Raw genomic sequence first — 461,373 nt, forward strand, 5'->3', positions numbered from 1 at the left:
TTCCGTTTACACTGAAATAAACGGAGAACGCATGATGAAAAAATCACGCTACACAGAAACACAGATCGTTAAGATCCTGAAGGAAGTGGAGGCTGGCCGTAAGGTCAACGAAGCCTGTCGTGAATACGGTATCTCTGACGCTACCTATTACAACTGGAAATCCAAATATGGTGGTATGGAAGCGTCCGATGTGAAGCGGCTGAAAGAGCTTGAAGATGAAAATCGCTGACTCAAGCAGATGTTCGCTGACCTCAGCCTTGAGCATCGTATTGTGAAAGATATTCTGGAAAAAAGCTGTGAAGCCAGCGGTTAAACGCGAACTAGTGGAATATGTTCGTCAGCAATTTCGGGGCAGCCTCAGAATGGCCTGCCGCGCAGTTGACATCACTGATTCTGTCTATCGATATCAACCAGATCCTCACCGAGATGATGAGGTCATCGCCAAGCTGCAAGAAGCCGTAGAGCGATATCCTGCTTATGGTTTTGGCAAGTTATTTAAAGTTCTCAGACGCTGGGGATATCCATGGAACCACAAGCGAGTTTACCGTGTTTACTGCTCACTCAAGCTCAATATGAGGCGCAAAGGAAAAAAGCGATTACCGAAACGGGAGCCTGTCACGCTGGCACGTCCTGACGGGGTAAATGGCTGTTGGTCGATCGATTTTATGAGTGATACTCTGGCTTGCGGCAGACGTTTTCGCACGTTTAATGTTGTCGATGATTTTAACCGCGAAGTGTTAGCCATCGAAGTGGACTTAAATTTGCCAGCCCCAAGAGTCATCCGGGTTTATTAAACCACTACAGACAGCAAAAAAGCACTTTGATGCATTAACTCTCTTAAGGATTATCTGGCGCAAATATCATCGTGGAGCTGGAATGCGAGAGAGCTTCCAAGAGAGACTCCGAATACATTAAGGCAGACCACACATTTTTGCCCCAAAAGAGTACCTGGCGCGCATCAGAAAATGCTGAGTAAAACGCAGAACCCAAGCGCGACAGACTCACCCAGCCTTAAGAATCGCACTCGCTGTATGGATTCCCGCTTGTCGCGGGAATGACGGGTCGAAAAGGTATATTGGTGGTACAACCCAGGGAAAAATTCATGGACGAATTTTTAGGTTGTCGGCGCCGGGAGCGCCTACAACCGCCCCGAACCACACCAGAGAACAATCAGGCATTTCTGGGTACTCTTTTTGCCCCAAAAGAGTACCTGGCGCGCATCAAAAAATGCTGAGTGAAACACAGAACCCAAGCGCGACATTCCCTCGAAACTAATGACTCACCTCACCCAATCTCAAACGAGGTCACACCAAACAGCCGCTCCAGATGCAAAACAGGCTGCTCCCCGGTATACATGCGCGCGGTGCCAAACGTCACCGTCATCCCGTATTTTTCCGCCAGCGCGACCGCGGCCTGATTCACTTCCGGGACATCCAGAAAAATCGGCTGTGAGGGTGCCACCGCTGATTTCAGGGCGACGAATAAACGCTCGGCCAGATCGGCATTCTCGGCGTACAGCGGGCCGATTTTATAGCCGTTGCGGCACTGGCGGATCACGCCGATACCTGACAGCATGCCATTTTCCAGAATGCCGAATGCATGGCTGTCCGGCTGGGTGATCCAGTGTTTAAAAATACCGGCCTGTGGGCGGGGAAGAAAAGCTGATCGTAGGCGGCGACGGTTTCAAACGGCAGGGCTTTGAGTGACACGATGGCATGATCATCGGGTAATTCACCGCCGCTGACACCTTCATAACGCAGGTTGCTGTAGGCCAGTTGGAAGCCGGATTTTTGATAGTTGTCCTGCTGCTCCACCACCCCGTCCAGGCCGATATTGCAGCCTTCCAGGTGCGCCAGTGCCGCATGCCATAGCTGAATGCCATAGCCCTGGCCGCGGTATTCGGGTTTGACGATATAAAAGCCAATAAAGCCAAACGACGCGTCGTAGCGAATGGCTGAGATGGTCGCGATCGGTTCATCATCCAGTACACCCACCAGAAAACCGGCTTTATCGGCGTAGTGGTAAGTGTCGGCATCGTGCAGGCCGGGATTCCAGCCTTCCTGTGCGGCCCATTCAACAGCAATGCTGACTTCGTCCGGTTTCATGGTTCTGATTTTGTAGTGCTTGCTGTCCATGCACATCCCTCTGACAGATAGCTGATGTGATTAAAATATAGTTTGAAATCAGCACGAACGCTGTCGCATCACCGGCTTGTTTCAGCCAGTCTGCGATCTGGTTTTTAGAGCGCCATGCTCATAATGTGCTGCGGGCCAGCCGCTCCACCTAAGTAGAGCGCATGGGTATCGGCAAACCCACCCTGTTCATAACAGTGTCTGGCAGCGGGGTTTTGACAATTCACGGTCAGAACAATCTGATCAAAATCGGGATAGGCAGAGACCAGAAACGCTTTCAGGGCCAGCACCGCACGCTTGGCGTAACCTTGGCCCTGGTGACGTTGATCGATAAAAAAAGCACGTAAACCGAGCGCCTCTGAATCGGCGAAGTCATATTTGTGCCCGTACTGTGTATCGATCAGAAAAAAGCCGACCACAGTGCCACCATCCAGAATCACGTGCGGGTGCACGGTATTGTCGATATTGACAAGAATCTCTGCCATGGTGCCGACGAATTTCACCTGCTCTGTTGCGACCGACAACTCAGCCACCTGCGGTAAATGCGCCGGGGTCATTGCTTGAATGTCAATTTCTTTCATGGCGCACGACTCAATCAAAAACAATCCGTTATACCCGTGATACTAAGGTGTACAGCTCGCATTTTCCGAACATCAAATCCCGAGAGGTTGAGCCAGATCCCTTTTTTCAGTCTGTGAGAGGGTATAGTGGAATCAGATCGCATGCATCGCAGTGATTTTCCGCGCCCAATTGCGTGACAGTGTCACCCAGGGCGACAGTCAGGTCACACAAGCAAATGAATAAAGCATCGATCGTTTTTCAGTATGAGTCGTCTTTTTACAAGGAGTGATTTATGGCTAAACGAGTCTCGAACAAGCGCATCAAAGAAATCCTGAAAGCAACCACTGAGAAGAAAAAATAAGCGACTAATCCGTTAGTGCGCATAAGAAACCACAACCCCGCCAGATGCGGGGTTGTGTCGTTAGAGCAGAAGAGAAACGGGTTACGGCACACCGTGGCCTTTTGAGGCGACCCAGACGCGGAACCATTGTTCGCGGCTCAGTTCAAATGCCAGTGCCGCGATGGCATCTTCGACCCGCTCAATTTTACCGGAACCGATAATCGGCAACGGCTTAGACGGCAGACGGCGTACCCAGGCATAAATCACCTGATCAATGGAACTGGCACCGATTTCCTGCCGGATCGCCTCCAGTTCGCTGCGAACACGGATCACCTGCTCTGACTGCCCCTGAAAGATCTCACCGCCGGCCATGCAGGACCAAGCCATCGGCCGGGTGCGTTTCATCTGCAATTGATCCAGCGTACCGTCATGGCACACCTCAAAGTTAAGCGGATTGATTTCCACCTGATTGGTCACCAGCGGCGCATCCAGACGTGATTGCAGCAGATCAAACTGTGCCGGGGAGAAATTCGACACCCCAAAGTGGGCCACTTTGCCCTGCTGTTTCAGCGCCGCAAACGCTTCTGCCACCTCATCGGCATCCATCAGCACATCCGGACGGTGGATCAGCAGCACATCCAGTTGCTCAACGCCCAGGCGTTGCAGTGAGTTATTCACCGACTCCGTAATATGCGCTTTCCCTGTGTTGTAATGGTTGATTCTCTGTTCCGGATACTGGCTGCCGCACAGCTTGATATCGCATTTAGAGACAATCTGAATCTGATCGCGCACAGTAGGATCCAGCGCCAGCGCTTCACCAAACAATTGCTCGCAGCTGTAGCCACCATAAATGTCGGCATGATCAACGGTCGTAATGCCCAGTTCAATGTGCTGTTTCAGGAAGGTCAGACGTTCCTGCGGGGTCATGCCCCAATCCGCCAGACGCCAGTAGCCCTGAACCAATTCAGAAAACTGCGGCCCGTTCGGCGTCAGTTCGACGTTTGCCACCATGGTCAATACTCCTTTATTCATTGCCCGAAATAATTCGCTGAACGTATCCTAGGCTGGATCGGCCCCACGGGCAATGATATAACCCACAAGTTTCGAACCAGAGTACGAGTCTATGTCATTTGCTCAGCGCTTGCGCAGCCTGATTGGCGAAGAAAGTATCAGCGGCTTCGCCCGCCGGGTGGATCTCAGTGAAGCCCTGATCCGCAAATACCTCAACGGCAGCGAACCCAGCCTGCAAAAAGCCAATCAAATTGCAGTGAAAGCCAATTGTTCACTGGAGTGGTTAGCCACCGGCTGTGGTTATCTGTACCGACAGGCTGAAGTGGTCGACAAAGAAGCGTTGGCGGCAGCCTGGGAACATGTCGCCGGGCTGCCATTTGAGGGTGTCCGCGCAGAAGAGTTAATCAAAGTGCTGGCGGGTTATCAGTTTCTGCGCAGCCATAAGAAGACAGACGGTTTTCTCGATATTCAGGCGATGGCGACTTTTCTGTCCGTCGCCCGGCAGCGCGAACCGGTTTAGCCGGCCACTGAAAAAAATGCCATCCGGCGGGATGGCATTCTCTTTTCTTGTTAAACAAATACAGATTACTTGCACATCTTACTTGCGCATTGCGTTGAGCTTGTTTTGCGCAATCCCCAGAACCGACTCCGGCGGGTAATTGCCGTCCAGCCATTCCCCTGCATCTTTACCAGTGAGCAGGCTGATCGCCTCACTGACATGGGAAATCGCCCAGATGTGGAAATCACCTTTTTCGACCGCCGTCAGAATATCTTTGCGGAGCATCAGGTTATGGGCATTCGACTGCGGGATAATCACTCCCTGGTTGTTATGCCGTCCCTTGATGGTACAGACATCAAAGTAGCCTTCGATTTTCTCGTTCACGCCGCCAATCGGCTGCGCCTGACCAAACTGATTCATCGAGCCAGTAATGGCAATCGACTGATTGATCGGGCAGCCGGAAAAGGCAGAGATAATGGCGCACAGCTCAGCCATCGACGCACTGTCGCCATCCACGCCACCGTAAGATTGCTCAAAGGTGAGGTGTGTGGTCAGCGGAATGCGTGCACTCTTGCCGAACAGTGACGACAGGTAAGCGGTCAGTATCATCACCCCTTTCGAATGAATCCGCCCGCCCAGCTTCACGCTGCGCTCAATGTCCATCACCTCGCCTTCCCCCCACGAGGTGGTCGCGGTGATCCGGTTCGGTAAACCAAAACGGTGATCCGAGGTCGAGACCACAGACAAGCCATTGATCTGACCAATCACGTCCCCCTGGGTATCGATCAGCGTGGTGCCGTTCCTGAAGGTATGCAGCATCTGATCCTGCAGGCGGCTGACCCGTTTTTCCTGTCGCAGCAATGCCTGTTCAACATGCGCCACACGGATCATATTGGCATTGGCGGCTCTGGCGGTGTAATTGGTTTCGCGCAGCAGATTGGCGATATCCGCGGAATGCAGCGACAGCTTGTTCTGGTCCTCAGCCTGGCGGGAGCTGTACTCAATGATGCGGGCAATGGCTTTGCGGTCGCAATGCAGCATGCCGTTATCGTGCACGATGCTGGAGATAAAACGTGCATACTGCAGCTCAGACTCATCCGTGCGTTCCATTTCATCTTCAAAATCCGCGGTCACCCGGAACAACTCACTGAAGTCGGGATCATAATGGACCAGCAACTGATAAGTCTGGTAATCACCAAACAGGATGATTTTCACATCCAGCGGAATGGGTTCAGGCTCCAGCGAGATCGTTCCCGACAGGGTGACTTCCCGCTCCAGCGAACTGAGGTTCAGCTTGCGTGAACGCAATGCCCGCTTCAGGCCGTCCCACACATAAGGGCGTTCCAGTACCTTCACCGCATCCATCAGCAACACGCCGCCATTGGCACGGTGCAGACTGCCGGATCGGATCAGCGAGAAATCGGTAAACACAGTGCCTTTGTAGGTGGCGTTCTCGATATAACCGAAGATAGCGTGATAATTCGGGCTCTCTTCCACCACAATCGGAAAGTGCTCATTCTCCTGGCTGACCAGCACATTGACCTGATAGCGACGCGGCATTTTCTTATCCAGCGCAGCATAAGACAGCGCGACCTGATCTTCACTTTCTTCTAAAAAGATATCGAGGTTTTCCAGAATGTCTTTCTGCATCGCTGTGAGATAGTCTTTGATTTCAGTATGCCCGCGGTACTGCTTTTTGAGCGGTTTGATGAAATGCGAGACCACTTCCTGCGCCACTTCCTCATTGAGCTTCTGGATTTTATCGGAAAACTCTTCTTCCCAGTCGGTGAGCTGGCGTGCAATACCGCGCAGTTTCACTTCCAGCGCCGTGATAATCGTTTCGAATTTTTCCTGCTCTTCTTCCGGCAGCGCGACAAAACTTTCTTCGGTGTGCGGCTCTTCGCCATTCATCGCCACCAACTGATAATCGCCCTGAGTCGTCAGGGTCAGGCTCACCTTTTGCTCTTTCGCTTGTTCGGTAAGATTGCCCAAAGCTGTTTGCTGTTTCTCCGCCAGCTGATTTTTCAGCTGTTCCGAGCGCGAATAATACATTTCATTGTCGAACGCCAGCGGCAAAGCTTTCACCAGGCGAAGCATCAGCTTTTCAATGTCTTTTTTGAACGGCATCCCGGTGCCAGGCTTTAGTTTCAGCAGCTTAGGGGTACGAGTTTCTTCAAAATTGGCGACATAACACCAGTCATACAACGGCGATGCATCCCCGTTCGGATCATGACGGTTCAGATAGCGCAGGACCATGGTCCGTTTCCCCAGCCCGTTCCGACCGATGGCAAATATGTTGTAGCCCTTCTCTTTAATCGACATCGCGAACTCAACCGCCTGCTGAGCGCGTTCCTGCCCCACAATTTCGTTCAGGGGTTCCAAATGTTTGGTTGATGAAAACTCGGCATCCAGCCCGTTTAAGGTGCTGGTGCGGTACAGGGTATCTGCTTGTAATGATTTCATTGTCATACCCTTCCCCTTATCTCTCCACTGATAGTCATTTCAGTGTAGCCAGCAATTAGTTACTTTTTAGTGACTTAGCTTGGTTTTAAGGAGTTATTTGTCTGAGTGGTGTTTTTTTGTGCGATGGGAGGGGTTGGGATGTCTAAAATGTCCAGCCTACCTTTAGGTGAATTTGTATGTCGCGCTTTCACTTTTGTGCCTGCCTCAGCATTTTCTGATGCGCGCCAGGTACTCTTTTGTGGCAAAAGAGTACCCAGAAATGCCTTTGGGTTCTTTGTCGCTGTCCGGGCCGGTTGTAGGCGCTCCCAGCGCCGACAACCTAAAAATTCGTCCTGAATTTTTCCCTAGAGCAGGAACATAGTTTGGCTCGAAACTCGTTGTTGCCCCTTTTCGAGTTTCAATCCTTTGGATACCTTTTACAAAATCTAACAGACAGAAGCCCCACACTAGGAGAGGCTTCAGGATTCATTGAATAGCCACCGACTCCCTACTCAAGAGTACTGTATGTATGCGCCGTATTGTTTGATATTCCAAGATATCAAGGGAAATAGTGAAAATTTTTGCGCATTTATACATGAACGAGTTAAGATTATTCATTTTTATCAGCAAGTTATGTTTTTTTGATTTGAGATATAGGTTTGGAAAACGCGCATGTGCACTAATAAAATATTAGGCTAGGTAGTCACTTTAATTCAACAGGAATAAAGAAAGGTATTATGAAAAGAAAAAATGAGCTAATAGAAAGTGACAACACTGGTATTTATCTGTTAACCGGTGATAATGGAACTGGAAAAACTAGGTATCTTAGTGAGCTATCTGAAAATGAAGCCCCCAAAATTATAAGTGGTGAATCTAAGTTCAAAAAAATGATATGCCTTTCTGGAACAGTATATGAGAAATTCCCTAAACCAAACAAGAACAATAAGATTAATATTGACAATAGATATTATTACTTTGGTTACAAGTCTAACAACAATATGTTTTCTGAAATAACACCGTTCAGAATGGTAGTTAGTGTAATGTTAAATGGCGAGCTTGTTCCAGAACGCGCGTCGTACGCTGCCAGCCTGTTAGGAGAGATAGGTTTTTCGGAAAAAATAAAGTTCGATTTCAGATGGGCAAGAGGTAATAAAGGGAATGAGTCAGACAAGTTGCAAGCGATTGAACTTGATTTATTAGATGAAAGAACATGGGGTAATGGGTTTTATTCATTCAAACAATTGCTTGATGAGGAAAGAGCGCACTTAAATAAAATTTATTTTTGCAAGGGTTCTAAAGAATTTCCTGTGACAGCGTTGAGTTCCGGTGAGAGACTGTTTTTACTTATTATATTAGCACTTTGCTTTTCTACCGATGAGAATTCATTGATTTTATTTGATGAGCCAGAAAATTCAATGCACCCTAAATGGCAGGAAAAAGTTACACAAGTGATTTGCAATATATTTAGTAAGTTTGCAATGGAGTCCAAGTTAATAATTGCTACGCATTCGCCACTTGTTGTTTCCAGTGTTCCTAATACCTCGAGTAAAATTTCAGACCTAAACGTTAATGGAGTACAGTGGTCCGAATCGCGATTTAATGGAAATAATGCAGACTCAATTTTGAAAGAGCACTTTGGGCTGATTTCAGCGCGCTCAACGGAATTTGTTCTAGCTTTTCAGGCCTGTCTATCTTCTATGGCAAATAAGCAAGACAATTTCATTGAGTGTTTTCAGACGCTTAAAAGCTTGAATGTTAGTCTAAGTAGAGAAGACCCATTGTATGATGCGTATTGCACATTGGTAGAATTTGCAGGGGAACAAGAATGAATCTTGGCCCGTCATTATTAAATCTAACGCACCGCCGTGTTATCAAAGGCAAAAAGAATAAAGTGCTCATACAAAAGTATTTGTCGGGAAAAATAGATTGGAACCATAAGCATCTAAAAGAAATCAAAGATAGAATTAGAGTTGTTTTGAGGCATGAGCAAGATAACAGATGTATATATTGTCGCAGGCTCATTAAAGTGGATAGAAGAAACGTAAGTGAAGATATTGAACACTACTTAGATAAATCTAAACCATATTATAAAAAGTGGGCGTTTACCGCTGTTAACCTGACTCTTTCATGCCGACCATGTAATTTTGTTAAAAGTACTAAAGACCTAGGTTATCTAGCACTGAGAAATGACGTCAATATAAAGAACGGCATTGGGAGATTCAGATGGTTACATCCTTATTTCGATGATTACCATGCTAATATAGAAATAAGGAAAGGTTGGGTGTATTTGGTCAAAGATAACGCGCCCAATAAAGATGCAGCAATAAAAATGATTCAGGAATGCGAACTCGATAAAGTGGAGCAAGTAGAAAAAGTTAGTGAGCGAATAAAATTGCGAGAACAAAGGCTCGTAGAACTCTCATTGTTGGCTTTGCGTAGAAAGAGATATGATAGATCTAAAAAATTATTAGAGTTGATCTGTGCAGAAAAAAATAAAAACTGGTATGACTACTGAGATATAATATTTCGTATGTTAATGCCTAACAAAACCATCCACCAGATGCCGTCCTGACGCGAATTTTGTGCTTGGCACAAGCGCCAAGCACAAAATACACTCTGGTCATTTACTGGTGATGGCAGCGTTACCCCATAGAAATATTTATCCGAAATTCTACTGATAGTGCCGACGCCCTAACTCGGATATATCCAAAAACGAGTTTACAGCCCAAGAAACCCACTCCCACAGGGAAAAATTCAGGACGAATTTTTAGGTTGTCGGCGCCGGGAGCGCCTATAACCGGCCCGGACCACACCAAAGAACAACAAGGGGCTTTCTGGGTACTCTTTGCCCCAACAAAGAGTACCTGGCGCGCGAACTCAGATGCCCAAGTGAACCACCAGACTCAAGCGCGACATACCATCACGCCCATTTACCCAGCAACAACCCAAAAACCCAACAAACCCACACTCCCAGGAAAAAATTCAGGACGAATTTTTAGGTTGTCGGCGCCGGGAGCGCCTACAACCGACCCGGACAACACCCAAGAACAAAAAGGGGCTTTCTGGGTACTCTTTGCACCAACAAAGAGTACCTGGCGCGCGAACTCAGATGCCAAATGAACCACCAAACTCAAGCGCGACATACCCTCAGATTCAGACAGAACAACGAACAACCACACTCGCTGAATAGATTACCGCCTGCGCGGTAATGACAGGCCGGGTGTATTTTCTGAGCTCAAGTGATCGATAAACACAGGGAAAATTCAGGACGAATTTTTAGGTTGTCGGCGCCGGGAGCGCCTACAACCGGCCCGGACCACACCAAAGAACAAAAAGGGGCTTTCTGGGTACTCTTTGCACCAACAAAGAGTACCTGGCGCGCGAACTCAGATGCCAAATGAACCACCAAACTCAAGCGCGACATACCCTCAGATTCAGACAGAACAACGAACTACCGCACTCGCTAAATAGATTACCGCCTGCGCGGTAATGACAGGCTGGGTGTATTTTCTTAGCTAAAGAGATCGACAAACCCAGGGAAAAATTCAGGACGAATTTTTAGGTTGTCGGCGCCGGGAGCGCCTACAACCGACCCGGACCGCACCAAAGAACAAAAAGGGGCTTTCTGGGTACTCTTTGCCCCAACAAAGAGTACCTGGCGCGCGTACTCAGATGCCAAATAAACCACCAGACTCAAGCGCGACATACCCTCAGAATCAAACCCTGTCGCACCTTGCCCCACAATAAAAACACTACTGCCCCACCGAAAACTTCTTCAAAAAATGATTCGCCTCATCTACCCAACACCGCCCTGCCTGCACCGTGCGTTTCGCCTGTGTATCTGTACTGCCGGCTTTCCTGATGATCTGATACGCCGCTTCTGTGTAATCGCAGTGCTCTTTTAAACGATCACGCAGGTAACCAATCAAGCGAATTCCCAGTAAAGGTGTGGTGTTGGCCAGCGACAAGACGCACCAGCCGTCTTCAAGGCCGACCGCGTTGCCGTGCTCGACATGGGTGATCAGTGAGTTCATCTCCTGCCCTGTCTCCTCGCCGCTCTCGTCCAGTTCGCGCAAAATCAGCACATCTCCAGCGGTATATTGACGATGATTGAGGCACAGCTGATGGGTTTTACGCCCGGCCAGGATATCGGTGAAATTGGCCGACGGAATCTTCAGCTCATGAAGCGTGACCTTGCTCATGCCAGCACCTCTCTGCTGTTGCGGGCTGAATTGTCAGAGTGTCGCCATTGACCAGCCCCTGAGTTTTCCGGCTCCGGTGAGACCGCGCTGTATTGCCAAAAGCCATTCTGTTGGCTTGCGACAAAAGCAGAGTACGGAAATGAAGGTCGGTCAGACGCCGAATCTCCACTTTTGCGATACAGGGTCCATCAATTGCTATTTGATTCCTTGCCATGAGTGGTATCCTTACGCGTTGGTTTTGCGCACTTTTCGCCAATTTTGCGCTGATTTGTTGAATACGCACAGTGTTGATCCTCAATTGAATGCAGTCAATAACTTTCGCCATTGAAAGTTAACTTTTGACGATCATTTTCGAGTTCGATCACACTGACTGGACAGTCCATGAGTAAAAAAATCCTTATTTTTGACTATCTGAAAGGTCATGACTTTACTTCGAATTTGAGAGACTTAACCCATTGTGCTTCCTTTGGTGAGATGGCGACGCTGTTTGACGTGCCGAAAACCACCTTCAGCACCTGGAATACGCACAGCCGCACCTCTCACGAGCTGGTCGTCCGTACGCATTTACGAACCGGCATCCCTGTTCACCAGCTCATTCTGCCGTCTGATTACCCATTGGAAGAACTGCATCATTCGTTTACGGGCAGTAAAAACACGGGCCGTGATGCGATTGCTGAAACGTCAAATGAGTACAAAACAGGACGACAAACGACGACGAACGCCGCGACATCAGACGCAGTCGTCACGCTGGACAGCTACAGCCTGAGCAATGGCAAATTAATCAGTATGGGGACAATCCCGTTCGCTCAGCGCATTTTTGACGCTTGGCACCTCAATGCCGCGTCCACCATTGAAGTGGAAACCCATGAAGGGCGGTTCCTGATTGATCAAAGCCAGAACGATGCTGTGAGTGGTGATTACCTGATTGATATGGACGGACGTTTGTCGATCAATCCTATCCAGCGGTTGCCGAACAAGCTGGCGGTGACACTGGGCCACACCTGTGTTGAAGTGAATGACAACGAGATCAAAGTGATCGGCCGCGTGGCGGTCAGTCTGAAAAAGCAGTGAACTGTCACTATCCCGGGCCGGTATGATCGACCCGGGATGGCTGTTGCTTAAGGGGCAAATTGAGCGAAGACTTCTTCTTCCGTCAGATTTTTGGTGTCGTTGCTGAATGCATAATAGGCTGGTTTTTTATCAATAAAGATCTGCTGCGCCATTTCCAGCTGATTTTCCTGATCCAACAGCCCCGCCGGAACAATGTACTGGCCGGTTGGTTTAAGAAAATAAAACAGGTGAGTGCCACAATTTTTACAGAAACCGCGCTCGCCCCAGTCTGATGACGAGAAACGGGAAACATATTCTTCACCACTGAATGTCACGTCCGTGCCTGCCGAAACAGCCAGATACGGACCACCGCTCCATTTACGGCACATGCCGCAATGACAGACTTCCGCATGCAAGGTACCGCTGTTTGATGTCATGCCGACCTTACCGCACAGGCAATGGCCTGTGAGACGATCCGCCGACGATGTTGATGCCTGTGACATAATGCCCTCCTTATCCATAAGCTCCAGATAGCATAGTCGATTTATCTGAAAAGATCCCAGCGCTGATTCACACAACACGCCTCAACAAAATCCTGATCATGGCTGACCAGAATGAAACTGCCCTGATGTTCACTCAAGGCCTGCGACATCATAGATTTGCTATCTAAATCAAGGTGATTGTCCGGCTCATCCAGCAGCAGAAGCCCTTCCTGTTGCTGATGACTCACCACCAGCATCGCCAGCCGCATCCGTTCACCGCCGCTCAGGGTCGACACCTGTTGCGCGACTCTGTCACGGCGAAAGCCAATGCAAGCCGCCAGGGTGCGTAACTCAGCGGCGGTATAAGCCGGACAGTGGCGCGTCAGGTTCTCGATCAGACTGGCCTGCAAATCAAATAAGGAGAAATGCTGGTCAAGATAACAAAGCGGCCCGTGCTTGTGAATCTCACCCGATTTGACTGGCATACCGCCCAGCAGGGTTTTCAGCAAGGTCGATTTGCCTGTGCCGTTACTGCCGCGCAGGTGAATTTTATCGCCATACCAGATGGTTCGGCTGATTGCAGGCAATTGCCCCCGCTGTAAGCCCAATTCAGTGATTGTCAGTAAACGCGCACTTCGCTTGTTTGCACTGTCGGTGCTGAAGCTCAGCGGCTTGGTACTGTCCGCTTTATCCTGCAGGGATTGAAGCTGTTGCCGCGCATCATCCAGTTGCTGATGGTGCTGATGCGTTCTCGAGGATGCCGCACTTTCTGCCGCATTTTTCTGAAAATCGAGCAGTAAGGTCGACTGGCTGCCATCGCGTCTGTCCCGTTTACCGGCCGCGGCCCGGCGCTGCGCTTTTTCTTCATTGCGCTGATGCTGGCGTTGAATGGCGTTGATTTGCTGTTTCGCTTTGGACAGCCGTGTTGCCAGTAACCGGGTTTCATGATGTTTCTGCTGCCGGTATTGCACAAAATCGGTGCCATAACAGGCTAAACCCGTGTGGCTGAGTTCAATAATACGATCTGCGTTGTTCAGTAAGGATTGATCATGACTGATCAGCAGTATACCGCCCTGAAAATGAGCGATTTGCTGTGACAGCCATTCCCTGCCCTGCCGATCCAGATGGTTTGACGGCTCATCGAGAATCAGCAATTCAGCGTCGCTGCGCAAGCAGAGCCACAATCGTAGTCTCGTCAGCTCACCGCCGCTCAGGCTGGCACAAGATTGTTCAGGATCGGGCGGTAATCCCAGCGCTGACAACTGGCGAGACAGGGATGCGGGTAAATCCCATTGGTCGCCGACCGCCTCGAAATCGGCCGGATCACAACTGCCAGCGGCGATGCGCTGTAACGCTTGCAGACAACCCTCGACACCCAGTGCTTGTGCGACCGTACCCAGAGCCGACAAATCGCTTTGCACGGTCAGCTGAGGTAAGTAGGCGATGCGCGCGTGCCTGATCACCCGGCCTTCATCCGGCTGGCGGGCTCCGCTTAACAGTGCGGCCAGCACAGATTTGCCGCAGCCGTTACGGCCAACCAGAGCGGTGGTTTCACGGTCTAAAGTCAGGGATAGATCAGAAAACAGTGGTTCCCCGTGGGGAAGAAAAACAGTCAGAGACTGGGCTTGCAATAATGTCATAAGACCTCCGGCGCAAGCGCAGGGAGAGACATTACCGTCGGAAGACATTGCTATCTAGCAGATAGATATTTGGCAGACAAATCTGAGTCGCACAACCGATCACAATACGGCGACTGCTCAGACAAGACGGTTAACGCCCACTAACCCTGCGGATCCAAAAGAAAAAAGTTCAAAGGATGTCAGGGGTTAGTGATTCATTCAGGCGTTAACTCCAAAAGAGGTGATGGCGGCTATTAAACCACCACCAGACACATGCCGCAAGATGAAATCACCAGAAAGCGGGGTTGGTGAAACCCATTTGTCCTTTTGCGACTGTGCCAGCTTAGTGTTTAAATATCTGATGAATCATGATGATGTCAGTCTGTATCTGGCCTAAATTGCATTTGCGAAGGATCCGCGATGAATGAGTATTACGACTACCTGGTGATTGGCGGCGGCATTGTGGGTGTCGCCACAGCCAGTGCTTTGCTGCGCCGTCATCCCGCCAGCAAGGTTTTGCTGATTGAAAAAGAAAGCACGCTCGCGCAGCACCAGACCGGCCACAACAGCGGTGTGATCCATGCCGGCGTGTATTATGCGCCGGGCAGCCTGAAAGCACGGTTTTGCAAAGAAGGCGTGCAGCGTACTCTGGATTTTTGCCGCCAGCACGGGATTCCGGTCGACAACTGCGGCAAATTGCTGGTCGCCACCAATGAGGCGGAAGTGCGCCGGATGCAGGATCTGCGCACCCGCTGCCATGAAAACGGGATTGAAATTGAAGTGCTGGATCAGACACAGCTGCGGGAAAGAGAGCCGAACATCAACGGTCTGGGGGCATTGTTTGTCCCGGCGACCAGCATCGTGGATTACCGCCGGGTGACTGAACACATGGCCAGTGACTTTACTGCCTCAGGCGGGGAAACAGCCCTGGGTACGCAAGTGACAGCCATCGCAGAGCACAGTGATCACATCGAACTGACCTGCCACCGGAGCAATGCAGCGAGTGCCGGTTCTTTTTCTGTCAAAGGCCGCTTTCTGGTGTGTTGCGGCGGGTTAATGGCCGACCGCTTGACCCAAATGATGGGGCTGGAGATGGATTTTCAGATCATCCCCTACCGCGGCGAATATTACCGCCTGGCCGCCAGACACAATCAGATTGTCCGCCACCTGATCTATCCGATCCCGGACCCTTCCCTGCCCTTTTTAGGTGTTCACCTGACGCGCATGATCGATGGCTCGGTCACAGTTGGTCCGAACGCAGTGCAGGGGTTTAAGCGCGAAGGTTACGGACGATTTAATTTCAGCCTGCGTGACTGTCTGGACATGCTGGCTTTCCCCGGTTTCTGGCGTGTCACCGGCAAGCACCTGAAAACCGGATTGCGAGAATTGAAAGATGCCTGGTGGAAAGCCGGATATCTTGCTCGGGTGCGTAAATACTGTCCGGGTCTGACGCTGAGCGATCTGGAGCCCTACCCGGCAGGTATCCGTGCTCAGGCCGTCCTGAAAGACGGTACGTTAGTCCATGACTTTCTGTTTGCAGACAGCCCGCGCAGCCTGCACGTGTGTAACGCGCCGTCACCGGCAGCAACCTCCGCGATGCCGATTGCCGACTACATTTGCGATAAAGTGGCCGAGATTCAACGAAACCGTGAAGCAGGCTGAGAATTTAATTAATACCACAAACCCAGGAGAATATTCAGGACGAATTTTCAGGTTGTCGGCGCCGGGAGCGCCTACAACCGACCCGGACCACACCAAAGGAAAAAAGGGGCTTTCTGGGTACTCTTTGCACCCACAAAGAGTACCTGGCGCGCATCAGACAATGCCAAATGAGCCACCAGACTCAAGCGCGACATACTCACCTAACCATATACAGTCGAGCGGGCGCACTGCTGTTTAAGACATACTTTGAAGGGAAATAACCGGTTTTCCGGTGCGCTTACAGACTCGCCATCGCGCCTTTACCCACACCTTCATAGGCAACGACGTCCAGCGTCTGCTGTTCACCAATGGCAGGTTTCACGGCGGCGGCGATATAATGCGCCAGCAGCTCAATCGTGGTATCTGTGTTGATCATTTCCGTCTCGCTTTTAGCAATCGCAAGCTCAAACAGCCCCTGTGGCGCGCTATAGCGAAAACCATAATGGGTATCATCAGACACACTGGCTGCGTGCTCGCTCAGATTGAGCTCAGAGACACTCACCTGATCTTCTTCAGTACCCAGATAAATATCCGTCCAGCGCTTCGCCCAGTCAGCTTCCAGCTTCGGATCACGCTTGCCATCCACATACAGTTCAACCGGTGAACGGTGACCGTGTGCAATACGCTGGCAGTTGCCGTCATGCTTTTTCAGGCCGTGGCTGTAGTGGTAATAAGCACCGTCAATGTTTTCATGACGTAATACCAGTTCCAGGCCCTGCACATTGTCCGGCAGCTTACCAGACAGCACTTGATGCAAATGCTGGGTGACGGTTTCGATGGTGATGGCATCGGCATCCACCAGGCAGTAGGCCTCATCCGGGCAATGCAGGTGGATACTTTGATCGCCCCGAAGTAAATCCAGGGTCGCATAGCCCGGCTGAGTCGCGGCCATTCTGATCGACGCATGGGCAGCAGGCACCAGCAAACGGTGGTCGACATACTGATCAACCAGTTGTTTAATCTGCTTTTTAACGCGGCTGAAATCCAGCACCATGCTCATTTCATTCAGCTCGCCAGACATCACCACGTCCAGAATCCAGCTTTCTCCCACCATCCCTCGGACCGGGCACAGATAGGAGACATCAATAACGGTGAGATCTCTGACAAATAGCTTCACGCTGACATCCTTACAGAAATGATTGTCGTTTTCGGAGCTGGGCATTATACGCGCACAGCCCAAGGTGTAAACCCAAAGCCGTTGCCTTCATCATGCACGCTGCCCGCGGTGAACAAACAACACTCAGTAACGGTAGTTCGCCGCCAGAAACAACGAGCTGACACCGCGCTGCTGAGATTCAAAATTCACTGTATTGCCCTGATCGTCCTGCCCCTGCCAGTTTTTCAGCTTGCTTGGCAGCACTGTGTGTCGGAAACCGGCTTCGACTGTCGTATCCGCTGAGACGCGCCATGCCAGACCGGTTTGCATCCCAATCACAAAGCCACTGGCTTTATAGTCGCCCTGATAACTGGAATCGGAACTGACGCTGGCATAGCCGAAATGCAGGCCGACATACGGCGAAAAGTCTTTGTGATACAAGAAAAAATAATCTGTACCGAGCAAGTTCAGGTTCGCAATGTTGTCATATTTCAGCCCTGATGACGGAAACTGGCTTTCTTCTGTATGCCTTTCAAAACTGTAGTAGATGCGGCTACGCCCTTCGGGTGTGTAATAACCAAAATCTAAGCCCCAGAAACCACTGGCACCGGCGTCCTTAGCAGATTCAGTCACGCTGGCTATCGTTGCTGTGTCCGTTAAGCCCATCAGGCTGACACCGCCCCTTAAACCAAAGAAATAACGGCTGGCTTCTTGTTCGGCTTCCTGGTTGGCCACTTCGCCCGATGGCAGATCCGACACGGCCTTTGCAGCAGTCGGTTGCGACGTTGCTGCTATAGCACCGACGCTGGTCAGACACCCCAATAACAACACAGAAGAAAAAGGTAAAAAGGAAAAGGTTCGAAACTGCAAAGCTGCCTCCCTGTTTAAACAGCCATAAAGGGGATTTCCCTGAGCATGAATACTGCTGCATCATAGCAACTCCCTGCTTTACAGACGAGCGAAATCCCAGCAAAAACAGCAACAAACACTAAGCAGTGTCTTTTACTCTTCCCTTAACCAGGCTAATGCGTCAAAGGGAGTATCGAAACATTTCACTTCACCTGAGATAAACCAGCTCCCCATTTTAGCCACGATGTCCATCCATCGCTGGTTGCCATAAATGGCAATCCGGTGAAACTTTTTACCGTGTTTGAGGCCAAGTTTGAGGTCATCCCACGCTGCCTGCAATTCCCAGCCTTCAAACTCTGAGCCATCAAAATAGACATTCACCTTCGGGTTCGCGACGCCTTCAAGGGCATCGTCGATCAGGGGTGTGATCTGTTCATAATCCTGGTGAGTGAGCTTACCGATAGCCTTCAGTTCCATGAAAAAGTTATCGCCATCTCTGTCCACTTCAAACAATAATCCATGCGTTGTATACATAGGGCCTCCGTTTGCCGTTCATGAATGAACAACTGGCTTAAAGTTAAGGATATTCTGGATAAGTGTAGCTGTAACAAGGGAAAACAGGAGATGATGACGAACAGAGGATATGCAAACACCGGGCAGATAACCCGGTGCTTGATGTGATGCGGATTAAGCGGTTTCTGCGGCCTGTCGCACTTCGGCCCGGAGATCTTTCTTGAGGATTTTCCCGGTCGCATTCATTGGTAGTGCCTGACGAATCTCGACCATGCGCGGGTATTTATAAGCGGCAAGCTGTTCTTTACCCCAGGCTTTCAGCGCCTCTTCGGTGACCTGCGCGCCTTCTTTCAGGACCACAAAGGCTTTCACTTCTTCGCCATACTGATCACAGGGCACACCGACTACCGCAATCATGGCCACGTCAGCGTGAGTCATGAACACTTCTTCAATTTCACGCGGATAGACGTTAAAGCCACCCCGGATAATCAGATCTTTCACCCGATCGACAATGAACAGATTGCCCTTTTCATCAAACCGTCCGACATCGCCGGTGTAGAACCAGCCATTACGCAGCGCTTTTTCATTCTCTTCCGGCCGGTTCAGGTAGCCTTTCATAATGTTATGGCCGCGAACAATGATTTCGCCCGGTTCTCCCTGAGGCTGTTGCTGACCGTTGTCATCCACCACACGCACCTCGACGCCTTGAATTGGCTGGCCGACCGAGCCAGGAATCCGGGGCATGTCCAGATGGTTGAAACTGGCAATCGGGCTGGTTTCCGACAGACCATAACCTTCCAGAATCGGCACCTTAAATTTCTCTTCAAAAGTGCGCAGCACTTCGACCGGCAATGAAGCGCCGCCGCTGACGCCGATACGCAGCGAAGATACATCGTGATCGGCCTGGCACAGGTTCATACCGATATACATAGTCGGCACACCGGCAAATAGCGTGACTTTGTGTTTTTCAATCAGCCCTTTCACCAGCGCCGGATCAAAACGGGGCACCATGACCATGGTGCAGCCCAGGCTGACGGGCGCGTTCATGTTGACGGTCTGGCCGAAGGTATGGAACAGCGGCAGGGTCAGTAAATGAACATCGTCGCCGCGCATTTCCATCAGATTCTGCGCCACCAGGGCATTGGTGTACTGATTACTGTGCGTCAGCTCCGCCCCTTTCGGTTGGCCCGTAGTGCCCGAGGTATACAGGACAACCGCCGTGTCATCCGCTTCACGGGGGGTGTAATCGCACACAGGTGACTGATCTTTCATAAAAGATGTCAGGGTCGGTAACCCCTGGTATGTCATCGCAGACTGATCGGCCGTCATCACCACCATGTGCTCGCAGCTCTCAACCTGTTCAAACGCAGCCACCCCGGACTGCGCCATAGGTAATCCTTCCACGCCCTCAAAACAGAAATAAAACTTTGCCGCTGAATCTTCGAGATGAAATTTAATTTCGCGCTCACGCAACAGGACATTGAGTGGCACAGTGACCGCACCTGCTTTTTGAATACCGTAATACACCAGCGGGAAGAACGGCAAATTCGGACAACTCAGTGCAACCCGATCACCCGGCTGTATGCCTTTGGCCTTCAGGCCATTGGCGATCTGGCTGGCAATGGCATTGAACTGAGCATAAGTGATCTGAGTGTCACCAGAAATAATCGCGACTTTATCCGGTTTGGACACAGCATTACGCTGTAAGGCAGCGGCAAGGTTCAGCATGGTGTTTTCCTTGTGTTGAGTTCTACACAACGTTTTATAAAGGCAAGCTTCACACTTGTCTTTTCATTTGAACCATAGAATTAAACGGACGTTTGACCTATGTCAACAGAGCAACCACTCCGTGTTAAAATTTTGTGAACCACCCGACGATGCCTATTGATTGCCTGACCTTGCAGTTGCTTTTTCACCCGCTTCTGAGTGACGTTTTTGCTCCTGCCGGGTGGGCGGAAACCCGATGGACTGCCCCTCTGCGGTCAGAATCGCAATACGTTCAGGCTGGCCGTCATCCTTCAGCCACAGCTCGCCTATACAACTGCTGTTCACTAAGCGGCCGTGTCCCGGGATGTCCGGATCCCGCTTGTAAATTTTCATGCGTTTACGTTTGGTAAACCAGTTCAGCGGCGAATGCGGACTGTACAACAGCCTGTCCATACGCTCACAAACCCGCAGCAATTTTTCCGGGAAATTATTTTTAATCCCACTGGCAGTGATCTGATAAATGTTCGGGCTGTTACGGCGAAAGCGCAGCTGAATATCGTAGGCAAACGAGTAATGCACATCGCCGGAAATAATCACAAAATGAGTCGGGGTTTTGGTATGGGTAAATATACTCAACAAGGTATTGGCGGCCCCTGGATGGGCCATCCAGTTCTCTGCATCCACCACCAGCGGTTTACCGAGCAATGTCATGATGCGCTGCAAGGTTTCGATGAACTTCACACCGAAAATCGGCGCGGGCGACACAATGATCACCGCCGGTTCATGAATCAGCGCCTGCTGCATGTCTGTGAGTGCTTCCCAGTCCATCAGACCGGAAGGCTTGTTCATATTCGATTCTGAATGCCAGCGACGGGTCCGGGTATCCAGCACCAGCATTTTGGGTTTTGTCTCGACCTGATAGTGCCAGTGCTCGAAATCATACAGATGATCGATCATGGCATCGTGAGAAACGTTGTCCGGCGCCGAAAAATAGCTACGGGCCTTGGTCATGAAAGCCTCGTCAAACTGTTCCGGGTCATTGCCCCAGCCCTGGCAGAGCCAGTAGCCGAACAAGCTGTTACCGATAATGCGCTTTGAAAAGGCATGCTGATAGGCCGCTTGCTCCCAGCCGACAGTCAGGTTCCAGTCATCGGTGACATCGTGATCGTCAAAAATCATATAAGTGGGAATATGTGCGACCAGGCGCTGCACCTGAGCCAGCCCGCTGATGAACCCCTGAATGTCCGATTTTTCCTGTCGCCACAACTGCTGCCATTTCTCTGCCAGCACCTGCTCGCCGCACTGAAAGCCTTGTTTCTCCAGACGATCAATATCTACCAGTTGCCAGACAGTCGGTGACCAGACCAGCAGATACATTGCCAGAAACTCGCTCAGGCCAATCAGGTGGTTTTCACATTCATTGGCGGTGAAAACCGGGCGCTGTCTGGTTGGCAGCCAACGCAGAATACGGGTGTCTGACAGCCAGTTGCCGGTCGGCTCGTACACAGGTAAAACCTGATCCCGGCCATACAGCTGGTGATGACTGGCGCGTAACGCCGATAACGAGGCATACGGGGCATCGGTGAAGGTTTCGTCGGGTAATCCGAGCAAGTCGATCACCTGACTGATGGCGTCTAAGGTCGGCCCGGCAACGTGATCGGCATAGATTTGATCGCCACTCATCATCAGTAATGCCGGACGCTCAGCCGGCGACAGTGATGCCACCTTTTCATCGGCCGCCGCCAGACTGTCTTTGCCGGGAAAATGCGGATTACGACAGGAGCCATGCTGAATGTAGTCGGCACGGGATTTAATTGTCAGCGTCAGCCGCTCCTCGCCGGGATAGAGCAGCTCAGGCAGCAGTGCGGTCAGTGCGCCCTGCTGGGTTTCAATCTCGTAAGCCAGCTCAGTATCCAGCGGGAAATCGCCGGAAAACTGTGCCATCACTACCCAGGCTGACTGCCCAATCTGAATTTGCTGTTCGCGGGTGAAATCAGCCTCAAAAAAGGCGATGCCTCTTTGCCCTGAAAAAGCTGAAACCGGCCTTCAAGCGGGGCAGATGTCACCATCCACAGCGTGATCACACTGGCATTACAGCGGCGCAATACCGGTCCTGTCAGAAATAACGGCAACTCACGCGATGGAGCGCTCTTGTGCATGGTCGTTTCAGTGTTGTTGACTGTCATTTATCCGTATCACCTGTTACCTGTGATGTCACCCTGCCTATCCAAAGTCCCTGATCCCGTATCAGGCAAACGGATAGATTGATGAATTCATTCTACTTCGTACACCTTCGGCGCTTGCCAATAGAATGTCAAAGGTCAATTCTCAGCCGGCACTGATACCCTGACGGTCAGCACTGTGACGCTGCGCCCTTTTCGGGCGGTAAAGACGATCGACTCAACTAACGGGCAAATTGCTTCAGTGTTACTATCTGTAGCCATTATGGAATCACAAAGACACTGAACCGTCGTCATGAAAACACCAGCCAGCCCAGCTCAGACACCCAAGCCGCATCATTTTACGCGTATTCAACGGGTACTGGATTACATCCACACCCATTTGGATCAGCCGTTGAGTGTGGTCGAGCTGGCGGAGCAAAGCTGCTGGTCGCGCTGGCAACTTCAGCGGGTGTTTAGCAGCGAAACCGGGCTGACACTGGCACAGTATGTCCGCGAGCTGAAACTCAGCCGTGCTGCTGAACAGCTGTTATCAGGCAATGAGCGGATTCTCGACATCGCGCTCGCCTGCGGTTTTAACTCAGAAATCAGTTTTATCCGCGCTTTCCGGCAGATGTTCGGCTGCGCGCCCGGCAGTTATAAAAAACGCGGCCTGCTGACCGGCCTCAGAACGCCTTTGCAATCCACCAGACCGGTGACTTTAGCCCCTGAGATCGCACAGCGCCTGTTACAAATCCGGCTTGAGCGCCGCCCTGCTTTTCAGCTCTGCGGTGTGAGCGGTAAAATTCATGGCCTGTTTGCCGATAACCCTGATTACCCGGAAACAGTGCCCGCTATCTGGCACCAGTTTCATCAGCAGTTTTCCGGGACCGACACATTCAGCCAGATAGGTGTGATCGATACCCAAAGCCAGTCGGGTGACGCATTGAGCTACTGGGCTGGTATACCGGTTGAACAAGCCGCGGATACAGACCCGCTGATCGCGGCGCACGCCCAGCGCCTGAGTGTTCCGGAACAGCTTTACGCCGTGATCCCCTATTCAGGGCCTATTCACCAGCTGGATAAAGTACTGCACTGGTTCATTGCCGCCTGGCTGCCTGAGTCCGGTTATCAAGGCATTGACGGCTATGAGCTTGAAATTTACCCGCCACAATTTGATGTCACCAACCCTGCTCACCGCATGGAGTACTGGCTGCCGGTTGCGCCTGCCTGAAAGATCACGCCTTCAGATCTCAAGATGCACCAAATTGTTAATTTTCCCGCTGCAAGATCTTTAGAATGCAATTGATAACAATTAGCATTCACATATTGCAGCAGAGGTTCCATTTGATGTATCGCACTTTCGCGCCTTTATGTTTCGCGCCTTCATGGCTGGCTATCTCCATTGCCTCAACCTTCAGCGTATCGGCTATCGCCCAGGCAGACACCCAGACACCCCATATCGATGACACCATCACAGTGTTAGGGGAAACCTACCGCAACACAGCGACCAAAACCGCACTGACACCCGAAGAAACCCCGCAGGCTATCTCGGTGATTGACCGTGAAACGCTGGACCTGCGCGGGGCCAGCTCCGTCAGCGAAGCATTACGCTACGCGTCCGGGGTTAATACCGAGCTGCGCGGCGGGGCAGTCACCCGACTGGATCTGTTCAACATCCGGGGTTTCATTAACTATCAGAATTTCTACGATGGTCTGCAGTTGCCCTACCTCAGTAGCTGGAACCTGCAAGGCCAGGTAGATGCCTATGCCGTGGAGCAGGTAGAGGTGTTTAAAGGCCCGACCTCTGTGCTGTACGGCAATATCCCGCCGGGCGGCATGGTGAACCTGATTGCGAAAACACCACAGAAAACCCGGCAAACGGAGATTGAAATCAGCACAGGTACCAATAACCTGATGCAAGCCAATCTTGATACCACAGGACAGTTGGGGAACAGCGATGTCAGCTATCGCTTCATCGCCCTGGCACGGCAAAGGGACAATCAGGCCAATACTGCCGAAGATGAGCGTTACATGATTGCCCCTTCCATCGACTGGCAAGCCTCTGATGACACCCTGATCAACCTCAACCTGTATTACCAGAACGATCCGAGCGCGGGCATCTATACCACGGTGCCATCAAAGGGTTCTGTGTTACCGAATCCGGAAGGCCAGCTGTCGCCTGACACTTTCACGGGCGATAAAAACTGGAATGATTTCGAACGTGAAGTGCTGATGCTCGGCTATAAAGTGCTGCATGATTTCAATGACGACTGGAGCTTACTGCATAACCTGAGATACAGCGATGCCAGCCTGTATCAGACCAACACCTACAATGGTGCGCTCGCTGCAGACAACCGGACACTCAGCCGGAACGCCTACCAGACCGATGAAGCGTTAGGCTTCCTGACCCTGGACAACCAGCTCTCCGGCACGCTTTACTGGGGCGCAGCCGAGCATCATGTCCTGATGGGTCTGGACTATCAGCACATGGACGCTTCCGTGGTGTATCAGGACACACTGAATTACAGTGCGCCGGGCATTGATATGTTCAATCCGGATAATGATCAGATTGACCCGAACAACCCTGGCTTTCACTACCAGGCCAAGCACAATATCAATACCTCACAGTTGGGAGTCTATCTGCAGGATCAGATCCGCTGGAACAAGCTGATTGTGCTGGCCGGGGGGCGGTTCGATCATTACGAACTTGACCAGAAAACCGACAGTGTGAAATCCGGCGATATTGAGCAAGACAGTTTTTCCGGCCGCATCGGCGCGCTCTATAATCTGGCCTACGGTTTGTCACCTTATGTCAGCTATTCGGAAAGCTTTGAGCCGGTCGCCGGGCAGGACAGATTCGGCAAAGTGTTCGACCCTTCTGAAGGCCAGCAATGGGAAGCCGGGATAAAATACCAGTCTGCCGATCAAACCCGGTCCGCCAGTCTGGCGGCCTATCAGCTGACCAAACAAAATGTAGTGACCCGAGACCCCAATGGCAGTGCCTATGACAAGATCCAGACAGGCGAGGTCCGCACCCGTGGGCTGGAGTTTGAAAGCTTCTGGCTGCTGACGGACAATCTGGATATTGCGCTGAACTACACCTATACCGATGCGGAAGTGACGCAGGACAATAGCGGTATCGAAGGCAAAACCCCGGTGTGGATCCCCGGGCAAATGGCGTCGCTGTGGACAAACTATTACATCGACAACGGCCTGCTGAGCGGTACTGTGTTCGGTGCTGGTGTGCGTTATGTCGGCGAGTCTGAAATCGATACACAGAACAGCGCCAAAGTCCCGGACTACACCTTGGTTGATCTGTCTGCCCGCTATGATTTAGGCGAGCTGAGCGCCAGCCTGAACAATGTGAGTGCCACCGTCAGTGCCTCAAACCTGTTCGACAAGGCATACTACACCTGTTTCGATCAGAGCAACTGCTGGCTGGGCACCGAGCGTTCGGTTGAAGCCAAGGTCGCATTCAGTTTCTGACAGTCGCCCTTTACTGCTGGTCTGACGCCACGCCAGACCTCATCAGCTATAAAAAAGAAAGCCGCACGATCCATTGATCGCGCGGCTTTTTATTCCGCCCACTTAGCCTGTTATCAAAGCCTTGCTAAAGTTTGCTGGCGATCTGCCTCAGCACAGAGAGCTTGCGCTTATATCTGTCGCTGAAAGGATTTGAGGCGGTTTCATGATGTGAGAAGAAAGCGGCCACCACTTTGTTCCGGGTATTGATATACAGTGTTTGGCCATGAATGCCCGTCGCGGCGAACTCGCCGTTCTGAGCATCCAAAATCCACCACATATTGTGATAAGCCTGCCAGCCGGCATCCTGATATTTCGGGTTGGCCGCCATTTTTTGTTTCTGCTTCTCGCTGAACTGAGTGATCTGGCTAATCCAGTCTTTGCTGATCACCTGCTGACCGTTGAAGGTCCCGCCCTGCATGATCATTTGTCCAAACCGGGCCATATCTCTCAGCGTGGTGATCATGCCCCCCGTGGCGACCGGCATATAAGCGCGATCAACGGCCATTAAAGCGTCGTGCTCTGTGCCCAGCTTTTGCCAGATATGCTGCTGGATGAACTCATTGAGCGGCATGCCACTGACGCGCGCAATAATCCAGCCCAGCACGTCGGCATTGGCCGAGTTATAGTCAAACACCTCCCCCGGCGTCACCTTACTGTCCGGTTGGATGTAATGGGCAATGAAATCATAAACACCATACACAGGCGTGTTTTCTGGCTGGGCATCCCGGCCGCCGGGTATGTAGGCCAGATTTAAAGCGGGCGCATAATACTTCAGAAACGGGCTGTTCAGATCAGTGTAGGTTTCTTTCAGGTCGATCCCGGTTGAATGGTTGAGTACCTGTTGCACCGTAACCCGCTCAAAGCCCGTGCCTTTGAGTTCAGGAATGTAATCGGCAGGAGAAGCATCCAGAGAAACTTTGCCCTGCTCAACCAAAATGCCGAAGGCGGTACTGGTCAGTGACTTGGTCATGGAAAACCAGATATGGTGACGGGATGGACCCGCCTGGCCGTAATACGATTCAAGTACGATTTTCCCGTCTTTCATGATCATCACGCTGTCAGACTGATTGCCTTCGAATACCTGTTCAATTTTTGCTTTATCTTCACCGGACAACAATTCGACACTCGGCAGCGGGTACACGCCTTCCCCGCGAGGCATCATCACAGTGTTATACACAGCACTGATGTTGTTATAGGCCCAATCGCTTTTGCCCTGTTGCCGGTAGTTTTTGAAGGTGACTTGAGAGTCGGCGGCCGGGGGAAAGCCAACCATTGCAGGTGAGGTCGTTACAGCACTGGCGGTCTGGCTCAAGCAGCACAGTGCGACCAGGGAAAATGAACGCAATAAGTTCGTGGGTTTGATTCGTTTCATCGGGTTCCTTCCGAAAAATTCCATGGGAGTCTTGAATATAGAGCGTTTGCACCGGTGAAACTTGACACTTGGACATAAAATGTAAAGATTATGTTCTAAAATTGTGTCTCAAAAGGTCAATCATGAATCAGAGGACACCGCATACCTCAGCCCGGTTATTGTTTGGTGTGAGCACATTACTTGAGAAGAAAAGCCTCGATTGTGAAGCGTTTTATGCGCAATTTCAGCTCGATAGCAGCGTTGAGAATCAGATGGACAGGCTGATCCCTTACGAGCTTTTTGTCAGAGTGTTATCCCGTCTCGCTGTGTATCTTGATGTGCAGCACCCTGCCCTGGCCTTGGTCGACCAGCACTTCAGCACCATCAATATTCCGATGCTGAATTTACTGACCTCGTCCCCGTGTCTGGAAGTTGCCTTACAAAACGCCTCGCAATACCGTGCTTACTTCAGCGAAATCACTTACTGGGATCACTTTACTGAGGGCGATTATTTGGTCATCAAGCGGTGCAGCTATGCCAATTTGGCGTTGAACGATAGCGAGCATTCGCTGTTTACGCTGGCGCAAACAGCAAAAGTCGTGAATCAGATTATCGGCCCGAATCACATTGAATATGTGGCCCTGATGCAAGCGTCAGCCAGGCGCGTGAGTGAGATTGAACGATTTTTCAATTGCCCGGTGTTATTTAACCAGGATTACGATGCTTTGCTGCTGAAAAAGCCCATGCGCTACAAACAAAATGTGCATTTTGATGCCGGCAAATACAGTGCGGCCTATCGGCATTTGCTCGACCTGCCTGTGGCTTTCCCCCGCAATCAATTATTTTCTGAGTCCGTCAAGCAGCTGATTTTCATTACGCTGACCACCCAGCATTGCAATATTGAAAGTATTGGCAAAATGATGAAATTGCATCATCGCACGCTGCAAAACCGGCTGGCAAAAGAACACCTGACATTTAAACAACTCGTCAAAGAAGTGCGAAACAGCGTCGCCAAACGCATGCTGCTACAGGAGAACTTATCGCACAGTCAAATCGCCCGATTACTCGGCTACAGCGAAGCCAGTGCCTTCACTCGGGCCTTCACGCGAGCGCATCAGATGTCCCCACGGGCGTGGCGAAAGCAGCAAATGGCAAAATGATCCCTTGAATACCAGACGGTGCGACGGCTGCCGCCAATCAGAAAGGGCAGGGTTCACGCGAACCCTGCCCTTGTTGCTTACGCTCAGTTATCCGGCTTCTTTCCGGCTTCAACTCACGCTTGTTGTGCCTGCGCTTTGGCAGCAGCCTTGCGCTTATCACGCCAGGTGCTGAACAGTGGCATCAACAACGCCAGCACTGCCAGCACCATGATAGTGAGTGTCAGTGGACGTTCCACCAGGAAAGCGAATGAACCATCAGACAGCGTCAGCGAACGGCTGAGGTTTTTCTCCAGTATGTCGCCCAGAATGAATCCCAGCAGCATCGGTGCCATGGGGAAATTGAGCAGTTTCAGGAAGGTCGCAATCACGGTAATTAACACCATCATCTGAATATCAAAGGCATTGAAACTCACCAGATACACGCCTGTGATGGAGAAGAACAGAATCAGCGGGATCAGGATCGGACGCGGAATCACCAGCAGCCGGGAGATATACGGGATCAGCGGCAGATTCAGAATCAGCAGCACCAGATTGCCGAAATACATGGAGATGATGACCGACCAGAAGACATCCGGATTATCAATAAACAGGCGCGGACCCGGCTGAATACCGTACGCAATCAGCGCACCCAGCATAATGGCGGTTGTGCCCGAACCGGGAATACCCAGTGTCAGCAAAGGGACGAAAGAGCCGGTAGACGCTGCGTTGTTCGCGGACTCAGGCGCAGCCAGCCCCCGTAACGCGCCTTTACCGAATTTTTCTTTCTCTTCTTTCGGCGCCAGATTACGCTCCATGCCGTAACTCAGGAAAGAGGCAATGGTGGCCCCTGCGCCTGGTAATACACCCACCAGGAAACCAAAGACTGAAGAACGCGCGACCGTCGGTGCCACATGCTTCACTTCTTCCTTGCTGAGTTTCATGCTGCCCAGATTATTCATGTCCATCTGCGCATCTTCATGCCGGTGCTCACCCCGCAGAACCGTCATCACCACTTCGGTCAGTGCGAAAGTTGCCATGGCCAGCAGCAGGAAGCTGATCCCGTCAATCAAATCGACATTATCGAAGGTAAAGCGCGGCACGCCTGTCATGACGTCGTTGCCCACGGTCGAAATCATCAGACCGAAAACGGTCATCATCAGGGCTTTGAGCACCTGACCTTTGCCGGAGAAAGCGGCCACCGCCGTCAGGCCCAGAATCATCAGTGCAAAATAGTCGCTGGACTGGAAACTCAGTGAGACTTTCGCCAGAGCGGGTGCGGCAAACAGCAAAATGATGGCACCCACTGTGCCGCCCGTGAAAGAGGAATACGCAGCCAGTGCCAGCGCTTTACCCGCCTGATTTTTCTGTGCCAGCGGGAAACCGTCAAACGCAGTGACCACTGTGCTTGAACAGCCCGGCGCATTGATCAGTATTGAGGAGGTCGACCCGCCAAAAACGGCACCATAGTACACACCCGCCATCAGGATAATGCCTGAAGAAGGATCAAGACCATAAGTAATCGGGATCATCAGTGCAATGGCGGAAATCGGGCCCAGACCCGGTAACATACCAATAAATGTGCCGGCAAAGCAGCCCACCACCACCATCATCAGATTGAAGGGCATAATTGCCGTCGACAATCCGGTCATCATTCCATCGAACATCATTAACCCCCGAAAATACTTGTGATCAGCCGGCCAGGGGCCAGATAGATGTCAAGCAACTGCGTCAGCAAGAACCAGAAGCACACGGCAAACGGCACCGAAGCCACCAGCAACACTTTGGGACGGCGTTCACCCAGCAACCAGTAACCTCCCATCAGAAAGACCACTGTCGACAACATAAAGCCAATCCATTCGAGGGAAGCGGCAAAAATCAGCATCAGCAGCAGCAGTTTGGTGATCAGAACAAAATCCAATCCCCGTAAATCCAGTTTGTCATCCTGACTGCGGCTCGCCGTCACCAGCTGGCATAGCGCCAGCACAATACCAAGCCCGGCCAGGGTCAGCGGTAATGATTTCGCATTGAAGGGCTGATATTCATCGCCGGGGAACATCTCAATTCCGCTGCCGTAGTAACCGTAAAGGATGGAAAAGCACAGAAACACTAATCCACCGATATGATCTTTCGTTATTATCATGGTCATCCTCACCACTATCGGTTTGACCCGGCCCCAGTCTCCGGCCGGTCTGTTACTACGCGCACCACCCAGGCAGGCGGTGCGCAACATGTCATGCAGACAGGATTATTTCAGGAAGCCCAGTTCACGCATCAGATCGCCGATTTCTTTTTCCTGCTGGGACAGGAAGGCAACGAACTCTTTGCGAGGCTTGTAGATTTCAGTCCAGCCGTAACGATCACGCACGGTTTTCCACTGATCTGTGTTGTACATTTCCCCCAGCACCTCGGCAAACTCATCGGCTTTTTCATCGCTGACACCCGGTGCGGCAAAGAATCCGCGCCAGTTGACGAAGGTGGCGTCATAGCCCAGTTCCTGCAGCGTCGGGACGTCAGGTGCAGAAGGAGAACGCTGATCGCCCGTCATCGCGAGAATGCGGATTTCACCGGCATCGGCCAGTGTCAGCGCTTCACTCAGGCCGGTTGACAGCAGTGTGGTTTCGCCAGACAACAGACCGGCCATGGCTTTACCACCGGCATCATAGGCCAGGTATTTCAGACGGCGCGGCTCGCCACCACCGGCTTTGAATGCCAAGGCGGCAACCAGGTGATCCATGCTGCCACGGGCAGATCCACCCGCAACTGTGATAGTGCTGGGATCTTTTTTGTAATCGTTCACGATGTCGGTAAAGCTGGTGTATTTAGAGTTAGCCGGCACCACGAACGCGGCATAGTCGCCGACTGTGGCGGCAACCGGTGTCAGATCGCGGAACGACTGCGGGAACACTTTTGACAGGGAGCGAATCACAATCGGAGTAGAGTTCACCATCAGGGTGTCTGTGGATTGCTCCGCGGTTTTAATCAGGTACGCAATGGCTTTACCGCCGCCGCCACCAGACATGTTCTCGTAAGAAATGGTGTCAACCAGATCAGACTTTTTCAAGACTTCACCGGTACCGCGTGCAGTGCTGTCCCAACCGCCACCAGCACCACCAGGAACCAGAAAGTGAATGGAATCTACTTTTGCCTGAGCGCTCATGCTCAGTGCAGAAGCCATCAGTGCAGCAAGTACGGAGACACGTTTGCGGGTCATTAACTGAGTAAGCATACCTTTTCCTCGTTATTAGATTGGGGTCCATCGCCCGACCTGATTGACCGCAATGGCGAAAACATCATGTCCGCCTGCGGCCTCAGGTTCTGTTATTGCTTAGCTACTCAGTCAAGGTATGACACGTTCAGAAACATGAAAAGATTGTAAAAATAATGTGAATATCGGGCGTAAAATGCATTAAGTTCATATTGTTCACAGCATTTCGGCGTCACTGACGGTACACTGTTTCACAGATGTTACAAAGGTAGACGGAACACCTTCCCACATGACTAAGTTGTTGTCTTTGCGTCATTTTCGACTCAAAACCCGGATGGTTTTAATTCTGGGTTTTATTGCGATCCTGCAAGCGGGGGCGCTCGGTCACTTTACCATTCGCTATCTCGACAGTGTGTTACATGAACAGATTGGCCAGCAGGCGATAAGAGTCGCGAAAACCATCGCCGCCTCACCCGATGTGATTCGCGCCGTCTCAGCAAGAGACACCGCATTTTTGCAGCCACTCAGCCTGAAAATGGCTCAGGCTGCCCAGGCAAGGTTCGTGGTGATTGGCGACCGTCAGGGCATACGACTCGCCCACCTCAACCCGCAGCGTATTGGCAAATCGATGTCGGATGACGACAGTGACGATAACAGCCAGGCGCTGCTGAACGGCAAAGCATACGTCGCGCTGGATAAAGGCAGTATCGGCTGGTCGATGCGCGGCAAAGCCCCGATTTTCAGCGCGGATGGCACGCAGATCATCGGCATCGTTTCTGTCGGTTATTTGCTGACCGAAGTCGATGCGATTGTCAGCCGCCATCAGCTTTCGATGATTGTGGCCAGCACGCTGGCCTTTCTGTTCAGCGTGATCATGGCACTCTGGTTTGCTAATCATTTCCGCAAAGCCATTTTTGATTTGGAGCCCGAGCAAATCGGCCGGTTGTTTCATGAACGCAACGCCACGCTGGAAACCGTACGCGAAGGCATCGTGGCGATTAACCAGCATGGGATCATCACCACCTTTAACCATGCCGCCATCAAAACGCTGCAATTGCCTGCTGACCAAACATACATTGGCCGTCATATCCATGATGTGTTGCCCGACAACGGCATGCTGGATGTACTGGAAAGCGGCGAGCACCATTTTGATCAGGAAATCTGGCTCCATGATCGTAACCTGATCGCCAACCGTTTTCCCATGGTGCAGGACGGGGTCGTCACAGGTGTGGTCTCCAGCTTCCGGCTGAAAAACGAAGTCGACCTGGTCAGCCGTAAGCTCACCCGCATTCAGCAATATGCCGACAGCCTGCGCAGCCAGTCCCATGAATACAACAATAAGCTGCACACCATCGCCGGTCTGATTCAGATTGGTGCGGTTGAACAGGCGCTGCGAGTGATCGGGCAGGAAACATCCAGCCATCAGAGCTTTATTCAGACCATCATGAAAGCCACTTCAGACAGTATTCTGGCCGGCTGCCTGCTCGGCAAATACAACCGGGCCAGAGAGCTGAACCTGGAACTGGCCATTGACGACGACAGCCAGATGTCGGACCTTCCCGCCTCACTGCCCCGCGAGCAGTTAGTCAGTATCCTGGGCAACTTGATCGACAATGCGCTGGAAGCGACACTCAGGCACCATGGCTCAGGCGGCATAGTGCTGCTCAGTATGAGTGATTTAGGCAAAGAGCTGATATTCGAGGTCAATGATCAGGGGCCTGGCATTGCCGAAGGTGAACAAGATAAAATTTTTACCCGTGGTTACACCACCAAGGACGATGAAGGGCACGGTATCGGACTGCATTTGGTCAAACAGCTGACAGAACATCTCGGTGGCATGATTACCGTCGAACCCGCAGAGCGGTCCGGCAGTCGTTTTACGGTATACATTCCCAAATCACTGCGTCGTTCAGACAAGGCAACAAAACATGGACAAGAGGAACAACAATGACAGCACCCATTACTGTCGTCATTGCAGAAGATGATCCGCAAAATGCGGAAATACAGCGCCGTTTCGTCGAAAAAACACCGGGCTTTCAGGTGGTCGGCATCGCCCACGGCCTTGATGAAGCCAGAGATTTGATTGACGTGTTCCAGCCACAGTTGCTGTTATTGGATAATCAGTTTCCGACCGGAACCGGGCTGGAACTGCTCAGGGAGCTGCGCGCTGAAAGCTGCCATACCGACGTGATTCTGGTTACGGCAGCCACGGAAGTTGAGACCCTGCGCACCGCGATGCGCAGCGGGATATTTGATTACATTTTGAAACCCGTGGTGTTTGAAAGACTGCAATCGGCGTTATTCAATTTCAGTGCTCACCTGGACAAATTGTCGGACATGCAGTCACTGGTGCAAAGTGATGTGGATGGCTTACTGCAACCCGCCCCCGTCGATCAACCCGCACCACAGGCGCCCGCTCCCGGCACCCCCGATTGCCGAAAGGCATTGATGGTCTGACACTGGATAAGATCCGCAGCGTGTTCACCGACCCTGACATTAACCTCAACGCGGAACAGGTCGGACAGGAAATTGGCGCCAGCCGGACAACCGCGCGCCGATATCTTGAGTACTTGGTCAGTACCGATGAGCTGAGTGCTGAAGTCTCTTATGGCAGTGTCGGCCGGCCGGAGCGCAAGTACCGCAGTCAGCCATAGTTGCTGGCTGCGACCAGCCCGGCCGATGGCGGGCATCGGCCGATCATGTCTTGATGTCCGGGCCTTAACGGCCACCGGCCAGATCGATAAAGGATCCGGTCGAATAAGACGCCTGCTCCGACAATAGCCAGCAGATCGCTTCTGAGACTTCTTCGGCTGTGCCGCCGCGCTGCATCGGGATGGCTGATTTCAGCCGTTCAATCCGGTTCGGCTCGCCGCCCGATGCGTGCATGTCGGTATAAATAAAACCGGGACGAACGCCGTTCACCCGAATGCCTTCACTGGCCACTTCCAGTGACAGGCCGCGTGTCAGGGTATCCATCGCCCCTTTCGAGGCCGCATAATCCACATATTCAAAGGGCGCGCCGGTTCGGGAAGCCGCGGAAGAGACATTGACAATCGAGCCGCCCTGGCCGCCTTGCGAATAGGCCATGCGCCGGATCGCTTCCCGGCAACACAGAAAACAGCTGGTGACATTGGTCTGCATCACAGCATTGATTCGCTCTGCTGACATGTGTAACACCGGCATCTGCTGCATCAGAATCCCGGCGTTATTCACCAGCCCGGTTATCGGCCCCAGTTCATTATCCAGTGTGGCAAACAGCCGCATCACATCCTGCTCCTGAGACACATCCGCTTGTACCGCAATGGCATTCACGCCATATTGACGCGCCCGGTGCACAATCTGCTCTGCCGCTTCATGCTCAGAACGATAATTCACGCAGATACTTACGCCCTGAGAAGCCAGTTGAATCGCTGTCGCCGCGCCAATTCCCCGGCTGGATCCGGTAATCATGACTACCTGCTCTTTAGGCATTTTCGATTCCTTTTCATTCCATTGTTATTGATGAGATTCAGAGTGCAATACCCCGGCATTCGCAACACCGGTTGGCTGACCTTTGCCGTAACTCACCACATTGGCCAGAGCCGTTTCAAAATACAGGGTGTAACTGTCCTGCTCGACAAAGCCCAGGTGCGGCGAACATAACACGTTCGGCATGGTCAGCAGGGGCTCGTCCGCAGGTAAAGCAGGCTCTGTCTCGTAAACATCCACGGCCGCATAACCCGGTCTCCCCTGCGCAAGAGCAGCTACCAGCGCGCCGGGCGCCACCAGCTCAGCGCGACTGATATTCACAAACAGTGCGTCGGCTTTCATCAGTGCCAAATCATCGGCAGTCACACAGCCGCGGGTGTGCGCATTGAGCCGTAAATGCAGCGACAGGACGTCAGACTGAGCAAAAAACACCGCTTTCGACGGCGCGGCCTGGTACCCTTGCGTGACAGCCAGATCGCGGGAATGCTCACTGCCCCAGACCAGTACCTTCATACCAAACACGTCTGCGATACGGGCAATGCGCTGGCCGATTTTACCAAAGCCCCAGATCCCCAATGTTCTGCCACTCAGGCTACGACCCAGCTGCGGCTGTCCGGACTGCTGCCACTTGCCTTGCTGCAGATGCTGACAATAAGGCAGCAGTTGCCGGCTGGCTGCCATAATCAGCGCCCAGCATAATTCCGTGGGCGCGACCGGTGAGCCGACCCCTTCTGCCACGGCCACCTGGTGGCGGGTACAGGCTTCGAGATCCAAATGATTGCTGATCTTGCCGGTCTGGCTGATCAGTTTCAGCCGGGGGAGATGGGCAAGTAAGGCATCATCAATGACAGTGCGTTCACGGATCAGCACCAGTACGTCTTTATCTTGCAGCCTGTCGATCAGCTCAGCCTGATCAGCTGGCGGCGATGTGTACACAGTCACATCGTATTCATTCAGAAGAGCGTAACAGGGCAAGGTACGGACAACATCTTGATAATCATCCAGAATCGCAACCTTCATTCCTTTGCCTCCGGTGGGTAGGTGCCGATATTCAAGCACTCTTCTCGTGAAAAAACAACCTGATAGTCAAGACGCTGACGGCCGGGAAACCACACAGAAAACCTGTGTTCAGTCTGATTTTTCAAGCACTTACCGGTAATCTGTTACCGAATGTTATTCTCATCTGCTATGATTTCAGCTTCTCGGAAACAGACAAAACACCATGACCACGACTTTCACTTCAACCCACAATCGCGCTGGAATGATCACTGTCATTCTGGCGTCATTGTTATGGCTGAATGTGCTGTCGGCTGTCGTGGTGATCAACCCGGCTTTCCATCAGGGAACCCCCGGCGGCTTGACCGGGGATAAAATCCTGATCTGTACGGTGCATGGCCTGCAATGGGTCTCGGTCGCCGATCTGGTGAATCAGACTGACGGTTCGCCGCACGCACAATGGCAAAATCACTGCCCGCTGCTCACGCCATTACAGCCTCTCCATTACGACACCAGTTATATTCAACCGCTGATTCTGGCATCCGTGGCGATTTTTTCCGGCCTGCGCCGCATGTTCTGGCTCAGTGCGAACAACAAACTGTATGAACTGTTTGGGCCAAAACATTCTCCACCGCCGTTAAGCACATCATCACATCCCGTTTAAATTTTTGATTGCTTAAACCCTATTGGAGAACACAATGAAACCATTACATGCTTTACTGCTGGCTGCTTCCGTCTTCACCTCCGGCCTGGCAACGGCCCACGAATTTGAGTCTGGCGAGCTGCACATTGATCATCCCTGGTCCAAAGAAGTCCCGCCTATGTCTTCAGTCGCCGCGGCTTTTTCTCCGTGGAGAACCATGGTGATACCCCTGATGTCCTGCTGCGTGCAGAATCACCCATTGCTGAAAAAGTTGAGCTTCATGAACATGCACATGAAAACGGCATGATGAAGATGCGCAAAGTGGACGACATTCAGATCCCTGCCCATGGCACCCAGCTGCTGCAACCTGGCGGTTACCACATTATGATGTTTAACCTGACCTCAGTGCCTAAACTGGGTGACAGTTTTCCGCTGACGCTTTATTTTCAGAACGCCGGTAAGGTGGATGTGAAAGTGAAAGTAGAAAAAGCCGACTACATGATGAAAACCGGGAAAGACATGGATCACAGCATGATGGACCATGACGGTATGGATCACGACGATATGGATCATGAAGACATGGATCACGAAGGGATGAACCACGACAGCATGCACTGATCCGTCATCCATTCCCCCCTCCAACACCCCGCGGGTTCACCTGACGGGGTGTTGTTGTTTCTGCGCCCGGATGCTTGCTGGCACACACGCATAAATCATTCCTGAAGCCCGCTGCGTCACCTCTCCCACCCAGAGTAAACGACTAAGACTAAAAATCCGTCCCATCAAGTCATGATATCTGTGCAACTTATTTCGCCATTTTGTGATCTTTGTACTAATTTGACTTTAAGCATACCTGGATGACAAAAAGTTCCTAAGGCTGGGTAGCTCTTCATAGCGTTTTCAAGGACTGAGGATGGATAGGTAATGAATCAGAGCACAAAGTTTTCCCTTTCATGTTTTGTACTAAGCACTTTATGTCTCTCCCTCGCCAATGCTTCTGAGCACCGGGCCGGGCTCCGCGCCAGTTACACTTTTGCTGATGGCGCCTGTGAAAGCCATAACATCAGCTGTGATGATGATGCGCCAGGTGCGGGGATTTTCTATAACTACGCCTTTAGCCCACGCTGGGAACTGGAACTGGCCTACGACTATTACGGCCAGTTCGATGCCACTTACCCGGCGCTGGATGACCCTTCCGTTGGCGCCAACTATGAAGGGGATGTGTTGGGGCTCTCAGCCTCGCTGGGCTACCGCTATCCGGTTACGGATGTGGTGTCTGTGGTGGGCAAAGCCGGCGTGATGGCCTGGCATGTTTCCAGCGATGGGAAAGAAATTGCCGAGACGGTATCCAACGACGAAGATGGCTTCTCCCCCATTGTCGGTGTCGGCGTTGACTGGGACTTTACACCGCGCTGGCGGACCGGACTCAGCTATCAATTTGCCAATAATGTCGGCGACGATGGCACGGCTGGCGCCGATCTTCACACCCTGATGCTGGGCATCAGCTACCGGTTTTCAGGGAATGATCCGCAGCCTGTCGCCGTGGTTGAGCCCGAACCGGCACCTGTTCCACCGCCTGTCACGCAGGAAGCCTTTACCCTGCAAGTGGATGGGACTCAGTCCAATGCCATTTTCGAATTCAATTCAGCCAAACTCCGCCCCGATATGACCTCCACATTCCAGCCGATGCTGAATCACCTGAACCAGTATCCGGAAGCCATGCTGCGCGTGGAAACCCATACCGACGATGTTGGCTCGGAAGACTACAACATGAAGCTGTCTGAACGCAGGGCGCAAAGTGTTGTGCAGTATTTTGAACAACAGGGCATTACCCCTGACCGAATCAGCTACGAAGCGTTTGGCGAAACCAAGCCGCTGGTCAGCAATGACACCCCGGCTAACCGCGCCATGAACCGACGCGTCGTCCTGACTTCTCCTCAGTTTACAAGGAAGGCAATCCAATGAAGAACAACATTTGCCGGTATTTCACACTCTGGCTGAGTCTTATTCTCATGACGCTGACCCTGGCAGGTTGCGGCGGGGAAGGGAGCGGTCTGCCCAGCCAGAAAGACAACGACAGCAGCGCCGTAGACAAAGGCGGTAAAACAGTTCGTAACCTGGAGATCATCCCCAGCGCGAATACAGCAGAAGCTGGCAGTTCTCTGAACTTTACCGTGAATGCCATTCACGCTGACGGCGATAAGAAAGAGGTCACTCAGGACGCACAATGTACCAGCAGCGATGAGTCCGTGGCCACCATCAGTGGCAAAGGAATGATCCAGGCCATGGCCGCCGGTGAAACCACCATTTCCTGCAGTTATGCCGGGGTCAGTGGTGGCAGCATCGTGATTACGGTGACGGGCGGCCATACAGTCAGTCAGCTGCAAATCACTCCCGGACAGGCATCAGCCGCCGCAGGCACACAGGTGCAATTTACCGCGCTGGCTTACTATCACGATGGCAGCCGTGAAGATGTCACCAGCCAGACCACCTGGAATACCACAGATGCCAGTACGGTCGAGTTGGACGCAAACGGCATGGCTTCTGCCAAGGCGTCAGGGGCAGCAACGGTCACCGGCCAGTTTGAAGGAGTGAGCAGTAATCAGGCAACGATGACGGTGACCACGGCCACACTGAGCTCAATTCATCTCTCACCCGCTACGGCGTCATTGGTCGCTGGCACACAACAGCAGTTTACTGCCACAGGTCAGTTCTCCGATGGTTCGACACAGGACTTAACCGCTCAGGTTACCTGGAACAGCGACGATACGACTGCCGCCACCATCTCAGCCTCTGGATTAGCAGAAGGCGTTGCCGCAGGGTCCAGCATCATCACGGCCGATTTCAATGGCACAACCAGTGCTCCCGTCACGCTCACTGTGACGGCGGCTACCGTTGATACCATGCAGGTCACACCAGCTAACCTGAGTCTGGCCAAAGGCACCAGCCATGCCTATAAAGCCATCGCGCATTTTAATAACAACACCTCGCAGGATGTCAGTGCGCAAGCAACATGGAGCAGCAGCGATACTGCTGTGGCGACCGTGTCCGCTACAGGTATGGTCAGTGCTCTCGCAACTGGGCCTGCCGTGATCACGGCCAGCTTTGGCGGGGCAGTCAGCAACAACGCGAATCTGACTGTGACGGCAGCCACCGTGCTTTCTGTCACCATTGCACCGGAAACGGCCAGTATTGCTAACGGCACCACCCAGCAGTTTACCGCCACCGCCAAGTTCTCCGACGGCAGCACTCTGGATGTGACGGATCAGGTGAACTGGAAAAGCGGTGATACCAGTGTCGCCACCTTGTCTGCCACAGGTTTAGCCCACGGCCTGGGTGAAGGCAATACAGTGGTGACCGCCCATTATCAGGGCGTCGACAGCGCTGAGATTCCACTCTCTGTTACGCCGGCGACCGTCAGCACCATTGCTGTCAGCCCGGGCACCGCCAGTATTGCTAATGGCACCACTCAGCAGTTTACCGCCACAGCAACCTTTTCAGATGCCAGCACGCAGGATGTCACCCATCTGGTGAGCTGGGTCAGTTCGGACACCAGTGTGGCCAGCATCAATCCCTCAGGTCTGGCGCAATCGCTGGCAATGGGCACGACACAGATCACGGCCAGCTATCAGGGCCAAACCAGCCCGGGCATCACTCTGGAAGTCACGGCTGCAACGGTCTCCTCACTGGCAATCACCCCGCCAACGGCAACCATCGCCAACGGTTTGACCCAGCAGTTCACAGCCACAGCCACCTTCACGGACGCATCCACGCAGGATGTCACGGATCTGGTAAGCTGGGTGAGCAGTGATACCGGTGTCGCGACCATCACAACAGACGGCCTGTCACAGGGCGTCTCCGAAGGCGCTGCAACGTTGACCGCGAACTATGGCGGCAGCTCGGACACTGCAACCCTGACGATTGGTCCTGCCGTACTGGATCGGATTCGGATTGAGTCTGATCATTCTGGTGAGCTGGAAGTCAGGTTGCTGGCTCCACTCAACTTCAGCATCTCAACCCGAGCCTATTACTCTGATGGCAGCAATGAGGTCTTAGATAACAATATTGTGACTTACCATAACTCCAATGCATCCCTGATCACATTGGATGTATTAACCGGCCTAGTCAATGTCAGTGCTATTGTTGCAGGCAGCGCAGAAATCTCTTCTTCGGCGCTGTCCCTGAACAGTGAAAATGCTATCACCATCAACTGTCTGGTCGCCATCCCTGGTGTCCTGTCACTTTGTACTATTGATTCAATTGAGAAAATCGCCATTGAACTTTAATGGCTTTTATTCTGCAAACGGGTCCGCTACCATGCGGACCCTTTTTTTGACTGGCTCATAACCACCAGGTTCTCAGAGAGATTACTCCCCTTTTCAAGACTCGCTTACCATAAGAATTGCCTGCTCCGCTCAACACTGACCAACGTTCCAGTATGAAGATTTGATGACATCGGCCTCACAGGGATTGACCGAATCCTTCATCAGGCTAAGATATATGGAAATTCGAATATGGTTATAAACATGCTCCCTCATCAATTTTTTAAACTGCTGGCAGATGAAACCCGTGTGCGTTGCTTACGGCTCATCGTGAAAGAACAGTGTCTGTGTGTGGCTGAACTGACCGAAGCACTGCAAGTCAGCCAGCCGAAAATGTCACGTCATCTGGCTGTGATGCGTGCCAGCGGATTATTGGTTGATGTCAGGCAGGGCCAATGGGTGTTCTACCGGTTAACCGAGGATCTGCCCGGCTGGATGCGAAAACAAATTTACGGACTGGTGAATTCCAACTGTTTAGAGCAGGAATACCAACAGGACAGTGAACGACTCATGGCAATGAAACAACGACCCGTTTGTTGCCAATAATGCAGGATGAATTCAAGATGACAATCAAAGTAGGAATTAATGGTTTTGGCCGTATCGGCCGTCTGGCACTGCGCGCCGCGTTTGACTGGCCTGAGCTGGAATTTGTCCAGATTAACGATGTTGCCGGTGATGCCGCAACCCTGGCCCACCTGCTGGAATTCGATTCCGTACAGGGTCGCTGGCACCATGAAGTGAAAGCGGAAGGCAATCACATTGTCATCAATGGCAAAGCCATCGCGGCCACCCAAGAAAAAGCAATTGATGCCGTCGACTGGTCCGCTTGCGACGTCGTCATCGAAGCCACAGGCAAGCATCGTAAAACCGAGTTCCTGAATCAGTATCTGGCACAAGGCGTGAAGCGTGTCGTCGTGTCAGCGCCGGTGAAAGAAGCAGGCATCGCCAATATCGTCGTGGGCGTGAATGATCACATCTTTGATCCTGACCAGCACCGGATTGTCACGGCGGCGTCCTGTACCACCAACTGTATTGCGCCTGTGGTTAAAGTGATCCATGAACAACTGGGGATCGAGCAGTCAATTTTTACCACGATTCATGATTTAACCAATACCCAAACCATTTTGGATGCACCGCACAAAGATCTGCGTCGTGCCCGAGCCTGCGGCATGAGCCTGATCCCGACCACCACAGGATCGGCCTCGGCCATCGTCGAGATCTTCCCGGAACTGAAAGGCAAAATTAACGGCCATGCCGTGCGCGTCCCGCTGGCCAATGCGTCGCTGACCGACATCATTTTCGACGTCAAACGCGACACCACAGCCGAAGAAGTCAACCAGCTGCTGAAAGAGGCTTCGCAGGGTGAACTGCAAGGCATTTTGGGCTACGAAGACCGCCCGCTGGTTTCAATCGACTATAAAGGTGATCAGCGCTCAACCATCGTGGATGCTTTATCAACCATGGTCGTCGGAAAACGCATGGTGAAAATCTATGCCTGGTATGACAACGAAATGGGGTACGCCACCCGCACGGCGGAACTGGTGCGTAAAGTGGGACAGGTATAAGGAAGCCATGACAATGACACATCCAATCTGGACTTTACCCGTCACCGAGACCAGCGCACTGGTACTGACACCCTGCCCCGGCACCAAAGGCGTTTCTCTGGCCGACAGCCTGGCCCAGCTGAAAGCACAGGGAGTACGCGCTGTTGTCACTGCCATCAATCCGCAGGAAATGGCAGACAAAGACGTCGCTGATCTGGGCCAGCTTGTTGCACAGTCTGGCATGTTGTGGGCACACACGCCGATCGAAGACGATGCCGCGCCTGATAGCGAATTTGCGGCACATTGGCAGGCAGCCAGCCCGCAATTGCATAAAATTATTGCAGAAGGGGGCAAGATCGCTCTGCATTGCATGGGGGGTTCAGGCCGCACCGGTTTACTTGCAGCACACCTGTTGCTGGAAATGGGATGGCCGTTGTCACGCATTATTGAAGACGTTCAGGCGCTGCGTCCGGGGGCCTTTACTAAACCGGTCCAGGTCGACTATATCCGTCAGGTAGCGTCACAATCATAAACAGTGTTTCGCCGTTTCGCGCCTGTCTGCACCCGCTTTTGGTTTGCATCGCAGCCGACAACCGAAACGGCGAACAATACGAGTGTCGTGTCTATGTTTGCTAAATATTTCGCGCAATTCAGCCAGCCGGTTCGCCAGTATATGCTGGTGACCTTCAATTACTGGAATTTCACTGTGACTGACGGCGCGCTGCGCATGCTGGTCGTGCTCTATTTTTACGAATTGGGTTACTCCACCCTGGCCATCGCCTCCCTGTTTTTGTTCTATGAATTTTTCGGCGTGGTCACTAACCTGGTTGGCGGCTGGCTGGGCGCCCGGCTGGGGCTGAACCGGACCATGAACATTGGCCTGGGTATGCAGATTGTTGCCCTGCTGATGCTGGCCGTCCCCAACCCGATGCTGACGATTCCCTGGGTCATGGCCGCTCAGGCACTGTCGGGTATCGCCAAAGATCTCAACAAGATGAGTGCCAAAAGCGCCATCAAAACCCTGGTGCCGGACAACAAACAAAGTGCGCTGTATCAGTGGGTTGCGCTGATGACGGGGTCAAAAAACACTCTTAAAGGCGCTGGTTTCTTCCTTGGTGGTTTACTGCTCAGTCTCATGGGTTTCCAGAATGCAGTGCTGACCATGGCGGGTGTGCTGGCGTTGGTGTTCATCAGCAGTCTCCGAACGCTGAAAGCCGACATGGGCAAAGCGAAAAGCAAACCCAGATTTGCCGAGATGTTCTCCAAATCTGAAAGCGTGAATATCCTTTCTGCAGCCCGCATGTTCCTGTTCGGGGCGCGGGATGTCTGGTTTGTGGTTGCACTGCCTGTTTATCTCGGGTCGGTGTTTGGCTGGAATCACAGTGCTATCGGTGGCTTCATGGCAGCCTGGGTGATGGCCTATGGCTTTGTGCAGGGCTTTGCCCCCAAGCTGACAGGGAAAGCGCAGGGCAAAGTGCCGGACGGGCAAGCCGCAACACGCTGGGCGCTGCTGCTGGCCATCATTACCGCAGGTATCGCTTACGGGGTGCAGATTCAATGGCAGCCGGAACTGGTAATCGTCGGTGGACTGATGCTCTTTGGGGCCATTTTTGCGATTAACTCGTCGCTGCATTCATACCTGATTGTCAGCTACGCCAAAGACGATGGCGTCTCCCTGGATGTCGGCTTCTACTACATGGCCAATGCCATGGGCCGTTTAATCGGCACAGTGCTCTCCGGCTGGGTCTTCCAGGTTGCAGGCCTGTCCGCCTGCCTGTGGGTGTCTTTCGTCTTTCTCGCCCTCACGACCCTGATCTCCCTGAAGCTGCCTAAAATTCAGGCTTATCAGGTCGTCTCTTAAGCGCCATCATCCGCAGTGAACCGAGGTACTCAGGCAACGGGTAAATCGGTTCGCTGCCCCCACTCCGCCCAGGAGCCATCATAAACCGACAAATTCCGATACCCGCACTGATAAGCTGCCAGCAATCCGATGCAGGCGGTTACACCCGAACCGCAGCTGAAATACAGTTGATCGTCGGCGAACACCCCTTGTTGGGTAAACAACGCCTGTAATATGTCGGGATCTTTATACTGGCCGTCCTCAATGAAACAGGCGAAAGGAAGGTTTATCGCCTGGGGAATATGCCCGCTTCGCAATTCTGGCCGAGGCTCCGGCTGTTGACCAGAAAACCGCCCAGCGGCACGCACATCGATTAGATGATGTCCCGGCAGACCGCCTTTTTCTGCCAGTGCTCGCCAGTCAGCAATCCACGCGGTGCGATACTCACCCAGCCAACCGTTCCCCCTCTCAGGAATGACGGGAGAGGCAACGACAGCCCTGCCTTCTGCGATCCATGCAGGCAAACCACCGTTCAGCACAAAGACCTGCCTGTGCCCCATCAGCTTAAACAGCCACCAGACGCGCGGCGCTGAGTAGATCCCTTTGGCATCGTAAATCACAACCACAGAATCTGTCTCAATACCCAGTTTGGAGACTTCTCGCTGAAATGCCTCATATGTTGGTGCGGTATGAGGCAGCGAAGAAGAAACATCAGAAAACTGTCGCTCAAGATCAAACACGATGGCGCCGGGGAGATACTGCCGTGAGGAAAAATCGGCATGATCCCCCGTCACGCTTTTCATGGAAGCATCCAGAATCACCAGGTTTGGCGATCCGCTTTTCCTTGCCAGCCAGGATGTTGAAACGAAAGGGGACATCATTTTCCTCAGGCAAACCTGTTATTGAGTGATTTGCGCTCAATTTGAAATCATCCGGTTGAAAAAGGCCATCGAAAAATGACAGTTACATGAGTTTTTAGCCTTTATTGTGATTAAACAGCTTCTCACAGACAAAACTGACAGTTTTCGTCATGTGAACCGTTCAGTGACTTCCGGCGATGAATATGCAGCATGCCTTCTTTCAGGCCCATCTGATAGCCTTCATCCAGGGTGGATTTACGCATGGTCAAACGCTTCACACTAAAATGCTCCGGTGGCGCAATGACCCGGATTGTGGCATCTGCCGGCGGCCGACGAATAAATGCCAGCGAAGCGTTATAGTTATCAGCACGTTTGATCATGGCAGAAGCTATCTGTGGCTGGCGGGCGAAGACTTTTTTCATCATCCAGGGATATTTCGCCGGTTTCATCTGATAGCTGAGCGGATGTGACAAAATCACTGTGATATCCCTTGCGCCGCGGCGGTAGGCTTCCCGCACCGGAATCGAATCTGCCACCCCGCCATCGGTATAACAACCGCCGGCAAAACAAGGTGTCGCTTTATAGGCAATCGGCAGCGCGCTGGTCGCTTCCATGACATCGCTGACGTTGGATGGGCTCACGTTGTAATAATCAGCCGTGCCGGTATTGATATTCGTGGCTGCAGCAATCAGAGCCGTTTTTCCGAACAGTTGATGCTGATCAAGCGGATAGAGCCGTAATGATTCATCGATCAGCCACTTCACATCCACCAGATTACCGCCTTTCAGGAAACGGGCAGGATTGTAAAACTGCTTATCCGTCGCTAACTGCGTGATCACGCGATAACTCCGTTTAGGCTGGTTTGCCAGATATCCCAGCAAGTTTGATGCGCCCGCTGAAACGCCGATAGCCAGATCAAAAGGGTTATAGTTATCGTCCATAAAGGCATCCAGTACCCCGCTGGCAAAAATACCGCGCATTGCGCCGCCTTCCACCACTAATGCTGTTCTCTGATTCATAAACTGCTAACCAACTGATTTAAATTAAATAAATATTACCTAAAGTCGGTCTGGCTGGGTAATTGAAATCACGGATTGTTCAGATAGGAGCAAGCTATGGAAGCACTGCTGGTGCTGAGCAACAGATTTCGGCGGGACAGGCACTTTTTTATCGATAAAATACTGCGCCTGATGGCGTTATAGATAATTATCAACGCATTTCTTGAGCAAACTCTTAATCTTCACGCAACCGGCTATGCTTACCCGAAAGATTACTCTAGGGTTTCAGACACACACTTAACAGGGAAGTCCCATGTCTTTTGAAATGCTGGTCGCGCTTGATGTCGCGAATGATGAAATTTACGCACAATACAGACGCGAAATGACCCCCATTTTATCCCGCTATAACGGCAGCTTTGGCTATGATTTCAAAGTCTCAGAAGTACTCATTTCGCAGGTGTCAGCCCCCATCAACCGTGTTTTCTCGATTCGCTTTCCCAGTGAAGACATGAAAAACCAATTTTTTAACGACAAAGAGTATATGGCAGTAAAGCAGCACTATTTTACGCCGTCGGTTCGTGCCACGACCCTCATCGCCAGCTACGAGAAACCAGACAGCTGAAGCCACACAGACACTTTTATTGTGCTGTCCAAAACGTTAACGTATTGTCCTTCCGGCAAACAGTGCGGTAAGCAAAACATCAAGCTTGCCGCCCTCAACGAGACAAACATGCGAAAGACAGATAAAAAAACCGACAACCAGATCAGAGTGGTACTGACAGAAGTGTGTGACCATGCGCTGGCGGCTTACCCCGGCTTTCAGTGGCTGACCCATCTGGTCGACTACTCGCACTTTCCTGGCAGTTTGAAAGTGGTTTGTGTGTTCGATACCAATGCGAATCTGTCACACTTTTATGATGAAGCGGGAAAACCTGTACTTGAAGCCTTGATCGTCAAAAAGCTGGCAACGGCTGGCATCCGCCTGAACAAACCGTCAGCCCACATCGCGTATGACACCGAAGAGAATTGCGAGCGAGAGAACCAGGGCAAATGGGCGCACCGTTTGGGGTGAATGACACAAGTTTTGCGAGGCAAGTGACTTGTCCCGATCTCGTTGAACTCTGTCCCGCGGGCCACTCACTCTCTGCAGAAATTACTTTGATAATGAACGCTCAATACACAAGGTGATTACCAGAGAGTACCGATTATGAAATTCACGCAAATCCGCAACGCAACACTACTCATTGAATATGCTGGGAAAAAATTACTTGTCGACCCGATGCTTGCCGACAAAGGCACCTACCCAGGCTTTGAAGGAACCCCCAACAGCCACTTAAACAATCCACTGGTCGATCTGCCCTGCCCCATCGAAGCGCTACTGGATGTGGATGCCGTGATAGTCACTCATACGCATCCGGATCACTGGGATGAAGTCGCCCAACAGAGCATTCCCAAAGAGATGCTGATCTTTGCCCAGCACCAGGCCGATGCCGGGGTGATTCGCCAGTCCGGCTTCTCCAACATTCGCGTGCTTTCGGACAACACCGACTATGACGGTATCCGCCTCAGCATTACCGACGGCCAGCACGGCAGCGATGAGGTCATGGCGGTTATTGGCGAACGTATGGGTGAGGTATCGGGCGTCGTACTTGCTCACCCTGATGAGCCGACATTGTATATAGCAGGAGATACCGTCTGGAACCCATTTGTTCAGAGCAGCATCGAACAATTTCAGCCGGAGATCATCGTGCTGAACAGTGGGGATGCGCAAGTGATTGGCCTCGGCCCGATTATCATGAACAAAGAAGATGTCCTTGCAGTGCATGAGGCTGCCCCGAATGCCACAATCATCGCCAGCCATATGGAAGCAGTTAACCACGCGGTATTAACCCGTGAGGCACTGCGCCAGTATCTGACAGAGAATCAGGCAATGGATCGCGTACTCATTCCGGCAGATGGCGAGTCTTATTTATTGACACATTGATAGACAGTCCAGTGCCCTTTTCATCAGAAGACCTGAAGGGCACTTCAATTCGTTTCAGGATGGATCAGCAAGGAACTATAACCGTCATGTCATTACCCACTGTTGCTGTAATCGCATTTAACCAGTTCAGTACCTTTCACTTTTCTGTTCCCTGCATCATTTTTGATGACATACTGCCCGACATGAAGCTCTTTCATCTGACAATCTGTGCCGGCGAACCCGGACCGATTCGCTCCAGTCATGGTCTGATCATTGATGCTCCGTCAGGGCTGGACGGATTGAGCAATGCCGACATTATTATTGTGCCTTACTGGCGTAAATCGTCTGAGCAGCCGAATCGTGATTTGTTAAACGCTTTGCGCAAAGCCCATGCCCGTGGCGCGCAGATCGTCGGCCTGTGTCTTGGCACGTATGTCCTGGCGTATGCTGGTTTGTTACAGCATCGCCGGGCCTCAACACATTGGGAGTTCGAGCAGGATTTCTCTCAGCGGTTTCCGGAGACCACCCTGGATACCAACGCACTCTATGTTGACGATGGCTCGATTGTGACCTCGGCAGGGACAGCCGCGGGACTGGATTGCTGCCTGTATCTGCTGCGACAACGCTATGGCAGCGCCATTGCCAATAAAGTCGCCCGTCGTATGGTGATTCCCCCGCATCGCGACGGAGGGCAGGCCCAGTTCATTGAACGGCCGGTTCCAGCGACCACACAGGATGAACGCATCAACCGTTTGCTGGCATACCTGCGCGACACGCTTGATCAACCCCATGAACTGAACAGCCTGGCCGAACGGGTGATGATGACCCGCCGGACATTCACCCGCCACTTTCAAAAAGCAACAGGTACATCTGTGGGTGAATGGATACTTTCGGAACGGTTACAACGTTCTCAGGAGCTGCTCGAGTCAACGTCACTGCCGATAGAATCTGTCGCAGCACAAGTCGGTTTTACCACCGCAACTTCCTTTCGGGATCACTTCAAAAAGAAGTGCAATGTGACACCCAGCGAGTGGCGTAAATCGTTTCACTATTCAAATCGCTGACAGCAGAGGATGGCAAAAATGGGAGAGCGACGCCCGGAATGAGCAGCATATTGCGTAAGCGCACAAAAATGAAAGCATATACCACTAAATCCATGAAATATTGCAATAAAGCAGGATAATGCGTTCCAATGAACCGAGCAGTTGTCGGGTTCACACAGCGCACGGGAAACAAGATATTGATGCAACAGACCTGAAACAGTCAGATTCTGGGCCATCAGACTGGGTGCTTCCCTGTTGCGGTTCTCGCATACGTTAAGACCTGAATTCGGGCAGATGCCATCAAGTCTTACTAAAGCCACAAGGAGTTCTTATGTATACCGGCAGCTGCCTTTGCGGTGGCGTACAACTTACCATTACCGGAAAAATCAGCGATATTATTCACTGTCATTGTTCTTTATGCCGGAAATCGACAGGCTCTGCTTTTGCCACAAACGGGTTTGTAAACACCGCAGATTTTACGGTTACCCAAGGACAGGAGTTACTGCATCACTTTGCATTAAAATCTGGCAGGCAACGCCATTTCTGCCGAGTCTGCGCGTCGCCAATATACAGTTCCAATACAGCAGATCCTACCCGCATCCGGATCCGGCTCGGCATTCTCGACTCAGAGATCGTCGAAAAGCCCATCTCGCATAACTTCGTCACATCGAAAGCCAACTGGGATAGCCTGGATGTCAACTTGCCCCAGTATGAAGCGCACGAACCAGGCAGAAAATAACCGTATTCTTCGCTCCCCATCAAAGAAAGCAACACGCAAGAAGGTAAACAAGGTATATGGCCAACGCCCAAGATTTTTCAATCTGTCATCAGTATTTCACCTACAGAAACGATAAATACAGATTATCAAGAATTAAGAATGCGCGAGTCAAAGTCCATACGCTGACCGATCACCTGCTCAGAGTATTGACTCTTGGCCTCATCGCCTCCAGCGTCATATGGTTTATTGATCCAGAAGGAATGGCTTTGTTTTTAGCACCAGTTGGATTTATTGCAGGCGCGCTCGGCGCTTTAGCCACTGCTCGTAAATATGAGCTGCAGATTGAGTTCGAGCATGCAGACGAAACCGGGCTGCAGTGGATTAGCGTTGTAAAAGGTAATCAACAAACCAATAGGGCCGTATTTTCAGAACAGGTACACAAGCTACAGCAAAAGATTGTCTGAAATACCGCAATGGCGGTGGCGTAACACTGCAATAACTTGTTGGTCTTGCCACTTTCCATTGCACAGGAAGAATCAAACAATATTCATTGGTCTGAAACCGTTTTTCGGGGCATGTTCTGCAACGCATCTATCGTGTCGTCAGAAGCGGTTAGCCATATCTGAACCGGAAATGATTCGAGTACTGTGACATCTTTTACCTCGCCACTTTTTTCAAGCAACTGAACTTGAGCAAGTACCGGATCGTTTGCTTCAGCACTCCCCAAAATCATCACTCGTTTCCAGTTCTCTGTTGTGGAACAGGCTTGTATCATCATCAAAAGTACAAGAGCTATGCTTTTTTTCATGTCATTTTCTCAATCATGAAGCCCAACAAAGTTGAGCTTCATGAACAGTGTCGTTTCGGATGATTTAAGGATTATTTGCAATCCAGCTTTTGAGCGTATTGTAGACAGTGCTGGTTAAACGTGTACCACAGTTTCTCGTTGTAGAACCTGTTGTATGAATACCTCTGACATAGTTATTACTGTCTTTGATACCACTGCCACTTTGGCCGCCAGCTGTATCAAGCGTATAGCAAACCCTGTAGCTCGATATAGCAGAGGTCGAACCGGAATCTGTCCACATGGTGCCTGTCGGTTTGTCACCAGGATACCCCGTTACACTATGTGTACCGGCAGAATAGGTTCCCCAGCCTGAGTGGCCCCCATGAGGTGCGCTATTGAGAACAATAATCGCATAATCATAGTTTGTATCACCTTTATTGTGCCAGGCTGTCGTCGTGACGGCATTTTTCCAGGTCGTCGTTCCCCAGGGCTTATACGAACCATTTTGACCGGCTGTAAAATCCAGTGATTTATACCAAGTTCCAGATCCATTGGAAACACAATGGCCAGCCGTTAAAACATGTGTTTTCGTAATCAGTGTTCCCGTACAGCCCACTGCAATCCGGCCATTATACAAATGCGGTGCCGACGTTGTATTCGTCACTTTTACGCGATTATCCGCACCGATCACTTTCAGTGGCGATATCACATCGTTCGGAAGTGCCGGTACTGTCGCTTCGTGAGGCTCGGTCGAGAAAACACTCGAGTCGAGCCCTTGTTCTTGCATGATTTTGACCGCTTGATCCAAGAGAGCCAGAGTTTCTTCCGATATCTCCGCTTTAAATTGGGTTCCATCCGCAGAGACAGCGATTGCCCCCATCGCTGCCGCCCTTTCTGCCAGAGAGTATTCTTGTTGCAATGAATATTCATCGGCTTCCGGGACATGAACTACATTGTCACCTTCAATAAAGGTGGCTTCTTCATTCATTTTTACAAAATTATTCAGGTCATTTGCATGGGCGTTATTTATAAACAGCCCCGCAAGTGCAATAAACACCAGATTCCTTTTCATCACTCTGTATCCTGTTTGTTAATATTCGTAGAATGGTCAGTTATGCGAAATTATTTCAATAGCCAACTGTTTCGCATTGATAACTATAGGCCACCATAGACACCCCACTAAAAACAATAATAAAAAAGCCCATCAAACATGAAAAACAGAACATCAGCCAAAGAAATCAAAATAAAACAATGGTAAAAACCATAAAACACAGATTAATGTATCGATAAAATTTTATAAATATCAAATTAATCACTAAGTAACACCGAAAAGCCAAGCTTAAAATCATTATTTACTTTTAACATTTTAAAGAATGAATTTACTTACTGGTAAATAAAAACAGCCTTCAGAGAAACGAAAGCACCAAACTTCAACATCCACATTAAAAACAATGACTTACATTAAAAACAATGACTTACATTAAAAAGTTATCATTTGTTTCCTGCTGCCACATTTCATTGATTCCTATCAGATGAAACGAGATAAGCACAAGAAGTTTAATGGTTTATGTAAGGTTTTTACTTTTTCGCCTTTAACTAACTTAAACAAAGAGCATCCAATCAAATCACCTTCTCTTTATGGGCGAAATTTTACACCTACAAGTTATATATTCTTTCTCATAACCAATATTGAGAAAACCATAAATACTGCCCACTTCCCCTTCGGCGTTTCATCCTGAGATAATGACAAACCAAGCTTCATCAATATAACCCTGACATTTACAATGACAACCATCCCCGAACAATTCTTGAACTATACATATTCAAAGCCGATGTGTGTTTTAATTTACTCTCACCGGCTAACCTGCTTTCACAGTACTCTTCCATTTTTTACGCGCATTGCTCCATATAACAAAGTCAGCGCGTCCAAAAAAGTTCGCCATAAAACTTTCGCATTGTCCAATAATGTGAGCCCGAGCAAATGAGCAATGAATGAACTGAAATAATCTGCAAAATCAGAGTTATACTTTCGAAACTCAATCCTGGAACAGAGAGAAAGTTATGACGACCCTGCTGAATCAGCATTCAGACATCAATGAATCCGCGCTTCGCGCGATCGCCCATATGCCGACGACCAGCTTGACTGTGTTAATGGACCCTGATTTCACAAGCAAGTTATCCGATGCTGACTACATGCGCATTGCGGTCCTGCTGGCACAAAAAAGCTACGACGAAGGGGGCTGTCCGATTGGCGCAGTCATCATGAATAACCAGACCGGACACATTGTGGGTAAAGGTCACAACACCCTGGTTCAGGAAGATCACCCGTACAACCACGGTGAAACCTCTGCAATACGCGATGCTGGCCGGATAGATTTCAGCCAGACGACCCTGTTTACCAGCCTGAGTCCTTGCGATGTCTGTGCAACACTTTTGTATATGAGAGGATTCAATCGGGTTGTCGTCGGTGATGTGACCAATGCCTCAGGGAACGAAAGCCTGTTGCGTGAAAAAGGGATTAAGGTTGATATTCTGGAAGATAAACAAGGTATTGCACTTTACGCTCAATTCCGAAAAGAAAAACCGGCGCAAGATCTTGAAGACTGGAAAGGGCTGTGTGCGGTTCATCCGCATTCGGCGTCCTAACTGCACGGGTAACCAAATCGACCACCTCCCAGATAAAGGAGAACGCCATTGGAACTCATCCGGTGCTGCCAGGCCAGCGATTTAGCAGGCCTGCTTGAGCTCTACGCAGAACTGCGGCCTCATGACCCTACACTCTCGGACCCGCAAGCGATGGCATGCTGGCAGAACATACACAACAGCCCGCACACTAAAATCATTGTTGCTGAGATTGATGGGGTACTGGCATCGACCTGCCAGCTTGGCCTGGTGCCGACCATGACCAATGGCGGTCAGCCTTTTGGCATCATCGAGCATGTCATCACCTCGGCACCATACAGGCGGCGAGGACTGAGCCAGAAAGTCATCGAAAAAGCGCTCTCACTCGCCTGGGACATGGGATGCTATAAAGTCATGCTGCTATCCGGGGAAAACCGGCCAGAGGCGCATCGCCTTTATGAGACAGTCGGATTTCAGTCGGGCATTGAGCGCGGGTTTGTCATGAAAAAACCAGTCAATGCCGGTCCGTGCTGACTTGTGACCATGAGCACAGCGCACACTCTGCTTTCAACAATCCCGACGGGTTATCCGTTATAACATACGAGGCTGGAACAGGTGACATTACCCGAATGTTGCTTTGCGCCACTTTAACCGAAAAAGGAAAGTCCCTTGATAGGAAGAATTGTTGATAAATTGCTGTTCGGCGTCATGCTGATTGCGGCGCTTCAGGTTCCTTTACTGGCCGATCACTATCAGCAATATCTGGCAGGATTATTTGACGCCACACAATGGCAGGTGAGCGGCTACGAAAACACAGCCAGACAATACGGTTACCCTGACGTGACGGCAATGATTGAGCAACATCTGGAGAATAAAGAAGCCAGTGTCAGAGCGGACGCCTTACAAAAGCAAGCAACCCTGAGCCACTATGACGATCTGAAATCCGGGATGAACGTTTTTGAACACGGGACATTGATTGAGAAATCAGTGTATATGTTCGCACCTGCACGCTTTGACGCATTAGAAAAAACCCTGGCTCATTTCAAACCTGGTATTCCACTCTCGCTCAACGGTCTGATGTTTGGTGTCATCCTGGGGTTAGCCACCAATCTCTTACTCACCCTGCCGTTTACTTTGCTGTTCAGACGCAGACGCCGGGCCACGATAAACGCCAGACGGTCAGTGATATCGTGATTTTATTCCTGATGCTGGGATCCTGTGGCTCATTGATGAACTGCACAATTTATCGCCGGCAAACTGGACAGGCTTGCTATCTAAACCAGACTTACACGTGAGCTTGATACCCGCTTCCACCCAAAGTCAGGAGGAAAAATCGCGTGATAAGTAATGTACTGTTAGGCACGAATGATTTGCCCAGGGCAGAACGTTTTTACGATGCACTACTGGTGTTGTTTGGCGCCAAAAAGACCATGAAAACCGAGCGTTCTGTATTATGGCAAACCCATAACGAAAGTGTGGGCATCGCCATCTGCACCCCGCATAACGGACAAGCTGCCACCAGCGGTAACGGCAGTATGATTGGACTGCAAGCCAATTCGGCCGACATGGTCACCGCCATTTATCAAAAAGCCCTTGAGCTGGGTGGGACAGACGCAGGTGAACCCGGTGAACGAAAGCCCGGCGTTTTTGCGGCGTACTTCAGAGATCCGGATGACAATAAACTGGGCGTGTTTTTTGTTCAGTATTAATAGCGTTTCCGGTGTCACTCGGCAGTGAACTTGCCCCTGTCGTATTTCAGTATGAAGTGGCTATCTTTGACGTTAAGTATTGTGAATACATCGCCATCATATAGCCACTCACAACCTTCCTGCCGCAGATGCCTACTGATCTGGCATGCAGGTCGCGGTCTTCACAAGACGCTGGAGCATCTTCACTGTTGATGCCTGGAGCATTGAATGATCACAGAAGGATTTTAACGGCTCAACCCATCAGTTGGTTAAATTTATAATCGATAATCCAATACGTTGCTGAGTACATCGCAGCCAATAACACCACCGTGCAGCCGACAATCAACCTTGGAGAAATCACGCGCTTCAAAGGCCGACTAATCACGGCGGCTTTTAAATTCACTAACTGTAACTTTTCCTGATCCTGAAGCCTGTCCTCTTTGATCAGCTGATATATGGTTTCGGCAATATCCGCAATTTTTTCATTGCCCCGTTCAACACGACCGAATTTCCCTTTAAAACCCACCTGCAACAGAAAGTATAAAAATTCGATAAGTTGTCTGTAGCGCTTGGGATCCTGTCTGAGCCGGTCCAGAATGGTATAGAATTTATCACCACCTGATGTTTCATTATGAAACTCAGCAAGCAGGCTGTGTGTGCTCCAATTGCTTTTTTCACCCCACTCCTGACTGTAAACCGCCTCGTCCACAGCCGCACAGACACAATAGCGCATCACCAGCAGGGATGCTCTGTCTGTGTTTGCAAGGAGCAGGCGCTTCTCGGCATCTTGAATTTCCCGGCTGATTTGTTCACGCAGCAAGGTCGGATCATCGAGCCAGGGAATAGAGGGAATACAGGTCAGGCAAGCCAGTACCCAGGTAAACTCGTCAACCAGCTGGTTGATACCCAGCTTTTTAATTTCCAGCTGCTTGACTGCAATATTGCGTGGTACTTCCGGAGCCGGCATCACCTCCATAGGTTTGCCGGGCTCAGGCTGAAACAGGACGACTGTTATATCATCATCGAACTGACTCATAATCTGACAGCCCACATTTGTAATTCAATATTAGGGAAGTCGCCGGAAACATGCATGGCAATACCGGCTGAAGAAGACAATGCCTTCCACTCATCAGACGCCTTATCCAGCTCAAAATAAGTAAAGCCTGCATGGTAAGGTAGCTGGCGAGGTACCACTGGCATTGCTTTAATGGCGATACCCGGTAACTGAAAGTTTACCAGATCACGAATATTTTCCAGACTGCCCACTTTCACCTGGGAGACAAAGCGAGTATGCAGTACATCCAGTGTGACATCGGCTTTCACGGCAAGAATAAAGGTGGTGGTCTGAATAATTTCGCGATCAGCAATATTGGCCACACGTATACCGTAGCCCTGCTCTTTCAGCACCAGCGGGATTGCTCGCTGTTCAGACATTACGGTCAGGCTGTTGCGGTTCCGGCTGATCAAAGACCACATGCAGTCAGTCAGATCACCATGATTATAGGGCGAGAACGTCTCAGGACGACGGGATGATGTACATAATGTTGCCAGCTCCCCTTCGGCCTGCAGCAACACACGATACAGTGCTTCCGGATGAACACCTTCCAAGCCGGCTAAGTGCCAGAATACCGGCTCTAGCTTGTTGACCACCTGCAGCAGCATGAAATCCGCCACCGAGGATACGCCTTGCTGGTCAACCACACCAAGACGGCTGACTATAGATTCAGCACGATGTTTTAGCAGAGAAGCAAATTCGGTCACAAACTTTGTCAGTACAGCGGAGGCTTTAATATCAAGGCAAGTGGGGATGAACTTGTCATCAAGTAATACAGTACCATCACTTTTGACTTCCGAAATTTTCAGAATCGGGATCGACGTAAAAGCCGAACGGTCTTCCGTCTCTAGCATCAACCGGAAATTCAGGCTGCCGACATGAATGGTTGTGGTATCTTCACTGTCGTACAGACAGTCAACCACTTGCTGCTCCTGAAGACGATAGCGTGCACCGTCTCCCGCATTGGTATACAGCTCACCCTGCTCTGACGGTAAAGGGCAGCATAAATACACCACTTTATCTACCGTCGATGTGTCCACTTCCAACATGGCCGGCGCCAAGGCTTCAGAAGGAAAAGCAAACGGTGTACGGTCTTGCAATATGCCTTCCGCAACAGTGACACCAATTTTGCCCATTTTCAGCAGCTCAGCATTAATCTCTAATCGGCTAATCCCCCAATTTAATGGCGAGCTGAAAGCGGTATACAAACTCACTTGCTGAGAGTGAAAACGGTCCAACTGCTGAAAATGCTGTGGTTTCATGAACATGCCGTCTTGCCAGACAACCGGGTTATGCAATGACATAATGCTTCCTTAGAAATAAATCTGTTCTACGCCTTGTGTACGCTCTACAGACAACACGTTATTCACCAGATTCACGTCCAGATAATAACTCTCCCGCTCTTCAATGGTGTGTATCGTCCGCCAACTTGTCCCGTTAATATCCCGGAAAGCAACTGCAAATCCGACTGCGCGTGTTTCAGGCTGCAGCTTTAAAAATTCAGTGAGTTCCTGGTCTGGCTCGAGCTGATACTCATACCGCTTAATATATTCATCACCCAGTGCAGCTTTGTCGTTTTCAAATAATGAAAAGAAATCCAGGCTGCGAAACAGCACAGGTGACGACAGCTCATAGATGCGTAAAATGGCCGGTGATGATGACCCGTTAGGACGCAGGTTCAGACTCTTATCGGTCATAATATGCACTTCTACTTCTGCGGTTTCAGGGATCAGCCCGGTGGTGTCTTTAAACTGCTCCCATACCGCGCACCCTGACAGTGACAGTGCGGCTACCAATGCAAAAAAATAATTACGCATTTTGCTCCTGTAACAATTCTCTGTACTTTGATTCCAGGCTTGTATCAAAGCTCTGTTTGTCTTCGGTTCGCCAATGTAACTGTTGCTCAGAAAAATATGCCTGATAAGCTTTCCAGGTCCGTTGGCTCTTCAGCCAACCCCCGTCGGCCTTTTGCTTCGCTTCAAATGACGACGGTGATAAAGCGGCTAACTGTTGCTGGAAAATACTGTCACGCGCCTGATCTAATCGGGATCGGTGCATATCCAGCTCTTCCTGGATATGTTCGATCAGCTCATAAGGCTCGAGAATTGACTGCTGATAAAGCGACATCATACTGTCCAATAAATGTGGTTTGGCCGTCTCTGATTCACCTGCCATCATCAAAGAGTGATGCAATTCAGCATTCAGTGAATCAAGACATCCTTTCAAGCTCAGCCCCATTTGACGAAACCAGTTCTCGTCGCAAAGATGCTGTAACTCCGAGGGGATACCTAAACCTTGCAAAAACGCCTTTTCGGATTGCATATCTGATGTTTCAGAACGCTTTTCGATGGTACCTACTGATTTGGGCGGAGTGGGTTGTTCCGTTACGGAAGGCTGGGTGTAGGATGTTAAACGCCCGGCAGGTGCTGCTTGTTGAGTAAATTTATTCCCTGGTGATGAAAAGGGCTCCGCTTTTTCTGAAGCAGGAAAACTGCCATCTTCAACATTCCAGTCTTCCGGAATCAGGCTTGGCACGTCCATTTCAGAGTGGATGCTTTCACTGTCGTCAAGAATTTGTCGTTGTGTCGCGTTGTAATCGACAAACGGTCTGGGTTCTTCATCTTCAATCAAAGACTCTGCTTCTTCATTCACTTCCTGAAGATAAGCAAGCGGCTCAGTAGAATCTGCTTTCTCATCTTGTGTCAGGAACAGCTCTTCTATCGTTCCCTCTCCTGACACTTCAGATTCAGGCGGGAGGATCAGATTCAGACTGTCGACCGGATCATTGCTTTTCATATCCGGCATAATGTCTTCTGCCAGATTAATGTGATGCACCTCATTCTCAAATCCTGCACTGAATTCATAGCGCCCCATCGAAATAGAATCGCCTTCCTGCAGAACTGTCGGCTGACTCTTCAGTGCACGCTTACCATTGATAAAAGTGCCATTGGTACTGATATCGTTTAGATAATACTCACCGTTATAACAGGTGATCAGGGCATGAGTCGCCGACAGATACTTATTATGATCTTCCAGATGAAAGATGCTCTGAGCACTACGGCCGATTGTTCCGCCCTGACTGTCAAATTCCATTTGCTTTGCCCCGACATATTCTTCCGGGGCACTGTTCACTTTGAGAATGAGGGTTTTGTGCGTCATAAACGATCTTAGAATAGAAACGATAAGGAAAATTCTACGCCGCCAAGACCATCATTGACCGGCACGATCAGCGTCGCCTGAGGCGCAATCTGCAAATGTGCATCTGGATTACTGCCCATTTTTATCACCATGCCTGCATTCAGCAGTAAGCTGGCTTCAAACGCATTATTATCCGGTAACTGAGTCCCGTACTTGAATTCATCGGCATCGACGTGCCAGCGCTCGCTGTACTCGCTGTAAGCCAGCGATAACCCGGCACCAACATAAGGCGTCAGCCAGCTCGCCAAGGGGATAGCGTACTGAGGCAGCACACGAAATTCATAATTAGTGACTTCCTGGTAAACACCATTCTGCGGAGCAGGAATACTGTCCGCTAAATAATTCAGACCAAACCACCAGCGCCAGCGGGCACTGTTATCATCGATCGGCCGTGTATGTACCAGTCCCCAGCGAAGACTCTGGTTTTCACCCGACTCACCTTCCTCGGCAGTCGACGTAAAATCATAGTATGCGCCCGTGACACCAAAGCGTTCACCTTTGGCAGAAGCAAAGGAAGTATGAATTAAACAATAAGCAATACAGGCTATTGTAAGAAGACGAGGCATAATGTTCGCTTTCTCTAATTTAAAAACACCTGAAAGATAAACGCATAAAAATATGAATTCAAGGCTTGATTTACGCTATCGTTAAATAAGTTACTTTCCCTATTGGATCTGTCACTTTCACTGCACGAGGTTGCGAATTGACAGCAATTTAAAACTCGTAAAAACCAACCTTTAATTTACCTAACATTAATCACACCGCAATAAAAACATTAATTTGAGGCATTCGTCCCAAAAATGTATTTTTTGATTCATTTACTTAATAAAACGTAAATGTGATTAGACTCGCAAGTTTATACACTAATAACTAAAATTACTTCTATCAGCGACAACTGCAATGAAAAAAGATTGTCATAACAATGTTAAACACGGTTAAAATATAAGGGTGATCTTAATAAAAATGGTTGAAAAAGCTTTGACAGTCATCAATATGTGATCTTTATCCAGCAAAAATAGTATTCACTTAGTTTACTGAAACGCTTCAGCTTACAATACGATTCATATGCAGTAAGGAATAGTTAAAATTGCTCCTCAGATATGACATTCAACAGCCTTAACAGGCATATTGTCTGGGGTAAATTTTTATAATCACAGCAAAGTAATACGCAGAGGAGTTGACAAAGCGTAAATTTGATCCGCCCTATAGTTTAGCATTCACTAATAAACCAATAATTAAGTTAGCGAGCAGGAATTTACTTCCTGCAGCAGGAACACTTTTACTCATAATTACAAGTTTCGAAGTTGGCTATTAAACAATGAAATTCACTGATATTGCACTCAGACCAATATCGGCACAGTTGCCTGTTGGTCAAGACCCGAGAGAGCTCGATCTCTTTTCTGACTTAAAAAGAAACGTCAATCGGTTAAGCAGTTTTGTCTCTCCGGCACCATGGAAAGAGATCTATGCCGCTTCAGAATTGCTCCTGACCCAGCACAGCAAGGACTTTCGCTGTGCCAGTTATTACTGCGTCTCCGCCTGTCGTGTTGACGGATTAATGGGCGCGGTTAATGGACTCAATGTTCTCAATGATCTGTCCATCGTCTACTGGCACACTGCTTTTCCAGCGGCCAATAAACCCAATGCGCGCATCCAGTCTTTTGACTGGGTGGCAGAACAAATGCCGTTGGCACTGAGCAAAATTAAAGTGTCGCTGAAGGATCTGCCCTTAGTGGAAGCCGGGCACCACCTTGCTCTGAATATTGAACAGGAACTTCAGCGTCAATTGGGGAAACAAGCCCCATCGCTCGGTCCGGTTCGCAGACAGTTTACTGAATGGAAAGATCAGCTGGATGAACAGGCCGAGAAAGAATTAGCCAAACAAAAACAGCGTCAATTACCAACCCCAGCCCCAACACCAGAAGTGGTAAGTCAACCGGCTGCTGAGCAGCCACCTGTCAAAAAACAGGCGGCAATACGTACTCTGCCGGCCTGGTGTTACTGGTTGGCCACCGTATTTACTCTGGGTTGCCTGGTCTTTTCTATTGTTGCAGTCCGGCAATACCTGTACCAGCGAGATATTCAGATCGCAACGGCAGAGCAGCTGGAAAGTATTACCTCAAGGCTGATCCAGGCGGAGCCCTATTTCAAACACAGTCTCAAAGAAGAGGTTCTGACCAGAACCCACGATCTGATGATGGACTGGACGGCTTTTCCTGGTCGTGTCTATGAGCACCAGACATTGGAAGCGCTGGCAAATAACGTCAATACCCTTTATCCGGACTCCATTGCAGCCAAAGCCTCAGTCAGTCAGTATCGGGCTGGGAAAGCAGCGTTGGCTCAGGATTATTTGCTCATCAATGACCAGTTCAAACGAGCCAGAACGATTATAGCAAACGCAGCACTTGTCGATGATAGTGAGAATATTTCAGCGGCCTATCGTTTTAGTAATACCCTTTTTCCCTTCCTTGGTCGCCTTGATTATTTGGAGAAAGGTCACATAAACCATGACGATATTTTAAAAGCACAAAAAACCTTGAGTGCCTATCAATATCGACTCATGGAACTCACACATAATTTCGAAAATAAAAACCAATAATAAATGATTCAGGCAGGTTATATCTTGATTAGTAAACTCAAAACGCCAAGGGTATTTATCGTGCTCTCAGCAGTGCTGCTTTCAGTACTGTATGGCTTATTCGCATATTTCGTTATGGCTTTTCCAGTCAGTCATTATCTGACATGGGGACCTGTGATCTTTTTCTGTGGACTTGCAATCCTGCTTCTGATCGGTTTCGAAGTAAAAAAACGCAAATCACGCTCGACCAGCGATATTGAGACAGAAGAAGAAACCTTAAAAGGGCTATTGTCTTCTCTGTTAAAGAGCGCCAGTCATAAGCCGATTTACTTGCTGCTGGGCAACAAAAAATCAGGAAAGACATCGCTTCTGACCAGTTCTCATGCCATCAAGCCTATCGATCAGAAAAATACACTGCAAACGGATTACTTTGTCTGGCATGAGTCAGAAAAGGCGATATACATCAAACCGGCTCCACGTCTGATTTATCAGGATACATCGAATACAGACCAAACGCTCTGGAAAGCGTTTCTGGAAAAAATTGTCAGTGTTAAGCCTCGCAAACCATTTGCAGGGTGCCTGTATGTGGTGGATCTTGAATTCTTGATCACTCAAGAGGAGTCTCAGCGCGAGTATATTCTGGATATTATCAATACCCGCCTCAGCGACATCACTGAGATGACCCATACGGCCTTGCCTGTGTATGTTTTCCTGTCAAAAATTGACAAACTGAAAGGCTTCAAAGAATTTGTTTCACTCAGTCCGCTGAAAATGCAGCTGGAGCATCTTTCTATTTCGCTGAAAGATGCCAAAGGCACGCTCAATGATGCCTTTGACAGCGGCTTTTACGCTATTCTGAGCAAGATGGAGCAAAGCACGCTTGACTGCGTCGCGATGGAACGCTCGCTGGTCAACAACAGTGCACTGGTCACCTTTCCGAAACAGTTTGAACTGTGTCATAAAATCATCCGGGATACCCTGAACAAAGTACGGCTGGAAAAGGACGGATTTCATCTGGTTGATCTGCGGGGTCTTTACTTCACATCCAGCCATCAAGGGGGTCGGAAATATAACCTGCTCGCCAAAGGATGCAGTAATTACTTCAATGTTCCGATGATTGCGTCCGAACACGACCAGTTATCAGAATCTCCACTATTCACCCGCTTCATCATTGATGAGCAGGTGCTGCCCGAAGCGAATTTTGCCGGGGAAAACAAACGCCACCTGCGGCAACTCATACGTAAAAGCCATATGACAATGGCTGCTTGTGTCACTTTGCTGAGTGTCAGTGGTTACTATTTCTTTACGACCACGCAGAGCAATATTTCCATTATCAACCAGCTTCTGGAAGTGGCTAATCATAAAGATGAAGACAATCAGTATGCCGACCTGAAAAAACAGTTTGCTGTCACATCAAACGGTATTTTGCCTCTGTATCACGCCTGGACCAACGCCAGTCATCTTCTGGACGAAAAGCTGATCGATATCAATGTCGACAAACTGGATCAGACAACGCAAATTGCCTATCGCCATTTACTTGACAGCATCAACCTGCAACTGTTGCCACTGGTAGAGAAGCATATCCAGCGCAAACTGGCAAAAAGCAGCCTGTCGCATCAGGACAAGCTCCATTTACTGAAAATGTATTTGATGCTGAATGAAACGGACAAGCGCGATTACAGTTTTCTTCTGAAGTCGATTTCGCGTCTGCTCACGGATGATTTTGGCTCAGAGGGAGCGTACGCCAACATACCTCAGTATCTGGCGGTGTACTTCAAAACCAATTTCCCCCCATTGAAATCAACTGGGATCTGGTTCGAACAACCCGACGTGACCTGCTGTCCCAGTCCAAAGTGGATATTGCCTACAGCCAGATTCTCAACAGTGGCAGAGATGCGGATCTCGGCCAGCTCAGTATTCCCAGAGCAATTGGTTTCAATTTTGGTGAAATTTTTGATCATGAAAAAAGCAACCTTGATGAACTGAACATTAACAAAATTTATACCGCGACCGGCTTTACCACTTTCTATCGCCCTTTATCGGAGTCTTTATCGCACGATTTGATTGCCGACAACTGGGTACTGGGGTTGTCCAATAACACGCTGCCGTCGGACGAAGAGCTTAAAGCCTTTCAGGCCAAGGTGCGCCGTAAATATACTGACGACTATATCAATGTCTGGCGTACAGCCATCAGCGATTTGCGCTTTAAGCAGTATGACAACATAGTGGAAATAACCAATGCGATTGACACCCTGTCAGGCCCGACATCGCCGTTAAGCACCATACTGAATCTGTTGTATACCAACACCAAGTATTCGCCAGAAGCGGGGGCACTGGCTCAGATGACGCTGAAAGATGAGCGTCTGAATCAGGCGGTCGATCTTTTAAAAGACTCAGCAGAGAAAGTGATCGAACCTGACTATGAGCTAATGAAAAGGGTCGAAAAAGCCTTTGCCGTGATTAATACCCTGCAAACCAGTGAAACTGAAAACTCACAAGCGCCCTGGGATCAGGTGATTATTTCGCTCAGTAACCTGCGGGCCTATCTGAAGCAGATCACCGATGCGCCCAATGTTCAGCAAGCGGCTTTGATCGCAGCCAAAGCCAGAATGCGTGAAACCGCGGCTGATCCCATTGTACGTTTGAAGCAGGTCGCTCAAAAAGCGCCTGAACCGGTCAAAAGCTGGTTAAATGAAATCGCCCATCAGGCGTGGTCTGTTTTGCTGGCCGAATCACAACTGGGCATCCAGGAATTATGGACCAGTAATGTGTACAGTAAGTTTGAACTGATTGGTCAGAACAAATATCCGTTCACCAAACATGCCGAAACTGAGATCTCACTGACCGATTTTGAAGAGTTTTTTGCTTCGCAAGGCACTCTGGACAGCTTCATTGATGACACGCTTTCGCCTTTCTATGACACGAATCTGTGGCAGGCCAAACGCGTTGATGGCGAAACATTGCAGCTGTCGCAAGAAATGATCACCCAGATGAAGAACTACACCATGATCAAGAATGTGCTTTTCGATCCCACATCGAACAAGTTCAACATTGATTTCAGTTCACGTTTTATCGATCTGGATTCCAGCGCAATACGGGCCAGTCTGAACTTCGGTGGCGAGAGTCTCGATTATTACCATGGCCCGGCAAAGAGTAAGCAGTTTGTGTGGCCACCTGAAAGTAACGAGTTTTTCGTAAACGTCAACATTCAGGACATCACGTCCAGTGGCGAGCAACACAGGAAAGCAAAGGAAGGTTTTTGGTCTATTTTCCGACTGTTAAATGAGTCGCAACTCGAACCGACATCGGATGGTGGATTTAACGCGGACATTCTTGTTTCAGGACGACACATGACGGTAAAAATCAAACCGTCTAACTCTAATAATCCGTTTCTTTTACAAGAACTGTATAACTTCTCTGTTCCAAGAGATATCCAATAAGTTGGTAGCTTAGGTTAATCAAAGTCGAGAATAATGATAATGAATACTTTAAACAGCAACAGCATTGACCGAATTGATAGGAAGATATTGTCAAACCTGCTGATTAACGGACGTGAATCAATTGCAAATATGGCCCGCAATGTGGGCCTTTCCAGAACCGCCGTCGCTGAGCGGATTACGCGCATGGAAAAATCTGGTGTGATTGAAGGCTACACGGCGAAAATCGGGACACAAAAAAGCGCAACCATGACCAGCTGTTACCTGCTGATCAAATGCGAAAATGGCTGGAAGAAAAAGTGTGCGACAGCCTGAGAGAAATTCCGGAAATTAAATCCATCAGTGTCGTCGGGGGTGGGTTTGACATCATCACGTTACTGGAAGCCGCATCATTACACCTGATGAACGAATTGTGTGATGAAGCAGAAAACATTGTTGGCATTAAGGAGCTGCATACCACAGTCGTATTCCACAGTCCTATTTGCCGTTAAGCGGCAGGTTTACTCATCAGCCTTGATATAAGGCAATGAATCACCTGGCACCTCGCCTTGCAGTCAATGCTGCCAGTCGCACAGTGCCAGGTGGTCTTCTAGACAGCACCGATGATTACCACTGTCTGCTTATCACCTTGCACGTTACCCAACCAGCTGACCTGACCAAGCCGGTTCGCTTCTTTCGAGCCCAAAATGCTGGCTGGTAATCCATCCGATTTCACTTCCAGTTTCAGATCCCAGGCCATCGGGTCACGCAATACAAAACGCATCAGCTCTTTGAGTAACCCGTAACCTTGTTCACCCGGCAAGAAGTGACAGTATTGCTCATAATCCAATTCATGAAAGACCAGATTAAATTTGCCCGTGATATCGGTGAGGTGATCACCCAAATGATAATCCTGGCCCAGCACACAGTTCACATGCCCTAAGCGGTTCAGCTGTGAAGGGGCAATTTTCACCCTGCGGGGTACCCACTGCTCAATACTGACTTTTGCCAGATTGAAGCAATGGGCCACAATACCTGACACCAGGTTCGGAGATCGCGTTCTTGAAGATAACTGGCCGATATAAGACAGCAGTTTTGCCCGGTCGAAGTTAAAATCACTGTCTTCGCTGAGGTCAGAAGAAATACCAACCAGGTTAAACAGATTACGGGACAGCGGGTCGACCGCCCCGGATTCGTACCGGACATGGTATCGGTATTTTTTCCATATCCGGTACAAGTGTGAGAGATACCTGTGATGAAAGAAATCGAAAAAATCTTTCACCGGATTGTCTTCGCCTTCCCGGCCGGCCAGCCTTTCTGTATATGCCGTGGGTAAAGGTGAACCGGTACCGTGCAGACCACCGAAATTCACCGTCAGGCTGGGGACCTCCCGATGATCCCAGTGAACCGTCTCAAACTGCGAAATATCAGAGCGGGGAAAACCCAACTCAGGCGAAATGCGAAACCGCAGAAACTCCTGCTGCGGTGTTTTCGCCTGACCGACAGAGGCAAATTGTACGGATGTTTTCTTTTTCTCAGCAGCCTCCAGTAAATAAACGGCCTGAAAAAAGCATACTCATGGCTGGACTGATTGATCTTATCTATCATATCACCGCCTGTTTACCCTGGTTGCCGTCCCATCGATAGATCTCGCCGGTTTTCACATCGATCACTTCCAGTTCAGAGAATGAGTTGATGCTGGAATACAAAGAGAAAAATTCATTCAGGATAGACACCAGCAGATACATATCCCCTTCATTGGCAAACATCGACGAATCCATCTGCAGTACAATCTGGTTACCCCGGATCGGTAAGCCACGGAAGATACGTTCTATCGGCTTCATGTGAATGGCTTTAATACCGTTTAAGCGGTTTGCTGAAGCGCGCTGCGACTGTCTGTCACTGCGTGAGTGAAAGTCGTAAATACTCAGCATCATTTTCAAAACGTCAGCATCAATTAAAGACAGGTAGTTCAGTGACATATTGGCAATCAGCTGCCAGTGCAGACTGCTGTCAATTTGCGGGCTGACAGAAACAGTCGGCTTGGTCAGATTGGTGAAATTGGCATAGTTAGGCGACTTATGGGTAGAAAATGTAATGTCACCGGGGGCCAGCCGTTGCGGCAGTTTACCGTTCGTGCAGGTTAATTTAATCAGTACCGTTTCAGTTTCAAGATTGGCGACACCGGCATTGTGATCAAAAAAGGAAATATAGTGTGACAAGCCCTTCCCTGAAACATGTTCCGAGACTTTGACATTGTAGTAATGGCGATTGTTATCAATCCCTAACTGATGCTCAAACGACTCAAACGGCAAATAATCAACCTGACGACGATTTTCATTACTCCAGCCTCGGACCTGATTGACGGAATACACTTCGAAGTTATTTTGCCGGGTTGTTTGCGGACGAACACGGTACTCAGTGCGCTTATGATCCAAACGGATCGGATCGGCATCCAGTTCGAACACATTGGCGATTGGTGTGCAGAACAGCCGCAAATTTTTCTCTCGTATCGTCACTTCTGACGGTAAAGAGCGCGAAAAATTAAACACCAGGCTCATAGTATTCTGGCTGGGTACACCACTGAGCCATTCCAGACCATCGACATCAAAGAACATGAATTTGTCCGGCATCGAAAAATATTCCTGAATGAGTCGATAACCGGAAAAAGAATTTGGCCCGTAGGGCAATAAGGCTTCATCTTCAGAAAAACCCACTTTCTTTATGCAAGAAGCAGGTAACCGTTTGCTTCCTCCACCCGCGAGTTTGACATCCACACTGTCTAAATAGCGAAACAGCCACAGATAAAGAATGCGGGAAATATGCAATTCGCCGTGAATATGAAACCGTAATTTATCTAACCCAATACGTGATAACTCTACACCCGTGTCGGTTGATAAGGTGACATTCAGGTGGCTGTTCGAACGTGTATTTTGCTGCGTCACGGAATTGATGGACAGTGGATACAAGTCGACATCGTAACAGGTTCGAAACAGGCACTGCGTCTCATCGACCTTTTCGCTGGCCATTTCATGGCCACGCGTCACTGTGCTTTTTTGTGACACACTCCCGGCATAGGGGATCATCTGCGCAATGCACATGGAAGGCACAGAACGTAAATAATGCGGCCACAACAGAGATATCAGGGATTGGGTCAGCTCAGGAAGCTCATCATCCAACTTTTGACGTAATTTACCGTTCAGAAATGCAAAGCCTTCCAATAAGCGCTCCACATCGGGATCATTGCTGCTTTCCGACAGAAACTTGGTCAGCTGAGGGTGGCTTTTCGAAAACTCAGAACCCGCTTCTTTAAGAAACGAGAGCTCATCCTGAAAATACTTGCTATAAGTCATGTTCGTCGTCTCTACACTGAAAACTTGCCGTCTACACCAACCGACAGATCAATGTTCATTCTGGTTTTCTTATTGTTATGAAAAACTTCACCATTCACGGCAAACCGGAGCTGGAGCGGATCATCGGTGTGGGGAACGTATCTCACCACGACGCCGGCTAATCTTGGCTCAAACTTTTCGATGGTGGCTTTCACACTGTTTCTGATTTCCCGGACGATATTGGATTTATCGGCCAAAACATCATTAAAATCAGGCAGGCCATAATCTTTGGCTATCATTGCATTGCCCGAATGAGTATTAAGCAAATCTGCCAGATGATGATGAATCGACTCAATCAGAAACTGTGTCGATTCCACAGCATCATAGCTGTTCTTTGCTTCGCCCATCTCAATGCGCTCGAGTAATCGGTAACCTTTATCCATAGACAGATTTCGAACGGCAGACCACTTCAGAGTCACTCGACCTGACAATCGCTGCCGTTCGCCTTTACTTAGTTTTGATCCAGTTTACCGACCAGAGACAATTCAAAACTGGCGCCCATGTACTTGAAGTGCGGACGCACAGCAAGAGACACACGGTACCAGCCCGGATCGCCTTCAACATCTGATACTTCAACCCTTGCGGCACGCAACGGACGACGGCCACGGACTTCTGCCGGCGGATTTTCCTGATCAGAGACGTACTGACGAATCCACTTGTTCAGTTCAATTTCAAGATCAGTACGCTCTTTCCACGATCCGATCTGCTCACGCTGCAGCACTTTCAGATAATGCGCCAGGCGGTTGATAATGAACATATACGGCAGCTGAGTCCCTAACTTGTAGTTCGTTTCAGCGGCTTTACCTTCTGGTGAGTTACCAAAGAATTTTGGCTTCTGCACAGAGTTTGCTGAGAAAAATGCCGCGTTGTCTGAACCTTTACGCATCGTCAGTGCAATAAAACCTTCTTCAGCCAGTTCAAATTCACGGCGGTCAGACACCAGAACTTCTGTCGGAATTTTGGTTTCAATGCGACCCATCGACTCAAAGTTATGCACCGGCAGATCGTTCACCGTACCGCCGCTTTGAGGACCGATGATGTTCGGACACCAGCGGAAATTCGCAAAAGAATCGGAAATACGCGAAGCCAGCGCGTAAGCGGAGTTACCCCACAGATAATGGTCATGGCTGCCTGATACAGTTTCGTTGTAGTCAAACGCCTTAATCGGGTTATCTGCAACCGAATACGGCGCACGCAGCATGAAACCTGTGGTACACAGACCCAGATAGCGGGAATCTTCATGTTCACGCAGACCACGCCATTTGGTGTACTGAGGGCCCTCAAAGACCGACTTCAAATCTTTCAGGTTCGGCAGCTCTTCATAGCTGTCGACACCAAAGAACTGTGGACCCGCAGAGGTAATGAAAGGAGCATGAGACATCGCACCCACATTCGCCATGTATTCCATCAGTTTGATGTCCGGTGAGGTTGACGACATCTTAAAGTCACAGATAACCGCACCCACGGGTTTACCACCAAACTGACCGTATTCGCGGGTATAGATTTGCTTGTACAGACCAGATTTCACCACTTCCGGGGCATCATCAAAGTCATCAAGCACTTCATTCTTCTTCGCTGAAATGACTTCGATCTGAATGTTCTCGCGAAAATCAGTCTGATCAACCAGGTACTTCAGTCCACGCCAGGAAGACTCAATGGCCTGAATTTCCGGCGCATGCAAAATGGCATCGACTTGAGCCGACATTTTCTGATCGATCTCAGAAATCATCAGATCGACCAGCGACTGATCAACTTTATCGGATACATTTTTGCTCAGCAGTTCAGAAATGAATGCTTCAACGCCACGCTTTGCAACATCAAAACCTTCATCAGATGGCTTGAGCCGGGTTTCATTCAAAATACTGTCTAACAGTGAGCCGGATTCAGCCAGTTGTGCATCCTGCTCCGGAGTCATAGCTTCAGTTGTCATGTGCCACCTGTTTATTCTTCGTTATTAGAGTTGATGCTCAGCTCGCTGAGCAGCTTGCTGCGCGCTTCATCATCCTGCAGCACCTGCGCAATACGTTTGCGGAATGCCGGCACGTTACCCAGAGGACCTTTGAGTGCGACCAGAGCTTCACGTAGCTCCAGCAGGCTGCTCAATTCAGGCACCTGGCGGGCAACGGCTTCCGGTGAAAAGTCTTTGATATTTTTAAAGGTCAGATCAACGCCCATTTGTGCGCCTTCTTCACCGCTTAAACGGTTATCAACGTTGACTTTGACATTCGGCGCATAGGCACTCAGCACATCATTGAAGTTATCTTTATCAATGTTGATCGGATCACGGTCTTCAATTGGGGTCTCGTCATCACGACCCGTAAAATCACCAATCACCATCATGCTCAGGGGAAGTTCGACTTCTTCCTGAGCATCACCTGTCGCAGGAACATATCGGATATTAATTCGCTCTTTAGGAGCGACTGAACCATCTTTAGACATAACTTGTCCTTCTTAGCAGCTATATGTTAATGAACGGCCGCGAGCCATTCTCTGTACTTAGCGGGAAACGCATCTTCCCGTGAATAAATTTGAGTCAGCGTTAAAGACAGTAACTGCTCCAGTTCGGCATCCAGAGTCGGTTCCCAGTAACTCAAATTAATGCGTTCTCTTTCTGGCCAGATCACTTCCAAATGCGGCAGCGCAATACTGTGCAGCCCGTTATGGTGCAGTAACCTGGCCAATTGCAGATGCAAGAGAAATTTTGAACGCCCTGACTGAGCGTCATCCAGTAACGAAGAGGCTGAAACCAAAAGCTGTCCCAGTTCAGCACCTTCAAGAATGTTATCCCCGCTGTCACCCAGCAGTTCAGCGAGCCCTTCATGGCTGGAGGACGCGGACGTTACTGACGGCGCCGCCAGCCATTGGCGGGTTGCCTCATCAGCAAATGGGGTTTCATCGTCAAACCTCAGCGCGTCGATACCGGCTAACCGTGTGGTAAAACGCCGTGTCTCTTCGCGCACGGACTCTGCAGCCTGATGAAATCCCAGCTGTTTGAGCATGTCATGCATCAGGCGCTGGCCGGTCAGCCAGAACGGAGTATTGCGCAGGCTTTTTTCAAGCCGGCGGTAATGTTCAGAAGCCGACTGATTGACCAGTGCCGACTCATAATCCGACAAGGTATCTTTGCTCACCGGCAGCCTGAGCGGCGTTTTTCCTTCGGCATCGTGAGGAGGCAATTCATCAATGTCCATCCAGGTCACAAACCGGCCCACCTGGTAGGCAAGTGACATGTCTGGGCTCTGGTGCAGTAAATGTTCTGCCATCTGCTCCAGCGATTTTTTATCCGCCTCACCACTCAAGACACTGGTCTTGGCTAGAGAAGCAGATGGCGTTACTTTTTGCGTCGGTGCAGCGGAGGCAGACACAGGTTCTGGTCTTGAAACCGCTTTAGGCTCAACCACAGATGTCGGCCCGTCTGCCAACTGGCCATTTTTTGGTTCTGCTACGGGCTGGGGTGATGCCGCCGGTTCCCCGAGAGAATTGCTACTGGTGGTCAACGCGTTGCGCGCATTGATCAGGGACGCCTCTGAGCCTTCAAAGGCCTCGCCCATGGCAAAACTAATGTCCTGACACAAGGCTGCGCAGGCTTGCAGCTCAGACTGGACAGGATTGCTGAGCTTGCCTGCAATCAGTTCAATCTGGTTATCCAGCCATTCGATAGCGCCATCCCGGCCACGTGCTCGTGCCGGGTACAGCGAACTGCCATACTGTTCCAGCGCAGATTTCAGTAAAGTCAGTCCGGCCTTCAGCCCTTCGCAACCGTAATGCTCTGCCCACGCGCGCGCGATGTAAGCCATGGCTTTCAGATCTTTACTGTGTTGTAACAGTACAGTGTCAGCCTGCTGTTCAACGACTTGCCAATCCACCGTTTCACCAAATAATGAACCGAACTTTTTGACTTCCGCTTCCATCAGCTCATAGCACAGTTCATAACGGGCATCTTCACCGACCGGAAGCCCGGCATCGATTGGTGACAACAGTCCATCTAATCGGGCATTGAGTTCACTCATGTCTCCCACTCCCAGTCAGGCAAAACAACAGACGTAACATTATTGGCATTGATACTGAGTGCCCCGGCTTTAAAGCGGCTGGCCTGGCTTGCTTCAATATCCTGTTTAAGCTGGGCTTTGATGCTGTCCACTCTGTCAGGCGCAAAGGTTTTCACATCCTGATAAGCCTGCTGAATAATATTTTTTTCGACGACCAGATCGGACTGCAGAGACTGGCGGAGTATGTACTCACCGCGGCGTGCATATAGCAAAGCTCCCATACTTCGGATGTCCTTACTTTCGGGAAACACCTGCTGGGCACTTTCGATCAGGCCGGCGGCATCTTTAAATTGCGCTTTATCCATGAGCTGCGATACCCGGGATAGAATTTTGGTGACAGTCTGATACCGAACTTCGTGCGAATAGTAATACGCGTTGGCCGTTGCTCTTTTCCATGACGCTTCAAACGCTTTACGGGCAAACACCACATCGCCCAACTCCAGCAGATTCAAGGCTTCTTCTGGCGTTACTGCGTTTTCACTGTATAAACTGGCGTTTTGCAACAGGGTATTAATTCTCGCCTGGGCACTCGACAGCTGCTTTTCAATGTGAACTTTGTCGCTGTCTTTACCGCCCTGCATTAATCGCCGCATGACGATTAATTCATTCTTGATGGCCTGCAATTGATCACGACGTTCTGCATTGGTTGTTCTTTCCTGCTCAAACACCGGGCTCATCTGCTGATAAATCAGCTTTTCCTGCGCTGATTTTCTGCGGTCATATTCTTCAACTACCGAGACGGCTGTCTTTGATAAATCTGGGGTCTCTGAGGTAAATTCATTCAGGAACTGGTAGCTATACCAAGAAGTATCATCAGGCTGAAAAACCTTGCCGTCATAAGAAAAGGTGGCTGGCTGGCTGCTCTGATAGCTATCGCGTGCATAAAAATAAGCATGGCGAATCACCAGAAACGCCACCAGCACCAGCGTGGCACCAATGAGAGTAATTTCTAACGAACGCCACCCATCAATCGCATTCACCAGGTCGTGCTTTCGTCTGCTCAATACCAGATCGGCATTGCGCATATTGTTAAAAATAGGAGCATTGGACAACGGCGTTTCTGTGTCAATCTGACCCAGGATCTGCGCAAAATGAATCGGCGAAAAACCATGACTGCGTGGTTTGCCTATCACGGTTTTAATGGCTTTCCAGGCATGTGGCGGAATGACCACTGGCCGTTTCTGACCGGTTATCACTTCGCCAATCTCCGGGCTTGCCGCTACACCCAGAAACAGGCAATAGGCCATGACAGCCAGTGAGTAGACATCATCTTCAGGTTGCCCGATTCCGGAGCGGATATAGTCGGGTGAGGCATAATTCAGACTGGCTTCCACATGATCATTGGTTTCACCGGTATATTGTGCAGCGCCAAAATCAACCAGACGAACGGCATCGTCAGCACCGATCAGCACATTAGAGGGCTTCACATCCAGATGGCACACACCTTGTGTATGGGCATAGTCCAGTGCACCAGCCAGCTGGTAAATCAGCCAGGCAATATGGTCGGCACGAAAACCACCGTGGCTGTGGCGACTGACTTTCTGGGCCAGATTTTCCCCGCTTACCCATTCCATGAAGAAATAAGGCGTGGAAAACTCATGTCCGACTTTGATGTACTTCACAACATTGGGGTGCTGACAAACCTCAAGCTTTGTTGCCTCGCTCAGCAATGCCTTTTCAGCGGCCTCATTGCCCCGCTGTAATATCGACTTACAGCAAATGATTTTATTCGGATCAGTTTTATCGGCTAATTTATACAGCACAGTGCCACGACCCGGCTTGGTGATCGTCTCAAGAATATCGAACTTGGCCCGCAAGCTTTCCTCAAGAGAAGGTCTGCTCGCAAGATCCAATTCCTTTTGACGTTTCTTTTTCTTTATCAGCGCGCGGTGAATGACATCGTCAATCACAGACACCTTTTGATTGCCAGATTCAGACAAAGGGAAAAACCAGCCATAAAACCAATAGATGGCGAGAGTTTAGAGTTGTCTTATTAAGCATTTCAATAGCCGAATAACATTCCGACTTTTTGATGGTCAAGAAAGTCATTTTCACTATAAAAAAGCTCATAATGAAACAGGGTAATGAGTGGCTTTTGCACAGGTAAAACGGCCTGAAATAAAGGGATGTTGATATTGATCCCAAATAATTTTTCCAGCCATAAATTCAAGCTGATTGAAATAAAAAATAAACTTTCATTGCCACTTAATTAAATTTACAACATAACCGTTTATATCCATTTATTTTTAATATTCTCAATAATCGACCATTGCTTCTTTGACATGCTTTTTAACGGGTCATCGCTGTTTTTATTATTATCAAGCTACCCAACCGGATTCAGGCTTGCTGACAGATGGCACTTTAATTGTGTAGTGTGATGAAGTTCAACGAAAAAAGGGCTATGAAGCCCTTTTCGATTCATATCCAGACATTGTCAGAGAATGAATGTTATTTCACAACCAGCTCTACCCGCACGTTGCCGCGCGTCGCATTCGAATAAGGGCAAACCTGATGTGCTTTTTCAGCAAGTTGAGTCGCCGCTTCGCGATCCATTCCCGGCAGTGAAATGTGCAGCTCGACATCAATTGCAAACCCGACACCGGCAGGATTTTCACCGATCCCGACCTGCGCTGTCACACTTGGCTCGCCAGGTAATTTGATGCTGTCCTGAGCGGCAACAAATTTCATTGCACCGATAAAACAGGCGGAATAGCCTGCTGCAAATAACTGCTCCGGGTTAGTGCCTTCTCCTCCCTGGCCTCCCAGTTCGGTTGGCGTGCTGAGTTTCACTTTCAGTTTACCGTCCGCTGACTCCGATGCTCCGTCACGGCCGCCAGTCGATGTTGCTTGTGTTGAATACAGAACTTTCATTACTTTTCTCCATTGAGTGAATGCGATAGTTCAATGACGGTAGAACACATCCTGCTGGAAAGGTATTCAACGCCATGCCTGGCCTCTCTCCAATTGCCTGAACCGTCAAATTCTTCTGTAGAAATAACTGTAGCTGAGTCTCTGAGAAATGACGTTTGCTCAGTACCCCAATTGCCGTTTTGCGCCTGATCCCGGCACTGTGATCATCGGTGACTCAGAGCCACAGGCTGCATGACCTGATCGTAATCGCGCGGATTGAATCGCCAGTAGAGACAGGCAGTGATCACCACCAGCCCCAAATGCAGCAGCCAGCCAGACACAAACGAACCCGTCATATCATTCAGTAAGGCAATCACCCAGGGAGCAAGGCCAGCAAGAATAAATCCGCCGCCTTGCATCAGCGCGGCCAGTGTGCCTGCCGCTTCAGGCGCTTTGCTGTGGTCTAACGCAGTCACGATGATCAATGCAAAACTGCCTCCCAGCCCTGCACCACACATCCCGACCCACAACATAGCCATTCCGGCCGGCCAGAGTGCCAACCCACAAAAGCCTACCGACTGCATCACCAGCGTCAGCATGAGCCACCAACGTCTGTCCGTTTGCTTTCTTGCCAATACTGGCAGTCCCACAGCGCTGATTGCCTGACAAACAGACATCACAACAATCAGTGTGGCACTGTCGGAGCGCTCCCAGCCCAGTGACTGATAATACGGTGCCAGCCAGGCGACCAGGGTGGAATAACCGCCATTGACCAAGCCAAATGCAGCCATCAAAGACCAGGTGCGAGGACGGTGCAACAAAGTCCGCACCTGCGACATAGCCGGCCGGTTTGTCTGAACTCCTGTTAAATACCGCCAGCCAGCCAGGAGCGCAATAAAGACAGGCACCGCCAGCAGCCCTAACGATTGACGCCAGCTCAATCCAGCATCCATGAGATGCGGAATACTGTAAGCACCCAGCGCACCGCCCACCATCAGGCACGCCGAATACACCCCCGTAATGGGCGCAACCTGCCGGGGAAACGAGGATTTAATCAAGCCGGGCATGGCTGACTGTACGAATGCCACGCCCGCCCCGCACAACACAGCCGTGAAGATGAACATCAATCCATCCTGCACCCAAATTCGCAACACGGAGCCCAGAAACAGGACCGCCAGAGCAATCAGCATCCCTTTCCGGGTTCCCCAGGCGGCTTGCAGTCCGGGCGAAACAAACGCACCGACGCCCATCAGCAGCATCGGTAGCAGTGTCAGTAAAGAGGCCGAATACACCGTCATGCCTAACTCAGGCATGATGGTGTTTAAAATAGGACCGGGAGCCACCAGAAAAGGTCTGAGATTCAGCCCGATGAATACAATCAGGACAAGTATCATCCAGCCTGAGCGATGCTGAGCATACTTGGCAGCCGGTATCATGATTGGGTGTCATGAAGTGTATTTGCCACCTGCCACTTTTCATACAGATGGTGCTCAGCCTCCGCCGCTGCCGGATCCGGTTGATGCGCGATCACCGCCCAGCTTTGCTGTCCAACAGGCACAGACAGCTCGCGTGCAATCGCAGCGGTAGACAAACCAAACGATTCCGCCTGTTCATTCGAGTAAGCAAACACTATCTCTGTCACACCGGACATGCGCATCGCGGCTAAGCACATAGGACAGGGCTGACCGCTGGCATACACTTTACAGCCATCCAGCCGAGGGGATTGGAGCGCCTTTCCGGCTTCACGTAATGCCATCAGCTCCGCGTGAGCCGTCGGATCACACTCGGCCTGCATCCGGTTTACCCCTGTCGCAATCACTTTTTGGTCTTTTACAACGACTGCGCCAAAGGGGCGTCCGCCTTCTTTCACGTTCTTCTCTGCCAATAAGATAGCTTGCGATAAAAATGGATTCATACTGCGCCTTTTGCTTACGTGTGACTATGACTGGATACATTACACAGGATAAACCGACACTATACGTATTGTCCTGAGTACTCTGAAATTAAATGATGCACTGGCAAGTATTCGAAAATCAAATACTGAGCATATTCTGCTCAGGCTCTCTCGCCAAAAGACACCACTGCTTTTGGCGGGAGATCTTTCCAGAAGCTATAGTCAATACAACAAGGTAAGCGCTTACCTCATGCTTGTTACACAGGATTGGCTCATGCAAAAACCCAACACCATCATGAAAGAACTCGGGTATTTAGGGCTGGTCCCTTTTGTTATCACCGCCCTGCTTGCTGTTGCCGACATCACGCTTTTTAACCTGTCCGGGCAACAAATGTTCATCGCTTACAGTGCAGTTATCCTGAGCTTTTTATCCGGCATCCTGTGGGGCAATGCCATCGACCATATTTCCCATACACTCAGCCGCAATGCCCTGATATTGAGCAATCTGTTTGTGCTGCTTGCCTGGGCGGCCATCCTGCAAGGCCATAAACATGCGCTTATCGCGATCGGTTTACTGGCACTGGGTTATGCCGCCGTCTGGTTTGCTGAGAAGCTCATCCGGCAAACCGAAGGGGAAGTAAACCCTAAGGGGTATCAGACCTTGCGTGGCAGACTGACTGCAGGCGTGATTGTTTTGCATGGCGTGGTGATGCTGATTTAATTGATACAAACGAGCCTGAAACAGACAAACCGAGACCGCTCCAGTTGGAACGGTCTCGTTAATAAGCCTGATGTTTTCTCTTGCAGCAAAGCTCGCTTATTCTGGTTTGATATTCTGATTCATTCTGAACAGGTTATGGGGATCGTATTTTTTCTTCAGTGCAACCAATTTCGTGTATGCATCCCCGTACGCGAAAGCCACACGATCACTTTCATCCTGAGTCAGAAAATTAATGTATGCCCCGGCGCTGGCGAAAGGTTGTGATTGAGAAAAGAATTCCCGCGCCCAGGCAATGCAGGCTTCATCTTCGGCGGCGGTGTCCCAGCGCCCGTGTACATTCATGACATAGCGTGCATCACGGCTGGCGTATGCCATGGCATCGGATGAGACTTTTTCTGTCTGACCGCCAATGGTGCCGATAAATATCTCGCACTGGGGTGACGGCAACTTGCCGGCGAATTCAATCAGCACATCCAGGACTTCATCCGATAAATGGGTAAAGTTGTGCGACTTCCAGTAATTCCGGGCACCTTGCGCCAGTAAAGGGTCAAAAGCCTGCTGCCAGGCAACATAGGGTTGCACGCCAACATGCTCACCGTAAGGTGTACCGAAACTGCGCAACGGCGCAATCAGTTTTTCACCTTCTGCCGGATCGCCAAAATAGCACAATGCCAGCGCGATCATTTCTTTGCCATGAACCGTTTCCGGCAAAAATGGCAAAGGCGGCGCTTTGCGTGTCACCATCCAGACATTCAGCGCTTCTGGCATGGACTCGGTAAAGCGGGCAAATTGCGTCAGAATGGATTTTGCCTGCTCAAACGGAAAGACGATCAGCCCGCTCAGCACATCCGGGCCAACAGGGTGCAGCTGAAACTCAAAACTGGTGACAATACCAAAGTTACCGCCGCCGCCCCGTAATCCCCAGAATAAATCAGCGTTTTCAGTCTCGCTGGCTTTCACCTGTGTGCCTTTGGCAGTCACAACATGGGCAGAGAGTAAATTATCGACCGTCATACCGTGCAGACGGCTTAACCACCCAAAACCGCCGCCCAGGGTCAGGCCTGCCACCCCTGTGGTTGAGTTAATGCCGAAAGGGGTTGCAAGGCCGTATTTCTGTACCACGGCATCTACATCGCCCAGTGTGCAGCCCGGTTCCACCATCACCTTTCGGGTGTTCGGATTCACATGCACCGCCTTCATCAAGGACAGATCAATCATGATCCCGCCATCGCAAACCGCGTTACCGGCAATATTGTGTCCCCCGCCGCGCACTGACAGCAGAAGGTCATGTTCACGGGCAAAATTCACCGCCTGAATCACACATTCTGCCGAAACACATCGCGCGATGAGCGCCGGTTTACGGTCAATCATCGCGTTCCAGATCTGGCGAACCTCATCATATTCATCATCTTTGGGGACGATAACCGTCCCCTGAAAATGCACCCTGAATTTATCAATGGATGCCGCCTCTAACTGGCTCATACCCGCCTCCGCGTTATTCATGACCTGAACCATAATCACAGAGTATTGGCTGCTTCAGCCGACAGTGTTTTATGACGCAGGCGCTCCACGGTGACCCGGACTGGATCCCGTGTCATCAAATCAACTTGTCTATAGAGTAAAACCTATTCACGAGGGCGGCGTTGTCCCTTATTGAGACGAAGTACAGAATTGGAGAATCGGGGCGATGCCAGTGACTGAAGCTACCCGTTGCCTGCATCCAGGGTTCTTCATCCTGTCTCGGCTTGTTCTCTCATCTTGCCAAGGTTCAGGCGAAAAAAAACCGCTGACAGTTCAGCGGTTTCTTCGGATGTGGCGGAGCCAGAACGAGGGATAGAGGGATTTTCAAATCCTGGAAAACGCACATTAAATCTCAATGAAAAAAGCCCCGTCTAAGACGAGGCTTTTGAATGTGGCGGAGCCAAAACAAGGTACAGAGGGATTTATCGCTCGCAAGCTCGCGCCCCTTCGGGCGTTGCCTGAAGGCAACGTGGTCTCGCTTCGCTCGGCTGAGACTAGCCGTCCGCCCCGGTCCAGGCTTCTTCACCCTATCTCATCTTGCCAAGGTTCAGGCGAAAAAAAACCGCTGATAGTTCAGCGGTTTCTTCGAATGTGGTGGAGCCAGAACAAGGGATAGAGGGATTTTCAAATCCCGGAAAACGCACATTAAATCTCAATGAAAAAAGCCCCGTCTAAGACGAGGCTTTTGAATGTGGCGGAGAGATAGGGATTTGAACCCTAGATACGCTATTAACGTATGCCGGTTTTCAAGACCGGTGCTTTCAACCACTCAGCCATCTCTCCGTAAGTGCGGCGAATCATACGTGGGGATGATGGCGCTGTAAAGTAAAAAAGTTCAAGTGCTCAATAAGCCATCAAAGCAAAAGTTAACTGCCGACTTTATTCTCTTCCTGCATCAAAAACCGCCATTTGGTCTAAGTCAGACGCCACAAATCCCTGATACTGACTAGTGTCATTACGGATAATATCGCGCAGAGCAACAGGGTGAAGCTGATGTGCATCCAGTTGTAACTTGTCTGTCCAGATAAATTCAAGATGGGGTTCTTTTGAGGCAATGTCTGCCGGCTCATCAATACCCACCAGACGGCCACGAAACACCAGCGCGATTTCCGTTTGATGCTGGCCGTTTTCCTGCCAGTCGTTTTCAGCAATGCCGATCAGATCGCCGATCTCTGCAGTAAGCCCGGTTTCTTCACGAATTTCTCTTGCGACCGCCTGCACTGCCGCTTCACCGGCATCAACATGGCCGCCGGGAAGAAACGTCAATGCCTCCCCAACCCGTCTGACCAGAAGTATTTTTCCCTGCACTTCTATCAGTGCCCGTGATGCATAATGTAATCCCAACCTTGTCACCTCTGTGGTTACTTTACTGTGCACCTAGCTTAACGGCTTGAAGATACCGCGGCAAACAGCAGGCTGGTTATGCTCTTGCTATAGTTGTGCTAACCTTCTGCCTTCATTTACCTTACAAGGTTTAGAGAGATGAATATTTTCAGTAACTTCGAAAGCGGCAATATTGATGTTGTAAAAGCCGACCAGCCCGGTGATATTCAGCTGCGAATCAAAAAAGACAACCAGTCTGATTTTTATCAATGGTTTCACTTTCGTCTGGAAACTCAGGCTCAGGTTGAACATGCCTTCGAGTTACAAGACTTAGCAACATCTGCCTATCCTGAAGGCTGGAAAGATTACGATGTCGTGGCATCTTATGATCGTGAAGAGTGGTTCCGCATCCCGGCTGAATTTGACGGCGACACCCTGCGCTTTAAAGTGATTCCCGAACAGCGTTCCATGTATTTCGCCTACTTTGCCCCCTACAGTTACGACAGACACCTGGATTTGCTGCATCAGGCTCAGATGAACTTCAATTGTGAACTGGAAACCCTGGGCAGCACGCTTGATAACAATGATGTCAGTTTGCTGACGATCGGCGAACCAGGCGAAGGCAAGAAGAAGATCTGGATCATTGCGCGCCAGCATCCGGGCGAGACCATGGCAGAATGGTTCATGGAAGGCCTGCTGCAGCGCCTGCTTGATGAAACCGACACGGTCGGCCGTGCGCTGCTTGATCGTGCCGTCTTTTACATTGTGCCGAATATGAATCCGGACGGCAGCATCAGAGGCCATCTGCGAACCAATGCGGCGGGGATCAATCTCAACCGTGAGTGGCTGGCCCCCAGCATGGAAAAAAGCCCGGAAGTTTTTCTGGTCCGGGAACGTATGCTGAAGACCGGCGTCGACATGTTCCTCGATATTCATGGTGATGAAGCCATCCCATACAATTTTGTCGCTGGCTGTGAAGGCATTCCTTCATATGACGAGCGTCACGCCACGCTGGAACACAACTTTAAACAAGCCTTGCTGACCATTACGCCGGAATTTCAGGATGACTATGGCTATGACAAAGATGCACCGGGCGAAGCCAATCTGAACATGGGGACAGCCTGGGTTGGTGAGCAATTTCAGTGTCTGGCATATACCGTTGAAATGCCGTTCAAAGATCACAACCTGCAACCGGATGCCTTTTATGGCTGGTCGCCGGAACGCAGTCTGGCTTTCGGTCAGGACATGTTAGCCGCAGTCCGCGTGGTTGTTGACCAACTGCGCTGATGATTGCGGTTTGAGAAAGACAAAAGCCAGTCTCCGGACTGGCTTTTTAGCACTTGGATGGCGCAAGATTCAGCCTGCATTTTCTCAGGCTGGAAAGGCGGAAGATACTCTGAAAATCAATTCTGTCAAAGCAGAACTTTATCCTGCTGACGACTTCATCTCACAAATACGCCATTGGTCACAAAGCACGATTTCTTTACTTTGACGCTGTCTGAAAGCTCTGATAAAGATATGCCTGATCTCGACGCATAGTGCTTTCAGGAGGTAATTGTGTCTATCAACTCACTTGAATATCTGGAAATGGCTGATGCCGCTAACAAGTGGGATCAGCAGGACGAATCAGCATCATCTGCTAAAGTTTCTGCTAATAAACGTCAACAAGCTGCCGCACGCCGCCGTATCGAAATGCTGCGTGACATCCGTGAATGCGGATTAACCATTGAGGAAGCCAAAGAGCTGGGTTTATTACACTGAAAACCCGCAGTGAACTCGACTGATCTCGTCATGGCTAATGTGCTCTCTTGCATTAGCCATGCATTGTCACCCCTTCATCGTTTTTCTCTATTGCATTAATTGCCCGATTCCCTCTTTTCTGAACGGCATAAAATCAGTACATTGAGCCCATATTGAGACAGATGGAAATTGATTATGTCGACTATCACCACCCGATGCCCGCATTGCCAGGGGCTGAACCGTATCCCCGTTGAACGCATTGATGACAAAGCCGTCTGTGGTGCATGTAAAGAAGCACTGCTTGACGGAAAACCACTCGAAGGCACGGCCGATAACTTCCAGGCAGTCCTGCAAAGTGAACAGCCCGTTGTGGTCGATTTCTGGGCCCCTTGGTGTAACCCGTGCGTGGGTTTTGCCCCCGTATTTGAAGATGTCGCGGCAGAAAGAGCCGGACAGGTGCGCTTTGTCAAAATTGATACCGAAGCTCAGCAGGCGCTGGCGGCGCAATACCGTATCCGCAGTATTCCGACCATTATGGTCTTCAGACAAGGCAAGCTGGTTGATACCATCAATGGCGCACTGCCGAAATCTCACTTCGATCAGTGGCTGAATCAGGCTCTGGCAAAATAACCCTTTGCGCACATATCACGTGATCAATGCCGCGGTCTCTTTCTTATTAAAGATACCGCGTCATTGTTAACCTCTGTATTCCTTCACTTTTTCAAGTCATTACCTATACTTAACCTCATAAAAATAATGTGTTTGGGTAACAGGTGTTGATGATATGCAAAAGCACTTTTCTCGCGCGTGTCTGGCTTTGACAGGCTTTTTCTGGCTGTCGGGATGTGGCAGCTTGTCCTCTCTGGGATTCAGCAGTGATTACAGCATGTATGACACGGCCCAGGATTTCATTGACGAAAATGAGGTGCGTGCCAACGGTGCCGTGGTTGACAAAGGGCAGTATTACCCCAAAAGCGCCTTCTCATATACTTACCGGTATTGCAGTAACAGCCCGGAACAGGCCGCAGAAGATATCGCGCAGTTTCAGAATCTGGCGAGGCAGGTGTGTGACCTCAACAATGGCCAGCTGAATCATCAGGAAACGGGCACCTGGTGCGTCGTCAACACCGACACGGCCGAGGAATACCCTTTCTTCTCTGCCAGTATCAGTGGTACGGATCAATGGGCAGATCTGTGTCTCGATGGCCCGTTCGTGACACTGAAAGTGATCGAAAATGATGGCGCGCCGGACGACGAATGGTACAACTCAGCCATCGTGCTGGGCTACCAGCCTTACTCGCCCGAACGCAGGCTGCTGGACGCGCCAGCGGCAGCAACCGCACTGATTGAACCCACCAAGGCACCGGCAGCCAATGGTGCCTGGACAGAAGAAAGCGAACACATTTACACCAGTGTCGGCGAAAATGTCTGCCTGTATGAAAGGCCGCGCAACAGCACACTGGGATACACCTATCGTGGCACGGTCCGCAATGCCACCGATGGCAAAGTCAGGGTCCTGGTGACCGAAAAATACAAAGGGGATATCCGGACCGCGCCAACCTTAGAGCGCTTAGACTGGCATGAAGAAGCTTATATCACGGCCAGTGCCAAAGCATGGTTTGTGTGCTCGTCGTGAATTGGCGGACTGCCCCGGACGGAGTCTGTCCCCTTCGCCCCTTTCGGCAGAGAATGGCATCAAGCCATTCATTGAGAAGGCACAAAAAACCCGGCGGTTGCCGGGTTTTGTTTGCAAGACAAAGAGAATCGCTAGACCACAAATTTCTTCATCGCGCTGTTGAGTTCATCTACCTGGGATTTGATGGACTGCGAGGTTTGGTTGGCATTGTCGCAATTGCCCGACACATCGTCGGCAGAAGAAGACAACTGGTGCACCAGCTCAGCAACAGACTGTGACACATTCGATTGCTGTTCAGTCGCAACTGCAATATCACTCACCTTCTGCGACACCACCTCCATATAGCGAACCGTATCTTTGAGCATTTCATTGGCGGTTGCCGTATGCTCTGTACCGACCTGAACCAGAGACTGGCTCTGTTCAATCACCTGGACTACCTGATGGGTGGACGCCTGAAGGGCTTCAACAATCGCGTTAATCTCTGTTGTCGACTCCGTGGTGCGCTGGGCCAGCAGGCGGACTTCGTCAGCAACAACCGCAAATCCGCGGCCTAGATCGCCGGCACGGGCCGCTTCTATCGCCGCATTCAACGCCAGCAGATTGGTCTGCTCCGCCACCCCCTGAATGACTTCCGTCACATGTTCGATGCGATCACTGTCGGCCCTGAGTTGCTGAACCATGTCACTGGCCTGTGCCACCAGGGTATTGAGCTCTGTCACTGTCTGCTGATTTTGATCCAGCGCCTGCTCGCCATTCACCAGCAAAGAAGCCGAGTGGGCCAGATCGTCAGAGGCTGCCTGGGTATTCTGGGCCGTTTCATGGGCCGTGGCAGACATTTCTTCGATTGCTGTCGCCACAGAGTTAATGCGTGAGGCCTGATCGTTCACTTCACCGGCCGTATCAGCATTGGTGGCGAGCAACTGATCCATGCTGGCATTCACTGCGTGCGCTTTGGTCGACACTCCGGTGACTAAACCAGACAAAGCCACAGACATCCGGTTCACCGCATCGATCAACGCGGCAATTTCATCAGAGCCTTTGTTTGCCAGCGCTTGACCAGAGAAATTACCGTGCGATATTTCTTCCGCACGTGTGACGACACGGCTTAAACGCGAACCAATGTCCCGCCCCAGCCAGGTGGCGATAAACAAAGAACATAAGCTGGCAATCACACTGGTGGCAATCAGCAACACCACCACTTTCTGCACGCTGCTGCTGATGGCCTTACCACTTTCAGCCGCAATCACCTGCTGTTCGCTCACCACGGTTTCAATGGTTTGCGCCAGCTGTTCAACCGCAAGCAGGGTTTCTGTTTCCATCAGATAATTGGCTTTATTCCAGTCCTGTGCCTGACGGTGCATGACCACGTCTGTCGCCATGGGCAAATACATATCCTGCATTTCTTTAAACAGCGACCAGAGACTTTTCTGGCTGTCGCTCAGGCTGTCCTGCTTGCGGTTAATTTCAGAGACCGCCCGGTTGTGATGCCGCAGGTACTCTTCGAACTTGTCCAGATTGTCCTGATCGGCGCTGATCAAAAATGCCCGCAATTCACCCAGGCCGTTGGATAAAGACGAATAAGCATCCGTCAGCAGCTTCATCAGGCGCTTTCGATCGTCACCAACAGGGTTACTTTCTTCTTCATTGAGCATGCCCTGCAGCTGATCTAAAGCCACTTCAGCCAACGGCGCCGCTTCCGATTGCAATAACGTATGCGCAGGCAGGTTTTCCGGCGTGTGGCTCATCGTGGCCACCGCTTTTTCACTGGCTTTCAGCGCTTCCCAGTCCGCTTTCACTAACTGAAATTGCGCTTCACTCAAATGGTTTTGTAAACGGTTAACTTCTTCATCCACTTTGGTGAACGCATCGTCAAGTTGTTGACGGTACCTTTCCTGGCGCGCGTCATCTGCCGCCAGCATATAAGCCCGCAAACTGGACAATGAAAATTCGGCATTTTGCTGAATGGAACGACTGGCATCTACAGTGGGAATATCGACATTCAGCAGTGAATCAGCATGGCTTTCCACTTTACTGATCTGAAGGTAAAGAATGATTGCTGCGGCTAAAAATAATGCAGTCAACAAGAAAAAGCTGACCCTGAGCTTCCTTGCAATGGATAAATTCATAACTGACAAGTCCGTTTACTTCGTATGTTGGACCAATATAATGATAGCGATACCAATTGTGAACACTTTGTCATCAAAGTATGAATTTTTTCAGCATTACGTGTGGTAAATGCCTCAAAAAAGCACATCTTATTAAACAAATTGAATAAATGTGTCGCTTCATAGCATGACACATCCCTTTCGCGAACCCATAAACAATAATATGCACCAAGTCCAGTATTTTGCAGCAGAAATATGACATTGGTTGATTGTTTATTCCCCTAAATCGCCACACCCCTCCAAAAAAGTGATCTACATCACGCAATCTGAACGATCTGTCAGTATAATTGCAAATAACAATAATTATCAGTTCTTATCTTTTTTGCATTCGTTTTGGGTATCCGCGTTATGACACAATTATTCAAGCCGAGTCCAAGTTCGCTTGGGCTGGTCATCAGACAAATCTGCCACAAAAATATGCTGCCGATTTCCTTATTCGCTATCGCATTACCTGCATTCGCAGATGATGCAACGCGCAGCGTACCGGATGTTGAGCCAGAGACGATGGTTGTGACTGCGTCAACATTGAAAGTAGAAGCACCACTGGCTGAAACGCCTCGTAACATGGCGATTGTTGATCAGGATAGTCTGGAAAAGAATCAATTCCAGAAGCTGGATGAAGCGCTACGCTATCAGGCTGGCGTACTCTCAGCGCCTTATGGTTCAGATACAGATACGGACTGGTTTAAAGTCCGCGGTTTCGATGCTGCAACTTACTTAGACGGTAACCGCCTATTCACGACCGGATACTATGTCTGGACACTCGAGCCATTCGGTCTTGAGCGTGTTGAAATCCTGAAAGGACCCGCCTCTGTGCTTTATGGTGAAGCGCCTCCGGGAGGGGTTGTCAATGCCATCAGCAAACGTCCGACCGACACACCTGAGGGGAACGTACAGCTGCAAACCGGTAACCGGAACCTGAAACGCATTGGTGTCGACATTTCCGACTACGCCAATGAAGAGGGCGATGTCCGTTATCGGATTGTCGGCCTGGCGAGTGAGCGGGATGGCACATTGGACGGTACTTACAATAACCGTTATTACTTCGCACCAAGCCTGACCTGGGACATGTCTGACGACACCAGCATTACTTTCCTTGCCAGCTATAAAGAGGATGAAGGGGTTCCGACAAACGGCTTTTTCCCTGCTTACGGTACATTAATCGATACCCCACAAGGTAAAATCGACCCGTCAACAAATCTGGGTGAGCCCGATTACGACATCAATCACAATAAGCAAATTTCATTGGGTTATGAGCTGAGCCATACATTTAATGACGTTTGGAGCCTGAAACAAAATGCTCGTTACGCTTATACAGACCTTCTACTGCGCAGCACTTACGCCTTTGGCAGTGAAACATCTGCCGACCTGTTCCGCGGTTTAATTTATCGTGATGGCACAACAGACACATACAGTCTGGACAATCAGGTCACTGGACATTGGTATGGCGATCGCACAGAAAACACCTTATTAGTTGGTCTTGATTTACAGTATTACAAGAACGACAGCAAAGAAAATCCATGGCCCAACACTATGGGTTCAAACATGGGAACCATCAATGCTTTCGATCCTGAGTACGGCAACTTCACTCCGGCAGATCCGAGTTTGGCAACACATGCGCTGATCACCAAAAAGCAAGCTGGTTTATATGCCAAAAACCAGTTCAAGTTTGACGGTAAATGGATCGCGACAATAGGTGCCCGCTTCGACGAAGTTGATGTGGATAACGAAAACAAGACGGCAAATACTGACGAAGATGTTTCAGACAACCACTTATCCATGAGCGGTGGTTTGATGTATTTGTCCGAATCAGGTCTGTCTCCATACGTCAGTTATGCAGAGTCTTTCGAAGTCATTGCCTCTATCGATCCACTAACCAATAAGGTTTATAAACCTTTGGAAGGTGAACAGATTGAAGCTGGTGTGAAATACACACCTGAGTTCATTGACGGCTATATTAATCTGGCCTGGTTTAATATCGATCAAAACAATGGCTTGGTTTCATCGATTGACGGCGGATCCCAGACTCAGGCCGGTAAAGTCACTTCACGCGGTGTTGAAGTGGATGCTGTCGCCAAACCAATGGAAAACGTCAGTGTCGCGTTCAATTACACCTACAACGACAGTCAGTACAAACCTTCTGAAGGTGCTGAAATGAAACGTTCTCCGCTCATTCCACGTCACATGGCTTCAGCGCAGGCTGATTACAACTTTGCCAGCATAGGCGCTGAAGACTTAACGGTTGGCGGTGGTGTCCGATACATTGGTTCTTCTGTCGGTCACACGTCAACAGGCGCAGCAATGCTGAATGTTCCGTCTTATACCGTTTGGGATATGCGTGCGCAATATAACATCAACAACCAATGGCAGGCTCAGCTGAACGTCAACAACCTGTTTGACGAAACCTATGTGTCCAGCTGTGACTACTATTGTTACTACGGTGAAGAGCGCAGTGTGATTGCCACCCTGAATTACCGCTGGTAATGCGTTCACTCGCAAAATGACCACCAGAACCCTGCTCTGTGAGCAGGGTTTTGTTTTTTCAACACCACTGGTTCACCCCTGCAATAATTAATCTATATTGATACTTTAAATATCATTATAGGAATTAATAACATGAGAAACCCCTTCGCTCAGACTCTGGCGGACACCCCGTGCGAAATTGGCGAGTCACCGATCTGGCTGGCCTCAGCGCAGACCCTGTTCTGGGTCGATACCGAAGATCACCGCATCCACCAGTATTCCCTGGAAACAAAAACCCATCGCGCCACCGAGGTCCCGGTCGCAGTCACGGCCATTGCGCCTGCTCATTCGGGCTGGCTCGCCGCCACAAAAACCGGTTTATACCGCTGCCAGGCAGATTTCACTGGCTTTGAATTTATCACCGACCCGACCGAAGGACTGGCCGGCATACGGCTGAACGATGCAGTGAACTGCCCGAATGGCGATCTCTGGTTTGGCTCCATGAATGAAACCCACCTCGAGCAAGCCGATGGCTGTCTGTACCGGTATGAGGCCAGCACCCAGACCATCAGTCAGATTGATAGCGGGTATGCCGTTGCCAATGGCATAGCGTTTAATGCCAGTCTGAAGCGCGCCTACGTCGCCAATATGTTCCGCGGACAGGTGATTGAGCTGCAAATGAATGAAGACTGGACTAGCGTACTCAGCAAACGGGTCTTGATACAGTTGCCGCAGCAGGAAGGCTTACCGGATGGGCTGACGACCGACAGGCTGGGAAATCTCTACGTGTGCCACTGGAATAAAGGCGCGATCAGCATATACAACCCGGAAGGCAAATGTATTCATCTGGAAGCCTTGCCGGTTAAACACGCGACCCGGTGTACCTTTGGCGGCGACAAGCTCGACCTGCTGTTTGTCACCACGGGCTGGTATGGCATGTCTGAGCAGGAACGCAGTGAGCAGCCACTCTCTGGCTGTACCTTTGTGATGCCCGCTCTGTTTGAAGGAAACGCCGACAATATTTTCTGTGAATCGTTTCCACATCAACCTTTTAGGCAATAGGTATACCCGCTATAATCGCCGGACAACAGGAATTACAGGATCCAGCTATGGAAAACAAAGCCAACGCCGTCAGTCGCATTGTGGAAATCATCACCCAGAGCGCCAGACAGGAACAGCCGGTTCCGCTGCCGGAGCTGATTTTTCATTCTGAGATCCCAAAACCCACTTATCACCGTCTGGTTCAGCAACTCGATGACGAACAATTTCTGACGGCCGATGAACGCGGCAACGTTTATCCCGGTGCTGAACTCAAACGCATTGCCCTCAAACTGAACAGCAATAACGAGCGGAAAGCCCAGCTTCAGGCGATATTGCACGGATTGTCGCGCCGGGTGAAAGAAACCTGTGGCATCGCCATTCCGGACGGCAATCAAATGGTGTACCACGAACGGATTCAGACCAACTGGCCGCTGCAGATTGTCTTACCCATAGGGATGAAAACCCCGGTCTGGGCAACCGCCAGCGGTAAGTTGTTTCTGAGCTCCCTGCCCAAAACGCAGCGCGAACGCATTATCGGTCAGCTGGAGATGACCAAACTGGCCAAAAATACCCAGACCGATCCAGATGCACTGGAACAGGAATTAAAGCTGATCCGCGGACGTCAGGTGAGCGTGGATAACGAAGAATTCATTGACGGCCTGGTGGCGGTGGCGATTCCGGTCAAATCCGCCGACGGCAAATTTCTGGCATCGCTGTTTTGCCACTGCCCGAAAACACGCAAAAGTCTGGATCAGTTACTGACGTATTTACCGGATCTCGAACGGACCCGGGATCAGCTGCAGGGCTATATCCGCGATCTGACCTGACACAGCCCTTTGCCGCTGACGGCTAATCGCCGTTCAGCATCATTGCCATCATCTCATCCGCGGCGTCTTGCATCAGGGGCACAAAGGTTTCCAGATCAAGCAGGGAATGGCGTACGACCGGACTGTGACAGAACAAAAACCCCAGCAGCAGGCCATCCCGCGCGATGGGCACAGAAACCGCGGCCATCCCATCAATGAACTCGCCATTATCCCGGCCATACCCCAGTTCACGGATAACAGCCAGCTCCTGCTCAAGCTGCGCTTTATCAACCAGGGTATGCTCGGTGAAGACTTCCAGCGCAATGTTATCCAGAATCACCTGACGGACATTGTCCGGCAAGGTCGCCAGATACAATTTACCCGATGCTGTCGCCGCCAGCGGCACTGAGCTGCCGACCGGCAGACTGATCTGCAAAGGCCAGTTGGTCTGAACCCGCTCAAAATACAACATTTCGATGCCGTTCGGCACAGAGACCCCGCAAGTTTCACCAATTTGTGCCGACAGCCTTTCCAGCACTGTCAGGCGCCGTGACTCAAACACCTTATTGCGCAGCACGGCCAGCGCCATTTGTCTGAATTCTGGTCCGGCAATGACTTTTCTCAGCATGTTCTCGCGCAGAATGCCAAGTTCTTTTAACTGAACCAGCAGTTTGGCCGTGGCCAGCTTGGGGAGATCCATCGCCTCAGCCAGTTCATTCTGATCGTACTGACCTTCGTGCTCGGAGATAAAGGATAAAATCCGTAAGACACGCTCAATCGTCGAGCCTTTTTCTTTTCGGGTAATGGGCTTAGTTGTGCTCATAATGATTCTTAGAGTGTTGTTTCAGTTCAGGTTATACGGTTCATTCTGGGTGATCAATATAAGGTTCGGGAAGTGGGGTGTGTTCTCTTTAAAGTCTGTCAGGTATGTCGCGCTTGAGTTCAGTGGTTTCTTCGCCATGGTGTACACGCGCCAGACACTCTTTGCTGGCCCAGAAATGCCTGTTTGTTCGTTGCTGTTGTCCGGGCCGGTTGTAGGCGCTCCCGGCACCGACAACCTAAAAATTCGTCCTGAATTTTTCCCTGGGAAGTGTGATGAAATTGGCAAACACACATTTGGACAAAACTGAGTCAGCGACTCTGCTAAATTAGCAAAAGATAAATTAACTCGAATATGGAAAATACCGATAGGCAAAAAACAAGACCTGACCAGGGCGTCCGCATGAATGGTTAAGGTTTAGCCATTGACGTAAATCCAGCCACAAGGACTTGCTCCAAAAAGGCGGGTTTCATCATGCAACGTTTCTGTTTCATCGGCACGCTAATCTTGGTTGGCTCAGCTCTGAGCATGTTCAGTGCCATGTGCCTTAACCCCGCTAGGTTTTCAGCCGCGTTTTCTCGGTAAATCTGACAAGCATCTTCTCGCATACTCACATCTAATATCCAGTGCATTGACTCAATACCCCAGTGGGCGCGGATGGCACTCCCGGCCTGCTCTGGGGTCAGTTCGGCAGTAGCGATACTCCAACTCTGGCTCTTTGCCTTTTGCCGCACGGTAGTTTTCGACCATCACGATGCTGGTCAGCCCGCTCCAAGTGGAGAAGTCCCCCTCCAGCTCACTGGCATTCAATACATGGCAAGTACGCGCTTAAACCCGCCCCTTTTGCTTCTCATTTTGACACGTGGTCTTCTCTATTGGGGCGCGGCGGTGTGGGGCGAAAGCGGTCTGTACGGCTGCCGCTAACTTGCTCTGGTTGCCCTTAACCGCCAATAAGTAATCTCCGTCCTTGCTGGTGATTGCTTTTGCAATCTTGGTCTGACAGGCCATCGCATCAATTGTCACGAGAGCGCCTCGCAAGTCGAGCATTTTAATCAGCGCCGGTATTGCGGTGATTTCATTGCTCTTGTTGTCGGTTTTGAGTTGACCCAATACCAGTTGGTTGGCGCTGGCGTAGGCACTCACCATATGGATGGTGCTTTGCCTGTCGTCTCTGTCATAGGAGCCGCGCAAGGTCTTGCCATCAATGGCAACCACTTCACCGCAGGTCAATTTGTGCACCGCTTTCATCCAGGCAAGAAAGCAGTCACGAAACTCAGCGGGATCTATACTCGCAAGCAAACGAGCAAAGGTACCATCAACGGGGACCCCATTTTCAAACAGGTTCTGTTTAAGAAACCACTCATGGTGGCCAAGGACGTATTCGCGAAAATCGGTTCAGCCTTGGCCTCCGGCTATCACGGCGCAGATTGAGCCAAACAAAATATCAAACAGAGGATAGTCCACTTTTGCGCTTTGTCGTTCGTCACGGATGATGCTGAAATGTTCTTTGATGGTATCGATATTCATGGCCACTCCTCAAAAGAGGAGCATAAGATCACAATTGGTTCGTCTGGTCAATTTTCACCTAGCATTGAGCGAAAAATGTTCATGATCTTGCCCTGATAACTGTCCCCCCTTGATATTGAGCGTATTGCAGTGATGAAGCACTTGATAGGATAAATAGTAACGGAGTGCCTGAAGGATCAATATGTCAGGGTATTGCTTGCCGGAAAAATCGGGTGCCATGCCGTGGATGCTCCCTGGAAAAGTTGGAACATCATCAACACGTCACCCCATCCCGTCAACTTTGCGATAGAACCCTAATTTATGGCTAGTGTTCGTCGAGTAATCTATTTCAATCGTTTCTTGACGAAAGCATTGTCAACCAGAGTGAGACCAATCCGCTTGTAATAGTCCATTGCTCCCGGTGCTGAAAGCAATACTAAGGACACTTCGTCTCCAGTTGCCTTTCTGACTTGAGAGATAAGCTCTGTCCCAATTCCTTGTCGTTGATAAGCTCTGTCTACGGCAAGATCTGACAGATAGCAGCAATAACAGTAGTCGGTAAGTGCACGACATACACCAATCAGTTTATCTTCATGCCAGGCTGAGACAATCAGGTTCGCACCTTCGAGCATAGATGTTATCCGTGGGATGTCATCACTGGGCCGGTTAATGCCGGAGGCTTTAAATACTCTTGCAACTTCCTGCGGATCCAATGGGTGATTTCGGCGGTACTCAATCATTGAGCTTTAACTCCTGAGGCTGAATGTAATTGCTTTGTCTGAATCTTTCTACATAAATACAGACCTATTATGGGAAGGGCTATATAGGTTGTGCTGATGATCAGGACGCTGTTATCGGACATCACTGACACTAAAGCATTCACCACGAAGGCTAGCGCCATCTGCGAGCAGGAGTAGACCGCGCCTGCCGCGCCACGTTTGTCAGTAAATGGGGTCATTGATATTGCAGACGCACAGATCACTATGAAGGTGTAGCTGAAGAATACGCCTGAAACACTAATAAGGAACGTCGTAGTAGACAGGTATCCTGACTCTGTTAAAACTAGCAATGAAAAGCCGCTTACGATGAGGATAATCAATCCAGTAGCGATGACAATGTGCATACCGTAGCTATTGATGAGCTTAGGCAAGATAGAGCGACTTACGAGTAAACCGGCCCCAACAAACGCGGACATCCACCCATAGTCGGTCGGGGACATCCCGAATAGTTCTTGCAGAATAAAGGAGCTAGAACTCGTATACATCACGAAGCAGGCCATTCCAATGCCCGAAAGTACTGTTGCCAGAAGTAAGACATCGTTTCTAAGCACTGAGCGATAGTTCGCGAAGCATTCATGCAACTTTATGGATTGGTCCTTGTATCTGTTCGTTTCCGGACATAGCAGAGCGTAGATTACAAGTATGCAAAAGAGCATAGCAGCCATCACCAAGAAGTTGGTTTGCCATCCGTACCATGATTGAATGGCACTGCCGATCACAGGCCCAAAGACAATAGACAGTCCCGTGAACATGGTTATGTAGGAACTGGTAATGGCATAGCGCTCGCCTTGGACGATATCAGACAGTACAACACGAGACAGTGCGAGGCTCACGCCACTACCCACACCTTGAATAAAGCGGGAAATCAGGAATGGCTCGATATCAGAGAGCGTGGTTGCCCACAAATTGCCGGCTATGGCAGTGGAAATTCCGATCATGATGACCGGCTTCCGCCCATATTTATCACTTAATGGTCCGTATACAAGGGCACTGCATCCAACGCCAAGTAGAAAAATTGATATTGAGGACTGCATCAGCTTCTGGGTGGAGCCCATGAACGTTGTCATTTCCGGCAATGAAGAAAGATGAATATCCGTACCCATCAAGCCGATAAAAAGCAGTAGCGTTAGAATGGCCACCACCTTAAGCTCTTCACGAGATAGTGGGACATGTTTTTTCTGAGGCATATTTATCCTTGTTTGTTGCTCAGGTTTCGAGTGCATACCTGCCAAAACCTGCCATGCCGTACTGGCAGGTATGCTACACCTATGTGGCCGGTATTACTGACCTGTAAAAGAGAGTTTTACAGTACAGCCGATATGCTCTTTAAAGGACTCGAGCAGTTCACTTGTCTTTTCCCCATGGAAAAATTGGTGGCTCAGTATCAAACCAGCCCGGCAATCCCTGTGCGACCTGGTCATTTCCCACGCAGCCCAAGTCACCATGAAGCTGGTGAGCTTAGCCATACCGGTCAGGTTAGATTCTTCGTCCCAGGTTGATACAAGGCTGACTTTTACTTCGCCTCCAGAAGCGAGCTCTCCAGTCACTTCGACAAAGCTGATGTCAGGCCTATTGCGTTTGAGATTACCGTTTTGCATCAGGATAGAATGGGTAAGGTCATTCGGCACTAGGTCACCGGCAAGCGTGGGGGCATCTTCCAGTAAACCCAGCGCTATAAGCGTCCGCATACATTCGAAAAATCCGGGCCACCTTGCCGTCTGTTGCTTAATATTCGGAATATCCTTGATGTAGGGGAAGAAAGAAGATATGGAGACAGCCCATCGTGAAACACTTCAAGCATACCGACGCCATCTACAAAACTTCTTTCACACATATCGAATCGATTGCAGTAACTCAGGCTTCCATTTAACTTGAATAACGCCCTTCGATTTAATGATGGCAACCTGTCCCCGAAGAGAAGGTCATAATTTAGCGGAGGCGTCGGATTAAGCGGCACGCCACCACAAACTGAACGGAGACATGTTAGCGATTTGGAGCCTTGTTGCCAGGCTACATATTGCATAAGTATTTCGACGAGACCCGGTTCTAAACCCAGTCCGAACAATAGGGTGATATTGTTTTCAACGAGGTAACGATCCAGCGCTTCATGTTGGGCAATATCATCATAGCTAGGGCGCCCCAGACTGACGAAGACCTTATCTCCACTGAAACATGAATGGTTCTTTGGATCGGTAACAAACTCAATTGTCTGTGGGCCACTGAGAGAAAGCAGTATTACATCAACCTTGTTAGTATATATCCCTTGTTCGACATGCATCATTGGATAGACCTTTGAGATATTTTCTTTCAGCTTGAGCGATTTCTCCTGGTCCAAGTCATGAACAAATAGCTCGTCAAATCCGAGCTTACCAATGTAATAAGCCAGAGAAAAACCCAGATTTCCGCATCCGACTAAACCTAAACGCTTCTTCATATCACGCCTCCATCATAACTTTCATGTTGTTCAGTTCGTGGAAGACTGGGTCAAGGTCCAGAGCAGTAACAACCTGAACTTGAATTCCCTTCGATTGATAATCCTCTGGGCCAATCTCGAAGCAGGCCAAGATCTTTGTGGCAATCTTCGGGGTGACAGGATACAGGCAATATCCCAAACATTTGTAGGCGTAATTCGTTAACGCAATCCTAGTCCTGAGATAATTCTTATCTCCAGAGTAGCGTGTGCTCTCTTCGATATAATCCCTGATTACGTCGATGATGTAGGAGATACGCTTTATAGAAGACTTGAGAGCACAATCCGTGTAGCTGTTTATGCAATGACGCATAGCTTCGTTAAGCTCCCGATAGAAGGCTACATCCTGCTTCAACCACGGGCCCGCTTCTGCCGCTCCGTCATATTGTGTCGCGAGATCACTACCCTGACTGAAAATATCTCCAACGGTATTGATAAAGTTTCGAGACGATTCATGGAACTCACCGACGGAAAACCTGCTTTCAAAAGTCTGGTTCTGAATACCAGACAAATATAGGCGGAGCAAATCGGCAGGGTATGAGTTAAGAAACTCGCTAGCCCAGATAGCATGACCAGCACTAGTCGAGAACTTTCTGCCTTCCAGTAAACAAAAGTTTGTAATGACAGATATTGGTATTTGCTTATCTGGAACTCCTAAGACTTTTAGAATATACGGTAGGAATATTGCCGTCCCACACATGTTGTCCTTTCCGCAGAAGAAGACATGACGCTCTGCTTCTGGGAAGAGTGAGATGGCGTGATAAGTTCTGAGAGCCCGCTCCATTATCACCGACAGCTTCTGGTCACCATAAATTGAAATCCCATTTCTTCTGATAGAGGTAACTGCAATGTCTGTCAGACTGTTGTTCTCAAGGTAGCCTTTGAAGCCATCAAAACTGGTCCTACCCATAGCAACATTATTGCTATAACACGTAGCAAGAAGTTCCGTTATAATTTCTCTGTCAAGGGTGAGGTAGAGGCGTTTTATTGGCCTGTGGGTCAGTTTTTCCTTTGTGACAGAGTGAAAGGGATCGATCAGCTCACATTCGTCCTGATACAGACCACAACTTTCACACTCCATTCCAATTGTGATCTCACCGCAGTTTGGGCAGCCTCCTGAAACGTAACTCTCACTTACGAAATCGCCGTATGAATCGCTATATGGGTGAAGAACTTCACGCTCATCCAGATAGGATGATGACATTAATACTTCAATAAACTTTGTTGTTGATGTATTAAATGAGCCGGATGTCAGAGTGCTGAAGTGCGTCAAGAATGCGTCATATCTCGTCTGGAACATCTCCAAGTTATTGATAATTTTCTGCTCACTTCTGGATGCAAGCTCATTGTAGGATAGCGCCTGCACTTCCGCGGATCTGTCTATATGGTTTGTGTGTCCGAAGGTTCCACAGAAAGAAAAAGTTTCAATGCCCTTTAACTCACAGCAGCGTCTGTGTATGTCTGAAATTAAATATGCCCCGGACAAGTGTCCGAGATGGAGGGGGCCATTTGGAGTAGGGAATGCAGTTTGAATCAAAAGCTTAGAGCTGTATTGTGAATCTTTGTTCGCTTCAGCCAGGACTTCCGCCCAATCTGCATACCAGTATGCTGTGAAGCATAGGTTTTCACTGCTCCGGTTCTCAATGGTATGAGGTTCAAATAGTGAAAACTCTATGTAGTCACCCGCTTCCAGGACTGCAGTAGTGTCACCGTTCCTGACTATCCCTTTTCCACTTTTTATATACCAGCACTCTTTGTCGTGGTGATTATGAATGTTTGTTTTTTCATTTGTGTGGAGAAACATATTTTTCGTATTTACCGATTTAGAACGGACATCAAACGAATATGGCAACGCTTTGGTTATCTTCATGTATTATTACTTTCTATCTTCGTAAGTATTTGAAGGTGCAGCGGCGAGCAACGCAATGCCCAGCGAGCGTTGCACCTAAGACACTATTAATTTCCAATTTTATGACGATTGGTATATCACATGGGACGCAGCATCATTTCATATAGAGCGTTCTCGTTACGCCGTACCAATTCAAAGTCATGCTCAATCTTCTCTGGTGACGTTGCCACCATATAGACATATCCCGGCCTGGCCTTTCCCTTTGTCCGGTCAGTCTTCTCAAGGTAATCTCCTTTAGATACCTTGAGATAACCACTGCTGACACTATCAATCCCTAAAAACAGGCTCAGGTCGGGTTGATTCAACACGGGCCCCTCTACAGGGGAAGATAGATATACCTTCCTGACGCATTTAGTTGTTGGAGTCTTGCTATCGATACGCTTTATGAAAGAGGCTGTATCAAGCAGTGCATCCGGGAGCAATGACATTTGGGTTAGACTATGGGTATCATGGAGCACGCCGAAATCAACGCTGCCTGACATTCTGGCCGCCACTTCGACCAGACATGGCCCTTCCTCGGAAATTCGAAGTTCAAGATGGGCGGCACCATAGCATATTCCCAGTGCATCAAGGGTATGGGATGTATATTCAGCTATCACTTGGTAGTCTTCAGAGGCCGGGGTTACCAGGTCTGCATGGCTGTCATTGGAAGGAGCATCATCGTTATAACGGGTTTCTATCCAGGCGTCACAGACATAGTGATTCCCGTTGGAAGACACTGTATTAACCAAGTACTGCTTTCCGGATAGATACTCTTGGACAAGTACCTTTTCGTTGATCTGGCCAAGATAGTCTTTAACACCTAAAATCCGGTCTACTGCTTCCGCAATCTGCTGTTTGGAATCGCAATAAAAGACTCTGTCAGTGTTGGAGCTCGCCTCAGGCTTCAACACGATCTTTCTGCCTAGCTCTGTATGAAAGTCATAGATTTCCTGTATATCCGATGTCAGAAGCTGTCTGGCTGACCTAATTCCGTTACGCCGTAATGTTTCATGCATGAGGTATTTGCTTCTGCGGGCACGGCTTAGTGAAGCCACATTACGAGGCGTATTGAAAATATCACTCAGCTTATCTGCAAATTCCACGCATGGTTCGCTGCCAGCTATCACAGCTTTGACCCGGTACTGCCGCATGTCCTCAATAAAATCACTGGCATCGTTTTCTGACGGCAGAATATAGTTTGCAAAATAATCATTCGGCTTAAAGGTTGGTTTAAGGAAAGGGTGTTCTATATTGTCCTCCGTGCAGACATGAACACAGTTGTATCCCAACCCATTGAAAAGAGGGGCCAGATGGTTGCCACTGGAGATGCCACCAACAATGATGATTACTTCTTTTTTAAACAGATAACTCATAACTAGCTCCTTTGTGACACATAACTGTTCGGCTTACATCACTGATCTGGTGACTTTTTGTCATTTCTCTGGATTCAATGGCTGCCCATTCAACGAATGGATCGTCTAGAAGGGCGCTTTTTTGCTGGTTGAGCATACTGTCTATGACAATCTGACTTCTCCAGGCTGTAAGACTCAGATTCGGATCAGCCAAGCCGCGCTGGTTTTTGGCGGAGTTTTGGACAAAAATTTTCCTGTCGGACGGACCATCCCAAATTGCGGAATAGTCTTTGTTGAGTCGGATTTCAGTACCTTCATATTCAACTCTGTGTGCAATAGGGTGCAAAAATGGTTGCGGGGCTGAACGAAATCCTGTCGCCCAGATGATGGTGTCCGCATCCAAAAACTCAGTCTTTTCTTCAAAAATATGTTTGATGTTCACCCCCCAGACATGCGCTTTCTTGTCGATAGAAAATACATCGCGGTTTGGCATCAAATTTATTTTCACAGGTGAACGCTCTATGTAGCGCATGGTATAGATACGCTGGTAAATATCTCGTACTGTGTGGCCTGAAATACCATCGCTGGCCAATACATTTCGCTTAAGGAAGTCTTGTCGGAATGCTGACTCTTGTTTATAGAAATATTCAGAATGGGTCGGAGTGAACAGATCATTGGTAAAAGGGGAGTCGTCTATTGGGAAAAAGTTTTCCCGGCGAGATAACCAGGTTACTTCTTCAGGCGCATCACTGCCTGTACGGTTTAGCAAGTCCAGTATAGCTTCAGCCCCTGACTGTCCTCCTCCAACTACCACCACTTTTTTTCCACTAAAATCACGTTCCTGCCGGGCGAATTCATGAATGTGAAAGTGTGACTCACTATCAATGTGCTCTTTGGCAAACTGGGGTACATGGGGGGTTATCCCTGCACCAATTACAATATTTTTACCGAAAACACGTCTTTTTGAGGTGTCTACCACGAAATAATTGCCGTCAAAATCCACATTTTCTACTCGTTCACCGAAGCAAATATTTTTGTTGCTTGTTGCTGCCCACTTAAGGTAATCCGCAAACTCAAGACGAGAAATCTGGTCGAAGCCCGAGTTTAAATACTGGAACAGCCTGCCATGTTGGTGCAGGTAGGATACGAAGGAGAATTTATTTGTGGGGGATGCGAGTGTAACCAGATCCTTAAACATAGAGACTTGCAGCTTTGTATTCGGCAGCATCATTCCATCGTGCCAGGTAAAGCCAGGCTTCATATCGAAGAATACATTGCTGACATCATGTTTATCATATAGCAATGAAGCGATACTGAGGTTGGATGGCCCGCAGCCAATCCCTACACATTCATAGTGATTCTGTTTATGAGACAACAAAACAGATCTCCTTGTTAACTAACGTGAATACAACAGTTTACGTGTCTGTAAACTTCTCATAACTTAGGCGGGGCTTTTATACCAAGTAACATTTCCGTAATAAATTATTTTTTCACTCTGTTTCACAGCAAAAAGTTTTATATGCGATGTCGTTCACATATTGATTATGTTGCAGAGTTGACGGGATGTGGTGACATGTTGATGATGTTCTGACTTTTCCAGGGAGTATCCACGGCATGGCTCTCGATTTTTCCGGCAAGTAATACACTGATCCTTCAGGCTGTCTGTCCACTTCCCCTATGCTGAGACAGTCTAAACTGGAGATTTCTGCCACATAACAGCAGGAGATCACCATGAAGAAGTCACGGTTCACCGAAACACAGATAGTCGCGATTCTCAAAGAAGCGGATGCTGGCCTGAAGGTCGATGATATTTGCCGCCAGCACGGGATTAGCAGCGCCACCTACTATAACTGGAAAGCCAAATATGGCGGGTTGGACGCCTCTGAGCTCAAGCGAATCAAAGAGCTTGAAGCAGAAAATACCAAGCTCAAAAAGATGTTCGCAGACGTCAGTTTAGAAAACCAGGCCATGAAGGAGCTGTTCGAAAAAAGGGTTGGTAGCCAGCAGCAGGCGCGATTGTGCATGTATGTTGGTGGCTGCAGGTCTTAGTGTCACCCGTGCGTGCCGACTCACGCTTTTGGGACGGGCCAGCTACTACAGAAGTCCCAAGGATTGGCGCATTGCCGACAGCGATGTCATCGATGCCCTGAACGCGGTGCTTGAGAAGTCACCCAATGCAGGATTCTGGAAATGCTTCAGGCGAATGCGACGAAAGGGAAAAGGGTTCAATCATAAGCGCGTATACCGAGTTTACTGCCGGATGGGATTAAACCTAAAAAGGCGACAAAAACGCGTATTACCGGCTCGCATCGCTACGCCATTAGATGTGGTGAATCAATCGAACTATCAATGGGCACTCGATTTTATGCATGACAGCTTATATTGTGGCAAGCGTTTTCGGACACTGAACATTCTTGATGAATCGACCCGAGAATGTCTGGTGATAGAAGTGGATACGAGTTTGCCCGCAGGACGCGTGGTGCGCGCCTTAGAGCATTTGAAACAAGAGCGAGGTCTGCCAAAACAGCTTCGAATGGATAATGGGCCAGAGCTGATATCGTCCCAGTTAACCGACTGGTGTGAGGTTCATAACATCGAGCTGGTTTATATCCAGCCAGGAAAACCTCAGCAAAATGGGTTTGTAGAACGCTTCAACGGGTCATTTCGCCGCGAGTTCTTGAATGCCTATTTGTTCGAGTCACTTGAGCAGGTTCGGGATATGGCTTGGGTATGGATGTGCGATTACAACGAAGAGCGAACACACGAGAGCTTAGGCAATATTCCTCCGGCTGAATACCGGAGGCAACTGGAAACCTCTAGTTTTGAATTGTCTCAGCATAGGGGAAGTGGACAGTTGCTCAGCGCCATTAAAGTAAACCTGTTCGATACTTGGACACTCAGGATGCATCAATAGCTTGATAACTCCATTTACATGGTCGTTATCGATGTGAGTGACAATTAGTGAGTCAATCTTATCAACCTGTCCAACAATCTGTTCTTTCCAGCTATCGAAAGATTGTGCAGTACCACCATCAACTAAGATGAATTCAGACTCCGTTTCAATGGAAACACAGTCCCCGTTATCAGCTTTATGCATTCGTATTTTGAGCATGATTTCGTACTATAACCTAGAGAAACTAATGGTATACTATCAGTTTTATACTGTAACCACATGATGTTTATAGACTTAATCCAAAAATAACTGCTATCTGTGTGACTTCGGTAATCTTGATGTATTAAAGCGATAAACACTCAGTATCTGTAGGCAATAGTGCTTCAGCTAGAATCAAGTCTTTTATCTTGAAAAGCGATTGTTCAGCTAGGATGCAATCACTCCCAAGTAACTCACTCTTATATGGGACTAAAACCTTGGGGTAGATATGAGCCAGCCTAGTGTTGACTGACTCACTAATGGACACTTTTTTAGCGAAGCTGCTAATTTAGTAAGACATGAATTAGCTCAGGTATGGCAAAGTCGCTTAATAGCGTGTCCAGTCTTACAGGTACAGCTCAGCCACGCGGCTAACGCCCGCTTAAGGAGTGAGTAAACGTGTGCCATGTTTGAGCGAAACAAGTTCGGCTGCGCGACACGTATCCTTATTTGTTTGTTAGCTGCTGACTTTTTCAAGTTTGATACTGCCATTTTCAAAAACCAGAGAACCGTTTGGTTCTCTCACTGCTGCTGGTAGATTAGCCACCTCAGACTTAAGAAGGAGGCCAGCCGATTCAGCCTGTTTGACTATAGGAATAATCTGATAGTCGACAAAATCGATGATTTGAGCACCAAGTTCACCGCCAAGAGTTGATGCGTTAATCTTTAACTTCTTAATGTCATTTAAATGTTTTGATGAAAGTTCAGATAGTTCAATTACTTCATTTCTTAGCAGCTCCCGCGTACGATCAAATGCATCATAGGCAGCCACCTGAGAAATTGATCCTACTTGCTTTTCTACATCTACTCCTTCTATCTTTCTAGCTTTACTACCATCCGAAGACATGAGGTTTGCGTTGTAATTAATAGTGCTAATCACCGCTTTTAATCCATGCCTCAGCCCATTGACGTCATCAATTAAACCATTGATATTTCTCATATTTTGATAGTGAACAGAAAGGCTTGAAGCATGGATTTTTACATTTTTCATGGATCTATCGATTATATCTGCTGACCCTCTTAGACGAGAGAGCTCAACTTGTAACGCCATGACTTGCTTTGATTCTTTAATTTCAGAGTCGTGCTGAATTAATTGACGACTTTGCTCGTTCAGTTTGTTTTCTACTTCCGTAGAGCTTATGCTACCGAAAAAATCAGGTGCATTATCGCTAGGCTTTGGGGCTGGCTTTTCTTGATGATATCTGTCGATCACTCGCTCTAGACGATCATAGGCATCCACTGCGCTATCTGAAGTGCAAACTTCATAGACCTTTTACAACCTTGGTTACAGCAGAACCAACTGATTTAACTGTTTCCCAAACACTAGAAAACCATCCCATTAAATACCCCTTATTTAAGATTTCCACACATGTTGCACGAGCAGATAACAGTTATTAGACAGACAACTTCTACCAGAACTTGTCCGTATAAAATACCTTGCGTAATCCTTTTGATTCTTCATTCATTCCGACCGAGTTTGACACAACCTAGCTTCATCGAAGTCGGTCATTTGACTAGGCAAATCACAAATACTTTATACCTAATACAGCATAGTAAACTAGGTACATATTTAACCATTACTCAAAGTAGGTCAACTAATGGCAACAGTATCGAGTCAAGATTGTAGAGCTAAGCAGCTTTAGGGCAATAACAAGCTACAAACCCACACAATGCCACTCCCCCAGGGAAAAATTCAGGACGAATTTATAGGTTGTCGGCGCCCGGAGCGCCTACAACCGATCCGGACCACACCAACGAACAAGTCGGCATTTCTGAGCACTCTTTGGGCCAGCAAAGAGTGTCTGGCGCGCATCCGTAAATGGTGAGATTGCCGCTGAACCCAAGCGCGACATACCTTCATGCCTCACGAAAACTTCCAACCACAGCACCCCAGAAATCACAAAAAACCACGCCCCCAGGGAAAAATTCATGGACGAATTTTTAGGTTGTCGGCGCCGGGAGCGCCTACAACCGCCCCGGACCACACCAACGAACAAGAAGGCATTTCTGGGCACTCTTTGGGCCAGCAAAGAGTGTCTGGCGCGCGTCACACAATGGTGAGTGAAGCACCGAACCCAAGCGCGACATACCTTCATGCCTCACGCAAACCGCCAGCCACAGCTACCCAGAAATCATAAAAAACCACGCCCCCAGGGAAAAATTCAGGACGAATTTTTAGGTTGTCGGCGCCGGGAGCGCCTACAACCGCCCCGGACAACACAAACGAACAAGCAGGCATTTCTGGGCACTCTTTGGGCCAGCAAAGAGTGTCTGGCGCGCATTCGCAAATAGTGAGATTGCCACTGAACCCAAGCGCGACATACCTGACAGACTTTAAATAGAACACAGTTTCGGGTTTGCCCGCTTCGCCGGGCATATAAAAAATGCCCGGACAGGCACTGCACTGTCCGGGCAACACGGGAGGTCAATCACCCCACCCTCCCCAAGAGAAATATCCCTCGCTAGTTCGCGTACCTCAACCGCGCATCAGCCCAGTCCGCATGGTCATAGCCATCACCATCCCCCGCGGCACCCACGACCAGTTTCAGCTCAGTAACATTAGACGGGATCGGCAGATTCACGGTCACCGGCCCCTGACTGCCGGTCAGCGTCACGCTCTGATAGGCCAGACTGCCATTGAGCCAGACTTCGAACACCACGCTGCCGTTATTGCCCACTTCATCATCCACACCAATCACCGCCTGGAACTGATCATACTCACCGGCAACCAGGATATAGGTGACGCTGGAATCTGCATGTACACCAAGTCCCTTGCTGTAGACCGCCCCACCAATGGTGATCGGGTTGCCGTCGTTGGCCAGTTCTTCGCCGTTGCTGGTGTCTTTTTCCAGTGGCCCCCAGCCGTTGATTACCGTGCCGGTTTCAGTCATGTCGCTGAGATAGCTGTACTGACTCTGGCCGGAAGACTGCAGCAGTTTGGCATCGCCCCAGCTGGCATGGTCACTGCCGACACCGTTACCGGCACCGGTCACCACCAGTTTCAGCTCATAATTATCCGGGCTCAGATTGATAGAGACATACTGGGCGGTGTCTGAACCGGTCAGCGTGCCGCTCTGATAACTCAGCACACCGTCGACCCAGACTTCAAACACCACGCTGCCGCTGTCACCGACTTCATCATCGACCCCGACGAAGGCGCGGAACTGGGTATAGTCGCCATTGCTGATGTCATACACCACTTCAGATTCGGCATGCACGCCCAGACCTTTCTGATACTGGGTGCCGCCAATGGAGATGGTGCCGCCGTCATCCGAAGCCGCCTCGCCGTTGCTGGCGTCTTTTTCAAACGGCCCCCAGCCATTGCTGGATGACACTTCTGCCAGATCGCTCAGGTACACCACTGTGGCTTCTGCCGGTGGCTCAGGCACCACAATTTCCGGCCCTTCGTATTCAATCTGCTCCAGGTAAGCAACCAGGGCTGCCCGTTCGCTGGCACTGCTGACGCTGTGCTGAGAGCCGGTTTGCAACACATCATTGAGCGTTGCGGCCTGTCCGTTATGGAAATACGGCGGTGTTGACCAGACGCCAATCAGAGTGGGCGTATCAAAACCGACGCCGCCAAGCGAAGTACCGATTCCCTGACCGGATGAGGCCTGAATGGTGCCGACATCATGGCGCTGATTATCGGTATAGAAATCGCCGCTGTGGCAGGTGTCGCAGCCTTTTTGCGTGAACAGCGTCTTCCCGGTTGATGCGGCCGCGGTCAGGCTGCCGTTCTGATTGCGGTACGGACTGCGTGGATACTGATTCAGACTGCTGACGTAAAACGCCAGGTTATCCAGATCAGCACTGTAACCGGCTTTATTGGCGCCCAGCGGATCTGAGGTCAGCGCAAAGATGGCATCATCGAGAAAACCCACGCCCTGAAACGCCAGACGAATATCGTTTTCAAAATCATGAATTTCATCGAAGTTCGCTGTCCAGTGAACCCGGCCATTTCCCATACCGACACGGCCGAGCAGCGAGATGGTATTGCGCAGCCCTTCACCGCGGTCGGTAAAGTCCCAGACCCGGTTATCACTGTCACCGTCGGTATGACAGCCGGCACACGAGATATAGCCATCACGGGTCATCCGGGCATCGCTGGCGTTGTAGAAAATCTGTTTCCCGGCCAGCACGCGCGGATGCATGGTTTCATTCGACACCAGCGAAATATCTGCCAGTTTGGCAATGGCTTCGCCCTGATTTTCAAACGGCGTTAGATCATGCACCGAGATGGTGCGCGACAGGAAGTTATGCACAAATAACAAGTTACCGGCTTTCACCAGTCCCCGCGGGGCTTTACCTGAGTCGGCAATTTCATTGGCCCGCTCACGGGTATAGGCATCCCGAACTTCGATACTGTTTTGCCCTTCCAGCGCAATGTAGACATAATCGCCCAGCTCACTGAACACCAGTGATTTGGGTTGTGCCCTGTCGTCCATATCCATTTGCAGACCGGGCACTTCGGCCAGCGTATTGAGGTTGATCTGCGAGGTAATGGCACGCAGGGTGGTTTCAAAGGTCAGCGCCTGATTCGGATCGCCTTCATTGTATTCACCACGATCCACATTGGCTTTGATCGCCGGGACCCATGCCGACTGACCGTCCGGTGAAATCGTGACCGCATTGAGATAATTCGGGATCCCGCGGCTTCGGTCTTCACCATCCACAGTGGTGGTGTCTTTCTGCAGATTGACTACCGTGTCCACCGACATCGAGCCGATATGCACGGCAACCACTTCAGCATGCGACTGAGGTGAGATAAAGCGTGTCACCAGTGCAGTGGCTGAATCGCTGTCAACGGCGATCCCTCTGGCGCTCTGACCCACGCTGACCGTGCCGGTGATCGTGCGGTTTGACGGATTGATTTTGACCACTTCACCGGTTGCCTGCAAAGTGACCAGCGCGGCACTGCCGTCCGGTGTAAACACCACACCATGCGGCTGGCTGGCGCGCGGCAGATCGATGGTATGCAGGACGCTGCCGGCAGCAGACAGCACTTTGATGTTGTCGCTGTCCTGGTTCGCCACCCAGAGGTTGCCGTCCGGGGCGATCGCCAGTGTGCGGGGTTTCTCGCCAACCTGAGTTTCCCACACTTTGCCAAACGGTGAAGTCTGGCTGATGGCCGACACTGTGCCGTTATCTTCATTGACCGCGTATACCCGGTTGGCATCTTTCACGATTGTGCTGGCGGTCGTCGGCGTGTTCAGCGTCAGCGGGTTGTACACCGTATGCTGCTGGGTTTTGCTGGTGGTCAGTGAGCCTGATTCGCGCACCGTCACAATGGCATTCCAGTGATTTGGCGAGCTGTAGGTGTGGCTGACCGAGCCACTGCCGGAAAATGCGGTGGGCGGTGTGCCGTCACCAAAGTCCCAGGAATATTCCAGATTACCGCCCAGCAAAGGAGAAGCCGAAGCTGAGAAGGAAATGGGCGTACCCAGTGTCACCTGAGCCGTGCTGCCAAGTGAAATATCATGACCCACCACAGAGCCGGTGGAGAAACGGTAGCTGGTGGCTGGCAGCGGGTTACCGGCAAAGTCTTCAATGCCATCCAGCGCGACCACATAAATGCTGTCTGCATCAAGCTGGGTGTCCGGCGTGAAGTTGGCAAAGCCTAAATTCACACTGTAGGTGCCGCTGACCGGCGTACTGCTGCCCAGCTTGGTGACGGTAAAGGTATTACTGTTGACCGACTCCATCAGCAGGCTGTCGGAAAAGACAATGCCGACCCGGGACGAACGGGGTTGCAGGGTTGCGTCGATTGCCGGACTGCTGTGAACAATCGCCGGTGGCGTATTGTCCGGACCGGCCTGGTGCGCAATTAAGCCGCTGCCTGTGCCGTGATCATTGCCGACCCAGACCATATTGCCGAACGGAAACACCTGGCCATGGTCGGTATCGCCGCCGGCAGCATTGAGCGAGCCGCTGCCTGATACCTGTATGTTGTTGATATTGGTGATATCCAGGACCGAAATATCCTCCTGGTTGCCGAGAAACAGCTTATGATCCTGCACGTTACAGTACAGATTCTGGAACCCGGACAGTTGATCGTGCACCAGGGTCATCGGCGTTGTGCTTGTATCATAAATTCTCAGTTTATCCGCCGTCGAGCGGGCGCCAAAGAAGGCATATTGACCGTCCCAGCAGGAGGCATAATATTTCTCCGGCAGGGAGCTGAGGGTTTTTTCCAGCGTCGGGGTCTCCGGATCATCCAGATTCAGAATAGAAAAACCGGCTGTGGTTTCCATACTCGACAGGAACATCTTGTTGCCCACCACAAAGACCGGACCGACGTTGAAGCCGCCCAGTTGCGAGGTCGGAATGGTTTTCACGATCGAAGGATTACTGACGTTGCTGGTGTCGACTATGGTTAAACCCGCATTCCCGCGAGAGACATACAGATAAGGGGCCTGCCAGAACAGTTGCCAGGACACGTTATTGTAGTCACCGAAGTTCACGCCTGAGATGGGCAGTTTGGCGACCTGAATGGGATTATTGACGTCAGACCAATCCCAGATTTCGATCCCTTTCCCGGTCTGGATGGCAATCAGATTCCCTTCGCTCAGACCAAAAGAATGCGGCTCGCGAAACTCGGCGGTACGCAGTCCGTTGCCGGTGCGGTACTGGTTACTGGTGTCGGGCTCATAGACCATCTTGACCAGAGACAGATTGGTCGGGTCGGAGGCGTCCAGCGCAATCCAGCCGCCGGGGCCGCCGCCGCTGTCCGGGGCGAAAATACCGACCATATACCCGTTGAGCATGGTCATGACATTCACGCCATAGTGTTTACTGCCGGGGTAATCCGGCGGCAGAAATCCGGTGGTGTCGTCCACCAGCGGGTAAGACACGTGGGTGTAAGCTTCGCCTGAACTGTAGTTGAGGTTGCCCAGCCCGGGGCCCTGTACCGCCATCACTGACGCACTGAGTCCGAGCGAGGCAAGCATGCCCAGCACAGGTCGTATGCCGGGGTAGCGGTTCATTCGCTTCCGTATTGCAGCCATGAATGATCTCCATGATTGATTGTATCACTAGCGCAGAATTGAACTGCCTGGGGCCTGTACCAAGACCGCCCCTCAACCTCGGATAGTGAGTAGGGTTGATTGATCGTGATTACTGCAAAACTTCGCCAACTGAGCCGCGGCTGAAAGCCGCTTATTTTTGAGGCGGCTTCCTGCATTGGGAAGCCGCTCTTTTTAGGTCTGATTCGGTGTTATTTCATGGTCGGCATGACAAAGTCAGCCTGTTGCTGCTGGTTTTTCGGCCAGCGGGTGGTGATGGTTTTCATGCGGGTAAAGAAACGCACCCCATCACTGCCGTGCATGTGCAGCGGCCCGAACAGGGACCGTTTCCAGCCACCAAAGGAATGGAAGGCCATGGGCACAGGAATCGGCACGTTGACCCCCACCATCCCCACTTCCACCTGGTCGCTGAAGCGGCGTGCGGCCTCACCGTCGGCAGTGAAAATCGCCGTACCGTTCCCGAACTCGTGTTCATTGATCAGCGTCAGCGCTTCATCCATCGACTGGGCGCGCAGCAGCGACAAGACAGGCCCGAAGATTTCTTCGCGATAAATGGTCATCTCAGGGGTGACATGGTCAAACAAAGTGCCGCCGACGTAATAGCCGTTTTCAAAGCCGGGCACCTGATAATCGCGGCCATCCACCAGCAGTGTGGCCCCTTCGGCTTCACCGGCGTCGATATAGCTGCTGACACGCTTCATGTGATCGTCTGTGATCAGCGGGCCCATTTCGTTCTCAACCGACTGGCCATAGCCCGGCCCGACCCGTAACTCACGAATCCGGGCGGTGAGTTTTTCTGCCAGCTTATCGGCCACTTCGTCACCAATGGCGACCGCGACGGAGATCGCCATGCAGCGTTCTCCGGCCGCACCAAAGGCTGCGCCCATCAGGGCATTGACCGCCTGATCCAAATCCGCATCCGGCATCACCACCAGATGGTTTTTCGCGCCACCCAGTGCCTGCACCCGCTTACCGTGTGCCGATCCCTGCGAATAGATGTATTCCGCAATCGGCGTCGAGCCGACAAAGCTGACCGCTTTGACTCTGGGATCGCTCAGCAATACATCCACCGATGCCTTATCGCCCTGCACAACATTAAACACCCCTGGCGGCAAACCGGCCTGGGTCAGCAATTCTGCCAGTCTCAGCGCTGCCGACGGGTTTTTCTCTGACGGTTTCAGGACGAAGGTATTGCCGGTAGCCAGGGCGATCGGGAACATCCACATCGGCACCATGACCGGGAAATTAAACGGAGTGATCCCCGCGCACACGCCCAACGGCATCAGCATGGAATGCGAGTCCACATCTGTGCCGACATTGCGGCTGTGCTCGCCTTTTTGCAGGTGCGGAATCCCGCAGGCAAATTCCACCACTTCCAGTCCGCGGGTGAGTTCGCCTAACGCATCACTGTGGACTTTACCGTGCTCGCGGCTGATCAGCGTCGCCAGCTCGTCCATGTTCTGCTCCAGCAAGGCTTTGAAGCGAAACAAAATCCGGGAGCGATTGAGCGGTGTCATTTGCGCCCAGGCCGGCCAGGCCGCTTGCGCGCAGGCGATCGCCTGCTCAGTATCCGCCACGCTGGACAGGCCAACCTGATCGATCACTTTACCGGTAGCCGGATCCGTCACCGGCAGATCACGACCCGAGGTCACCGGCACGCATTCACTGTTGATGTAATTTCCAATCATCATTAACTCCATACTTTTTTATACAGTTCAATCACTTCATTCTTGCTCGGCACGCGCGGATTATTATTCGGTGAACCCGATGCCAGCGCCTGCTCTGCCATGATGTCCAGCAGCTCGTGATACTGGTGCCGGTCAATCCCGAAATCCGACATCGCCGGCACCTGCAGATCGACGTTGAGCTGGGTCAGCTCAGACATCAGCCGCTGCACGGCTTCTTCATCACTGACGATGTCATCCGCCAACCCCATCGCGCGGGCACAGTCGGCATACCGTGCCAGACTGGCCGGAATGGAAAACTCGGTAATCGCGGGCAATAACATGGCATTGCTCATGCCATGCGGGACATGGAAATGGGCGCCAATCGGACGGCTCATGCCATGCACCAGCGCGACAGACGCGTTGGAGAAGGCGATACCGGCCAGCGTGGCCCCCAGCATCAGCTTCTCTTTCGCATCATGATTGCCCGGGGTATTCACCGCTTCACGAAGATTCGGGGCAATCAGACGCATGGCGGACAGCGCCTGCTGATCGGAAAACACACCGGCTTTGGCGCTGACATAAGCTTCAATGGCGTGTGTCAGGGCATCAATCCCGGTATCGGCAGCGATACGGGCCGGGACTGACAGGGTCAGCTCAAAATCGATGATCGCCGCCTGGGGGATCAGTCCCGGCCCCATGCACAGCATTTTTTCGTCTGTGTCCTGATCGGTAATGATGGTGACCCGGGTCACCTCTGATCCGGTGCCAGCCGTGGTCGGAATCGCGATCACCGGCAAGATAGCTTCTGTCACCACATGAGGCACTTTATAGTCACGCATCTGACCGCCATGCTGTGCCAGCAGACCGATGGCTTTCGCGCTGTCGATGGCGCTGCCGCCACCCAGTGCAATCAGACAATCAAACTGGCCGGTCACCACCTGATCCACCGCAGGCAGAATCGAGGCCTCAGTCGGCTCCGGCTCGGTGTCCAGAAAGACACCGCACTCCAACCCGACCGCCGCCAGCGCGATTTCAACCCGGCGGACATAACCCAGCTCAGACATCACCCGGTCGCTGATGATCAATGGCTGACGGCAGGACAGCAATGTCAGCATGTCTGCCACTTTATCCAGCGCGCCGGCACCGATTTCCATCAGGCCGGGCATTACAATTCGTTGTGTCATCCCTTTCGTCCTTTCACCTTTTTATCTTCTACTTAATATAGAGCACTAATAGATAAAAATGAGACAAAAAATATCAAAATAAATCAATTTTGAGAGACTGAGCAAAACATGCGCACCGCAGGATCGGCAAAGCCGTTCCGGTAGCACAGCCACCGAAACAGCGAAGATAAGTCGTTGATATAAAATATTTTATCTGAGCGTCATGACATCAGCCCTTTCAAGGCGTTCGACACCGCCAGGTAACGCTGGTAGCGCTGATGCAGCATGGCTTGCTGCTGAGGCCGGGGAATAAGAGGCGTATTGAGCTTGGCCATGGCGGCGACCGCCTGCTGCAGGGTCGCAAAACAGCCAGCGCCTGTGGCAGCCGCCATCGCCGCCCCTCTGGCACCGGCTTCGCTGCAGTCGGAGGTCTGAATCGCCACATCCAGCACATCGGCAAACAGCTGACTCCAGACCGGACTTTTGGCGGCCCCACCGCTGAGAACGGCAGAGTCGATCTGCTGACCCGCCAGCCTGAGCTGGCCGACATGTTCTAAGTGACCAAACACAATGCCTTCATAGACGGCGTAGAGTAAGTCCGATTTTTGATGCCATCCGGCCAGCCCGAAAAAATTCCCCTGCACCGGCTGATTGTCACAGCCGCCGTAGAGATACGGGTGAAACAGCGGCAGATCGTCCCTGATCACCGTCTCGGCGACCAGCGTATTGAGTTGCTGAAACAGATCAGTACCGCTGTTTTTGGCCTGCTGTTTTTCTTCTTTAAAAAATTCACAGATGAACCATTCAAGGTTCGAGGCTGAGGTTGCACTCGACTCCACCGCCAGATACCGCTGGCCGGGAAAATGGCAGGCCATAAAGACATCCCTGCCCGGTAAAGTATCCGTCACCACCTGATTAATGCTCCAGGAACCGGCAATCACAGAAGCCGCCTGGCTTTGCCAGACTCCTGAGCCGATGGCGCAGGCCACGATATCAAAACAGCCACTGACCACAGGCGTGCCTTCGTTCAGTCCGGTTAACGCCGCCGCTTCCCGGCTGACCCGGCCCATGACATCCTGACATTCCTTCACATCAGGGATCGCCTGCTGCATCTCGGGAATCGCAAATGCATTAAGCAAAGCCGCCGACGCTGCTCCGGCTGAAAAATCGTATAACCCCGACGCACTGAGATCGCCGTACTCGGTCGATACCTCGCCGGTCAGGCAAAAATTCAGGTAGTCCTTACAAAACAGCACGCTGCCGATGCGCTGATAGGTCTCCGGGTGAAACTGTTTGAGCCAGCAAAGCAGGGTGGCCGACTGAGCCGGCCAGGCCCCCTGACGGTTCAGCTCCTGGATTAAATCATAGTCGGGCTGATTTTTTATCGTCTGCACCAGATCATTGGCGCGGCAATCGAGCGATTTGATCGCCAGCAAAGGCATCGCCTCGTGATCCAGCAGGTACAGCCCGTTGCCGTGACCGCTGCACCCGACCGCCGCCACCTGTTCGGGCTTCACAGCCCATTTATCCAGTAAGCGGCGAATCAGGGTCGCGCACTGCGTCCAGAGCGCTGCCATATCGCACTGAGCAAAACCCGGTGCAGGAAAATGCGTCGCCACTTTATCGCCCAGCGCACCAATTTCGCGGCCCTGCAAATCAAACAGCGCCACTTTGATTCCCGTATTTCCGCAGTCTATACCCAGTACGTATGGTGTCATTGCTTGCTTCCTTTTCTTGCTGACCGTGAAAAATTACTGCTGATAAATCGCCAGGGCATCCGACACGCTGGCGTTGTTGTGGATCATCGCCATGAAGGCCTGCACGATGCGGCTCGGGTTCGGGTGCTGGTAAATATTCCGGCCATACACCATACCCAATGCGCCCTGATCCAGCAGCTGACGCGCCTTGCTGAAGACCACTTCGACATCTTCTTTGCCGCCGCCACGCACCAGCACAGGACAACGCGCCGCTTCGACCACACGATGGAATTCCGCCGCATCCGTCGTTGGATCGGCTTTGATGATGTCTGCGCCCATTTCGCGGGCCAGGCGTACCAGGGTCACGATTTTTTCCGCATCCCCGTCGACCGCATAGGCTTTCCCGGAACTGGCCGGCTGCATCACCAGTGGTTCGATCATCAGCGGCATACCGTATTTGTCGCAGTCGTTTTTCACCTTGCTGATATTGACCACACACTGGCGGAACAGATCCGGCTCATCGGGCAGCATAAACAGGTTGACCACTACGCAAGCCGCGTCCATTTGCAGTGCCTGCAGTACCGGCTCCTGATCGTTTTGCATCACAGCCCACATATGGCGGTGGCGAATGGTGTTATACGGGTTGCCCATATCCAGACGCATCACCAGCGCCGGTTTGTCTTTGCCATCCACGTTTTGCAGCAGGTCGCTCTGACCATAGTTCATCTGAATCGCATCGGGTCTGGCTTCCACCAGCTGACTGACCACCGAGTCCATGTTTTCCAGACCATCGAGAAAAGACGGCTCGTTACACACCCCGTGATCCAGTGCCACGTCCAGACAGCGACCGTTGTTAAACAGCCGGTTCATCCTTACTTTCTTACTGATATACATAGTTTCCTCCTGAAAAAGATGTGGTCCAGATGTGCTCAACCTGTTCAGCACTGACATCCAGACCATGATATCGCTGCAACTGACGACAACTTTCTGTCAGATCCTGTTTCGTTTGCTGTTCGTTCCAGCCCAGCGTCGTGGCCACCAGTTCAGTGACTTCGGCCAGGACCTGATTGTCTATCCGGCCTTCAATCGCCACTGAGGTGCGGCGCTGCAGCAGATCCAGCGTGCGGCACACCGCCTCGTGTTCGGTCAGATACACCAGTTCGCGCCGTGAATAATCCGGCAGGCTGGACAGCATCGTATCTTCACCGCCAGTCAGATAGGCCATCACCGCCAGGCACTGAGTGCCGTACCGTTGCAGCAGCACTTCTGCTCTGGCGTCGCTCAGGCCGTATTTGACCTGGGCCGCTTTGGTCAAGGCTTTGCGTTCAATATCGGTTTGCGGGAAATCCCTGCCACCGCCGATCGGCCGCTCGGCTGTCGAGATCTGCCGGGGGTGCGCCATATCCGATAAGATCTGATCGGCCACTTCTTCCCCGAAGGCGCGAAATGTCGTCCACTTACCGCCGATCAGAGAATACAGGCGCACCTGACCATCTTGCGTGCTGTCCACCCGCAATGCATGACTGCGCGGGATCTGCCCTGTGGTCGAGGTTTTCACCGACGGCAGCGGACGCACACCACTGAACTGATAGACGATGTCTTGCCGCTGTATCACCAGGGCAGGGAACACGGCTTTGAGTGAATCGAGCATGTAGTCAATTTCTTCATCGGTACAGGTCACGGCATCCAGATCCGCCACCGGGATGTCTGTCGAGCCGATCAGCACATTGCCGTAGTAAGGAAACAGAATGCACACCCGCCCTTCCGGGTTCTCGTAAAACACCATGTGTCCGTCCAGCTCGGCCAGTAACTCAGGATGGCGGACAATAATGTGCGAGCCTTTGGTCCCCTGCAGATAGCCCGAGGCCAGTCCCAGCCGATCATTGGTCTGATCCACCCAGGCACCGGTGGCGTTCACCAGTTTGTCCGCGCTGATCGTGCTGGTTTCCCCGGTCAGGGTGTCGCGCAGGGTAAAGCGCTGACCATCCCGTGCCAGCAGCTCGGTATAGTTACAGGCCTGGCTGTCGCTTTGCTCCCCCGTGTCACTCAGCACCTCCAGCGCCAGACGCTCAGGTGCACTGATCCAGGCATCGTAGTAATCGGCGCTGCAGGCCACAGCGGGATCGAACTGGGGCCAGCGTGCTGCCGTTTCCGACTGCGAAAAGAAACGGTGCCTGGGCAGACGCTGATCACGCCGGGTAAAGAAGTCGTAAAACCACAGCCCCAGTTTAACGACCAGCGCCCCACGGCGACTGGGTTTATCCATCAGTCCGGTGAAGTTAAACAATGCGTAAAACAGCCCGGACCAGCGAGAAAAAATCGGAATCGTGGTGACCAGCGGCTGCACATAATGCGGCGCATTGACCAGCAGACGGTTCCGCTCAGCCAGCGATTCTCTGACCAGGGCAAACTCGCCGTTTTCCAGATACCGCAGGCCACCGTGAATCATCCGTGACAGCGCGGCGCTGGCTTTGCTGCAGAAATCGTCTTTCTCCACCAGCAAGACTTTCACCCCCTGCAAGGACAACTCGCGGTACACACTGATCCCGTTGATGCCGCCACCGACGATGACCACATCGAAATGCGCATCCTGGGGTAATCGCTCCCGCCTTTGTTTTCCATCACCTGCCATACTGCTCCCCTTCTCGATTCTTATTGGGTGTGGGAATCACATCAGTCCGTCTGTAGCTGGCTGAGCGACTGAGCCACCAGCGTACTGATGGTATCCACATCGGCAGCGGCCAGATTCACCTCTCCGGCCCGCGCATTCTCAGCCGCCTGGGTTGGATTACGTGCGCCGCACAAGGCATAGGTAATGCCCGGCTGCGACAAGGTCCAGGCAATCACCAGCTGTGCGACCGAAATGCCATAGTCTTTGGCCAGCGGCGCGACCGACGCGCAAAATTGCTGCACTTTCTGGCGGTTGGGCTGAGAGAACAAAGGATTCGACAACCGCTGATCGTCGCCGTCGAACGTGCGCTCGGCAGAGATTTTTCCGCTCAGCAGCCCCAGCGCTAACGAGGAGTAGCTCAGGCAGGACACCCCGGTCGCGCGGGTATGCGGCAACAGGCTCTGCTCAAGATCACGCTCAATCATGTTGTACTTTTCCTGCACCGCATCCACGGTGCCGAAGCGCTGATACTGCTTCAGCTCGTCCAGGCTGATATTGCTGACGCCAATCGCGCGGATCTTGCCCTGCTGTTTCAGATCCATCAGGGTATGCATGGTTTCTTCAATCGGTGTGGTCGGGTCCTGCCAGTGGGTGATATAGAGGTCGATATAATCCGTGCCCAGACGACGCAGACTTTGTTCCAGTTCGTACTGAATGGCATCGCGGCCAAGATAACGGTGCACCGGCTTGCCTTCTTCATCAAAGAAATGGTTGCCTTTCTGCGTGTGCCAGACCAGGCCGCATTTGGTGGCCAGCACCACTTTATCGCGCTGGCCCTTGATGGCTTTGCCGACCAGCGCTTCCGAGCGGCCCAGGCCATACGCCGGGGCCGTGTCTATCAGCGAGACACCGCAAGTGATCGATTCCTGAATCGCGGCGACAGCATCCTTTTCATTGGTGCCGCCCCACATCCAGCCCCCCATGGCCCAGGTGCCCAGGCCAATGACGGAGGCATCAATCTCTGAAAAACCTAACTGTCTTTTGTTCATGATCATCCCTCTCAAGTGAATTCATCTGCTGTATTTCAATAGATATCGAGTACGCCTTGCGCGGTCGATTCATCTGTGATCAAGGTGTTGAGAAAGCCGCCGCGCAGCGCGGCAGCAATCGGCATGACTTTTTCAGCCCCGGCCGCGACACCGATACTGACCGGGATCTGGCGCATTTCCGCCAGCGACAGGCCCACCAGCTTGTCGTTCAGCGCCGGAATACAGGCCGAGCCGGACTGGTCGTACAGATGGGCAAAGACTTCCCCTTTGCACTGACTTTCTGCCACCAGGGCTTTTTCGCCGTTGATCCAGTGACGCAGGTCGAAATAGCTTTCATCGCCTTTCGCCACGGCACCGATACCCGCCAGCGCGATATCGGCATGCCGGGCCATTTCCAGCACTTCTTTGGTGGCCCGCATGTTGATCAGCATGTCGCGATCCGATTGCGTATCGGCAAACAAAGGCGCATGAAGCTGCATTGAACGTCCCCCCAGTTTTTCTGCCAGCGCCGAGGCCAGATAATTCACATCGGTAAAATGCCTGCCCTGCACCCCGCCGGTGGCCGGCACCACAGTCACATTCATGCCTTTCACCGGCTTCATCACATCGACAATGGTGGCCAGCGCCTTGCCGCCACTGATGCAGATGACATCATTCTTACGCAGGGTGTCCTGTAAAAATTCCGCCGCTGCTTCAGCAATCTGCGTAAACCCAACGACCGGATCATCGGCATAGGAAGGACAAAGCACCGCTTTCGGCAAACCCGTCCGTGCCATCAGCTCTTTTTCCAGCGCCATCACCCCCATGTGCGGAATATTGAGGATGATTTCGACCAGCCCCTCTTCCCGCGCCTGGCGAATAATGCGGTTCACCTTGGCCGGTGACAGATCCAGGCTTTTCGAGATCTCCGCCTGGCTGCGATTCTCTTTGTAATGAGAGAACAGCACCTTGCTCACCAGACGGGAGACATCCAGGCTTTTCGTTGTGGTTTGCATAAGTTCAGCCCTCTCAGGATTTGGCTTTCGACTTCTGGTGCAAATGGTGATCCGCCGCCACTGCCGCCAGCAGAATCAGTCCTTTAATGAACTCCTGCCAGTACACAGACACATTGAGCAAAATCAGTGAACTGGACACCACACTCAGCAGCGCGATTCCCAGTATCGCCCCGAAGATGGTGCCTTCGCCGCCTTTAAGGCTGGCACCGCCGATCACCGCCGCAGCGATAATGTTCAGCTCCAGCCCGACCCCGAAGTTCGGTGTTGCCGCACCGAATTTCGACATGTAGATGATCCCGGCCAGACCGCAGAGCGCGGAGGACAGCACAGTGACGTACAGCTTCACCTTGTTGGTGTTGACGCCCGAGTACTGCGCGGCTTTCTCGTTACTGCCGGTGTAGAAAATCTTGCGGAAGGCTTTGGCATTTCGCAGCAGGAAGTCACTGATGATGATCACCACAAAGAAAATGATGATCGAGAACGGCACACCGAACAGGGTTCCCTGACCGACAAACTTAAATTCAGGCGGCAGAGTAAACAGCGAAATGGGCGTACCCTGGGTGATGATCATGCTGGCACCGCGCGCCAGGCCCATAAAGGCCAGGGTAACAATGAAGTGATGCAGCCCCAGCCGCGTGACACACAGCCCCATCAGCCAGCCGATAAAACCACTGAAGCCAATGGAGGCCAGGCTAGCCAGCCAGGGGTTCATGCCCAGCATGAAGAGCTTAGCGGCAAACACCATGGCCAGACACATCACTGCGCCGACCGACAGGTCAATCCCGCCGACAATCAGCAACAGGGTCATGCCCACCACCACAATGCCTTCGGTGGAAAACGACAGCAGCATGGCTTTCATATTGGCCCAGGTCAGAAAATACGGTGAGGCAAAGCTCATGCCGATAAACATCGCCACGATGATGAGGATCAGCGTGAATTCCCGCATCTGGCTGACGCGCACCAGCGCATCACGGAAGGAACGTTTTTTACCGGTCACCGAAGTGCTGGGTGTAGATACATGTTCAATAGTCATTATGATGTTCTCCTGCATTACGCCTGTACGGCTGCCTGCGTCAGCTCTGCGGAACCGGATGCAAGGTGCATGATGTTCTGCTCAGTAATGTGATCCCCGGTCAGCAGCCCCATTTGACGCGACTCGCGCATCACCATGACTCTGTCACTCAGGCCGATGACTTCCGGTAATTCTGAAGAGATGACAATGATGCCGACGCCTGTGTTGGCCAGATCGCGGATCAGTTTGTGAATCTCAGATTTTGCCCCCACGTCGATGCCCCGGGTCGGTTCATCGAGAATGATGAGCTTCGGGTTCACCGACAGAATTTTGGCCAGGGCGACTTTCTGCTGGTTGCCCCCGCTGAGCGACGACACCTTATGATGCAGGCTGCCGCTTTTCAGGTTCAGTCGGTCGGTCAGGGTCCGGGTTTGCTCAAATTCTTTATCTTTGCTGATCAAACCGTGCTCAGACACCAGCTCCAGCTTGAGCGCAGAGACATTGACGGCAATGGATAAATCCAGAAACAACCCTTCTTCTTTACGGTCTTCCGAGAGATAGACAATGCCTTTATCTATCGCATCGCGATAACTGTTGATGGTGATCGGCTGGCCGTTGAATCTCAGGTTGCCGCGCTGCTTGGGGTGCAGGCCACACAGGCCCTTGACCATTTCAGAACGCCCGGCACCAATCAGACCGGCGACGCCAAAGATTTCGCCCTGATACACCTTAAAATCAATGTCGTTGAATCGGCGGCCGTCTGACAGGCCTTCAACGTCGAGGATCACCGGATGATTCTCGACCTGATCCGGGCATTTCGGCGGATACAGGTTGGCAATTTCACGCCCGACCAGGCTCTGAACAATCGCCTGCGGCGTGGTGTCCTCTATCCGTTTGGTATGGATGTAATGACCGTCTCGGAACACGCTGACCCGGTCGCACTGCTCAAAAATCTCCGCCATCCGGTGGCTGATGTAAATAATGCTGATCCCTTGCGCCTTCAGCGTTCGCATAATGGCAAACAGGATCTCGGTTTCCTGATCGGTCAGCGCCGCCGTCGGCTCATCCAGGATCAGAATTTTGCAGTCCAGCACCAGGGCTTTGGCAATCTCCACCAGTTGCTGATTAGAAATCGTCAGATCAGACACTTTCTGCCGTGGGTCGATATCGGCCAGCTGACTGACGACCTCATACGCTTCGCGATATAAGGTTTTGTAATCCACCAGCCAGCCATCCGAGCTGTTGATTTTCGCCATCATGATGTTTTCAGCCACTGACACATCAGAGCAGAGTGCGATTTCCTGATGGACAAATCCGATGCCCAGCTTCTGTGCTTCTAACGGACTGCTGACCACCACTTTTTCGCCATTGATAAACATTTCCCCGCTGTCCGGCTGGTGTATGCCATCGATGATTTTCATCAGCGTCGACTTGCCGGCACCGTTTTCACCGGCAATGGCATGCACTTCACCGGGCAGTAAATCGAAGCGGATATGATTCAGCGCGGTTGTCGAACCAAAGGTTTTGGTCACATTTCGGATCTCAAGCACAGGTGTTGTATTGGACGTTTCCACCGTCTCTCCTCCATGAGTATGCTGAGGGAAGAGGCCCGGACACCGGGCCTCTGCAGGGTTGGACTTACTCGTTAATCCCTTTTGTGCCGCGTTTCGACAGGTACTTATCCCAGTAGAAATCATCAGCATTGGCTTTAGTGACGATGGAGAAACCGTTATCGACAAACGGCACACTCATTGGGTTATACCCGGCGCGATCATGGTCGTTCATCGGATCGATCAGGCCCGGGTGCGCCGCCATATACAGCAGCATCATGCCCATATAGCCCTGCATCCCCTGATTCGGGTTCACCGCACCGAAGATTTCACCCTGCTTGATCATGTCGAGGATCTTGGCGTTCACGTCGGCATTGAACACGCGGATTTTACCGCCCAGTTCTTTGGCTGCCTGCGCTGCGCCCATGGCAGAGGTTGCTTCAGGCATAAAGACAGCGCCCAGGTTCGGGTGCGCCTGTGCCATGGTCATCAGAGAGTTATAGGCTTTGGTGGCATCGGTATTACTGGCCGCGCGGGACACCAGCTTCATGTCAGGCCACTTCGACTTCATGCGCGCAATAAAGGCGCTCACGCGTCTGTCGTGGTTATCCTGGCCCGGGTTCTCCAGCACGGCGTACTCACCTTTACCGCCCATGTCTTCCGCCACGGCATCGGCGGCGAACTTACCTTCCTGATAGTTATCCGAGGTAATAAAGGACACCCGCTTACTGTTCGGTGAATCCGCTGCAAAGGTCACCACAGGAATCCCCATTTCTGCCGCCCGGTTAATCGGTTCAATAAAGGGATCCGGGTTCATGGGGTGCAGCAAGATACCGGCCGGTTTCTTGGCCAGAATCTGCTCAAATGACGCAAGCTGTTTATTCACATCATATTCCGGCGTGCCGGTATAGACAGTTTTACAACCCATTGAGCGTGCGGCTTCCTTCATCATTTCATAGACAGGGAACCAGTACTCCACACCGGATACCATCACGTTCATGTAATAGGTTTCACCCGGCTTACACTTAAACGGCGTTGGCGCTTTGGTTTCAGCCATGGCTGGTGAGGTAGCGGACAGAATGGACAGTGCCACAGTGGCGGTAGCCATCTGAAGCGTTTTCTTCATGACACGTAACTTGCTCATCCCACTCTCCTTTGTTTGGGGGATTACGAACTTTCAACCTACTGCCACCAGCTTGTGATACCGCGACCAAGCTTCAGATTGAGAAATAAACCAGTGAATGAAATATTTTTGCTCTCAGTGAAAGATGTTTACGAGATGTTAAAGATATTTCATTTGAGTTAAATTTATGCACAAATTTCGACCACGTCAAATCAAATTGATATCTAAAGTCTCATTTTGATATAAAAACATCGATTCATGTCCAGTTCTTCTACGGCAAAAGAGATTCGGGATAACGAGCATTGAATCGCTAACACCCTGATAACCTGTCACTTTATTAACAAGGATCACAATAAAATCAGTCCAATCTGTGCTGAATCAGGGCAAAAAAGGGAGAGTGGTAAAGCGTGAAGCGCCTCACCTTTTATTTTCATCACATCGATACCCACGCAAATTTGATGTCACAAAGCACTACCCTCGCGCTATCAAACTGATTACACTGACAATCGTTTTTATTTACACATATGTCAGGATGTATATGTTGGATCTCACCCTACTAAGCGCATTTATCCCTACTTTTTTCTTTGTTTCGATTACACCGGGTATGTGCATGACACTCGCCATGACGCTGGGAATGAGCATTGGTGTGAAGCGTGCGCTCTGGATGATGATGGGTGAACTGCTCGGTGTGGCGCTGGTTGCCATTGCGGCTGTCATGGGCGTGGCTACAGTCATGCTGAACTATCCTCAGCTGTTCAGCGCACTCAAATGGGTCGGCGGGGCTTATCTGTTCTGGCTGGGGATCAATATGTGGCGCAACCGCGGCAAAATGTCGCTGAATCTGGACACGCCCACTGTGACACAACGCGGGCAGCTGATTTCTCAGGGATTCATCACGGCCATTGCTAACCCGAAAGGCTGGGCCTTTATGATCTCCCTGCTACCGCCTTTCATTAACATCGACTTGCCGATGGCCCCCCAAATGGCAGGTTTGCTGGCTATCATCCTGATGACAGAGTTTGTTGCCTTACTGGTTTACGCCAACGGCGGCAAGAGCCTGCGCCTGTTCCTGACCAAAGGGGACAACCTTCAGTATCTCAACCGGATTGCAGGTACCTTAATGATGGGCGTGGGTGTCTGGCTGGCGTTGGGCTGAACCGGATAACAAACGGAAATCGTTAAAGGATGCCGGCATTTGTCCGGCATTTTTTATGCCTTGAGCTCGTCAATAATTCGTCACACAAAGCGAATCACCTGAATTGAAACGTCAAAAAATAATTCTATGAACGCCATGATTATGCCTTTCCGAAATTTTTTGCGATCGATATCACTTCCAATTGAGCAACGATGTGCATTACACTCTGCCAGCCGTCAAAAAACACACGAAGAAAGGAAAAAAATGTGTTGTGATTCCCCCAATTTAATGCGGGTTAAGCGCGCCATCTGGCAACGATTGACCTGTAAGGCCATCTACCTGTGTAAGAACTGCAACAAAAAAACGAAAGTCTAGCGTGACATCATGCCATTTCAGGCCTTCTTGTTTCCTCCCCTTTTGAGCTTTACAATTCATTTTCAATGGGAGCTAAGCTCCCATGAACGCCTGAACTCTGCCCTCTCCCCCTGCTGAGACACGCCGTTCCTTCATGTTTAATACCTTGTTTACAAAGCACAAAAGCAATAAATCGCTTCATTAAGTCAAGATTACGTCACGCTACAGTCAGTTCTCTGTCACCAATAAAACTGATGTGATGCATATCACACTGATAGGCAAGAACACGGCTTACACTGCCAGCATCCGTCACTGCTGAACAATCTGAGAGAAAGATGTGTTGCGATAATCCAATGTTATACCGAGTGAAACGAACACTATGGGAAAGGTTGACCTGCCGGGCAATCTACCGCTGCAAGACATGCAATACGAAAATGAAAGTGTGAAAAAGATGACGGCTGACTTCACCAGTGACTTGTTGCGCTGAGTACTATCTACCGCAGCAGCAGATGCTATGTTTGATACATGGCGGTAAAACACTGTCGAGGTCAAAATGCGTTTGCTGTCTGCTTGTATACTGGTACTTGCATTAACAAGTTGTTCGTTAACAGACGAGTTTCGCCCCAATACAGTCAATGGTGTGCCCAATGTCAGTATCACTGATTCAAAAAATGCACGTCAGCACTTAGTGTCGGCGACCCGGTTGTTTACCGTCGTGAGGGAACTGCCTTCGTTGGACTGCTGTGAGGAATTACCCGTGCTTTTTACCCTCTCCAGCGATGATGTGATCTTAGAACTCTCCTCCGGCCGCAGTTTCGTCAAACTGATACAACTCACCCCTCAGATCAGACGGCAAGATCTGACCCTGACGAGCCTGGTCAGCCAGACCGTGTTTGCCCCGCAAGTCCAGCTGTATTCCGAAGATTTCCTGCTGATTGACAGCCTGACCGCATACCGCTACCGCCCATTCTCTTATCAGGAGCCGGACAGACTCGAAATCACCCTGCCGCTCAGTCAGTACAGCCCTCCAGTACACTATATCCTGGTTTACACCAGCCAGAGTGAAATGGACGACTACACCCCCTTGCTGGATATTGAATCCAAATATGATCGCAATCTGGGTCTGGATATCATGCCCCGCCCCTGGTTCATTGCCCCGCACGCCCCCATCGGCACGCTGATTTTGAATCGCGCTAAATAACCGGTTCCGATAAAAGAAGAAGCCAGTCAGCAAAACCGACTGGCTCCTTATTATGTATGCTTCTAGTGGATCATTCGGCGCACCATTTAGCTGATACGTTCAACCTGAGCACGACTTAACATCCTCCAATTCTGGGGGAGCACTCGCGTATTGCCGGTCACAGTGACGGTCGCAGACTGTGTAATGTCTGAGCTGGAATGGCCAAACATCAGGTCAAATTCACCCGGCTCCACTATCCGTTCATGCTGATTATTGGTGAAATTCAGCATATCGACAGGGAGCGTGAAAAGCACGCTGGCCGTCTCGCCCGGATCAAGTTCAACCCGCTCGAACCCTTTTAATTCACGGATTGGCCGCACCTGAGAAGCCAGCTTATCACGGACATATAACTGAACAACTTCGCAGCCTCGGCGATCCCCCGTATTGGTCACATCGACTGACACCCGTACATCCCCATGAATATCGACTTCCGGTGTTTGTAACTGTAAGTTGCTGTATTTGAATGAGGTATACGTCAGACCATAGCCAAAATTATATTTCGAGCCAAAATGGTATGGAATGGGCGTCCCCCCACTTTTCAGTTTGTGATTGTAATAATACGGAACTGCACCGACATTTTTGGGAATGGATAACGTCAGACGCCCCGAGGGGGAAGCGGCACCACAAAGTATATTGCCAATCGCATCAGCCCCTTCCTGACCAGGCGCCCAACAGTACAGCACGGCTGCCGCTTTCGTTTCCCAGCCGTTCAGGTTATATGGCCGGCCACCGGTCACCAGGACCACGGTTGGCGTCCCTGTGTTGATCACAGCTTCAACCAGCGCCTGCTGCACACCCGGTAAATCAAGCGTGGCTGCGTCCGAACCTTCGCCAACAGTGCCCGTTTGGAACAAACCGGCCAGATCTCCGACACAAACGACAGCCACCTGCGCCTGCTTCGCTTCTGCCACAGCCAGACTGATTTGCGAGCGATCCATCGACACCGGGGATTGCTGAGTCTGACTCAATGCCAGATCCACATCTCCCGGAAAGACGGGCGCACCCGCACTCCGCTCGGTAAGAATGTCGCAGCCTTTGGCGTAGCTTGTCGTCTTAAACCGTTCCTCAATCGCTTCCCTGATCGTTTTGGCAACTTTGGATTTCTCTTCAAGACTGCTGAGAATCAAGTGCACCGGAAAGCTGTAACCCCCTAATAATGCCAGTTGATCATCTGCAGTCGGACCAATCACGGCCACAGAGGTCTCAGGTGCCAGAGGCAAAACACCCTGATTTTCTGTCATCACAACAGACTCAAGCGCCACCTGATAAGCCACGGCTTTGATGCTTTCCTGCTGCAAACGGATCTTCGCGGGATCGGTATAGGGTTGCTCAAACATCCCCAACTGAAATTTCACCGACAAAATCCGGCCGACAATCTCATCAATTTTACGTTCCGTGAGCAGACCCCGCTCGACCGCATCCCGAATCGACTGTGCACACAAATCATCCGGTAGCTCAATATCCAGACCGGCATTTAATGCCAGCGCGATAGATTCTGCACGATCAGCAGCAATCGCATGATGAGAGGCCAACAGATCAATGCCGCCGTAATCGGCAACAATCAAACCATCAAACCCCCAGCGCTCACGCAGCACAGTCGTCAGCAGATAGTGCGACGCATGGCAAGGTTCGTTATCAATATCATGGTAAGCAGGCATGACGGACCCGGCATTACCCAGTTTGACCGCCATTTCAAAGGGCAGCATGAAAGTATCATTCAGCTCTTTGTAACCCAGGTGCACCGGCGCATGGTTACGTGCCCCCTCACTGAAGGAGTGACCCACATAATGCTTCAGGGTCGCCAGAACATCCCGGCTCTGGCCCTGTAAACCCTGCACATAACGAGTCGCCAGTACACCGACATGATAAGGATCTTCTCCCAGCACTTCTTCGGTTCGTCCCCAGCGAACATCACGAGACACGTCTAATACAGGTGACAAGCCCTGATGTGCCCCAACCTGGCGTATTTCCTGCCCAATCGCCTCGCCCACTTGTTCAATCAGGACTGGGTTCCAGGTATGGCCATAGTTCAGCGATGAAGGGAACAGTGTCCCTCCTTTTGCCATCAGGCCGACCAGGCATTCTTCATGCGAAATGGCGGGTATCCCCAAGCGCGTTTCTTCCACCAGATACTTCTGCAATGCATTTAATGCTTCAACACCCGTCTTTGCATCAATCGAATGTGTCCCTAATGGGCGGGTAATCTGGCCTAAACCGTGCTGCAGTCTCGTTTTGATATCTGCACGCTCAGCATCTCCTGTAAATTCCATCTCCCTTTCCTGATGCTCTCCTTCGGGATCAAGCATCAGCCATTGCGCATGCATCTGAGCAATTTTTTCTTCCAGCGTCATCTGACTGAGCAAGTCTTGCGTTCGCTCGGCAACAGAATAAGCAGGATCTTTATAAATACACATCGCTTTATCCTAACTCTGCATGATGAACTTTCACTGCGACATCCTGAGTGTCCTTGGCATCCAATGCCAGCAGCGCTTTGATTTGCTTCAGCTTCTGACTATCCAGATCATAGAAAGCCATCACCAGTGCCAGCAGCGCGAAAATCACACCAGGGAAAACGGTATAGAGTAAATTAATCCAGACGACAGCTTCTGCCGATTGGCTTTCTGCCCCGCCGACATAACCGACAGCGGCAAGAATCCAGCCGACCATGGCGCCGCCAATTGCGATGCCTAATTTGATAGCAAACAGATTGGTTGAAAAGATCATGCCACCCAGAGCCCGGTTACTGCGGGTTTTCTCGTAATCCACTACATCGCTCATCATGCTCCACAGCAAAGGTGTTGTACTCATCTGAACAACCCCCAGCAAGATAACGAGAGCAAACACCATACCCACATTGCTTGGCTCAACCAGAAATAAAGCCGCTGACAGCAAACCAGACAGTACAATCAGTACCCGATACGTTTTCACCTTATCGAAACGTCCCAGCACAGGAGCCGAACCAATGGCACCGAGAATGTTTGCCAGCATGCCGGCTACCATAAATAAAGTGGCGATATCCGGACGCTCCATCACGTTATTGACGTAATACATGGTAGAGGCCCCTTTCAGAACAACGCCGGTCAGCAGGAGTACATTCAGCACAAACAACACCCGCCACTGGGTGTTTTTCCATAAGACTTTCATATCAGCAAAGACTGACTGCTGGACTTCGTTGGCTTCCGGTAAGCAGCGCTCTTTTGTGTTTGAAAAACTGTAAAAGAACAGGCCAATCGCGCCCAGCCCCATCACCGCCATGGCTCCCAGATACCCCAGCTGTTTATTGCCGTCCCCAATGATATCAACCAGCGGCAGAGCAATCAGTGCGACCACTAATCCCCCTGCTGTGCTCAGCGCAAAGCGGTAAGACTGCAAAGATGTACGCTCTTTGGAATCATTGGTCAGGGCATTTGCCATCGCGCAGTAAGGCACATTGATGGCCGTGTACATCAGGGTCAGAAAAATATATGACACATAGGCATAGATAATTTTGCCGGTTTCGCCAACATCCGGGGTATAAAAAGTCGCCGTACAGGCAATACCGAATGGCACTGCCACCCAGGCAAGGTAAGGACGGTAGCGTCCAAATCGGCTTTTGGTCCGGTCGGCTATGGACCCCATCACTGGGTCTGTGACAGCGTCAATCACGCGCACCAACAGGAACATGGTGCCCATGTGAGCAGGAGACAATCCGTAAATATCGGTATAAAAATAAGCGAGGAATAACATTACCGTCTGCCAGACAAAATTACAGCCGGTGTCACCCAGGCCGTAGGCAATCTTTTCCTTTGCCGTTAGCTTTATCGTTTCCATTTTTTTCTCCAGAGGTACAGGTCATTTATTTTTTAATCTCCCTCTTATTGTTATGAATTATTCCCCCAAATAAATTTATGCAAAATGACATCAGTTTTATGATATTTCACATGTGTGAACCGAACTGTATTTCCATTTTTATCTGTTATTTACAATTACTAAAAATCAATCAGTTAACATTTAAAAATTATTACTCCCTTAACTATTACCTTCTTTTTCGGGAGCCAGAGCACATTAGTTAAATCCGTGAAATTCACTATTAAATTTCATAATTGCTAAGCCACCCCAAAAAGCAAAAGATAGCTCTCGAACCGATCTCCGACGTATATGGATTATGACTATGACTGAATTTTTCAAAAACATCAGCAAGGTACAATTTGAAGGGACTGAATCAACGAACCCGCTTGCATTCCGTCATTACAACCCGGACGAAATGATCCTGGGAAAATCGATGAAAGAGCACCTGCGCTTTGCTGCATGCTACTGGCATAACTTCTGCTGGCCAGGTTCAGATGTATTCGGTGCTGGCACCTTTGATCGTCCCTGGCATCAGGCAGGTGACGCCATGGAAATGGCTAAAATGAAAGCTGACGCGGCATTTGAGTTTTTTTCTAAACTCAACGTCCCATATTACTGTTTCCACGATACGGATGTAGCACCCGAAGGCGATTCAATCAAAGCTTATGCGAACAACTTTGCTGCCATGGTCGATGTACTGGAAGCAAAACAAGCAGAAACCGGCCTGAAACTGCTTTGGGGAACAGCGAATGCATTCTCAAACCCTCGCTATATGCATGGTGCGGGTACGAACCCAAACCCTGAAGTCTTTGCTTATGCAGCCACTCAGATTTTCAATGCCATGAACGCCACCCAACGCCTTGGCGGTGAAAACTATGTGCTTTGGGGCGGACGTGAAGGTTACGAAACACTGCTCAATACCGATCTGCGTCAGGAGCGTGAACAACTGGGCCGCCTGATGCAGCTAGTGGTTGAGCATAAACACAAAATGGGTTTTAAAGGCACCATACTGATTGAGCCAAAACCGCAAGAACCCACCAAACACCAGTACGACTATGATACTGCAACTGTGTATGGCTTTCTGAAGCAGTATGGCCTAGAAAATGAGATAAAAGTGAACATCGAGGCCAACCACGCGACGCTTGCCGGCCACAGCTTCCACCATGAAGTTGCCACTGCAACCTCGCTGGGCCTGTTTGGCTCCATTGATGCCAACCGCGGTGATGCACAACTGGGCTGGGATACCGACCAGTTCCCGAATAGTGTCGAAGAAAACACACTGGTGATGTACGAAATCCTGAAAGCTGGAGGCTTCACAACCGGTGGCTTCAACTTTGATGCACGTGTCCGCCGTCCGTCAATTGATGGTGAAGACTTGTTCCACGGCCATATTGGCGGAATGGATACCATGGCACTCTCACTCAAGCGTGCGGCAGCCATGATCCAGAATGATGTACTGGCAGGTCATGTGGCAAGTCGCTACGCGGGCTGGAATACCGAACTGGGACAAAAGATTCTTCAGGGAAATCTGTCTCTGGCATCTTTGGCAGACTATGCGCTCACCCAGAATATCCAGCCACAGCCGGTTTCCGGCAAGCAAGAATACCTGGAAAACCTAGTGAACGGTTTTATCTATAAATAACAAACTCTTATTGTTTAATCCTGGCCGGGTGTAACACCCGGCTTTTTTTATGCATCCGGCTGACACCAGATCTCAACAGTAAGTTATGACTCACATACTGGTACTGCCTCTGAACTTGCCTGCTTTTCTATTTCCAGTCCCTGCCGTTCGGAGCTCGCTTACTTGATCCCTGAGCGTTCACCCGGATGACCAGCCTGCCAGAAGGTATACACTCGCCATACATCACACTCTCCATGTGATGTCAGAGAAAGACCACAGTCATCCAATCAGCTTGCTGAGTTCCTGTCACATCCAGCAAGCACAGATGCAGCGTTACTGATGCAACCCGCCAATTATCGTTGGCAAGCTCACCAGATACCGAAACGTAGCACAGATCAAGCCACTCACCTATGTGACGACGCAATACCACATACGGCGAAAAGCCTCCGGACACAAAAAAGCCCCCAATCCTTGACGGTCCAACGATTGGGGGCTGCTCTCTTTCAGGTTGTGTCTTCAGTCACACAGACCGAAGGTTACACGTATTGCGTTTTTCCTTTGGCATCAGAGGATGCCCACAGACTTTCTAATTGTTCCAGGGATTTCCCTTTAGTTTCCGGCACCCAGCGATAAACGAAATACACGGTAAAGACCCCCATGACACCATAAAGCCAAAACGGAAACCCGCCGTTATAGGACTGATATAACCAGCTGTTCTGGTCATTCATCATCGGGAAGGTCTGAGAAACGACAAAATTCGCAAACCACTGGGCGAAGACCGCAATCGACAGTGCTTTTGAACGGACGCTATTGGGGAAAATTTCGGAAAGAAGAACCCAGGTCACCGGCCCTAGTGACAGAGCAAATGCTGCGATATAACCCAAAACAAATACCAGCAGATAACCACCAATCGCATTCAGATACGCTGCAGTGCCAATCACCAGCATACACAGAGCCATGATACCCGCACCAAGCATCATCAAAGGACGTCGACCAAAACGGTCCACGGTAAAAATCGCAATCACAGTAAAAGTCAGGTTCACTACCCCAACCAGTATGGTCTGCAATAAGGCAAGATCAATGCTGGAATCACTGAATCCTTTCAGGATGGTTGGCGCATAATACAGAAATACATTAATCCCCGTCACCTGCTGCAACACACTCAGCATGATACCGATCACCAGTACACCCAGCAGCCCTTTCGACACGATTCCGCCAGAAGATTTATCCTGCAGAGAATCGGTGATCTCCTGCCACTGATGCCCTATATCAGCCCCTGGGTTCACGGCTTTCAGCAATGTGCGGGCTTCCTGATGACGTCCTTGCATCGCCAGCCATCTCGGTGTTTCAGGTACAGTGAACAGCAAGCATAGAAAAATACCCGCCGGGATCACTTCTGAGCCGAACATCAATCGCCAGCCGATCGTATTTAGCCAGCTTTCAGAGCCCAGAAGCGCAATTCCGTAGTTGACGAAGTACACCACCAGCATGCCAAAAATAATGGCGAACTGATTACAGGACACCAGACTGCCTCGGCGATTTGCCGGAGACACTTCGGCGATATACATCGGCGACACCATGGAGGCTATCCCCACGCCGACACCGCCAATGATGCGGTAGAGAATAAAGACCCAGTAATTATCTGGCAGCGCCGACCCAACGGCAGAGATCAAAAACAATACGGCCGCAATAATTAAAGCACCTCGTCGGCCATAGCGAGTACTCATGACACCGGCAAAAATCGCCCCGATGACACATCCGATTAATGCAGAGGAAGCTGCGAAGCCTAACGCTGTCGCATCTAAGGAGAAGTAGCTTTGTAACGCTTCGGTTGCACCGGAAATCACTGCGGTATCATAACCAAATAATAATCCGCCCAGTGCCACCACCAATGTTAAATGAAGTACATTAGCAGGCTGTTTCATAATAAGCTCCGTGTAGGTTTTATAATGAGGATGTTCCACAGTCATATTGTGAATACAGGGCAAGGATTCATATTACGATAAACGAAATACACGTTATGATTTTTTACTTATGTGAAGACTGTCATTCAGCTACAGACAAAATAAAAAAAGCAGGATCTTCACCCTGCTTTTTTTCACTAAAAATAAATTTATTTATTAAAATATAGACTGAAGTTTCAGATAAATATCCTGGTACATTTTACGTTTTTTCATATAGTAATTTTGCATCTCTGCCTGAGGGCAATGACGCTGTACTAATTCTGGCACCGGACAAATGGCTGAAAGCTCAGCACCTTCAGTCACACCGAGCTGGGCAAGTCGTGCAGCGCCCAAAGCGGGGCCAACATCTCCACCGACACGGTAAACCAGCGTATAACCCACAATATCGGCGAGCATTTGGCGCCAGAATTCACTCCTTGCGCCACCGCCAATCAGGTTGATTTCCTCAGGAATATCACCGGCACAATGTAATGCGTCAAATCCATCCGCAAAAGCAAATCCGACGCCTTCAAGCACTGCGCGACACAAATCAACCCCTTGCGTACTGTGGGTCATTCCGAAAAAGACCCCCTTCGCATTCGGATTATTATGAGGCGTTCTTTCACCAGACAAATAGGGGAGAAAAATCAACGTCGAGTCCGGACTTGCGTTGTTTTCCACATCTGTCAGCATGGCTGGCACTGAGTCATAACCCGTTAAATCAGAAACCCAGCTCAGACACGATGCAGCACTTAAAATCACCGACATCGTATGCCAGGTGGAAGGCAATGCATGGCAAAAACTATGGAGTGCCGATTCAGGGTTTGATCGAAAGCCATCACTTACTGAGAAATAGACACCTGATGTGCCAAGCGACAACATGGCCTGTCCCGGTTGTGTGATACCCACACCAATGGCCCCTGCTGCGTTATCTCCGGCGCCAGCAACCACAGGTACACATGACATCCCCCACATTTCTGCGATCTCAGGAGATAGCATCCCCGTCACTTCACTGCCTTCATACAAAGATGGCATGTGTTTTCGGCTTAACCCGGTCGCAGCCAGCAGCGCATCGCTCCAATCCCGTTTGGCCACATCCAGCCACAGGGTCCCTGCCGAGTCAGACAAATCAGATGCAAAATCACCGGTCATGCGAAATCGCAAATAGTCTTTTGGCAGTAGGACTGTCGCAACACGCTGAAAATTTTCAGGTTCATATTTCTTCAACCAGAGTAATTTCGGTGCAGTAAAACCTGGCATCATGATATTCCCTGTCAGCTCGCGACTGGCTGGCACCAAAGCTTCCAGTTCCTCACATTCCGCGAAACAACGGCCATCATTCCACAGTATGGCCGGGCGAATAACCTCTCCATAGATGTCCAGCAAGGTCGCACCGTGCATTTGTCCGGCAAGCCCAATCGCCAAGACCTGTGACAGATCAATTTGCTGACGCAGACCATCCATCACTTCACAGGTTGCTTGCCACCAATCTTCAGGATGTTGTTCAGACCACAGTGGCTCAGGCCGAGATACAGATAAAGGTACTGTCTGGCTAGCCAGTACTTTGCCTTTGCCATCCAGCACAATTGCTTTTACCCCTGATGTCCCTAAATCAATACCAATAAACATGGCTACCTCTTCTCCTGTATCTGTGCCGTCATCTGTAATAGAGACGTACAAGCATTGTTTTCTCTATGCTCCTTTCACTGCAGAAAGTTCTCAATTACGTTTTTTCACACTCAAATTAACGGATTTCTTCTGTGTGGTGCGAGTCACACAGTAGCTGATAAGCCGCTGCTACACTCCAGTTACGTTTTTTGACAGGACATTAAACGAAGTATCAGCATGAATAAACGCTATAGGATCACCCTGTTATTCAATGCCAACAAGGTTTACGACCGACAGGTTATCGAAGGAATCGGCGAATATCTGCACGCCACTCAGTGTGACTGGGATATCTTTCTTGAAGAGGATTTCCGTGTGCATCTGGATAACATCAAAAACTGGGTTGGCGATGGCATTATCGCGGATCTCGACAACCCTGAAATTGAAGAAATTCTCAAAGAAATCAATATCCCCACAGTTGGTGTCGGCGGTTCTTATGAAAATGACCATGATTATCCGGACCTGCCTTATATCGCGACAGATAATGCCCAGCTGGTGAATATGGCTTTTCAGCACCTCAGGGACAAAGGGCTTGAGAACTTCGCTTTTTACGGATTACCGCCCAGCCCGACTTCTCGCTGGGCAGAAGAACGGGAAAAATCTTTTCAGCGGATTGTCAAAGAAGAGGGATACGAAGGATTCATCTACCGTGGCAATGAAACATCGCCACTGACCTGGCAATATGACATGAACCGGCTCGCTGACTGGCTGCAAAACTTGCCGACCCCGACAGGCATCATTGCCGTGACTGATTCACGGGCGCGGCATTTACTCCAGGTTTGTGATCACCTCAACCTGATGGTGCCGGATAAAATTGCTGTGATTGGTATTGATAATGAAGAACTTGCGCGATATCTGACACGTGTTTCTCTCAGCTCTGTCGGACAAGGCTGTAAAAAGATGGGATATCAGGCAGCCAAGATGCTCCATCACATTTTGCTCCGTAAAGAACAGCAGAGCACAGAAGAAACCCTGCCACAGCAGGTCATCCGCCACAGCACAGTACTGATACCGCCAACTCAGGTTTATGAACGCCAAAGTACAGACTTTCAGGCACTGCGAGATCCTTATGTCATTCAGGCGATGCATTTCATTCGCCACAATGCAATCAAGGGGATCAAAGTCGATCAGGTTCTGAACTACGTGGGTGTTTCCCGTTCAAATCTGGAGACCCGGTTTAAAGAAGAGCGGGGCCACTCGATCCATCAGGAAATCCACAATTCAAAACTCAAACGCGCTTGTAATCTGCTGCGTACCACAGAGCTGCCAATCGCAGAAATAGCCTCTTTATGTGGTTACCCATCCTTGCAGTACATGTACTCTGTGTTTAAAAAGAATTTCGATCTCACCCCAAAGGATTACCGCCGGGGAGAAGAGCACGATACGGACATTGAATAGTTCGACATGACTCACTCGCAAGGCCGACTGACGGCCTTGCGACCCATCATTCCTGTTTGAGTGACATCACCTGGTAAGCGGTCGTCTGACGGTAAGCTTTGCCCGGCCAATAATAGCAAGCCACTGCATTGAGCATATTGACCTGATTTGGATAGCATTGTGCTTCCAGACAAAAACCATCGTGTTGGTGATAACCTTGGTTACGACCCTGTGGCTCTACTAATGCGTTGCCGGTATAGAACTGCAATCCAGGCTGATCGGTCAGCATTCTGAGCCCCAGACCTGTCTCAACGCATTGCACCTCAGCAACCTGACGCAGGCCAAAGCCGTTTAAACACCAGCAATGATCAAATCCACCCACAGCCTCGACCTGAGCGTCATTTGCTGCCAGCCGGGAAGCCAGGTGGGTTAAAGTCCGAAAATCCATCGGCGTATCTCCAACAAAGCATTTCCTTTGTGGAATGGACTGCGGATCGATTTCAAAATACATCTCTGCATCGATCCGAACTTGATGATCAGCGATCCCACGCACACCACCATTGAGATTAAAGTAGGCATGATGCGTCAGATTTATTGGTGTCATCTGATCCGCTTCAGCCTCGTAATCAATGATCAGCGTGTTATCGTCTGTTAGTCTGTAGCTGACCTGAATATTAATATTTGCCGGATAACCCGCCTCGCCGGCTTTGACAGAAGTACTCAGCAAAATTCGATTGCGTGACAAATGCTCCAGCTGCCATTGCTTGCTATGCAAACCCGCATGGGCACCGTGAAGGTGATTCTCCCCCTCGTTTTGCTCAAGCTGAACCACCCTGCCTTCCATCTCAAACCGCCCATTTGCAATACGATTTGCCCATGGACCGATCACACCACCGAGGTATGCTTTCCCCTGTAAATAATCCTCTGGCGCTTCATAGCCCAGCACAAGATTAACGGGCACCTGCTCTTTGCCTGTCACAACAAAGTGAACCAGGGTCGCCCCAAGATCTGAGATATCAACCCTGGTATGATGACAATTGGTGAGTGTGTAGAGATGATAATCTCCCCAAGCAGTAACATTCCCATTCATCTGGTTACCCTTCTGTTGTCCGTGGCCGTTTTTCTCCTATTTTTCATCCCAGAATGATTTGCCTCCATTACGTTATTTCTCATTCACTTGACTTAATTTCACTGCCGCAAGCTTCATCACATCTGCAAGCAAAATAATCCTACCTCACACATTCTCTGAAGCGATTGCTCCGAAATCATCCGATGACAAGGGATCAATATTCTGCTCACGGATTGAAACATTTAGTTACATTGGCACATAATACGTAATACTTACGATTTGAGGCTGGTCGAATGAATAACAATACGCTGGGTTTTGTGATGTCTGATGTCACCCGCCTGATGCGGAACCTGTTCAAAAAACGCCTGAAAGGCCAGGATCTGACGCTGGTTCAGGCCAGAGCCTTGTACTACATCGCGCGTTTTGAAGGGGTCCGGCAGGTGGCGCTGGCCGACATGCTTGAGATCAAGCCGATCTCTCTGGTCAGACTGATCGACCTGCTGGTCGAGGCCGATCTGATAGAACGCCGCCCGGATCCTAAGGACAGACGTGCCTACCAGATTTATCTGTCCGCCACTGCCCAGCCCCATATTGATGAAATTCTGCGCGTGATCAAAAGCATTCAGGACGATGCCCTGGCAGGCCTGTCTGAAGCAGAAATTGCCACGGTCACCTTCGCTTTTGAAAAAATGCGCAGCAATTTATCAGCCCTGTAAGTCAGCCGGTTATATCGAGAAGTTGGAGTACCTACCATGAGTCAGATTTCCCAGGAACAAACAGACGTCCCGCAAACCCCGCCACCAAAACGCTCGATGAAACGCTTTGTGCTGCTCGTTGTGATCCCCGCTGTGGCCATCCTGGGCGGCGGTGTCATGTACCTGAAAGGCGGGCGTTTTGTTGAAACCGACAATGCTTACGTCAAAGCCGACAAAGTGCCGGTCAGTGCAGAGGTGTCCGGCCCGGTGCTGGAAGTCTTGGTCAAAGAAAATCAGCCCGTGAAAGCCGGCCAGCCCCTGTTCAGAATTGATCCTGCCCTGTTCGATGTCGCCGTGGCCAAAGCCGAAGCGGAGCTGGCGCAGGTCCGCACTGATCTCGCGGCACTCAAAGCCAGCTATAAAGAGAAACAGGCAGAAATTGCGCTGGCACGCACCAAGCTGGCTTTTGCCCGGAAGGAGCTGAAACGTCAGAAAGATCTGGCGGTAAAGAAATACGTTTCGACCGCCAATTTCGATCTGGCGCAACAGGCTGCTGATCTGGCGAACCAGGAAATCAACGCCCTGGAACTGGATTTAAAACGGATTGCCGAAACCATGGGCGGCAGCGTGACCACGCCGCTTGAGTCGCACCCGAAATACATGACAGCGCTGGCCGAGCTGAACCGCGCCAGGCTGGATCTGGCCCGCACCACGATCAAAGCTTCTGTCGACGGCATTGTGAGCCAGCCGCCCAAACCGGGCCAGTTTCTGAATCCGGGCGTGACCGTGATGTCGCTGGTCGCCAGTGCCTCGCCCTGGATCGAAGCCAACTTCACGGAAACCGATCTGACCAATGTCCGGCCCGGACAAACCGTCAGCATCCATGTGGATACCTACCCGGATGCAGAATGGTGCGGTGTCGTCGACAGCCTGAGTCCGGCAACCGGGGCGGAGTTCTCCGTCATTCCGGCCCAGAATGCGACCGGCAACTGGGTCAAGATCGCCCAGCGCGTACCGGTTCGCATCGCGATCACCGCCGACGCTGACAACCCGGCGTTGCGTGCCGGCCTGAGCACTGTGGTGGAAATCGATACCGAACATCACCGCCAGTTTCTCGGGCTGTCACTATGAGTGAGCTCAGCCAGACTGCACCTGCAGAACCGGCCAACCGGGGTTTCATTACCATTGCGGTCATGCTGGCGACCATCATGCAGGCGCTGGACACCACGATTGCCAACGTCGCGCTGCCGCACATGCAAGGCGCGATGGGGGCCACGCAGGATCAGATCTCCTGGGTGCTCACCTCTTATATCGTTGCTGCTGCCATTTGTATGCCGTTAACCGGTTTTCTCAGTGCGCAGTTTGGTCAGAAGCGTATCTTTCTGTGGGCCGTGGTGGGATTTACGGTCAGCTCCATGCTGTGCGGCGCGGCGCAGTCACTGGAACAAATCGTGCTTTTCCGCTTGCTGCAAGGCGTATTCGGCGCCAGCCTGGTGCCACTGTCGCAATCTGTGCTGCTCGATACCTATCCGACCGAGCAACATGGCTCGGCCATGGCGATGTGGGGCGTTGGGGTGATGGTCGGCCCGATTCTGGGCCCCTCGCTGGGCGGGTGGTTAACCGAGTACTACAACTGGCGCTGGGTGTTTTACATCAACCTGCCGTTCGGCCTGCTGGCCTGGTTCGGCATTGCTGCCTACGTGAAAGAAACCGCGATAGACACCTCGCGTAAGTTCGATTTATTCGGTTTCGCATTGCTCAGTCTGGCGATCGGTTCACTGCAGATGATGCTGGACCGCGGTGAATCCCTCGGCTGGTTTGACAGCCCGGAAGTAGTGATCGAGGCTGTGCTTGCCGGAGGCTGTTTTTATCTGTTTATCGCGCACATGTTTACCCACAAAGCGCCCTTTATCGAGCCGGGTTTATTCAGCAACAGTAATTTTCGGATCGGCCTGCTGTTTATCTTCATTATCGGGATCATCCTGCTCGCAACCATGGCCTTACTGCCGCCCTTTATGCAAAGCCTGCTGGGGTATCCGGTGCTGGATGTCGGCTACCTGCTGGCGCCGCGCGGTGTGGGCACGATGATGGCGATGATCACGGTCGGCAAACTGGCGGGTAAAGTTGATCCCAGGTACAAAATCTTTCTGGGCCTGATGCTGACGTCCTTTTCGTTATGGGAAACGACCCTGTTTGATCTCAATATCAGCGGATGGGATATCGTCCGAACCGGGGTGATCCAGGGACTGGGACTGGGCTTTATCTTCGTGCCGCTGTCGACCATCACTTTCGCCACCCTGGCGCCGAAGTACCGGGGCGAAGGCACGGCGCTGTTCAGCCTGATGCGGAATATCGGCAGCAGTATCGGCATTTCGGTGGTGATCACTTACCTGTCGCAGCAGACACAGGCCAACCATGCCGCTTTTGCCGATTACATCACGCCGTTCAATTTTGCCCTCAATCAGGCCATTGACGCGGGCGTGTACAATCTCACCACCCCGCAGGGGCTGGTGGCGATGAATGCCGAAGTCACCAAACAGGCCGCCCTGCTGGCTTACCTGCAGGATTTCCGCCTGATGATGTGGGTCACGCTTGCGGCTGTGCCGCTGGTCTTTCTGCTGCGCACCCCGAAAAAGCGGCCGCAGACAGCAAACACAAAAACGGACATCGTCATGGAATGACGGCCCGTCTCAGCAACAAACAGGCCCCGCCAGTCATTCAGCTGGCGGGGCCTGTTTTTGAGATACGTGTTTTAACAATAATAAGAAGGCTGCGCTCAGTTGTCGTAACGCCAGCGCGGCGGAAATACCTGATTCATCATCAGTGCATCGCCCTTCAGTTCAAACCGAAGTTTGGCTTCGTTTTTAGTGACATTCTCAACGATCAAACAAGCCTGAAAAACAGACCAGTTAAAATCGACGACCACAGTGACCTGTGTGCCCTCGATAGCAATATCTTTTATGGTCATCGAATCCGGCACAATCGTCATGTGCGGATCGTCTGTCCAGGCCAGTTCATAAAACAGCGGCTGAAACTCACTTTCTGCCGCCTTCACCGCCGCGTGGATCTGCGCCTCACGATCCGGCAACTCAGGATTGAGTGCCAAAACCAGCGATAGAGCTTGCTCACTCATGGTCTATCCTCATTTCTGTACTGACAGACAGCATATCAGATACCGGGCCAGCAGGCGCTGAATCCCCAGCGTGAGATACAAACAAAAAAAGCCCCCACCGAAGTGAGGGCTTACTTTAAACATCAGCCAATCATGCGTTCACAGCTTTGGTCATGCTCGTTGAGCAGTACCGTCTGCGCCCGTTTGAAGAAATTAAAATCGGTCGCGGTCGCGCTGGTGTAAGCGCCCATCATGCGGCCGATGATCAAATCACCGTTGTCCAGTTTTGGCAGCATGATGTTTTCAGCGATCACATCAATGCTGTCGCAGGTCGGGCCGGCCAGTACGCTCGGCGCGTACTCGCCCTCTTGTTTCAGTGTTACCAGCGGATACTGGGCATCGTCAAACATCAAGCCACTGAACGAACCGTAAATACCGTCATCCAGGTAGTACCACATCTGACCGTCACGCTCAGCCTGCCCCATCACAGACGCCACACTGGTCACCGACTGCGCCACAATAAAGCGGCCCGGCTCTGCCAGGACCTGAACCGTTTCAGGCAGTTCGTTCAGCGCCTCGTTAATCGGCACACAGAACTGGTCAATCGGCATCACCTGCTGCGAGTAGGAAACCGGGAAACCGCCGCCAATATCCAGCGTACTCAGTGCCGGTAAACCACGTGCCACCACTTGCTCCATCACTTGCTTACAAGTGCGGATCGCATCAACGTATTTCTGCGGGTGCATGGTTTGTGATCCCACATGGAACGACAGGCCTTTGATGCGGATATTCCAGGCTTGCGCCGTTTCAATGATCGTCAGTGCCTGCTCCGGTGAACAGCCAAACTTCTTCGACAAATCAGCAAAGGCTTCTGCATTGCGGAAGCTCAGACGCACCAGCAGTTCGACCTCATTGTGATAGGCTTTGAACTTCGCCAGCTCATTGAGGTTATCCACCACAAACACATTGCAGCCATACGCCAGCGCGTCGCGGATATCAGCATCACGCTTAATCGGGTGGGTGTGAATAGTACGCTCGGCTGGGACACCTTCCTGCGCCACCAGATCCACTTCACCACTGGTCGCCAGATCGAAACTGGCCCCTTCTTCGAGCAAGGTTCTCACCACAGCCGGGTGCGGCAGCGGCTTGAGCGCGAAGTGAAGGGTCACATTCGGCAGTGCATTGTTGAGTGCACGATACTGCTGGCGGATCACATCACAATCCAGCAGTAATAACGGCGCACCGAACTGGGCCACGGAAGATTCAATGAACTGAACCTCGTCAGCCGCCAGTGTCTGAGCAGAGAAAGAATGAAAATCGAGTACAGAATGAGCGTGAGCCATCGCAGGCCTCCAACAATCGATAGCACTTTTCATCCGCGATGATGAAAAGTGGAGCGTCAAAAAAGCGCACAAGCGCAGTCAAAGTCACTCTTGGATAGTTGCTCTATCGCCTTGCCACAATATCAGCTGTGATGTACTCGGATTGGCTATCATCAAGAAGCGGCGCGATAGTAAAGTCATCATGTTTTCCACGCAATAAAAAAATCAGGTACACAACACAAAAAATTTTTGTGGTGACGATAGCATTTTATTATGGTGGATTTAGGTGATGTGTATTGGTTTGTCGCGCCTAGATTCAGCGCCCCATTCAGTATTTTCTGATGCGCGCCAGGTACGCTTTTCAGGCCAAAAGCGTACCTGGAAATGCCATGGGTTCTCTGGTGTTGTCCGGGCCGGTTGTAGGCGCTCCCGGCGCCGACACCCTGAAAATTCATCCATGAATTTTTCCCTGGTGTGGGGATTGCTTGGGCTGATGTAAATGGTAACGCAGGAATATGTAGTGGTATGTCGCGCGTATCCTCTGAGTACACCTCAGCATTTTCTTGTGCGCGCCAGGTACTCTTTTTAGGCAAAAAGAGTACCCAGAAATGCCTTGGGTTCTCTGGTGTTGTCCGGGCCGGTTATAGGCGCTCCCGGCGCCGACACCCTGAAAATTCATCCATGAATTTTTCCCTGGTGTGGGGATTGCTTGGGTTGAAGTAAACGCGGTACTTCGGAACCGTTTAGCATCAGACATGTATTTACTCAGCGAGATCTTTCCCCAATGCAACACAAACAAGCTGACAGATTTTAGCGTTATCCTCTTGGGTATACCCGCGATAATGGTCTAAATGTGGACTAAATTTAGCTTTGTGCTAGTCTTCAGGTGTGTTTACATCTGAGACACCATACGCAAAGCAGGAGAGAACCATGAAAGTGGAAACCATCAGCTATCTCAAAAAGCACGCAGCGAATCTGCCGCTTGATGAACCAATGACGATCACACAGAACGGTAAACCAGCCTATGTGATTGAGTCCTATGAAGAGCGGAAGAAACGCGATGAAGCAGTCGCCTTAATGAAGCTTTTGTCATTCTCGGTTGATGACGCGAACAATGGCCGTGTGATGTCCAGTTCGGACTTCAAACAAAGACTGGCTAAACGTCGTGCTAATTCAGAGAAAAGTGATAATGATCAAGCCAGTACAGATTAATTATACCGACACTTTCGCAAACACCTTTGACGATGTCATCGACCACTTGGCACCGCATACCAGTGAATCGCAGGTATTGAAACGGCTAGAGAAAACGATAGATAAATTCGAAAATTTAGTAGGCTCAACACCTTTCGCTGCCCCAATTTCACAGACCTTACTAGATCTTGGAATAACCCTATTCAGGGAATACAACAATGACGGTTTTCGTTTACTTTACCGCGTCATTGAGACACCGGAGAACACCATCATTTTCGGTGACGTCTTCCTGACTCAGAAACAGAATACTGAGCAGGCTTTAATTAACTATTGCCTGTTGCATAAATAATTTTCCGATGGAGCCGTGAAGCGCCACTTACTTTGACTGCACCAGCCGAACTCCCATTGCCATGGTACATCGGCAAATTGTTCTCTCAGCACTAAGCTTGTTCAACACCTCAAATACGGCTTGTCTAGCCCCAGTTTTTTTTGCAGTAACGTACAACCGGAAAGTGTGTAGCCAGTATGTACCTTTTCTGAAGAGCCAAAACCGCTCTTCACACTTTGATAGCGTAGAAGTATATATATCGTGGTATGTCGCGCTTCAAGTTCAGAGCACACCTCAGCATTTGCTTGTGCGCGCCAGGTACTCTTTTTAGGCCAAAAGAGTACCCAGAAATGCCTTTTGTTCTCTGGTGTTGTCCGGGCCGGTTGTAGGCGCTCCCGGCGCCGACAACCTAAAAATTCATCCATGAATTTTTCCCTGGGGGTGGCACTGTTTGGGCTTGTAAATCATTATTGCCCCATTCCTTGTTTCGACCGATTCAACACAGATATCACCAAAGCTTCATTTGACTTATTTTTTCTAATCTAACTACGTGACCAAACTCAGTGTGCCACTACAGTTAGCTAAAGCTAAAAATTGACACCATATACGTATCACCCCAACTGACAGCTTTATATCCACCTACGCAAGATAAACCTCGAATACATTAAAACTAATAATAAAAACAGAGCCTTAAAAACTTTGAAGTGTACCATTGTGACAGACGTTATGCTATTATGCTCACCCAATTCTATACCTGTTCGATTGCGTATAGTTGTTGTGGCGAAGCGTAAGGGTGTTTATGGGTTTAGCTGAAGCGTTGATCAGTATTCCACAGTCTGAAAGAGGCGGTGAAATTGCACAACGAGGTTTTGATTACCAAACTTGTTGGGCATTGTCACAGATGTTGGAATACGAACTGGATGGAAAGGACTATGTGTTTATCTTTGAATATCACGATGACGTACTCATTTTGGATAGTGAAGATGACCCTCAAGATTTGACCTTTGCTCAAGTTAAGACCAGAGAGTCAAATTGGACTGTGCATAATTTACGAAAGAGCACCGCGGAAAAGCCAATATCAATCATTGGTAAGCTTTTCTTACATCAGAAAAATTTCTCAAGCTATTCACCCAAGTTACTGTTTGTAACCAATGCTTCGTTCAACTTCTATGCTAAAGCTGGAGGAAAGACCTGTTTCGATGTAAATAGCATTGAAAATACAGACCAAGAGAAGTTTAAACAAGCAATCAAAGAACAAGTCGAGTTAGAGGAAGAACATATTGATTTGTCCACTTTAAAGTTTGTTCAGTCTTCCCTCAGCCTAGATGACCATATGACACACCTAAAAGGAAAACTATGTGATTTCCTTGGAAAAAAATATGGTGAAAGCACTACATTGAGTCCTAACGCATTGGCGATTTTACTTGAGTCTGAGTGTAGGCAAAAATCTAAATTCAAATCGGCAGATATTACTAACTTTATGGATTTAGTTTCCCGAAAGGGCTTTTCGTCAAGAGAATTCAATAATGTTATTGAATCTCTTAATACCAGTAACAGCCTGAAGCCTGACTGGAAGATGGCCGAGCCTGTTTTTAAAGATTTGAACAAAGGCGCACTACAACTTATACAGCTGAAGGCATCGTTCTCACAAGTCTGTATCGACTTCAATAAGAACAAAAAAACTCCATCAAGTGTATATTTAGAGCATGCAATCAGTCTTTATGACCAAATCAAAATAGATAAAGACCTTAAACTTTATATCACTGAAACAATTATCAATATTGATGCGCTCTGTCCGGATTATACAATGGCACTAAAATCAGGGAAGAAAGAATGTATCGTTGTCTATTCAATAATCCAGAAGCTGTTAGAGGAAGGTGAGAAATGAAAAGTATCTACTTTAAAAGCGCTCACATATTATCTCTTCGCGATAAGAAAGGGTTCTTTTTTGAGTTCTCACCAAATGTGAATATTATATCCGGTGAAAATGACACAGGTAAATCTAGTTTCATCAAGAGCTTATATCATACGCTGGGAGCTGATGTTCGCCTTGATAAAAAATGGAAAAGCGACAACTTTATATCAAAAGTAATCATTCACGTAAAAAATCGAGATTATGCCTTTATTCGTCATAATAAGCGTATTTCTATCTTTGACCTCACAGAAGGACAAAGGAACTTAGTTACATCTAACTCGCGTTCAGATATAGCTGAGATTGTACGTGATATTTTTGACTTCAACTTAGAATTGGTCGTAAAAAAACCGCTATACAAGCACAAGCTCAACCAGCTAGCCTCTACTTGCCTTTCTATATTGATCAAGACAACGGTTGGGGCAAAGTCTTAGACTCATTTAGCAACCTAGCTATGTATACCGATTGGCAGAAGAATATTCTTCACTTCCATACAGGAGTTAAGCCAAAAGAATATTACAAGTTACAAGGTGAGATGAATTTAATTGACCTTGATCTTGATGAAATATTCGCAACGCTAAAAGCTCTAGAAGCAGCGAAAAAACGATTCGAAGCTTCATTCGGTAGAGTATTGTTTGATGTAGATGTTGAATACTATGAAGAGTTACTAGGACGTTTTCTGAGTAAATGTCAGGAACTTCATCAGGAAGAAACTGAATACAGAATAAAACTGATAGAACTACTTTCTCATCGGGACGAGATTGTATCTGAGATTGAAGAATGCAAGCGACTGCTTGACGATAATGATGTTGACTCACTTTCTCCATCAGCAGGGCTAGATGCCAAATATGCCGTTCTTGCAAATAGAGAAAAGTTACTGCAAATCATACCTGAATTGTATGAACAGAAATCAGTTTATGATGAAAATATAGTCAATATCAAAGAAGAACTTAGAAGTGCTCAGAAACTAAGCTCTGAACTTAAGGCAATGCTACAAGAAGTTAAAGAAAAATTAACGTTGCAAGACATCATTAAATCTCAGGCTAGCAAACAAGTTGAGTTTACATTCGATGAGCAGATAAAAGAACTACATGAAAAAATAGGTCAACTTAATGCGACTAAGAACACTCTTACCGAGAAGATATCTGAATTTACTGATAAAAATCGCACTCAAGAAATTAATGATAAGTTCAAAGAGTCTTTGAAATATGCTCAAACAGAATTAGGAATACAAGACCCTGTATTGGGGACGATTCTTCAGTACGGAAATATTACAAAAAGTGAAACAGGAAGCCGTGGACCTAGAGCAATTTTAGCGTACCACTATGCTCTTCTAAAAACGATTGAAGAGAAATCGACGATACCTATGCTTCCAGTTGTAATTGATTCACCAAAGCAGCAAGACCCAGACAAGAACACAACTAAAAAGCTATTTGATTTGTGCATTGATGGTTTATCAGACAAAAATCAGTTGATTATCGGCTCAGTCTCCTTTGAGCGAGACACTGATGAATTCCGAACATTGACAATGACCGACAAGTACAGTTTGTTGAAGCCAAACTTGTACGATGAAGTTTATGAACAGATAATGCCGCTATATCAGCAGGTTGCATTTTCATGGTAACTTGCACACCCACTCCCATTGTTAGTGGGTGTGTTATTTTATATCGGTTTATTAATACTTTTCACAGCTTATCCTGCAACTTGATCGCAGTTGTGATATCTAAAGTAATCCGAAGCCTCAGAGTACTGTGGACGTTGTAACTCGGAATTGTCCATAGACGTGCCAACCGAATCATTGCTAGCACGTTTATGCCCCATTATGTATTTCGAACAGGTGTCATGCACATATACGAGTCCGACTGTACTCAAATTTTAGCAATGATACGAAGTGGCTATTCAATTGGAAATCGCCAGACATCGATCGTAACAGCAAACCCCGTCAGTAGAGGAACCAGTTAGTGGCATAAACCACTAAAATCACTAGGGCGACCAGAAAGACGAGTATCATTGCCATCTTTTTCATGTAGCTTGACCTATCAAATACAACGCCTTCTTCTTCCCTCGTCCTTGCTTCTTCATCAAAATGCCACTTGATAGCAAAGTAGCCTCCAATACCTAATACAATAAGCTTAAAAGCTCCAGCAAAGTACGGAAAGAAGTTACCCCAACTCCCGCTCATTATCTATCCTCATCAAATTAAATATCGAATTTACGGTAGCATAGCCAAAGGTTCATGTTTATTCTTTTTATCGTTAAACATGGACATTTGATTGTTTATGCAGACCGCCTGAAGAGCTTTCCGGTTGGTATTCAAAAATGCGTCAATCCAGCTCGGGATCGTACATAGGAAGAAAAGCGCAGTCAAATATGTACCTGAAGGTAAGGAATCTCCTTCTAGCTGAACTTCTACTGATGGTTTAGTTATCTGTTATTTGCTTAATCAGCAAAAACACTGGCACATTTCTGCCTAAAACGAGTTTCGCCCCCAAAGTCACCGCCTCCCCAGGGGGAAAATTCAGGACGAATTTTCAGGTTGTCGGCGCCGGGAGCGCCTGCAACCGACCCGGACAACACCAGCGAACAAGTCAGCCTTTCTGGGCACGCTTTGGGCCAGCAAAGCGTGTCTGGCGCGCATCACACAAAGCTAAAGAAAAACACGAAACTCAAGCGCGACATACCTTCATGCCTCACCTTAAGCACCAGCCACAACACCCCAAAAGTCACAAGAAACTCACTCCCCCAGGGGGAAAATTCAGGACGAATTTTCAGGTTGTTGGCGCCGGGAGCGCCTGCAACCGACCCGGACAACTCCAACGAACAAGTCGGCATTTCTGGGCACTCTTTGGGCCAGCAAAGAGTGTCTGGCGCGCATCAAACAAGGCTAAAGAAACCACGAAACTCAAGCGCGACATACCTTCATGCCTCACCTTAAGCACCAGCCACAACACCCCAAAAGTCACAAGAAACTCACTCCACCAGGGGAAAATTCAGGACGAATTTTCAGGTTGTCGGCGCCGGGAGCGCCTGCAACCGCCCCGGACAACACCAGCGAACAAGTCAGCCTTTCTGGGCACGCTTTGGGCCAGCAAAGCGTGTCTGGCGCGCATCACACAAGGCTAAAGAAAAACACGAAACTCAAGCGCGACATACTCGCTGAATATATGCAATTTAACACATACATAAAGCCACCTTTCAGCATACCTTGAACGTCCGTTGAGCGTGGGTGGATACTCAGGCCGGATTCCCCGAATTAGACATGAGCGCCCTCAAGGCGCCGGGGGATAACGGAATCAACCCCACTTTCAGCCCAAATGGCTTGAAGACTTTATTCAGAATGTCCGTGGTATAGCTGCCACGATCATTTTCTATTTCGGAGAGTGTTTTTCTCGACACATCAACCAAGCTTGCATACGCCTCCTGTTTTAGGCCTAACACACTGACACGGAGCGCTTTGAGTGCCTGCCCCTGAGTCAGCTCACCCGCCAGAAGCTGTTGAGTAATTTGACTGATCCTCTTTTGCCGCGCCTGCGCGCTGAGTGATGGCCCGTTTCTTGAGGCTCTTTTCGCAGTGGCCGGTTGTTTCGCTGTGCTCTCTTTTATCTCATCCAACGTTTTCCCGCTGGTCTCAGATTGCGTTGGCTGACGATTGGCCCGCAGACGGGCAACAGCATCTGCGACAGATTCTTTTGCGTTTTGGTGCTTGCTCATTCGCTAGCTCTCAATTGTTGTCTCATTGCAAACCCCACTTCGCGAGCTTTTGGGGGATGAAATCCAAACCAATTGCAGGCATGGTCAGGATTTGTTCCGGGACTCCTCGCTGCGTAAGTCGCTTTTTCAGATCAAGACATTGGTTTGCAGTGGCTCTGAGCGCGTCAAGTAATACAGCGCTCGGCACAAGATCGGAGAGCGATTCAGCGATGCCAATAAAGTCGTAGGTGCCACCCACTTCCAAGGGGCTCGCCATTTTGTGGTTCTCGCAACGCCTTCCGGATCTGCTTTCATCGGCGCAAAGTCGTAGATCGGCGCAAGTTTGATAAAGCCATTGCCTTTCACAAAAGACGTGTTTCTGCCATGGTTGTCACTATTGCCAAATAATATATTCAGCAGGTCTCGCTTGACCCATTCAATCACAAAAGCCTGAGTGTTAAACACATCCCCCTGAACGTTCACCATGTTGCTTTGGGAAATTTTGCGAATGAGGGATCTGATCGTCTCTTCATGGTCAAGGGTGACACCCGCCCCTTTGCCTAAGATTGAATACACAGATTCCATTCCCAAACGCTCTATCTGCTGCGTTTCATTGAACCGGATATCAAACCTTGGTAACCAAAGAGAAGGGTAGTTTAACCCTTCTTCCAGACGCATATTCTCAATCGGGATTGTCTCAAACCCCATCTCCGTCAGTTCATGGTAATAATGATACTCGGCACGCAGGATATTGCAGTCGACGGCTGTTCTGGCCCCCCTGGGGTATTTGACCAGATAGTGTCGATCCTGATTGCTCGTATCATCCTGAAAGGTATCAATCCATATCCTGTCTTCGCCCTTTGCACACCGTAAGAGTAATTTGGGCGCTTCACCACCGGCGCCCGTCGCACCACCGGCAGCGGCGCCCCGTTGCTGGGCATAATCCAGAAAGTCGCCCGCACGATTGAGTACGTCCTCACGCGAGAAATACAGTGAATCCGATACCTCAGAGCGCTCTGGCAGCGAGTCCTTTACCCGTAAATTACCAACGGGCGACATAGTGCCAAATTTAAACAGAATATAGTTTTGTTCCTGAAGGCTCAGATCTTCAATATCCAGATATTTGACCCAATACCTTCGGCTTGCCCCGCTCGGCATAATGTCATCAATGAAAGTTAGCCAGCCGGGTTGCCCCAGGTCATCGAAGAAAAATGAGACCGGGTGATTGATGGAAACAGCATGAACATCATCAGTCTCGTGGTACTGAAATGCATAATCACTCAGATAATTGAGCTCGGTGACGCGGAAATTGCCTTCACCACTGGCAGGAAAGGCGATGATTGCTGCATCAACCCATGCTTGATTGATAAACGCCTGTATCGTCAGTTCTTCCATTGAGCCACCCAGACTTACCCTTAATGAGTAAAAGTTTATACATAAATGGCAAGAACCACAATTAACGAGTATAAATTTATACATAAATGGCAAGAACCACAATTAACGAGTATAAATTTACACGTTAAAGAAGAGGAAAGTCTTTCATGTTACTTTTATTACACATGATAAACGCTCCGTGGTTACGGGGAGCATGGGTCAACTAACATCTGTAAAAACGCAGGCCGGTTCATTGCACAGTGTGATTTGGCTCATTCCACTGCTTTATCTCCACACAACCCCCGCAGATACCCCAACCGTGAGGCACTTTGCCGCAGGCCACCGGGGCGGTAGTGCTGAAGCCACAGATCGGCATAAGCTTCTTCAACCGGGGCGAGTTGCTCCAGAATGCGGGCTTTGTCTTGCGGCGGTAAAGCATTGATATCCCGGTGCCCGGCGCTGGCGTAGCTCAGTGCGATCTGGCTGGCGAGCAACATGCAATCGAGCGTCCAGAACAGCTCGGCTTGCAGTGCGGAAGCAGGCAGTCCGGCGATGTCGGCTTTCAGGCCGGATAAGTCGTCCATTGCCGCGGCAATCTGCCCGGCGCTGGCGATCCCGGCGCGGCGGATATGGCGGCCAGAGCGCTGGTCAAACACGAACGGGCCGTAAAAAGCGCAGTTCGGTGTGCTCACACCGCTGGTGAGATAGGCATCCTGCAGGCGATCAATCAAAGGCATGGCCTGCACGTAGTCTTCGCCGAAGTGAGCACCGATGAACCAACTGGCGTTTATCTTTTGGTGGCGCTGCGGATCCCAGGCCATGGCGGCACCGAACATGTAACCGGGCAAGGCGGTAAAAAATTGCTGCGCGTGACCCATGTCGCCCCATTCGGAAATCTGATAACCGCAGGCGCCGTATTTCAGGGCCGATTCGGCAGCCCGGCGCATGTGAACTCTGGCAGCCTGCCCCCGGCCCGCTACCGAGGCAAAGGTGTTGGTCGAGACCACCACCTGAAACGGATAGCCAAACTCAGCCAGTTGCCGGTGCTCGTCATCATAGGGGTGATCTGCTTCATAGCCCCAGTTCAGCAGCTCCAGATCGACTGGCAAGTGGGGCAAAATGTCCGGGTACTGAAACAGCATGTCACTGAAAATCTGGCAGGATTTGCCCCGCGCATGGGCAAGATCCAACACTGTCTTGAGGTAATTGAGGTACACCTGCCCTTTGCCCAATTGTTCACAAGCCTGCTGACTGGCGCCTGCGCCGAGATCCATGGTTTCATCAAAATTCAGGTTCAGGGTATCGGATGTGAAATTCGGCAGCAGGGTATCGAGCAGGTCGGCAACAAAATCAGTGACACTGTCACTCACAGGATTCAGACCGAACGACTCTGGCCGGAAGTCACCCCGGTGATCATAAAAACCGGTTGTCTGCTCGGCGAGGTGCTGATAGTGCGGATGACACAGCCACTTTTCCATGTGCCCGAACGTTGCCTGATTGGGGATCAGCTCAATGCCCCGCGCCTTGCAGTAGCGATCCAGCGTCCGGATCTCTTCGGCTGTCATCGGCGAATAATCCTGCCAGACGCTCGGGTGCTGCGGATAGGCAAACGTATGCTCGGTGTACAGCTGTAACTGGTTGATCCGCAATGCTGACCAGAAATCCACCAGCTGAAACAGCGTAGCCATGGTCGGCACTTTGTCGCGGCTGATATCGAGAATGATCCCCCGTTTGGCAAATGCCGGCTGATCGCCAATCGTCAGTGACGGCACCTGGCCATGGCAGAGTTTGATGATCTGAGCCAGGCACTGGTGCGCATACAAACGGCCAGGCTCGTCTGCCATGCTGATTTCAATGCCGCTGGCGGATACCCGGAGCACAAAGCCCTGCCCGGGCAGACTGTCATCTTGCCGGTAACTCACGCTGGGCGAGGGAATCACCTGCGCGAGCTTGACCGGGATCAAGGGCAGCAAGGCGCGATAGTTGGCTGGCGCGGCAGAGCAATCCAGCTCGAGGGTTGCTGGCTGCGGAAAGAGCAGGCTTAAATCCGGGGTCATGTTGCGTCCTTACAGTGAAATAGGCTGGGCGTCTAAGACGTCGAACAACACCAGATCTGCCGAGGTGATTTTACTCCACGCCAGCGCGGCAGCACCCGCGGACACGGCTTGTGTGCCCAGTGTCGAAATCTCTGTGACCGGTTGCCAGGTCTGATGGCCTTGATAGGCCGCAAGGTTGGCGTGAATCAGGCGTTCAATGTCCCGGACATAAGGCTCCACTTCGCCACCAAAGACGATCTGATGCACATTGAGCAGTCGGCCTAAAGTGGCTAACTTATCAACAAACTGCGCCAGTATCTCAGGCTCGCTCACCGGGTTCTGATGCGGTCCGGGTTCGACATCAAACTGGCCGGACAGGCAGTCGTCACCGTAGAACAGCTGGCCGTTCAGGACGAACCCCAGCCCGATGCCCAGATGCCGGCTGTCGTCATGGCGATGGTGTGAGGTAAACAACACGTACAGCAGGTTATCGCTGCTCTGTGGCCGCGACAGCATCACCTGTCCCCAGGCCGCACAGTTGGCATCGTTATCGCAGTACACCGGGTAGCCCAGTTGTGCCGAGAGCTGCGCTGCCAGTGCGACCGGCTCAGAGATCTCAAAGGCACTGGACACAGAGATGACGCCGGTATCCGGCCTGACCAGACCCGGCATCCCCAGGCCGATTGCCAGGACCTTACCCCAGCGGCTTTCGACCTCGCGAAGCACAGGTGCCAGCACATCCCCCAGTTGCTCAAGCGGTTGCGTGCCGGGGTGGTAGCTCACTATCTTGCGGTACAGGATCTGACAGGCCAGATCGAGCACCGACAGGTTGATCTGGCTGTCGGTTAACTCGATGCCCACCAGAACGCCGAGTTGCTTATTGAGCTGCAAAGACACCTTCGGCCGTCCGCTCTGAGGCGTGCCGTTCCGGTTAGACACTTCTGTAATCAGTTGCTTCTCTGCCAGCGAACTGACGATTTTGGTAATGGTCGACTTATCCAGCCCCAGCCGGTCTGCAATATCAATGCGGGAAATATTCTGGCATCGCCACAGCACGTCGATCACGCGAGCGGTGTTCACCTGTTTGATGTTTGGTGCTTTTCTAATCATTTAGTTTCCACTAGAAACTTAATATCTTGGATTTATTGTTAATCAATCCTTCCGCTGAATTCAAGGCTTAAATTTCCTGATTTCTAACTCTGTTAAGCTGACCATGGATTCTCAGCACCAGCCTAATATTGTGATCTGCTTGAGAACATAATTGTGATTTTGATCCTTGCATCCGTGGCGAATATCTCTACATTTTTAGTTAGTTTCCAATCGAAACTAAATAGCATAAGGAAGGCGATATGAAACGTAAGTCTGGAATTACCGCTGTCTCTGCCCTGCTGGGCTTGTTGGTGGCCACCCCCATGTCTGCATTTGCGGAAGAAACGCTCACGCTCTGGACCTGGCGCAAACAGGAGCGCCCGCTGTGGGAAGCGGTCTCGAAAGCCATGGATGATGTCAACATCAAAGTGGAAGTCTTCAAGGGCGTCGATTACAACTCCCGTTTACGTCTGGGCTTGCAGAGCGACAACGGGCCTGACCTGTTCCAGGGACGTCCCGGCGCTTCATTTATCGATCAGTACGCCAACGCAGGTGTGATCACACCATTGCCCGCCACGGTTGATCTCAGCGGTATTTCGCCGGCCACTCTGGTCGCAGCCACCGGCTCTGACGGTAAAGTGTATGGCGTGCCCTTTGCGGTCCAGACGGTTCAGATCATCTACAACAAAGCCATTTTCGAAAAACTGAACCTCGACGAACCTGAAACCCCAGAGCAGTTCGTGGCTGTGATGAAAACCCTGAAAGACAACCAGGTGATCCCGCTGGAAGTCCCGGGCCGCGCTGGCTGGGCACTGGCCATGATGAGCGCCGGACTGGAGGCCGGGCTGTCTGGTGAAGACATGAAACAGGTCGCCAGCCGTCAGTCGCCTTTCACTGCTGGAGCTTACCAGCAGGTTGCGGATACGTTTGCCAGCTGGAAACCCTATATCAACCCGTCTGCGGCGGCACAGGACTACAACGGAATGCGGGCCAATGTTGCGCTGGGTGATTCTGCCATGATCATTGATGGCTTGTGGTCCACCTCGCCGCTCTCGACCATTGCGCAGACCGATCCCAGCGTCGAGCTTGGCCTGATGCCGATTCCGGGACACGGCGGCAAAGTGTATGCCTTTGCCGACGGTGCTTATCTGGTCAATGCAAAAGGAAGCAAGCGCGCAGCCGCTGACAAACTGCTGGCCTTTACCGCCACCCAAGCATTCGCCCAGCTATTTGCCGATCATGTCGGCGAGCTGTCGACCTATGCCGAGGGCATCCGCTATCAGGGGAAATATCAGGCCGAAGCCGCCAGTTTCGTGTCACAGCATGCGCAACCCTACCTGACCTGGAAAGGGCCTTTTAACGTGCAGTATGAGGAGATCGTCGGCCCGGCTTACCAGAAATTTCTGGCAGGCAAAGTCGATGCCAAGGGTCTGACGCAGGAAATCGAAAACGGTTTTCAAGCCAAGAATCTGTAACCCTTTTCTGCCGGCCTGCTCTGGCAGGCCATTTCCCCGAACGGAGTCGTTATGCCACACGCCCCTAGCCCTGATGACTATTCAGACGATCTGACCGCTGAGCTGCTGCGCAGCGATGTGAAAAAAGCACAAGGTTTGAGTTTCCGGCAAAAAGAGAAACTTCAGTACGCCCTGCTGCTGATCCCCGGCTGTCTGTTATACGGGATCTTCAACCTGCTCCCTTTACTAGGCACGCTGGTGCTGTCTTTCTTTGACTGGCCGGGCATCGGACCGGCAACCTTTGTCGGCTTCGATAACTTCACTAAGTTGCTCACCGATGCGTACATGAGCGATCAGCTCTGGAATGCGTTTCAGCAGACCTTTGTGTTTTTTGCCATTTGTATCAGCCTTTTTCTGGGATTAGGCACCACCTTCGCGCTGTTGCTGAGCTGGAACACTGCCGGAAAATCGGCGTATAAACTGCTGTTTTTCATGCCTTATCCGCTGGCTGCTGTGGCCGTTGCTTTTCTGGGTCAGTTAATCGTTGATGTGCGCGGCCCGCTCAATCAGCTGATGATGCACTGGGATCTGATCAGCGCGCCGCTGATGTTTCTGGGTGAGGCCGATACTGCGCTGCCGACGATTGCGCTGTTTCAGTCCTGGCAGAAGCTTGGCTTCTCCATCATGCTGATTCTGTCGGCTATTCTGGGCGTGCGGGCGGATTTGCTGGAAGCGGCGGTACTGGACGGTGCCAGTCGCTGGCAATGTATCCGTCATGTGGTCTTTCCTGTGCTGGCGCCCGCCTTTGTGCTGATCACCATTCTGACCCTGGTTGATGTCTTCAATAATGCCGAGTACGTGCTGATTCTGATGGGCCCGGATGCCGGCCCTTATTATTCCACCGATATTTTAGGCACCTTTCAGTACCGCACCGCATTTGGCACCAGCGGCGGCTCAGGCACTGCTGATCTGGGCATGGCTGCCGCGATCGGCATGGTGATCTCGGTGCTGATCTTGCCAGCCACCATTTACCTCGCGCTTCGCAATATGCGCAACCGATAGGACGCGTTATGGAAAGGATTTTTAAACTTCGCCCCATGGAACAGGTGCTGGTGCAGTTTCTGTTGCTGGCCTGGGCACTGGTCGTTGCCATTCCCTTTGGCCTGGCGTTTATCAACTCTATGAAAGGCAGCCTGGGTCAGGTGATCCGCGATCCCTTTGCGCTGCCGGACAGCTGGCAGTTTGATAACTATGCGAAAGCGTGGGAAATGGCCAATTTCAGTGGTTATTTTATGAACTCGCTGATCATCAGCGCTGGCACCGTGGCGGTTGCCGTTCTGTTCAGTACCATGGCCGCCTTTGTGCTGTCCCGGGTTGAGTTCCGGGGCAACCGCACCCTTTTCATTCTCTTTATGATCGGGGTGATCGTGCCGCTGCGTCTGGCGATGGCGCCGCTGTTTGTGGTGGTGCAAAGCCTGGATCTGCTCAACTCCCTGCTGGGAATTATTCTGGTGCAGGCCGCCAGCATGATGCCTGTGGCGGTGTTTATTCTCAGTACCTTCTTTAAACACCTGTCGCCGGAAATTGAGCAAGCGGCACGGGTCGACGGCGCACTGCCCTTTCAGATTTACTGGAAAATCGTGCTTCCCCTGGTCAAACCGGCCATCGCCACCGTTGCCCTGTTGTCGTTTGTCAGTGCCTGGAATGAATACCTCTTCCCGCTGCTGTTTTTGCAGGATCGCAGTTTATATCCGCTGACGCTGGGACTGCAGGAATTTCAGAACGAATTTGCCATCCAGTGGCACATGATGTTTGCCGGCCTGATCATCATGATGGCGCCGACACTGATCGCATTTTTACTCGCGTCAAAAGCCTTTATTCAAGGTCTGACCCAAGGTGGCATTAAGGAGTAACCATGGCTCACATCCAACTGAGAAACATCACCAAACACTACGGCCAGACCGAGGTACTGAAAGGTATCGATCTGGAGATCAACGACCGGGAGTTTGTCACCTTTGTCGGCCCGTCCGGTTGCGGGAAATCCACGTTACTGCGAATGATTTCAGGCCTGGAAGAACCGTCCTCCGGCACCATTTCTATTGATGGCGAAGACGTCACCCGGGAAGCGCCAGCCGACAGAGGCATCGCCATGGTGTTTCAGTCTTATGCCCTGTACCCGCAGATGACCGTATGGGAAAACATGGCCTTTGCGCTGACGATCGACAAGCAACCCAAAGCACTCATCAAAGAAAAAGTCGATCGGGCCGGTAAGATGCTCAAGCTCGACCACTTGTTCGACCGGCTGCCCAAAGCGCTGTCGGGCGGCCAACGACAGCGTGTCGCCATCGGCCGGGCCATCGTGCGTAACCCCAAACTCTTCCTGTTTGATGAGCCGCTGTCTAACCTGGATGCTGAACTGCGGGTCGATATGCGCATCCAGATCGCCGAGTTGCATCGCTCTCTGTCTGCCAGCATGGTATATGTCACCCATGATCAGGTGGAAGCCATGACGCTGGCCGACAAAATTGTGGTGCTGCGGGACGGCCGCATTGAACAGGTGGGCGCCCCGCTGGAGCTGTACTATCACCCGGCCAACCAGTTTGTGGCAGGCTTTATCGGCTCACCCAAAATGAATTTTATTCCGGTCACCGTGATCCGTGCCGATGCTGACAGCACCACGGTATCCATTGCTGATCAGCATGCCATCACCATTCAACGCAACGGCAGCACGCTGAATCCGGGCGATCACATCACGCTGGGTATACGCCCAGAGCATTTGCTGGTCGCAACCCCTGATTCCATGGATGATGGCAGCACAGTGTTAAATATGCAGATCAACGTGGCGGAATACCTGGGTGCACTGTCCTACATTCATTGCTATTGCGACGACATCGACAAACTGAGCCTGATGATGGACGGCGAAAAAGCATTGCAGCATGACCTGCAGAACGGCGCCAGGATGGCCGTTTCGCTGCGCGCTGAGTATTGTCATTTGTTTGATCAGCATACGCACTCATTACCCCCCGCATGCTGAACACCCGGCCCCTTGCAGTCAGGGGGCTGACCAAAAACCGTCTTTGTGCGGCATTCAGCCATTTCTGAATGGGCGCTCCTGTCTGAACGAGACACCTTCACCCGCTTTTGGTCGAGTGTGCCGCCAAAGATGTTATTTCCAGCCCAACTTTATTTATTCACAAAGATAATTAACCAGATTGACATTGATGTAATCAATAAATACGCGATCATGTGAAATGGCGCCACTGCCGTGACTGTGGTCAAACAATTGACGGTAAGAAAAACACTACGCGCCATTCACATCGGGTTACTAAGGCAGGCTGACACCGGCATCCCCCCACGTCTCAGTGTTACTCCGCCCCTATACATTTTATGGATATGTTAATAAGAGATAACAATGCTAATAAATACACTGACCCTAAGAACAAAGCTGATACTCGCGGTGTTGCTTCCGTGCATCATGTTATTACTTGTCGGCATTATCAGTTATTCGACCATGTCGCAATTAGGACAAAAGTCGGATCGACTCTATAAGAATACCGCAACGCCCATGCGTGCCATGGCTGAAGTCGCCTCACGTATACCGCGCATGCGTGTCGGTATCGACATGATGCTGTTTCAGGAAATCGACGGTTTAAAAGACGCCAAAGGCGTTCAGACCCGGATCAATGAAACGCGCACCGAAGACATTCCGGAAATGCGCGCTGCCATAGAGCAGTCCGTCGCCGCTCAGATTAACCCTGAACTACGCCGGGAAGCGCAGAAATTACAGCAGCGTTTCGAAGCAACAATTGCCTCGGATCTCAACCCTATGCTGGCGGCGTTAGAAAAAGGCAATTTGTCTGATGCCTACCGTTATTACACCCAGTACGGGGTCAACTACGGCATCATGCGAAAAGACACCAATACCCTGCTCGATACCCTGCTCACCCAGGCCGAAACATTCAACAATGAAGCCCACAGCAGCTTCATTGATGGGCAGCGCAATCTGGTGATGATAATCATCGCTGCGCTGATCGTCTCTTTCATTGTGTCTTTCATCATTATTCAGAACCTGCGCGCCAGAGTATCGACACTTCAGCGAACCATTAAAACGGCTGAACAGGACATGGCGCTCAATACCAGAATTGAACTGGACGGGAACGATGAGCTGAATGCGATCAGCCAGACGCTGAATAATTTCTTCGCCAAGATTCACCGCTCTGTGGAAGAAGTGGCACAAAGCTCAAGAAACTTAGCCAAAACCGCGCAGGCCGTAGCTTCGACCGCTCAGACAACACAAAGCAACTGCTTAACCCAGCGGGACAGAACCATTCAGGTGGCGACGGCCATTAATGAGCTTGGGGCGACCGTCAATGAAATCGCCAATAACGCAGCCCAGGCGGCTCATATCGCAAAAGAAGCCACCACACAGGCGCAGGATGGCAGCCAGGTGGTTGAGCAATCCAGAGAACAAATGAGCGAGCTGAGCAGTGACTTGGGCGAGATTACCGGTGTGATTGAAGCACTTGCCCATCAGGTGACTGACATCAGCGCCATTCTCGACACTATCCGCAGCATTTCAGAGCAGACCAATTTGCTGGCGCTGAATGCCGCCATCGAAGCGGCCCGTGCCGGTGAACAAGGTCGTGGCTTTGCGGTCGTCGCCGATGAGGTCAGAACCCTGGCTTCACGCTCAGCAGGCTCTACTGAAGAAATACAGGAAGTGATCAACAGACTGCAAAATGAGTCGACCAGAGCCGTGAACGCTATCTCTCAGGGACGCCAGCAAGGCTCTCATGTCGCAGAGCAAGCAAACATGGCCACCGGCTCTCTTGCCCAGATCGCGACCTATATCGATCAAATCAGCGAGCAAAATATTCAGGTGGCCACCGCAACGGAAGAGCAATCCTCCGTGGTGCATGAAATCAACCGAAATATTGAAGACATCAACCATTTAACTTCAGAAACTGCCGACATCGCCAACGAGCTGAATGCATCCAGTGGCGAACTTCAGGCCTTGTCGAAGCAACTTGATCAGCTGGTTGGCCGCTTCAAGCTGTAAAGCACTTCGCGAGATCGTTTCAAAACCACCTCCGCCACATCCAACAAGCCTCTTCAGCACTGAAGAGGCTTGCCTACAGCAAAGACGCCATCCCACTTTTCAGCCTCGACCAATACTCGTCCGACCGCAGGGCAGGTATCAATCTGAGACATACAAAAAAACCCAGCCTTTCGGCCAGGGTTTCGTGTCGTGGCGGGCTGACGGGACGCGATGGTCCGGCATTCCGGCCCGCGACCCAAAGTGCGCAATACTTTCTGGGCGCTCAGATACAAAAAACCCCAGCCTTTCGGCTAGGGTTTCGTGTCGTGGCGGGCTGACGGGACGCGATGGTCCGGCATTCCGGCCCGCGACCTAAAGTGCACAGCACTTTCTGGGGCTCTTGAATACAAAAAAACCAGCATTTTGGCTAAGGTTCCGGGTCGTAGCGGACTGACGGGACGCGATGGTCCGGCATTCCGGCCCGCGACCCAAAGTGCGCAGCACTTTCAGGGCGCTTAAATACAAAAAACCCCAGCCTTTCGGCCAGGGTTTCGTGTCGTGGCGGACGGCTGGGGTCGCACACGACCGGGACTCGTCCGACCGCAGGGCGGATATCAATCTGAAACATAACAAAAAAGCCTCAGCATTTCTGCTGAGGCTTCGTTGTGTTGGCGGAGCGGACGGGACTCGAACCCGCGACCCCCGGCGTGACAGGCCGGTATTCTAACCAACTGAACTACCGCTCCAATTCTTCAGAACTCGTCTTTAAAAAACGCTTTCTTTGAAAGTGGCGGAGAGATAGGGATTTGAACCCTAGATACGCTATTAACGTATGCCGGTTTTCAAGACCGGTGCTTTCAACCACTCAGCCATCTCTCCGTAAGTGCGGTGAATCATACCAGCTCAATTCACTCTGTAAAGTACCAAACCATTCAAATGCCTATTTTTTGAGCCACAAACCCTGTTTTTTATGTATCTGGACTATTTTTAATCACCAAAACGGTTATTTTTGTAGTCTCTTCGCCTTAGAAGGGCGGAAACCAAGGTAATATAGCCGCTGTTCACAGGTCGGATTGTGGCAAATTGTCGTTTCGGCTGGTAAATGCGAAACTAGGCACTAGCCTAAATACAGACCGTGCTGATAAAATCAGCCCCTACATATCGAAAGTATCAATTACAGAGAGTGATTCCCCATGGGACGCAGTTTCGAAGTTCGTAAAGCCTCAATGGCTAAAACACAAGGCGCTAAAATCAAGGTCTATTCCAAGTACGGTAAAGAGATCTACATGAGCGCCAAAAACGGCGGTACAGATCCGGACAGCAACCTGTCTCTGCGCCGCCTGATGGAAAAAGCGAAAAAAGATCAGGTGCCAAGTCACGTGATCGAAAAAGCGATTGATAAAGCAAGCGGTGGCGGCGGTGAAGATTTTTCAACGGCACGCTACGAAGGTTTCGGACCTGGCGGCTGCTCTGTAATCGTTGACTGTCTGACCGACAACAACAACCGTACCTACATGGATGTTCGTCAGTGTTTTGTAAAGAACAACGCGAAAATCGGTGCACCAGGTGCTGTTGCCCACATGTTCGATCACCAGGCGGTGTTCCAGTTCAAAGGCGATGACGAAGAAGCCGTAATGGAAGCCCTGATCATGGGTGATGCGGATGTGACGGACATCGAAGCGGAAGACGGTATGATTACGGTTTTCGCGCCGCACACTGAATTCTTCAAAGTAAAAAATGCCCTGGCCGATGCCATGCCTGACGTAGTGATGGAAGTGGAAGAAATCACCTTTGTGCCTCAGGCAATGCACCCGGTGACCGGCGACGATGTGGCCACGTTCGACAAGTTCCTCGACATGCTGAATGACTGCGACGACGTGCAGAACGTTTACCACAACGCGGAAATCGAAGGTTAATCCCTTCTCCTGACAACAAAAAGCCGGGTTGCATTGCTGCTAACCCGGCTTTTTTATCTGCCCGTTTCGAGACGCTGTGTTGCTATCGGCTTCTGCCGCGAATCAGCAGAAACAGAAAATAACTACCGCCGATGACAGACACCAGCGTGCCGGCCGCGATTTGAGCCGGGAACAGCACCGTCTGCCCTACCCAGTCAGCAATTAACATCACGGCAGCACCCACCAGTGACGCGACTATCAGCTGCTCTCTGGCCTGCTTGGCACCCAGCATGACCGCCGTATGAGGCGCCAGCAAACCGACAAACGCCACCGGCCCCATCGTAGCCGTAACCAGCGCGCACAATAAAGCCACGGTCCCCAATAACAAGGCGCTGCTGACAGGGACATTCAAACCACGTGCCGCCGCAAACTGTCTGCCGGCAGAGATCAGAGTCAGCCAGCGTGAGGTGACTAATGTGAACGCAAACAAGGCGGCCACGCCGACGAACAGAAAGAGTGCTTTGCCTTGTGTCACCCGGTAGGTTGAACCTGCCAGCCAGGTCAGTATGCTGTAACTGTCCTGCGTGCCTTTGGCCAGCGCAAATTGCACTAAGGCGTCGATCAGAGCCGTCAGAGCAATCCCGATCAGAATCAGACTCGAAGGGGCAAACTGATGACGCCGGCCCAGCACCAGCAACACGGCCAGCACGAGCATACTGCCCGCAAACGCCAGCACAGAGCCAACTGCAAAAATGTTCATGCCCAGAAAAACACTGGCGCCCACCAGCGCAAAAGTTGCACCGGCAGAGATCCCCAGAATATCCGGACTGGCAAGCGGATTGTAGATCAACCGCTGCAGCACAGTGCCCGCAATGGCTAACCCGACGCCGGCACTGAGGGCGGTCAGCATTCTCGGCCAGCGAAGCTCCCACTGGTAAGCCGTTGGCAGCGCAACATGCCAGCTGTGACCGTCCGTGACAAAGACAGCCGTCAGAGACAGGATGCCAGCGACGATCAGCATCAGGGCTGGCAAGCTCCAGGCAGCAAGACGATCCCGGCTCGGCGGCAATTTGATTGAGACCTGATCCTGCGCTTTCATCTTGCGGCGACTGAACCACAACAGGGCCGGTGCCCCGATGGCCGCTGCCGTGGTACCGCTCGGAATCGCATCCACCGTCAGCTGACTAAGCAGCTGAGCGGCGGCATCTGTCGCCACCAGAAGCAGCGCCCCGAGCAAAGCACTCATGGTCAGCTCAACCCTGGGGTTCTGGCACCCAGTGCCCGCGCAATGTTTGGCGTCAGCAGCCCGATAAAGCTGATCACTCCAACCGCGGTGATGGATGCAGCCACCAGCCACAAGCCAACCGCCATCAGGACAATAAACGCAGGGACGACATTGAGACCGCGCGCTGCCGCCCCCTGATGGCCCAAACGCATCAGGGTCAGAATCCGCGGCGCAAACACCAGCAGCAGAAGCGAAACAGACAAACGGGGCAGCAACCACTGCACAGATTCCCAGCCATTCTGAGTCAGATCGCCGGCGCCCCAGATAAAGACGTTTTTAGCGTATTCCGCGTTCAGCAAAATGATCGCGCTGGCCACTGAGCCAAGCAGAATATTCACCACCATGCCCGACAGCACTAAGGGCAGGCCCGTCATGTTTTTCGGCCCGGCAATAAAGATCACCAGAAACAGAGACAGCATGGCACCCGCCATCGCCGCCAGGGCACTGTGATCACCCACCAGCTCAGGGAACCAGACGTTGACAATGATCAGCGCCAGCCAGGCACCGGAAGAGGTACCCAGTGTCAGCGGTGAGGTCAGCGCGTTTTGGGTCAGTTGCTGCATCAGACTGCCCACCAGTCCCAGCATCGCGCCCACCATCAGCGCCATCACCAGGCGCGGAAGCTGAGCATAGCTGAACATGATGTCGGCAAATTCTTCAGCCTGGGTGCCGGTGACAATGGCAAGCTGGCGGGAAAATGAAAGATCAGTGCCAATCTGCAGGCTGGCAACCACGGCTGACAACAGCAGCAGCAGTAGGGGAAAGAAGGACAAAGAGCGGGTCATGAATCAGTCCTGTCTGCCCTTGACCGAGGCAACCACACCCTGATTCGGCGCAATCTCAAACAGGCTGTCGGCCATGGCTTCGGCAATATAGCGGATTGACATGGCCCCGCCATAGTTCCAGACCGAGGCAACGCTGTTGACGTGCTTAGCGCGGACAAAAGGCATGGCATTCCAGATCACCGAACGCTGTAACTGCTTCTCTTCATTGAAAGGCCGGAAGTAGAGCACGTAGCTGTCGCCCGCTTTTTGCAGATCGGTCAGCCGTTTCTGCACAATGCCCCATTCGGTGGCAGGTAAAGGCATGGCCGGAGTCAGACCGAGCTGCTCAAGCGCATAGTTGGTGGTGGAATTCTGGCCATAAATGTACACAGAGGTCTGATTGGCAAACCGCATCGCGACCACGCTGGGAGATTCGCCATTAAACGCCTGATTCAGTTGCTGTTTCAGCTCAGCAAAACGTTCCGACATAGCGGTGAGTTTCTGCTCTGCCAGCGCTTGCTGATCAAAGACTGTGGCCAGTTGACGGAAATTCGCAATGGCCGCTTCTGCACTGTTCAGCGTCTGGTTGTAGGTTTCGTAGTACAACACAGGGGCCAGTGCTTCCAGGCGGGGGATCAGATCCTTTTGCGGTGAGGCGGCCAGAATCAGATCCGGTTTCAGCTCGGCAATTTTTTCCAGGTTCGGCTCCGTACGGGTGCCGATATCCGCCACGCCAGCCGGGACGGCCGGTTGTACAACCCATTCCTGATAACCACTGATATTTGGCAGACCAACAGGTGTCACATCCAGTTCCAGCACTTGTTCGGCCAGATCCCAGTTGAGGACAACCACCCGCTGAGGCACCTCAGCCAATGTATGTTCACCCCTGCTGTCGGTGACAGTGATGTCGGCAAACACCTGGCCGGAGAGCAGGCATGCTGCCATAACAAACACTTGATTCATTCGTGCTATCGGGGCGATTTCTTTCAACCATTGATTCAACATAAAACGACAACTTCTCTGTTTTTCGTGCCACTGCTATTCACAGACCACTGTTATTCACACACTACAGCGACTTTCTGGCCAGTCAGGTGTTCTGAATTGACAGGGTGGTCAATGAGTTTAATGTCCGTCTCATACAACGCAGACAATCTTGGTTCATCCAGTAATACGTCTTTCGGGCCGGTAAAGGCAATGCGCCCTTGCTTGAGGGCCACCACATGCGTGGCAAAACGCAGCGCCAGATTCAGATCATGCAAGATGACGATCACCCCGCAACCCGTGTCCCGGTTCAGATCGGCCAGCAAAGACATCAGTTGGTACTGATGATGAATATCCAGTGCCGAGGTCGGCTCATCGAGGATCAGGACAGGTGACTGCTGGGCCAGCAGCATCGACACCCAGGCGCGCTGACGTTCCCCGCCTGAGAGCTGGTCGGCCAGGTTGTCAGCAAAACGCAGGGTGCCGGTTTTATGCATGGCCGCTTCAATGATAGCGACATCATCTTGTTGCCAGCGACCGAATGTGCCACGCCAGGGAAAGCGGCCCAGTTTGACCAGTTCTCTGACCGTTAACCCGGCAACGTCCGGCAGCTTTTGCGGCAGGAAAGCCACTTCCCGTGCCAGCGCCTTGGCTGACAGCGTATTCAGTGGCTGTTGATTGAGCAGAATGTCGCCTTCATCGGGCGCCATTTGTCCGGCAAGCAAGTTCACCAGTGTCGATTTACCTGAGCCATTGTGGCCCAGCACCATGGTAAATGCCCCGCTGTCGATCGTGAGCTGATCGATACGCAAAATATCGCGTCCGCCACGGTGTACACGGATGTTGTTGAGTTCAAACATAATTTTTCTTATTACTTACACGGCTTGGTTGTGATCGGCACATAGACGTGTGTCACAATCAGGCTTACTGTTTATTCCTCGGGCAGTTTTCGCAATAACTGCCATCATCACGCCGGTAGTGCATACAGCAGCTCACCCGCAGTTGCTGCCACTGACCGTCGGTTTCGGCGCGGTACAGTGTCTCAATATGCTTGGCGGGCAGGCCAAGACTTTCCAGCCACCATGCGGCATGCTGAGGTACCTCGTCCGCTGGCATCTTCTCAGGTGATTCATGATGGTAACGCAGCAACACCGCCAGGACGGCATCCGCCAGTAACTGGCGGGTAAAACCAGGACGAATCCGGGTATGGTGTTCCATCTGCTCACGCAGATCGTCATACAAATCGACCAGTTCACGACCTGCGCACTGAATCAGCTGCTGGGTATTGCCTTCGCACCATTGGCTGTTCTGGCTGAAACTGTAGCCAGCCACCCACCCTTGGTTATTGTATTGCTGAACAATACGACTCAATGGCGGCACGGCCTGCACACTGTATACACAAACAAAAGCCAGATAGAGTGGCTGCCAGGTCAGCATCGACCAGCTGCGTGTCGTCCAGTAAGGCTGCCCCGCTTCCGGATAGTTCTGCTGCCAGTACTGATACAGGCTGGCCAGCAACGGATCGTTATTGCCATCGCGCGTAATACAAAACAAGGTGTCAGGCGCGGTAACGCCTTTCATGATGGGGATTAAACGCTCCGCATCATTGAACAGCCGAATCAGGTTTTCCGGTTGAACGGCACGCGCAATAGTGCCGGGAAAGCGGTTCGTTTCAGATCTCTGTTTTGTATTCAACGCTGTTGCCATCCATTCACCAAACTATCATGGACTTGCTTGCTGCCACTTGAGCAAACGCAAATTCTTACCAAGCCAATAACACTAGAATAAATAATAAGTATTATCATTCAAGTTGAATTATCTTTTTGGGGCAAATTCCTTGCTCCCGCTTCGGGTCATCACACCAGCGTTGTTGCAACACTCTGAAAGGTAATGGGAAGAATAATAACAATTATTATCAAAATTATCAGTCAAAAAATACCACAGTGGCATTGCTGCGGTATCGGCGGGATAAAGATGAAAAAACCAGCCCTGAGGCTGGTTTCGGTCAGATTTGAGGGCGATCGCCCTGAAGGGTATAGCGCTGTTGCAGTGTGTCTGTTGAAATCACTTCGCCAGCGTCTGTCACCCGATCGCCTAACATCAGGGTGACGGTGGGAAGATCAGTCTCTGCATCTTGGTTTGCATCCAAGAATGCCGGGAACTCACTGGTTTTGATCTCAACCGTTTTACCGTCCAGGCTGCCAAGCGCTGACAGTAGCTTTGCATCTACCGTCAATACCTGTATCTGACGCAACGACTGATAACTGTGGAATGACAGCGTATCTGGCATCATGCCGTATTCTTCGAACCAGGCGGTTTTGGTCATCAGATACTCGTGATACACCGCCCCGACCAGGGGTTGCATATCACGGACAACAACACTTTCCGGCTCAATCTCTTGCTGCGAAACCTGAACAGGCTTTCCTGCTGCATCTAACCCGTAGGTGGTGAGCATCCGGCCGATATCATCACGGCTGGGCAACCGGGCATAAGCGATAGCATTTCGCCGCCACAGTTGAGCTGACTGTTCAAATGCATCCGCCAATACTGAGGCGGTGTTCCTGGATGATACCGCTTCCTGCACTGTTGCCGTGACCGGCTCGCTGCTGGCTGCTGTGATACCGGGGAAAAACAGAACCGCCAGCAAAGGCAGGCGGTTCAGCATCACAAAAGGTCTGCGTCTTGGTTTTTTCGTCATCTTCATTCTTATACTTACATCTCAAGCTGACATCAGCATACCTTAAGTCAATGATTTATGCTGCCTGATTCCCGCGCAAACGCTGCCAGGCCGAAACAACCGCCAGGACCAGCAAGCCCGCAACGATACCGACGATCAGGTTGGTCATCATGGGCACCAGCCATGACGTGCCGGGCAGAGCATGCAATCGCTCAGTCAGCAGCTCCAGCCAGTGATGCGAATCGGGAATACTGTGAACCACGATACCACCACCGACCAAAAACATGGCGATGGTGCCGACAACGGCCAGTAACTTCATCAGCTTAGGCGCTGCGGCGATCAACAGCTGACCAAAACGGTGCAACAGGCTTTTCTCCTGATGCTGTTTCACCAGATAAAAGCCGCCATCATCCAGTTTGACGATCCCGGCCACCAGGCCATAAACGCCCGCTGTCATGGTCAGGGCAATCAGGCTGACCACCAGCAATTGCGTCATCAGTGACATGCCCTGAACGGTGCCTAATGCAATCACAATAATTTCGGCAGACAAGATAAAATCGGTCCGGATGGCCCCTTTAATCTTGTTCTTTTCGTATTCCTCCAAATCCATGCCTTCTGGCAACTGGTCGTGATCCTTCAGTGCTTCTTCCGTATCATCATGGGTGAGTTTGTGAATGACTTTTTCTGCCCCTTCAAAACACAAAAACAAACCGCCAAGCAGCAGCATTGGCACGATGAGCCAGGGAGCAATGGCACTGATTAACAGCGCCGCCGGCACCAGGATCAGCTTATTTTTAAACGAGCCTTTTGCCACCGCCCACACCACCGGAATTTCACGTTCCGCTCTGACCCCGACCACCTGCTGAGCATTCAGAGCCAGATCGTCTCCGAGTACGCCTGCCGTTTTTCGGGCCGCCACCTTGCTCATGACAGCAACATCATCAAGCACGGTTGCAATATCATCCAGCAAGGTTAACAAACTTGCACCAGCCACATCCCCTCCTCATTTTTGGGAAAGCTTATCTTATTAACTATCAGGCCATTGTGCCTGAGTAACTTCTTTCATAGTAAGACATTTTCCGGTGAAACCCAGCTTTCTCATTTACGAATCGTCTGCAGAGAAAAGCTCCTGAGCACTCGCACAGCATGGTGATGTCCACTAAGCTTTTAATCAATATGACGATCAAACACAGCCGCTTTGTCTTTTTCTGACCGCAGTTGTGTATAAAGCCTTCACTGCGCGGGCATCAACACGGTTTGACTTTCAGGGTTTGGGTTACCGACTTTTGTTCCTCTCATGGATGCGACCAATTTCGGTAAAAGGTGATATATGGCAATAGCCATTGCCCTGATCATTATTGTCGTTGCTTCCATTGCCTTCCATATTTACAGCCCCTGGTGGCTGACGCCTGCTGCGTCAAATTGGGGGAAATAGATAATGCGCTGCACCTGACGCTCATCATGACCGGGGCGTTTTTTATTGTTTTGAACCTGGTGCTTGCCTGGCTGGTCATTCGCTTCAGGCACAAACCCGGCCGCCGGTCCCAGTTTCAGCCAGACAGCAAAAAACTGGAAGGTTGGCTGATCGGCATTACCTCGGTCGGCATCATCGCGTTACTGGCCCCGGGCTTGGTGGTGTACGGGCAATTTGTCAGCGTGCCGGATGAGGCAAGGATTGTTGAAGTCGTCGGGGAGCAGTGGCGCTGGCGATTCCGTTTTCCCGGTGATGACCAACAATTGGGTAAAAGTGACACCCGGTTTGTGTCCAATACCAACCCGTTAGGTATCGACCCGGACGATCCTGCCGGGGCAGATGATCGGATTATTCTGTTGCCCGAGCTGCACTTGCCCCTTTACGCCCCCTATAAAGTGCTGCTGCGCTCCAAAGACGTCCTGCATGATTTCAACGTGCCCCAGTTCCGGGCAAAAATGGATCTGGTGCCGGGTACTGTCACCCACTTCTGGGTCAGACCCACTGAGCGGGGACAATTTGACATCCTGTGCGCTGAACTCTGTGGTGTCGGGCATTTCAATATGCGCGGGCGTGTCGTGGTTGAAGACGAAGCACAATTTGGCAATTGGCTGGCCGCACAGCCGACGTTTGCCCAAACCCAGCACCCCGCAGACACCACCGCCAGTGGCGAGGCACTCTCACCAGCCGAGCTGGTTGCCAAGGGCGAGACGTTATCGCAAGTCAATGGCTGTATTGCCTGCCACAGTCACGACGGCAAGCCCGGCATCGGACCGACCTGGCTGGGACTTTACGGCAAAACGGAGACTCTGTCGGATGATACACAAATACAAGTCGATGACATGTATCTGAAACGGGCCATCCTGGATGCAAAAGCCGAACTGGTCAAAGGCTACCCTGCGGTGATGCCCGCATATACTTTGAATGATCAGGAAGTCGATGCCCTGATCGCATATATCCAGTCTCTGGCGCAGTAGTGCTCGCGACGGGAGGAGATATGACAGCACAGACTCACCAACACAGCTCCGGGTACTCGCAATCATTCTGGGGCAAATATATCTGGAGCCAGGATCATAAGATCATTGCCATTCAGTATTCTCTGACCGCTATTTTTATGGGCCTGATTGCCTTGGTCATGTCCTGGATAATGCGCCTGCAACTGGGCTTTCCCGGCACCTTCGATTTCATTGATGCCAATACCTATTATCAGTCTCTGACCATGCACGGCATGATCATGGTGGTATACCTGCTTACTGCGCTGTTTCTGGGCGGATTCGGTAACTACCTGATCCCGCTCATGGTAGGCGCCAGAGACATGGTGTTCCCTTTCCTGAATATGCTCAGTTACTGGTTTTATCTGCTGGCGTCGCTGATATTGCTGGCCAGCTTCTTTGTGACCGGCGGACCGACCGGCGCCGGATGGACCCTCTATCCGCCACAGGCAATTTCACCCGGTACACCGGGCACCGACTGGGGTATCGTGCTGATGCTAATCTCGCTGGCGGTTTTTATCATCGCGGCCACCATGGGCGGGCTGAATTATGTCACCACAGTGCTGCAGGCACGGACCCGGGGGATGACGCTGCTGCGCATGCCACTGACCGTCTGGGGTATTTTTACCGCGTCAGCCATGGCCTTACTGGCCTTCCCTGCCCTGTTTGTCAGTGCCGTGATGATGCTGTTCGATAAACTGCTCGGCACCAGTTTTTTCATGCCTGCGGTGATCTCCATGGGACAGCTCACCGAGCACAGTGGCGGCAGCCCGATCCTGTTCCAGCACCTGTTCTGGTTCTTTGGCCACCCTGAAGTCTACATCGTCGCCTTGCCTGCGTTTGGCATCGTGTCGGACTTAATCAGCATTCATGCCCGTAAAAACATTTTCGGCTACAAGATGATGGTGTGGGCGATTCTGGCCATCGGGGTACTGAGTTTTGTCGTTTGGGCGCACCACATGTATGTCAGCGGCATGAACCCGTACTTCGGCTTTTTCTTTGCCATCACCACGCTGGTGATCGCCGTTCCGACCGCGATTAAAGTCTACAACTGGCTGTTTACGCTCTGGAAAGGCGATATTCATCTCACACTGCCGATGCTGTTCGCGCTGGCCTTCATCAGCACCTTTGTGATCGGCGGGTTAACCGGTTTGTTCCTGGGCAATGTGGTGGTCGATATTCCTTTGTCGGACACCTATTTTGTGGTGGCTCATTTCCACATGGTGATGGGTGTCTCGCCGATCCTGGCGATTTTCGGCGGGCTCTATCACTGGTATCCCAAAGTCACCGGCAGAATGCTGAACAACACCATGGGTCATATCCATTTCTGGTTTACGTTTCTGGGAACCTACGCCATTTATTTTCCCATGCACTATCTCGGTGTGATGGGGATGCCAAGGCGCTATTTCGCCTGGGAAGATTACAGCTTTATTCCCGAATCGGCGCAGCACCTCAATGCCTTCATTACTGTCGCCGCTCTGATTGTCGGGGCGGCACAGCTGCTGTTTATCTTCAATATGTTTTGGAGCTGGCGCCATGAGCAGGCCGTAGGGGAAATCCCTGGCGTGCCACGTCACTGGAGTGGCAAACCCCTGAAACGCCCCCTCAACATGGTAACTGGGGTGAGGAGCTCCCCGTGGTGTACCGATGGGCCTATGATTACAGCGTTCCCGGTGCCAAAGAAGATTACCTGCCGCAGAACCTGCCGCCCGACGATATCCCCGCTGATGTATCCGGCAGCGAGCCTGAGGAGTCCAAAACATGAGCCGTAAACCTGTACTCACGACACTGGCGTCGGGCAACCTGAGTCCGGCCCCGGATGCTCACTACCAGCCGGCCAGCACCTATACGATCGCCTCGACCGGTTTGTGGGTACTCATGGGGGTGATCGGCGCCTTGTTTTTCCTGTTTACGATCGCCTATTACATCCGGCATACACTGAACGACTGGCAACCGCTCAATGAGCCATGGCAATTGATGCTGAGTACATCATTACTGGTACTGAGTTGTGTTGCCATGCACCTTGCCACTCGCAAAGCCCGTTTGCTGCCGGCACTTGCCGCCTGCCAGACAGAAATCATCATGGCCGTCTGTTTCACGCTCGGTTTTATTCTGGCGCAGTTGTGGGCCTGGCTGGCACTGGTCCAGATCAATCAGGGCGTGCTGGTGAACCCGGCGAACAGCTTTTTCTATCTCCTGACAGGCATGCATGCCCTCCACGTTCTTGGGGGAGTAACGGCACTGAGTGCAGTGATATATCAGGTCTGGCGCGGGCAACGGGACAGCCTGCATCTATGGCTGCAACTCTGCGCCCGGTACTGGCATTTCCTGTTATTCATCTGGCTGTTTCTGCTGGGGTTACTGCGGTTGACATAAACCCTGCATTTGGCAGCGCGAGAGGTCTTGATTATGAGTGACATCCAACAATCCCGGACGCCGACTCTGGGCAGCCAAACCGGTTGGACAGGGGTCGTCAATGATTATGCCGGGGATCAGGCCGCATTTCGTGTCTCGGCAAACAAAACCATGATGTGGATTTTTCTGCTCAGCGACACCTTTGTGTTCGGCTGTTTCCTGGTGGGTTATATGTCAGTAAGAATGACCACCACGGAAAACTGGCCGCTGACCAGCGAGGTCTTCGCCTTAACCCTTGGCGGCCATTCTATCCCTCTGATCCTGATTGCCATTATGACCTTTGTGCTGATCACCAGCAGCGGCACCATGGCGATGGCCGTCAACTGCGGCTATCAGGGAAAGCGCTGGTCCACCGCCACACTGATGTTGATCACTGCATTATTGGGGCTGACCTTTGTCAGTATGCAGGCGTTCGAATGGAGCAAATTGATTGCCGAAGGTATTCGCCCGTGGGGGAATGAAGACGGTGCGTCGCAGTTTGGCGCGGCATTTTTTATGATCACAGGTTTTCACGGCTTGCATGTCAGTGTTGGCGTACTGTATCTGACAATCGTCGCCATTCGGGTCGCACTGGGGAAATATGACCAGAAGCAGGTGGATCCCCATGCCGCCGGCATCCAGGGCGGACGATATGAAATTGTAGAAATCGCCGGACTGTACTGGCACTTCGTGGATTTGGTGTGGGTATTTATATTCGCCTTTTTTTATCTGTGGTAACTCAGGCCAACCGTCAAGGAGGCTATGATGGCAAACTCTGAACTCACGCATGATTCAGTAAAGCAGCAGCATCCAATCAGCCTGTATCTTAAAGTATGGGCGCTGCTGTTTCTTCTCAGCACTCTGTCTTATCTGGTCGACTATTTCCATTTGCAAGGCATTTTGCGGTGGAGCCTGATTCTGCTGTTTATGGCCCTGAAAGCCGGGCTCATTGCGTCGGTATTTATGCATATGCGCTGGGAAAGGCTCGCGCTGGTGTATACGATTTTCCTGCCGCCCTTAGTCCTGCTCGTCTTGGTGGGTCTGATGGCGAGCGAAGCAAGCTATATCTTTGCGCTCAGAGAATGGTTTTTCAGTCTGCCGGGTGGATAATACCCCGGCAGATTCCTAGCCAGTACCAAAAGCAAGTCATCAAGGCAGGGTTTTCATCATGCGCTGCCATTTTTCCTGCATAGCCACCAGCCAGTGCGGCGGTGACTTCCCGGTTCCGGCCGGTTTGAGTTTGTCGTGTGCCAGCGTAATACTGGCCAATTGGAGTTCCTGCTCTGGTTCCACGTCTACCATCAATACATGCTTTCCGGATTTCAGGACATTTTTAAACCGGCGGAACTGATAATGCAGTTCCTGAAATCCAAACAGCCCTCCTTCCCAGGTAATGAAGCCCAGAATCGCAATGGCCAGTAAAATAAATGGGGCCCAGCCAACGGCATCTGTCACCCCAGAGGCATAGGCCGCGATTAAGATACCCGCAGCGGCAATCGCCCCGATCACCGCGCCGATTTCAGTTGAGTGTACAACGTCATTGCGCATCACAGATTGCACCGGATGCAAATGCTTGTGGCTCGACACATCAGCATCTTTGTTACTGAGAACATGGATTTGCGGCGCAGAAAAACCACTCAGTTCCAGCTCATGCTCCACCAGCTCAAGCTCATCCAGATCATCACTGATATAAAAGACCCGTTTCATGTTTGCCTCCTGACAGGTAGCCAACGAAGAAGGTCGCCATTTTAAAGGTTACTATCAGTTTACAAGGCCTTTGCAGAACTTTTTACCAGAGTGAAAACTAATTTCTCGCAATATTGTCAGATTATCCTGCCAGCAGCGACTATGACAGACTCAGGCAATCATTGACCTCAGGCTAACACAGGCTTTGAAAAAATGATGTAGAGTGCCCGCTTTTCCCATTTGATGGCATGAAGCATGAAAATATTCACTTTGTTCGGCTTGCTGGCCTTGAGTCTGTCTTTGACTGGTTGCCAACTGACACATGTTGAGGGTGAAGTAGAGGGTGTCAACATCAAAGCCACCACGAATGGTGACTACGATGATCACCATCATGGCGGCAACGGCAGTTTCTGCCCGCCAGGACAAGCCAAAAAAGGCCGCTGTTAATTCAGCGGCTTATTCCACACCCGTCGGTATTGGGCGCGTTCCACCCGATATTATGGCGGCTAGCTTTTACCTGTCAGCTTGCCTTTGAGCCATTGAAAAGCATGAAGCAGCGTATAAAACACATTGGTTGAAGCGTTGTACTCTGCCAGGTGATAAACATAGTCAGAGCGAAACTTATTCACGGCATCTTCTGCGTTCTCCGCGTATATCACATCATCCTCGACCTCAAAGCCCTGCTGGAGCAATGCCTTTTTCTCTTCAATAAAGCTTGAAGATGACATATTCAGGTAGGTAAATCCTTTCCTGTCGGTATTCGGCACACAGAAAAATTGATATTTATTGGACATTGAATTCCCATTCACAATGACGAATCACAAGGATGATTGTTCTCTGGTCAGACTCATCTCATCGTTTTTCTCATCTTATGATAACTCGCACATATAAAATATATTGATTATTCAACTATTTGACCAAGACAGCATCTTCAGATGCCTCCAGTCACTGAAAGCCTTAAAACGCTCAATTTTCTTTTCATCGAACCACGACAAAAACCTTCCGAGTGCCCCTGAGGGGTAAGTCCACCGCGTCACTGAAACAAGTTGTTACACTTATAACCATTCGAATGGGAAGCCTTTTTGTGAACCCCATCGAACCCTGAACCATACTCAGGTTGTTATCTGGCAAAACGCCTGACTGCATTTCAAATCAATTACATGACAGAAAACAGGATGAACTGATGAAAACAATCGTTAAAAAATCACTGATGTTGAGTCTGGCAATCGCTTTTTTAGGGACAACAGCTGCAGCACATGCCGCAAACAGTGTGAAAGGCGCCAATCAGGATGTATCAGAAGGCACAGTGACCGCGGCTATGATTGAATCCGATGCGAATGGCTGGCTGGTGGTGCACCGCACCAATAAAGACATGAAACCCGGGCCTGTTGTGGGTTATGCGCCGGTCAAAAAAGGAACAAACCAGGATGTCGTCGCCATTCTCATGGAACCTGTCGACACTGGCGAGATGCTGATGCTCATGCTCCACGGTGAGCAGGGCGGGATGAAAACCGGGGTGTTTGAATATACTTTAGGCGCGAAAGAAGATGGCCCTGTGCGCGAAGATGGCAAGCTGGTGATGGACATTATTACAGCCGAGTAATGCTTCGCTTCCGTACATAAAAGAAAAGCCACGCAAATGCGTGGCTTTTTAGGTTCATCGCCGATGATTACTGACGATCCTGATCAAAGTCACCGTGGAAATGACCGTGATCCGAATGGCTCTCTGCGGCTTTCAGCTTCTCGCCGATACGCAGTTTCTGTGTTGGTTTCAAGTCACTTTGCATGCGCGACATGGTTTTCGCTGCAGGCGCTTCCACTTCAGGGAACAGTGGCTTGCTGAACGCATAGTATGTCGTGACATAAGCCAGCGCCTGGGTATTCACAAACAAGGCTTTCTGACTAACGTTGTTCAGATCATCACAGGCCTGGTGATAACATCTGTCGTAAGCCACATCAATTTCACCGCCAAACTGATCCACTTCTTCAGCGGTTTTCACTTTCTCAGCGCCAGTGAACAGACCACCAAACGCCACGCCCCAATCGGCAAAGCCTGCATAATCTGACCGTTTTGACAGCGCCTGAGGCACAGTGAACTCGGATTTGGCCGTAAAGAACTCATTGAATGTCGCTTCAATATCTGAAGTACCGTATGGCGGCTTGAAGTCACCGGTATAGGCATTGTCCGGGCTGTCTTTGGTATCCGACAAGTCGCCGTCCATGACACCGAAGATGTAGTTTGGCGAACCTATCATGTCAAAGTTCAGGTACAGCTTCACTTTGTTGAGCTGAGTGTAGCGGGCTTCAACCAGCTCAACCTGTTCTTCTGTCAGTTGGCTGGGATCTTCCAGTCCCAACTCTGCCAGAATCTCGTTCTGAGCCTGATCATAGATAGGGGCAAACAATTCGTTGGTGTAATACTCAGAACCCACTAAGCCAGCTTCCTCTGCCGCCCACCAGGCGAACCGGACTTTATTCTTCACCGGCGCTTTGGTATCAGCCAGCGTCACGGCATATTCCAGCAAACCGGCCGTACCTGAACCGTTATCATTAATACCAGGCCCTTCCGGCACTGAATCCAGATGCGCCCCCAGCATCACCACCTGATTCGGATTACCGCGTCTGGTTTCCGCAATCACGTTCTGGGTTACGACCATTTCATCTTTGACATCGACAGCCAATGCCACAGGGACAGGCTGAGTCTGGCTTAAATCAAACCACTGTCTGGCGATATCATAGCGGGCACCAAAGGCGGGGACTGTCGCCGCCGTATCACTGCCCAGCGTACCGTTAACCACAGCCTTACGGCCTTCATCATTGCCCTGGTTGAACACGATCACGGCCTTAGCGCCGGCATTTTGCGCGTTCACCACTTTTGTCGTGAAGTCACAGCCACCGCGCTGGATCACCGCCACTTTCCCGGTGATTGCTTTACCGTCAAAATCGGTTGCGTCACAGCCATCGGTATCATCGTAATTCGGGCTGTCAAAGTTGAAATCCGGCGTCACAAAGACAAGATCACCCGCCAACTGACCATTCGAATCTCCCGAATAGGACATCACCGCATAGTCTGCTTCAACACCTTCACCGGCCTCACGCGTGCTAATCAGATCAACACCGTCAACATTGAGCTTGGTGCCGGCCAGCTCTTCCCAGGCGCGGAAATCAAACTCCTGCGTCGACACTTTATAGCCGTGTTCTTTCATCACTTCGATGATGTAGTCAACGGAATACTGGTATCCGTCTGAGCCGGCAGCACGGGTCACAGAGCTGCCATCGGATGTCGGCGTGGCACGCGCTTCCAGCTCGACCAAATGCTCGACCACATCTTCATGTTCAATTTCGCTACTGACGTAAGCCGCGGCTTCTTTCGGGTCATCCCAATAACAACCGGTCAACATGGTTGCGCTGATGAGGGTGGCGAGAAGCGTCTTTTTTGTTGTGATGCATACTTGCATGTGTGACTCCTTGTGTGTTGTTAGCCCACACATTGTTGACGAAACACAAGGTTACAAGAATGTTAAATTGACGTTATTTTGTTAAATCCCGGCAGACCTCAAAATATGCATATAAATTATATGCAACAATAATTAAAGTTTTAACTCAAGATCACAACCTTGACCTCAGCAAGATACTTAAATTAATGACAAAACTATTAATTTAAGCTGCATTTTTGGCAAAATGCAGACAAAAAATCCATGAAATACAAAACTAATGAGAATAAGCGCCAAGACAATGACAGGCGGTCGGGAAGGTCACAGACAGCACTCTGACACGCGCAAGGGCATGGCAACAGTTGGATATCAGGTGGTGTTTTTCGCTGAGACGATCGCGCGATTGACTTTACCCTCAAGCCATCTCAATAATTTCTTGAGATAATGCCTTGCTCACAACACAGGGTGAGCCATGGCACGCATGAGGGCAAAGCAGAAACACAGGCTAAAGCTGTGAACAGCCATACTCAGAAAGCATGGCGAAATGCCACTCAGTCACATTCAAAATAAATCAGCAATGTTTTTGATATTCTGAATCGTGTTTTCAGTGGTTGATAAGGTCTCGTAGTATTTGCGCTGATTGTTCAGACTGGCAAGACGTTGATTCAGCGTTGTCTTCTGCGCTTGAGGCAGATTATCCGAGGTCAGCTGTTGATGAATCTGACCCATTTCTCGGTCAATCTTATGAACGGCAAGCTCATATTCAAAACGATTGACGTCGAACTCCGCGCGTTCCATCCGCGATTTGGCAGATTTCAGTTCTGCTTTAAATGTTTTCCTGTCATCACTGGACAAGGTGTCCTCTTCCAGCCTCGCTTGATAGCTACTCACACTGCTTTCGGCCTCGCTGAACCTGGATTGCGCTTGCGCCAGATTATAGTAAGGGGTATAGCCTGACAGAAAATCTCTGGCTAAATCAGCCGGACAAACATTGTCATAACTGGTATTAGACTGACCCACCAAAGTGCCATTTTCATAAGTACAGTATGAGGTTAATCCTTCGCGGCGACCTTCCTGGTAAGAATTCAGATCCACAGTTACGCCGTATTCGGCACATTCTTCACTGTAAATCGCCGAGTAATTCTTTTTCCCTTTCTGGCCATCGGCCAATCCTATCTGATGCCAATCACCCAACCGGCATTCTTCTTCACTGATGGAAGAACAGCCCGACAAGGCTAACATCATTGCCACAGCTGGCATCACATATCGTTTATGCATTGATTCAGATATCCCTGATCCACAGTACGCCACGCTCTGTTCCTGACATGCTCTTTCCCAGAGATAATGCGGCGCACTGTCTTGATTTGTTAACTGCAAATAACCGGGTCGCGTCAGGTGAGCCTGCGCCTCCTGGTGTAAAGCCCGTAAAGATACAGTACAACCGATGTCATATCAAAGCTTTAGCATAAGCTCAGTGACATATTTGGTGACTTGAATACCGAGGGTGAATCACTCAAGTGTCTGGCAGGAAGGCATGGAGGGATGAAACAAGTGAAAAAAGGCTTCATCCCGATCAGGCACTGACTGCCTGACCGGGAGTAAGCATTAACCTGCAGAGTGCAGATAACGGTGAATCGATAACCCGTCAGTATCAATATCCGTGTCATGACCACTGACAATATCAGCCAGCAGGCGACCCGAGCCACAGGCCATGGTCCACCCCAGCGTGCCGTGTCCGGTATTGGTATACAGGTTATCAAACGGTGTTTTGCCGATGACCGGGGTACCATCCGGAGTCATCGGCCGCAGGCCGGTCCAATACTCGGCCTGATTCAGATCGCCCCCTCTGGGAACAGATCATTGACCACCATAGCAATGGTTTCTTTGCGTTGCTCGGTCAGGTGCAGATTAAAGCCCGCCAGCTCTGCCGTACCGGCCACACGGATACGGTTATCGAACCGTGTCATGGCGACTTTATAAGTTTCATCGATCACAGTCGACACGGGGGCACCGTCACTGTCTTTCAGTGGCATGGTCAGTGAGTACCCTTTTACCGGGTAGACCGGCAGTTGCATGCCAAGGGAGCCCAGCAAGGCCGTTGAGTAGCTGCCGAGCGCCACCACATAAGCATCGGCTTTGAACTCGCCTTTATCGGTATCAACAGCCACAATGCGCCCCGCTTCATGGCGCAGTCTTTTAATTTGGGTATCAAACACAAAAGTGACACCGGCCTGCTCGGCCAACGTGGTCAGTTGCTGGCAGAATTTATAGCAATCACCGGTCTCATCATCCGGCAAACGCAAGCCACCCGCCACTTTCTCCCGCACTTTCGCCAGCGCAGGTTCTGCAGCGATGCAACCTGCAGCGTCCAGAAGTTCAAAGCGGATGCCGCTTTCTTCCAGTACCTGAATATCTTTACCGACTGCGTCGAGCTGAGCCTGGGTACGTAACAATTGCAATGTCCCTTGCTGACGGCCTTCATATTGCAAATCATGGTGCTGGCGCAACTCAATCAGACTTTCCCGGCTGTAATTTGCGACACGTAACATACGGGCCTTATTCCGCTGGTAGCTGACATAATTGCAATTGGCCAGCATCTTACCCATCCAGCTGTACAAATCCGGCGATAACGACGGTTTGATTTTCAGCGGCGCATGTTTTTGTACCAGCCATTTCATGGCTTTCGCCGGAATGCCAGGCGCTGCCCACGGTGAAGAGTAGCCATAGGAAATCTGCCCGGCATTCGCAAAACTGGTTTCTTCCGCGCTGCGGGGCTGGCGGTCAATCACCGTCACCTGATGCCCGTTTTGCGCCAGATACCAGGCTGACGTCAACCCGACAACACCGCTTCCTAATACAATGACTTCCATACGTTTCTCTCTTCGCTGTGGCTGGGGGGCGGTAAGAAAACGCGAATACGCTCTCCACACCTTCATAAAAGCGCAGATTGCGGGATTTACATCGCCTTAACAATCGATAATTATTAACACCAGCGTATAGTGATTCTATAAGCTCATCATCAAAGCCTAGCTGACTGGCAATGTCAGTGCGACCCGAAAAGAGAAAGAGAAGATGTCTGTGATAAAAAGCAACCTTCTGGCAGCGCTGGCCACGTTTGATGTCGCCGCCAGAACCACCAGCTTTACCGGTGCAGCCAGTCGGTTACATATCACAACAGGTGCGGTCAGCCAGCAAATTCGGCAACTGGAACAACAGCTTGGCTTCCCGGTCTTTCAACGTCATGCCAGAGGCATCACGCTGACCGAACAGGGCCAGCGGCTGCATCAGGTTGTCAGCCGGAGCCTGACAGATATTGCCGAGGTTATTCGGGAGCTTCAGACTGATCGCCAGCCCGAGGGGGAAATTCGCCTCAGGCTGACCCCTTCCTTTGCCTTCAAATGGCTGGTGCCCAGATTGCATGATTTCTATCAGCACTTCCCGGAGATTAATATCCAAACCTTTGCCGATGGTGCTCTGGTGGACAGCCGGGACACAGATTGCGATTTAGTGATTGATTACCGCCGCCATGACGAAATTAAAGATGACGGCAAAACCAGCCTGTTGATGGCGGAATCCCTGCTGCCGGTCATGAGTCCCGACTATCAGGCAAAGTTCGACTGGTTGCATCCGCAAGCCTGGCACCAGGTGACGTTACTGCATGATGCGATGCCGTGGCGTCAGGCGGAGCGGGATACGGAATGGCGCTACTGGTTTAACAGTATGCAGATACAGGCCGACAGCCGGCGGGGCCACTTTTTTAACCGGACAGACATGGCCATGGCAGCCGCCGAAGCCGGACTGGGGGTCGCCATGGCGCGGCAGGCACTGATCGGGGATGACGTTAACAAAGGCCGGCTGGTGTCGCCGTTTGCGCCCCTGCAGGCCAATGCGGGTTATTACCTGATCAGCCACCGTCATTCCGCGGCCATCGACTGTTTTGTGCAATGGCTCAGAGCACAGATTGATTCCATGCCGCTAAAGCACTAACTGACCATAGCGATTGAAGGCAAACCGACTCATCATGCCTAAGGTGACCGCCACACTCACAGAAACAGCCACAAGAATAGCGATCATGATCGCCAGCTGATACTTCACCGCCAGCACAGGCGCCGTACCGCCGAGGATCTGACCTGTCATCATCCCCGGCAAGGCCACGATTCCCAGCGTGCTCATGTTGGCTAACTGCGGCATTAACGCCGCTTTGACCGCCTCTCGCTGAAACGGCTGGATCGGATGCGGCGCCCCCATGGCCAGATAAAACTGGTACTCGTTATTTTTCTCTTTCAGACTGGTATACCAGCGCTCCAGCGCCAGTACATTGGCGGTCAGGGCATTGCCCAGAATCATGCCGGCGACCGGGATCAGGTATTGCGCCTGCCACCAGGGGTCGGCATGAATCAAACCCACCAGCATCGGTGGCAGTACCACAAACAAACACACCAGCAAACCAGTGATCACGGCCAGTGTGGCTTTTCCGAGCGCAAGACCCGCGCGACGGCAGATACTGAAACCGGCCACTGTCACCATGATGCCCAGCCATAACAGATTCAGACCGAAATGCTGGAAATTAAACAGGGTTTGCAGATACAAACCCACCACAGCGAGCTGCAAGGTCATGCGAAGCACAGCCATGACCGTCGACTTGCTCAGTCCCAATTGCCAGCGATAGAAAAGCGCCAGGGGCACCAGCAGCAACAGATAAAAACCGGCCAGCGACAGGTTTGAAATCACAACGGCATTATTCATCACTGACTCCCAGTTCAATCTGATACTCAGCCGATGCCAGCCAGTCAGGGTCATGGGACACAGACACACATGTCAGCGACTGCAACGCCAGCTGGGCCATCACCTGATCACGACTGGTCCTGTCCAGCGCCGAGGTTGGTTCGTCCAGCAGCCAGATAGGCCGGTCCATCAACAGTGCCCGGGCAATAGCGACCCGTTGCTTTTCGCCCCCGGACAATGCACTGACCGCTTTTTCCAGCCCATGGGCAATATCCAGTGACAACAGCAGATCCACACAGCGTTTATCGTCAGGTATATCGCTTTTTATGGCTTTCAATGTCCATGGCAGCCGTAAGGCATCCCCCACAGATTCGCCCCCCATCACTGGCGTTTGCGGTAAATAACAGAATTGCTGCCGCCACCAGCGCAAATTGCCGGCGCTGATTTCCTGCCCCTGCCACAGAAAATGACCTGAACTGGCAGGTTGTAAACCAGCCAGTACTTGTAACAGACTCGACTTTCCGCTGCCTGAACGGCCGGAGAGGGCAAGGTGTTTGCCTGCGGGCAAACTTACTGTCAATGCTTGCTCCTGAGATTGTTCAAATCCGGACCTCAGCATGTCTATCTTTAACTGAACCTGACTGTCAGACATTCTGTTCGCCTATTCACGCCGGACATCTAAAATTGATGCATCATTATGGTTAGATTCTGATAAAATATTGTCGTTATTTCTGACACATTAAAGAGCACTCAAACAATAAACAGTGTTCAGCCGTATTGCTTACGGCCATCCTTTAAGGCTATCGCCTATTGCGTCACATGCACAATTGGAATCAATAATTTATGTTTAAATTCTTTGAGAAACTGACGGCGCCTTTCCCGGACGAAACGCCTCAGCAGCCCCCGGGCAGCCTGCTGGCATTTTGCCGCTACTATACACGTGGTTTCGGTTGGCCATTATTGGCAATGTCTGTTCTCAGCGCCTGTATTGCCATTGTTGAAGTTACTTTATTAGGCTTCATGGGTCAGTTGGTTGACCTGCTGGCTCAACACTCACCTGACACTTTTCTGGCCGAAGAGAGCGGAAAACTCTGGATGATGGGTCTGCTGATTGTGGTGGTGATCCCCTTCCTTGCGTTCACGCACTCAATGATCATGCACCAGACCCTGCTGGGAAATTATCCGATGTCGATCCGCTGGCTGGCACACCGTTATCTGCTGCGTCAGAGCGTCTCGTTTTATCAGGATGATTTTGCCGGACGCCTGGCGACCAAAGTCATGCAGACGTCGCTGGCCGTCAGAGAAACCGTGATGAAAATGGTGGATGTGCTGGTTTACATCAGCGTGTATTTCACCGCCATGATTGTCATGATGGGCAGCGCAGATTTCATCCTGATGCTGCCGATTCTGGTCTGGCTGATGGCCTATGTCGGTATTCAGTTCTACTTCGTACCGAAAATGAAAAAAATCGCCACCGAACAGGCCGACGCCCGTTCGATGATGACCGGCCGTATTGTCGACAGTTATACCAATATCACCACGGTGAAACTGTTCTCGCACACCAACCGTGAAACCGAATATGCAGAAGAAAGCATGCAGGGTTTTCTGGATACGGTCTACCGCCAGATGCGCCTGGCAACCAAATTCATTTTGAGTGTCGATGCCATTAACTACCTGCTGCTGTTCGTAATCGCTGCTGTCTCAATTGGGCTGTGGATGAACAGTGCCGTGACTGTGGGTGTGATTGCCGTGGCGATCAGCATTGCGCTGCGGGTGCAGGGCATGTCTAAATGGATCATGTGGGAAATCGGTGCGCTGTTTGAAAACATTGGTACAGTCGTCGATGGTATGAAAACCCTGTCTAAACCGGTATCGATTGAAGATAAAACCGATGCGCAGCCGCTTGATGTGACTCAGGGCGGGATTGAATTTGATAACATCAGCTTCCACTATGGCGAGAAAGATAAAGGCGTGATTGAGCAGCTGAACCTGCAGATCAAGCCTGGTGAAAAAGTGGGTGTGGTCGGCCGCTCTGGCGCAGGTAAATCAACCCTGGTCAACCTGCTGATGCGTTTTCACGACCTGGAATCCGGTGCCATCCGCATTGACGGCCAGAACATCGCTGATGTCACGCAAGATTCACTGCGCGGCAATATCGGGATGATCACCCAGGATACGTCTCTGCTACATCGCTCGATTCGTGAAAACATTCTTTACGGCAGACCGGATGCAACAGAAGAAGAACTGCTGGCGGCGACCCGTCAGGCGCACGCCCATGAATTCGTTGAAACACTGACCGATCCGCACGGCAATGTCGGCTACGATGCACAGGTCGGTGAGCGCGGTGTGAAATTGTCCGGCGGTCAGCGCCAGCGGATTGCCATATCCCGCGTGCTGCTGAAAGACGCACCGATTCTGGTAATGGACGAAGCGACCTCAGCACTGGACTCCGAAGTCGAAGCAGCGATTCAGGAAAGCCTGTACGAACTGATGGAAGGCAAAACGGTGATCGCAATTGCACACCGACTGTCGACTATCGCAGCCATGGATCGCCTGATCGTCATCGACCAGGGCCAGATTGTTGAGCAAGGCAGCCATCAGGAACTGCTGAGCAAGAACGGCATCTATGCCCATTTGTGGGCACACCAGACCGGCGGCTTTATTGCCTGTGATCTGGAAGAAAGCCAGCCTGAAGCGGAAATGGCCAAGTAACCTGCTCCCAGCCTGAAACAGACAAAACCAGCCTCCGGGCTGGTTTTTTTATGCTTCCTTCAACCCCTTGAATCAGGGAGTCTCACTCTCTCCGCCCGTCCCTGCTTCCTCTGGCGGGAAAGGATCACTGAAGATTGGATTGCTCAGGAAGCCTTCATCGGTCAGGGTTTCGAGGAAAGCCACCAGCGCTTCTTTGTCAGCCTGGGTCAATCCCATTCTGACAGGTCGTCCGGAGCGATCTCTCAGGTCGGGGCTCAGATTGTTGTGGTTATTGATACCGCTGTTGTAGAACTCAATCACAGACATCAAATCAGGCAAGTGCCCATCGTGAAAATAAGGGGCACCAGCCGCGATATTACGTAGCGATCCTGTTTTAAAGAACCCGGCCAGATTGCCGCCCACGCCCTGATCCGGGTCATTATTTGTGACTGAACCATTATTGTGGTTTCTGTCCAGTACAAAGGCCGTGGTGGTGTGACATTTAATGCAGTTGAGATTATCAAACAAATTCAGCCCGCGGAGCTCCTGCTCAGTTAATACTGGCGTCGGATCATTGTTCAGCTCAGCCTGGACGGCCTGATCAAATTTAGACTCATAACTCACCATGGCCCGCATAAACTGGGACATCGCCAAGGCTATCCGTTGGCTGGTGATCGCTTCATCGCCGAACGCATCGGTAAACAACTGGCTGTAAAAACTGGTCTGTCCCAGCTTGGTTTCGAGATCAAACAGGTTCATGCCCATTTCAACCGGATCCTGAATCGGCATCAGCGCCTGCACTTCTAATGTCGCTGCCCGTTCATCCCAGAAGAAACGGCCGGGATCGTAATAGCGGGAATTAGTCAGCCCCATGGAGTGACGGCCGGTGTGGCCACCTTCAAACCCTGAGCTCAGTTGTGCCGGGTCTGTGAAGCCATGCTCCTGTTGATGGCAGGAGGCACAGGCGACGGTGTTATTGGCCGATAAACGGACATCATAGAACAAAATTCGGCCCAGTTTCGCGACCGGATTGCTCAGCTCGTTATCATTAGGCGTGTTGTCTTCCGTCGCCACGCTGGTAAAGCGAATGTTGTTAAATTCGGTGCTGGACAAACTGGTGAAATAACCCGGCTGACCTGCCACATAGGTTTCATAATCCGGACTGGTTTCAATATCGGGTAATGGCAACCCATCGATATCTACCCTGGGTTCCGGATCAGGATCGCTATCACCGGGTGACTGGCCGTCACCTGAACCATCATCAGTACCGTCATCAGGACTGTTAACAGGCGAACCGTCGCCGCCTGAATCATCGGGAATTACCGCTGAGGGCTGGTCGATTGCAGGTTCATCTTCATTATTACATCCCGCGAGTGCTGTGAGTGCCACAGCCAGCAAAAAGACATGTGAGTACTTCATGGTTACACCTCTGCCTAACCACTGCATTTGTTGTTATTCGTCGAGGAATCTGGCGGTGTCATTCCCGCCTAATGAAAACAGTAGCAGTAGAGAAAGAGGCGCGTTTTCTGAATAGTAAGACGAAATACCACCAGATTTTCCCGGCATAGCAACCTTTTGTCGTCATCGCGTCATAACTTTATCCTTCCAGCTCAGTGCTTTCTTCATCCCACTCAACGCAGAAAAAGCCCTCATAAGCAGCCAGGCCAGCGAGAAAAAGCGCTGAACCGCAGAGTGCAGAAACACGCCTGCTCAAAAAAGTCTCTGTACAGGGCAAAAAAATTCTGACTTTCACATCAAATTCGTTCAAAGCATCCAAAATCAAAATCAATGTTTGTGATTTTTTAACGACCTTAAAAGCACACCAATCCCCCCGACAACACGAAAGATTCGACAGCAAATCAAATTCACCTGTAAATTTTATAACCAACCAGAATCAACCACATCAATTCATTTAAAAACAACAAATTAAAGTCAATAACACCCCAAATAATCACACAACTAAACATTACAACACTAAACATTTTTTTGACTTAGATCATCGGATGTGTCATTTTATTTTTAATTAATCGTTCAATTAAAAAAATTGGTGACTGATCATGCCCAAAGTAGGAATGCCGGAAATCCGAAAGCCACAGCTAGTGGAAGCCACGATGGCAGCCATCGATGAAGTGGGGCTGGCCGGGGCCAGTGTGGCGCTGATCAGCCGAAAAGCGGGTGTATCACCGGGCATCATCAACCACTACTTTGGCGGCAAGCACGGCCTGCTGGAAGAAACCATGCGTTCAGTACTGCGCCAGCTTTCCCATACCGTGATGGAACACCTGGCGAGCGTTGACAAAACAGATGTCCCGGGCCGGATCAAAGCCATTGTCGCCGGTAATTTCGACAGCTATCAGGTCGACAACAAAGTCGTCAAAACCTGGCTGTCTTTCTGGGCGCAGGCCATGCATGACCCGCAGCTTCACCGCCTGCAGCGGGTGAACGAAAAACGCCTGTTATCTCACCTTCGCCATGAGTTAAAGCAAGTGCTGCCTGCCGACAAAGCTCAGTTTGTCGCCCAGGGCACAGCCGCACTGATTGACGGTATCTGGTTACGGGGGGCATTGACCCCGGGCGGTATCAGCCCGACACAGGCGCAGTCGATCATTACCGATTACCTCGAAAAGCAACTGGCACCGTATCTGTAATCACAATGTGCCAACAAGCAGACATTCATCATTCTTCGGGACTGATGCGACCCCATCAGCCACGACACAGGAGCAGAGAAGCAGTATGACCATGACATCCCTGTACATTCACGGCCAAGCCGTTCAAGCCACCTCCGGCGAATACTTTGAAACCCGCAACCCGGCCACCGGTGATGTGATCGCTGAGATCGGCCAGGCTTCTGAAGCCGATATGGCACGTGCGATTGAATCGGCCAAAGCCGGTTTTGCCCAGTGGTCTGCCATGAGTGGTGCCGAACGGGGCCGCATTCTGATGAAAGCCGTCGCTCTGCTGCGTCAACACAACGATGAACTGGCGGCACTGGAAGTGCAGGACACAGGCAAACCGCTGCAGGAAGCACTGGAAGTGGATATTGCGACAGGTGCTGATGTGATTGAATACTACGCCGGTCTGGCAGCCAGTCTGTCCGGCCAGCAGCAGGATCTCGGCCACGGCCAGTTCTTCTATACCCGACGCGAACCGCTGGGTATCTGTGCCGGTATCGGCGCCTGGAACTACCCGATTCAAATCGCGATGTGGAAATCCGCCCCGGCGCTGGCAGCCGGGAACGCCATGATTTTCAAGCCGTCTGAAGAAACGCCGCTGACTGCCCTGAAACTGGCGGAAATCTATACTCAGGCCGGCGTCCCGGACGGCGTGTTTAACGTGGTTCAGGGCGATTATCGGGTCGGCCAGATGCTGTCACGCCACCCGGAGATCGCCAAAGTGTCTTTTACCGGCGAATGCGGCACGGGCAAGAAAGTGATGGCCGACGCCGCCGGCACCCTGAAAGACGTCACCATGGAACTGGGCGGCAAGTCACCGCTGATCATCTTTGATGATGCCCAGCTGGATAACGCCGTGTCCGCCGCCATGATGGCAAACTTCTACACCCAGGGCGAAGTGTGCACGCACGGCACCCGGGTATTTGTTCACGATGCCATCTACGACGAATTCCTGACTCGCCTGGCCGCGCGTACGGCCAAGCTGAAAGTCGGTGATCCGAGCGATATCAATACCCAGATTGGCGCCCTGATTTCTGCAGACCACCTGGAAAAAGTGCTGGGCTTTATCGAAGCCGGCAAGCAGTCCGGTGCCCGTCTGCTGGCCGGAGGTCACCGCGTGACCGAACACGGTCTGGACAAAGGCAACTTCGTAGCGCCAACCATCTTCGCCGACTGCACCGATGACATGCCACAGGTCAAAGAAGAGATTTTCGGTCCTGTGATGTCCGTGCTGCGTTTCCATGATGAAGACGAAGTGATTCGTCGTGCCAACGACACCGATTACGGCCTGGCAGCCGGTATTTTTACCCAGAACCTGTCGCGCGCCCATCGTTTGAGCGCCCGTATCGAAGCTGGTATCTGCTGGATCAACACCTGGGGCGGTTCGCCGGCAGAAATGCCGGTCGGCGGCTACAAGCATTCTGGTGTCGGGCGCGAAAACGGCCCGGAGACCCTGAATCATTACACTCAGACCAAGAGTGTGCTGATTGAACTGGGTGATCTTGAATGCCCTTACCAGTAACCACGTATGTGGAAAAACACGCCAAGCCAAAGTGAACAGACGTAAAGGGGACGCCATGAAGCAAGCATTTGATTACATCATTGTCGGAGCCGGTTCAGCAGGTTGTGTGCTGGCCGACCGCCTGACCGAAAGCGGCGAGCATCAGGTGCTGCTGCTGGAAGCCGGTGGCAGCGACAAGAGTATTTTTATTCAGATGCCAACGGCGCTGTCTTACCCGATGAACAGCGATAAATACGCCTGGCAGTTCGAAACCCAGCCGGAGCTTGGCCTGGATGGCCGTCAGCTGCACTGTCCGCGCGGTAAAGTGCTGGGCGGCAGCTCATCGATCAACGGCATGGTGTATGTTCGTGGTCACGCCTGTGACTTCGACGAATGGGAAGCACAAGGCGCGGCAGGCTGGAGCTACCGTGAGTGCCTGCCCTACTTTCGCCGGGCTGAAACATGGAAAGACGGTGAAGATGCCTACCGCGGCGGCGACGGCCCGGTCGCGACCTGTAACGGGAATGATATGGCACTCAACCCGCTCTATCAGGCCTTCATTGATGCCGGTCAGCAGGCCGGTTACCCGGCAACGGACGACTACAACGGCTATCAGCAGGAAGGTTTCGGCCCGATGCACATGACGGTGGATCAGGGTGTGCGTGCTTCGACATCCAATGCTTACCTGCGCCGTGCCATGAAACGCAAAAATCTGACACTACTGACCGGCGTCCTGAGCCGCAAAGTCCTGCTGGAAGGAAAAACAGCCACCGGGATTGAGTTCGAACGCGGTGGTAAAGTGCAAACGGCGACAGCGAGAAAGGAAGTCATTCTTTCTGCCGGTTCCGTCGGCTCACCGCATTTGCTGCAACTGTCGGGCATTGGCCCGAAAACCGTGCTGGAAAAAGCAGGGATTGCCGTAAAACACGACCTGCCGGGCGTGGGCGAAAACCTGCAGGATCACCTGGAAGTCTATTTCCAGTACGAATGTAAAGAACCGGTGACCCTGAACAGCAAGCTGGGCCTGATCAGCAAAGGCATGATCGGCACCCGCTGGGTGTTGTTCAAAGACGGATTGGGTGCCACCAACCACTTTGAGTCCTGCGCCTTCATCCGCTCGCGCGCTGGTCTGAAATGGCCCAATGTGCAGTACCACTTCCTGCCAGCGGCGATGCGTTACGACGGTCAGGCGGCCTTTGACGGTCATGGTTTTCAGGTCCATGTCGGCCCGAATAAACCGGAGAGCCGTGGTCGGGTCTGGGTCACATCATCGGATCCGAAAGCCAAGCCGGGGATTGAGTTCAACTACATCAGCACCGAGCAGGACAAACAGGACTGGCGGGATACCATTCGCCTGACCCGTGAGATTCTGACCCAGCCGGCCATGTCGGCGTACCGTGGTCAGGAAATCCAGCCGGGGGCCGCTGTCGAAAGTGATGAAGCCATTGACGCCTGGGTGCGTGAAAACGTCGAGAGTGCTTATCACCCGTCCTGTACCTGCAAAATGGGCAGCGACCAAGATGCCATGGCGGTGCTGAACAGTGACTGCCAGGTCCGTGGTATCGACAGCCTGCGCGTGGTCGACTCTTCTGTCTTCCCGACCATTCCCAACGGCAACCTCAACGCGCCAACCATCATGGTGGCCGAAAAAGCGGCCGACAAGATTCTGGGCAAACCTGCCCTGCCCGCGGCGCATGTACCGGTCTGGATTGCCGACAACTGGCAGGAGCAGCAACGCAGCAAAGAACCTGAAACGGCTGACACAAACTAACGCGCCACAATGAACAACAGCACCTTTTCGTGGTGGTGAGACTCACCACCACAGGGCCACTGCATGCCTGTTTTCAGTCAGCAGGCGGGCCTGTCATTCACGCCTCAGCAGAACACGAGGCTAAATAACAGTAACGAAATGGATAAAGGACACGTCATGACGACAATCAAAAACACCATCAAGTACACTGCCTTTGCGACACTTTTTGCTGCCGGCACCCAGCCTGTCATGGCTGCGCAGTGTGACACGGTTCGCTTCTCAGATGTCGGCTGGACCGATATCACAGCCACCACAGCCGTCACCAGCGAAGTGCTGAAAGGTCTGGGCTACAGCACCAAAACACAGCTGCTGTCTGTGCCTGTGACATACTCTTCCATGGCCAATGGCGACATCGATATCTTCCTCGGCAACTGGATGCCGACCATGGAAGGTGACATTGCCAAATACCGCGACAACGGCACCGTTGAAACCGTTCGCGCCAATCTCGAAGGCGCCAAATACACCCTGGCCGTCCCGAAATACGTATACGATGCCGGCGTGCACAGCTTTGCCGATCTGGCGAAGTTCGAAGACAAATTCCGCGGCCGGATCTACGGCATTGAACCGGGGAATGACGGCAACCGTCTGATTCAGGACATGATCGACCAGAACGCCTTTGGTCTGGAAGACTTCCGCCTGGTGGAATCGAGCGAAGCGGGCATGGTTTCTCAGGTGAAACGTGCCGTGAACCGCGACCAGTGGGTGGTTTTCCTGGGCTGGGCACCGCACCCGATGAACAATAATTTCGAGCTGAAATACCTGGACGGCGGTGATGACTTCTTCGGCCCGAACTACGGTGGCGCCAGCGTATTTACCAATGTTCGCAAAGACTATCTGCAAACCTGCCCGAACGTTGGCCAGTTACTGCAAAACCTGACATTCAGTCTGGAGATGGAAAACACCCTGATGGGTGACATTCTCAACGATCAGAAAAAACCGGCAGCAGCAGCGAAAGCCTGGCTGAAAGACAACCCGGCCGTACTGGATAAATGGCTGAAAGACGTCACTGCCCTCGACGGCAGCCAGGGCACTGATGCCGTGAAACGTTACCTGAACATTTAATGATTTGCCGCAGGTGCTGAACCTGGCGCCTGCGGCCGCTTTTGTTGTACCCCTTTTAAGGAGTTAATGTGAATTTTATTACCGATCATAAGATCCCACTGGGCGAATGGATGGCAAACCTGGTCGACTGGCTGACTTTCAATGCGGCCGGCTTTTTCGACGCCATCTCTTACAGCCTGGAATCTCTGATCATGATGCTGGTGGATGTGTTTAAGTGGATGCCCCCTGCGGTGCCGATTCTGATCACCGCGCTGCTGGCCTGGGCGCTGCACCGCAGTATTTCACTGGTTGCCTTTGTGGTGGTTGCACTCTTGCTGATCCTCAACCTGGGTTACTGGCAGGAAATGCTGGAAACCTTTGTGCTGGTACTGACCGCGACGTCAATTTCAGTGCTGGTTGGCGTGCCCATCGGCATCATGGCAGCGCACCGGCCGTGGCTCTATACCCTGATGCGGCCAATATTAGACCTGATGCAGACCATCCCGACATTCGTGTATCTGATCCCAACGCTGGTGCTGTTCGGTCTGGGTGTCGTTCCGGGCTTAATTTCCACCATTATTTTTGCCATTGCTGCTCCGATTCGACTGACCTACCTGGGGATCAGCCGCGTACCGGAAGAACTGATCGAAGCCGGTCAGGCCTTCGGTGCAACCCGTTCCAAACTGCTGTTCAAAGTAGAACTGCCGGCGGCAATGCCAAACATCATGGCGGGGATTACCCAATGTATCATGCTGTCTCTGTCGATGGTGGTCATTGCCGCACTGGTGGGTGCCGATGGTCTGGGAAAACCCGTGATCCGCGCACTCAACACCGTGAACATCTCGCAAGGCTTTGAAGCAGGTCTGGCGATTGTACTGGTCGCGATTATTCTCGACCGCCTGTGTAAAACCCCGGCCAGCAAGAATCAGGAGGGCTGAACATGACTGCCATTCGAATTGAAAACCTAGACGTCATCTTCGGTAAAAATACCGAACAGTCACTGGCACTGCTGGATCAGGGCAAAAGCCGTCAGGAGATCATTGATCAAACCGGCGATGTAGTCGGCGTGAATAACGTCAGTCTGAACGTCCAGCAAGGCGAGATTTGTGTCCTGATGGGCCTGTCCGGCTCAGGCAAATCCAGCCTGCTGCGCGCCATTAACGGCCTGAACCCGGTTTCCCGCGGTAAGCTGGAAGTGCAGGACGGCGAGAACATGGTCGATCTGGCCAGCTGTGATGCCACCAGCCTGCGCCACATGCGCACCGAGCGTATTTCCATGGTATTCCAGAAATTTGCCCTGATGCCCTGGCTGTCCGTGCTGGATAACGCAGCATTTGGTCTGGAAATGCAGGGCATCGGAAAAGCCGAACGCCGTCGCCGGGCAATGGAAAAACTGGAGATGGTGGGTCTGGCTGAATGGAAAGACAAATTCCCGCATGAGCTGTCAGGCGGGATGCAGCAACGAGTCGGTCTGGCCCGTGCCTTTACCATGGACAGCGACATCCTGCTGATGGACGAACCGTTTTCGGCGCTGGACCCGCTGATCCGCAGTCAGTTGCAAGATGAATTGCTCGATCTGCAACGCAAGCTGAACAAGACCATCGTCTTTGTCAGCCACGATCTGGATGAGGCGCTGAAAATCGGCAATAACATTGCCATCATGGAGTCTGGTGAGCTGATCCAGCACGGCAAACCGGAAGAGATTGTTCTGAAGCCGAACACTCAGTATGTCAAAGATTTCGTCGCCCATACCAATCCGCTGAACGTGCTGCGGGGCCGTTCACTGATGACACCGACCAGCGCGCTGGAAAGCCTGGAAGACATGCTGATCCTCAACCGTCATGAAGGCACCCGGTTAAACACCAATGACGCTGGCGAAGTACTGGCGGCACGTCGTCAGGATCAGGATCTGGCACTGCAAAGCTGGCATCAGGGTGATGATCTCGACCGCCTGTCTCAGACGGATATTGTCACTGCCAGTCCGGATATCTCAATGCGCGATGCGCTGGAAATCCGCTACCGTACCGGACAGCCGGTGCTGCTGACCGAGCGTAAAGAAGGTGACAAGATTACACTGGTGGGTGTGCTGTCTGATCAGGACTTCTACCACGCCTTGCTGGGGAAACACTTTGAGGCCAAAGTGGCGTAATCCTTCCGCCTCAAGTCCTTGCTCTCACAGTCAAAAGCACGCTGCCAGCGTGCTTTTTTTACGGTCATGATTTGCTGCCCATCACGCTCTTTCCCAGCAGGTCAGCCTTCGCTAATTGGTCTCTATCAATACCGATCTGGCTCAGGGCTTGCCACCAGCTTGCTCCAAAATGCGGACAAGCCTTCACCCGCACGGATTCGCTCCGCCCATACCGCACCGACAATCAAGCCAATCGCAGTAAAACTCATCACCACAGTTCCATTCACTTCACCCAGCACCAAGCAAACCGGCCCGGCCAGTAACAAGCCAAACATCGCAGGGGTAACAGCGAGCAGTATCCACATCGAAAGAGCAATCAGCCCAGAGACAACTTTCAACACAGTGACATCCTTATCCACAGGGTAATCCGCTTACCAGATAGTCAGATCCTAATCGCTAATGCACTATGTTGCACTGCTGATTATCAGAAAATGTTAAGAAATGTGATCCTGTACCAGAGGCAAGCGTTTGCTTATAAACTAATGATTTTTAAGTAATAAATTTTCATTAATTTGACATAATTTATAAAAATAACCAGATGATAATGATTTGGCGTCCTCAGCAAACACCAAAATGTTAACAATTTGATAAAATATTCTCAGTTGCTTGCAAGGAGGCACTATGAAATCTCGTTATGACTATATTGTTGTCGGTGCCGGCTCTGCTGGCTGTGTACTGGCCAACCGCTTAACAGCCGATGGAAAATACTCAGTACTGGTGCTGGAAGCCGGTCCGTCGGACAAAACACCTGTTGTCAGCACCCCGGGTGCCTTCGCGTATTTCATGTTTTCCAAGAAATATAACTGGGCCTACAATGCAACGCCCGATGCTGCACTCCGTCACGGACAACCCGTCTTCGTCCCGCGCGGCAAAGTGCTGGGCGGCAGTTCTTCCATTAACGGCATGCTGTATATCCGGGGTCAGAAAGAGGATTACGACCACTGGGCGGCACTGGGAAATACCGGCTGGAGCTTCGATGATTTGCTGCCTTACTTCAAAAAATCCGAATGCAATGAGCGCGGAGCCAATGCCTTTCATGGTGACAGTGGCCCGCTGCATGTCAGTGACCGTCAGGCGCAGTATCCGCTCACGGAGGCTTTTATTGCGGCCGGCAAGCAGGCCGGGTTCAAATTTAACCCAGATTTCAATGGTGCTGATCAGGAAGGTGTGGGCTATTACCAGTGCACCATTAAAAATGGCCAGCGCTGCGGCGCTGCCCGGGGTTATCTGCACCCGGCCATGGGACGAAAAAACCTGACCGTACTGACGCAAGCCACCGTCAAAAAAGTCGTGATTGAAGATAAAAAAGCCATCGGGGTCAGCTTCACCTACAAAGGGCAGGATCTCACTTTCCATGCTGATCAGGAGGTGATCCTGAGTGGCGGTGCAATCAACTCCCCTCAATTACTGATGCTGTCGGGAATCGGACATCAGGATCACCTCACTGAGCATGGCATTGACTGTCTGCATCACTTACCGGGCGTCGGTGAAAATCTGCAAGAGCATGTTGATGCCTGTGTGCTGGTCAAAAGTAAGAAAAAAGACGGCTTCACCGCTTCACTCGGTGGCCTGTTGCGTCTGACTCCCGATACACTGAAATATATGTTGAAGAAGGAAGGCAAGCTGTCGAATTCCATTACTGAAGCGGGCGGATTTATCAAATCCCGTGATGATTTGGATCGCCCGGATATCCAGCTGCATATGTTGCCGTTATTGTTTGACGACAGCGGCCGCGACTTAAAGCTGATGGCTCAGCATGGTTATTCCTGTCACGTCTGCGTGCTGCGCCCGAAAAGCAGCGGAACGGTCAAACTCCGTTCGGCAGATCCTGTCACGGCGCCGGACATCGATTTTAACTTCTTCGCCCATGAGGAAGATAAAAAGGTGCTGGTCGACGGCATTCGCCAGTTACGTAAGATTCTGGCTGCACCGGCTTTTGATGACTACCGGGCTGATGAGCTGTATCCGGGCATTGAAGCGGAATCCGATGAGGCGATCTTTGACAAGATCAAGCAGCACATCGGTTTGGTCTACCACCCGGTGGGCACCTGCAAAATGGGTCATGACCCAATGGCAGTGGTCAATACCGAGCTCAAGGTATATGGCGTGAAAGGCTTGCGAGTCGTGGACGCTTCCGTGATGCCAACCCTGATCAGCGGCAATACCAATGCGCCGACGATCGCGATGGCAGAGAAAGCCGCAGAGCTGATCCTCAACAAACAAACCAGCCTCCAGCAGCAACATCAAACAGACAGCATCACTGCTTAATCCGCAACACATCTGCGTTTAAAAACCGGCTGCGAAATTCAGCCGGTTGTTCCTGCGAAAACGTAGTGAGTACTCTACCGGACTTGATCTGAGAGTTGACTGCGGTAGCGGCCCGGTGTCTCCTCCGTCCAGCGCTTAAAGGCCCGATTAAAATTCCCCACGCTGGAATACCCCACCAGATAACCAATCTCACCCAATGACAGATGCGGTTGCTCAATATACTCTAACGCCAGTTTTTTACGGGTACTTTCCAGAATATCGGTAAAGGAGGTGCCCTTATCCTGTAACTTTCGCTGCAGACTGCGCAGGCTGATCCCCATGGATTCAGCAATCTCGGTCTGGGTGGGAACGCCCATCGGCAATAACTGACAAAGCTGATTGCGAATGATCTGAATCAGATCATTTTTATCCATCCTCGTCAGAAACTCATCCAGCATTTTTTCATGGGTTTGTGCCAGTAAAGAGTTCCCGGTCATCAGCCGCCTTGAGGCTTGCTCATTATCAAAAACGACCGCATTCATTGCCTGGCCGTAGCGGATCTCACAGCCCATAAACTCACTCAGAAACCTCTGTCCCTGATCGGCTGCCCTCAGACACACGCTGACCGGATGTAAATCGCCGGGGACCATATCTCTGGCAAATTGCACCATGGTGGCTAAAAAGGTTTCAGCAACGAGGTCCGGTATCACCGGGGTCTGGCTACCTTCGTGGCAGACGATATTCATTCGGAAAACGACCTGCTCTGCCGATTCGATCAGTTCAATCGAACAGGTATTAGACACCACCCTTTTATAGCGGGCGATACGCTCCAGTGCGTCTTTCAGTGTACTGGAAGACATCATGGCGTAGCCAAGCGCGTAGAACACACTGGGATGAAAGTTGCGGGCCACCTGCACACTGACATCCTGCCGTGGTAACCGCTGATTGCAGTACTGTAACAGCTTCGTGATTTTTTCTATGCCGATTCGGCTTTCCTGATGCAACACCTCATTGGGTGAAATCCCGCAAGCCGACAATGCCTGTTGCTCGTTTATCTGGTTTGCCGCCATCATGCGGCTAAAAGGGATCAACCAGCCACTCAGGGTGGAGTAATAAGCATTCATACGCGTCTATCGCCTCACTGTTCACATCGAAAGCGTCATGTCTTTAAGCTTGCCATTTAGCCATAAAAGCCAGCCATTGTGGACTGACCACTCAGTCAGCTTTTCTGGCAGACGTACACTTTCACCGATAAACCCAGGTATTACCAAAAGCCAGCGAAGCACAAAACCTGATACTGAACCTGACATTTGACACACCACACATCAAAGACACATTTTATTAACAACCCGCATCCGCGCAACATAAAATGGCGTGAACTGAGAACTCGATAAGACAGTCGTCCTATAAGCTAGTTGACTGAATGAGCCTGCGTGGCCTGTCAGGGTAAATCGCAATCACACCCTGAACGCCTGACCTCTACGACACATAACAAGGACGAACGATGCGCCATAAAACTTTAGTCGCCAGTATGATAGTGGCTGCCTTTTCTCAATCTGTATTTGCAGCCGATCTCAACACAACAGCAAAAGATGCCAGCCCCTCGACGAAAGCTTACCAGCAGCAGCAGAGAGACATCCTGCCCTTTTCCGATACCAAAGATTTTGAACTGGTTGAAAAGGGCCTGATCAAGCGCCCTGAGGCAGTCACTGTCAAAGATGAGCACGGCACAGTGGTCTGGGAATTGGGTAACTATGATTTTCTGATGGGTGATATATCAATCGACACGATTAACCCCAGCCTGGAACGTCAGGCCAAACTGAACATGGCCTACGGCTTGTACAAAGTCACAGATCGTATTTATCAGGTGCGCGGTTACGATATTTCCAACATTACTTTCATTAAAGGGGATACCGGCTGGATCGTGTTCGATCCGCTACTGACACCACCGACAGCGAAGGCAGCGTTCGAGCTGGTAACAAAAGAGCTCGGCAACTTCCCGATTCATGCTGTGGTCTACAGCCATGCACATATTGACCATTTCGGTGGCGTGAAAGGCGTGGTCTCTCAAGCGCAGGTTGACAATGGCGACGTTGAAATCATTGCTCCTCGTCATTTCATGGAGCATGCGATTAAAGAAAACGTGCTGGCCGGTAATGCCATGACGCGTCGCGCGACGTATCAGTATGCCAACGCACTGCCTGTCGGCCCGAAAGGTGTGGTGGATACCGCGATTGGCAAAGGGGCCTCTCTGGGTGTGATTGGCCTGATCAAACCAACCCGGGAGATCAGCCAAGACACAGAAACTGTCACGATTGATGGCATTGAGATGGTGTTCATGAACACACCGGATACTGAATCGCCGTCAGAAATGAACACCTATTTTCCACAGTTTAAAGCATTGTGGACAGCCGAAAACGTCATTGGCACCATGCACAATGTTTATACCCTGCGTGGCGCCGAAGTGCGCGATGCCCAGGGCTGGAGTAAATACATTAACAGCCTGATCCATGGCGTGGCTCAGAAAGCCGATGTGATGTTTGCCTCACATACCTGGCCGCGCTGGGGCAATGATTACCTGATGCACGTACTCAAAAAGCAACGTGATATGTACGGCTATATCCATGACCATGCTCTGAACCTGGCCAACAAAGGCGTGACTATCAATGAGATTCATAACGAATTTGATGTGCCTGATTCACTCGCCAATGAGTGGTACAACCGTGGTTATCATGGATCGTATTCACACAATGTCCGCGCTGTGGTCAATAAATATCTGGGCTTCTTCGACATGAACCCGGCAACCCTGAACCAGCTCAGTCCGGCGGATTCGGCGCCGAAATATGTCGAGGTGATGGGCGGTGCCGATACCATCATCAAACTGGCGAAGGCCAGCTTTGACAAAGGCGAATATCGTTGGGCAGCTGAGATGCTGAACAAGGTCATTTATGCCGATCCTGACAACCAACAGGCACGCCTGCTCCAAGCTGATATTTTCGAACAGTTGGGTTATCAGTCTGAAACAGCCGGCTGGCGGAATACCTATCTGGTCGGTGCTTACGAGCTGCGTCACGGCATGCCGACCAATGCCCGTGCAACCCGGGTTGGTCCTGACTTTGTCAGCGCAATGAGTACAGATCTGATATTCGACTATTTAGGTGTGCGTCTGAATGCGAAAAAAGCCGAAGGGAAAAAACTCACACTGAACTTTGTGTTCCCGGATCGGGATGAACGCTATCTGCTGGAGCTGGAAAACAGCCACCTGAACAACATCAAAGGCCAGCAAAACGATAACGCCGATGTCACCATCACCATTAACCGCAGCGATATGGACAAAATGCTGACCAAACAGCAAAGCTTCCAGCAACTGTTGCAAGACGGTAAGGTCAAAACCCAGGGCAATGTTCAGGCCTTTGGCCAGCTGATGGGTATGATGGACGAATTCCCGTTCTGGTTTAAGGTTGCCACGCCTTAATCGCAGGCTATTTTGTGTTTCATGCGACAAAGCCGCTGAGTGTCAGCGGCTTTTTTCATTCTGCGGCTCCATCAGGTTCAAGGCAGGTTGATCTGCCAGGACACCCCAAAACGATCCGTCACCCAGCCAAAACGCTGGCTGAAGCCATAATTTTCCGCAGGCATCAGGGCATGACCGCCTTCGGTGAGCGCGGCATAAACCCGCTCAAACTCATGAGCGGATTCACAATCGACAAAGACAGACATAGCAGGCGTGAAGGTAAAATTGTGCGCAATGAAGGAATCAATCGCGATAAATTCACGGCCGGCAAGCGCAAAACGGGCTTGCCTGACCATGCCTTTGGAATCGCCATCCGGGTAACGATCAATCTGACGGATTTCAGAACCGGCAAACAGACTGATATAGAAATTCATCGCCTCTTCAGCGTCCCCTTCAAACATCAGATGGGTCAGAATCGCTTGCGCCACAACATTTCTCCCTGATTAGCCGCTGGCCATCGCAGCTGAGGGCTCAGACGGTGTGATCTCTCTGACTACACGGCACGGGTTGCCCACGGCAACGCTGTTATCCGGAATATCTCTGGTGACAACACTGCCTGCGCCAATCACACAGTTATGTCCAATACGCACGCCCGGCAAAACAGCCACATTGCCTCCCAGCCAGACATTGTCACCGATCCACACCGGCGCACCGTCCTCTCCATGCAGCCGTTCAACCGGATCGATCGGATGAGACGCCGCGGAAATCATGACGTTCGGGCCAATAAACGCATTCTCACCAATCGTCACTTTGCAGACATCCAGAATGGTCAGGTTATGGTTCGAATAAAAATTAGCCCCCAGCACAATGTTATAACCATAGTCGCAGTAAAAAGACGGTTCCATATGGGCATCGCCGGAAAATTGTACCCGTTCGGCCAGAATCGCCATTCTGGCTTGCGAATCGCGCGGGTCAGCCAGATTAAAACGGTGACACATGACTTTGGCTTCCTGGCGGTCATTGACCAGTTCGGCGTCTCTGCCGCTGTATGCCAGGCCCGCGAGCATTTTTTGTTTTTCTGTCATTGATTCAGACACTGTGTACTCCTTGATTGATTCACAGCTCAATGCCATACAGCACAAGCAACCCGCCGTCAGGCAAGGTTTGATGGTTCGACTCATAATGAAAACCCAGCCTGGTCAGCAAATCAATGCATCTGTGGTTCTCAGCATCAGTAATAGCGACCAGACGCTTCAGTGCCAGCGTTTCCCGGGCAAAAGACAAGATTGCCTGAGCCGCTTCACAGGCATAGCCCTGTCCCTCAAAGCCCGGCAAATACCCATATCCTAAATCAATGTCTTCCAGGGAATCGCGCTTAATCAGGCCGCAAATACCAATGGGGGTGTCATCGCTTTTCAATGCAACACGCTGAAGTCCCAGTCCTTTTGACTGGTACATACTGATGAGCGATGCTTCGAGATAATTCATCGCATCCTGACGCGTATGGAGCTGTTTATCGCCGACAAAACGTTGAAAGCCCGGGGTGTTATACAGTTCAAAAATGAAATCGACATCTGCCGCCGTTAACGGCCTGATCGTCAGACGTTCCGTGGTGATTGCTACCATGCTCGTTATTCCGATATTGATGTAACCATGAAAAGCCGGCTATCTGGCAAGGGGGCCAATGTCATCAAACAACCAGTCAGCTGATACTGGGCCTCTATTGCGTTGGCACTACCCGTCAGTGCTTTTCTTCTTCTCTCAGCGTCAGGACTTCATAACCGGTTTCTGTCACCAGTATGGTGTGTTCCCATTGCGCCGACAGCTTTTTGTCTTTGGTCACTACCGTCCAGCCGTCTTTCTTAGTTTTGGTTTTGTAGGTGCCTTCGTTGATCATCGGCTCAATGGTGAATGTCATCCCCGGCTGCAAACGCAACCCGCGCCCTTTCAGGCCATGGTGAAGGACTTGTGGTTCTTCATGCATTTCCCGGCCAATGCCGTGACCGCAATATTCCCGGACCACAGAATAGCCATGGCTTTCTGCATGTTTTTGGATCGCATAACCAATATCGCCCAGTGTCGCGCCGGGTTTGACCTGCGCAATCCCCTGCCACATGGCTTCGTAGGTTGTTTTTACCAGCCGGGACGCACGCGGCTGCACCTGGCCGATGCAGTACATTTTACTGGAGTCGGCAATAAACCCATTTTTTTCCAGCGTGATATCAAGATTAACGATGTCGCCATCTTTCAGCACACGGTTTTCATCCGGCATACCGTGACAAATCACTTCATTGATCGACGCATTCAGGACATACGGATAATCATACTGGCCTTTACTGGCTGGCCGGGCCGACAATGCCTCGGTAATAAATGCCTCGACCTTATCGTTAATCGCCATGGTCGATACACCGGCAGTCACGAAGCTATCCAGCATCGAAAAGACGGAGGCCAACAGCCGGCCAGACTCCCGCATCAGTTCAATTTCCTGTGCGGTTTTAATATTAATTTTGTTCACTCATTAATTCCTGTACTGATCCGGTGTCACTAAGTAACAGCTTACGAATCAGTTCGTTATACGTCAGTGTCGGATTCATTTCCGCCAGCAGGCCCATCTTTATCCAAAACTCGGCCTGAGCATTGATGGAACGCGACATCGTGCTGCTGGCTTTGCGGATTTCCTCATGAAGCTCATCCGATATTTTTACGATCCCCATAGGGTGCCCTGAATGATATACACAGAATATGCGAAGTGTATACGAAACATATATCCGCATCAATGTTATGCGATCATGATCCAAGTCGGTCTTTTCAGACACAGGGAATCTTTACATTCTCATCCGTCCCCCCTGATAATGTCGGCCTGTTGTCCATTCGAGCAGTACTATGATTCAGGTTCCGATTACCCCCCGCCCAAACTGGAAAATGCTGGCCGATGAATTTGGATTTCGTTTCCATACCCTGGAAGGCGAACCCTATTGGGTCGAAGACCGCTACTTTCAGTTCAGTTTGCAGCAGATTGAAAATGAACTGGAAGCGCCCACCGCCGAGCTCCATCAAATGAGCCTGGAAGCCGTCGATAAAGTCATCCGCGATGAAGCTTTACTGAAAAAATTTCAGATCCCGGAAAACATGTGGGATCTGATTGCCAGCTCGTGGAAACAAAAAGCACCCAGTCTGTATGGGCGACTGGACTTTGCCTACGATGGCCGTCAGCCTGCCAAACTGCTCGAATTTAACAGTGACACACCAACATCACTTTACGAAGCCAGCTTCTGGCAGTGGTTGTGGCTCGAAGATCAGGTCAATGCGGGCAAACTGCCCAGACGCGCCGATCAGTACAATCTGATTCAGGAGCTGATGATCCAGCGCATGGCGGCGTTAGGCAATTATCAGCCCGGACAAACACTGCATTTCGCCTGTTGTCGTGACAGCGTAGAAGACAGAGATACAGTGCAGTATCTGGAAGACTGCGCCAGAGAAGCAGGGCTGAAAATCGCCTTTGTTTACATTGAAGATATTGGGATCAATCAGGACGGCGAGTTTACCGATCTGGACGACAACCCGATTCGCTGGATGTTCAAGCTCTATCCGTGGGAGTTCATGTTCCGGGAAGAGTATGCCGCGTATCTGCACAGCGCCAATGTCAACTGGCTGGAACCTATGTGGAAAAGCATCAGTTCAAACAAGGCCATTCTGCCGCTGATGTGGGACATGTTTCCGCATCACCCGAACCTGTTGCCGGCCTACTTTGCCGATGATGCCAAAGCCGCGAGCCTGACGGACTTTGTGAAAAAACCGATTTTCAGTCGCGAAGGGGCCAACATCAGCGTGCATCGCGCCGGTGAAATGCTGCAACATGAACCCGGTCCGTACGGCGACGAAGGCTATATCATCCAGCAATATACCCATTTACCGCGTTTCGGTAACAACCATATGCTGATCGGCAGCTGGCTCATCAATGACGAACCGGCCGGGCTGACCATCCGGGAAGATACAGGTTACATCACTAAAGATACCTCAATGTTTATTCCGCATATCATTCTGGATTAAACCGACAGGCACAAAAGCGGCGGATGTATCCGCCGCTTATTCGAATCAGTCACTTTTGACGATAAAACAATCAAGCATCCATATTTCTCCTGCTCATTTCATGAACAATCAACTGAATCATAAACAACCGAAACATAACTTCATCTCAATAACCCTCGATTCAAAGTCAACTAATTGAATATATATAGATCAATGGCTTGTGTTAAGTTGTGTCTGCGTAGATACTAGCCCACTTGAAATGCCGACCGAAATATTTCGCGCTCTGCTCTGCTCTGCTTGTGTCCACTTCCCCTTTAGCGAGACAATTCAAAACTAGAGGTTTCCAGTTGCCTCCGGTATTCAGCCGGAGGAATATTGCCTAAACTCTCGTGTGTTCGCTCTTCGTTGTAATCGCACATCCATACCCAAGCCATATCCCGAACCTGCTCAAGTGACTCGAACAAATAGGCATTCAAGAACTCGCGGCGAAATGACCCGTTGAAGCGTTCTACAAACCCATTTTGCTGAGGTTTTCCTGGCTGGATATAAACCAGCTCGATGTTATGAACCTCACACCAGTCGGTTAACTGGGACGATATCAGCTCTGGCCCATTATCCATTCGAAGCTGTTTTGGCAGACCTCGCTCCTGTTTCAAATGCTCTAAGGCGCGCACCACGCGTCCTGCGGGCAAACTCGTATCCACTTCTATCACCAGACATTCTCGGGTCGATTCATCAAGAATGTTCAGTGTCCGAAAACGCTTGCCACAATATAAGCTGTCATGCATAAAATCGAGTGCCCATTGATAGTTCGATTGATTCACCACATCTAATGGCGTAGCGATGCGAGCCGGTAATACGCGTTTTTGTCGCCTTTTTAGGTTTAACCCCATCCGGCAGTAAACTCGGTATACGCGCTTATGATTGAACCCTTTTCCCTTTCGTCGCATTCGCCTGAAGCATTTCCAGAATCCTGCATTGGGTGACTTCTCAAGCACCGCGTTCAGGGCATCGATGACATCGCTGTCGGCAATGCGCCAATCCTTGGGACTTCTGTAGTAGCTGGCCCGTCCCAAAAGCGTGAGTCGGCACGCACGGGTGACACTAAGACCTGCAGCCACCAACATACATGCACAATCGCGCTTGCTGCTTGCTACCAACCCTTTTTTCGAACAGCTCCTTCATGGCCTGGTTTTCTAAACTGACGTCTGCGAACATCTTTTTGAGCTTGGCATTTTCTGCTTCAAGCTCTTTGATTCGCTTGAGCTCAGAGGCATCCAACCCGCCATATTTGGCTTTCCAGTTATAGTAGGTGGCGCTGCTAATCCCGTGCTGGCGGCAAATATCATCGACCTTCAGGCCAGCATCCGCTTCTTTGAGAATCGCGACTATCTGTGTTTCGGTGAACCGTGACTTCTTCATGGTGATCTCCTGCTGTTATGTGGCAGAAATCTCCAGTTTAGACTGTCTCAGCATAGGGGAAGTGGACACTTGGACACGTTAAGGAATCGTTCGAAAAGCATAAAGTGTCATGATCCTTCAAAGCGGGTCAGTCGCTCTTCATAAAATTATAAAGTAAGGAAATATCGTGAAAATAAAGCTGCTATCAGCCCTATCTTTGGTCACCTTAATGGGTTGTGGGGGTTCTTCAACAGAAAACCTGGGAAATGTAAGTGATAGTTTGACAAAAACTGCCGAAGGTTATTCGAAGGAGATTACAGATTGGTTTGATATCGAAATTGGACTTTACCACCCACTTCAAGAGCCGATTCATCAATCAAATATAGAAATGACTTTTGATGTCAATCAAAATGGCCTTTTTGATGATGGAGATATTCGAATTATCGCAGGGAATGCATCCGATAGTTTTACAGATATCATCAGTTCATGGGCTTATAATGCTGACTATTTAGTTCAGTTAAACAGCAACAATACCATGATCACATTCCGTGAAATGAGCGGGGTCATTATTGGTTCATCCAATACAAATTATATCAGTCAACTCGGTGGTGTGAAAACGTACCAACATTTAGTGAACGATCAATTAACCGAGCAGAAAATTATCTTGCGCACGAATAGAAGCCTGTCCGGTTCGTTGCCACAATTAGATCAACTCATGCAGCAACTGAGATTGATTGATGCCAATACACCGATGAATGTGGCACTCACTGATGGTCTGACTGACGCGAGCAGTGACTATGTCCCTGAGCCTGGTGTATTTACTCAGCAGCCCATCCTCTCTTTACAGGATAATCAAAACGATTACACCGGCAACAATCAATGGGTTGATATCAAGTCTGTCCATTTTATTTCGAGCACTGGTGAATAAATCATATCTCTGAAGTGTCAACACTGCTGGTTTGATGGCTTCTCAATATGAATGAATCAGTTAATCTTTCCGTCTCCGTGGACTCTTCACGTACGCCGCTAGTCATTGACTAACGGCGTAATTTCACGGCTTTAAAAACGCATCAACCCGGCAGAACGACAATACCAAGAGGTTCCAGCAATTGTTCTTGCTGCCAGTCGCAGATTTTCACACCCGTTAAATCGACTTTTCGGGGATCTAACCCATCAAGCTCTGAATGGCTGAGATCAGCCCCCTGAATAGAAAATTGTCCCCAACAATCTTTAGAGAATGACCCTCGACTTAAATCAGACGACTTAAAAGAGGCCCCTTGAAAATTTGCTCCGACCCATCGGTTCTCAAACAAATCACATTTTTCAATACATTGCCGCTCCAGATTGACATAAGACAAATTACACCCTGTGATATAAGCCGAACAGAAATACATCTGATGACTAACCTGATTCACAAAGCTCGCCTGAATAAAATTGGCACCTTTCAGATCACTATCCCGAAATTCAATACCAAAACAATTTGCACCTTTAAAGTTTGCTAAAGCTAGCTGACAGTCTTTAAAACTCGCATCGCGCAAATCGCAATAGTCAAAATGACAGCCTACGATAGCCCCCGGCTCAATAAACTTACAGTTTTCAAACACTGCATCCCTTAAATTTGATCGGCTAAAGTCACAGCGATAAAACTGACAGTGCTTGAATACAGCTTCTGATAAATCCTGGCGGGAAAAATTAACCTGATTAAATAGTTCATTCTCTTGATACATCATCATCTCCACTCATTTGATTCAGAGTCTAGCATTTAGAATGTATCGAATTAAGAAAAACAAACCATTATAAAACAACAATTTAAACCACCCTGATTTTGCCGTTTTAAGGCACCAAATCGGCTTGTAGTGAAGCGTAAAGCCAACTCATCGACGCCGAAGACGAAGAAAAAAGTTTACCTGCGCAGGAGGCGCAGGAGGATGATTTATGCTGAATAGATGTATCAAGCTGTGTTGCAAGAAATCGTTAACAGCACAGCTGAATTCAACTTGATATAATTATTGGTTAAAACTGTACTGCCGCTTCACTTCCACAACCTGCACCGTGTAGGAGGCGTACCATTTTTCACGACCAAATGCTGGCTGTCTTTGTACAAGTTCTGGATATCCGCTTCGGCGTTCCAGTAGGAAATCGCGATTTCCTGATCCCCTTCTGTCACCGCGATAAAATCCAGACAGCCATATCCGTACTTTCTGAGGTGCCGATACGGGCCTCAGCCCGGACTCTTCGGGCACAACTGGATCTGACGCCGAGACGATGGACTCAATTCGAGCACCGACAGCAAAATGCCGTTCAGTCCATGCTCTGTCATCAGGATTAAAGAGCTGACAAAGAGTGACAACAGTAACTCCAGTGTCGCGATAATTAACACAATGGTGCCTTCTCAAACCCGCTGATGAGTGGTGAGCAGTTTATCTTTACTTGTAAACATAAACGCGTGTCTTGTGTTGTCTCTCTCATGAAACCTGCACTATTTTGCATTGCGCTATAATGGAATGGGCGCAGACGGGAACCGTGATGTCCTGCCACGTCAGAGCTACAAATCAACCGGGTAAATAGCGGCACGCCCGGATGAACCAATCTCAAACTTCAGCCTGAATCGTGGTGTTATGGAATATCGTGATTATTACGCCATCCTTGGAGTTTCCCGCGATGCAACATTAGCGGATATCAAACGAGCTTATAAGAAAAGTGCGCGCAAATATCATCCAGATGTATCGAAGGAAACCGACGCCAAGGAGAAGTTTGTTCAGGCCAAAGAGGCCTACGAGGTGCTCAAGGATCCCCAGAAGCGGGCCGCTTATGATCAATTGGGTAAAGACTGGCATTCCGGGGAGCATTTTCATGTACCGCCAAACTGGGAACGCAATTATCAGTTTTCCAGTGAGGGTTTTTCCCAGGGTGATGCATCTGCATTCTCTGATTTTTTTGAATCGCTGTTCGGCGATCACTTTGATCACAGCGCAGGGCGGCATCATCGCGCTCGAAGAACACATCAACATTTCACAGCCAAAGGCGAAGATATCCACGCCAAGGTTCAAATTGACATTGAAGACAGCTTTCATGGCGCGGTACGCACCCTCACCCTGCCATCATCCCCGCTCGACGGCGCGCACCCTCAGACCGTGAATTTAAAAATTCCTAAAGGGGTCCGGGAAGGTCAGCATATTCGTCTGGGCGGCAAGGGAATGCCCGGCCATGGCGGCGGCACGGCGGGCGATCTTTATCTTGAAATCAGTTTTCGTCCGCACCCGTACTACAGGCTTGAGCAGAAAAATCTGTACATGACCCTCCCCGTCACACCATGGGAGGCAGCCTTGGGCGCTAAAATAAAGATACCGACTCCTACAGGGCCCATCGAGGTGACGGTGCCGGCCAATTCGGTTTCAGGGAAAATACTGCGGCTTCGCGGCCGGGGACTTCCCGGAGCCTCACCCGGAGATATGCTGATCACTCTGAATATTGTCCAGCCCAAGGTGAATAGCGAGCAGGAAAAAGCTCTGTACCGGCAGATGCAGGATCTGATGTCCTTTAACCCTCGTGGCCAATTTGGATTTGAGTCATGAAGAAAAAAATTACGTCAAGCCAGCTCAGTATTACGGTCATTGCAGAGCATGAGCCGACGCTTAACCTGGCCGAGTTTTGTCGCGCTTGTGGTCATCCTGCTGAATGGGTGATCGCCCTGGTTGAAGAAGGGGTTCTGGATCCTCAGGGAGATCGGCCAATTCACTGGCGCTTTGCCACCGTCAATCTGCGCCGTGCTCTGCGCGCCAGTCGTATACAGCAAGATTTGGATTTGAATGTACCCGGAGTCGCTGTGGTACTTGATCTACTGGATGAAATCGAACGGCTGCAACGTCGATTGAATGACCGATATTAAATGCCGCTTTATCCGTCACTAAATCATAAAACTCAGAATTTATTGACATCAGGTGACAAATCTTAAAATAAAACCAGGGTGAAAGTCGCTTTACGAAGCCAGTTTCTGGCAGTGGTTATAGCTTGAAGACTGCGCCAGAAAGGCCGGTCTGAAAATCGAGTGGGTTTATGTTGAAGATATCGGCATCAATCAGGACAGCGTGTTTACCGATCTGAACGATAATCCTACTCGCTGGATGTTCAAGCTCTATCCATGGGAGTTCATGTTCCGGGAAGATACAGCTTACACCACCAAAGATACCTCAATGTTTATTCCGCATATCATTCTGGATTAAACCGGCAGGCACAAAAGCGGCGGATATATCCGCCGCTTAACCACGTAATACGCGAGTTATGACTCATTAAAACTGTACTGCCGCTTCACTTCCACAACCTGCACCGTGTAGGAGGCGTACCATTTTTCACGGCCAAATTGCTGGGCCAGTGCATGCTGGCTGTCTTTGTGCCAGTTCTGGATATCCGCTTCGGCGTTCCAGTAGGAAATCGCAATTTCCTGATCCCCTTCTGTCACCGCGATAAAATCCAGACAGCCATATTTTTCAAAGGCCAGATCCCGCATCACTTTGACCATCTCACCATACTGGCTGTCCTGCTCACCTGTCTTCGCCCTGAAAATCACTGCAAACATTGCTCTCTCCCTGGTTTTCATCTGAACATCCATATCCGAACATTCTGAGGTGCCGATACGGGCCTCAGCCCGTAAGCCAGCGTCGATCATTACGACAAAAGCTGGGCGTCAAACGTGGCCGGGACGATTCTGGAGCCCTGCTTTTCGACGATTTCCATGATGCCCAAATGGATTTCCTGAGCCGCCACCTGATACACAGGCAGGCTTTTGGTGCCAATGTACGCAAAGACATTAATTTCCAGTCCGTGCGCACCGAAGCCACGAAACGTCACCCGCAGCGGCTTTTTATCAACTTTTTCATGATTCTCCAGCAGCAGCTTAATCTCATCAATAATCTGCTTTAATTGCGTGGTCGATGTGCTGTAATCCAGCCGGATATCCGACTTAAACCGGATCTTTTCCCGCATCGAAATATTTTCGATTTCCATTTCAGACAGCTTGGCATTCGGCACATGGATTACGGTTCTGTCTATGGTTCTGATACGGGTGCAGCGCAGGCCAATTTCTTCAACCGTGCCCCGAATGCCGCCAAAATTGCACAGATTCCCCACTTTTACCGGCGCCGCGGAATAAAGCATCATGGTGCCAATGAAGTTTTCCAGTGTTTGCTTGGAGGCCAAAGCCAGGGCAACACCGCCCACGCCCATACCGGCCAGCAAGGCAGTGGCATTAAAACCCTGGTATTCCATCCAGGACAAGACTGCAAAAATCAGCAAAATAATACGGATAAAGGTCAGGAAAGGACGAACCATAGCCGCCCCTTGCTTGTTACCGTTGTTAATTAAACGCTCACGAATGAGGTACTGAAAAAGCCCAATCGCCGACCAGCCCAGCCACAGACTGGCGCCAAACAGCAGATAACCATTGTTGAGAAAAGCTCTGGCGTTGGCCGTCAGCGTTGCGCTCGACAGCAACAGATGGTCCAGCCCCAGTGCGGTAAAGAACAGCAGCGGCTTGGCGATTAAACCCGCCAAGTCTTCTTTCATCTTGATGTCTGTTTTGCGGACCAGCCAGGCCGTGATCAGACACACTGGCGTAACAACAGCAAAAGAGGCGAACAGGCAAGTAAAGAGAAAGACGATTTCCCAGAGGCTGAGTTTGAACAGATAGCCGTCCGGTACATTCTGGATGAACCATTCAGTCAGCGGACTGTAGCCCAGTTCTTCATACAGACTCGGGACCAGTGCGACCGTGGCATTGGAGATCTTCCAGATTTTACCCAGTTTTTTACTCGGAACCTGCTGCAACAGCAGTGAAACTTCGGCATTTTTGACATTGATATTGCCGAACGACTCGCGATAGTCAGGCAGCAGATCATCCAGATCCCCTGCCGGGGTATCATCGATATCCTGCAGGTTGATCCACAAATTTCGCTCAATGATCGCATGGAGTTTTCTGGCGTATTCTTCCCCGTTGCTGGCGCTCATTCCTTTTGGCATGTAACGCAAGTCCAGGTATTTCGCCGCTTTGGTGTAGTCCTGCTCGTAAACCGCTTCCAGAAACCCTTTCAGCGATCCTCTGGGCGTATCGCGATCCAGAGAATCTTTGTAATCATAGGCAGCATTCACCGCCTGCCCAGCCGCTGTCGTTGCCGGGTCTGCAGGATTGCTCAGTCGTAGGTTAGGCGCCGCAGTCGCGAGAAACGGCACAAAAAAGCAGCAGAACAGAAAGGTTCTGAACAAGGTTAGCATCATCGGGTTCCGTCTGAATATCCAAAGCTGGTGCGATTTTATAAGCGACAGCATTCAGAGGCCAGAGATTGTTATGCGCTCAATGCACATACTCTCAAAGGCACAGAATACAAGTGATGCTCCACATCACCATGCCGATAGTTGAACGCTAAGCTGACAAGGTCTGCTGAGCTTTCAGCGCCACGTCGGCCACTTTTTCGATCAGGTCCGCTTGGCTGCTAACAATGTCGGCCACGGACATCCAGCGACAATCACTGGCGTCATCACCCGGCTGCAGCTCTCCTGCCAGATAGCGGCAAAGGACAGGCACCAGAATAAAGTGATGGTGACAATTGTCAGCATCAAATTCATTCACTTCAACCACTTCCAATAAGTGTTCAGCTGCCGCGATCACACTGGTTTCTTCTTTCAATTCACGCACAGCCGCATCACGCAGGCTTTCACCCGGCCAGACCGAACCACCGGGAAATCCCCAGCCACCTTTTTGCGGTTCATTTTTGCGTTGAACCAGAATGAGTTGATCGTCTTTGTAGGTGACGGCGAGCACCGCCACTTTAGGTGATGAAAACGCACTGTGTTGCTGAGGCATACCGGGCTTCCGAATTCTGTTTCAGGAACCCCATGATATCGCATGTTTTACGCAGAAAGTACCTGCCAGCCCACAGCCGTTAGCGCCGAGCGGCAGGTTCAGAGGGGCGAATCATTCAGTTCAGCGGTTTGATGGGCGCCGTTTTCAGATCGTCATCCAGCTGATCATTGATCTTGATGTAATCTTCACCTTTCACGTCATAGATAGACTGTTTTTGCGTCACAATATTTTCACCGGTCCAGAATTCTATCGGGTTCAGCACACCATAGTCTGCAACCGTGTGATCGCGTAAACCGGAGACATCAAGATGGTAAGGCCGCCACGGGCGTAACGGTTATCCACCACATCCATATTGAATTTCATGGTCGCGTTAGTGGCAGCCATCTGGCCGGCACACCCCGTTAATAAAGACACCAGAGAGACCGCAACAAAAGCCATTTTTTTCATTACTCAATACCCATAAATAAAACAGGGTTTAATTGTAACCGTGTGCTTATCGTTTAAAACCTGTAGCCTGTTAAATCTGGTTTAAATTCAGCATACATTCAGTTAAAAAACGACGTTCAATTACATTGAGAAATAATTAGCGGCATCCTATTTGACCGGCTGAATGTGTTTAAGAAAATGCCCGCTATTCTTTGTCAAAACTGTCCACAATAATCGCTCCCATAGAAGCAGGCATGGCAATAATCAGTGCCCGCTTAACGGCAACAACCCAGTTATCGATGAGCGGGAACTGGTTCAACGAAAACAGGATCAGGCAAACCACCAGATAGGTGATCAGGTAAGCGCCAAACACCCTGACCAGAAAGACAGGTACGCGTTTGCGGATATTCTGACCAAACATAGACTGATAAGCATACAGCCCCATGAAAGCCAAGGTGAGCACAACAAGGACAGACAAATTCAGCAGTGGCAGAGATTCACTCAGTTGCCAGGCTTCTTCAGAAAAGGAAATGGGGACGCCCAGAGCAAAGGCGCCAATCACAATCTGGCCTAAATCTTCTGCGTTGAATTTCCAATCCATTGACTGCTCCGGTTCTGTGTATTTTGCTCAAGGCCATCTCCCCCTTTTCAAGGGGGAGGCCAGGCGGGGGCGACAGGGCACAATCGTCAAATCCGTGTCCGATTCACGAACCCCACCCTGACCCTCCCCTTGCCAAGGGGAGGGAATCTTCGTGATTTCAGTAAGCTCCGTACTGTCGTGGTTCAGCCCAGCAAAAACAGGCTGCCAAGACCGAGAAAGGTAAAAAAGCCCACCACATCTGTGACTGTGGTTAATATGACTGACCCTGACAGGGCAGGATCAATCTCGTATTTATCCAGGATCACCGGAATCACGACACCGGCAATGGCCGCAACCACAATATTAATCGTGATTGCTGCGGCTATCACGCCGCCAATCGCTATACTGCTGAACCAGACAGCCGCCACAATGGCGATAACCACCGCCCAGAGCACGCCGTTCAGGCAGGCAACCAGCAGCTCTTTCTTGGCCAGCGACCAAACGTTACCAAAGGTGATCTGCCCCATCGCCAGACCGCGGATAATCAGAGTTAAGGTCTGGCTGCCAGCAATACCGCCCATTGACGCCACCACAGGCATCAGGACCGCCAGTGCCACCACCTGGCTGAGCGTGGCTTCAAACAATCCGATCGTCCAGGACGCCAGAAATGCCGTGAGCAGGTTAATGCCCAGCCACAAGGCACGACGTTTTGCACTGAGCCAAACGGGGGCAAACAGGTCGGTGTCTTCATTCAGACCCGCCCGCGCCATCAACCTGGCTTCATAGGTTTCCCGGGTAATTTCCATCGCCAGCCGCAGTGTCGCACGGCCGACAAAGCGGCCGGATTCATCCACCACCGCCATCGCCGCCTGATCCGAGTGTTCAAGACGCTCAGCCGCATCGTAAACATCCATGTCCGCTTTCAGGGGAGAGGCAATATCATCTTCCAGACTGTCCACTCTGACCTGGCCATCGGCCGCCAGCAGGACAGGCAATGACACCTCGCCTTTATACAGTCCTTTTTTGTCAACTATATAGACGCGATCCAGCATCGGGTGATCGGCACGCCGCACCGCTCGCAAGGCTTCGAACACCCGGGTATTCGGGGTGAGCATCACCAGGCTGTGATCCACATAACGGCCGATCTGATCTTCATCATACTGCTGGCTCTGTTCGTACCAGGACTTCTGATCCTGACTCATTTTCGCCAGCGCAAAGTCCACCAGCTTATCGGACAGACTCTGCGACAGTTCGATCAGATCTTCTGCATCCAGCCCATGCAGCATGGCCCGCAGATCCGGCATGCTGAGATTATCAATCAGCACCCCCCGGGCATCGGAGCGCATCGCAACCAGAACTTCTACCCGCTCTTCCGGGGCAACGGTCTGCCAGAGAGCCAGACGCTCATCAATCGGCAAAGATTCCAGCAGTAAACCCAGCTCTGACGTTTCCAGCACTTCTGAGGCTTCTGAGAAGACCCTTTCCTGCTCTTCGTCATGAGCCCGGTTCAGATCTTCAACCCACTGACTGAGTTCCTGTTGTGGCAGAAGATCTTTCACCGCTGCTTTGTCTTGTTCTTCATTCATAGTTTTTCTTACATTGTTTACTGCTGCGTGCTTGCCTGTGGGGTATTAACCGCCTCAGGCTGCTCATTGTCCGGCTTAGGGTTTACCACCAGCTGAGTCAGTTTAATTACGGGTTTTTGCAAAATAATGTTATTGGGATAGGTGATCAGGCTGCCATCGGTACGCTCAATAATCACATGAAACATGGTGATATCCTTGATCACACCGCTGATGTCATCGTCTTTATCCACCACTTTGACCCGATCGCCGATACGGTAGGGAAACACAAAAAAGATCAGCACACTCGCCGTCACGTTGCTCAGCATGGACCATTGCGCGAACAAGGCGACACCCAGCACCGCAAAGGCCGAGGAAAAAAACAGTGAAATATCACTGTATCCCAGTCCCAGGCTGATCACCGTCACACTAAACAGCACGAAAAACACCACAGACGATAAAACGCGCGAGATAAAGCGCACTCTGGCTTCACTCACCATCTTGGTCTTACCCAGCCGGGTCAGCCACAAGTTGATCACACGTTTCGCAATTGTGTAAACAATCAGAAAAACCAGAATAATAAACAGGTTATAAGCCAACCGACTTTGTAGAACGGCTTCTATCATTAAATGAATTTCATCCTTCTGAACAAAATAATCTCAATCACGGTAATCACTAATAGCGCGATGCAAAACAGCCAGAATGCCGTGGAGGAATCCACACCGGGCATGCCGCCAATATTAACGCCCAGTAAGCCGGTAAGAAAACTGATTGGCAGGAAAATAATGGAGATCATCGAAATAAGATACGTGTTGCGGTTGACCTTCTCAGACTGCATCTGGCCCAGATGCTGATTGATGACTTGGATCTGGTCGATATAAAAGTTGATTGATTCGTTAATCCGTACCACAAGATCACGGCAGTTCAGCAAAGGCATACGCAAAACGTCCAGCCCCGCTATCTCCGACTGCAGCAGGTCGTCCAACGCATAGCGCTGGGGCGTCAGAAAACGACGAATTTTCAGCAAGCGTTTATTCAGATGCGCCAGTGACTGGCTGTCCGCTTCATCCTGATGTTCTGCGTAATATTCGATATCTTCTTCAATCGGGTCGAGAAAGGTTTCAATATTGCGGTTCAGTTTATCAACAATAGTTGCCAGCATGGCCAGCAGGCTCGACGGGCCCTTTCCTTCCTCACACTGACGTCGTGCCTCCGCAATGGCCCGGGACGGGTATTTACGGGTCGAGATCAGGCAACCTTTGAAATAGAGAAACCGGATACTTAACATATCGTCCGGATTATTGCCTTCATTCAGATTGATGCCGCGCAGGATCAGCAGGAAAGTGTCTTCCCCCAACTGCTCGAAACGCGGACGTGTATCATCCGCCAGTAACGCTGAAGTCAGCGACGGTGGCACGCCCACTTTGGACAACCAGTGCTTCAGCCCGCTGGCATCACGCTGACAGTGATACCAGCAGTCTTTTTCCAGCGTCTCGCAATCTTCAAGCGTCAGTTGACGCGGTGTATTACCTAATTGCCAGCCGTCAATAAACCACTCATTACCAGGTTCCGAATTGACCATACAGTGCGCCTCCCGTGCGCAAAAAAATAAGAATGGTTAGCTCAACATCCCATCAGGTGATATCGACTTCATCGCTGACTTCATCAAGAAATGATTCAATTTGTTGCTCAACTTCTGAACTTGCCCCTTTACTGAAATAAGCAAGATGAAAAACGGCGTCCCCTTCATTGACCAAGGGCAGCATTTGCTGGCCGATGACAATGCCGTCTCTGGGGGCAACCATAGTGTCTTCACCATGGCCAAGCGGGGCGCTGATATAGGCCAGTACCTGCCCTTTGGTGACCCGCTCCCCCAGAGCCACCACACAACGCACGATCCCATTCTGCTCAGCCCTCACCCAGCTGCTGGAGCGGGCGATAAAAGGCGAGGCCGGCTCTTTTTCCGGCTCACCCGGCGTATCATTCCCAGCATCCGCATGACACTTACGATGCCCTTCACCGCCGCGGCAATCACCAGTGGCTCAAACCGCAACGCTTCCCCGCCTTCGTAGGTGATGACAGGAATTCCTGCGGCATCAGCCACCGCCCGTAATGAGCCATCGCGAATCGCGGCATCCAAAATCACAGGGGTGCCGAAGGCATGCGCCATTTCCGCACTTTCCTGATCCTCCAGATTCGCCCTTACCTGAGGCAGATTTCCCCGGTGAATGGCACCTGTGTGCAAATCGATAATGTGCGTGCACTTTTTAACGACATGTTCACTGAACTGGTAGGCCATGCGGGCTGCCGTGGAGCCGCGCTCAGAACCGGGAAAACACCGGTTGAGATCGCGTCTGTCAGGCAAATAGCGGGATTTATGAATAAACCCGAACACGTTCACAACAGGCACGGCCACCAAAGTACCGTGCAATTTTAATGGATCCACTTTGTTGAGCAGTTGTCTGACCGCTTCCACACCATTGAGCTCATCACCATGAATAGCAGCGCTGACCAGCATTACGGGACCCTGATAGCGCCCGTTCACCACATGAACCGGAATATGCAGTGGTGAATGGGTATATAACTGGGCGGCTTCTAAATCGATGGTGGCTGATTGTCCTGGCGGCACTTGAGTGCCAATAAATTCGATGACTTTGTTTAATCTAGCCTTTGCCACTGGTGCGCGTCCTCTGCGGTTTTGCGGTTGATTCTATGTATTTGATTATCATACCCGCGATATCCTTACCAGTCGCTTGTTCAATACCTTCCAAACCTGGGGAGGAGTTCACTTCCATCACCAGCGGCCCGCGCTGAGAACGCAGTAAATCCACACCGGCCACGCGCAGCCCCATCACCTTCGCAGCAAGCACAGCCGTCTTACGTTCTTCCGGCGTAATCCGAATTAACGACGCCGATCCGCCACGGTGTAAGTTAGAGCGAAATTCCCCTTCGGCCCCCTGGCGTTTCATTGCGGCGATCACTTTATCGCCGATCACGAAACAGCGGATATCCGCACCACCGGCTTCCTTGATGTATTCCTGCACCATGATGTTCGCTTTCAGGCCCAGAAACGCTTCAATCACACTTTCTGCCGCCTTGCGGGTTTCCGCCAGGACCACGCCGATGCCTTGCGTCCCTTCCAGCAGTTTGATCACCACAGGTGCACCGCCCACCATTTCAAGCAAGTCGCCAATATCGTCCGGCTTACTGGCAAAGCCGGTGATCGGCATCCCGACCCCTTTGCGCGACAGCAATTGCAGCGAACGTAATTTATCCCGGGAGCGGGTAATCGCGACAGATTCATTGACCGGAAAAACGCCCATCATTTCAAACTGACGCAATACCGCACAGCCATAAAAAGTCACTGATGCGCCGATGCGCGGAATAATGGCATCAAATCCGGATAAATCCTGTCCTTTGGAGTGGATGGAAGGCTGGTCGGAATTGATGTTCATGTAGCAGCGCAATGCATCAATGACCTGTGCCTCGTGCCCACGCGCACGGCAGGCTTCAATCAGACGACGGGTTGAGTACAGCTTTGAATTACGGGAAAGGATACCAATTTTCATTGTCACTCCAAAAAATGCATAAACAGGTGTTGCACGTCAGAATGGAACAACCGGAACAACAGCCTAGGGTGTCAACCGGTATACAAGAATGCTGCTCTGTAGCACTCAAGCAGAGTGCCAGCTTCAATAGTCACAGTGTAGACAATCAGATGGCGTTCAGCTTTCTCCGCCTGAGGGTTGCAATTGTGAGGCAAGTTGCACACAGGACTTCACTTATACTGCTCTAATCGCAGGTGAATTAATCCTGACTTTATCTGATAACTATATTTCGTTCATGACTATCTGCATTTCATGACTATAGTGACAGATTGGTCATATTGCACAACAGCTTAGCGGTCTGCGATCGCAATCAAGTACGATAAAAAACGGATTATCCGGCACTCAGAGAAATGAATGACATGCTTTCAGTATCCGGCAGTGACAAGCACGCTCGTTATTGGCTTGTCTGTTTGGCACCCAGCCTTCGCAGCGCCGCCAAATCCACAGGATTTTGGCCCGCTGAAAACCTATGCCCAATCGCCGCTGCAGTCTAACAGCCTGAGCCCGCAGCTCAGAAGTGGTTTTGCGTTACCCGAAGACACGCTGGAATTTTACGCCACGGCAGCCACGGCCAGTATCTGGGCGGAAACCCCTGAATATCGGGCCGATTACTATCAGTCCACGTTCAGCACCGGCTTATTGTGGCAAGTCTCAGCCGGCTGGCAGCTGGAGCTGGACGCCAGCTGGCGAATTGCCCTGGACAGCCATTTGGATAACCTGACGTTCGGCTTTCATAACCTGTTCGGCATCAGCCTGAATGGCCGTGAAGATGTGCCCAGGCACAGCTTTGATATTTCGATCCCTGAATACGGGGTGGAATATTCTGATTTCAAAGGCGAGACGCTGACACGGATGCTGACTCTGTACAGCGGCTGGCAGATACTGGATCGCCCAAGGGAAGCGCTGTCTGTCGGTGCCTCGCTGTATTACAACTATGTAAGCTCAGGCCCGTTCCACAACCATAATCTGGAGCAGGCTTTACAGCTTAATTACAGCTATCATCGGGACCGCCATCGCTTTCACGCCATGTTCGGCGGGGTTTATCGTGATAATCCGGCGGCACTCATTCCTTATAACACGCTGACCTATGCCGCAGCTGCCGGCTGGCAGTATCAGTTCAATGGACCCCACCGAGTCTTGCTGGAATACCATTTCTACGAAGGTGCATCAGAAGCCGCCTCTGCGCTGTCAAAAGCCTCAAACGAGATGCTGGCAGGATACCGCTATCATTTTTCCACCAGCGTGGTGGAACTGATCCTGACTGAAAATGTATTGAATATGGATAACAGCCCGGATGTGGCGATTACCCTGGGCTATCGGCAACGCTGGTGATCACCTCAAAGCGCTCGAGCAAAAAATCAATAAACAGACGAAGCCGGTTCGGGATCAATTCCCGCTGCGGGTAAACAAAGCTGATCGGCACAACCGGCGACACCCAGCCTGGCAGTATCTGTATCAGTTCACCACGCTCAATGTGCTCCCGACAGATAAATTCCGGCAACATGGCGATACCCAGGCCATCCAGACACGCCGACACTGCCGAGGTGATGGTATTCACCCTGAAACGATACGGCAGTTCAATCTGCACCTGCTGTCCGTCTTTTTCCAGCGCCCAATGCGGTATCTTCACGGCGTTATAAATTTTGATCTGATGATGCGGCGCAGCCAAATCCGCCGGCGACTCAATGTTGCCGTTGAGCGCGAGGTAGTCAGGGCTGGCAACGAGAATCCGCCGTGAGGAATGAAACGGTCTTGCCACCATGCCGGAATCGTTAATGTCACCCACCTGCACGTACAGATCGACGCCTTCAGCAATCAGATCAACTTCCCGGTTGCTTAACTCAAGGTGCAGGCTGACATGCGGGTACTGTTTCAAAAATGCGTTGATGCTCTTGCCAAACACTTTCTGCCCGATCTCGACAGGCATCACCACATTCAGCCTGCCTCGGATCAAATCCTGGTTTGCCGTCACTTCAAGCTCAGCCTGGCTCGCAATTTCGACCACCTGACGGCACGACTGATAAAACGCTTCCCCTTCATGGGTCAGCACCAGATTGCGGGTGCTGCGTGTCAGCAGGCGCACTGCCAGATCTTTCTCCAAATCCGCTATTTTCCTGCTGATTGTCGATTTCGTAATGTCCATCGCCTCGGCGGCTTGCGTAAAACTCCCGCATTCCACCACCTGGGCGAACATCACCATTGCATTTAAATCCATACCACTACCCATTATTCAGAAAGCTGTCAGCAACAATGCGACTCGCAACATCACCATTAGTGAAAAGTTCGCAACAGTGTTTTCGCTTTTTCCTATCTAATAAACCAATTCATAATTTTTTACAATTCATGCCCCAAACATAAATCACAACAATACGAATTCTCATGACCGAGCAAGCCTCAAAGACATCTTCACGCCTTCCTCTTATTGCTACGCTGACGCTGGGTCTTATCGCCGTGTCGGTGGGAGGATACTGGTACGGCTACGGCCGCTATTTTGAAACCACAGACAATGCCTATTTACAGGGTGAGATCACCAATATCAGCCCCAAAGTGGCCGGCTATATTCAGGCAACCTATGTCAGCGATAATGACAGCGTCAAAGCAGGACAACTGCTTGCCACCATTGACGATCGCGATTATCAGGCCGCACTGGAAAAAGCCAAGGCCAACCTGGTGGTGACACAAGCTGCAGTCGCCCACCTGAATGCCCAGTTTGCGCTGCAGAAAACCGTGATTCGCCAGTCCGCCAGCCAGGTCAGTTCAGCGCAGGCAGAGCTGGAGCGGGCTCAGCAGCAAGACACCCGAGCCCGCTCGCTGCTGGCCAAAAACTATTCATCGCAAGATGAAGTCGACGATGCCAGTTCGCACCTGAAAGTCACTGCCGCCGAACTGGAAGCCGCAAAGGCCAGCCTGCAGGCAGCCAAAGATCAGCTGCTGGTCCTCAACAGCCAGAAAAGTCAGGCGGAAGCTTCGGTACAGGAAGCCAGGGTGCAGGTCAAACAGGCGGAGCTGGATCTCAGTTACACTCGTATTTATGCCCCGGTTGACGGCATTGTCGGCAAGCGCAGCCTGAGGATCGGGCTGTATGTCCAGCCGGGCATGCCGCTGCTCAGTCTGGTGCCCAGCCGCGATGTCTGGATTGAAGCCAATTTTAAAGAAACTCAGCTTGCCAGTATTCATCAGGGACAACAGGTGGCATTTGAGCTGGATGCCTATCCGGGTCAGACCCTGGAAGGTGTGGTCGACAGCTTTTCTCCCGCCACCGGGGCAAAGTTTGCGTTACTGCCGCCCGAGAATGCCACGGGCAACTTCACCAAAATTGTTCAGCGGGTGCCGGTTAAGATCATCATTCCACACCCTGAGCAGCTCGCCGGTCAGCTACTACCGGGCCTGTCTGTGGTCGCAACCATAGATACCCGCTCAGTGTCAGCGCAGGGGGAAGAAACTCTGGCAAAAGCTGAGGTCGCTCATGAGTGAACAGGCCCTGCCTCAGGCAACCCCTGCCCTTGATCAACGTTCTGAGGATGACGTTCCGCTCCGGCACTGGATTGCCCTGCTGGGCGGTATGCTGGGCGCGTTTATGGCAATTCTCGATATTCAGATCACCAACTCCTCGCTGAAAGACATTCAGGGCGCGCTGTCCGCCACCCTGGATGAAAGCTCGTGGATCTCCACCTCGTATCTGGTAGCAGAAATGATTGCGATCCCGCTAAGCGGATGGCTATCGACAGCACTGGGAGCACGCCGCTACCTGATTGGCACCACGGTGATTTTCACTGTGTCGTCTCTGTTGTGTTCTGTCGCCTGGAGTATGAGCTCCATGATTGCCTTTCGCGCCATGCAGGGTTTCAGTGGCGGGGCGTTAATTCCGATGGCGTTTTCACTGGTAGTCCAGCTGTTACCGGTTCATAAACGGGCCATCGGGATGGCGATGTTTGGCGTCACGGCCACTTTTGCGCCGTCTATCGGCCCCACTCTGGGTGGCTGGCTGACGGAGCATCTGTCGTGGCACTACATTTTTTACATCAACCTGCCACCGGCGTTGCTGATGCTGGCTATGCTCCGCTATGGCCTGGATGATCAGCCCATGAATATCAGCAGTCTGAAAAATGCCGACTGGGTTGGCATCGCGACCATGGCGGTTGGCCTGGGCTGTCTGGAAGTTATGCTGGAGGAAGGAAACCGGGAAGAGTGGTTCAGTTCGCACTTTATCATCGGGTTAACGGTGATCGCTGTGCTGAGCATCGTGGCCTTCGTCGTCAATGAACTGCGGCACCCAAAACCCCTGGTGAACCTGAGGCTGCTCAGTAACCCGCACTTTGCGATGTCAGGGCTGGCTTATCTGATCCTGGGTATGGCGTTACTGGGTTCCATTTTTGTTCTGCCCATGTATCTGACGCAAATTCATCATTACAATGCGCTGGAGATCGGAAAAGTGCTGATGTGGATGGGGTTTCCTCAATTGTTACTTTTCCCTTTGATCCCCAAACTGACGCAAGTTATTAAACCCAAGTTTCTGGTGGCATTTGGTTTCATCATGTTCGGCATCAGCTGTTATGTGAATACCCACATGAGCCAGGATTTTGGCGGACAGCAGATGATACTGTCGATGTTACTGCGGGCCATTGGCAGCCCCTTTATCATTGTGCCGCTGTCACTGGTCGCGATGCAGACGATACAAAAGCACCAGACCCCGGATGCCTCGACCATCACCAATGTGTTACGCAACCTGGGCGGCGCCTTCAGCATCGCACTGATAGCCACCATGCTGGACAACAAAGCGCGGGAGCATCTGGCTCACATCAAGGCCAGCTTACCCAGCGTCAGCAACGATGCATGGCACCAACTGGCCCAGCAAGCCGGGCATTACCTGCAGCAGGGTACAGACCCAACAACCGCCATGCTGAAAGCCAAAGCCAGTCTGGCACAAAGCATGCAAACCGACGCTTACATCATGGCATATAACGATGTGTTCATGATGATGACTGGCTTTCTGGTGTTCGCCGCCATTCTGGTGCTGTCTTTACCGGACGCAGAGCCGGCAAAGGATTGATCCATCACCACTGGGACAATATGTTGTTCTCGTTCGCGCCTTGTCAGCTCAAATACTGGCAAGGCGTTTATTCAATGAAAAACCCATTAATTGCATTGCTCAGTATTATCAAGATGTGGTGAGGTTTGTGCGACTATGTCTTTAATCTCCTGAGGCGGCACATATTCATACAGCTCATCAAAAATATCTTTTTTATCACTCGGTATCTGACCATAAGGATAAAAACCATTAATCATAGATATAATTTTATCTTTGTCCCCTTGTTGACAGTATATCTGTGTCGAAAAAAACTTATATTCTTTAAACTTAATTTCATTATATTCCGTTTCTGAGAATTTCATAAAACGGTGAAATAATAAAAAAAATCCCTTGGTTCATCAGAGTCATCATGCTCTCTTAAGAAAAAGATATCATCATAGGTACTGATGCGCTGTAACAGCATGTACTTATCTAAGTTTGCTCCGCTCAATACCAGCCAGGTCACCCCCAGCCCGGCAAAACCCGCCAACGCCGACGGGCCAATGATAAATACAGCAGCCAGTGACCCAACAGCGGCAACAGCCAGCAACTTTCTTAGAATCGCGTTGCCTATTTTTGATGAATGAACATGACTTTCAGTTATCAGACCATAACGACTCAAGATGTAGTGATGGCGGAATCTCGGAAATAAAGTGATCTTTCCAATGGTTAGGCTTGCAAAAATGACAGCTCCATACATCGGCCAAGTAAATGGTTCAGTAATTGCAGCAATAACATTAAATTCAAATGCAATCAATAGAATGAAAAATGAAAATAGCACAGATATTAATGTCATCAACATCACATAATATTTACGCCGACTTGGATAAGGTTGCTGAAAGGCTATGACTTCCCATTCAATTTTATCCGGATCCGAGGTTATTTTTCCATATAGATCTTTAACCTCGGTTTCTGTTGGTACCTGAGCTTTTGTTAATGGTCCGGTAACTGCATCCATGCTCAATTCCTTATCCACCAATTAACTGCATTGCTCAACATCATCTCGATACGGTGATGTCTGTGTTTCTAGATCCATGATTTCCTGAGGTGGTAAATATCTGGCTGCACCTTTAAACAAGTCCTTTTTATCACTTGGAATTTTCCCATAAGGGAAAAAATCATTAAATTTATTCATAATTCTTTGTTTGTCACCTTGCAAACAATATATATCAGTTGATGTGACATTATATTGTTCTAATTTAATAACGGACTCTTCAGATTCTTCGAAGATATATCCACGGTGATATATTAAAAAATAATCTCTTGATTCATCATGATCATCATGTTCCCTTAAGAAAAATATCTCATCATGCGTACTAATACATTGCGACAACAAATACTTATCCAGATTCGTTCCGCTTAATACCAGCCAAGTCACCCCCAGCCCGGCAAAGCCCGCTAGCGCCGACGGGCCAATGATAAACACCGCCGCCAGTGAACCAACAGCGGCAACAGCCAGCAACTTTCTTAGGATCGCGTTGCCTGTTTTTGATGAATGGACATGATCTTCAGTAATCAGACCATGACGGCTTAGAATGTAGTGATGGCGAAATCTCGGAAATAAAGTAATTTTTCCTACTGTTAAACTTATAAATATAATACCGCCAAGCATGAACCAAGTAAAACCATCGGTGATTGCTTTCATAACATCAAATGATTCACCAATTAAAATGAGAAGAAATATAATCAAATTTAACATTAATGTCATCAACGCCACATAATATTTACGCCGACTCGGATAAGGCTGTTGAAAAGCGACTACTTCCCATTCAATTTTATGAGGATCTGAATTTATTTTTTCATACAGTTCTTTAACTTCTATTTCTGTTGGTACCTTAGCTTTGGTTAATGGTCTGGTAACTGCAGCCATGCTCAATTCCTTATCCACCAATTAACTGCATTGCTCAGCATTATCAAGATGTGGTGAGGTTTGTGCGACTATGTCTTTAATCTCCTGAGGCGGCACATATTCATACAGCTCATCAAAAATATCTTTTTTATCACTCGGTATCTGACCATAAGGATAAAAACCATTAATCATAGATATAATTTTATCTTTGTCCCCTTGTTGACAGTATATCTGTGTCGAAAAAAACTTATATTCTTTAAACTCAATCTCATTATCTTCTGTTTCTGAGAATTTCATAAAACGATGAAATAACAAAAACAAATCCCTTGGTTCATCAGAATCATCATGCTCTCTTAAGAAAAAGATATCATCATAGGTACTGATTCGCTGTAACAACATGTACTTGTCTAAATTTGCTCCGCTCAATACCAGCCAGGTCACACCCAGTCCTGCAAAGCCCGCTAACGCCGACGGGCCAATCATAAATACCGCAGCCAGTGAGCCAAAAGCGGCAACAGCCAATAACTTTCTAAGAATGTTGTTACCTATTTTGGATGAATGAACATGACTTTCAGTTATCAGACCATAACGACTCAAAATATAGTGATGGCGGAATCTTGGAAATGCAGTGATTTTACCAATAGTTAAGCTCACAAAAATTGCGCTACCAAACAGCATCCAAGTTGTAGAGTTTATAATAGCAGCAATAAAATCAAACTCTTCTGCAATAAACGCTATCATAAACATCATAAACATCATAAACATCAATGCTAATGTCATGATCAGAATATAATATTTACGACGACTCGGATAAGGTTGCTGAAAGGCTATGACTTCCCATTCAATTTTTTCCGGATCCGAGTTTATTTTTTCATATAGATCTTTAACTTCCGTTTCTGTTGGCACCTGAGCTTTCGTTAATGGTCTGGTAACTGCATCCATGCTCAGTCCCTATTCTTCAATTAACTGCATTGATCTGCATTATCAAGATGTGGTGAGGTTTGTGCGACTATGTCTTTAATCTCCTGAGGCGGCACATATTCATATAGCTCATCAAAAATATCTTTTTTATCACTCGGTATCTGACCATAAGGATAGAAACCATTAATCATAGAGATAATTTTATCTTTGTTCCCTTGTTGACAATATATTGATGTAGAAAAAAATCATAATCTTCTAATTCAATATTATTATTCTCATCTTCTTTATAATTTGTATAGCGATGAAATAACAAAAACAAATCCCTTGGTTCATCAGAATCATCATGCTCTCTTAAAAAAAAGATATCATCATAGGTGCTGATGCGCTGTGACAACATATACTTATCTAAATTCGTTCCGCTTAATACCAGCCAAGTCACCCCCAGCCCGGCAAAGCCCGCTATCGCCGACGGGCCAATGATAAACACCGCCGCCAGTGAACCAACAGCGGCAACAGCCAGCAACTTTCTTAGAATCGCATTTCCTATTTTTGATGAATGAACATGACTTTCAGTTATCAGACCATACCGGCTCAAAATGTAGTGATGGCGGAATCTGGGAAATAAAGTAATTTTCCCTACTGTCAAACTTATAAATATAACACCACCAAGCATGAACCAAGTAAAACCATCGGTGATTGCTTTCATAACATCAAATGATTCACCAATTAAAATGAGAAAAAACATAATCAAATTTAACATTAATGTCATCAACGCCACATAATATTTACGCCGACTCGGATAAGGTTGCTGAAATGCGATGACTTCCCATTCAACTTTATCCGGATCCGAGGTTATTTTTTCATATAGATCTTTAACTTCCGTTTCTGTTGGCACCTGAGCTTTCGTTAATGGTCTGCTAACCTGTTCCATTTCTCGTTAACCTTCTATAAAAATACGATTATCTGGTACAAAAACGGGCGAGCGGGCGAGCTGTGAAGTGATAAAACTTCGGCTAGGATCAACGGGGTTTACTCCGGGCGATACGGATGGCGGTGTCGCTGTTAGAAATGAGAAAAGGTTTGCTGCTGTGGGCGGGTAAGGGAAATTGGTATCTGCCATACTGACGCTCGTCTTGATTGGATGCTGTTTAATCCAGGGATTCCAGCAATTTTCGCGCCAATAGCCAGCGCTTTATAAATCAGTATGTTACCGGATTGGCAAGACCAGGATTGCCAAGAAGTTGGAAAATTTTCTTGTTTTTTGAATCAGATATACAGTTTATTGATTAAACAGCCAGGCAAAGACAGCGAAAGGGGCACACACGGCCCCCATTTACATTGTAAATTACGCTTTGATGCTTAATCCTTCATGCTCAAGCAGCCAGCGTTTTTTATCCAGCCCGCCGGCATAGCCGGTCAGGGTGCCGGAGCGACCGATAATCCGGTGGCAAGGCACCACGATAGGGATTGGATTCTTCCCATTTGCAGCGCCCACGGCCCGGACAGCTTTCGGGCGGGCGATTTGCAGCGCGACATCTGAATAGGAACAGGTGACACCGAAAGGCACATCCGTAAGAGCCTGCCAGACCTCGCGTTGAAACGCGGTGCCCGGCATGGAAAGGGGTAAGTCAAAATGCTTACGCTGACCGGCGAAATACTCATTCAGTTGCTGCACGCCTAACTCGGTGACGGCGTTACTGATATCGTCAGGGGCGGGCTGAGCATCGAACTCAATGGTCGTGATGGCCTGATGATCGGCCACCACGGCCAGCCAGCCAATCGGCGTATCAATCCGTTGCCGGAATCGCTGGACAGCGCGCGTCGTGGTTGAGGTCATAACAAACTCCATAAATACAAAGTGAGATAACTGCGCCAGGGTGCGGCGGCCGTTTCATGAACCGGTTTTTCCAGCGCTGCCAGCGCTTTCTTTACCCCTAGATCACCGGAAAGAAAGATATCCGGATCGCTGTGGCCCCGCATGCGCATGTAATGGACCGTCCATGGACCAATCCCGGGCAGCGCCAGCAGTTCTTTCTCTGGCGCATCCATACCCAGCGGGTGTGTCTGGGCAAAACCGGCTAGATTTTTCAGGGTTTCCCTGCGTTTCTGTGGCATACCAAGCTGCTGTAAATCCATCTCAAGGACCTGGGCCGGCGTCGGAAAATACTTGAGATCCTCACCGCTGTCCGGATTCAGCGTGACCAGTTTTTCCACCAGATTCCGCGCCGCTTTCACCGATACCTGTTGCCCCAAGACCGCTCGAATACCGGCTTCAAACGGACTCCAGATACCGGGCAGGCGGATCCCGGCATCCGGTTCTGAAGCTGACGCAGATGGCGTTGCCAGGCGAATGGCGGTTGCGATACGTTCACTGTCCGCATCCAGGTCCAGACAGCGGCGAATGTTTCGAATTACAGGGATCAGACCGCTGAGATGATCAATCCGGATATCCACATCAAAACAGCATTTTTCAGGACAATGAGTCGCAGTAAAGTGTCCCTGATAATGTGTCGCCACATCCCCGGCACGTGTATAAAAAGTGCGGCCGTAGCTGTTTTCGGTTTGCCACTCCAGCCCGGGAATGAGGCGGGCGGCATAAAAGCCCTGCACCTGTCGCCAGTCATAAGGCGGCCGGTAGGCCAGTTGCAGGCGTATGCCCAGTCCCGCCTCTTGCTCAGCTTTACCCTGCTTGCGCAATTGGGAAGGTGACAACGAAAACTGCTTTTGAAAACAGTCGTTGAACCGGCGCACGCTGTGAAAGCCGCTGGCAAACGCCACTTCCGTGACGGGCAACCGGGTTTCATGCAGGAGTTTTTTTGCCATCAGGCATTGCTGATACAGGCTGTAAGCTTTGGGAGAAAGGCCAGTGGCCTGAGTGACCAGCTGACGCAGATAGCGGTCGGTTACGCCCAGGCGAGCCGCAAGGTGTTCGGTGGACTGAGACATCAGTGCCCCTTCATCCAGCAGTGACAAAGCACGCTGCACTGTGGCCCCGGTTCCCAGCCAGGCCGGGGAACCGGGAGCACTGTCCGGACGGCAGCGCAGGCAAGGACGATAGCCCGCCTGAGCCGCTTCAATGGCGGTGCGGAAATATTCCACATTCACTTCTTTCGGGGCAGGCGCCGGACAGACCGAACGGCAGTAAATACCGGTGGTTTTCACCGCAGTAAAAAACAACCCGTCATAACGGGGATCTTTGGCCAGTCTGGCCTGCTGACACTGGGTTGGCGATAAACTCATACACTCAGCCTGTTTGCGCAGACGCGATCATTTGCATCACGCTACTCTTCATCCATACGCTCAGTGTACGCCTCTGGCCGGGTAAAACTAGCCAGAATCGGAACTCAATAGGAAGGAACGGGAAAGCGGGTTCAGCTCAGCCTGACCGCGGTGCCATACACCAGAATTTCAGATGCGCCCTGCATGATCGTGCTGGTTGTAAAGCGCATATTCACAATGGCATCCGCTCCCATATGTTCCGCTTCAGCGATGGCTCTGTGCATGGCTTCTTCAGGGGCTTCCACCAGCATTTGCGTATAACCACGAATTTCCCCGCCAAAAATGGATTTGAAGCCCGCCATGATATCGCGGCCGACATGCTTGGATTGCACCACGCTGCCACTGACAGTCCCCAGCACTTCTTGAATGGGACGATGCGCCACATCCGGTGTTGTTACACATAACATAGAAAGCCCTCAATCGGTGGGACAGAAAGTTCTGTCCCATACTGTGATTATTTCAAAGAAATTAATTTTCAGAACAGTGCATTTTCAGAGAAATTCAATTTAAAAGCAATCAGTTACCGCTGTTCACTCAGGTATTCCAGAAATCGTTGCCAGGATTTTTTATCCGCATCTTCACGGTAACGATCCGAGCCGAAAACAGTGAAAGCATGCGGTGCCCCGCTGTAAACGATCATCTCATTTTCTATGCCTGCACCTTCAAGCGATTTGTTCAGGCTGACAAAATCCTCCATTGTCACGGCTGTGTCAGCCGCACCATGAAATACCAGGACATTGCCTTTCGTTTTGCTGTAATCCTGGCCTTCCGGTGTATCAAGGCCTCCGTGAAAAGTCACAAACCCTTTCATGTCAGCCCCGGAGCGGGCCAGCTCTAACACAGCGGTGCCACCAAAACAGTAACCCATTGCCACCGCGTCTGAAGTATTTCCGCCCATCTGTCTGGCTTGTGCAATCGCCCCTTCCATCAGGCTGCGCATCTTTTCGCGATCCTGATATAACTCGCCCGTCAGTTTCTTTTTGTCATCCACTTTCTCCGGGCGCACGCCAGCACCAAACAAGTCAGCCGCGAACACGGCATAACCTTTGTCTGCCAGCATCTGCGCCCGCTTGACTTCATAATCGGTCAGGCCATCCCAATCGTGGATCATCAGTACCAACGGCGCATCTTTGGCCGGCGAAATGTAGTAACCCTCGTACTCAGCGCCATCTACTTTATAACGCACTGCTTTGCCTTCTTCAGCACCCACAACCGGTGCCATCAGTGCACCTGCCAATATCGCTGCGGTTCCCAGCGCTGCCGTTATTTTCATGCGGTTATCCTCATCTTGTTGAAAAACGACTGATTACAAGTGTAGGACAAGTAGAAAAACCCGCGAATCGATACACTTAGAGAATCAGAAAGGCCAATATTGCGCTTAACCTCAATCCCCCTGACTCAACCGATGAAATTATCGCCAACAACGGCGCCCGTCATCCCCAAAGTTACCCACTGTTTTTGTGGATAAACTTTTTCTTCTTTCCAAAACAGTCGTTTAAAAAATGCAAATGCCTTTTACGTCAAAATGATGAATCTTTTTTTGCCGAAGAATGTACTGAAAAATATCGGCTTCACCGATCCAGAAGCAGTGCCACGCACAAGCCCTTTCAGCTGACCATTCGAAATGGCCCTGTTTACGACAAATATCACTCTTTTTTGTGAAAACAGGACTAATCTTTATCTAAATTCACGACACAACAAGGGGTTGGACATGGGCAGTTATGAGCTGAAAAAAGCAAAAAATGATCAGATTTATTTTGTGCTGAAGGCGGCGAATGGCGAGGTTATCCTCAAAAGTGAAATGTATACCACCAAGGCAGCGGCCAATAACGGGATCAAGTCTGTTCAGACCAATTCTCCCAATGCTGAGCAATACGAACTAAAAGAAGCCGCAAACGGTCAATTTCACTTCAATCTCAAGGCCAAGAACCACCAGGTGATTGGCAGTAGTGAAATGTACAAATCCAAGTCCGGTGCTGACAACGGTATTAAGTCGGTCCAGAAAAATGGGCCAACCGACAAGATCAAAGATCTCACTGTCTGAATCCCCCAAGACCTGAGACTTCACTCCGTCATCTCCATTGGCGGGTGCGAATGGAGATGACCCTTTCTGTGGCTTGGATACGACACTTTTTCAATTTTTCTCTATTTATCCGCCTTTTCTGCCGCTAGTATCAATTCAGTTACATTTCAATAACAATGGCATCTGACCCGCACGGGTGCTGACCGCTACGGAGACTCTGCATGAAAGTCCGCCGCCTTTATCCTGCGAAACCCAGGCATGTTTATCTCTATGTCACCTGTTTGGTGGATCTGTTTGATCCGCAGGCCGGTTTGGATGCAATTTCCCTGCTGGAACGCGAGGGCATCGCCGTCACTTTTGTTCCCGGGCAGACCTGTTGCGGCCAGCCCGCTTACAGCAGCGGCTACAATGACGAAGCACGTCAGGTTGCGCTCAGTCAGATGGCGTTGTTTCCGGAGCCCTGGCCAATTGTCATCTTATCCGGGTCGTGCGGGGGCATGATGCACCATCATTATTCGCGTCTGTTCAAAGACAGCGTACACGAGCAAACTGTGGCGGCCTTTGGTGAGCGCGTGTTTGAGCTGACGGAGTTTCTGGTCAATGTCTGCCGGGTGCAGTGGCAGGACGCAGGCGGGCCGACCGCCGTGGTGATGCACACCTCCTGCGCAGCGCGGCGTGAAATGCAGGTGCATGTGAGCGCCGGCCAGCTTCTCAGCCAGCTGAAGGCAGTTGAGGTTCGCGAACAGGCTTATGAAAGCGAGTGTTGTGGCTTTGGTGGCAGCTTTTCAGTGCACCACCCTGATATCAGCCAGGCGATGGTAGAAGACAAAACCCGCCAGCTGTGCGCGACCGCTGCCGACCATTTGATCAGCGCCGACTGGGGCTGTTTGCTCAATATCAACGGTGCTTTGTCGTACCAGGGGAAATCATTACAGGGCCGGCATCTGGCCAGCTTTTTGCTGGAGCGGACCGGAGGGCACCATGAGTAAGTATCAGCCCGAACAGTTTCACCAGCAGGCCGCTGATGCTTTAGCCGATCCTCAGCTGCGGCAGAATTTTCGTGGTGCGATGGACTACTTGCAAGACAAACGAAAAGCCGCCTTTGCCGATGCCAGAGAAGAAAACGCCATCCGCGACAAGGCTGAAGCCATCCGGCAGCGCTGCCTGCGTCAACTGCCAGAGTTACTTGAACAACTTGAAGCCAACTGCACTGCCAATGGTATCCAGGTGCACTGGGCTGAAAATGCTGAAGACGCCAACGCGCTGTTTCTCTCGATCGCGCAAAGCGTTCACCCCCTCAGATCAGCCGCTACTGATGATCAAAGGCAAATCCATGGTCAGTGAGGAAATTAACCTCAACCAGGAAATGGCCAGGCATGATATTCAGTGCCTCGAAAGCGACATGGGGGAATACATCATTCAGCTCGACGGCGACACTCCGTCGCATATCATCATGCCGGCGATCCATAAAAATAAGCAGCAGGTCAGTGATACCTTTGCCGCACATCTTGACGGCTTCACCCCGACCACGGATGTAGACGCCTTGATTCAGACCGGCCGCCAGCAACTGAGAGAAAAGTTTCGTACCGCGCCAATTGGCGTGTCCGGTGTCAACTTCGCGGTCGCCGAAACCGGTACCTTGTGTCTGGTTGAAAATGAAGGTAACGGCCGGATGTGTACCACAGTGCCTGATATCCACATCGCAGTGACCGGGATAGAAAAAGTGGTCCAGTTCCTCAGCGACGTGCCTCCCCTTTACAGCGCGCTGACCCGCTCGGCAACAGGCCAGGCTATCACCACTTACTTCAATATGATTTCCTCTCCCCGTAAGCCGGGAGAGCTGGACGGCCCGAAAGCCGTCCATCTGATCCTGCTCGATAATGGCCGGACACAGGCTTACCATGACAACGAAACCCGCCAGACCCTGCAATGCATCCGCTGCGGTGCCTGCATGAATCACTGTCCTGTGTATACCCGTATCGGCGGTCATGCTTACGGCACTGTCTATCCGGGCCCGATTGGCAAAATCATCTCACCGCACCTGCTCGGACTTGCGGCGACTCAGGATCTCGTGACAGCCTCCAGCCTATGCGGAGCCTGTGAGGAAGTGTGTCCGGTCCGAATCCCTATCCCTTCGCTGTTACAGCGTTTGCGCCATGATGCCAAGCAAGCAGAAGAGCCGGGACAGTCGCCTTTGCGCGGGCAGCAGAGTGCAGCCAGCAAAACCGAGCAGCTCATGATGAAAGGATTCGCACTGGCCGCCACCCACGCACCGCTGTACCACTCGGGCACCTGGCTGGCCGGTCAGATCAGAAACTGGTTACCCGCCAGGCTCGGCAGCTGGACTCAGTGCCGGACCACTCCCAAGCCGGCGGCGATGAGCTTTCATCACCTCATGAAAAAGAAACGAAAAGGACAGTCAAAATGAGCCAAGCCAGACAGGCCATCCTGGCCCGTTTACGTGCCGCAAATGTTCAGGCGAACCACGAACGTTCGCCTGATTCCGAACCTGTGTATACCCCCTGGCAGGCAACGGATGATGCAGAGCGTACCGCTCGCTTCTGCGAGCAGCTGACGAGCAATCATGCTGAAATTTATCGCTGCACTTCCGCCGGCTTAACCGAGCAACTCCGGCAGATTCTCGAGCAAGTGGGCGCTCGTAAAGTGGCCGCAGGTACAGCCGGCGATTATCGGGACAACATAGAAGCAGCGGCCGGGGCAATCTCCCTCGTGCCTTTTGATCAGCCAATCGAAGATTGGAAAGCCAGTCTGTTTGCTGACATGGATGCTGGCATCACGCATGTACATGCCGCAATTGCGGACACCGGAACACTGGTGCTGAGACCGGATGAAACAGAACCGAGAACCCTGTCTCTGGTGCCGCCCTGCCATATTGCCATCGTGAACCATTCAACCCTGACCGACAACTTTGCGACGCTGATGGACACCCAGCACTGGCAGCAGGGGCTGCCGACCAATGTCGTGCTGATTTCCGGCCCGTCCAAAACAGCCGATATCCAGCAAACCCTGGCCTATGGCGCTCACGGCCCGCGCCAACTCATAGTGGTTTTGCTTGAAGACAAGTGAAAACAGGCATTTGAGGGTCATTTCCACCCAGAACGCGCAAAAGAAAAGCCGCACATTGCGTGCGGCTTGTGTACTCTTTTACTACCTTCAGTCTACCTACTCAGCACACTGATGGCCTTACTTAACGCGGGCTTCGCCACTCATTACGTTGAGTATGCCGTACTCGATAATCGTCATTCATTTCAATCGAGCATAATGGTTATTTGGCGAAGAAGTATCAATTATCTTGTGTTGTTGCATTCCAAATTGTAACACTAAGTTTTCACCGTCTTAGTGCCTTGGTGCTTTAGCAGTTGCGTCCTCTGAAGCCGGAAACAACCAAGAAGCAGGAACATGAGAGTATCGAAGAACAGCTAAATCCTCCAGAAGCTAGAGCATGAAACCCTCTCACTTCACACGCTTCACTATTACTATGGGATCAAATCCTGTATTTCGCAACTTTTGCAGCGATGTTTAGGTAATTTTTCCTGACACCTATCTGCTTTTCACCGGCAGTCCAAATGACTGGCAAATCGCTCAGTAACCGTCAGCAATCAGCATCCTTTTTTCACTATATAGTGTAGAATCCTCCGCTTCACTTCAGGGTCAACACCCGCCAGCAGGACAGAGAAAGAGGAGAGATTGTGGCACTCGGCAAAGCATTTATTCAGGTCCCCACCGCCCAGGCAGCACTGGCATTAGCCATTACAGGCACCGGGCTTGCCTGGTCACTGTTTTATCCTGAATTCGGCATTCATGTCCGTTCTGTTTGCGCATTGATCGGCGCCTGCCTGCTCATTCCTGTGGTCATGAAATACCTGCTCAATCCCAAACTGTTTTTATCCGATTTACACCATCCGCTGTACGGCAGCCTGATGGCGCCGATGTCAATGACCATGCTGGTACTGGCCGATTACCTGGCAGGGGTTCACCCCGCCAGTGCCCGTATCCTGTGGTATCCGGCCCTGGTGTTGCACCTCACCATGATGGTTTTGTTCTTCAGCTTTCAGATCAATAATTTCCGTCTGATACACCTGTATCCGAGCTGGTTCCTTTATCCCGTTGGCGCGATCAGTGGTACGCTGGCAGGCTCTCAGCTGGGCTACGCTGAATTTTCCATCTTTATGACCAATGCCTGTGTCGCAATATACTTCTTTATGCTGCCTGTGGTGCTGTATCGCTTGTGTTTTGCTGGTCGTCTGCCCCGGACTGCTCGCCCGACACTGACCATCATGGCCGCCCCGGTGAATCTGTCGCTGACGGCATACCTGACAAATCTGGCCAGCCCCGACCCGATTCTGACCGGTGCGCTGGCGGGGATTGGCATTACGATGACAATCTTTGTCTACCTGTGTTATATCGACATCCTCAAATACAGGTTCCAGCCTTCCATGGCCGCGATTACTTTTCCTTCGGTGATCAGTGCGGTGGCCATGCACCGGCTGACCGAGTGGCTGCCGGATGATCACGCGCTGTCAAAATACCTCAATCTGACAGGGGTGATTGAAATCAGCGTGGCGACCCTGCTGGTGTGCTGGGTCGGCGCGAACTATGCACTCTATTACTGGAATTCCTATATCAGAGAGCCCTCCAGAGCCAGCCACTAAAACGCGAAGAGGCCCCTATACGGGGCCTTTTCTGATCTGGCTGTCAGACAGACGATGGTGCAACCGCCACTCTGGTGTGATCCAGCCTGCCGGAAATCCAGGTTAAGACAAACGCCAGCATCACAATCACAGCGCCAATCCAGGGTGCGTCGGTCAGCGACATTTGCTCCACCACCACACCGCCTATTAGCGAGCCCAGCGCAATCCCAACATTAAATGCGGCAATATTCAGCCCGGAAGCCACATCCACAGCCTGAGGGGTATAACGCTTGGCAAGCTGAACCACGTACACCTGCAAGCCCGGCACATTGCCAAAGGCAAAAGCGCCCCATACCAGCACAGTCAGAACCGCGAGCACAGGGCTGTGCGCGGTAAACGTGAATCCCCCTAACACCACAGCCAATGCAGCAAATATCCACAGCAAAGCAGTCACCGGCCCTTTGTTGTCGGCCAGTTTCCCGCCCCAGATATTGCCTGCCGCCACCGATACGCCATAGATCAGCAAAATCACACTGATCGCCCCTTCCGCCAGGCCGGTCACCTGCTGAAGAATAGGAGCCAGATAAGTAAACGCCACAAAGGTGCCGCCGTAACCAACAGCTGTCATGGCATACACCAGTAACAGACGCGGATTCACTAAAACCGCCAGTTGCTGTTTCAGCCTGGCCGGTGGTGATTGTTTCAGGTTCGCCGGTACCAGCAAGGCACTGCCGATCAGAGCAATCAGACCCAGCAAAGCCACAATCAGGAAAGTGGCCCGCCAGCCAAACAGCTGACCAATCCAGGTCCCCAGCGGCACGCCCGTCACCAGTGCCACGGTCAGTCCGGTAAACATGGTCGCAATCGCGCTGGCTTCTTTTTCCTTGCTGACCAGGCTGGTTGCTATGGTGGATCCGATGGAGAAGAACACGCCATGAGCCAGCCCGGTCAGGATGCGCGCCGCAATCAGCGATTCATAGCCGGGGGCCCGCCAGGCCATCAGGTTTCCCGCGATAAAAAGCGTCATCAGGGATAACAGGACGATTTTACGCGGCCAGCGGCCGGTCAGCGCCGTTAATACCGGTGCGCCAATCGCGACACCAAAAGCATACAAACTCACCAGCAACCCCGCTGAGGGCAGGCTGACATGTAAATCCTGCGCGATGGTGGGCACCAGCCCAACGATCACGAATTCTGTGGTTCCGATGGCAAAAGCGCTCAGCGTGAGCGCCCATAAGGCGAAAGGCATAAACTTATCTCCGTCTCAAAAGGTTGACGGCGAGTATGCCCGGGCTTATTTTTGTTAAAAATACCGTAAACCACAAATGACTTTATCAATTATGACAATAATATCGCGTACTGAAGAGCTGGAGATTTTCCTTGCCGTGGTGGACAGCGGCGGGTTTTCTGCGGCTGCCAGCCAGTTGGATCTCCAGGTGGCGAAAGTTTCCAGAGCCATCGCCCGACTGGAAGCCGAACTGGGGGTCAGCCTGCTGAACCGCACCACCCGACGGGTAGAGCTGACCGAAGAAGGACGCTTTTTTGCGCAGCATACCCGCAACGGACTCAGTCAGATTGCAGAGGCCGAGGAAAAGTTGCAGGGACTGAGCGGTCGTCCGGCGGGCCGTCTGAGGGTCGATTCAGCCAGCCCGTTTATTCTGCATCAGCTCGTGCCGCACATTGCCGACTTCCGGGCGCAGTATCCCGACATTGAGATTGAGCTGATCTCCAGCGAAAGCATTATTGATTTGATCGAAAAGCGTACTGATCTGGCAATCCGGATTGGCGAATTGAAAGACTCCAATCTTCATGCCAAGTTCCTCGGTCGCAGTGCACTGCGGATCGTGGCCAGCCCTGACTACCTCGCGGCATTCGGCACACCACAAACCGCCGCCGATCTGGCGCAGCACCAGTGCATCGGCTTTGCCGGACAACCCAATCTGAACAAGTGGCCACTTATCTCAGGGCCGGCTACACCGCTGATGTCACTGCAAGCCAGCAGCGGCGAAACGGTGCGCCAGCTGTGCCTGGAAGGCAACGGACTGGCGCTGTTGTCCAATTTCATGGTGTGCCGGGATCTGGCAGCCGGCCGCTTGATGGCGGTGATGGATGAGGCGATCGCCAGCCCGAATAACCGCGAGCCGGTGCAGGCGGTCTATTACAAAAACTCCGCCCTGTCGCCGCGCATCAGGGCATTTCTGGATTTTATTGCAGAAAAACTGTGTCTCTAGCGGAGATTATTGCAAAAGGTGAAACAGTCTTTTGTCCAATGTGGTCTTTTTCCTGTGGCTGAGAAGCCTAAGCTAAGCGGCACAAACTCACAAAACCACAGGAAATACACAATGAATCATCCCCTGCCACATCTGGGCTTCGGCACCTTCCGGCTGGAAGGCCAAACCGCCTTCGACGCTGTGACGATGGCACTGAACGCCGGTTACCGGCACATAGATACAGCGCAGATTTACGGCAATGAGCAAGCGGTTGGCGATGCAATCCAGGCTGCCGGGGTTGCCAGAGCAGCGCTGTTCCTGACCACCAAAGTCTGGACCGACAATTTACACCGCGATGCCTTCATTCCCAGTGTCAAAGCCAGCCTGGCAAAACTCGGCACTGACTATGTTGACTTGCTGCTGGTGCACTGGCCGCTGAACCACAATACAGTAACCATGGAAGATTACCTGTCGTCGCTGAAAAAGGCGCAGGATATGGGCCTGACCCGCCACATCGGCATCTCGAATTTTACCGGCGCTCAAACCGAACAGGCCGTCAGCATTCTGGGCGAAGGGGCACTGCTGACCAACCAGTTTGAAGTTCATCCGTATCTTCAGAACCACAAAGTGGTGGCGAAATGCCGCGAAATGGGGTTGATCGTGACCGGTTATATGCCATTCGCATACGGCGCTGTGCTGAAGGATCCTGTGATTCAGGCCATTGCTGAAAAACACAGTGCCACCGCAGCACAAGTGGTGCTGGCATGGATGCGTCAACAGGGATATGTCACCATCCCTTCGTCCACCCGGCAGGCCAATATTGACAATAATCTGAAAGCGGATTCACTTGAGCTGGACGCCACCGATCTTACCGATATCGCGGCTTTGGATCGCGGTCACCGGGTGGCTAATCCGGATTTTGCACCTGAGTGGGACTGATATCCCCCTCTGTCGTTTTGGGCAGCCGGACGGTAAACCGGCTGCCTTTGCCTGCTTCTGAGTCCAGATCGACCGATCCCTGCAATGTCTTGACCATCGCGGCGACAAACGGCAGACCCAGACCGTAGCCGGGCTGGTGACGACTGGCTTCAACCCGGTACAGACGTCTGAATATCAGCGCGTGATGGGCCTTTGCAATCCCAATCCCCTGATCGCTGACACTGAACCATACCCTGCCATTCTCTTCACCGCACAGCAGAGTAATTTCACCGCCAGGCTGACTGTATTTCAAACTGTTATCCAGCAAGTTCACAACGATTTGTGTCAGACGTTTGGCATCGGACTGCAGCATCACCGGCTGCAGGGCCGATGTATTGAAAGACAGCCCCGCCTCATCGGCGACTTCCTCATACCAGGCGGCCACTTCGGCCAGCAATGATGCCAGATTGACCGGTGCCAGCTGGCAGGGATGACGGCCAGCCTGCTCATCATGAATCCGCATCAGGGTGGTGAGCATCTGGCTGGCTTTCTGGGCTGATTCAGCACAGTCGGACAAGGCGGCCGCCAGTTTGTATTGTGATTGCTCACTCTCATTGTCTGACCTGTTTTCACTGAGTGCCGCTTCTGTGGTCAGTATGATCCGGGACAGCGGTGTTCTGACATCATGGGCGATCGCATCCACGGTATTATCCATGCCGCGGATAGCCTCCTTCAGGCGGTTCAGCACCTGCTGCACACTCCGGCTGAGTTGCCCGAACTGCCCTTTGGCTTCAGGGGGCGGCAGATCCGTGTCCAGTATGGCATCCAAAGAGCCGCTGCTGATCTGATCCACGCTTTTGGCCAGATTATGTAAAGGTAAGAGTGTGCGGCTCAGTAACTGCCAGACCACCAGTGACATCACAGTGACCATGACTGCCAGTGCCACAATCAGCCAGCTGCCTTGTCTGAACAGCTGACTGCGCCGCGGGCTGCCATCCATCACCAGCCAGTAGCGGGTCGGTTTGCCGCTGAGCTCCAACGTCAGATAGGGCGCATCACTGAAGAGGTGATACCACAAACGATCCGGCAACCGATAAGCCGACGGGGCATCAGGCAAGGTGGCAGGCGCTGCACCGCTGACCCATTCAAGCTCACCCGTAATCGTCTCTTTTGACACACTGACGGCGTTTTCAATCAGCCGGTTGGGATTGCTGACCACTACGTGCTCGAACTTTGCGTCCGACTCAAACGTGAGGATGCGCTGGTATTCCTGCCCGTACGATTCAAGCAATTTCCTTTCCTGATCATCCAGCTGATATGTCAGCACCAGCGCCATCACAGTCACGATCAGCAAAAAACAGCAAAACAGCGTCAGCAAAAAACGGCGAAACAATGCGCGCTGTGCACAACGTGTGGCCTGTTCAGCCCTGATGTCTGAGGACATAACCCACTCCGCGAATCGTATGCAGCAGCGGCGTCGCATAACCTCTATCGATTTTTCCGCGCAGGCGGCAGACCAGCACATCCACCACATTGGTTTGCGGGTCGAACTGAAATCCCCACACCTGCTCCAGAATCACGGTTTTTGATAACACCCGCCCCGGCTGAGTCATCAGCAATTTCAGCAGCGCAAATTCTCTGGGTTTTAGCACAATCTGTTCGCCGTCCCGCCGGGCTTCGCGAGACAATAAATCCAGCGTCAGCCCCTGATAACGAAGGACCTCTGTCCCTGACGCAGCAGGCTGGCGTCTGAGCAAGGTCTGACAACGGGCTGCCAGCTCGGCAAACGCGAACGGTTTGACCAGATAGTCATCGGCGCCGGACTGTAATCCCAGCACCCGTTCATCCACAGAATGGCGGGCACTGAGTATCAGTACCGGAGTACGATGCCCTTCGCCACGCAGTTGCCGCAAAACCGTCATGCCATCCGTCACCGGCAGCATTAAATCGAGAATGATCAGATCAAAACTTTCCTGGCTGGCGAGCTGATACCCCAGTTTGCCATCGGCACAGACTGTGACCTGAAAATTCAGCTCTTCCAGCCCTTGCCGAACAAACTCACGAATAGAGGTGTCATCTTCTATCACTAAGATATGCATACTTATCCCTGACCACGTCCGTGTGAACCCAAACGCCGATAGTACCATGGCAGCACATGGCCAGAAGATTACAAACTGGTAATCTTCTGGCAAGTCTGTGGCAATCCAGATCCGGTAAAGTCACGTCATTCCCCCATCCCATCAAAGGAAATGACATGAAAAACCTGACCCCGCTTTACCTGGCATGCGCTGTATTCGGCACTTCTGCTTCGGCTGCAACGACCCTGGCCGAGACCCAGCTTTCGTCCGGCACGGCGTTTGAACTCGCACAAGCCGCTGTCGCGCAATGCGCCAAAGACAACTATGCCGTGACCGCCACTGTGGTTGATCGCTCCGGCCGGGTACTGGCCCAACTGCGCCAGAACAACGCCGGCCCGCACACCCTGGACAGCTCGCGCAAAAAAGCCTTCACTGCGGTCAGCATGAAGCAACCCACGGCGAATCTGATGAATCTGGTGAATGACAAGCCGCTGATGGCGCCGCTGAAAGACATGGATGACAATTTACTCTTCCTGGCCGGCGGTCTGCCCGTCAGTGTGGATAATCAGGTCGTCGCAGCCATTGGCGTCGGTGGTGCGCCGGGTGGTCATCTGGATGTGGCCTGCGCCGACGCGGCGATCAAAGCGGTACTCAAATAATCACAGCAACAAACCCTACCGATAACGATTGACCTCTGACAATAACCGGTTCATCTGGCCGGTTATTGTCACTGTTATCCGTAACCCGCCCCTGAATGATGCGCTTATGACGCGACCACCACGCGGCCATTCAGCGGCTGCACAGGCCGGTTATTGCTGTGCTTGATGATTTTCATCAGATCGCTGATTTGCTTCTCCGATAATGTCTGAGGCGATTTCATCACCAACCAGCGTACCCCTTCCGAGCAGGGCGGCGTGGTCAGCGAGCCGCTGAAGCGATAATAATCCTGTGCCTGCGGCAGTATCTGACTGGCATCGACCGGCTGTTGCAACGTCGCCGTTTCCCCGGCTTTGGTCGGAATGTGCGGCCAGATCGAAGCCAGAGCCTGATTGGCTTTACCTTCTTTGAACATCACTGCAATCACGGCCAGGCTGCCGTTTTTATCGGCATGGACAAAGTGGCCTTCCAGCGGAAAAGACTCACCCTGGATCAGATTTTCACTGGGAGTGTGAAAGTGAAACTGTTTCAGTTCAAACGGCTCGCCATCAAGCGTGATATAGCTGCCGGGCTGATAATTGACCTGCACACTGTGGCCATCATTCACCACACTGGCACCAGCAGGCCGGTAATGGAGTGCAAGCGGGGCTAACTCTCCTTCAACCGCCGCGGTTAAATTGATCGGAGACTGATTTTTCCCTGTCGCGCAGACCTTAAATTCAGGATCCAGCGTCGACCAGTGCTCAGGGCCATGAGGCCCGCTGTAACGCCAGTGAGGCTTATCAGCGGCGAGCGCCAAACCGGCCTGACATGCTGCAGCAATCAGGCATGACATCGTTAAAATCGAGTGCTTTTTCATTTTCTCTCCAGACTTTGATCAAAAACCTAAACTCAGGCAATGAGCCGGGATCGGCAAGCCAGTGTTGACCACCCAAGATCCCGTCCCGTTTTGTGGCGGTTTATGATAGAAGCGAAGAAAAAACGCCATTGTCATCAAAACGTCATCATGCATCCATTCTCATATGCAGCTCGATAAACCAAGTTGCAATAAGCGCTTTTACATGAAAGTTTGAAGTGCTGATCTCATTTCACCCACTGACTTGATTGCAGTGGTTCATTGCGCCGGGTTAGTCCACCAGCTCAATGCCCAGGCTTTCCAGCAGATGGAGCGCTTCAAAGCGGGAGAATTTGGCCCCTTCGACCTGATTGTCGAGCACATGGATGTTGTAATGAGTGGATTCGGTAAAATCGACCCGGCGCAGGTCTGAACGCATAAACAGGCTGTGGGTAAAATCGCAGTAGGTCATGACTGAGTCTTTAAAATCCCCTTCTCTGAAGTCGACATCGTGCAGTTTGCAATCGTCCAGCTTGAGCTCGTTCAATGTCAGGCCGAAAAAAGACGCGTCATTGAGAATACATTTCCGGAACCGCAATTCATGATCAATATTAAATGAAGGCCAGTTGGCCTGCGTCCAGTCGACTCCCACCAGTTTACAGTCGAGAAAATGCACGTCGAAAAAGCGTGTGTGCGGGACCTTGAGTAAACTCAGGTTACATTGATGAAACTGGCAATTGATGAACTTGCAGTTTTTGAAGACGGCTTCGGTAAGGTTACAGTCGTTGAATTCGCAGTCTTCAAATTCAACGCCGGCAAACTCAGCAAAAGAAAGCGACAGCTTCTCAAAGGTTTCATTGTAGTACTGCTCTTCATTTTCAATGTGTTTCACGGGTACATCCTTGGTGATTGTTATCGGTCTTCATCTGGCAGAAAATGCGGATTCCACACCACTTCCCACACATGCTGGTCCGGATCCTGAAAATAGCCGGCGTAACCGCCCCAGAAAGTCTCCTGCGCGGCTTTGATCACAGTGGCCCCGGCAGATTCTGCCTGTTGCATGACACTGTCGACCTCTGCTTTCGAACCGACATTGTGCCCCAGCGTCAACCCGGTGGGTGCTGGGCCTGACTGAGGCAAGCCGGTATCCTGCGCGATACTGCTGCGTGGCCAGAGCGCCAGCCTGAGCCCCGACTGCAAATCAAAAAAGGCCACCGCACCGTGCTCAAATTCCTGGCCGATAATGCTGTCTGTGTGTAGCCCCAGGCCATCCCGGTAAAAGCTGACCGCTTGTTCCAGATCATCCACACCGAGTGTCAGAACACTGATTCTGGGTTTCATCCTGTCTGCTCCTTATTTGGTCTATGTTTAACTACCGAGATTTTATACAAAAAAGCCGCAGATAGCGGCCAAGTAATATTTTACTGAGATTATTTTTGCATCACATGAATCAAAGTAGCGCCGCAGGGATCAATGGATGGTCACCTTCATACTTCAGACCATACCGCCGGGCCAGTTTGATCATGCACACAGCCTCCAGGCTGGCATAGGCAAACGCCAAATCACGGTTTTCACCTCTCGACTCAGTCTCATAGTCTTTCAGGAACAGCTTGAGCGCTTCGTCAAATGTCTCCTGCTGGCGCTGCAGCACTGACCAGAGCGTCAGGTTAATCGTATAGGTCCTTCTTCGCCAGCCTGCGCCCTTAATCGGATGACTCTTGCTATGGTCCAGCGCTGTCTTGAGAATCGACGCACTTAAGCTGTCCTCCCCCGAGATAGCATCACCTGCAGAGCCCTGATAGTCTGCACCATTTCCATAAGCTCCTGATCTTTTTCATAACGTTCAGCAAGTTGAACGAAAGGAATCAACTCGGCGTTGATTTCATCATTGTCGAGTGCCGCCATGGCCAGGAGAAGACTGTTCGTCTGAGGAATACCGATCGTGCCGCTTTTCTCAGGCGGTACAGCCTGGTCTCGATACTCACAGGCCTCGTCATAGGCCATCCTGTAAGGGAGTGCAAGGTACCGGATGGATTCTGTCAGCGCCTCTTTCGCTTGCGGCCGATCGCCAAGCATGGCGTGACCGAGGGCCATATCGCGATAATACAGGCCCCTAGCCCGAAAAAACCTTTCCAATGTCAGATTATGTTTCTCGCGAAACCCTTCCTTGAGGCGCCGTTTCTGGCTCTCGATGTCATCGTGTGCGTCGTCTATCCATTCTTGGATTTGTTCCGCTGTCGGCTGCTTCATAAATTAACCCACTAAAATAGTTTGCTGATCACTGATTTGGCTTCAGCAAATCCCTCAATCTTAAATTCATCCAACGTGTGAAGAATATTACCATCTACATCCTGCTCGTATACGCGGACTTTCCCCGTAGAAACATCTGTGTTTACAAGGATATGACGTTTTTCAGGCAGCATGACTCAAATCACAGTAAGAATATGAATCGTGCAGAAGCCGTAAAGTGTAAACTCTCAAGCGCCCGAAATTTGAATAAGCTCCTATGCGACACATTTTCCCGACAACCATGATGTCTAACGTAAACAAGAGCCTTGTATCTCTGGACTATTTCATTGTGTTATGCTGCGTTTCTCTGCACTGATATCAAACAAAAAAGCCCGCTCCGGCGCAGACCGGAGCGGGCAAAACAGCTCATGTGAGCCTTCCCCAAAAAATCAGATGATGCGTTGCTGGGATTGCGCGTCGAAAAACACCGCTTTCGACAAATCGATATGGAATGGCATGGTTTCGCCCACTTTAGCCTCATAGTCCGGTGAAATACGGCACGCCACTTCCTGGCCGTTCATGGTGACCATGGCAATGGTGTCCGGGCCTGTCGGTTCCAGCACATCCACCGTCAGCGGCAGCGTGGTACAGCCGTCGCCTTCCACCAGTTGTTCTGTGATGTTTTCCGGGCGCAGGCCAATGACAATCGACTGACCATCGCGTTCACGCAGCGCGGCGGGCAGCGCAAGCAGGTGCGGCTTTCCTGCGACAGTCACGCTGGCAACCGGCTTGTCCTCACCATCGAGATCCACTTTGGCCTGAATAAAATTCATGGACGGGGAGCCCATAAAACCGGCGACAAACATGTTGTTCGGCTGGTTGTAGATTTCTTTGGGTGTGCCCAGCTGCTGCAGTTCGCCGTCTTTCATCACCGCGATGCGGTCGGCCAGCGTCATGGCTTCTATCTGATCGTGCGTCACATACACGATGGTGGTGCCCAGCTGCTGGTGCAGACGTTTGATCTGGGTGCGCATTTCAACCCGCAGCTTGGCATCTAAGTTCGACAACGGCTCATCGAACAGATACAACTTCGGCTGACGCGCCAGTGCCCGTCCCATGGCGACACGCTGACGCTGGCCGCCTGACAGCTGCGCCGGTTTGCGATCCAGCAGGTGATCGATTTGCAGCATGGCGGCAACGCGATCCACTTCCTGCGCGATTTTGGCTTTATCCATCTTGCGGATTTTCAGACCAAAGGCGATGTTGTCCCGTACTGTCATGTTGGGATACAGCGCATACGACTGAAACACCATGGCGATATCGCGGTCTTTCGGTTCCACCTGAGCGACATCGACACCATCAATCAGAATTTCCCCGGAGGTGATATCTTCCAGCCCGGCGATGGTATTCATCAGAGTGGATTTACCACAGCCGGAAGGGCCGACCAGGATCAGGAATTCACCGGAATCAATGCTGATATCAATCCCCTTCAGGGTCTCAATCTCGGCGTTGCGGTAGGTTTTACGAATCTGTTTTAACGCGAGTGTAGCCATGCTTGTTATCCTTTCACTGATCCCGCGGTCAGACCGCGAACAAAATACTTCCCTGCCAGCACGTACACCAGAAGCGTTGGCAATGCGGCAATAATGGCGGCGGCCATATCGACGTTGTACTCTTTCACCCCGGTGCTGGTATTAACCAGGTTATTGAGCGCCACCGTGATCGGCTGGGTTTCCGCCCCGGAATACACCACGCCGAAAAGGAAATCATTCCAGATGGCGGTGAACTGCCAGATCACGGTTACCATGAAAATCGGGGTCGACAGCGGCAGCAGAATCCGGAAGAAAATGGTAAAGAACCCCGCCCCATCCAGCTTGGCCGCTTTGACCAGCTCATCGGGCACGCCGACGTAAAAATTACGGAAAAACAGTGTGGTAAATGCCAGACCGTAAATCACGTGCACCGTCACCAGACCGGCTGTGGTATTGGCCAGTCCCAGTTTGCCCAGCAAGGCTGCCATGGGTAACAAAATGACCTGAAACGGGATGAAGCAACCGAACAGCAGCAAGCTGAAAAACAGCTGAGAGCCGCGAAAACGCCACTTGCTGATCACATAGCCGTTAAAGGCACCCAGCAGAGTAGAAATCGCCACCGCCGGGATCACCATCTGGAAGGAATTCCAGAAATAACCTTTGATCCCGTCACAGCTCACCCCGGTACAGGCACCGGACCAGGCTTTATTCCAGGCATAGCCCACCCACTCCTGCGGCAGGGACATCAGGTTACCGCTTTTGATATCGGGCAGAGTTTTGAATGAGGTAATCACCATCACAAACAGCGGCATCAGGTACACGACACAGAAAAAGAGCAGCCCGCTGTAAATCGCCATCCGGCCCAGAGTGAGATGCTTATTCATGATTTCTTCTCCCGCAATTCTGAGTAGAGATAAGGCACCAGAATGGCCAGCACGCCCGCCAGCATCATGATGGCGCTGGCCGCACCCAGCCCCACCTGTCCACGGGTAAAGGAATGCGCGTACATAAAGAGCGCAGGCAAATCGGAGGAATAACCCGGACCGCCCGCGGTGAGCGCGGTGACCAGATCGAAGCTCTTAATCGCAATGTGCGAGGTGATGATCACGGCACTGAAAAAGACCGGACGCAGGCACGGCAGGACAATTTTCCAGTAAATCGCCGGCATGCTGGCCCCGTCGATCTGGGCCGCTTTGATGATGGAAGAATCAATCCCGCGCAGGCCTGCCAGGAACATGGCCATCACAAAACCCGACGACTGCCACACCGCGGCGATCACCAGGGTGTACACCGACATGTCCTGATCCACCAGCCAGTTGAATTCAAAGCCGGTAAATCCCCAGTCGTGCATCAGTTTTTCGATCCCCAGGCCGGGGTTGAGAATCCACTTCCAGGCCGTGCCGGTCACAATGAAAGACAGCGCCATGGGATAGAGATAAATGGTCCGGATTGCGCCTTCCTGGCGGATATTCTGATCCAGCAAAATCGCCAGACCGACCCCCAGTACAATCGCAATCAGCATAAACATCAGGCCAAAAATGCCAAGATTGGTCACCGAGGTGATCCAACGGTCGTTGTCCATCAGCTTCTCGTATTGCATCAGCCCGGCAAAATTAAAGCTGGGCAGAAAGCGCGAATTGGTCAGCGACAGATAAAAGGTCCAAAACATAAAGCCATAAATACACACCACAGTGACCAGCATGGTCGGGGCCAGCACGATTTTCGGCAGCCACTTCTGTAATCTGTCCGCCAGGCTGGGCCGGGCCGCTTTCTGTTTGGTGAGCGACAAGGTTTGCTCCATAGTGCGTCCTTGATTCTGGTTTCGTCTCAATATTACCTCTCAGGCACACGCGTGCCCGGGCATGAATCGTCGGATTCATTCGCCGCAGAGGTAAATAAAGCGTGGGTGAATCGGCGGACTGAACTTCAGCCCGCCGACAGGGTTACATGGCTGCTTTGACTGCACGAGCCAGCTGTTGCGCGGCTTGTTTCGGATCGGCAGATGTATCGTTGAAGAAGTTGGTCACCACATCATAGACCGCACCCTGCACATAGCTGGTCGTGGCCAGGCCGTGGGCCATACTCGGGACCAGATCGCCTGTTTGCGCCGAGGCCTTGAAGGTGGCCATTGAATCCAGCGCACACTTGTCGAACTTGTCCATGTTCATGTCCAGACGCACCGGGATCGACCCTTTATTGAGGTTAAACACTTCCTGGAAGTCTTTATTCAAAATGGTTTTGGCCAGATGCTTCTGGGCCTCTTCGTTGTCTTTGTTGCTCAGTTTGAAGAAGGCAAAGCTGTCGATATTGAAAGTAAACTGGTTCGCTGTGCCCGGCGCTGGCGCGCAGATGTAATCTTTACCCGGCTGTTTTCCGGCCGCGGCAAATTCACCTTTCGCCCAGTCACCCATGATCTGCATGGCAGCCTCGCCATTGATCACCATAGAGGTGGCGATATTCCAGTCACGGCCCGGCGAGTTCTCGTCGATGTAGTCATGCATCCGCTGGAAGGTCGCGAAGGTTTCGACCATTTTCGGACCGGACAGCACGTCCATATCCAGGTCAACAAACGCCTTGTTGTAGTCCTGCGAGCCTAAGATATCCAGTGCAACCGCTTCAAACAGGGTCGCGTCCTGCCAGGGCTGACCCCCATGCGCCAGAGGCACAAAACCTGCAGCTTTAATCTTCTCGGCCGCGGCAAAAAACTCGTCCATGTTTGCAGGCACTGTCGCACCGGCTTTCTTGAACACTTCAGGGTTGGCCCACAGCCAGTTCACACGGTGTACGTTCACCGGCACGGCCACGTAGTCACCTTTATACTTCATGACTTTGGTCACTACCGCTGGCAGCACCTTGTCCCATTGACCGGCTTCTGCCACATCATCCAGCGAGGTCAGAAAGCCCAGATCGCCCCACTCCTGAATATCGTGACCTTTAATTTGCGCCGCAGAAGGCGGATTGCCCGAGACCGCACGGGTTTTCAGGACGGTCATCGCACTCTCACCGCCGCCACCGGCCACGGCGAAGTCTTTCCAGCTATCGCCCTGCTTTTCCAGCATTTGCTTAAGCACAGCGGCCGATTTGGCCTCACCGCCCGATGTCCACCAGTGCAGCACTTCCACTTCACCGGCATTGGCGACAGAACTGGCTGCCGCGAATGTCATAGCGATCAGCGATTTTTTCAGAGTAAAGGTACCTTGCTTTGTCATTATTATGCTCTTCCTTGTTTATCAGGGATATGACCGGCGTGTAGGGTACAGAGCGCCGGTTGTTTAGAGTCTACCCAAGCAAGGAAATGGCACTGTAACAAAAGGAAACCCGAACGTAACACACACGTAACATTTGGGTGTGTTTGATTATTTATCAGGGAGTTAGGGTGTTAAATAGATGCTAAAAAGTGTGATGTCAGTAAAGGGGATTGCCCTGTTCAGGGCTGGCAGGTATTCATACAGCGAGTGCGATTTTTAAGGCTGGGTGAGTATGTCGCGCTTGAGATCGGTGGTTCTTTTGGCATTGTGTGATGCGCGCCAGACACTCTTTGTTGGGCCAAAGAGTGCCCAGAAAAGCCCTTTTGATTCTCTGGTGTGGCCCGGGACGGTTGTAGGCGCTCCCGGCGCCGACAACCTAAAAATTCGTCCTGAATTTTTCCCTGGGGAAGTGGATTACGTCAATGTGGCGCAGACGATAAACAAGTGATTTCAGGTAAAGCTGAAAGTATGTCGCGCTTGGGTCTGGTGTATCTCTTGGCATGGTGTGACGCGCGCCAGACACTCTTTGTGGGGCCAAAGAGTGCCCAGAAAAGCCCTTTTGGTTCTCTGGTGTGGGCCGGGACGGTTGTAGGCGCTCCCTGCGCCGACAACCTAAAAATTCGTCCTGAATTTTTCCCTGTGCGGGATAGAATATCCCAATTTGTAACTCGTTTTTGGACAATTCTGAGTTACAATTTTTATTAAATTAGCTAACCATTAATTACCACGCTTATCAAAAATACCATCAAGCAAACAATAAGCCCTATTGACTTAACTACCTCATGATCTTTTACCTTCGTTGCCAGAGTGATTGAAGTCTAAAATTTTGAGCCAGAATCCGTTCTTGTGATGCAACTCAGGACATACCAATAGTATGAGTATTAAGCTATCTCGATATTTTTAAAGTTGAGAACATATTCATGACATTGATTACAGAAATGACGGCAGAAGAGGCTAAAGGTTTCTTCTTGAAGCATGAGAGCTATTGTAGCTTTTCGCTTCCAGTCTACTTTGACTTTGAGCCACTTTTAGATGCTGTAAGCAATTCGCTTGAAGCAAAACAGAACGGTATAAACGACATTGGTTACAAAAAAGCATGTGATCACGAAGGCACTAACTACACGTTACAGACAAATAAAGACGGGCACTATTCATGGCGTCCATTTGAGCTGATTCACCCTGCTATTTACGCTCACCTAGTTCATAAAATTACTGAAGAGGCAGAGTGGGATCTTTTGGTAAAAAGGTTCGGCGAGTTACAAGGCAATGAGAAGATTATTTGTGCTAGTTTACCCAGAGAGTCTGATGATGGGGAGACATCTGATACCGCTGAAACTGTAAATGGTTGGTGGCAAGAGGTAGAGCAAGAGTCTATCAACAAAGCACTTGAATATAAGTACTTGTTCACAACAGATATAGCCAACTTTTACCCATCGATTTATACCCATTCTATTCCTTGGGCAATTCACACAAAAGAAGTAGCAAAACCGATAAGAGACGTTAATGCTAACCTTGGGAATCGCATAGACCACGCTTTACGCCAAATGCGTTGGGGACAAACAAACGGCATTCCTCAAGGTTCTGCACTTATGGACTTCATCGCTGAAATAGTTCTTGGTTATGCCGATGAGATGCTTGGGGTGAAGTTGGATGACGAAGGGATTGTTGACTACCACATCATTCGATACCGCGATGACTACCGAGTCTTTACAAGCAGCAAGGAAGACGCAGAGGCGATAGCAAGACACCTCACGGTAATCCTTCAGGAGCTAGGGCTGCAACTTAATGCATCTAAAACTTCTTTATCAGAAGATATCATCTTCAACTCTATGAAGCCTGACAAACAAGAATCTCTAATGCTATTTGGGAAGACAGTATCAGCTACGACTATCCAAAAGACACTCTTGAAGCTCGCAATATTTTCCAGAAAGCACAAGAACTCAGGTCAGTTGCACAAATACCTTGCGAAGATAAATAAGCGCCTTGAGCGAACGAAGAAACTGAAAGAGGATGTTCGTCCTATAGTTAGCATCATCGCAGACATGATGATTCATAACCCAAGGACATTTGCTTCTTGTGCATTGGTCTTAAGTAACGTCCTTCAGTTCGTTGAAGATGATGCCGAGAAGATAGAGCTGCTAGAACTGGTTAAGAGTAAATTCGAACCAATCTTAGGGACAGGGATTCTTGATATTTGGTTACAGCGTATTTCTTACCATATCAATCCAGATATAGAGTATCGAGAGACACTCTGCGCCATTGTGTCGGACGTACACGACAAACCACATGAGCATGTCTGGAACTCGGACTGGATTACAGATAACAATTTCAAAGATGTCGTTTTGGCTACACCATTTGTTGACGAAGATAAACTGAATGAATGTGAGCCTGTAATACCTGAAGATGAGGTTGTTCTGTACCCTTATGACACCGATTTTGATGAAGACGATGATGAGTAGTTCGCTACCAACAAACTAAATCATAGAGCGAGCCTCCTCCAAGCATTGGGAGGAGGTTAAGTCTTGCCGTTTGCTTGAGTATTTGTAGTATTAGCTCATCTAATGCAAAACTTATTCGTCTGAAAAGCCTTTACAATGGCTCGTAACTTGATGTTTTGGGGCCAATCAGAGCTAACCCGTGCTGCTATCTCGAAGCTGGACAGAACCAATATCGTCGATGAATCAAAACTGACAGATTTCATTCCGACTAACTCAACTGAGGTTCCAGTTGGTACATCTCTCAAGGCCTACGATAATATAGTTAAAATGAGTTGTATTTTTTTTCATCGCTAAATTAAAATAGTGCTTACTTAACACTTCAGCAAAATCAACTTCACGATATTTGATCCCCCAATAGTCCCAGTCTTCTTCAATTAATTCGCTAATTGTATAGATGTAATCAGCGGCTAAGTCATATCCACCAAAAATTTGATGTGGGATCTCAAGTTGTTGCCTAGTTGGTAGGTTAATCTGATCTATAGCCATATCTTCGGTGACCAGATGGAAAAACTCTCTTTTGCCATTGACTCTATGCCCCGCCATGCGCCCATGTGCAATTTTTTCAGCTCGGCCCATATCATCAACAAGCCATAGTTGTTGAACATACATGAGTTCAGCAGTTCCTGTAGTATGAAGTTCCTGTCTGCGCCTAATAGGGTCGTTCGTCAAACCAATTTTTATTTCATTGGGGTTGGTAGCATTAACAAAAATGTAAATATATCCATGCTTCTGAAGGTCTTCTGGTAGTTTTTCCATGATGAACCTCTATTCATTACTACTGTAGGAACAAATATAAACTGGTAGTCTGAATCATTCCGTGATTAAACTCGATCTACAGTCAACACTAGTCATTCAGGTGTCTATTTCAGCCATCGTAATTCACCACTAATAAGTTATACTCTAGGGTAACTTTCTAGCTCGAAGTTGCCAATGCAACGATTCTTCTCTCTAACACATTTCGGGGCAATAACGAGTTGCAAGCCAAAACAGTGCCACTCTCCAAGGGAAAAATTCAGGACGAATTTTTAGGTTGTCGGCGCCGGGAGCGCCTACAACCGCCCCGGACCACACCAAAGAGCAAACAGGGCTTTCTGGGCACTCTTTGGCCCTACAAAGAGTGTCTGGCGCGTATCGCACCATGCCGAGAGAACCACCAGACTCAAGCGCGACATACCTCCGCCGAACCAAAATCCACCAGCCACAACACACCAAAGAACAACAAGGGCTTTCTGGGCACGCTTTGGCCCGACAAAGAGTGTCTGGCGCGCATCGCACCATGCAAAAAGAACCACAGAACCCAAGCGCGACATACCTCACCCAGCCTGAAAAGTCGCACTCGCTGCACGGGAATGACAGCTTGAAAATGTACATTGATGGCACCGCCAAAGAACAAACAGGGCTTTCTGGGCACTCTTTGGCCCCACAAAGAGTGTCTGGCGCGCATCACACCATGCCAAAAGAACCACAGAACTCAAGCGCGACATACCTCAGCCGTACCAAAATCCACCAGCCACAACACATCAAAAAGCAAAAAGAAACCCACTTCCCCAGGGAAAAATTCAGGACGAATTTTTAGGTTGTCGGCGCCGGGAGCGCCTACAACTGGCGCGCATCGCACCATGCCAAAAGAACCACAGAACTCAATCGCGACATACTCACCCAGCCTTAAAAGTCGCACTCGCTGCACTGGAATGACAGCTTGAAAATATACATTGATGGCACTTCCTAGGGAAAAATTCAGGACGAATTTTTAGGTTGTCGGCGCCGGGAGCGCCTACAACCGACCCGGCCCACACCAAAGAACAAAAGGGTTTTCTGGGCACTCTTTGGCCCCGCAAAGAGTGTCTGGCACGCATCGCACCATGCCAAATGAACCACAGAACTCAAGCGCGACATACCTCACCCAGCCTTAAAAGTCGCACTCGCTGCACGGGAATGACAGGTTGAAAATGTACATTGATGGCACTCCTCCAGGGAAAAATTCAGGACGAATTTTTAGGTTGTCGGCGCCGGGAGCGCCTACAACCGTCCCGGACCACACCAAAGAACAACAAGGGCTTTCTGGGCACTCTTTGGCCCCGCAAAGAGTGTCTGGCGCGCATCACAGCATGCCAAGAGAATCACAGAACTCAAGCGCGACATACTTTCTGTCTCACCTGAAATCGCTTATTTATCGTCCAAGTCACATTGAAGTAATCCCCAATCCAGGGAAAAATTCAGGACGAATTTTTAGGTTGTCGGCGCCGGGAGCGCCTACAACCGTCCCGGACCACACCAAAGAACAAAAAGGGCTTTCTGGGCACTCTTTGGCCCCACAAAGAGTGTCTGGCGCGCATCACACCATGCCAAAGGAACCACAGAACTCAAGCGCGACATACCTCCGCCGTACCAAAATCCCCAGCCGTCCCTTTGTGCACCCTAGCCCTGACGCAGTCTTAACTCCTTCTCCCGCCACGCCTGAAACAACCCATGACGCCGCTTTGGATAGGCCTGATCCATCATCATCGGATCAGCAATCAACTCCGTACGAAAGTGGCGAAAATCCTGCCGCAGTTCGCACCAGGCGGCGAGTATCCTGCCCTGGGCGAAATAGCCGATCGCAAACGGCCAGATCACCCGGGTGCTCTCCTGTCCGTCCGCCGCGCGGTAGCGAATGGCGAGTTTTCTTTCCCGCCGGATAGCCGTTCTGAACAGAGTGAGATCTTCCGTGGCAAGCGCATTCGTCGGGCCGACGCGCAGCGGGACTTCATTGGCGCCCTGCACCAGATCGGCGGGGAGCACGGCGGTGACTTTCGCCAGCGCGGTGTCGGCGGCACTGGCCATCGGCACATCGCCAAAGGCCGAGACCCAGCGGACACCCAGCATGATGGCGCTGATTTCATCTTCGGTGAGCATTAACGGTGGCAGGAAAAATCCCGGTTTCAGCACATAGCCGATGCCGGGTTCGCCCTCGATCTGCGCCCCCTGGGCCTGCAGTGTGGCGATATCCCGGTACAGGGTACGGATACTGATATTCAGCTCATCAGCCAGCCGCTGTCCGCTGACGGGCAGCCGGTGCTGGCGAAGAATCTGCAGTAATTGGAGTAATCGTTCGGTACGCATAGGCAACATGATACTGCCACTTTCTGACAGTGTCACGGGGTAAGCTCTGACTCTACCCAACGAGGATGAACACAAAAGGAAAGAGAAAATGATACCGAACCTATTGCTGCTGTATGTGAAAAACCCGGAAACAAGCGCAGATTTCTATCGCCAACTGCTTGGCCGGGAGCCTGTGGCTGCACTGCCGACTTACGTGGCGTTTGAGTTTGAAAACGGCTTTAACCTGAGTTTGTGGTCAGAGCAGGCACGCAATTTTGTCTCCGGCGGCGAGGGCCATCGCAGTGAATTCGCGTTTATGGTGCCGGATGACGATCAGGTCAAAGCGCTGTATGACCAATGGCAGACTGCCGGTGTCGTGATTGAGCAACCTTTGCATGACGCGGTCTTTGGTCTGACTTTTGTGGCACTGGATCCTGACGGGCACAGAATCCGGGTGTGTACACCGGATGAGTAACGACGACTGAAACTGTTCACAACAGGCGCATTTTCATGCGCCTGTTTTTATTTGTTCCAATCTGCGTGAAGGCCGCAAATCTTAATCAAAATCGCTGTACAGGCGGGGCACAGACGGCGGGTAGTCGATCGGTTGCCAGCGATCATTGAAGGTAAACCGGGTATAGAGCATCAAATGGTTTGGCTCGTAGAAATCTGAGCGCTGCAAGTCCAGGGCGACCCCGACATACCAGCGACTGCTGACCCGTTTTTCCAGCGCGCCTTCGAGCGAATAACCAAAGCCAAAGCCACCGCCTGTGTCTGATTCCCCATCCGACTGATAGGGCGCATCTTCTCTCGACCACGAATTGGAGACAGAAGCGCTGACCAGATACGACCAGCTGCTGTTGTAGCGGCCGTAGTAATTCACCGGCACTGACAACGACACATAGCGCTGCGGGCTGTAATACCCGCCGCTGCCCAGCGTGTACTCGCTCAGGTTTTTGTCGTAGTCAAAATACAGCAGATTGGTGCCGATACTGAAACGCTGCTCATCGGTGGCAATCAGTTTGTAATAGCCGCCGCCCAGCAGGGCCAGTCGGGTATTATCAGCCACATTTTCGCCGGTGATCAGATGATGTTGCACACTGCCCCAGAAACCGTACGGGCCGCCAATGTCCCAGCTGGCATTGAGTTTCACGCCAGTACTGACCACCCCGCCCCATTGTGTCCCGGCCGGATCGACAGAAGAACCAGATATAACTTGGGGCACACTCATCCCGGCATAGGACAGCACAGTGCTGGTTTCAGGCCGGCGCGATAAGGTGCCGGACACGCCGAAATCACCGATATCCCCCGCAAGCGTGACGCCGCCCACCCAGGCTGACTGGGCAAAACCCAGCGGTGTGGTGCCGATATCCGCCTGCCAGTTCTCTGCCTGCCAGCCAATGCCCAAGGCCAGCCCGGTCTCGCGGGCACGCAGCGTGTCGTATTGCGCATTGGAATTGGCAAACTTGTCGAAATAGTCCAGATCGCCGGAGTCGAGCGAGACATAATCGGCCCGTACCATCAGATGGCCGTCCCATTGTTCGATGGGGATCCGCGCTTCGATCGGCACCTGACTGGCCTTGTTTTCCCCGTCGCGGGCACTGTAATCCCAACCGATCATGAGGTGGCCGTCGCTGCGATCACGCAGACGATCGATGTCAGCTTTGACATTGCGGGTCAGCCAGTAATCGTCGGCCTCCTGATACAGCGTCCGCAAATCCGGTGATTGCACCTGCGCCGCCTGTGGATCCGGGCTTTTTTCAATGCGATCCGCGTTCAGTGCCTGATAGCCACGCTGCCCGGCCAGCGTCCACTGCTGATTTTCCATCGCCAGCGCCATGCTGTTGCGGTAATCCATCGCATCCGCGTCCGGCCGCTGATCCAGTAAGCGGTTCAGCGCCTTGGCTTTATCGTACTCGCCCTGGCTGTTCATCACAGGGGCGGCCAGCATGAGCTGTCTGGCCGTCAGCTGGGCGCGGCTGGCATAGAGTTGCTCAGACACCGGCTGATAAACTGCCGCATCCCCCAGCGCAGCACTGGTTTGTAACACCCCAAGCCGGGCCTCGGTGCGGTAAGGCTCAGGTGCAGGTTGAGCGTCACTGAGCACAGTCTGATAAAGCGCCTGTGCCCGGCTGTGCTGCCTCTGTTCAGTCAGGAGTTCTGCTTCGGCCAGCAAGCGCCGGGTGTTGAGCGCACCGAGTTCGGCCAGCGAAACAACGTCCCCTTGTTCCCCGTGAGCACGCGCCTGTCCCTGCTGCGCCAGCCACAGATCAAAGGCATTGAATTCCCCCAGCGCAATCATCAGCTCGCCATAGCCAAGCTGAGCATTCTGCGGCCAGGCATCATTCGGGGTTAACTGACGGTAGATTTTCTCAGCCTGCTGCCGCTCGCCCAAACCGGCCCAGATCGAACCCAGCCGCGCCAACACGGCGGGCTGACCGGCATACTGCTGCGCCAGCGAATGCAACTGCTGGCGCACGGCATCCGGGTTGGCCTGATAGCGGGCAGGCAGATCAGCCAGAGACTGATTCAGGCGCAGCCGCAGCAAGTTATTCTGCATCGCCTCGCTGCGCCGGGCAGCAGACACGCGCGACATAACGGCAACGGCCTCATCATCGCGACCGGCCTGGCTCAGGTATAAGCCGTAGGCAAACTGCATTTCGGGATCGCGGCTGTCGGCAGCCCATTGCTGCATCAGGGCATCCGCCCGGCTGCGCTGCCCGGCGGCGACTAAGGCATCGGCGATATCGCGGCGCTGCCAGGGCGAGGAGGGATTCAGCTGGAGTAATTGTTTGGCGAACCGCTCTGCGGCCTGCGTATCATTCTCTGCCAGTGCACGGCTCAGCTGTTGCACCACAAACTGGGTTTTCATCTCCAGTAAGGTGTCGCGGATTTGCCGCCGCTGAGCCGGAGGCAACTGCTCTGCAAAGGTAATCGCGGCTGTCAGTCCCTGACTTTCCCGTGTCAGGTTCACCAGCGCACGCACAGCCTGCGCATTGCCGGGATCACGCTGCAAGGCTTGCCGGTAGGCCTGCCCGGCGGCAGCAAATTTCTGCTGCTGCTGATACAGTTCTGCCAGTTTGAGATAGGCATAGGGTTCTGCGTCATTGACCGGGATGGCTTTGCGATAGGCGCGCTCGGCCTGACTCAGCTGGCCTTTTGTTCTCAGTGCATCACCTTCATCCAGAGATGCCCAGTAAGAAGAGGCCTCCACCAGCGATTGCCATTTGCTGACATTGTCCGGGTCCTCATCCAGCTGTTGTGCCTGTTTGAAATACGCCAGGGCTTTGCCCTGCTGGCCCTGACGCAGGTACACCATGCCCAGCCCGCCCAGGATCTCAGGATCGTCCGGCCGGGCAGTTAAGGCGTACTCAAGTTGTTTCTTGGCCTGCGGATAGGCTTTCTGATCGATCAGCGCCAGACCCTGACGCTTGGCCTGATAGGCGGGGTCTTGTCGCAAGGTCTGCTCGGTTTCCCAGCGCGCCTGGGCATTGCGGTTGGCACGCTGAATCGCGGTATCGGACGGAAAATAGCTGGCGACAATGGCATATTGCTCGGCCACTTGCGCCGAGATTGGCTGCTGATCCAGCGCCCTTAGCCAGGCATTGGCGGCCACGATGCCGATATCTGTACGCAGTGCCAGCTGACGGTAAGTCGCCAGAATCCAGGGATCGGCAGCATCGCGGCGGCGAATGTGGTTTGCCAGCGCCAGCTGAAAAGAAGGCACGCCGGGATACGCGGCATTGAGCTGCTCCAGCCCCTGTTTCACGCTTTCCCAGCGATCACTGAGGCTGCCTTCAGCCTGCAGGTATTCCAGCTGCAACTCGGCCGAGGGCATCCCGTTGGGAAACAGCGCATCATAGGCGTTCAGCGCTTGCTCATACCGGCCGGCCCGCACCAGTAATCTGGCCTGCTGCAAGTCGGCTTTTTTGCGGCCTTGAAGGGCAATCAGATCATTGAGCGCCTTGAGCTGCACCGACTGCGGCGCGCTGGCTTTGAGCTGGTTTCTGACTTCCTGCGCCTGCTGGAGCTGATTTTGTTTGATCAGCAGCCGCGCCTGATAATACAGACCATCCGGATGCTGGCTGTCTATCGCCAGTAATCGCTCCAGCGCACTTGCAACGATATCATCGCGACCTAAGGCCGTGGCCAGTTCAATCTGATTAACCAGAAACGCCACCGAATTGCTCTCCGGTATCACGGTCGACAATGTGGCCGCCGAGCCGACCGGCTGATACACCTGTTCAAGCTGCTGGGCTGTTAAAGGTGTGGTCGGCACAATACCGGCGTAAGCAGACAGGCTGATGGTGCCGGCACTGAGACCGAGCGCCATCAGAATACGGGTGTTTCGCGAGGCTGTTACTGACATCCTTTTTCCCATGCAGGCTCCAGTTCACCCTGTACGCCGAATCGATACCGTGCCTGATGCCAGCCTTGACCAAACAGCGCCAGCACATTGTCGTAATAATGATCGTCCCGGTGTGTCACGAGACCTGCCGCCGCCCGTTCGGCCTGCGCCTGCAACAGTTCGGTTTCCCCTGACGCAGCCAGCAAGGGCAGCAGGGCAGCGGAAAATCCGGCACTGCCCGGCGCCTGATACTGGCCCGTCTGGGTATTCACCGTGCGTGGCGGGGTCGACAAAGCCGCCGTGGCCGACACCATGGGCTGCATGGCCTTCACCAGTGCCGCTTTGTCTTTCGCGTCGTCGCTGAGCATCCCGGCCCATAAGTAAGTCCGAATGGCATTGTAGCTGCCCACAGGTCCGGTTTGCCGGTCAGCAAGATAGCGACCGTCTGCCAGCGTGGCCCAGTCCGGACTGAAACCTACAGGCATGGTGTCCAGAATCATGGCCAGACTGGTGCGATATAAGGATGTCCAATTGTACTGCGGATAAAGCTGTGCCATCCGGGCAATCAGCTGCAGCGGAAGATAGCTGGGATTGACCCGAAACTGGCCGTTTTCCAGCGCAAAACCCACGGTTCCCGGCAGCAGCACAGTGCCAAGGCCGTCGATCGTGATGGTTTCTTCGCGCAGGATCCGGCTGGCCATCAAATGCGCCAGCGACTGATAGTACTGGTTATTCCACAGACGGCCCGCTTCTGCCAGGCTGTACGCAATCCAGAGATCGGAATCCGAAGCCGGATGATCATCCAGCACGCCCCAGCCCCCGAGGGCTGTTTTCCCCACAGCCAGGCCGGCAAACGCGCCGTCAGATCGCCCCCGGCCAGCTGGCTCTGCGTCCAGTCCAGCATCGCCGCAAAGGCCGGTTTGTCATTGGCAACCAAAGCAAAGAACAAGCCGTATGACTGGCCTTCGGATGTGGTGATCCGGCGCTCATCACTGCCGTCTATCACACGGCCATCGACCAGATAGACCGATTTGAACGCTTGCCATTCCGGCCATTCACAGCGTGCGGCCAGGCTCTGGGCGCTGAAGATCAAGCCCAGCACAAGGATCAGGCTTTTCATTCATCTTCCCCGCTTCGTGCCAGTCTTCTGGCGGCAATTTTCCGCAGTACCCGCCACAGGAAGACAGTGACGATCACCACCAGCAGCACCGCCAGACAAGCAACAAGTACCGGATGGTTGGAGAAGTGATACCAGATCAATTTCAGCACCGGCAACTGGCCGACAAAATAATGCTGTCCGACGTGATAACTGGCCACTTCCTGATTACGCAAGATCACCACAGAGCCTGACATATGCTCCACTTTTCCCGAATCTATCAGAGCCTTATCGACCAGAGTCAACGCCTGTGGGCTGGCAGCCATGATCGCCACCAGACTGCGTTTTTTGCTGAACGGCGATTCCATGCCGGTGATGGCAGCAAACTGACCGCTGGCACTGACAGATACCAGATCAACAGCCTCCGGATTGTCAGACGCGCGATTCAGCCAGTTGTTACCTGATGTGGTTTCGTTACGACCCGGCAGTCGGATCTGGCGCTGACCGGACTGCAGGATCAGATTAACCTGATCAGGATGCCCAATCGCCTGGTTCAGTTCCTGCGCCACGCCAATGCTCAGGATATCCTTACCTTTCAGCGTGGCGCTGTCCCACTGATCTGTGAGTGAAACTTGAATGGCCGGGTATCCGGTGTCAGCCCCCAGCCGGCCCATGACATTCAAAAAGGTTTGCAGCACTTCAGGAGATGAAGCCGCTGGCAGGACCACGGCCGTGTCCGACAGATCGGCCATGCGGGTAAAGGGGAAGCCGGAGGTTGCAAAGGATCGCAGATTCGGCATCTGGATATAATGCGGAAAGCCACTGAAATCAATGGTTGAGTCACCGTCAACCACGGCATACTGTTTGCTGGGCTGGGTGATCTGGCAGTTCCCTTCCGTGACTGAGGCAAAGCCGAATTCGAAATCGATGAAATTTTTACTGCCCACTTTAAACGCCGGAATGCGTACCCGATCACTACCGCCCAGCAAGCCGTCATCCAGCAGCGGAACACGTACCCGTTTGGACTCACCGCCCTGACCGGCTGTGGTCAGGTTAAATGCTTCAACAAATTCGTCGTTGATCCCCAGCGTCAGCCGTGAGCCCGAGTTATCTTTGACGGGCGGCGAATACCGGTATTGCAGATCCATTGGGATACCGCGGCTCTGCCAGGTGAACAAATCCGGCGGGAGCTGAAAACTCAACCGCACCGGCGGTGGTGTGCGCCCCTCCACCTGCAACTGACTGCGCTGTTCCACCAGCTCAGTGAAGGCCACAGGTCTTGAGGTATTCACCCAGTTGGGCGCGTCATAAGGGGCGCGGGGTTTCACCTGGACCACCTGATTCACCTTGGCCATCGGCCCGGTTAACAACTGAGTCCCCAGTGCCAGCCCCTGCACCGCGGTATTGAGATCCTGACTGTCGCGGCCCTGCACCAGCAGCAGTTTGACATAAGGGTTGGTCGGGTGGGTAATCACCTGCAAATACGGCCCGTCGGCATCCGGGAAGTCACGCAGAAAATCGGGTTTGTTGTCATTGGTGACAAACACCACAGCATGCTGCTCTGGCAGTTGATCAAACAAGAGCGAAAATTGCGCGCCCCGCCAGCCCGACAGTGAACCGAAATGAGAAGCCAGCACGCCTGCCGCTTTGATTTCCGCCAGATCATAGTCCGATCCCAGAATGACCGGCAGAGTTAACTGACCAAAATCACGGGGATCAAAAAACGGTGCCGGCAAGACACTCAAATCGCTTTCAAGCCGGGTTTTCTGCACAAACAATTCAACCCGGCTGCTCTGGCTGATCTCCGCCCAGATACTGGCATCATTGGGGTTAGAGCAGGTTTTATGGGTGTTGCCAATCAGCTCAAACCGGATTTGGTTATAGTTACTGAAATAACGCGCGTCCATTGGCATAGACACACTGATTTTCTTGCCCTGTTGACCATCGGTGACCGGCACAACCCCCATCAGTTCGTTGTTCAGGTACACCTTAATATGCGACACCAGCGCCAGCAGCGCCGGAGAGGGCGTGACCTCGAAATGCAGGTTGGCTTTGGCAATCACTTCATCCAGACGCGAGCCAAAACCGACCGTGGCGCTGGCTTCACTGCCGTAAATGCCGATAGAACCATTAAAACCCAATTGTGAGAATGGCAGCGCCCGCTGGGTAACGGGTGAGAGCAGATGTGAAGGTGTCACCGTTCCGGCTGGATCGGTTTCAGAAACGGTGGCCTGCGCACTGGCCATTGCCGTCATACCCATACAGCTCAGTATGGCGGCCGCTATTTTTATTGTTTTGTTGATTTTCATTGTTTAAGCCCTGTTGGGGACATTACGGGGTCTCAGTGACCAAATCAGGTCACCAAAGATTGACACGCCCTGAGCCAGCGTAGCGACTGGCGCCGGGCTATGCTGAATCAGGCGGCGGTATCCGTTCCAGCCCACCTGAAGCACAGATTTCATACTCGACATCGGCTTATCCGACTGATAAGACTGCTGCCACTTCGCCCAGATGTCTGCTCTGGCAAATGTACATTGCACATACTGGATTTGCTGCTGTGTGCTGAGCTCAGTGAGCTGAAGCCCCAGCATGCCGTTGCCGGTAAAAGCGATGGTCGCCGGAAAGACATACGATTGCTGACCACGACTCAGCACCACTTCCAGTTTCTGATTCACCTGAACCTTCAGACGTTCACTGTCCCGCTCGCCCAGCTGAATCCGCAGGCCACTGAGGGAAAAATCTTTCATTTCAGCCTGCAGCAGGTGTCCGGATTTCAGCCTGACCGCCACCGGCATAGCCACGTCAACCCGGTGATCCCGGCGTATCTGCTTGGCCTCAACAGCTACCGCCACTGCCGCACCGAGGATCAGCAGGTTGTAGAGGGTCCAGACAATATTGACCAGCACGGTTGCGATTTCGTTATCCGGCCCCCACCCCAGCCGGTAAATCCCCATGCCGAGTCCGATGATATTGAGCAATACCAGCACCAGATATGGCCGGGAGATCACCCAGTCATAGTGAGATTCTTTCACCAGTCCGCCCTTGGCGGTCACATTGAACTGCCCTTTATGGGGTGCAAACAGTGCCACTGTGGTCGGGCGGGCGATATACCAGGCCAGAACGGTTTCATACACTTCGCCCCAGAATGAATAGCGAAACTCTCCCTGCATCCGGGAATTGGTCATGCTGGCATGCACCATGTGCGGCAGCACGTACAGAATGATCGCCAGCGCCGGTGCATAAATAATAAAAGAATGCAGCACCAGAAACGCCAGTGGTGCGGTCAGGAAGATAATCCTCGGAATGCCCGACAAAAAATGCAGCATGGCATTGGCGTAACACAAACGCTGTGACAGTTTGAGTCCTTTGCCGGTCAGCGGATTATCGACCCGGAAAATCTGCGCCATGCCCCTGGCCCAGCGGATCCGCTGGCCGACATGTGCCGACAGCGTTTCCGTCGCCAAACCGGCTGAAAGCGGTTGTTTCAGATACGCCGAGTGATAGCCCAGCCGATGCATCCGCAGTGAGGTATGCGCATCTTCGGTGACTGTTTCCACCGCAATGCCACCGACTTCTTCCAGTGGCCCACGGCGTAAAATAGCGCATGAGCCGCAAAAGAAAGTGGCATCCCACAGATCGTTCCCGTCCTGAATCAGGCCGTAAAACAAGTTGCCTTCATTGGGCACGTTGCGAAAATTAGCCAGATTACGTTCAAACGGATCCGGCGAGAAAAAGTGGTGCGGTGTCTGTATCAGCGCCAGTTTCGGATCTTTCAGAAACAGACCCATGGTCAGCTGAAAAAAGGCTCGGGCCGGGATGTGGTCACAGTCAAAGATGGCCACATATTCTCCCTGGGATCGTTTCAGGGCATAGTTAATGTTGCCCGCTTTGGCGTGCTCATTGGTTGGCCGTCGCAGGTAATGTACCCCCACTTCCCGGGCAAAATCGCGGAAACTGTCCCGCTTTCCGTCATCAAGAATATAAATATTCAGCTTATCCTTTGGCCAGTCGACCCCGAGAGAGGCATACACTGTGGCACGCACCACATCCAGATCTTCATTGTAAGTCGGTATCATGACGTCAATTGTAGGCCAATCTTTGGTCTCTGGCGGCAGTGCAACCGGTTTTCTGTTCAGCGGCCAGATATTCTGAAAATAACCTAAAATCAGCACGATCCAAGAATAGGTTTCTGCCAGTAACAATAATACGCCCAGCATGAACGCCAGAGGGTCGTCCCAGTTCAGTGTGGATGAATAGCGCCACCACAGATAGCGGCAGGAAGCCGTGACCGACAGGATGATCAGCAACAAGGTTGGAAAATGGCCGGGCATCCGCCGGCACATCATGGCCAGTGTCCAGAGTAATAAGACGAAAACCATCTGGGCTTCCAACCCGAACGGCACGGTAAAACAGATCAGGGCCAGCAAGACCACAGCGATCAGCAGCAGGATATTAATCATCCGCCCGGTGTTGGTTTCTCTTAATACCGCGTTGAGATCTTCTGTGTCGGCATCGGTCGCTTTCTTTTCCAGCCATTGAATAAGCCCGGAAATGCGCCCCAAGGGTAAATAGAAAATGGCTTTCACGCGGCGGATCAGTTGACGGGTTCCCGTTTGCAGCTGGGCTTTCAGATGACCCGGCGACTGTGGCCTGACACAGAGCAGCCACAGGCTCTGCAGCACAAAGCGCACAGGATCCAGCAATGTGGGGGAGGCAAAGTTGATGTGCGGGTAATAAATCAGAGGCAGACGCCATGCCGGTACGCCGGCAATCTGCGGCTTGAGACACACAAACGCAAAGGTAAACCACAGCCCGAGTATGAGATTTCCCATGCGGGAGACAGGTGTATTTCGCTCGCGCTCATAAGCAAGCTTTTGCACTTTGAACTGCTCAATAACCCAGGATTTAAAAATCAGATTTAAGGTGCTGAACATAGACTCAGGAAACGCACTGGATGGCTGATAATTGCGACACGCACCAAAAGGCGAGTGACTGGTAATCTTTTGCCGCCTGGCTGGTTGGTGAAAACTGCTGCACCGTGGTCAGGTTTGCCACACTGTCCATCAGAGCGATATCTCGGTGTAACAGAACCGGTGACATATCAGCATCAAGCTCTTTTTTCATCACCAGCATGAAATCGCGGCTGATCTCAGTTTCTGGCTGATATTGATTGAGCACATAACGCACTTTGGCTGAGACAGGCGCATCGTTAAACACAGTCAGGGTCTCAGAGACATCTTGCAGCACGCTGTAACAGGCAGCGTCCGGTGTTAACACCACCAGCACGGCATCAAAAAAATACCCGAAGGATTCATCTTCCAGTATCGCCAGATCTGACGCCGCCAAATGTACCAGTTGCCAGTGATCCTGATTGTCACCGAGGTCAACCCGCCCGAGTGCTTCTAGGATCTCGGCAAGATAAGGGCCGCGATTCGCCTCAAACTGCCGGGCGTTCTGTAATGACAATTGGCCAAAAGGCAAAAATGTTACACCATTGGGACTTTCAAAGCCGGCCGATTGCCAGTCGGTGTTTGCACACATGTGGCTGGCCCACCCTTCAACGCTGGAGAGTGGTAAACCAAAGTGTAAACGCAGCAAATTGGCCGGGACAGCATCCACAACCAGCACATTTTTCTGCACTTGTACGAGCGCCTGTGCCAGATTGGCTGTGACTGTGGTCGCCCCGGCACCGCCACGCAAGCTGAGGATCCCGATCCTTTTCATGCCATATCGGCCTGGCTACTGTTTTCCATGTTCGTGCGCCTTGTCCCGTGAGGTGATTTTTTACTTTTTAATATCAACCACTTGTTTTTAATTTTTGAATAATTTTCACTTTCGTTCAATTCAACATAATCATGATTTGTCATGTTGTAAGATGCATAAATTGCATCAACATCTTTCGCAGGCATTACCACAATAATTCACCACTACTTCATCGAATTTATCAATGCCGTTCATACATATTGTATTTAAGTACATAATTTTTAAAGAAACAAACAGGTGCTAACATTTATTACACTTTTGCCTTTTCATTCTTAACATTCAGTCCACAAAAAATAAAAAACCGATTCAATAAACTTGATGCGTGTGACTCACACGCTTCCTGATACAACCGGAAAATAATGATAATATTACAATTAATTATGTGTGCCTTTCAGTTCATAATCAAATGTCATCATCAATGCATCGGCCACATGCCAAGAGAACAGTTCTTTATAGATTTCAGTCTTTACCAAGATACATCAGACGAATGATTCGACATTTTGGGTAAATTCTATATGATCTGATTATATTAGTAACATCTTTTCTGTCGCGATCTTACGGTGATGGTACCTCTGAAAGCGTTAAACAGCAGGGAAAAGTGCCGATAGCGAGCAACTGGTATTTTATATGTCTACAAATCCGGACTTTACACACTTTGTCGAAATAAACAATTTTCCGTCGGTTTATGTGACTCTTTTTGACCAGAAAACCATGGCAATCGATTATCTGACAGCCATCTTGAAACAGAATCAAAACAATGGCTTCACTTGTTTTACAAACAAAGATAACTTTTACTCAGGTCTGAACGTTCAAGAAAGCGTTCAGCTTTCAGCGACATTAAAGGAAAAGTGTCAAAGAACCTTTTTCTGAATCAGAATAAAACCAAAAATGGTATCCATTTTCATTTGCTGCTGGATGATCTCATCAAATTAAAAGTGGTAAAGCACTCGCTTGCTATCCTTTTTGTGCCGGATATATTTTTCACAAATATTAATAAAAAAATCTCACTATTGTTTTAAAAATGCTTCATAAATACGCTGCTGACCATGAGCTGGCGATACAGCTCATGGTGTACGGCTCTGTCACCTCAACCGCATTAAAACCGGCATTACTGTCACTGAACCGCTATCTGGCAGGGCTGGCCGCGATGGGAATGATCAGTGACAACAAATACAGCTACCATGTGCATTTCTGGGCAAAATCAGACGGTATTCAATCAGATAAAAAGTTTGTTGTGCAAAAAACGGCCCCGGGTGTGCTGACTGCGGTGCCGATGTCCCCCACCAGTATAGCGACATTCAGCAGCCAGGATGACACGACTCTGATTGTGATGAGTCATGCTGTGCTGGATGAAGACATCCCACTGCCTGCGCATGTTCAGCTGGCAGCGAACAATGCAGAGATCATCCGTGATTCAGCAATACCGCATTCAGCGACATTGATCTTGTCCTGTCAGTCGCCGGAGGAGATCCGCCAGCTGGCTGTCGACTGCCTGCATTTACGACAGCAAGCCGGCCCGAAGCTCAAAATCATCATCAGAGAAGTCAGACAGTGTCTGCGATATGCCGATGAGACTTTCCTGCTGCGCGCCGGCGTAAATCTGATTGTGCCTTATCATCTGCCCTTCCTCAGAATGATGAGCCAGGTTGATGCAATACAAGGGCAACGCATGACGCGCTCACTGCCGGACAATACGGAAGAACTCTTGTTACATGACCCGAACTACAATGCACGGGGGTATCTGGATAATCAGACATTTATCCAGTATTGCCATGCTGTAATGCAGCAATTGACCTCCCCGCGACTGGGTGTGGTATTGATTAAACTCAAACTGCTGTCCGGCATGCAGCCGGAGGAGTGTCTGCGGCTGTGCCATATCCGGCGTGATGGCGATGTGATTACTGCCTGCAACCATGCCTTGTACGTTCTGTTCAGTGCTATTCGCCAAACCGATATCCATACCGCACTGAATCATATTTTTGATGTCCCGGTCCGGGATCTCTTCCGGACCGTTCATGTCATCAGTGCACACTATGAGCTGGAAAAAGAGCTGGAAGTGGTTGGCAAAGAAGCTTTACCGGTTTCGGCAGAAATCAAGAAAATCACCACAGAACCGGCGATTTTTACAGTAAAAAGCAACGCCGAGGATGAGATGGCGACCCTTTTTGCCACCCCGAAGCGCATTCGATTAACAGGTGAATCATGAACATTGATGATTTTCTGCTCACCGCAGGGTTAAGTCTGATCACAGGTATGGTACTGGGTTATTACCTGCGCCAGCTGATCGCGCTGGGCAAGCGTTTCCATCACAGGTTTATCAGGCGCTCCCGCTACTTTGAACAAGACTGAATCTTTCAACTAAGCAGAGACTATGACGATTACACGCTTTTCTCATTCATCACAGCAGGTTCAAGGACTGGGGTGGTGGAATGTTTATTTCATTGCCAAATTCGCCCTGTATTTCCAGGGGACGATTGATTTCCACCCGCTGGAAAACGTCGTGCTGGCCCTCTTTCTTTTGCTACCGCTGCGCTCGCGTCTGCTGGCAACGGTCAGATTCGTCCTCGCTGTGCCTGCTGCGATCTGGTTGCTGCACTACGACTCTTTTCTGCCGCCTTTAGATCGCCTTTGGGGGCAAATGAATCAGTTGATGCATTTCGAATGGCGTTATCTGTTTGAATTGGCTGGCCGTTTTGTCTCTTTCCAGGCGATATTGGGCCTTTTTGCCGTCTGTATCGGTTATTACCTGCTCAATCGTTTTTTACGCATATCCGTGCTGGTGATGGCGGCGATGTTGTTTTTCAGTCTGCCCTCCAGCCAGATACCGCCTGTCATTGCGGATCAGGGAACGGCTGATAACACGACCCCGATCACCCAACCCGCAGGCAATGTAAACACAACGGCTGCCAACGTGCCGGCGGGCACGGACGATGCCTCGCTGAATCAATACGTCTCTGAGTTCTTTTCTCGTGAAGCAAAGCGGCAAGTGCTGTTTGATGACAGCGCTGTTCAGGCTGCGCCATTCGATATTCTATTTCTGAGCATCTGCTCTGTTGCCTGGGACGATATTGATATTGCCGGGCTGGAAGATCATCCCTTGTTTAAAGAATTCGATGTCCTGTTTGATCAGTTCAATGCGGCGACTTCCTACAGCGGGCCTGCCGTGATCCGTCTGCTGCGAGCCAGTTGCGGGCAGGAAAACCACAGCCAGCTCTTTGCGGGCGCACCGTCTGAGCAGTGCTACCTGTTCGAAAACCTGAAACAATTGGGTTTTGAAGAAAATCTGGTGATGAACCACGACGGGGTTTTCGACAATTTCCTCGAGTTAATTCAAACCGAAGGGAATGTCACGGCAGATCTGATGCCGCAAACAGATTTTTCCCCCTACCAGAAGTCGTTTGACGGTGCGCCGATCTACCGCGACAAAGATGTCTTGAATCACTGGTGGCAGCAGCGCCAGCAAGCAGGCAGTGACAAGATCGTCGCGCTCTACAACACCATTTCTCTGCATGACGGCAACCGGATCATTCACGGCAATCAATCCACCGGACTGGTGAGTTACACATTGCGGCTGAAAAATCTGCTGGACGATCTGTACGTCTTCTTCCAGTCGCTGGAGCAATCGGGCCGGAATATTGTGGTGGTGCTGGTGCCGGAACATGGCGCCGGCATGAAAGGCGATCGGATGCAGATCACCGGCATGCGTGAAATTCCGTCACCGTCGATTGTGCATACGCCTGTTGGCTTAAAAGTCTTTGGCAAAAACATCGTCCGAACCGGTGAGACAGCCCGCGTGACAGCACCGTCCAGCTACCTGGCGTTATCTCAGCTCATTGCCAATGTCTTAGAACAAAACCCGTACCAGAGCGGCAGCTTTGACCCTGCCTCACTGATCAGCAACCTGCCTGCAACACCCGTCGTCGCTCAGAACGAAGGCTCGACTGTCATCAGGATTCAGGGCAAAAACTATGTCACCCTGGATGGCAGCAACTGGTCTGAATACCCGGCGAAATAACCGCCGTCACTCAATGGCTTTTCCACACCCCAACCGGGGTGTGGAAGTGATCACAGCAGGTTGAACGGCAACAGCGTGACTTTCAGTCATTTGCATAAAAAATATTATAAATAAAGATATTCATATCTTTTCTAACCATGCAAAATATCGCTTTAATACACTTTGGGCATCGCTCCTACATCCATATGAAAAAAAATATATTTACAAAACTTCTCGCCGTCCCTGCCACTTTGTGTGTTCTCATGTTCGTACTTTTCTGGAATCAAATGTCTGGAAATAAACACACATTGAATGCAATGAACTCAATCTACCTTGATCGTGTCATTCCTTTGCAACAGTTAAAAACAATTTCTGATGCCTTTGCGATTGATATTGTCGATGCATTCAACAAATGGAATATCGGTATGCTTTCTCAGCAGGAGCTGGAAGTCTCCGTGTTAAGGGCGAAGGACATCGTGGCAGATACTTGGGACAGTTATCATTCAACCAATCTGACGGCTGAGGAAAGCGACATATCAGGAAAGTTGACGCACGATATCAATACAATCAGGCAAGATCTCGCGACACTTTTACAAGAGGCAGCCAATCAGCCTGAGGCTAAAGATCAAATTGTTCACCGTGTCTACAATCTTATAGAACCTCTCTCCGACCAAATAGACAACTTAATTAAAATTCAGATCACGACTTCGGGACAGGTATATCAATCAAGCAAAAATAATTATGCGTCAGATATACAGCTGGGGATCGCACTGCTTATTGCTGCCTGTATGACCGGGTTCATTTTTTCATTCTGGATCATCCGTAAAGAATTACGTGTACTGCCTGAAATTACGGAGAGTATTCAAAAAATGTCTGACGGTGACTTTACACCGCGTACAATGATGAAAGCCAATAATGAACTTGATTTAATATCGTCATCCCTGTCTGCACTTCAGCAAAGTATTTTCAGTATTATACAATCCTCTGATGGTATTCAGGAGCAGTTGGCCGTAAACCAGGTGCAAATTTCGACTGTCATACACAACAACTCTGAAAATGCCCAGCGTGAATTATCTGAAATAGAACAAGTCGCAGCTGCTGCCACAGAACTGTCTTCAACCGCGTCGGATGTTGCCCGCAACGCGCACTCGGCGGAAACGGCAGCGATTGAAGCGATCACCATCATCAACGCCAGCTCAAGTACGCTGCAACGCTCCGATTCTATTGCTGAAAGTGTCAGTGACTCCATGAAAGAATCTGCACGAATCATCAACGAATTAAGAGATCATTCAGAAAAGATAAGCTCAGTGGTTGATGTGATTAACAGCATATCAGAGCAGACCAACCTGCTGGCGCTCAATGCCGCGATTGAAGCTGCCCGTGCCGGAGAACAAGGCCGGGGGTTCGCGGTTGTTGCCGATGAAGTCCGTGCACTTGCTGCCAAAACACAAAAGTCGACCATCGATATTCAAACAATCATCAGCCAGCTTCAGGAACAATCCAAACTTGCAGATGAACACATGAAACTCAACACAGACATGGTTTCAGAGTCTCAGATCATTACTCAGGCTTTGTCTGATGCATTTAAAACGATTTCAGAGCAGGTTGGACAAATTTCGGACGTCAATGCGTTAGTCGCTACCGCCTCAGAAGAACAATCTTCTGTCACGAATGATATCTCTCACAGGCTGGAAGAAATCAGCCAAATCGTGCAGAAAAACTCTGAGAATGCCAGCCAGACGACACTGGCAAATAACGATATTTCGGCGTTAACACAACGCCTCAGAAAAGAAATGGCTTTTTTTAAAGTCAGATAACATACAGCTCAGGCCCGGCTGCGGGCCTGAGCTATTAATAAATCACTTGCTTGTCACGTTTAAAGAGGCTGACATCTTGGGCATGGCGGTTTTGGTGTGCCCGGCACTCTCACATAACCTAAAGACATACCATCGGTATATTTTCCGTCAGACAAAGTCACACTGACACTATTTATACCTGGGTTCGCTGGTGTAACACTAATCGTTTTAATGCCCTTCAATGCACTCAGGTTCACTGATGCCGAGGCAGTCTGGCCATATAAATCATCCCGGACATGAATAATCAAGCGGGCATTCACGCTGGTATCCTTCGCAGCCGTTGAATATTTATCAATCAAATACTCTATATTTGCCTGTACTTTACCCGAGGAATGTGTGGCATTTCCACTGACAATTCTTGGCTTTTTCTGTACCCAGACACCTTCAGCCGAACACATACCGCCGGCACGGTTTATCCAGACTAAACCGTATCCGTAAGTGCGTGAAAATTTCATATTCAGATAGGAGTTCGCATCCAGATTTGATTTATCTTTGCCGACATAACCGAACTCTGAATTGTTGAAATGCACGTTAGCATAACGATCAAATAAGTTACCTTTAGCGCGGAACACTTCGTCCTGAACCACATGTTTTGGCACTTCTACCCGCAAATAGTCAAACGAGTTGAAAAGGTTAATCAGCGACTCAAAAAAGTTGGCATATTCTTCCTGATTATAATCCGTTTGATCCGGGTTAGAAGGATCAGGGTAGGTTTGCGGATCGTTGTAAATATTGTAACCACTCTCCACGGCACCCTTCACATCTTCTGATTTAAAATCATATGATTTGACTCGTCCGTATTCGCAGCCAGAGGGTAAATCAAAGTTACGTGCCTGAGTGCTCACTGAAGTTGCCGCTAATGCTAAAGCAGCAACAGTAAGAGCGTATTTTTCTTCATTGTCGTCATCCTTGTTATTGATCTCTATGGGTGTTGCACTACCAACAGTGCGCACACAGGTGCATGTGCAACTCATTCATATAACGGGAGTTGGCAGATTTAGACAATGAGGAAAAGATAAACATGAGACACAGGAATAATATTTACTCATAAACCTTGCATATCAATGTGATCAGTATCATTTGCGGGCACAAGCAAAGATAACCAGCTACACGGTTTCCTGTTGTATTTCCTCACGATTGAATGTCAGACGACTGCTGCTGTTTTGATACCACAATAAAACCAAGGACAGTGAAACGGAAACTGAATTAACAATCAGCTGAAACGACCAGAGAGTGACAAACATTGAGTACGAGAAAAACCCGCTGCAGGCGCAGCCCCGGCAGAATAAGAAAGATCACCGAGCGGAGAAGATCCCCTTCAGGGCGTAGCAAAGGGGGCGTAGGCAGGGGCTGAGATAACAGGATCACAGTTCAATTTTTTCTTGCCATACAATGAGTTAATCGGTTCACATTTCAATTCAATTTCACCGGAAACGGCATTTTCAGCGTTATTTTTTGTGCTATTTACAACTCACCTGACGGGTTGAAATCGCACCGTCAGCGAACAAATAACCCTCAACAATAACGCGATCCGTTCAGAGAGGATGTCTCCCATAAGGACGGCAAAAGGAAATTGAAATGAGAACCTTACCTACGCTTATTGCAGGTGCGGTGCTGATCAGCGCCCCCGCACTCGCCGACTGGCACTTCCGGGGCACCCCGAATCAGTGGAACGCGGCAGCAATGACACAGATAGCGACCACTCACTATCAAACCTGTCAGACGTTTCTGCAAGGGGATGCGACAGGCGGCCCGCGGTTTAAAATCGACCGTTACGGCGACTGGCAGGAAAGTTATCCCGCCGGCGATTACACGGTTGGCGGTGATCAGAGCTACCGGATCGACTTTGACAGCGACAGCCAGACGATACTCACCCCCTGTGGCCAGTTGCGACAGCTCGTCTCTGGCGCAGAACTTCCCGGCGCTGTACTTTCGCGGTACGGCAAATCAATGGGCTGCAGCGCCAATGACCCTGGTCGATGACAATACCTGGTCGCTGTTGGTTGATTTTGACGGACAAGCCAACCAGCGTTTTAAATTTGACCTGACCGGAGACTGGTCGCAGAACTATGGCGACAATCAGAATGACGGCGTGCTGGATGCATCCGGTGATGACATTGAGACCCAGGTCAGCGGCGAATATTTAGTCACGGTGAACGACCAGACGCTGAACTATACGCTGACGCCCGTGAATCCATGCACCTCAGATTGCACCCCGCTTGCGACGCTCGGCGCACAGTATCAGCCTGATCAAACCACTTTTTCGATCTGGTCGCCGGATCACAGCGATGTCACTGTGACTGTGAACGGGACCGAATACCCGCTGAGTAAAGTGAGCGACGCCAACGGCTACACAGATATCTATCAGGTTGACGTCAGCGGCGATCTGCACCTTGCCGAGTACACCTTTAAAATCAATGGCATTCCGGTGCGCGATCCCTACGGCAAAATGGCAACACCCGGCACAGGAGACAGTGAAGCCGTCAATATTGTGATGGACATGTCCCGCACGGCGCCTGCTGGCGGCTGGGCTGAGCGTCCTGCACTGGTAAACCGCGAAGATGCGGTGATTTATGAAGTGCATGTCCGCGACTTCACCATCGATGCCAGCGCTGGCGTCAGCGCAGACAAGCGCGGAAAGTTCCTGGGCATGGTTGAAAGCGGCACCCGCTACAACGGGCTGAAAACGGGCATAGATCACTTAGTTGATCTGGGCATCACCCACATTCAGTTGCTGCCCGTCTATGACTTTGCCACCTGCGACGGACTCCCGGACAGCGATCCTTGTTACAACTGGGGCTATGATCCGCGCAATTACAACGTCCCGGAAGATCGCTATTCACAGGTGCCGACCGATTACGAGGCGCGTGCCAGCGAGTTTAAAACCATGGTGAATGAGTTCCACAAAGCCGGAATCCGGGTCATCATGGATGTGGTCTACAACCACACCTACGCCAAAGAGATGTTTGAAAACATCAGCAACCGCTATTACATCCCCACGGATCTGTCCGGCACCGGCAATTCCATTGATGCCGACCAGCCGATGGTCAGCCGCATGATTCAGGATTCACTGGCTTACTGGGTCGATGAATATGGCGTTGATGGTTTTCGTTTCGACCTGATTGGCATTTTCTCGTATCAGGAAGTAGAGAAATGGGGACGCGCGCTGAACCAGCAATTCCCGGATCGCAATCTGCTGCTTTACGGTGAACCCTGGAATGGTTACGCCAGCGATCCGAAAGAAGCACAACGAGTGCGCTACGGCACCACGCATCACATGGTGCAAGAGCATGTCGGTGTGTTCAACGGCGCCTATCGTGAAGCCCTGAAAGGATCGAACGATGATACCCGGACCAGCTATATGTTCAACAATCTGGACAGCGCCGATGCGGGCTGGTCTGTCTACGATGGTATGCGCGGTTCAGCGTACGATCCCAATGACAGCCGCAACAGCACCTGGTTCAGAAACTTTGCCGCCGATCCCGAGCAAAGCATCAACTATATTTCTGCCCATGATAATTTCGGGCTGTGGGATAAGGTGTATTTAAGCCTGTCGGGCAATGTTGTCCAGAACAGCTCGCACCAGATTCTCAGCCTGACGCCGCCGGCCAGTCTCGATCATGCCAAACGTGTGGTGAATTTTGGCATGGGCATGGTGCTGACCAGCCAGGGCATCGGGTTTGTTCATGCCGGGGACGAGTTCTTGCGGACCAAAACCGACCACGAGCAAATGAATGATCCGGATGCCTGGAATTTCGGCGCACACGGCGGGACCCACAATACCTACAATGCGCCGGACAGCTTTAACAGCATCAAATGGCAGCGCCGAGCTGACAATGCGGCCACCTATGATTACTTCAAAGCACTGATCGCGCTGCGCCGCAATCACCCCGGTTTACGTATGCCCTCTAACCAGGATATCGCCAATTACCTCACGGTCTCCCGACCCGCTGAGTTTGGCGGGCAACTGGTCACCGGCTATATCACTTACCCGCAAGACACGCATCACCTGTTTGTGGTGTACAACAGCGGCAACAATCAGACCATCAGCTTGCCTGCGGGCGACTGGACGCTGGTTGCCGATGCATCAGGCGCCCGTCATCAGACTGGGTTATCCGGCAGTGTGGTGGTTGAAGGCACTGCGGTGACTGTGTTTACCCAACCCCGTTAATTACCTTGGTGCGTGTCCCTGAATGAAGGGTCACGTATCCACAAACAAACAAACAGCGATCAAACATTCAAAAAATAACGACAGGAATTGAAACGTGAACAAAAGGATTGCTCATTCCACACTCTCATTACTGATAGCCGCGGCTCTGGCAGGATGCGGAAGCTCAACCCCATCTGCGGACCAAAACCAAACCATTGCGCCTTATGCCTGCAACACAAACGTTGCCGAGCAAAGTCAACAGCTTCGGATTTACCAGGTCATGGTCGAGAGCTTTGTCGATGGTGACCCGAATCTTGGTCATGGCACCGGCTACGGCACCAGTCATCACCAGGGCGATTTGCAGGGGATTATCGACGCTCTGGATTATATCCAGTCGTTAGGGGTCAATGCGATCTGGCTGACGCCTGTGTTTGCGTCGGTACCCACAGCAGACCAGGATCACTGGGCGGACCGTTTGGATGCAACCGGCTATTATGCGACCGATTATTTTGCGATTGACCCGAAGTTTGGCACCTTAGAGACCGCAAAGACATTGGTCGAGCAGGCCCATGCCCGGGGTTTATTTGTATTCTTTGACGGTGTGTTCGGTCACCACAAAGAGAATGTGGTGCCATCGCCCACCGGAAAGCTGCCCGCGGGCAGCAGCAATCCGGTCAGCTACCCGGAAAGCCTGCCTTTTTATCAGGAAGTGGCGGCTTACTGGATCAAAACACTCAAAATCGATGGCTGGCGACTCGATCAGGCTTATCAGGTGCCTCTGGAGGCGTGGCAGAACATCCGCCAGACGGTCGATGAAGCCTCGCAGTCGGTCACTTATGTCAATCACCTTGGCGAAACAGTTCACCCGCTGGGTTACATGGTGGCTGAAATATGGAATAACGAAAACGTCATCAATCAGACAGGTTATGGCCCGAAAGGCGCACCGGGACTGTGTTCAGCCTTTGATTTTCCGGTCCGCTACCGGTTAGTCGAAACCTTCGCCGTGAATGAAAACGGCAACGGCGGCAAAGGCGGCAGCTGGCTGGCAGAAGGCATGGATTTGCATCACCTGTATCCCGATCATGCCAGACCCAATCTGATGCTGGGCAACCATGATCTCGTCCGCTTTGGTGATTTACTGCAACGGGGCAATATTGCAGAACCCACCGATGATCAATACTGGCAGCGCCATAAAGCCGCCTTATCTTTCCTCGCCGCGTATACCGGCCCTATCACCTTGTATTACGGCGATGAAATTGGCGATCAGGTGGACGATTTTGCCGATAAAGCGCCGGGCGATATCTGCGCCATACAGGGCTTGTGTGATGATCATGTGGCCCGCTCCAGTGGCAAAATTGACGGTGTCAGTGCCACGCTGAATGCGCGCCAGCGCGATCTCAAAGCCTACGTCACAGAGCTGATGACCATGCGGGCGGCGCACCCGGCGTTATATCAAGGCGAGCGCCTCAATATGATGGCCAATGACAAGGTGTATGTGGATCGCAAGCAAAACGATCAGGACGCCGTGGTTTATCTGGTCAGCACCACAAACGATTCGCAACAACTGGCTTTAAATGCGGACACACTGGGATCAGCCGGTGATTTGATTGACTTGCAAAGCGGCGAGCGCTTTCCCTCAGCAGCGGACACTACAGTGTTCCGCTCAATGGCTTTGAAGCACGCTTCCTGCGCATTGCATCCCCGGTACAGCCTGCCGTCGATCTGACGGCCAAAGCCCTGAGCGTGACGGGCACAGGGAGGATGGCAAAGTGTGATAATCCCACTGTGGATGAACAAGGCCCGGTGAGTAAACCGCTGTATGTGGTGGGTGATTTCACTGATTCGGGTTGGAAGCACAAAGCCAACCGGCAGTTTGAATACAAAGGCCAGAACCTGTATCAGGTCGTCAGCAGCGAACAGGCCGGCAGCTTCCGGATGCAGTACGCCAGTCAAGACTGGTCACCCCAGTATACGGCTGAAGGGCTGGAACTCAGGCCGGGTCAGGAAACACCACTCACAGCTGGCAGCTATGGCAAAGACACAGCTGCCATGCTGCCTGAGGCCGGACGCTATGTATGGAGCCTGACCTTCCAGGATAACGGCTTACCCGACGCCGTCATGGTGTCGAAATGTGAGTAAATGAATTAACGGCGAGTGCGGTGCACTCGCCATCATCGGCTCAATCAAAGCATTAAAATAAAAACACATCCGCCTGCAACCCGATGTCTGTTCCAGCATATTTCTGCCTCCAAACATTCTGATAGAATTAAAAATAACCGCTAAAAATATCAATCACTTACTCAATAAAAGAAAATATAAAACATACTTTTTTACATTCATTTACAACCCATAAAAAATGGATTGTTTTATTGTGACTATTCACACATAAAAGATCTTTTCTTCTAGATTAAATTTTTAATTACACGATGATTGCGATCGGGGCGAACAGTTGCATATCTTGATGTTTATCAATATGACAAATTATTTCTCTGTTTAATAACAACACTGTAAATATACGCCCTGAAAATAATAGTATCTATCCGATAATCATTTGTCTTACAGATGATTTCGTAGTGACTCAATTTTTCGATGAGGAATTTATTATGAAAAACGCAAAATCAATGTTCAAAAAACCTGCCACTGAGAATTTCGAATTCAACGGTGTTGCCTGGTAATTCTTGAAAATCTACAAAAGGAAAATGATATGAAAAATGCAAAATCAATGTTTAAGAAACCTGCCACTGAGAATTTTGAATTCAACGGTGTTGCTTGGTAATTAGCATTTAAAACTTAGAGGCTAATCATATTGGTTAGCCTCAAACATCAGGTAAATAAAGATGGACTCCACTGGATATCATTACTTAATTGACATTGTCACATCAAATACAAACATCCTTTGTCAACAAAAAGAGCTGGAAGAATCATTCAGAAAAGTAATTGAGAAATCTCTGTTTACAGAGGTTGGATTTTGCGATAAGAAGTTCTCTGGTGGCGGAGAAGGTATCACTGGTGTTTTTTTACTTTCAGAATCTCATTTGTCTTATCATACATATCCGGAAACAGGCTATATCAGCATTGACTTATATACCTGTGGGCAGGAGCCAAAATCTCCTGATATAGAAAACATCAAAGCGATATTTAAAGATATCAAAAGTGCAAAAATACATCGACTTGAAAGAGGTTTATAATGGAACTTAATCTTATTAACGATCCAGTATATAAGTTTGATGCACAATTCCCTGTTTATAATTTTTTCTTTCCAAGTCAAATCAACATTGATAGTCAATTAGATATAAAAAAAATACTTCCAAATGTGAATGATGGGATTTCTTCGAGAGCATTGTATTTTCATTTTCCATTCTGTGAAACTATTTGCTCTTTCTGCCCCTTTACTCGGGGTATGTATAAAGATAAAGATGAAATATCAAGATATGTGGATTGCATTATTGATGAAATCAAACTAAAAGCCACCATGCTTGATCTGCGTACAGTGCCGATTGAATCCATATTTTTTGGCGGGGGCACGCCCTCTTTGCTGGAATACGAACACATTATGCAGATAGGCGAAGCCATTCATGCCCACTTTGACCTGTCAAAGCTACGAGAGTTTTGCTTTGAGATCGAAGTGAAAAGTATTAATGCACGCAAAGTAGAAGCGCTGAAAGCCATCGGTGTTACCCACCCCAGATTTGGTCTGCAAACCTTTGATCAGGAATGGCGGGAAAACTTTGATTTAACGGCAACGATAGAAGATTTGGAAAATGCTGCCCGTCTCTTAAATGCTAACTTTGATCACGTATCTTTCGATGTACTTTATGGCATGCATGGTCAATCTGTCGAAGCATTAAAAGCAGATTTGGATAAAGCGATAGCACTGGGCACCAAGAATATTGACATATACCCTATCGACAATGTCATGACTCAAGCCAAACTTCACAAAAAAATTGCCCGAAAAGAATATCCGATTACAACGGCAAAAGAAAAATTCCATATGCGTCTTGAAGTTGATCAATATATGCGAAGCCGCGGCTTCATGCCACATAATGGTCATGGATATGTTAAAGCCCATGTGACCGAAGAGACAGTGACTGATGAGTATTCTTTTGTCTACCATGAACATGTATACGGCTACAGCGATAAAGACATACTGGGATTTGGTGTTAATGCCGTTTCTTCGGTGAAAGGACACGTATTTACAAACTGCTCTGGCAGAGAACAATACATTCGCTCTATCCATGAAGGACAGATTCCATGTTCCATTTCCCGCCATCATTCTGTCATGGATCTTGTTAAACCATTGCTGCTTCGATTGACTTATCATGGCCGGGTTGAGAAACGTCATTGTAATCTTGATCGTCTTCCTTTGATTTTCATGCAAAAGTTTGAAGAGCTCATCGAAGCGGGGTTGATTGACCAAGACGACGACTTCTACTTCCTGACTAAACCTGGCTGGAATTGGTATACCAACATGACCTATTACTTAATGCCTGAGTCTGAAAAAGATTATATAGGACAATTTATTTACTCCGAACTTGATAAACCAGGAAAAATGCTGGTCGTCGATGAGATTATGATATAACTCTGCATTTATTTTCTTGGTAAGAAAAATGAATCTTACAATTTAATTTGTTTAGAAAGATGATTTGATTTGTTTAGAAACCTGAATCATCACATCCGGAGAAGTTATATGAAAGAAGTAATCTTTAATCGAAAATTACTTCCCTTGTCGCTTGCCAGTCTCACATCCAAAATTGGCGACTTCGCACATGAGGTTGTCTTCGCGCTGATCACGATTGAGTTATTAGCAGGAGACATATTCTATATAGGGTTAGTCTATTTCCTAAAATTTATTCCCTATCTTTTTTCCGGACCTGTCGGTGGCTGGATTGCTGATGTATTTCCATTCAAGAGAAATATGCTGCTCAGTGATACACTCAGACTGAGTGTAACTTTTGTCATGTTCATCACTTACTACTTTGGCCTATTGAACATAGCCGGACTGGTGATTTGCGCGATGCTGATGACAATAGGACGCAGCCTGTTTCAACCAAGTTTCAGATCCTACCTGCCTTTTGTATTGAGCAAAGAAGAATTGCCGGCAGGAAACAGTCTGTTTCAAATCATCGAAGATTTAGCATCGATTATCGGACCATTGTTATGTGCCTTGATCATTTCTGTTGCCGATAAAAGTTTTGTCTTACTTGCCGATGTCATCACTTATGTCCTGTCTCTGATTCTCCTGCTTTTTCTTAAAAAAATCAGATACACAGGGAGGAGAAGTTCTCATTCACAGCCCTGTTTACTGATACCAGAGAAAGTATTTCGAATTTAAGAAATCATCAAACTGATTTGTTCATGGTGATTATAGGCACGACCGCATGCGTACTCTTTACTGCTGCACTGTTGAAGTATGTACTCCCGGCTATCATTGTTGAACATTACCTGCGTGAAGCGTTAGTTGGGTATGTCTTTTCAGTGATGGCAACGGGGACAGTTCTGGGCGGTATTTTATATCCGAGAATGGTGAAAGACACGACGCCTGAACTGGTGATGAAATCCTGGATGTTATATGGTGCGCTGTTTGTAGTGGTGGCGGTTGCCATTAACATCAATCTGCCGACGCTATTCGCTTCTGTATTCATACTGGGGCTTGTTGGCGCCATTGTGGACATTTCTATTATCACCAATATACAGACCCTGTCCCGCCAGGGAGAACTTGGCAAAAATTACGGCCTCTACTCGACGGTAGCCAACACAGGTGAATCGTTATCAGGCATTGTGGCTGGTGCACTGACCATGCTCGCTGGCGGTTTCTCTTTTATCTGCATGGCTATCTCCATTGTCATTTCAGCCAAATGGGCACTGCTAAAACTCAAAAAAGAAGAAAAAACACATGAACGAACAGTTTAAAATCGCTCTTTGCCGTGAAGCAGAGGTGTTAATCGTTTCAGAAAGAACAAGCATAACGCTCTCAGACATTAAAGAGCATCTTGATGTCGCTGCAATTGTATGCTCAAAAAATGAGAAGCTCACTGAAAGTGCTTTTAAAAATAGGAATAACATTCCCATTTTTTATTTGGCGGATGATGATGAGAAAATGTGTAATGAGCTGATTCCGTTCACTGGTGTGTTTAGCGTAAACGGCTCAGATAAACGCGAGTTCAATCGCCAGCTGGAAATTGCAGCGCAAGCCTATGAAGCATCAGTGCTGCCGCCCTTTCTGAGTACACTGACAGAGTATGTTTCCAGAGGGAACACCACCTTTGCCTGCCCGGGCCATCAAGGGACATCGTTTTACAAAAAGCACCCAGCCGGGCAAAAGTTCGTTGAATTTTTTGGCGAGAATATCTTCCGTGCAGACGTGCCTCATGCTGATCCTATGCTTGGGTATATGTTAAGTCACGAGGGTGTCCCTGGCGATGCGGAGCAATCTGCCGCGAAGGTTTTTAATGCAGACAAAACTTACTTCGTACTGAACGGCACGTCGGCTTCCAACAAGGTTGTCACCAATGCTTTACTCACACCGGGTGATCTGGTGTTATTCGACCGCAATAATCACAAATCGTGTTATCACGGTGCGCTGATGCAAGCAAATGCAACACCTGTGTATCTGGAAACAACGCGAAATGCCTACGGGTTTGTCGGTGGTATCCCAGCGCATTGCCTGACTGAAAATTATCTCAGAGAAAAGGTACGAGCCTGTTCGCCCTCAAAAGCTGACCAAAAACGTCCGTTCCGACTGGCCATTTTTCAGGCCGGCACCTGCGACGGGATTGTCTACAATGCCAGAGACATTATTCGCAAAGTAGGTCATTTGTGTGATTACATTCTGTTTGATTCAGCCTGGCTAGGTTATGAGCAATTTATCACCTTTATGCATCAGTGCTCCCCCTTACTGCAAACGCTTCACGAAAATGACCCCGGGATCATCGTGACGCAGTCTGTCCATAAACAAATGGCCGGATTTTCGCAGGCTTCTCAGATCCATAAGAAAGATCACCATATCAGTGCCCAAGCCCGTTTTTGCAGCGATGACTTGTTTAACCACGCCTTCATGATGCATGCATCAACCAGTCCCTTTTACCCCATATTTGCTTCGTTAGATGTCAACGCAAAAATGCATGCTGACGGCCAGGGTGAAGTGCTTTGGGAGGAATGTGTCCGACTGGGAATAGAAGCCAGAAAAGAGATATTCAGCGCCTGTCATTTGATTCGCCCGTTTGTACCGCCCGTTATCGATGGATTGGACTGGCAAAGCCACAATACCGCCACTATCGCCAATGATCACCGTTTCTTTACGTTTGAGCCGAGCCAAACATGGCATAGTTTCCAGGGGATTGAGACAGGTCAGTATACTCTGGACCCCTGCAAGCTGTTGTTGACTACGCCTGGTATCAACATAGAGAGCATGGAATACGAACAAACCGGGATCCCTGCCACCTTCCTGGCCTATTATCTGAGGGATAACGGCATCGTGCCGGAAAAGTGTGAGTTAAACTCCATTATATTTTTGCTGACTCCCGCATTGACTGCACAAAAAGTCATGCATCTGGTCGCTAAGCTGGTGCAATTCGAAAAACATATTGTTGAGGATCGCGCCTTATCCGTGGTTATTCCATCGGTATACCAGAGCAATGTCGCTCGCTACAGTAACTACACCATCAATCAGCTTTGTCATGAAATGCACTCCCTCTATACCCAGTATGATTTACAGTCTTTACAAAGAGATATGTTCGTTGAGTCGAATTTTCCTCAAGTGGCTGTGTCGCCTTATGAGGCAAATATTCAATTTATCCGGGGCAATGTGGTGTCTGTGCCTTTAGCTGAAGCCGAAGGCCGTGTGGCAGCAGAAGCGGCACTGCCTTATCCTCCCGGAATCGTGTGTATCGCGCCAGGAGAAGTATGGGGGAAAGCTGTGCTGGCATATTTTTTAGTGATTGAAGAACTGATTAATCTTCTGCCAGGATTTGCACCAGATTTTCAGGGGGTCTCTATTCGCCCTGACAATCAGAACAAGCTCCGTCTCTACGCGAATGTATTGAGATAGAAACGATGCACACAGAGAGAGAGCAACACGGAGACAGGAAGTTTATTCATATCGACATGGACTGCTTTTTCGCGGCAATAGAGATGAGGGATAACCCTCATCTCCGTGATGTTCCCATCGCAATCGGCGGCAGTGTTGAGAGCCGCGGGGTGGTTTGCACAGCGAACTATCCTGCGAGGAAATACGGGGTACGCAGTGCCCTGTCGACAGCAAAAGCGCTCAGGCTATGCCCAGACCTGACACTCATCCAGCCACGAATGGCGTTGTACGAATCAGTTTCAGAACAGATGCATGCCATTTTTGCCCGCTATACTCCCTACATTGAGCCCGTGTCGCTGGATGAAGCCTATCTGGATGTCAGTCAGTGCAGTGCATGCAAAGGGTCTGCAACCCTGATCGCCCGGGAGATCCGCAATGCTATCGAAAATGAACTGCAACTCACCGCTTCCGCCGGTGTTGCCCCGGCAAAGTTTCTCGCCAAAATTGCCTCTGACTATCACAAACCTAACGGACAATTCGTCATCGCGCCTCATGAAGTCGATGCCTTTGTCAAAGCCTTGCCGCTGCGCAAAATTCCCGGAATTGGTCCGAAAACAGAGGAACGCTTACAAGCGTTAGGCCTGAAAACCTGCGGCGACGTACAACAATGGGATCTGGCTGAGATCATCAAAGAGTTTGGGAAATTCGGCATCATGATCTGGGACAGGTGCCACGGCCGGGATGACACGGCGCTCTGCGTTGAGCAGCCGAGAAAAACGGTCGGCGTTGAACTCACCTTACCTCAGGATATTCATCAATGGCCTGAATGCGAAGCCATTATCAAACAGCTTTACCCTGAGCTGAAACGCCGGCTGTTCTCTTACAGTCCGCAATACAAAATTTCCCGCCAGGGCGTGAAATATAAATTCAGTGACTTTCACCTCACCACCCACGAACATATGTTCCCCGTCCTGAATCAAACCGATTTGCTGAAAACGGCTAAAAAAGCATGGGATGAACGTCGGGCAAACCGGGGAGTGCGGCTGGTCGGGCTGAATGTTACGCTGCAAGACCCCCAACTTGAACGGCAATTACCGTTATTATGGTAATTAAACATTCGATTGAACACTCAATCATGACTGGCTTACCGATACCTCAAACCGCCTGAGCGATTCACTTACCGCGAGTCATGTATTCTTTCAGCGATTGTCGTAGTACGCCGGATAATCAGCTGAACATTATTTATTTTCGAAATAGTTTACCGGTAACGGCCGACATGATAATTGTCCGGTGACAGGTTAACACCGCCATAAAAATATTAATCATCAACACACGCGGTCCGTTTTATTTATTATGCATCATGTTTACAACAAATAAGATATCTTTGTTTGCAAAAGTAATAGCCTATCAATAAATTCAACCAGTTAAGCGCCTTTGGGTATAAAAGGGAAAGGCTATCATTAATCATTCCCATTTACATTTTTGTGATGCCACATATAATCACCACCAGATAATTTCACATAAGGCTAACAAACAGATGACTAAGTTACTGAAAAACGCTGCACTCGCATCCCTTTTACTGACTTCTTTTGCCACGCTTGCTGATATCCCGACCTATGAATTGGTCATGAAAGATCATCAGTTTCAGCCAGCTGAATTAACCATTCCGGCTGCACAAAAGGTTAAATTGGTTATTAAAAATCAAGATGATAACGCGGAAGAATTTGAAAGCCATGCATTACACGTTGAAAAAATCATTCCCGGTAATAGCCAAGGTTTTGTGATCCTGCGTCCTCTGGAAGAAGGTGAATATAAATTCGTGGGCGAATTCCATGAAGACAAAATGATCGGCCACATCATCGTTAAATAACCGGGATATTTATTGTGAACTCAGGTGCTGCCATTATTGTTTTCAGAGAACTATTTGAAGCCAGTTTAATTGTTTCAATCGTTCTTGGGGTAACCAAACAAATCCCCAACCGAATCCGCTGGGTTGCTGCGGGAATCATCTTTGGCGTTTTGGGCTCCGTATGGGTTGCAGCATCGATGAATTATCTCATCGGTTTATTTGATGGTTTGGGGCAAGACCTCCTCAATACCTCTATTTTAGTATTAGCAGCCCTGATGCTTTCCTGGCACATCATCTGGATGTCCACACACGGAAAAGCACTGGCGAGTAACATTTCTTCAGTCAAACACAAAATAGTGGCAGGTGAACAACCACTGTATGCGCTCACCGTTATTGTTGGCTTGGCGGTGCTGAGAGAAGGAGCGGAAGTCGTACTTTTTCTCAATGGCATGGTCGCATCATCCAACGATGTTTCTGGCATCATTCTGGGCTCATTAACCGGTTTAATTGCAGGCTTAGTCATCAGCTTTATTATGTACAAAGGCATAGTTCATATTCCGGCGAAATATTTCTTCAGTTCGACGACCTGGCTGATTACATTGCTGGCGGCAGGTTTAATCAGCACTGCAGCGGGCATTTTGGAACAGGTTGATTTGATTCCGTCAATCATTCCGGTTGTGTGGGATACAAATGATATTCTGAGCCAAAGCAGCATGCTTGGTCAGGCGCTGCAAACACTGGTTGGCTACAATGCAGCACCAAGCCTGATGCAGCTAATTTGCTATGCATCAACGATTGTCCTTATTACACTGGCCCGAAAACTCGTGGCAGCTCATAGCCAGGTGCAACCTGAGGCAAAAAGCGCTTAACGACTTTTAAAAGAGTGCAGCAGCACTCTTTTTTTATTCTCTTTTATTAAAAGTCGCTTCGATTTGCACGCTGCCAGCAAGATTCAATCAATCAGTACTTTTCAATGCTGAGTCAGTCACCTTGTTGTGTTTCAGAGCAAAGCCTGCCAGCACTGGCAGGCTGCTTTCTCTTAACGCAGGAACTCACCGTCGCTGCCGATTTTCCCGGGACCGTTCAGCACGTAAATCCCGGCACTGTAGCCTTTCACCGGGAAACTGATCGTGCCGTTGAATACCGTCAACTGATGACCTGTAACGGCATCGCGGTAGGTCCCGTTACGCACACCAGTGACCGTCATGGTTTGCGGGTTAGCATTGCTTAATCCCACCACAGCGTAGCTCTCTCCATTGTTATAGTCCCGGATGTAGCTGATACCGGCGCCCCATTCATTCACCTGGCTGGTCGGCGCTTTCTGCAAGGCCGGCACCGCCTTGCGGATCTGGTTCAGGCGTTTGATGTGCTGGTACAGCGGGTGTTGCGAAGTGGTCGCTTTATCATCCAGATAAGGGCCAAAATAGGCGCGCCCTGTCATGTCGATGGTATCTGTGGCACCGGCAATATCTTGTGGCAGCCCTGCCTGGAACATGACTTCCTCCCCGTAATAGAGCGCAGGGATCCCCCGGTTGGTCCACATCAGGTTGTAGACCATTGCCGCATTGCCCATATCGCCGCCATAGCGATACTTGAAGTCATTGTCCGGGCCGACATCATGGTTCTGGAAGAAGGTGACCAGTTTGGTCGCGTCGCCATACACCCAGTCCCAGCCAAGCACGCCTCCGATTCCGCCAAAATTACCGTGCGTGACGTTATCGCGGAACGTCGAGAAGATTGAAAAGTCGAGCACCGAGAAGCCGGAATCGCCGCCTCCGTTCGGATTGGCCGGATCTTGCGTGGTCCGGGTATACCACCAGGGACGAATGACCGCAGAGGCGTTGTCATTATCAAGCTCTGAACCAAAACCGGTTCCTTTGACCAGGTTCTCACCAAAGACAAACAAACCGGGTTTATGGGCTTTCCAGTTGTTGACATACTCCAGCAGCTCATCACGCTCAATGTGCTTCACCGTATCCAGACGAATCGCATCAACCCCCATATCCAGGTACTGACGGATCGCACCATTGATATAGTCTTTGACGTTCTGGTTTTCCGTGGCCAGATCAATACAGTCGCCCGCCATGTGCTTCTTCTGCAACGCTTGCGGATTTTCCCAGTCACCGCCGGACATGAAACCGTCCTGGTGATACCAGGCCGGATCCAGCGTCTGGGCATCAATACCAAAGAAGCGGTTGGGATCATAACCGGCCAGCGGCACAGTCACGCCGGTTTTCGGATCAACCAGCGGGGTGATTCCATCCGGATCTGAGCTGTGACGCTCGCGGAACCAGGCAGGCGCGACACTGTTGTCGTTATCATCCCGGTAAGCCGACTGATAGTCGCCCAGATGACCAAAGTAAGGATCATTGCTGACTTCCCCCTGGCTGCCACCAGCCGGAACGTAGTATTTAACCGGCAGATGATCAATCCAGACATGATCGCGCAAGCCGTACTGGCTAGAGTGGTTAATCACGACATCCTGAATCACTTTCAGGCCTTTGGCATGAGCGGCGTCGATAAAATCCTGATAACTGGCATCAGGGGATTCAAGACGCGGGTCAACCGTATAAAAGTCATAGGCATGATAGCCGTGATAATCCAGACCGGAGCGGTTTTCCACCGGCGGAGTCACCCAGATCGCGGTAAAACCAAGATCCTTGATATAGTCCAGCTGAGCGATCAAGCCTTTAAAGTCGCCGCGCCATTGTGGATCCCCCGGTTTAATCCGGTCACGGTTGTAATAATTGTTGCTGCTGTCACCATCATAAAAACGGGCGGTCAAAAGAAAGTAGATGGTTTCCTCACGAAAATCTCCGCTGGCAGTTTGCTGACCGATAAAATAGCTGAAACTCTGTTCTTGCTGATTGCCCGCAGCATCCATGGCCAGCGTTTTCACCACCAGATCGGCACCCTCACCGAGATCACTGGCCGGTAGTATTTCCCCCTGGTAAAGGCTTGAGCCCGTATTGGGCGAACTGCCGTCTGTGGTGTAGTAGATTTTGGGCGCCGTATCCTGGTTGTCGTTCACCGCCAAAGTCACGGACTGACTGCCGGTATAAAAGCCAGCAGCAGGTGTCGCTGTCACCGCGGGGGGTTCACTGTCGGCCCCTTGAATCAGCTCAGTGGTGATTGCCTTGCTCTGACTGTCGATGCAGATTTTATACTGCTGGTTATCCTCCACCCGATAATCTGCTTGCGGATAAGACTCTGCCCAGTCACCGAACCTGTCGACTTTAAAACGGGGATCATTGTCAGCAAATGTCTGTTCAGTACAAAAAAGCTGGCCATCCTGAGGGATCATTGCGGTGGCAGACCAGTCATTGGGGGTTCCCCGAAAAAACCACTCTTCAGATACGGCTCCGCAGCTCCCGACCGGTTCAGTGGTTATATTTTTACTGTCGACGAAAAAGTTGATGAGATAGCTCTGATTGGCCTCAACCCCAACATCCTGAACGGGATAGCTTTCATTCCAATTGCCATCGCGATCGATTTTAAATCTTGGCCCGCCACTGGCGTCACCGGAAGAGAAACTCTGGCAGGTCTGGTATTGGTTCGCACTGATCACTTCCAGAGGTGTGGCAGCCCACTGATTGGGTGTCCCGCGAAAATACCATTCGGCACTTGCCGGTATGGGGGCGAGCGAGGCTCCCGCGAGAACAAGCAGTAAAAATCTCATCCATTGCATTCCTTTTGCTGTTTGAAAAAGCTGACGGTTCTGAACAATCGCAGCCATGTTTGCGAAGCGGTGACTTCGCGGTATCAGCTTATAAGGAATTGATGAGCACCACCCGAATGCCATCCGGGAATTTCACGAATTGTGAACAGGTAAATACTATGTGTAACAAAGAGATAGGGAGAACATGCACACTTAGTGATCAGAGTTCACAACGGGGTCATCGATGTTGTCCACACAGGTGATCTCACCCTGCCCCTGCGTCGCGAGCGTCTTGTCTTTGCTGTATGACGCAGTGTTGGTGTATTGCGGGTTGATGCTGTTGTCCGTGAATCGATTCCTTCTTCCTGTAAGCCGACACTTGTGATGGTACCTGCCGACTGACCCGGACAGGAGTCACTGCTGCCCGAGATGAGGTTTGCAAAGTGGGGGGGGGGGGTGAGCTGGGTTTAAGTTTTGAGGGATGGGGGATGGGGGATGGGGGATGGGGGATGATAGGAAAATGGGCGGCCAAAATATCTACGCTGAATTGTTTGTTCTCATTACTACCTCTGTGAGAGATTTTTCTGAATGAGATATCCATTCTTGTTGGAGTAAGTCAATGAATACCCATGATCTTATGCTATCGATTTTTCTCCATCAAACACACAGATCATTAATTGGACTCTTGGTATGTTTATTGTTCTCATTTGTGGTTTAGACATCGTTTGATGATAGACCGAACAGCCTACCTATAGATCTATGTCACTATTTGCACATGAAATCATTGGTGTATAGGGAATCTCCCTATTCTATTGATATCAAGGCTGCTGTAGTATCGCTGTCTGTTTCAATAACCAAGAGATTACTTCAGTGAAGAAAATGCTGAAGAAAAGTATAAGCTATGGAAAGCATTGAGTATTTTCTCGAGAACCCGATTATTGACTTTCCTGTCGGTATTCTTTTCGTTAAAGATAAAAATTACAAGCTTGTTGCTTGTAACAGAGCTTACCTTGAGCTTTCTGGAAAATCTGATTTCGATGAAGTTATCGGTAAAAGTGATGATGATATGCCATGGAAAGTATTTTCCAGAGTATATAGAACACATGATAAAGATATTATTGAAGGGAAAAGTTATGACTTGTTTGAGCCAATCATCGACGCAACAGGTGAAAGATTCAACTTATATGTCAGAAAAAACCCCATCTTAGATAAATCAGGTAAAATCGCAGGCATCGTAGCAAACGCCATGATTTTCAACTTTTTTGACGGTTCATCTATTCTAAAAAAATCATCTGGCATTGTACAGAATGTGAGTTGCGGCGTTAAACTAAAGGAGCTCACTTCTAAGGAGAAAGAAGTTTTATTTCTTTTTCTTAACGGGCACAAAAGGAAATTTATATCTGATTCTCTAGAAATATCAAGTAAAACGTTTGATACACATATTTCATTCATTAAAGAGAAGTTAGGTTGCCAATCCAGCAATGAAATCATGATTAAGGGAATAGAACTTGGTCTACATAAAAAGGCACCTGAATCATTGTTATAGTTCAATAAAATCAATCGGAATAAAATGATTCACCTATCTTTCATAACGTCTAACATTTAATAGGTTTCAATCGTCCCCTCATGTAATCATGAAAAAACCATTCACATAAAATATGTGAGTCAGTTATTTATGATAACTAATTTTCAGTCACTTATATGCTTATTTTTATAATCGATACAAACGCTTGACAATTATTTTAATGACCTTGTTTTTAACAACAAGATACAGTATTTAAAGTTGGTGTAAAAATGGTTAAAATTAAAATGTTAAATAAAAAACCAAACCTTGCCTTATTTGGTGTAGGACTAGCGAGCTTTCTTGGCTGTGTTGATTTTACGATAGTGAATACAGCACTTCCAGACATTCAATCAGAGTTTTCCTCTTCATTATCCTCGTTACAGTGGATCATGAACATCTTCGTTATCGCATTATCGTCAATGATGGTAACGATGGGAAGATTGGGAGATATATATAGCCATGAAAAGGTTTTCTACACAGGGGTGATCGTATTTGGACTATCCTCCGTAGCAGCTGCACTATCCCAAAATATCGAAGTATTAATTATAGCCAGGTTAATACAAGGACTTTCCTGTGCAATTCTGTTTACAAATTCCGGAGCGATTATTTCCCATATATTTCCGGTAGAAAAGCAAGGCCATGCACTGGGAATTTTATTTGGAATCAATGGTCTTGGTTTAGCACTTGGCCCTTTTCTTGGCGGCCTGCTTGTCAATTATATGGGTTGGAGATGGATCTTTTATATCAACATCCCCATTATCACAATTTCTGTATTGGCTTGCTTGCTTTCCATTCCTAAAACCGAATACAAGGAAAGTAAAGGTCGCCTGGATATCCCGGGATCTATTCTTGTGACCTTCATTCTTGCTTGTTTGTCAATACTGTTCACTCAAGGTTCAGCATGGGGCTGGCTGTCTACTCATGCAATTTCTCTGGTTGGTTTCGTTACGTTCTTAACCATCATGTTTTTCTTTGTTGAAAAAAGGGCAGAGGATCCAATTGTCAATTTCAAGATCATGAGGAATGCGCAATTTTCATCGTCAGCAATCGCTTCCTTTACACTTGGGGCATTCTATAGCCTGGCATTCTTTCTGATGCCACTTTATCTGGATAACATCAGACATCTGTCTGCATTGGATATCGGCTTCATGTTACTTCCGACGACCGCAGGAGTCGCGATTATTTCGCCTTTTGTTGGTAAGGCAGTAGACAGATTTGGGTGCAAGCCTATTATTGTGCTGGGGCTAGGATTGCTGGCTGTATCGGCAGGGCTGCAATCTCAATTTGTCGCTGATGAAACAACACCCTTCATCCTTCTTTCCTTTCTCTGCATGGGAATTGGCTGGGGATGTGTTTTAAGCCCGTCAATGACAGCAGCCGTCACGTCCGTACCGCAAACATATACAGGTGCCGCCATCGGAAACTTGGGAACAATACAAAATACGGGGGCTTCTGTTGGGCTGGCGATAGGCGTCGCGTTGTTCAATAGCAAGTTTATGGACAATATTTCCTCCGGACTGGGGGTGTCAATTTCGTCAGCAGAGCATTCCGGGGATATAGGCCAGCTCATGGATATGTTGACTCAGCAGCTAAGTACGAAACCAGACATTATTGCTCATATTGTCGTTTCAGGTTTCATGGCGTCTTATTCGAGCGCAATGTTATTGCTGGCTGCAATATGTTCATTGTCAGTCCTGACTTTGCTGATAAAGATGAAAAGCACAACGTCTGATGCCATCGAGGAAAGCTGACAGCCAGAGCTAACGGTCGTATTTAGGAGTTCTCCCGAAAAAGAATCAAAGCCGACAATTCGGCTTTGATTCTGTATGTAGCCATCGCAATCAGCTCCAGGGCATGATGGAGGCTATGGAAAAGATGCGATACATCCACAGCCGTTTATTGCGCAAGGCTCATGTGATTCAGACTGCCAATGATACGTGTCACCCTTCTGCATGCCGATACTGTCGAGGATGACTGCCGACTGGTCCTGACGGTAGTCGGTGCTGTCCACGACCTTGATTTCTGCCGTACCGCCCGAGATTAAGGTGGTGAGTTGGGTTTAGGTGTTTTGAAGTTGACAGCCAAGAGACTGCCGCTAGCTTGGTAGTTCCAGTAATTCAGCAGATTAAATCGGCTGTAAAATGCTCATATTAAAATGTCTGTCCTTGTAGGCCATTGCAATGAAACAAAAAGTAAGCAATGGCTTTTGCTGAGTCAGCAATAATCACAGTGATCGTGATATAGCGAAGATACGCTAATACTTCACACTCAGATTATTATCGACAGATTTCACGCCTGGGACGCCTTTTGCCAAGCTGCCCGCTTTTTGAATACTGGCTTCTGATGCCACAAAACCACTGAGCTGCACCACACCTCTGAAGGTCTCCACACTGATTTCAAGTGACTGAAGTTGGGGATCATTAAATATGGCGGCTTTTACCTTTGTTGTGATTACCGAGTCATCAAAATATTCCCCGGTGCCTTGTCTGCTCGCCGTTGAGCCACAGCCAATCACAAACAGTAATGCCACAATGGTTAAGATCGAAGTAAAATGCTGTAATGTTTTCATAACTCACTCCCGCTGTTGTCACTGACGCACGAATTACTGATTACATCCACACAGATCCATTATGGTCTGTGTGTCGCAGTCCCGTACGATTCAAAACCCGCAATAACATCAAATAATTCTTCATCAATGACACGCTGGCGTAACCGGTGAAAATCCGTGCCCAATGTTTCCAATAGATTCTCAATGTTCTTTTCTGCACGCTGCATGGCTATCAGCCGACAGGCATTTTCACTGGCTAAAGATTCTGCACAGGCACGAAATAAAGACACAAAAATATATTCTTGCACGAAAGCAATAATGGCCGGCTTGCGCCCCTGAATCACTTCCGGAAGGTTTTGAGTCGGCCAGTCTCGCTGAGCAATCTCGCGATACCAGACCTCGTCAAGAGGCAATAAGCGCAGACAATTCGGTTCGAAGGTCGCCCCGGAAACCGGATGATTATGGAATAGATACACCGGGCCAATATCGCCACCTATACGCCGGTTTTCTATTTCTGACCGGATTTGACTGACCATAGCCGTGATTGCGCTCAATGAGTTGGGAAGCTCAAAGCGGGTATCAACGTCCAGATGACAGCTGTCAAGACGGGTCTGAATACGCTCACCCACAGTCCATATCCTTTTCCGGCATGGATGTTCACTAAGCGTCTGAACCGCAAAATCGACTAAGCGCTCGTTAAACTGTCCGACTAAACCCTGATCTGAGCCAAATATCACTGCTGCGACCATATTTGCTTTCTCATGAGTCTGCGGGCTGGCGGCAACCGACTTCTGGCGGAGACCGACGAGCAGAGCAAGCTGCACGGCCCTGTTGTAGTCCTCCAAAGCGCTTACGGCATTCTCATACTCATGAATACTTGATGCCGCTATCGCTTTCATCGTACGTACGATCGCGATCAGGTCAGACGCTGTCGCAATTTTACGGCGTAGGCTAACAGCAGTATTACTCATCTCTTTTCCTCTTGCTCTGGCAGGAAATCCAATAATGCCTGCTTTGCAATATCGGTAATCAATGCCCGATCTGCAGCGCTGAGCGCATCGTCTGAGTCTAATTGCGCAACCAGTTCATCCGGTATCTTTACTGCAGCAGCACAGATGGCAAGTTCTGCTTCTGCCATCTGTGCCAACGGCACGCGATCCAGTAATCCTGCGGTCAATGCCAATAACACGCTCATCTGCATTGGAACAGCAAGCGGCGATAACTCCTGCTGTTTCAGACAAGCCCGGATACGTAAGCCGTGTACGAGTTTCAAACGCGTCGTTTCATCAAGCCGGGCACCAAAGCGGGAAAAGTTTTCAAGTTCTTCGAACTGCGAATATGCCAGCTTCAGATCACCGGCGACAGCCCGATAAGCTGCGCGCTGTGCCTTACCGCCAACACGGGAAACCGATTTACCGACATCGACGGCTGGCAAAACACCTAACTCGAAAAGTGCGGGCGACAAATAAATCTGACCATCAGTGATCGAAATCAGGTTGGTCGGTATATACGCTGAAATATCTTGTGCTTCCGTTTCGATGATCGGCAATGCGGTCAGCGAACCTCCCCCCAGGCTGGGGTTTAGGTGTGTTGCCCGCTCTAACAGGCGAGAATGTATATAAAAGATATCCCCGGGAAAGGCTTCTCGTCCCGGCGGTCGGCGCAGTAACAGAGAAAGCTCCCGATAGGCTCTGGCATGGTGCGTAAGATCGTCATAAACCACTAATACATCCCGGCCCTGAGCCATAAAATACTCAGCGATACTGGTTGCAGCGTATGGTGCAATATAAGCGAGTCCCGGCGGGTCATTCCCTTCTGTCACCACCACGACAGTGTAGGCCAATGCCCCTTTTTCACGCAGCGTCGCAATGACTTTCGCTACCCCAGAAGCGCGCTGACCAATCGCGCAATATACGCAAAGGACGTTTTTGTCGTGTTGGTTCAGGATGGTATCCAGCGCAATCGCGGTCTTGCCGGTTTGCCGATCACCTAAAATTAACTCACGCTGTCCGCGGCCAATGGGGATCAGGGCATCAATCACTTTAATCCCGGTTTGCAAAGGAACAGTCACAGCAGCCCGATCCATGATATGCGGTGCGGGCTGTTCAACCGGTAAACGGACTCCGGTCAGCAGATCACCCTGACGATCAAGGGGTCTGCCGGTCGGATCAATGATCCGGCCAAGCAACCTCTCACCCACAGGCACATCGACCACGTGACCACAGCGCTCAACCGGATCACCCGCCTGAAGCTGCCAGTAGTCACCAAGCAGAACCACACCAATTTCATCTTCATCCACATTAAAGGCGATGCCCTCAATGTCACCGGGAAATTTAAGCACCTCCTCAAAGCCCACTCCTGGCAGACCGGAAACCTTAGCGATGCCTGCGGCAATACTGGCAACCCGCCCGATTTCTCTGGGCGTTAACTGAGGCGAAAAGGTTGCACAGGCTGCGTCAATCGTGGCAAGTGAGGCATCCAAAACACGCTTGAGTGGCTCAGCTCTCATCAGCATTGTCCTGAGTCTGTACCCCCTGTTCAGGTACTGTGGCTTTAATCAGTTCATCGACACTGTGTTCCAGGGCCTTGAGATATTCCTCGATACTCCATGCCACTTTCTGTCCGTCAGTACTCAACTCAATACCACTGACCATTTCCGGCGCCGTTGCGAAACGAATAGCTGACGTCGTGCCGAATATTTTCCTGACCTGGGTTTCAATCAATATTCGGTTTTCTGACGGTAGTTCAAAGGCAGAACGTACCACAATAGGCTCCGCATCTGTTCGCAGGGCGGTCGCCAATTTGCATTGTTCGTCAGTGCTTAACGCTTGCAGGCGGGCCACAAAAGCGAAAGTTATACGCTCCTCAAGCGTCACATCAGCCAGGTCAGCCAACGCTTTACGTGCAATAGCAAAAACCTGTTGTTGCATTCGGCGACCTATTTCTTGCCGCAGCTCTCTGGCTTCAGATTCCAGATTTTCCTGGCGTTTAGCACTGAGTCGCAGGGCTTCTTCACGCGCTTGATCCAGCAGACGCAAACGTTCCTGATTCGCCGCCACTGTCGCCTGGCTGAGCAATCTTGCTCTTTCCTTATCAAAAATCGCCTGCTTTTGCTGAAACGCCTGGCTCACTTTTTCAGCTTGGATCTTCGCTGCATCTGCGTCAGCCAGTTCACTGGCTATGCGCTGCTCTCGTTCGTCGATGGCATTGAGTATCGGACGATACAAAAACCGTTTGAGCAGCCAAACGAGTATCAGGAAATTAATAATCTGAGCGCTGACGGTAAACCAGTCGATGAGCATGCGCTATTTACCTGCCATCTGACCAATAACATAGTTCCAGAATGGATTAGCAAACAGCAGAATCATCGATAGCACAAAGCAATAAATAGCAATTGATTCGATCATAGCAAGACCAACAAACAAGGTGCGGGTAATCGTTGCTGACGCATCAGGTTGCTGCGCCAGAGCACTGAGCGCTGCGGCTACAGCCCGCCCTTCTCCTAACGATGGTCCAATGCTACCGATAGCCATTGTCAGACCAGCTGTAATCATCGAGACGACCGCAATAACTGTTACCGTATCCATAAAGTAGTCCTATTCATGTTTGAGCTTCTGGTTGAGTTTCGGACTTACTGACGCGAACGTGTCGCCGCCGCAATATAAACAGTTACCAGAATGCTGAAAATATATGCCTGAACAATGCCGGTCAGCAGCCCAAGCGCACTCAGAGCGATCGGAAAAAGAAAGGGCGTGAGAGACAGTAGGACGGCAAGAATCATAGTGCCACTCATCATGTTTCCGAAAAGTCGCGCGGCCAGAGCCAAGGTGCGTGAAAATTCACTGATGATATTGAAGGGCAGCATAATCACTGTCGGCTTCAGATAAGCCCCCAGGTAAGCCCTCAAGCCACAATCCGAAATACCGTACATGGGGACGGCGATAAAAACACAGATAGCCAGTGCTGTGGTGGTAGAAAGCGAACCGGTCGGTGGTTCGAAGCCAGGAACTATGGTGAAAAGACTGGCCGAACCAATAAAGAGAAAGAGGGTACCAATAAAACCCAGATACAGACGCGGCCGGGCCAGACCAACTTCGCTAATCTGATTGACGATCCCAATCACTATGATTTCTAACAGGTTCTGCCAGCGACTGCGTTTCAATCCCCGTGACAAACGTCGCGTCACCACATAGGACCCCAGCGTCAACACCGCCATCAGCCCCCAGGTAAAAATGATAGTCGCATTGATTTTAAACAGACCCCATTGCCAGAAAATGATGCTGTCCGGACTAAGGTGCATTATTGCCCTCCTGAATCGCCTCAGTCGAGCGGGTCAGCCGAATGATGGCCCAGCGCGCCAGGCTAAAACCCATTAAAGCCGCCAGCCAGTGCTGCCAGCGGTCACCACAAATCCAATAAAAGCCAGTTAAAACAATCCCGGTACGTACCAGCAGACTACTGAAAAACCACAAAGCCACATAGTCAGAGGCTATCGTCTTCTGAACGGTCAACCACAATCCACCGAAAAAAATGATACCCAGCACAATACCCATGATCAAAGGGGCGACAAACCAGAGATTATTCATCATCGTCAGTTTCCTGTTCACGAATTTCGCGACCTTCTTTGGCCAGCCAGTGCCAGGCATTGGCACAACCAATAACCAAACCGGCCACCAGTAAAGCCAGCGTCCAGGAATGTTCGCTGGGGTATCGGTTATCAAGCCAGATGCCCAGTGCTGTCCCGAGCAGGGTTGGTATCGCTACAGACCAGCCAACCAATCCCATCATGCCGAGACCATTCCAGATGGTTCGCGATACATGCCGCTGAGACTGCCGCTTCCTCGCCGCCTTCGTCCCAATTTTCTGGCTGAAAGCCGTCTTTGTGATTGGCGACTTACCTTTTTTCTCATTCATGATGCAGTGTGAAAAAACGACGGATAAAATCGTCTTCGATTTTCGCTAACACCGAGCGCACACTTTTTTCCTGCTCGTCCAGTGCAAGGAATTCCTGTTCAATTGCATCATGCAGCTCTTCTAACGCCAGCCCACCGATGGCATTTCTCACTGAAACCAACACATCGGTGCCCACTTTAACCAACACACCTTCGTCTACAGCGATATAAACCTCTCCGTCAGATGCGGTTTCATAAATCAAAATGCCCGGCACAAGCGCGGCTGCGCAATCAAGTCTGTTTGGCAACAGTCCAAAAGCGCCACTGTCTGACTCTGCGACAATGCGAAGAACGTGATTCTTCTCTGCAAACACATGATAAGGCAGTAAAATCTTAAGCTGCATGCTCGTCGCTGGCATCGTTTACATCCTTCCGCTTCTTCGCATTGTCAGTAGATTCACCCATAGCGCCAATCATATACAGCGCGCTCTCCGGAGCATCCTGGAATTCATCGTTTAAAATGCGCTCACAACCGTCGAGAGTGTCTTCAAGACTAACCAGCTTGCCTTTAAGGCCGGTAAATTGTTCCGTGGTAAAAAAGGCTGGGTAAGAAAGCGCTCCAACCGGCGGGCCCGACCGACGATTTTGCGGTCATCATTCGACAATTGCTCTAATCCGAGCATTGCAATGATGTCCTTGAGATCGGCATATTGGGCTAACGTTCGACGAATCTCCTGCGCCAATTCATAGTGCCGTTTTCCGATGATATTAGGTGTCGCCATTTTCGAATTCGACTGGAGTACATCAATCGCTGGATACAAGCCTTCGCTGGCCATTTTTCGCGACAACACAATAGATGCAGACAGATGCGAGAAGGTATGCACTGCTGCAGGATCAGTGAAATCATCCGCGGGAACATAAACGGCCTGTATCGAGGTAATGGCGCCTCTGTCAGTATTTGCTATGCGCTCTTCCAGCTGTGCCAGCTCAGTGCCCATCGTCGGCTGATAGCCAAGCCTGGCCGGCATCTGGCCAATTAACCCAGAGACTTCCATCCCAGCCTGGATAAAGCGGTAAATGTTATCGATTAATAGAAGAACATCGCGATGTTCGTCGTCACGGAAATATTCAGCCATGGTCAATGCCGCATGCCCGACTCTGAAGCGGGCACCCGGTGGCTCGTTCATCTGCCCGAATATCATCACCATACTTTCCAGCACACCCGCGGCCTTCATTTCGCGATACAGCTCTTCACCTTCACGGCTGCGTTCACCAATCCCACAGAAGATACTCACACCTTCATGCTGCCCAACCATGTTGTGGATCATTTCAGTCAAAAGCACAGTCTTACCGACACCGGCTCCACCGAACAAGCCCGCTTTTCCGCCTCGTTCCAAAGGGACCAAGACATCGATAATTTTGATCCCGGTTTCAAAAATACTGGATTGTGTTGAACGATGCTCCAACGCAGGAGGGGCACGATGAACGCTGCGCCACTGCACCACCGGAACAGGTAACCGGTCAATAGTATTGCCAAAGACATCAAACATCCGCGATAAAATCGCTTTGCCGACCGGCGCCATCAAAGGGCCGCCACTATCAACAACCTGCATGCCTCGGGCTAATCCCTGCGTGGTGGTCAAAGCGATACCTCGCACACGCTGCGCATCCAACTGGGCTACCACTTCAATCGCAATTTCGTCATCCGCCCCCGTGCGTAACAGAGAATGTATCTGAGGTAACAGGGATTGAAAAAGGACATCGACGACACTGCCTCGAACAGACACGATGACGCCTTTATTGAATGAACTTTCAATATTTTTCATATGCGCCCCTAAGCACCAAGCCGCTCTATGAGTCCTTTTTCATTAATTTTCTAAGTCTAGTTCAGATCGAGACAGTACTTCCCTGCCACTTAAACAAAAAAGCTCAGATTGACTCCCGATGACCCGCCACGGAAAAATACAAAATCTTTCTTCACGACATCGACGAGCAAGGACAAACCAAGCTCATTGCACTTCACATCCTCTGTGACGAGCGCTCCGGTAATATCGGTGTTAACCGCGTCCTTGAAACCTGCCGCGTTCCCCAAGGCTAAGGTGGTGGCCGGGATTAAGTGTTTGAGGGAAAGGGTAAATTGGCAGTCTGCAGACCACCGCTATCGTGTATGTCTTTGTCCCTTTTATTTTCTCTCAATACAAAAAAGCCATGAACTATCATCATGGCTTTCAAAGAGAAATCAGCTGTCATTACAGTGATGAACAAATCGTTGGAAGCATATCATTCACATTTGTGCCATGAACAGGCTGGCCTTTCGCTGAGAAATGCCATTCATTATTCTGACGAGATAACAATGCAATATAGATTCCGGTGTGATTCCCTTGCTCTGACAGGGTGAAACGACATAGTTCTGCCTGCGTTTGGTCCATCACTCGGCAATACGCCTGTTCGACTTTATTGAATGACTGACCGCGAAAGCTATTTACTGTCAGGGCCATATAGCTCACATTTTTCGGCAGCTTTTCCAGATTGATTTTAATCTGCTCATCGTCGCCATCGCCTTCACCGGTACGGTTATCACCCTGATGCTGAACGCTTTTACATTTTGACTTCAGTTTCTGGAAAAAAACCTTATCCAAGACCTCCCCTGTTTCGCTTAACAGCACACAAGAGGCATCAAGATCAATATCGCTCGCGCCGAAAATGGCACCAAAAAAACCTGTGGGTTTCACCGGGTTCCAACCCAAACCAAGGGTCAGTTTTTTCAATTCAACTGACGCACTCTTAGTCAGAGATATGGTGCTGTTTTTTTCTAGGTTAATCGCCATCACTACTTCTTCCAGGTCCGAGAATTATTGGTAACCGTTGACAAAATCAACCAGACCCAGCTGATAGCCGGCACCCACTGCTTTGAAATTCCACTGACCGTTTTCTTTAAACAGAGAACCGAATTGCACCGAAGTTTCACTGTGGAAATCATTACCCAGGTTGAACTGTGCAATCAGCTGGCCCGAGTCTTCGTTGTACAGCTTGATATAACTGTTTTTCACCAGTCCGAAATTATGATTACGGGCTGGGGCATCGTGAATTGTCACAATCAGCGAAATCTCATCGGCGTCCGGAGACATACTGGTCAGGTTGATTTTGATGCTCTCGTCATCACCTTCACCGTTACCGGTACGGTTATCACCGGTGTGAACAACCGCGCCCTGTGGACACTTCAGGTTGTTATAAAAAATAAAGTGACCATCAGACAGCAGTTTTGGCTCGCCCTGCGCATTGTGACGACAGACAAAAGCAGATGCGTCGATATCAAACGGTGAGGTATGGGTCACCGGATCCCACCCCAGACCCAGACGAAGATTGACCAGACCCGGCTCTGTTTTTTGCAGGTTGATGGAGTTGCCTTTTTCTAGATTAATAGCCATAACGTTTCTCTACTGATGATTTAATTAGACAGAACAGACAGTAATTCTGTTTTCATGGATTCCATTTTCTGGCTGGCGGCCTGACGTTGTCTTGCGCCTTCCTGCTCAATGGTGACCACATCCTGCAGGGTGCTGATCAGTGTGGTCTGAACATGTTCAAGGGTTTCGATATCCACAACAGAGCGCTGATTGCTTCGTGCAACATCCAGCGTGTTCTGACGCAGCATGTCGGCATTTTTACGGATCAGATCATTGGTGGTATCGTCAATCTTGTTGCTGAGCTGAACGGCTTTCTTCTGCTCCAACATCGAAATTGCCAGCGTAAACTGCTTCTTCCATGCCGGAATGGTCAGCGTTTTGATGTTGTCGAATTTCTCTACCAGGGTCAGATTGTTGGTTTGCACCATGCGGATCATCGGCGCGGTTTGCAGCGCCAGCATTTGCAGTGATTTCAGGTCATACACACGCTTTTCAACCCGTGCAGCAATGTCTTTCAGGTCACTCACCTGCTGGGCAAGGAATGAGGAGCTTGCTGCTTCTTCAGCCATGCCATCAATTTTCTGCTGAATCAGATTCAACTTGGCTTCGCCGAACACAATGCAGGAAGACAGCTCTTTGTACTCATTCATATTATGAATAAAGACGTTGTCCAACTGATGCGCACGTTCACGCAGACTGGATTGCTGCTTATCAATTTCTTTGACCAGGCGCTCAAGCTGCGTATTGACCGAGTTAAACTGTGCCAGGATTTTTTCTTTGGTGTTCTTGACCTTGGAAATCAGTTTGGAGAAGAAGTTGCTTTCCCCCACCAGGGCTTCAATATTGACGCCCTTCGCCAGGCCAATCACCTCCGTCAGGTTACCAGCCATGTGCTCCAGATCTTTACACTTCACATGCTTCAGCATGTCATCCGAGTAGCTGCCGATCTTCTGGGCAGACGCATCGCCCAGCGTTGCTACGCCATTCGGACTGTAAACATCCATTTGGGACAATTGGCTGACAAGGGTGGTTCTGAGCACTTGCGTATCAATCTGGCATTGTTCAAGTTCGGACTGATACTGCCCCATCGCCTGATCAACCGCAGCCTGAACGACCGCCTGCTCAAGCGCAACCGGGGGTTGTGAGACTTCGGTGGATTGACCCCCTGCTGCAGGGGTTGCTGTGTTTACAAAAACAGGTTTAAACGTCATTTTTATTCAGCTCTATGATACTGGAAAATAGCTTTTCCTGGACTTCGTTCAGTTCGTAATACAATGAAATTTCACTTTTTTCATGAAGTGCAATGGCAGTTAAAAACTGTTGTTTCCACACCTGGATGACATTTGTACGTATATCTTCCAGTCGGCTAAAACCATTCACCAAATTGGACGAATAAAGTTTTAATTGTGGCAATGTCATCAACAATGATTGACGTAACACCTGCAGGTTAGACAATTTTCTATCCCATCGACTTACGGCTTCTTTCTTTGTCGCAACAAGATCAATCTCGAAAGGATTAGAGGCTAATTCACTGCTTTTATCCGAATGCAATTCTGAATTAAAGGAAGCCAACTTTATTTTAGCAGCCAGAATTCTCAGCTCTAATTCTTTATAAATTGAATGAACCTCTGACATACGATGCTCAAACTCAGACAATGTAGATTTCATTGATGTCAAATCCTGGAACACAGAGTCAATTTTTGTATCCACCTGATCACAGGCAAAATCAAATTCATGTTTAATAAACTCAATTTTGCCCTTTTTAGTTCGCATAAAGGTCGCAATTCGGCTGGACATTTTCTTTGGGTTAAAGATAGAAACATCGATACTCTTAACAATATCTATTACCACAGAACCCAAATCAGTCAGTTTATCAACCTTACCCAGCTTAGCGTAATCAGATAACTCGCCCTGTACATCTTGAAAACGTTTCGATAAATGGTTACAAAATTCAATCTGAGCCGTTGCACTTTCAATATTTATTTCATCTGAGAAAGTGCGTATTTTCAGATAATCATTCGACGATATCTCTGAACCTTCTCCTAAAATAGCATCTACTGAATTCTTCCAGTCACTCGGAATATCTATTTCACCATTCACCGACTTAACCTGGCTTGAAAAAAGTAAGCCAGGCGACCGGTTAACTTTTTCCGGTGAATCTGACACTTTCGGTGAATTCTCTTGTTTTATCCGAGCAACAGAAGAGAAATCTTTTATGTTTGATTTCTTTTCTTGATTTGTTTTAGATGCACTATGAAAAGTTTTTACCATTCTCTCGCTCTGCTCTAAGTCAACGTCGTTAAACCTATAACGATAAAGCATTGATTCTGACAGCAGCAATCCTATTCCTCACCACCATTCATTACAACTTTTGAAATGTATTTAGACACTGTCATTTTTACTTATCCCATAGTCAAAATCACGCCCCTTAATAAAAAGTTAAATTCTTTGACTCTGATTCAACATACAAACAATTAATTTAATTTTTATGAAAACGCTAAAAATAGAAAAAAAGTAAACGTTAACTAAAGTCAACGTCTGAAATTTTCACAAAATGAATACCACTTGTTAACAATAGACAGTGTTCAAAACACTGTAATCGCTGTTTGATATGGACTGACAATCAGGGACTATGAAAGGGTAGTATCGGTCTGAATTCCAAACTGAATTTCGACAACATTCTTATCTGAATCCGGCCCGCACCAGTTGTGGTAAACCTCGCGGCTTTCACCGGTCAGCCTACAATCTTCGTCTTTCATTTCCTGCAACAGTGGCTGGTAACCTTTGACAAATAAATCATCCAGCGGACCTTCAAAAACGCAGGTAGCGCAAAGGAAATCAGATAAACACTTCGCCTCAATGTCACCTTTCAGAAATTCGTCACACTCGCCAGCGACAGGCAGGCAGAAATCCATATCAAATTCGGTCTGGTCATCCTGAGGAAAATGATAGGCAATGAAATGCCACGGGCCTGTAACATGTAAGTTTGATCGATCAATCAGATCCTGAATCTGCCGGCTGCAATCAACGCTGGCAGGGCCAACATCGGAAATATACAAACGCTTTCTGATAAACAAAACCTGACCGGGTGAAGTGTGTTGAATCTGCATACTGTTGTCCTTTTTCGTATCTGAAATTTCCGAAAGAGTATTTCAGTGTTGCCCCAAGCTGGCAAAGACGAGAGAAAAGGTGTGGAAGGATCGTCACAATATGCATTTAAGTGCGCTTGGTGCGGTAACGTCTGCAGATTTTGCAAACTCTGAATTCATCGGTATTGCGTTTCATCTCAATAAGTCACTTTACTCACGTAACGCAGTGTCCAAAAGTATTGGATCAGATCATCATTATTGAAGCGTCTACTTTCGGGTTTCCGCGTTTACCTGTGGTCATGAAGCAGAAACGTTCATCACGTTTCAAACCGGGGGAATGTTTGTACGGGGACTCAAAAAACGCTGTTTTATCGCCAATTTCCCGTGACAGATATACTGATGATTACAATGGCCGCGACAGTAAATATGCTTCCCAAAAAAATAGATGGACACTGAAAGACGGTTTACAGGCATCAGGAAGGTGATATGTCCACTTCCCCTATGCTGAGACAGTCTAAACTGGAGATTTCTGCCACATAACAGCAGGAGATCACCATGAAGAAGTCACGGTTCACTGAAACACAGATAGTCGCGATTCTCAAAGAAGCGGATGCTGGCCTGAAGGTCGATGATATTTGCCGTCAGCACGGGATTAGCAGCGCCACCTACTATAACTGGAAAGCCAAATATGGCGGGTTGGACGCCTCTGAGCTCAAGCGCATCAAAGAGCTTGAAGCAGAAAATGCCAAGCTCAAAAAGATGTTCGCAGACGTCAGTTTAGAAAATCAGGCCATGAAGGAGCTGTTCGAAAAAAGGGTTGGTAGCCAGCAGCAGGCGCGATTGTGCATGTATGTTGGTGGCTGCAGGTCTTAGTGTCACCCGTGCGTGCCGACTCACGCTTTTGGGACGGGCCAGCTACTACAGAAGTCCCAAGGATTGGCGCATTGCCGACAGCGATGTCATCGATGCCCTGAACGCGGTGCTTGAGAAGTCACCCAATGCAGGATTCTGGAAATGCTTCAGGCGAATGCGACGAAAGGGAAAAGGGTTCAATCATAAGCGCGTATACCGAGTTTACTGCCGGATGGGATTAAACCTAAAAAGGTGTCAAAAACGCGTATTACCGGCTCGCATCGCTACGCCATTAGATGTGGTGAATCAATCGAACTATCAATGGGCACTCGATTTTATGCATGACAGCTTATATTGTGGCAAGCGTTTTCGGACACTGAACATTCTTGATGAATCGACCCGAGAATGTCTGGTGATAGAAGTGGATACGAGTTTGCCCGCAGGACGCGTGGTGCGCGCCTTAGAGCATTTGAAACAGGAGCGAGGTCTGCCAAAACAGCTTCGAATGGATAATGGGCCAGAGCTGATATCGTCCCAGTTAACCGACTGGTGTGAGGTTCATAACATCGAGCTGGTTTATATCCAGCCAGGAAAACCTCAGCAAAATGGGTTTGTAGAACGCTTCAACGGGTCATTTCGCCGCGAGTTCTTGAATGCCTATTTGTTCGAGTCACTTGAGCAGGTTCGGGATATGGCTTGGGTATGGATGTGCGATTACAACGAAGAGCGAACACACGAGAGCTTAGGCAATATTCCTCCGGCTGAATACCGGAGGCAACTGGAAACCTCTAGTTGTGAATTGTCTCGCTAAAGGGGAAGTGGACAGATACTCTAAACCTGTTGCGGGTGAAAAAAATAATGGGCAAATAAACAACAGTTTTTCTCATAAAACCTGCCAGAGCAGCATCGGAGAAAATTGAGTTTTTCTGGTTGAACTTTGAGAGATAAAATGCCCAGAAAAAACGTCTTCCTTTCGTAACTTTCATTGAGAGAATCAAATTGAAAAAGTATAGCAAGCATCCCCTGGCCTTGTTCGCTTGGTTTGGGCTGACTTTTTCCTCTGCCACTCTGGCTTTTGAGGAACCGGTTCATCCGAAATTACAGAAAATTACAGAACAGCAATTTATTCAGTTTATTCAAGAAGCCCCGGTCTATTCGCAGCCAGCACTTGAGATGATTACCAGTTATCAGGAAACGAAAGAGCGACTGGGGGAGCGGTTTACCGCCAATGACAAGGTGGAAATCAGAAATGATCAGGGAAAAGTCTTGTTTCAGCTCATCAATCATCAAAATGATGACTGCGGTTTTAAAGCTTATTTCCCCGCTGATCATGTTATCGGACTTGAATGTATCGTTGACGCTGACTATTTCCTGTCGCTGAAAACGGGTGAATCTGTGGAAGGAAACCCTGAAAGTGCGATCTACTCTCCCGATAGGCAATTCAGACTGATTACCCATTACAATGGGCAGGAAATCGGTCGTTTTATTCAGCAGAAAGTGAATGACACTTGGGTTTTTGTTTACGGAAATGATCCTGATGAATATCAAATCCTGTTTTCTGTACAAAACATTACATGGTTGAATAACAAAAAGTTTGTGTTTAAAAGCCAGGATATGTGGTCAAATCCCACAGAACAACCGGAGTATCAGTATTATCTTGGTGTATTTTAGGCACAGTGTTTAGGTTTATCGCTGACCTGTATTTTCTGTTGAAAACAATATGTCCGTAAACCGAATAGCTACCTTGTCTGGTTATTTAACGCTTAGCACTAACGAACCCTGCTCTCTGAAGCCGCGCTATGCAGGATGTTGAAGGCATTGAGAAGTGGACGCATCCGGTACTCAACTGGAATCGGACGTTATCCCAGTTGAGTATCCACTTCCCGAACAGGCTAGATAAATATGTGGATCTGTGACTAATGCTGATATAGAACTATAAACAGATCATATTAACTCCAAACACATAATAATTTTTCAATCATTTCTTTCTCAGACTCTGTAAATGGATTATATAAACTATACTTCCTCCTATAATCCATTATTTTTTGATGAATACCTCGAATAGGAACTGTTTGACGAACCCTAGCATCACTTATAATAGACATCAGTTCATTTTTTTCATTTTCATGCAATACAATTCTTTCAATTAACCTTTCCAAATCATCTAGATATTTTCCACAAGAATCATCACCTACATCATCCATATTCTTATGTCTCTATAAAAACCAAAATTGTTATACTCCATGACTTAACCATCAGTTTGAACATTTACAATAGCATCTTGATAAACTTCAGAATATCACCCCTACCCCCAGGCATAATCGAACAATATATGGTTCTAACATTCATACAACCATTATAATTAACATATATAATTCACTCCAAACAATAACTAAACTGAAATATCATTTTCATCCATAACTCTTCTGATTTTTTTAGAGAATTCACCAATTTCAGATGCATTGAAGTTTGTATAAGTTGATAATGATTCTTTTGGAATGTTCAACAATAATCCATAGCCTGAAGCTAAAAGATAACGCAACTCAGATTCGGAAAGCTCAACCATAATTTTTTCTCTTCGCTTGGCACTTTTATCGAGCACATTAATACCTCCCATTAGGAACTAAATCACAAGCCGGTTGATTTTTAAAACTATTAGTCTGCTTGGAACTTGCTGTTCCAAAAAACTATCCTATCCTATTCCATTCGGACCGTAATCTAGCCGAAATGCTTTTGCTCCACATAAAAACTTTTAAGCTCACAGAAGCCAAGGTCGATAGCATCAATGAAACCTTTTGCTGAAAACGCACTAAGCCGGAATGCTGGAGGCCTCCGAGAAGTGGGCACATCTGGTACAAAACTGGAATCTGACTTTATCCCAGCGGAGTATCCACTTCTCGTGCAGGGTCACCAACAACACCCATCACATTGATACAATCTCTATCAAACCTCCTTCATCTCGTAATTCTTCAAGACACTCTTTTAGTACACTAATCAGATCACGACCGGTGCTAGTAACAAAATAGTTTGATAAATCCGTTATATCGCTACTAATATTGCTGCCCCAAGGCGGACTAGCATCTAAATTTTCAATATCCCAGATCACCTTATTTGGAGAGAGATTACGAAACTCAGAGGTAATCACATCTATTTCTTCTAATGCTTGCTTTGCATCACCTTGCTCCAGCCTTCCTTGATAAAGCTTTTTAAGCAAGCATGGAAAGCGGGAGCTCCAACCATTTTTTTCTAGCCTATAGCTAACTGTTGAAAAAAGGCATGGAACAAATCCTGCCCTCCAATTTCATCCGTAATACTTCCTAACTTTAAACCTACAGTCATGCCATCACCTTATTATATTAATGTCTTCTACTCGTAGAGCACCATTTGACCTTTCTACCATGCGCGCAATCATTTGATTTAACTGTGTATGTGATACTGTCCATTTCCCAAATAGGGTCGATCAATATGTGAATCTGTGACTTACCCTGACACAAAACTATGAACAGCATCAAGAGAGGGTTCTTAATCTGGATATTCGAATTTAGTTGTCACAGTCCCGTCTTCGTTGATGAACAACGTAAATGCATTCCAATCTCCCCAGCATGCGCCTTCATCTTCGCATGAAGCTGAGGGACCAAATCCACAACCGGAAATGCCAACTCATGCCTCAAAGCTGCCGAAACACTCTCGCCATTTTTTGTATAGTAAAAAGTTTCTCCAACGCTCTCACTACCATCCTCATAACCATGATCGTATTCGAACCGACACTTAGCTGACGTGGCATCAACTGGACAACTCCCCTTCACAATTCGGTAAAGCTGTTCGATCAATTTTCGTTGTTCTTCAATTAGATTATCCATTATTTAAAACCTAGTAACCATTTAAGGTAATAAACGGAAATAAAGTCTTATATTCATCTATAAGGTCGGGATATTAATAAACCTTATTAACAGCTAATTATCTACTAATCTGGTAATCGTAAATTTCGATATCCCTTGCATATGCAATGCTATATAAAGCCTCTCTATCTCTCCTAAATATGGCCAATGAGGGAAAAGTCTTACGATACTAAATATAGTGTGCTGTCGAACTATCAAAGTCAATAATTGAACCTGGATAACTTTCGTTATCTTTAACAACCTCATAATACCATACCTTCAACTCATCCAAGTCAATAGCCTAATTAAACAAAAATGATAGGACAAACCAATTTTATCACTATTTTCTCTAGTAAACCCTTTCGTTAATGCCCCCTGAACTTCACTGAAGGTCTCACTATTATCTAAAATACCGTATCAGTTGAATGTTCACAATCAAATCAATCATTCTATCAGGGCATTCTCATTAAAATGGTACGAAGTATTACCTCTCCTTCCTTATAATTTCTTATAATGTCAATGGGTTTATAATTTGACAGAGCTGGTACAGGTAAAAAAGCCAACGTCTAGTATGTTCAATTGGCCCTACCTTATATATAAGAACCTTTTCAATATCATTTGGAACTCCTAAATCAGATAATCCATTTAATTTCACATCAGTCAGACATAAACCACGTACAAATAACTCTCATGCATGTTCACCTAAATAAGCATTGTATAAATCCATTAAATCTTCAGGAATTCTATTCATTTTTTAATATCACTAAATTTGAACCTTGAGGGTTTCGAACTGACGGTGCTAAAATACCGTCATATCCGTGTTCTCTAACCCACCATCCAATTGCTTGAAGTTCTGAACGAAGCTCAAACTCACGTTTAGAAAATCTGACAACTTATTCAGAATTTTTAGTAAGCGTAGGAAAAGACACAAAACTTTGAACACTACCGAATAACCGTTGCAACTATTAGTACTTAGCTTTGGTGCATGTTTTTCGTAACCAAGGCGCTCGTCTAACTCGACATTAAGCGCAGTTTCAACGGTCACCTTGGTTAACATTTTACGAAATGTCCTCAAGATCAGATTGAGACTTGATGGATTTCTCGGCTTCACGAGCATCAAGTGCTTTCTTGTCCATGTTGTCTATCCTTAAGTCTTTAAGGCTAAAGCTTAGACAATTACACAGAACTCAGGACAGTCTCGCTCCAAAAAATTTATTGCACTATCAGTGCACTCTCTCAGTTGCATCAAAAATATCAAGCACCTACCTACCCAGTAACTTTAACCTTAAAACCCTAAGAAAAAACTTAAACCCAAGAAACCATTCAAGGTGAAATCTCATTTTCCTTTATACTTTTCTATACATTTTATCCATTCATCTTCGGGAATATAGTACTTCTTCGCTTCTTCTAAAGTTAATTCACTTACACGATTCATTAATAAACCTGGCCAAGAATCATCTTGAGGAATGTAAGAAAACTCCACTTTTATCTTTCCTGATTCAGTTAAAATTACTTTAAAGTGAGTCCACACTTCTCTTTCAAATGGAGCTTGTTTTTGTAACTTGCAAGCTAGCTCATAAATATCTTCACACACTTTATGTGGGTAATTATCAAAACCGAAACGCCCAATAGATAAATCCTTTTGTAGCCACTCAAGACAGAGCTCGTAAGTATCGGGGTAAATCTTACCAATCAAATACATTTCTTGTGCACTTTCAGGCATAATAGACCATAGTATCTCCCCAATTTTCCGATATATTTTTTGATCCTCAGTCATTTATTTACCTTTCGAAGTGTTTGTTAAATTTTTAATCGGTTGCTGAACACCGTCAATTGAGTAATAGACAGAGAAGCTTTCTGGTCTTTTGCTATCCCCCGAGTACTTAGGTGTTATTTTCACTTTCACTTCACCGCCATTATTTAAAACTTCGCGCCATCTGGTTTCAAGCCTATACCACTCTCCGCCAGAGCCATTAAGTTTAGCATCCATTGGCACTAAGTTAATGCCTTCACCGGGTCCACCAAACATTGATGCAATCAAGTGACCTCCACAGTCACTCGTTTCTCTACAATCGCGACCAGACACTTTTTGCTGATAGTTATTCCTGTCCCACGGCTCAAGCTGCAGTTCAGCCTCAACCTCGTTTACTCGACCATTTGCGTCTGTCTTATAACTATAACCATTTTCAAATTCATAGCGTGTATTTGGCTCAGGATTATTTGCTAACTTATTCCAGTCGCCTGTTGTTCCTCGCTGAAGACTAACATCGTTGCCCCCAACATCACCAGCATGTCCCTCAACATCCTGCTTCGTCAGCGAGCTGTCCATTTCCGGTGATCCCAAACGTGTCCCCGAAACATCCAAATCCATAGACGGGGCTTTATCCAGATGGGAGGCGGGGGCCGGCAGAGCCAGATCTGGCAGGTCAAAGTCCGCATCCACATGCTGGAGGTGCTCCTGCGCTTTGCTCAGGAGCTTCTGTGCTTCACCGACTTTGCCAGCCTTAAATGCATCGGCTGCCATTTTCACTAAGTCACCAGCTACAGGAACAAGTCCGACCGTTGCCAGCAAGTAGTCCAGCTTCGTCTCCGCCTCTGCGAACCCTTTGGCATCGCCTACACCAGGCGAAAAGTCTGCCAATACGTTGAACGCTAAATCTAATTTCTCTTGCTGTGCCTGACGCGCTCTGCCCGACGGATCATTCAGCACAGTACGAATGCTTTCCTGCTCCTGCCCAAGGCGGGTGTCGTCCCAGGGTGATGCCCCTTCATCAAACGAATCCAGCGCGGCCTGTGCCTTCGCTATCTGTGCCCGGCAACCAGGGCTGCTCATGTCCTGGCAGGCCGCCTGAAGCTCTGCATCCCGCATGTGGTCAAGCTGATTGGTCTGATTCAGCTGCTGACAAGCCGCAGAGCCCGCCCCTTGCTGGTTACAACTGGCAAGCAGAGACAGTTTATTCTGCACTTCTTCCTGATTCAGGTAGTACTCGATACTGCCTGCGGGCAATACCGCTTCGTCCGCCAGATAGTTGGAACTGTTACGACTGATGAGCGCTGACTGATTCCCATGATGGCGGTTGATATCCCCTTCTCTAACCGTTCCCAGCCCGCTGTTTTCCAATACAAAGGTGTAGTTGTCCGCTGAATATCCGCCCATCAGGCTGGCATATTCTTCATTCAGCGTTTTATTTTCCCGGCTGTCTAATCCGCCCTGCGCAACCTGACCATGCGTGACTTCATGACCTAACGTTGTCATGTAGTCCTTCGCATTCTTCATGGTTTCGTCATTGATAACGATTTGGCTGGCACCATTACCATTCATGTAATGTGCCCCGTGCGTCATCTTGGTGACCGCGACAACCAATGCCGAATCAATATTGACGCCATACACTTCGGCATAGGCGGCGGCATACGCGTTAATTGCAGCCTGCTTTTCTGAAGCTGTTGCTGTATCCAGATTATTTAATATGACCGCAAACTTGCCCTCTGCCTGCGATGCAACCAGCTTCTGAACATCCAGGTTTTTCTGAACGTTATCAACATGCTCAAAAGTATCACCGAGAGAGACGGAATCTTTGGTGACCACATCAGCAAGCGAGGACAAGCCAAGTTCATTCCGCTTCACATCCTCGGCAATGTTATTGCGGCCTTCTTCCGTCAGCAGGCGGTGGTCGAGGGTGACATCCACACTGCCCTGCTGGCGGTCGACTTCGAACAGGTCGCGGCTGGTCGTGCTGATATCGCGGTTCAGCGCCGTGAGGTCGCTGTCATCGCTCAGGGTGATCTCGCCCTGACCCAAGGTTGCGAGGGTCTTGTCTTTGCTGTAGGACGAGGTGTTGGTGTACTGCAGGTTGCTGCTGTTATAGGTGGAATCGATCCCCCCTTGCTGCACCCCAACACTGGTGGTGAGCCCTGCCGACTGATCCTGACGGTAGTCGGTGTTGTTGAGATCGCTGTAGCTCAGGCTGCCGGTGTTGAGCGTCAGGTTGCCGAGATCGTTACCCTCTTCATCGACGGTGGCAATGAGCGCGCCGGTAATGTCGGTGTTGCCCGCAACCTTGATCTCGGCCGTACTACCCGAGGTGAGCGTGGTGAGCTGGGTTTCCGAGCTGATAACACGGCCGCTGCTGGCGTTCAGGCCGCCATTACTGCCGGTGGTGTCTCCCTGGCCGCTCAGGCTGACACCGCCGCTGATACCGGCCCCCTGATGGCTTGAGCTGTGGCGATCCTGTACTGAGGCGACATTGAGATCGCCGCCAATATCCAGGCTCAGCGACTCAGCGGCATCGACATTGGCACCTTGAATATGGGTATCACCACGGGAATTAATGGTGATGTCATTCCCCGACACCCCGCTGTTCACATACGTGGTCGACTGGCTGCGCTGCTCCGACTGATTCAGGCTGGCGTTGAGACTGCCGCCGGTGCTGCTGCCGTGCACCGTCATCGACGCGCTGATGGTCCCGCTTTCCGTCTGCGACTGGCTTTGTTGTGTTTGCTCAGCGGCCAGTACACTGACCGTCCCGCCATCCAGCGTCACCCCCTCTTTGGCGGTGAGCGAGCTGCCCTGCACCAGAATCTGCTGATCGGTCTGAGTCCCGGACTTCACAACAATATTCTGGCCCGCGAGCGACGAGCCGCGTGCGGTTGAGCTGGTGCTCTTGCTGTCGGTCTGGGTGACTGACATGTCAAGATGAAGACCTGCATCGACCCCAAGTGTACTGGTGCTTTGCGCCGCGGCGGCTCCCTGCTTCATCAGCAAAGTGGTTTTCGACGCCACATCCACTGTCGCCAATGTAATGCTGGCGAGATAGAACGCCTCATCGCTTTTGACATCACTGATGACGCCTTTCAGCTCGGCAATATCAGCCGCGCTTACCCCCGGTTCATGGTTCGCCAGTGCCTGTTCCAGCTCAGACAGCGTATTCTCCAGGCTGTCGACTTGTTTCTGGTACTGACGGTAATCTTTTTCTGCCTGTTTGAGCTTGTCTGCAGACTCTTTCAGTGCGATCGCCGCTTTGCCCGTTTCCACGGCCTGATGCTGCACCACCAGGCTCAGCTCGGCTTCACCCTGCATGCTGGAAGAGGTGGTCGATTCCGTGTCGAGCACTTCGCGGATCAGCACGTTCTCTGCCGCAGTCAGTTCGATATTGCCCTGACCGTCTTCGTCCGCGTCGGCCAGCACATCAGATCCTTGGATCACAATGTCTTCAGCGGCATCCATCAGAACCGTGCCTTTACCGACGATAGAGGAACCTCGATGGGTGGTGGCATCTGTCTTGTTGTCAGCTTTACTGTACTCGGCTTTTGCCAGTGTCAGCTTGGCCTGACCACCATCAAAACTCACCGACTCATAGGGGTTGACCACTGATTTCAGAGCATCTTCCACGTTAACCGACAGGGATTCCGTAGACGACCAGGTGGTGTGCGTTTCTTCCGCCGCCAGCACGGCAACGCTGCCAGTGTCAGCGGTGAAATTGGCATCGGCTTCGGCGCTGACATCAGAGCCGATCACGCTCACGCTGCCGCCATTGACGTTCACTGTGCCGCCGGAGGTCAGGACGCTGCCTCTGGCGGTGTTGTGGATTTCACCCTGGCGTTCAGAATCCATTGAGAACAGGTCACCGCCTCTGAATGCGCCGTATTCCTGCTCAAATGTTTCGTGCTGACGGCTTTCCTGTCCGGCCGCGATAATCACCTCATCGACGGCGGTGGCCGTAATATCGCCGTCTGCGTCGACAGCACTGGCCACCAGCGTAATCGACTTGCCTGAGGTGATATCAATGTTGTCGCTGCTCATCATGCCGCTGGCATCAAGCAGGGTGGCGGAATCCACCTCGGATTTGTGCGAACCGGACAGGCCGCCAAAGCCTTGTTTGATGGTCTCGTCGCGGCTGTAGCTCTGGTACTGCTGCGCGGTGACGGTGACATCACCATCGGCCGAGGCTTCAATGCCCCCACCCGCGGTAAAGTTAGAACCGACAATGGTGATATCGCTGTCACCACCGGCGGTCTGAACGCTGTCAATCTTCTGGGCTTTGGCAATGATTTTGCCGCCCGCCGACACATCGGCACCGACCACAGTTTCGGTCAGCGATTCCTGAATGGCCGTTTCTTTGCGGCCAAAGGATTTCTTCTCAGTGGATTGGTCGTAGTGATATTCGCTGTCATTCACCGCTTGCAGCGTGATATCGCCTTTTGCCAGCACGCCCACATCGCCATGTGTGGTGATCTGGCTGCCGGTTACTGTGATGTCGTTGCCCGACTGAATGAAAACACCGTCGTTGGCCGCCATCTGCGTCCGCTGATGCTGCCGAAGATGGCTCACAGATTTGCTGTTGCCGGAGGTCTCACTACTGAAGCTTTCATTCACCAGGGTATCCAGGGCAACATCCCAGCCCGCAACCATCGCCAGTTTGCCCCTGATTTCCATATCAGATGCGGTAACCGAAATATTCTCACCGGCATCAACACTCAGGTCACCATCTGAAAACACGCTGGATCCCAGCACGGCCACGTTCAGTTGTTCCTGATCGCGCATTTTCATGTATTCGCGATCGGTTTCAGCGGCCAGAGTGATGTCTTTTTCTGCGGTGAAGCTAAGGTCACTTCCGGCAGAGACGTTCGCGGCCGTATTGATAATCGAACCGCCAGCATTCATCGCGACCTTGCCACGACCACTGATCGTAGCGGTATCACCAACTCGGGTTCCGGTGTACACCACACCGCTGGCATCATCGGCCGTGGTTACTGCGCCGCTCTGCGTGATACTGACGCGCTCAACCTCAGTGCGGTTGATGATGTCGCCTTTTTCCGTGCTGAGTGCGATGTTTTCACCGGCGATCTGGCCGCTGATATTTTCGATATCATTGACGGCATTCATCTCAATATCGCCACCCGCGGTGATGCTGCCGCCCAGGTTGCTGATACTGTCGTCACTGACCAGATGCAGTTTGCCCTGACTGTCCATCTGGCCGCTGTTGACGATATTGCCGGCTTCAACATAGACCTCGCTGCCGCTGATCAACGCGCCGCCGCTGAGGTTGTCCTGCGTCACTTTCGACAGATAGAGCTTGGGTGCCAGCACCTGCTGGCCGTTCACTTTAACCGGTTCCCACCAGACAATATCCTGCGTCAGTCCGGCGACCTGCTCCGGCGTCAGTGCCACCCCGGCCTGCAGATTCAGGCTGTCTTTTTGCTGGCCTGCACTGTCCAGCAGTTGCTGCATCTGCTCGAGATCCGTGCCGACATCATCATTGAGGTAACGCTGGCCCGTTTGTTCGAAAATGGCAGAGGTGATGGTGCGGGTGTCATAAAACGCATCCCCCAGTACCTTGAGATCTTTTTGCGGATCGAAACCGATGCTGTCGAAGAAGTAATCCGATCCCAGAAACTGATCCAGATGGGTCAGCGCCGGATTGGTTTCAATCAGATACTGGCTGTCCGGGCCGTCGTTAAATACGAACAGGCCGTTCGGGCTGGTCGGCAGGCGGAAATCGGGGAATTCAATGCTGTTGTTGCCAGTTAAGCTGCCCAGATCGAGCTGACTGCCGGATGCAATTTGACCGATCGTCTGCTGCGCCTGTTGTGATGGCCTACCGCCACTCTTGACACCTGTGTTTGATTTAATTTCCGAATTGTTCAGCTTATTTTTAACATTGAGAACGGTTTGACCACCGGATGAAATAGTGGAATTGATAAAATCTTGGTCAAACTTTTGCACATCATGACTTGTGCGTTTGAAAACAAATTCACTTGGACCTGAAGAATATGAAAAACGATTCCATGCTGGTAATTCATATTCATAGGTTGAAGTTTCTTTGATTCCCCCCGTTTCATAGCCAATGTTCTTTAGCTCGTTAAGCGTTACATTAGAGTCTTTAATTGCAGTGATTAGGCTGGCATTATTTTCAAGTTTAACCCCTGTAATAAATAAATTTTCACCCGATAAAATTTGACCTGAAGCCGATGATTTTTTTAGTTTAACAACTTCGTTTTTAGTCACAAAATCAAGCTGTGTTCCACCAGTGAAAGTTAGCTTATATTTGATATTACTATTGCCATTTGCTCCACCACCTCCTCTTACTTCGTTTGCAGTAAAAGTGGGAACATACTCAGAGCCGTGTTTGACAGTAAATTCAGCCTGGTTATAGTGCGGAGCCAGCTGTACTCCTTCTCCAGAAGATTTTTCAATCTCCAGCACTTTCCGCTTATTCACGATGCTTTGAGCTTTCAAATCCAGATCATCACCGGACTGAATTACCCCAGAAATATTCTGCACTGAGACTGCCATGGCCCCGCTGGTATCTCCGGCGATCATCATCTTGCCGCCGGTTAAGATGTCGGCCTCGGTATTGATCAGATGGCCTTTAACATAGAAATAACCCTGATCACCGGCATACAGCAGGCCGGTGTTGGTCAGGTTACCGGCCACATTCAAGGTGGTGTCCTGCATCCCCAGTGTCGCGCCCTGATTGGTGAACTGCGTCAGGGTGGCCATCAGGTTGGTCAGTGCTTGTATCGTTCCCTGATTCGTCAGTACACCGGCATTCAGTACAGTGGTATTGCCTGAAATCAAACCGGTGGCCAGATTGGTGAAGGTGCCAGCAACGCTGATGGTCGTCTGTCCCTGAGCCACCAGCTTGCCTTGATTAGAAAGCTTGCCGCCGGCAGAGATACTGGCATCCCCGCCGGCACTCAGGTTGTGGTTGAGAGCCATATCGCCCGTAGCATCGACATCAAGCTCGCCGTTTGCCGATGCCGCCTGATTCAGCGTCAGGGTATCCACACTGATACTCATATCGCCAAGCGATGTCAGATCACCATCGTTAATCAGGGTGCCCGCGGTCAGTTGGCTATTGGCATCACTGGATACACTTCCCTTCTGCGCAAACCCGTCAGCCTCAATCAACTGATCCCCCACGGCCTGGATCTGTCCCGTATTTGTCAGCTGACCCGAGACGCTCAGACGCTGTGCTCCACCAGCCGCCAGCGTGCCGGCATTGTCGATCTGATCAGCGACAACCTGCTGATCGGTCTGCGATGTCGTCACCCCTGTGCTTTGCTGGCTAAAGCTGCCGGCTGTGATGGTTTGTTCGCCGGCAGACTGAATCGCGCCCTGATTAGACAGCAGACCTGTCACTTGCAGAGTTTGCGTACCAGCCGATACCAGCTTGCCCCTGTTATCGATTGTCTCAGCCTGAACAGACATGCCCGTCTGTGCCACCAGTTCACCGGAGGTGCTCTGTGTCAGCGTGTCTGCTTCAGCGTTCAGCTGATTGGCGATGAACTGGGTGTGGTTTTGAATCGCCCCCGCCCGGAGTTCCAGCGTGTCGGTCTGGGTTGTCCCTGCGCCCTGCAGGGTCAGCGACTGCGGATTGGCAATCGCCAATGTCTGCTGAACGGCGATCTGACCTTCATTGGTGAACTGGCTGATCCCCGCCAGATTGACGTGCTCTGCTGCAATCTGGCTTGGCGCATCCAGGCTGAGAGTGTGAACCTCACTGCTCAGTTCGCCAGATACCTGTATCCGGCTGTCACTCAAGCTCACGTCAGTGCCGGTCAAATCCACCCGTCCGCTGTGGCTCTCTGCGCCGTCTGCGGCCACACCGGCGGTCAGCGCACTGTTTTGCAACCGAATGGCATCCGCCTGAACCCTGATTTTCTGGCCGACGGTCTCTGAATCCTGAAAGTTCACGGCAGCCGCCGAGAACGATGCGCTTTGTGTGGCACTCACCAGACGGTTCTGATGAATCTGATCACCGGCCGTTGCCTGAAACTGAGCGGCTGAGTTTTCACTGTTCAGAAGCAGATCACCGGTCGCGACATACTCAATGTTCTGTCCGGCCTGCTGCGTGCCTGTGGTTGTCACCGACTGGTTCGACTGTACAGTGAGTGACTGCTTACTGCTGACATCTCCCAGGGTAATCTGGCCGTCTGCCGAGAGCTGAATATCACCCACGGAACTAAATAGCTTGCCGGTATTCACGCCGACGCCCTGCTCGGTCGCCACCAGCGAAATACGACCGGCATACATGCCACCCAGCGCCGAGGAATCGATTGCCAGTACAGGCTTATCTTTCACATCATGCGTGGCTGTGACTTCATTGGTCAGATAATCAATTTGGTTTGGGCCGGTAACGACAGATAGGTTATTGGTATGAATGTCCGCATTGATTTTTGCCGTGCGGGCCAGAATATCGAAATAGTCCTGAGCGGTGCCATCCAGCCCCTGCCCGGTGACAGTGACATCGCCCTGGCGAATATCAAAGCCGCTCAGCAAGCCGTTCTGAAACTGCGGTACACCTGTGGTTAATGTGGCTCGCGGGGTATTGAGAAAACCACAGCCGTTACAAGTAATGCCATAAGGATTGGCGACGATAACGTTGGCTTGCTGACCAAACACTTCGGTATAGCCATTCAATTGGCTGCGGTTGGCCCCGGTGACTTCATTGAGAATGACAGACGCAGCCTGCCCGTTCAGCTGAGCGTTCCCCTGCAAATAACCGCCCAGCTGAGATTGCGCCAGTTTTTCGGTCGAATTATTGAGGATCAGCCCTTCTTTGCCGACGTGATATTGCTGGAACTGGTTATGCGATAAACCACTGGCATTGGGGGCGGCGATATTCACCACTGGTACGCCGTTCGCCGCGGCAGAGATCGTGGTGTGATGCTTGCCGCTGCTATCGACCTGAATCGTCGCCCAGACCGGCTGAGTCGCCAGCATCCAGCACATCACGTATGTCAGTACTTGTGTAAATTTGTGATTATGATGACGCATACCGGCCTCGGAAAATTCAGAATCTCAGTGAAAAACGGTAATTCAGGCTGTAATCATCCGCCGACATCCAGGTAGGATGTTCGATGGGCCAGCCCGCTAAAACAGTACTCTGGTAAACGCCCGACTGTGCACGCAGCCCCACCGCTCCGCCGGTTAAGTGACCCCGTTCAAAGGGGTCGGTGTTGTCGGGATGTATCGCCCCGGTATCGAGTGCAACAGTCAGATCCAGTTGCCCCACTTCTGGCCATTGCCCCAGGTGGTAGTTCAGGTCGTTGCGCCAGTAGTAGCCGGCATCGCCCGACAGTGATTGCCCCTGAAAACCACGCACCGAAAATTCACCGCCGATACTCAGCCGCTCACTACCGGGCAAAGACTTGGCGGCAATTTGGGTAAACAGCGTGGTCGAAAACGACCAATCCGGCGACAGGGGGTAGGTATAGTTCACCGTGACTGTGCCCTTGTTGAATTCCTCATCCGGACTGCCGGGCACTGTGCGATAACCGGGAATGGCCAGTCCGCGCTCATATAAGGGTGACATCGTCAGAAATCCGCCTGCCAGCCGCGTACTGTGTTCGGCAGTAAGCGTCACCGACGCACGTTCATTGCTGCTGCCGTTCAGTAAGGTCTTGTCGATAAAGTTTTTTTCGTGGTCATACCCGAGCACCACCCGTAGTGAAGACTTACTGATGCTGTCGCGGTGAAATAACCATTGGGTATCCAGTGCGTGTCTTTGGGTTTCACCGCTGGATTCGAATGAGAAATTCTGGCTGTTCACAGTGGTCAGGTAATCGCTGTAGGCGTACTGGTAGTTCAGGGTCCAGTAACCCAGTGGCATTCCCCATCCCAGCTGCAGGCTCTGGCTGTCCCGGCTATCGACAAATTCAGCACTTTTCGAACCAGACAGGCTCCAGCTCTCGTAGCGACCTAAAAGATCTTCAGCCACCAGCGTAACGGAGAGTTGCTCCTTGCCCGTGCTGTCCTGCCCTGCATTGCTGTATCCCAGCTCGCCCCGCCACCATGCGCCCGGCCGGGTCTGAATATCGACCAGACTGAAACCGGGTCGGGTGCCGGGTAACATTTGCACCGTCGCGTTATAGCGGGACAAACGGTTCATTTGATCCAGCGTCTGCTCGACATCCCGCAAATTTAAAATCCGGCCACTTTCCCCAGGGAAAAGGTGCTGCAAACCGGATGACGGCCTGCCGTTTTCCTGCAGGCTTTCCAGCTTGCCTTCCAGCACGTCGACAACTAACTCACCATTCGACAAATTTTGCGGTAACAGCACAGCTCTGGATGTCACATAAGCCTTGTCGATATAGGTGTTGGTGATGATTTTCAGCATGTTGTTGATGGCTTCAATGCCGATGCAGTCTCCGGCTCTGAACTCAACCGCCGCCAGTAAAATCTCTGTGGCAATTTGCTGATTCCCCCGCAGCGTTAGCTGCTGAATCACAAAACATTGTGCATCCTGCGCTGGCAGGACTGGTGCTGGCGGTGGCAAAGCCTGTAACTGCTCGATCGCCTGTTGGGACGCTTCAAGCGATTGCAGACGTTTTGCCTGCTCTGTTTCGATATCACTTTTTACCGCAGGAGAAAGCAGAGCGGCATAGGAAGAAAAAACGGTGAAAAAGAGACAAACCGAAGCAAAACGAATCAGCATAGCACCCACATGAAAAGCGATATAAATATGCGTTCCAGCCTTTAATAAGTCGCTGATGCTGATGCAAAATAAAAGTCATCAGTCACCTTACGCCCGTGTATTTTCAGCGCTTTCAGCATCCTTTTCTTTCCGTAAAAAAACCGGCAAATAATGGCAAGCCATGCCAATACACACGCAGAGAATCAAGAACACATAGTTATTTAAAAATGTGCATCACTCGTGCCAGGAAATCGCTTTCAATCATGGCGACAATTTATGCAACGACATTAAATTGACACCGAATGAACAAGGCATAAAAGATCTGAACAACAAGCAGGCAATGACAAATGAACGGCATAAAAAAACGGCCCTGAGCGAAACTCAGGGCCGTTTTTCAAAAAAGAAAAGGATGTTCAATCAGGCATGCAGCAGCGCCATGGATTCTCTGGCGATCACCCACTCTTCATTGGTCGGAATGACCATGGCCATCGGGGTATTGGGTTTCGTGATCACGCCTTTTTCGCCGAAGCGGGCGTTCGCATTACCCGTGGCATCTTCGCGGTAGCCGAAAATTTTCAGGTACTTAAGCACTTCACTGCGCACCGGCAGGGAATTTTCGCCAATGCCGCCGGTAAATACGATGGCATCCAGTTCGTCCAGCGCCACCATGTAAGAAGCAATGTATTTCGCCACCCGGTAAGTAAAGATTTCAAACGCCAGTTTCGCACCGGCATGGCCTGCTTCCATCGCTTCAACAATGCCGCGGCAGTCGCTGGTTAAACCGGAAACGCCCAGGAAGCCCGCTTCTTTGTTCAGTGCCTGCTGCACCTCAGCCTGGCTCCAGCCTTTGTTGATCAGGAAATCCACAATCCCCGGGTCTAAATCGCCGCAACGGGTGCCCATCATCAGACCGGCAGTTGGGGTAAAGCCCATACTGGTATCAACACTCTGGCCATTGCGTACCGCACAAATCGAGGCGCCGTTGCCTAGATGCACGGTGATCACATTGGTTTTCTCTGCCGGTTTGGCCAACTGCTTCGCAGCTTCCTGGCTGACAAAGTAATGGCTGGTGCCGTGAAAACCATAACGACGGATGCCGTAGTCCTGATAGAGCTTCTCTGGCAACGCATAGCGATACGCTTTCGCAGGCATCGTTTGGTGAAACGCGGTGTCGAACACAGCGTACTGCGGCAAATACGGGAAAGCACTGATGGCGGCGCGGATGCCGATCACGTGAGCCGGGTTATGCAGGGGTGCCAACTCGCTCAGCGCTTCAATCTCAGTCAGAACCTGGTCATCAATTTTCACGGTTTCACTGAACCGTTCGCCGCCATGAACCACACGGTGGCCGATGGCAATGATGTCCTGCTTCAGGCCCAGTTCATCGAGCAATAACACCAGACGATCAATCGCCTGCTGATGGTGATTGCCTGTCGCTTCCAGCGCAAAGCTGGACTTCTCGCCGTCATATTTCCAGCTGACCGTAGCATCGCTGAGACCAAAGCACTCCCCCAGCCCTGTCAGTCTTGCATCGCCGCTGACGGCATCGATCAAAGCAAATTTAAGCGAAGAGCTTCCGGAATTTATAACGAGTACAAGTGAATGGCGCATGGGGATTCCACCAGAAGATTGTCGGCTGATTTGGCACTAAGTGCCCCCTGACAACAGATGTTGTCGGCACAGATGCTAAGAAATTGATGTGGAGCAACAGATTCATAGCATCTTGTGCTGCACCATAATACTCAATTTTTTTTGAATGATTCAATACAATATTCAAATTTAATGTAAAAACACAAAATTTTTTTGCAAGGAATCAAAAAACTGAGTGATAGTTCAACAAAGAGAGGAGATGTACATCCGCTGAACCATCACTGGCAAAGCGCTTAGATTGACTCAGACGAAGACAGATACCTTTGGTACAAAGCCTCAACGTCATTACTGCACATCACATCCATATTGGCTTTCAGCATGGATAAGGGCCAGTCCCACCACTTGATGTCCAGCAGCTTGGCCACTTCGCTGTCGTTAAACCGTGACTTAACGACTCTGCCAGGATTGCCGACTACAACACTGTAAGGCGGGACATCTTTGGTGACCACAGCCCGCGCACCGATCACTGAACCATCGCCGATGTGTACACCCGGCATAATGACGCATTCACTGCCGATCCAGACATCGTTCCCGATCACCGTATCGCCCACCCGGGCAAAGCCTGCTTTGACTTTGTCGCCAAATTCACTGACCTCAAACGGGTAAGACGATATCCAGTCGTGTCTGTGTCCCTGATTGCCTGCCAGCATGAAAATGGCGCCAGAAGCGATCGAACAGAATTTACCGATGATGAGTTTATCCACCTCACCAAAAATACCAGATTCCCACACCGCTTTTGTGGAGTGATCGCCCATCAGGTAACGTACGCAATGATCTTCAAAATGCTTATCGTGATAATAGCCAGAGTAGTAAGTAAAATCCCCGACGATAATATTCGGGTTCGTCACTTGTTTATTCAGCTCGTAGCCGCCAAGCCAGGAAGGGAAGATAGTCGCCATCATTACCTCGTACATAAACATGCGCAAAAAAAATGCGACTTTTTATGTCAGTATACTGTAACTGTCTGGAAGCAGCCGCGCTATGCTGTCACCCAACTAAGACAACAACACAGCAACGGCTGAAAATGGCAGAAATGTCGCTTATGCGGATGACACAGACTCAGCAGCGATCATTTCACCGCCCCAGTCTTTTTTTGCAGTATTGGGTGAACCGTTACTCTGCCCGGCTACAGCAGGATTCGATTGCACCACGGCATCCACATCAATGTCTTCATTGATGCGACCTAACGCGGCATCCAGTTCAGCATCGGTGGGACGGTATTTGGATCTGTCGTACATTTTGTCCAGCAAATCCATGGTGGAATGCACAGGTACCGGTGGATTGTGCAGAAATTTATAAATCTGCTTGGCCACTTTCTGCACATTCAAAATCGACTCAATGCCGACATGCTGAACCGCCGTATCCCGCTCTTTTTTGGCATCCAGATATCCCGAAGCAAACGCCACAGAAAACCAGATATACGCAACGGCGGCATCGGTGACATTGGTCACAGGCTGGTCATTGTTCAGATGCATTTTCCCGGCCAGATACTGTGCTTCCAGATTGCCGAGCTCGGCCGCTTTTTCCAGCCAGTAGATGGCTCGCCGGCGATCTCGCGTCGCCCCCACTCCGGTCTGGAAACAATAGGCCACTTTAATACAACCCATGGCATCGTTATTCACGGCCGACTTTAAACGCCAGAAAAAGGCACGGCGCGGCGATGGGGTCGGATTCGACTCCACCACGTACCAGTCACCCAGAAACAGCTGCGCCGGCACATATTCCATTTCAGCCGCTTTGATCAGATGGCCGACACCCGAAGTGGTATTAATTGCAGTACCATAGCCTCGTATCTCGTAACGACCAAGCTCAAACAACGCTTCTGGTTCATTGTTGTTGGCTTTGACCAGGCACTCCCAATAACGCGACTTGGCTTCGCCGTGAGGATCATCGACATCCTGACGACTTAACCGTGCCAACGCATTCTGTCCGATTTCATTCCCTAGTTCAGCAGCTTTCTGGTACCAGCCTAATGCCACACGGAGATTGCCAACTTCATTTTCCTTCGCTAACGATAAAATGCTGGGAATATGACCTGACTGCGCCTTTTTGACTTTTTCTTCGTGTTCAACAGCCTTTGCCTGTTCTAATACCTGTCGGTATTTTTCATCCTTGAGTGCTTGCTCTCTGGCTGCCTCACGAACGTCTTTCATCAGTGCAAAATACCGGGAAACCGCCACAATCAGCAATACAATGCCCAGGCAAACGCCTAAACCGAGTTGTGACATAACCCCTCTTAAAACAAATCTGTATTCTTTGTAATAACGGCATTTTGGGATAAATCTAAAGTTATATTTTCTCTGATTTTGAAGCTGGTCAGATCAGGGCACCGAAAACTATACAAAAATCCCGGTTTCAGCAGAGATTCTGCGAAACCCGGGACAGAAAAATAACTTGTGTGTGACGCTTAATCCAGCGAAATACCGTTCACACTCAGGCTGACTTCCACATTGCCGCGGACGGCATTGGAGTAAGGGCACACCTGATGAGCTGACTTCACCAAGTCGATGGCTGCCTGATCATCCATCGCCAGTTCAACCGACAAATCCACCGCTAATGCAAAGGCGCCGCTTTCTTTCGCCAGCAACCGAACCTTGGCTTCTGTCGGGGCTTCACGTAAGCCCAGTTTCTGAAGGCCCGCAATATGCAGGACTGCATTTGAGAAACAAGCCGAGTAACCCGCAGCAAACAGCTGCTCTGGATTCGTGGCTTCCCCGCTGCCGCCCAGTGCTTTGGGATAGCTCAGAGAAACATCCAGCAAACCATCATCACTCTTCACCTGACCATTGCGACCGGCGCTTGCTTTTGCTGAAGTGGTGTAAATTGTTTTCATCAGATAACCTCTTATATTTAAGTTGCGTGCAATTTAATTTCACGCAATCTTATATCGATTTTCAGATCGAACGCAAGTATATTGCGCACAATTTAATTGAATCTGATTCATTGCGGAGAGCAAACATGGCCAATTCCACTGAAATACCTGCCCGAGTCACACTGGATGACATGATCTGTTTTTCGCTCTACAGCGCTTCCAACGCCATGATCCGGGCTTATCGGCCCATACTGGATGCGCTCAATCTCACTTATCCGCAATACATAGTGATGCTGGTGATGTGGGAAAAAGAATGCCTGAGTGTCAAGGCGTTAGGCGAGAAAGTTCATCTTGACTCAGGCACACTGACGCCGCTGCTAAAACGCCTTGAAGGGAAAGGATTGGTCAGGCGCAGGCGCAGTGAAACCGATGAACGCGTTCGTGAGATCAGCCTGACAGATGCAGGTAAAGCCTTGCAGCAGAGCGCGCAGCAAGTGCCTGCCTCACTGTTCTGTAAACTGGATATGTCGCTGGAAACCCTAAAAGCCCTGAAATCCACCTGCGATACGCTCTACGCGCAACTGTCTTCGGTCGAGTAACTGGCTTTTGTCGGGGAACGGGCATAAAAAAATGCGCAGCCAAGGCTGCGCATTCCAGAACGTCAGGGTTTGATAACAGCGTTAATCAAACGCTTTCAGGTTGTTCTCATAAGTCTCGAACTGTGCGTGCAATTCAGATGATGCACCACCCGTCATTTTGCTGACCACAATAATGGCAATGGTTGCAAAAATAAATCCGGGAACAATTTCATACATATCGAAGATACCGCCAGTCAGCTGTTTCCAGATAACCACAGTCAGCGCACCGATAACAATACCCGCCAGCGCGCCGTTACGGTTCATCTCTTTCCAGTACAGGCTCAGCAGCAGAGCAGGACCGAATGCGGCACCAAAGCCCGCCCAGGCGTAAGACACCAGACCCAGCACTGTGCTGTCAGGATTCATTGCCAGCATCAGTGCAATAATCGACAGGACGATCACCGCGACACGGCCCACAGTCACAATTTCTTCTGTAGAGGCGTTTTTGCGGATCACTTGCTTGTAGAAATCTTCCGCCAGTGCAGAAGACGAGACCAGCAACTGGGAATCAGCCGTACTCATGATCGCCGCCAGAATCGCCGCCAGCAGAATACCAGCCATCACGGGGTGGAAAATCGCATTCACCAGCAGCATGAAGATTTTTTCGCCATCTTCCAGGTTACCGCCCAGCTGGTTATCGGCATACAGAATACCGACCAGACCCACCAGGATCGCACCGGCCATAGACAGTGCCGACCAAATCACAGCGATGCGACGCGCCGTTGTGATATCACGGTTAGAGCGGGTGGCGTTAAAACGCGCCAGAATGTGAGGCTGGCCAAAGTAACCCAGGCCCCAGGCAGCCAGAGAAATAATACTGATGGCCGTCAGCGGCTCACCTTTGACGTCGTTAAACAAGGTCATTAATTCCGGGTTCTTGGCTTCCAGAGACGCCGCCAGATCACCAAAACCACCTTGCATCGCGGCGATAGGTACTATCATCAGTGCCGCCGCCATCAGCAGGCCCTGCACCAGGTCAGTCCAGGATACCGCCAGGAAGCCACCAAATAAGGTGTAAGACACCACGCAGAGCGTACCGACCACAACGGCAATTTTGTAATCCAGACCGAAGACGGTTTCAAACAGCTTACCGCCAGCCACTAGGCCGGAACTGGTATAGAAGAGGAAAAACATCAGAATGAAAAAGGCTGAGATTGTCTGAATTAACTTGGAGTTATCTTTAAAACGGTTCGACAGATACTCAGGAATGGTGATCGCATTTTCAGCAGTAATGGTATAGGTACGAAGACGCTTGGCACAAATCAGCCAGTTCAGGTAAGTCCCTAACAGCAGACCACCTGCCAGCCACAGTGATTCTATACCCGCTGCAAAGGCATAACCCGGTAGTCCGAGTAACAGCCAGCCACTCATATCAGAAGCACCGGCAGACAGCGCTGCTGGCCAGGGCCCTAACGAACGGCCACCAAGAAAGTAATCAGATGAGTTTGCAGTACGTTTATAGGCGTAATAACCGATTGCAAGCATAGCAACCAGGTACACGAAAAACGTGCCTGTGATAGCAAAGCTATTTTCTATCATGTTTGTGTTCCCTCATTTTTGTTGCTCCCGTCATTGCAAGAGCTTATTGAATGATGCTGATCTAATTCAGCCTCTGTGCCGACTGGGTTCTGCTCCACCTCGTACAACGTACCTGAGAGTCCTTGTTAAAAAACCGCCAATCCATCGATTGACGGTTCAGGTCACGAGTCACTGGTAACAGTCACCATCAACATTAATGTGTTTCTTCGCCACTCCCCAATTCCAGCAGCGTCGCGTTGCCGCCCACCGCTGTGATATTGATGGTACGTGTTCTTTCCGTTACGAAACGCAGCGAATAAGTCGGGCTGCCAATCACAGGATAAGATTCAAAATCCGATTCTGCAATCAACTGGCCCAGCAGCCCGTCACGGGCGGCTAAATCACGGGACAGCGACAAGGCTGTCTCGCGTTTTCCTGCAAACACCACACCGGCAACACCAGCATGACGGACGAACACGTCAAGTTCGTTAGTGCTCACTGACTGCACAACGCCTTTCGGTAGTTCAGCCTTTTCCAATTCAGTGACAATTTGTTGAGCTGATTTCTCGTATCCTTCCGGCAGAGACAAGAGCACAGTGTTCCCTGTAACCAACGCGGCCGTCAGCTGGCCGGCCACAGCCACCAGCGGTGCTGTCGCTTCGGCTGTGACCACAAAGATACCGCGGCCGGCGCAATAGAGTTCATTGGTTTCACCGGTTGGCCCCGGCATTAATTCCGTTTCTGCCACATGCTCGTTGGCATTGCGGCACTGAAACGCCACCATAGCGGCCACATCCGCATCGAGCGTGCTGCTCCACTGAGTCAGCTTGGTAATGCGTTTTTCAAAGCCCTGGCCATTCCAGTTTTCCCAGGCGGCATTGCTCTGATCGACGAGCGCTTGAATACTTGTTGTCATCTTTCTTTCCTTCCCAATTCCGGCAGCCATTACGCAGTAAACACATCTTTCGTGAAGCGATACAGGTAGTGCGGTCCACCGGCTTTCGGACCTGTACCCGACAGACCCTGACCACCAAATGGCTGAACACCCACCACAGCACCCACCTGATCGCGGTTGATGTAGCAGTTACCCACGCGGGCACGGCGCTCGATATGGCTGTAAGTCCGCTCGTTACGGCTGTGAACGCCCATCGTCAGACCAAAGCCTGTCTGGTTGATTTGGTCAATCACCTGATCCAGCTCATTGGCTTTAAAACGCACAATATGCAGAATCGGGCCGAAGTTTTCGTTCTGCAGCACATGGATACCGCGGATTTCAAACGCCGTTGGCAGGACAAAATCGCCATGAGTGCAGTCTTGACTCAGTGTGGCCTGGGCTACCATTTTGGCCTGATTTTTCAGCGCGCCAATGTGCGTCAGCAATTTATCCTTGGCGGTTTTATCAATCACAGGGCCAACATCCGTGCTGTGCAGCTCAGGGCGGCCCACCGACAATTCGGCCATCGCGCCTTTGATCAGCGTAATAATCCGATCGGCGACATCTTCCTGTACAAACAATACCCGCAGCGCAGAACAACGCTGACCGGCGGACGCAAATGCCGAGCGAACCACATCGCGCACCACCTGCTCAGGCAGCGCCGTACTGTCAACAATCATGGCGTTCTGGCCACCGGTTTCTGCGATGAAAGGCACAGGATCGCAGTCACGCGCCGCCAGCGTGCGGTTGATCCGCTGTGCGGTCTCCGTCGAGCCGGTAAAGGCCACACCCGCAATACGCTCATCTGAGGTCAGCACTGAACCCACTTCCGCGCCACGACCGGGTACGAACTGGATGACGCCCGCCGGTACACCGGCTTCCAGCATCATCTGAATCGCACGGAAGGCAATCAGCGAGGTTTGTTCAGCCGGTTTACACACTACAGTGTTACCTGCCGCCAATGCTGCGGACACCTGGCCTAAGAAAATCGCCAACGGGAAGTTCCACGGACTGATACAGGCAAAGACACCGCGGCCCTGATACGACAAGGTGCGTGACTGGCCATCAAAAGCGACGACTGATTTGCCTTGTGCAAATTCCGTGGCTGCCTGATGGGAGTAAAAGCGCAGGAAATCGACCGCTTCACGGATTTCATCAATACCGTCCTGAATGGTTTTACCTGCTTCACGATGACACAGGGCAACCAGTTCGCCGGTGTTCGCTTCCAGCAAATCGGCCAGACGCTGCAGGCAAGCACCACGCTCTGCGGCAGGAGTGTCGGCCCAGGCAGGAAACGCTTGCGCGGCAACATCAATGGCTTTGGCAACCAGATCGCTTGAGGCAAACGCCACTTCACCGACAGACTCACGACGGTCATAAGGAGCCGTGACGTGGAAGATGTCGCCTGACTGCACTTCGCCGTTCACAATCGGGCCAGCCGTCCAGTGATGCGTTTTGAATGCTTCGACCGAATCACGGAAAGGCGTCCATTCCGATTCGATATCAATGTTAATCCCGGCCGAGTTCTTGCGGTCGGCACCAAAAATATCTTTTGGTAATGGAATAAGATGGTTATGCAGCGTCGGACGCGAGCGCAGCACATCAACCGGGTGCTGCACCAGAGAGTCAATCGGACAGCGCGCATCCACCAGGCGGTGTACAAAAGAGCTGTTGGCGCCATTTTCCAGCAGGCGACGTACCAGGTACGGCAGCAAGTCTTTGTGGCTGCCGACCGGAGCGTAAATACGCACATTCACACCGTAGATATCCATCACATGGTTATACAGTGCATCGCCCATACCGTGCAGGCGCTGGAATTCGAAATCGCGGTGTGTGGCCATGGCCAGAATGGCAGTGACTGTATGGGCATTGTGGCTCGCAAACTGCGGGAAAATCAGGCCACGCACATGGGAAGACAGCAGGAAGCGGGCACAGGCCAGATAAGAAGTATCTGTCGCTTCTTTGCGGGTATAAACCGGATAGCCGGCATAACCGCTTTGCTGGCACATTTTCAGTTCACTGTCCCAGTAGGCGCCTTTCACCAGACGCAGCGGGATCACATCGCCCTGCTCTTTGCTGAGCGCCGCCAGCCAGGTCAGCACAGGCAGAGCACGTTTCGAATAGGCCTGAACCACCAGACCAAAACGGCCCCAGCCTTTCACAACTTCTGAACGGTACAGTTTCTCGAACAGTTTCAGCGACAGTTCCAGACGGTCCGCTTCTTCCGCGTCAATGGTGATACCCACGTTCAGCGCACGGGCGCGTTTCAGCAGCTCCAGCACAGTGTCGTACATTTCTGTCAGTACACGGCCTTCATTGGAGACATCGTAACGCGGATGCAATGCCGACAGCTTAATGGACACAGTCGGGCAAGGTGATTTGGAGTGCTTTTTATTATCCAGGCCCACAGCGTCGATCGCTTCAATGTAATCGTTGAAGTATTTCTTGGCATCGTCCTGAGTCAGCGCCGCTTCGCCCAGCATGTCAAAGGAATAGGTAAAACCTTTATCTCGCTTGGCCTGACCGTTCTTCATCGCTTCGCCGATGGTGCGTCCCAGCACGAACTGGTGGCCCATGATTTTCATCGCCTGGTGCATCGCCTTGCGAATCACAGGCTCAGACATCTTATTGGTCAGGCGATTGATCACCCGGGCCGGGCTGCCATCTTCCTTAGACTCCATGCTGACGACTTTACCGGTCAGCATCAGGCCCCAGGTAGAGGCATTCACAAACAGGGAATCAGAGTTTTGAAGGTGAGACTTCCAGTCCGCCACGCTCAGCTTGTCGCGAATCAACGCGTCAGCAGTGGCCGCATCCGGGATACGCATCAGGGCTTCGGCCAGGCACATCAGCAGGATGCCTTCTTTAGTGTCCAGGCTGTATTCCAGCAGCAGAGCATCGATCATCTGGATCGCAGTCCGATCTGCGCGCACCTGTTCGATCAGGCGTGTCGCCTTCTCGACAGTGAACTGGCGTTCTTGTTCAGAAGGCTCAGCCAGGGACAACAGTTGTTCCAGCCAGGCAGATTCTTCTACCGAGTATAACGGTGAAATCTGCTGCCATAGTGCATCTAAAGGTTGCTCAATAAAAGATGGCTGAAGGGCATCTGCCGCATTGAACATAGTCATTCCCTCAATATAGTGGACCTGAATAACCATCAACACAGTTTGTCATGTGATTCAGGATAAATGTTACACCAGTGTTACTTTAGCGGGGGATTTTATTTCGTACCTGTCGCTGAGTCTTACCAAAAACTCCGATAATTTATCGAAAAAGTCCGCTTTATAACAAAATCAGACCCAAGTATTTAGCAAAAAATGCTGTTTTCTATTTAATTGATGTAAGAAACAGCAAACAGCCAATCCTGACACCCGGTAAACGGCTCAATGAACAGGAGAAGTCATAAAAACTGTGGTTGAAAAGAGTGAGATAAGCAACTGTTGGCTCAGAAAGCGCCCACCTTTCGTGTTGACGGCTGCAGAGATCTGCCGGTCAGCTCCACTGACGACGGTATTTGGCGGGCGACACCCCGAAATGGCGGGAGAAAGCCTGGGTGAAATTGCTTTGGCTCGAAAAGCCGCACGCCTGAGCAATCTGGGCCAGACTCAGGCGCGATTCTTCCATCAGGTGACGGCTCAGCTCCAGACGCTTTTGCAGCACATACTGGTGCGGCGTAACGCCTGTCTGTTCTTTAAAAACAACATGAAACTGGCTTTCCCCAAGGAAAACCAGCCCTGCCAGCTGGGCAACAGTGATCTTACGTGAAAGATGCTGATGGATGTAATGATCAATCACATCCATGTTTAGGCGCGGCAGATAGCGTTCGGACGCCAGCGGCTTGAAATGACGCTGCAACACGCACATCAGGGTATCGGTACAGGCCTTACTCAACAGCCAGTCGTCCGGGTTAGCGAGCATTTCTGCTGAAAGCGCGCGGATCAGCGTCTGCGCCTGGTTATCAAGATGAAAGTAGGAAGATTGCTCGAACAGCCTCTGCATGCGCTCGACGCCATAGTCGGGTACGGCGTCGTTAACGGACACATTCAGCACCAGAATCTCATTGTTGCCTACGCCGGAAAAACCATGTTCAGATTCTGCCGTCACCAGGCACCCTTGCCCCGGACAGACCAGACTGCCATAACCTTCAATTTCAAACTCAGTTTGCCCGGACAGCGCAATCACGACCTGATTATACCCGTGATTGTGATGATCCATCTGCTCAGGCAACTTCATGATTTCCGCCGGTTTGAACCCTGACGGATGGGTACTATCCTTCATCTGTTCTCCCTGCGTGAATGATTGGGGTATGCCATCTGGCGCGATAGAAAGGCGAATCATAATAGATAAGCCCCGGCAATGAAAAGAGGCGGGCTGATTTCTGTTGATCTCGCACCAGGTCAGCTTGATCATCTTTCCTGCTTAACAGCCCGATTTCGATCAAAATCAGCTCGGAAGCGTGATCAAGACTCAACTTTTTACGGTCAATGTCATTTGGATTTTAACCCGCTGAATTTTCAGCCAGCACAATACCTGATATTCACGCAAGCAAGGGCACAGGCAAGAACTCTGTTTCCACAGCAAGGAAAAGTTAAAATACCAATCAAAATCAACACCTTAATTTTTTAACGCTTGGTTTTTCATCTGTTCTGATGGCTTTGTCTGGTTCCGAGATGAGCAATGTACCTGTTTTGCAAACCAACCCGCTTGATCATACTTCCAGGGTTTGCGGCTGATACCGGGCTTTGGTTTATCAAATGATCAAGGATCCTGCTTGATCATCTTTCCAGTCAAAATGACAAAGGCCGTTATTTATCCTTGCTTGATCATCTTTCCAGTGAAATCCCCCTGCCTATACCGGCTAGTCACAAACAATTTCCCACCCCTTCGCTCATGGGCAGCGAAAAAGGGAAGACAAAAAAATCTTACAGATAAATCGGTTAGTTGCTGTTGCCTGATACGCTTTGTGATAAAACGTAGGGCTGCTTACCCGAGTGAAAAGGACACACAATGGGCGAATTCCTCACGCAGCTTTCATTTTCATTTACCGTGACTGGCCCTATTTTTATCATGCTGGTGCTGGGAATCGCCTTAAAACGCTGGGGAATCATCAATGATGCCTTCACTCAGGCCGGTTCCAAGCTGGTGTTTACTGTTACCCTGCCCACATTATTGTTCCTCAATCTGGTCAATGCCGATGTCCATCAGCTGGGCAGCGGGGAGCTTTTTGTCTTTGCCGCGTTCGCTAACATTGCGATATTCCTCCTCTTTGAAGTGATCGCCGGAAAGATGATCAAGGTACCATCAGAACGAGGGGTTGTTGTTCAGGGCGCTTTTCGAGCCAATACGGGGATCATCGGCCTGGCTTATGTGGCCAATGCGTACGGCGAGCCTGGCATCGTGGTCGGTGCCCTCTATGTTGCCGTGATCACTGTGCTTTATAACATCATGGCTGTGATCACGCTCAGCCGTTCCAGTGCCGCCAGTGCCTCCCTTGATCATCGTTTCGTCTTGAAGTCGATCATCACCAATCCCTTGATCATCAGTATCTGCAGCGCGCTTCCTTTTACTTTTCTGGATCTCCGCCTGCCGGATGTTGTCATGCAGTCGGGCCGGTACTTTGCCGACATGACGCTGCCTCTGGCGCTACTGTGTACCGGTGCCAGCCTGGATCTGCGACAGCTGAAACAGGAATCGGGCAATGCCAACCTCTCGACCTGTGCCCGTTTGATCATCGCTCCGTTACTGATCACCTTCGCTGGCTACAGCTACGGTTTCCGAGGCACAGAGCTGGGCATTATCTTTCTGATGAGTGCCGCCCCGACTGCCGCTGCAAGCTATGTCATGGCGCGGGCAATGGGGGCCAATGCCAGTCTGGCGGCCAATATCATTGCATTGACCACACTGGGCTCAATGTTCACCTGCAGCCTTGGCCTGACTTTGCTAAAAACAGTCGGAATGATTTGATTTATGATCCGAAAATAGAATTGATAATCACTCTCATCTGATATTAAATAAGAACTATTCCTATTTAGTGTTATTTGAGAGTGACTATGGCATCTCAGGTTAAATCTGCGGCATTCCAAAAACTGGGTTATCGCTGGCGTCTCGCCAATAAACGCCTTGTTCTTCCCATCTTGCTGATGGCCATGCTTGCAGCGCCTGCAACTCGTGAACTAACCGTGAGTGTGCTTGCGGATGCGTTCTGGCAAGTCGCCGCCTATGTCGCCATCACTCTCGCGCTGTATCATTGGCTGTCAGAAAGGCTGAGCCATCAATCCGCTTTCACCTTACGGCTAAAAAGCAGCCGGCGATATCAGGTTGTCTTTGCATCTGTTATGGGCGCGTTGCCCGGTTGCGGTGGGGCAATCATAGTGATCACGCAATTTGTCCGTGGTCAGTTGAGCTTTGGCTCTGTTGTCGCCGTGCTGACAGCCACGATGGGAGATGCCGCCTTTCTTTTGCTGGCGGCTCAACCGAGCACAGGACTGTTCGTTATTGTGATCGGTTTAGTGGTTGGCATGCTCAGTGGCTGGCTGGTCGATACGCTTCATGGCAGTGCCTTTTTGCAACCCCATAACCCCGCAGCCACGACAGCTTGCTGTCGTGCAACGTCATCTCGCTTCCAGACACCCGCCGTTCGCTGGCAGGGAGCCTTCTGGCAATGGCTGCTGATCCCCAGTGCAGTGATCGCCGTGATGGGATCGCTTCAGCTCAACACGGATGCATTGTTACATTTACCCGAAGGTAGCATCACAGTACTGGGGGCGTTTTTTGCGCTGATCGCCATGCTGCTCTGGTCACTCAGCCACGACATCCAGGGTTATCAGGATGCCGTTTCTGAAGATCCGAAATCTGACAAAGCCAGCCTGTTTCAGCGAGTGGCCCAGGACACAAATTTTGTCACGACCTGGGTGATTGGCGCTTTCCTTTGTTTTGAAGTCACCATCAAGCTGACAGGATGGGATATAGCGGCTTCACTCGGCCAGTGGCGTGCAGCACTGCCGCTAGCCGGCGTATTCATTGGCCTTATTCCTGGCTGCGGACCACAAATTCTCATCACCAGCTTTTATCTTCACGGCGCGATCCCCATGTCGGCACAGTTAGGCAATGCGCTGAGCAATGATGGCGATGCGCTCTTTCCCGCCATCGCACTCGCACCCAAGGCTGCGTTGGTGGCGACTCTGTATTCCAGCCTGCCCGCATTGTTTGTTGCTTATAGTTATTATTATTTTTTTGAGTAGTATCACTTTATCCATTTGTACATACCTCTCTATTGCATATTTATGAGTAGAAAACGTATTTTTTAGAGATAAGACACAAAAAAATCGACCTCTGGTCGATTTTTTATTATCTTATGCGCTCATTTCCTATCGTTTAATAGCATCCAGTATCATATTGCAAACAGCAATCACTCTCAAATCACACCTATCAACTATTGTCAATAGGTGATTTCCCCCCTTAACGAAAAGAGACCGTTTCACTATAGTTGCAACTGTAGGCGGTTGAGGAAACCCTTTCTGAAACCGGCTGCAGTATCCTAACCGGATACATCCCAATGAGGTTCTTTGATATATACCCTCTTATCAAAGATGCAAACTTGATTGGATACCTCTTCTACACGTCGTACAGGATTGAACTCTTCGGAGTAAAACTCTTGTCTTTGCCGGCCAGTTTGGCCGGCATTTTTTTCTATTTTATTCCATACTTGTCTAACTTTTCAGTCAGCTAATATTGTAACATTCTGCGCTTGCATTAAACTCAGACCTAATCCGCCCACTAAAATAATAAACTCTGGCTTAAAGCGTGAAAGATTCACTCGATCCCACTTTGTTACATATGTTTAATCAGCTTCCTGGATGTTGGGGTTGTAAAGATAAAGACTCTGTATTTGTTTATGCCAATCATGAATATGGCAAAATTATTGGCGTAGAGCACCATTTAGACTGTGTTGGACGCACAGATTTCGACATGCCATGTCCCACCATTGAGTGTGCAGCAAACTTCCGGGATCAGGACAATCAAGTCATTCTCAGCGAAAAGCGTATGCGAGTGCTGGATATACACCCTTACTCAGATGGTAACTGGCGAGCACACTTGTTCACAAAAATGCCCTGGCGTAATGAAGAGAATGACGTCGTCGGCACCATATTTTCAGGCATTGAGCTGAAAGACACCGCGATTCTTGAAGTTGGTCATTGGATTTGCAGGGCAGCAGGTCTGAATGATCAACACCAAAAATCATTCAGTCTTGATCTTCACCGCCAAAAAGTTCAGTTGAATACGCGGGAATCTGAAGTGCTGTTCTTGCTGCTTTACGGTAAAAAACCTCAGTACATTGCTAAAGTGCTCAATGTTTCAGTGAAAACAGTTGAGAACTATGTGATTAAGCTGCGTGAAAAGTTTAATGCCAATTCAAAAAATGAACTGATCGATTTAGCTTTAGATCTTGGTTTTGGCTCGCACATTCCCGAAAGCATGCTGACCAGCCAGTTATCCATCATTCTGAAAGAATAACAGTACAATCAGGCCACCTTCATGGTGGCCTTGCTGTGTCTGTTTACGGCGCTAAACGGTCAATATGCCAATGATCACCTTCACGCTCGTACAGGAAGCGGTCATGCAGGCGATGCTCGCCACCTTGCCAGAATTCCATTGACGTCACTCTCACACGGTAGCCGCCCCAGAAAGTAGGAAAGGGGACTTCGCCTGCGGAAAACTTCTTCTTCATTTCCATGAATTTTCCTTCCAGCGCCTGACGAGCGGTTAATCGGGCACTTTGCTTACTGGCCCAGGCTGCAATCTGGCTCTCTTTGGGCCGTGATGAAAAGTATTTCATCACTTCCAGCGTGGTCAGTTTCTCTGCTACCCCGGTAATATGAACCTGTCGTTCCAGCGGGTGCCAGGGAAAATGCAGACTGATCTGATTATTATGCTCAATTTGAGATGCCTTCCGGCTACCTAAGTTGGTATAAAAAACAAAGCCCTGCTGATCAAAATGTTTCAGCAATACAATGCGCTGAAAAGGTTGACCCGTGGCATCGACTGTTGCCACCGTCATTGCCGTCGGATCGGTCAGACCCGCTTCAATAGCCTGCTGAAGCCAGTGATTGAAAAGCTCAATCGGTTGTTCCGGCAGATCGTGGCGGCGCAACCCACCCCGAGTGTACTCGCGACGAATATCAGACAGCTCCATTGTATTCTCCGTTTACTTACTGCCAGGGCTCACCAGCACTATGGTGCGATGAGCTCAGGCGAGGACTGGTTAATGCGTCAAATTGTCCGCCTTAGTGTGTGGAAAAACAAGCACCTCCTGCAAAGTAAGCTGTTTTTATTGAAGGTGAAAGGCGATACAAGGATCACGATCAATTTGATAAACATAAGCTTTAGTGCCTGACTGCGAAAAATGCTAATTTTGCACATTCCACTTTGACTTAGACAGAGCCCCGATTTTGCCAAAATCACGTACCTTGGGCCTGATTGCCGGACTGGGCATACTCCTTTCTGTTTTGATCAGTTTCCTGACCCAGCAGCACTTTACGCATACGCTATCAGAACAAATTACCTCTGATATCCGCTTACTCGGCGAGAAACTCGACCAGCGCCTTACACGCTACCAGCAGTTACCCCAGCTGCTGGCCCATGATCCCAGGCTGTTAGACTCACTGGATGCACAATCAAGTCCTCAGCGCGAACGTGATGCCAAAATGCTGCAAACCAATCTGCTGCTGGCTTACTGGGCCAAGACACTGAGTGCAGACACCATTTATTTACTCAATGCCAGAGGCGATACCCTGGCTGCCAGCAACTGGGGACAAGCCGATAGCTTTGTCGGCAATAACTACGCCTACCGCCCCTATTTCAGTGATGCGATTCAGGGCTCACTGGGGCAGTTTTTTGCCCTTGGTGTCAGTTCGGGTAAACGGGGCTATTTCTTTTCCGCCCCCGTTTTTAATTCACAGAAGCAGATCGAGGGCGTGATTGTCATAAAAATAGATCTCAATCTGGTCGATGAAATCTGGCAATATCAGGAACTGGAATACGTGATCAGCGACCCGCAAGGTGTGGTGTTTTACAGCTCAATTGACGCCTGGCTCTATCACAGCCTGGTGCCCTTATCAGCCGCACAGCAACAGCAAGTCAGAGAGAGCCGCCAGTACGGTAATGCATCATTGAGCCCTCTGACCCAGTTTCCGAGCCTGTCGGCACTGAATGCAAACCAGCAGGCAGAAATCTATCTGCCGCAACGTCAACGCAGCCAATCTTTTTTGCTGGCTCACCATGACATGGCGACGGCAGGCTGGGTGATTTATGGCTTTACACCCAGCCTTCATATCTATACCAATGTATTTGAAAGCATACTGCTGTTTATCGCCTTTTACGTGCTGCTGATTCTTGTCATGATTTACTGGTGGCAGACGGTCAGTGCCAAGCAGGCGCTGTCAGAGCTGAACGACACGCTGGAGCACCAGGTAGCAGACAGAACCCAACATTTGCATCTGGCTAACCAAAAGTTGTGGCACACGATTGAGCAATACGAACTGACCCAGGCACAACTGAAAGAAACACAAACCGAATTGATCCAAGCCGCCAAACTGGCCATGCTGGGCGAGCTCTCAGCCAGCATCAATCATGAAATTAATCAGCCGCTGTCGGCGATGCGCACCTATTGTGAGAATGGCCTGAAACTGTTGGAGAAAGAACGCTATCAGGCGGTCGCCAGTAATCTTGAACAGGTCATCGATTTAAACGAGCGTATTTCCACCATCATTGCTCGCTTTAAGATCTTTGCCCGTAAAGGGCAATCACTCAACAGCAGTACTGATGCCGCCCAATCGATTCGAAATGCCATTCAGCTGATGCAGGCACCGCTGACCAGGCATCAAGTCGCCCTGCAACTCAATCTCACTGAAGATGTCTTTATCCGTATTGATGCGGTGCAGTTTGAGCAAGTGATCATTAATCTGCTGCAAAATGCCATCCAGGCACAGGAACTGGTCACCGATAAGAAAATTGGTATCACGCTGCATGCCGGTCGTCAGCGCGCAGTCATCACCCTTTGGGATAATGGCCCGGGCATGGATGACACGCAAAAACAGCGGATCTTTACGCCCTTTTTCAGTACCAAGCACGATGGCCTGGGACTGGGGCTGACCATCTGCCGCCGTATCCTTGATCTGTTTTCCGGCAGTTTAACTGCACATAACCACACAGGCGGTGGCGCCGAGTTTCAAATCAGTTTGCCACTGAGCAAAGAGGAACAAGCATGAAACCTCCGGTCATCTTCATTGATGATGAAAAAGCCATCCGGGATTCGCTCGGACAAACTCTCGAACTGGAAGACTACCAGGTCCAGTTATTCTCCAGTGCCCGCCAGGCGCTAAGCGCTTTCGACAGCCAGTTTCCGGGTGTCATCATCACAGATATTAATATGCCGGGCATGGATGGCATGACGTTTCTGCAACAAGCACTGACGATTGACGCAGAGTTGCCGGTGATCATGCTGACAGGACACGGCGATATTTCTACCGCTGTCGATGCGATGCGGATCGGCGCTTACGATTTTCTGGAAAAACCATTCTCTACCGAACATCTGCTCGATGTGGTCAAGCGAGCTTGCGACAAACGCGAGCTGGTATTAGAAAACCGGGAGCTGAGAAGAGAGCTGGCATCACAAAGTAGTCCTGGCCCTCGAATTTTGGGGAACAGTTTAGCCATTAAACAACTGCGACGAAGCCTGTATCAGTTGCAGGAGGATGAATCGACCGTGTTGCTAGAAGGCGAAGATGGAACAGGCAAACGCATGGTGGCCCAGTTTATCCATGACCACAGTCCCAGACAGCATCTGCCTTTGATATCGCTAAAATGCCAGGATCTCAGCGAACAGCAATTTGAAGAGTTGTGCTTCGGCCACGCCAGCCAAGCCGGCAAATGGTCAGACGCGACAGGCAGTACACTCTACCTAGAGAATATCGACCGGCTGGCTGCTGTCTCGCAGCAACGATTACTTGACCGGCTCACACAGCAAACCAAGGAACCAGACCACAACAAGACACGCGTGATCGTCAGCAGCAGCCGTTCTCTTGATACGCTGATCTCGCAGGGACAATTTTCGGACGAGCTGTTCCAGTACCTGAGGCAATGCGTACTGTCATTACCTCCATTGCGTGAACGCCAGGAAGACATTGAATTATTATTTCAAAACTTTATTCGTACAGCGGCTTCGCGCTATAACATCGAAGCCCCCGTACTCAATGCCGAGCAAAAGAATAAGCTGCTTGCTTACCACTGGCCAGGAAACGTTCGCGAATTAAGATCAGTGTCAGAAAGGCTAGTCCTGCTTGGGAGCCATTTTGACCAACACCAAACACTCGATCTTGATGCTCCGCTTCCCTCGTTGAGTGAACGTGTACACCAGTTCGAATTTACCTTAATCAGTGACGCACTCCGCCGCCATAATGGCCGTTTGAAAGAAGTGCAATCGGAATTAGTTTTGGCAAGAAAAACCCTGTACGACAAAATGAAAAAGCACGGGTTAGATAAGCAGGATTTCAAAGAGTAACTTAAGCGAACAAGCGATCAAGCGATCAAGCGCACTGAGCCTGAGCCTGAGCCTGAGCCTGAGCCTGAGCACGAACGTCCCGATTTACAGTGTAAATACAAACCTGCGATATCAACATTCAGTTCGCTATTTACACTGTAAATCTCATATCTCAGGCCTGGCTGCGAGTCGTACTCAGTGGTTGACACACAATCTTCTGTTGCTCTAGATGTATCCGGCAAGCCGTTATTTCTCGCTCTGCAACAAATTCTTTATCCGCAATACGAACCGATACCCCAGGGTATATCAAGCCACTGACCTCAACCTGAGCAGCAGACAGTTGCTGCAGGTAGCTCTGCTGCAAAGATTGATGCTGGTTTTTCATCTCAGCTAACGTCGACATAAACTGCGCTTTACTGTCTGTAATTTTATTCGCTAATTCCTGAGAGCGTTTCTGTTTTGGCGTTTTCGCGAGCTTCATCTGCAACAGAACAATTTGATGTAGTCGCTCTTCCTGATTTTTTATCTCGGCTTTGAGGGCGTCAATATCAGCCTTGAGATCATCAAACTGACTTAACAGTTTGATCTGGGTATCAATGCCGGCTTCGGCACCTAACACTCTGGCACTGACCCCCCTCAGCGACGATAATCCCTCCCGAGACAGTACCGTGACGTTGCGCAGGATCGATAACTTTGACAACGCCTTGAGCAGTGACCAGGCAATGCGCCAGATGGAGATGAAGCTCAGTGTCCGTACCTGATTCGATCTGCGTGTACTGAGCGAATTTGGCCGAGACTTTACCGAGCGCTTGCAAGTGACAGTAAGCCGGTTTGCCATCCTGTAGCCGTCCTATTACACCATTTGCGATCGTAATATTTCCACCGGCAGTCAGTTCAGCCAGTTCCACCACACCTGTCACGGTTATATTGCCCGCGGCTTTAACCTTCATGCCCGAGCTTATATCACCAAGCACCAGTACCGCGCCGTTAAAATCGATATGGCCAGTCGTCACATCCACACTATCGACAGTTAAAAGATCATCCACCGCCATACCGGTCAGACCGTGCCGCGGGGTCCCTTCTTTATCAGCAATCAATACATTTGGGTCGGAGTCAGAAATCCGGGTTCCTATGCCAACATCGAAAGCAATCACTTGACCCGCGACTGCCTTAACTGTGTTGCCATGGATATCATAACCAGGTTCACCAGAAGTGGGTGGGATACGTCGCATCAAAGGTTGGCCGATTTCAACCGTGATCAGTTTACCCAGATCACGCATATCGACTTTTCCGTGATCACTGTCCTGCGGAGCAAGAATGCGCTGAGAGGCATCGGGGACTAAAGGTTCAAAGCGGGTATCTGCACCAGCAACGGCTGGCCGGCCAGCGGCTATTTTCAATGTGAAAATTTCACCCGGATCGAGCTCCCAGGATTTCTGCAGGAGATATTGCAGACGCTTTTTGCTGACACCACGTAAAATACGATGCTGCTTCAGTGTGACTATCAGCCCCTGCGCCGTTAAACGCTCACCACCGTATGCACCGGTCAGAGTGACATAAGCGAACATAGCGTCGTCTGAAACGGAGATTTCAAGTTCTACGTCTTTTCGCTCAGCAATGATAAATGCCGACGGCTCAGCGTCGGATGCCGACTGGTTGTAACAGTCGATTGCCTCTTGAATCGCATCCTCATGACGACAATAGGCATAGTAATCTGACTGTTCCAGTAACGATTCGATATCAGCACGCGCTAGCGACTGACTCTCATTTTCCATTTGTTTGGATACAACCAGACGCAGTTGTGAGCCAGCTGGCTCCAACATCAGTACTGAATCCGTCATGGAAGGCTCCTTCTTCCTGGCCTGCAGCCCGTTTGAGTCTAAATCTTACAGAAATTTCAATCGAGTAGACATAGAAGGGAGTCACACTTCGCACAACAAGCAACCACAGAGCTTGCAGCGGGGCAACCAGGGCAGAAAACGGAGAACCAGAATGAAAAGGGCGCAAGAGAATGAATAAACGGCAACCTCATGCAGCGACACCAACCAAAGCTAGACAAGGATGATGGAAAAAGCGATCAAGAATAAAGCGAGCAGGGATATCCTTGCTCGCCCGCTAAAAGCGTTTCAAAGAAAAAATTAATCTACCCCTAACCAATTTAAATCATCATCTGTCAGCCAGTCATTTGGATGAAACTGATAAATGCAGGGCAGTTGGAGATCATTATCCTCGGATGATTCTGCCGTCAGGTAACCATCGAGCATTCTCAGCCCCTGAACTTGCAACTGATAAGACGCAGATAAATCCAACGGCACCATCGCTGCGAAATAGATGCAATTCTTACTTAACTTATTCAACCGTACCTTTAAACCCAAATTACCGCTTTCAGAAAGCGACGGATCTGACGTGCTATTGGCTTTTTTCAATAAGCGCGCAGCAAATCCGCCAGCAACCAGGCTGAATGTCATATTGGGTTTGGCAATGCGTACACCGGGTTCCATCAAGGTTTTCATTGCCTTGCTTTCTACCTTCACTAAACTCATATCCCACCCCTTAACGGCATTCTAATAATTATCCTGTACTTGCATCAGCAGTACGTTTTTCATGCTCAGGTAAAATAACTCTAGTCTAATTTTGTGGTTTAAGTGGTAATACCTTGAACTTTTTTCGGAAGAACTTTTCCGAATCAGTTAGTGGGCACTAACCCTATAAACCACTAAATAAATGGTTGAGTCGCGCCCTAAGCAGGACGATGATAACCCGCTTAGTAATTTACAGTGTAAAACCGGGGTGTGACCTATTTACACTGTAAATTGCCATCAATGAGAAATATTTGGCAGCATATTACCAACGAAGTGACGCAAATATTGCTCTGCCTGCTTTCTGCCGGTGAAACCAAACTGCTCCTGCAATTCTGCCCACGATTGTCGCTGAATCACTTTCGCTATCATCACATCAATACCGGTTTGATCAGTAAGCTCACCAGACTTAAGTCCATGCTGCAGCCAGAGAGACAATTGACCAACGAGCAAGTCGTAGCCCAGTCCGCCCTGAGAGAAGTGCATTAACTGACGGTATACCGTGCTCGACACCGGCGGTAAATGCGCATGCAACAAGCATCGCGAATATAAAGGCAGGAAAACAGCATTATCGAGCAGACGAAACTGCTCACAAGCCTGTGCCAGAAAACTGAGTGAGAAAGAAGGTGTTGCCGTATCAAACCAGGATCGCGACGCGTCGGATAATGGCAGGACAGACAACAGGGAATGGCAGCCGCTGGCGCCGTCTTTAACGACTCCCAACCGAATCGGGGCATAACCGGCGTTCTGCCAGAACGGTAATAACTCGCTGCTGGCTGCATAGCTGGTTCCCAAAAAGTCCAGTCGATTCAGCTCAGCCCATTCCTGAACTTGTGTCAGTAAGGCTGAGCCTATTCCTATAGTGCGTGCATTCTCATGAACAGCAATGCGTAAAATACGGCCACAATGCTGACTGGCCGCCTCTGCCAGACCAAGGTGCGCAGCAACAGACTGCGCGAGCAAGTGCCCTTTGGGCCGGCGTTGGCCCAAGCAAATCAACTGAGCGAGCTCTGCAGTGAAACCACCCTCACGAGCAAGCAACACACAACCGACAATCAGCTCATCCTTGAGCGCGACAAAAATCATTAAATCAGGATCGTCGAGGAGTTGCTGAAGATCAGCCGGTGAGGTCTGATAATGTGCATTGACCAACAGACCAAACAGCTGAGATAAACGGTCCGGCCGCTCAGTCAGCCATAATGGCGATATCTGCGTATACTGAAGATCCGCGGCAGCAACCGGCTCATCAAGAGAAGCTGGCTCAGCATCCAGCAACAACGTCTCAAAAAGCCAGCGTTCCAGCGGATCGCCCGCAGCCCATCGAATAGGAGAGCTCATTAAACAGGCGCGCCATTGCGGGGTCGTTGCATCCAGTACAGATTTAAACTTAATGGCAAACCCCCGCCCGGTCCCTTCGTAGCCATGTATCGTCGATGCGAAGACCACCCTTGAATAACTCGACAGCATCTTTTGCAACAACGGGGCAGGGATAGCCGCCGCTTCATCAACGATCAGCAAATCCGCTGAAGGGCGTTCAGCCAGCAAGTGATCAGGCGCCATAAAACAAAGCTGGCTGCCATCCCATTCCAACTGGTAAGACGAATCCACAGCAAGCCCTAAAATGTTTGCTGCATGCTGAAATACGGTTTGGGCATTACGCTGACGGGGCGCGGTCACCAGTATCTGACGAGGCTTCTCCCTCATCAGAATACCCGCAGCGATACCTAAAGCGGAGGATTTCCCTCGCCCGCGGTCAGCCGTGATGACCAGGGGACGGCGCCTGTGGCCTGTGACGACTCGTCGGATTGCTTCAACGGCATCGAGCTGTTCATCACTCAGGCAGCCATAACTCAGCTCAGTAATCTCGCTGACGGCAGGAAGTTCTTCCGGCAACAGTGGCAAACTGAATTTGCCATCCTGCCCGGATTTTATCGTCAGTACATGATGGCTGGAAAGCTGAGACAAAAAACGCTGCATGAAGGGAGACTGCCAATCGCTTGACCTGTCTTTGGCGCCGGGTAACAGCATCACCATCAGGCCTCCGCCACGGATGGTGCCGGCCAAAGCAGCCATGGCCTCAATCGCTAAGCCCTGATGCAAATCTACCGCCAGAAAATCACAGTCCTGACCTAACCAGGCCTGTGCTTTTTTGGCCGGGACTGATACCACATTTGGCGGCGCATCATCGCTCAGCCACAGACCATCCGAGTAATGCGCCTGAGCAAGCAGAGCCGTATTCAGCCCCCAAGACTGATCACCCTCAATACAAAGCAGGTAACGATGGCGGGATTGTTTGGCACGACTGACTAAGTCAGAAATGAAACGAGACAGTTCAGACATACTGGCCTCTGATGCTGCAGCAATAGATAGAAGAAACAGGTCTGTATACTACCAAGCACAATAAAAAAAGCCACGTCATCAGACGTGGCCTAGAGAGAACAAAGATGCGATTAATTGAGGTAATCGGCCAGATAGGCAAGGATGTGTTCAGTCTGCTGTTCAGAAAGCTTGCTCAGTTTGAGCTGGAGTCTGTCACCATCTCTGACATAGCTTGCTTGTCCGCGCACCAGCTCCACCGCCTGAGGTTTGCTGCTCTGCTGCACTTTGGGACGCACTAACTCGCCAAGATGCTCAATGTGATTGGTGACCTCTCGGGTAATGCGCGTAATCCCCTGTGCATCGACACTTTGCCACACAGGTTTATCTTGCTGAGCCAGCGCCTTCACAAAAGCTTGCTGCTGCTCATCATTGAGTGAATAGTAAAGTTTATGCAGCTTCACTATGGTCGGCCGGCCGAGCTCACCGACACTCGGGTAAGCCATGAGCAGCTCCATCGGTAAACTGGCTGCTTTCAACGCGCCGCTGACCAGCGCTTCGCTGCACTGGCAAAACCGAGCCAAGGCTTTTTGGTCAGCCACTTTACCGGTAGCCAGCAAAGCCTGCATTTCTTTACCGCGCTCAAATAATGACAGCGGCTTGTGTGCATTGGCCACATCGGAAAGAAATTTGGCATGATCACTGTTGATGCCTTTGGCGACATAAATCAGAAAATCCTGTTTCGACAGCAAACAGGCCATCCGGCGCCGGCTACCGTCCAGTACTTCTATGCGGCCATCATCCAGCCAGCGACCCACAGCCGGATATTGCTGTCCCCGGTCTTTCAGTGTTGTGAGAATATCGGCTAAAGCATGTTCGGTTAAAAATGCCTGCTCGCGGGCGTTCTGAGCAAACACTTGTGTCTTTTCACCGATCTCGCTGGCTTTCACTTTGACCAGCTCAAACGCCACAGTCGTTTCACCGGCAACGGCCAGCTCAATCACTGCGGCTTTATCTTTTGCCGCACTCTGCGCTTCTGCCACTGTGGTCGCACGGCGCTTATCTGCTTTACCAAACAGACGGGCATTCAGATCGTTTGTTTTAATCGCCACCTGTTATTTCTCCTGGTTCAAATTGGCCCAGTGACTATGCATGACACGTTCGAGTTCAAGGCCAACCCGCTGAATCGCGTCCTGGGCAGTCGATAATGTTTTTTACCGCCTTCAAAATCAGACGTTGTCAGATCAAAAACGGTGCTGTAGGTATCAGCGCAAGTTTCAAAAGCACGGCTACGGGGTACTGTGGCCATCATTACCTGCTCCTGAAGCAGATAGTTCATTTCCGTTAATACCGAAACCTGTTTCTTATTATCATCTTCGAACATGGTAGGAATCAATCGGATAAACTCCAGGCCATGCCAGTCTTCCGGGAACATTTCATAAACCGTTGGCAAGTGCTGGAAGAAATTCACCGTTGAGGCCCAGTCAAGACGTTTAGCCGCACAAGGAATCAGCAGCGCATTTGACGCATACATCGCGTTCCACACCAATGGATCGATGTGCGGACCGGTATCTATCATGATGACATCAAATTCATCTTCAATCTGATCGATGACTCGCTCTTTCAGCAGCTGCACAATATCCAGGTTCTGATTTACAGCCAGGTCCTGCCAGGCATCGGCATTGAACATCGCGTCTTCCGGGAAGGCCGCAATAGTTTTCAGGTTAGGGTACTGGGTCGGCATGACCACATTGTTCATCAGAAATGTTTTGTCCGTAGCCTGATCTTCCGGCACATTTCCCAGCATCACATCAACCGCGGAATAAATGTTTTCCTGATCGCCAACACTGATTTGCGGGTTCAGGAACAGACGAAGCGAGCCTTGCGGATCCAAATCGATTAAACAGATGCGATAGCGCTTATCCAGATCCAAGGCCAGACAAGCCGCCAAATGAACCGCCGTCATTGATTTGCCTGTGCCACCTTTCTGGTTCTGCACATTCACCACCCAGGGCTTACGCTTGCCGGTTTGGCGTTCGTGAAAAGCTGGCCGCTCTGCCGCATCCATCAGCATATGTGCTTCATTCAGCGTGATGGAGTAATGATTGGCGTTATTTTTAGTAAATTGGTGTCCCGCTTCTTCCATCCGGGCAATCGCTTCATCTAATTTACGACGGGTCAGGCCAGAGCGGGTTTCCATCAGTGCTTTTGACATTGAGGGAAAATGATCATCCCTGCGCTCTTCGAGCACGATTTCAATTCGGTCCGCCTGAACCTGTTTTGTCTGCTCAGCTATCTTGAGCAAATTTTCTATTGTTTCTACCCGATTCATCTTGTTCATCACCCTACAGAGTATTTGTCAAAATTGTACAACATAAATATACAAAAACAACAAAAAGCTGAACGATTAACTGTGATGAAGAGCTCAAGTAAAAACCATGCCAGTTCGGATAAAAGCCGTACGAATTAACAAAATCCTTACAAAATAATGCGCCATTTCTGGCAGTTAGGATTCGGATAACAGCTCACAAATTAAAATGTCACAGTGTCACAAATTTACAATGTAAAGCAAATGAGCCTGATTTTGACTGGAAGCCTGAAAAAAGATGGCTAATCTACAGTGACTGTCATTTCAACTCGCAAATCACCAAGATGAGCTCGCTGAATCAGAGCCGGCGCACTGAAAAAGGCAATAGCATGAGGCCAACAAGAATAATGGTGCAAAAATGAGCACTGTGCCTTGATCATGCTTCGGGCATTATTTGCCGTTGACGCAACAATGATCAAGGAGAAAACCGACTAAGTAGTAAGCAGAAAAAGGTGCTCTCAACATAAGGAAAGATCGGATCAATGATCAAGATAAAGATCCTCGCAAGGGATCAAGTTGAACACATGCGGAAGCATAGTGAAGTACCGCTAAATTACGGTGAATGCCCGATATACCTGAATCAAATCGGGTTGTTAACCCTGCAACTGGCAGCAATTGTGTCAACCCCCAGCGCAATCAGTAGATTGAAATGACAAAACTGACAGCTTGATCATTTTTCCATTACCGGACACATATAAAAGCGCTCTGTTATTACGGGGATTGTCTTTCCGAAATCGATGAAATCAACAGCAACTGGAGAGAATCAGGCGTTAAAAACAGATTGCACCAAGTCCAAAGGCGATGACTTGATCATCGTTCTGGGTCTGAAAACAGAAAAAAGCCCTGAAAAAGGAGAGTGAATCGACGACTTTCCTCACGGAGAGATGACTTCTACGGTATAACCCTGTGGATAACCTGTACAAATACATTGATCATCGTTCTGTTCTTTCGTTGATCATACTTACAGATCGCTAATGATCATGGTTCTGGGCCTTATTTGATCATGCTTACCGGAGCATCATGATCACCTCTCCGAATGTACATTGATCATACTTCCGGATCATGCGGAAAAATATATTTTTGTAATCAGTAAGTTATCGCCATTTTGTCGCCGGGATCATAAGATCACTCTATCAATTAGATCATTAAAATCAAAAAGATCATGATTAAAAAGCCTCAATAAAAAAAGCTTTCTTTCTCAGTATTTTTTTATTATTCTTTTCGGAAAGATGGTCAAATTACGGCGAATGGCAAATGAAATCTACGGTTACGCGTGATGAGAAATATGATGAAAAGATCCTGATCTCAGCTCCCCGATCACACAAAGACGGACACTTGTTTGCCATTCCCAACGCGCTTGTCGACTGGTTACCTCAATACCAGCACTTCAAAGGGGTCACCAAAAGCATTATTGAACTGCTGAACCTGATCTCATTGCGTGGCCTGTCCAGCCAGGACGGTATAGTGTCAACCACCGAACTGGTGGAAGCCACAGAAGGTCAGCTTACCCGTGCGGCCATACAACAACGTTTACGTGCGGCTGTGAGTATCGGTTTATTCAACCAGCAACCGGTACGCTTCGAAGAAGGGCTGGCGGGCAAGACCATGCTGCATCACTTCATTAATCCTGCTCTTTTGGTTTCCCAGCTGGGCACCGCCAGCCTGCAGTCTGCCCAAAGTAAGGAACATGAAAAACAAAAACGTTCCAAAGCTTTGGCTCAGAATCAGGTCAATAAACGATTATTGAACGAATATGGCCTGGGCACGCCGCCTATGATGCCGGACGAAGCCGATCAGATTGTTGTCTCACCAACCAGCTGGGCGGGGATTATTGATCAGGCACTGGCACCGCCACGTACCAAGAAAAGCTATCAGAAATCTATGGTAGCAATATCTGGCACGCGCGCAATTATTGAAACACGATCATCAAAAGCGATCATGACGGTAGACGACATGATGACGCTGTTCGCGCTGTTTACCCTGACTGTGCAATATCATGATCATCATTTGTCGGATTACGAGCTGCAATCCCGGCACATGAGCAATAAAACACCGATTTACATCACAGATATTCTGGCATTGCGCGGGAAAAAAGACAGCGGCCCGGCCCGTGATTCGATCCGCGAAAGCATAGACAGGATCGAGTTCACCGATTTTCAGCTGCATGAACTGACTGGCCGCTGGTTAAGCGAGAACATGCCGGAAGGCTTTAAAAGTGATCGTTTTCGTTTTCTCGCCCGGACCATAACGGCGTCAGAAGAAGCGCCGCAGGAAGGCGAAGATGGCGAAATCCGCATTAAACCGAATCTGTACATTCTGGTCTGGGAGCCTTCGTTTTTTGAAGAGCTGCTGACCAGGGACTATTTTTTCCTGTTCCCGCCAGAGATTCTTCGCCAGCATACTCTGGTCTTCCAGTTATATACCTTCTTCCGCAGCCGGATGTCGCGCCGTGGTCATGACAGCATGTTGTTGAGCGAGCTGAACCAGAAACTGGCCCGCAATATTGAATGGCGCCGTTTCTCTACCGATTTGATCCGCGAGCTGAAAAAGCTGGCTGAAGGCAAGGTGACTGAGTCGTTATTTGCCGTCAACCTGTGGGGCTATCACCTGACGATCAGCCCGGCCGAAGGCAAGGCATCGCGCTATCAGGATTATCAGATTGAGATCAAATGTGATGCTGATGAAGTGATCCGCTTCTCCCGGGCTAAGATGCACAATGAAGGGAAGCGATCCATGGCCCCCACTATGCCCAACCCGCTGCGCAATGAGATCCTGCCCCGTCAGGAGCTGGAGCAGCTGTCCGAGATCATTGACGGTGAATTTGAACCGATCCAGCGCAAAGAAGGGCGACCAAAGGGGCGTTTGGGCCGCCGGGTTAAACTGCGCAAGCACCTGGTCGAGATCAACGCCGATGAGTTAACGATTGTCCTGTCGAAATATACCTCTCAGGAAGCCCTGCAACGCAGTATTACGGCACTGTCCGCCATGTCCGGCCATCCTGTCAGTGTCATTACTGAAGAGTGTCAGGCTTTTATGGACAAGCTTGACTGGCTGCGTGTCAGTGGCGAGGTGATGCCCTACGAAACCCTGAGTAAAACGGTTGAGCTGTTTAACAGCCAGCATGATGAGCGCCATCTGTCGATAGAAAAGCTGATCTCTGGGTTAGCCGTACGCCGTAAGGTCTGTAAGTTAGTGTATGAAGGACACATAAATGACCAGGTACTGACAGCGCTGGATGATATTGCCAGCGGCAGATAGGAAGCAAGATCAAAGATTTCCGTCAAATCTGAGTCAAATCAATATGTTTTGACATTACGATGACATTAGGTGCAGAAAAATAGCCAAAATGAATCTTGATATAACCTTTGTCCCTTTCGATGAGAAAGGTAACCCCTGGCAAGGATGGCGGGTCAGTTATCTTGTGAGTCTCTCGAAAATGCAATATGTGAGTTTGTTGCGAGCCCGTCCCGGCTCGCTTTTTTTTATCTGTTTTTCAGGCCACTGCATGCGTATTGCGCGAAACGTCAGGCAAGCGCACGGGCCGACGCCACATCTTTTCAATTGTCTGCTGCTAAAAGAACGGGCATGACTTTTACCCGCTCGGCCTTGATCATCTTTCCGCTTGAATAACATGATTGCTGTGACTTAATCTGACGCAACCCCGTTTTACACTGTAAACCGGGTCTGAGACTTCTCTGTATCCCACTTCGGCCCTCCTCTTCGCAATTGACAACACGTCAAAAAATCGCTGCTGGCTATACTTAACTGGAATCGACACATCATTGCTGTTTCGCCTTTGTTCACAGGAGCACATGGATGAAAGTCACCCTGATCGTCGGCGCTGTCTTACTGCTGGCTCTGGTTCTTGGTATTGGTTACACCGAATACCAGCGACATGCTCAGACACTGGTGAAACAGTCACGTCCTGTGCCCAATGTGGTGGTTCAGCCGGTGGTCCGCCAGAACGTCGCCCGTCTTGTCGAAGCGCTTGGCACAGTGAAATCCCGTGAATCCGTACAGATCACCGCCAAAGTGACGGAAAAAGTCGATCGCATCCACTTTGAAGACGGTCAGCAGGTGAGGGCGGGAGAGTTGCTGCTGACACTGACCTCGGGTGAACAACAAGCCAAAGTCAGGGCGGCGCAGGCCAACCTGGACGAACAAAGGCGGGAATACAAGCGCATTGAAGGCCTGGTTCGGCGCAATACTGTGGCGCGTTCTGAGCTGGATAAATTGCGGACGGGGATTGAAGTCGCCAGAGCCATTCTGGCCCAGAATCAGGCCGAACTGGAAGCCCGAACCTTACTGGCACCTTTTTCCGGTGTGCTGGGATTTCGCCAGATTAGTCAGGGCGCCTTGGTGACGCCTGGTATGGTGGTCACCACGCTGGATGCCCTGGATACGGTGAAGCTGGATTTCTCTGTGCCTGAACGCTTTCTCGGCCAGATCAACCCTGGTGCTCAGGTGGAAGGAAGCGTCGCCGCTTTTCCCGACCGGGTTTTTTCCGGAAAGGTTTCGACGGTGAACAGCCGGGTCGACCCTCAGACGCGGGCCGTCGAGGTGCGGGCCAGAGTCGACAATCCTCAGTTATTATTACGGCCCGGTATGCTGATGACACTGGCACTCACCTTGGAATCCCGTGCCGGGCTGGTGGTTCCTGAAGAAGCGGTGATCCCGCGTCAGGCGGAACATTTTTTGATGGTCGTCAACGGCGACAACGTGGTCGAACAACGGCTGGTTGAACTGGGCTTTCGCAGTCGCGGGGAAGTGGAAATCCTCAGCGGCGTACAGCAAGGCGAGCAGGTGATCACCCGGGGGATGGATAAAGTGCGGCCGGGGCAAACCGTCACGACTCAGCCGGTCGAGCATTTTACCTTCCGGGAGGCCACCCATGTTTCTGACTGATCTGGCTGTCCGGCGGCCTGTTTTTGGCTCTGTGATCAGCTTGCTGTTAATCACTTTCGGGCTGGTGGCTTATGAAAGGCTGCCGCTGCGCGAGTATCCGGATATCGATCCGCCGATTGTCACAATCTCAACCAATTACCGCGGGGCATCGGCAGCCATTGTCGAGAGCCGGATCACTCAGATTGTCGAGGATCGGGTCTCTGGTATTGAGGGGATCCGCAATATCAGTTCCACCAGCAGCGACGGTCGGTCGGATGTGACGCTGGAATTTGGTATCGGGCGCGATATCGATGCCGCCGCGAACGATGTGCGGGATCGTATTTCCGGCATTCTCAATAATCTGCCGGACGAAGCCGATCCGCCTGAAGTGCAAAAGGCGGAAGGCAATTCTGAAGTGATCATGTGGCTCAATCTGGTCTCCGACCGGATGGATACTCTGGAGCTGACGGATTACGCCAACCGCTATCTGGTTGATCGCTTCTCTGTGCTGGACGGTGTGGCGGCGGTGCGGATCGGTGGCGGCAAAGAATATGCGATGCGCATCTGGATCGACAGGCAAAAACTGGCGGCTCGCAGGCTGACGGTGTCGGATGTGGAAAACGCGCTCAGGGCCGACAACGTTGAGCTGCCGGCCGGATCGATCGAATCCGAAAACCGCCAGTTTTCTATCCGCACGCAGCGCAGCTTTCTCGCCCCTGCGGATTTCTCCCGTCTGGTGATCGGGATTGGTGATGATGGTTATCTGATCCGTCTGGCAGATGTGGCCAATGTTGAGCTGGCGGCGGAAGAAGAAAAAATCATGTTTCGCGGCAATACGCAGGACATGATCGGACTGGGGATTAACCGGCAGTCGACCGCCAATACGCTGGAAGTGGCGCAGGCGGTGAACGCGCTGGTCGCCCAGCTCAATCCGACCCTGCCTGACGGGATGGAAATTAAAGAATCCTATGACTCCTCGGTGTTTATTCAGGCATCGATCGATGAGGTGTATAAAACTCTCTTTATCGCGCTGATCCTGGTCATCATCACCATTTACTTGTTCCTCGGTAGTGTCCGCGCCATGCTGATCCCGGCACTGACTGTGCCTGTGTCTTTGATCGGGACCTTCATTATTCTTTACGCCCTGGGCTATACCATCAATCTGCTCACCCTGCTGGCGCTGATCCTGGCCATTGGGATCGTTGTCGATGATGCCATTGTGATGCTGGAGAATATTCACCGCCGTATCGAACTGGGTGAATCGCCGCTGAAAGCCGCTTTTTTGGGTGCGCGGCAGGTCGGTTTTGCCATTGTTGCCACCACAGTGGTGCTGGTCTCTGTATTCCTGCCGATTGGTTTTCTGGAGGGGGATCTGGGCAAATTATTCCGCGAATTCTCGGTGGCCATGAGTACCGCGGTGATCCTGTCTTCCCTGGTCGCACTGACGCTGACGCCTATGATGGGGTCAAAAATTATGCAGCAGGTCGACAGTGAACCCTGGCTGGTGCGTAAAGTCAGTGCTGTGCTGGGGGCGGTGACGGATTTTTACCGCGCATCGCTGATGAACTGGCTGCGCCGGCCTTATCTGATCATCGGCATTCTGGTGGTGATGCTGTGCGGCAGCATCTGGCTGGCGACCCGTATTCCGACGGAATTTGCACCCCGGGAAGACAGAGGCGCTATGTTCATTCTGATCAATGGCCCTCAGGGGGCCAGTTTTGAATACATGCAGCCCTACATGAATGAGATTGAGCACAGGCTGATGCCCATGGTAGAGAGCGGGGAAATCATGCGCTTGCTGGTTCGGGCACCGCGGGGCTGGGGCCAGCTGGAAGATTTCTCCAACGGTTTTGCCATTGTGGTACTGGAAGACTGGGATGCGCGGCGCAATGCCTTTGTGATCATTCGTGATATACAGCAGCGTCTGAGCGATCTTGCCGGGGTGTCGGCATTCGCCGTCATGCGCCAGCCGTTCGGGCGCGGTGTCAACAAACCGGTGCAGTTCGTGATTGGTGGCGGCACCTATGAGCAGCTTGCCCAGTGGCGTGACATTATCATGGAGCAGGCCGCGAATAATCCCGGTCTGGAAGGCTTGGATCATGACTACAAAGAGACCAAGCCTTTGCTTGGGGTGGACATTAACATCGAGCGGGCCGGGGATTTAGGCGTCTCGGTGACAGAAATCGGACAGACGCTGGAATCCATGCTGGGCTCCCGGGTGGTGACCCGCTATGAATGGCGTGGGGAAGAATACGATGTACTGATCGAAGGCCAGCCCGAGCGACAGAATACCCCGCAGGATCTCAGCAACCTGTACGTGCGGTCACGGCATAATGGCGAGCTGATCCCCTTATCGAACCTGGTGAGGGTGTCTGAATATGCCGATGCGCCGACCCTGAACCGGTTCAACCGGATCCGCGCCGTCACCATAGAGGCGAATCTTGCCGATAATTACACCTTAGGAGAAGCATTAACCTACCTGAACGGGCTGGTCAGGCAATATTTACCTGCCGATGCGGTGGTGAACTATAAAGGACCGTCACAGGACTTTCAGACTGCCAGCCACTCGATTCTCTTTGTCTTTGCCCTCGCGCTGGCGGTGGTGTTTCTGGTACTGGCGGCCCAGTTCGAAAGCTATATTCACCCGCTGGTGATCATGCTGACTGTACCGCTGGCGACCTTCGGGGCTTTACTGGGACTGTATTTTACCGGGCAGACCCTCAACATCTATTCTCAGATCGGGATCATCATGCTGGTGGGACTGGCAGCGAAAAACGGGATCCTGATCGTCGAGTTTGCCAACCAGTTGCGCGATCAGGGCAAAGCTTACGAAGATGCCGTCATCGACGCCGCCTGTGCGCGGCTGCGTCCGATTCTGATGACTGCCATCACCACAGCTGCCGGGGCGATTCCATTGATTCTGGCGACCGGCGCCGGGGCAGAAACCCGGATGGTGATCGGGATCGTGGTGCTGTGCGGGATCAGTGTCGCCACCTGTTTTACCTTGCTGGTGATCCCTGTGGTGTACCATCTGCTGGCCCGCCACACCAACAGCCCGGAATTTGTCACCCGCCAGCTGGAGAAAGAGCTGGCGCAGGACAACACCGTCCTGCTGAAAAAGAAACGGCTGGGGTAAGCAGAGGTCATGATTGGGGTGCAGAAAAACTCACAATGCAGCCGTGTTTCGCTGCATTGTGAGCGATACGCACCGATTCAGTGGTGCGACTCAGAGGTCAGTGATGCGACTCAGAGCCCATCTTGTCCAGTCCATGACCAGCCTGGGTAAAGCACGCCGTTCACTGTGGCATTGTTGCCCGAAATAATCGAATGGGGTTTATCAACCGCTTTCCAGTTCTCTGCCGTTGAGTGTTCTAACTCAAACACCACATTGCCCCACAGATCATAGGGACCTGTGATGGATGAATTACGATAGGCGCCAAACAGGGTTTGTCCTCCCATCATTAAATGTGCGACAGAGCTTTCCCGGTTGATGTCGACTGCCGCTTTACTCCAGATCATCAGCACATTGATCTGCGTGCCGTTGTCGGCCAGAAAATAGCCGTTGCCGGACACTTGTACCGAATTGAACTGGTTGGCCGCGCTGGACTGGGCGGAGGACGTGTCGCTGACATTCAGGGTATGTAACTGGTTACTTTGCTTAAAATCGGCAAATGAATTGCCCGCCACCCGAATCGCATTGCCTGTCATATTGGTCAGGGTCAGGCTGCTGCTTTCACTGACGACAAATTGTTCCAGCGGTGTGTCTGTCGAACTGGTGGCATCCGTGGTGACTTTATCCAGCGTCACGCTGCTGTTGGCCTTAGCCAGTACGGCAGGTATATCGACGGGCACTGAAATGTCGATATCCCGCAGGGTGACGGCAGCAGACTGAATGACAATCGCCGCACCGGAGGCTGGCTGCTGATTCAGCACGATAGCACCGCTGCGGGCGCCATCACTGGTGATCTCAATCCCGCTCTGGTCAATGAGCAGCGGGCCACGGCAGTGACCTGAGATGGTGATTGTTATCTTGTCAGCCAGCCAGGTTTTCTTCTCGAGTACTTTTTTCAGTGTATCGGGTTGGCGGTGGCAGTTGAGTGACAGTTGCCTGGTTTTGCTGACGCTGAGCTTGTGGTCAGCGTAGTGAGAGAACTGAATGTCACCCGGCGTCATCTGTTTGGCATGAAGCGGGAGTGAAACCATCACGGAGGCTGTGAAGGCCGCGCTGAACAGGGTACCGGCGATACCTTTCACGCGTTGCGGTTTTGAGTTCAACATAAAAAATCCTTTTCTGTAAGATGAAGATGCGAGTGGTTCATGCGTCTGGTTCATGAATTTGCCTGACAGGTTAAAAAGCTGTCTTTATTCCAGGCGGTGCATATGTTAATGCGTTAGAAAAGGGATGCTTTTTATATGCAACGATTTTTTGATCGAAGCGATACATTTTTGTCGAGCGGGCGGTGCAGAGAACGCAGAGTTTGTGGGGGACATGCGGTTCTTCGCGGTCTGTCTCGTGTCACGCTGACTGTCAGGATCCACCCATACAAAAAACGGAAAGTCGGGCACTTTTCGGATGTTTATCAGTCCAACACCTCATCAAGGGCCCCGAAGGACTTTTCGCTGAATGTGTGGCTGAAGTCGGGCCGTATTGAGGTGGTTCAGTATCAGGAGAAAGTATGAATACAAAGCGACTCTTGTCTCTTGCGATTAGTCTGGCTCTGGCCGGTGCGCTGGCAGGCTGTGATAAACCCGCTCCCGACAGCGAGATGTCATCAAATGCTTCCCCGCTCAGGCGCAGGTGGCTGATCAGCAGGCGACAGCCTATGTGGACACAGAACACAATGCACGTAATTCTCTGGACTGGAACGGCACTTATGTCGGTACGATTCCCTGTGCAGACTGTGAAGGCATCGAAACGGTGCTGGTCCTGGATCCGCAGGGAACATTTGAACTGACTGAAACCTATCTGGGTAAAGATGGCGAGCAGTTTTCCGATCATGGCAATTTCAGCTGGAATGACGCTGGGAATACCATCACCTTGAGCAATGACAGCGGTGAAGGTATTCAGTTCTTTGTCGGAGAGAACCAGCTGTTCCGGTTAGATCGCCAGGGCCAGCGTATTACCGGCAGCCTGGCGGATATGTATGTACTGACCAAACAACACGGTCAGTGATAATCGCAGTGGCAGTGTTTTAACGCCCGTTTGGTTGTTGCCGCGGGTCTTTGTCTGTTTCATCACCCTTCACGCTTTTGTTGCTTCAGACAGTCAGGCAGATAAGCAAACCTGACTGTCTGATTTCCCCGTCAGAGAAATTTACACGCTGTGCCCAGATCTCCCCCTATCGTGTCGGTGTTTTTTACATTGCGATAGGAATGCTAAAAAAGCTACTGTTTTTCATTGGCTTAAGTTTTGGCATGCAAGATGCAACAGCTTGTGCGAACACAAAAACACAAACGTAAATCAACACGGCATAACACAAGTAGGGAGCAAGATGATGAAATCGCTTATAAAGACAGGGGTCGCAGCCCTTGCACTGCTGGGTGGTTCGATCAGTGTGTCGGCGGCACAAATCGACTTCACGGACGGTGCTTATTCAAGCCTGAATGGAAACCAAACCGGCACTGTTGGCGGTATAACGTTTTCTTCGTACCGTTATTATGTCCCTGGTCTATTCCAGGATGGCATTATTACCGGCGATCCGTCACTGGTGAATCTGTCACACAGTGGGCAAGGGATCGGCGTCAACAGCATTTCTGACGGCGGTCTGATCGACTCTGCGTTGTTGCTGGGTGACGATAACTTCAAAGTCGATGGTCATGAATTTCTGGTCCTGAGCTTTGAGCAGCCTTCAACGGTGCAAGGTTTGTACCTCAATAACCTGAATTTGCTGGAATCGGCCACTGCTTATCTTATCGACGACGGTTTTCCGGAATTTGAGCTGAACATCAACACCAATTTACTGGGCATTGACGATTTACTGACTGCCCTCACGCCGGATGAGCTGAACTTTCAAGGCAATTACTGGGATCTGGATGGCGAAGACAATGTCAAACACATCATCCTGTCGGGCGTGTTGCTGTCAGATTTTTATCTGGCCGGTATTGACTATATGACGTCCGGTGGACCGGGTTATCCCAATCCTGTTCCGGAGCCAGCCAGCTTGCTGCTGCTGACAACGGGTTTAGGGCTGCTGGGCTGGCGCACGCGCCGTAAAGGTGCCGGGCAGCAAGAGCCGCTACTGGCGTAAACCGCGTTTAACACTACCTTTTCATATCGGTGAAATGCTTTGATGTACCGGCGATGCATGATGCTCGCCGGATTTTTTTCTGTAACCGACGCAAGGAGTTGCAGCGATATCACGAAATACTCAGCAAAGAAGTGCCACATGAAAGGGAAATTTGCCTAAAATGTAAGTGTCATTTTCACGTAAATGTGATCGTGTTAACTAATAAGTCTTGTAGCAGAGCCAGAACATCAAATGGCCGTATTACAACAAAACAACACGATAACAATCACATATTTTCCCGAGTTGGCGAAGGACGTGACGGTGATCATTTGGGACGAGGTAATCCATTTATGAGCCATTCTGCGCAGGGTAGGGCTGGTCGTGAGGCTAGCTTGCAATCGCTATTTCATTCAATGTTCCTGAAGCGAACCTTGATCAAACTTGCTGTCTTTGCCGCGATCTGGCTGCTTTTAGCCAGTCAGTTCGAGTTCTTCGAGCACTTTACGCTTTGGGTTGAGCAGTACCGCCAATTCGGACTGGGTGCTTTCATTTCGCTGCTGTTCGTTTTGCCTTTCGCGCTTGTGGCACTGAGCTGGCGACGGCTCAGTCAGATGAGTCTCATGCTGAAAGCCGGTGAACGGGACAAAGCCGCCATGTACAAACTGGCGATGCATGATGCACTGACCGCACTGCCGAACCGGCTGTATTTTTCACAGCAGCTTGAGACCGCCCTTCAGCATGCAGGCGATAACGATGCCTGTGTTGCCGTGTTAATGATGGACTTAAACAAATTCAAGCAGATCAATGATGCTTACGGCCATATTGTGGGCGATGAACTGCTGGTGGCAACGGCCGGACGGCTCAAGCATTTGCTGCGCATGCATGACACCATTGCCAGGCTGGGCGGAGATGAATTCGCACTGATTCATGTTGGCGGGCAAGAGCCGGATGAAGCATCGGCCCTGGCGTCCCGCATTATCAAAGCGATGTCTGAACCCTACCACATTCGCGGACAGCAGATTCTGGCCGGTGTGAGCATTGGCATCGCCATGTCGAACCATGATATTGAACCTGTCGATCTGCTGCGGGCCGCGGATACCGCCATGTACCGCGCCAAGATGGACGGCGGCTCGACGTTTTGCTTCTTTGATACCCGGATGGACGAGCAGTTAAAGCAAAGGCAACTGCTGGAAAGAGACTTACGCAAAGCCATGGCGCAAGACTTGCTCGAACCTTATTATCAGCCGGTGTTTGATTTGAAAACCAGCCAGTTGCAGGGATTTGAAGCTTTGCTGCGCTGGCGCCATCAGCGCGAAGGCATGGTGTCTTCTCAGGAATTTATGCCTGTTGCCGAAGATGCCGGATTGATTCAGGCGCTGGGTGACTGGGTGCTGAAGCAGGCGTGCATGGCCGCAAGGGACTGGCCGGAGGAAATGAGCATTGCGGTCAATATTTCCGCCCAGCAGCTGAAACCGGACACCTTCTGCCAGACAGTACTGGAAGCGCTGCAGGAATCCGGACTGGCGCCAGGACGCCTTGAAATAGAACTGACCGCCAAAACCGTCCAGCAGGATCCGCCGAAAGTGCGTGCCATGATGCATGATCTGAAACATATCGGTGTCAATTTAGTACTGGATGATTTCGGTAACGGGAATGCCTGTTTAACCATACTGCGGGATTTCCCTTTCGATAAAGTAAAAATTGCACGCGCCTGTGTTGGCACCCTGCCGGGTTCTGATGCCAACAAGGCCCTCATTCAATCTGTTGTGGGTATGAGCGAGAGTTTGGGCGTGCAGGTGGCCGTGGTCGGGATTGAAGATGAGGTTCAGCTCTCATTGGTCAAATCACTGGGCTGTCAGCATGGCCAGGGCTTCCTGTTAGGGCACCCGCTCAGCAGGCATGCCGCCGGACGTTTGCTGGTGGGGCTGCCGGATAAAGCCGTGGGCAGCTAACCCGGCGGTTGTACTGTTTTTGCGTTACCGGGCCCGGATTTGCTTTTGTCTGTACTGTTCCGGTGTGCATTGCGCATGCCGTTTGAACAGGTTAATAAAAGGCGAAGCCTGGTGATAACCTAAGGTCAGCGCAATTTCTTTTACAGACAAACCTTTCCTCAATAAGTGCAAAGAGTAGATAAATTTTCTCCTTTGCCGCCATTCAATGAAACTCATCCCGAGCGTATCCTGACAATGGCGAGCCAGTGTACGCTCAGAGGTATGCAGCTTTTCTGCCCATGCCGCTAACGTTGTGCCGTCGGTCGGATTTTTTTCCAGCGTACGCAGGATGGGTTGCAGCAGCTTATCTTCACTGCTGGGCAGAAACTGATCGTGGATACGGGCGTGTCTGAGCTGATCCAGCAGGACGTCGATCAGGCGTTTATCTTCAGCGGTTTCTGCCACCTGCAACTGTCGGTCGCGCAGATCATTGACGATCGCTTCAATAATCGGATTGACTTCCAGCAGGCAGGGAAAGCTCGGCAGTGATTCAGCCAGTGGCTGAATCAGGTTCATTGAGCAGTAATTCATGCTGCGGCGCATGTAACTTTCGTGCTCGATGCCGGGCGGTATCCAGATCGCGTACTGTGACGGTGATAAAAAGCGTTTCCCTTCGGCGTTTAACTCCAGAATACCGCCACTGATGAGCTGTAACTGCCCCCAGGGGTGCGTATGTTTGGGTGTGGTGGTATGGGGGAGAAATGCCTGATGGCCGAAAAACACCTCGCCGGGCGGGTTGTTATCGTCAAACAGCGGGCGGTAGACGTTTTTCATTGCGGCATCCTTTCATCAAAGCTGCCACAAGAGTAATTCCGACGGGCTGTTGTTGGCAAGGGGCTGAAGCCAGCCGCCATCCATGCTATCCTTCGCCGCTTTGTTCAAAGCGAATGGCTCAAACTCTATAATCATCCGTGTTGGTGAGTATTTACTTTCAGAACTGATGATTATGAAGTTTGGTATGACGGATAATGGAAAATCATGAATTTTAACCGCATCGTTTGTTTTGATCTTGAAATGTGCTGCTGGAATGAAGACGGTGTCGCCCGAACCGGTGAAATCATTGAGATTGGCGTGGCTGAACTGAACCTTGAAAAGGGCACGATTTCACGCCGGGCGCAATACTATGTTCAGCCGGAAAACGACGAAATATCGCCCTTTTGTACCGAGCTGACGGGCATCAAGCCTGAAGTGGTGGCGCAAAACGGCAAACCCCTGGCCAGCATTCTGGCTGCAATGGAGCAAAAATTCGGTGGCCGTCATAAAATCTATGCGGCATGGGGGCGGGACGATGCCATCCTGCGTACGGAGTGCAAAGCGAAAGATCTGAACGTGCCCTTCAGGGAATACCTGAATCTGGCCACTCTGTTTAAGCTGCAGCCACACGTGAAAAACAAGCGTATCGGGTTACGGGCCGCCATGAGTATGAGCGGACTGGAGTGGGAAGGCCGTCAGCATTCAGGCTATGTTGATGCCTATAATCTGGCCCGGTTAGCGCGTGTCATGCTTTGCCCGTCTGAGTAAGCATTGCCGGCAAGCTGATTGTCTTTTCAATGGCACAGGTCACCGTTTGTGATGAGCGGTTGCCTGTGCATTTTGTTTGTTCTTCTGTTCTTCTGTTCTTCTGTTCTTCTGTTTTCATCCTTCCTTATTCGCTTTCAGTTTCCTCTCCGTCGTTGACCTGCCGGTTTGGTGATAAAAAATAGTGCTTTCAGGATTATTTTGACTTCCTAGCCGGGCGAGCTTAAATCAAATAAGTACCCGGATATCTTTCTCAGAAAGAAGGGAAGCGCCTATGCCTGCCAGTCACAACCGTCGGAGCGATGCATCAAACACTGCACGCAACCCAGTGCCAAACGCACTGGTGACGCTGGTGTCTGGCATGGTGGTTGTGGGCGTGCTGCTCTTTCTGACCCGGGGCTTTTTCGCGCAACTGATTTTTCTCAGCCAGTCAGAAAATCCGGTGCGCAATGTGGCGGTGTTTGCGGCGATCTGGCTGATCGCCATCGCATCGCTCAAAGCGGTGTTCACGGCCAGGCGAACCGGGGTGCATGTTTTCTGGAACCTGTTTCTCAGTCTGGCTGTATTGGCCCACTTATCCCTGCTGTTGATTCTGGCGGATAACCTGACGCTGTTCGATATCAGGCGCATGTGGATTGAGCGCGGTGAAGCAGGTGCCGCTTTGCTGTTTTACTGGTCAGAACTGCTTCTGCCTCTGCTGATTGCAGTGGCATTCTGCCTGTCTTTGTTCAGAATCAGAACCTGGCTACTGTCTCGGTTTTGTCCCTCCTCCTCCGGTGTTGCTGCCGGATTACCTGCGGTTGTTATCGGGATCCTGGCTGCCATGGTGGTGATGAAAGGGCCGGTGGCGGCGCAGGGACAGGCAGGTATTTATGTCCTGCCTGGTCTGTTCAGTGTGATCCTCTTTGAGCAGGTGATGGATGAACGGCCAGAGAGACGATCGGTCACGGCCATAGCCCGGCAGCCGCTGGTCAGCAATATCATTGTTGTTGTCGACGAGAGTGTCAGCGCTGATTTTCTCGGGCAGGACAGCGAGTATGCGCTTGTGCCGGCTTTAAAATCGCACGCGGATGCTGTCGTCAATTATGGCGTCGCGACGTCGGCACATAACTGCAGCAGCTACAGCAATGCAGTACTGCGCTGGGGAGTGGCCCCCGGCGCCTTTGAGCAAGCCTTACACTTACCGACCATCTGGCAGTACAGTCAGGCATCCGGGTATACCAGTACCTATATCGACGGCCAGAAACCGCCAGGCACACTGACCAACTTCATGAATACCGATGAGCTGAGCTTTATCAATCAGGTCATGCAGCTGAATGTTGAGCAAATTGAAAGGCATCAGGCTTTTATGCGGATTGATTTCGAGATTGTCGATCATTTAGTGTCGCTGGTGGCTGATGATAAGCCAGACTTCATCTATATCAATAAACTGGGTGTGCATTTTCCCTATGAGGGGAAATACCCGGCCTCATCGACCCGATTTCAGCCTGCGATGGCGTTATTTGAACCGATTGGTCACAGCGATCGTCAGGCGCTGATGAATTCCTATAAAAATGCCATTGCCTGGAATGTGAACGGCTTCTTTGAACGCTTGCTCACCCGCATTGATTTAGACGATACGGTGGTGATTTATACCTCAGATCACGGACAGGATTTACTGGAAGCAGGCAAAGGATTGCTGACACATTGTAACCGTAACAGCGGCTCTGCCTATCAAGGGATGGTGCCCATGGTGGTGCTGACGACGCATCCGCAACTGCGGCAGCGATTTGAGTCATCGCTGGCGGAGAACCGCGATCAATTGTCGCATTTCAATGTGTTCCCCACTGTGCTTGAAATCCTGGGATACGATCACAATTTTGTGAAGCAGCATTATGGGGATGCCATGTTTTACCCGGTGGAACGGATCGGGAAATTCTATACCAGCGAATTATTTCTTCCTGAACATGCTCAGCACGACTATGAGTGGCAAAGTGTGCCGCTGCGAACACCTTCCCGGTTACTGCCGGGAGCGCTTGCCAGCCAGCATGCTGACTGACATGGATTTTCTGCCTGATGGCAAAAAACAGCATCATTGATTGATTCATCGCGACAGAAAACATACATTGTTGGGCTTTTCACGTCAGTTAAGGAATTAAAATGGATATTCAGCGAATTAACCCAACAAAACGTTGGTCTGATGTCACTGTATTCAATGGTATTGCTCACTTTGTCGAAGTCCCTGAATCGGATACCAGTGCTGATATTACGGGTCAGGCCGAGCAGGTTTTCGCACAGGCTGAAGCCATGCTGGCCAGCGTAGGTAGTGATAAGTCGCGTATCCTGTCCGTCACGATTTATATCACCGACTGGGCTAACCTTGCTGCTTTTAATGCGGCCTGGGATGCCTGGCTGCCAGAGGGCGCTGCGCCAAGCCGTGCCTGCGTGAAAGTAGAACTGGCTGATCCGGATTACCTGGTAGAGATTGCTTTCGTTGCCGCTGCCGGTAAATAGAGAATCCATTGCCATCATTCCTGTAAATGATGGCAATTTCCCCTCCTGTTTTGATGCCATTCATTTGTACTGACTCTCGGCCTTTCTGACTTCGCCGCGATGCTGGTTTGTAATTTCCTACCGATTGTCATGCGATTGGTTTCTTACCTCTTGTTATCAGACGATTAAAACTGATAGCTTTGCTGATTAGGCATAGTCACTTGTCCGTGATGTCCGTAGGTTATTATTGAGGCGTATTGCATGCGGTTGCCTTGGTATTGAACACTCAGTTGCAACCCTGTTTGACTGCCGTGAATCGTTTTTTGGTGGATGTTCGTGAAGTAAAGGATGGCTACATTGAAAGGATTGGGTTTTGATCTTCGCTCGTTAGAAGTTTTCGTGGCTACCGCGCAGTCAGGCAACATGACGATGGCGGCTAACCAACTGGGCCTCACACAGTCCTCCGTTTCTCAGACACTTTCTTCCCTTGAACACAACCTGAAAGTGATACTGCTGGACAGAAGCGTTCGCCCGGTTGAGCTGACTGTCGCCGGACGATATTTTTATGACCAGTCATGCCATCTACTAGCTGAAGCAGAAAAAACACACGGCGTGATGACGAAAAGCAGTTTTCAGAAACTGCATTTGTTACGCATTGCCATGGTCGATTCGCTGGCCACCTCGTTAGGACAGCCGCTGGTCGAGGTGATTAAACGACATACAGAAAACTGGACGATCAATACTGGCCGCTCCCACATGCATGCTCAGGCGCTGCTTTCACGCAATGTGGATATTATTATTTCTGACGACGCGCTGGAAAATAACGATCACCTCAGCCGTTACCGCCTGCTACGGGAACCCTTTGTTCTGGTCATCCCCAGCCAGTTTGCCAGTCAGTTTCAGGAATTACAGCAGGTTGCAGAAAAGCTCGATTTTGTCCGTTATTCCAATGACTCGCTCATCGGCGTGACGATTGAACGCTATTTACGCCGGTTGGGGATGAACGTGCCCGTCAGGATGCAGCTGGATAATACGTTTGCCGTGTTATCCAGTGTGGCCGCCGGGCTTGGCTGGACAATCACGACGCCGCTTTGTATGTTCCAGTACGGGCTCACCAATGACAAACTCACCTGTCTTCCGCTTCCCCGCGAAGAACCCTTTTACCGCAATCTGACGTTGGTCTGCCGTCACAATGAGCTGGGAAACCTGCCGCACATTCTGGCTGAAGACAGCCGTCAAATGATTAACGAACGATTTCTTCCTCAGATCCGGGATGCATTACCCTGGTTGGATAAAGAACTGTATGCCGGATAAAACCTGCGACTGTTTGATTCTAAATAGAATAAATGTGATTCCCACCCAGCATACAAAATGATGCCTGCATTCTATTTTGGTAATTATCAACAGTGTGGACTAGGTTGAACTTATCGATAGTGGCAAAAAAATACTAAAGTGATCTGAGCACAACGATGGATCACAACGACTATCGGCTGAAACGGGTCTGATATTTCAGAGGTTATCGCAGCAGACACAATGGAAGTGTGTACCTATCATGAATTCGCTGGAATTTTTTCTGAGTTCTGTGCTTAGCGGCATCAGTAGTCTGTCTGATTTTACATCGGTATGGAGAGAACTGTTTTCGCTTCATGTTAATTTACCTTTCTTCTGGCTGGTACTGACAGGTTTAGTACTGGTGGCATTGTTGTTGTCTGTGGTCAGCCTGTTGTGGAAACAGCACAACCGGCGTTCCCGTATTCACCGTGAGCTTGCCCGCGCCAATCAGAGAATGAGCCTGGCAACCTCTGTGGCGGGAATTGGCGTCTGGGAATGGGACGTGAACAACGACACCCTGCAATGGAGCCCTTATCTCTATGATCTGTATGGTATTCGTGTCGGCAGCAAGCTGGCATTGAGTGACTGGATGTCGCGCTTGAAAAGTGGCGATGGCGATAAGGTGAAACGGCTGAAACAGATCGCAGGTAAAAATAAGCAGCAGACCTTGCTGATCGACATGATCGATCCGCTGGACGGGCAACCCAGAGTGCTGGAGTTGGTGGTGCAGGGGCTCGTGAATGACGCCTCTCGTCTGATTGGCACCCAGCGGGATATTTCAGATGTCATTGAACGGCAGCGCCAGATGGAGCAGGCTGCTTTGCAGGACAAGCTGACGGGTCTGCCCAACACACGCGCGCTGAATCGGGTGCTCAAAGCCGCCTTTGCTGCACCGGACGTAGAAAACAAAGTCTTCGGACTCATGTTTATCGACCTGGATGGTTTTAAGCAGGTCAACGACACGCTGGGCCATGATGTCGGTGATGCTTTGCTGCAGCATGCTTCCAAACGGATGCGTGGATGCCTCAGGGTGGAAGATGAAGTCTTTCGTCTGGGTGGCGATGAATTTGTCGTCTGGGTGCCACTGGGTGAATACGCAGTGAAGATTAAGAAACCCGCGCAAGACAGTGTTCTCGAATATGACGAGTCTGATCGCCGGGACCCTTCCATTCTCACCTGGGGGACAACGATGAAGAGCTGACCTTCAGAATGGAAACCATCGCAGAAAAATTACTGCACACCCTGACCGTGCCTTTTAATTTTGGTGACAACCAGTGCCGCGTCTCTGCCAGTATCGGCATTGCCCGATACCCGGTGCACGCCAAAGATGCACCAGCGCTGCTCAAACGAGCCGATTCTGCCATGTACCAGGCCAAGCGTAAGGGAAAACGCCAGTTTGCTCATTATGACCCGGCACCCGAACCGCGTGAAGAAAACGGACAACTGGATGATATTGCAGAGAAACTGCCAGAGAACAGGCAGGCGATTGGGTAACCATGATTCGTCACTTTATTGACGTCTTACATTTTTATTAAGCCTGTATCAGATAAAAACACAGTGCTTATGAAAAAAAGTTCAACCAAGACAATAAATTTTTTACACAAAATTAGTACAGAATCTAATATTTGAGACATAGAAGAGAAAAACTATTCTACAAGAATGCTTAACCAGAGTGAGGGATGTTCCATGAAGTATTTCGTATTAGCTTGGATTCACACAACTGACTTTATTCATCGTCTGATGAAAGAAGAAAAAGGTGCTTCTGCGATTGAGTATGTGTTGATTGCGGCAGTGATAGTTGCTGCAGTGACGACAATGAAAACACCATTGACTCAAGCGTTTACAACAGTAACAGGTAATTTAACGAGTGCGGTTGCTTCTAGTGCTCAATAATATTTATGAATCTTTATGATGAATATTTTTTAGTCTTTGTTTTATCATTGTGTGCAATGCAAGATCTTAAGTTAAGAAAAGTCAGTAATGTTTTCCCTGTTATCTTACTGATATATTTTTTGTTTCTTAATGATGAAGGTGTATTTGATATACATGAGAGTATATTTTCATTAATTTTTGTTGCATTGCTCTCTTTGCCGGGTTTTATCAAAGGGGTGTTTGGTGCTGCTGATGTAAAACTTGTTTTATTACTTTCAGTAATTTTGCCAGCGTCTAAGACATTAGACTTTTTACTGTATTCATTTATTAGCTTCGCAGTGTACTGGCTGTTGTTTGCCCGTGGCCAGAAAGAAGCTCCCTTTGTACCAAGCCTGTTGGTTGGGGTGGTTGTATCGTTATGGATTCTATAAGAAAAAATCGATTCAGGATCAAACGAATAAAGCAGCAGGGCTCTGCAGCACTGGAAACGATATTTCTTTTACCTGTCATCCTGATGATCTTTTATGCCGTTGCCCAGTACAGCCTTATCTTTGTTTCCATTCAGATGCTGAATTATGTTTCGGAAGAGGCACTTCGTAAGAGTGTTTCCTATGTGGATGAGAATTGTTATTACGGCGGGACTTGTGATAGCAGTGAACTGGAAGATCATATTGAGCAATCTGCGGAGTCTTTAATCAAAAGCTACACCGGATCTAATTCAGGAAGAGGTTCGCTCTTTGGGCAAAGTCTGGATGATAACCTTTCTATCAATATCGAATCAGATACATTTTGCTGTAAAGTCACCATCATCTATAACTATAAGAACAAACCATTCTTACCATCTTTTGGTTTACCTGTTCCGGACGAATTAAAATCGACTGCTATATTAAATTTATAGAAATACGCTCAGTTTGTATTTCTGAAATGATGCTGCCTGGCAGCGAGAGTGAGGGTAAAAATGCAGGGACGCACATTAAAAATTGCTGCTGCCGTCTTATTGGTGATGGCACTCTTAATTGGCTGGTACGGGGTGACTTTGAGTGGTCGCACTACAACTCAGGCGGCATCGCCGGCGGTATCAGTGACTAAGCCTGCGGTGACTGTCTGGGCTTTTGCGAAAGATGTGCCGAAACAGGCGGTGCTGACCGAAGACATGCTGGTTGCCACCCAAGTGACCGATGCCACTGCCGAAGACATTCGTGACTATGCTCCCCTTATTGGCAGGCAGCTGAAATTGTCTGTCGTGAAGGGAACCCGCCTCAAATCTGCGCTGTTACAGGGCCAGTTACCCATTGCACAGTCTCTGCCTCAGGGATACCGCGCAATTGCGATTCAAGCCAGCGAGCTGACCACAGTCGGCGGACACGTTCAACCCGGCTATCGGGTGGATGTGATTTATCTGCTTCGTGCGAATAAGGAATCGGGCGACAACAGTACTGCCCGGCGTATTCTGAGTAATGTAGAAGTGCTGGCTGTCGGGGATCAGCTGAACTTCGACAGTAATAAAACAGAGAAACAAATCAATGATAAGGCCAGAACCGTCGTGCTGGCCGTCCCTGCCACAGATACGCCACAGCTTTTGCTGGCAGAAACCACGGGGCAACTCAGGCTGGCGGTCGTTGGCACTCAGGAGCTGGCGCCGGTTGCTGAGTTAACGGCTGATCCGGAAAGCATGATGGCCTACTCACCTGTTTCCGGTCAGACATCCGGCGTTGCGGCGCCTAAAGTCATTGTTTCTTCTCAGAAAACGGCCAGCACCGCGCAGGGGGCTCCACCCGTCATGATGACAGCGCCCAGTCATTCAACGGTCAAAGAACCTGAGGATGCCAAGCAAGACGACAGTTATGTCATCTCATTGAAAACATTGGGAGGGTATCGCGAAGCGGAAGTGGAAGTGAAAAAACCGACGCCGGTGAAATACCGTTACGTTGCCCCTCGGGTTGAGGTGTACCAGGGCGAGAACCGAACTCTGGTTCGCACCAGTCACTGACAGGGAGAGAGTGAATGCTGCGTTTTGTAAATGGATTTTGTGTGTTTCTGGCTTTGAGCCTGAGTGTGTCCGCCGATGCACGTGATTTTCAAATGGATGTCGGCCAGCAGGTCACAGTGCATTCTGGAAAGCGCATTCAGCGGGCAGCCATTGGCGAGCCCTCTGTCGCGGGTGTCAAAGTATTGAGTACCTCTGAGTTGCTGGTGACAGGGAAACAAACCGGCTCGACATCGCTGTTGATCTGGGAGCGGGGTTCCGAAGAGCCTGTCCGCCATCGAATCTCGGTGAATCCCGGTGGTGTTGCAACCTCCAATATTCAGGTGCAGACCGACATCAAAGTGGTCGAAGTCAGTAAAAGTGCGCTCAAAGAAGCCGGCTTCTTTTTCGGTAAACAGGGCACTGGCGGTACGTTTTGGGGCATTGGAAATTCAAGCGCGATTACGGGCGCGTCATTTAATGGCTTTCGTGGCAGCTTCTTATCCAGTGGCGATGCGTTCAATCTGGTGATTGGGAACGTGGCGGATCATTTTCTCGGGACAATCAGTGCCCTGGACAGCAACGGCTTTGCCTACACGCTGGCCGAACCCAGCCTGGTGACTATGTCTGGTCATACGGCGACCTTTCTGGCCGGCGGGGAATTTCCGTATCCGAAAAGCACCAGTGATAATGATATCAGCATCGAGTTTAAAGAGTTTGGGGTTCGTTTGAACCTGACGCCGACTGTGATGTCGGGCGATCGCATTATGCTCAAAGTCGCCCCTGAAGTGAGTGAGCTGAACTATGCCCAGGGTGTACAGGCATCCGGCGTCATCGTGCCGGGATTGTCGGTTCGCCGCACAGACACCACTGTCCAGCTGGGCAACGGCGAAAGTTTTGTGATCAGCGGGCTGGTCAGTCGCAGCACAATCAAAAATGCCAACCGTTTCCCGGGATTGGGGGATATTCCGATTCTTGGCGCCTTTTTTCGCTCAACCCGGTTAGAAGAAAATGACAAAGAACTCATGATGGTTGTTACGCCACATCTGGTGAAACCCTTTGCCAGTAATGCGCCGCTGCCACCGTTACCGGGCGAAATGTACCGTCAATTCAAACCCAATTTTTTCGAATTAATTTTTCTGGATGCTGAACCCAGAGAACTACCCGTAAAAATGGGCTTTTCAGGGAGGGTTAAGATGCAGCTCATGGCCTATACGGCGGATCATCACGCCAAACTGGATGTGTCTGAAGCGATCCCTGAAGGATGTACGCTGACATGGATAGAAGATGCGTCCCATCTGAGCTCTAATCTGGCCTGGAAGCAGACGCGTATTCTGATCCTCGTGGCCTCTGACTGGCCAATGCCGGATATCGACAGCATGATGGATAACTTTGCTCCCCGGCACGTCATCCTGGTGGATCTGACGCCCGAGGCGCACTGGCATGGCATCCAGCAAAACCAGCTGGTACGGAAACATCTTCACTGGTGTGAGCTGGAAGGACTGACCGATCTGATTATTCAGCTGACACAGATGACCTCTTTTGAGCCAGAGTCGCGACTGGCTTTGCTCTCTCCCCGGAATGATTGTGATGGGGCTTTGCTGGCGATCGCCACAGCATCGCAGCTGCAACGAAAGCACAAACAGCCTGTCCTGTTATTGGATCTGGGGCGACCTTACAGCGACGTGTCTTCGTATCTGGGGAGCGGTGATCGGATTGATTTTCTGACCTTGCTGGAGAAGAAAGATTACCTCAGTGCGCAGTGGCTGGCGGAGCAGGATCTGGACGCCGCAAGCGGCATTCATGTCATCGGCATGCCGGAATCGGACAATTACAGTGCCGTGACCATGGAAGCCCTGGTGGACGTGATGGATCTGCTGGAAGGCATGTACAGCAATATCGTGATTAACCTCACGGGGATGCCCCCCAGCCCTTTGCTGTTCTTCATGGTCAATCGCTGTGATCAGCATTGGCTGCTGGCCGATCAGAAAAATGTCAGTCTGAAAAGTGCCTGTGATCTGGCGGAATTACTGTATCTCCAGGGGATCAGGCCGGGCAGCGTGAATTTAGTGCTGGCGCCTTTTTCCCCGGAAGTGATGCCAGGGAAAGAGATGATCCAGAATCAGCTTCCTGTCTTAGTTCGTGGCGACTTGCCTTACACCTTTGCAGTCATCACTGACATCAATGCCAACGCACTGTTTCCGCCCAGCGGCGAGTTCAGATTGTATATGAAGGCGGTTGAGAAACTGCTCTGGCTGTCGACCGAAAAATCACGCTGGCAGTTTTCTCTGGGCTGGTAAGTATCCTCAGGTGATTTCTCAAATCAAGGAGTCGGTATGGGAAATGAAATGGTGTGGCCAAGCCGGGAATTGGTGATTCAGCAGGAAGAATCGACACTGGCTCTGAAAGCGGAATTGCACCGCTATATTATCGAGCAGCTCGAAGAAGATGGCCTGATGTTTGAGATGGAACGTCAGGAAATGCAGCCGCATGTTCATGATTATGTTCGCCAGTATTTTCAGCAGCATAAGGAACAGAATCAACATCTGAACATGCAGGAACTGGTCACGGAACTGATGGACGAAATTGTCGGTTTTGGCCCGTTACAGAACCTGCTGGATGACCCAAACATCGACGATATTCTGATTAACGGCCCGAAAAATATTTATGTGGAGCGAAGTGGCCAGTTAAGCCGGGTTTCCCTGAGATTCATGAACGATCAGCATGTTTTGCGGGTGATTCGCCGTATGATTTCGCCCATCGGCCGGCGAATTGATGAGTCCAACCCTATGGTGGATGCCCGGCTACCCGACGGCAGCCGGATCAACGCCGTGATTCCCCCTTTGTCGATCGACGGTCCTTGTCTGTCGATCCGGAAATTCAAAAAAGAAGGCCTGACGGCGGATACCTTAATTCAAAATGGCGCCATGAGCGTTGCCATGCATCAGTTGCTGAGAAGCTGTGCGAAATCGCGCTTTAATATTCTGATCAGCGGGTCAACCGGGTCAGGTAAAACCACCTTGCTCAATATTCTCAGCCAGTACATTCATACCGGTGAACGGATTGTAACCATTGAAGATGCCGCCGAACTGCAGCTCAGGAACGGGCATGTTGTCCGTCTGGAAACCCGCCCGCCGAACTCAGAGGGCCATGGCGAAGTCACCGCCAGAGATTTGCTCAAAAATGCCCTGCGGATGCGGCCTGATCGCATCATTCTGGGTGAAAGCCGTGGTGGTGAAGTGCTGGATATGCTGCAGGCGATGAACACAGGCCACCAGGGGTCGATGAGTACCCTGCATGCGAACTCCCCCGTGATGCGCTGGTGCGGCTGGAAATGATGGTGACACTGGCCGGTTTCACCTCTACAGAATCGTTGATTAAGCAAATTATTGCCACTGCGCTGGATATGATTATTCAGGTTTCACGCCTGCCAAACGGTAAGCGGGTCATTACTCACATTGTTGAGGTGCAGGATGTGGCGGATGATCAGATCCGCATACAGGAACTGTATCAGTACAACCAGCAGACAGAAGATTTCCTGCCGGTTGATGCCATGTCAGCCCATCTGCGTAAAAAGCTGGAGGAAGGGCTATGAACAGCGCGATCTTTATCGCGGGGGTATTGCTGATTGCCAGCTGCATCTTGATGGTGATTGCAACCCGGCGTCCCAAAGCTGCGACAGAAAAAGCTGCGAAAGAGAAAGCCCAGAAACAGAGTGCTGACGAACGGCCCGTACAGCGCAAGGATCGCATGCTGGAAAACTGGCAGCGACTGGGACTGAGTACCTCGGCTTACATGCTGGTGATTTATGGAGCATGCCTGCTGTGTGGCCCTTTCGTGCTGGCTCGCCTGACCGGTATTGGTGGACTGGGCATTGGTTTGTTTGTGTCTGTGGGGTTTATTCTTCTGCTGGGGCAGATCCGCAAAAGCAATAAACGGCGGAAAATCCTGCAGCAGTTACCTGGATTTATTGATCACCTGAATCGCCGTATCCATGTGGGGATGTCGCTCAATAAAGCGGTTGAGCAGGTGCTGCCTGCCATGAATAACCCGCTGCGCAGTGCTGCCCAGCGTGCAGTTCAGCGTACCAGCCTGGGCACAGAACTTTATGACTCTTTCTATAAAGAAGCCAAGATCACCGGTGTGCAGGAGTTTGCTCTGCTGGGTTCTGTGTTTAAGGTGAATCATCAGTTTGGCGGCAGTGTGACGGCGGCATTAGAGAATCTGGTTGAGCTGCTGCATCAGCAGGAGCGCAGCCAGCGGGAACTGAAATCAATGACAGGCGAAACTCGGGTGACGGCCTGGGTGATGGGTGTGGCCCCAACGGCCATGGCGATGTATATGCTGGTGTCTAATCCTCAGCAGTTGTTGTCGATGTGGGCAGATGAGTCCGGCCGACAGGCACTGATGCTGGGCATTGGGGCGCAGGTGCTGGGCGCCCTGGTGCTGTGGCGCATGGTTCGGTCGTTATAAAGGGGTTGGGCGGAATTCAAGCCGCCAGTTTGAGTGGTTCAAAAGTACAGGTAGGGAAACAGAATGACAGTCACCGCGTATTGGATCATTGCCAGTTTTTTGCTGACGGCAGGCGGGGCCGGTCTGATGTACTGGTCAGTCAAATTACAGAAAGCGCGCAGCGTCGAGCAAAATCTTGCTAAATCGCTGGGGAAGACACCTGGTGAGCGCGTGATTCAGACAGGCCAGATGTTGTGGGGCAAAACCAAGCGGCGCAACGCCTCATTTCTGAGCGAGATTCTGGAGATGATGCGCAAAGCCGGATACATCTCCAACCGCGAACAGACACTGGCCGTGTTCAAGATGGCAGCCGTGTGGTGTGCTGTTCAGCTGGTGTTCGCCAGTCAGCTCATCCAGGCCGATGCGCCGGTAAACAATAAAATCAGCCTGGCGTTTATCAGTGCGCTCGGTACGGCGTATCTCACGATTCAATGGCTGAAGAAAAAAGCCGCCAGGCGCACCCGGATCATCGATGAAGAAATGATCATCGGTCTGCAGGTGATGAAAATTTTGTGGGATGTCGGACTGTCGCTGGAGAGCCTGTTACGCACCCTGACCCGTGAACTGTCGGAACTGACCCCTGAGCTGAATAAGGAACTGAAACTGGTGCTCAGCAAAATTGAAGCGGGCCAGGAACGTGCCTCGGCATTCAGTGAAGTGGCCAGCGTGAACGATTCCACCGGCATGCAGGATCTGTTAACCATGCTGGCGCAGGTCTCTGAAACCGGCGGCAATATGTCGGCTTCGCTCAATCAGTTGTCTCAGTTGCTGCAGGACAGGCGGCGGACGCAGCTGCAGGAAAAAGTCACTAAGCTGTCGGGGAAAATGTCAGTGGTCATGATGGTGTTCCTGTTTCCGGCGCTGTTTGTCGTGTTAGCCGGACCGGGCTTCATGGCCCTCATCAAAGCAATCGGCAGTTGATGCCTTTTGCTTTCAGCCGGTGACCGTCAAGAAAAATAAGAATGACAAGGATGCGCATATGAAAAGCCCGTTAAGGAACCGAACGATCAGACATTACCGCTATTGGGCGGGTGGCCTGCTGGCAATGACTTTGATGGCATGCGCCGGCTCGCCTGAGGAAGAAACGGCTCAGCAAACAGCAAACAAGGCCGTACAGTCCGGCGCTTGCGGAGAAACCCTGGTCGCCAAAGACGGCATGAAGCTGTCGATGGTGAAACAGCAAATGGATCAAGGCCAGTATTATCTGGCGTTGGCGGCTTTGGATGATCTGGATGAGGATGGCCTGAGCGTGAAAATCATGCGCGCCGATAGCTACCGCAAACTGGGCAAATGGGATAAAGCGTCCGCTTTGTATCAAGAGATGCTGAACACCTGCCTGGCTGGCAGTGCGTATCACGGACTGGGCCTGATCGCCTCATATCAGGGCAAGATGCAGGACGCCATGAAGTGGATGGAGAAAGCGGCCAAAGCGGCCCCGGTTGAAGCTGATGTCCGTAATGATCTTGGCTTTCTGCTGCTGGTCACAGGGCAGGATCAGAAAGCCAGAGACGAATTGCTGACCGCGCTGGAGCTGAATCCGTCGCACCCGAATGCGGCGAAAAATCTGTGGTTCGTTTTGTTGAAAACCAACCAGAAACAAGCGGCTGCGACGCTGGCGTCCCGGTTTGAATGGGACTATGCCGATCAGCAGGAAATGATGGATGCCATTACTGCCTTCAGACCGTTGCAGCTGGATCCTTCTCAATCGGGCAAAGAAAGTACAGGAGCTTTGTGATGAAAGGGACATGTATCTATTTTTTCAGTGCGATGGCGTTCGTGTTGGCGAGTACCGCAGCAATGGCCGAAACATCTGATGCTCAATCAGCAGAAACACGTACTGGGACTCAACCGGGCAAAATCAGTGCATACCCGGCAAGCACCACAGCGCAGTTAAAACCTGTGATGAAAAGCGAGCGCAAGAACATGACACAACTCTGGCTGAATATGCAGACGCGCGGCCAGATGGCAACATCCCAGACCGATACCCTGACGCCGGAAGCCGCGAAGGCAACACAAGAGCGTATGCAGCAAAGCTTCAGCCACCCGATTCCGGACAAATTTATCAAAGATAATTTTGGCGGCAGTTAATGGTGAACACAACGCCAGATTTCTGCGCATGACTTGTCATGCCCGCAGATGAACTTGTCATTCCCGCGCAGGCGGGAATCCAGGTTACGGAACATGACGCTGATCCATCAGCACTGGCGGCACACTGAACAAACAGTGTCATCACTCACAGTCGCCCTGAGGAGCTAGGATATGTTGAGTCCATCAAGATCACCTGGTCGTTTTGCCCGGAGATCCCGCCAGCGCGGCGCGGTCGGGATCGGTCTGATTTTACTTATGGTCAGCATGGTGCTGTTTCTGGCGATGGCCGTCGACACCGGCCGCCTCTACATGGAAAAACGCAAGCTCCAGAAACAAGCCGATTTGGCGGCACTCAGTTTAGGGCGAAGTGCCTGCTATATCGACGGAATCAACAATAAAGAAGCTCTGGAGACACTGGTTAAACAGAACCTGGCTGCCAATGGCTTTGATACCACAGCATCCAACCCCACCATTGAATTTGGCGCCGCGCAGATTACCGGCAACGAATGGCAATTCGAACCGGCGAGCACAGTCGTCAAAAGTGCCGGCAGAGTCACCCTCAGTAAAACCGTCCCCGGCAGTTTGATTTCGCAACTGTATAACCCCAATGATGTCACTTTAAGTGCCTCGGCGGCTGTGTATAAACGCATGTCGGTTGGGTTTGGGGTGGGGTCTTCGACTGCTCGCCTCAATCCAGATGCGGGATTGTTGAATGCGCTATTAGGATCTGCGTTACAAGGTGCTCTCAGTTTAGATGTTGCTTCTTATAAAGGATTGGCAAACACCGAGATAAAACTTGGAAGTCTATTATCGGCCATGGATAAAATGGCATTATTATCTGTAGAGTTATCTGCTGGTACATTAGATCAAGTTCTTAGTACTGATATCAGTGTGGCTGAATTGATTCAAGCCAGCATTGATGCAGTTGATGAAAATGATGTACTGGATGCGGCTGTTTTACCTGCTTTAACTCAATTGGATAGCCTTGCAAAAGTATCAGGATTAGATCTCACTTTATCCGACATCTTGGAGCTAGCTGCTGGTGCTGATGATGAAATGAATGAAGAAATTCGTCGAGCGGCATTAGCTAGTCATATTGCATTGTATGATTTAATTACTGGGGCTATATATGCAGCGAAAGGTTCAAACGCAATTGAAATTGATAGTTTGAATGTCGATACTGAGGGATTGCTTGGTCTAAGTTTATTAGCATTAACTGTTGATGCCACGATTATTGAACCGCCCAAATTTACTGTTGGTGTACTACCTGTTGTAAATGGTAGTTCAGGAACAACAGTGGAAACAGCACAGGTTAGATTAAAGGTTGGATTGGATTTACCATTAAATGTTTTATCCCTTCCTGGTATTTTAGATACAGATCTTTCCTTGGGCTTAGCTATCGATGCAGCAAAAGCGGAAGCTGAATTGTTAGATATGACAAACTGTACTCAAGATGGCTATCAGTTGAAGTTTGGTGTTAAACCAGCGTTAGCTTCGGTTAAGTTAGGCAGTAGAGCCGATGTTGATCAACCAGCGAAATTATCAGCGACTGTTTTAGGTGGCACTGTCAACTTGGATGTAAATTTAAGTGCGAATATCTCTGAACCTGAAAGTTCAAAGTCATTATTAGTTGTAGATGCTGAACATGGTGATATACCTAATGTTTATTCCTTAACTGAAAATATTTCTGATAATTTAGATAGTCTATTGTCTAATGACAGTATTATTCATGTTGATACTGAAATAACCAGTAACTTAGGTGTGCTTAATATACTCTTGGTTACCGTATCTGATTTAATCGATGCATTAGTGAATAATGTTGTTGGTGGGCTTATTTCAAATCTTCTTGCCCCTGTAATTTTATTGGTAAGCCAACAAGTATTAGACCCATTACTCAATCTTCTCGGCATCCAAGTTGGTACAGCCGATGTATTCGTCACCTCAATTGAAGTGGATGGCGGGGGTTTGATTGAGTAATGACCTGCTGAGAATATTTTGAGTTTCGTGTTTCAATGGATTCCGCTTTCGCGGGAATGACGTTTAAATTATCAATAATGTTTAAAATACCAATAAATTTCAACTATAGATAATGTTTATGTAATAGTCATGTTGTAAGTTAGGTTAAAGGACGTGCTTGATATTTTCAATATTCCATTTAAATAATTTATACAAAGTTTTTTTGATTGTTAATGTTAATCCTGCCTATCTTAAAATATAGCGATGATTTATTATTCATCAGACTGATAACTTCAAGGTTGAATAGCAATAACTCACTCAGCTGTAATTTTTTATGTCATTCCCGCGAAGGCGGGAATCCAGTGATTTCAGAGTACAGTTCACGCCATTGTGGGTTAGATTTCTCAATCAATTTTATTTTCCACTGCCTTCTCCATTTCTTGAGTTGTTTTTCTCTCTGGATGGCAGAATACATATCGTCTGCTTGTTCAAAGTATACTAGGTGTAGCACATTATATTTTTTAGTAAACCCATCTTTTTCTTTCTGCTTGTGTAAGCAAATACGATTTACTAAATTGCTCGTTACACCTATATACATGGTTCCGTTTTTCTTACTGGCAAGAATGTAAACGCAAGGATGTTTATCCATATTATTTATCCATCGCAAGTGGCTTTTTGATTTATATTGGGGTTTTGTTAGTAAATATAAATTAAGTTAAGTGAAGTTATCGACATGGTTAATAGCTAGCACCAAAGTGTTGAAATGTGATTTCACTTTTCTTAGATGCAGTTTGCGTTTTCGACTTTGTAATGGATGAAATGGTAAATATGAAATTCAGCCTTCGAGATATATGGACTACTTTCTCACAACGAGAGTGCAGCTACACTTTTCCTTAATCAGACACTTTATGTGATTGCCAACTGAACCGGGATCTGAAAATGAAAACTGGCTGTACCCGTGAAACGGGTATCCATCTCCAGCAGTATTTCGATCAGGCTGCCGTGATTGTCGAGGGGATAGTCAAGTAATTCGGCTTGCCGGAACAGGCTCTCAATGGCATTGAGATAAGCAATGTCAGAGGCGACGCGGACTTTGCTACATAAATAGTAGCCTTCTGCAATCAGATGGTCGTTTGGCTCTGGTGGTGTTCGCCATTTTCCTGTGACGGAAGTGATGTCATGCCAGGGCCGATCCAGCTCCAGAACCGGTGTGGCGCAGAGCATTTTGGCCGTCTGCTGCCCGTGTTGATTGAACAGATTGTGCCAGTCTCCTCTGTGGGCCGTCTGCCTGAAGATCCCTCTTGCCGGAAACCAGATCAGCTCACATGGCATTGAAGCCGCCAGCTGCTGTTCAATGGGCGCTTGTACCACTTCAGAAGTGTGATGCTGGCTGGGATGCGCCAGTTTCCTGAGTAAAGCGATGGTCTCATCTGGCGTGCCCGTTTCTCCCAATGCTTTGATTTGTTTTGCCTGAAAGCCGGTTTCCCGCTTCAGCGCTTTCGCCAGTGCCTGAGACGAGGAATAGCCGCAAGACAGCGCAATTTGGGTAATTGAGCTGTTTCGCGACACCAGCAACTGTGAGATGGCGTATTGCAGCCGGATACGGTGTAAATATTGCCCCGGCGTTTCATTGAATAACTGAGTAAACTGCCGGTGAAAATGAAAGGGCGATATGGCACTTCTGTTGGCAATTTGCTCCCAGGTCAGTCTTTCACTGAGCGTACTGTGCATTAGCTGCAAGGCCATTTCGAAGCGCTTTCGCACATTGTCCGCCAGAGGCGCGAGCAGTGTGCTCTCGGGCACGAGTTCATAGAGCGATGTTGAGATATCAAAAGAATCCGTCGTCTGTTTCATGGCTGAGAGGGCGAAGTGAAAGTGGGGGTCACTATGCGCCCTGATGCAATCATTTGCAAGGTGTTGACGGGTCCTGATTTGCTCGCGATAGCATCGATCGCTACAACCCGAGGGTGGCTGCGATGGGTTGATATGGACTGTCCGTTTTGAGCAGGCTCAGCCAGGGGAGTGAGCCGTTTGTTGTGTCTGCTGGTTCAGCCAGTGGATCAGCGTCGGAACGGTGTCGGGTGCCAGTGCCGACTCGCCAAGCCAGTGGAGTTTGAGCAGATCCCCTGTATCCATACGCTGTCTGGGAAAATAGGCTGAATCCAGCAGCCCGTGATTGCCGCTTGCGATCAGCCGGGTTGAGACAAAGGGGTTTGAAGCGCGCTGGTGTCTTTCAAACTCCAGCCGGGCATCGACATTGAGATCGTCTTCTCCCCAGAGGAACAGAGTCGGTGTATGTATCAGCGGGTAGTCCTGCCGGGCATCTGACTGCAGATTCTTCAAAACAAAGTGGTACCTGTCTGCCGGCATGGCGTGATCACCCATCGCTTGCCGGTAGTCTGTATAGTCGGGGGCTTGAAGCAGTAAGGCAATTTCCTCGTCATACGCCTTGAGGGCTGCCTGAATCTCTGCCTCTGTCGCCCCGGCTTCCGTGTGTTTGATCCGGGTATAGTAACGGCTCTGTTCAATCCAGTTCGTTGCAAAGCCAATACCAACCATAAAGCCAAACTGTGTCGGGTGATCGACGGCCAGAGACGGCAGCACCCAGCCAGCCTGACTGAACCCCACTAAACCGGTTTGCCGGGCTGTAAAGCCATGCTGGGACTGAACCCATTGAATCGCATCAAGCACTTCGGCCTGTCTGTCTGCCATCGACTGCGCAAGCCAGTCACCGGTAGATTGCCTGACGCCAGGTTTATTCCAGCTCATGATTGCGTACCCTTCGGCGCGGAGCTGATCCCACAGCAAAGGGTAATATCCGTAAGCGTCATAGGGCATCTCACCGTCACCATGCACGAACAGCAGTACGGCTTTGCCGGGTTGCCCGTTGGTGGGCGACAGATACACCCCGGACAACCGGTTATCACCGCTCTGGAAAACAATATTTTCTTCTGACGAGCAGGCAGAAAGAGTCAGGACGAAAAACAGGACAAGCAGTTTCATTCAGTTCACCATTATCTGCTGAGAGCGTGTGCCATGTGCCAGCACAAGTATCGGGAGAGTGGCTCACGAAAACGTGTCCCTGTTTGCTGTTTGATAGAATGGGCGTTTGCGCGGTTGCAACTTTTACCTGGTCACATTCTTGGTGTGACTTGAGTCAAATTGTTAGAAAAGCCGTCAAATGGTCAGTGCTATCCGTCGAATCCACTGCTTTTAGTGTCACTTTGTCATCTGCTGATTTTTTTATCTCAGTGCTATTTTAATGCCTTGTTTTATGAGTGGTTGTTATCCCGATTCAGTGTAGCTGCGAGTCGTGGCTGCAAAATAAGAGGCGATGAGTATGCGCTATGAGTTGATGGAGTCACACAGGTTATCTCTTAGTGATTTGCACCGGGTTCTCAGTCCGGACAGTGCGAGGTGGCGAATTCAGGTCGAACACAGCATTAAGATTAAAGGTTTGGACGGGTTGCCGCTTCGTGACAGAAACTCCCGTGATGATATTCTCCGCAAAATTCAGAGTGGTGAGTTGGTATTGTTGGGGGATAGCGGTGATTTGTATGATGCTTCAGGTCATCTGAAATCGAATTTACCTTTCGGGTTTTCCAGTCGAATGCGAGTCTTGCAGAAAACGGCACGGCCGACCCGCTATGTAAAAGCACATTATGCCCCTTTTGATCCGGATACCAATATGTACGAGACGGTAGCCGAGGTCGCCACTCGTGTCGTTGGTGCCAGCAAGCAGTTCGTGAACGACTTTGTCCGTCATCAGGCTGCTCAGATGGGTGAGCATTTTGCAGAAGAAGGCGTGTTTGTAACGACCGACACGCAAACCGGGCAAGTCTTGACCCCGGAGGCAGTTTCGCAGGCTTATATCGACAGTGCACATGAGATGTTCCCGATTGAAGGGAAGCTGGAACAGCAAGGGGCTGAAACGCTCAAAGGCTATGAAAGTTATCAGGCGATGGTTCCGATTGTCAGTTTAGCGGCGGGCGGCTATAAGGGGATGTTTAAGCTGGCCAAAGACCCTAAGTTGCTGTCTGATCTGCTCGAAGCCGCTTTGCGGGATGCCAGAAGTTTGCCTGAGGCGCTGGGTCAGTTGGGGATGGAGCACGCGAAGCAACGGCTGGGAATCACTAATCATCCAGATTATATCAACCGTTACCATGGCCCGGATTGTGTCGGTTGTGATGTGGCCGGTAATTTAGTTGAGATTGAGAGTAAAGGGACAGCAGGAGCAACAAAAGCTGTGAGTTTGAATGTGGATCAAATGAAACAGTGGTCTGCGGCCAAAAACCTGAAACGAGCACAGCAGATGATCGGAAAAGTAAATAAAATTGGCCAGCCTTCTGCCCGGCAGGGAGGTGAATACACAGATGGCGAAATAGATCTGTGGGAAAATATTGAAATGCGTTCTGGGGAAAAACGACATTTACTGGTTAATACAGATACCGTATCAGGTAGGGTTCGAGTCTACGAGCAAGATGAAAAAGGTAACATTATTGAACAGGTTGATGACTTCGTTATTGAGCATTACAGCGAAACAAAAGCTTTCTTAGAATCCCTTTTTTAGGACTTTATAATGAAACAACCAACAAGAGAAAAAATTAACGAGTGGATCAATACGACTGAGCGACTTAGGTCCCGAAAGCAAAAATTGTTTAATGATGGTTACATGCAGTTGAATAACCTCTCAATTGAAGGGGTATTCTATAGTTTCTCATTGTATGACAAACATGATGCTATTTGTTTTGCTCTACTGGATGATAAGGCACAAGCGCTTGAGTCATTGAATCGCTCAGTCACAAATGGAATGATTCCCTACCAAATGGCATTTGATGACAATTGTGAATTTCATGAAATCGCTCGCTCACCCGAAGATAACGGATTTATTCACTTACCGATTGCACATCAACAAGCGCTGACAATGGCTGCGTTGAATAATGATGTTTTGAACCAGAGTCTGCTCCCTTTTTTACTTCTTCTTGAGAGCGATTTAAACGATGGTGATTCTATGGAAATGGTGCAAACAGTAGAAGCATTGCGCAATATTCTTGCTCATGGCGATGATGCAAAAAGTGAGGCATTACTCAAGGTTGCGTTAGATCATAGCAAGACTCACCCGATTCAAGGGGGTGGCGACGTCGAACTTATACCATCAATCTTTCATTGTGGGCCATTTTGCGTCGTGACCAGCACACTTTTGATGAAGCATTAGCTTTGAACCTGAAAGACTATGAACAAGCAGCGAAGCGTGAGGTCCGAGGTACGCCGGAGGCATACGTCAGTTTAGCTGCCGTTGGACTCGTCAAACTGGCCCGCCGCTATGGCCTGAAGTATGACGGTGACCATCCGTTGATCCCAGCAGCGTTACTTTGATCAATGTTGTGCAAAACTCAGCTCAACAAGACATAACCTGGCCGCCATGTGCGGCTTTTTTGTTTGTCTGTCCTGCGAAGTGGTTAACGGCAACTTAGGATGTATGTTCATGGCTGCCTGATACCAATGAATGTCTTACAGGCATACTGTGATGTCAAAATGTGCATTCACCTCAAAACAGGCAGATAAAGCGTTAAAAAAATAGATTTACACCGCTCATCTTTGGTGAAATCAGGTGCGCATTATGCCTGCTCATTTCTGTTGTCTATTGTTTGTTCGATGTTGGATTGTTCAGCACAACAAAAATAAGTTCGTGTCTCTATTTCATTGATATTGATGTTTTTTTACAAATCCACACAGTCAGGGTTAACGTTGAATGAAAAAATTTATAGTGATGGTTGTCTGTGCAATGTTTGCCATTGCAGCGATAGCGAGTATCTGGTCTACGTCGTACATTTCTCATCAGGAAATAGACAGTATTATTTTAAAAAAATCGCAGGTACAAGCTGAGTTACTGGCAAAGAACGTTGAGTATGTGCTTGAGAACTCTCAGCAGCCGGAAAAGGATTTACAGACGCTGGTGTTGTCGCTCAAGCAGCGCAGCGATATCAGTTATGCCGTGGTGATTAATAAAAACATCACGGCCGTTGCCCACAGTGATCCGCAAAAACTGAATAAAGTCTATGACGACAGCTACACAGTAGAAGGGGCCGGACAGGGGAAACCGAAACACTCCAAGTGGTATGCGGATGTTCAGAAAGTGTGGGTATACGACATCATGATGCCTGTGTACGTGAACGGATCACTGTATGGCGCGTTTGACGTCGGTATTCCGATTACCGAAGTTGATAACGCCGCCAGTGAAATTGTGATTGCCCAGCTCACCGCCATCATCATTATTTTTATTCTCTGCGCGGCTTTTCTGATGTGGATGCTGAACCGTTTGTTCATGCCGCTGACCGGATTGCAGCAGGCGCTGGAAGATATCTCGAAAGGCGATGGTAACCTGACGGTACGTCTGCCGGTCAAAGGGGATGATGAGATCGCCCGTATTTCTGAGGCGTTTAATACCTTTGTCGGCAAGATTAACGACATTATTGTTCAGGTGGTTGATACCGGTGTCGGCTTGGGACGCTCTGCTGCGTCGCTGCGTGATCAGTCAGTACATGCCTTATCGAGAGGGCAGGATCAGAGCGAACAGACGTTGCTGGTGGTGACCTCGATGAATGAAATGATCGCGACGATTAATGAAATCTCTAATAACGCAGCCGGTGCTGCAGAATCTGCAGGTAGCGCGAACAGCGAAACTCAGGCCGGACGCAAGACGCTGCAAGCGGCAACTCATACCATCAATCATCTGGCCGGCGAAATGAATAACATGTCTGCTGTGATTGCGACGCTGGCAGATAAAACGCAGTCGATCGGCTCGATTCTCGATGTGATTCGCGGCATTTCCGAGCAAACCAACCTGCTGGCGCTGAATGCGGCGATTGAGGCAGCCCGTGCCGGTGAAGCGGGCCGTGGATTTGCGGTAGTCGCGGATGAAGTGCGCAATCTGGCCACCAAAACGGCCCAGTCGACCGATGAAATCCAGCGCATGATTGACCAGTTGCAGCATGAAGCCAAAAACGCAGTCACTGCGATGGAAAGCAGCAAGTCCCTGACAGAAGAAGGCACCAAAGCCACTGAAGATGCATTGAATGCACTGGATGAAATTTCAGGTCAGGTGATTGCAATTCTGGACATGAACACCCAGGTCGCCACGGCAACAGAACAGCAATCCAGTGTGGCTAATGAAATCAACCTCAACATGGATACGGTGAACCAGGCGGTTCAGGCCGGGTTGGATGCCAGCATGGAGCTGGAAAAAACCAGCCAGGATCTGGCGGGTCTGGCTGAAAAACTGGATCGGCTGGTCGGCGCATTCAAGCTGGTAAGACAGAGCCGATAACTGCTTTCTGTTCACCCGCGCTTTGGCAAGGGAGCCAGTTCTCCCTTGCTGAAGCACCTTGTTTGTTCCGGCCTATCTTGAAGCCTTTTTCTCTTCCCCGTCTTTCCGACCTTTCTGCCACGCCATTGCGAGTGAATGGAACTCGCTCTGGCAGCAGCCATCCGCAACATCCTTCTGTTTTCTATTTAGATTCACCACATTACATCGGGTAATCATAGATTTACCACCTACTATTAAGAAAACTTATACCTTAGTTTTAACCTGACTGATTCTTGTTGCCGCTGAGGGATACCGCCAGTAAGTTAACAAAAGATTAACAAGATGTGCGATTTAACTTCATTCACTGTAGAAAAGGAAAAGTTATGTCTGGCAGCAAGGATCAAGCCGTCGAAACCCATACGGTTTCGGACGAATACTTAAGTAAACGACAACTCAAAAAAGGCGTGGCGGGCTGGATTCTGCTGGCAAGCCTGGGGGTGTCCTATGTGATCTCCGGTGATTTCGCCGGCTGGAATTTTGGTTTAGAGCGGGCCGGGTTTGGCGGTATGTTACTGGCCACCCTGGTGATGGGGCTGATGTATTTATGCCTGGTGCTGAGTCTGGCCGAGATGTCGTCATCCATTCCCACGGCTGGCGGCGGTTACAGTTTTGCCCGCCGCGCTCTGGGTCCGTGGGGCGGTTTTCTGACGGGCACCGCTATCTTGCTGGAATATGCCATTGCCCCGGCCGCGATTGCGATTTTTATCGGTGGCTATGTCAATGAGTTAATCGGGATTGACGGGCCGATTGTCTACGCGGCGTTTTATTGTGTGTTTGTCGGCATTCATTTGTGGGGGGCCGGAGAAGCCCTGCGCATTATGATGGGGATCACCCTGCTGGCAGTGATCGCAATTATTGTGTTTGCGCTGGGGATGCTGCCGCATTTTGACATCAACAACCTTTTTGATATTGCCGTGAATACTGATGTCGCCGGCGCCAGTGCCTTTCTGCCGGAAGGTTACATGGGGATCTGGGCGGCTTTGCCCTTTGCCATGTGGCTGTTCCTGGCGGTCGAAGGGGTGCCGCTGGCGGCGGAAGAAGCCACCAATCCGGCCAAAGATATGCCGCGCGGTATTATCGCTTCTATGCTGGTCCTGATCGTGTTTGCTGCTTTGGTGCTGATCCTGGTGCCGGGCGGTGCCGGGGCTGAAGCCATGAAATCGCACAGTGCGCCTTTGGTCGGAGCGCTGCAGTCGGTCTACGGCACAGAATCGCTGGCGGCCAAATTCGTCAACCTTGTCGGCCTGTTTGGCTTAATTGCCAGTTTCTTCTCGATTATTTACGCCTATTCCCGTCAGGTGTTTGCGCTGTCCCGCGCTGGCTATCTGCCCCGTTTTCTGTCGCTGTCCGGCGAGCGTAAAGTGCCTGTCTGGGCGCTCATCGTGCCCGGTATTATCGGCTTTTTGCTGTCGCTGTCCGGTGAAGGGGATCTGATGATCACTATGGCGGTGTTTGGGGCCACGGTCTCTTATGCCCTGATGAGCCTGTCTCATATAATTTTGCGCCGCAAAGAGCCTGAACTGGAGCGCCCCTACAAGACGCCGGGTGGCACCCTGACCTCGGGCATTGCGCTGGGACTGTCGCTGGTGGCACTGGCATCCACTTTCGTGGTGAGCCTGCAAGCCGCGCTGTGGTCTGCCTTGTTCTATGCCGTCATGCTGACCTACTTCGCGCTGTACAGTCGTCATCGCATTGTGGCCAACGCGCCGGAAGAAGAGTTTGAGCTGATTTCCGGTGCAGAGTCTGAACTCAGTTAATGTCACTTGAGGACGCGCTGGCAGAAGCAGCGCGTCCGGAATCACCCTATATCCAAACAGGCTCAGGAACGAGTCATCTTGAAAAAGAGGTACACATGGAAGCCAGAGAAGTGAAGACGATTGCCGATGCCATGGCCATTGTAGAAGAGCGCGCACTGACCCACGTGAAAGTCGGCTTGTTTGATAACGACGGCATCATGCGCGGTAAATACATGTCGAAATCCAAGTTCTTTTCATCGCTTGAAAAGGGATTTGCGTTTTGTGATGTGGTGCTGGGCTGGGATTCCAAAGATCAGCTCTACGACAATACCCGCTATACCGGCTGGCATACTGGCTATCCGGATGCCCCGGTGCGTATTCTGCCGCATACCTGCCGGGAGGTTTACGGGGAAGAAGGCATGCTGCTGTTTATTGCCGAATTCACCGATGAAGCCGAGAAAGTCTGCCCGCGCGGCACCTTGCGCAAGGTGCTGAAAAAAGCCAATGACATGGGTTTTGACGTGTTTGCCGCCCTTGAATATGAGTTCTTCGTGTTCAATGAAACGCCGCATTCGGCCAGAGAAAAAGGCTTTCGCAATCTGGAAACCATTACGCCGGACTGGTTTGGCTATTCGATGATCCGCAACTCGGTCCATTCCGGCTTGTATGAAGCCATTCTGGGCATGAGTGAGCAGATGGATTTTCCGATTGAGGGCATTCACTCAGAAACCGGCCCCGGTGTACTGGAAGCCGCCATCGCGGTGGATGGCGCAGAGGCGGCCGCCGACAAAGCGGCACTGTTCAAAACCTTCATGAAAGTGCTGGCCCAGAAAAGGGATCTGCTGGCGACTTTCATGGCGAAATGGTCGGGGGACTATCCGGGTCAGAGCGGCCATATTCATGTGTCGCTGAAAAACAAAGACGGCTCATCGGCGTTTTTCGATCCAACACAAACCCACAATATGAGCAAACTGCAGCGCCATTTTCTGGCTGGCCAGCAGCGGCTGATGCCTGAGTTTCTGTGTTTGATTGCGCCGACCATCAACAGTTATACCCGGATGATCCCCGGCTTCTGGGCGCCGACGGATGCCACCTGGGGGTAGAAAACCGCACCACAGCCTTGCGGGTGATCCCCGGCAGCGAGCAGTCCCAGCGGATTGAGCACCGTCTGGGCGCGGCCGATGCCAATCCGTATCTGGCGCTGGCGGCGGCTGTGGCTTCCGGTCTGTACGGCATCATGCAGGAATGGGAACCGTTCGATCAGGTCAAAGGTAACGCTTACGACCAGCAGCACGCCCCAGAACTACAATTACCTCGTACCCTCTGGGATGCCGCGCAGCGGTTTAAGCAGTCAGATGCGGCCCGGACCATGTTCGGTGATGACTTCGTTGAGCATTTTGCGGCCAGCCGTGAGTGGGAAGAGCGGGAATTCAGAAAGCACGTGACTGACTGGGAAATGGATCGGTATTTCGAAATTATTTAAGGAAGATGCGTCATGACTCGAATGCAACAAACGATATCGCCGGTTGACGGCAGTGTGTATGTCACGCGTCCGCTTGCTTCTGGCGATGAGATTCAGCAAGCGCTGACGCTGGCGAAAAGTGCTCAGAAAAACTGGGCGAGTGTCGCACTGGCTGAGCGTCAGGCAATCTGCAGCAAAGCCGTTGACTGGTTTGAAGCCAATAAAGCCGAGATCGGTCAGGAAATCTGCTGGCAGATGGGCCGGCCAATCCGCTATGCGCAGGGCGAAATCGCCGGTCTGGCGGAACGCGCCCGCCATATGATCGCAGAAAGCGAAGCCGCGCTGGCGCCAATCACGCTGCCCGATAAGCCGGGCTTCAGCCGTTATATCACCCGCGAACCTGTCGGGGTGGTGGCGGTGATCGCGCCCTGGAATTATCCGTACCTGACCGCCATCAACAGCATTGTGCCGGCCTTGCTGGCGGGCAACAGTGTCATTCTCAAGCATTCTGCGCAAACGCCTTTGTGTGCCGAGCGGCTGAAAGCGGCGTTTGATGCCGCAGGCCTGCCGGAAGGGGTGTTTCAGTTTCTGCATCTGAGTCATGAGGACACCACCCAACTGATTCAGTCGGATGCAGTCAATCATGTCGCTTTTACCGGTTCGGTGCCGGCCGGTGCACAGGTCGAGCAAGCGGCCGCAGGGCGTTTTATCGGGGTTGGACTGGAGCTGGGGGGTAAAGATCCGGCTTATGTGCGCGAGGATGCTGATCTGGATGATGCGGCTGATACCGTGATTGACGGGGCGTTTTTTAACAGCGGTCAGTCCTGCTGCGGTATTGAGCGCATTTATGTGCACGCCTCAGTGTATGACGCCTTTGTCGCAAAAGCGGTCGCGATCGTCCGCCAATATCAGCTGGGTCGCCCGGATGAGCCGGACACCACGCTGGGGCCGCTGGTCCGCACCCGTGCTGCGGATTTTGTCCGCGGCCAGATTGAGGAGGCAATCGCGCAGGGGGCGGTGGCCCATATTGATGAACAGGCTTTTCCGCTCAGTCAGGCCGGAACGCCTTATCTGGCGCCGCAAATCCTGACTAAGGTGGATCATTCAATGCGGGTGATGCATGAAGAATCGTTCGGACCGGTTGTCGGCATCATGAAAGTCAGCAGTGATGAAGAAGCCATTGCCCTGATGAATGACAGCGATTTCGGCCTGACCGCCAGTATTTTTACCCGTGATATTGAGCGGGGCATTGCCTTAGGTCAGCAGGTGGAAACTGGCACTTTCTTTATTAACCGTTGTGATTATCTCGATCCGGCGCTGGCCTGGACCGGGGTCAAGCAGTCGGGACGCGGCTGTACCTTGTCGGCCCTGGGCTTTGCGGCGCTGACACGTCCGAAATCATTTCATATTAAAACACTGGCCTGAACCGGCATGAAGGAGCGCAAGATGTCGCTGAAAGGAAACTGGAATTACCCCACACCGATCACAGTCGGTGAAGGCTGTTTACAGCAGATCGCACAGGCATGTCAGAGCGCCGGGATCAGCAACGCCTTACTGGTCACCGATCCCGGGCTGGCAGCCCTGCCCATGGTGACAGACACAGTCGCCTTGTGCCGCGAAGCCGGCATAGGCTGCGAGGTGTTCAGCCGGATTCAGGGCAATCCGACCGGCGAGAATGTCGACGACGGCCTGGCTGTGTATCGTCAGGGCGGGTTTGACGGTGTGATTGCTCTGGGGGGCGGCTCCAGTCTGGACGCTGCCAAAGCCATTGCTTTGATGGCGGGACAGTCATTACCGCTGTGGGCATTCGAGGATGTGGGGGATAACTGGCTGCAGGCCGATGCGGAGGCGATTGCCCCGGTGATTGCGATCCCGACTACCGCCGGGACCGGCTCTGAGGTCGGGCGTGCTTCGGTGATCACGGATACCGCCAATCACGTCAAAAAGATCATTTTCCATCCTAAGATGCTGCCGGTACGTGTGCTGCTCGACCCTGTGGTGACTGCCGGACTGCCGCCGCATATCACAGCGGCAACCGGTATGGATGCGCTGTCGCATAACCTGGAAGCCTATTGCGCCAATGGCTATCACCCGATGGCTGAGGGTATCGCACTTGAAGGCATCCGGCTGATTAAAGCCTATCTGCCGCAGGCGGTTGCCGACGGCACTGATCTTGAGGCCCGCACTCAAATGCTGGTGGCCTCCAGTATGGGCGCGACCGCCTTTCAGCGGGGGTTGGGCGGCATGCATGCCATCGCCCATACGCTGGGGGCCTTGTACGACAAGCATCACGGCTTACTGAATGCGATCCTGATGCCTTATGTGCTGGTGGCAAACCGCAGTGCGATTGAAGATAAGCTGACCCATCTGGCTCGTTATCTGGATTTACCCGAGCCCGGTTTCGATGCCTTTCTGACCTGGGTACTGGATTTCCGTGCCGCGCTGCAGATCCCCCATACGCTGGCGGATATCGACATCACGGTGGAAGAGGCACAGCGCGTGGGCAGCATGGCGGTGCAGGACCCCTCGGCAGGCGGAAATCCTGTCGCGCTGAGCGCCGAGCAATACAGCCGGATTTTTGTGGATGCTGTGACGGGCCGCTTGCCGCAGCACTGACATCGGGAGGCTCCATGACGATAAAAATGGGTATTCTGCAGTGCGATGATGTCAGGCTGGATTTGCAGGCCGACCACGGTAATTATCCGGCGATGTTCACTCAGCTGCTGCGCGATGCCGGTGACGCCGTGGACCTGGTGTTTTACCGGGCGCTGGACGGCGAGTTGCCACAACATGCCGATGAATGCGATGTGTATATGACCACGGGCAGTCGTCACAGTGTCAACGATGATCTGCCCTGGATCCCCCGCTGCTGGCGTTTGTGCGCGAGCTGCATGCCCGCAAAAAGAAGCTGGTGGGGATCTGCTTTGGTCATCAGCTGATCGCAAAAGCGCTGGGCGGTGAAGTGATTCAGGCGCCGCAAGGCTGGGGCGTTGGTGTGGCGACACATGCGCTGCATGCATTGCCGGCGGGAGTAACGGAAAATGCCGCGTCCCCGCCCGATCTGTCTTTGCTGGTGAGTCATCAGGATCAGGTGGTCAGGTTACCGGAGGATACGGCTGTGCTGGCCGGGAGTGATTTCTGTCCGTATTCCATGCTGCAGGTGGGGGAGCATTTCCTCGGTATTCAGGGTCACCCTGAATTCAGCAAAGCCTATTCGCGGGATCTGATGCTGGCAAGAAAAGCGATGCTCCCCGCCCATGTGCTCGATACCGGACTGACCTCACTGGCGTTGCCGGTCGACAGTGAACGAGTCACCCGCTGGATGCTGGATTTCCTGCGCGCATCCTGACCTTTTTGCTTTACTGTGACGGAACACCTGCCCTGTGCATGAAAGCATGGGGCAGGTTTTTTTACTGGCTGTCAGGGAGCGGGGTGCGAAATCCGCTGCGGATATTCAGGGTGACAATCAGCGCAAATACGCCGATCACACAGCCAAGCTGCCAGGCCTGATGAATGCCCAGCTTGATCAGCGCCATGCTGATCAGAGCAGACAGCAGCATCTGCCCGCCACCGGATAACGCCGCCACAGTGCCAGCCTGTTTGCGGTACGGCTGCATCACCTGCGACTGTGCGCAAGGCATGGCGATCCCATTACCAAAGACCATCAGGAACTGGCCCAGCATTATCATCAGTGGCGTCAGCGGCGCCAGGATGAGCCAGACGGCAGCGATGAGATGGACGGCTGGCGCAAGGTACAACATGCGTTGAGTCCCGATTCCGGGCCGCATCCAGCTAACCAGAAAACCGCCGCAAAACAAGCCCGCAGTCGGCAGGAGCGCCCAGAGGGCATATTCGTCTGAGGTCATGCCGATTTGCACCTGCATGATAAACGGCATCAGCGAGATGGTGGTCACGACCAGACTGAAGTTCAGCCAACCGATACTGGCAAAGCTCAGAAAATAGCGCGACGACAACAGGGCACGGTAATCCGCGGCGATTTTCTTCACCGAAGGGATCGCTTGTTTGTCGTGCATGGTCTCTTTGAACATCAGATATAGCGCAAACCACACCAGGGTGATATAGCTCGCCAGCACGATAAACACCGACAGCCAGCCAAAGTGGTGGTTAATCAAGCCACCGATGACGGGTGCAAAAATCGGCGTAAACGAGGCCACCATGGTCAGATAAGACAACGCCTGCGGCAGCTGTTCCCCTGTGTAGGAGTCCCGTGTGGAAGCGCGGGCCAGCACGGCGCAGCAACCGGCCCCCAGCCCCTGCATCAGGCGGCCGGCCACTAAGCCGTAAAAATGATCACTGGCAAGGATTATCAGAATCAGCCCGGCCACGGCAAGCAGGATTCCGGCTAACAGCACGCGGCGACGGCCTAAGGCATCCGAGATCGGCCCGTAGATGAATTGCGATGGGCCGAAACCGAGTAAATAGACTGCAATCAGCAACTGCACCTGATCGATGGATATGCCAAAGTCTTTGGCTATCCAGGGCAGGGATGGGAATACCAGTCCCATCCCAAACTGACCGATACTGATGGCCAGACACGCCAGTAAAACAGGGCGCCAGGAGAACGCGGTCGAAGCCGCGGATTGCTCTGCTGTTCCCGCCACCGTTTCAGTGTCTGGTTCAGCCATGGTAGCTGTCCTGATCATCGCGCTTGATCACTTTGTGCCCGTCCTCCGTCACCCCGTGTTTCCAGTAACTGCTGATGTAACAGGTTTTGCGATCAAACTGCTCCTGCTGGCTGATGTGCTGGCGAATGGCGCGCATATTGTTAAATTCACAGGCGCACCAGATCGCCGGTTTTCCTTCCAGCCAGCCCAGCGCCGCCACTGTCTCTGCCAGTGCCTTGCCCGAGTGCTCTCCCTCGATCACAGTGATGAGTTCAACGCCTGCCGGTAATGGCAGCGCTGGCAGATCCTGCCCGCTGCTGAGTGCCAGCACCACATAACCCCGGCTATCTGCGGCAAGGCGGGCGGTTTTGAGCTGGATGGAAGGCAGTGCTGTCATATCACCGATGATCAGCACCCAGTCCCTGTCCTCGGCCAGGCCCTGAATGGCATTCGGTCCGCCAAGAGATATCTGTTCGCCGGGCTGAACGTGCATGGCCCAGTGACACGCATAACCGCCCCGTTCTGGGTTGATCTCGTCTTTGTGCTGGCGCTCGCCCTTGTGCTGATGTTTGACAAAATCCAGTGACAAGGTGCCTTGTCCGGCATCAAATTCACTGATAGTAAAGGTGCGCAGCACAGGTTTCTGGCCCTCAGACAAAGTGCTCAGATCGGTACTGCCTGCCGGGGTGAACAGCAGTTTGACATACTGACCGGCGCTGTCGGCCGGCAGATGGTGAATATCCTCGCCCGCCAGAATCACGCGGCGCATGTTCGGGCTGATATCAAAGGCTTGCTGGACCGTGAATGTTTTGGGTTGCAGTCGTTTTTGCATGTTTTCATCTCTGTTTGAATTCGGGGGTTACAGATCGTGGCCGTGATGCTGCATTTTTGCTTTCACGCGTTTGACCGTGGAAAGACTGACACCGGTTTCGTCAGCCACGGTCTGCAGGGTTTTCCCTGCCCTGAGCAGCATAGCAATCTGGCGATGCACTTCATGATTGGCCCGGCGACCGCGAAATTTTTCTTTCCACGCGGCCTGGTCCTGACGCAGGGAATCCCGGCCTGCCTCGGCGGCCCACAGCCGGTGCTGGGTGTGGGAATTTGCATAGCCCTTGAGCATCAGTAACAGGGCATCTGTGACAGGGCAGTCCGGCTTGAAGGTCAGCGGTTGGTTCACCGTGTGCACGATCACGCCTTTGTCCAGTAATTGCTGAAGGGTCTGATGGCAGGCATCGAAATGAAAGCCAAGATCGGTTAACCAGCGGACGATCAGCTGATCGCCCGGTTTGAGTGCGTCGAATAACGCGCGGTACTGAGGGCGTTCCTCTGCCGGGACATTCCCGCGGATCCCGGTTTCCCGGAACAGACGCAGTTCGGGATCGTAACCGGTAATTTGCCGGATTAACGCCTCCGGATCGCTCATTTTCGGCGACAGACGAATATAGCCATACAGGGCAGACATAGTGACTCCTCAACAGAACCGCACCTGTTGCTGACATCAGGTGCGGTTCATTTGGTGTGGTTCATTGAATAAGTATCATAGAGGTTCAAAATGATTACCGCAACACCAAATGAGCCGTCTGGTGTTCACGGGCCAGTGGACGAGTCAAAGCGAGTGCGGTGAGCAGAAGGGGATATGCCAGGGTTTCAAGTCAGTACAGGCTGTGTCTGAGACTGGCGCACTTCCTGATATAGCCAGTCGATAAACGCCTGAGTACGGGTCATGCGCGGTGAGCTGCGGTCATAAAATAAGGTGTAGCGGAGACCCGGTACTAAACCGATATCAAAAGGCTGAACCAGCAGGCCGTTGTCAATCAAATCACCTGCCAGACTCAGTGTCCCCAGACAAGCACCGTGACCTGCCATCACGGCATTCAGGCCCATTTCAAAGGTGCTGACTTCCATCCATTGCAGGTTGCCTTCGGGGACGTCAACGCCCGCCGTGTTAAACCAGCGTTCCCAGGTTAAATTGCAGGTTTCAGCCCAGTGAATCAGCCAGCAGTTGAGCAGTTGTTCCGGATGGCGGAATGTCATCGAATTGGCCAGTTCAGGTGAACAGAGTGGATACACGGGCTCTTCATACAGGATGCAGGACTGAATGCTGTCACCAAGATGTACCTTGTGGCCCTGCCTGATGGCGAGATCAATATTGCCGTACTTCATGTCTGGTGCATCGGCGGTGGCATCGACCCGAATGGAGATATCGGGGTGAATCATGGTGAATTTCCACAAGCGGGGCATCAGCCAGCGGGAAGCAAACGATCGGGAAGTATTGACGGTCAGGATCCCTTCCAGAGGCTCGGCCTGAATGCGGTTCAGCCCGGACAGAATCTGATCGAACCCGCGGGAAACATCGGTATACAGGCTGGCGCCCTGTGTGGTCAGGATCATGTTTCGTCCCTGGCGGACAAAGAGTTTGCAGCCCAGGACGTTCTCCAGCTGACGGATTTTCTGACTGACAGCAGCCTGACTGACATACAGTTCTTCGGCAGCTTTGCTGTAGCTCTGGCGTCGGGCGGCCACTTCAAAGTAGCGTAATCCGGATAAGTGCTGTAGTCGATTGTCCATAATCTCAGCTTATAGTTGGTGTAATGAATCATCGTTCGTGACTGGCACTCATTATACGCATAATTCCTGCAGGCACAGTGACCAGAGGGGAATAACATGATCAGAGTAGCACTGCAGTGGGAAGTGGAAATTCAGCTGTTTAAGCAGAAAAAGTCCTGGTTATGGGGAAATCGGCGTAAGAAGACACAAATGCAAGCAGATTCCTTTACGCCGCACATGCAGAAAGATATCGGGCTGGAATCATTGCCTTCTCCACCGGAGGATTATCAGAAGTACTTATAGGTATGTTGGTTTGAGGTTGTGGAGATGAATATTCAACTTACTGTATTTGAGCCTGAAAGTATGTCGCGCTTGAGTTTGGTGGTTCCTTCGGCATGGTGCGATGCGCGCCAGACACTCTTTGTCGGGCCAAAGAGTGCCCAGAAAGCCCTGGTTGTTCTTTGGTGTGGTCCGGGACGGTTGTAGGTGCTCCCGGCGCCGACAACCTGAAAATTCGTCCTGAATTTTTCCCTGGGGGAGTGGGTTTCTTTTGGTTTTTCCGATGTGGTTTGGTTATGGATTCTGGTGCAGCTGAGAGATGTCGCGCTTGAGTTTGGTGATTGATTTGGCATGGTGTGATGCGCGCCAGACACTCTTTGTCGGGCCAAAGAGTGCCCAGAAAGCCCTGGTTGTTCTTTGGTGTGGTCCGGGGCGGTTGTAGGCGCTCCCGGCGCCGACAACCTGAAAATTCGTCCTGAATTTTCCCCTGGGGGAGTGGTTTTCTTTTGGTTTTTTGGGGTGTTGTGGTTGGGGGATTTTGGTACGAATGAGGTATGTCGCGCTTGAGATTGGTGGTTCTTTCGGCATGGTGCGATGCGCGCCAGACACTCTTTGTCGGGCCAAAGAGTGCCCAGAAAGCCCTGGTTGTTCTTTGGTGTGGTCCGGGGCGGTTGTTGGCGCTCCCGGCGCCGACAACCTGAAAATTCGTCCTGAATTTTCCCCTGGGGGAGTGGGTTTCTTTTGGTTTTTTGGGGTGTTGTGGTTGGGGGATTTTGGTACGAATGAGGTATGTCGCGCTTGAGTTTGGTGGTTCATTTGGCATGGTGCGATGCGCGCCAGTGACTTTTTGCTGGAAGGAAATTGAAGGGACAGACGCTTTACGATGGAAAGCGTCTGCCAGTGGCTTGGTCTGGTACTGAAAACCAGGTTTGTGCGGAAGATTAAGCCGTTGCGAGAGCGCCTGCTTTGGCTTTTTGATGAACGCCGAGCAGCAGTGTCAGCACAAAGGTGACAGCAAACGAGATCAGCATGCCAACCACAAAGTAACCAATGTAACCCGGGGTGATGGAAATGATGCCGGGTAAACCTGCCGCGCCGAGTGCCTGAGCTTTGACATTGAATAATGTAATCCAGGCGCTTGCTACGGCCGAGCCGATAATCGCGGCGATGAAGGGGTAACGCAGTTTCAGGTTCACCCCAAACATGGCCGGTTCGGTAATCCCCAGCAGTGCAGTGACACCAGACGGCAGGGCGATGCCTTTGGTTTTGGTCTCTTTGGTTGAGAAACCGACCGCCATGGCTGCCGCTCCCTGCGCTATGTTCGACATGGCCGCAATCGGGAAGATAAAGGTGCCGCCGGTGACCGCAATATCTGTCAGCAACTGCGTTTCAATGGCAATAAAGCTGTGGTGCATGCCGGTAATAACAAAAGGCGCATAAATAAAACCAAACAAAGCGCCACCTAAAAAGCCCGCGGAATCATAGAGCCAGTTCAGGCCATCGCCCAGCACAAAGCCAATATCCCGCGTCACCGGGCCAACCAGGGTAAAGGTCAGAAAACCGGTCATAAATATCGCCAGCATAGGCGTGAGCAGGTTATCCAGCACGGACGGGACAATTTTCCGTAAGCCGTTTTCAACTTTCGCCAGAATAAATGCCGAGACTAACACCGGCAGGACTGAGCCCTGATAACCCACTTTTTCTATGCTAAAGCCGAAGATATTCCAGGTTGGCACCGTACCGGAAACGCTGGCGCTGCCAAATCCCCAGCCGTTGAGCAAATCCGGATGGACCATCAGCATCCCCAGCGCAGCGCCCAGGAAAGGGTTGCCGCCAAATTTCTTACTGGCTGAGAATGCAAGTAAAACAGGCAGATACACAAAAGGAGCATTCGCAAAGGTGTTGAGCATATTGGCCAGATCAGCCAGGCCCGGATACGCATCAATCAATGATATCTGATCCAGAAACAGGCCTTTTGCGGTCAGGAGGTTAAATACCCCCATCAATAAACCACCGGCCACGATTGCCGGGATGATCGGAACAAAAATGTCAGACAGACCTTTCACGGCCCGTTGCACGATATTCTGTTTCTGCGCGCCTGTATGGGCAACATCCGCTGTCGTCATGTCGGCCATGCCGGTGAGTTTGGCCAGCTCTGCATAGACCTGATTGACAATCCCTGAACCAAAAATGATCTGGTACTGACCGGCCACTTGAAACTGACCTTTGACGCCATCCAGCGACTCAATGGCTTTTTCATCGACCAAGGCATCATCTTTCAGTGCCAGACGAAGACGCGTTGCACAATGCGCCAGCGCTTGCAGGTTTTCTTTACCGCCAAGCTGCTTGAGAAGCGCTTTGGCAATGGTTGGGTAATCCATTTCATCCCCCGGTAGGTATTTGGCTGTAATCGTGATGTACTATCTATGGTTTTTTATAATTTCGGGAACGTTTGCAATAATCATTTTTCTTGAAGAATCCCATGTCGTCAAAGCACATTCCGTCTTTATGTGAGGTTGATCTGCTAATTGCGCAGCAGAAAGGACCCTGTCTCTCTGGCAATCCGATGAGATTCTGGTAATTTTGCAAACAATCCCAATCAGTTAGAAGACAAGGCGAAGGCCAATGGCAAGTTTGCATGACGTGGCGCAGCTGGCTGGCGTTTCAAAATCGACCGTCTCACGCGTGATCAATGATGAATATGGCGTTAAAAAAGCGACCAGAATCAAGGTCATGAAAGCCGTAGAAGAAGTGGGTTATGTGGTCAATCAGGTCGCAAAAGATCTCAAGTCACAGAAGACCAATTTAGTCGGGGTGATTGTTCCGCGAGTCTCCTCACATGCCACAGCGCAAGGGGTAGACGGACTGAGCCAGGTGTTTGACGAGGCACAAAAGCACGTCCTTTTAGCCAGTTGCCAGCAAAACGCTGAAAAAGAAATTGAATATATTCAGTTGTTTAACAAGAAAAGAGTGGAGGGGATTGTCCTCTACGCGACCCATATTGATCAGCAGCTGGTGCACGCGATTCAACAGTCCTATGCCCCGGTGATTCTGGTGGGGCAGGATGGCTCCTTGTTTAATATTCCCAGCATCATCCATGATGACCTCCGCGTCGGGTTTGAAGCCGGCAACCGGTTATTGAATGCCGGCTGCCGGCAGATTGGTTTTATTGGCGTCGCTGATTCAGATGTGGCCGTCGACAAACTGCGCTCAGAAGGTTTGCAGCAGGCACTGCAAATGCGTCAGGCCGAGCCGTTGCTGTTTCACAGCCATGGCGAATTCACGATTGAGTCCGGCTACAGCCAGATGAAACAGCTGCTCGAGACCTTCCCCCAAACCGACGGGGTGTTTTGCGCCACTGACCGGATTGCGATCGGTGCGATTAACGCGCTGAGGGATGCCGGGAAAACCGCAGGAAAGGAGGTCAAAATACTGGGCGTCGGGAACGACGAGCTGAGTGCTGTCTGCGCTCCGAGCCTGTCTACATTTAACTATGCTTTTGATAAAGCTGGAGAAAGTGCTGCCAGAGTTTTGCTGGAACTCATCGAAGGTAAGCCTCAGGTGATGAGCAAAGTCGTTTTAACTTTCCAGAACATCGATCGCGAAACCTGCTAACCACGTTCACCCATATCGCTCGGCAGTGTCCGGGGTTTTGTGGCGGTGATCACGGCAAACATACCGGAATCCCCGTTTTGGACTTGTCCGCCGCCATAGTTTGATGTAGTTTTTGCAAACGTTCCCAGTTTAGGTTTGCACATATGTCTCTTCAGTCTTTATCCGATCTCTGTGGCAGCATAGATAATCTCGCCCGGATACTCATCTCGGACGATACATTGATTTTTGAAGTGCTGAATGCCGATCGGGTCAAAGAATCTGGGCTGATTGAGCATCTCGGGCCGGTACAGGGCAAGCTGCAGGTCACCTTCAGGCGGCCTGAAGATGTATCGGAACAAGATTTGCTGGCGATGGGAAATCTCATTGCCGCCAGACAACAGGCACGGTCTGAGGACTTTGCCCGACATGTGCCGTGCGAATTTCGTCCTTTATGGCATATTTCTCCGCCTCAGGGGCTGCTGAATGACCCCAATGGCTTTATCTTTCATGATGGCCATTATCATTTGTTTTATCAGTGGTTTCCTTATGCCTGCACCCATAGCGATAAGTACTGGGCGCATCTGACCAGTCCGGATTTAATCAACTGGCGCTGGCAGCCCATTGCACTGACGCCCTCTCACTGGTTTGACAGCCATGGCGTCTTTTCGGGCCATGCCATCAGTCACGGCGGGGAACTTTTGCTGTTTTATACCGGCAATACCCGTATCGGAGCGCAAAGGGACAGGCAGACCACGCAGTGCCTGGCAACCTCAGCCGACGGTGTGCACTTTACCAAGCAAGGCCCGGTGATTCATGCGCTGCCGCCCGGCGTGACCCCTCATATCCGCGATCCCAAAGTGATCCGCCATCAGGATCACTGGCTCATGCTGCTGGGCGCGCAAACTGAAGATCTGAAAGGCCGGCTGGCGGTTTATCAGTCTGACGATCTCAAGCAATGGACGTTTGACCGGCTCTGTGGCGATGAACTGGGCGACTTTGGCTATATGTGGGAGTGCCCGGATTACTTTGAGCTGGGCGATCAGCACTTTGTGGTGCTGGGGCCGCAGGGGATTGCGTCATTTTCAGCGCACAATACCGTTCCCCATCACAATGGCATTGCCAAAGCCTGCTGGGACGGGCAAGGCCAGCTCAGGCTTACCGGGTTTCAGCCGCTGGATTACGGCTTTGATTTTTACGCCCCCCAGACCCTGCTGACCCCAGATGGCCGCCGGGTGATGTGCGGCTGGATGGGACTGCCCGATGAGGTGGATCAGCCAAGCGCCGATAACGGCTGGGTACACCAGTTAACCTGCATGAGAGAGCTGACAGTACGCGATGGCAAGGTATACCAGTGGCCCGTTCGGGAGCAGGAAAAACTGGTGACAGCAGAGCAGGCGATCCAACTCTCTGCAACGCCGTTGGATCTGGCAACCAAAGCGTTTGATCTGACTCTCAGCCTGCAATGGGGAGATGAATTGCGGCTGTTTCAGAATGAAACGCAACATCTTGTGATTCGGGCTGACCACCAGCGCAGAGCCTTGATCCTGGACCGCTGCCATACCCTGAACCGTGCCCAGGACACGGTTCGTGAACTGCCTCTGACATCCGATTGTGTGCAGCTGCGTATTCTGGCTGATACGTCCTCGGTCGAAATCTTTGTCAATGGCGGCGAAGCTGTGATGAGTTCCCGGGTTTTTACCGACACCAGCGCGACCTGCGTTTCACTGTCCGGCGAGGCGCGATCAGCGCTGTTGCGGACATACCGCCCGGCCAGTGCGCCCTTCCCGTCTTAGCACAAAGCAATGAGCCAAGTAAACAGAGAGCCAAGAAAACAGACTGCCCGGTTCACCCCGGCAGTCTGTTTAACTATTTATTGAATCGATGCAAGTAACGCCTGCTGGGTTGGCAAAGCGGTCATAGCGCCTTTTTGCGTGGTCGCCAGTGCCCCACAGCCGTTTGCCCACCTGACTGCGTCTCGGATGGTTTCCCTGTTTGCCCACGCCGGATATTGAGCCAGCTTTGCCAGCAGGCCACCGACAAAAGCATCCCCGGCGCCTGTCGTATCCACAGGACTGACCGCCTGACCGGTGATCAGCTCGCGGGTGCTATCAAAAATCACCAGTGCGCCTTTTGCCCCCTGAGTGATCAGCACTAAAGGGTGATGGTAAGGCTGAATGGCGGCCAGAGCCTGTTCAAGATTCTCTGTCTGTGTCAGAAACAGCAATTCGTCATCGGAAAACTTGACGACGTCGGCCAGTTCCATCGCCTGCCGGACCACGGGAATGATGGCGTCAGTATCGGACCAGACTTCCGCACGCAAATTCGGATCAAAACTGACAAATCCGCCGCTGCGTCTGATACGGCGCATGGCTTCCAGAGTGCTGCTGCGGCTGGGTTCATTGGCCAGTGCAATAGAACAGACATGAAGCCATTCACCGGCTGAGAATTCAGGAATATCGGAGAGCTGCATGAATTGATCTGCGCTTGGTTTGACCATAAAGGTAAAGCTGCGCTCGCCGCTGTCATCCAGATCGACAATCACGGTTGAGGTTCGGTGCGCCTCATCCAGGGTCATGTAGTCAGTATTGACTTGCTCACTGGACAGGGTCTGCTTCATAAAACGACCCAGCGGATCGTGTCCCACCCGGCCGAAAAATGCGGCCTGGCCGCCAAGACGGGCGATTGCCACGGCAACATTCGCCGGCGCCCCGCCCGGGCATTTCAGATAGCGGTTGTCGCCGTCTGGTATCAAGTCGACGACTGCATCGCCGGTCACCCATATTTTGCTCATTCTATCTCCCCAAAACAGAAACATTCCTTTGGCAAAGTATGATTGCTGAATCGTTTCAGTCGGTCAATGAAAACATCAGATTCAGCCCGATTACCGGAGATTCTGGCTTCCAGAAACGAAGCGGGGAAACAGGCTATACAACAGGTTGAAATTGTGATTATCTGCGGGTGAAAGGAAGCGTGAGATAGAGATGCGCAGACATGGAGAGACTAAGAAATGGAGAGACAAAGACATGGCAGTGATCATTCGAGCTTTAACCCCTGCTGATATTCCCGCATATCGCGACATTCGCCTGGAAAGCCTGCGGTTACATCCAGACTGCTTTGGTGCCAACTATGAGGAGCAGCGTCAGCAGCCAACCATGCATTTTGAGCGCAACATTGCCAACCAAAGCCCGCAACACACGATGCTGGGGGCGTTTGAGGGGGAGCAACTCGTCGGTTTGTGTGGTGTGTCTGAACGGGAAAACCGGACGGTGCTGCTGACACAGATGTACGTCAAAAGCCGGTGCCAGGGCGCTGGTGTCGGCGTGGCGCTGATCAATGCTGCCAAACACACGGCAGCCGAAAAGCATCAGGCTTGTGTACTCCAGCTGGATGTTTATCCGCATAATCTGGCGGCAAAGCGGCGTTATGAGCAAGCCGGTTTTCAAGTCACGGACCAGACCGCAGATGAGCTGATCATGACACTGAGGTTGTCATGATTGAGATTCAGCATCTGGATGCGGCACAAATACCGATGGCACTGTTGCTGGAAGCAGATCCCTCTGACGCCTGTATCCAGCGTTATCTGAACGGGGCTTATTGCCTGGCCGCTGTGGTTGATGGCGAAATCATCGGGGTCTGTGTTGCCAAGCTGATCGCAGAAAATACATACGAAGTTTTTAATCTGGCGGTCTATCCGGCGTTTCAGCAGCAGGGTATCGGTTCGCAGCTGTTATCTGCATTATTTCTCCGGTTGAAAGAGCAGGGCGTTCAGTCAGTGGTGCTGGGGACCGGCACGTTCGGCTATCAGCTGACGTTTTACCAGCGGCTGGGGTTTCGGGTCGAGTGTGTCATCAAAGATTTCTTTCTTGATCATTATGATGAGGCAATTTTTGAGCAGGGTATTCAGCATCAGGATATGCTGCGGTTGAGGTTGGCGTTATAACTGCTTGCTGTGGGTGGGGTGACGAGCTTTGATGTATGAGTCTGAAGGTATGTCGCGCTTGAGTTCGGTGGTTCACTTGGCCATGTGTGATGCGCGCCAGGTACTCTTTGTGGGTCAAAGAGTACCCAGAAACCCTTTTGTTCTCTGGTGTGGTTCGGGTCGGTTGTAGGCGCTCCTGGCGCCGACAACCTGAAAATTCGTCCTGAATTTTCCCCTGTGGGAGTGGGTTTCTTTTGGTTTTTTGGGGTGTTGTGGCTGGGGAATTTGGAGCGACCGAGGTATGTCGCGCTTGAGTTCTGTGGTTCACTTGGCCATGTGTGATGCGCGCCAGGTACTCTTTGTGGGGTCAAAGAGTACCCAGAAAGCCCTTTTTGTTCTTTGGTGTGGTCCGGGTCGGTTGTAGGCGCTCCCGGCGCCGACAACCTGAAAATTCGTCCTGAATTTTCCCCTGTGGGAGTGGGTTTCTTTTGGTTTTTTGGGGTGTTGTGGCTGGGGAATTTGGAGCGACCGAGGTATGTCGCGCTTGAGTTCTGTGGTTTGCTTGGCCTTGTGTGATGCGCGCCAGGTACTCTTTGTTGGGTCAAAGAGTACCCAGAAACCCTTTTGTTCTCTGGTGTGGTTCGGGTCGGTTGTAGGCGCCCCTGGCGCCGACAACCTGAAAATTCGTCCTGAATTTTCCCCTGGGGGAGTGGTTTTCTTTTGGTTTTTTGGGGTGTTGTGGTTGGGGGATTTTGGTACGAATGAGGTATGTCGCGCTTGAGTTCGGTGGTTCACTTGGCCATGTGTGATGCGCGCCAGGTACTCTTTGTGGGGTCAAAGAGTACCCAGAAAACCTTTTTGTTCTTTGGTGTTGTCCGGGGCGGTTGTAGGCGCTCCCGGCGCCGACAACCTGAAAATTCGTCCTGAATTTTCCCCTGTGGGAGTGGGTTTCTTTTGGTTTTTTGGGGTGTTGTGGCTGGGGAATTTGGAGCGACCGAGGTATGTCGCGCTTGAGTTCTGTGGTTTACTTGGCCTTGTTAACCAGCAGCCTCGAAGTGGATAAAGAACATGAGAAGATCAACATCCTTCGCTTTTGACAACCTGTAATTTTCACCAACGATATTGGAAACAGCAGACTTCCAGAAACTGAGTGCGCCTGAGTTTTCCAGAAGAACTCGAATTTGCCACTGACCAGGAAAAGTATTGATGAGTTGTTTCAAAACGTCCTTACCTACTCCTCGGCCTTTAAACTTACGGAGTACAAAAAACTGAGCAACATCATATAACGATAAGTCACCAGGGTAGTGACGAATCAGAACAAACCCTGCAAGTTCGTTATTGACCATGATGAAATATGGGATATGGTCATTTCGTTCCCAATAAGGATCAAACTTTGAAAAGTCATAACCCGAAAAATTGCCACCTTTGTCAGGATTCCATTTCATATACTCTGACATGTCGTATACGTAGTAACAGAACAGATTTTCAAGGATGTGTCGTTCTTCTCTTCTGATTTTTACCAGCTGAACTTTCATGTTTCTCCCTGCCAGTGAACGCCGCGCGTTGACAGTGCCTCTTGAGGTGTTTGTTAGTTGCGTTCTATCCATGATAGTGGAAATTCTATGACATCAAGTACATAAGTTTTAGGTTTATATACTTGCTTCTCTTCAGTCAGATAAACGACTGCAACGTCACAGCCCAAAATTGACTTGATTTGTGAAAGACATACAAGTTGTGACGATGAAAGACGATCTGTCTGCTTCTTTACTTCTACGAAAAGAACTGAACCATCTTCTTTGTAAAGAAATAAATCAGGTTCCCCCGATGTTAACCCTTGCCTAAGCGCTTTGAACATAGCTAACCGAGTAGCGTTGATAAATTTAGCTACAGCGGCACGACCTTGCACATATTTATCGTTATTTAGTTCCCAATCACCTAATGCATAAAACGCCGTTCCATGCCAGCCTAGCTCCAGGTATTTCTTAAGAGCATAGTATTCGCCAAAGTGATAATTGGGCTGATTATGCACATCTTGAGGCACAAACAATGATTCTGGAATCCAGTCTTTATGACCATTTTTCCAATCATCCAGCAGAGATTTTGGATATGAAAACGTTGTTTCTGTTATTTCAAAATTCATCGACTTTCCTTGGAGTAACTAACAGCCGCTTAAGGGGCTGGCAACGCATCAGCACTAAACTCAAACATAGCAGCCATAACCATTTCAGTTTAATGAGACTAGGGACATCCCTCGTTGACGGCTTTGTTATATTTTGGGTGGTTTAAATACATAAAATCTGAATATTAAAGCTTGAATCGTAGCAGGGAGTCCCAAAACAACACCTGCCTCGTGACCACCAAATAAAGTGATAGTTAATATAATTAATGCGCCAGATAATAAGTAATACACGTATTTTGGCGTTGCCCATTTGCAAATCGCCCAATGAAATGGGACTCCGATGATAAGCCAACCTGTAACAGACAGAGCTAAGTATACCGAAGCAAACAAGCCAAAGATTGCCACAAAGTCTTGAATAGGATAGGTAAGTAATGGAACTCCAAGCTCATAAATGGAGTAAGCAATTACAAATAGGAAAACCCACCCAACACTACGAATTATTGCGTCATCCCAATGACCCATTAGCTCTGGCTCCGAATGAAAATAGAACGCGCGTTAAGGGGCAGGCGCGCAAGATATAAGTTCCTGTAAAATGCCTTAACCACCAAACCAAACGCATAATAATGCCACGTGTTGCGAATCACCTTTCAGCGTTTGTGATACCGTTACTTACAGTTGACCCAATACCTAGCCAATGGATTTGGAAAAACCTTACCCATAACGATTTTTTCAAACTCGCCACCATTGGCTTCGATGACACCACGCGAAGCAAAGTTATCCTCGTCAGCGGTCAGCAGAGCTCGTTCTATACCGAGATCGGCCGCTTTCGACAGGACCAACTTTAGCATGAACTTACCGTTACCTTTGCCACGATGTGAGGGTGCTATATCGTAGCCAATATGCCCCGCCTCTAAAGCAAGAAAATCATTGTCGATATTGTGTCGAACCCGAATAGCTCCGAGGATTGACCTTGTACTATCGATCAGCCAAAAGTGACTGCATGGCACATAACCCTCAGGTAGGTTGATACCCGCAGCTTCGTCGCTCAAGCGCTGGACATACTTGGAAAAATCAGTTTTACCTTCAAGGTAATACTCAGCATTTTCGGCATCGTTTTGAGCAAAGTCGTCATAGAAATGCGCAAACGCAGACTGAAACTCAGGCGAGGGTACAACTAACTCCATGTCATTTATCTCCGATAAGGCATAACATTTTGATACGACATGATGTCGCATAACGCTGTCGTATATTCATTTCTGACAAACCATCTAAATGCATGATTATTTTAGACAACTCATGAAAAATGATATCAATCCATCAGTCAGTGATACGAGATCTTATCGAGTATCTTATCCAAATCGCTCATGCTATCCAATTGATGTTATTGGCTTTTTCGTGTTTCATGATTGACCGCAAAAATCACACTCGCCGCATGGATTTCGCTTGCGTGAGGATGACGAACCTGAGTTGGGTCGTCGTCCCAGATAGACCAAAAATCAAAAAGGGCTTCCAGGGTACTTTTTTGTCCACAAAGAGTCTCTGGTGCGCATCACAGCATGCCAAGAAAACCACCAGACGCAGGCATGCTAAATCCCCAAACGGCAAACGGGTTTTGGCAAAACCAAGGCGTTCAGCCATGACGTCAGGCGGGAAACATGTTCCCGCCTGGATCGATACGATGATCTTGTTCGGTATGTTTACAAGGCCGTCCACGGGCTGTTTGGTGTGCCCGGTTCGTGATTGAGCGTCCACCACATGGCTTGGTAGATGATGCCATTGTGGGTAACACGATCACCGGATTGATAGGTAGCTTCTGCAGACCAATTGACCGCATGGGTGAAGTCAATCTTTTCCCATGGTCCGTGCGGATGGCCGGGTTCGTCGTTTTTGGACCACCATTTGGCCTGATAGACAAAGTGATTGAATCTGACGCGATCACCGGCGAGATAGACGGCATCTGGTTGCCAGTCTGTCACGTCCGGCAGAGTGTTCATATCCAGATTACCGACACTGATATTCATGGCATTGAGCAGATCGCCATTGTCCTGACCGTATTCCCACGAGAACAGGCCGCCGAGTTTTTTACGGGTACCCAACTGGCCTTTGGCGATAACATCTGCCGGGTGATCAAAGCCGACAAATGCCGCATCCGAGCTACGCCATGCGTAGTGACACTGGCAATCCGGATCGAAACGAATCTCGAAGCCGTTCACGCCTTGTCCGTCTGGCCCGAGGATCTCATTTGAGAGACGGGTATAGGTCGCGATGCCTTCGACATCCCAGGGATTCACCGCTTTCGGAAAACCGGCAGTTGCCACGCCGCCAAAGGGCGACCCCTGAGGATTTAAGGTGACGCCGTCCCAGCCCTTGGCATATTTGGCAACGCCCAGGACGAGCTTTTCAGCAGGCATGCCTAAACCAAGCAGATTCTGAACCGCATCTTCAGCGCCATAGCCATACCCTTTGGCTAAGTTGCCATTATGGGCACTGAGCGCGGTGTGATGGCCGACATTGTCAGATGACCAGGCTCCGAAGAAGTCGTAGGTCATCAGGAATATCAGATCCATGGCAGGCTCTGCCCGCTGATAATTGACTTTCGCGGTATAGGACTCTGCTGTCGCAATGGCTGATGTCACCAGATACTCACGGCCGGTTTCGGCACTGAGTGTGTCCATGGCGGCCCGCAGATCGATCATCAGGTCCGCATAGGCTTCCCCTTCAGCACGGTTTTGCGGCCATTCCCAGTCAATGTCGACCCCATCAAAGGCTGGGTTTGCTTTCAGGTAATCCACCATGGCCTGAACGAAAACCTGCCGGTTGTTACTGTTCATCGACATCGGAGCGAACGGGCCATCGCCGCCCCAGCCCCCGATCGAGGGCAGAATTTTCAGGTGCGGGAAGCGGGTTTTCAGCTCACTGAATTGAGCTGAGAAGGCTTTATCAACCGTGCTGTTAGTTTCAGCCAGCGTAAAATCTGGCTTGCCGGCGCAGGTGGCTTCGTGACCGGCTCGTTGGCCCGGACCGCAAATATCTAAAAATGCGTAGAGGAGATGCGTCAGGTTGTTCCCGTTAATCTGGCTGATACTGGCCGGATTCGACCAGTTCGCCACATAAGTGGCCACCACATGGCCGCTGTTTTGCTGAAATTCGCCGTGGGTGCCGGTGAACAGATCGGGCTCAGTGATATGACTATAGGCAACAGTGCTTGCAGCCATCAGCGCCAGCGCGGCAGGACACCATTTGAAAGCAGGCTTCATCTTCATTGCTGATTCCTTGAGTGTGGGATATCGCTTATATGGGATCAGTTTCACTTTGTCGGCAAGTGCTGCGGATGCGTTATCACACGGTTCTGTGGGGGTGTTTAAAACAGTTTTCGACTGAGTAACTTGTTCTTTGCGGGAATATAGGATCTCCATCAATGTCTATTTTCCCTTGGGGAGTGGGTTTCTTTTGGTTTTTTGGTGTGGTTATGGATTTTGGTACGGGAGAGGTATGTCGCGCTTGAGTTCTGTGGTTCTTTTGGCGATGCGTGATGCGCGCCAGACACTCTTTGCGGGGCCAAAGAGTGCCCAGAAAGCCCTTTTTGTTCTTTGGTGTTGTCCGGGTCGGTTGTAGGCGCTCCCGGCGCCGACAACCTGAAAATTCGTCCTGAATTTTCCCCTGGGGGAGTGGGTTTCTTGTGTTTTTTTTGGGTGTTGTGGCTGGGATTTTGGAACGGCTGAGGTTGAGGTATGTCGCGCTTGAGTTCGGTGGTTCACTTGGCCTTGTTTGATGCGCGCCAGGTACTCTTTGTTGGGTCAAAGAGTACCCAGAAAACCTTTTTTGTTCTTTTGTGTTGTCCGGGGCGGTTGTAGGCGCTCCCGGCGCCGACAACCTGAAAATTCGTCCTGAATTTTCCCCTGGGGAGTGGGTTTCTTGTGGTTTTTTGGGGTGTTGTGGTTGGGATTTTGGAACGGCTGAGGTTGAGGTATGTCGCGCTTGAGTTCTGTGGTTCACTTGGCCTTGTTTGATGCGCGCCAGGTACTCTTTGTTGGGTCAAAGAGTACCCAGAAAACCTTTTTGTTCTTTGGTGTGGTCCGGGTCGGTTGTAGGCGCTCCCGGCGCCGACAACCTGAAAATTCGTCCTGAATTTTCCCCTGGGGAGTGGGTTTCTTTTGGTTATTGGGTGTTGTGGCTGGGATTTTGAAACGGCTGAGGTTGAGGTATGTCGCGCTTGAGTTCGGTGGTTCACTTGGCCATGTGTGATGCGCGCCAGGTACTCTTTGTGGGTCAAAGAGTACCCAGAAAACCTTTTTGTTCTTTGGTGTTGTTCGGGTCGGTTGTAGGCGCTCCCGGCGCCGACAACCTGAAAATTCGTCCTGAATTTTCCCCTGGGGAGTGGGTTTCTTTTGGTTATTGGGTGTTGTGGCTGGGATTTTGGAACGGCTGAGGTTGAGGTATGTCGCGCTTGGGTTCAGTGATTGTTGTTGGGCAGAAGCGATTTCAGGAATATATCAATGGCTTTATCTCCATGATTTCCGCGACAGGCGGGAATTATTTCCTTAATCATGTCACTTCGGGCTTGTTCAACACCCGGATAAAGTATCGGTTGCGCGACACTTCTCCTGATTTGTTAAATGTATTTTTTTGACTACTATATACATTTGATCGTAAAAAAAGAGTACGGAAATGGAATTTGAAACTTTAGCAAAAATACTTTGCAGAGAACTCACGTTAGAATCGAATTCAGGGCACACATTTAAGTGGAATTATCGAGGCGATAATAAGATTGCGATAAAACCCGAAGGTTTCGATACAAACGCGCTCACTTTGCGTAAAACAGTTTCAGATATAATTATCGAGGTTACAGATTCTGGGACAAATAACTATATGTATAAAGAAACTAGCATCACAAAAGCAACTGTCCTTGGCCTCAAGGCATTGTCTAATAAACTCAAATTATAACAATGAGGCTGCATTAGCTAGCAGCCCTTGTCGCTTAAGGCTCGCCCAAGTGGCTGGCAACACACCACTAAACTCAAACATAACAACCTCGGCTCAATGGGACTGGCAACGCCACGCGTTGACAGTCCCTCTTGAGGTGCTTGTTCGCACACACGCGGCTACATCATGCACTCTGTCGCTGTTTTCGCTTGTGCGACACCTTTTTCGATGATTGCCAATACTTGATCATTCTTCACTGAAGACACGATTTTATCGAGCAAATTTTCTGCTGTCGCCTCAGAAGAAACATCAACTAAGCAACTGTAAGCGTTAGAAACTTTATCGGTTGCAGCTGCAACCGCCTGATGGTCAGTGAAATCGGTGTTGATCAATGTGTCTATCGACTGAGTAAAATCTTGCGCCTTTTGAGTCGCATCACCAAACACTTCAAGATTGAGGTTGTTCAAATCAAGCGAATCGGCTTTCTGCTGCAGACTATCGACTGCTTTGTTCGCTGCTGCTTGAGCCTCATCAATCGCTTTACTCGCATCATCACAACCCACTAAAGCGAGCATTAAAGTCAAGGTGATTACTGATTTTTTCATCTTAAGCCTCTGAGTGAAAAAGAGATGCCGATACTAAACGAAGGCTTAGACGCAATGAACAAAAATACCGTAACAGGATGCGACCATCTGATTGCTATCCTCAATGCGATGCTTCGGGATGGCGTCCGACGGGGAGAAAAAACGGCGTTAATTGAAGGATTAACGCCATAGTTTTTGGTTAGAATTACGTTTCGATACAAGTCTATCTATTCTCGTAACCCATCACCAAACTCACTAAAATCGTTAATTTCACTTAGCTTAAATCGCTTATCAAGCGTAAAGCTCGTCCAACTCTCTTTAAATATTGGATCTGCATGTTCTTCATGACGGTTAATATTTTCTTTCACCAGCATTTTCTTTGTCAGATAGTTAATGCTAGTAACGACCTCTACTGTTGGCCCTCTGTTAGCACTTCTGTCATAACCGATCAGCTCAAAATCTTCTCCCTGATAACGAAAATTGTAGCGCCAGTGTCCATAGCGACCATGAGCGAAAAGGATATACAGCTTTCCTTTTTCAATTTTGGTGTAAATATCTGGTACGAAGTATACACCGCCATCTTCTTCTTCTGAATAAAAGCAATTTAGATTTTCAACGACTAATTCGTATTTTTGTTGGTTTCTTAAAGCAACAACGATCCCTCTTCGGTTGAGGTCTACTTCACCACGAAATTCATCAACAACAACTTTATTTGGGTCTGTCCCTTTTATGATTAAAACCACGTCCTCTTGACTATCTTTGTTTAAGTCACCATAAATCGTTTCTGTCACGAAGTATCCATCAGGAACCAATTCCCGCAGGGAGTCCTCAAGCCCATGATGATTTTGAGCAAAAGCACTCGTTCCCCAAGTAAGAAAAAATACTAAAAATATACTTCTCATTTTCCATCCCGATACTATTTCAGTAGCCATTCTAACGAATGACATGGACTCCCCCTCATTAGGCTCTACCACATGTGGTCAGTCTGAGTCCAAAATTACCGAAGGCGCCATACCACATTCTATCTATGGTATTCATTTAGCCAAACATAGCTTCAGGATTCACGGTGAAGATCACCAAGGCAAGATATTGATTCACAAAATAATATCACGCTCAAAAATTTCTTGAGACGTTTGCCAATATCTCGCCAGCCTTTATTGGTCAAGCAGCCTGTAGCGCCTCTCATTACAGGGAACGAGAACCGGTTAAGTTCGGTTTAAGTACTCTGTTATGCTTTATCCGCACTGCCAAAGAAATTTACCCTGAGATCCCTCGTCATTTATGAATGCGTAACCAATGCCTGCATCACCAAAATTAACTTCAAAAGGCATGGAGCATGAATCTAATTGAGCAAAAAATTTCCAGTTTGACTTTGGCTCTGGAAACTCTTCCCCTTGCATAAAAGCTGGCTCTCCGCCAACGCGACAGCCTTCGACAGAATCAGGCTCAACTGTTCTATTGAGTAGGAATGTTTGAAATTCATTCCTTGTAGGGCCTGACGCAATAGCTTTAGTGGGCAGCTGTGTGGAGCTATTGGGTTGGATTATGATCGCATTTTCTCCACCATCATGCTCCCATGTCCCATCAACATATTCATCGTTTTCTTCAGTCATAAAGATGTAAGCGATTTTTCCGCTGTACTCTTTCAGACCGATCTCTTGTAGAGAAATTTGACAAATAAATCTCATTGGCATTCCAAGTTCCTTACTTAAAGGCCACTGAGGTGAATCAATCCAGTCTGGTTGTCCCCCAAACTTAGTTACAGACAACTTTTGCAGAGTATCTGAAACTTCAAATTCTAATACTTGGACTGTATCCATTATTCTTCCTTGTTATGATTTAAACATAACGAATGACATGGACTCTTCCTTATCAGGCTTTGCACACTTGGGAAGTTTAACCCCAAAATTACCGAAGGTGCCATGTCTTCATTTGTCTATGGCATCGATTTAGCCAATATAGTTGCAGTATCCACGGTGAGTATCATCAAGACAAGATGTTGACTCACAAAACAGGAGCGTGCTTAAAAGTCCTTGAGATGTTTGTTATGTTCGTAGCCTCGTATGCCACCGAGTAACTTCAGCGAACCTACCTTCATAGGCCCTATTTACCGTGGCTACGTGAGCTGTGCAGTCAAAATTAAACAGTACTACGCGTTTTTTAATGGTTTTAACTTTATCTGTATCAACTTCAACTGTTAAAGAAGCTTTCAATAACGTTGATAAGTCGATATTTTCCTTTGTTGCTTCACTTCTAAACCAAGCTGATAGCTCATTGGAAATATAGAGTTCAAGTTGCCCAACAATAGAATGTGAAACGGTTCCATCGAGCAAATTAATACATAAGACACCATTGGGCAGCTCAGATAACGTTTCGAGGTCTTCTCCCATTCGCCAACCGACAAACATTTTGGGTAGAACTTCTACGTAATGATTGATCCTTTTTAGTCCCATAATCCCTCTAGAACATAACGCCCGCAGCACGCGCGGTTTTGTAGTGAAGGCGAAGCCGCAACGGAAAAAGCGTCGCCGTGCCTGCGATTATTATGGAGACTTATTTCCATAAGCATACATCCCAACATTTTTGGTCTGTGGATCTTCCATGTACACCAAATAGAAAATATCATCATTTAATAGCCTTATCTTGTGCAATGCTAACAGCCGCATAATCTTATTCATCCAGTTAGGAATATTCTTTTCAAAGTACTCAATCGGAAATTCTTGGTCATAAGGATTCTGCGCATGAAGCCGTTCACCACATTGCCCGTGGATCTTTATAAGCTCACTAAGCTCCATTCTTCCAGATGTTACTTCATCCAATAGTTCAACACCGTCTTTTTGAGTATGCTGTAAAGGTATTGGATAAAAGTCTTTGTTCAGCTTCTCAACGTCTTTAATTATTTTTGACACCCGCCAAGAATCCCGGAATTTCTTTTGATTAGCTTCAAATACTTCTTTATTTGCTGCCAATGTAGATAGCGCTACCAGTTCTAGGACCATTCGCACTTGCAATAGTAAGGTTTCTATTTGAACAGTTTTGTATGGGAAATTGATCTTTTCATTAAGAAGAGCAGTTATGACCTCAATTCGCTTCTTTATTTCTTCCATGATTTTTCTATATTCTTGGAAATCCGGCTTCACACTCATCTCCATAACGCCCGCAACACCGGACAATTTGTAGCGCAGCGGGAAATTGTTCCGAGTGCTTGCGATTGTTATATTTTTGCTTGAATGTCAACAGAACCAACACCCCAATCCCCATCATCTTGTTTAATAAATACCAAGTTCGCTTTGGTAAGGAATGAACTATCTGTACCCATCCATTTGGCAAGCTTTGCTTTCTCATCAGATAGCTGTACATTTTTCTTTGCCACTTCACTTTGAAGAATCTCTTGTATAATACCAGCTGAAAAATCAGCCAAGCTGAGCAAGTCAGTGGTTCCCGCATCCTTTTCGAATGGCTTTGCAAATCCATATATTTCGTACAGATTGTCGCTATACATTGATAGGCAGTGCCCAAATATCTTCTGTGTGTGGGTGAAATCCCGTTTTTTCCCATCTACATTTATTGAATCGTGATCGCATAACCACAATATCTTCTGACCTGAGAAAGCAACAAGCGACATAAGGATGCTAATTGCATGGCATACTCGAAGTACTTTTTCTGATTCCTTGCCTTTCCACTCGCCTAAATCGTTGCTTCGAAATAGCTCTACAATTTGATTTTGAGCTTCTTTTTTATCAAGACCAAAAAGACTCTGTATTCTCTGATCTATTGAAACAGTAACCAAGATTCCATGAATAAAATTATCAGCAAGACTAAGAAACTCATCTAATGATCTAGATATAGGCCCGTAACCTAGATCTTTAAAGCCGAATTCTTTCCAAGGATCATTCAGGCCATTTTTAGCTCTTAATTGCTTAGTCTTCTCTTCGAAAACAACTCTTTTATCTGCTGAGCAAATTAAGAATGAGTAAGTTGTGAAGTCCGCTCCTTTATGCTCACCACCAAAATCAGAAAGAATAAATAACCCTTTATCATCAGAGAAGTCGGGCAGAGAAGCCAGCTTCTCTACCTCTCTAGCAAGCAATCGCCCATACAACGGGTGATCATCTGACAATTTAGTAACCTTAAAGGGACCATTCTTAAATATGCTCATGCTTCCTCTAAAATATAACATTTTATTCAACGATATCATGTCGCATAACTCTGTCGTATAACTATTCCTGGTAAAATCAACCTAACCTCATGATTATTTTAGACTATTGATGCTTAATCATATAAACCAATCAGTAAGTTATACGACATCTTATCGTGTATCTTACCCAAATCACTCATGCTACCCAATTGATGTTATGGACTTTTTTATGATTCATGACCGACCGCAAAAATCACACTCACTGTATGGATTCTTGCTTTCACGAGAATGACAAGCGAGTGCCGGTATAGTTATCCCTGAATCAGGGAAAAATTCAGGACGAATTTTTAGGTTGTCGGCGCCGGGAGCGGCTACAACCGGCCCGGACAGCGGCAAAGAACAAAAAGGGCTTTCTGGGCACTCTTTATCCCGATAAAGAGTGTCTGGCGCGCATCAATGAATGCCAAGAAAGACTCCAGACTCAAGCGCGACATACTCACTCAGCCAAAAAAAGCGAACTCGCCGCATGGATTCCCGCCTTTCGCGGAAATGACGGATTGAAAATGTACATTGATGGCACTCCCACAGGGAAAAATTCAGGACGAATTTTTAGGTTGTCGGCGCCGGGAGCGCCTACAACCGGCCCGGCCAACATCAAAGAACAAAAAAAGGGCTTTCTGGGCACTCTTTATCCCGATAAAGAGTGTCTGGCGCGCATCAATGAATGCCAAGAAAGACTCCAGACTCAAGCGCGACATACTCACTCAGCCAAAAAAACGAACTTGCCGCATGGATTCCCGCCTTTCGCGGAAATGACGGATTGAAAATGTATATTGATAGCACTCCCACAGGGAAAAATTCAGGACGAATTTTTAGGTTGTCGGCGCCGGGAGCGCCTACAACCGGCCCGGACAGCGTCAAAGAACAAAAGGGCTTTCTGGGCACTCTTTATCCCGATAAAGAGTGTCTGGCGCGCATCGATTAATGCCAAGAAAACCGCCAGACTCAAGCGCGACATACCTCCGCTTCACCAGAAACTTCAGCCACGACGCCAGGCGGGAAACATGTTCCCGCCTCGTGATTGCGCGTTTACCCCAGGGCTTTCACGATTAGAAATGACCAGAACGAACAGTCAAACCCCGAAGTCGAAATCAAAGGTTTGATAAAACGCATTGCCGGTATCGGCAACCAGCCAGAGCAAAACGACGACGTGATGGCCCTTCTTATGGTCAGGCAGTACCATTTGATGATGGGTTTTTGCCGGGAGCTCGTTGTCCCAGTAAGGGGCTTCCGGATAAATATTTTCATAGAAAGGTTTGGCTTCAAGCTGAGACCGGGAAATTGCGAAGTCCGGATTCCAGCCATCTTTGGTGATGAAAGCCACATACCCGCGGGTTTTATGGGCCATGGTATACGCCCACTCGATGTCGATAATTTTATTGGCGGGGGCCGGAATCCGGGGCCAGACGGGTTTACCTTCAGCGATCAACTCCCTGTCGGTGAGATTGAGTCTCTGACGTTCATCCAGACGGCCACCACTGCAAATCAAGCCATCCGCAGGTGGCTGGTCGCTGGGGAGTCGGTGGCTTCATACCGATCAGGGCCGGCAGCCAGATCGGGGAAGTTCTTGCCGCCTTCCAGTTCGTTGACATGCCACTCCTGCAAACCCCACCAGCCTTGTTCTGCGGCAATGACACCGCGTGAAGGGGGTTGATCACACGGCCGTGCTTTGGCGTGACGCTACTGACCTTGGGAGATTGATGAATCATAACGGATCGAGCCTCTTGTTGTTTGTATGGTGTCTCTCAGTTATAGATTGGATTGATTGATATGCATCTGGTTTCTTTTGTTTTTACGGAAGTTTTGAAATCACTCGAAAGTCTGGCGAGTGGCGGATCTCGCCAGTGGCGGGTAAACAGGCACTGTGCTACCGGAGGAAGCACTTCTGCCTGTGTAGCACTTTCTTTCCTTGGCTATTGTTGGCAAATCTATAAAATAGCCCCTTCGTTTGTTGGGCGGAATATCACATTCTGCCCGGTGTCGCCAAATCCGGCGTACTGGCTGCTTTGCCGGACTGGCCGGACTGATGAAGGAAGAGTGCATGATCCGGAAGCTGACAGGCTGTCGTGACGTTTGGGGTGCCTGGATGCGCCGGCTCGGTGTCGGACTGTCTTTCTTCTGCACCTTCGGTGTGATGGCTGCACCAGATAGTCAGGTCATTATTGTCGGTGCGGATCATAACTATCCCCCTTATGAATTCATCAATGAAGACGGTGAGCCGGATGGTTACAACACCGAGCTGACCCTGGCGATTGCCGAGCTGATGGGCATCCGTATCGAGATCAAAATGGGGGCGTGGGATGAGATCCGCCGTCAGTTTGATCAGGGCGAAATTGATATCGTCCAGGGCATGATCCAGTCCAGCGCCCGGCAGGCGCGATACAGTTTTTCGCCGCCCCACGCCATCGTGCATCAGTCGGTCTTTGCCCGAAAGGGGAGCCCCTTCGTCGCCAGTCTTGAAGATTTGGCGGGTAAATCCGTGATTGTTCAGCGCAGCGGGGCCATGCACGATTATCTGAGCCATCAGCAGCCGGGTGCGAATCTGATCCTGGTGGATTCTCACGCCGACGGGCTGCGCTTGCTGGCCTCCGGTCAGCATGACTACGCGCTGGTGGCGAACCTGCCGGGTCTGTATACCGGCAAGGCGCTGGAGTTGTCGAATATCATTCCGGCAGGAAAACCTTTCGGTGCCCAGCATTACGGTTATGCGGTGCAAAAAGGCCATGAAGATTTACTGGCCCAGTTCAGCGAAGGGCTGGCGATTTTGAAAAATACCGGCCGCCAGCAGGCGATCTACGACAAATGGCTGGGCCCGCTGGAAGCGCCGGGGATCAGCTGGAAGAAACTGGGCATGGCTGCCGCCACCGTTTCTGCCCTTTTGCTGCTGGTGCTGGGGGGAATTATGATCTGGAACCGGGCACTGAGTCGGGAAGTGGCCCGGCAGACCAAAGCGCAGCAGCTCCAGCAGCAGCAACTGATCCAGGCCGATAAAATGACCTCGCTGGGGATTCTGGTGTCTGGCATGGCCCATGAAATCAACAATCCCAGCAGTTTGCTGCTGCTGAATTTACCCATTCTCAAAGAGGCGTATCAGGATGCGGAAGACATTCTGGATGCCCATTACCAGCAGTACGGCGATTTCACCTTAGGCGGGCTGGCCTACAGCCGCATGCGGGACGAAATTCCCTCCATGCTGGATGATATGCAGGCGGGCACCCAGCGGATCCGCCGCATTGTCGATGACCTGAGGGATTTTGCCCGCCAGGAACCCAGTGCACTCAATGAGGTGGTGGATCTCAATCAGGTGACGGCGGCGGCGATCCGTTTGGTCGACAGCACTCTATCGGCATCGACCCATCACTTTTCGGTTGAATACGGCGATCCGCTGCCGTGTTTTGAAGGCAACGGCCAGCGTATTGAACAAGTGATCATCAACCTGATCATCAATGCCTGTCAGGCACTGACGTCACAGCAACAAAGCATCAGGGTGATGACAGGGTTTAACCCGACCGACAATCTGCTGATCCTGGAAATCTGCGATCAGGGGCAGGGGATTGACCCTGAGCACCTGTCTCACCTGAGTGATCCTTTCTTTACCACCAAACGCGAGCTGGGCGGAACGGGCCTGGGGTTGTCTATCTCATTCAGCATTGTGAGCGAGCATGGCGGCACCTTGAAATATGACTCTAGACTTCAGCAAGGGACCTGCGTGACACTTTCGCTGCCGGCCCTGAAAGGAACAACTGCTTCATGAATACAAATCGCTATCCCGCATTCGGTGTCTTGCTGGTGGATGATGAACCGGCCTTTCTGCGCAGCCTGAGTATTGTGCTGGAGCGGCGGGGCGGGATCAACCATATCGTCCAGTGTCAGGACAGCCGGGAAGCTATGGCTCTGATTGAGCAGGAAAATATCGGCCTGGTGCTGCTGGATCTGACCATGCCGCACTTGTCTGGTGAAGTCTTGCTGCAGCAAATCAAGACAGAATATCCTGAAGTCGGCGTCATTATTATCAGCGGGCTGAATCAGGTGGAAACCGCGGTCAACTGCATCCGGCTTGGCGCGTACGATTACTTCGTGAAGACCACGGAGGAAAACCGGCTGATCGAAGGCGTGAAACGGGCCATTTTGCTGCAGGAAATGCGTGAAGAGCACAACGCTTTGCGGCGCCGGTTTCTTACCGACACCCTGGAGCGGCCGGAAGCCTTTGGCGATATCATTACCCGGGATAAAGGCATGCGCTCTGTGTTCCAGTATCTCGAATCGGTGGCACCGAGCAGCCAGCCTGTGATGGTGTGTGGCGAGAGCGGGGTTGGCAAAGAGCTGATCGCCCGGGCGCTGCATACCCTGAGTGAGCGTGCCGGGCCGCTGATCAGCGTGAATGTCGCCGGACTGGACGACAATGTGTTTGCCGACACCTTGTTTGGTCACCACCGCGGCGCGTTTACCGGTGCCGATAAACCCCGCGCCGGTCTGATCGAGCAAGCGGCCGGCGGCACGCTGTTTCTTGATGAAATCGGCGATTTGAGTCAGGCCTCTCAGGTCAAGCTGCTGCGCCTGATTCAGGAAGGGGAATACTATCCCCTCGGCAGCGACAGGCCGAAACGTCTCAACGCGCGGATTGTGGTGGCGACGCATCAGAATCTGGTGCAAAAGCAACAAAGCGGCGAGTTCCGCAAAGATCTGTATTACCGGCTGAAAACCCATCAGGTGGATATTCCGCCTTTGCGCCAGCGGCGTCAGGATATTCCTCTGCTGCTGGAGCATTTTTTACAGGAAGCGGCCGATGAGCTGGGGAAAGTCAAACCGACGATTCCGAAAGAGCTGCCGGTGCTGCTGGCAAATTATGCGTTTCCCGGCAATATCCGCGAGCTGAGAGCACTGGCGTATGATGCCGTGAGTCAGCACCGTTCGCGCATGCTCTCCATGGAGGTGTTTCGCCGGGTGCTGGATCAGGACAATGATGTCAGTGAGATGAGCGCAGGAAGCCCTCTGACGATGTTCGACCCGGAGCAGCCTTTGCCGACCCTGCAGGAAATGGGTGACTTACTGATCCAGGAAGCCATGCGCCGGGCGCAGGGCAATCAGTCGCTGGCGGCGAAGTTTCTCGGGATCTCGCAACCGGCGCTCAGCAAAAGACTGAAAAAATCTCAGTCGGAGTAACCGCTTCGCATCAGGCTGCAGCATAGGCTGCGGCCTGAACCCCTATAACCAAAGTAAAGGTTATAACTTTGTAAATACTCAATAAGGCAATGTTTTATAAAGAAAAGGTGTGGTGTTGCTGCCCGTGCCTATTCCTTTGGTTATACCCCTTCTTGCGTTGGCCGATCTCCCTTCTTCTGTTCTTTCTTATGAATAACAATGGCTTAGTTTGTTTTTATTGTTTGGCATCATGCTTGCATTAACCCTGCTCCTGTATGTATGGGCGCAGCCCATCCTGACGTGTAAACAATGACAGCGAAGCAGAAACGGGGATGCACCCGACTTCTGTCAATTGGATAAGGAAATAACATGGAACAAGCTCACGAGAAGCCAACCCCGAAAGGTCTGTGGGGCGGACTCGCCTTATGGAAGAAAATTCTGGTCGGTATGATTCTGGGGGTCATTGCGGGCAGCCTGCTCGGCCCTGACGCAGAAATCCTCAAACCTATCGGCACCTTGTTTATCAATGCCATCAAAATGCTCATCGTGCCTCTGGTGTTCTGCTCTCTGGTGGTGGGTGTCACCTCGATGCAAGATACCCGCAAGATGGGACGGATTGGCGCCAAGGCCATTGTGATTTACCTCTCGACCACAGCCGTGGCCATCAGTATCGGTCTGGGTCTGTCCACGATTCTGGCACCGGGTGCCGGCCTGGAGATGACGGCAACTGCCGCGGCGACCGAAGCAAAAGAAGCACCGACCCTGGTTCAGACACTGCTCAGTCTCATTCCGAATAACCCTATCAGTGCACTGGCAACCGGGAACATTCTGCAAATTATCGTCTTCGCGCTGGGCCTGGGTGTGGCGCTGAACCTGTGTGGCGAGAAAGGCAAACCTGCCGTTCAGGTGTTCGAAAGTCTGGCTGAAGCCATGTACAAGCTGACCGAACTGGTCATGAAGCTGGCGCCTTACGGTATCTTCGGTCTGATGGCCTGGGTGGCCGGCAAATACGGTCTGGAGATTCTGCTGCCCCTGTTCAAAGTGATTGCGGTGGCGTACATCGGCAGCCTGCTGCACGTGTTGCTGTTCTACCCGGCGGTGATCAAAGTCTTTGGCCGTCTGAACCCGATGCCTTATATCAAAGGGATCGCGACCCCGGCTGCTGTGGCGTTTACCACCACCAGCAGTTCAGGCACTTTGCCTGCCAGCATTAAATGTGCCCGTGAAGAGCTGGGTGTGTCGAAAGGCGTGTCCAGTTTTGTTCTGCCGTTAGGCGCGACCATTAACATGGACGGCACGGCGCTGTATCAGGGTGTGGCGGCGCTGTTTGTGGCCCAGGCCTTTGGCATTAACCTGGAGTTTGCCGACTATGTGGCCATCGTGATGACAGCGACACTGGCTTCCATTGGTACCGCAGGCGTCCCGGGAGCGGGTCTGATCATGCTGTCGCTGGTCCTGACCACAGTTGGCCTGCCTATGGAAGGTCTGGCAATTGTTGCCGGGATTGACCGTATTCTGGACATGGCGCGTACCACTGTGAATGTCTGCGGCGATCTGATGGTCGCGGTACTGGTGGGTCGCAGCGAAGACGAGCTGGACACTGAAATCTATCACCGCAGCACAGAGAAAACGACGCTGACGGCGAGCGAAGATATCGCTTAATCTTCGAGACGTCTGCAAAGAGAACAAGGCCAGCCGCGAAGGTTGGCCTTTTTTATACAGGCGCTTTTTGAACCGGTGACTTTTTATACAGGAGAACAGGTTTTGCAGACCAAAACTGAAGAATATGACGCAGGAGTTTGTCAATTTCATCAGGTTGGCAGCCCATTTTCACTGTGACGGGTAAAACCCAATATTCAGACCCGGATCATATTCCTGCCGATTGCGTGAGATTGTCAGGACGCAGGCTAACCAACTGCTGAGACAGGCGTTTATTGGTTTCATGCACCAAGGATGCATAAAGAGACGGTAATTACGCATTCGGGGTTGATAAGAATAAATAGCCTTTTTTTGCAATCTCTTCCGCTATGCATTAATTGCATTGTGACTTACTTTTATGCATTTCCCTTTGCCGTTCAAAACAACGATTGTATGAATCACTTAGCCGCCATAAGAAGCTGAAGATGGCTCGTATAAGCGGCGAAGTGGTATCTCTTTCCTACCCATGAGTTTAAGGTGACCGCTATGCTAGATACTGTCCAGCAAGTACGTATTGAAGAAGATCTGTTAGGCCAGCGTGAAATTCCCGCTTCTGCTTATTACGGCATTCATTCTCTTCGCGCTTACGAGAACTTCAATATTTCTTCAATGCGTATTTCCGACGTGCCAGAGTTTGTTCGCGGCATGGTGTTTACCAAGAAAGCGGCAGCACGTGCCAACATGGAACTGGGCAGCATTCCGTCGGAAGTGGGCAAGTACATCATTCAAGCCTGCGATCTGGTGCTGGAAACCGGTAAATGTATGGATCAGTTCATCTCTGACGTTTATCAGGGTGGCGCCGGTACTTCGGTCAACATGAACACCAATGAAGTGATCGCCAACATTGCGCTGGAGCTGAAAGGCCATGCCAAAGGCGAATATCACATCATCAACCCGAACGATCATGTCAACAAGAGCCAGTCCACCAACTGTGCTTACCCGACGGGCTTCCGTGTCGCTGTTTACAACAGCATTATCAAGCTGGTGGGCTCAATTGAGCACCTGCAGGCGGCCTTTGACGCCAAAAGCGAAGAATTCAGTGATGTGCTGAAGATGGGTCGTACCCAGCTGCAGGACGCCGTGCCGATGACGGTCGGACAAGAATTCCACGCGTTCAGTATCTTGCTGAAAGAAGAAATCAAAAACCTGAAGTATTCCGCGGCCTTGCTGCTGGAAGTGAACCTGGGTGCGACCGCGATTGGTACCGGCCTGAACGCCCCGGCCGGTTATCAGGAACTGGCGGTGAAATATCTGGCAGAAGCGACCGGCCTGGACTGTGTACCGGCAGAAGATCTGATTGAAGCGACCTCTGACTGTGGCGCTTACGTGACCGTACACGGCGCGCTGAAGCGTCTGGCGGTGAAGATGTCGAAGGTCTGTAACGATTTGCGTTTGCTGTCATCGGGTCCGCGTGCGGGTCTCAATGAAATTAACCTGCCGGAAATGCAGGCAGGCTCTTCTATCATGCCAGCCAAAGTGAACCCTGTGATCCCGGAAGTGGTGAATCAGGTGTGCTTTAAAGTGATCGGCAACGACACCACAGTGACTTTTGCGGCAGAAGCCGGGCAGTTGCAGCTGAACGTGATGGAGCCGGTGATCGGTCAGGCGATTTTCGAGTCAATTGAACTGCTGAGCAATGCCTGTATCAATCTGGCGGACAAATGTATTTCAGGCATCAAAGTGAACCGTCAGATCTGTGAAGATTACGTCTTCAACTCGATCGGTATCGTGACTTACCTGAACCCGTATATCGGCCATCACGAAGGCGATATCGTCGGTAAGATTTGTGCTGAAACCGGTCGCAGTGTGAAAGAAGTGGCGATGGAGCGTGGCCTGCTGAGCGAAGAAGAGCTGAACGATATTTTCTCTGCTCAGAACCTGATGCGCCCGACCTACAAAGCCAAACTGTACAGCTAAAAGAATGTCATAACGAAAAGAATCTGAAGAACAATCAATAAAAGGTCTTGAAACCCTACATCCTTTTCCTCCCTTGTTTGCAAGGGAGGTTTTTTTATTTCTGGGAGACAGTGATTGTCAGTCCCTGCTCATCAGGCCATCAATCGGGCTGATTTTACTCAGTGCGCTCCAGATGGCCTCGCAGGTGGGGTGCAGCCGGGAGTGATAACGGTAAATGTACAGATCCAGCGGGACGGGCTCCCGTGCGGTGAGGATCTGCAAACGTCCGGCGGCCAGCTCATCCTTGATGGCATAATCCGGTAACCAGCTGATCCCTTTGCCTTGCATCACCAGGGCTTTGATAAAATCTGTCATCGATGAGGTACAGACAGTATTTTGCGTTAACCGCCGGTTGGCACGTTGCAGCGCCCGGCCCATGTAACTTTCCGGGGTATAGTCCAGCGACGGCACGGCGTCATTGTCTGCGGGATCAAAGAGCGGTTTACCGTGTTCATCCACGGCCGACACGCAGTACAGATAAGAGCGGCCCAGATAGATAGAGCGGTAAGGCGCCATCTGCAGGCTGTCCTCATAAAAAGAAAACAGAAAATCGCATTTCCCGTCGATCAGCTGCTTCACCGCGTCATCTACTTCATTGGCCACCACAGAAAGCTGAGTGTTTAAGGTCGGGTTAAACAAACAGGCATGGAGCTTCGGCAGCACACTGATCGCCATGGAATGCGAGGAGCTGATCCGCACGGTATGACGCCCCAGAAATGAGCTGCCAGCCAGACGGTTCACTTCGTCATCCAGCTGCTGAAGGATCGACAGCGCAGTCGTTTTAAACTGCTTGCCTTTCAGGGTCAGCTCGATAGGGGTTTTGCTGCGATCGATTAAATTCAGCCCCAGCTCGGCCTCCAGGGATTTGATCCGACGGCTGAAAGCCGGCTGCGTGACATTACGCACAGCGGCAGCATGGGAAAAGTTACGCAGCTCGGCCAGGGTCAGAAAATCCTGTAACCATTTCGTTTCGATATTTTTCATTATTTAAGTGGCTGTTTTATCGAATAATCATTTGTATTTACGGTTCAAAATGAGCCGTTGCCGGATAAGATTACCAAATCCATGATCATTCCTGCCATCTTTATCTGAAATCATTTGTGTTGCGGCATGACCTGATCTGATAAAGAAATGCTGTTTATGTGTGATGTTGCATTGGGTTGGGAACAATCTGCCCAAAGCGCTATCAAAGCAGAAGATTGGATCACAGGAGAGAAAGGGATGTTAAAGCACTTATTGTTCATGGTGGCTGCTGCTGTTTCAGTGGTGTCCTTACCGGTTTTTTCAATGGTCACCGAAGCGCTCAAACGGAGTGATGGTTCTGCCATGACCTATTATCTGACCGGGCGTGACAGCGACCGTTTGCTGGTGCTGATTCAGGGCTCAGACTGCAACAGTGTATTTCATAATCAAAATATCAATGACAACTTCAGTCAGGTGATGGACGATGCCGACATCCTGACGGTCGAAAAATACGGGATCGATCAGCGGCTGAGCTGGAATCCCGACCCGGAGCGGACGGACTGCCCTGACGCTTATCTGAGACAGGATTCGCCGCTGCAACGGGTGGATGATTACCTGACGGTGCTGGATCAACTGGATCAGGATAATCGGTATGCCCAGATTATCCTGCTGGGGGGCAGTGAAGGGGCTTTGGTGGCCAATCTGCTGGCCGGGAAAAGTGACAAAGTGACCGCTGTGGTGGCGCTGAATGGCGGTGGGCGCTTTTTCATTGATGATGTGCTCTACAACATGCAGTCCCAGATGCCAGCGCACGCTTTCAACGAAGCGGAACAAGGATTCCGGCAGTTTGCACAAGCCGTGACACAGAGCAACGAGATGGACATTTCTGTCAGCGGGCACGGTTTTCCATGGTGGAAAGCGATGCTGACGGCTGACCAGCAAAAGATACTGCAGGCGGTTGATGTCCCGGTGCTTCTGATTCAGTCGGAAGAGGATACCAATGTGAATCCGGAGGCCTTTCACACGATGGTCAAGGCGTTAAAGCAAACTGCTCCTCACATTCAACCCCGGATCTATGCCGGACTTGATCACGCTTTTAAGGATGCACAGGGGCAGAGCCAGGTTGAACGCGTGCTGGCGGATATTAAAGTCTGGATTGGGAACAAGGTAGGGTCGGTGAATTAAACGGCATTGCCTGATGTTGATGGTTGACGAAGCTGACACAGGGATTAAATTTTCTGCGGATAAAATCTTGTGCAGGTGCGATTGAAACCGCTATAAACAGACAACGACATCAAAATCTGAACAGGAAATCACAGGAACCCGATGAAAGTACATTTTCTAGAAGACAATCAGGACGTCCCTTTCGTGCTGGACGTATTGCGTCAGTTGCGTCCGCAGTACGACAGCGCCGCGTTACAGGCGCAGATCACCAAGCAGATGGCGCAGGGCTATCAGGTGGTTTACGTCAAGTCGGGTGATCAGGTGATGGGGGTAGCAGGGTTTGTGGTGTCAGAAAAGCTGGCCTGGGGCAAAGCCATTTATGTGGATGATCTGGTGACAGCTGAGCAACACCGCAGCAAGGGTGTCGGCGAATGTTTGATTCACTGGCTGAAAGCGTACGCAAAGGCGCAGGGGTGCCAGCAACTGCATCTGGATTCGGGCGTGCAGCGTTTTGCGGCGCATAAGTTTTATCTGCGCGAAGGGTTTCATATTGCCAGCCATCATTTTTCGATGACAGAGATAAAGTAAAGCCGAGAACAACGGAAGCTTTTGCTTCCGTTGTGTTTTTCTGAAATTACAGGCTTGCCAGAATGGTTTCTGCCTTGCTGACTTCAAATTCTTTCGGCGCTTCGACGTTCAGCTGCGTGACCACACCGTTGTCGATGATCATCGCATAGCGTTGTGAACGCAGGCCGCCGAATGTCGCGGTGTCCATCTCCAGACCCAGCGCTTTGGTGAAGCTGCCGTCACCGTCTGCCAGCATCATAATTTCTGAGGCATTTTGTGCTTCGCCCCAGGCTTGCATCACGAAGGCATCGTTGACTGACACACAGGCAATGATATCCACGCCTTTGGCTTTGAGTTGATCAGCCAGCACGACATAACCTGGCAGGTGAGATTCCGAGCAGGTTGGCGTGAAGGCGCCGGGAACCGCAAACAACACCACTTTCTTGCCTGCAAACAGTTCTGCTACGTCATGGTTGACCATGCCGTCTTTTGTGAGTTCACTCAGGGTCGCGGCTGGCAGAGTCTGGCCTTGTTGAATCATGGTATTTTCCTTTCGTTTTTGGAGTTCAACTCAGTCTAGTCTCAATTGGTGCTGATAAACACTGAGAAATAATAGGGGTATCAGGTGATAATTTTTCAGCCTGATCAAAAATATAGGTAAAGATGGCGACAGCGGAGGTTTATCGACAGAGAGGTTCAAAGGCGTCTGGGGAGAAGAGTATCTTTATGCGATGTTCAGCGTTGAGTTTCCTTACCGGTAAACAGAAAGGAAACAGCCAGAAAAGGCGCTTCTTTTCTGGCTATCGGATGACTGATTTAGTGCGCTTTTTTCACCCGGATTTTGCTTTTGGCAAGCGATGTCAGGTTCAGGCTGGCGATTGCTGCTTTGGCTTGATCCTGATCCGGCATTTCGACGAAAGCGAAGCCTTTGGAATGGCCGGTTTCCTGATCGAGTACCAGCGTACACTCGGTCACTTTACCGTGTTCAGAAAACACTTTACGGATGTCTTGCTCAGTGGTTGAGCGAGACAGATTACGAACTAGAAGTTTCATGATGGGTCGTTTTATTTGAAATGACAGCGGCATTCTCTCAGCTTACTGACCAGAGTGAAAGGAATACTTTGGCGCTGAGGCATTGTCGCCATGCCGGATGGCGAAATATTCTGTATACTCTTGCCCGTTACCAATACTGCCACCGAAGAAAAGCTTATGAACCGCGAGCAACCGAATAACCCCCTGCACGGCCTGACCCTGGAAAAAATCTTAACCCAATTGGTTGATCATTATGGGTGGACGATTCTGGCGTGCGAAATCGATATTAACTGTTTTAAAAATGATCCTTCCATTAAATCGTCACTGAAGTTTTTACGTAAAACGGACTGGGCGAGAGCAAAAGTGGAAAAGTTATATATTTCAACGTTCAGCTGATTCAACGTCAGGGAGGCATGATGCCTCCCTGAGGGTTTTTGTGACCGGCTCGTTACTGCTGCCAGGATTTCAGCAGCTCAGCGTATTGAATGGTCACGCCTTGGGGCTTCTCGTTAGCCAGCTTGGCTTTCGGGGCGCCGGGTTGGGCCAGCCAGTAGGCGGCGTCTCTGGGTTTATTGAGTTTCGGGCCACATTCACCCTGCACATTGGCACGCTCCAAACGCTCCAGCACGCGATCCTGAGCGGTGGCCAGCCCATCCAGTGCCTGCTGCGGGGTTTTCTCGCCATTCGCGGCTTCCGCAATATACTGCCACCATAGCTGAGCCAGTTTCGGATAGTCAGGCACATTGGTGCCGGTTGGTGTCCACTGAACCCGTGCCGGACTGCGGTAGAATTCGACCAGACCGCCCAGTTTAGGCGCCGCTTCAGTCATGATCTCTGTATTGATGTCTGACTCACGAATCGGGGTCAGGCCGACCAGGGTTTTCTTCAGCGAGACGGTTTTTGCCACTGTGAACTGGGCATATAACCAGGCGGCTTTGCGGCGCTCGGGATCGGTGGCTTTCATCAGTGTCCATGAACCGGCATCCTGATAGCCCAGCTTCATACCTTCTTCCCAGTACGGGCCTTTGGGTGACGGCGCCATACGCCATTTCGGTGTGCCATCCGGATTGACCACTTCCAGCCCGGGTTTGGTCATATCGGCCGTGAAAGCGGTGTACCAGAAAATTTGCTGCGCGATATTGCCTTGTGCGGGAACCGGACCTGCTTCAGAGAAGGTCATGCCCTGGGCTTCAGCGGGTGCGTACTTGTTCAGCCATTCGACATATTTGGTGGTAGCATAGACGGCCGCCGGACCATTGGTTGCACCACCGCGCACGACACTGGAGCCAACCGGACGGCAGCCTTCGACCCGGATGCCCCATTCATCGACGGGTTTACCGTTCGGTAACCCTTTATCCCCCGCGCCCGCCATGGAGAACCAGGCATCGGTAAAGCGCCAGCCAAGCGATGGGTCTTTCTTGCCGTAATCCATGTGGCCGTAGACGCGTTTGCCGTCAATTTCTTTCACATGCACGGTAAAAAACTCAGCAATGTCTTCGTAGGCCGACCAGTTCACCGGCACACCCAAGTCATAGCCGTAGATTTCTTTGAATTGTTTCTGCAGATCTTCGCGTTCAAACCAGTCGGCGCGGAACCAGTACAGGTTGGCAAATTGCTGATCAGGAAGCTGATAGACTTTGCCGTCCGGCCCTGTGGTAAAGCTCAGACCGATGAAATCGTCCAGATCCAGTGTGGGCAGGGTGACGTCTTTGCCTTCTCCTGTGATGTAATCGCTGATCGGAATCACTTTGCCGTAGCGAAAGTGGGTACCAATCAGATCGGAATCATTGATGTAGGCGTCATAGATACTGCGGTTCGACTGCATTTCGGTTTGCAGTTTTTCCACCACATCCCCTTCCTGAATCAAATCATGGGTCACTTTGATGCCGGTGATTTCCTCAAAGGCTTTTGCCAGCACTTTTGATTCATACTCGTGAGTGGTGATGGTTTCAGACACCACCTTGATTTCCATGCCGCGGAAGGGTTTGGCGGCTTCGGTAAACCAGGCCATTTCTTTCATCTGATCGTCTTTGCTGAGCGACGACTGCGCAAACTCATCGTCAATCCATTTCTTGGCCGCATCGCTGTATTGATCAGCGAAGGCAGCCGGCGACAGCAAGAGTGTGATGATCAGCCCCAATGTAGTCGGTTTAGGTACAAAGCGTGTGCGGTTCATGCGTGAACTCCTTAGTTTTGTATTATCCCCAACGCAGCAAAATGGCCAGCCAGAACACAGATAGCGTAAACGGTATCCAGATGGACAGGTCAGTGATGCCAAGGAAGAGCAGGTGGATATAGGCACTGCTGAGCAGGCCGATAAACAGTCGATCTCCCCGGGTTGTGCTGATCGGCAAAAAGCCTTTGCGTTCAACACAAGGTTTGAGGATCTCGAAGACGGTCATCGTCAGCAAGATGCCGGCGATCGCAATAAAGAACAGTGCACTGGGCAGGGTCCAGGCCATCCAATTCATGGGTCTCTCCTTTCCGGTCTCATGCTAAACACGGCCAAGGGCAAAGCCTTTGGCGACATGGTTGCGAACAAACCAGATCACCAGCAATCCGGGAATAATGGTCAGCACACCGGCGGCGGCAAGCACGCCCCAGTCAATGCCGGAAGCACTGACAGTACGGGTCATGGTGGCAACGATCGGCTTGGCATTGACGGAGGTCAGGGTGCGGGCAAGCAGCAGTTCGACCCAGCTGAACATGAAACAGAAGAAGGCGGTGACCCCAATCCCCGAGCGGATCATCGGCAGAAATATGCGGACGAAAAAGCGCGGAAAGCTGTAGCCGTCAATATAAGCAGTTTCGTCGATTTCTTTCGGCACGCCCGACATGAAGCCCTCCAGAATCCACACCGCCAGCGGCACGTTGAACAGGCAGTGCGCGAGTGCAACGGCAATGTGGGTGTCGAACAGTCCGACCGAGGAATAAAGCTGGAAAAAGGGCAGCAGGAACACTGCAGGCGGCGCCATACGGTTGGTGAGCAGCCAGAAGAACATGTGTTTGTCGCCAATGAAGCGGTAACGCGAAAAGGCATAGGCAGCCGGCAGGGCGACCAGCAGAGAAATCACGGTATTCATTGAGACGTAAGTCAGCGAATTGATATAGCCGCTGTACCAGGAGGGATCGGTAAAGATCACTTTGTAATTGGCCAGGGTAAATTCAGTGGGCCAGAAGGTCAGTCCGCCAAGGATCTCTTCATTGGTTTTGAATGACATCATCAGCAGCCAGTAAATCGGCAGCAGCAAAAACAGGATGTACAGCAGCAAAATGAACGTTTTCCGCTTCTGCATGATTATTTCTCCTTATCCATCACTGTCATTGAGGTGTAGAACAGCCAGCACACCAGCAGGATGATCAGGAAGTAGATGATGGAGAACGCCGCAGCAGGGCCGATATCAAACTGACCCACCGCCATTTTGGTCAGGGTTTGCGACAGGAAAGTGGTGGCGTTACCTGGGCCACCGCCGGTCAGAACAAACGGCTCGGTGTAAATCATGAAGCTGTCCATAAAGCGCAGCAGCACACCAATCAGCAGCACATTTTTCAGCTTGGGTAACTGAATGTAGCGGAATACGGCCCAGTTGGAGGCCCGGTCTATTTTGGCTGCCTGATAGTAGACATCGGGAATGGCGCGTAAACCGGAATAGCACAGCAGGGCCACCAGTGAGGTCCAGTGCCAGACGTCCATCACCAGCACAGTGACCCAGGCATCGACCGGGTTGGATGCATAGTTGTAGTCAACGCCGATACTGCTCAAAAACCAGCCGAGCAGGCCGATGTCAGCCCGGCCGAAAATTTGCCAGATGGTGCCCACCACGTTCCAGGGGATCAGCAGCGGAATCGCGAGCACGATCAGCACCAGTGATGCCTTGATCCCCTTGCTTGGCATCGTCAGCGCGACCAGAATGCCGAGCGGAATTTCGATCAGCAGCACGCAGGCCGAATAGATAAACTGGCGCAGCAGCGAATCATGCAGACGCGAATCGTTGAGCGTTTCTTTATACCATTCACTGCCCACGAAATAGGCGGTGTTCTGATCGAAGATATCCTGGATCGAGTAATTCACCACTGTCATTAACGGAATGATGGCAGAAAAAGCGACCAGCAGAAAAACCGGTAATACCAGCCACCATGCTTTGTTATTCACGGTTTTATGCTGCATTGTCGCTGCCTCCCTGAGGGTCGCCATCGCCGTTTTCACTGTCTTCGCCGACCAGATACTCATCGATGTACAGCTTCAGCCACCGGCTGGGAAAATTGATCCAGCCATGGCGGGTAGGCACAGGGGAACCTTCGGCAAGCCGGATTTTGATCGGCGTATCATCCAGCATCACGGTGACGATTTTGTAGGTGCCCAGATCTTCGGTATGGGTGACAGTGACGGCGAAACTGGCCTCTTTTTGTGTGTCCCGTAAATGAACGAATTCCGGGCGTATCCCGACTTTGATGTTCTCAGACTTGGAGCGTGACAGGGCGTGCTGCTGGTTGGCGGTCAGTGCAATGGGTAAGCCTTTGAAAGTAATGTCTGCTGAATCTGGCGCTCTTTTAACCGGCAGTAAATTCATGCCGGGGCTGCCGATAAAGTAGCCGACAAAGGTATGGTTCGGTTGCTCGAACAGCTCGCGTGGCGTGCCGAACTGGACAATCGCACCGTCGTACATCACGGCAATTTTGTCGGCAAAGGTGGCTGCTTCCAGCTGATCGTGGGTGACATAAACCATCGTGATATTGAACTGCTCATGGATTTGCTTGAGCTTGCGCCTCAGTTTCCATTTCAGATGCGGGTCGATGACGGTCAGCGGCTCGTCAAACAGAATGGCCGAAACATCATCGCGAACCAGCCCCCGGCCCATCGAGACTTTCTGCTTTTCATCGGCATTGAGATTGCGGGCTTTTTTGTCGAGTACCGGCGTCAGTTCCAGAATCCCGGCAATTTCCTGTACTTTGCTGCGGATTTTCGCTGCCGGTGTTTTCATGTTGCGCAGCGGAAAGGCCAGGTTATCAAACACCGTCATGGTGTCGTAAATGACAGGAAACTGGAAAACCTGGGCAATGTTGCGATCCTGCGGCTCCAGGCCGTTCATCGTCTGACCATTAAATTTGACCGCACCCTCCGAGGGAGTCAGCAGGCCGGAAATGATATTGAGCATGGTGCTTTTCCCGCACCCGGACGGGCCAAGCAAGGCAAAGGCGCCGCCGTCTTCCCACACATGGTTCATCCGGCGGATGGCGTAATCGGCATCGCTGGCAGGGTGCGCCGTATAACTGTGCGCGAGTGATTCCAGACGAATTTCTGCCATTATTGTTTCTCCCAGCCTGAGCGGGCTGCTTGGATCAGCTGCCGTTCCTTTGAAAACACATACAGCTTATGGGTGGGCACATAAATATTGATACGGCTGTCAACCGCGTATTCATGCACGCCGGGAAGGTGCAGCACCATAGACAACTCCCGGTTAGACACATGCAGAAAGGTCTCACTGCCGCTGATTTCGGCCAGTTCGACATCCACGGCCAGCTCAAGATCGTCATCGTTGTTCGGGACTAGAGTCAGGTGATTCGGTCGGATGCCGAAGACGTAGTGATCGGGCGGCAGATCGTTTAAGTCATCGTTCAGGGCAAAATGAACGTGTTCGGAAAATGACACATTGTCTGCGCTGATTTGCCCTGTGATCAGATTGATCGGCGGCTCGCCGAACAGCTCGGCGCAGGTCACACTGGCCGGGTTGTGATAAACCACAGGTGTTTGTCCCGACTGAATGATCTCACCTTCATGCATGAGCACTACATTGCCCCCCAGAGCAAGGGCTTCATTGGGTTCAGTGGTGGCATACACCGCGATGGTATTGCGGGAGGCAAACAGCTCCCTCATTTCCTGCCTTAATTCTTCGCGCAATTTGTAATCAAGATTGACCAGAGGCTCGTCGAACAAAATGATGTCGGCATCTTTGACCAGCGCACGGGCCATGGCCGTACGCTGTTGCTGACCGCCGGATAATTCAAGCGGGTAACGTTTGAGGAAATCTTCAATATGCAGCATTTTGGCGGTCTGCATCACACGCGCATCAATCTGTGCTTTGGGCAGCTTTTCCAGTTGCAGCGGGGAGGCGATGTTTTCGTAAACCGTGAGATTGGGGTAGTTAATGAATTGCTGGTACACCATGGAAATATTGCGCTCGCGGACGGGAATGCCCGTTACATCCCGGCCATTGAAAGAAATGTTTCCAGACGTGGGTTTATCCAAACCCGCAATCAGCCGCATCAGGGATGTTTTTCCAGCCAGCGTACGCCCCAGTAAAACATTAAAAGAACCAGGTTCAAGCTCGAGACTGGCGGATTTTATCCAATCGAGCCCGTCTACCGTACGGGTGATCTTGTCCAAAATGAGCGACATGTCTGTTCTGGCTCCTTGTCTGCGACTCACCGACACTACGCTAAAAATGTGCCATATTTTTTAACATCTGTGTTTGTTGGTTATCGTTATGATTAACAAGAGATTTTGTTTTTTCTGGCTGGTGATTCATTCGTGAATCACATCTTGGACATGTTGATTGTTAACATTGTGTGAACAATAGTTAACGTTCAGGAATGCGCGTGTGGGCTGGCTGCGGCCAGATAGCAATGAAAGCGGAGATCAAAGGTCGACATGGAAAACAGACTGCAAAACGATGCTCGCCTTGTCTGCGAATCCTGGCAGCGCTGTCGGGATTACGGACTGGAAAGTCACCAGACACCTGTCCTTCATCTTCCTGATCCCTCGCATTGGCAGCAGAAGCGGCAACTGGCAGAAATGATGGTTTCTGTCACCCGTGACAAGGTATTGCCCGGTTTTCAGAGCATGCTCGCCAACACCAGCAGTTTAGTCATCCTCACGGATCATCAGGGGTATTTGCTGGAGCGATGGGGCAATCCGTCTTTCATGCAGCAAATGAGCCCGGCGCTGTTTGAGCCCGGGGCCTGCTGGCAGGAAAAATGATAGGGACCAATGCGATTGGCACAGCGTTACACACGCAGCAGATCACCGATATCCGCCGTGATGAACATTTCCTGCTGCAAAACCGGTTTATGAACGCCTCGGCCTCGCCCATTGTGGATCCCCATCGCCAGATTGTCGGGGTGCTGAATGTGTCCAGTGATGCGTACCTGCCAACAACCCAGGTGCACGGCATGGTGAAAGTCATGTCGCAGGCGATTGAAAATCAGCTGATTCTTGCCGCTTATGGCCAGCATTTCTGGCAGTTTGTCTTCAATACCAGCCCTGATAATCTGGGCAGCCAGTGGGCCGGACTGCTGGTGTTTGATTTTCAGGGACAAATTGTGTCAGCCAATCGCCGGGCTGACTTGTTGTTAGGGAAGCCATTAGCGGGCATCACCATAGACATGGTGGCCGGTATGTCATTGCAGGCGCTGATGGCCACACAGCAGGACGCTACGCTGACATTCAGCGGACTGACGTCTGCCCGGATAAACGCCCCGGCTGAACCGTCTGCGATTGCGCCAACTGAAATTACCTTTCCCCGAGACGCCGCTTTGGACACACCAGCGTGTGAGCCCTCACTGACGGATTTGGATACGGGCGATAAACAGATGGCGAAAGCCGTTCATCAGGCGATGCGTGTGCTTAACCGTGATATTCCCTTATTAATACACGGCGAAACGGGCGTGGGAAAAGAGCGGTTTGTGCGCGCGTTTCATGCTGCTTCACATCGGGCTGCGTTTGAGATGGTGGCTGTCAACTGTGCCGCCATTCCTTCCGAGCTGGTGGAGTCTGAGTTGTTTGGCTATGTCAAAGGGGCCTTTACCGGTGCCAATCCCAAAGGCAGCATGGGACTGATCCGCCGCGCCGATAAAGGCACCCTGTTTCTGGATGAGATCGGTGATATGCCACTTGCCACTCAGGCCAGGCTGCTGCGGGTGCTGCAGGAAAAGCGGGTGACGCCTTTAGGGAGCAGTGAAAGCTATCCGGTGGATTTTCAGCTGGTTTGCGCCACCCATCAGTCACTGCGTGATGAGATCAAAAACAAACTGTTTCGTGAAGATTTGTATTACCGCATCAATGGCCTGACCGTGGCACTGCCTGCCCTGCGTGACAGGCAGGATATTGCCCGGGTAGTGCTCTCTGTGCTTGGCGAAGTCAGTGAAGCGGGTAGCCCTGTCAATTTGAGTGATGAAGTCATGCAGCTGTTCAACGCACACCACTGGCCCGGTAATATTCGTCAGCTGCATAATGTGCTGCGTGTCGCCACTGTGCTGGCGGGAGGTAAGACAATCGAACCTCAGCATTTACCGGATGATTTTTTCTGGGATCTGAAAGGAGTCGTTCGCATCGCCGACGATTTTGATGAAGAACTGCTGGAAGAGGACTGGCAGACTGCATTGCCGAAAGTGTACATGGCGCTGGGCCGTAATGTGAGTAAAACCGCGGAAGCCATGAGCGTGAGCCGCAATACTGTCTATAAGCGATTGAAACAGCTTGGCTTGTGGCATGATGGGTGATCACATCTGCACTGTTATTGCAGTATGATTGTGGCAGTCAGTATTTTATCAGGGTCAATCACATGTACATCGGCGCGGTATCCAAGCGGACAGGGTTGTCAGTCAAGGCCATCAGATTGTATGAAGAAATGGGCCTGATTCGCGTCCCGCCTCGTCAGGGTAATTACAGGGTATATTCCGATGCGGACGTCGAGGTGCTCCAGCTGATCAAAGAAGCCAAGCAACTGGGCGTGACCCTGAACCGGTTGAAAGGCGTGATCCGTTACAGGCATGGTGAAGTGGACTGGGATCAAATTCATTGTTTCTTGCTTGATGTCAGGCAGCAATTGTTGGCTGAACAGGCATTGCTTGAGCAAAAAATAACACGCGTGGACTTATGTCTCCAATCGATGGATAGTTGTCCGCAGACTGCTTGACTCTGCCCTATAGGGCAGGCTTTACACTCATGATTGATTTTGGATAACAAGGAACGATCATGAGCAAAACCATTCTTTTACTGAATGCCAACCCGAAAACAGAGAGTTTTGCCCGGGTGCTGGCTGACGCCTATGAAGTTGAGACGCGAGAGCAATTCACGGTGCATCGTGTGAATTTATCGGACATGGACTTCAACCCGAATCTGGTCGCTGGCTATGATGCTATCCAGCCACTTGAGCCCTGTTTAGAAGCGTTTCAGCGTCAGCTTGCCGGGGCGGATCATCTGGTGCTGATTTCTCCGATCTGGTGGGGTGGCATACCGGCGAAATTCAAGGGCCTGATCGACAGAGCGATTCTGCCCGGTTTCGCTTTTCAGTTTGAGGAAAACAATCCCTACCCGGTGCAGTTACTGCAAGGCAAAACAGCCCGGATCATTCTGACCATGGATGCCCCTGCCGAATTGCTGGCCGAACAGGCTGAGCCTGTGCTGGCCCAGCTTGACCGATTCACGCTTCAGTTTTGCGGAGTCAGCTCTGCCGATACCACCTTGCTGGGATCGGTGATCTCGTCGACGGAAACCCAGCGGGAGTCATGGCTGAAAGAGATCCAAGCACTTGGGCGGCAGGGTCGGTAGCAATGCCGTTACGTATGGGCTGACATCTTTTCGGTCAGCCATATCCGGTAAAATTCAACAAAAGTTCTGACTTTCGCCGGAATAAAAGCACCCGGCGGAAATACGGCGTAAATCCCGCCCCGTGGTAGTTGCCAGTCGGTGAACAAGGGGATTAATTCCGGATCATTTTCGCCAAAATGGGTCGCAATTACCGACAATCCCGCGTTACTTTTGATCAGGCTGCGCAGGGTACTGGTGTTGTCGACCCGAACATGACTTTGCATTTGCACCTGAACCTGTTCGTCTGCCCGGGTGAACGTCCAGGTCAGTGCGCTTGGCAGGGGCGAAAACTCAATCCAGCGATGATGTTTCAGTTCACCCGGATGCTGCGGTCTGCCCATTTCCTGTACATATCCGGCAGAAGCCATCACACGCTGTTCAAACTCACCCAGTTTCTGCGCCCGTAGGCTGGAATCTTTCAGCCACCCCATCCGAATGGCCAGATCAATCCCGTCACGCACCATATCCGACACCTTATCGCCGCCGCGCAGCTCAACGGTGAGTTTTGGATGCACTTTGGCAAACGCGGCGACAGCGGGCGCCAGCATCAGCGCCATATGATCTACAGGCGCTGTGATCCGCAGCGTGCCGGACAGGGCTTGTGAACTGGTACTGGCTTCGCTGAGGGTTTCGTCCAGTTTGATCAGCAATGGCTGGCAGGCCAGATAGAGCTGTTGCCCGGCTTCTGTCAGCGTGACCTGACGCGTGGTCCGGTTAAACAGTGCTGAACCCAGATGGGCTTCAAGCGCTTTGATATTCAGGCTGATTTTGGTTTTCGTACAGCCCAGTTTCTCGGCCGCAGCCGTAAATGATCCCGCCTCAACGGTGGCAATAAATAAGGGCAGGGTATTCAGGTCAAGTGCGTGACTCATCGTGTTCACTGTTATGAATTTAATAACAGTGAATTATCCAACGGCGTATTTTTCAAATCAATCTTTCATCGCACAATGTGTCCATCAACGAAAACAATCGAGGACAACATCATGAAAATTGCAATCATTGGCGCAAGTGGTTTCATTGGTTCAGCACTGCGAGAAGAAGCCCTGAGCCGGGGTCATCAGGTGACAGCACTGGTCAGCCGTCCGGAACGTCTGGCAACACAACCCGGCCTGACGATTCAGAAAGCCGATGTGCAGGATACCCAGGCACTGACAGCGCAACTGGCGGGTTACGATGCCGTACTGAGTGCATTTTCCGGCCACGCCCAGACGGATGTTGCCGGCTACTTTGCTCAGGGTTTCGACAGTATTCTGGCGGCAGCACAGGCTGCTGATGCCAAGCGCCTGATGGTCGTCGGTGGCGCGGGCTCGCTGGAAGTTGCACCCGGCGTACAACTGATTGATACGCCAGAGTTTCCGGCAGAATACAAAGCCACAGCAGAAGGAGCCAGATACGCGCTGAATGCGCTGCGTGGACAGCAGGGCGTGAACTGGACCATGTTGTCTCCGGCGGCCATGATTGCACCGGGCGAGCGGACCGGCCAGTATCAGCTGGGATCAGATCAACTGCTGACTGACGCAGAGGGCAACAGCCGTATTTCTGTGGAAGACTACGCAAAAGCCATGATTGATGAGCTGGAAGCTTCTGCGCATGTCAATCAACGCTTCACGCTGGCTTATGCCTGATCCGTTTTCACTGCCTTTCAATAATGAAAACGCAGCTTCGGCTGCGTTTTTTGTTATCCCTTTACACCACTGCTTTTTGCGGTCGTGATTGTGTAAAGTCGCCATCTGAAAACTAAAATGCTGGTACTCAGGGCGCGATGAAAGCTTCTTTAGCAAAGGCGCGGTGTAGTAAAGCGATAAACTCACGGGTATCAGAGAAATGTGTTGTATTAATCTTGGAAATCGCGATACCCGGTGTCCAGGAATTCATAACAGCGGCCGCCTGAAAACAGAGTAAGTTGGTTTCCGTGATATCTTGCTCTTGCTGCGGTATCTGCATTGCGTCCAGCTGACGCTGCACTATCTGCATTGTGGTGCCACACAGCTTTGCACCCTTGGGCCAGATCACCGTTTCACCGTCCCAGAAGGCGAGATTCCAGATACTCGCTTCAGTGAACCGACCCTGATTATCTGTGAAGATGGCGTCATCGAATCCTTGGTGAACCGCTTGACGCATCAAATGGGTTTTTGCAATTTCACCGACATGTTTAATGGAAGGCAGCATTCGTTCATGAGCAAAGGTTTTCATGGTTAAAGGGCCTTCGGGACCGTTACTGGCAGCGGACTGGCGAATCAGTATGTTTAATCTTGAGTCATCCTCACGGGGAGTAAACTCTCCGCTGTCAGAATACACATAGACCATGAGCGATGTATTTTCCTCTCCAGACCGTAAGACGTCGCGAATCTGATGAAGAATGGCATCGTCACTTAACGATTTTCCAAATAAATGGTGCGAGGCGTGTTGCAGGCGCTCAAGGTGCAGGTCGAGTCCCCGAATTTTTCCATGGCGCACTTGCATGGCAGTAAAGTGGGCATGACCGGCAAACGTCAGCGCTGACAATTGAGATCCGGTAGCAAGCTGCCCATTGATGCTGGCTGTATCTTGAATTGGCATGAGGATTCTTGCCTCCATAAGCGTGAATTTATTGATTAAAAAATGCTGAACACTGGGAGGAATATTGAGTGATTGCGTCGGGAAAGAGAAACAAGTATTACTTGAACCTGCATTTGATAATTTTTGATGATTGATGAACAGTAAATTCATACCGGGAACCAGAGCACTACGGATATTTGTTGCGGCGGGAAAGCATTTAAATTTCTCAACAGCTGCAAAAGAAATCAGTCTCACCCCGGCGGCGGTGAGTTATCAGATAAAGGAAATGGAAGAACAGTTGGGTTTTTCTTTATTTAAAAGGAACAGCCGCTCCATTCAATTGACACCTGAAGGGAGTATATTGTTTACCGCTGTTGCTGAATCTCTCAATAACATGGAGCAGGCACTTGGCGATGCCAGAAGAATGAACCCACATAGCTCGCATCTTATTTTGTCAGTCGGCGCCAGATTTGCCACATACTGGCTGTTACCTAAACTCGGAGAATTTAAACAACGGAGGCCAGATTTGTCGATAACGTTAGACATAACCGATGATGTCAGAGATTTTGGTCGTGATGGCATTGATATGTCCATCCGGTTCGGTAATGGCCGATTTCCTGATTGTGTGGTTAATAAGCTATTTGAAACGTCAGTCGCACCTGTCTGTAGTGCCGAGTTTTTAGCGAATCATCAGGATATCAATAAACCGGAAGATCTCAGCAGGTTGCCGCTGAGTTATGTCAATTGCACGGTAAACGGGCAAACTTGGCCTGACTGGAAAATGTGGATGAGCCAGGCAAATGTCAATGCATTTGATAATAGCCAGAGCATTGCGTTCTCCGACCTTAACCATGTGATCCAAGCGGTTCAGGATAATGTCGCTGTGGGCTTGGTTGAACCTATACTTGTATCAAAACAGCTATCGCAAGGCTCATTAGTACAACTGTTTGATCTGAAAATGAAACTACCTGATGAGTTTGCGTATTACTTTGTTTATCCGAATAGCAGTGAGAAAGAAGAAGCTGTGACAGATTTCCTCGGTTGGTTATTGACTGTCATTGAGAATGATCACGGGTGAATATTGTCGTCAGAGATGTTAGCCAGTCAGTCTCTGGAAAGTGAGTTCATTGTGGCAAAAAATACCTGTTAGACTCAGTAGATAAACGATCTGAATGCCAAGGAGGCACAATGCAGCAGCGACAGGACAAAATCGGCTTTGCGGTGCTGGGAGTGTGTATTTTACTCGGGCTGGCACTGTTGGGATACTTGCTTGGCCAGGCTGCGCTGAGCTATAAGCAGCTTGACCGCAGTGTGACGGTGAAAGGGTTATCGGAAAGAGAATATCCGGCCGATATTGTGATATGGCCGATTCAGTACAATGTTGCGAGCAATGATTTAACCGAGCTGTATCAGATGCTGGATGGTCAGACATCGCAGATCCGATCTTACCTGCGGGGCAATGGGATCGGTGCTGATGAGATTTCTGTCTCTACTCCGGCGATCACGGATAAATCCGCCCAGCAGTATGGCAATGACGCGCAGGCGCAGTACCGCTATACCGCGATGCAGACCGTCACTGTGTACTCCACCCATATTGATGCGGTACGTAATGTGATGGGTTCGCTCTCTGAGCTGGGGAAGCAGGGCATTGTTTTTACCGGCGATGCGTATCAAACCCAGACGGAATACCTCTTCACCCGCCTGAACGCCATCAAACCTGAGATGATCGAAGAAGCCACCCGCAATGCCCGTGAAGTGGCGCAGAAGTTTGCCTCGGATTCCGACAGCACACTCGGCAAAATCCGCAAAGCGTCTCAGGGACAGTTTTCAATCAGTGCGCGCGATAAAAATAATCCGCACATTAAGAAAGTCAGAGTGGTTTCGACGGTCGAATATTATTTGTCGGACTGATGCATTGGGAACAAGGAAGAGAAATGAAAATTGCGTTGGTGACAGGTGGCAGTCAGGGAATCGGCCTCGAAACGGTCTTGCGTTTGGTGGCTGAAGATTATCGGGTCATCACCTGCTCCAGACGGGCATCCGTCTGGCGGCAGCAGGTTGCCCGGTATCCGCAACTCAGTTCTGTGGACTACCATGCGATGGATATCGGGGATGACTCGCAGTTAAATCGCTTGTTTGCGCATATCCGGGAGACTTACGGCAAGCTGGATCTGGCTGTGAATAATGCGTCTCCTGAGCTGGCTTCCCGCGGACAATTTGCTGAAGTTGCCCCTTCCGCGCTGCGCGAAACACTGGAACAGGATTTCTGGGCACAGGCCGTGTGCCTGCAACTGGAGCTTCAAATGATGCAATCCGGGGCTGCGATTGTGAATCTCAGTTCTGTGAATGGGCTGCGTCCAACGCCCAACGCTGCGATGTACAGCGCTGCGAAACATGCCATTGAAGGGCTAACCCGCTCGGTGGCACTGGAGGCGATTCAACAGGGGATTCGCATCAATGCTGTTGCACCAGGTGTGACCTGGACACCTCGCTGGGAAGCCCGTGAGGCAGCAGCGCCCGGTACTCGGGCGGAGGTCTCTGCTGTTGTGCCAGCTAAACGCTATGCTGAATCTGCTGAGGTGGTTGAGGCCATCCTGTTTCTGTTGTCAGAAAAAGCCAGTTATATCGTGGGCCATACGTTGGTTGTGGATGGGGGCTTGAGTTTGAGCTGAAAGGGATTTGATAGTTGTCGGTTATGAATATCAAAGTAATCAGCAAATTTTTATTACTGATTACTGATTCATTTGGCTATCACTGGAGACCATATCGGGTTGTGATAATTTTGTTCTGTATTCTGATTGTCGCAAACCTGGGAGCTGCTCAAGCCAAGAGATAAAGTCAAAATCTCATCACAGATCGGGAAAGTAATATTCTAATTCATGCAGTAGGAGCTCTTTAATGATTTTATATGAATCTGATTTTTCACTTGAAGATTCAAATAAAGACAAGCCAATACCGGGCAAAGGAGGTAAATGTTGATCGATGATAATAAGTGAATCAGGTATACCTGTGTTTGTACGGACGGTGATCCCTAACCCTGCTTTCACTGCTCCCCAAATGCCGTGTAAACTTCCACCAGAGACTGCAATCTGCCAGGGGATATTTTCTTGGTCAAGTGCTTGAATTGCTGCATCTCGAATGATGCAGGGGGACTCTACTAAAATGAGTGGAAGTGGTTTTCCGGAAATAATGTAACTTTCAAAATCAAATGCAGGACTTGCTATCCAGTGCTGAGGTCGTGTTTTGATTAAAGAGCGCTCATGAACTTCTTGAGGTGATTCCCAGCATAATGCAAAGTCAATTTTATTCTGAAGTATTTCCTCTTTCAGAATGCTATTTCTGCCTGACTGGGCATAGATCTGGATGTTCGGAAATATTCTCGAAATTTTACTCAATAAATCAGGGAGAAATTTATCACTAAAATCTTCTTGTACCCCTAAACTGACTTTTCCAAGGATCCTCTTTTGATGGATGACTTGCAGGGCCTCGTCATTCAGTGACAGTATTTTTTTCCCATAGCTAACTAATAACTCCCCTTGATCCGTTAACTTGAGGTGTCTTCCTTCTTTGCAAAGAAGTTGCATACCACATTGATGTTCCAGTTTTTTTAATTGGGCACTGACTGCAGATGTCGAGCGAGATAATCGTTTGGCTGCAAGGGAAAAGTTACCTAATTCAATACCAGTCACGAACGTACGCAGTGCTTCAATGTCAAGTGAGTCAGGACGCTTCATCATATTCCTGTTTTTATGGATGATGAGTTCAGAATGTTTTGATTTTATAAGGTTTCATGAAGCGTAACAATATTCCAAATCACAGAGCAGAACATCGGAAGGAGGTTTACGTGGCTCAACATTTGAATAAAGACTCACTGGCTAAAATTGCTCCAAAACTGGCAGAGTTTACTGAAACAACATTATTTGGAGATCTTTGGCAACGGAAAGAGCTTTCGCTCAGAGAAAGAAGCCTGATCACGATAAGCGCTTTGGTCACGATGAATAAATACGCCCAGTTGCAGTGGCATATCCAATTTGCCAAAGAGAATGGATTAACTGACGAAGATATTGTGGAGGTCTTCACTCATCTTGCGTTTTATGTTGGTTGGCCGAGTGCTGTCACTGCATTAGAAACGCTGAAAATTGAGGATGAATAATATGCCATTGACTCGAATTGTTGTTCAGGCAGGGCGTACAAAATCAGAACTGAAAATCTTATCGGACACTTTGCATCAAACACTGGTTGATACATTTCATGTGCCTCCGGATGATTGCTTTCAATTGATTGACGAATATCCATCAGACAGACTGGTCGTGAATCAGCATTACTTAACTGGAGAACGATCATCAAAATATACCTTGTTTTCTATCACAGCGGGAAAACCCAGAGACCAAGTGACGAAAGCGAGATTTTATCAGACGCTGTGCGACAGGTTAGTTGAGCGCATGGATATGTCGCCGGATGATGTCATGGTTGTCATTCAATTCACGAACCCAGATGATTGGAGCTTCAGTAGTGGGGAGCTTTTCAGATTACCCAGTGACACTGAACTTTCCTAAGCTCTCCTTTGAGCTCAGTTCACTTTAAACGTGATGAAATCAGCCACCCGGCTCAAAGCCGAGTGACTGATTTATCGATGAGTGCCAGCAACACACCCACACACTTCTCTGCCGCATCCAGATCTTTCCCGACAAATGCCGACACAATCGCCCCTTCTTTCAACAGGCAAATAGTATCCAGTAAGAGGTCGTCTGGTGAGTGAAGGTGTTGCTCAATCAGCGTCCGGACTTTGCGTTTGTGCTCGCTGCAATAGTCAGCAATCGCGGTGTTTTCTTCGCTGAATTCAGCCGATGCGTTGATAAAGAAGCAGCCGCGAAAAGGGCTTAAGGTCGGCACCCGGCCATGGAACCAGTCGCTCAGGCCCTTGAACAGAAAGGTGATCACTTCTTCATCATTGCTCGTCGGCGCTAATTGCTGTGCCAGCCACGTCATAAAAATTTCGTCGCGCGCTGCCAGTGCCGCGAGTATGAGCTCGTCTTTACTGCTGAAGTAGCTGTAGAGCGTTTTCTTTGCCACCCCAGAGACTTTCAGCACTTCGTTGATCCCCACCGCATGAATGCCCTGGCGGTAAAACAGGGTGAGCGCGGTATTTGTCAGCAGTTGTTTTTTGTCCGTTTTCAATGACTTTGTCGTACTCATGCATCCTCCTGAACTGAAAAGCATCTTGACATCAGTAGACTGACTTGTCTACTCTGTTTTTGTCTTGTAGACAGATCGGTCTACTTTATATCAAAGAAGGAGTACAACATGAATCAATACGGGATTGCACTGTTATCCGGGCTGGGTGCGGCGGTCGCTATCGGATTATTGTCGCTGGCAGAGAACCTGACGTCGGCCGGGTTGTGGTTGATGGCCCCTTTCGGTGCAACGGCGGTGTTGGTCTTCGGTGTGCCGGACAGTCCGTTAGCACAACCCAAAAATGTAATCGCCGGTCATTTGTTAACGGCATTGATTGGGGTGTTTTTTGTCAGCTTTGTTGGCGTTACCCCCTTCACTCTGGCGCTGGCTTCAGGTCTGGCGGTCTCTGTCATGTTGCTGACCAAAACAACTCATCCGCCAGCGGGCGCGAATCCGCTTTTGATCATGCTGACCGGGCAGAGCTGGTCGTTTCTGATCACGCCGGTATTGATTGGCGCAGTGGTGATGGTACTGGTTGGTCAACTGGTCAATAAAGGTCTCTGGCGCTGGCGAAGGGCAGCCTGATCGCGGTGAAATGTCACTTTTATGGTGAAAAAATGTCTCTTTTTACGCTATGAAACTGATTCAATGGTTAATAGGATTGAGCCAACTTATTCATCATTCGATTGATAACCACACCCACAGGAAATTGTTGTGTCTGATTCTCTTTCTTACGTACTGATCAATAGCGTTGAACTGTTTTCGGACTACCAGCAGTCGCTGATAGAACTACTGAAACTCAGTCAGGCTGACGACGCAATTTTAGGTTTTGATGCCAGCTTTGATGAACAGAAAGCGAGCCGGTATTTATCATCACTGGAAAGAGATATCGCCAGCCAGGTGCTGCAAATTCTGATCGGCATGCAAAACGGCACAGTGGTGGTTTGCTGCTTCTTTAAAAAGAGCCATCAGCAAACCACCAGACATATATGTGATTTGCAAAAGGGGATGATTCATCCCCACTGCCGCAGCCAGGGTATATTGGAACAGACACTGGCAGCGATAGCACAATCGTGCATGGCACAGGGTGTCGAGCTGCTCACGCTGGATGTGCGGGGCGGTTCGAAGGCTCACCGAATCTGGAATAAATGTGGTTTTGAAACTTATGGAATCCTGAATGATTACAGCCGCTATCAGGGGCAGTCATTCGAGGGACATTTCATGAAACAACGAACCGTTGATCTCTGGAACCGTTTTAAAACATTCTACAAACAAGGAAGTCAAACTATGTCAGTTGGCGCTGAACTTATTCATAAAAAAGATTTTCGCGAATTAATGCGTGAGACATTAGAAAATCACCTGACCTTAGGTCACCCCCTGTTTAAATATCTGCTGGATGAAAATAATCCGAACCCGGATCTCTTAAAGTTCACCACTTTGCAGGGATACCAGCTTACGAAACATTTCCTGACCTATATTGAGCATCTGTTCTTTCACTGTCCTTTGCCAAAACATAAACGGGCGCTGTTGCACAACATGTATGAAGAAGAAACCGGCCGGTTATCGAATACCAAAAACCATGTTGAGCTGATGCAGGATTTTATCAAGGCATTGGGCATTTCAGACACTGAGCGTGACGCGGCGATTGCGTTACCCCAGACCCAAGCATTGATTGATTACCGCTTGATTGCCTGTAAAAACCCGGATTTGTACCACATCGGTGCAGCGGCCGTGATGGTCGCCAGTGAAGGCCAGAATCTGGAAAGTGTGGGCGACGAAGCGCGCCACAATATTCTCGGTAAAGTGTATGACCTGAAAGAAGCCGATTTGCTGTTCTTCTCTGTTCATCAGGAAGAAGATGTCGGCCATGTCCAACAAGGTCTGGCGCTGCTGGCTGATCTCTGTGATACACCGAAAAAGCAACAGGAAGCGCTTGAAGCGATTAATACCACCTGCGAGCTGTTTTATGGAATGTATCAAGGGGTGTATGAACACTTTGGTTACGATAAAAAAGATCAACAGGTGAAAGCGGAGTCGCTTCAGGAGGCCTGATGGATATATCCCGTAATAAACAGATCATCGCCATTTTCGTTGGCGTGCTGGTGACCTTCTGGGCGTCATCGATTAAGGGCAGCTATCAGGTTTACTTCCTGGATTTAGCCAGCATGTGCGGATTGGGGCGGGGTGTCTTCTCGTTAACCAGCGCCTTGTTTGGCTTGTCGATTGGTATTCTGTCTCCTGTGGTCGGCTGGATATGTGATCGCATCGGCCCGGCGCTGACGATTTTGTCTGGCGCTGTGGTTGCGGTGTTTGTCTATCTGCTGATGGCGGTGTCATTCAACTTCTGGCTGTTTCTGGTGTTGTTCGGCGTGCTGGCTGCTTATGCATTGACGGCGATGACCTTTGTGCCGCTGGCGCTTTTGGTCGACCGTATCTTTGACAGCCAGAACAAGGGTATGGCGTATGCCGCCATCACCAACGGGACAGCGATTGGCTTTATGGTGCTGTCGCCATTCTGGGTGTGGCTGAATACCTTTGTGATCTGGCAAGACATCAGCCTGATCATCTTCGGTGTGTTTGCTGTGGTGATCCTGCCTGCCTGTATCTGGTTGTGCCGCGTGTTTCCACGCCGGGAGTTTGTCTCTGAGACAGCTGCCGAGAGCCACGAAGATGATTTGAAATGGCATCAACACCTGAGAAAACCACTGTTTCTGTTACTGGCGCTGTCATTCGGCGGTTGTGGTGCCTCAATGGCATATGTCGATGTGCATTTGGTTCCTATGTTACAGGAACGCTTTACCGGGGGAGAAGGGGAGGCCACCATAGTCGCTTCATCATTGAGCGTGCTGGGTGCCGCAGAACTCATCGGTGCGTTTTTAGTGGGTTATTTACTGCGTTATTCGGCACCGGCATTGATGCTGTCTCTGCTTTACGCGGTCCGTGGTGCTTCTATGCTGATTGTGCTCTCAGCAGACAGTTTACTGCTGTGCATGATTTTTGCTGTGCTGTTTGGCCTGACCTATATGGGTACCGTGATAGTGACGTCCCTCATGTGTCTGAAAGCTTACGGCGAGAAAGTGAAAGGCAAGATTTTTGGCTGCCTGTTTACTGTCCATCAGGTGTTCGTATTTGGCACGGTATGGCTGGGCGGCCTGTCGTATGATGCGACGCAAAGTTATTCCTTCATCACACTCGCGGTGACCGGGTTGTGCTTTGTTTCTGTTGCCACGGGACTGGTTTTTTACTTCTCTGATGCCTTTAAAGAGAAGCCGCAATCGCAGGTTGTTACACCATCTTAATCGCCGACTCAATGATGAAAGGAATAAAAAGCATGGAGCAATCAACCCGAGCAATACACATGGGTTTTCCTTCACTGGATGACTCTCATGCCGCTGCCATTGCCATGACATCGGCCTATGATTTTACCTCGGCGCAGGAAGCCAGTGACAGGTTCAACGGTGTGACAGAAGGGAATATTTACAGCCGTTTTACCAACCCGTCGGTCGAACATTTCGAACGTAAACTGGCCTCGCTGGAAAACGCGGAATCCGCTGTGGCCTTTGCCTCTGGCATGGCAGCTTATCTGGCTCTGGCCATGACGTTTCTAAAACAGGGCGACCATGTGGTGCTGGCCAGCGGTATTTTCGGCACCACGACTCACCTGTTTCGTCAGTATTTCGGCCAGTTCGGAATCACGGCGACCTGCGTGGATCTCGATGATCAGCACGCCTGGCAAGCCGCCATGTGTGACCGTACCCGCATGATTTTGGTTGAATCTCCCACCAACCCACTGCTGAAAGTGGCGGATTTAACCTGGTTATCCGGGTTGGCAAAACGAAATAATGCCCTGTTGGTGGTGGATAACACTTTGCTGTCACCGGTCAACCAGCGTCCGTTAAATCATGGTGCTGATCTGGTGTTGCACTCGACCGGTAAATTTATGGACGGGCAGGGCAGAACGGTCGGCGGCGTCATCGCCGGACGTAAAGACGTGATCCAGCCATTGAAAAATTATCTGCGCAGCTCCGGGACTTGCATGAATGCTTTTACGGCTTGGGTGCTGAGTCACGGTCTGGATACGCTGACGGCCAGAATGGCCATGCATGAACAGAACGCCAGAGCGGTCGAAGCTTGGTTGCGTCAGCAGCCTTGTGTGCAGCAAGTATTTTCCACCTTCAGCGATTCGCACCCGCAGGCCAAGGTGATTGCCAAGCAGCAGACCGGCCACAGCCCGGTGATCAGTTTTGTCGTGGATGGTGGTCAGAAAGCGGCCTGGCGTTGTATCGACGCGCTGAATCTGGTCGCCCGCTGTACCAATATTGGTGATACCAAGTCGATGGTGACTCACCCGGCTTCAACGACCCACTGCCGGTATTCTCAGGACGAGAAACAGCAGTATGGCATCTCAGACGGCCTGGTCAGGTTGTGTGTCGGTCTGGAAGCCAGTCAGGATATCATTCAGGATCTGAGGCAGGCACTGGCTGCCTCTCAGGTAACACATTCACTCAGGGAAGTTGTATCGCTGTCATGAAGAACACATTTCGTAACGCTGCTCTTTGGGTTGCTTCAGTGCTGGTAACCAGCACTGTCAATGCGGCGCAGAGCCATACGGCAAATGCTTTGTCTAAACACAATTATGTCGCTTTTCAGTCCGGAAAAACGACTGATCGTCCGGTGACTGTGGCTGCACGTTTCACCAAACCTGCTGGTATTGACACTCCCCTGCCTGCGGTCATCATCGTGCACGGTTCTGGTGGGGTGGATGAGCGCGGCGAGCTTTACAGCCAGGCACTGAACAGGCAGGGCTTCGCCACATTAGAAATCGACATGTGGGCAGCGCGCGGGCTGGAAGGTGGTTTGTCCCGGCCGAAACATGTCAAAGACACGTTACCGGACGTGTACGCAGCGATTGATTATCTGAAATCCCGGCAGGACATCAACGCCAGCGAACTGGGTTTGATTGGCTTTTCCTGGGGCGGTGTGGTTGCCATGCTGATGGCGGGCGAGCAGGAATCCGGTGCACTGAAAGCGCTGGTGGCCAATTATCCTGTGTGCTGGGCCTATAACAAGGTGCCGGGTTATCCGTTTACCGCCATTGCTGCAGACCGCCACTTGATGATTCTGTCTGGCGAAGAGGACAAATATGATGATCCGGATGATTGCAAGACGTTGGTCAGCCAGCTGCCACAGTCAAGCCAGTCACTGGTCAAACTGGTGACGCTGCCCGGTGCCACGCACGCTTTTGAGTTGCCCAGAGCAGAAAGCCTTTTCTTCGATCCCTATGCCTTTCAGGGCAAGGGCGGAAATGTCCCCATCCGCTATAACCCGGAGGCCACCAAACATGCTCTCAAACTGGCGTCGCAGTTTTTTGTTACCCAGTTGAGCGATTGAACAGGTATCTCCCTGTACTTTCGGCCGCCGCGTCTACTTTAGCGGCGGATTCTTTTGGCAGGGTTTTATACTTTTTCTTCCAGGCGGCCCGCAATGAGCTGGCCTGGGGGAAGCCGGATTTAAACGCCGCGACTTCAATGGTGTCACCATTTTCAATGTAGCTCTTCGCTTCTTCCAGTCTCAGCTCGACCAGAAATTCCCGGATGGTCAGACCGGTAGCGTTTTTAAATTCTCGCTGCATGTGGCGGGCAGAGACCCGGAAAGCGTCCGCGATATCGGCAAGCGCCAGTTTTTCATGCAGTCGGGTTTGCAGATAATCCTGAATGGAATGCACCAGCGGTGAAATGTGGCTGCGGTAGCTGACTTGTTTGGAGATTTGCGGATCGTTGGCCATACGACGTCGGTATACCACCAACTCTCGTGCGACTTCCATGGCAAACCGGCTGCCGCTGATCTCTTCGATGAGCTGAAGGGCGAGATCAATACCGGCCGTTACACCTGCCGTAGTGTAGACCTGACCATCCTGCACAAAAATCCGTTCCGGTAACACGTCTGCTGCAGGAAAGTGCCGTGACAGCGCCTCTGTCAGTTTGTGGTGGGTTGTCGACTGACGGTTATCCAGCCAGCCTGCTAATCCCAGTAAAAAAGCCCCGGTGCAAATGCCGAGAATCCGGGTATCGGCTTTCGGGGTGCGTCTTAGCCATTCAATACAACGCTCACTGGCCTGATTCCGGTATATCCCTTCATGATATTTCGACGCACAAACAACCACGATGGCATTCTCTGGCAGGGCTGACGGCAAAGGCTGAATACCGCCGAGAGTGAGCCCCTGATGACTGCTCAGGGTGGATTGGTCACTGATGAAATGCAGATTCAGAGCCATGCCATAGCTGATGGCTTCGTGAAAAGCCTGGCAGGGACCGGCCAGATCGAGTAAATGCACGTCAGGAGTCAGCAGGAAGAAGATATCAATCGGAGTCGTATTCGGGTTGGCATGTTTCATTGCCATTCAGTCCATTGCGCATGAGTCCAGGGAACAATGTACCACCCAGCCAGACAGAGTGACTAGTGCAATTGAAGGAATATGGTGGTGTCTGATTTAACTATATGAATTAATTAATTTTATTGTTGAGGCGTGGCGATGGAATGCGGCGTGAACGGCTGTCATGATTTCGGATCCTATACCGATGCAGGGAGAGACGAAACCGTATCACGGTTTCAGTTAATGCCGATAATTACTGATATGTCTGAATGTAAGGGTCGTGTGTCCGATTGGAGATATGTATTTCTGAGCTGACCTGAGACAATGAATACATACGTATAGCGTATTTTTCTGCAATCTCAGCGAAGGCGGCGCATGATCTACTTATTTCCCTTATTGACGGTTTCAATTTGGGCAGGGAATGCCATTGTTAACAAACTTTCCTACAGCGTAATCGATCCGGGAGCGATCGCCTTTTACCGCTGGTTTTTTGCCATGCTGGCACTGACCCCTTTTGTGATCACTTCTGTGATCCGTCAGTGGTCAGACATTAAACCGCATTTGTCGAAGCTGGCATTGCTGGCGTTTTTGGGCATGGTGCTGAACCAGTCATTGGGGTATTTTGCCGCGCCGACCACCACAGCGACCAATATGGCCTTGATTATGTCACTGGTTCCTCTGATGAGTATGTTTCTGAGTGTGCCGATCCTGAAACAAAGGCTATCGCCTTTGGCAATGGTGGGTGCTGTACTGTCGCTTGGCGGGCTGGTATTGATGCTCAGCCACGGCGATCCGTCTCAGCTGCTGTCTCAGGGGATGAGTCAAGGGGATGCTTTACTCCTGCTGGCAGCTTTTGTGTATGCACTCTACTGTGTGCTGATCAAACGTTGGGACATGCCGCTGAGTAACTGGCAATCTGTGTATGTTCAGGGCATGTTTGCCGTCCTGTTTCTTTTACCGATGCTCTTTACCAGCCAGCGGATCGGCATTACCGGTGAGTCGCTGCCGCTGATCCTGTTTGCTGCAATACCGGCCTCGGTCATTGCACCCTGGTGCTGGATGAAAGCCATTAAGATGCTGGGCGCAGATAAAACGGCCATGTTCATGAACCTGATGCCTGTGATTACCGCAATTATCGCCAGTGTTCTGCTGAACGAGCAGCTGGAAGCGGTGCATTTGATCGGCGGCGGTTTAGTGCTTTGCGGGGTGGCAGTTGCCCAGCTGAGACTGAAAGCCCGCCAAAGCAAGCTGGTGACGGCATAACAGCAAATTTGCCAAAAATAACATTCAGAAAAGCAGCGGAAACGCTGCTTTTTTTATCAGTAGTGCACAGTTATTGCTGTTGATTGCTGATAGTCAAATAAATTTGAATTAAAAACCCCGCCCAAGAGAACTCAGTTGCGCAGAAAGATCCGATGATGAATTAATTTTGATGCCATTGTTTTGATGTTGATCAAAATCCATTCGAGAAAATCAAAGGTTATATTCCATATAGGGATAAAATTGATTCTAACTCATTGAACATAAAATGCTTAGTGTGACTATTTCCACAAAAAACACTTAAATAAAAGAGAAATATAGAATAATAAATTATTAAAACAATCACTTATAGTGAGATTTCTGACTATAGATAATTCTATAGGCACTTTTTTGCATATTGAGTATTGAAGTTGTAAATAAAGATGTTAAAGTTTCTCAAAATGTTAATAAGGCAATTTTGAAGGAATGAAAATGGTTAATAAAAACGCACCAGTATCATTAGCTAACCTACATTTGATATATGTGTCAGATGTCGAGCGTTCAACAGATTTATATAAAGAACTTTTTAATGTTGAACCTGTTTTCAGTAGTCCACGTTATGTCGCGTTTCCTACATCTGAATCCGGGAGTGCATTATTTGCATTGTGGTCGGGCGGAGCCGTACCTGATCCTGAAATCCAGAGATATAGTGAAATCGGAATCATGCTAAAAACTAATGATGATGTAAACCTTAAGTTTGAAACGTTAAAAGAACATCCAAGTTTATCTATTGTTAAAGAACCTTATGATGAAGTATTTGGTCGAACTTTTGTTGTAAAAGATCCTGATGGACACTTAATTCGTATCAGTCCACTCGATTAATCATCTTAATCTGGGTATCCGTTGAATTAATTAACATTGATCCTTCTGGTACCCAATTATTAAAATTCTTTTCATTTAGCTATCATCATTGATGTATGGGCGCTATTTTTTACTCTAAAAAAAGTGAATGTTTCTTATGAATGTTGAAGAAAATACAATACGCGAAACAAACCGTGAAGTTGTCAGGAAGTATTTAGAATATACAAAAGGAAAATTGCGATTAGAACGACATAAATTGTATGCAGACGATGCACAAGGAGGGCTTTGGACGACTGAGACCGGTCAACCGATTATCATTCGTGGAATTGAAAGTTTGGAGCGTCATGCACATTGGTCTCTACAATGTTTTCCCGATTGGGAGTGGTATAACATTGAAATTTATACAACGGACAATCCAAATCATATCTGGGTAGAATGTGATGGCAGAGGCATCATTCGTTTTCCGGGGTATCCAGAGAAATATTATGAGAATCACTTTATTCATTCGTTTGAATTACATGATGGGTTGATTATCAGAAATCGAGAGTTTATGAACCCAATCATGCAGTTAAAAGCGTTAGATATCAGTGTTCCGAAAATAAAAAGAGAAGGTATACCTGCCTAATAATTTAATATTGATTTAAATGCCGATAAGATAAATTTAACGTTCATGAATATCATGCTTGATGCCTTCAAGGAAATGGAGTTTAAAAGGATTTTCAATGTATAGGACTCTTAAGTCAGAACCATATAATGCTAACGATTTGATCCTCCCTTCTAATCAAGTTTTGAATTGGGATATTAATAAAAAAAGTTGCGCGCTTCTCGTACATGATATGCAAAGATATTTTGTGAATTCATTACCGGAAGAGACTGCAGAAAATTTAGTGACTGCAACTGAAAGAATCATGCATTGGGCGAGAAAAAATAACATCCCAGTTATCTATAGTGCGCAACCAGGGAGAATGTCACTGGAACAGCGTGGATTACTTGCTGACCTTTGGGGACCCGGCATGCGGACCTGTGAGGAAGACCGTCGGGTGATTAATGAACTCACTCCACAGTCTGACGATATCGTATTAACGAAGTGGCGTTATAGTGCATTCTTTAATTCCGAATTAGAAGAAATACTTTCAGCGCGCGGTTGTGATTCATTAATGATTACGGGCCTGTATGCATCGATAGGTATTCAGGCGACAGCCATTGATGCATTTACACGGGATATTCGTCCAATTGTTATTGCTGATGCAACGGCTGATTTTACAAGAATAAGTCATCAGCAAGCTTTGAATTACATGTCAGACACGTGCGCAAAAGTCATATCAAAATTTGAGTTAGATAATTATGAGTAGTCTGCTATCTTCAATTATTTCAAATCCAGAAAAACCATTTGCTATTATTTATCGCCCCACAATAGACGCTGGAATGATTAACCTATTTCAGTGCAGTGTTGATAAACATATGGTAATTAATGAAGCCATAGAACAGACACAATTAAAATCAGATAAAGGCCTTTTATTACTGCCCTTCAGACAAGTCATAGAGAATGATTATAATGCAATAGACGATGAAATGCCCGTGTTGAGTTTGGCAATTGAGGTATCTGAAAAAATTCCTGTACATGAGTTTATGCATTCCATAACAGATGATTCAGTTAACACAAAGCATGAACATTTTAATTTAAATGATCAAGAGTATAGTCGCCGGGTTCGTCATTTGATTGACAATGAAATCGGACAAGGTGCAGGGTCAAACTTTGTATTGCAACGAAAACTTCATGCAACCATTGATGAATATGAACCATCAAAATTGTTCAGCTTGTTTCGAAATTTATTAAAAACAGAAAGTTCAGCGTATTGGGTTTTCTTGATTCAAACAGGTGAGCAATCGTTTATTGGAGCATCTCCTGAACTACACGCATCTTTAAATAATGGTGAAGTGATGATGAATCCAATTAGTGGTACCTATGCTTACCCATCTGATGGACCGATGGATGAATCAATTCTGAGTTTTCTTTCATGTCAGAAAGAAATCGGAGAGTTATCCATGGTTGTAGATGAAGAACTAAAAATGATGTCTAGCCTCTGTGAATCGGGTGGACAAGTGAGTGCCCTGAAATTAAAACAACTGAGTCGCGTAGCGCATACAGAGTATATTCTGAGTGGTCAAAGTGAAGCGAGTATTGCTAAAGTCTTGAAAGAGACGTTGCCTGCACCAACCGTAACAGGCAGCCCAGTCCAAAATGCTTGTAATGTGATTTCGCGTTATGAGCCTGAAGGACGCCGTTATTACAGCGGAGTTGTGGCATTCGTTGAGAAGCACGGTGAATCTACAGCGCTGGATTCTGCGATCCTCATTCGTACGGCTGAAATCGGTCAGCAAGGTGAAGTAGAAATCACAGCAGGGGCGACCATTGTTAGAGATTCAATTCCGGCTAATGAAACCAACGAAACTCGCAGTAAAGCAGCTTCTTTGTATCATGCAATGTTTGGTGCAGAACAACGTTCGGGAGTCAAACAAGGACTGAACTCACCAGATAAGCAAGCAACTTTGCTGAATGATATCCCGGGGGTTCAGGAGCTATTAGCACGGCGAAGCACAGAAAATTCGAATTTCTGGCGAACTGAACCCAATAAACGAAATCGGCAGGATGACTGTTATCTGGGCAAACAGGTTTTAATCATCGACGGTAACGATACATTCACATCAATGTTAAAGACGTTGTTCACCTCTGCTGGCGCTATTGCGACAGTTGTCAAAGTGGCAGAGGAGATTGATTTTACTTCCTATGACCTGGTGCTGGCAGGGCCTGGACCCGGAAATCCAGAAGATAAATCGGATAAACGCGTCTTTTTAATGCGAAAACTGATCAGAAGATTAATTGAAGCAGAACACCCATTTTTTGCTGTTTGTCTGAGTCATCAATTATTGGCTCAAGAGCTTGGGTTACCAATCATTCGTCTTAATCCGCCAAACCAAGGATTACAGAAAGCCATCACTTTGGGTAACCAAAAAGAACTTGTTGGATTTTATAATACATTTTGTGTTACGGCAGATGATATGACAATTCTCAAAATGAAAGAAAGAGATGTCGACTTATTTTTAGATGAAAAAACACATCAAATATATGCGATCCAAAGCAGTTTTTTTGCATCAGTACAATTTCATTTGGAATCATTTTTAACGGTTAATGGCCCACAAGTTCTCGATTATTTTGTGAAGCCTCTCTTGAATTATCAGTATTTTAAGGAAGCAGAAGTATGCGCAGTCATATAAAATTAGAATATGGTGTGTTTAATGCTTTTACTCACTCGCCAATCTCAGGAAATCCTGTGGCAGTTTTTTATGAGTCTGAGCAATTATCAGCATCATTCATGCAGTCTATTGCCAGTCAACTACAGTTATCTGAAACGACTTTTCTCCATACGAGTCATGATAAAAAAAATGTGGAAGTTCGCATTTTTACACCTGTGAATGAATTACCATTTGCTGGTCATCCGTTAATGGGTACTGCTGCTGCATATGCAAGAAAGTACAACGTTAATGATTTTGTATTTCATACAAAAAAGGGTCCTGCATCAGTCTCAGTTAAACATATCTCTGATGATGTGAGCGAAGTGGAGATGACAGTTCCGCTTGCAACATCACAACCTTTTTCTGAGAAAGATAAATTGCTAAAAGCATTAGGTTTGGAAGGGTCTGAGTTACCCATCGAAATATATGATGCAGGTGCCAGACATGTTTTGGTTTCAGTGAGTGATAAATCTGTGTTACATCAGATCAAACCCAATCATACCGCGCTTGAAGCATTCGAAAATATGGCAATTAACTGTTTTTGCTGGGATGGAGATAGCATTGAAAATCGAATGTTTTCACCAGCGTATGGCGTCAAAGAAGATGCTGGTACGGGTTCTGTGGTATGGCCAATAGCACAACATCTGGTTCAATATGGACAGTTTTCACTCAATAAAAAACTGATGATACTGCAAGGGACACAACTGAGCCGGCAATCTGAAATGTATGGTGAAATTAAGTCTGATCAAGGTATCGGAACCCATGCAATATTATCAGGAAATGTTTATCACTTCTCGGATTGTCAAGCCAGAATTTAATTGAGTGAAAGAGATAAAAAATGAGTAGACTTGAGTCATTAACTGGGCGATTGAATTTACCATTTCCACAATATGATACACCACCGGGTTCACCTAAGGAAATTATAAGTCAATGGATCACCCGAGCCCGATCCGGTGATGTCAGAGAACCTGACGCTTATACACTTGCGACATGTAATGCTGCCGGTGAAATAACAATGAGAACCATGTTTCCGATCGCTATAGACGGCGAAGTCATGTTATTTGCAACGCATAGTTGTAGTCGAAAAGGGAGTGATATCAGAGAAAGTGGTATCGCGAGTGCACATATTTACTGGCGTGAGATCGGTCGTCAGTTAAGTGTTTCCG

The 461,373-nt window shown here is 50.4% G+C and carries 389 protein-coding genes, 3 tRNA genes and 21 pseudogenes (1 of these 413 running past the window's edge); 195 read left to right on the top strand and 218 right to left on the bottom strand.

Going from position 1 to position 461,373, the window contains the following annotated elements; all coding sequences use genetic code 11:
* Positions 1–34: 34 nt before the first annotated feature.
* Positions 35–788 (top strand): annotated as a pseudogene (locus tag P4S53_RS03435) (IS3 family transposase); the annotation flags it as partial.
* A gap of 496 nt (positions 789–1,284) precedes the next feature.
* Here the strand turns inward: P4S53_RS03435 and P4S53_RS03440 are convergent.
* The 4 genes from P4S53_RS03440 to P4S53_RS03455 all read right to left on the bottom strand — a co-directional run bounded on the left by P4S53_RS03440 (position 1,285) and on the right by P4S53_RS03455 (position 4,044).
* Positions 1,285–1,635, bottom strand: a complete 351-nt coding sequence (locus tag P4S53_RS03440; protein ID WP_337112053.1) for a hypothetical protein — start codon at positions 1,633–1,635, stop codon at positions 1,285–1,287.
* Entirely contained in the window at positions 1,554–2,135 is a 582-nt protein-coding gene (locus P4S53_RS03445) for a GNAT family N-acetyltransferase (RefSeq protein WP_337111391.1), read from the bottom strand. The genes P4S53_RS03440 and P4S53_RS03445 overlap by 82 nt, the downstream gene beginning before the upstream one ends.
* 104 nt (positions 2,136–2,239) lie before the next feature.
* The gene (locus tag P4S53_RS03450) at positions 2,240–2,713 is read right to left on the bottom strand and encodes a GNAT family N-acetyltransferase (RefSeq protein WP_337111392.1); all 474 of its coding nucleotides are present in this window, start codon (positions 2,711–2,713) and stop codon (positions 2,240–2,242) included.
* A 422-nt stretch (positions 2,714–3,135) separates the two neighbouring features.
* Positions 3,136–4,044 (bottom strand): aldo/keto reductase, encoded by a 909-nt coding sequence (locus P4S53_RS03455; RefSeq protein WP_337111393.1) that lies wholly within the window; start codon positions 4,042–4,044, stop codon positions 3,136–3,138.
* Positions 4,045–4,156: 112 nt separating this feature from the next.
* On the opposite strand from P4S53_RS03455, the gene P4S53_RS03460 reads away from it, so the two are divergent.
* The gene (locus tag P4S53_RS03460; protein WP_337111394.1) at positions 4,157–4,564 is read left to right on the top strand and encodes a helix-turn-helix transcriptional regulator; all 408 of its coding nucleotides are present in this window, start codon (positions 4,157–4,159) and stop codon (positions 4,562–4,564) included.
* A 78-nt stretch (positions 4,565–4,642) separates the two neighbouring features.
* On the opposite strand, the gene P4S53_RS03465 is transcribed toward P4S53_RS03460, so the two are convergent.
* Complete coding sequence (locus tag P4S53_RS03465; protein WP_337111395.1) at positions 4,643–7,012, bottom strand: Lon protease family protein; 2,370 nt, start codon at positions 7,010–7,012, stop codon at positions 4,643–4,645.
* 710 nt (positions 7,013–7,722) lie between these two features.
* Between P4S53_RS03465 and P4S53_RS03470 the strand changes: the two genes are divergently transcribed.
* Both P4S53_RS03470 and P4S53_RS03475 read left to right on the top strand, forming a co-directional pair.
* The gene (locus tag P4S53_RS03470; protein ID WP_337111396.1) at positions 7,723–8,814 is read left to right on the top strand and encodes an AAA family ATPase; all 1,092 of its coding nucleotides are present in this window, start codon (positions 7,723–7,725) and stop codon (positions 8,812–8,814) included.
* Positions 8,811–9,500, top strand: coding sequence for a hypothetical protein (locus tag P4S53_RS03475; RefSeq protein WP_337111397.1), 690 nt, complete (start codon positions 8,811–8,813; stop codon positions 9,498–9,500). The genes P4S53_RS03470 and P4S53_RS03475 overlap by 4 nt, the downstream gene beginning before the upstream one ends.
* Before the next feature lie 1,237 nt (positions 9,501–10,737).
* On the opposite strand, the gene P4S53_RS03480 is transcribed toward P4S53_RS03475, so the two are convergent.
* Positions 10,738–11,187 carry a DUF3850 domain-containing protein gene (locus P4S53_RS03480; protein ID WP_337111398.1) on the bottom strand — a complete coding sequence of 150 codons (450 nt, stop codon included), beginning with the start codon at positions 11,185–11,187 and terminating at the stop codon, positions 10,738–10,740.
* A gap of 381 nt (positions 11,188–11,568) precedes the next feature.
* Here P4S53_RS03480 and P4S53_RS03485 point away from each other — a divergent pair, with 381 nt between their 5' ends.
* On the top strand, positions 11,569–12,258 hold the full coding sequence (locus P4S53_RS03485; protein WP_337111400.1) for a helix-turn-helix domain-containing protein: 690 nt from the start codon (positions 11,569–11,571) through the stop codon (positions 12,256–12,258).
* Between the two features lie 47 nt (positions 12,259–12,305).
* Here P4S53_RS03485 and P4S53_RS03490 read toward each other — a convergent pair whose 3' ends face one another.
* Both P4S53_RS03490 and P4S53_RS03495 read right to left on the bottom strand, forming a co-directional pair.
* Positions 12,306–12,740: a GFA family protein gene (locus P4S53_RS03490; protein WP_337111401.1), complete on the bottom strand. Its 435-nt coding sequence runs from the start codon at positions 12,738–12,740 to the stop codon at positions 12,306–12,308.
* Between the two features lie 41 nt (positions 12,741–12,781).
* Positions 12,782–14,359, bottom strand: a complete 1,578-nt coding sequence (locus P4S53_RS03495) for an ABC-F family ATP-binding cassette domain-containing protein (RefSeq protein ID WP_337111402.1) — start codon at positions 14,357–14,359, stop codon at positions 12,782–12,784.
* 399 nt (positions 14,360–14,758) lie between these two features.
* On the opposite strand from P4S53_RS03495, the gene lhgO reads away from it, so the two are divergent.
* On the top strand, positions 14,759–16,000 hold the full coding sequence (lhgO, locus tag P4S53_RS03500; protein WP_337111403.1) for an L-2-hydroxyglutarate oxidase: 1,242 nt from the start codon (positions 14,759–14,761) through the stop codon (positions 15,998–16,000).
* A 277-nt stretch (positions 16,001–16,277) separates the two neighbouring features.
* Here lhgO and P4S53_RS03505 read toward each other — a convergent pair whose 3' ends face one another.
* The 5 genes and pseudogenes from P4S53_RS03505 to P4S53_RS03525 all read right to left on the bottom strand — a co-directional run bounded on the left by P4S53_RS03505 (position 16,278) and on the right by P4S53_RS03525 (position 22,363).
* A complete protein-coding gene (locus tag P4S53_RS03505; protein ID WP_337111404.1) occupies positions 16,278–17,156 on the bottom strand; it encodes a 6-carboxytetrahydropterin synthase in 879 nt (292 codons plus the stop codon).
* Between the two features lie 123 nt (positions 17,157–17,279).
* Positions 17,280–18,005 carry a hypothetical protein gene (locus tag P4S53_RS03510; protein ID WP_337111405.1) on the bottom strand — a complete coding sequence of 242 codons (726 nt, stop codon included), beginning with the start codon at positions 18,003–18,005 and terminating at the stop codon, positions 17,280–17,282.
* A gap of 132 nt (positions 18,006–18,137) precedes the next feature.
* A complete protein-coding gene (locus P4S53_RS03515) occupies positions 18,138–18,518 on the bottom strand; it encodes an STAS/SEC14 domain-containing protein (protein ID WP_337111406.1) in 381 nt (126 codons plus the stop codon).
* A gap of 153 nt (positions 18,519–18,671) precedes the next feature.
* A complete protein-coding gene (locus P4S53_RS03520; protein ID WP_337111407.1) occupies positions 18,672–20,225 on the bottom strand; it encodes a long-chain-fatty-acid--CoA ligase in 1,554 nt (517 codons plus the stop codon).
* Between the two features lie 153 nt (positions 20,226–20,378).
* Positions 20,379–22,363 (bottom strand): annotated as a pseudogene (locus P4S53_RS03525) (alkaline phosphatase D family protein).
* 316 nt (positions 22,364–22,679) lie between these two features.
* Between P4S53_RS03525 and P4S53_RS03530 the strand changes: the two are divergent.
* Positions 22,680–23,597 carry an AraC family transcriptional regulator gene (locus P4S53_RS03530; RefSeq protein WP_337111408.1) on the top strand — a complete coding sequence of 306 codons (918 nt, stop codon included), beginning with the start codon at positions 22,680–22,682 and terminating at the stop codon, positions 23,595–23,597.
* Between the two features lie 116 nt (positions 23,598–23,713).
* Positions 23,714–25,852, top strand: coding sequence for a TonB-dependent siderophore receptor (locus tag P4S53_RS03535; RefSeq protein WP_337111409.1), 2,139 nt, complete (start codon positions 23,714–23,716; stop codon positions 25,850–25,852).
* 124 nt (positions 25,853–25,976) lie between these two features.
* On the opposite strand, the gene P4S53_RS03540 is transcribed toward P4S53_RS03535, so the two are convergent.
* Entirely contained in the window at positions 25,977–27,263 is a 1,287-nt protein-coding gene (locus tag P4S53_RS03540; protein ID WP_337111410.1) for a serine hydrolase domain-containing protein, read from the bottom strand.
* A gap of 122 nt (positions 27,264–27,385) precedes the next feature.
* Here P4S53_RS03540 and P4S53_RS03545 point away from each other — a divergent pair, with 122 nt between their 5' ends.
* Positions 27,386–28,402 (top strand): helix-turn-helix domain-containing protein, encoded by a 1,017-nt coding sequence (locus tag P4S53_RS03545; RefSeq protein ID WP_337111411.1) that lies wholly within the window; start codon positions 27,386–27,388, stop codon positions 28,400–28,402.
* A 113-nt stretch (positions 28,403–28,515) separates the two neighbouring features.
* On the opposite strand, the gene P4S53_RS03550 is transcribed toward P4S53_RS03545, so the two are convergent.
* The 3 genes from P4S53_RS03550 to P4S53_RS03560 all read right to left on the bottom strand — a co-directional run bounded on the left by P4S53_RS03550 (position 28,516) and on the right by P4S53_RS03560 (position 31,607).
* Positions 28,516–30,045, bottom strand: coding sequence for a tripartite tricarboxylate transporter permease (locus tag P4S53_RS03550; protein ID WP_337111412.1), 1,530 nt, complete (start codon positions 30,043–30,045; stop codon positions 28,516–28,518).
* A gap of 2 nt (positions 30,046–30,047) precedes the next feature.
* Positions 30,048–30,521 (bottom strand): tripartite tricarboxylate transporter TctB family protein, encoded by a 474-nt coding sequence (locus P4S53_RS03555; protein WP_337111413.1) that lies wholly within the window; start codon positions 30,519–30,521, stop codon positions 30,048–30,050.
* A 105-nt stretch (positions 30,522–30,626) separates the two neighbouring features.
* Entirely contained in the window at positions 30,627–31,607 is a 981-nt protein-coding gene (locus P4S53_RS03560; protein ID WP_337111414.1) for a tripartite tricarboxylate transporter substrate binding protein, read from the bottom strand.
* A 268-nt stretch (positions 31,608–31,875) separates the two neighbouring features.
* Between P4S53_RS03560 and P4S53_RS03565 the strand changes: the two genes are divergently transcribed.
* Together P4S53_RS03565 and P4S53_RS03570 are read left to right on the top strand one after the other, a co-directional pair.
* Positions 31,876–33,537 carry a sensor histidine kinase gene (locus P4S53_RS03565; RefSeq protein WP_337111415.1) on the top strand — a complete coding sequence of 554 codons (1,662 nt, stop codon included), beginning with the start codon at positions 31,876–31,878 and terminating at the stop codon, positions 33,535–33,537.
* A pseudogene (locus P4S53_RS03570) lies at positions 33,534–34,240 on the top strand (response regulator). Before P4S53_RS03565 ends, P4S53_RS03570 begins: the two are co-directional and overlap by 4 nt.
* A gap of 64 nt (positions 34,241–34,304) precedes the next feature.
* Here P4S53_RS03570 and P4S53_RS03580 read toward each other — a convergent pair.
* Both P4S53_RS03580 and P4S53_RS03585 read right to left on the bottom strand, forming a co-directional pair.
* Positions 34,305–35,057 carry an SDR family oxidoreductase gene (locus P4S53_RS03580; protein ID WP_337111418.1) on the bottom strand — a complete coding sequence of 251 codons (753 nt, stop codon included), beginning with the start codon at positions 35,055–35,057 and terminating at the stop codon, positions 34,305–34,307.
* A gap of 24 nt (positions 35,058–35,081) precedes the next feature.
* The gene (locus P4S53_RS03585; RefSeq protein ID WP_337111419.1) at positions 35,082–36,074 is read right to left on the bottom strand and encodes a D-2-hydroxyacid dehydrogenase family protein; all 993 of its coding nucleotides are present in this window, start codon (positions 36,072–36,074) and stop codon (positions 35,082–35,084) included.
* Between the two features lie 202 nt (positions 36,075–36,276).
* Between P4S53_RS03585 and P4S53_RS03590 the strand changes: the two genes are divergently transcribed.
* From P4S53_RS03590 to arsJ, 9 genes are all read left to right on the top strand, one after another.
* Positions 36,277–36,714, top strand: a complete 438-nt coding sequence (locus P4S53_RS03590; RefSeq protein ID WP_337111420.1) for a hypothetical protein — start codon at positions 36,277–36,279, stop codon at positions 36,712–36,714.
* A 34-nt stretch (positions 36,715–36,748) separates the two neighbouring features.
* Positions 36,749–37,000, top strand: a complete 252-nt coding sequence (locus P4S53_RS03595; protein WP_337112081.1) for a hypothetical protein — start codon at positions 36,749–36,751, stop codon at positions 36,998–37,000.
* Positions 36,901–37,311, top strand: coding sequence for a copper chaperone PCu(A)C (locus tag P4S53_RS03600; RefSeq protein WP_337111421.1), 411 nt, complete (start codon positions 36,901–36,903; stop codon positions 37,309–37,311). Before P4S53_RS03595 ends, P4S53_RS03600 begins: the two co-directional genes overlap by 100 nt.
* A 306-nt stretch (positions 37,312–37,617) precedes the next feature.
* On the top strand, positions 37,618–38,658 hold the full coding sequence (locus tag P4S53_RS03605; RefSeq protein WP_337111422.1) for an OmpA family protein: 1,041 nt from the start codon (positions 37,618–37,620) through the stop codon (positions 38,656–38,658).
* The gene (locus P4S53_RS03610; protein ID WP_337111423.1) at positions 38,655–40,979 is read left to right on the top strand and encodes a beta strand repeat-containing protein; all 2,325 of its coding nucleotides are present in this window, start codon (positions 38,655–38,657) and stop codon (positions 40,977–40,979) included. Before P4S53_RS03605 ends, P4S53_RS03610 begins: the two co-directional genes overlap by 4 nt.
* Positions 40,980–41,219: 240 nt before the next feature.
* Entirely contained in the window at positions 41,220–41,561 is a 342-nt protein-coding gene (locus P4S53_RS03615) for an ArsR/SmtB family transcription factor (RefSeq protein ID WP_337112054.1), read from the top strand.
* Positions 41,562–41,578: 17 nt separating this feature from the next.
* Entirely contained in the window at positions 41,579–42,580 is a 1,002-nt protein-coding gene (locus tag P4S53_RS03620; protein WP_337111424.1) for an ArsJ-associated glyceraldehyde-3-phosphate dehydrogenase, read from the top strand.
* A 13-nt stretch (positions 42,581–42,593) separates the two neighbouring features.
* Positions 42,594–43,091 carry a cyclin-dependent kinase inhibitor 3 family protein gene (locus P4S53_RS03625; RefSeq protein WP_337111425.1) on the top strand — a complete coding sequence of 166 codons (498 nt, stop codon included), beginning with the start codon at positions 42,594–42,596 and terminating at the stop codon, positions 43,089–43,091.
* Positions 43,092–43,184: 93 nt separating this feature from the next.
* Positions 43,185–44,420, top strand: a complete 1,236-nt coding sequence (gene arsJ, locus P4S53_RS03630) for an organoarsenical effux MFS transporter ArsJ (protein ID WP_337111427.1) — start codon at positions 43,185–43,187, stop codon at positions 44,418–44,420.
* Positions 44,421–44,449: 29 nt separating this feature from the next.
* Here arsJ and P4S53_RS03635 read toward each other — a convergent pair whose 3' ends face one another.
* The gene (locus P4S53_RS03635; protein ID WP_337111428.1) at positions 44,450–45,277 is read right to left on the bottom strand and encodes a sulfurtransferase; all 828 of its coding nucleotides are present in this window, start codon (positions 45,275–45,277) and stop codon (positions 44,450–44,452) included.
* Positions 45,278–45,402: 125 nt separating this feature from the next.
* A complete protein-coding gene (locus P4S53_RS03640) occupies positions 45,403–46,278 on the bottom strand; it encodes a patatin-like phospholipase family protein (protein ID WP_337111429.1) in 876 nt (291 codons plus the stop codon).
* A 292-nt stretch (positions 46,279–46,570) separates the two neighbouring features.
* Here P4S53_RS03640 and P4S53_RS03645 point away from each other — a divergent pair, with 292 nt between their 5' ends.
* The 6 genes from P4S53_RS03645 (at position 46,571) to P4S53_RS03670 (ending at position 50,445) form a co-directional block, all read left to right on the top strand.
* Complete coding sequence (locus P4S53_RS03645; RefSeq protein ID WP_337111431.1) at positions 46,571–46,879, top strand: DUF1330 domain-containing protein; 309 nt, start codon at positions 46,571–46,573, stop codon at positions 46,877–46,879.
* 108 nt (positions 46,880–46,987) lie between these two features.
* Positions 46,988–47,329 carry a Fis family transcriptional regulator gene (locus tag P4S53_RS03650; protein WP_337111432.1) on the top strand — a complete coding sequence of 114 codons (342 nt, stop codon included), beginning with the start codon at positions 46,988–46,990 and terminating at the stop codon, positions 47,327–47,329.
* Between the two features lie 135 nt (positions 47,330–47,464).
* On the top strand, positions 47,465–48,241 hold the full coding sequence (locus P4S53_RS03655) for an MBL fold metallo-hydrolase (RefSeq protein ID WP_337111433.1): 777 nt from the start codon (positions 47,465–47,467) through the stop codon (positions 48,239–48,241).
* A gap of 86 nt (positions 48,242–48,327) precedes the next feature.
* Positions 48,328–49,284 (top strand): GlxA family transcriptional regulator, encoded by a 957-nt coding sequence (locus tag P4S53_RS03660; RefSeq protein ID WP_337111434.1) that lies wholly within the window; start codon positions 48,328–48,330, stop codon positions 49,282–49,284.
* 310 nt (positions 49,285–49,594) lie between these two features.
* Positions 49,595–50,002 (top strand): GFA family protein, encoded by a 408-nt coding sequence (locus P4S53_RS03665; protein WP_337111435.1) that lies wholly within the window; start codon positions 49,595–49,597, stop codon positions 50,000–50,002.
* Positions 50,003–50,058: 56 nt separating this feature from the next.
* A complete protein-coding gene (locus P4S53_RS03670; protein ID WP_337111436.1) occupies positions 50,059–50,445 on the top strand; it encodes a hypothetical protein in 387 nt (128 codons plus the stop codon).
* A gap of 83 nt (positions 50,446–50,528) precedes the next feature.
* Here P4S53_RS03670 and P4S53_RS03675 read toward each other — a convergent pair whose 3' ends face one another.
* A complete protein-coding gene (locus tag P4S53_RS03675) occupies positions 50,529–50,789 on the bottom strand; it encodes a hypothetical protein (RefSeq protein WP_337111437.1) in 261 nt (86 codons plus the stop codon).
* 64 nt (positions 50,790–50,853) lie between these two features.
* Complete coding sequence (locus tag P4S53_RS03680; RefSeq protein ID WP_337111438.1) at positions 50,854–51,840, bottom strand: trypsin-like serine peptidase; 987 nt, start codon at positions 51,838–51,840, stop codon at positions 50,854–50,856.
* A 989-nt stretch (positions 51,841–52,829) separates the two neighbouring features.
* Between P4S53_RS03680 and P4S53_RS03685 the strand changes: the two genes are divergently transcribed.
* The 4 genes from P4S53_RS03685 (at position 52,830) to P4S53_RS03700 (ending at position 55,099) form a co-directional block, all read left to right on the top strand.
* Positions 52,830–53,414, top strand: a complete 585-nt coding sequence (locus P4S53_RS03685) for a nucleoside deaminase (RefSeq protein WP_337111439.1) — start codon at positions 52,830–52,832, stop codon at positions 53,412–53,414.
* A 48-nt stretch (positions 53,415–53,462) separates the two neighbouring features.
* Positions 53,463–53,924, top strand: a complete 462-nt coding sequence (locus P4S53_RS03690; protein WP_337111440.1) for a GNAT family N-acetyltransferase — start codon at positions 53,463–53,465, stop codon at positions 53,922–53,924.
* 135 nt (positions 53,925–54,059) lie between these two features.
* Positions 54,060–54,584 (top strand): DUF2937 family protein, encoded by a 525-nt coding sequence (locus P4S53_RS03695; RefSeq protein WP_337111441.1) that lies wholly within the window; start codon positions 54,060–54,062, stop codon positions 54,582–54,584.
* 143 nt (positions 54,585–54,727) lie between these two features.
* Positions 54,728–55,099: a VOC family protein gene (locus P4S53_RS03700; protein ID WP_337111442.1), complete on the top strand. Its 372-nt coding sequence runs from the start codon at positions 54,728–54,730 to the stop codon at positions 55,097–55,099.
* A 232-nt stretch (positions 55,100–55,331) separates the two neighbouring features.
* On the opposite strand, the gene icmH is transcribed toward P4S53_RS03700, so the two are convergent.
* Genes icmH through P4S53_RS03725 form a run of 5 tightly spaced genes read right to left on the bottom strand, consistent with a single transcriptional unit; the run spans position 55,332 to position 59,896 of the window.
* Entirely contained in the window at positions 55,332–56,114 is a 783-nt protein-coding gene (gene icmH / locus P4S53_RS03705) for a type IVB secretion system protein IcmH/DotU (RefSeq protein ID WP_337111443.1), read from the bottom strand.
* Positions 56,111–57,436: a type VI secretion system baseplate subunit TssK gene (gene tssK, locus P4S53_RS03710; RefSeq protein ID WP_337111444.1), complete on the bottom strand. Its 1,326-nt coding sequence runs from the start codon at positions 57,434–57,436 to the stop codon at positions 56,111–56,113. The genes icmH and tssK overlap by 4 nt, the downstream gene beginning before the upstream one ends.
* Before the next feature lie 9 nt (positions 57,437–57,445).
* On the bottom strand, positions 57,446–57,949 hold the full coding sequence (gene tssJ / locus P4S53_RS03715) for a type VI secretion system lipoprotein TssJ (protein ID WP_337111445.1): 504 nt from the start codon (positions 57,947–57,949) through the stop codon (positions 57,446–57,448).
* Entirely contained in the window at positions 57,942–59,291 is a 1,350-nt protein-coding gene (locus tag P4S53_RS03720) for a type VI secretion system-associated FHA domain protein (RefSeq protein WP_337111447.1), read from the bottom strand. Before P4S53_RS03720 ends, tssJ begins: the two co-directional genes overlap by 8 nt.
* A gap of 8 nt (positions 59,292–59,299) precedes the next feature.
* On the bottom strand, positions 59,300–59,896 hold the full coding sequence (locus P4S53_RS03725; RefSeq protein ID WP_337111448.1) for a hypothetical protein: 597 nt from the start codon (positions 59,894–59,896) through the stop codon (positions 59,300–59,302).
* 752 nt (positions 59,897–60,648) lie between these two features.
* Here P4S53_RS03725 and P4S53_RS03730 point away from each other — a divergent pair.
* The 4 genes and pseudogenes from P4S53_RS03730 to P4S53_RS03745 all read left to right on the top strand — a co-directional run bounded on the left by P4S53_RS03730 (position 60,649) and on the right by P4S53_RS03745 (position 65,836).
* Positions 60,649–61,929: a type VI secretion system ImpA family N-terminal domain-containing protein gene (locus P4S53_RS03730; RefSeq protein ID WP_337111449.1), complete on the top strand. Its 1,281-nt coding sequence runs from the start codon at positions 60,649–60,651 to the stop codon at positions 61,927–61,929.
* Positions 61,930–62,043: 114 nt separating this feature from the next.
* Positions 62,044–63,636, top strand: a pseudogene (locus P4S53_RS03735) (type VI secretion system protein); the annotation flags it as partial.
* Positions 63,637–63,746: 110 nt separating this feature from the next.
* Positions 63,747–65,348 carry an ImcF-related family protein gene (locus P4S53_RS03740; protein ID WP_337112055.1) on the top strand — a complete coding sequence of 534 codons (1,602 nt, stop codon included), beginning with the start codon at positions 63,747–63,749 and terminating at the stop codon, positions 65,346–65,348.
* Positions 65,349–65,384: 36 nt separating this feature from the next.
* Positions 65,385–65,836, top strand: a pseudogene (locus tag P4S53_RS03745) (Lrp/AsnC family transcriptional regulator).
* A gap of 98 nt (positions 65,837–65,934) precedes the next feature.
* Here the strand turns inward: P4S53_RS03745 and tssG are convergent.
* The 10 genes from tssG to P4S53_RS03795 all read right to left on the bottom strand — a co-directional run bounded on the left by tssG (position 65,935) and on the right by P4S53_RS03795 (position 77,530).
* On the bottom strand, positions 65,935–66,873 hold the full coding sequence (tssG, locus tag P4S53_RS03750) for a type VI secretion system baseplate subunit TssG (RefSeq protein ID WP_337112056.1): 939 nt from the start codon (positions 66,871–66,873) through the stop codon (positions 65,935–65,937).
* Positions 66,874–66,928: 55 nt separating this feature from the next.
* Positions 66,929–68,677, bottom strand: coding sequence for a type VI secretion system baseplate subunit TssF (gene tssF / locus P4S53_RS03755; RefSeq protein ID WP_337111450.1), 1,749 nt, complete (start codon positions 68,675–68,677; stop codon positions 66,929–66,931).
* Positions 68,678–68,688: 11 nt separating this feature from the next.
* Positions 68,689–69,099, bottom strand: coding sequence for a type VI secretion system baseplate subunit TssE (gene tssE / locus P4S53_RS03760; RefSeq protein WP_192014474.1), 411 nt, complete (start codon positions 69,097–69,099; stop codon positions 68,689–68,691).
* Positions 69,100–69,167: 68 nt separating this feature from the next.
* Positions 69,168–70,646, bottom strand: coding sequence for a type VI secretion system contractile sheath large subunit (gene tssC, locus P4S53_RS03765; protein WP_237795867.1), 1,479 nt, complete (start codon positions 70,644–70,646; stop codon positions 69,168–69,170).
* Positions 70,647–70,657: 11 nt separating this feature from the next.
* Entirely contained in the window at positions 70,658–71,155 is a 498-nt protein-coding gene (gene tssB / locus P4S53_RS03770; RefSeq protein ID WP_237795868.1) for a type VI secretion system contractile sheath small subunit, read from the bottom strand.
* A gap of 26 nt (positions 71,156–71,181) precedes the next feature.
* The gene (gene tssA, locus P4S53_RS03775; protein WP_337111451.1) at positions 71,182–72,726 is read right to left on the bottom strand and encodes a type VI secretion system protein TssA; all 1,545 of its coding nucleotides are present in this window, start codon (positions 72,724–72,726) and stop codon (positions 71,182–71,184) included.
* Entirely contained in the window at positions 72,723–74,681 is a 1,959-nt protein-coding gene (locus P4S53_RS03780) for a serine/threonine protein kinase (RefSeq protein ID WP_337111452.1), read from the bottom strand. The genes tssA and P4S53_RS03780 overlap by 4 nt, the downstream gene beginning before the upstream one ends.
* A gap of 532 nt (positions 74,682–75,213) precedes the next feature.
* The gene (locus tag P4S53_RS03785; protein WP_237795871.1) at positions 75,214–75,636 is read right to left on the bottom strand and encodes an organic hydroperoxide resistance protein; all 423 of its coding nucleotides are present in this window, start codon (positions 75,634–75,636) and stop codon (positions 75,214–75,216) included.
* A gap of 203 nt (positions 75,637–75,839) precedes the next feature.
* Entirely contained in the window at positions 75,840–77,051 is a 1,212-nt protein-coding gene (locus tag P4S53_RS03790; RefSeq protein WP_337111453.1) for a cyanate transporter, read from the bottom strand.
* Positions 77,048–77,530, bottom strand: coding sequence for a nucleoside deaminase (locus P4S53_RS03795; protein ID WP_337111454.1), 483 nt, complete (start codon positions 77,528–77,530; stop codon positions 77,048–77,050). The genes P4S53_RS03790 and P4S53_RS03795 overlap by 4 nt, the downstream gene beginning before the upstream one ends.
* Positions 77,531–77,783: 253 nt before the next feature.
* Here P4S53_RS03795 and P4S53_RS03800 point away from each other — a divergent pair, with 253 nt between their 5' ends.
* A complete protein-coding gene (locus tag P4S53_RS03800) occupies positions 77,784–78,230 on the top strand; it encodes a DUF3429 domain-containing protein (RefSeq protein ID WP_337111455.1) in 447 nt (148 codons plus the stop codon).
* Between the two features lie 96 nt (positions 78,231–78,326).
* On the opposite strand, the gene P4S53_RS03805 is transcribed toward P4S53_RS03800, so the two are convergent.
* The 3 genes from P4S53_RS03805 to P4S53_RS03815 all read right to left on the bottom strand — a co-directional run bounded on the left by P4S53_RS03805 (position 78,327) and on the right by P4S53_RS03815 (position 81,095).
* Positions 78,327–79,712 (bottom strand): FAD-binding oxidoreductase, encoded by a 1,386-nt coding sequence (locus tag P4S53_RS03805; protein ID WP_337111456.1) that lies wholly within the window; start codon positions 79,710–79,712, stop codon positions 78,327–78,329.
* 731 nt (positions 79,713–80,443) lie between these two features.
* Positions 80,444–80,534, bottom strand: a tRNA-Ser gene (locus P4S53_RS03810).
* Between the two features lie 96 nt (positions 80,535–80,630).
* The gene (locus tag P4S53_RS03815; RefSeq protein WP_337111457.1) at positions 80,631–81,095 is read right to left on the bottom strand and encodes an NUDIX domain-containing protein; all 465 of its coding nucleotides are present in this window, start codon (positions 81,093–81,095) and stop codon (positions 80,631–80,633) included.
* A gap of 138 nt (positions 81,096–81,233) precedes the next feature.
* Between P4S53_RS03815 and P4S53_RS03820 the strand changes: the two genes are divergently transcribed.
* From P4S53_RS03820 to P4S53_RS03835, 4 genes are all read left to right on the top strand, one after another.
* On the top strand, positions 81,234–82,361 hold the full coding sequence (locus P4S53_RS03820) for a M14 family metallopeptidase (RefSeq protein ID WP_337111458.1): 1,128 nt from the start codon (positions 81,234–81,236) through the stop codon (positions 82,359–82,361).
* 270 nt (positions 82,362–82,631) lie between these two features.
* On the top strand, positions 82,632–82,835 hold the full coding sequence (locus tag P4S53_RS03825; protein ID WP_120512404.1) for a hypothetical protein: 204 nt from the start codon (positions 82,632–82,634) through the stop codon (positions 82,833–82,835).
* Between the two features lie 174 nt (positions 82,836–83,009).
* On the top strand, positions 83,010–83,444 hold the full coding sequence (trxC, locus tag P4S53_RS03830) for a thioredoxin TrxC (protein WP_337111459.1): 435 nt from the start codon (positions 83,010–83,012) through the stop codon (positions 83,442–83,444).
* A 154-nt stretch (positions 83,445–83,598) separates the two neighbouring features.
* A complete protein-coding gene (locus tag P4S53_RS03835; RefSeq protein ID WP_337111460.1) occupies positions 83,599–84,450 on the top strand; it encodes a hypothetical protein in 852 nt (283 codons plus the stop codon).
* Between the two features lie 131 nt (positions 84,451–84,581).
* Here P4S53_RS03835 and P4S53_RS03840 read toward each other — a convergent pair whose 3' ends face one another.
* A complete protein-coding gene (locus P4S53_RS03840) occupies positions 84,582–86,576 on the bottom strand; it encodes a methyl-accepting chemotaxis protein (RefSeq protein ID WP_337111461.1) in 1,995 nt (664 codons plus the stop codon).
* 387 nt (positions 86,577–86,963) lie between these two features.
* Here P4S53_RS03840 and P4S53_RS03845 point away from each other — a divergent pair, with 387 nt between their 5' ends.
* The 3 genes from P4S53_RS03845 (at position 86,964) to P4S53_RS03855 (ending at position 90,946) form a co-directional block, all read left to right on the top strand.
* Positions 86,964–89,099: a TonB-dependent siderophore receptor gene (locus P4S53_RS03845; RefSeq protein ID WP_337111462.1), complete on the top strand. Its 2,136-nt coding sequence runs from the start codon at positions 86,964–86,966 to the stop codon at positions 89,097–89,099.
* Between the two features lie 132 nt (positions 89,100–89,231).
* Positions 89,232–90,140 (top strand): SMP-30/gluconolactonase/LRE family protein, encoded by a 909-nt coding sequence (locus P4S53_RS03850; protein ID WP_337111463.1) that lies wholly within the window; start codon positions 89,232–89,234, stop codon positions 90,138–90,140.
* 47 nt (positions 90,141–90,187) lie between these two features.
* Positions 90,188–90,946, top strand: a complete 759-nt coding sequence (locus tag P4S53_RS03855; protein WP_337111464.1) for an IclR family transcriptional regulator — start codon at positions 90,188–90,190, stop codon at positions 90,944–90,946.
* Between the two features lie 22 nt (positions 90,947–90,968).
* Here the strand turns inward: P4S53_RS03855 and P4S53_RS03860 are convergent, their stop codons facing one another.
* The 9 genes and pseudogenes from P4S53_RS03860 to P4S53_RS03900 form a co-directional block, all read right to left on the bottom strand.
* Positions 90,969–91,748: an IclR family transcriptional regulator gene (locus tag P4S53_RS03860; RefSeq protein WP_337111465.1), complete on the bottom strand. Its 780-nt coding sequence runs from the start codon at positions 91,746–91,748 to the stop codon at positions 90,969–90,971.
* A 407-nt stretch (positions 91,749–92,155) separates the two neighbouring features.
* Positions 92,156–93,272, bottom strand: a pseudogene (locus tag P4S53_RS03865) (ISAs1 family transposase).
* Between the two features lie 323 nt (positions 93,273–93,595).
* Positions 93,596–93,991 carry a GNAT family N-acetyltransferase gene (locus P4S53_RS03870; RefSeq protein ID WP_337111466.1) on the bottom strand — a complete coding sequence of 132 codons (396 nt, stop codon included), beginning with the start codon at positions 93,989–93,991 and terminating at the stop codon, positions 93,596–93,598.
* Positions 93,988–95,217 (bottom strand): multidrug effflux MFS transporter, encoded by a 1,230-nt coding sequence (locus P4S53_RS03875; RefSeq protein ID WP_337111467.1) that lies wholly within the window; start codon positions 95,215–95,217, stop codon positions 93,988–93,990. The genes P4S53_RS03870 and P4S53_RS03875 overlap by 4 nt, the downstream gene beginning before the upstream one ends.
* Positions 95,218–95,310: 93 nt before the next feature.
* Positions 95,311–95,718 (bottom strand): hypothetical protein, encoded by a 408-nt coding sequence (locus tag P4S53_RS03880; RefSeq protein ID WP_337111468.1) that lies wholly within the window; start codon positions 95,716–95,718, stop codon positions 95,311–95,313.
* Positions 95,703–96,464 carry a hypothetical protein gene (locus tag P4S53_RS03885; protein ID WP_337111469.1) on the bottom strand — a complete coding sequence of 254 codons (762 nt, stop codon included), beginning with the start codon at positions 96,462–96,464 and terminating at the stop codon, positions 95,703–95,705. The genes P4S53_RS03880 and P4S53_RS03885 overlap by 16 nt, the downstream gene beginning before the upstream one ends.
* A gap of 1 nt (position 96,465) precedes the next feature.
* The gene (locus tag P4S53_RS03890; RefSeq protein WP_337111470.1) at positions 96,466–98,370 is read right to left on the bottom strand and encodes a class I tRNA ligase family protein; all 1,905 of its coding nucleotides are present in this window, start codon (positions 98,368–98,370) and stop codon (positions 96,466–96,468) included.
* A gap of 116 nt (positions 98,371–98,486) precedes the next feature.
* Entirely contained in the window at positions 98,487–99,764 is a 1,278-nt protein-coding gene (locus P4S53_RS03895; RefSeq protein WP_337111471.1) for an ATP-grasp domain-containing protein, read from the bottom strand.
* Positions 99,748–101,121 carry a lysine N(6)-hydroxylase/L-ornithine N(5)-oxygenase family protein gene (locus P4S53_RS03900; protein ID WP_337111472.1) on the bottom strand — a complete coding sequence of 458 codons (1,374 nt, stop codon included), beginning with the start codon at positions 101,119–101,121 and terminating at the stop codon, positions 99,748–99,750. Before P4S53_RS03900 ends, P4S53_RS03895 begins: the two co-directional genes overlap by 17 nt.
* A gap of 353 nt (positions 101,122–101,474) precedes the next feature.
* Here P4S53_RS03900 and P4S53_RS03905 point away from each other — a divergent pair.
* A pseudogene (locus P4S53_RS03905) lies at positions 101,475–102,561 on the top strand (IS3 family transposase); the annotation flags it as partial.
* On the opposite strand, the gene P4S53_RS22570 reads toward P4S53_RS03905, so the two are convergent.
* From P4S53_RS22570 to P4S53_RS03965, 13 genes are all read right to left on the bottom strand, one after another.
* Positions 102,514–102,855, bottom strand: a complete 342-nt coding sequence (locus tag P4S53_RS22570; RefSeq protein WP_442958620.1) for an MBL fold metallo-hydrolase — start codon at positions 102,853–102,855, stop codon at positions 102,514–102,516. The pseudogene P4S53_RS03905 and the gene P4S53_RS22570 sit on opposite strands and share 48 nt — an antisense overlap.
* 496 nt (positions 102,856–103,351) lie before the next feature.
* Positions 103,352–104,134: a hypothetical protein gene (locus P4S53_RS03910; RefSeq protein ID WP_337111473.1), complete on the bottom strand. Its 783-nt coding sequence runs from the start codon at positions 104,132–104,134 to the stop codon at positions 103,352–103,354.
* Positions 104,135–105,356: 1,222 nt separating this feature from the next.
* A complete protein-coding gene (locus P4S53_RS03915; RefSeq protein WP_337111474.1) occupies positions 105,357–109,898 on the bottom strand; it encodes an NPCBM/NEW2 domain-containing protein in 4,542 nt (1,513 codons plus the stop codon).
* 209 nt (positions 109,899–110,107) lie between these two features.
* Positions 110,108–111,604, bottom strand: coding sequence for a CoA-acylating methylmalonate-semialdehyde dehydrogenase (locus P4S53_RS03920; RefSeq protein WP_337111475.1), 1,497 nt, complete (start codon positions 111,602–111,604; stop codon positions 110,108–110,110).
* A gap of 2 nt (positions 111,605–111,606) precedes the next feature.
* Complete coding sequence (locus tag P4S53_RS03925; RefSeq protein WP_337111476.1) at positions 111,607–112,767, bottom strand: iron-containing alcohol dehydrogenase; 1,161 nt, start codon at positions 112,765–112,767, stop codon at positions 111,607–111,609.
* A 200-nt stretch (positions 112,768–112,967) separates the two neighbouring features.
* A complete protein-coding gene (locus tag P4S53_RS03930; RefSeq protein WP_337111477.1) occupies positions 112,968–114,464 on the bottom strand; it encodes an FGGY-family carbohydrate kinase in 1,497 nt (498 codons plus the stop codon).
* 33 nt (positions 114,465–114,497) lie between these two features.
* Entirely contained in the window at positions 114,498–115,337 is an 840-nt protein-coding gene (locus P4S53_RS03935; RefSeq protein ID WP_337111478.1) for a class I fructose-bisphosphate aldolase, read from the bottom strand.
* On the bottom strand, positions 115,324–117,075 hold the full coding sequence (locus P4S53_RS03940; protein ID WP_337111479.1) for a glycerol-3-phosphate dehydrogenase/oxidase: 1,752 nt from the start codon (positions 117,073–117,075) through the stop codon (positions 115,324–115,326). Before P4S53_RS03940 ends, P4S53_RS03935 begins: the two co-directional genes overlap by 14 nt.
* Positions 117,076–117,116: 41 nt before the next feature.
* Positions 117,117–118,103 carry an aldo/keto reductase gene (locus tag P4S53_RS03945; protein ID WP_337111480.1) on the bottom strand — a complete coding sequence of 329 codons (987 nt, stop codon included), beginning with the start codon at positions 118,101–118,103 and terminating at the stop codon, positions 117,117–117,119.
* A gap of 35 nt (positions 118,104–118,138) precedes the next feature.
* Positions 118,139–119,098, bottom strand: a complete 960-nt coding sequence (locus P4S53_RS03950) for a sugar-binding transcriptional regulator (RefSeq protein ID WP_337111481.1) — start codon at positions 119,096–119,098, stop codon at positions 118,139–118,141.
* Positions 119,099–119,111: 13 nt separating this feature from the next.
* Positions 119,112–120,131, bottom strand: coding sequence for an ABC transporter permease (locus tag P4S53_RS03955; protein WP_337111482.1), 1,020 nt, complete (start codon positions 120,129–120,131; stop codon positions 119,112–119,114).
* A 17-nt stretch (positions 120,132–120,148) separates the two neighbouring features.
* Entirely contained in the window at positions 120,149–121,684 is a 1,536-nt protein-coding gene (locus tag P4S53_RS03960; RefSeq protein ID WP_337111483.1) for a sugar ABC transporter ATP-binding protein, read from the bottom strand.
* 64 nt (positions 121,685–121,748) lie between these two features.
* Entirely contained in the window at positions 121,749–122,804 is a 1,056-nt protein-coding gene (locus P4S53_RS03965) for a substrate-binding domain-containing protein (RefSeq protein ID WP_337111484.1), read from the bottom strand.
* 520 nt (positions 122,805–123,324) lie between these two features.
* Here P4S53_RS03965 and P4S53_RS03970 point away from each other — a divergent pair.
* Both P4S53_RS03970 and P4S53_RS03975 read left to right on the top strand, forming a co-directional pair.
* The gene (locus tag P4S53_RS03970; RefSeq protein WP_337112057.1) at positions 123,325–123,939 is read left to right on the top strand and encodes a LysE family translocator; all 615 of its coding nucleotides are present in this window, start codon (positions 123,325–123,327) and stop codon (positions 123,937–123,939) included.
* A gap of 1,090 nt (positions 123,940–125,029) precedes the next feature.
* Complete coding sequence (locus P4S53_RS03975; protein WP_337111485.1) at positions 125,030–125,473, top strand: MalM family protein; 444 nt, start codon at positions 125,030–125,032, stop codon at positions 125,471–125,473.
* Positions 125,474–125,559: 86 nt separating this feature from the next.
* Here P4S53_RS03975 and P4S53_RS03980 read toward each other — a convergent pair whose 3' ends face one another.
* A complete protein-coding gene (locus P4S53_RS03980; RefSeq protein ID WP_337111486.1) occupies positions 125,560–127,926 on the bottom strand; it encodes a glycoside hydrolase family 3 N-terminal domain-containing protein in 2,367 nt (788 codons plus the stop codon).
* A 4-nt stretch (positions 127,927–127,930) separates the two neighbouring features.
* A complete protein-coding gene (locus P4S53_RS03985; protein WP_120512431.1) occupies positions 127,931–129,322 on the bottom strand; it encodes a glycoside-pentoside-hexuronide (GPH):cation symporter in 1,392 nt (463 codons plus the stop codon).
* Positions 129,323–129,662: 340 nt separating this feature from the next.
* Between P4S53_RS03985 and xylA the strand changes: the two genes are divergently transcribed.
* Positions 129,663–130,982, top strand: a complete 1,320-nt coding sequence (xylA, locus tag P4S53_RS03990; protein WP_337111487.1) for a xylose isomerase — start codon at positions 129,663–129,665, stop codon at positions 130,980–130,982.
* A 515-nt stretch (positions 130,983–131,497) separates the two neighbouring features.
* Here xylA and P4S53_RS03995 read toward each other — a convergent pair.
* Both P4S53_RS03995 and xylB read right to left on the bottom strand, forming a co-directional pair.
* Positions 131,498–132,886 carry a sugar porter family MFS transporter gene (locus P4S53_RS03995; protein ID WP_337111488.1) on the bottom strand — a complete coding sequence of 463 codons (1,389 nt, stop codon included), beginning with the start codon at positions 132,884–132,886 and terminating at the stop codon, positions 131,498–131,500.
* A 195-nt stretch (positions 132,887–133,081) separates the two neighbouring features.
* Positions 133,082–134,533 carry a xylulokinase gene (gene xylB, locus P4S53_RS04000; RefSeq protein ID WP_337111489.1) on the bottom strand — a complete coding sequence of 484 codons (1,452 nt, stop codon included), beginning with the start codon at positions 134,531–134,533 and terminating at the stop codon, positions 133,082–133,084.
* Positions 134,534–134,749: 216 nt separating this feature from the next.
* On the opposite strand from xylB, the gene P4S53_RS04005 reads away from it, so the two are divergent.
* Positions 134,750–135,967, top strand: a complete 1,218-nt coding sequence (locus P4S53_RS04005) for a XylR family transcriptional regulator (RefSeq protein ID WP_337111490.1) — start codon at positions 134,750–134,752, stop codon at positions 135,965–135,967.
* A 46-nt stretch (positions 135,968–136,013) separates the two neighbouring features.
* Here P4S53_RS04005 and P4S53_RS04010 read toward each other — a convergent pair whose 3' ends face one another.
* A complete protein-coding gene (locus P4S53_RS04010) occupies positions 136,014–137,036 on the bottom strand; it encodes an aldose epimerase family protein (RefSeq protein WP_337111491.1) in 1,023 nt (340 codons plus the stop codon).
* Between the two features lie 272 nt (positions 137,037–137,308).
* On the opposite strand from P4S53_RS04010, the gene P4S53_RS04015 reads away from it, so the two are divergent.
* From P4S53_RS04015 to P4S53_RS04025, 3 genes are read left to right on the top strand one after another with little or no spacing between them, the layout of a single operon-like run.
* A complete protein-coding gene (locus P4S53_RS04015; protein ID WP_337111492.1) occupies positions 137,309–137,731 on the top strand; it encodes a MarR family winged helix-turn-helix transcriptional regulator in 423 nt (140 codons plus the stop codon).
* 36 nt (positions 137,732–137,767) lie between these two features.
* Positions 137,768–138,841 carry an HlyD family secretion protein gene (locus P4S53_RS04020; RefSeq protein ID WP_337111493.1) on the top strand — a complete coding sequence of 358 codons (1,074 nt, stop codon included), beginning with the start codon at positions 137,768–137,770 and terminating at the stop codon, positions 138,839–138,841.
* Positions 138,838–140,391: a DHA2 family efflux MFS transporter permease subunit gene (locus tag P4S53_RS04025; protein ID WP_337111494.1), complete on the top strand. Its 1,554-nt coding sequence runs from the start codon at positions 138,838–138,840 to the stop codon at positions 140,389–140,391. Before P4S53_RS04020 ends, P4S53_RS04025 begins: the two co-directional genes overlap by 4 nt.
* Positions 140,392–140,486: 95 nt before the next feature.
* Here P4S53_RS04025 and P4S53_RS04030 read toward each other — a convergent pair whose 3' ends face one another.
* Positions 140,487–140,843 (bottom strand): hypothetical protein, encoded by a 357-nt coding sequence (locus P4S53_RS04030; protein ID WP_337111495.1) that lies wholly within the window; start codon positions 140,841–140,843, stop codon positions 140,487–140,489.
* A 122-nt stretch (positions 140,844–140,965) separates the two neighbouring features.
* Positions 140,966–142,165, bottom strand: a complete 1,200-nt coding sequence (locus tag P4S53_RS04035) for a type III PLP-dependent enzyme (protein WP_337111496.1) — start codon at positions 142,163–142,165, stop codon at positions 140,966–140,968.
* 909 nt (positions 142,166–143,074) lie between these two features.
* Here P4S53_RS04035 and P4S53_RS04040 point away from each other — a divergent pair.
* The 5 genes from P4S53_RS04040 (at position 143,075) to P4S53_RS04060 (ending at position 147,199) form a co-directional block, all read left to right on the top strand.
* The gene (locus P4S53_RS04040) at positions 143,075–143,356 is read left to right on the top strand and encodes a type II toxin-antitoxin system Phd/YefM family antitoxin (protein WP_337111497.1); all 282 of its coding nucleotides are present in this window, start codon (positions 143,075–143,077) and stop codon (positions 143,354–143,356) included.
* A complete protein-coding gene (locus tag P4S53_RS04045) occupies positions 143,334–143,684 on the top strand; it encodes a type II toxin-antitoxin system RelE/ParE family toxin (protein ID WP_337111498.1) in 351 nt (116 codons plus the stop codon). The genes P4S53_RS04040 and P4S53_RS04045 overlap by 23 nt, the downstream gene beginning before the upstream one ends.
* Before the next feature lie 778 nt (positions 143,685–144,462).
* Positions 144,463–145,551: a DUF4297 domain-containing protein gene (locus P4S53_RS04050; RefSeq protein WP_337111499.1), complete on the top strand. Its 1,089-nt coding sequence runs from the start codon at positions 144,463–144,465 to the stop codon at positions 145,549–145,551.
* Complete coding sequence (locus P4S53_RS04055) at positions 145,548–146,009, top strand: ATP-binding protein (RefSeq protein WP_337111500.1); 462 nt, start codon at positions 145,548–145,550, stop codon at positions 146,007–146,009. The genes P4S53_RS04050 and P4S53_RS04055 overlap by 4 nt, the downstream gene beginning before the upstream one ends.
* 20 nt (positions 146,010–146,029) lie before the next feature.
* A complete protein-coding gene (locus P4S53_RS04060) occupies positions 146,030–147,199 on the top strand; it encodes an AAA family ATPase (protein ID WP_337111501.1) in 1,170 nt (389 codons plus the stop codon).
* A 318-nt stretch (positions 147,200–147,517) separates the two neighbouring features.
* Here the strand turns inward: P4S53_RS04060 and P4S53_RS04065 are convergent, their stop codons facing one another.
* From P4S53_RS04065 to P4S53_RS04085, 5 genes and pseudogenes are all read right to left on the bottom strand, one after another.
* On the bottom strand, positions 147,518–147,757 hold the full coding sequence (locus P4S53_RS04065; protein ID WP_337111502.1) for a hypothetical protein: 240 nt from the start codon (positions 147,755–147,757) through the stop codon (positions 147,518–147,520).
* Between the two features lie 1,052 nt (positions 147,758–148,809).
* The gene (locus tag P4S53_RS04070) at positions 148,810–149,286 is read right to left on the bottom strand and encodes a helix-turn-helix transcriptional regulator (RefSeq protein ID WP_337111503.1); all 477 of its coding nucleotides are present in this window, start codon (positions 149,284–149,286) and stop codon (positions 148,810–148,812) included.
* A gap of 22 nt (positions 149,287–149,308) precedes the next feature.
* Positions 149,309–150,660, bottom strand: a pseudogene (locus P4S53_RS04075) (type II toxin-antitoxin system HipA family toxin).
* A 251-nt stretch (positions 150,661–150,911) separates the two neighbouring features.
* Positions 150,912–152,696 (bottom strand): family 20 glycosylhydrolase, encoded by a 1,785-nt coding sequence (locus tag P4S53_RS04080; RefSeq protein ID WP_337111504.1) that lies wholly within the window; start codon positions 152,694–152,696, stop codon positions 150,912–150,914.
* 9 nt (positions 152,697–152,705) lie between these two features.
* Positions 152,706–153,785, bottom strand: coding sequence for an ROK family transcriptional regulator (locus P4S53_RS04085; protein ID WP_337111505.1), 1,080 nt, complete (start codon positions 153,783–153,785; stop codon positions 152,706–152,708).
* A gap of 239 nt (positions 153,786–154,024) precedes the next feature.
* On the opposite strand from P4S53_RS04085, the gene P4S53_RS04090 reads away from it, so the two are divergent.
* The 5 genes from P4S53_RS04090 to P4S53_RS04110 all read left to right on the top strand — a co-directional run bounded on the left by P4S53_RS04090 (position 154,025) and on the right by P4S53_RS04110 (position 160,277).
* The gene (locus P4S53_RS04090; RefSeq protein ID WP_337111506.1) at positions 154,025–155,239 is read left to right on the top strand and encodes an ABC transporter substrate-binding protein; all 1,215 of its coding nucleotides are present in this window, start codon (positions 154,025–154,027) and stop codon (positions 155,237–155,239) included.
* Between the two features lie 51 nt (positions 155,240–155,290).
* Positions 155,291–156,280 (top strand): carbohydrate ABC transporter permease, encoded by a 990-nt coding sequence (locus P4S53_RS04095; protein WP_337111507.1) that lies wholly within the window; start codon positions 155,291–155,293, stop codon positions 156,278–156,280.
* An 8-nt stretch (positions 156,281–156,288) separates the two neighbouring features.
* Entirely contained in the window at positions 156,289–157,131 is an 843-nt protein-coding gene (locus tag P4S53_RS04100) for a carbohydrate ABC transporter permease (RefSeq protein ID WP_337111508.1), read from the top strand.
* Between the two features lie 2 nt (positions 157,132–157,133).
* Complete coding sequence (locus P4S53_RS04105; protein ID WP_337111509.1) at positions 157,134–158,252, top strand: ABC transporter ATP-binding protein; 1,119 nt, start codon at positions 157,134–157,136, stop codon at positions 158,250–158,252.
* A 378-nt stretch (positions 158,253–158,630) separates the two neighbouring features.
* The gene (locus P4S53_RS04110) at positions 158,631–160,277 is read left to right on the top strand and encodes a methyl-accepting chemotaxis protein (protein WP_337111510.1); all 1,647 of its coding nucleotides are present in this window, start codon (positions 158,631–158,633) and stop codon (positions 160,275–160,277) included.
* 648 nt (positions 160,278–160,925) lie between these two features.
* On the opposite strand, the gene P4S53_RS04115 is transcribed toward P4S53_RS04110, so the two are convergent.
* Positions 160,926–161,002, bottom strand: a tRNA-Asp gene (locus tag P4S53_RS04115).
* Between the two features lie 42 nt (positions 161,003–161,044).
* Positions 161,045–161,135, bottom strand: a tRNA-Ser gene (locus tag P4S53_RS04120).
* A 314-nt stretch (positions 161,136–161,449) separates the two neighbouring features.
* Here P4S53_RS04120 and P4S53_RS04125 point away from each other — a divergent pair.
* A complete protein-coding gene (locus tag P4S53_RS04125) occupies positions 161,450–162,172 on the top strand; it encodes a YebC/PmpR family DNA-binding transcriptional regulator (protein WP_337111511.1) in 723 nt (240 codons plus the stop codon).
* 82 nt (positions 162,173–162,254) lie between these two features.
* Here the strand turns inward: P4S53_RS04125 and fhuB are convergent.
* The 6 genes and pseudogenes from fhuB to P4S53_RS04155 form a co-directional block, all read right to left on the bottom strand.
* Positions 162,255–164,221 (bottom strand): annotated as a pseudogene (gene fhuB, locus P4S53_RS04130) (Fe(3+)-hydroxamate ABC transporter permease FhuB).
* A gap of 3 nt (positions 164,222–164,224) precedes the next feature.
* Entirely contained in the window at positions 164,225–165,205 is a 981-nt protein-coding gene (locus P4S53_RS04135) for an iron-siderophore ABC transporter substrate-binding protein (protein ID WP_442958621.1), read from the bottom strand.
* Between the two features lie 50 nt (positions 165,206–165,255).
* A complete protein-coding gene (locus P4S53_RS04140; protein ID WP_337111513.1) occupies positions 165,256–166,041 on the bottom strand; it encodes an ABC transporter ATP-binding protein in 786 nt (261 codons plus the stop codon).
* Between the two features lie 64 nt (positions 166,042–166,105).
* The gene (locus tag P4S53_RS04145; protein ID WP_337111514.1) at positions 166,106–166,888 is read right to left on the bottom strand and encodes a siderophore ferric iron reductase; all 783 of its coding nucleotides are present in this window, start codon (positions 166,886–166,888) and stop codon (positions 166,106–166,108) included.
* A gap of 298 nt (positions 166,889–167,186) precedes the next feature.
* Positions 167,187–167,879 (bottom strand): hypothetical protein, encoded by a 693-nt coding sequence (locus tag P4S53_RS04150; protein ID WP_337111515.1) that lies wholly within the window; start codon positions 167,877–167,879, stop codon positions 167,187–167,189.
* Between the two features lie 55 nt (positions 167,880–167,934).
* Entirely contained in the window at positions 167,935–168,852 is a 918-nt protein-coding gene (locus P4S53_RS04155) for a DUF808 domain-containing protein (protein ID WP_337111516.1), read from the bottom strand.
* A gap of 428 nt (positions 168,853–169,280) precedes the next feature.
* Between P4S53_RS04155 and P4S53_RS04160 the strand changes: the two genes are divergently transcribed.
* From P4S53_RS04160 to P4S53_RS04180, 5 genes are read left to right on the top strand one after another with little or no spacing between them, the layout of a single operon-like run.
* Entirely contained in the window at positions 169,281–170,306 is a 1,026-nt protein-coding gene (locus P4S53_RS04160; protein WP_337111517.1) for a cytochrome c oxidase subunit II, read from the top strand.
* Positions 170,307–170,326: 20 nt separating this feature from the next.
* Positions 170,327–172,093, top strand: coding sequence for a cbb3-type cytochrome c oxidase subunit I (locus P4S53_RS04165; protein WP_337111518.1), 1,767 nt, complete (start codon positions 170,327–170,329; stop codon positions 172,091–172,093).
* Positions 172,083–172,697 carry a cytochrome c oxidase subunit 3 gene (locus P4S53_RS04170; protein ID WP_337111519.1) on the top strand — a complete coding sequence of 205 codons (615 nt, stop codon included), beginning with the start codon at positions 172,083–172,085 and terminating at the stop codon, positions 172,695–172,697. The genes P4S53_RS04165 and P4S53_RS04170 overlap by 11 nt, the downstream gene beginning before the upstream one ends.
* Positions 172,698–172,730: 33 nt before the next feature.
* A complete protein-coding gene (locus P4S53_RS04175; RefSeq protein WP_337111520.1) occupies positions 172,731–173,453 on the top strand; it encodes a heme-copper oxidase subunit III family protein in 723 nt (240 codons plus the stop codon).
* Positions 173,454–173,480: 27 nt separating this feature from the next.
* Positions 173,481–173,825, top strand: coding sequence for a cytochrome C oxidase subunit IV family protein (locus tag P4S53_RS04180; RefSeq protein WP_337111521.1), 345 nt, complete (start codon positions 173,481–173,483; stop codon positions 173,823–173,825).
* Between the two features lie 39 nt (positions 173,826–173,864).
* Here P4S53_RS04180 and P4S53_RS04185 read toward each other — a convergent pair whose 3' ends face one another.
* Positions 173,865–174,422, bottom strand: coding sequence for an NAD/FAD-utilizing enzyme (locus tag P4S53_RS04185; protein ID WP_337111522.1), 558 nt, complete (start codon positions 174,420–174,422; stop codon positions 173,865–173,867).
* 234 nt (positions 174,423–174,656) lie between these two features.
* Here P4S53_RS04185 and P4S53_RS04190 point away from each other — a divergent pair, with 234 nt between their 5' ends.
* Positions 174,657–174,848 carry a hypothetical protein gene (locus tag P4S53_RS04190; protein WP_337111523.1) on the top strand — a complete coding sequence of 64 codons (192 nt, stop codon included), beginning with the start codon at positions 174,657–174,659 and terminating at the stop codon, positions 174,846–174,848.
* Positions 174,849–174,907: 59 nt separating this feature from the next.
* Here P4S53_RS04190 and P4S53_RS04195 read toward each other — a convergent pair whose 3' ends face one another.
* The gene (locus tag P4S53_RS04195; protein WP_337111524.1) at positions 174,908–175,195 is read right to left on the bottom strand and encodes a hypothetical protein; all 288 of its coding nucleotides are present in this window, start codon (positions 175,193–175,195) and stop codon (positions 174,908–174,910) included.
* 389 nt (positions 175,196–175,584) lie between these two features.
* Between P4S53_RS04195 and P4S53_RS04200 the strand changes: the two genes are divergently transcribed.
* Positions 175,585–176,004, top strand: coding sequence for a DUF7282 domain-containing protein (locus P4S53_RS04200; RefSeq protein ID WP_337111525.1), 420 nt, complete (start codon positions 175,585–175,587; stop codon positions 176,002–176,004).
* A 67-nt stretch (positions 176,005–176,071) separates the two neighbouring features.
* Here P4S53_RS04200 and P4S53_RS04205 read toward each other — a convergent pair whose 3' ends face one another.
* The 3 genes and pseudogenes from P4S53_RS04205 to P4S53_RS04215 form a co-directional block, all read right to left on the bottom strand.
* Positions 176,072–177,859: a M28 family metallopeptidase gene (locus P4S53_RS04205; RefSeq protein WP_337111526.1), complete on the bottom strand. Its 1,788-nt coding sequence runs from the start codon at positions 177,857–177,859 to the stop codon at positions 176,072–176,074.
* Between the two features lie 537 nt (positions 177,860–178,396).
* Positions 178,397–179,113 (bottom strand): DUF2799 domain-containing protein, encoded by a 717-nt coding sequence (locus tag P4S53_RS04210; RefSeq protein WP_337111527.1) that lies wholly within the window; start codon positions 179,111–179,113, stop codon positions 178,397–178,399.
* Positions 179,114–179,440: 327 nt separating this feature from the next.
* Positions 179,441–180,705, bottom strand: a pseudogene (locus P4S53_RS04215) (D-amino acid dehydrogenase).
* 208 nt (positions 180,706–180,913) lie between these two features.
* Here P4S53_RS04215 and P4S53_RS04220 point away from each other — a divergent pair.
* Complete coding sequence (locus P4S53_RS04220; RefSeq protein ID WP_337112058.1) at positions 180,914–181,822, top strand: LysR substrate-binding domain-containing protein; 909 nt, start codon at positions 180,914–180,916, stop codon at positions 181,820–181,822.
* Here P4S53_RS04220 and P4S53_RS04225 read toward each other — a convergent pair.
* Both P4S53_RS04225 and P4S53_RS04230 read right to left on the bottom strand, forming a co-directional pair.
* Positions 181,811–182,581, bottom strand: a complete 771-nt coding sequence (locus P4S53_RS04225) for an ABC transporter permease (protein ID WP_337111528.1) — start codon at positions 182,579–182,581, stop codon at positions 181,811–181,813. The genes P4S53_RS04220 and P4S53_RS04225 overlap by 12 nt on opposite strands.
* Entirely contained in the window at positions 182,574–183,140 is a 567-nt protein-coding gene (locus P4S53_RS04230) for an ABC transporter ATP-binding protein (protein WP_337111529.1), read from the bottom strand. Before P4S53_RS04230 ends, P4S53_RS04225 begins: the two co-directional genes overlap by 8 nt.
* A 263-nt stretch (positions 183,141–183,403) precedes the next feature.
* Here P4S53_RS04230 and P4S53_RS04235 point away from each other — a divergent pair, with 263 nt between their 5' ends.
* Positions 183,404–185,272 (top strand): ABC transporter ATP-binding protein, encoded by a 1,869-nt coding sequence (locus P4S53_RS04235; RefSeq protein WP_337111530.1) that lies wholly within the window; start codon positions 183,404–183,406, stop codon positions 185,270–185,272.
* 72 nt (positions 185,273–185,344) lie between these two features.
* Here P4S53_RS04235 and P4S53_RS04240 read toward each other — a convergent pair whose 3' ends face one another.
* Both P4S53_RS04240 and P4S53_RS04245 read right to left on the bottom strand, forming a co-directional pair.
* On the bottom strand, positions 185,345–186,670 hold the full coding sequence (locus P4S53_RS04240) for a cytochrome-c peroxidase (protein WP_337111531.1): 1,326 nt from the start codon (positions 186,668–186,670) through the stop codon (positions 185,345–185,347).
* Between the two features lie 178 nt (positions 186,671–186,848).
* Entirely contained in the window at positions 186,849–187,109 is a 261-nt protein-coding gene (locus P4S53_RS04245; RefSeq protein WP_337111532.1) for a hypothetical protein, read from the bottom strand.
* Positions 187,110–187,308: 199 nt separating this feature from the next.
* On the opposite strand from P4S53_RS04245, the gene betI reads away from it, so the two are divergent.
* The 6 genes from betI (at position 187,309) to choV (ending at position 194,424) form a co-directional block, all read left to right on the top strand.
* On the top strand, positions 187,309–187,899 hold the full coding sequence (gene betI / locus P4S53_RS04250) for a transcriptional regulator BetI (RefSeq protein ID WP_337111533.1): 591 nt from the start codon (positions 187,309–187,311) through the stop codon (positions 187,897–187,899).
* 85 nt (positions 187,900–187,984) lie between these two features.
* Entirely contained in the window at positions 187,985–189,445 is a 1,461-nt protein-coding gene (gene betB / locus P4S53_RS04255) for a betaine-aldehyde dehydrogenase (protein ID WP_337111534.1), read from the top strand.
* 55 nt (positions 189,446–189,500) lie between these two features.
* Positions 189,501–191,195, top strand: a complete 1,695-nt coding sequence (gene betA / locus P4S53_RS04260) for a choline dehydrogenase (protein WP_337111535.1) — start codon at positions 189,501–189,503, stop codon at positions 191,193–191,195.
* A gap of 156 nt (positions 191,196–191,351) precedes the next feature.
* Positions 191,352–192,296 carry a choline ABC transporter substrate-binding protein gene (locus P4S53_RS04265; RefSeq protein ID WP_442958622.1) on the top strand — a complete coding sequence of 315 codons (945 nt, stop codon included), beginning with the start codon at positions 191,352–191,354 and terminating at the stop codon, positions 192,294–192,296.
* 68 nt (positions 192,297–192,364) lie between these two features.
* Positions 192,365–193,213, top strand: a complete 849-nt coding sequence (gene choW / locus P4S53_RS04270) for a choline ABC transporter permease subunit (RefSeq protein WP_337111537.1) — start codon at positions 192,365–192,367, stop codon at positions 193,211–193,213.
* Between the two features lie 2 nt (positions 193,214–193,215).
* Positions 193,216–194,424 (top strand): choline ABC transporter ATP-binding protein, encoded by a 1,209-nt coding sequence (gene choV, locus P4S53_RS04275; protein WP_337111538.1) that lies wholly within the window; start codon positions 193,216–193,218, stop codon positions 194,422–194,424.
* 125 nt (positions 194,425–194,549) lie between these two features.
* Here the strand turns inward: choV and P4S53_RS04280 are convergent, their stop codons facing one another.
* Positions 194,550–194,822: a hypothetical protein gene (locus P4S53_RS04280; protein ID WP_337111539.1), complete on the bottom strand. Its 273-nt coding sequence runs from the start codon at positions 194,820–194,822 to the stop codon at positions 194,550–194,552.
* 262 nt (positions 194,823–195,084) lie between these two features.
* Here P4S53_RS04280 and P4S53_RS04285 point away from each other — a divergent pair, with 262 nt between their 5' ends.
* On the top strand, positions 195,085–196,731 hold the full coding sequence (locus tag P4S53_RS04285) for a GMC family oxidoreductase (RefSeq protein WP_337111540.1): 1,647 nt from the start codon (positions 195,085–195,087) through the stop codon (positions 196,729–196,731).
* Between the two features lie 74 nt (positions 196,732–196,805).
* On the opposite strand, the gene P4S53_RS04290 is transcribed toward P4S53_RS04285, so the two are convergent.
* Both P4S53_RS04290 and P4S53_RS04295 read right to left on the bottom strand, forming a co-directional pair.
* Complete coding sequence (locus P4S53_RS04290) at positions 196,806–197,834, bottom strand: AraC family transcriptional regulator (RefSeq protein WP_337111542.1); 1,029 nt, start codon at positions 197,832–197,834, stop codon at positions 196,806–196,808.
* A gap of 21 nt (positions 197,835–197,855) precedes the next feature.
* Positions 197,856–198,020 (bottom strand): hypothetical protein, encoded by a 165-nt coding sequence (locus P4S53_RS04295; protein ID WP_337111543.1) that lies wholly within the window; start codon positions 198,018–198,020, stop codon positions 197,856–197,858.
* A gap of 194 nt (positions 198,021–198,214) precedes the next feature.
* On the opposite strand from P4S53_RS04295, the gene P4S53_RS04300 reads away from it, so the two are divergent.
* The gene (locus P4S53_RS04300; RefSeq protein WP_337111544.1) at positions 198,215–200,185 is read left to right on the top strand and encodes an alkyl/aryl-sulfatase; all 1,971 of its coding nucleotides are present in this window, start codon (positions 198,215–198,217) and stop codon (positions 200,183–200,185) included.
* A gap of 77 nt (positions 200,186–200,262) precedes the next feature.
* Here P4S53_RS04300 and P4S53_RS04305 read toward each other — a convergent pair whose 3' ends face one another.
* The 5 genes from P4S53_RS04305 to P4S53_RS04325 all read right to left on the bottom strand — a co-directional run bounded on the left by P4S53_RS04305 (position 200,263) and on the right by P4S53_RS04325 (position 202,878).
* A complete protein-coding gene (locus P4S53_RS04305; protein ID WP_337111545.1) occupies positions 200,263–200,652 on the bottom strand; it encodes a VOC family protein in 390 nt (129 codons plus the stop codon).
* 15 nt (positions 200,653–200,667) lie between these two features.
* A complete protein-coding gene (locus P4S53_RS04310) occupies positions 200,668–201,249 on the bottom strand; it encodes a sugar O-acetyltransferase (protein ID WP_337112059.1) in 582 nt (193 codons plus the stop codon).
* A 31-nt stretch (positions 201,250–201,280) separates the two neighbouring features.
* Positions 201,281–201,790 (bottom strand): GNAT family N-acetyltransferase, encoded by a 510-nt coding sequence (locus P4S53_RS04315; RefSeq protein WP_337111546.1) that lies wholly within the window; start codon positions 201,788–201,790, stop codon positions 201,281–201,283.
* A gap of 115 nt (positions 201,791–201,905) precedes the next feature.
* Entirely contained in the window at positions 201,906–202,637 is a 732-nt protein-coding gene (gene map, locus P4S53_RS04320) for a type I methionyl aminopeptidase (RefSeq protein WP_202604028.1), read from the bottom strand.
* A gap of 28 nt (positions 202,638–202,665) precedes the next feature.
* Positions 202,666–202,878 (bottom strand): ParD-like family protein, encoded by a 213-nt coding sequence (locus P4S53_RS04325; protein WP_337111547.1) that lies wholly within the window; start codon positions 202,876–202,878, stop codon positions 202,666–202,668.
* 169 nt (positions 202,879–203,047) lie between these two features.
* Between P4S53_RS04325 and P4S53_RS04330 the strand changes: the two genes are divergently transcribed.
* On the top strand, positions 203,048–204,214 hold the full coding sequence (locus tag P4S53_RS04330; protein ID WP_337111548.1) for a glutathionylspermidine synthase family protein: 1,167 nt from the start codon (positions 203,048–203,050) through the stop codon (positions 204,212–204,214).
* Between the two features lie 293 nt (positions 204,215–204,507).
* Here the strand turns inward: P4S53_RS04330 and P4S53_RS04335 are convergent.
* Positions 204,508–205,615, bottom strand: a protein-coding gene (locus P4S53_RS04335; RefSeq protein WP_337111549.1) for an IS3 family transposase whose coding sequence is annotated in 2 segments (ribosomal slippage) — positions 204,508–205,363 and positions 205,362–205,615 — 1,110 coding nt in all. Because the reading frame shifts where the segments join, the coding sequence is not laid out codon by codon here.
* Positions 205,616–205,781: 166 nt separating this feature from the next.
* Between P4S53_RS04335 and P4S53_RS04340 the strand changes: the two genes are divergently transcribed.
* The gene (locus P4S53_RS04340; RefSeq protein WP_337111550.1) at positions 205,782–206,522 is read left to right on the top strand and encodes a hypothetical protein; all 741 of its coding nucleotides are present in this window, start codon (positions 205,782–205,784) and stop codon (positions 206,520–206,522) included.
* Positions 206,523–206,664: 142 nt separating this feature from the next.
* Here the strand turns inward: P4S53_RS04340 and P4S53_RS04345 are convergent, their stop codons facing one another.
* Positions 206,665–207,321, bottom strand: coding sequence for a Qnr family pentapeptide repeat protein (locus P4S53_RS04345; RefSeq protein WP_337112060.1), 657 nt, complete (start codon positions 207,319–207,321; stop codon positions 206,665–206,667).
* Positions 207,322–208,212: 891 nt separating this feature from the next.
* On the opposite strand from P4S53_RS04345, the gene P4S53_RS04350 reads away from it, so the two are divergent.
* From P4S53_RS04350 to P4S53_RS04360, 3 genes and pseudogenes are all read left to right on the top strand, one after another.
* On the top strand, positions 208,213–209,169 hold the full coding sequence (locus tag P4S53_RS04350; RefSeq protein WP_337111551.1) for a DnaJ C-terminal domain-containing protein: 957 nt from the start codon (positions 208,213–208,215) through the stop codon (positions 209,167–209,169).
* Positions 209,166–209,483, top strand: coding sequence for a chaperone modulator CbpM (locus P4S53_RS04355; RefSeq protein WP_337111552.1), 318 nt, complete (start codon positions 209,166–209,168; stop codon positions 209,481–209,483). Before P4S53_RS04350 ends, P4S53_RS04355 begins: the two co-directional genes overlap by 4 nt.
* 121 nt (positions 209,484–209,604) lie before the next feature.
* Positions 209,605–209,766: pseudogene (locus P4S53_RS04360) on the top strand (glutathionylspermidine synthase family protein); the annotation flags it as partial.
* Positions 209,767–209,873: 107 nt separating this feature from the next.
* On the opposite strand, the gene P4S53_RS04365 reads toward P4S53_RS04360, so the two are convergent.
* The 10 genes and pseudogenes from P4S53_RS04365 to rimK all read right to left on the bottom strand — a co-directional run bounded on the left by P4S53_RS04365 (position 209,874) and on the right by rimK (position 218,587).
* Positions 209,874–210,170 (bottom strand): antibiotic biosynthesis monooxygenase family protein, encoded by a 297-nt coding sequence (locus P4S53_RS04365; protein ID WP_337111554.1) that lies wholly within the window; start codon positions 210,168–210,170, stop codon positions 209,874–209,876.
* Between the two features lie 89 nt (positions 210,171–210,259).
* The gene (locus tag P4S53_RS04370) at positions 210,260–211,864 is read right to left on the bottom strand and encodes a mechanosensitive ion channel family protein (protein ID WP_337111555.1); all 1,605 of its coding nucleotides are present in this window, start codon (positions 211,862–211,864) and stop codon (positions 210,260–210,262) included.
* A 145-nt stretch (positions 211,865–212,009) separates the two neighbouring features.
* Positions 212,010–212,450 carry an NUDIX hydrolase gene (locus tag P4S53_RS04375; protein WP_120512498.1) on the bottom strand — a complete coding sequence of 147 codons (441 nt, stop codon included), beginning with the start codon at positions 212,448–212,450 and terminating at the stop codon, positions 212,010–212,012.
* Positions 212,451–212,565: 115 nt separating this feature from the next.
* Positions 212,566–212,897, bottom strand: a pseudogene (locus tag P4S53_RS22575) (DUF3332 family protein).
* Positions 212,898–213,081: 184 nt separating this feature from the next.
* A complete protein-coding gene (locus P4S53_RS04390; RefSeq protein WP_337111558.1) occupies positions 213,082–213,477 on the bottom strand; it encodes a DUF2391 family protein in 396 nt (131 codons plus the stop codon).
* A gap of 182 nt (positions 213,478–213,659) precedes the next feature.
* Positions 213,660–215,042: a magnesium transporter gene (locus P4S53_RS04395; RefSeq protein WP_337111559.1), complete on the bottom strand. Its 1,383-nt coding sequence runs from the start codon at positions 215,040–215,042 to the stop codon at positions 213,660–213,662.
* 17 nt (positions 215,043–215,059) lie between these two features.
* On the bottom strand, positions 215,060–215,644 hold the full coding sequence (locus P4S53_RS04400; RefSeq protein WP_337111560.1) for a mechanosensitive ion channel family protein: 585 nt from the start codon (positions 215,642–215,644) through the stop codon (positions 215,060–215,062).
* The gene (locus P4S53_RS04405) at positions 215,644–216,600 is read right to left on the bottom strand and encodes a zinc transporter ZntB (protein ID WP_337111561.1); all 957 of its coding nucleotides are present in this window, start codon (positions 216,598–216,600) and stop codon (positions 215,644–215,646) included. Before P4S53_RS04405 ends, P4S53_RS04400 begins: the two co-directional genes overlap by 1 nt.
* Positions 216,601–216,652: 52 nt before the next feature.
* Positions 216,653–217,695, bottom strand: a pseudogene (locus P4S53_RS04410) (succinylglutamate desuccinylase/aspartoacylase family protein).
* On the bottom strand, positions 217,682–218,587 hold the full coding sequence (rimK, locus tag P4S53_RS04415) for a 30S ribosomal protein S6--L-glutamate ligase (protein ID WP_337111562.1): 906 nt from the start codon (positions 218,585–218,587) through the stop codon (positions 217,682–217,684). Before rimK ends, P4S53_RS04410 begins: the two are co-directional and overlap by 14 nt.
* Before the next feature lie 393 nt (positions 218,588–218,980).
* Between rimK and P4S53_RS04420 the strand changes: the two genes are divergently transcribed.
* Positions 218,981–219,958, top strand: coding sequence for a DUF3187 family protein (locus P4S53_RS04420; protein ID WP_337111564.1), 978 nt, complete (start codon positions 218,981–218,983; stop codon positions 219,956–219,958).
* Here P4S53_RS04420 and P4S53_RS04425 read toward each other — a convergent pair.
* A complete protein-coding gene (locus tag P4S53_RS04425; protein WP_337111565.1) occupies positions 219,930–220,841 on the bottom strand; it encodes a LysR family transcriptional regulator in 912 nt (303 codons plus the stop codon). The genes P4S53_RS04420 and P4S53_RS04425 overlap by 29 nt on opposite strands.
* Positions 220,842–221,005: 164 nt before the next feature.
* Between P4S53_RS04425 and P4S53_RS04430 the strand changes: the two genes are divergently transcribed.
* Positions 221,006–222,100, top strand: coding sequence for an HlyD family secretion protein (locus P4S53_RS04430; RefSeq protein ID WP_337111566.1), 1,095 nt, complete (start codon positions 221,006–221,008; stop codon positions 222,098–222,100).
* Positions 222,093–223,676 (top strand): DHA2 family efflux MFS transporter permease subunit, encoded by a 1,584-nt coding sequence (locus tag P4S53_RS04435; protein WP_337111567.1) that lies wholly within the window; start codon positions 222,093–222,095, stop codon positions 223,674–223,676. Before P4S53_RS04430 ends, P4S53_RS04435 begins: the two co-directional genes overlap by 8 nt.
* A 337-nt stretch (positions 223,677–224,013) precedes the next feature.
* Here P4S53_RS04435 and P4S53_RS04440 read toward each other — a convergent pair whose 3' ends face one another.
* The 8 genes from P4S53_RS04440 to P4S53_RS04475 all read right to left on the bottom strand — a co-directional run bounded on the left by P4S53_RS04440 (position 224,014) and on the right by P4S53_RS04475 (position 230,965).
* Positions 224,014–224,652 carry a hypothetical protein gene (locus P4S53_RS04440; RefSeq protein ID WP_337111568.1) on the bottom strand — a complete coding sequence of 213 codons (639 nt, stop codon included), beginning with the start codon at positions 224,650–224,652 and terminating at the stop codon, positions 224,014–224,016.
* A gap of 21 nt (positions 224,653–224,673) precedes the next feature.
* Complete coding sequence (locus P4S53_RS04445) at positions 224,674–225,564, bottom strand: hypothetical protein (protein ID WP_337111569.1); 891 nt, start codon at positions 225,562–225,564, stop codon at positions 224,674–224,676.
* Positions 225,565–225,585: 21 nt separating this feature from the next.
* Complete coding sequence (locus P4S53_RS04450) at positions 225,586–226,485, bottom strand: hypothetical protein (protein WP_337111570.1); 900 nt, start codon at positions 226,483–226,485, stop codon at positions 225,586–225,588.
* A 166-nt stretch (positions 226,486–226,651) separates the two neighbouring features.
* The gene (locus tag P4S53_RS04455; protein WP_337111572.1) at positions 226,652–227,395 is read right to left on the bottom strand and encodes a hypothetical protein; all 744 of its coding nucleotides are present in this window, start codon (positions 227,393–227,395) and stop codon (positions 226,652–226,654) included.
* A 414-nt stretch (positions 227,396–227,809) separates the two neighbouring features.
* Complete coding sequence (locus P4S53_RS04460) at positions 227,810–228,301, bottom strand: methylated-DNA--[protein]-cysteine S-methyltransferase (RefSeq protein ID WP_337111573.1); 492 nt, start codon at positions 228,299–228,301, stop codon at positions 227,810–227,812.
* A complete protein-coding gene (locus P4S53_RS04465) occupies positions 228,298–229,704 on the bottom strand; it encodes a DNA-3-methyladenine glycosylase 2 family protein (RefSeq protein WP_337111574.1) in 1,407 nt (468 codons plus the stop codon). The genes P4S53_RS04460 and P4S53_RS04465 overlap by 4 nt, the downstream gene beginning before the upstream one ends.
* Before the next feature lie 131 nt (positions 229,705–229,835).
* On the bottom strand, positions 229,836–230,150 hold the full coding sequence (locus P4S53_RS04470; RefSeq protein ID WP_337111575.1) for a heavy metal-binding domain-containing protein: 315 nt from the start codon (positions 230,148–230,150) through the stop codon (positions 229,836–229,838).
* 113 nt (positions 230,151–230,263) lie between these two features.
* Complete coding sequence (locus tag P4S53_RS04475) at positions 230,264–230,965, bottom strand: dienelactone hydrolase family protein (RefSeq protein WP_337112061.1); 702 nt, start codon at positions 230,963–230,965, stop codon at positions 230,264–230,266.
* Between the two features lie 402 nt (positions 230,966–231,367).
* On the opposite strand from P4S53_RS04475, the gene P4S53_RS04480 reads away from it, so the two are divergent.
* The 6 genes from P4S53_RS04480 (at position 231,368) to P4S53_RS04500 (ending at position 236,439) form a co-directional block, all read left to right on the top strand.
* The gene (locus tag P4S53_RS04480; RefSeq protein WP_442958623.1) at positions 231,368–231,787 is read left to right on the top strand and encodes a YegP family protein; all 420 of its coding nucleotides are present in this window, start codon (positions 231,368–231,370) and stop codon (positions 231,785–231,787) included.
* A gap of 200 nt (positions 231,788–231,987) precedes the next feature.
* Positions 231,988–232,755, top strand: coding sequence for a (Fe-S)-binding protein (locus P4S53_RS04485; RefSeq protein ID WP_337111576.1), 768 nt, complete (start codon positions 231,988–231,990; stop codon positions 232,753–232,755).
* Positions 232,748–233,110, top strand: coding sequence for a hypothetical protein (locus tag P4S53_RS22580; RefSeq protein ID WP_442958624.1), 363 nt, complete (start codon positions 232,748–232,750; stop codon positions 233,108–233,110). Before P4S53_RS04485 ends, P4S53_RS22580 begins: the two co-directional genes overlap by 8 nt.
* Positions 233,082–234,194, top strand: a complete 1,113-nt coding sequence (locus P4S53_RS04490; protein ID WP_442958625.1) for a lactate utilization protein B — start codon at positions 233,082–233,084, stop codon at positions 234,192–234,194. Before P4S53_RS22580 ends, P4S53_RS04490 begins: the two co-directional genes overlap by 29 nt.
* Positions 234,191–234,853, top strand: coding sequence for a LutC/YkgG family protein (locus tag P4S53_RS04495; protein WP_337111577.1), 663 nt, complete (start codon positions 234,191–234,193; stop codon positions 234,851–234,853). The genes P4S53_RS04490 and P4S53_RS04495 overlap by 4 nt, the downstream gene beginning before the upstream one ends.
* A gap of 620 nt (positions 234,854–235,473) precedes the next feature.
* The gene (locus P4S53_RS04500; protein ID WP_337112062.1) at positions 235,474–236,439 is read left to right on the top strand and encodes a TDT family transporter; all 966 of its coding nucleotides are present in this window, start codon (positions 235,474–235,476) and stop codon (positions 236,437–236,439) included.
* A 43-nt stretch (positions 236,440–236,482) separates the two neighbouring features.
* On the opposite strand, the gene P4S53_RS04505 is transcribed toward P4S53_RS04500, so the two are convergent.
* Positions 236,483–237,667 carry an MFS transporter gene (locus tag P4S53_RS04505; protein ID WP_337111578.1) on the bottom strand — a complete coding sequence of 395 codons (1,185 nt, stop codon included), beginning with the start codon at positions 237,665–237,667 and terminating at the stop codon, positions 236,483–236,485.
* A 97-nt stretch (positions 237,668–237,764) separates the two neighbouring features.
* Between P4S53_RS04505 and P4S53_RS04510 the strand changes: the two genes are divergently transcribed.
* Both P4S53_RS04510 and dkgB read left to right on the top strand, forming a co-directional pair.
* The gene (locus tag P4S53_RS04510) at positions 237,765–238,649 is read left to right on the top strand and encodes a LysR family transcriptional regulator (RefSeq protein WP_337112063.1); all 885 of its coding nucleotides are present in this window, start codon (positions 237,765–237,767) and stop codon (positions 238,647–238,649) included.
* Between the two features lie 111 nt (positions 238,650–238,760).
* Complete coding sequence (dkgB, locus tag P4S53_RS04515; protein ID WP_337111579.1) at positions 238,761–239,567, top strand: 2,5-didehydrogluconate reductase DkgB; 807 nt, start codon at positions 238,761–238,763, stop codon at positions 239,565–239,567.
* Here the strand turns inward: dkgB and P4S53_RS04520 are convergent.
* Both P4S53_RS04520 and P4S53_RS04525 read right to left on the bottom strand, forming a co-directional pair.
* Positions 239,536–240,990: a sensor histidine kinase gene (locus P4S53_RS04520; protein ID WP_337111580.1), complete on the bottom strand. Its 1,455-nt coding sequence runs from the start codon at positions 240,988–240,990 to the stop codon at positions 239,536–239,538. The genes dkgB and P4S53_RS04520 overlap by 32 nt on opposite strands.
* Entirely contained in the window at positions 240,968–241,645 is a 678-nt protein-coding gene (locus P4S53_RS04525; RefSeq protein WP_337111581.1) for a response regulator transcription factor, read from the bottom strand. The genes P4S53_RS04520 and P4S53_RS04525 overlap by 23 nt, the downstream gene beginning before the upstream one ends.
* A gap of 155 nt (positions 241,646–241,800) precedes the next feature.
* Between P4S53_RS04525 and P4S53_RS04530 the strand changes: the two genes are divergently transcribed.
* Positions 241,801–242,283 (top strand): GlcG/HbpS family heme-binding protein, encoded by a 483-nt coding sequence (locus tag P4S53_RS04530; RefSeq protein ID WP_337111582.1) that lies wholly within the window; start codon positions 241,801–241,803, stop codon positions 242,281–242,283.
* Positions 242,284–242,387: 104 nt separating this feature from the next.
* Here P4S53_RS04530 and P4S53_RS04535 read toward each other — a convergent pair whose 3' ends face one another.
* The 9 genes from P4S53_RS04535 to P4S53_RS04575 all read right to left on the bottom strand — a co-directional run bounded on the left by P4S53_RS04535 (position 242,388) and on the right by P4S53_RS04575 (position 250,041).
* The gene (locus P4S53_RS04535; RefSeq protein ID WP_337111583.1) at positions 242,388–243,140 is read right to left on the bottom strand and encodes a carbonic anhydrase; all 753 of its coding nucleotides are present in this window, start codon (positions 243,138–243,140) and stop codon (positions 242,388–242,390) included.
* Between the two features lie 268 nt (positions 243,141–243,408).
* Positions 243,409–244,008 (bottom strand): pentapeptide repeat-containing protein, encoded by a 600-nt coding sequence (locus P4S53_RS04540; protein WP_337111584.1) that lies wholly within the window; start codon positions 244,006–244,008, stop codon positions 243,409–243,411.
* A 20-nt stretch (positions 244,009–244,028) separates the two neighbouring features.
* Positions 244,029–244,457 (bottom strand): VOC family protein, encoded by a 429-nt coding sequence (locus P4S53_RS04545; RefSeq protein WP_337111585.1) that lies wholly within the window; start codon positions 244,455–244,457, stop codon positions 244,029–244,031.
* A gap of 109 nt (positions 244,458–244,566) precedes the next feature.
* Positions 244,567–244,767, bottom strand: coding sequence for a hypothetical protein (locus P4S53_RS04550; RefSeq protein WP_337111586.1), 201 nt, complete (start codon positions 244,765–244,767; stop codon positions 244,567–244,569).
* 104 nt (positions 244,768–244,871) lie between these two features.
* Positions 244,872–245,366 carry a hypothetical protein gene (locus tag P4S53_RS04555; protein WP_337111587.1) on the bottom strand — a complete coding sequence of 165 codons (495 nt, stop codon included), beginning with the start codon at positions 245,364–245,366 and terminating at the stop codon, positions 244,872–244,874.
* 428 nt (positions 245,367–245,794) lie between these two features.
* Entirely contained in the window at positions 245,795–246,898 is a 1,104-nt protein-coding gene (locus P4S53_RS04560; protein ID WP_337111588.1) for an ABC transporter ATP-binding protein, read from the bottom strand.
* A 5-nt stretch (positions 246,899–246,903) separates the two neighbouring features.
* Positions 246,904–247,761, bottom strand: a complete 858-nt coding sequence (locus tag P4S53_RS04565) for a carbohydrate ABC transporter permease (RefSeq protein ID WP_337111589.1) — start codon at positions 247,759–247,761, stop codon at positions 246,904–246,906.
* Positions 247,758–248,678 (bottom strand): carbohydrate ABC transporter permease, encoded by a 921-nt coding sequence (locus tag P4S53_RS04570; protein ID WP_046221032.1) that lies wholly within the window; start codon positions 248,676–248,678, stop codon positions 247,758–247,760. The genes P4S53_RS04565 and P4S53_RS04570 overlap by 4 nt, the downstream gene beginning before the upstream one ends.
* Positions 248,679–248,820: 142 nt before the next feature.
* On the bottom strand, positions 248,821–250,041 hold the full coding sequence (locus P4S53_RS04575; protein WP_442958638.1) for an ABC transporter substrate-binding protein: 1,221 nt from the start codon (positions 250,039–250,041) through the stop codon (positions 248,821–248,823).
* A 1,004-nt stretch (positions 250,042–251,045) separates the two neighbouring features.
* On the opposite strand from P4S53_RS04575, the gene P4S53_RS04580 reads away from it, so the two are divergent.
* Positions 251,046–252,584, top strand: a complete 1,539-nt coding sequence (locus P4S53_RS04580; RefSeq protein ID WP_337111591.1) for an RNA-directed DNA polymerase — start codon at positions 251,046–251,048, stop codon at positions 252,582–252,584.
* A gap of 252 nt (positions 252,585–252,836) precedes the next feature.
* Here the strand turns inward: P4S53_RS04580 and P4S53_RS04585 are convergent, their stop codons facing one another.
* Positions 252,837–253,379 carry a GIY-YIG nuclease family protein gene (locus tag P4S53_RS04585; protein WP_337111593.1) on the bottom strand — a complete coding sequence of 181 codons (543 nt, stop codon included), beginning with the start codon at positions 253,377–253,379 and terminating at the stop codon, positions 252,837–252,839.
* Between the two features lie 520 nt (positions 253,380–253,899).
* Between P4S53_RS04585 and P4S53_RS04590 the strand changes: the two genes are divergently transcribed.
* Complete coding sequence (locus tag P4S53_RS04590; protein WP_337111594.1) at positions 253,900–254,199, top strand: hypothetical protein; 300 nt, start codon at positions 253,900–253,902, stop codon at positions 254,197–254,199.
* A gap of 842 nt (positions 254,200–255,041) precedes the next feature.
* Here the strand turns inward: P4S53_RS04590 and P4S53_RS04595 are convergent.
* On the bottom strand, positions 255,042–255,761 hold the full coding sequence (locus P4S53_RS04595; protein ID WP_337111596.1) for a helix-turn-helix transcriptional regulator: 720 nt from the start codon (positions 255,759–255,761) through the stop codon (positions 255,042–255,044).
* Between the two features lie 52 nt (positions 255,762–255,813).
* Here P4S53_RS04595 and P4S53_RS04600 point away from each other — a divergent pair, with 52 nt between their 5' ends.
* Positions 255,814–256,179: a VOC family protein gene (locus tag P4S53_RS04600; RefSeq protein ID WP_120512535.1), complete on the top strand. Its 366-nt coding sequence runs from the start codon at positions 255,814–255,816 to the stop codon at positions 256,177–256,179.
* Positions 256,180–256,260: 81 nt separating this feature from the next.
* On the opposite strand, the gene P4S53_RS04605 is transcribed toward P4S53_RS04600, so the two are convergent.
* The 5 genes and pseudogenes from P4S53_RS04605 to bcsQ form a co-directional block, all read right to left on the bottom strand.
* Positions 256,261–260,073, bottom strand: a complete 3,813-nt coding sequence (locus P4S53_RS04605; RefSeq protein WP_337111597.1) for a cellulose synthase subunit BcsC-related outer membrane protein — start codon at positions 260,071–260,073, stop codon at positions 256,261–256,263.
* Positions 260,064–261,172: pseudogene (bcsZ, locus tag P4S53_RS04610) on the bottom strand (cellulose synthase complex periplasmic endoglucanase BcsZ). Before bcsZ ends, P4S53_RS04605 begins: the two are co-directional and overlap by 10 nt.
* Positions 261,169–263,457, bottom strand: coding sequence for a cellulose biosynthesis cyclic di-GMP-binding regulatory protein BcsB (bcsB, locus tag P4S53_RS04615; RefSeq protein WP_337111598.1), 2,289 nt, complete (start codon positions 263,455–263,457; stop codon positions 261,169–261,171). Before bcsB ends, bcsZ begins: the two are co-directional and overlap by 4 nt.
* A gap of 3 nt (positions 263,458–263,460) precedes the next feature.
* The gene (gene bcsA, locus P4S53_RS04620) at positions 263,461–266,082 is read right to left on the bottom strand and encodes a UDP-forming cellulose synthase catalytic subunit (RefSeq protein WP_337111599.1); all 2,622 of its coding nucleotides are present in this window, start codon (positions 266,080–266,082) and stop codon (positions 263,461–263,463) included.
* A 4-nt stretch (positions 266,083–266,086) separates the two neighbouring features.
* The gene (bcsQ, locus tag P4S53_RS04625; protein WP_337111600.1) at positions 266,087–266,872 is read right to left on the bottom strand and encodes a cellulose biosynthesis protein BcsQ; all 786 of its coding nucleotides are present in this window, start codon (positions 266,870–266,872) and stop codon (positions 266,087–266,089) included.
* A gap of 1,048 nt (positions 266,873–267,920) precedes the next feature.
* Between bcsQ and bcsE the strand changes: the two genes are divergently transcribed.
* The 4 genes from bcsE (at position 267,921) to P4S53_RS04645 (ending at position 272,722) form a co-directional block, all read left to right on the top strand.
* The gene (gene bcsE / locus P4S53_RS04630) at positions 267,921–269,117 is read left to right on the top strand and encodes a cellulose biosynthesis protein BcsE (RefSeq protein ID WP_337112064.1); all 1,197 of its coding nucleotides are present in this window, start codon (positions 267,921–267,923) and stop codon (positions 269,115–269,117) included.
* Positions 269,114–269,260: a hypothetical protein gene (locus P4S53_RS04635; RefSeq protein WP_337111601.1), complete on the top strand. Its 147-nt coding sequence runs from the start codon at positions 269,114–269,116 to the stop codon at positions 269,258–269,260. Before bcsE ends, P4S53_RS04635 begins: the two co-directional genes overlap by 4 nt.
* A gap of 22 nt (positions 269,261–269,282) precedes the next feature.
* Complete coding sequence (gene bcsG / locus P4S53_RS04640) at positions 269,283–270,926, top strand: cellulose biosynthesis protein BcsG (RefSeq protein ID WP_337111602.1); 1,644 nt, start codon at positions 269,283–269,285, stop codon at positions 270,924–270,926.
* A 185-nt stretch (positions 270,927–271,111) separates the two neighbouring features.
* The gene (locus tag P4S53_RS04645; RefSeq protein ID WP_337112065.1) at positions 271,112–272,722 is read left to right on the top strand and encodes a methyl-accepting chemotaxis protein; all 1,611 of its coding nucleotides are present in this window, start codon (positions 271,112–271,114) and stop codon (positions 272,720–272,722) included.
* A gap of 59 nt (positions 272,723–272,781) precedes the next feature.
* Here the strand turns inward: P4S53_RS04645 and P4S53_RS04650 are convergent, their stop codons facing one another.
* Positions 272,782–273,714 (bottom strand): hypothetical protein, encoded by a 933-nt coding sequence (locus P4S53_RS04650; protein WP_337111603.1) that lies wholly within the window; start codon positions 273,712–273,714, stop codon positions 272,782–272,784.
* Between the two features lie 625 nt (positions 273,715–274,339).
* Between P4S53_RS04650 and P4S53_RS04655 the strand changes: the two genes are divergently transcribed.
* The 11 genes and pseudogenes from P4S53_RS04655 (at position 274,340) to P4S53_RS04705 (ending at position 287,655) form a co-directional block, all read left to right on the top strand.
* Positions 274,340–274,744, top strand: coding sequence for a hypothetical protein (locus P4S53_RS04655; RefSeq protein ID WP_337111604.1), 405 nt, complete (start codon positions 274,340–274,342; stop codon positions 274,742–274,744).
* On the top strand, positions 274,728–276,932 hold the full coding sequence (locus P4S53_RS04660; RefSeq protein WP_337111605.1) for an alpha-amylase family glycosyl hydrolase: 2,205 nt from the start codon (positions 274,728–274,730) through the stop codon (positions 276,930–276,932). The genes P4S53_RS04655 and P4S53_RS04660 overlap by 17 nt, the downstream gene beginning before the upstream one ends.
* A gap of 94 nt (positions 276,933–277,026) precedes the next feature.
* Positions 277,027–279,050, top strand: a pseudogene (locus tag P4S53_RS04665) (alpha-amylase family glycosyl hydrolase).
* 698 nt (positions 279,051–279,748) lie between these two features.
* On the top strand, positions 279,749–280,099 hold the full coding sequence (gene speD, locus P4S53_RS04670) for an adenosylmethionine decarboxylase (protein ID WP_337111606.1): 351 nt from the start codon (positions 279,749–279,751) through the stop codon (positions 280,097–280,099).
* Positions 280,099–281,490 carry a coproporphyrinogen-III oxidase family protein gene (locus P4S53_RS04675; protein ID WP_337111607.1) on the top strand — a complete coding sequence of 464 codons (1,392 nt, stop codon included), beginning with the start codon at positions 280,099–280,101 and terminating at the stop codon, positions 281,488–281,490. Before speD ends, P4S53_RS04675 begins: the two co-directional genes overlap by 1 nt.
* A gap of 108 nt (positions 281,491–281,598) precedes the next feature.
* Positions 281,599–282,243: an MFS transporter gene (locus tag P4S53_RS04680; RefSeq protein ID WP_337111608.1), complete on the top strand. Its 645-nt coding sequence runs from the start codon at positions 281,599–281,601 to the stop codon at positions 282,241–282,243.
* A 23-nt stretch (positions 282,244–282,266) separates the two neighbouring features.
* Positions 282,267–282,821 (top strand): MFS transporter, encoded by a 555-nt coding sequence (locus P4S53_RS04685; protein WP_337111609.1) that lies wholly within the window; start codon positions 282,267–282,269, stop codon positions 282,819–282,821.
* Positions 282,805–284,958, top strand: coding sequence for an ornithine decarboxylase (gene speC / locus P4S53_RS04690; RefSeq protein ID WP_337111610.1), 2,154 nt, complete (start codon positions 282,805–282,807; stop codon positions 284,956–284,958). The genes P4S53_RS04685 and speC overlap by 17 nt, the downstream gene beginning before the upstream one ends.
* 5 nt (positions 284,959–284,963) lie before the next feature.
* On the top strand, positions 284,964–286,046 hold the full coding sequence (dinB, locus tag P4S53_RS04695) for a DNA polymerase IV (RefSeq protein WP_337111611.1): 1,083 nt from the start codon (positions 284,964–284,966) through the stop codon (positions 286,044–286,046).
* 428 nt (positions 286,047–286,474) lie between these two features.
* Positions 286,475–286,807 carry a cupredoxin domain-containing protein gene (locus tag P4S53_RS04700; protein ID WP_337111612.1) on the top strand — a complete coding sequence of 111 codons (333 nt, stop codon included), beginning with the start codon at positions 286,475–286,477 and terminating at the stop codon, positions 286,805–286,807.
* A gap of 14 nt (positions 286,808–286,821) precedes the next feature.
* Positions 286,822–287,655 (top strand): FTR1 family iron permease, encoded by an 834-nt coding sequence (locus P4S53_RS04705; RefSeq protein ID WP_337111613.1) that lies wholly within the window; start codon positions 286,822–286,824, stop codon positions 287,653–287,655.
* A 170-nt stretch (positions 287,656–287,825) separates the two neighbouring features.
* Here P4S53_RS04705 and P4S53_RS04710 read toward each other — a convergent pair whose 3' ends face one another.
* Positions 287,826–290,465 carry an alpha-amylase family glycosyl hydrolase gene (locus tag P4S53_RS04710; RefSeq protein WP_337111614.1) on the bottom strand — a complete coding sequence of 880 codons (2,640 nt, stop codon included), beginning with the start codon at positions 290,463–290,465 and terminating at the stop codon, positions 287,826–287,828.
* An 880-nt stretch (positions 290,466–291,345) separates the two neighbouring features.
* Between P4S53_RS04710 and P4S53_RS04715 the strand changes: the two genes are divergently transcribed.
* A complete protein-coding gene (locus P4S53_RS04715) occupies positions 291,346–291,990 on the top strand; it encodes a LuxR C-terminal-related transcriptional regulator (RefSeq protein WP_337111615.1) in 645 nt (214 codons plus the stop codon).
* Between the two features lie 248 nt (positions 291,991–292,238).
* Entirely contained in the window at positions 292,239–293,759 is a 1,521-nt protein-coding gene (locus tag P4S53_RS04720) for an MFS transporter (RefSeq protein WP_337111616.1), read from the top strand.
* 503 nt (positions 293,760–294,262) lie between these two features.
* Here the strand turns inward: P4S53_RS04720 and P4S53_RS04725 are convergent.
* The 15 genes from P4S53_RS04725 to P4S53_RS04795 all read right to left on the bottom strand — a co-directional run bounded on the left by P4S53_RS04725 (position 294,263) and on the right by P4S53_RS04795 (position 305,965).
* Complete coding sequence (locus tag P4S53_RS04725; protein WP_337111617.1) at positions 294,263–294,577, bottom strand: BON domain-containing protein; 315 nt, start codon at positions 294,575–294,577, stop codon at positions 294,263–294,265.
* 59 nt (positions 294,578–294,636) lie between these two features.
* Positions 294,637–295,527 carry a F0F1 ATP synthase subunit gamma gene (locus P4S53_RS04730; RefSeq protein ID WP_337111618.1) on the bottom strand — a complete coding sequence of 297 codons (891 nt, stop codon included), beginning with the start codon at positions 295,525–295,527 and terminating at the stop codon, positions 294,637–294,639.
* A complete protein-coding gene (locus tag P4S53_RS04735; protein ID WP_337111619.1) occupies positions 295,524–297,065 on the bottom strand; it encodes an alternate F1F0 ATPase, F1 subunit alpha in 1,542 nt (513 codons plus the stop codon). Before P4S53_RS04735 ends, P4S53_RS04730 begins: the two co-directional genes overlap by 4 nt.
* On the bottom strand, positions 297,055–297,858 hold the full coding sequence (locus P4S53_RS04740; RefSeq protein WP_337111620.1) for a F0F1 ATP synthase subunit B family protein: 804 nt from the start codon (positions 297,856–297,858) through the stop codon (positions 297,055–297,057). Before P4S53_RS04740 ends, P4S53_RS04735 begins: the two co-directional genes overlap by 11 nt.
* A 3-nt stretch (positions 297,859–297,861) precedes the next feature.
* Entirely contained in the window at positions 297,862–298,143 is a 282-nt protein-coding gene (locus tag P4S53_RS04745) for a F0F1 ATP synthase subunit C (RefSeq protein ID WP_337111621.1), read from the bottom strand.
* Between the two features lie 44 nt (positions 298,144–298,187).
* Positions 298,188–298,856 carry a F0F1 ATP synthase subunit A gene (locus P4S53_RS04750; protein ID WP_337111623.1) on the bottom strand — a complete coding sequence of 223 codons (669 nt, stop codon included), beginning with the start codon at positions 298,854–298,856 and terminating at the stop codon, positions 298,188–298,190.
* Positions 298,846–299,145, bottom strand: coding sequence for an ATP synthase subunit I (locus tag P4S53_RS04755; protein WP_337111624.1), 300 nt, complete (start codon positions 299,143–299,145; stop codon positions 298,846–298,848). Before P4S53_RS04755 ends, P4S53_RS04750 begins: the two co-directional genes overlap by 11 nt.
* Positions 299,135–299,470, bottom strand: a complete 336-nt coding sequence (locus P4S53_RS04760; RefSeq protein ID WP_337111625.1) for an AtpZ/AtpI family protein — start codon at positions 299,468–299,470, stop codon at positions 299,135–299,137. The genes P4S53_RS04755 and P4S53_RS04760 overlap by 11 nt, the downstream gene beginning before the upstream one ends.
* Positions 299,463–299,852: a F0F1 ATP synthase subunit epsilon gene (locus P4S53_RS04765; RefSeq protein ID WP_337111626.1), complete on the bottom strand. Its 390-nt coding sequence runs from the start codon at positions 299,850–299,852 to the stop codon at positions 299,463–299,465. Before P4S53_RS04765 ends, P4S53_RS04760 begins: the two co-directional genes overlap by 8 nt.
* A 111-nt stretch (positions 299,853–299,963) precedes the next feature.
* A complete protein-coding gene (atpD, locus tag P4S53_RS04770) occupies positions 299,964–301,274 on the bottom strand; it encodes a F0F1 ATP synthase subunit beta (protein WP_442958626.1) in 1,311 nt (436 codons plus the stop codon).
* 423 nt (positions 301,275–301,697) lie between these two features.
* Positions 301,698–302,276: a TerD family protein gene (locus P4S53_RS04775; protein ID WP_337112066.1), complete on the bottom strand. Its 579-nt coding sequence runs from the start codon at positions 302,274–302,276 to the stop codon at positions 301,698–301,700.
* A 24-nt stretch (positions 302,277–302,300) separates the two neighbouring features.
* A complete protein-coding gene (locus tag P4S53_RS04780) occupies positions 302,301–302,876 on the bottom strand; it encodes a TerD family protein (protein ID WP_337111627.1) in 576 nt (191 codons plus the stop codon).
* 20 nt (positions 302,877–302,896) lie between these two features.
* Positions 302,897–304,066, bottom strand: coding sequence for a toxic anion resistance protein (locus P4S53_RS04785; RefSeq protein WP_337111628.1), 1,170 nt, complete (start codon positions 304,064–304,066; stop codon positions 302,897–302,899).
* Positions 304,056–305,195 (bottom strand): toxic anion resistance protein, encoded by a 1,140-nt coding sequence (locus P4S53_RS04790; protein WP_337111629.1) that lies wholly within the window; start codon positions 305,193–305,195, stop codon positions 304,056–304,058. The genes P4S53_RS04785 and P4S53_RS04790 overlap by 11 nt, the downstream gene beginning before the upstream one ends.
* 290 nt (positions 305,196–305,485) lie before the next feature.
* Entirely contained in the window at positions 305,486–305,965 is a 480-nt protein-coding gene (locus P4S53_RS04795; protein ID WP_337111630.1) for a GyrI-like domain-containing protein, read from the bottom strand.
* Positions 305,966–306,499: 534 nt separating this feature from the next.
* Between P4S53_RS04795 and P4S53_RS04800 the strand changes: the two genes are divergently transcribed.
* Together P4S53_RS04800 and P4S53_RS04805 are read left to right on the top strand one after the other, a co-directional pair.
* Positions 306,500–307,607, top strand: a protein-coding gene (locus P4S53_RS04800) for an IS3 family transposase (protein WP_337111631.1) whose coding sequence is annotated in 2 segments (ribosomal slippage) — positions 306,500–306,753 and positions 306,752–307,607 — 1,110 coding nt in all. Because the reading frame shifts where the segments join, the coding sequence is not laid out codon by codon here.
* A 188-nt stretch (positions 307,608–307,795) separates the two neighbouring features.
* The gene (locus tag P4S53_RS04805; protein WP_337111632.1) at positions 307,796–308,467 is read left to right on the top strand and encodes a hypothetical protein; all 672 of its coding nucleotides are present in this window, start codon (positions 307,796–307,798) and stop codon (positions 308,465–308,467) included.
* A gap of 278 nt (positions 308,468–308,745) precedes the next feature.
* On the opposite strand, the gene P4S53_RS04815 is transcribed toward P4S53_RS04805, so the two are convergent.
* From P4S53_RS04815 to P4S53_RS04870, 13 genes and pseudogenes are all read right to left on the bottom strand, one after another.
* A complete protein-coding gene (locus P4S53_RS04815; RefSeq protein ID WP_337111633.1) occupies positions 308,746–309,000 on the bottom strand; it encodes a hypothetical protein in 255 nt (84 codons plus the stop codon).
* A 188-nt stretch (positions 309,001–309,188) separates the two neighbouring features.
* A complete protein-coding gene (locus P4S53_RS04820) occupies positions 309,189–309,398 on the bottom strand; it encodes a hypothetical protein (RefSeq protein WP_337111634.1) in 210 nt (69 codons plus the stop codon).
* Positions 309,399–309,719: 321 nt separating this feature from the next.
* A pseudogene (locus P4S53_RS04830) lies at positions 309,720–310,073 on the bottom strand (Imm70 family immunity protein); the annotation flags it as partial.
* A gap of 271 nt (positions 310,074–310,344) precedes the next feature.
* Positions 310,345–310,656, bottom strand: a complete 312-nt coding sequence (locus P4S53_RS04835; RefSeq protein WP_337111635.1) for a hypothetical protein — start codon at positions 310,654–310,656, stop codon at positions 310,345–310,347.
* 761 nt (positions 310,657–311,417) lie between these two features.
* On the bottom strand, positions 311,418–311,516 hold the full coding sequence (locus P4S53_RS22585; protein ID WP_442958639.1) for a hypothetical protein: 99 nt from the start codon (positions 311,514–311,516) through the stop codon (positions 311,418–311,420).
* A 104-nt stretch (positions 311,517–311,620) separates the two neighbouring features.
* Positions 311,621–311,810 (bottom strand): annotated as a pseudogene (locus P4S53_RS22590) (IS256 family transposase); the annotation flags it as partial.
* A 200-nt stretch (positions 311,811–312,010) separates the two neighbouring features.
* On the bottom strand, positions 312,011–312,451 hold the full coding sequence (locus tag P4S53_RS04840) for an immunity protein YezG family protein (RefSeq protein WP_337111636.1): 441 nt from the start codon (positions 312,449–312,451) through the stop codon (positions 312,011–312,013).
* On the bottom strand, positions 312,452–321,454 hold the full coding sequence (locus P4S53_RS04845) for a two-partner secretion domain-containing protein (RefSeq protein ID WP_337111637.1): 9,003 nt from the start codon (positions 321,452–321,454) through the stop codon (positions 312,452–312,454).
* Between the two features lie 16 nt (positions 321,455–321,470).
* Entirely contained in the window at positions 321,471–323,114 is a 1,644-nt protein-coding gene (locus P4S53_RS04850; protein WP_337111638.1) for a ShlB/FhaC/HecB family hemolysin secretion/activation protein, read from the bottom strand.
* Between the two features lie 396 nt (positions 323,115–323,510).
* Positions 323,511–324,704 carry an acetate/propionate family kinase gene (locus tag P4S53_RS04855; RefSeq protein WP_337111639.1) on the bottom strand — a complete coding sequence of 398 codons (1,194 nt, stop codon included), beginning with the start codon at positions 324,702–324,704 and terminating at the stop codon, positions 323,511–323,513.
* Positions 324,705–324,976: 272 nt separating this feature from the next.
* Positions 324,977–325,642 (bottom strand): CatB-related O-acetyltransferase, encoded by a 666-nt coding sequence (locus tag P4S53_RS04860; RefSeq protein ID WP_442958627.1) that lies wholly within the window; start codon positions 325,640–325,642, stop codon positions 324,977–324,979.
* Positions 325,643–325,783: 141 nt separating this feature from the next.
* Positions 325,784–326,971, bottom strand: a complete 1,188-nt coding sequence (locus P4S53_RS04865; protein ID WP_337111640.1) for a tetratricopeptide repeat protein — start codon at positions 326,969–326,971, stop codon at positions 325,784–325,786.
* Positions 326,972–327,150: 179 nt separating this feature from the next.
* A complete protein-coding gene (locus P4S53_RS04870) occupies positions 327,151–327,576 on the bottom strand; it encodes an organic hydroperoxide resistance protein (protein ID WP_337111641.1) in 426 nt (141 codons plus the stop codon).
* Positions 327,577–327,701: 125 nt separating this feature from the next.
* Between P4S53_RS04870 and P4S53_RS04875 the strand changes: the two genes are divergently transcribed.
* A complete protein-coding gene (locus P4S53_RS04875) occupies positions 327,702–328,154 on the top strand; it encodes a MarR family winged helix-turn-helix transcriptional regulator (protein WP_337111642.1) in 453 nt (150 codons plus the stop codon).
* 81 nt (positions 328,155–328,235) lie between these two features.
* Here P4S53_RS04875 and putP read toward each other — a convergent pair whose 3' ends face one another.
* The 4 genes from putP to P4S53_RS04895 form a co-directional block, all read right to left on the bottom strand.
* Positions 328,236–329,732 carry a sodium/proline symporter PutP gene (gene putP / locus P4S53_RS04880; protein WP_337111643.1) on the bottom strand — a complete coding sequence of 499 codons (1,497 nt, stop codon included), beginning with the start codon at positions 329,730–329,732 and terminating at the stop codon, positions 328,236–328,238.
* A gap of 193 nt (positions 329,733–329,925) precedes the next feature.
* Entirely contained in the window at positions 329,926–330,627 is a 702-nt protein-coding gene (locus tag P4S53_RS04885) for an aldehyde dehydrogenase family protein (protein ID WP_337111644.1), read from the bottom strand.
* Positions 330,628–330,656: 29 nt separating this feature from the next.
* Entirely contained in the window at positions 330,657–333,767 is a 3,111-nt protein-coding gene (putA, locus tag P4S53_RS04890; RefSeq protein WP_337111646.1) for a bifunctional proline dehydrogenase/L-glutamate gamma-semialdehyde dehydrogenase PutA, read from the bottom strand.
* Between the two features lie 370 nt (positions 333,768–334,137).
* Positions 334,138–334,923 carry an AraC family transcriptional regulator gene (locus P4S53_RS04895; protein ID WP_337111647.1) on the bottom strand — a complete coding sequence of 262 codons (786 nt, stop codon included), beginning with the start codon at positions 334,921–334,923 and terminating at the stop codon, positions 334,138–334,140.
* 729 nt (positions 334,924–335,652) lie between these two features.
* Between P4S53_RS04895 and P4S53_RS04900 the strand changes: the two genes are divergently transcribed.
* The 3 genes from P4S53_RS04900 (at position 335,653) to P4S53_RS04910 (ending at position 339,159) form a co-directional block, all read left to right on the top strand.
* On the top strand, positions 335,653–336,609 hold the full coding sequence (locus P4S53_RS04900) for an AEC family transporter (protein ID WP_337111648.1): 957 nt from the start codon (positions 335,653–335,655) through the stop codon (positions 336,607–336,609).
* Positions 336,610–336,695: 86 nt separating this feature from the next.
* Entirely contained in the window at positions 336,696–337,886 is a 1,191-nt protein-coding gene (locus P4S53_RS04905; protein WP_337111649.1) for a putative manganese transporter, read from the top strand.
* Positions 337,887–338,448: 562 nt separating this feature from the next.
* A complete protein-coding gene (locus P4S53_RS04910) occupies positions 338,449–339,159 on the top strand; it encodes a helix-turn-helix transcriptional regulator (RefSeq protein ID WP_337111650.1) in 711 nt (236 codons plus the stop codon).
* Positions 339,160–339,202: 43 nt separating this feature from the next.
* On the opposite strand, the gene pdxH is transcribed toward P4S53_RS04910, so the two are convergent.
* A complete protein-coding gene (gene pdxH, locus P4S53_RS04915) occupies positions 339,203–339,838 on the bottom strand; it encodes a pyridoxamine 5'-phosphate oxidase (protein WP_337111651.1) in 636 nt (211 codons plus the stop codon).
* Positions 339,839–340,094: 256 nt separating this feature from the next.
* Here pdxH and P4S53_RS04920 point away from each other — a divergent pair, with 256 nt between their 5' ends.
* A complete protein-coding gene (locus P4S53_RS04920; RefSeq protein ID WP_337111652.1) occupies positions 340,095–341,912 on the top strand; it encodes a sensor histidine kinase in 1,818 nt (605 codons plus the stop codon).
* Positions 341,909–343,204 carry a sigma-54-dependent transcriptional regulator gene (locus tag P4S53_RS04925; protein ID WP_337111653.1) on the top strand — a complete coding sequence of 432 codons (1,296 nt, stop codon included), beginning with the start codon at positions 341,909–341,911 and terminating at the stop codon, positions 343,202–343,204. Before P4S53_RS04920 ends, P4S53_RS04925 begins: the two co-directional genes overlap by 4 nt.
* A gap of 151 nt (positions 343,205–343,355) precedes the next feature.
* Here P4S53_RS04925 and P4S53_RS04935 read toward each other — a convergent pair.
* From P4S53_RS04935 to P4S53_RS04955, 5 genes and pseudogenes are all read right to left on the bottom strand, one after another.
* Positions 343,356–345,024: pseudogene (locus P4S53_RS04935) on the bottom strand (DUF342 domain-containing protein).
* A gap of 297 nt (positions 345,025–345,321) precedes the next feature.
* A complete protein-coding gene (locus tag P4S53_RS04940; protein WP_337111656.1) occupies positions 345,322–345,726 on the bottom strand; it encodes a hypothetical protein in 405 nt (134 codons plus the stop codon).
* 276 nt (positions 345,727–346,002) lie between these two features.
* Positions 346,003–348,102, bottom strand: coding sequence for a tRNA(Met) cytidine acetyltransferase TmcA (locus P4S53_RS04945; protein WP_337111657.1), 2,100 nt, complete (start codon positions 348,100–348,102; stop codon positions 346,003–346,005).
* 110 nt (positions 348,103–348,212) lie between these two features.
* Complete coding sequence (locus tag P4S53_RS04950; RefSeq protein ID WP_337111658.1) at positions 348,213–349,190, bottom strand: ParB/RepB/Spo0J family partition protein; 978 nt, start codon at positions 349,188–349,190, stop codon at positions 348,213–348,215.
* 3 nt (positions 349,191–349,193) lie between these two features.
* Positions 349,194–350,410: pseudogene (locus P4S53_RS04955) on the bottom strand (AAA family ATPase).
* A gap of 1,290 nt (positions 350,411–351,700) precedes the next feature.
* On the opposite strand from P4S53_RS04955, the gene P4S53_RS04960 reads away from it, so the two are divergent.
* The 3 genes from P4S53_RS04960 (at position 351,701) to P4S53_RS04970 (ending at position 358,466) form a co-directional block, all read left to right on the top strand.
* Complete coding sequence (locus tag P4S53_RS04960) at positions 351,701–353,704, top strand: replication initiator protein RctB domain-containing protein (RefSeq protein WP_337111659.1); 2,004 nt, start codon at positions 351,701–351,703, stop codon at positions 353,702–353,704.
* A gap of 558 nt (positions 353,705–354,262) precedes the next feature.
* Positions 354,263–355,351, top strand: a complete 1,089-nt coding sequence (locus tag P4S53_RS04965) for an efflux RND transporter periplasmic adaptor subunit (RefSeq protein ID WP_337111660.1) — start codon at positions 354,263–354,265, stop codon at positions 355,349–355,351.
* On the top strand, positions 355,338–358,466 hold the full coding sequence (locus tag P4S53_RS04970; protein WP_337111661.1) for an efflux RND transporter permease subunit: 3,129 nt from the start codon (positions 355,338–355,340) through the stop codon (positions 358,464–358,466). Before P4S53_RS04965 ends, P4S53_RS04970 begins: the two co-directional genes overlap by 14 nt.
* 110 nt (positions 358,467–358,576) lie before the next feature.
* Here P4S53_RS04970 and P4S53_RS04975 read toward each other — a convergent pair whose 3' ends face one another.
* Positions 358,577–359,608: a hypothetical protein gene (locus P4S53_RS04975; protein WP_337111662.1), complete on the bottom strand. Its 1,032-nt coding sequence runs from the start codon at positions 359,606–359,608 to the stop codon at positions 358,577–358,579.
* A 520-nt stretch (positions 359,609–360,128) separates the two neighbouring features.
* Between P4S53_RS04975 and P4S53_RS04980 the strand changes: the two genes are divergently transcribed.
* From P4S53_RS04980 to P4S53_RS04990, 3 genes are all read left to right on the top strand, one after another.
* Positions 360,129–360,503 (top strand): copper resistance protein NlpE, encoded by a 375-nt coding sequence (locus P4S53_RS04980; RefSeq protein ID WP_337111663.1) that lies wholly within the window; start codon positions 360,129–360,131, stop codon positions 360,501–360,503.
* A gap of 322 nt (positions 360,504–360,825) precedes the next feature.
* Complete coding sequence (locus P4S53_RS04985; RefSeq protein WP_337111664.1) at positions 360,826–361,578, top strand: PEP-CTERM sorting domain-containing protein; 753 nt, start codon at positions 360,826–360,828, stop codon at positions 361,576–361,578.
* Between the two features lie 410 nt (positions 361,579–361,988).
* Positions 361,989–363,509 carry a putative bifunctional diguanylate cyclase/phosphodiesterase gene (locus P4S53_RS04990; RefSeq protein WP_337111665.1) on the top strand — a complete coding sequence of 507 codons (1,521 nt, stop codon included), beginning with the start codon at positions 361,989–361,991 and terminating at the stop codon, positions 363,507–363,509.
* Between the two features lie 24 nt (positions 363,510–363,533).
* Here the strand turns inward: P4S53_RS04990 and P4S53_RS04995 are convergent, their stop codons facing one another.
* Positions 363,534–364,322, bottom strand: coding sequence for an AraC family transcriptional regulator (locus P4S53_RS04995; RefSeq protein WP_337111666.1), 789 nt, complete (start codon positions 364,320–364,322; stop codon positions 363,534–363,536).
* Positions 364,323–364,526: 204 nt separating this feature from the next.
* Between P4S53_RS04995 and P4S53_RS05000 the strand changes: the two genes are divergently transcribed.
* The 18 genes and pseudogenes from P4S53_RS05000 (at position 364,527) to P4S53_RS05085 (ending at position 381,285) form a co-directional block, all read left to right on the top strand.
* Positions 364,527–365,069, top strand: coding sequence for a 3'-5' exonuclease (locus P4S53_RS05000; protein ID WP_337111668.1), 543 nt, complete (start codon positions 364,527–364,529; stop codon positions 365,067–365,069).
* A 271-nt stretch (positions 365,070–365,340) separates the two neighbouring features.
* A complete protein-coding gene (locus P4S53_RS05005) occupies positions 365,341–367,104 on the top strand; it encodes a sulfatase-like hydrolase/transferase (RefSeq protein ID WP_337111669.1) in 1,764 nt (587 codons plus the stop codon).
* A gap of 101 nt (positions 367,105–367,205) precedes the next feature.
* Positions 367,206–367,559 carry a RidA family protein gene (locus P4S53_RS05010; protein WP_120512607.1) on the top strand — a complete coding sequence of 118 codons (354 nt, stop codon included), beginning with the start codon at positions 367,206–367,208 and terminating at the stop codon, positions 367,557–367,559.
* 327 nt (positions 367,560–367,886) lie between these two features.
* Positions 367,887–368,852 (top strand): LysR family transcriptional regulator, encoded by a 966-nt coding sequence (locus tag P4S53_RS05015; protein WP_337111670.1) that lies wholly within the window; start codon positions 367,887–367,889, stop codon positions 368,850–368,852.
* 238 nt (positions 368,853–369,090) lie between these two features.
* Positions 369,091–370,071 carry a diguanylate cyclase gene (locus tag P4S53_RS05020; protein WP_337111671.1) on the top strand — a complete coding sequence of 327 codons (981 nt, stop codon included), beginning with the start codon at positions 369,091–369,093 and terminating at the stop codon, positions 370,069–370,071.
* A gap of 8 nt (positions 370,072–370,079) precedes the next feature.
* The gene (locus P4S53_RS05025) at positions 370,080–370,364 is read left to right on the top strand and encodes a diguanylate cyclase domain-containing protein (protein ID WP_337111672.1); all 285 of its coding nucleotides are present in this window, start codon (positions 370,080–370,082) and stop codon (positions 370,362–370,364) included.
* Between the two features lie 192 nt (positions 370,365–370,556).
* Positions 370,557–370,763 (top strand): Flp family type IVb pilin, encoded by a 207-nt coding sequence (locus tag P4S53_RS05030; protein ID WP_337111673.1) that lies wholly within the window; start codon positions 370,557–370,559, stop codon positions 370,761–370,763.
* 5 nt (positions 370,764–370,768) lie between these two features.
* The gene (locus tag P4S53_RS05035) at positions 370,769–371,173 is read left to right on the top strand and encodes a prepilin peptidase (RefSeq protein WP_337111674.1); all 405 of its coding nucleotides are present in this window, start codon (positions 370,769–370,771) and stop codon (positions 371,171–371,173) included.
* Positions 371,161–371,640 (top strand): TadE family protein, encoded by a 480-nt coding sequence (locus tag P4S53_RS05040; protein WP_337111675.1) that lies wholly within the window; start codon positions 371,161–371,163, stop codon positions 371,638–371,640. The genes P4S53_RS05035 and P4S53_RS05040 overlap by 13 nt, the downstream gene beginning before the upstream one ends.
* 60 nt (positions 371,641–371,700) lie before the next feature.
* Complete coding sequence (gene cpaB, locus P4S53_RS05045; RefSeq protein WP_337111676.1) at positions 371,701–372,732, top strand: Flp pilus assembly protein CpaB; 1,032 nt, start codon at positions 371,701–371,703, stop codon at positions 372,730–372,732.
* 14 nt (positions 372,733–372,746) lie between these two features.
* Positions 372,747–375,008, top strand: coding sequence for a pilus assembly protein N-terminal domain-containing protein (locus P4S53_RS05050; RefSeq protein ID WP_337111677.1), 2,262 nt, complete (start codon positions 372,747–372,749; stop codon positions 375,006–375,008).
* A 48-nt stretch (positions 375,009–375,056) separates the two neighbouring features.
* Positions 375,057–376,049 (top strand): annotated as a pseudogene (locus P4S53_RS05055) (CpaF family protein); the annotation flags it as partial.
* Positions 376,043–376,303, top strand: a complete 261-nt coding sequence (locus tag P4S53_RS05060) for a hypothetical protein (protein WP_337111680.1) — start codon at positions 376,043–376,045, stop codon at positions 376,301–376,303. The pseudogene P4S53_RS05055 and the gene P4S53_RS05060, both read left to right, overlap by 7 nt.
* The gene (locus tag P4S53_RS05065) at positions 376,300–377,181 is read left to right on the top strand and encodes a type II secretion system F family protein (RefSeq protein ID WP_337111681.1); all 882 of its coding nucleotides are present in this window, start codon (positions 376,300–376,302) and stop codon (positions 377,179–377,181) included. Before P4S53_RS05060 ends, P4S53_RS05065 begins: the two co-directional genes overlap by 4 nt.
* 63 nt (positions 377,182–377,244) lie before the next feature.
* Entirely contained in the window at positions 377,245–378,141 is an 897-nt protein-coding gene (locus P4S53_RS05070) for a type II secretion system F family protein (protein ID WP_337111682.1), read from the top strand.
* A 58-nt stretch (positions 378,142–378,199) separates the two neighbouring features.
* A complete protein-coding gene (locus tag P4S53_RS05075; RefSeq protein ID WP_337111683.1) occupies positions 378,200–378,955 on the top strand; it encodes a tetratricopeptide repeat protein in 756 nt (251 codons plus the stop codon).
* The gene (locus tag P4S53_RS05080) at positions 378,955–379,308 is read left to right on the top strand and encodes a DUF3613 domain-containing protein (RefSeq protein ID WP_337111685.1); all 354 of its coding nucleotides are present in this window, start codon (positions 378,955–378,957) and stop codon (positions 379,306–379,308) included. Before P4S53_RS05075 ends, P4S53_RS05080 begins: the two co-directional genes overlap by 1 nt.
* Before the next feature lie 171 nt (positions 379,309–379,479).
* The gene (locus tag P4S53_RS05085; RefSeq protein ID WP_337111686.1) at positions 379,480–381,285 is read left to right on the top strand and encodes a pilus assembly protein TadG-related protein; all 1,806 of its coding nucleotides are present in this window, start codon (positions 379,480–379,482) and stop codon (positions 381,283–381,285) included.
* Positions 381,286–381,601: 316 nt separating this feature from the next.
* On the opposite strand, the gene P4S53_RS05090 is transcribed toward P4S53_RS05085, so the two are convergent.
* From P4S53_RS05090 to P4S53_RS05100, 3 genes are all read right to left on the bottom strand, one after another.
* Positions 381,602–381,913 (bottom strand): GIY-YIG nuclease family protein, encoded by a 312-nt coding sequence (locus P4S53_RS05090; RefSeq protein ID WP_337111687.1) that lies wholly within the window; start codon positions 381,911–381,913, stop codon positions 381,602–381,604.
* A gap of 257 nt (positions 381,914–382,170) precedes the next feature.
* Positions 382,171–383,118 (bottom strand): helix-turn-helix transcriptional regulator, encoded by a 948-nt coding sequence (locus tag P4S53_RS05095; protein WP_337111688.1) that lies wholly within the window; start codon positions 383,116–383,118, stop codon positions 382,171–382,173.
* Between the two features lie 156 nt (positions 383,119–383,274).
* The gene (locus tag P4S53_RS05100) at positions 383,275–384,267 is read right to left on the bottom strand and encodes an alpha/beta hydrolase family protein (RefSeq protein WP_337111689.1); all 993 of its coding nucleotides are present in this window, start codon (positions 384,265–384,267) and stop codon (positions 383,275–383,277) included.
* Between the two features lie 337 nt (positions 384,268–384,604).
* Between P4S53_RS05100 and P4S53_RS05105 the strand changes: the two genes are divergently transcribed.
* From P4S53_RS05105 to P4S53_RS05145, 10 genes and pseudogenes are all read left to right on the top strand, one after another.
* Positions 384,605–385,834, top strand: a complete 1,230-nt coding sequence (locus P4S53_RS05105) for a hypothetical protein (protein WP_337111690.1) — start codon at positions 384,605–384,607, stop codon at positions 385,832–385,834.
* A gap of 9 nt (positions 385,835–385,843) precedes the next feature.
* Positions 385,844–386,479, top strand: coding sequence for a hypothetical protein (locus P4S53_RS05110; RefSeq protein ID WP_337111691.1), 636 nt, complete (start codon positions 385,844–385,846; stop codon positions 386,477–386,479).
* Positions 386,480–386,481: 2 nt separating this feature from the next.
* A complete protein-coding gene (locus P4S53_RS22595; protein ID WP_442958628.1) occupies positions 386,482–386,640 on the top strand; it encodes a hypothetical protein in 159 nt (52 codons plus the stop codon).
* Positions 386,641–387,016: 376 nt separating this feature from the next.
* Entirely contained in the window at positions 387,017–388,591 is a 1,575-nt protein-coding gene (locus P4S53_RS05115) for a methyl-accepting chemotaxis protein (protein ID WP_337111692.1), read from the top strand.
* 362 nt (positions 388,592–388,953) lie between these two features.
* Entirely contained in the window at positions 388,954–390,387 is a 1,434-nt protein-coding gene (gene eat / locus P4S53_RS05120; RefSeq protein WP_337111693.1) for an ethanolamine permease, read from the top strand.
* A 488-nt stretch (positions 390,388–390,875) separates the two neighbouring features.
* Positions 390,876–391,849 (top strand): annotated as a pseudogene (locus P4S53_RS05125) (glutamine synthetase family protein).
* 12 nt (positions 391,850–391,861) lie between these two features.
* Positions 391,862–393,253 (top strand): aldehyde dehydrogenase family protein, encoded by a 1,392-nt coding sequence (locus P4S53_RS05130; protein WP_337111694.1) that lies wholly within the window; start codon positions 391,862–391,864, stop codon positions 393,251–393,253.
* A 21-nt stretch (positions 393,254–393,274) separates the two neighbouring features.
* Entirely contained in the window at positions 393,275–394,444 is a 1,170-nt protein-coding gene (locus P4S53_RS05135; RefSeq protein ID WP_337111695.1) for an iron-containing alcohol dehydrogenase, read from the top strand.
* A gap of 14 nt (positions 394,445–394,458) precedes the next feature.
* On the top strand, positions 394,459–394,767 hold the full coding sequence (locus P4S53_RS05140) for a hypothetical protein (protein WP_337111696.1): 309 nt from the start codon (positions 394,459–394,461) through the stop codon (positions 394,765–394,767).
* Positions 394,707–395,177, top strand: coding sequence for a glutamine amidotransferase-related protein (locus P4S53_RS05145; protein WP_337111697.1), 471 nt, complete (start codon positions 394,707–394,709; stop codon positions 395,175–395,177). Before P4S53_RS05140 ends, P4S53_RS05145 begins: the two co-directional genes overlap by 61 nt.
* Before the next feature lie 61 nt (positions 395,178–395,238).
* Here P4S53_RS05145 and P4S53_RS05150 read toward each other — a convergent pair whose 3' ends face one another.
* The 4 genes from P4S53_RS05150 to P4S53_RS05165 form a co-directional block, all read right to left on the bottom strand.
* Entirely contained in the window at positions 395,239–396,474 is a 1,236-nt protein-coding gene (locus tag P4S53_RS05150) for a multidrug effflux MFS transporter (RefSeq protein ID WP_337111698.1), read from the bottom strand.
* Positions 396,467–397,285: a siderophore-interacting protein gene (locus P4S53_RS05155; protein ID WP_337111699.1), complete on the bottom strand. Its 819-nt coding sequence runs from the start codon at positions 397,283–397,285 to the stop codon at positions 396,467–396,469. Before P4S53_RS05155 ends, P4S53_RS05150 begins: the two co-directional genes overlap by 8 nt.
* 27 nt (positions 397,286–397,312) lie before the next feature.
* Entirely contained in the window at positions 397,313–397,915 is a 603-nt protein-coding gene (locus P4S53_RS05160; protein WP_337111700.1) for a recombinase family protein, read from the bottom strand.
* A 185-nt stretch (positions 397,916–398,100) separates the two neighbouring features.
* Positions 398,101–399,021 (bottom strand): LysR substrate-binding domain-containing protein, encoded by a 921-nt coding sequence (locus P4S53_RS05165; RefSeq protein ID WP_337111701.1) that lies wholly within the window; start codon positions 399,019–399,021, stop codon positions 398,101–398,103.
* A 96-nt stretch (positions 399,022–399,117) separates the two neighbouring features.
* Between P4S53_RS05165 and P4S53_RS05170 the strand changes: the two genes are divergently transcribed.
* Together P4S53_RS05170 and P4S53_RS05175 are read left to right on the top strand one after the other, a co-directional pair.
* A complete protein-coding gene (locus P4S53_RS05170; RefSeq protein WP_337111702.1) occupies positions 399,118–399,303 on the top strand; it encodes a hypothetical protein in 186 nt (61 codons plus the stop codon).
* A gap of 24 nt (positions 399,304–399,327) precedes the next feature.
* Positions 399,328–399,486, top strand: a complete 159-nt coding sequence (locus tag P4S53_RS05175; protein WP_337111703.1) for a hypothetical protein — start codon at positions 399,328–399,330, stop codon at positions 399,484–399,486.
* A gap of 734 nt (positions 399,487–400,220) precedes the next feature.
* On the opposite strand, the gene P4S53_RS05180 is transcribed toward P4S53_RS05175, so the two are convergent.
* Positions 400,221–401,660 carry a sucrose-specific PTS transporter subunit IIBC gene (locus P4S53_RS05180; RefSeq protein ID WP_337111705.1) on the bottom strand — a complete coding sequence of 480 codons (1,440 nt, stop codon included), beginning with the start codon at positions 401,658–401,660 and terminating at the stop codon, positions 400,221–400,223.
* Between the two features lie 244 nt (positions 401,661–401,904).
* Here P4S53_RS05180 and P4S53_RS05185 point away from each other — a divergent pair, with 244 nt between their 5' ends.
* Entirely contained in the window at positions 401,905–402,894 is a 990-nt protein-coding gene (locus tag P4S53_RS05185; protein WP_337111706.1) for a LacI family DNA-binding transcriptional regulator, read from the top strand.
* 143 nt (positions 402,895–403,037) lie between these two features.
* Positions 403,038–404,666 carry a glycoside hydrolase family 32 protein gene (locus tag P4S53_RS05190; protein ID WP_337111707.1) on the top strand — a complete coding sequence of 543 codons (1,629 nt, stop codon included), beginning with the start codon at positions 403,038–403,040 and terminating at the stop codon, positions 404,664–404,666.
* Between the two features lie 77 nt (positions 404,667–404,743).
* Here the strand turns inward: P4S53_RS05190 and P4S53_RS05195 are convergent, their stop codons facing one another.
* Complete coding sequence (locus P4S53_RS05195; protein WP_337111708.1) at positions 404,744–405,664, bottom strand: aminoimidazole riboside kinase; 921 nt, start codon at positions 405,662–405,664, stop codon at positions 404,744–404,746.
* A 232-nt stretch (positions 405,665–405,896) separates the two neighbouring features.
* Here P4S53_RS05195 and P4S53_RS05200 point away from each other — a divergent pair, with 232 nt between their 5' ends.
* Positions 405,897–406,367: a GNAT family N-acetyltransferase gene (locus P4S53_RS05200; RefSeq protein ID WP_337111709.1), complete on the top strand. Its 471-nt coding sequence runs from the start codon at positions 405,897–405,899 to the stop codon at positions 406,365–406,367.
* On the top strand, positions 406,364–406,813 hold the full coding sequence (locus P4S53_RS05205; RefSeq protein WP_337111710.1) for a GNAT family N-acetyltransferase: 450 nt from the start codon (positions 406,364–406,366) through the stop codon (positions 406,811–406,813). The genes P4S53_RS05200 and P4S53_RS05205 overlap by 4 nt, the downstream gene beginning before the upstream one ends.
* A gap of 1,016 nt (positions 406,814–407,829) precedes the next feature.
* On the opposite strand, the gene P4S53_RS05210 is transcribed toward P4S53_RS05205, so the two are convergent.
* From P4S53_RS05210 to P4S53_RS05230, 5 genes are all read right to left on the bottom strand, one after another.
* Entirely contained in the window at positions 407,830–408,327 is a 498-nt protein-coding gene (locus P4S53_RS05210; RefSeq protein ID WP_337111711.1) for a GNAT family N-acetyltransferase, read from the bottom strand.
* Between the two features lie 53 nt (positions 408,328–408,380).
* Positions 408,381–408,932, bottom strand: coding sequence for a VRR-NUC domain-containing protein (locus P4S53_RS05215; protein WP_337111712.1), 552 nt, complete (start codon positions 408,930–408,932; stop codon positions 408,381–408,383).
* Between the two features lie 126 nt (positions 408,933–409,058).
* A complete protein-coding gene (locus P4S53_RS05220; RefSeq protein WP_337111713.1) occupies positions 409,059–409,433 on the bottom strand; it encodes a hypothetical protein in 375 nt (124 codons plus the stop codon).
* 143 nt (positions 409,434–409,576) lie between these two features.
* Positions 409,577–410,095 (bottom strand): GNAT family N-acetyltransferase, encoded by a 519-nt coding sequence (locus P4S53_RS05225; RefSeq protein ID WP_337111714.1) that lies wholly within the window; start codon positions 410,093–410,095, stop codon positions 409,577–409,579.
* Positions 410,096–410,608: 513 nt separating this feature from the next.
* Positions 410,609–412,174 carry a glycosyl hydrolase family 18 protein gene (locus tag P4S53_RS05230; protein WP_337111715.1) on the bottom strand — a complete coding sequence of 522 codons (1,566 nt, stop codon included), beginning with the start codon at positions 412,172–412,174 and terminating at the stop codon, positions 410,609–410,611.
* Positions 412,175–413,579: 1,405 nt separating this feature from the next.
* Between P4S53_RS05230 and P4S53_RS05235 the strand changes: the two genes are divergently transcribed.
* The gene (locus P4S53_RS05235) at positions 413,580–413,855 is read left to right on the top strand and encodes a hypothetical protein (RefSeq protein ID WP_337111716.1); all 276 of its coding nucleotides are present in this window, start codon (positions 413,580–413,582) and stop codon (positions 413,853–413,855) included.
* A 158-nt stretch (positions 413,856–414,013) separates the two neighbouring features.
* Here P4S53_RS05235 and P4S53_RS05240 read toward each other — a convergent pair whose 3' ends face one another.
* The 6 genes from P4S53_RS05240 to P4S53_RS05265 form a co-directional block, all read right to left on the bottom strand.
* The gene (locus P4S53_RS05240) at positions 414,014–414,439 is read right to left on the bottom strand and encodes a hypothetical protein (RefSeq protein ID WP_337111717.1); all 426 of its coding nucleotides are present in this window, start codon (positions 414,437–414,439) and stop codon (positions 414,014–414,016) included.
* A gap of 206 nt (positions 414,440–414,645) precedes the next feature.
* Entirely contained in the window at positions 414,646–415,365 is a 720-nt protein-coding gene (locus P4S53_RS05245; RefSeq protein ID WP_337111718.1) for a hypothetical protein, read from the bottom strand.
* Between the two features lie 288 nt (positions 415,366–415,653).
* Positions 415,654–416,238, bottom strand: a complete 585-nt coding sequence (locus tag P4S53_RS05250; protein WP_337111719.1) for a DUF1963 domain-containing protein — start codon at positions 416,236–416,238, stop codon at positions 415,654–415,656.
* Positions 416,239–416,463: 225 nt separating this feature from the next.
* Positions 416,464–416,808, bottom strand: a complete 345-nt coding sequence (locus P4S53_RS05255; RefSeq protein WP_337111720.1) for a hypothetical protein — start codon at positions 416,806–416,808, stop codon at positions 416,464–416,466.
* A gap of 153 nt (positions 416,809–416,961) precedes the next feature.
* The gene (locus tag P4S53_RS05260) at positions 416,962–417,558 is read right to left on the bottom strand and encodes a hypothetical protein (protein WP_337111721.1); all 597 of its coding nucleotides are present in this window, start codon (positions 417,556–417,558) and stop codon (positions 416,962–416,964) included.
* 74 nt (positions 417,559–417,632) lie between these two features.
* Positions 417,633–418,577, bottom strand: coding sequence for a hypothetical protein (locus P4S53_RS05265; protein ID WP_337111722.1), 945 nt, complete (start codon positions 418,575–418,577; stop codon positions 417,633–417,635).
* Positions 418,578–419,119: 542 nt separating this feature from the next.
* On the opposite strand from P4S53_RS05265, the gene P4S53_RS05270 reads away from it, so the two are divergent.
* Positions 419,120–419,380, top strand: a complete 261-nt coding sequence (locus tag P4S53_RS05270; protein WP_337111723.1) for a hypothetical protein — start codon at positions 419,120–419,122, stop codon at positions 419,378–419,380.
* Between the two features lie 2 nt (positions 419,381–419,382).
* Positions 419,383–419,541 carry a hypothetical protein gene (locus tag P4S53_RS05275; RefSeq protein WP_337111724.1) on the top strand — a complete coding sequence of 53 codons (159 nt, stop codon included), beginning with the start codon at positions 419,383–419,385 and terminating at the stop codon, positions 419,539–419,541.
* 147 nt (positions 419,542–419,688) lie between these two features.
* On the opposite strand, the gene P4S53_RS05280 is transcribed toward P4S53_RS05275, so the two are convergent.
* Complete coding sequence (locus P4S53_RS05280) at positions 419,689–420,105, bottom strand: lytic polysaccharide monooxygenase auxiliary activity family 9 protein (protein WP_337111725.1); 417 nt, start codon at positions 420,103–420,105, stop codon at positions 419,689–419,691.
* Positions 420,106–420,657: 552 nt separating this feature from the next.
* On the opposite strand from P4S53_RS05280, the gene P4S53_RS05285 reads away from it, so the two are divergent.
* From P4S53_RS05285 to aspA, 4 genes are all read left to right on the top strand, one after another.
* A complete protein-coding gene (locus tag P4S53_RS05285) occupies positions 420,658–422,370 on the top strand; it encodes a transporter substrate-binding domain-containing protein (RefSeq protein WP_337111726.1) in 1,713 nt (570 codons plus the stop codon).
* Positions 422,367–423,779 (top strand): sigma-54-dependent transcriptional regulator, encoded by a 1,413-nt coding sequence (locus P4S53_RS05290; RefSeq protein WP_337111727.1) that lies wholly within the window; start codon positions 422,367–422,369, stop codon positions 423,777–423,779. Before P4S53_RS05285 ends, P4S53_RS05290 begins: the two co-directional genes overlap by 4 nt.
* 348 nt (positions 423,780–424,127) lie before the next feature.
* Positions 424,128–425,420: a dicarboxylate/amino acid:cation symporter gene (locus P4S53_RS05295; protein WP_337111728.1), complete on the top strand. Its 1,293-nt coding sequence runs from the start codon at positions 424,128–424,130 to the stop codon at positions 425,418–425,420.
* A gap of 522 nt (positions 425,421–425,942) precedes the next feature.
* Entirely contained in the window at positions 425,943–427,373 is a 1,431-nt protein-coding gene (aspA, locus tag P4S53_RS05300; RefSeq protein WP_161443929.1) for an aspartate ammonia-lyase, read from the top strand.
* Between the two features lie 117 nt (positions 427,374–427,490).
* Here the strand turns inward: aspA and P4S53_RS05305 are convergent, their stop codons facing one another.
* Positions 427,491–428,396 (bottom strand): LysR substrate-binding domain-containing protein, encoded by a 906-nt coding sequence (locus P4S53_RS05305; RefSeq protein WP_337111729.1) that lies wholly within the window; start codon positions 428,394–428,396, stop codon positions 427,491–427,493.
* Positions 428,397–428,633: 237 nt separating this feature from the next.
* Between P4S53_RS05305 and P4S53_RS05310 the strand changes: the two genes are divergently transcribed.
* A complete protein-coding gene (locus P4S53_RS05310; protein ID WP_337111730.1) occupies positions 428,634–429,560 on the top strand; it encodes an alpha/beta hydrolase in 927 nt (308 codons plus the stop codon).
* A 141-nt stretch (positions 429,561–429,701) separates the two neighbouring features.
* A complete protein-coding gene (locus tag P4S53_RS05315; protein ID WP_337111731.1) occupies positions 429,702–430,127 on the top strand; it encodes a GNAT family N-acetyltransferase in 426 nt (141 codons plus the stop codon).
* A 46-nt stretch (positions 430,128–430,173) separates the two neighbouring features.
* On the opposite strand, the gene P4S53_RS05320 is transcribed toward P4S53_RS05315, so the two are convergent.
* Together P4S53_RS05320 and P4S53_RS05325 are read right to left on the bottom strand one after the other, a co-directional pair.
* Positions 430,174–430,647 carry a peroxiredoxin gene (locus P4S53_RS05320; RefSeq protein WP_337111732.1) on the bottom strand — a complete coding sequence of 158 codons (474 nt, stop codon included), beginning with the start codon at positions 430,645–430,647 and terminating at the stop codon, positions 430,174–430,176.
* Between the two features lie 275 nt (positions 430,648–430,922).
* The gene (locus tag P4S53_RS05325) at positions 430,923–431,159 is read right to left on the bottom strand and encodes an RNA recognition motif domain-containing protein (protein WP_161443920.1); all 237 of its coding nucleotides are present in this window, start codon (positions 431,157–431,159) and stop codon (positions 430,923–430,925) included.
* A 156-nt stretch (positions 431,160–431,315) separates the two neighbouring features.
* On the opposite strand from P4S53_RS05325, the gene P4S53_RS05330 reads away from it, so the two are divergent.
* Positions 431,316–431,534, top strand: coding sequence for a VF530 family protein (locus tag P4S53_RS05330; protein WP_337112068.1), 219 nt, complete (start codon positions 431,316–431,318; stop codon positions 431,532–431,534).
* A gap of 52 nt (positions 431,535–431,586) precedes the next feature.
* Here the strand turns inward: P4S53_RS05330 and P4S53_RS05335 are convergent, their stop codons facing one another.
* From P4S53_RS05335 to P4S53_RS05360, 6 genes are read right to left on the bottom strand one after another with little or no spacing between them, the layout of a single operon-like run.
* Positions 431,587–433,314: an ABC transporter substrate-binding protein gene (locus tag P4S53_RS05335; protein WP_337111733.1), complete on the bottom strand. Its 1,728-nt coding sequence runs from the start codon at positions 433,312–433,314 to the stop codon at positions 431,587–431,589.
* A gap of 22 nt (positions 433,315–433,336) precedes the next feature.
* The gene (locus P4S53_RS05340) at positions 433,337–433,609 is read right to left on the bottom strand and encodes a DUF2160 domain-containing protein (protein WP_337111734.1); all 273 of its coding nucleotides are present in this window, start codon (positions 433,607–433,609) and stop codon (positions 433,337–433,339) included.
* Positions 433,610–433,633: 24 nt separating this feature from the next.
* The gene (locus P4S53_RS05345; protein ID WP_337111736.1) at positions 433,634–434,434 is read right to left on the bottom strand and encodes a carbohydrate ABC transporter permease; all 801 of its coding nucleotides are present in this window, start codon (positions 434,432–434,434) and stop codon (positions 433,634–433,636) included.
* Positions 434,435–434,436: 2 nt separating this feature from the next.
* A complete protein-coding gene (locus P4S53_RS05350; RefSeq protein ID WP_027250728.1) occupies positions 434,437–435,306 on the bottom strand; it encodes a carbohydrate ABC transporter permease in 870 nt (289 codons plus the stop codon).
* On the bottom strand, positions 435,296–436,444 hold the full coding sequence (locus P4S53_RS05355; protein WP_337111737.1) for an ABC transporter ATP-binding protein: 1,149 nt from the start codon (positions 436,442–436,444) through the stop codon (positions 435,296–435,298). Before P4S53_RS05355 ends, P4S53_RS05350 begins: the two co-directional genes overlap by 11 nt.
* Positions 436,444–437,535, bottom strand: coding sequence for an ABC transporter ATP-binding protein (locus P4S53_RS05360; protein WP_337111738.1), 1,092 nt, complete (start codon positions 437,533–437,535; stop codon positions 436,444–436,446). The genes P4S53_RS05355 and P4S53_RS05360 overlap by 1 nt, the downstream gene beginning before the upstream one ends.
* 252 nt (positions 437,536–437,787) lie before the next feature.
* Between P4S53_RS05360 and P4S53_RS05365 the strand changes: the two genes are divergently transcribed.
* From P4S53_RS05365 to P4S53_RS05380, 4 genes are read left to right on the top strand one after another with little or no spacing between them, the layout of a single operon-like run.
* Positions 437,788–438,117 carry a hypothetical protein gene (locus P4S53_RS05365; protein WP_337111739.1) on the top strand — a complete coding sequence of 110 codons (330 nt, stop codon included), beginning with the start codon at positions 437,788–437,790 and terminating at the stop codon, positions 438,115–438,117.
* Positions 438,114–439,637 carry a sigma-54-dependent Fis family transcriptional regulator gene (locus tag P4S53_RS05370; RefSeq protein ID WP_337111741.1) on the top strand — a complete coding sequence of 508 codons (1,524 nt, stop codon included), beginning with the start codon at positions 438,114–438,116 and terminating at the stop codon, positions 439,635–439,637. The genes P4S53_RS05365 and P4S53_RS05370 overlap by 4 nt, the downstream gene beginning before the upstream one ends.
* Positions 439,634–440,053, top strand: a complete 420-nt coding sequence (locus P4S53_RS05375) for a MerR family transcriptional regulator (protein WP_337111742.1) — start codon at positions 439,634–439,636, stop codon at positions 440,051–440,053. The genes P4S53_RS05370 and P4S53_RS05375 overlap by 4 nt, the downstream gene beginning before the upstream one ends.
* A gap of 59 nt (positions 440,054–440,112) precedes the next feature.
* Complete coding sequence (locus P4S53_RS05380; protein WP_337111743.1) at positions 440,113–440,688, top strand: NAD(P)H-dependent oxidoreductase; 576 nt, start codon at positions 440,113–440,115, stop codon at positions 440,686–440,688.
* A gap of 8 nt (positions 440,689–440,696) precedes the next feature.
* Here the strand turns inward: P4S53_RS05380 and P4S53_RS05385 are convergent, their stop codons facing one another.
* A complete protein-coding gene (locus P4S53_RS05385; protein ID WP_337111744.1) occupies positions 440,697–441,599 on the bottom strand; it encodes a LysR family transcriptional regulator in 903 nt (300 codons plus the stop codon).
* Positions 441,600–441,710: 111 nt separating this feature from the next.
* Between P4S53_RS05385 and P4S53_RS05390 the strand changes: the two genes are divergently transcribed.
* On the top strand, positions 441,711–442,352 hold the full coding sequence (locus P4S53_RS05390; RefSeq protein ID WP_337111745.1) for an NAD(P)-dependent oxidoreductase: 642 nt from the start codon (positions 441,711–441,713) through the stop codon (positions 442,350–442,352).
* 127 nt (positions 442,353–442,479) lie between these two features.
* Here P4S53_RS05390 and P4S53_RS05395 read toward each other — a convergent pair whose 3' ends face one another.
* Positions 442,480–443,436: an aminotransferase class IV family protein gene (locus P4S53_RS05395; protein WP_337111746.1), complete on the bottom strand. Its 957-nt coding sequence runs from the start codon at positions 443,434–443,436 to the stop codon at positions 442,480–442,482.
* On the opposite strand from P4S53_RS05395, the gene P4S53_RS05400 reads away from it, so the two are divergent.
* The 3 genes from P4S53_RS05400 to P4S53_RS05410 all read left to right on the top strand — a co-directional run bounded on the left by P4S53_RS05400 (position 443,420) and on the right by P4S53_RS05410 (position 445,937).
* Positions 443,420–444,343, top strand: a complete 924-nt coding sequence (locus P4S53_RS05400) for a LysR substrate-binding domain-containing protein (RefSeq protein ID WP_337111747.1) — start codon at positions 443,420–443,422, stop codon at positions 444,341–444,343. The two genes, P4S53_RS05395 and P4S53_RS05400, sit on opposite strands and share 17 nt — an antisense overlap.
* A 110-nt stretch (positions 444,344–444,453) precedes the next feature.
* Positions 444,454–445,176, top strand: a complete 723-nt coding sequence (locus tag P4S53_RS05405; RefSeq protein ID WP_337111748.1) for an SIMPL domain-containing protein — start codon at positions 444,454–444,456, stop codon at positions 445,174–445,176.
* A 23-nt stretch (positions 445,177–445,199) separates the two neighbouring features.
* Positions 445,200–445,937 carry an SDR family NAD(P)-dependent oxidoreductase gene (locus tag P4S53_RS05410; protein WP_337111749.1) on the top strand — a complete coding sequence of 246 codons (738 nt, stop codon included), beginning with the start codon at positions 445,200–445,202 and terminating at the stop codon, positions 445,935–445,937.
* Between the two features lie 177 nt (positions 445,938–446,114).
* Here P4S53_RS05410 and P4S53_RS05415 read toward each other — a convergent pair whose 3' ends face one another.
* Complete coding sequence (locus tag P4S53_RS05415) at positions 446,115–446,999, bottom strand: LysR family transcriptional regulator (RefSeq protein ID WP_337111750.1); 885 nt, start codon at positions 446,997–446,999, stop codon at positions 446,115–446,117.
* Positions 447,000–447,109: 110 nt separating this feature from the next.
* Here P4S53_RS05415 and P4S53_RS05420 point away from each other — a divergent pair, with 110 nt between their 5' ends.
* Both P4S53_RS05420 and P4S53_RS05425 read left to right on the top strand, forming a co-directional pair.
* Positions 447,110–447,418 (top strand): carboxymuconolactone decarboxylase family protein, encoded by a 309-nt coding sequence (locus tag P4S53_RS05420; RefSeq protein WP_337111751.1) that lies wholly within the window; start codon positions 447,110–447,112, stop codon positions 447,416–447,418.
* Position 447,419: 1 nt separating this feature from the next.
* Entirely contained in the window at positions 447,420–447,821 is a 402-nt protein-coding gene (locus P4S53_RS05425) for a tautomerase family protein (RefSeq protein ID WP_337111752.1), read from the top strand.
* Positions 447,822–447,873: 52 nt separating this feature from the next.
* Here the strand turns inward: P4S53_RS05425 and P4S53_RS05430 are convergent, their stop codons facing one another.
* Positions 447,874–448,461, bottom strand: a complete 588-nt coding sequence (locus P4S53_RS05430) for a TetR/AcrR family transcriptional regulator (protein WP_337111753.1) — start codon at positions 448,459–448,461, stop codon at positions 447,874–447,876.
* A gap of 108 nt (positions 448,462–448,569) precedes the next feature.
* Between P4S53_RS05430 and P4S53_RS05435 the strand changes: the two genes are divergently transcribed.
* The 5 genes from P4S53_RS05435 to P4S53_RS05455 all read left to right on the top strand — a co-directional run bounded on the left by P4S53_RS05435 (position 448,570) and on the right by P4S53_RS05455 (position 453,831).
* Positions 448,570–449,025 (top strand): HPP family protein, encoded by a 456-nt coding sequence (locus P4S53_RS05435; RefSeq protein WP_337111754.1) that lies wholly within the window; start codon positions 448,570–448,572, stop codon positions 449,023–449,025.
* 129 nt (positions 449,026–449,154) lie between these two features.
* Positions 449,155–450,492, top strand: coding sequence for an iron-containing redox enzyme family protein (locus P4S53_RS05440; RefSeq protein WP_337111755.1), 1,338 nt, complete (start codon positions 449,155–449,157; stop codon positions 450,490–450,492).
* The gene (locus P4S53_RS05445) at positions 450,492–451,739 is read left to right on the top strand and encodes an MFS transporter (RefSeq protein ID WP_337111756.1); all 1,248 of its coding nucleotides are present in this window, start codon (positions 450,492–450,494) and stop codon (positions 451,737–451,739) included. The genes P4S53_RS05440 and P4S53_RS05445 overlap by 1 nt, the downstream gene beginning before the upstream one ends.
* Positions 451,740–451,771: 32 nt before the next feature.
* The gene (locus P4S53_RS05450; RefSeq protein WP_337111757.1) at positions 451,772–452,971 is read left to right on the top strand and encodes a trans-sulfuration enzyme family protein; all 1,200 of its coding nucleotides are present in this window, start codon (positions 451,772–451,774) and stop codon (positions 452,969–452,971) included.
* Positions 452,968–453,831, top strand: a complete 864-nt coding sequence (locus P4S53_RS05455; protein WP_337111758.1) for a dienelactone hydrolase family protein — start codon at positions 452,968–452,970, stop codon at positions 453,829–453,831. The genes P4S53_RS05450 and P4S53_RS05455 overlap by 4 nt, the downstream gene beginning before the upstream one ends.
* On the opposite strand, the gene P4S53_RS05460 is transcribed toward P4S53_RS05455, so the two are convergent.
* Positions 453,812–454,834: a GlxA family transcriptional regulator gene (locus P4S53_RS05460; protein ID WP_337111759.1), complete on the bottom strand. Its 1,023-nt coding sequence runs from the start codon at positions 454,832–454,834 to the stop codon at positions 453,812–453,814. The genes P4S53_RS05455 and P4S53_RS05460 overlap by 20 nt on opposite strands.
* Before the next feature lie 354 nt (positions 454,835–455,188).
* Here P4S53_RS05460 and P4S53_RS05465 point away from each other — a divergent pair, with 354 nt between their 5' ends.
* The 7 genes from P4S53_RS05465 to P4S53_RS05495 form a co-directional block, all read left to right on the top strand.
* Positions 455,189–456,076, top strand: a complete 888-nt coding sequence (locus tag P4S53_RS05465; RefSeq protein ID WP_337111760.1) for a DMT family transporter — start codon at positions 455,189–455,191, stop codon at positions 456,074–456,076.
* A 468-nt stretch (positions 456,077–456,544) separates the two neighbouring features.
* Positions 456,545–456,934 (top strand): VOC family protein, encoded by a 390-nt coding sequence (locus P4S53_RS05470; RefSeq protein ID WP_337111762.1) that lies wholly within the window; start codon positions 456,545–456,547, stop codon positions 456,932–456,934.
* A gap of 136 nt (positions 456,935–457,070) precedes the next feature.
* Positions 457,071–457,538, top strand: a complete 468-nt coding sequence (locus tag P4S53_RS05475) for a PhzA/PhzB family protein (RefSeq protein WP_337111763.1) — start codon at positions 457,071–457,073, stop codon at positions 457,536–457,538.
* Positions 457,539–457,635: 97 nt separating this feature from the next.
* Positions 457,636–458,265 carry an isochorismatase family protein gene (locus tag P4S53_RS05480; RefSeq protein ID WP_337111764.1) on the top strand — a complete coding sequence of 210 codons (630 nt, stop codon included), beginning with the start codon at positions 457,636–457,638 and terminating at the stop codon, positions 458,263–458,265.
* On the top strand, positions 458,258–460,189 hold the full coding sequence (locus P4S53_RS05485) for a chorismate-binding protein (protein WP_337111765.1): 1,932 nt from the start codon (positions 458,258–458,260) through the stop codon (positions 460,187–460,189). The genes P4S53_RS05480 and P4S53_RS05485 overlap by 8 nt, the downstream gene beginning before the upstream one ends.
* Entirely contained in the window at positions 460,174–461,025 is an 852-nt protein-coding gene (locus P4S53_RS05490; RefSeq protein WP_337111766.1) for a PhzF family phenazine biosynthesis protein, read from the top strand. The genes P4S53_RS05485 and P4S53_RS05490 overlap by 16 nt, the downstream gene beginning before the upstream one ends.
* A gap of 20 nt (positions 461,026–461,045) precedes the next feature.
* Positions 461,046–461,373, top strand: the 5' portion of a protein-coding gene (locus P4S53_RS05495) for a pyridoxine 5'-phosphate oxidase C-terminal domain-containing protein (RefSeq protein ID WP_337111767.1). 302 nt of this gene lie beyond the right edge of the window; the window shows 328 of its 630 coding nt (coding positions 1–328); the start codon lies at positions 461,046–461,048; the stop codon falls past the right edge of the window.

This window comes from Photobacterium sp. Hal280 (genome assembly GCF_037162255.1).
Taxonomy (GTDB): Bacteria; Pseudomonadota; Gammaproteobacteria; order Enterobacterales; family Vibrionaceae; genus Photobacterium.

Coding starts and splice junctions, on each gene's coding strand:
- P4S53_RS03445 (WP_337111391.1), bottom strand. CDS start 2,135: ATGGACAGCAAGCACTACAAAATCAGAACCATGAAACCGGACGAAGTC.
- P4S53_RS03450 (WP_337111392.1), bottom strand. CDS start 2,713: ATGAAAGAAATTGACATTCAAGCAATGACCCCGGCGCATTTACCGCAG.
- P4S53_RS03455 (WP_337111393.1), bottom strand. CDS start 4,044: ATGGTGGCAAACGTCGAACTGACGCCGAACGGGCCGCAGTTTTCTGAA.
- P4S53_RS03460 (WP_337111394.1), top strand. CDS start 4,157: ATGTCATTTGCTCAGCGCTTGCGCAGCCTGATTGGCGAAGAAAGTATC.
- P4S53_RS03465 (WP_337111395.1), bottom strand. CDS start 7,012: ATGACAATGAAATCATTACAAGCAGATACCCTGTACCGCACCAGCACC.
- P4S53_RS03470 (WP_337111396.1), top strand. CDS start 7,723: ATGAAAAGAAAAAATGAGCTAATAGAAAGTGACAACACTGGTATTTAT.
- P4S53_RS03475 (WP_337111397.1), top strand. CDS start 8,811: ATGAATCTTGGCCCGTCATTATTAAATCTAACGCACCGCCGTGTTATC.
- P4S53_RS03480 (WP_337111398.1), bottom strand. CDS start 11,187: ATGAGCAAGGTCACGCTTCATGAGCTGAAGATTCCGTCGGCCAATTTC.
- P4S53_RS03485 (WP_337111400.1), top strand. CDS start 11,569: ATGAGTAAAAAAATCCTTATTTTTGACTATCTGAAAGGTCATGACTTT.
- P4S53_RS03490 (WP_337111401.1), bottom strand. CDS start 12,740: ATGTCACAGGCATCAACATCGTCGGCGGATCGTCTCACAGGCCATTGC.
- P4S53_RS03495 (WP_337111402.1), bottom strand. CDS start 14,359: ATGACATTATTGCAAGCCCAGTCTCTGACTGTTTTTCTTCCCCACGGG.
- lhgO (WP_337111403.1), top strand. CDS start 14,759: ATGAATGAGTATTACGACTACCTGGTGATTGGCGGCGGCATTGTGGGT.
- P4S53_RS03515 (WP_337111406.1), bottom strand. CDS start 18,518: ATGTATACAACGCATGGATTATTGTTTGAAGTGGACAGAGATGGCGAT.
- P4S53_RS03520 (WP_337111407.1), bottom strand. CDS start 20,225: ATGCTGAACCTTGCCGCTGCCTTACAGCGTAATGCTGTGTCCAAACCG.
- P4S53_RS03530 (WP_337111408.1), top strand. CDS start 22,680: ATGAAAACACCAGCCAGCCCAGCTCAGACACCCAAGCCGCATCATTTT.
- P4S53_RS03535 (WP_337111409.1), top strand. CDS start 23,714: ATGTATCGCACTTTCGCGCCTTTATGTTTCGCGCCTTCATGGCTGGCT.
- P4S53_RS03540 (WP_337111410.1), bottom strand. CDS start 27,263: ATGAAACGAATCAAACCCACGAACTTATTGCGTTCATTTTCCCTGGTC.
- P4S53_RS03545 (WP_337111411.1), top strand. CDS start 27,386: ATGAATCAGAGGACACCGCATACCTCAGCCCGGTTATTGTTTGGTGTG.
- P4S53_RS03550 (WP_337111412.1), bottom strand. CDS start 30,045: ATGTTCGATGGAATGATGACCGGATTGTCGACGGCAATTATGCCCTTC.
- P4S53_RS03555 (WP_337111413.1), bottom strand. CDS start 30,521: ATGATAATAACGAAAGATCATATCGGTGGATTAGTGTTTCTGTGCTTT.
- P4S53_RS03560 (WP_337111414.1), bottom strand. CDS start 31,607: ATGCTTACTCAGTTAATGACCCGCAAACGTGTCTCCGTACTTGCTGCA.
- P4S53_RS03565 (WP_337111415.1), top strand. CDS start 31,876: ATGACTAAGTTGTTGTCTTTGCGTCATTTTCGACTCAAAACCCGGATG.
- P4S53_RS03580 (WP_337111418.1), bottom strand. CDS start 35,057: ATGCCTAAAGAGCAGGTAGTCATGATTACCGGATCCAGCCGGGGAATT.
- P4S53_RS03585 (WP_337111419.1), bottom strand. CDS start 36,074: ATGAAGGTTGCGATTCTGGATGATTATCAAGATGTTGTCCGTACCTTG.
- P4S53_RS03590 (WP_337111420.1), top strand. CDS start 36,277: ATGACCACGACTTTCACTTCAACCCACAATCGCGCTGGAATGATCACT.
- P4S53_RS03595 (WP_337112081.1), top strand. CDS start 36,749: ATGAAACCATTACATGCTTTACTGCTGGCTGCTTCCGTCTTCACCTCC.
- P4S53_RS03605 (WP_337111422.1), top strand. CDS start 37,618: ATGAATCAGAGCACAAAGTTTTCCCTTTCATGTTTTGTACTAAGCACT.
- P4S53_RS03610 (WP_337111423.1), top strand. CDS start 38,655: ATGAAGAACAACATTTGCCGGTATTTCACACTCTGGCTGAGTCTTATT.
- P4S53_RS03615 (WP_337112054.1), top strand. CDS start 41,220: ATGCTCCCTCATCAATTTTTTAAACTGCTGGCAGATGAAACCCGTGTG.
- P4S53_RS03620 (WP_337111424.1), top strand. CDS start 41,579: ATGACAATCAAAGTAGGAATTAATGGTTTTGGCCGTATCGGCCGTCTG.
- P4S53_RS03625 (WP_337111425.1), top strand. CDS start 42,594: ATGACACATCCAATCTGGACTTTACCCGTCACCGAGACCAGCGCACTG.
- arsJ (WP_337111427.1), top strand. CDS start 43,185: ATGTTTGCTAAATATTTCGCGCAATTCAGCCAGCCGGTTCGCCAGTAT.
- P4S53_RS03635 (WP_337111428.1), bottom strand. CDS start 45,277: ATGTCCCCTTTCGTTTCAACATCCTGGCTGGCAAGGAAAAGCGGATCG.
- P4S53_RS03640 (WP_337111429.1), bottom strand. CDS start 46,278: ATGAATCAGAGAACAGCATTAGTGGTGGAAGGCGGCGCAATGCGCGGT.
- P4S53_RS03645 (WP_337111431.1), top strand. CDS start 46,571: ATGTCTTTTGAAATGCTGGTCGCGCTTGATGTCGCGAATGATGAAATT.
- P4S53_RS03650 (WP_337111432.1), top strand. CDS start 46,988: ATGCGAAAGACAGATAAAAAAACCGACAACCAGATCAGAGTGGTACTG.
- P4S53_RS03655 (WP_337111433.1), top strand. CDS start 47,465: ATGAAATTCACGCAAATCCGCAACGCAACACTACTCATTGAATATGCT.
- P4S53_RS03660 (WP_337111434.1), top strand. CDS start 48,328: ATGTCATTACCCACTGTTGCTGTAATCGCATTTAACCAGTTCAGTACC.
- P4S53_RS03665 (WP_337111435.1), top strand. CDS start 49,595: ATGTATACCGGCAGCTGCCTTTGCGGTGGCGTACAACTTACCATTACC.
- P4S53_RS03670 (WP_337111436.1), top strand. CDS start 50,059: ATGGCCAACGCCCAAGATTTTTCAATCTGTCATCAGTATTTCACCTAC.
- P4S53_RS03675 (WP_337111437.1), bottom strand. CDS start 50,789: ATGAAAAAAAGCATAGCTCTTGTACTTTTGATGATGATACAAGCCTGT.
- P4S53_RS03680 (WP_337111438.1), bottom strand. CDS start 51,840: ATGAAAAGGAATCTGGTGTTTATTGCACTTGCGGGGCTGTTTATAAAT.
- P4S53_RS03685 (WP_337111439.1), top strand. CDS start 52,830: ATGACGACCCTGCTGAATCAGCATTCAGACATCAATGAATCCGCGCTT.
- icmH (WP_337111443.1), bottom strand. CDS start 56,114: ATGAGTCAGTTCGATGATGATATAACAGTCGTCCTGTTTCAGCCTGAG.
- tssK (WP_337111444.1), bottom strand. CDS start 57,436: ATGTCATTGCATAACCCGGTTGTCTGGCAAGACGGCATGTTCATGAAA.
- tssJ (WP_337111445.1), bottom strand. CDS start 57,949: ATGCGTAATTATTTTTTTGCATTGGTAGCCGCACTGTCACTGTCAGGG.
- P4S53_RS03720 (WP_337111447.1), bottom strand. CDS start 59,291: ATGACGCACAAAACCCTCATTCTCAAAGTGAACAGTGCCCCGGAAGAA.
- P4S53_RS03725 (WP_337111448.1), bottom strand. CDS start 59,896: ATGCCTCGTCTTCTTACAATAGCCTGTATTGCTTATTGTTTAATTCAT.
- P4S53_RS03730 (WP_337111449.1), top strand. CDS start 60,649: ATGAAATTCACTGATATTGCACTCAGACCAATATCGGCACAGTTGCCT.
- tssF (WP_337111450.1), bottom strand. CDS start 68,677: ATGACTTATAGCAAGTATTTTCAGGATGAGCTCTCGTTTCTTAAAGAA.
- tssE (WP_192014474.1), bottom strand. CDS start 69,099: ATGGATAAAGGTTACCGATTACTCGAGCGCATTGAGATGGGCGAAGCA.
- tssC (WP_237795867.1), bottom strand. CDS start 70,646: ATGACAACTGAAGCTATGACTCCGGAGCAGGATGCACAACTGGCTGAA.
- tssB (WP_237795868.1), bottom strand. CDS start 71,155: ATGTCTAAAGATGGTTCAGTCGCTCCTAAAGAGCGAATTAATATCCGA.
- tssA (WP_337111451.1), bottom strand. CDS start 72,726: ATGAGTGAACTCAATGCCCGATTAGATGGACTGTTGTCACCAATCGAT.
- P4S53_RS03785 (WP_237795871.1), bottom strand. CDS start 75,636: ATGAAAGTTCTGTATTCAACACAAGCAACATCGACTGGCGGCCGTGAC.
- P4S53_RS03790 (WP_337111453.1), bottom strand. CDS start 77,051: ATGATACCGGCTGCCAAGTATGCTCAGCATCGCTCAGGCTGGATGATA.
- P4S53_RS03795 (WP_337111454.1), bottom strand. CDS start 77,530: ATGAATCCATTTTTATCGCAAGCTATCTTATTGGCAGAGAAGAACGTG.
- P4S53_RS03800 (WP_337111455.1), top strand. CDS start 77,784: ATGCAAAAACCCAACACCATCATGAAAGAACTCGGGTATTTAGGGCTG.
- P4S53_RS03805 (WP_337111456.1), bottom strand. CDS start 79,712: ATGAGCCAGTTAGAGGCGGCATCCATTGATAAATTCAGGGTGCATTTT.
- P4S53_RS03820 (WP_337111458.1), top strand. CDS start 81,234: ATGAATATTTTCAGTAACTTCGAAAGCGGCAATATTGATGTTGTAAAA.
- trxC (WP_337111459.1), top strand. CDS start 83,010: ATGTCGACTATCACCACCCGATGCCCGCATTGCCAGGGGCTGAACCGT.
- P4S53_RS03835 (WP_337111460.1), top strand. CDS start 83,599: ATGCAAAAGCACTTTTCTCGCGCGTGTCTGGCTTTGACAGGCTTTTTC.
- P4S53_RS03840 (WP_337111461.1), bottom strand. CDS start 86,576: ATGAATTTATCCATTGCAAGGAAGCTCAGGGTCAGCTTTTTCTTGTTG.
- P4S53_RS03845 (WP_337111462.1), top strand. CDS start 86,964: ATGACACAATTATTCAAGCCGAGTCCAAGTTCGCTTGGGCTGGTCATC.
- P4S53_RS03850 (WP_337111463.1), top strand. CDS start 89,232: ATGAGAAACCCCTTCGCTCAGACTCTGGCGGACACCCCGTGCGAAATT.
- P4S53_RS03855 (WP_337111464.1), top strand. CDS start 90,188: ATGGAAAACAAAGCCAACGCCGTCAGTCGCATTGTGGAAATCATCACC.
- P4S53_RS03860 (WP_337111465.1), bottom strand. CDS start 91,748: ATGAGCACAACTAAGCCCATTACCCGAAAAGAAAAAGGCTCGACGATT.
- P4S53_RS03870 (WP_337111466.1), bottom strand. CDS start 93,991: ATGATTGAGTACCGCCGAAATCACCCATTGGATCCGCAGGAAGTTGCA.
- P4S53_RS03875 (WP_337111467.1), bottom strand. CDS start 95,217: ATGCCTCAGAAAAAACATGTCCCACTATCTCGTGAAGAGCTTAAGGTG.
- P4S53_RS03880 (WP_337111468.1), bottom strand. CDS start 95,718: ATGCGGACGCTTATAGCGCTGGGTTTACTGGAAGATGCCCCCACGCTT.
- P4S53_RS03885 (WP_337111469.1), bottom strand. CDS start 96,464: ATGAAGAAGCGTTTAGGTTTAGTCGGATGCGGAAATCTGGGTTTTTCT.
- P4S53_RS03890 (WP_337111470.1), bottom strand. CDS start 98,370: ATGAAGATAACCAAAGCGTTGCCATATTCGTTTGATGTCCGTTCTAAA.
- P4S53_RS03895 (WP_337111471.1), bottom strand. CDS start 99,764: ATGAGTTATCTGTTTAAAAAAGAAGTAATCATCATTGTTGGTGGCATC.
- P4S53_RS22570 (WP_442958620.1), bottom strand. CDS start 102,855: ATGCTCAAAATACGAATGCATAAAGCTGATAACGGGGACTGTGTTTCC.
- P4S53_RS03915 (WP_337111474.1), bottom strand. CDS start 109,898: ATGGCTGCAATACGGAAGCGAATGAACCGCTACCCCGGCATACGACCT.
- P4S53_RS03920 (WP_337111475.1), bottom strand. CDS start 111,604: ATGATTGGAAATTACATCAACAGTGAATGCGTGCCGGTGACCTCGGGT.
- P4S53_RS03925 (WP_337111476.1), bottom strand. CDS start 112,767: ATGACACAACGAATTGTAATGCCCGGCCTGATGGAAATCGGTGCCGGC.
- P4S53_RS03930 (WP_337111477.1), bottom strand. CDS start 114,464: ATGACACCATACGTACTGGGTATAGACTGCGGAAATACGGGAATCAAA.
- P4S53_RS03935 (WP_337111478.1), bottom strand. CDS start 115,337: ATGTATATCAGTAAGAAAGTAAGGATGAACCGGCTGTTTAACAACGGT.
- P4S53_RS03940 (WP_337111479.1), bottom strand. CDS start 117,075: ATGGCAGGTGATGGAAAACAAAGGCGGGAGCGATTACCCCAGGATGCG.
- P4S53_RS03945 (WP_337111480.1), bottom strand. CDS start 118,103: ATGAACAAAAGACAGTTAGGTTTTTCAGAGATTGATGCCTCCGTCATT.
- P4S53_RS03950 (WP_337111481.1), bottom strand. CDS start 119,098: ATGCAAACCACAACGAAAAGCCTGGATGTCTCCCGTCTGGTGAGCAAG.
- P4S53_RS03955 (WP_337111482.1), bottom strand. CDS start 120,131: ATGACTATTGAACATGTATCTACACCCAGCACTTCGGTGACCGGTAAA.
- P4S53_RS03965 (WP_337111484.1), bottom strand. CDS start 122,804: ATGAGCAAGTTACGTGTCATGAAGAAAACGCTTCAGATGGCTACCGCC.
- P4S53_RS03980 (WP_337111486.1), bottom strand. CDS start 127,926: ATGTGTATTTATAAAGATCCTGCTTATTCTGTTGCCGAGCGAACGCAA.
- P4S53_RS03985 (WP_120512431.1), bottom strand. CDS start 129,322: ATGGAAACGATAAAGCTAACGGCAAAGGAAAAGATTGCCTACGGCCTG.
- xylA (WP_337111487.1), top strand. CDS start 129,663: ATGACTGAATTTTTCAAAAACATCAGCAAGGTACAATTTGAAGGGACT.
- P4S53_RS03995 (WP_337111488.1), bottom strand. CDS start 132,886: ATGAAACAGCCTGCTAATGTACTTCATTTAACATTGGTGGTGGCACTG.
- xylB (WP_337111489.1), bottom strand. CDS start 134,533: ATGTTTATTGGTATTGATTTAGGGACATCAGGGGTAAAAGCAATTGTG.
- P4S53_RS04005 (WP_337111490.1), top strand. CDS start 134,750: ATGAATAAACGCTATAGGATCACCCTGTTATTCAATGCCAACAAGGTT.
- P4S53_RS04010 (WP_337111491.1), bottom strand. CDS start 137,036: ATGAATGGGAATGTTACTGCTTGGGGAGATTATCATCTCTACACACTC.
- P4S53_RS04015 (WP_337111492.1), top strand. CDS start 137,309: ATGAATAACAATACGCTGGGTTTTGTGATGTCTGATGTCACCCGCCTG.
- P4S53_RS04020 (WP_337111493.1), top strand. CDS start 137,768: ATGAGTCAGATTTCCCAGGAACAAACAGACGTCCCGCAAACCCCGCCA.
- P4S53_RS04025 (WP_337111494.1), top strand. CDS start 138,838: ATGAGTGAGCTCAGCCAGACTGCACCTGCAGAACCGGCCAACCGGGGT.
- P4S53_RS04030 (WP_337111495.1), bottom strand. CDS start 140,843: ATGAGTGAGCAAGCTCTATCGCTGGTTTTGGCACTCAATCCTGAGTTG.
- P4S53_RS04035 (WP_337111496.1), bottom strand. CDS start 142,165: ATGGCTCACGCTCATTCTGTACTCGATTTTCATTCTTTCTCTGCTCAG.
- P4S53_RS04040 (WP_337111497.1), top strand. CDS start 143,075: ATGAAAGTGGAAACCATCAGCTATCTCAAAAAGCACGCAGCGAATCTG.
- P4S53_RS04045 (WP_337111498.1), top strand. CDS start 143,334: ATGATCAAGCCAGTACAGATTAATTATACCGACACTTTCGCAAACACC.
- P4S53_RS04050 (WP_337111499.1), top strand. CDS start 144,463: ATGGGTTTAGCTGAAGCGTTGATCAGTATTCCACAGTCTGAAAGAGGC.
- P4S53_RS04055 (WP_337111500.1), top strand. CDS start 145,548: ATGAAAAGTATCTACTTTAAAAGCGCTCACATATTATCTCTTCGCGAT.
- P4S53_RS04060 (WP_337111501.1), top strand. CDS start 146,030: ATGTATACCGATTGGCAGAAGAATATTCTTCACTTCCATACAGGAGTT.
- P4S53_RS04065 (WP_337111502.1), bottom strand. CDS start 147,757: ATGAGCGGGAGTTGGGGTAACTTCTTTCCGTACTTTGCTGGAGCTTTT.
- P4S53_RS04070 (WP_337111503.1), bottom strand. CDS start 149,286: ATGAGCAAGCACCAAAACGCAAAAGAATCTGTCGCAGATGCTGTTGCC.
- P4S53_RS04080 (WP_337111504.1), bottom strand. CDS start 152,696: ATGACCCCGGATTTAAGCCTGCTCTTTCCGCAGCCAGCAACCCTCGAG.
- P4S53_RS04085 (WP_337111505.1), bottom strand. CDS start 153,785: ATGATTAGAAAAGCACCAAACATCAAACAGGTGAACACCGCTCGCGTG.
- P4S53_RS04090 (WP_337111506.1), top strand. CDS start 154,025: ATGAAACGTAAGTCTGGAATTACCGCTGTCTCTGCCCTGCTGGGCTTG.
- P4S53_RS04095 (WP_337111507.1), top strand. CDS start 155,291: ATGCCACACGCCCCTAGCCCTGATGACTATTCAGACGATCTGACCGCT.
- P4S53_RS04100 (WP_337111508.1), top strand. CDS start 156,289: ATGGAAAGGATTTTTAAACTTCGCCCCATGGAACAGGTGCTGGTGCAG.
- P4S53_RS04105 (WP_337111509.1), top strand. CDS start 157,134: ATGGCTCACATCCAACTGAGAAACATCACCAAACACTACGGCCAGACC.
- P4S53_RS04110 (WP_337111510.1), top strand. CDS start 158,631: ATGCTAATAAATACACTGACCCTAAGAACAAAGCTGATACTCGCGGTG.
- P4S53_RS04125 (WP_337111511.1), top strand. CDS start 161,450: ATGGGACGCAGTTTCGAAGTTCGTAAAGCCTCAATGGCTAAAACACAA.
- P4S53_RS04135 (WP_442958621.1), bottom strand. CDS start 165,205: ATGTTGAATCAATGGTTGAAAGAAATCGCCCCGATAGCACGAATGAAT.
- P4S53_RS04140 (WP_337111513.1), bottom strand. CDS start 166,041: ATGTTTGAACTCAACAACATCCGTGTACACCGTGGCGGACGCGATATT.
- P4S53_RS04145 (WP_337111514.1), bottom strand. CDS start 166,888: ATGGCAACAGCGTTGAATACAAAACAGAGATCTGAAACGAACCGCTTT.
- P4S53_RS04150 (WP_337111515.1), bottom strand. CDS start 167,879: ATGACGAAAAAACCAAGACGCAGACCTTTTGTGATGCTGAACCGCCTG.
- P4S53_RS04165 (WP_337111518.1), top strand. CDS start 170,327: ATGACAGCACAGACTCACCAACACAGCTCCGGGTACTCGCAATCATTC.
- P4S53_RS04170 (WP_337111519.1), top strand. CDS start 172,083: ATGAGCCGTAAACCTGTACTCACGACACTGGCGTCGGGCAACCTGAGT.
- P4S53_RS04175 (WP_337111520.1), top strand. CDS start 172,731: ATGAGTGACATCCAACAATCCCGGACGCCGACTCTGGGCAGCCAAACC.
- P4S53_RS04180 (WP_337111521.1), top strand. CDS start 173,481: ATGGCAAACTCTGAACTCACGCATGATTCAGTAAAGCAGCAGCATCCA.
- P4S53_RS04185 (WP_337111522.1), bottom strand. CDS start 174,422: ATGAAACGGGTCTTTTATATCAGTGATGATCTGGATGAGCTTGAGCTG.
- P4S53_RS04190 (WP_337111523.1), top strand. CDS start 174,657: ATGAAAATATTCACTTTGTTCGGCTTGCTGGCCTTGAGTCTGTCTTTG.
- P4S53_RS04195 (WP_337111524.1), bottom strand. CDS start 175,195: ATGTCCAATAAATATCAATTTTTCTGTGTGCCGAATACCGACAGGAAA.
- P4S53_RS04200 (WP_337111525.1), top strand. CDS start 175,585: ATGAAAACAATCGTTAAAAAATCACTGATGTTGAGTCTGGCAATCGCT.
- P4S53_RS04205 (WP_337111526.1), bottom strand. CDS start 177,859: ATGCAAGTATGCATCACAACAAAAAAGACGCTTCTCGCCACCCTCATC.
- P4S53_RS04210 (WP_337111527.1), bottom strand. CDS start 179,113: ATGCATAAACGATATGTGATGCCAGCTGTGGCAATGATGTTAGCCTTG.
- P4S53_RS04225 (WP_337111528.1), bottom strand. CDS start 182,581: ATGAATAATGCCGTTGTGATTTCAAACCTGTCGCTGGCCGGTTTTTAT.
- P4S53_RS04235 (WP_337111530.1), top strand. CDS start 183,404: ATGTTTAAATTCTTTGAGAAACTGACGGCGCCTTTCCCGGACGAAACG.
- P4S53_RS04240 (WP_337111531.1), bottom strand. CDS start 186,670: ATGAAGTACTCACATGTCTTTTTGCTGGCTGTGGCACTCACAGCACTC.
- betI (WP_337111533.1), top strand. CDS start 187,309: ATGCCCAAAGTAGGAATGCCGGAAATCCGAAAGCCACAGCTAGTGGAA.
- betB (WP_337111534.1), top strand. CDS start 187,985: ATGACCATGACATCCCTGTACATTCACGGCCAAGCCGTTCAAGCCACC.
- betA (WP_337111535.1), top strand. CDS start 189,501: ATGAAGCAAGCATTTGATTACATCATTGTCGGAGCCGGTTCAGCAGGT.
- P4S53_RS04265 (WP_442958622.1), top strand. CDS start 191,352: ATGACGACAATCAAAAACACCATCAAGTACACTGCCTTTGCGACACTT.
- choV (WP_337111538.1), top strand. CDS start 193,216: ATGACTGCCATTCGAATTGAAAACCTAGACGTCATCTTCGGTAAAAAT.
- P4S53_RS04285 (WP_337111540.1), top strand. CDS start 195,085: ATGAAATCTCGTTATGACTATATTGTTGTCGGTGCCGGCTCTGCTGGC.
- P4S53_RS04290 (WP_337111542.1), bottom strand. CDS start 197,834: ATGAATGCTTATTACTCCACCCTGAGTGGCTGGTTGATCCCTTTTAGC.
- P4S53_RS04295 (WP_337111543.1), bottom strand. CDS start 198,020: ATGTCAGGTTCAGTATCAGGTTTTGTGCTTCGCTGGCTTTTGGTAATA.
- P4S53_RS04300 (WP_337111544.1), top strand. CDS start 198,215: ATGCGCCATAAAACTTTAGTCGCCAGTATGATAGTGGCTGCCTTTTCT.
- P4S53_RS04310 (WP_337112059.1), bottom strand. CDS start 201,249: ATGACAGAAAAACAAAAAATGCTCGCGGGCCTGGCATACAGCGGCAGA.
- P4S53_RS04315 (WP_337111546.1), bottom strand. CDS start 201,790: ATGGTAGCAATCACCACGGAACGTCTGACGATCAGGCCGTTAACGGCG.
- map (WP_202604028.1), bottom strand. CDS start 202,637: ATGCGGGAGTCTGGCCGGCTGTTGGCCTCCGTCTTTTCGATGCTGGAT.
- P4S53_RS04325 (WP_337111547.1), bottom strand. CDS start 202,878: ATGGGGATCGTAAAAATATCGGATGAGCTTCATGAGGAAATCCGCAAA.
- P4S53_RS04330 (WP_337111548.1), top strand. CDS start 203,048: ATGATTCAGGTTCCGATTACCCCCCGCCCAAACTGGAAAATGCTGGCC.
- P4S53_RS04345 (WP_337112060.1), bottom strand. CDS start 207,321: ATGTATCAAGAGAATGAACTATTTAATCAGGTTAATTTTTCCCGCCAG.
- P4S53_RS04350 (WP_337111551.1), top strand. CDS start 208,213: ATGGAATATCGTGATTATTACGCCATCCTTGGAGTTTCCCGCGATGCA.
- P4S53_RS04355 (WP_337111552.1), top strand. CDS start 209,166: ATGAAGAAAAAAATTACGTCAAGCCAGCTCAGTATTACGGTCATTGCA.
- P4S53_RS04365 (WP_337111554.1), bottom strand. CDS start 210,170: ATGTTTGCAGTGATTTTCAGGGCGAAGACAGGTGAGCAGGACAGCCAG.
- P4S53_RS04370 (WP_337111555.1), bottom strand. CDS start 211,864: ATGATGCTAACCTTGTTCAGAACCTTTCTGTTCTGCTGCTTTTTTGTG.
- P4S53_RS04375 (WP_120512498.1), bottom strand. CDS start 212,450: ATGCCTCAGCAACACAGTGCGTTTTCATCACCTAAAGTGGCGGTGCTC.
- P4S53_RS04390 (WP_337111558.1), bottom strand. CDS start 213,477: ATGGATTGGAAATTCAACGCAGAAGATTTAGGCCAGATTGTGATTGGC.
- P4S53_RS04395 (WP_337111559.1), bottom strand. CDS start 215,042: ATGAATGAAGAACAAGACAAAGCAGCGGTGAAAGATCTTCTGCCACAA.
- P4S53_RS04400 (WP_337111560.1), bottom strand. CDS start 215,644: ATGATAGAAGCCGTTCTACAAAGTCGGTTGGCTTATAACCTGTTTATT.
- P4S53_RS04405 (WP_337111561.1), bottom strand. CDS start 216,600: ATGGTCAATTCGGAACCTGGTAATGAGTGGTTTATTGACGGCTGGCAA.
- rimK (WP_337111562.1), bottom strand. CDS start 218,587: ATGAAAATTGGTATCCTTTCCCGTAATTCAAAGCTGTACTCAACCCGT.
- P4S53_RS04420 (WP_337111564.1), top strand. CDS start 218,981: ATGACATGCTTTCAGTATCCGGCAGTGACAAGCACGCTCGTTATTGGC.
- P4S53_RS04425 (WP_337111565.1), bottom strand. CDS start 220,841: ATGGATTTAAATGCAATGGTGATGTTCGCCCAGGTGGTGGAATGCGGG.
- P4S53_RS04430 (WP_337111566.1), top strand. CDS start 221,006: ATGACCGAGCAAGCCTCAAAGACATCTTCACGCCTTCCTCTTATTGCT.
- P4S53_RS04435 (WP_337111567.1), top strand. CDS start 222,093: ATGAGTGAACAGGCCCTGCCTCAGGCAACCCCTGCCCTTGATCAACGT.
- P4S53_RS04440 (WP_337111568.1), bottom strand. CDS start 224,652: ATGGATGCAGTTACCGGACCATTAACAAAAGCTCAGGTACCAACAGAA.
- P4S53_RS04445 (WP_337111569.1), bottom strand. CDS start 225,564: ATGGCTGCAGTTACCAGACCATTAACCAAAGCTAAGGTACCAACAGAA.
- P4S53_RS04450 (WP_337111570.1), bottom strand. CDS start 226,485: ATGGATGCAGTTACCAGACCATTAACGAAAGCTCAGGTGCCAACAGAA.
- P4S53_RS04455 (WP_337111572.1), bottom strand. CDS start 227,395: ATGGAACAGGTTAGCAGACCATTAACGAAAGCTCAGGTGCCAACAGAA.
- P4S53_RS04460 (WP_337111573.1), bottom strand. CDS start 228,301: ATGACCTCAACCACGACGCGCGCTGTCCAGCGATTCCGGCAACGGATT.
- P4S53_RS04465 (WP_337111574.1), bottom strand. CDS start 229,704: ATGAGTTTATCGCCAACCCAGTGTCAGCAGGCCAGACTGGCCAAAGAT.
- P4S53_RS04470 (WP_337111575.1), bottom strand. CDS start 230,150: ATGTTATGTGTAACAACACCGGATGTGGCGCATCGTCCCATTCAAGAA.
- P4S53_RS04475 (WP_337112061.1), bottom strand. CDS start 230,965: ATGGCACCGGTTGTGGGTGCTGAAGAAGGCAAAGCAGTGCGTTATAAA.
- P4S53_RS04480 (WP_442958623.1), top strand. CDS start 231,368: ATGGCCCTGTTTACGACAAATATCACTCTTTTTTGTGAAAACAGGACT.
- P4S53_RS04485 (WP_337111576.1), top strand. CDS start 231,988: ATGAAAGTCCGCCGCCTTTATCCTGCGAAACCCAGGCATGTTTATCTC.
- P4S53_RS22580 (WP_442958624.1), top strand. CDS start 232,748: ATGAGTAAGTATCAGCCCGAACAGTTTCACCAGCAGGCCGCTGATGCT.
- P4S53_RS04490 (WP_442958625.1), top strand. CDS start 233,082: ATGATCAAAGGCAAATCCATGGTCAGTGAGGAAATTAACCTCAACCAG.
- P4S53_RS04495 (WP_337111577.1), top strand. CDS start 234,191: ATGAGCCAAGCCAGACAGGCCATCCTGGCCCGTTTACGTGCCGCAAAT.
- P4S53_RS04505 (WP_337111578.1), bottom strand. CDS start 237,667: ATGCCTTTCGCCTTATGGGCGCTCACGCTGAGCGCTTTTGCCATCGGA.
- dkgB (WP_337111579.1), top strand. CDS start 238,761: ATGAATCATCCCCTGCCACATCTGGGCTTCGGCACCTTCCGGCTGGAA.
- P4S53_RS04520 (WP_337111580.1), bottom strand. CDS start 240,990: ATGTCCTCAGACATCAGGGCTGAACAGGCCACACGTTGTGCACAGCGC.
- P4S53_RS04525 (WP_337111581.1), bottom strand. CDS start 241,645: ATGCATATCTTAGTGATAGAAGATGACACCTCTATTCGTGAGTTTGTT.
- P4S53_RS04530 (WP_337111582.1), top strand. CDS start 241,801: ATGAAAAACCTGACCCCGCTTTACCTGGCATGCGCTGTATTCGGCACT.
- P4S53_RS04535 (WP_337111583.1), bottom strand. CDS start 243,140: ATGAAAAAGCACTCGATTTTAACGATGTCATGCCTGATTGCTGCAGCA.
- P4S53_RS04545 (WP_337111585.1), bottom strand. CDS start 244,457: ATGAAACCCAGAATCAGTGTTCTGACACTCGGTGTGGATGATCTGGAA.
- P4S53_RS04555 (WP_337111587.1), bottom strand. CDS start 245,366: ATGAAGCAGCCGACAGCGGAACAAATCCAAGAATGGATAGACGACGCA.
- P4S53_RS04560 (WP_337111588.1), bottom strand. CDS start 246,898: ATGGCTACACTCGCGTTAAAACAGATTCGTAAAACCTACCGCAACGCC.
- P4S53_RS04565 (WP_337111589.1), bottom strand. CDS start 247,761: ATGAATAAGCATCTCACTCTGGGCCGGATGGCGATTTACAGCGGGCTG.
- P4S53_RS04570 (WP_046221032.1), bottom strand. CDS start 248,678: ATGGAGCAAACCTTGTCGCTCACCAAACAGAAAGCGGCCCGGCCCAGC.
- P4S53_RS04575 (WP_442958638.1), bottom strand. CDS start 250,041: ATGACATTCGCGGCAGCCAGTTCTGTCGCCAATGCCGGTGAAGTGGAA.
- P4S53_RS04580 (WP_337111591.1), top strand. CDS start 251,046: ATGACATTGATTACAGAAATGACGGCAGAAGAGGCTAAAGGTTTCTTC.
- P4S53_RS04585 (WP_337111593.1), bottom strand. CDS start 253,379: ATGGAAAAACTACCAGAAGACCTTCAGAAGCATGGATATATTTACATT.
- P4S53_RS04590 (WP_337111594.1), top strand. CDS start 253,900: ATGCAAAAAGAACCACAGAACCCAAGCGCGACATACCTCACCCAGCCT.
- P4S53_RS04600 (WP_120512535.1), top strand. CDS start 255,814: ATGATACCGAACCTATTGCTGCTGTATGTGAAAAACCCGGAAACAAGC.
- P4S53_RS04605 (WP_337111597.1), bottom strand. CDS start 260,073: ATGTCAGTAACAGCCTCGCGAAACACCCGTATTCTGATGGCGCTCGGT.
- bcsB (WP_337111598.1), bottom strand. CDS start 263,457: ATGAAAATCAACAAAACAATAAAAATAGCGGCCGCCATACTGAGCTGT.
- bcsA (WP_337111599.1), bottom strand. CDS start 266,082: ATGTTCAGCACCTTAAATCTGATTTTTAAATCCTGGGTTATTGAGCAG.
- bcsQ (WP_337111600.1), bottom strand. CDS start 266,872: ATGAAAAGGATCGGGATCCTCAGCTTGCGTGGCGGTGCCGGGGCGACC.
- P4S53_RS04635 (WP_337111601.1), top strand. CDS start 269,114: ATGAACATTGATGATTTTCTGCTCACCGCAGGGTTAAGTCTGATCACA.
- bcsG (WP_337111602.1), top strand. CDS start 269,283: ATGACGATTACACGCTTTTCTCATTCATCACAGCAGGTTCAAGGACTG.
- P4S53_RS04645 (WP_337112065.1), top strand. CDS start 271,112: ATGAAAAAAAATATATTTACAAAACTTCTCGCCGTCCCTGCCACTTTG.
- P4S53_RS04655 (WP_337111604.1), top strand. CDS start 274,340: ATGAGAACCTTACCTACGCTTATTGCAGGTGCGGTGCTGATCAGCGCC.
- P4S53_RS04660 (WP_337111605.1), top strand. CDS start 274,728: ATGACCCTGGTCGATGACAATACCTGGTCGCTGTTGGTTGATTTTGAC.
- speD (WP_337111606.1), top strand. CDS start 279,749: ATGGACTCCACTGGATATCATTACTTAATTGACATTGTCACATCAAAT.
- P4S53_RS04675 (WP_337111607.1), top strand. CDS start 280,099: ATGGAACTTAATCTTATTAACGATCCAGTATATAAGTTTGATGCACAA.
- P4S53_RS04680 (WP_337111608.1), top strand. CDS start 281,599: ATGAAAGAAGTAATCTTTAATCGAAAATTACTTCCCTTGTCGCTTGCC.
- P4S53_RS04685 (WP_337111609.1), top strand. CDS start 282,267: ATGGTGATTATAGGCACGACCGCATGCGTACTCTTTACTGCTGCACTG.
- speC (WP_337111610.1), top strand. CDS start 282,805: ATGAACGAACAGTTTAAAATCGCTCTTTGCCGTGAAGCAGAGGTGTTA.
- dinB (WP_337111611.1), top strand. CDS start 284,964: ATGCACACAGAGAGAGAGCAACACGGAGACAGGAAGTTTATTCATATC.
- P4S53_RS04700 (WP_337111612.1), top strand. CDS start 286,475: ATGACTAAGTTACTGAAAAACGCTGCACTCGCATCCCTTTTACTGACT.
- P4S53_RS04710 (WP_337111614.1), bottom strand. CDS start 290,465: ATGAGATTTTTACTGCTTGTTCTCGCGGGAGCCTCGCTCGCCCCCATA.
- P4S53_RS04715 (WP_337111615.1), top strand. CDS start 291,346: ATGGAAAGCATTGAGTATTTTCTCGAGAACCCGATTATTGACTTTCCT.
- P4S53_RS04720 (WP_337111616.1), top strand. CDS start 292,239: ATGGTTAAAATTAAAATGTTAAATAAAAAACCAAACCTTGCCTTATTT.
- P4S53_RS04725 (WP_337111617.1), bottom strand. CDS start 294,577: ATGAAAACATTACAGCATTTTACTTCGATCTTAACCATTGTGGCATTA.
- P4S53_RS04730 (WP_337111618.1), bottom strand. CDS start 295,527: ATGAGTAATACTGCTGTTAGCCTACGCCGTAAAATTGCGACAGCGTCT.
- P4S53_RS04735 (WP_337111619.1), bottom strand. CDS start 297,065: ATGAGAGCTGAGCCACTCAAGCGTGTTTTGGATGCCTCACTTGCCACG.
- P4S53_RS04740 (WP_337111620.1), bottom strand. CDS start 297,858: ATGCTCATCGACTGGTTTACCGTCAGCGCTCAGATTATTAATTTCCTG.
- P4S53_RS04745 (WP_337111621.1), bottom strand. CDS start 298,143: ATGGATACGGTAACAGTTATTGCGGTCGTCTCGATGATTACAGCTGGT.
- P4S53_RS04750 (WP_337111623.1), bottom strand. CDS start 298,856: ATGCACCTTAGTCCGGACAGCATCATTTTCTGGCAATGGGGTCTGTTT.
- P4S53_RS04755 (WP_337111624.1), bottom strand. CDS start 299,145: ATGATGAATAATCTCTGGTTTGTCGCCCCTTTGATCATGGGTATTGTG.
- P4S53_RS04760 (WP_337111625.1), bottom strand. CDS start 299,470: ATGAATGAGAAAAAAGGTAAGTCGCCAATCACAAAGACGGCTTTCAGC.
- P4S53_RS04765 (WP_337111626.1), bottom strand. CDS start 299,852: ATGCAGCTTAAGATTTTACTGCCTTATCATGTGTTTGCAGAGAAGAAT.
- atpD (WP_442958626.1), bottom strand. CDS start 301,274: ATGAAAAATATTGAAAGTTCATTCAATAAAGGCGTCATCGTGTCTGTT.
- P4S53_RS04775 (WP_337112066.1), bottom strand. CDS start 302,276: ATGGCGATTAACCTAGAAAAAAACAGCACCATATCTCTGACTAAGAGT.
- P4S53_RS04780 (WP_337111627.1), bottom strand. CDS start 302,876: ATGGCTATTAATCTAGAAAAAGGCAACTCCATCAACCTGCAAAAAACA.
- P4S53_RS04785 (WP_337111628.1), bottom strand. CDS start 304,066: ATGACGTTTAAACCTGTTTTTGTAAACACAGCAACCCCTGCAGCAGGG.
- P4S53_RS04795 (WP_337111630.1), bottom strand. CDS start 305,965: ATGCAGATTCAACACACTTCACCCGGTCAGGTTTTGTTTATCAGAAAG.
- P4S53_RS04815 (WP_337111633.1), bottom strand. CDS start 309,000: ATGGATGATGTAGGTGATGATTCTTGTGGAAAATATCTAGATGATTTG.
- P4S53_RS04835 (WP_337111635.1), bottom strand. CDS start 310,656: ATGGATAATCTAATTGAAGAACAACGAAAATTGATCGAACAGCTTTAC.
- P4S53_RS04840 (WP_337111636.1), bottom strand. CDS start 312,451: ATGACTGAGGATCAAAAAATATATCGGAAAATTGGGGAGATACTATGG.
- P4S53_RS04845 (WP_337111637.1), bottom strand. CDS start 321,454: ATGCGTCATCATAATCACAAATTTACACAAGTACTGACATACGTGATG.
- P4S53_RS04850 (WP_337111638.1), bottom strand. CDS start 323,114: ATGCTGATTCGTTTTGCTTCGGTTTGTCTCTTTTTCACCGTTTTTTCT.
- P4S53_RS04855 (WP_337111639.1), bottom strand. CDS start 324,704: ATGCGCCATTCACTTGTACTCGTTATAAATTCCGGAAGCTCTTCGCTT.
- P4S53_RS04860 (WP_442958627.1), bottom strand. CDS start 325,642: ATGGCGACTATCTTCCCTTCCTGGCTTGGCGGCTACGAGCTGAATAAA.
- P4S53_RS04865 (WP_337111640.1), bottom strand. CDS start 326,971: ATGTCACAACTCGGTTTAGGCGTTTGCCTGGGCATTGTATTGCTGATT.
- P4S53_RS04870 (WP_337111641.1), bottom strand. CDS start 327,576: ATGAAAACAATTTACACCACTTCAGCAAAAGCAAGCGCCGGTCGCAAT.
- P4S53_RS04875 (WP_337111642.1), top strand. CDS start 327,702: ATGGCCAATTCCACTGAAATACCTGCCCGAGTCACACTGGATGACATG.
- putP (WP_337111643.1), bottom strand. CDS start 329,732: ATGATAGAAAATAGCTTTGCTATCACAGGCACGTTTTTCGTGTACCTG.
- P4S53_RS04885 (WP_337111644.1), bottom strand. CDS start 330,627: ATGACAACAAGTATTCAAGCGCTCGTCGATCAGAGCAATGCCGCCTGG.
- putA (WP_337111646.1), bottom strand. CDS start 333,767: ATGTTCAATGCGGCAGATGCCCTTCAGCCATCTTTTATTGAGCAACCT.
- P4S53_RS04895 (WP_337111647.1), bottom strand. CDS start 334,923: ATGAAGGATAGTACCCATCCGTCAGGGTTCAAACCGGCGGAAATCATG.
- P4S53_RS04900 (WP_337111648.1), top strand. CDS start 335,653: ATGGGCGAATTCCTCACGCAGCTTTCATTTTCATTTACCGTGACTGGC.
- P4S53_RS04905 (WP_337111649.1), top strand. CDS start 336,696: ATGGCATCTCAGGTTAAATCTGCGGCATTCCAAAAACTGGGTTATCGC.
- pdxH (WP_337111651.1), bottom strand. CDS start 339,838: ATGGAGCTGTCTGATATTCGTCGCGAGTACACTCGGGGTGGGTTGCGC.
- P4S53_RS04925 (WP_337111653.1), top strand. CDS start 341,909: ATGAAACCTCCGGTCATCTTCATTGATGATGAAAAAGCCATCCGGGAT.
- P4S53_RS04940 (WP_337111656.1), bottom strand. CDS start 345,726: ATGAGTTTAGTGAAGGTAGAAAGCAAGGCAATGAAAACCTTGATGGAA.
- P4S53_RS04945 (WP_337111657.1), bottom strand. CDS start 348,102: ATGTCTGAACTGTCTCGTTTCATTTCTGACTTAGTCAGTCGTGCCAAA.
- P4S53_RS04960 (WP_337111659.1), top strand. CDS start 351,701: ATGAAATCTACGGTTACGCGTGATGAGAAATATGATGAAAAGATCCTG.
- P4S53_RS04965 (WP_337111660.1), top strand. CDS start 354,263: ATGAAAGTCACCCTGATCGTCGGCGCTGTCTTACTGCTGGCTCTGGTT.
- P4S53_RS04970 (WP_337111661.1), top strand. CDS start 355,338: ATGTTTCTGACTGATCTGGCTGTCCGGCGGCCTGTTTTTGGCTCTGTG.
- P4S53_RS04975 (WP_337111662.1), bottom strand. CDS start 359,608: ATGTTGAACTCAAAACCGCAACGCGTGAAAGGTATCGCCGGTACCCTG.
- P4S53_RS04985 (WP_337111664.1), top strand. CDS start 360,826: ATGAAATCGCTTATAAAGACAGGGGTCGCAGCCCTTGCACTGCTGGGT.
- P4S53_RS04995 (WP_337111666.1), bottom strand. CDS start 364,322: ATGAAAAACGTCTACCGCCCGCTGTTTGACGATAACAACCCGCCCGGC.
- P4S53_RS05000 (WP_337111668.1), top strand. CDS start 364,527: ATGAATTTTAACCGCATCGTTTGTTTTGATCTTGAAATGTGCTGCTGG.
- P4S53_RS05005 (WP_337111669.1), top strand. CDS start 365,341: ATGCCTGCCAGTCACAACCGTCGGAGCGATGCATCAAACACTGCACGC.
- P4S53_RS05010 (WP_120512607.1), top strand. CDS start 367,206: ATGGATATTCAGCGAATTAACCCAACAAAACGTTGGTCTGATGTCACT.
- P4S53_RS05015 (WP_337111670.1), top strand. CDS start 367,887: ATGGCTACATTGAAAGGATTGGGTTTTGATCTTCGCTCGTTAGAAGTT.
- P4S53_RS05020 (WP_337111671.1), top strand. CDS start 369,091: ATGAATTCGCTGGAATTTTTTCTGAGTTCTGTGCTTAGCGGCATCAGT.
- P4S53_RS05025 (WP_337111672.1), top strand. CDS start 370,080: ATGGAAACCATCGCAGAAAAATTACTGCACACCCTGACCGTGCCTTTT.
- P4S53_RS05030 (WP_337111673.1), top strand. CDS start 370,557: ATGAAGTATTTCGTATTAGCTTGGATTCACACAACTGACTTTATTCAT.
- P4S53_RS05035 (WP_337111674.1), top strand. CDS start 370,769: ATGAATCTTTATGATGAATATTTTTTAGTCTTTGTTTTATCATTGTGT.
- P4S53_RS05040 (WP_337111675.1), top strand. CDS start 371,161: ATGGATTCTATAAGAAAAAATCGATTCAGGATCAAACGAATAAAGCAG.
- cpaB (WP_337111676.1), top strand. CDS start 371,701: ATGCAGGGACGCACATTAAAAATTGCTGCTGCCGTCTTATTGGTGATG.
- P4S53_RS05050 (WP_337111677.1), top strand. CDS start 372,747: ATGCTGCGTTTTGTAAATGGATTTTGTGTGTTTCTGGCTTTGAGCCTG.
- P4S53_RS05060 (WP_337111680.1), top strand. CDS start 376,043: ATGATGGTGACACTGGCCGGTTTCACCTCTACAGAATCGTTGATTAAG.
- P4S53_RS05065 (WP_337111681.1), top strand. CDS start 376,300: ATGAACAGCGCGATCTTTATCGCGGGGGTATTGCTGATTGCCAGCTGC.
- P4S53_RS05070 (WP_337111682.1), top strand. CDS start 377,245: ATGACAGTCACCGCGTATTGGATCATTGCCAGTTTTTTGCTGACGGCA.
- P4S53_RS05075 (WP_337111683.1), top strand. CDS start 378,200: ATGAAAAGCCCGTTAAGGAACCGAACGATCAGACATTACCGCTATTGG.
- P4S53_RS05080 (WP_337111685.1), top strand. CDS start 378,955: ATGAAAGGGACATGTATCTATTTTTTCAGTGCGATGGCGTTCGTGTTG.
- P4S53_RS05085 (WP_337111686.1), top strand. CDS start 379,480: ATGTTGAGTCCATCAAGATCACCTGGTCGTTTTGCCCGGAGATCCCGC.
- P4S53_RS05090 (WP_337111687.1), bottom strand. CDS start 381,913: ATGGATAAACATCCTTGCGTTTACATTCTTGCCAGTAAGAAAAACGGA.
- P4S53_RS05095 (WP_337111688.1), bottom strand. CDS start 383,118: ATGAAACAGACGACGGATTCTTTTGATATCTCAACATCGCTCTATGAA.
- P4S53_RS05100 (WP_337111689.1), bottom strand. CDS start 384,267: ATGAAACTGCTTGTCCTGTTTTTCGTCCTGACTCTTTCTGCCTGCTCG.
- P4S53_RS05105 (WP_337111690.1), top strand. CDS start 384,605: ATGCGCTATGAGTTGATGGAGTCACACAGGTTATCTCTTAGTGATTTG.
- P4S53_RS05110 (WP_337111691.1), top strand. CDS start 385,844: ATGAAACAACCAACAAGAGAAAAAATTAACGAGTGGATCAATACGACT.
- P4S53_RS05115 (WP_337111692.1), top strand. CDS start 387,017: ATGAAAAAATTTATAGTGATGGTTGTCTGTGCAATGTTTGCCATTGCA.
- eat (WP_337111693.1), top strand. CDS start 388,954: ATGTCTGGCAGCAAGGATCAAGCCGTCGAAACCCATACGGTTTCGGAC.
- P4S53_RS05130 (WP_337111694.1), top strand. CDS start 391,862: ATGACTCGAATGCAACAAACGATATCGCCGGTTGACGGCAGTGTGTAT.
- P4S53_RS05135 (WP_337111695.1), top strand. CDS start 393,275: ATGTCGCTGAAAGGAAACTGGAATTACCCCACACCGATCACAGTCGGT.
- P4S53_RS05140 (WP_337111696.1), top strand. CDS start 394,459: ATGACGATAAAAATGGGTATTCTGCAGTGCGATGATGTCAGGCTGGAT.
- P4S53_RS05150 (WP_337111698.1), bottom strand. CDS start 396,474: ATGGCTGAACCAGACACTGAAACGGTGGCGGGAACAGCAGAGCAATCC.
- P4S53_RS05155 (WP_337111699.1), bottom strand. CDS start 397,285: ATGCAAAAACGACTGCAACCCAAAACATTCACGGTCCAGCAAGCCTTT.
- P4S53_RS05160 (WP_337111700.1), bottom strand. CDS start 397,915: ATGTCTGCCCTGTATGGCTATATTCGTCTGTCGCCGAAAATGAGCGAT.
- P4S53_RS05165 (WP_337111701.1), bottom strand. CDS start 399,021: ATGGACAATCGACTACAGCACTTATCCGGATTACGCTACTTTGAAGTG.
- P4S53_RS05170 (WP_337111702.1), top strand. CDS start 399,118: ATGATCAGAGTAGCACTGCAGTGGGAAGTGGAAATTCAGCTGTTTAAG.
- P4S53_RS05175 (WP_337111703.1), top strand. CDS start 399,328: ATGAATATTCAACTTACTGTATTTGAGCCTGAAAGTATGTCGCGCTTG.
- P4S53_RS05180 (WP_337111705.1), bottom strand. CDS start 401,660: ATGGATTACCCAACCATTGCCAAAGCGCTTCTCAAGCAGCTTGGCGGT.
- P4S53_RS05185 (WP_337111706.1), top strand. CDS start 401,905: ATGGCAAGTTTGCATGACGTGGCGCAGCTGGCTGGCGTTTCAAAATCG.
- P4S53_RS05190 (WP_337111707.1), top strand. CDS start 403,038: ATGTCTCTTCAGTCTTTATCCGATCTCTGTGGCAGCATAGATAATCTC.
- P4S53_RS05195 (WP_337111708.1), bottom strand. CDS start 405,664: ATGAGCAAAATATGGGTGACCGGCGATGCAGTCGTCGACTTGATACCA.
- P4S53_RS05200 (WP_337111709.1), top strand. CDS start 405,897: ATGGCAGTGATCATTCGAGCTTTAACCCCTGCTGATATTCCCGCATAT.
- P4S53_RS05205 (WP_337111710.1), top strand. CDS start 406,364: ATGATTGAGATTCAGCATCTGGATGCGGCACAAATACCGATGGCACTG.
- P4S53_RS05210 (WP_337111711.1), bottom strand. CDS start 408,327: ATGAAAGTTCAGCTGGTAAAAATCAGAAGAGAAGAACGACACATCCTT.
- P4S53_RS05215 (WP_337111712.1), bottom strand. CDS start 408,932: ATGAATTTTGAAATAACAGAAACAACGTTTTCATATCCAAAATCTCTG.
- P4S53_RS05220 (WP_337111713.1), bottom strand. CDS start 409,433: ATGGGTCATTGGGATGACGCAATAATTCGTAGTGTTGGGTGGGTTTTC.
- P4S53_RS05225 (WP_337111714.1), bottom strand. CDS start 410,095: ATGGAGTTAGTTGTACCCTCGCCTGAGTTTCAGTCTGCGTTTGCGCAT.
- P4S53_RS05230 (WP_337111715.1), bottom strand. CDS start 412,174: ATGAAGATGAAGCCTGCTTTCAAATGGTGTCCTGCCGCGCTGGCGCTG.
- P4S53_RS05235 (WP_337111716.1), top strand. CDS start 413,580: ATGGAATTTGAAACTTTAGCAAAAATACTTTGCAGAGAACTCACGTTA.
- P4S53_RS05240 (WP_337111717.1), bottom strand. CDS start 414,439: ATGAAAAAATCAGTAATCACCTTGACTTTAATGCTCGCTTTAGTGGGT.
- P4S53_RS05245 (WP_337111718.1), bottom strand. CDS start 415,365: ATGTCATTCGTTAGAATGGCTACTGAAATAGTATCGGGATGGAAAATG.
- P4S53_RS05250 (WP_337111719.1), bottom strand. CDS start 416,238: ATGGATACAGTCCAAGTATTAGAATTTGAAGTTTCAGATACTCTGCAA.
- P4S53_RS05255 (WP_337111720.1), bottom strand. CDS start 416,808: ATGGGAGAAGACCTCGAAACGTTATCTGAGCTGCCCAATGGTGTCTTA.
- P4S53_RS05265 (WP_337111722.1), bottom strand. CDS start 418,577: ATGAGCATATTTAAGAATGGTCCCTTTAAGGTTACTAAATTGTCAGAT.
- P4S53_RS05270 (WP_337111723.1), top strand. CDS start 419,120: ATGTACATTGATGGCACTCCCACAGGGAAAAATTCAGGACGAATTTTT.
- P4S53_RS05275 (WP_337111724.1), top strand. CDS start 419,383: ATGTATATTGATAGCACTCCCACAGGGAAAAATTCAGGACGAATTTTT.
- P4S53_RS05285 (WP_337111726.1), top strand. CDS start 420,658: ATGATCCGGAAGCTGACAGGCTGTCGTGACGTTTGGGGTGCCTGGATG.
- P4S53_RS05290 (WP_337111727.1), top strand. CDS start 422,367: ATGAATACAAATCGCTATCCCGCATTCGGTGTCTTGCTGGTGGATGAT.
- P4S53_RS05295 (WP_337111728.1), top strand. CDS start 424,128: ATGGAACAAGCTCACGAGAAGCCAACCCCGAAAGGTCTGTGGGGCGGA.
- aspA (WP_161443929.1), top strand. CDS start 425,943: ATGCTAGATACTGTCCAGCAAGTACGTATTGAAGAAGATCTGTTAGGC.
- P4S53_RS05305 (WP_337111729.1), bottom strand. CDS start 428,396: ATGAAAAATATCGAAACGAAATGGTTACAGGATTTTCTGACCCTGGCC.
- P4S53_RS05310 (WP_337111730.1), top strand. CDS start 428,634: ATGTTAAAGCACTTATTGTTCATGGTGGCTGCTGCTGTTTCAGTGGTG.
- P4S53_RS05315 (WP_337111731.1), top strand. CDS start 429,702: ATGAAAGTACATTTTCTAGAAGACAATCAGGACGTCCCTTTCGTGCTG.
- P4S53_RS05320 (WP_337111732.1), bottom strand. CDS start 430,647: ATGATTCAACAAGGCCAGACTCTGCCAGCCGCGACCCTGAGTGAACTC.
- P4S53_RS05325 (WP_161443920.1), bottom strand. CDS start 431,159: ATGAAACTTCTAGTTCGTAATCTGTCTCGCTCAACCACTGAGCAAGAC.
- P4S53_RS05330 (WP_337112068.1), top strand. CDS start 431,316: ATGAACCGCGAGCAACCGAATAACCCCCTGCACGGCCTGACCCTGGAA.
- P4S53_RS05335 (WP_337111733.1), bottom strand. CDS start 433,314: ATGAACCGCACACGCTTTGTACCTAAACCGACTACATTGGGGCTGATC.
- P4S53_RS05340 (WP_337111734.1), bottom strand. CDS start 433,609: ATGAATTGGATGGCCTGGACCCTGCCCAGTGCACTGTTCTTTATTGCG.
- P4S53_RS05345 (WP_337111736.1), bottom strand. CDS start 434,434: ATGCAGAAGCGGAAAACGTTCATTTTGCTGCTGTACATCCTGTTTTTG.
- P4S53_RS05350 (WP_027250728.1), bottom strand. CDS start 435,306: ATGCAGCATAAAACCGTGAATAACAAAGCATGGTGGCTGGTATTACCG.
- P4S53_RS05355 (WP_337111737.1), bottom strand. CDS start 436,444: ATGGCAGAAATTCGTCTGGAATCACTCGCGCACAGTTATACGGCGCAC.
- P4S53_RS05360 (WP_337111738.1), bottom strand. CDS start 437,535: ATGTCGCTCATTTTGGACAAGATCACCCGTACGGTAGACGGGCTCGAT.
- P4S53_RS05365 (WP_337111739.1), top strand. CDS start 437,788: ATGGAAAACAGACTGCAAAACGATGCTCGCCTTGTCTGCGAATCCTGG.
- P4S53_RS05370 (WP_337111741.1), top strand. CDS start 438,114: ATGATAGGGACCAATGCGATTGGCACAGCGTTACACACGCAGCAGATC.
- P4S53_RS05380 (WP_337111743.1), top strand. CDS start 440,113: ATGAGCAAAACCATTCTTTTACTGAATGCCAACCCGAAAACAGAGAGT.
- P4S53_RS05385 (WP_337111744.1), bottom strand. CDS start 441,599: ATGAGTCACGCACTTGACCTGAATACCCTGCCCTTATTTATTGCCACC.
- P4S53_RS05390 (WP_337111745.1), top strand. CDS start 441,711: ATGAAAATTGCAATCATTGGCGCAAGTGGTTTCATTGGTTCAGCACTG.
- P4S53_RS05400 (WP_337111747.1), top strand. CDS start 443,420: ATGAACAGTAAATTCATACCGGGAACCAGAGCACTACGGATATTTGTT.
- P4S53_RS05395 (WP_337111746.1), bottom strand. CDS start 443,436: ATGAATTTACTGTTCATCAATCATCAAAAATTATCAAATGCAGGTTCA.
- P4S53_RS05405 (WP_337111748.1), top strand. CDS start 444,454: ATGCAGCAGCGACAGGACAAAATCGGCTTTGCGGTGCTGGGAGTGTGT.
- P4S53_RS05410 (WP_337111749.1), top strand. CDS start 445,200: ATGAAAATTGCGTTGGTGACAGGTGGCAGTCAGGGAATCGGCCTCGAA.
- P4S53_RS05415 (WP_337111750.1), bottom strand. CDS start 446,999: ATGAAGCGTCCTGACTCACTTGACATTGAAGCACTGCGTACGTTCGTG.
- P4S53_RS05425 (WP_337111752.1), top strand. CDS start 447,420: ATGCCATTGACTCGAATTGTTGTTCAGGCAGGGCGTACAAAATCAGAA.
- P4S53_RS05430 (WP_337111753.1), bottom strand. CDS start 448,461: ATGAGTACGACAAAGTCATTGAAAACGGACAAAAAACAACTGCTGACA.
- P4S53_RS05435 (WP_337111754.1), top strand. CDS start 448,570: ATGAATCAATACGGGATTGCACTGTTATCCGGGCTGGGTGCGGCGGTC.
- P4S53_RS05445 (WP_337111756.1), top strand. CDS start 450,492: ATGGATATATCCCGTAATAAACAGATCATCGCCATTTTCGTTGGCGTG.
- P4S53_RS05450 (WP_337111757.1), top strand. CDS start 451,772: ATGGAGCAATCAACCCGAGCAATACACATGGGTTTTCCTTCACTGGAT.
- P4S53_RS05455 (WP_337111758.1), top strand. CDS start 452,968: ATGAAGAACACATTTCGTAACGCTGCTCTTTGGGTTGCTTCAGTGCTG.
- P4S53_RS05460 (WP_337111759.1), bottom strand. CDS start 454,834: ATGAAACATGCCAACCCGAATACGACTCCGATTGATATCTTCTTCCTG.
- P4S53_RS05465 (WP_337111760.1), top strand. CDS start 455,189: ATGATCTACTTATTTCCCTTATTGACGGTTTCAATTTGGGCAGGGAAT.
- P4S53_RS05470 (WP_337111762.1), top strand. CDS start 456,545: ATGGTTAATAAAAACGCACCAGTATCATTAGCTAACCTACATTTGATA.
- P4S53_RS05475 (WP_337111763.1), top strand. CDS start 457,071: ATGAATGTTGAAGAAAATACAATACGCGAAACAAACCGTGAAGTTGTC.
- P4S53_RS05480 (WP_337111764.1), top strand. CDS start 457,636: ATGTATAGGACTCTTAAGTCAGAACCATATAATGCTAACGATTTGATC.
- P4S53_RS05485 (WP_337111765.1), top strand. CDS start 458,258: ATGAGTAGTCTGCTATCTTCAATTATTTCAAATCCAGAAAAACCATTT.
- P4S53_RS05490 (WP_337111766.1), top strand. CDS start 460,174: ATGCGCAGTCATATAAAATTAGAATATGGTGTGTTTAATGCTTTTACT.